417 protein-coding genes, 2 tRNA genes, 1 pseudogene and 3 riboswitches (2 of these 423 cut by a window edge) are annotated in these 461373 nt (G+C 74.5%); of the genes and pseudogenes, 261 read left to right on the forward strand and 159 right to left on the reverse strand.

All coding sequences use genetic code 11. The features are described from left to right. Positions 1–716 carry the 3' portion of an aspartate-semialdehyde dehydrogenase gene (locus KOV94_RS00575; RefSeq protein WP_218050931.1) on the forward strand. Its footprint begins 343 nt before the window's first position, so 716 of the gene's 1059 nt are visible here — the last part of the coding sequence; its start codon lies beyond the left edge, outside the window; the stop codon is at positions 714–716. A gap of 227 nt (positions 717–943) precedes the next feature. On the opposite strand, the gene KOV94_RS00580 is transcribed toward KOV94_RS00575, so the two are convergent. The 3 genes from KOV94_RS00580 to KOV94_RS00590 are packed head-to-tail and all read right to left on the reverse strand — an operon-like array spanning position 944 to position 3880. Next, complete coding sequence (locus KOV94_RS00580) at positions 944–1357, reverse strand: PIN domain-containing protein (protein ID WP_218050932.1); 414 nt, start codon at positions 1355–1357, stop codon at positions 944–946. Further along, positions 1354–1587 (reverse strand): FitA-like ribbon-helix-helix domain-containing protein, encoded by a 234-nt coding sequence (locus KOV94_RS00585; protein WP_218050933.1) that lies wholly within the window; start codon positions 1585–1587, stop codon positions 1354–1356. Before KOV94_RS00585 ends, KOV94_RS00580 begins: the two co-directional genes overlap by 4 nt. A 43-nt stretch (positions 1588–1630) precedes the next feature. Next, positions 1631–3880 (reverse strand): LLM class flavin-dependent oxidoreductase, encoded by a 2250-nt coding sequence (locus KOV94_RS00590; protein WP_218050934.1) that lies wholly within the window; start codon positions 3878–3880, stop codon positions 1631–1633. A 166-nt stretch (positions 3881–4046) separates the two neighbouring features. Here KOV94_RS00590 and KOV94_RS00595 point away from each other — a divergent pair, with 166 nt between their 5' ends. The 9 genes from KOV94_RS00595 to KOV94_RS00635 all read left to right on the forward strand — a co-directional run bounded on the left by KOV94_RS00595 (position 4047) and on the right by KOV94_RS00635 (position 15080). Next, complete coding sequence (locus KOV94_RS00595; protein ID WP_124341681.1) at positions 4047–4448, forward strand: GntR family transcriptional regulator; 402 nt, start codon at positions 4047–4049, stop codon at positions 4446–4448. Continuing rightward, complete coding sequence (locus KOV94_RS00600) at positions 4445–5356, forward strand: ATP-binding cassette domain-containing protein (protein WP_218050935.1); 912 nt, start codon at positions 4445–4447, stop codon at positions 5354–5356. Before KOV94_RS00595 ends, KOV94_RS00600 begins: the two co-directional genes overlap by 4 nt. Then, the gene (locus KOV94_RS00605) at positions 5353–6114 is read left to right on the forward strand and encodes a hypothetical protein (protein WP_124341683.1); all 762 of its coding nucleotides are present in this window, start codon (positions 5353–5355) and stop codon (positions 6112–6114) included. Before KOV94_RS00600 ends, KOV94_RS00605 begins: the two co-directional genes overlap by 4 nt. A gap of 166 nt (positions 6115–6280) precedes the next feature. Further along, positions 6281–7327 (forward strand): ABC transporter ATP-binding protein, encoded by a 1047-nt coding sequence (locus KOV94_RS00610; protein ID WP_218050936.1) that lies wholly within the window; start codon positions 6281–6283, stop codon positions 7325–7327. Between the two features lie 4 nt (positions 7328–7331). Further along, positions 7332–8144 carry an ABC transporter permease gene (locus tag KOV94_RS00615; RefSeq protein WP_218050937.1) on the forward strand — a complete coding sequence of 271 codons (813 nt, stop codon included), beginning with the start codon at positions 7332–7334 and terminating at the stop codon, positions 8142–8144. 350 nt (positions 8145–8494) lie between these two features. Further along, on the forward strand, positions 8495–11767 hold the full coding sequence (locus tag KOV94_RS00620; protein ID WP_218050938.1) for a glycoside hydrolase family 48 protein: 3273 nt from the start codon (positions 8495–8497) through the stop codon (positions 11765–11767). 201 nt (positions 11768–11968) lie between these two features. Then, a complete protein-coding gene (locus KOV94_RS00625; protein ID WP_218050939.1) occupies positions 11969–13444 on the forward strand; it encodes a sensor histidine kinase in 1476 nt (491 codons plus the stop codon). Continuing rightward, positions 13432–14169 (forward strand): response regulator, encoded by a 738-nt coding sequence (locus KOV94_RS00630; RefSeq protein WP_124342310.1) that lies wholly within the window; start codon positions 13432–13434, stop codon positions 14167–14169. The genes KOV94_RS00625 and KOV94_RS00630 overlap by 13 nt, the downstream gene beginning before the upstream one ends. Further along, the gene (locus tag KOV94_RS00635; RefSeq protein ID WP_218050940.1) at positions 14166–15080 is read left to right on the forward strand and encodes a DUF4097 family beta strand repeat-containing protein; all 915 of its coding nucleotides are present in this window, start codon (positions 14166–14168) and stop codon (positions 15078–15080) included. Before KOV94_RS00630 ends, KOV94_RS00635 begins: the two co-directional genes overlap by 4 nt. A gap of 72 nt (positions 15081–15152) precedes the next feature. Here the strand turns inward: KOV94_RS00635 and KOV94_RS00640 are convergent. Next, a tRNA-Pro gene (locus KOV94_RS00640) sits at positions 15153–15226 on the reverse strand. 67 nt (positions 15227–15293) lie between these two features. Beyond that, positions 15294–15800: a peptidoglycan-binding domain-containing protein gene (locus KOV94_RS00645; RefSeq protein WP_124342308.1), complete on the reverse strand. Its 507-nt coding sequence runs from the start codon at positions 15798–15800 to the stop codon at positions 15294–15296. A 443-nt stretch (positions 15801–16243) separates the two neighbouring features. Between KOV94_RS00645 and KOV94_RS00650 the strand changes: the two genes are divergently transcribed. Further along, the gene (locus KOV94_RS00650) at positions 16244–16711 is read left to right on the forward strand and encodes a peptidoglycan-binding domain-containing protein (RefSeq protein ID WP_124342307.1); all 468 of its coding nucleotides are present in this window, start codon (positions 16244–16246) and stop codon (positions 16709–16711) included. A gap of 60 nt (positions 16712–16771) precedes the next feature. Here the strand turns inward: KOV94_RS00650 and KOV94_RS00655 are convergent, their stop codons facing one another. Together KOV94_RS00655 and KOV94_RS00660 are read right to left on the reverse strand one after the other, a co-directional pair. Further along, complete coding sequence (locus KOV94_RS00655) at positions 16772–17704, reverse strand: metallophosphoesterase (protein WP_124342306.1); 933 nt, start codon at positions 17702–17704, stop codon at positions 16772–16774. Further along, positions 17701–20184, reverse strand: a complete 2484-nt coding sequence (locus KOV94_RS00660) for a penicillin-binding protein (protein ID WP_218050941.1) — start codon at positions 20182–20184, stop codon at positions 17701–17703. The genes KOV94_RS00655 and KOV94_RS00660 overlap by 4 nt, the downstream gene beginning before the upstream one ends. Positions 20185–20394: 210 nt before the next feature. Here KOV94_RS00660 and KOV94_RS00665 point away from each other — a divergent pair, with 210 nt between their 5' ends. From KOV94_RS00665 to KOV94_RS00675, 3 genes are all read left to right on the forward strand, one after another. After that, entirely contained in the window at positions 20395–20694 is a 300-nt protein-coding gene (locus KOV94_RS00665) for a WhiB family transcriptional regulator (protein ID WP_304515688.1), read from the forward strand. Positions 20695–20802: 108 nt separating this feature from the next. Continuing rightward, entirely contained in the window at positions 20803–20964 is a 162-nt protein-coding gene (gene sp36, locus KOV94_RS00670) for a Sp36 family protein (protein WP_218050942.1), read from the forward strand. Continuing rightward, positions 20964–21461 carry a RidA family protein gene (locus KOV94_RS00675; protein ID WP_124342303.1) on the forward strand — a complete coding sequence of 166 codons (498 nt, stop codon included), beginning with the start codon at positions 20964–20966 and terminating at the stop codon, positions 21459–21461. Before sp36 ends, KOV94_RS00675 begins: the two co-directional genes overlap by 1 nt. A gap of 100 nt (positions 21462–21561) precedes the next feature. Here the strand turns inward: KOV94_RS00675 and KOV94_RS00680 are convergent, their stop codons facing one another. After that, positions 21562–22239: a Crp/Fnr family transcriptional regulator gene (locus KOV94_RS00680; protein WP_124342302.1), complete on the reverse strand. Its 678-nt coding sequence runs from the start codon at positions 22237–22239 to the stop codon at positions 21562–21564. A 139-nt stretch (positions 22240–22378) separates the two neighbouring features. After that, positions 22379–22792 carry a hypothetical protein gene (locus tag KOV94_RS00685; RefSeq protein ID WP_218050943.1) on the reverse strand — a complete coding sequence of 138 codons (414 nt, stop codon included), beginning with the start codon at positions 22790–22792 and terminating at the stop codon, positions 22379–22381. A 191-nt stretch (positions 22793–22983) separates the two neighbouring features. On the opposite strand from KOV94_RS00685, the gene nth reads away from it, so the two are divergent. After that, positions 22984–23688 carry an endonuclease III gene (gene nth, locus KOV94_RS00690; protein WP_124343868.1) on the forward strand — a complete coding sequence of 235 codons (705 nt, stop codon included), beginning with the start codon at positions 22984–22986 and terminating at the stop codon, positions 23686–23688. A gap of 83 nt (positions 23689–23771) precedes the next feature. On the opposite strand, the gene KOV94_RS00695 is transcribed toward nth, so the two are convergent. The 3 genes from KOV94_RS00695 to KOV94_RS00705 all read right to left on the reverse strand — a co-directional run bounded on the left by KOV94_RS00695 (position 23772) and on the right by KOV94_RS00705 (position 26928). Next, complete coding sequence (locus tag KOV94_RS00695; protein WP_218050944.1) at positions 23772–24710, reverse strand: alpha/beta fold hydrolase; 939 nt, start codon at positions 24708–24710, stop codon at positions 23772–23774. An 11-nt stretch (positions 24711–24721) separates the two neighbouring features. Further along, on the reverse strand, positions 24722–26002 hold the full coding sequence (nhaA, locus tag KOV94_RS00700) for a Na+/H+ antiporter NhaA (RefSeq protein WP_218050945.1): 1281 nt from the start codon (positions 26000–26002) through the stop codon (positions 24722–24724). Between the two features lie 197 nt (positions 26003–26199). Then, on the reverse strand, positions 26200–26928 hold the full coding sequence (locus KOV94_RS00705; protein WP_124343871.1) for a winged helix-turn-helix transcriptional regulator: 729 nt from the start codon (positions 26926–26928) through the stop codon (positions 26200–26202). A 203-nt stretch (positions 26929–27131) separates the two neighbouring features. Here KOV94_RS00705 and KOV94_RS00710 point away from each other — a divergent pair, with 203 nt between their 5' ends. The 3 genes from KOV94_RS00710 to KOV94_RS00720 all read left to right on the forward strand — a co-directional run bounded on the left by KOV94_RS00710 (position 27132) and on the right by KOV94_RS00720 (position 29166). Further along, on the forward strand, positions 27132–27866 hold the full coding sequence (locus tag KOV94_RS00710) for a hypothetical protein (RefSeq protein ID WP_124343872.1): 735 nt from the start codon (positions 27132–27134) through the stop codon (positions 27864–27866). 2 nt (positions 27867–27868) lie between these two features. Beyond that, positions 27869–28387, forward strand: coding sequence for a thioredoxin family protein (locus KOV94_RS00715; protein ID WP_218050946.1), 519 nt, complete (start codon positions 27869–27871; stop codon positions 28385–28387). A 302-nt stretch (positions 28388–28689) separates the two neighbouring features. Beyond that, positions 28690–29166, forward strand: a complete 477-nt coding sequence (locus KOV94_RS00720) for a DUF4395 domain-containing protein (protein WP_218050947.1) — start codon at positions 28690–28692, stop codon at positions 29164–29166. Positions 29167–29178: 12 nt separating this feature from the next. Here the strand turns inward: KOV94_RS00720 and KOV94_RS00725 are convergent, their stop codons facing one another. Further along, positions 29179–29550, reverse strand: coding sequence for a DsrE family protein (locus tag KOV94_RS00725; protein ID WP_200829778.1), 372 nt, complete (start codon positions 29548–29550; stop codon positions 29179–29181). Between the two features lie 166 nt (positions 29551–29716). Here KOV94_RS00725 and KOV94_RS00730 point away from each other — a divergent pair, with 166 nt between their 5' ends. The 6 genes from KOV94_RS00730 to dtd are packed head-to-tail and all read left to right on the forward strand — an operon-like array spanning position 29717 to position 34505. Next, positions 29717–30313, forward strand: coding sequence for a heme-binding beta-barrel domain-containing protein (locus KOV94_RS00730; protein ID WP_124343876.1), 597 nt, complete (start codon positions 29717–29719; stop codon positions 30311–30313). Between the two features lie 3 nt (positions 30314–30316). Beyond that, a complete protein-coding gene (gene ygfZ, locus KOV94_RS00735; RefSeq protein WP_443623163.1) occupies positions 30317–31498 on the forward strand; it encodes a CAF17-like 4Fe-4S cluster assembly/insertion protein YgfZ in 1182 nt (393 codons plus the stop codon). Positions 31499–31523: 25 nt separating this feature from the next. Next, positions 31524–32651, forward strand: a complete 1128-nt coding sequence (locus tag KOV94_RS00740) for an FUSC family protein (RefSeq protein ID WP_124343877.1) — start codon at positions 31524–31526, stop codon at positions 32649–32651. A gap of 33 nt (positions 32652–32684) precedes the next feature. Next, a complete protein-coding gene (locus KOV94_RS00745) occupies positions 32685–33014 on the forward strand; it encodes a DUF2516 family protein (protein WP_124343878.1) in 330 nt (109 codons plus the stop codon). Beyond that, entirely contained in the window at positions 33011–34006 is a 996-nt protein-coding gene (locus tag KOV94_RS00750) for an asparaginase (protein ID WP_218050948.1), read from the forward strand. The genes KOV94_RS00745 and KOV94_RS00750 overlap by 4 nt, the downstream gene beginning before the upstream one ends. Before the next feature lie 58 nt (positions 34007–34064). After that, complete coding sequence (dtd, locus tag KOV94_RS00755) at positions 34065–34505, forward strand: D-aminoacyl-tRNA deacylase (RefSeq protein WP_124342147.1); 441 nt, start codon at positions 34065–34067, stop codon at positions 34503–34505. A gap of 4 nt (positions 34506–34509) precedes the next feature. Here dtd and KOV94_RS00760 read toward each other — a convergent pair whose 3' ends face one another. Further along, complete coding sequence (locus tag KOV94_RS00760) at positions 34510–34806, reverse strand: DUF4854 domain-containing protein (protein WP_465251323.1); 297 nt, start codon at positions 34804–34806, stop codon at positions 34510–34512. A 9-nt stretch (positions 34807–34815) separates the two neighbouring features. Continuing rightward, positions 34816–35019 (reverse strand): hypothetical protein, encoded by a 204-nt coding sequence (locus KOV94_RS00765; RefSeq protein WP_218050950.1) that lies wholly within the window; start codon positions 35017–35019, stop codon positions 34816–34818. A 252-nt stretch (positions 35020–35271) separates the two neighbouring features. Between KOV94_RS00765 and KOV94_RS21050 the strand changes: the two genes are divergently transcribed. Together KOV94_RS21050 and KOV94_RS00775 are read left to right on the forward strand one after the other, a co-directional pair. Continuing rightward, positions 35272–36987 carry a peptidoglycan-binding domain-containing protein gene (locus tag KOV94_RS21050; protein ID WP_269467820.1) on the forward strand — a complete coding sequence of 572 codons (1716 nt, stop codon included), beginning with the start codon at positions 35272–35274 and terminating at the stop codon, positions 36985–36987. 857 nt (positions 36988–37844) lie between these two features. Then, positions 37845–40109 (forward strand): aryl-beta-d-glycosidase, encoded by a 2265-nt coding sequence (locus KOV94_RS00775; protein ID WP_218050951.1) that lies wholly within the window; start codon positions 37845–37847, stop codon positions 40107–40109. 110 nt (positions 40110–40219) lie between these two features. On the opposite strand, the gene KOV94_RS00780 is transcribed toward KOV94_RS00775, so the two are convergent. Continuing rightward, positions 40220–40852 (reverse strand): TetR family transcriptional regulator, encoded by a 633-nt coding sequence (locus KOV94_RS00780; protein WP_218050952.1) that lies wholly within the window; start codon positions 40850–40852, stop codon positions 40220–40222. A 139-nt stretch (positions 40853–40991) separates the two neighbouring features. Continuing rightward, the gene (locus KOV94_RS00785) at positions 40992–41549 is read right to left on the reverse strand and encodes a hypothetical protein (protein WP_218050953.1); all 558 of its coding nucleotides are present in this window, start codon (positions 41547–41549) and stop codon (positions 40992–40994) included. A gap of 219 nt (positions 41550–41768) precedes the next feature. On the opposite strand from KOV94_RS00785, the gene KOV94_RS00790 reads away from it, so the two are divergent. After that, positions 41769–42329: an O-acetyl-ADP-ribose deacetylase gene (locus tag KOV94_RS00790; RefSeq protein ID WP_124342152.1), complete on the forward strand. Its 561-nt coding sequence runs from the start codon at positions 41769–41771 to the stop codon at positions 42327–42329. 112 nt (positions 42330–42441) lie between these two features. Here KOV94_RS00790 and KOV94_RS00795 read toward each other — a convergent pair whose 3' ends face one another. The 5 genes from KOV94_RS00795 to KOV94_RS00815 all read right to left on the reverse strand — a co-directional run bounded on the left by KOV94_RS00795 (position 42442) and on the right by KOV94_RS00815 (position 48352). Continuing rightward, entirely contained in the window at positions 42442–44568 is a 2127-nt protein-coding gene (locus tag KOV94_RS00795; protein ID WP_218050954.1) for an MMPL family transporter, read from the reverse strand. Positions 44569–44858: 290 nt separating this feature from the next. Further along, the gene (locus KOV94_RS00800; RefSeq protein WP_218050955.1) at positions 44859–45452 is read right to left on the reverse strand and encodes an alpha/beta hydrolase family protein; all 594 of its coding nucleotides are present in this window, start codon (positions 45450–45452) and stop codon (positions 44859–44861) included. 252 nt (positions 45453–45704) lie between these two features. Beyond that, the gene (locus tag KOV94_RS00805) at positions 45705–46814 is read right to left on the reverse strand and encodes an aminotransferase class V-fold PLP-dependent enzyme (protein WP_218050956.1); all 1110 of its coding nucleotides are present in this window, start codon (positions 46812–46814) and stop codon (positions 45705–45707) included. Positions 46815–46888: 74 nt separating this feature from the next. Then, positions 46889–47293, reverse strand: coding sequence for a RidA family protein (locus KOV94_RS00810; protein WP_124342156.1), 405 nt, complete (start codon positions 47291–47293; stop codon positions 46889–46891). A 207-nt stretch (positions 47294–47500) separates the two neighbouring features. Further along, entirely contained in the window at positions 47501–48352 is an 852-nt protein-coding gene (locus KOV94_RS00815; RefSeq protein WP_308160299.1) for a Cof-type HAD-IIB family hydrolase, read from the reverse strand. 212 nt (positions 48353–48564) lie between these two features. On the opposite strand from KOV94_RS00815, the gene KOV94_RS00820 reads away from it, so the two are divergent. Continuing rightward, on the forward strand, positions 48565–51147 hold the full coding sequence (locus tag KOV94_RS00820; protein WP_124342158.1) for an ATP-dependent Clp protease ATP-binding subunit: 2583 nt from the start codon (positions 48565–48567) through the stop codon (positions 51145–51147). Positions 51148–51207: 60 nt separating this feature from the next. On the opposite strand, the gene KOV94_RS00825 is transcribed toward KOV94_RS00820, so the two are convergent. Further along, a complete protein-coding gene (locus KOV94_RS00825; protein ID WP_218050958.1) occupies positions 51208–52167 on the reverse strand; it encodes a DUF4862 family protein in 960 nt (319 codons plus the stop codon). A 347-nt stretch (positions 52168–52514) separates the two neighbouring features. On the opposite strand from KOV94_RS00825, the gene KOV94_RS00830 reads away from it, so the two are divergent. From KOV94_RS00830 to KOV94_RS00855, 6 genes are read left to right on the forward strand one after another with little or no spacing between them, the layout of a single operon-like run. Continuing rightward, on the forward strand, positions 52515–53555 hold the full coding sequence (locus KOV94_RS00830) for a TRAP transporter substrate-binding protein (protein ID WP_124342160.1): 1041 nt from the start codon (positions 52515–52517) through the stop codon (positions 53553–53555). A gap of 55 nt (positions 53556–53610) precedes the next feature. Then, positions 53611–54222, forward strand: a complete 612-nt coding sequence (locus KOV94_RS00835; RefSeq protein ID WP_218050959.1) for a TRAP transporter small permease — start codon at positions 53611–53613, stop codon at positions 54220–54222. Continuing rightward, on the forward strand, positions 54219–55526 hold the full coding sequence (locus KOV94_RS00840; protein WP_218050960.1) for a TRAP transporter large permease: 1308 nt from the start codon (positions 54219–54221) through the stop codon (positions 55524–55526). The genes KOV94_RS00835 and KOV94_RS00840 overlap by 4 nt, the downstream gene beginning before the upstream one ends. A 43-nt stretch (positions 55527–55569) precedes the next feature. Next, positions 55570–56409, forward strand: a complete 840-nt coding sequence (gene kduI, locus KOV94_RS00845; RefSeq protein ID WP_124342163.1) for a 5-dehydro-4-deoxy-D-glucuronate isomerase — start codon at positions 55570–55572, stop codon at positions 56407–56409. Positions 56410–56436: 27 nt separating this feature from the next. Beyond that, a complete protein-coding gene (locus tag KOV94_RS00850; protein ID WP_124342164.1) occupies positions 56437–57255 on the forward strand; it encodes an IclR family transcriptional regulator in 819 nt (272 codons plus the stop codon). A gap of 41 nt (positions 57256–57296) precedes the next feature. Next, a complete protein-coding gene (locus tag KOV94_RS00855) occupies positions 57297–58088 on the forward strand; it encodes an SDR family oxidoreductase (RefSeq protein ID WP_218050961.1) in 792 nt (263 codons plus the stop codon). Between the two features lie 66 nt (positions 58089–58154). Here the strand turns inward: KOV94_RS00855 and KOV94_RS00860 are convergent, their stop codons facing one another. Together KOV94_RS00860 and KOV94_RS00865 are read right to left on the reverse strand one after the other, a co-directional pair. Then, positions 58155–58763: a hypothetical protein gene (locus KOV94_RS00860; protein ID WP_218050962.1), complete on the reverse strand. Its 609-nt coding sequence runs from the start codon at positions 58761–58763 to the stop codon at positions 58155–58157. Between the two features lie 66 nt (positions 58764–58829). Beyond that, on the reverse strand, positions 58830–59501 hold the full coding sequence (locus KOV94_RS00865; RefSeq protein WP_124342167.1) for a hypothetical protein: 672 nt from the start codon (positions 59499–59501) through the stop codon (positions 58830–58832). Positions 59502–59718: 217 nt separating this feature from the next. On the opposite strand from KOV94_RS00865, the gene KOV94_RS00870 reads away from it, so the two are divergent. The 13 genes from KOV94_RS00870 (at position 59719) to KOV94_RS00930 (ending at position 76252) form a co-directional block, all read left to right on the forward strand. Continuing rightward, entirely contained in the window at positions 59719–60084 is a 366-nt protein-coding gene (locus tag KOV94_RS00870) for a cupin domain-containing protein (RefSeq protein WP_124342168.1), read from the forward strand. A 5-nt stretch (positions 60085–60089) separates the two neighbouring features. Next, positions 60090–61445 carry a class I tRNA ligase family protein gene (locus tag KOV94_RS00875; protein WP_124342169.1) on the forward strand — a complete coding sequence of 452 codons (1356 nt, stop codon included), beginning with the start codon at positions 60090–60092 and terminating at the stop codon, positions 61443–61445. Positions 61446–61652: 207 nt separating this feature from the next. After that, positions 61653–62597, forward strand: coding sequence for an isocitrate lyase/phosphoenolpyruvate mutase family protein (locus KOV94_RS00880; RefSeq protein ID WP_218050963.1), 945 nt, complete (start codon positions 61653–61655; stop codon positions 62595–62597). Then, positions 62594–63736 (forward strand): phosphonopyruvate decarboxylase, encoded by a 1143-nt coding sequence (gene aepY / locus KOV94_RS00885; RefSeq protein WP_218050964.1) that lies wholly within the window; start codon positions 62594–62596, stop codon positions 63734–63736. Before KOV94_RS00880 ends, aepY begins: the two co-directional genes overlap by 4 nt. Continuing rightward, on the forward strand, positions 63733–64896 hold the full coding sequence (locus KOV94_RS00890; protein WP_218050965.1) for a pyridoxal-phosphate-dependent aminotransferase family protein: 1164 nt from the start codon (positions 63733–63735) through the stop codon (positions 64894–64896). Before aepY ends, KOV94_RS00890 begins: the two co-directional genes overlap by 4 nt. Continuing rightward, positions 64893–68018, forward strand: a complete 3126-nt coding sequence (locus KOV94_RS20885; RefSeq protein WP_218050966.1) for an FAD/NAD(P)-binding protein — start codon at positions 64893–64895, stop codon at positions 68016–68018. The genes KOV94_RS00890 and KOV94_RS20885 overlap by 4 nt, the downstream gene beginning before the upstream one ends. Then, complete coding sequence (locus tag KOV94_RS00900; RefSeq protein ID WP_218050967.1) at positions 68015–69154, forward strand: histidinol-phosphate transaminase; 1140 nt, start codon at positions 68015–68017, stop codon at positions 69152–69154. The genes KOV94_RS20885 and KOV94_RS00900 overlap by 4 nt, the downstream gene beginning before the upstream one ends. Beyond that, positions 69151–70560 carry an MFS transporter gene (locus tag KOV94_RS00905; protein ID WP_218050968.1) on the forward strand — a complete coding sequence of 470 codons (1410 nt, stop codon included), beginning with the start codon at positions 69151–69153 and terminating at the stop codon, positions 70558–70560. Before KOV94_RS00900 ends, KOV94_RS00905 begins: the two co-directional genes overlap by 4 nt. A gap of 77 nt (positions 70561–70637) precedes the next feature. Beyond that, entirely contained in the window at positions 70638–72167 is a 1530-nt protein-coding gene (locus KOV94_RS00910) for an aldehyde dehydrogenase family protein (RefSeq protein ID WP_218050969.1), read from the forward strand. Further along, positions 72164–73267 (forward strand): LuxE/PaaK family acyltransferase, encoded by a 1104-nt coding sequence (locus tag KOV94_RS00915; protein WP_124344498.1) that lies wholly within the window; start codon positions 72164–72166, stop codon positions 73265–73267. Before KOV94_RS00910 ends, KOV94_RS00915 begins: the two co-directional genes overlap by 4 nt. Beyond that, positions 73267–74568 carry an FAD-dependent oxidoreductase gene (locus KOV94_RS00920; RefSeq protein ID WP_218050970.1) on the forward strand — a complete coding sequence of 434 codons (1302 nt, stop codon included), beginning with the start codon at positions 73267–73269 and terminating at the stop codon, positions 74566–74568. The genes KOV94_RS00915 and KOV94_RS00920 overlap by 1 nt, the downstream gene beginning before the upstream one ends. An 11-nt stretch (positions 74569–74579) precedes the next feature. Beyond that, positions 74580–75368 (forward strand): methyltransferase domain-containing protein, encoded by a 789-nt coding sequence (locus KOV94_RS00925; RefSeq protein WP_124342791.1) that lies wholly within the window; start codon positions 74580–74582, stop codon positions 75366–75368. Between the two features lie 128 nt (positions 75369–75496). After that, entirely contained in the window at positions 75497–76252 is a 756-nt protein-coding gene (locus tag KOV94_RS00930) for a DUF4352 domain-containing protein (RefSeq protein ID WP_218050971.1), read from the forward strand. Between the two features lie 79 nt (positions 76253–76331). On the opposite strand, the gene KOV94_RS00935 is transcribed toward KOV94_RS00930, so the two are convergent. From KOV94_RS00935 to KOV94_RS00975, 9 genes are all read right to left on the reverse strand, one after another. Further along, on the reverse strand, positions 76332–77360 hold the full coding sequence (locus KOV94_RS00935) for an aldo/keto reductase (protein WP_218050972.1): 1029 nt from the start codon (positions 77358–77360) through the stop codon (positions 76332–76334). Continuing rightward, entirely contained in the window at positions 77357–78721 is a 1365-nt protein-coding gene (locus KOV94_RS00940; protein ID WP_218050973.1) for an LLM class flavin-dependent oxidoreductase, read from the reverse strand. Before KOV94_RS00940 ends, KOV94_RS00935 begins: the two co-directional genes overlap by 4 nt. Further along, complete coding sequence (locus tag KOV94_RS00945; protein ID WP_225915898.1) at positions 78718–79683, reverse strand: ABC transporter ATP-binding protein; 966 nt, start codon at positions 79681–79683, stop codon at positions 78718–78720. The genes KOV94_RS00940 and KOV94_RS00945 overlap by 4 nt, the downstream gene beginning before the upstream one ends. Then, on the reverse strand, positions 79659–80513 hold the full coding sequence (locus tag KOV94_RS00950; protein ID WP_218050974.1) for an ABC transporter permease: 855 nt from the start codon (positions 80511–80513) through the stop codon (positions 79659–79661). The genes KOV94_RS00945 and KOV94_RS00950 overlap by 25 nt, the downstream gene beginning before the upstream one ends. Continuing rightward, positions 80513–81646 (reverse strand): ABC transporter substrate-binding protein, encoded by a 1134-nt coding sequence (locus KOV94_RS00955; protein WP_218050975.1) that lies wholly within the window; start codon positions 81644–81646, stop codon positions 80513–80515. Before KOV94_RS00955 ends, KOV94_RS00950 begins: the two co-directional genes overlap by 1 nt. 390 nt (positions 81647–82036) lie before the next feature. Continuing rightward, positions 82037–83323: an MIR domain-containing protein gene (locus KOV94_RS00960; protein WP_218050976.1), complete on the reverse strand. Its 1287-nt coding sequence runs from the start codon at positions 83321–83323 to the stop codon at positions 82037–82039. Positions 83324–83575: 252 nt separating this feature from the next. Then, positions 83576–84904: an ABC transporter substrate-binding protein gene (locus KOV94_RS00965; protein ID WP_218050977.1), complete on the reverse strand. Its 1329-nt coding sequence runs from the start codon at positions 84902–84904 to the stop codon at positions 83576–83578. Between the two features lie 63 nt (positions 84905–84967). Further along, the gene (locus KOV94_RS00970; protein ID WP_124343550.1) at positions 84968–85906 is read right to left on the reverse strand and encodes a carbohydrate ABC transporter permease; all 939 of its coding nucleotides are present in this window, start codon (positions 85904–85906) and stop codon (positions 84968–84970) included. Further along, positions 85899–86846, reverse strand: a complete 948-nt coding sequence (locus KOV94_RS00975) for a carbohydrate ABC transporter permease (RefSeq protein WP_124343551.1) — start codon at positions 86844–86846, stop codon at positions 85899–85901. Before KOV94_RS00975 ends, KOV94_RS00970 begins: the two co-directional genes overlap by 8 nt. A 187-nt stretch (positions 86847–87033) precedes the next feature. Here KOV94_RS00975 and KOV94_RS00980 point away from each other — a divergent pair, with 187 nt between their 5' ends. The 6 genes from KOV94_RS00980 (at position 87034) to KOV94_RS01005 (ending at position 99947) form a co-directional block, all read left to right on the forward strand. Beyond that, positions 87034–89001 (forward strand): DUF6807 family protein, encoded by a 1968-nt coding sequence (locus KOV94_RS00980; protein ID WP_124343552.1) that lies wholly within the window; start codon positions 87034–87036, stop codon positions 88999–89001. After that, on the forward strand, positions 88998–90149 hold the full coding sequence (locus KOV94_RS00985) for a Gfo/Idh/MocA family protein (RefSeq protein ID WP_218050978.1): 1152 nt from the start codon (positions 88998–89000) through the stop codon (positions 90147–90149). Before KOV94_RS00980 ends, KOV94_RS00985 begins: the two co-directional genes overlap by 4 nt. Before the next feature lie 229 nt (positions 90150–90378). Continuing rightward, positions 90379–91329, forward strand: coding sequence for a hypothetical protein (locus KOV94_RS00990; protein ID WP_124343554.1), 951 nt, complete (start codon positions 90379–90381; stop codon positions 91327–91329). Between the two features lie 470 nt (positions 91330–91799). Then, the gene (locus KOV94_RS00995) at positions 91800–93419 is read left to right on the forward strand and encodes a beta-1,3-glucanase family protein (protein WP_124343555.1); all 1620 of its coding nucleotides are present in this window, start codon (positions 91800–91802) and stop codon (positions 93417–93419) included. A gap of 300 nt (positions 93420–93719) precedes the next feature. Next, on the forward strand, positions 93720–99548 hold the full coding sequence (locus tag KOV94_RS01000; RefSeq protein WP_218050979.1) for a rhamnogalacturonan lyase family protein: 5829 nt from the start codon (positions 93720–93722) through the stop codon (positions 99546–99548). 123 nt (positions 99549–99671) lie between these two features. Next, positions 99672–99947, forward strand: a complete 276-nt coding sequence (locus tag KOV94_RS01005; RefSeq protein ID WP_218050980.1) for a DUF1905 domain-containing protein — start codon at positions 99672–99674, stop codon at positions 99945–99947. Between the two features lie 190 nt (positions 99948–100137). On the opposite strand, the gene KOV94_RS01010 is transcribed toward KOV94_RS01005, so the two are convergent. The 3 genes from KOV94_RS01010 to KOV94_RS01020 form a co-directional block, all read right to left on the reverse strand. After that, entirely contained in the window at positions 100138–101061 is a 924-nt protein-coding gene (locus KOV94_RS01010; RefSeq protein WP_218050981.1) for an NADP-dependent oxidoreductase, read from the reverse strand. A gap of 231 nt (positions 101062–101292) precedes the next feature. Continuing rightward, on the reverse strand, positions 101293–102477 hold the full coding sequence (locus KOV94_RS01015; RefSeq protein WP_372449422.1) for an MFS transporter: 1185 nt from the start codon (positions 102475–102477) through the stop codon (positions 101293–101295). 167 nt (positions 102478–102644) lie between these two features. Next, positions 102645–103856 (reverse strand): alpha-hydroxy acid oxidase, encoded by a 1212-nt coding sequence (locus KOV94_RS01020; protein WP_124343560.1) that lies wholly within the window; start codon positions 103854–103856, stop codon positions 102645–102647. A gap of 374 nt (positions 103857–104230) precedes the next feature. Between KOV94_RS01020 and KOV94_RS01025 the strand changes: the two genes are divergently transcribed. From KOV94_RS01025 to KOV94_RS01040, 4 genes are all read left to right on the forward strand, one after another. Further along, positions 104231–105547, forward strand: coding sequence for an ABC transporter substrate-binding protein (locus tag KOV94_RS01025; protein ID WP_162353134.1), 1317 nt, complete (start codon positions 104231–104233; stop codon positions 105545–105547). A gap of 121 nt (positions 105548–105668) precedes the next feature. Continuing rightward, positions 105669–106607 carry a carbohydrate ABC transporter permease gene (locus KOV94_RS01030; RefSeq protein WP_124343572.1) on the forward strand — a complete coding sequence of 313 codons (939 nt, stop codon included), beginning with the start codon at positions 105669–105671 and terminating at the stop codon, positions 106605–106607. 53 nt (positions 106608–106660) lie between these two features. Then, positions 106661–107515: a carbohydrate ABC transporter permease gene (locus KOV94_RS01035; protein ID WP_225915961.1), complete on the forward strand. Its 855-nt coding sequence runs from the start codon at positions 106661–106663 to the stop codon at positions 107513–107515. Between the two features lie 65 nt (positions 107516–107580). Further along, complete coding sequence (locus KOV94_RS01040; RefSeq protein WP_218050983.1) at positions 107581–108276, forward strand: hypothetical protein; 696 nt, start codon at positions 107581–107583, stop codon at positions 108274–108276. A 123-nt stretch (positions 108277–108399) separates the two neighbouring features. Here the strand turns inward: KOV94_RS01040 and KOV94_RS01045 are convergent, their stop codons facing one another. Then, entirely contained in the window at positions 108400–109470 is a 1071-nt protein-coding gene (locus KOV94_RS01045; protein WP_218050984.1) for a hypothetical protein, read from the reverse strand. A gap of 242 nt (positions 109471–109712) precedes the next feature. After that, positions 109713–111236, reverse strand: coding sequence for an arabinosylfuranosidase ArfA (gene arfA, locus KOV94_RS01050; RefSeq protein WP_124343565.1), 1524 nt, complete (start codon positions 111234–111236; stop codon positions 109713–109715). A 268-nt stretch (positions 111237–111504) separates the two neighbouring features. On the opposite strand from arfA (KOV94_RS01050), the gene KOV94_RS01055 reads away from it, so the two are divergent. From KOV94_RS01055 to KOV94_RS01070, 4 genes are read left to right on the forward strand one after another with little or no spacing between them, the layout of a single operon-like run. Further along, positions 111505–112974 (forward strand): Gfo/Idh/MocA family protein, encoded by a 1470-nt coding sequence (locus KOV94_RS01055; protein ID WP_218050985.1) that lies wholly within the window; start codon positions 111505–111507, stop codon positions 112972–112974. A 44-nt stretch (positions 112975–113018) separates the two neighbouring features. Further along, positions 113019–114080, forward strand: coding sequence for a DUF6807 domain-containing protein (locus KOV94_RS01060; RefSeq protein WP_124343567.1), 1062 nt, complete (start codon positions 113019–113021; stop codon positions 114078–114080). Next, positions 114077–114805, forward strand: coding sequence for a cupin domain-containing protein (locus KOV94_RS01065; protein WP_218050986.1), 729 nt, complete (start codon positions 114077–114079; stop codon positions 114803–114805). Before KOV94_RS01060 ends, KOV94_RS01065 begins: the two co-directional genes overlap by 4 nt. 43 nt (positions 114806–114848) lie before the next feature. Continuing rightward, positions 114849–115463, forward strand: a complete 615-nt coding sequence (locus KOV94_RS01070) for a GNAT family N-acetyltransferase (RefSeq protein ID WP_218050987.1) — start codon at positions 114849–114851, stop codon at positions 115461–115463. On the opposite strand, the gene KOV94_RS01075 is transcribed toward KOV94_RS01070, so the two are convergent. Both KOV94_RS01075 and KOV94_RS21085 read right to left on the reverse strand, forming a co-directional pair. Next, on the reverse strand, positions 115433–116062 hold the full coding sequence (locus KOV94_RS01075) for a DUF2238 domain-containing protein (protein ID WP_124343570.1): 630 nt from the start codon (positions 116060–116062) through the stop codon (positions 115433–115435). The genes KOV94_RS01070 and KOV94_RS01075 overlap by 31 nt on opposite strands. A gap of 201 nt (positions 116063–116263) precedes the next feature. Then, the gene (locus KOV94_RS21085) at positions 116264–118066 is read right to left on the reverse strand and encodes a bifunctional NAD(P)/FAD-dependent oxidoreductase/class I SAM-dependent methyltransferase (protein ID WP_218050988.1); all 1803 of its coding nucleotides are present in this window, start codon (positions 118064–118066) and stop codon (positions 116264–116266) included. Positions 118067–118252: 186 nt separating this feature from the next. On the opposite strand from KOV94_RS21085, the gene KOV94_RS01085 reads away from it, so the two are divergent. Beyond that, positions 118253–118837: a helix-turn-helix domain-containing protein gene (locus KOV94_RS01085; protein ID WP_200829831.1), complete on the forward strand. Its 585-nt coding sequence runs from the start codon at positions 118253–118255 to the stop codon at positions 118835–118837. Positions 118838–118846: 9 nt separating this feature from the next. Here the strand turns inward: KOV94_RS01085 and KOV94_RS01090 are convergent, their stop codons facing one another. After that, positions 118847–119227, reverse strand: a complete 381-nt coding sequence (locus tag KOV94_RS01090) for a GntR family transcriptional regulator (RefSeq protein ID WP_218050989.1) — start codon at positions 119225–119227, stop codon at positions 118847–118849. Further along, positions 119224–120084, reverse strand: coding sequence for a hypothetical protein (locus tag KOV94_RS01095; protein WP_218050990.1), 861 nt, complete (start codon positions 120082–120084; stop codon positions 119224–119226). The genes KOV94_RS01090 and KOV94_RS01095 overlap by 4 nt, the downstream gene beginning before the upstream one ends. 60 nt (positions 120085–120144) lie before the next feature. On the opposite strand from KOV94_RS01095, the gene KOV94_RS01100 reads away from it, so the two are divergent. Further along, complete coding sequence (locus KOV94_RS01100; RefSeq protein WP_218050991.1) at positions 120145–120765, forward strand: hypothetical protein; 621 nt, start codon at positions 120145–120147, stop codon at positions 120763–120765. Between the two features lie 3 nt (positions 120766–120768). On the opposite strand, the gene KOV94_RS01105 is transcribed toward KOV94_RS01100, so the two are convergent. The 8 genes from KOV94_RS01105 to KOV94_RS01140 all read right to left on the reverse strand — a co-directional run bounded on the left by KOV94_RS01105 (position 120769) and on the right by KOV94_RS01140 (position 129940). Further along, positions 120769–122469 (reverse strand): bifunctional 3'-5' exonuclease/DNA polymerase, encoded by a 1701-nt coding sequence (locus KOV94_RS01105; RefSeq protein WP_218050992.1) that lies wholly within the window; start codon positions 122467–122469, stop codon positions 120769–120771. 135 nt (positions 122470–122604) lie between these two features. Then, positions 122605–122940 carry a hypothetical protein gene (locus tag KOV94_RS01110; RefSeq protein WP_218050993.1) on the reverse strand — a complete coding sequence of 112 codons (336 nt, stop codon included), beginning with the start codon at positions 122938–122940 and terminating at the stop codon, positions 122605–122607. A gap of 167 nt (positions 122941–123107) precedes the next feature. After that, a complete protein-coding gene (locus KOV94_RS01115) occupies positions 123108–123770 on the reverse strand; it encodes an N-acetyltransferase (RefSeq protein ID WP_218050994.1) in 663 nt (220 codons plus the stop codon). A gap of 102 nt (positions 123771–123872) precedes the next feature. Next, complete coding sequence (locus tag KOV94_RS01120; RefSeq protein ID WP_124341433.1) at positions 123873–124286, reverse strand: hypothetical protein; 414 nt, start codon at positions 124284–124286, stop codon at positions 123873–123875. A gap of 183 nt (positions 124287–124469) precedes the next feature. Further along, positions 124470–126467 (reverse strand): beta-galactosidase, encoded by a 1998-nt coding sequence (locus tag KOV94_RS01125; RefSeq protein ID WP_218050995.1) that lies wholly within the window; start codon positions 126465–126467, stop codon positions 124470–124472. A 68-nt stretch (positions 126468–126535) separates the two neighbouring features. Further along, positions 126536–127684: a glycoside hydrolase family protein gene (locus KOV94_RS01130; protein WP_218050996.1), complete on the reverse strand. Its 1149-nt coding sequence runs from the start codon at positions 127682–127684 to the stop codon at positions 126536–126538. Next, positions 127681–128823, reverse strand: coding sequence for a Gfo/Idh/MocA family protein (locus tag KOV94_RS01135; RefSeq protein WP_124341430.1), 1143 nt, complete (start codon positions 128821–128823; stop codon positions 127681–127683). Before KOV94_RS01135 ends, KOV94_RS01130 begins: the two co-directional genes overlap by 4 nt. 73 nt (positions 128824–128896) lie before the next feature. Beyond that, positions 128897–129940 (reverse strand): LacI family DNA-binding transcriptional regulator, encoded by a 1044-nt coding sequence (locus KOV94_RS01140; protein WP_218050997.1) that lies wholly within the window; start codon positions 129938–129940, stop codon positions 128897–128899. A gap of 237 nt (positions 129941–130177) precedes the next feature. Here KOV94_RS01140 and KOV94_RS01145 point away from each other — a divergent pair, with 237 nt between their 5' ends. The 5 genes from KOV94_RS01145 (at position 130178) to KOV94_RS01165 (ending at position 135918) form a co-directional block, all read left to right on the forward strand. Beyond that, on the forward strand, positions 130178–130627 hold the full coding sequence (locus tag KOV94_RS01145) for an L-rhamnose mutarotase (protein WP_124341428.1): 450 nt from the start codon (positions 130178–130180) through the stop codon (positions 130625–130627). Further along, positions 130624–131802 (forward strand): L-rhamnose isomerase, encoded by a 1179-nt coding sequence (gene rhaI / locus KOV94_RS01150; protein ID WP_124341427.1) that lies wholly within the window; start codon positions 130624–130626, stop codon positions 131800–131802. Before KOV94_RS01145 ends, rhaI begins: the two co-directional genes overlap by 4 nt. Before the next feature lie 3 nt (positions 131803–131805). Further along, positions 131806–133863, forward strand: a complete 2058-nt coding sequence (locus KOV94_RS01155; protein ID WP_218050998.1) for a bifunctional aldolase/short-chain dehydrogenase — start codon at positions 131806–131808, stop codon at positions 133861–133863. Continuing rightward, entirely contained in the window at positions 133860–135419 is a 1560-nt protein-coding gene (locus tag KOV94_RS01160; protein ID WP_218050999.1) for a rhamnulokinase, read from the forward strand. The genes KOV94_RS01155 and KOV94_RS01160 overlap by 4 nt, the downstream gene beginning before the upstream one ends. A 112-nt stretch (positions 135420–135531) precedes the next feature. Then, a complete protein-coding gene (locus KOV94_RS01165) occupies positions 135532–135918 on the forward strand; it encodes a YciI family protein (RefSeq protein WP_218051000.1) in 387 nt (128 codons plus the stop codon). Between the two features lie 83 nt (positions 135919–136001). On the opposite strand, the gene KOV94_RS01170 is transcribed toward KOV94_RS01165, so the two are convergent. Then, positions 136002–137045, reverse strand: coding sequence for an AEC family transporter (locus KOV94_RS01170; RefSeq protein ID WP_218051001.1), 1044 nt, complete (start codon positions 137043–137045; stop codon positions 136002–136004). Between the two features lie 214 nt (positions 137046–137259). Between KOV94_RS01170 and KOV94_RS01175 the strand changes: the two genes are divergently transcribed. From KOV94_RS01175 to KOV94_RS20460, 3 genes are all read left to right on the forward strand, one after another. Continuing rightward, the gene (locus tag KOV94_RS01175) at positions 137260–138054 is read left to right on the forward strand and encodes a 3-ketoacyl-ACP reductase (protein ID WP_218051002.1); all 795 of its coding nucleotides are present in this window, start codon (positions 137260–137262) and stop codon (positions 138052–138054) included. Positions 138055–138194: 140 nt separating this feature from the next. After that, a complete protein-coding gene (locus KOV94_RS01180) occupies positions 138195–140408 on the forward strand; it encodes an FAD-binding protein (protein ID WP_124341421.1) in 2214 nt (737 codons plus the stop codon). After that, positions 140408–141850 carry an SGNH/GDSL hydrolase family protein gene (locus KOV94_RS20460; RefSeq protein WP_225915899.1) on the forward strand — a complete coding sequence of 481 codons (1443 nt, stop codon included), beginning with the start codon at positions 140408–140410 and terminating at the stop codon, positions 141848–141850. The genes KOV94_RS01180 and KOV94_RS20460 overlap by 1 nt, the downstream gene beginning before the upstream one ends. A 483-nt stretch (positions 141851–142333) precedes the next feature. On the opposite strand, the gene KOV94_RS01190 is transcribed toward KOV94_RS20460, so the two are convergent. From KOV94_RS01190 to KOV94_RS01205, 4 genes are all read right to left on the reverse strand, one after another. Next, positions 142334–143230, reverse strand: a complete 897-nt coding sequence (locus KOV94_RS01190; RefSeq protein ID WP_218051231.1) for a sugar phosphate isomerase/epimerase family protein — start codon at positions 143228–143230, stop codon at positions 142334–142336. A gap of 65 nt (positions 143231–143295) precedes the next feature. Next, entirely contained in the window at positions 143296–144459 is a 1164-nt protein-coding gene (locus KOV94_RS01195; RefSeq protein WP_124341420.1) for a Gfo/Idh/MocA family protein, read from the reverse strand. A gap of 854 nt (positions 144460–145313) precedes the next feature. Further along, the gene (locus KOV94_RS01200) at positions 145314–146843 is read right to left on the reverse strand and encodes a mannitol dehydrogenase family protein (RefSeq protein WP_124341419.1); all 1530 of its coding nucleotides are present in this window, start codon (positions 146841–146843) and stop codon (positions 145314–145316) included. Continuing rightward, positions 146840–148033, reverse strand: coding sequence for a LacI family DNA-binding transcriptional regulator (locus KOV94_RS01205; protein WP_124341418.1), 1194 nt, complete (start codon positions 148031–148033; stop codon positions 146840–146842). Before KOV94_RS01205 ends, KOV94_RS01200 begins: the two co-directional genes overlap by 4 nt. Before the next feature lie 205 nt (positions 148034–148238). Here KOV94_RS01205 and uxaC point away from each other — a divergent pair, with 205 nt between their 5' ends. From uxaC to KOV94_RS01220, 3 genes are all read left to right on the forward strand, one after another. Further along, positions 148239–149753, forward strand: coding sequence for a glucuronate isomerase (uxaC, locus tag KOV94_RS01210; RefSeq protein WP_225915900.1), 1515 nt, complete (start codon positions 148239–148241; stop codon positions 149751–149753). Continuing rightward, complete coding sequence (eda, locus tag KOV94_RS01215; protein ID WP_168677231.1) at positions 149750–150388, forward strand: bifunctional 4-hydroxy-2-oxoglutarate aldolase/2-dehydro-3-deoxy-phosphogluconate aldolase; 639 nt, start codon at positions 149750–149752, stop codon at positions 150386–150388. The genes uxaC and eda overlap by 4 nt, the downstream gene beginning before the upstream one ends. A 139-nt stretch (positions 150389–150527) precedes the next feature. Continuing rightward, the gene (locus tag KOV94_RS01220; RefSeq protein WP_124341416.1) at positions 150528–151631 is read left to right on the forward strand and encodes a sugar kinase; all 1104 of its coding nucleotides are present in this window, start codon (positions 150528–150530) and stop codon (positions 151629–151631) included. A gap of 339 nt (positions 151632–151970) precedes the next feature. On the opposite strand, the gene KOV94_RS01225 is transcribed toward KOV94_RS01220, so the two are convergent. Beyond that, entirely contained in the window at positions 151971–153647 is a 1677-nt protein-coding gene (locus KOV94_RS01225) for a UxaA family hydrolase (RefSeq protein ID WP_218051003.1), read from the reverse strand. A gap of 139 nt (positions 153648–153786) precedes the next feature. On the opposite strand from KOV94_RS01225, the gene KOV94_RS01230 reads away from it, so the two are divergent. Then, positions 153787–154809, forward strand: a complete 1023-nt coding sequence (locus KOV94_RS01230; protein WP_124341415.1) for a LacI family DNA-binding transcriptional regulator — start codon at positions 153787–153789, stop codon at positions 154807–154809. A 98-nt stretch (positions 154810–154907) separates the two neighbouring features. On the opposite strand, the gene KOV94_RS01235 is transcribed toward KOV94_RS01230, so the two are convergent. The 3 genes from KOV94_RS01235 to KOV94_RS01245 form a co-directional block, all read right to left on the reverse strand. After that, positions 154908–155621 carry a FadR/GntR family transcriptional regulator gene (locus KOV94_RS01235; protein ID WP_124341414.1) on the reverse strand — a complete coding sequence of 238 codons (714 nt, stop codon included), beginning with the start codon at positions 155619–155621 and terminating at the stop codon, positions 154908–154910. Between the two features lie 43 nt (positions 155622–155664). After that, positions 155665–156534, reverse strand: a complete 870-nt coding sequence (locus tag KOV94_RS01240; protein ID WP_124341413.1) for an amidohydrolase family protein — start codon at positions 156532–156534, stop codon at positions 155665–155667. A gap of 188 nt (positions 156535–156722) precedes the next feature. Further along, a complete protein-coding gene (locus KOV94_RS01245; protein WP_218051004.1) occupies positions 156723–158528 on the reverse strand; it encodes a gamma-glutamyltransferase family protein in 1806 nt (601 codons plus the stop codon). A 186-nt stretch (positions 158529–158714) separates the two neighbouring features. Between KOV94_RS01245 and KOV94_RS21090 the strand changes: the two genes are divergently transcribed. Further along, complete coding sequence (locus tag KOV94_RS21090) at positions 158715–159749, forward strand: diguanylate cyclase domain-containing protein (RefSeq protein ID WP_124341411.1); 1035 nt, start codon at positions 158715–158717, stop codon at positions 159747–159749. Between the two features lie 123 nt (positions 159750–159872). Here the strand turns inward: KOV94_RS21090 and KOV94_RS01255 are convergent, their stop codons facing one another. Next, positions 159873–160337, reverse strand: coding sequence for a tRNA (cytidine(34)-2'-O)-methyltransferase (locus KOV94_RS01255; protein WP_218051005.1), 465 nt, complete (start codon positions 160335–160337; stop codon positions 159873–159875). A gap of 103 nt (positions 160338–160440) precedes the next feature. Here KOV94_RS01255 and mgrA point away from each other — a divergent pair, with 103 nt between their 5' ends. Together mgrA and KOV94_RS01265 are read left to right on the forward strand one after the other, a co-directional pair. Next, positions 160441–161478, forward strand: coding sequence for an L-glyceraldehyde 3-phosphate reductase (mgrA, locus tag KOV94_RS01260; RefSeq protein ID WP_218051006.1), 1038 nt, complete (start codon positions 160441–160443; stop codon positions 161476–161478). Then, positions 161475–162218 (forward strand): alpha/beta fold hydrolase, encoded by a 744-nt coding sequence (locus KOV94_RS01265; RefSeq protein ID WP_218051007.1) that lies wholly within the window; start codon positions 161475–161477, stop codon positions 162216–162218. The genes mgrA and KOV94_RS01265 overlap by 4 nt, the downstream gene beginning before the upstream one ends. Positions 162219–162471: 253 nt before the next feature. On the opposite strand, the gene KOV94_RS01270 is transcribed toward KOV94_RS01265, so the two are convergent. Then, positions 162472–163452, reverse strand: coding sequence for an acetylxylan esterase (locus KOV94_RS01270; RefSeq protein ID WP_218051008.1), 981 nt, complete (start codon positions 163450–163452; stop codon positions 162472–162474). A gap of 131 nt (positions 163453–163583) precedes the next feature. After that, the gene (locus KOV94_RS01275) at positions 163584–164654 is read right to left on the reverse strand and encodes a LacI family DNA-binding transcriptional regulator (RefSeq protein ID WP_124341406.1); all 1071 of its coding nucleotides are present in this window, start codon (positions 164652–164654) and stop codon (positions 163584–163586) included. 236 nt (positions 164655–164890) lie between these two features. Here KOV94_RS01275 and KOV94_RS01280 point away from each other — a divergent pair, with 236 nt between their 5' ends. The 8 genes from KOV94_RS01280 (at position 164891) to KOV94_RS01315 (ending at position 175824) form a co-directional block, all read left to right on the forward strand. Continuing rightward, the gene (locus KOV94_RS01280; protein WP_218051009.1) at positions 164891–167230 is read left to right on the forward strand and encodes a beta-xylosidase/alpha-l-arabinosidase; all 2340 of its coding nucleotides are present in this window, start codon (positions 164891–164893) and stop codon (positions 167228–167230) included. After that, complete coding sequence (locus KOV94_RS01285; protein ID WP_200829619.1) at positions 167227–168309, forward strand: ABC transporter permease; 1083 nt, start codon at positions 167227–167229, stop codon at positions 168307–168309. The genes KOV94_RS01280 and KOV94_RS01285 overlap by 4 nt, the downstream gene beginning before the upstream one ends. Next, positions 168303–169229 (forward strand): carbohydrate ABC transporter permease, encoded by a 927-nt coding sequence (locus tag KOV94_RS01290; protein WP_124341404.1) that lies wholly within the window; start codon positions 168303–168305, stop codon positions 169227–169229. The genes KOV94_RS01285 and KOV94_RS01290 overlap by 7 nt, the downstream gene beginning before the upstream one ends. 74 nt (positions 169230–169303) lie before the next feature. Next, complete coding sequence (locus tag KOV94_RS01295; protein ID WP_124341403.1) at positions 169304–170971, forward strand: ABC transporter substrate-binding protein; 1668 nt, start codon at positions 169304–169306, stop codon at positions 170969–170971. A 91-nt stretch (positions 170972–171062) separates the two neighbouring features. Then, positions 171063–173120, forward strand: coding sequence for a beta-galactosidase (locus tag KOV94_RS01300; RefSeq protein ID WP_308160305.1), 2058 nt, complete (start codon positions 171063–171065; stop codon positions 173118–173120). Beyond that, on the forward strand, positions 173117–174796 hold the full coding sequence (locus KOV94_RS01305; protein ID WP_218051010.1) for a GH39 family glycosyl hydrolase: 1680 nt from the start codon (positions 173117–173119) through the stop codon (positions 174794–174796). The genes KOV94_RS01300 and KOV94_RS01305 overlap by 4 nt, the downstream gene beginning before the upstream one ends. Positions 174797–174801: 5 nt before the next feature. After that, on the forward strand, positions 174802–175503 hold the full coding sequence (locus KOV94_RS01310) for a DUF624 domain-containing protein (RefSeq protein WP_218051011.1): 702 nt from the start codon (positions 174802–174804) through the stop codon (positions 175501–175503). 51 nt (positions 175504–175554) lie between these two features. Then, entirely contained in the window at positions 175555–175824 is a 270-nt protein-coding gene (locus tag KOV94_RS01315; protein ID WP_218051012.1) for a type II toxin-antitoxin system Phd/YefM family antitoxin, read from the forward strand. Between the two features lie 56 nt (positions 175825–175880). On the opposite strand, the gene KOV94_RS01320 is transcribed toward KOV94_RS01315, so the two are convergent. From KOV94_RS01320 to manD, 3 genes are all read right to left on the reverse strand, one after another. Next, the gene (locus tag KOV94_RS01320; protein WP_124341398.1) at positions 175881–176462 is read right to left on the reverse strand and encodes a hypothetical protein; all 582 of its coding nucleotides are present in this window, start codon (positions 176460–176462) and stop codon (positions 175881–175883) included. Between the two features lie 48 nt (positions 176463–176510). Continuing rightward, positions 176511–178568: an alpha-glucuronidase gene (locus tag KOV94_RS01325; protein WP_218051234.1), complete on the reverse strand. Its 2058-nt coding sequence runs from the start codon at positions 178566–178568 to the stop codon at positions 176511–176513. Between the two features lie 66 nt (positions 178569–178634). Continuing rightward, positions 178635–179996 carry a D-mannonate dehydratase ManD gene (manD, locus tag KOV94_RS01330; protein WP_225915901.1) on the reverse strand — a complete coding sequence of 454 codons (1362 nt, stop codon included), beginning with the start codon at positions 179994–179996 and terminating at the stop codon, positions 178635–178637. Positions 179997–180188: 192 nt separating this feature from the next. Here manD and KOV94_RS01335 point away from each other — a divergent pair, with 192 nt between their 5' ends. After that, positions 180189–181214 (forward strand): LacI family DNA-binding transcriptional regulator, encoded by a 1026-nt coding sequence (locus tag KOV94_RS01335; protein ID WP_124341397.1) that lies wholly within the window; start codon positions 180189–180191, stop codon positions 181212–181214. A gap of 73 nt (positions 181215–181287) precedes the next feature. Here the strand turns inward: KOV94_RS01335 and KOV94_RS01340 are convergent, their stop codons facing one another. After that, the gene (locus KOV94_RS01340) at positions 181288–181818 is read right to left on the reverse strand and encodes a TM2 domain-containing protein (RefSeq protein ID WP_124343369.1); all 531 of its coding nucleotides are present in this window, start codon (positions 181816–181818) and stop codon (positions 181288–181290) included. 163 nt (positions 181819–181981) lie between these two features. On the opposite strand from KOV94_RS01340, the gene KOV94_RS01345 reads away from it, so the two are divergent. Next, positions 181982–182731, forward strand: coding sequence for a hypothetical protein (locus KOV94_RS01345; RefSeq protein ID WP_218051013.1), 750 nt, complete (start codon positions 181982–181984; stop codon positions 182729–182731). 38 nt (positions 182732–182769) lie between these two features. Here the strand turns inward: KOV94_RS01345 and recQ are convergent, their stop codons facing one another. Then, complete coding sequence (recQ, locus tag KOV94_RS01350; protein WP_372449430.1) at positions 182770–184581, reverse strand: DNA helicase RecQ; 1812 nt, start codon at positions 184579–184581, stop codon at positions 182770–182772. Positions 184582–185057: 476 nt separating this feature from the next. Here recQ and KOV94_RS01355 point away from each other — a divergent pair, with 476 nt between their 5' ends. Both KOV94_RS01355 and pyrE read left to right on the forward strand, forming a co-directional pair. Then, positions 185058–185846 (forward strand): SDR family NAD(P)-dependent oxidoreductase, encoded by a 789-nt coding sequence (locus KOV94_RS01355; RefSeq protein WP_124343366.1) that lies wholly within the window; start codon positions 185058–185060, stop codon positions 185844–185846. A gap of 88 nt (positions 185847–185934) precedes the next feature. Next, positions 185935–186510: an orotate phosphoribosyltransferase gene (gene pyrE, locus KOV94_RS01360; RefSeq protein WP_124343365.1), complete on the forward strand. Its 576-nt coding sequence runs from the start codon at positions 185935–185937 to the stop codon at positions 186508–186510. A 102-nt stretch (positions 186511–186612) separates the two neighbouring features. Here pyrE and KOV94_RS01365 read toward each other — a convergent pair whose 3' ends face one another. The 4 genes from KOV94_RS01365 to KOV94_RS01380 form a co-directional block, all read right to left on the reverse strand. After that, positions 186613–187422, reverse strand: coding sequence for a YwiC-like family protein (locus KOV94_RS01365; RefSeq protein ID WP_124343364.1), 810 nt, complete (start codon positions 187420–187422; stop codon positions 186613–186615). Between the two features lie 207 nt (positions 187423–187629). After that, positions 187630–188319 (reverse strand): ubiquitin family protein, encoded by a 690-nt coding sequence (locus KOV94_RS01370; RefSeq protein ID WP_160142901.1) that lies wholly within the window; start codon positions 188317–188319, stop codon positions 187630–187632. A gap of 74 nt (positions 188320–188393) precedes the next feature. Next, positions 188394–189167 carry an HAD-IIA family hydrolase gene (locus KOV94_RS01375; RefSeq protein ID WP_200829741.1) on the reverse strand — a complete coding sequence of 258 codons (774 nt, stop codon included), beginning with the start codon at positions 189165–189167 and terminating at the stop codon, positions 188394–188396. Further along, the gene (locus KOV94_RS01380) at positions 189164–189925 is read right to left on the reverse strand and encodes a VTT domain-containing protein (RefSeq protein ID WP_124343363.1); all 762 of its coding nucleotides are present in this window, start codon (positions 189923–189925) and stop codon (positions 189164–189166) included. The genes KOV94_RS01375 and KOV94_RS01380 overlap by 4 nt, the downstream gene beginning before the upstream one ends. A gap of 122 nt (positions 189926–190047) precedes the next feature. Between KOV94_RS01380 and KOV94_RS01385 the strand changes: the two genes are divergently transcribed. The 8 genes from KOV94_RS01385 to KOV94_RS01420 all read left to right on the forward strand — a co-directional run bounded on the left by KOV94_RS01385 (position 190048) and on the right by KOV94_RS01420 (position 198507). Next, complete coding sequence (locus KOV94_RS01385) at positions 190048–191061, forward strand: LacI family DNA-binding transcriptional regulator (RefSeq protein WP_218051015.1); 1014 nt, start codon at positions 190048–190050, stop codon at positions 191059–191061. 299 nt (positions 191062–191360) lie between these two features. Further along, on the forward strand, positions 191361–192650 hold the full coding sequence (locus KOV94_RS01390) for an extracellular solute-binding protein (protein ID WP_225915981.1): 1290 nt from the start codon (positions 191361–191363) through the stop codon (positions 192648–192650). A gap of 48 nt (positions 192651–192698) precedes the next feature. After that, on the forward strand, positions 192699–193649 hold the full coding sequence (locus tag KOV94_RS01395; protein ID WP_218051017.1) for a carbohydrate ABC transporter permease: 951 nt from the start codon (positions 192699–192701) through the stop codon (positions 193647–193649). Next, entirely contained in the window at positions 193646–194593 is a 948-nt protein-coding gene (locus tag KOV94_RS01400) for a carbohydrate ABC transporter permease (RefSeq protein ID WP_124343359.1), read from the forward strand. The genes KOV94_RS01395 and KOV94_RS01400 overlap by 4 nt, the downstream gene beginning before the upstream one ends. 83 nt (positions 194594–194676) lie before the next feature. Next, on the forward strand, positions 194677–196218 hold the full coding sequence (gene arfA, locus KOV94_RS01405; RefSeq protein ID WP_218051018.1) for an arabinosylfuranosidase ArfA: 1542 nt from the start codon (positions 194677–194679) through the stop codon (positions 196216–196218). Between the two features lie 146 nt (positions 196219–196364). Continuing rightward, positions 196365–197219, forward strand: a complete 855-nt coding sequence (locus KOV94_RS01410; protein ID WP_218051019.1) for an SDR family oxidoreductase — start codon at positions 196365–196367, stop codon at positions 197217–197219. Beyond that, positions 197216–197806 (forward strand): GNAT family N-acetyltransferase, encoded by a 591-nt coding sequence (locus KOV94_RS01415; RefSeq protein ID WP_218051020.1) that lies wholly within the window; start codon positions 197216–197218, stop codon positions 197804–197806. Before KOV94_RS01410 ends, KOV94_RS01415 begins: the two co-directional genes overlap by 4 nt. Next, positions 197803–198507 (forward strand): TrmH family RNA methyltransferase, encoded by a 705-nt coding sequence (locus KOV94_RS01420; protein ID WP_218051021.1) that lies wholly within the window; start codon positions 197803–197805, stop codon positions 198505–198507. The genes KOV94_RS01415 and KOV94_RS01420 overlap by 4 nt, the downstream gene beginning before the upstream one ends. An 82-nt stretch (positions 198508–198589) precedes the next feature. Here the strand turns inward: KOV94_RS01420 and KOV94_RS01425 are convergent, their stop codons facing one another. Further along, positions 198590–199186 carry a hypothetical protein gene (locus KOV94_RS01425; RefSeq protein WP_218051022.1) on the reverse strand — a complete coding sequence of 199 codons (597 nt, stop codon included), beginning with the start codon at positions 199184–199186 and terminating at the stop codon, positions 198590–198592. A 155-nt stretch (positions 199187–199341) separates the two neighbouring features. On the opposite strand from KOV94_RS01425, the gene fbaA reads away from it, so the two are divergent. Further along, positions 199342–200361, forward strand: a complete 1020-nt coding sequence (fbaA, locus tag KOV94_RS01430) for a class II fructose-bisphosphate aldolase (protein WP_168679950.1) — start codon at positions 199342–199344, stop codon at positions 200359–200361. 113 nt (positions 200362–200474) lie between these two features. Here fbaA and KOV94_RS01435 read toward each other — a convergent pair whose 3' ends face one another. After that, entirely contained in the window at positions 200475–200912 is a 438-nt protein-coding gene (locus KOV94_RS01435; RefSeq protein WP_124344031.1) for an STAS domain-containing protein, read from the reverse strand. Positions 200913–201001: 89 nt separating this feature from the next. Between KOV94_RS01435 and KOV94_RS01440 the strand changes: the two genes are divergently transcribed. Beyond that, positions 201002–203155 (forward strand): ATP-binding SpoIIE family protein phosphatase, encoded by a 2154-nt coding sequence (locus KOV94_RS01440; RefSeq protein ID WP_372449431.1) that lies wholly within the window; start codon positions 201002–201004, stop codon positions 203153–203155. A 60-nt stretch (positions 203156–203215) separates the two neighbouring features. On the opposite strand, the gene KOV94_RS01445 is transcribed toward KOV94_RS01440, so the two are convergent. Continuing rightward, entirely contained in the window at positions 203216–203581 is a 366-nt protein-coding gene (locus tag KOV94_RS01445; protein WP_218051023.1) for an STAS domain-containing protein, read from the reverse strand. A gap of 192 nt (positions 203582–203773) precedes the next feature. Here KOV94_RS01445 and KOV94_RS01450 point away from each other — a divergent pair, with 192 nt between their 5' ends. The 3 genes from KOV94_RS01450 (at position 203774) to KOV94_RS01460 (ending at position 207149) form a co-directional block, all read left to right on the forward strand. Continuing rightward, the gene (locus KOV94_RS01450; protein WP_218051024.1) at positions 203774–204202 is read left to right on the forward strand and encodes a DUF3151 domain-containing protein; all 429 of its coding nucleotides are present in this window, start codon (positions 203774–203776) and stop codon (positions 204200–204202) included. Between the two features lie 181 nt (positions 204203–204383). Further along, positions 204384–205670 carry an adenylosuccinate synthase gene (locus KOV94_RS01455; RefSeq protein ID WP_124344034.1) on the forward strand — a complete coding sequence of 429 codons (1287 nt, stop codon included), beginning with the start codon at positions 204384–204386 and terminating at the stop codon, positions 205668–205670. Between the two features lie 180 nt (positions 205671–205850). Next, complete coding sequence (locus KOV94_RS01460; RefSeq protein ID WP_218051025.1) at positions 205851–207149, forward strand: hypothetical protein; 1299 nt, start codon at positions 205851–205853, stop codon at positions 207147–207149. Between the two features lie 77 nt (positions 207150–207226). On the opposite strand, the gene KOV94_RS01465 is transcribed toward KOV94_RS01460, so the two are convergent. Further along, on the reverse strand, positions 207227–208720 hold the full coding sequence (locus tag KOV94_RS01465) for an MFS transporter (protein WP_225915903.1): 1494 nt from the start codon (positions 208718–208720) through the stop codon (positions 207227–207229). A 77-nt stretch (positions 208721–208797) separates the two neighbouring features. On the opposite strand from KOV94_RS01465, the gene KOV94_RS01470 reads away from it, so the two are divergent. Further along, on the forward strand, positions 208798–209544 hold the full coding sequence (locus KOV94_RS01470) for a winged helix-turn-helix domain-containing protein (RefSeq protein ID WP_218051026.1): 747 nt from the start codon (positions 208798–208800) through the stop codon (positions 209542–209544). Positions 209545–209773: 229 nt separating this feature from the next. After that, entirely contained in the window at positions 209774–211069 is a 1296-nt protein-coding gene (gene purD / locus KOV94_RS01475) for a phosphoribosylamine--glycine ligase (RefSeq protein WP_218051027.1), read from the forward strand. 163 nt (positions 211070–211232) lie between these two features. Here purD and KOV94_RS01480 read toward each other — a convergent pair whose 3' ends face one another. Further along, positions 211233–212651, reverse strand: a complete 1419-nt coding sequence (locus KOV94_RS01480; RefSeq protein WP_218051028.1) for an AAA family ATPase — start codon at positions 212649–212651, stop codon at positions 211233–211235. A gap of 94 nt (positions 212652–212745) precedes the next feature. Here KOV94_RS01480 and KOV94_RS01485 point away from each other — a divergent pair, with 94 nt between their 5' ends. The 5 genes from KOV94_RS01485 to KOV94_RS01505 all read left to right on the forward strand — a co-directional run bounded on the left by KOV94_RS01485 (position 212746) and on the right by KOV94_RS01505 (position 217927). Further along, on the forward strand, positions 212746–213678 hold the full coding sequence (locus KOV94_RS01485) for a phosphoribosylaminoimidazolesuccinocarboxamide synthase (protein WP_235843468.1): 933 nt from the start codon (positions 212746–212748) through the stop codon (positions 213676–213678). Between the two features lie 169 nt (positions 213679–213847). Next, positions 213848–214879, forward strand: a complete 1032-nt coding sequence (locus KOV94_RS01490) for an ABC transporter substrate-binding protein (RefSeq protein WP_218051029.1) — start codon at positions 213848–213850, stop codon at positions 214877–214879. Between the two features lie 107 nt (positions 214880–214986). Continuing rightward, positions 214987–216030: a FecCD family ABC transporter permease gene (locus KOV94_RS01495; protein ID WP_218051030.1), complete on the forward strand. Its 1044-nt coding sequence runs from the start codon at positions 214987–214989 to the stop codon at positions 216028–216030. Continuing rightward, positions 216030–217082, forward strand: a complete 1053-nt coding sequence (locus KOV94_RS01500) for a FecCD family ABC transporter permease (protein ID WP_218051031.1) — start codon at positions 216030–216032, stop codon at positions 217080–217082. Before KOV94_RS01495 ends, KOV94_RS01500 begins: the two co-directional genes overlap by 1 nt. Beyond that, complete coding sequence (locus tag KOV94_RS01505; protein ID WP_218051032.1) at positions 217079–217927, forward strand: ABC transporter ATP-binding protein; 849 nt, start codon at positions 217079–217081, stop codon at positions 217925–217927. The genes KOV94_RS01500 and KOV94_RS01505 overlap by 4 nt, the downstream gene beginning before the upstream one ends. An 82-nt stretch (positions 217928–218009) precedes the next feature. Here the strand turns inward: KOV94_RS01505 and KOV94_RS01510 are convergent, their stop codons facing one another. Continuing rightward, complete coding sequence (locus KOV94_RS01510) at positions 218010–218876, reverse strand: DNA/RNA non-specific endonuclease (RefSeq protein ID WP_218051033.1); 867 nt, start codon at positions 218874–218876, stop codon at positions 218010–218012. Positions 218877–218932: 56 nt separating this feature from the next. Between KOV94_RS01510 and KOV94_RS01515 the strand changes: the two genes are divergently transcribed. The 9 genes from KOV94_RS01515 to KOV94_RS01555 all read left to right on the forward strand — a co-directional run bounded on the left by KOV94_RS01515 (position 218933) and on the right by KOV94_RS01555 (position 226310). After that, positions 218933–220417, forward strand: a complete 1485-nt coding sequence (locus tag KOV94_RS01515; protein WP_218051034.1) for an amidohydrolase — start codon at positions 218933–218935, stop codon at positions 220415–220417. Between the two features lie 85 nt (positions 220418–220502). Further along, positions 220503–220850, forward strand: a complete 348-nt coding sequence (locus tag KOV94_RS01520) for a PadR family transcriptional regulator (RefSeq protein ID WP_200829733.1) — start codon at positions 220503–220505, stop codon at positions 220848–220850. Further along, positions 220850–221392 carry a hypothetical protein gene (locus KOV94_RS01525; protein ID WP_124343267.1) on the forward strand — a complete coding sequence of 181 codons (543 nt, stop codon included), beginning with the start codon at positions 220850–220852 and terminating at the stop codon, positions 221390–221392. Before KOV94_RS01520 ends, KOV94_RS01525 begins: the two co-directional genes overlap by 1 nt. After that, complete coding sequence (locus KOV94_RS01530) at positions 221389–222660, forward strand: hypothetical protein (RefSeq protein ID WP_218051035.1); 1272 nt, start codon at positions 221389–221391, stop codon at positions 222658–222660. The genes KOV94_RS01525 and KOV94_RS01530 overlap by 4 nt, the downstream gene beginning before the upstream one ends. Positions 222661–222767: 107 nt before the next feature. Then, the gene (gene purS / locus KOV94_RS01535; protein WP_124343269.1) at positions 222768–223037 is read left to right on the forward strand and encodes a phosphoribosylformylglycinamidine synthase subunit PurS; all 270 of its coding nucleotides are present in this window, start codon (positions 222768–222770) and stop codon (positions 223035–223037) included. After that, the gene (gene purQ, locus KOV94_RS01540) at positions 223034–223729 is read left to right on the forward strand and encodes a phosphoribosylformylglycinamidine synthase subunit PurQ (RefSeq protein WP_124343270.1); all 696 of its coding nucleotides are present in this window, start codon (positions 223034–223036) and stop codon (positions 223727–223729) included. Before purS ends, purQ begins: the two co-directional genes overlap by 4 nt. Next, positions 223729–224736, forward strand: a complete 1008-nt coding sequence (locus KOV94_RS01545) for a GNAT family N-acetyltransferase (RefSeq protein WP_218051036.1) — start codon at positions 223729–223731, stop codon at positions 224734–224736. The genes purQ and KOV94_RS01545 overlap by 1 nt, the downstream gene beginning before the upstream one ends. A gap of 19 nt (positions 224737–224755) precedes the next feature. After that, entirely contained in the window at positions 224756–225484 is a 729-nt protein-coding gene (locus tag KOV94_RS01550) for a DUF72 domain-containing protein (protein WP_124343272.1), read from the forward strand. Positions 225485–225671: 187 nt separating this feature from the next. Beyond that, positions 225672–226310 carry a hypothetical protein gene (locus KOV94_RS01555; RefSeq protein WP_218051037.1) on the forward strand — a complete coding sequence of 213 codons (639 nt, stop codon included), beginning with the start codon at positions 225672–225674 and terminating at the stop codon, positions 226308–226310. A gap of 25 nt (positions 226311–226335) precedes the next feature. On the opposite strand, the gene KOV94_RS01560 is transcribed toward KOV94_RS01555, so the two are convergent. Continuing rightward, positions 226336–226746, reverse strand: coding sequence for a cupin domain-containing protein (locus KOV94_RS01560; RefSeq protein ID WP_124343274.1), 411 nt, complete (start codon positions 226744–226746; stop codon positions 226336–226338). Between the two features lie 170 nt (positions 226747–226916). Here KOV94_RS01560 and KOV94_RS01565 point away from each other — a divergent pair, with 170 nt between their 5' ends. The 3 genes from KOV94_RS01565 (at position 226917) to KOV94_RS01575 (ending at position 230229) form a co-directional block, all read left to right on the forward strand. Next, the gene (locus KOV94_RS01565) at positions 226917–227933 is read left to right on the forward strand and encodes a 3-oxoacyl-[acyl-carrier-protein] synthase III C-terminal domain-containing protein (protein ID WP_124343275.1); all 1017 of its coding nucleotides are present in this window, start codon (positions 226917–226919) and stop codon (positions 227931–227933) included. A gap of 4 nt (positions 227934–227937) precedes the next feature. Next, positions 227938–228774, forward strand: a complete 837-nt coding sequence (locus tag KOV94_RS01570; protein WP_124343276.1) for an MBL fold metallo-hydrolase — start codon at positions 227938–227940, stop codon at positions 228772–228774. Between the two features lie 171 nt (positions 228775–228945). Then, positions 228946–230229 carry a F390 synthetase-related protein gene (locus KOV94_RS01575; RefSeq protein ID WP_160142850.1) on the forward strand — a complete coding sequence of 428 codons (1284 nt, stop codon included), beginning with the start codon at positions 228946–228948 and terminating at the stop codon, positions 230227–230229. Between the two features lie 282 nt (positions 230230–230511). Here the strand turns inward: KOV94_RS01575 and KOV94_RS21095 are convergent, their stop codons facing one another. From KOV94_RS21095 to KOV94_RS01605, 6 genes are all read right to left on the reverse strand, one after another. Continuing rightward, positions 230512–231777 carry a glycosyltransferase gene (locus KOV94_RS21095; protein ID WP_124342314.1) on the reverse strand — a complete coding sequence of 422 codons (1266 nt, stop codon included), beginning with the start codon at positions 231775–231777 and terminating at the stop codon, positions 230512–230514. Next, positions 231774–232520 carry a hypothetical protein gene (locus KOV94_RS01585; protein WP_218051038.1) on the reverse strand — a complete coding sequence of 249 codons (747 nt, stop codon included), beginning with the start codon at positions 232518–232520 and terminating at the stop codon, positions 231774–231776. Before KOV94_RS01585 ends, KOV94_RS21095 begins: the two co-directional genes overlap by 4 nt. After that, the gene (locus KOV94_RS01590; protein WP_218051039.1) at positions 232517–233896 is read right to left on the reverse strand and encodes a glycosyltransferase; all 1380 of its coding nucleotides are present in this window, start codon (positions 233894–233896) and stop codon (positions 232517–232519) included. Before KOV94_RS01590 ends, KOV94_RS01585 begins: the two co-directional genes overlap by 4 nt. Then, positions 233889–234851: an NAD-dependent epimerase/dehydratase family protein gene (locus KOV94_RS01595; RefSeq protein ID WP_124342317.1), complete on the reverse strand. Its 963-nt coding sequence runs from the start codon at positions 234849–234851 to the stop codon at positions 233889–233891. Before KOV94_RS01595 ends, KOV94_RS01590 begins: the two co-directional genes overlap by 8 nt. 147 nt (positions 234852–234998) lie before the next feature. Next, complete coding sequence (locus KOV94_RS01600; protein ID WP_124342318.1) at positions 234999–235829, reverse strand: ABC transporter permease; 831 nt, start codon at positions 235827–235829, stop codon at positions 234999–235001. Next, positions 235826–236896, reverse strand: coding sequence for an ATP-binding cassette domain-containing protein (locus tag KOV94_RS01605; protein ID WP_218051040.1), 1071 nt, complete (start codon positions 236894–236896; stop codon positions 235826–235828). Before KOV94_RS01605 ends, KOV94_RS01600 begins: the two co-directional genes overlap by 4 nt. A gap of 93 nt (positions 236897–236989) precedes the next feature. Between KOV94_RS01605 and KOV94_RS01610 the strand changes: the two genes are divergently transcribed. The 3 genes from KOV94_RS01610 (at position 236990) to KOV94_RS01620 (ending at position 239944) form a co-directional block, all read left to right on the forward strand. Then, a complete protein-coding gene (locus tag KOV94_RS01610) occupies positions 236990–237853 on the forward strand; it encodes a TetR/AcrR family transcriptional regulator (RefSeq protein ID WP_218051041.1) in 864 nt (287 codons plus the stop codon). A 38-nt stretch (positions 237854–237891) separates the two neighbouring features. After that, entirely contained in the window at positions 237892–239538 is a 1647-nt protein-coding gene (locus tag KOV94_RS01615; RefSeq protein ID WP_162353025.1) for an ABC-F family ATP-binding cassette domain-containing protein, read from the forward strand. A 64-nt stretch (positions 239539–239602) separates the two neighbouring features. Further along, on the forward strand, positions 239603–239944 hold the full coding sequence (locus tag KOV94_RS01620; protein WP_200829668.1) for an ankyrin repeat domain-containing protein: 342 nt from the start codon (positions 239603–239605) through the stop codon (positions 239942–239944). A gap of 33 nt (positions 239945–239977) precedes the next feature. Here the strand turns inward: KOV94_RS01620 and KOV94_RS01625 are convergent, their stop codons facing one another. Then, positions 239978–240433, reverse strand: coding sequence for a hypothetical protein (locus KOV94_RS01625; protein WP_124342323.1), 456 nt, complete (start codon positions 240431–240433; stop codon positions 239978–239980). Positions 240434–240538: 105 nt separating this feature from the next. Between KOV94_RS01625 and KOV94_RS01630 the strand changes: the two genes are divergently transcribed. Both KOV94_RS01630 and KOV94_RS01635 read left to right on the forward strand, forming a co-directional pair. Further along, positions 240539–240793 carry a type II toxin-antitoxin system Phd/YefM family antitoxin gene (locus KOV94_RS01630; protein ID WP_124342324.1) on the forward strand — a complete coding sequence of 85 codons (255 nt, stop codon included), beginning with the start codon at positions 240539–240541 and terminating at the stop codon, positions 240791–240793. Then, positions 240778–241176, forward strand: a complete 399-nt coding sequence (locus tag KOV94_RS01635) for a PIN domain-containing protein (protein WP_124342325.1) — start codon at positions 240778–240780, stop codon at positions 241174–241176. Before KOV94_RS01630 ends, KOV94_RS01635 begins: the two co-directional genes overlap by 16 nt. A 32-nt stretch (positions 241177–241208) precedes the next feature. Here KOV94_RS01635 and KOV94_RS01640 read toward each other — a convergent pair whose 3' ends face one another. Both KOV94_RS01640 and KOV94_RS01645 read right to left on the reverse strand, forming a co-directional pair. Continuing rightward, positions 241209–242453 (reverse strand): O-succinylhomoserine sulfhydrylase, encoded by a 1245-nt coding sequence (locus KOV94_RS01640; protein ID WP_372449432.1) that lies wholly within the window; start codon positions 242451–242453, stop codon positions 241209–241211. Positions 242454–242476: 23 nt separating this feature from the next. Next, positions 242477–242890 (reverse strand): rhodanese-like domain-containing protein, encoded by a 414-nt coding sequence (locus KOV94_RS01645; protein ID WP_218051042.1) that lies wholly within the window; start codon positions 242888–242890, stop codon positions 242477–242479. Between the two features lie 6 nt (positions 242891–242896). After that, positions 242897–242991, reverse strand: a riboswitch (SAM riboswitch). 120 nt (positions 242992–243111) lie between these two features. Further along, a riboswitch (SAM riboswitch) is annotated at positions 243112–243226 on the forward strand. Positions 243227–243267: 41 nt separating this feature from the next. Here KOV94_RS01645 and KOV94_RS01650 point away from each other — a divergent pair. Further along, on the forward strand, positions 243268–244683 hold the full coding sequence (locus KOV94_RS01650; RefSeq protein ID WP_218051043.1) for an aminotransferase class V-fold PLP-dependent enzyme: 1416 nt from the start codon (positions 243268–243270) through the stop codon (positions 244681–244683). Between the two features lie 91 nt (positions 244684–244774). Here the strand turns inward: KOV94_RS01650 and KOV94_RS01655 are convergent, their stop codons facing one another. After that, positions 244775–245365 carry a pentapeptide repeat-containing protein gene (locus KOV94_RS01655; RefSeq protein ID WP_218051044.1) on the reverse strand — a complete coding sequence of 197 codons (591 nt, stop codon included), beginning with the start codon at positions 245363–245365 and terminating at the stop codon, positions 244775–244777. A gap of 37 nt (positions 245366–245402) precedes the next feature. On the opposite strand from KOV94_RS01655, the gene KOV94_RS01660 reads away from it, so the two are divergent. The 5 genes from KOV94_RS01660 to KOV94_RS01680 all read left to right on the forward strand — a co-directional run bounded on the left by KOV94_RS01660 (position 245403) and on the right by KOV94_RS01680 (position 250123). Beyond that, positions 245403–245990: a GNAT family N-acetyltransferase gene (locus KOV94_RS01660; RefSeq protein WP_218051045.1), complete on the forward strand. Its 588-nt coding sequence runs from the start codon at positions 245403–245405 to the stop codon at positions 245988–245990. 69 nt (positions 245991–246059) lie between these two features. Continuing rightward, positions 246060–247745 carry a bifunctional lysylphosphatidylglycerol flippase/synthetase MprF gene (locus KOV94_RS01665; RefSeq protein WP_218051046.1) on the forward strand — a complete coding sequence of 562 codons (1686 nt, stop codon included), beginning with the start codon at positions 246060–246062 and terminating at the stop codon, positions 247743–247745. Positions 247746–247785: 40 nt separating this feature from the next. Further along, entirely contained in the window at positions 247786–248634 is an 849-nt protein-coding gene (locus KOV94_RS01670; protein WP_218051047.1) for a hypothetical protein, read from the forward strand. 52 nt (positions 248635–248686) lie between these two features. After that, positions 248687–249334 carry a pyridoxal 5'-phosphate synthase gene (locus tag KOV94_RS01675; protein ID WP_218051048.1) on the forward strand — a complete coding sequence of 216 codons (648 nt, stop codon included), beginning with the start codon at positions 248687–248689 and terminating at the stop codon, positions 249332–249334. Positions 249335–249847: 513 nt separating this feature from the next. Then, entirely contained in the window at positions 249848–250123 is a 276-nt protein-coding gene (locus tag KOV94_RS01680; protein ID WP_218051049.1) for a hypothetical protein, read from the forward strand. A gap of 46 nt (positions 250124–250169) precedes the next feature. Here KOV94_RS01680 and KOV94_RS01685 read toward each other — a convergent pair whose 3' ends face one another. The 3 genes from KOV94_RS01685 to KOV94_RS01695 are packed head-to-tail and all read right to left on the reverse strand — an operon-like array spanning position 250170 to position 253764. After that, the gene (locus tag KOV94_RS01685) at positions 250170–251051 is read right to left on the reverse strand and encodes a MaoC/PaaZ C-terminal domain-containing protein (protein WP_218051050.1); all 882 of its coding nucleotides are present in this window, start codon (positions 251049–251051) and stop codon (positions 250170–250172) included. After that, positions 251048–252427 carry a 3-oxoacyl-ACP reductase gene (locus KOV94_RS01690; RefSeq protein ID WP_218051051.1) on the reverse strand — a complete coding sequence of 460 codons (1380 nt, stop codon included), beginning with the start codon at positions 252425–252427 and terminating at the stop codon, positions 251048–251050. Before KOV94_RS01690 ends, KOV94_RS01685 begins: the two co-directional genes overlap by 4 nt. Positions 252428–252429: 2 nt before the next feature. Continuing rightward, a complete protein-coding gene (locus KOV94_RS01695; RefSeq protein WP_218051052.1) occupies positions 252430–253764 on the reverse strand; it encodes an acetyl-CoA C-acetyltransferase in 1335 nt (444 codons plus the stop codon). A 114-nt stretch (positions 253765–253878) separates the two neighbouring features. On the opposite strand from KOV94_RS01695, the gene KOV94_RS01700 reads away from it, so the two are divergent. Both KOV94_RS01700 and KOV94_RS01705 read left to right on the forward strand, forming a co-directional pair. Next, a complete protein-coding gene (locus KOV94_RS01700; protein WP_218051053.1) occupies positions 253879–254745 on the forward strand; it encodes a TetR/AcrR family transcriptional regulator in 867 nt (288 codons plus the stop codon). After that, a complete protein-coding gene (locus KOV94_RS01705) occupies positions 254742–256823 on the forward strand; it encodes an acyl-CoA dehydrogenase family protein (protein WP_218051054.1) in 2082 nt (693 codons plus the stop codon). Before KOV94_RS01700 ends, KOV94_RS01705 begins: the two co-directional genes overlap by 4 nt. Positions 256824–256952: 129 nt before the next feature. Here the strand turns inward: KOV94_RS01705 and KOV94_RS01710 are convergent, their stop codons facing one another. The 3 genes from KOV94_RS01710 to KOV94_RS01720 all read right to left on the reverse strand — a co-directional run bounded on the left by KOV94_RS01710 (position 256953) and on the right by KOV94_RS01720 (position 259548). Then, on the reverse strand, positions 256953–257618 hold the full coding sequence (locus KOV94_RS01710; protein ID WP_160142851.1) for a pentapeptide repeat-containing protein: 666 nt from the start codon (positions 257616–257618) through the stop codon (positions 256953–256955). Positions 257619–257793: 175 nt separating this feature from the next. Then, positions 257794–258726, reverse strand: a complete 933-nt coding sequence (locus KOV94_RS01715; protein WP_124342340.1) for an aldo/keto reductase — start codon at positions 258724–258726, stop codon at positions 257794–257796. Between the two features lie 57 nt (positions 258727–258783). After that, positions 258784–259548 carry a DUF2599 domain-containing protein gene (locus tag KOV94_RS01720; protein WP_218051056.1) on the reverse strand — a complete coding sequence of 255 codons (765 nt, stop codon included), beginning with the start codon at positions 259546–259548 and terminating at the stop codon, positions 258784–258786. A gap of 111 nt (positions 259549–259659) precedes the next feature. On the opposite strand from KOV94_RS01720, the gene KOV94_RS21100 reads away from it, so the two are divergent. Next, the gene (locus tag KOV94_RS21100; RefSeq protein WP_218051057.1) at positions 259660–261873 is read left to right on the forward strand and encodes a SpoIIE family protein phosphatase; all 2214 of its coding nucleotides are present in this window, start codon (positions 259660–259662) and stop codon (positions 261871–261873) included. An 87-nt stretch (positions 261874–261960) separates the two neighbouring features. On the opposite strand, the gene KOV94_RS01730 is transcribed toward KOV94_RS21100, so the two are convergent. Beyond that, positions 261961–262680, reverse strand: coding sequence for a hypothetical protein (locus tag KOV94_RS01730; protein WP_218051058.1), 720 nt, complete (start codon positions 262678–262680; stop codon positions 261961–261963). A 258-nt stretch (positions 262681–262938) separates the two neighbouring features. Here KOV94_RS01730 and purL point away from each other — a divergent pair, with 258 nt between their 5' ends. The 22 genes from purL to KOV94_RS01840 all read left to right on the forward strand — a co-directional run bounded on the left by purL (position 262939) and on the right by KOV94_RS01840 (position 285830). Further along, positions 262939–265314: a phosphoribosylformylglycinamidine synthase subunit PurL gene (purL, locus tag KOV94_RS01735; protein ID WP_218051059.1), complete on the forward strand. Its 2376-nt coding sequence runs from the start codon at positions 262939–262941 to the stop codon at positions 265312–265314. 361 nt (positions 265315–265675) lie between these two features. Next, entirely contained in the window at positions 265676–267223 is a 1548-nt protein-coding gene (locus KOV94_RS01740; RefSeq protein WP_218051060.1) for a trypsin-like serine peptidase, read from the forward strand. A 10-nt stretch (positions 267224–267233) separates the two neighbouring features. Then, positions 267234–268229, forward strand: coding sequence for an MvdC/MvdD family ATP grasp protein (locus KOV94_RS21105; RefSeq protein WP_218051061.1), 996 nt, complete (start codon positions 267234–267236; stop codon positions 268227–268229). 10 nt (positions 268230–268239) lie between these two features. Then, positions 268240–269574 (forward strand): NADP-specific glutamate dehydrogenase, encoded by a 1335-nt coding sequence (gdhA, locus tag KOV94_RS01750; protein WP_124344384.1) that lies wholly within the window; start codon positions 268240–268242, stop codon positions 269572–269574. Positions 269575–269641: 67 nt separating this feature from the next. Continuing rightward, positions 269642–270724 (forward strand): ribosome small subunit-dependent GTPase A, encoded by a 1083-nt coding sequence (gene rsgA, locus KOV94_RS01755; RefSeq protein ID WP_218051062.1) that lies wholly within the window; start codon positions 269642–269644, stop codon positions 270722–270724. 213 nt (positions 270725–270937) lie between these two features. Next, positions 270938–271228: a flagellar FlbD family protein gene (locus KOV94_RS01760; protein ID WP_307720309.1), complete on the forward strand. Its 291-nt coding sequence runs from the start codon at positions 270938–270940 to the stop codon at positions 271226–271228. After that, the gene (locus KOV94_RS01765; RefSeq protein WP_124343575.1) at positions 271228–272013 is read left to right on the forward strand and encodes a motility protein A; all 786 of its coding nucleotides are present in this window, start codon (positions 271228–271230) and stop codon (positions 272011–272013) included. Before KOV94_RS01760 ends, KOV94_RS01765 begins: the two co-directional genes overlap by 1 nt. Beyond that, positions 272010–272906, forward strand: coding sequence for an OmpA/MotB family protein (locus KOV94_RS01770; protein ID WP_124343576.1), 897 nt, complete (start codon positions 272010–272012; stop codon positions 272904–272906). The genes KOV94_RS01765 and KOV94_RS01770 overlap by 4 nt, the downstream gene beginning before the upstream one ends. A gap of 1 nt (position 272907) precedes the next feature. Further along, positions 272908–273420 (forward strand): flagellar basal body-associated FliL family protein, encoded by a 513-nt coding sequence (locus KOV94_RS21110; protein ID WP_218051063.1) that lies wholly within the window; start codon positions 272908–272910, stop codon positions 273418–273420. 134 nt (positions 273421–273554) lie between these two features. After that, positions 273555–274484 carry a flagellar motor switch protein FliM gene (locus KOV94_RS21115; protein ID WP_124343578.1) on the forward strand — a complete coding sequence of 310 codons (930 nt, stop codon included), beginning with the start codon at positions 273555–273557 and terminating at the stop codon, positions 274482–274484. Further along, positions 274481–275188 carry a flagellar motor switch protein FliN gene (fliN, locus tag KOV94_RS01785; protein WP_124343579.1) on the forward strand — a complete coding sequence of 236 codons (708 nt, stop codon included), beginning with the start codon at positions 274481–274483 and terminating at the stop codon, positions 275186–275188. The genes KOV94_RS21115 and fliN overlap by 4 nt, the downstream gene beginning before the upstream one ends. Beyond that, positions 275188–275673 carry a FliO/MopB family protein gene (locus KOV94_RS01790; RefSeq protein ID WP_124343580.1) on the forward strand — a complete coding sequence of 162 codons (486 nt, stop codon included), beginning with the start codon at positions 275188–275190 and terminating at the stop codon, positions 275671–275673. Before fliN ends, KOV94_RS01790 begins: the two co-directional genes overlap by 1 nt. Beyond that, positions 275670–276419, forward strand: a complete 750-nt coding sequence (gene fliP / locus KOV94_RS01795; protein WP_124343581.1) for a flagellar type III secretion system pore protein FliP — start codon at positions 275670–275672, stop codon at positions 276417–276419. The genes KOV94_RS01790 and fliP overlap by 4 nt, the downstream gene beginning before the upstream one ends. Continuing rightward, positions 276419–276691, forward strand: coding sequence for a flagellar biosynthesis protein FliQ (fliQ, locus tag KOV94_RS01800; RefSeq protein WP_124343582.1), 273 nt, complete (start codon positions 276419–276421; stop codon positions 276689–276691). The genes fliP and fliQ overlap by 1 nt, the downstream gene beginning before the upstream one ends. A 10-nt stretch (positions 276692–276701) precedes the next feature. Further along, positions 276702–277463 carry a flagellar biosynthetic protein FliR gene (fliR, locus tag KOV94_RS01805; RefSeq protein WP_124343584.1) on the forward strand — a complete coding sequence of 254 codons (762 nt, stop codon included), beginning with the start codon at positions 276702–276704 and terminating at the stop codon, positions 277461–277463. After that, positions 277460–278680, forward strand: coding sequence for an EscU/YscU/HrcU family type III secretion system export apparatus switch protein (locus tag KOV94_RS01810; protein ID WP_308160308.1), 1221 nt, complete (start codon positions 277460–277462; stop codon positions 278678–278680). The genes fliR and KOV94_RS01810 overlap by 4 nt, the downstream gene beginning before the upstream one ends. Continuing rightward, a complete protein-coding gene (gene flhA / locus KOV94_RS01815; RefSeq protein ID WP_218051064.1) occupies positions 278677–280734 on the forward strand; it encodes a flagellar biosynthesis protein FlhA in 2058 nt (685 codons plus the stop codon). The genes KOV94_RS01810 and flhA overlap by 4 nt, the downstream gene beginning before the upstream one ends. Continuing rightward, entirely contained in the window at positions 280712–281932 is a 1221-nt protein-coding gene (locus KOV94_RS01820) for a hypothetical protein (protein WP_218051065.1), read from the forward strand. The genes flhA and KOV94_RS01820 overlap by 23 nt, the downstream gene beginning before the upstream one ends. A 161-nt stretch (positions 281933–282093) precedes the next feature. Next, entirely contained in the window at positions 282094–282468 is a 375-nt protein-coding gene (locus tag KOV94_RS01825) for a LapA family protein (protein ID WP_124341202.1), read from the forward strand. A gap of 55 nt (positions 282469–282523) precedes the next feature. After that, positions 282524–282979 carry a hypothetical protein gene (locus tag KOV94_RS01830; protein ID WP_124341201.1) on the forward strand — a complete coding sequence of 152 codons (456 nt, stop codon included), beginning with the start codon at positions 282524–282526 and terminating at the stop codon, positions 282977–282979. Positions 282980–283006: 27 nt separating this feature from the next. Then, positions 283007–284077 carry a fatty acid desaturase family protein gene (locus tag KOV94_RS01835; protein ID WP_124341200.1) on the forward strand — a complete coding sequence of 357 codons (1071 nt, stop codon included), beginning with the start codon at positions 283007–283009 and terminating at the stop codon, positions 284075–284077. 145 nt (positions 284078–284222) lie between these two features. Then, entirely contained in the window at positions 284223–285830 is a 1608-nt protein-coding gene (locus KOV94_RS01840) for a methyl-accepting chemotaxis protein (protein WP_124341199.1), read from the forward strand. A 79-nt stretch (positions 285831–285909) separates the two neighbouring features. On the opposite strand, the gene KOV94_RS20915 is transcribed toward KOV94_RS01840, so the two are convergent. Further along, positions 285910–286278, reverse strand: coding sequence for a PP2C family protein-serine/threonine phosphatase (locus KOV94_RS20915; protein ID WP_235843110.1), 369 nt, complete (start codon positions 286276–286278; stop codon positions 285910–285912). A 907-nt stretch (positions 286279–287185) separates the two neighbouring features. Between KOV94_RS20915 and KOV94_RS01850 the strand changes: the two genes are divergently transcribed. After that, positions 287186–288655: an MFS transporter gene (locus KOV94_RS01850; protein WP_124341197.1), complete on the forward strand. Its 1470-nt coding sequence runs from the start codon at positions 287186–287188 to the stop codon at positions 288653–288655. Positions 288656–288707: 52 nt separating this feature from the next. On the opposite strand, the gene KOV94_RS01855 is transcribed toward KOV94_RS01850, so the two are convergent. After that, a complete protein-coding gene (locus KOV94_RS01855; protein WP_218051066.1) occupies positions 288708–292157 on the reverse strand; it encodes a 1,3-beta-D-glucan phosphorylase, GH149 family in 3450 nt (1149 codons plus the stop codon). Between the two features lie 243 nt (positions 292158–292400). Here KOV94_RS01855 and KOV94_RS01860 point away from each other — a divergent pair, with 243 nt between their 5' ends. The 12 genes from KOV94_RS01860 (at position 292401) to KOV94_RS01915 (ending at position 302236) form a co-directional block, all read left to right on the forward strand. Further along, entirely contained in the window at positions 292401–292814 is a 414-nt protein-coding gene (locus KOV94_RS01860) for a PLD nuclease N-terminal domain-containing protein (protein WP_218051067.1), read from the forward strand. Between the two features lie 51 nt (positions 292815–292865). Continuing rightward, positions 292866–293237 carry a carbon storage regulator CsrA gene (gene csrA / locus KOV94_RS20495; protein ID WP_225915904.1) on the forward strand — a complete coding sequence of 124 codons (372 nt, stop codon included), beginning with the start codon at positions 292866–292868 and terminating at the stop codon, positions 293235–293237. A 48-nt stretch (positions 293238–293285) separates the two neighbouring features. Further along, positions 293286–295790, forward strand: a complete 2505-nt coding sequence (locus tag KOV94_RS01870; RefSeq protein WP_218051068.1) for a chemotaxis protein CheA — start codon at positions 293286–293288, stop codon at positions 295788–295790. Then, entirely contained in the window at positions 295787–296206 is a 420-nt protein-coding gene (locus KOV94_RS01875) for a chemotaxis protein CheW (RefSeq protein ID WP_124342403.1), read from the forward strand. Before KOV94_RS01870 ends, KOV94_RS01875 begins: the two co-directional genes overlap by 4 nt. Before the next feature lie 95 nt (positions 296207–296301). After that, positions 296302–297924 (forward strand): methyl-accepting chemotaxis protein, encoded by a 1623-nt coding sequence (locus KOV94_RS01880; RefSeq protein ID WP_218051069.1) that lies wholly within the window; start codon positions 296302–296304, stop codon positions 297922–297924. 56 nt (positions 297925–297980) lie between these two features. Further along, entirely contained in the window at positions 297981–298400 is a 420-nt protein-coding gene (locus KOV94_RS01885; RefSeq protein ID WP_124342401.1) for a type 1 periplasmic-binding domain-containing protein, read from the forward strand. Next, positions 298397–299533: a chemotaxis-specific protein-glutamate methyltransferase CheB gene (gene cheB / locus KOV94_RS01890; protein ID WP_124342400.1), complete on the forward strand. Its 1137-nt coding sequence runs from the start codon at positions 298397–298399 to the stop codon at positions 299531–299533. The genes KOV94_RS01885 and cheB overlap by 4 nt, the downstream gene beginning before the upstream one ends. Further along, positions 299530–300468: a CheR family methyltransferase gene (locus KOV94_RS01895; protein ID WP_124342399.1), complete on the forward strand. Its 939-nt coding sequence runs from the start codon at positions 299530–299532 to the stop codon at positions 300466–300468. The genes cheB and KOV94_RS01895 overlap by 4 nt, the downstream gene beginning before the upstream one ends. Beyond that, on the forward strand, positions 300465–300848 hold the full coding sequence (locus KOV94_RS01900) for a response regulator (RefSeq protein WP_124342398.1): 384 nt from the start codon (positions 300465–300467) through the stop codon (positions 300846–300848). The genes KOV94_RS01895 and KOV94_RS01900 overlap by 4 nt, the downstream gene beginning before the upstream one ends. Beyond that, positions 300845–301312, forward strand: a complete 468-nt coding sequence (locus tag KOV94_RS01905; RefSeq protein ID WP_124342397.1) for a chemotaxis protein CheX — start codon at positions 300845–300847, stop codon at positions 301310–301312. The genes KOV94_RS01900 and KOV94_RS01905 overlap by 4 nt, the downstream gene beginning before the upstream one ends. Before the next feature lie 76 nt (positions 301313–301388). Further along, entirely contained in the window at positions 301389–301751 is a 363-nt protein-coding gene (locus KOV94_RS01910) for a response regulator (protein WP_124342396.1), read from the forward strand. Further along, on the forward strand, positions 301748–302236 hold the full coding sequence (locus KOV94_RS01915) for a hypothetical protein (protein ID WP_124342395.1): 489 nt from the start codon (positions 301748–301750) through the stop codon (positions 302234–302236). Before KOV94_RS01910 ends, KOV94_RS01915 begins: the two co-directional genes overlap by 4 nt. 6 nt (positions 302237–302242) lie before the next feature. On the opposite strand, the gene KOV94_RS01920 is transcribed toward KOV94_RS01915, so the two are convergent. Continuing rightward, positions 302243–302500 (reverse strand): DUF2530 domain-containing protein, encoded by a 258-nt coding sequence (locus KOV94_RS01920; RefSeq protein ID WP_124342394.1) that lies wholly within the window; start codon positions 302498–302500, stop codon positions 302243–302245. A 9-nt stretch (positions 302501–302509) separates the two neighbouring features. After that, positions 302510–303115 carry an arsenate reductase/protein-tyrosine-phosphatase family protein gene (locus tag KOV94_RS01925; RefSeq protein ID WP_308160312.1) on the reverse strand — a complete coding sequence of 202 codons (606 nt, stop codon included), beginning with the start codon at positions 303113–303115 and terminating at the stop codon, positions 302510–302512. Positions 303116–303249: 134 nt separating this feature from the next. On the opposite strand from KOV94_RS01925, the gene KOV94_RS01930 reads away from it, so the two are divergent. Continuing rightward, a complete protein-coding gene (locus KOV94_RS01930; RefSeq protein WP_162352982.1) occupies positions 303250–304749 on the forward strand; it encodes an NCS2 family permease in 1500 nt (499 codons plus the stop codon). Between the two features lie 7 nt (positions 304750–304756). Here KOV94_RS01930 and KOV94_RS01935 read toward each other — a convergent pair whose 3' ends face one another. Then, positions 304757–305221, reverse strand: coding sequence for a VanZ family protein (locus KOV94_RS01935; protein ID WP_218051071.1), 465 nt, complete (start codon positions 305219–305221; stop codon positions 304757–304759). Between the two features lie 127 nt (positions 305222–305348). Here KOV94_RS01935 and KOV94_RS01940 point away from each other — a divergent pair, with 127 nt between their 5' ends. The 3 genes from KOV94_RS01940 (at position 305349) to KOV94_RS01950 (ending at position 308512) form a co-directional block, all read left to right on the forward strand. Next, entirely contained in the window at positions 305349–305873 is a 525-nt protein-coding gene (locus tag KOV94_RS01940; protein WP_162352980.1) for a peptidase, read from the forward strand. 171 nt (positions 305874–306044) lie between these two features. After that, entirely contained in the window at positions 306045–307904 is a 1860-nt protein-coding gene (locus KOV94_RS21120) for a DUF4012 domain-containing protein (RefSeq protein WP_218051072.1), read from the forward strand. An 89-nt stretch (positions 307905–307993) separates the two neighbouring features. Then, positions 307994–308512 (forward strand): peptidase, encoded by a 519-nt coding sequence (locus KOV94_RS01950; protein ID WP_124341134.1) that lies wholly within the window; start codon positions 307994–307996, stop codon positions 308510–308512. Positions 308513–308581: 69 nt separating this feature from the next. Here the strand turns inward: KOV94_RS01950 and KOV94_RS01955 are convergent, their stop codons facing one another. Continuing rightward, entirely contained in the window at positions 308582–309028 is a 447-nt protein-coding gene (locus tag KOV94_RS01955) for a serine O-acetyltransferase (protein ID WP_218051073.1), read from the reverse strand. Between the two features lie 48 nt (positions 309029–309076). Beyond that, entirely contained in the window at positions 309077–310648 is a 1572-nt protein-coding gene (locus KOV94_RS01960; RefSeq protein ID WP_124341132.1) for a tyrosine-protein kinase domain-containing protein, read from the reverse strand. Positions 310649–310921: 273 nt separating this feature from the next. Here KOV94_RS01960 and KOV94_RS01965 point away from each other — a divergent pair, with 273 nt between their 5' ends. The 15 genes from KOV94_RS01965 to KOV94_RS02035 all read left to right on the forward strand — a co-directional run bounded on the left by KOV94_RS01965 (position 310922) and on the right by KOV94_RS02035 (position 328192). Further along, positions 310922–312418, forward strand: coding sequence for a sugar transferase (locus KOV94_RS01965; protein WP_124341131.1), 1497 nt, complete (start codon positions 310922–310924; stop codon positions 312416–312418). Then, the gene (locus tag KOV94_RS01970) at positions 312418–313533 is read left to right on the forward strand and encodes a glycosyltransferase (RefSeq protein ID WP_124341130.1); all 1116 of its coding nucleotides are present in this window, start codon (positions 312418–312420) and stop codon (positions 313531–313533) included. Before KOV94_RS01965 ends, KOV94_RS01970 begins: the two co-directional genes overlap by 1 nt. Continuing rightward, positions 313530–314666 carry a glycosyltransferase gene (locus KOV94_RS01975; protein WP_218051074.1) on the forward strand — a complete coding sequence of 379 codons (1137 nt, stop codon included), beginning with the start codon at positions 313530–313532 and terminating at the stop codon, positions 314664–314666. The genes KOV94_RS01970 and KOV94_RS01975 overlap by 4 nt, the downstream gene beginning before the upstream one ends. Then, the gene (locus KOV94_RS01980; protein ID WP_218051075.1) at positions 314663–315823 is read left to right on the forward strand and encodes a glycosyltransferase; all 1161 of its coding nucleotides are present in this window, start codon (positions 314663–314665) and stop codon (positions 315821–315823) included. Before KOV94_RS01975 ends, KOV94_RS01980 begins: the two co-directional genes overlap by 4 nt. Beyond that, on the forward strand, positions 315820–317232 hold the full coding sequence (locus tag KOV94_RS01985) for an O-antigen ligase family protein (RefSeq protein WP_218051076.1): 1413 nt from the start codon (positions 315820–315822) through the stop codon (positions 317230–317232). Before KOV94_RS01980 ends, KOV94_RS01985 begins: the two co-directional genes overlap by 4 nt. Further along, positions 317229–318506, forward strand: a complete 1278-nt coding sequence (locus KOV94_RS01990) for an oligosaccharide flippase family protein (protein ID WP_218051077.1) — start codon at positions 317229–317231, stop codon at positions 318504–318506. The genes KOV94_RS01985 and KOV94_RS01990 overlap by 4 nt, the downstream gene beginning before the upstream one ends. 1 nt (position 318507) lies before the next feature. Then, positions 318508–319311, forward strand: a complete 804-nt coding sequence (locus tag KOV94_RS01995) for a glycosyltransferase family 2 protein (RefSeq protein WP_162352972.1) — start codon at positions 318508–318510, stop codon at positions 319309–319311. Next, entirely contained in the window at positions 319308–320366 is a 1059-nt protein-coding gene (locus tag KOV94_RS02000) for a glycosyltransferase (RefSeq protein ID WP_218051078.1), read from the forward strand. The genes KOV94_RS01995 and KOV94_RS02000 overlap by 4 nt, the downstream gene beginning before the upstream one ends. A gap of 10 nt (positions 320367–320376) precedes the next feature. Beyond that, positions 320377–321174, forward strand: a complete 798-nt coding sequence (locus tag KOV94_RS02005) for a glycosyltransferase (RefSeq protein WP_218051079.1) — start codon at positions 320377–320379, stop codon at positions 321172–321174. Between the two features lie 135 nt (positions 321175–321309). Continuing rightward, positions 321310–322635 carry a UDP-glucose dehydrogenase family protein gene (locus KOV94_RS02010; RefSeq protein ID WP_124341122.1) on the forward strand — a complete coding sequence of 442 codons (1326 nt, stop codon included), beginning with the start codon at positions 321310–321312 and terminating at the stop codon, positions 322633–322635. A 36-nt stretch (positions 322636–322671) separates the two neighbouring features. After that, positions 322672–323283, forward strand: a complete 612-nt coding sequence (locus KOV94_RS21125) for a CAP domain-containing protein (protein WP_218051080.1) — start codon at positions 322672–322674, stop codon at positions 323281–323283. A 173-nt stretch (positions 323284–323456) separates the two neighbouring features. Beyond that, positions 323457–323879, forward strand: coding sequence for a MarR family winged helix-turn-helix transcriptional regulator (locus KOV94_RS02020; protein ID WP_124341120.1), 423 nt, complete (start codon positions 323457–323459; stop codon positions 323877–323879). Beyond that, positions 323876–325219 carry an MFS transporter gene (locus tag KOV94_RS02025; RefSeq protein WP_218051081.1) on the forward strand — a complete coding sequence of 448 codons (1344 nt, stop codon included), beginning with the start codon at positions 323876–323878 and terminating at the stop codon, positions 325217–325219. Before KOV94_RS02020 ends, KOV94_RS02025 begins: the two co-directional genes overlap by 4 nt. 131 nt (positions 325220–325350) lie before the next feature. Further along, positions 325351–327336 carry a DUF4012 domain-containing protein gene (locus tag KOV94_RS02030; RefSeq protein ID WP_308160313.1) on the forward strand — a complete coding sequence of 662 codons (1986 nt, stop codon included), beginning with the start codon at positions 325351–325353 and terminating at the stop codon, positions 327334–327336. A 151-nt stretch (positions 327337–327487) separates the two neighbouring features. Beyond that, entirely contained in the window at positions 327488–328192 is a 705-nt protein-coding gene (locus KOV94_RS02035; RefSeq protein WP_124344678.1) for a peptidase, read from the forward strand. Between the two features lie 99 nt (positions 328193–328291). Here KOV94_RS02035 and serC read toward each other — a convergent pair whose 3' ends face one another. Continuing rightward, positions 328292–329437, reverse strand: coding sequence for a phosphoserine transaminase (gene serC, locus KOV94_RS02040; RefSeq protein ID WP_308160314.1), 1146 nt, complete (start codon positions 329435–329437; stop codon positions 328292–328294). Between the two features lie 114 nt (positions 329438–329551). Here serC and KOV94_RS02045 point away from each other — a divergent pair, with 114 nt between their 5' ends. The 4 genes from KOV94_RS02045 (at position 329552) to KOV94_RS02060 (ending at position 333527) form a co-directional block, all read left to right on the forward strand. After that, the gene (locus tag KOV94_RS02045) at positions 329552–330253 is read left to right on the forward strand and encodes an iron-dependent transcriptional repressor DtxR (protein ID WP_124344398.1); all 702 of its coding nucleotides are present in this window, start codon (positions 329552–329554) and stop codon (positions 330251–330253) included. 283 nt (positions 330254–330536) lie between these two features. Further along, a riboswitch (cyclic di-AMP (ydaO/yuaA leader) is annotated at positions 330537–330696 on the forward strand. A 92-nt stretch (positions 330697–330788) separates the two neighbouring features. Beyond that, positions 330789–331478 carry a C40 family peptidase gene (locus tag KOV94_RS02050; protein ID WP_225915906.1) on the forward strand — a complete coding sequence of 230 codons (690 nt, stop codon included), beginning with the start codon at positions 330789–330791 and terminating at the stop codon, positions 331476–331478. Between the two features lie 265 nt (positions 331479–331743). Then, positions 331744–332349: an HNH endonuclease gene (locus KOV94_RS02055; RefSeq protein WP_124344687.1), complete on the forward strand. Its 606-nt coding sequence runs from the start codon at positions 331744–331746 to the stop codon at positions 332347–332349. 242 nt (positions 332350–332591) lie between these two features. Beyond that, positions 332592–333527, forward strand: coding sequence for a universal stress protein (locus KOV94_RS02060; protein ID WP_124341380.1), 936 nt, complete (start codon positions 332592–332594; stop codon positions 333525–333527). Between the two features lie 96 nt (positions 333528–333623). Here KOV94_RS02060 and KOV94_RS02065 read toward each other — a convergent pair whose 3' ends face one another. Then, entirely contained in the window at positions 333624–334112 is a 489-nt protein-coding gene (locus tag KOV94_RS02065) for an Lrp/AsnC family transcriptional regulator (RefSeq protein ID WP_124341379.1), read from the reverse strand. Between the two features lie 201 nt (positions 334113–334313). Here KOV94_RS02065 and KOV94_RS02070 point away from each other — a divergent pair, with 201 nt between their 5' ends. After that, a complete protein-coding gene (locus KOV94_RS02070) occupies positions 334314–335435 on the forward strand; it encodes a CAP domain-containing protein (RefSeq protein ID WP_218051082.1) in 1122 nt (373 codons plus the stop codon). 173 nt (positions 335436–335608) lie between these two features. Here KOV94_RS02070 and rocD read toward each other — a convergent pair whose 3' ends face one another. From rocD to KOV94_RS02085, 3 genes are all read right to left on the reverse strand, one after another. Continuing rightward, positions 335609–336829, reverse strand: a complete 1221-nt coding sequence (gene rocD / locus KOV94_RS02075) for an ornithine--oxo-acid transaminase (protein ID WP_218051083.1) — start codon at positions 336827–336829, stop codon at positions 335609–335611. Between the two features lie 2 nt (positions 336830–336831). After that, a complete protein-coding gene (gene ddaH / locus KOV94_RS02080) occupies positions 336832–337680 on the reverse strand; it encodes a dimethylargininase (RefSeq protein WP_124341376.1) in 849 nt (282 codons plus the stop codon). 146 nt (positions 337681–337826) lie between these two features. Beyond that, a complete protein-coding gene (locus tag KOV94_RS02085; RefSeq protein ID WP_124341375.1) occupies positions 337827–338282 on the reverse strand; it encodes an SRPBCC family protein in 456 nt (151 codons plus the stop codon). 144 nt (positions 338283–338426) lie between these two features. Between KOV94_RS02085 and KOV94_RS02090 the strand changes: the two genes are divergently transcribed. Next, entirely contained in the window at positions 338427–339419 is a 993-nt protein-coding gene (locus KOV94_RS02090; RefSeq protein ID WP_218051084.1) for an aldo/keto reductase, read from the forward strand. A 141-nt stretch (positions 339420–339560) separates the two neighbouring features. On the opposite strand, the gene KOV94_RS02095 is transcribed toward KOV94_RS02090, so the two are convergent. The 3 genes from KOV94_RS02095 to KOV94_RS02105 form a co-directional block, all read right to left on the reverse strand. Further along, the gene (locus tag KOV94_RS02095) at positions 339561–340382 is read right to left on the reverse strand and encodes a hypothetical protein (protein WP_124341373.1); all 822 of its coding nucleotides are present in this window, start codon (positions 340380–340382) and stop codon (positions 339561–339563) included. A gap of 4 nt (positions 340383–340386) precedes the next feature. After that, a complete protein-coding gene (locus tag KOV94_RS02100) occupies positions 340387–340944 on the reverse strand; it encodes an OsmC family protein (protein ID WP_225915907.1) in 558 nt (185 codons plus the stop codon). Positions 340945–341038: 94 nt separating this feature from the next. Next, entirely contained in the window at positions 341039–341470 is a 432-nt protein-coding gene (locus tag KOV94_RS02105) for a VOC family protein (RefSeq protein ID WP_218051085.1), read from the reverse strand. A 183-nt stretch (positions 341471–341653) separates the two neighbouring features. On the opposite strand from KOV94_RS02105, the gene KOV94_RS02110 reads away from it, so the two are divergent. Then, positions 341654–342862: an AI-2E family transporter gene (locus tag KOV94_RS02110; protein ID WP_308160315.1), complete on the forward strand. Its 1209-nt coding sequence runs from the start codon at positions 341654–341656 to the stop codon at positions 342860–342862. Here the strand turns inward: KOV94_RS02110 and KOV94_RS02115 are convergent. After that, a complete protein-coding gene (locus KOV94_RS02115; protein WP_218051086.1) occupies positions 342839–344173 on the reverse strand; it encodes an MFS transporter in 1335 nt (444 codons plus the stop codon). The two genes, KOV94_RS02110 and KOV94_RS02115, sit on opposite strands and share 24 nt — an antisense overlap. Before the next feature lie 198 nt (positions 344174–344371). Here KOV94_RS02115 and KOV94_RS02120 point away from each other — a divergent pair, with 198 nt between their 5' ends. From KOV94_RS02120 to KOV94_RS02145, 5 genes and pseudogenes are all read left to right on the forward strand, one after another. Next, entirely contained in the window at positions 344372–344782 is a 411-nt protein-coding gene (locus KOV94_RS02120; RefSeq protein WP_218051087.1) for a TIGR03618 family F420-dependent PPOX class oxidoreductase, read from the forward strand. Between the two features lie 109 nt (positions 344783–344891). Beyond that, positions 344892–345634, forward strand: a pseudogene (locus KOV94_RS02130) (serine hydrolase domain-containing protein); the annotation flags it as partial. A 198-nt stretch (positions 345635–345832) separates the two neighbouring features. Next, the gene (locus KOV94_RS02135) at positions 345833–346630 is read left to right on the forward strand and encodes an SCO4651 family lipoprotein (RefSeq protein WP_218051088.1); all 798 of its coding nucleotides are present in this window, start codon (positions 345833–345835) and stop codon (positions 346628–346630) included. 162 nt (positions 346631–346792) lie between these two features. Next, a complete protein-coding gene (locus KOV94_RS02140; protein WP_124344223.1) occupies positions 346793–347617 on the forward strand; it encodes a MerR family transcriptional regulator in 825 nt (274 codons plus the stop codon). A 163-nt stretch (positions 347618–347780) separates the two neighbouring features. Then, positions 347781–348344: a phosphoribosyltransferase family protein gene (locus tag KOV94_RS02145; RefSeq protein WP_308160316.1), complete on the forward strand. Its 564-nt coding sequence runs from the start codon at positions 347781–347783 to the stop codon at positions 348342–348344. 42 nt (positions 348345–348386) lie between these two features. Here KOV94_RS02145 and KOV94_RS02150 read toward each other — a convergent pair. From KOV94_RS02150 to KOV94_RS02160, 3 genes are all read right to left on the reverse strand, one after another. After that, a tRNA-Lys gene (locus KOV94_RS02150) sits at positions 348387–348459 on the reverse strand. An 81-nt stretch (positions 348460–348540) separates the two neighbouring features. Beyond that, on the reverse strand, positions 348541–349236 hold the full coding sequence (locus KOV94_RS02155; RefSeq protein WP_308160354.1) for a DUF6308 family protein: 696 nt from the start codon (positions 349234–349236) through the stop codon (positions 348541–348543). 65 nt (positions 349237–349301) lie between these two features. Continuing rightward, positions 349302–349628: a hypothetical protein gene (locus KOV94_RS02160; protein WP_218051090.1), complete on the reverse strand. Its 327-nt coding sequence runs from the start codon at positions 349626–349628 to the stop codon at positions 349302–349304. A gap of 142 nt (positions 349629–349770) precedes the next feature. Here KOV94_RS02160 and KOV94_RS02165 point away from each other — a divergent pair, with 142 nt between their 5' ends. Next, a complete protein-coding gene (locus KOV94_RS02165; RefSeq protein ID WP_235843549.1) occupies positions 349771–350613 on the forward strand; it encodes a DUF4253 domain-containing protein in 843 nt (280 codons plus the stop codon). A gap of 37 nt (positions 350614–350650) precedes the next feature. Here KOV94_RS02165 and KOV94_RS02170 read toward each other — a convergent pair whose 3' ends face one another. Further along, on the reverse strand, positions 350651–351805 hold the full coding sequence (locus KOV94_RS02170; protein WP_218051091.1) for a hypothetical protein: 1155 nt from the start codon (positions 351803–351805) through the stop codon (positions 350651–350653). Continuing rightward, positions 351790–352848, reverse strand: coding sequence for a hypothetical protein (locus KOV94_RS02175; RefSeq protein WP_218051092.1), 1059 nt, complete (start codon positions 352846–352848; stop codon positions 351790–351792). The genes KOV94_RS02170 and KOV94_RS02175 overlap by 16 nt, the downstream gene beginning before the upstream one ends. A 327-nt stretch (positions 352849–353175) precedes the next feature. Here KOV94_RS02175 and KOV94_RS02180 point away from each other — a divergent pair, with 327 nt between their 5' ends. The 3 genes from KOV94_RS02180 (at position 353176) to KOV94_RS02190 (ending at position 357037) form a co-directional block, all read left to right on the forward strand. Further along, the gene (locus KOV94_RS02180) at positions 353176–353568 is read left to right on the forward strand and encodes a hypothetical protein (protein WP_124344228.1); all 393 of its coding nucleotides are present in this window, start codon (positions 353176–353178) and stop codon (positions 353566–353568) included. A gap of 255 nt (positions 353569–353823) precedes the next feature. Further along, positions 353824–355086 (forward strand): DUF4190 domain-containing protein, encoded by a 1263-nt coding sequence (locus tag KOV94_RS21130; RefSeq protein WP_218051093.1) that lies wholly within the window; start codon positions 353824–353826, stop codon positions 355084–355086. 328 nt (positions 355087–355414) lie between these two features. Then, complete coding sequence (locus tag KOV94_RS02190) at positions 355415–357037, forward strand: vWA domain-containing protein (protein WP_218051094.1); 1623 nt, start codon at positions 355415–355417, stop codon at positions 357035–357037. A 40-nt stretch (positions 357038–357077) separates the two neighbouring features. Here KOV94_RS02190 and KOV94_RS02195 read toward each other — a convergent pair whose 3' ends face one another. Beyond that, positions 357078–358919, reverse strand: coding sequence for a glycoside hydrolase family 6 protein (locus KOV94_RS02195; RefSeq protein WP_218051095.1), 1842 nt, complete (start codon positions 358917–358919; stop codon positions 357078–357080). A 214-nt stretch (positions 358920–359133) separates the two neighbouring features. Here KOV94_RS02195 and KOV94_RS02200 point away from each other — a divergent pair, with 214 nt between their 5' ends. Both KOV94_RS02200 and KOV94_RS02205 read left to right on the forward strand, forming a co-directional pair. Beyond that, positions 359134–359322, forward strand: a complete 189-nt coding sequence (locus KOV94_RS02200; RefSeq protein ID WP_124344232.1) for a hypothetical protein — start codon at positions 359134–359136, stop codon at positions 359320–359322. 97 nt (positions 359323–359419) lie between these two features. Beyond that, entirely contained in the window at positions 359420–360106 is a 687-nt protein-coding gene (locus KOV94_RS02205; RefSeq protein WP_218051096.1) for a helix-turn-helix transcriptional regulator, read from the forward strand. Between the two features lie 4 nt (positions 360107–360110). Here KOV94_RS02205 and KOV94_RS02210 read toward each other — a convergent pair whose 3' ends face one another. Then, positions 360111–360527 (reverse strand): hypothetical protein, encoded by a 417-nt coding sequence (locus KOV94_RS02210; protein ID WP_218051097.1) that lies wholly within the window; start codon positions 360525–360527, stop codon positions 360111–360113. Positions 360528–360748: 221 nt separating this feature from the next. Between KOV94_RS02210 and KOV94_RS02215 the strand changes: the two genes are divergently transcribed. After that, positions 360749–361363: a dihydrofolate reductase family protein gene (locus KOV94_RS02215; RefSeq protein ID WP_218051098.1), complete on the forward strand. Its 615-nt coding sequence runs from the start codon at positions 360749–360751 to the stop codon at positions 361361–361363. 30 nt (positions 361364–361393) lie between these two features. Here the strand turns inward: KOV94_RS02215 and KOV94_RS02220 are convergent, their stop codons facing one another. Further along, entirely contained in the window at positions 361394–362065 is a 672-nt protein-coding gene (locus tag KOV94_RS02220; protein WP_218051099.1) for an arsenate reductase/protein-tyrosine-phosphatase family protein, read from the reverse strand. A gap of 86 nt (positions 362066–362151) precedes the next feature. Here KOV94_RS02220 and KOV94_RS02225 point away from each other — a divergent pair, with 86 nt between their 5' ends. Continuing rightward, positions 362152–362574 (forward strand): arsenate reductase ArsC, encoded by a 423-nt coding sequence (locus tag KOV94_RS02225; RefSeq protein WP_200829810.1) that lies wholly within the window; start codon positions 362152–362154, stop codon positions 362572–362574. Between the two features lie 14 nt (positions 362575–362588). Here KOV94_RS02225 and KOV94_RS02230 read toward each other — a convergent pair whose 3' ends face one another. Then, positions 362589–362816, reverse strand: coding sequence for a hypothetical protein (locus KOV94_RS02230; protein ID WP_124344237.1), 228 nt, complete (start codon positions 362814–362816; stop codon positions 362589–362591). Position 362817: 1 nt separating this feature from the next. Next, entirely contained in the window at positions 362818–363567 is a 750-nt protein-coding gene (gene arsM / locus KOV94_RS02235; RefSeq protein ID WP_218051100.1) for an arsenite methyltransferase, read from the reverse strand. Positions 363568–363674: 107 nt separating this feature from the next. Here arsM and KOV94_RS02240 point away from each other — a divergent pair, with 107 nt between their 5' ends. The 5 genes from KOV94_RS02240 to KOV94_RS02260 all read left to right on the forward strand — a co-directional run bounded on the left by KOV94_RS02240 (position 363675) and on the right by KOV94_RS02260 (position 368870). After that, positions 363675–364049: an ArsR/SmtB family transcription factor gene (locus KOV94_RS02240; RefSeq protein WP_162352934.1), complete on the forward strand. Its 375-nt coding sequence runs from the start codon at positions 363675–363677 to the stop codon at positions 364047–364049. 103 nt (positions 364050–364152) lie between these two features. After that, positions 364153–365496: a nicotinate phosphoribosyltransferase gene (locus KOV94_RS02245; protein ID WP_124344240.1), complete on the forward strand. Its 1344-nt coding sequence runs from the start codon at positions 364153–364155 to the stop codon at positions 365494–365496. A gap of 106 nt (positions 365497–365602) precedes the next feature. Beyond that, positions 365603–366205 (forward strand): isochorismatase family protein, encoded by a 603-nt coding sequence (locus KOV94_RS02250; protein WP_218051101.1) that lies wholly within the window; start codon positions 365603–365605, stop codon positions 366203–366205. Then, positions 366202–366996, forward strand: a complete 795-nt coding sequence (locus tag KOV94_RS02255; RefSeq protein ID WP_218051102.1) for an NUDIX hydrolase — start codon at positions 366202–366204, stop codon at positions 366994–366996. Before KOV94_RS02250 ends, KOV94_RS02255 begins: the two co-directional genes overlap by 4 nt. Then, positions 366993–368870, forward strand: coding sequence for an NAD+ synthase (locus KOV94_RS02260; protein ID WP_218051103.1), 1878 nt, complete (start codon positions 366993–366995; stop codon positions 368868–368870). The genes KOV94_RS02255 and KOV94_RS02260 overlap by 4 nt, the downstream gene beginning before the upstream one ends. 40 nt (positions 368871–368910) lie before the next feature. Here the strand turns inward: KOV94_RS02260 and KOV94_RS02265 are convergent, their stop codons facing one another. Continuing rightward, positions 368911–369249 carry a DUF488 domain-containing protein gene (locus KOV94_RS02265; protein ID WP_124343513.1) on the reverse strand — a complete coding sequence of 113 codons (339 nt, stop codon included), beginning with the start codon at positions 369247–369249 and terminating at the stop codon, positions 368911–368913. 110 nt (positions 369250–369359) lie between these two features. Between KOV94_RS02265 and KOV94_RS02270 the strand changes: the two genes are divergently transcribed. From KOV94_RS02270 to KOV94_RS02290, 5 genes are all read left to right on the forward strand, one after another. Beyond that, on the forward strand, positions 369360–370112 hold the full coding sequence (locus KOV94_RS02270) for a DinB family protein (protein WP_218051104.1): 753 nt from the start codon (positions 369360–369362) through the stop codon (positions 370110–370112). A gap of 144 nt (positions 370113–370256) precedes the next feature. Beyond that, on the forward strand, positions 370257–370403 hold the full coding sequence (locus KOV94_RS02275; protein ID WP_160142905.1) for a hypothetical protein: 147 nt from the start codon (positions 370257–370259) through the stop codon (positions 370401–370403). An 89-nt stretch (positions 370404–370492) separates the two neighbouring features. Continuing rightward, positions 370493–370723: a hypothetical protein gene (locus tag KOV94_RS02280; RefSeq protein WP_218051105.1), complete on the forward strand. Its 231-nt coding sequence runs from the start codon at positions 370493–370495 to the stop codon at positions 370721–370723. An 82-nt stretch (positions 370724–370805) separates the two neighbouring features. Further along, positions 370806–371258: an HNH endonuclease gene (locus KOV94_RS02285; protein WP_124343516.1), complete on the forward strand. Its 453-nt coding sequence runs from the start codon at positions 370806–370808 to the stop codon at positions 371256–371258. A 191-nt stretch (positions 371259–371449) separates the two neighbouring features. Then, a complete protein-coding gene (locus KOV94_RS02290; protein ID WP_225915909.1) occupies positions 371450–372673 on the forward strand; it encodes an IS30 family transposase in 1224 nt (407 codons plus the stop codon). A 682-nt stretch (positions 372674–373355) separates the two neighbouring features. Here the strand turns inward: KOV94_RS02290 and KOV94_RS02295 are convergent. After that, the gene (locus KOV94_RS02295; protein ID WP_218051106.1) at positions 373356–374396 is read right to left on the reverse strand and encodes a hypothetical protein; all 1041 of its coding nucleotides are present in this window, start codon (positions 374394–374396) and stop codon (positions 373356–373358) included. Then, a complete protein-coding gene (locus tag KOV94_RS02300) occupies positions 374378–374791 on the reverse strand; it encodes a nuclear transport factor 2 family protein (protein ID WP_218051107.1) in 414 nt (137 codons plus the stop codon). The genes KOV94_RS02295 and KOV94_RS02300 overlap by 19 nt, the downstream gene beginning before the upstream one ends. Before the next feature lie 85 nt (positions 374792–374876). On the opposite strand from KOV94_RS02300, the gene KOV94_RS02305 reads away from it, so the two are divergent. The 3 genes from KOV94_RS02305 (at position 374877) to KOV94_RS02315 (ending at position 377268) form a co-directional block, all read left to right on the forward strand. Continuing rightward, positions 374877–375668, forward strand: a complete 792-nt coding sequence (locus KOV94_RS02305) for an RNA polymerase subunit sigma-70 (RefSeq protein ID WP_218051108.1) — start codon at positions 374877–374879, stop codon at positions 375666–375668. Between the two features lie 289 nt (positions 375669–375957). Next, a complete protein-coding gene (locus KOV94_RS02310; protein WP_124343519.1) occupies positions 375958–376437 on the forward strand; it encodes a GNAT family N-acetyltransferase in 480 nt (159 codons plus the stop codon). A gap of 204 nt (positions 376438–376641) precedes the next feature. After that, complete coding sequence (locus KOV94_RS02315) at positions 376642–377268, forward strand: class I SAM-dependent methyltransferase (protein WP_124343518.1); 627 nt, start codon at positions 376642–376644, stop codon at positions 377266–377268. Between the two features lie 56 nt (positions 377269–377324). On the opposite strand, the gene KOV94_RS02320 is transcribed toward KOV94_RS02315, so the two are convergent. From KOV94_RS02320 to KOV94_RS21135, 5 genes are all read right to left on the reverse strand, one after another. Further along, positions 377325–378467, reverse strand: coding sequence for a GNAT family N-acetyltransferase (locus tag KOV94_RS02320; RefSeq protein ID WP_308160318.1), 1143 nt, complete (start codon positions 378465–378467; stop codon positions 377325–377327). A gap of 193 nt (positions 378468–378660) precedes the next feature. Continuing rightward, on the reverse strand, positions 378661–378996 hold the full coding sequence (locus tag KOV94_RS02325; RefSeq protein WP_124344030.1) for a YnfA family protein: 336 nt from the start codon (positions 378994–378996) through the stop codon (positions 378661–378663). Positions 378997–379045: 49 nt separating this feature from the next. After that, complete coding sequence (locus tag KOV94_RS02330) at positions 379046–380155, reverse strand: DNA glycosylase AlkZ-like family protein (protein WP_218051109.1); 1110 nt, start codon at positions 380153–380155, stop codon at positions 379046–379048. 134 nt (positions 380156–380289) lie between these two features. Next, positions 380290–381390: a hypothetical protein gene (locus KOV94_RS02335; RefSeq protein ID WP_218051110.1), complete on the reverse strand. Its 1101-nt coding sequence runs from the start codon at positions 381388–381390 to the stop codon at positions 380290–380292. A 172-nt stretch (positions 381391–381562) separates the two neighbouring features. Beyond that, the gene (locus tag KOV94_RS21135; RefSeq protein WP_218051111.1) at positions 381563–382375 is read right to left on the reverse strand and encodes a siderophore-interacting protein; all 813 of its coding nucleotides are present in this window, start codon (positions 382373–382375) and stop codon (positions 381563–381565) included. Positions 382376–382642: 267 nt separating this feature from the next. On the opposite strand from KOV94_RS21135, the gene KOV94_RS02345 reads away from it, so the two are divergent. The 7 genes from KOV94_RS02345 (at position 382643) to KOV94_RS02375 (ending at position 396371) form a co-directional block, all read left to right on the forward strand. Further along, complete coding sequence (locus KOV94_RS02345) at positions 382643–388843, forward strand: Ig-like domain-containing protein (RefSeq protein WP_225915910.1); 6201 nt, start codon at positions 382643–382645, stop codon at positions 388841–388843. Positions 388844–388845: 2 nt separating this feature from the next. Further along, positions 388846–392496, forward strand: a complete 3651-nt coding sequence (locus tag KOV94_RS02350) for a family 43 glycosylhydrolase (RefSeq protein ID WP_218051113.1) — start codon at positions 388846–388848, stop codon at positions 392494–392496. Positions 392497–392658: 162 nt separating this feature from the next. Continuing rightward, complete coding sequence (locus KOV94_RS02355; RefSeq protein ID WP_124343740.1) at positions 392659–393840, forward strand: OmpA family protein; 1182 nt, start codon at positions 392659–392661, stop codon at positions 393838–393840. After that, the gene (locus KOV94_RS21140) at positions 393837–394403 is read left to right on the forward strand and encodes a DUF3060 domain-containing protein (protein WP_218051114.1); all 567 of its coding nucleotides are present in this window, start codon (positions 393837–393839) and stop codon (positions 394401–394403) included. The genes KOV94_RS02355 and KOV94_RS21140 overlap by 4 nt, the downstream gene beginning before the upstream one ends. Continuing rightward, complete coding sequence (locus tag KOV94_RS02365; protein ID WP_124343742.1) at positions 394400–394684, forward strand: DUF4190 domain-containing protein; 285 nt, start codon at positions 394400–394402, stop codon at positions 394682–394684. Before KOV94_RS21140 ends, KOV94_RS02365 begins: the two co-directional genes overlap by 4 nt. Then, positions 394681–395418, forward strand: coding sequence for a response regulator transcription factor (locus KOV94_RS02370; protein WP_218051115.1), 738 nt, complete (start codon positions 394681–394683; stop codon positions 395416–395418). Before KOV94_RS02365 ends, KOV94_RS02370 begins: the two co-directional genes overlap by 4 nt. A 14-nt stretch (positions 395419–395432) precedes the next feature. Beyond that, positions 395433–396371, forward strand: coding sequence for a sensor histidine kinase (locus tag KOV94_RS02375; RefSeq protein ID WP_218051116.1), 939 nt, complete (start codon positions 395433–395435; stop codon positions 396369–396371). Between the two features lie 22 nt (positions 396372–396393). Here the strand turns inward: KOV94_RS02375 and KOV94_RS02380 are convergent, their stop codons facing one another. Continuing rightward, on the reverse strand, positions 396394–397419 hold the full coding sequence (locus KOV94_RS02380) for a LacI family DNA-binding transcriptional regulator (protein ID WP_124342636.1): 1026 nt from the start codon (positions 397417–397419) through the stop codon (positions 396394–396396). A gap of 208 nt (positions 397420–397627) precedes the next feature. Between KOV94_RS02380 and KOV94_RS02385 the strand changes: the two genes are divergently transcribed. The 7 genes from KOV94_RS02385 to KOV94_RS02415 all read left to right on the forward strand — a co-directional run bounded on the left by KOV94_RS02385 (position 397628) and on the right by KOV94_RS02415 (position 405492). Then, complete coding sequence (locus KOV94_RS02385) at positions 397628–398950, forward strand: ABC transporter substrate-binding protein (RefSeq protein WP_218051117.1); 1323 nt, start codon at positions 397628–397630, stop codon at positions 398948–398950. A 110-nt stretch (positions 398951–399060) separates the two neighbouring features. Further along, positions 399061–400014, forward strand: a complete 954-nt coding sequence (locus KOV94_RS02390) for a carbohydrate ABC transporter permease (RefSeq protein ID WP_218051118.1) — start codon at positions 399061–399063, stop codon at positions 400012–400014. A 13-nt stretch (positions 400015–400027) separates the two neighbouring features. Further along, positions 400028–400852, forward strand: a complete 825-nt coding sequence (locus KOV94_RS02395) for a carbohydrate ABC transporter permease (protein WP_124342639.1) — start codon at positions 400028–400030, stop codon at positions 400850–400852. Beyond that, positions 400849–402753, forward strand: coding sequence for a glycoside hydrolase family 127 protein (locus KOV94_RS02400; protein WP_218051119.1), 1905 nt, complete (start codon positions 400849–400851; stop codon positions 402751–402753). Before KOV94_RS02395 ends, KOV94_RS02400 begins: the two co-directional genes overlap by 4 nt. Positions 402754–402944: 191 nt before the next feature. Next, positions 402945–404447, forward strand: coding sequence for a non-homologous end-joining DNA ligase (gene ligD / locus KOV94_RS02405; protein ID WP_218051120.1), 1503 nt, complete (start codon positions 402945–402947; stop codon positions 404445–404447). Positions 404448–404699: 252 nt separating this feature from the next. After that, the gene (locus KOV94_RS02410; protein WP_162352907.1) at positions 404700–405113 is read left to right on the forward strand and encodes a CBS domain-containing protein; all 414 of its coding nucleotides are present in this window, start codon (positions 404700–404702) and stop codon (positions 405111–405113) included. A 70-nt stretch (positions 405114–405183) separates the two neighbouring features. Beyond that, on the forward strand, positions 405184–405492 hold the full coding sequence (locus KOV94_RS02415) for a PGPGW domain-containing protein (protein ID WP_124342643.1): 309 nt from the start codon (positions 405184–405186) through the stop codon (positions 405490–405492). 111 nt (positions 405493–405603) lie between these two features. On the opposite strand, the gene KOV94_RS02420 is transcribed toward KOV94_RS02415, so the two are convergent. The 5 genes from KOV94_RS02420 to KOV94_RS02440 all read right to left on the reverse strand — a co-directional run bounded on the left by KOV94_RS02420 (position 405604) and on the right by KOV94_RS02440 (position 408619). Further along, positions 405604–405852, reverse strand: coding sequence for a hypothetical protein (locus KOV94_RS02420; RefSeq protein ID WP_124342644.1), 249 nt, complete (start codon positions 405850–405852; stop codon positions 405604–405606). Positions 405853–405993: 141 nt separating this feature from the next. After that, a complete protein-coding gene (locus KOV94_RS02425; protein WP_124342645.1) occupies positions 405994–406560 on the reverse strand; it encodes an isochorismatase family protein in 567 nt (188 codons plus the stop codon). A gap of 71 nt (positions 406561–406631) precedes the next feature. Beyond that, positions 406632–407126, reverse strand: a complete 495-nt coding sequence (locus tag KOV94_RS02430; RefSeq protein ID WP_218051121.1) for a PH domain-containing protein — start codon at positions 407124–407126, stop codon at positions 406632–406634. Between the two features lie 271 nt (positions 407127–407397). Then, positions 407398–407745: a YciI family protein gene (locus KOV94_RS02435; protein WP_218051122.1), complete on the reverse strand. Its 348-nt coding sequence runs from the start codon at positions 407743–407745 to the stop codon at positions 407398–407400. A gap of 88 nt (positions 407746–407833) precedes the next feature. After that, positions 407834–408619, reverse strand: a complete 786-nt coding sequence (locus KOV94_RS02440; protein ID WP_218051123.1) for a CAP domain-containing protein — start codon at positions 408617–408619, stop codon at positions 407834–407836. 211 nt (positions 408620–408830) lie between these two features. Here KOV94_RS02440 and KOV94_RS02445 point away from each other — a divergent pair, with 211 nt between their 5' ends. Then, a complete protein-coding gene (locus KOV94_RS02445; protein ID WP_218051124.1) occupies positions 408831–410888 on the forward strand; it encodes a pectate lyase family protein in 2058 nt (685 codons plus the stop codon). 114 nt (positions 410889–411002) lie between these two features. Continuing rightward, the gene (locus KOV94_RS02450) at positions 411003–411284 is read left to right on the forward strand and encodes a hypothetical protein (RefSeq protein ID WP_124344467.1); all 282 of its coding nucleotides are present in this window, start codon (positions 411003–411005) and stop codon (positions 411282–411284) included. Positions 411285–411374: 90 nt separating this feature from the next. On the opposite strand, the gene KOV94_RS02455 is transcribed toward KOV94_RS02450, so the two are convergent. Together KOV94_RS02455 and KOV94_RS02460 are read right to left on the reverse strand one after the other, a co-directional pair. Beyond that, positions 411375–411845, reverse strand: a complete 471-nt coding sequence (locus KOV94_RS02455) for an NUDIX hydrolase (protein ID WP_124344466.1) — start codon at positions 411843–411845, stop codon at positions 411375–411377. A 2-nt stretch (positions 411846–411847) separates the two neighbouring features. After that, a complete protein-coding gene (locus KOV94_RS02460) occupies positions 411848–412633 on the reverse strand; it encodes an aldo/keto reductase (RefSeq protein ID WP_218051125.1) in 786 nt (261 codons plus the stop codon). A 128-nt stretch (positions 412634–412761) separates the two neighbouring features. On the opposite strand from KOV94_RS02460, the gene KOV94_RS02465 reads away from it, so the two are divergent. Both KOV94_RS02465 and KOV94_RS21145 read left to right on the forward strand, forming a co-directional pair. Continuing rightward, on the forward strand, positions 412762–413043 hold the full coding sequence (locus KOV94_RS02465; RefSeq protein ID WP_124344464.1) for a hypothetical protein: 282 nt from the start codon (positions 412762–412764) through the stop codon (positions 413041–413043). Positions 413044–413225: 182 nt separating this feature from the next. Beyond that, a complete protein-coding gene (locus tag KOV94_RS21145) occupies positions 413226–414011 on the forward strand; it encodes a M15 family metallopeptidase (protein ID WP_308160319.1) in 786 nt (261 codons plus the stop codon). Positions 414012–414053: 42 nt separating this feature from the next. On the opposite strand, the gene KOV94_RS02475 is transcribed toward KOV94_RS21145, so the two are convergent. Together KOV94_RS02475 and KOV94_RS02480 are read right to left on the reverse strand one after the other, a co-directional pair. After that, positions 414054–415478: a threonine/serine exporter family protein gene (locus KOV94_RS02475; protein WP_218051126.1), complete on the reverse strand. Its 1425-nt coding sequence runs from the start codon at positions 415476–415478 to the stop codon at positions 414054–414056. Positions 415479–415563: 85 nt separating this feature from the next. Next, positions 415564–415977, reverse strand: a complete 414-nt coding sequence (locus tag KOV94_RS02480) for a nitroreductase family deazaflavin-dependent oxidoreductase (protein WP_218051127.1) — start codon at positions 415975–415977, stop codon at positions 415564–415566. Positions 415978–416250: 273 nt separating this feature from the next. Here KOV94_RS02480 and KOV94_RS02485 point away from each other — a divergent pair, with 273 nt between their 5' ends. After that, positions 416251–416526 (forward strand): iron-sulfur cluster assembly accessory protein, encoded by a 276-nt coding sequence (locus KOV94_RS02485; protein ID WP_124344603.1) that lies wholly within the window; start codon positions 416251–416253, stop codon positions 416524–416526. Positions 416527–416656: 130 nt separating this feature from the next. On the opposite strand, the gene KOV94_RS20525 is transcribed toward KOV94_RS02485, so the two are convergent. Then, the gene (locus tag KOV94_RS20525) at positions 416657–417232 is read right to left on the reverse strand and encodes a TetR/AcrR family transcriptional regulator (RefSeq protein WP_124344602.1); all 576 of its coding nucleotides are present in this window, start codon (positions 417230–417232) and stop codon (positions 416657–416659) included. Positions 417233–417307: 75 nt separating this feature from the next. Here KOV94_RS20525 and KOV94_RS02495 point away from each other — a divergent pair, with 75 nt between their 5' ends. Continuing rightward, on the forward strand, positions 417308–419275 hold the full coding sequence (locus tag KOV94_RS02495; protein ID WP_218051128.1) for an ABC transporter ATP-binding protein: 1968 nt from the start codon (positions 417308–417310) through the stop codon (positions 419273–419275). A gap of 156 nt (positions 419276–419431) precedes the next feature. Here the strand turns inward: KOV94_RS02495 and KOV94_RS02500 are convergent, their stop codons facing one another. Continuing rightward, positions 419432–420049, reverse strand: coding sequence for an FMN reductase (locus KOV94_RS02500; protein WP_124341899.1), 618 nt, complete (start codon positions 420047–420049; stop codon positions 419432–419434). Positions 420050–420125: 76 nt separating this feature from the next. Further along, the gene (locus tag KOV94_RS02505) at positions 420126–421304 is read right to left on the reverse strand and encodes an LLM class flavin-dependent oxidoreductase (RefSeq protein ID WP_124341880.1); all 1179 of its coding nucleotides are present in this window, start codon (positions 421302–421304) and stop codon (positions 420126–420128) included. A 243-nt stretch (positions 421305–421547) separates the two neighbouring features. Between KOV94_RS02505 and KOV94_RS02510 the strand changes: the two genes are divergently transcribed. The 6 genes from KOV94_RS02510 (at position 421548) to KOV94_RS02535 (ending at position 428216) form a co-directional block, all read left to right on the forward strand. Beyond that, positions 421548–422642, forward strand: a complete 1095-nt coding sequence (locus KOV94_RS02510) for a response regulator (RefSeq protein WP_124341881.1) — start codon at positions 421548–421550, stop codon at positions 422640–422642. Continuing rightward, positions 422639–423649 (forward strand): ATP-grasp domain-containing protein, encoded by a 1011-nt coding sequence (locus KOV94_RS02515; RefSeq protein ID WP_218051129.1) that lies wholly within the window; start codon positions 422639–422641, stop codon positions 423647–423649. The genes KOV94_RS02510 and KOV94_RS02515 overlap by 4 nt, the downstream gene beginning before the upstream one ends. After that, the gene (locus tag KOV94_RS02520) at positions 423646–424380 is read left to right on the forward strand and encodes a PHP domain-containing protein (RefSeq protein WP_162352890.1); all 735 of its coding nucleotides are present in this window, start codon (positions 423646–423648) and stop codon (positions 424378–424380) included. The genes KOV94_RS02515 and KOV94_RS02520 overlap by 4 nt, the downstream gene beginning before the upstream one ends. A 79-nt stretch (positions 424381–424459) precedes the next feature. Continuing rightward, positions 424460–424855 carry a response regulator gene (locus KOV94_RS02525; RefSeq protein ID WP_124341884.1) on the forward strand — a complete coding sequence of 132 codons (396 nt, stop codon included), beginning with the start codon at positions 424460–424462 and terminating at the stop codon, positions 424853–424855. Beyond that, complete coding sequence (locus KOV94_RS02530; protein ID WP_218051130.1) at positions 424852–426633, forward strand: sensor histidine kinase; 1782 nt, start codon at positions 424852–424854, stop codon at positions 426631–426633. Before KOV94_RS02525 ends, KOV94_RS02530 begins: the two co-directional genes overlap by 4 nt. A 182-nt stretch (positions 426634–426815) precedes the next feature. Then, complete coding sequence (locus KOV94_RS02535; RefSeq protein WP_218051131.1) at positions 426816–428216, forward strand: FAD-binding oxidoreductase; 1401 nt, start codon at positions 426816–426818, stop codon at positions 428214–428216. Here KOV94_RS02535 and KOV94_RS02540 read toward each other — a convergent pair whose 3' ends face one another. From KOV94_RS02540 to KOV94_RS02555, 4 genes are all read right to left on the reverse strand, one after another. Then, positions 428217–428669: a hypothetical protein gene (locus KOV94_RS02540; protein ID WP_218051132.1), complete on the reverse strand. Its 453-nt coding sequence runs from the start codon at positions 428667–428669 to the stop codon at positions 428217–428219. It abuts the gene before it with no gap. Further along, positions 428650–429336: a signal peptidase I gene (locus tag KOV94_RS02545; RefSeq protein ID WP_124341900.1), complete on the reverse strand. Its 687-nt coding sequence runs from the start codon at positions 429334–429336 to the stop codon at positions 428650–428652. Before KOV94_RS02545 ends, KOV94_RS02540 begins: the two co-directional genes overlap by 20 nt. Positions 429337–429395: 59 nt before the next feature. Beyond that, positions 429396–430094, reverse strand: a complete 699-nt coding sequence (locus KOV94_RS02550) for a TasA family protein (RefSeq protein ID WP_124341888.1) — start codon at positions 430092–430094, stop codon at positions 429396–429398. A 96-nt stretch (positions 430095–430190) separates the two neighbouring features. Next, positions 430191–432296 carry a putative bifunctional diguanylate cyclase/phosphodiesterase gene (locus tag KOV94_RS02555; RefSeq protein ID WP_308160322.1) on the reverse strand — a complete coding sequence of 702 codons (2106 nt, stop codon included), beginning with the start codon at positions 432294–432296 and terminating at the stop codon, positions 430191–430193. Positions 432297–432522: 226 nt separating this feature from the next. On the opposite strand from KOV94_RS02555, the gene msrB reads away from it, so the two are divergent. The 3 genes from msrB (at position 432523) to KOV94_RS02570 (ending at position 434378) form a co-directional block, all read left to right on the forward strand. Beyond that, positions 432523–432924 carry a peptide-methionine (R)-S-oxide reductase MsrB gene (gene msrB, locus KOV94_RS02560; protein ID WP_124341889.1) on the forward strand — a complete coding sequence of 134 codons (402 nt, stop codon included), beginning with the start codon at positions 432523–432525 and terminating at the stop codon, positions 432922–432924. A 111-nt stretch (positions 432925–433035) separates the two neighbouring features. After that, positions 433036–433830: an NERD domain-containing protein gene (locus KOV94_RS02565; RefSeq protein WP_124341890.1), complete on the forward strand. Its 795-nt coding sequence runs from the start codon at positions 433036–433038 to the stop codon at positions 433828–433830. An 89-nt stretch (positions 433831–433919) separates the two neighbouring features. Beyond that, a complete protein-coding gene (locus KOV94_RS02570) occupies positions 433920–434378 on the forward strand; it encodes a MarR family winged helix-turn-helix transcriptional regulator (RefSeq protein WP_225915912.1) in 459 nt (152 codons plus the stop codon). 161 nt (positions 434379–434539) lie between these two features. Here the strand turns inward: KOV94_RS02570 and KOV94_RS02575 are convergent, their stop codons facing one another. The 3 genes from KOV94_RS02575 to KOV94_RS02585 all read right to left on the reverse strand — a co-directional run bounded on the left by KOV94_RS02575 (position 434540) and on the right by KOV94_RS02585 (position 438467). Further along, entirely contained in the window at positions 434540–436096 is a 1557-nt protein-coding gene (locus KOV94_RS02575; RefSeq protein WP_218051245.1) for an MFS transporter, read from the reverse strand. Between the two features lie 251 nt (positions 436097–436347). Next, entirely contained in the window at positions 436348–436836 is a 489-nt protein-coding gene (locus KOV94_RS02580) for a MarR family winged helix-turn-helix transcriptional regulator (RefSeq protein ID WP_124341892.1), read from the reverse strand. Between the two features lie 143 nt (positions 436837–436979). Further along, positions 436980–438467, reverse strand: a complete 1488-nt coding sequence (locus tag KOV94_RS02585) for a sugar porter family MFS transporter (protein WP_124341893.1) — start codon at positions 438465–438467, stop codon at positions 436980–436982. Between the two features lie 252 nt (positions 438468–438719). On the opposite strand from KOV94_RS02585, the gene KOV94_RS02590 reads away from it, so the two are divergent. The 3 genes from KOV94_RS02590 to KOV94_RS02600 all read left to right on the forward strand — a co-directional run bounded on the left by KOV94_RS02590 (position 438720) and on the right by KOV94_RS02600 (position 441364). Beyond that, positions 438720–439319, forward strand: coding sequence for a hypothetical protein (locus KOV94_RS02590; protein WP_162354331.1), 600 nt, complete (start codon positions 438720–438722; stop codon positions 439317–439319). 410 nt (positions 439320–439729) lie between these two features. Further along, entirely contained in the window at positions 439730–440350 is a 621-nt protein-coding gene (locus KOV94_RS02595; RefSeq protein ID WP_124341894.1) for a DUF47 domain-containing protein, read from the forward strand. Between the two features lie 6 nt (positions 440351–440356). Beyond that, the gene (locus tag KOV94_RS02600) at positions 440357–441364 is read left to right on the forward strand and encodes an inorganic phosphate transporter (RefSeq protein WP_124341895.1); all 1008 of its coding nucleotides are present in this window, start codon (positions 440357–440359) and stop codon (positions 441362–441364) included. Positions 441365–441421: 57 nt separating this feature from the next. Here KOV94_RS02600 and KOV94_RS02605 read toward each other — a convergent pair whose 3' ends face one another. From KOV94_RS02605 to mshD, 3 genes are read right to left on the reverse strand one after another with little or no spacing between them, the layout of a single operon-like run. Further along, positions 441422–442396, reverse strand: coding sequence for an NUDIX hydrolase (locus tag KOV94_RS02605; RefSeq protein WP_124341896.1), 975 nt, complete (start codon positions 442394–442396; stop codon positions 441422–441424). Beyond that, positions 442393–444627 carry an RNA degradosome polyphosphate kinase gene (locus tag KOV94_RS02610; RefSeq protein ID WP_124341897.1) on the reverse strand — a complete coding sequence of 745 codons (2235 nt, stop codon included), beginning with the start codon at positions 444625–444627 and terminating at the stop codon, positions 442393–442395. Before KOV94_RS02610 ends, KOV94_RS02605 begins: the two co-directional genes overlap by 4 nt. Further along, on the reverse strand, positions 444624–445601 hold the full coding sequence (mshD, locus tag KOV94_RS02615) for a mycothiol synthase (RefSeq protein ID WP_218051133.1): 978 nt from the start codon (positions 445599–445601) through the stop codon (positions 444624–444626). The genes KOV94_RS02610 and mshD overlap by 4 nt, the downstream gene beginning before the upstream one ends. Before the next feature lie 72 nt (positions 445602–445673). On the opposite strand from mshD, the gene KOV94_RS02620 reads away from it, so the two are divergent. Further along, complete coding sequence (locus KOV94_RS02620; RefSeq protein WP_218051134.1) at positions 445674–446963, forward strand: NAD(P)-binding domain-containing protein; 1290 nt, start codon at positions 445674–445676, stop codon at positions 446961–446963. A 199-nt stretch (positions 446964–447162) separates the two neighbouring features. Here KOV94_RS02620 and KOV94_RS02625 read toward each other — a convergent pair whose 3' ends face one another. The 4 genes from KOV94_RS02625 to KOV94_RS02640 form a co-directional block, all read right to left on the reverse strand. After that, positions 447163–448581 carry a cellulase family glycosylhydrolase gene (locus tag KOV94_RS02625; protein ID WP_218051135.1) on the reverse strand — a complete coding sequence of 473 codons (1419 nt, stop codon included), beginning with the start codon at positions 448579–448581 and terminating at the stop codon, positions 447163–447165. Positions 448582–448912: 331 nt separating this feature from the next. After that, positions 448913–450925 carry an acetate--CoA ligase gene (gene acs, locus KOV94_RS02630; RefSeq protein WP_218051136.1) on the reverse strand — a complete coding sequence of 671 codons (2013 nt, stop codon included), beginning with the start codon at positions 450923–450925 and terminating at the stop codon, positions 448913–448915. A gap of 188 nt (positions 450926–451113) precedes the next feature. Next, the gene (locus tag KOV94_RS02635) at positions 451114–452136 is read right to left on the reverse strand and encodes a hypothetical protein (protein ID WP_218051137.1); all 1023 of its coding nucleotides are present in this window, start codon (positions 452134–452136) and stop codon (positions 451114–451116) included. A 50-nt stretch (positions 452137–452186) separates the two neighbouring features. Next, a complete protein-coding gene (locus KOV94_RS02640; protein WP_308160323.1) occupies positions 452187–453125 on the reverse strand; it encodes a formate/nitrite transporter family protein in 939 nt (312 codons plus the stop codon). 90 nt (positions 453126–453215) lie between these two features. On the opposite strand from KOV94_RS02640, the gene KOV94_RS02645 reads away from it, so the two are divergent. Then, positions 453216–454337 carry an NADH:flavin oxidoreductase/NADH oxidase gene (locus KOV94_RS02645; protein ID WP_218051138.1) on the forward strand — a complete coding sequence of 374 codons (1122 nt, stop codon included), beginning with the start codon at positions 453216–453218 and terminating at the stop codon, positions 454335–454337. Positions 454338–454507: 170 nt separating this feature from the next. On the opposite strand, the gene KOV94_RS02650 is transcribed toward KOV94_RS02645, so the two are convergent. After that, positions 454508–455914, reverse strand: a complete 1407-nt coding sequence (locus KOV94_RS02650) for an NAD-dependent malic enzyme (protein ID WP_218051139.1) — start codon at positions 455912–455914, stop codon at positions 454508–454510. A 169-nt stretch (positions 455915–456083) separates the two neighbouring features. Here KOV94_RS02650 and KOV94_RS02655 point away from each other — a divergent pair, with 169 nt between their 5' ends. After that, positions 456084–456959 (forward strand): Fic family protein, encoded by an 876-nt coding sequence (locus tag KOV94_RS02655; RefSeq protein ID WP_218051140.1) that lies wholly within the window; start codon positions 456084–456086, stop codon positions 456957–456959. Positions 456960–457430: 471 nt separating this feature from the next. Here the strand turns inward: KOV94_RS02655 and KOV94_RS02660 are convergent, their stop codons facing one another. Next, positions 457431–458261, reverse strand: a complete 831-nt coding sequence (locus KOV94_RS02660) for an HAD family hydrolase (RefSeq protein ID WP_218051141.1) — start codon at positions 458259–458261, stop codon at positions 457431–457433. A gap of 469 nt (positions 458262–458730) precedes the next feature. Between KOV94_RS02660 and ssd the strand changes: the two genes are divergently transcribed. The 3 genes from ssd to KOV94_RS02675 all read left to right on the forward strand — a co-directional run. Then, a complete protein-coding gene (gene ssd / locus KOV94_RS02665) occupies positions 458731–459579 on the forward strand; it encodes a septum site-determining protein Ssd (protein ID WP_218051142.1) in 849 nt (282 codons plus the stop codon). Next, positions 459576–460988, forward strand: a complete 1413-nt coding sequence (locus tag KOV94_RS02670) for a TadA family conjugal transfer-associated ATPase (protein ID WP_308160324.1) — start codon at positions 459576–459578, stop codon at positions 460986–460988. Before ssd ends, KOV94_RS02670 begins: the two co-directional genes overlap by 4 nt. Positions 460989–461202: 214 nt before the next feature. Beyond that, positions 461203–461373, forward strand: partial view of a type II secretion system F family protein gene (locus tag KOV94_RS02675; RefSeq protein ID WP_308160327.1) — the 5' portion only. Its footprint extends 342 nt past the window's final position; 171 of the gene's 513 nt are visible here — the first part of the coding sequence; the start codon lies at positions 461203–461205; its stop codon lies beyond the right edge, outside the window.

Raw genomic sequence — 461373 nt, forward strand, 5'->3', positions numbered from 1 at the left:
GCGCGCTCGACGACACCGTCAAGGGCATCATCGCCAACCCGAACTGCACCACGATGGCCGCGATGCCGGTCATCAAGGTGCTGCACGAGGAGGCCGGCCTGCGCCGCCTGGTCGTCTCGACCTACCAGGCCGTGTCCGGTGCGGGTCTCGCGGGCGTCGCCGAGCTGGCGGGGCAGATCCGGGCGGCGGCGTCGCAGGACATCGCGGCGCTGACGCACGACGGCTCGGCCGTCGAGTTCCCGGCGGCGGAGAAGTTCCCGCGGACGATCGCGTTCGACGTCATCCCGCTGGCCGGCTCGATCCAGGACGACGGCTCGTACGAGACCGACGAGGAGCAGAAGCTCCGCCACGAGTCCCGCAAGATCCTCGGCATCCCCGACCTGCTGGTGTCGGGCACGTGCGTGCGCGTCCCGGTGTTCACGGGCCACTCCCTGTCGATCAACGCGGAGTTCGAGCGGCCGCTCACGCCCGAGCGCGCCCGCGAGCTCCTGGCGTCCGCGCCCGGGGTCCAGCTCGACGACGTCCCGACGCCGCTCGCCGCCGCGGGCGCCGACCCGAGCCTGGTCGGCCGCATCCGCCAGGACGAGGGCGCTCCGGAGGGTCGCGGCCTGGCCCTGTTCGTCAGCAACGACAACCTCCGCAAGGGCGCCGCGCTCAACGCCGTCCAGATCGCGGAGCTGGTGGCGGCCCGTCTGACGGCGACCACCCCCGCCTGACCTGTGGGTCCGACGGCCACCCGGCCGCCGACCACAACATGGCGCGCGCTTCGGACCCCCGGACCGCGCGCCATGTTGTGTTTGTGCCCGCGTCTCGCCGGCGACCCGGGCATGGTCACCGCTCCGCCTGTCGGAGCGGTACCGAGACCCGGGTCGGCGGTCGCCGGCGGCGTCGGGCGGGTGACGGCCCCAGGTCATGTGCGTCGCCGAGCGCGAGGTGAGGCCTGTCAGGGTGTCCAGGGGTCGACGAGCGGGACGTCGAGGCCGACGAAGTCGCCGGTGTTGCGGGTCGCCAGCGTCGCGCCGTGCACGGCGGTGACGGCGGCGATCATCCCGTCCTCGACGCTCAGCGGCCTTCCGTCGACCCGGCGGCGCTCCCGCAGGACGGCGTAGCGGCGCGCAGCCGCGGCGTCGTACGCCAGGACGCCGGACGCGTGCGTGGCCAGCAGGGCCTCGATGGCGGCGGCCAGCCCGGTCCGGCGACGGCCCTCCGGAAGATGTCCGACGCCGACGACCAGCTCGCCGACGCTCACCGCGGTGATCGCCACGGGCTCGTCGACGGCGGCCAGCCACGCGAGGACGCGCTCGTCCGGCGCGGCTCGCAGCGGCTCGGACAGGACGTTCGTGTCGAGGACGATCACGTGACGTCGACGTCGACGTCGCGCGGCGCGCTGCGCTCGGGCAGAGGCAGGTCGTCGCCGCGGAAGCCCTCGGACATGCGCAGCCAGTCGCTCGCGAGGTCGTCGGACGCCACGGCGGCGCTCAGGATGGCGCGCGCCTCGGCCTCCATCGAGCGGCCGTTGCGGGCCGCGCGCAGCTTCAGCCGCTTCTGCACCTCGGGGTCGAGGTGTCGCACGGTGACGGTCGACATGGTCGGCCCTTCCGACAGCTGCTAGCAATGCTAGCGACGGCGGTCAGCCCGCGGGGTCGATGGGGAAGTTCTGGTCGAAGACGTGGTCCGGGTCGTACGTGCGCTTGAGCGCGCGGAGGCGGTCGAGGGTCGCGGGCGGGAACGCGTCGAGCAGGCGCTCGGGGCGCGGGTCGGTCTCGAAGGACAGGTAGAGGCCGTCCATGTGCGGGTAGGCGAGGCGGTCCCACGCGTCGTCGAGGCCGCTGCGGTCGAGGCGTCCGGCGAACGACGTCACCGAGAACTCCTGCGCACGGTGGGCGTAGGCGGTCGCGGACGCGTCGACGTCGTGCACCGCACCTCCGGTCGCGCGGAGCTGGAGGAGCGACGCCTCGCCGCTCAGCAGCAGGTCGCCGAGCGCCGCCCCCGCCGCGTCGGTCATCCGGGGGAGCAGTCCGGAGCGTGACACGGGCGGGGCGCCGCCGTCGTGGTGCTTGGACACCGGGCCGATGATCCCCGCGTACGGCGTGACCTGGGCGCGCTGCTGGAGGACGGGCGCGACGTCGAGCATGGGCTCCAGGACCTCCACCGCAGCCGCCGTGTCGGACGACGCCCACACCGTCATGGCCTGCGCCATCGGCCCGCGGTCGCGGCCACCCGCGGACAGGTGGAGGAACGACGTGAGCTCGCGCGGCGCGTCCTGCACCAGTGCGCCCCAGCGGGACACGAGCGCGGCCGGGTCGGTCGCGTCGAAGACCATCTGCGCGAACACCACGTCGGGCACCTCCGACGCCTCGATCTCGACCGCCGTCACGACGCCGAGGTTGCCGCCCGCGCCGCGCAGGCCCCAGAAGAGATCCGGTTCGGCAGAAGCAGACACGACGTGCACCGACCCGTCGGCCAGCACCACCTCGTACGCGAGGACGTGGTCGATCGTCAGCCCGTGCAGCCGCCCGAGCAGCCCGATGCCGCCGGTCGTCGCGAGCCCACCGACGCCCACGCCGCCGTAGTCGCCCGACGAGATGGCCCACCCGCGGCGCGCGATGGCCGACGCGACGGCTCCCCACGTGGCCCCGGCGCCGACCCGCACCCGCCGCGTCGCCTCGTCGAGCACCTCGACGGACGCGAGCCGCGACAGGTCGAGCACCACGCCGCCGTCGTTGGTCGACCGCCCGGAGATGCCGTGGCCCCCGGACCGCACGGCGAGCGGCCCGCGCTGCCCCCGCGCGTACGCCAACGCCGATGCGACCTCCGCGGTCGTCGACGGCCGCAGGACCAGGCCTGGCGCACCCCGGCGCATGTACGTCGACCGCACCTCGGCGTACCGGCGGTCGCCGGGCTCGACGGCCTCGACCCCCGCGGGCACCGCGTCGTAGTCGATCCCGTCGACGCGCTTCGCGAGCGCGGCGGCCGACCGGACGGGCCCGGTCACCGTGCCGGCGACCCCGCGCTCGGCGGCCACCCGCTCACGTACCGCGGGAGCGACCTCGGTGCCGAACGTCTCGATGACGGACGGGTCGTCGGTGCCGAGGATGAACGTCCCGACCCCGTCGTCGACCGCGAGCGCGACCAGCGCGTCGACCCACGCGGACGTCGACCCGGTGAGCGACCCGGAGCCGGGGGACAGGTTGAGCAGCCGCCGGATCTCGCGCGGGTCCCGCCCGGCCGCGACGGCGCCGGCGTCGATCGACGCGTTCCCCCGCGCCAGGTCGCCGGGCTCCATGTACCCCTCGGACGGCAGCCACCCGTCGGCCTTCTCGGCGACGAGCCGCAGCATGCGCGGCTTGTACGCGCCGAGCCAGATCCCGGCGTCGTGCACGGGCGCCGGCCCGCGCTTGGCGCCGTCGACGGAGTGGTACGTCCCGCCGGCGCGCAGGGGGGACCGCGACGACGTGTCCCACAGTCCGCGGATCACGTCGATCGCCTCGGACAGCGCGTCGACGCCCTGGCCCGGCGTGAGGCGCGGCACGCCCATCCCGACCATCGCGTCCCAGAACGCCCCGGCGCCGAGCCCGAGCTCGGCGCGACCGCCGGACAGCAGGTCGAGCGACGCGACGGCACGCGCGAGCACGGCGGGCTGCCGCAGCGGCAGGTTGAGCACGTTGCCCGCGAGGTGCACGCGCATGGTCCGGGCGGCGACGTAGGAGAGCAGCGTCCAGGTGTCGAGGAAGCGCGGCTGGTACGGGTGGTCCTGGAACGTCACGAGGTCGAGCCCGACCTCCTCGGTGAGCACGGCGAGCGAGACCGGGACCTGGGGGTCGGCGTTCGTCGGGGTGATGAAGGTGCCGAAGGTGAGCTCGTGGCCGTAGTCGGGCATGGGTCCTCGTCGTCGTCGGTCACGCGACGCCGGGACGCCGGGCCGCACCTGCCGCAACGTGCGAATCACCCCGGACCTTCCCGGGCCCTCTTGTGGCGCAGCGTGGTTCTGTGGTTCATTAGTCGAGTAATGAACCAAGGAACTTCACGACGACAGGAGCAGCCGCATGTTCGACGGCCGTGAACCCCTGTACGTCCAGATCGCCGACCAGATCCGTCAGGACGTCCTCAGCGGCGCCCTCGAGGCCGAGGAGCAGGTCATGTCCACGACGCAGTACGCGACGACCTTCCGCATCAACCCGGCCACCGCCGCCAAGGCGTTCGCCGAGCTGGTCGACGAGGGCGTCCTCTACAAGCGCCGCGGGGTCGGCATGTTCGTCGCCCCCGGTGCCCGCGAGAAGCTGCGCGCCGAGCGCCGCGACACGTTCTTCGCCGACGTCGTCGACCCGGTGCTCGAGCAGGCCCGCCTGCTGGGCATCGACGTGGACGAGGTCGTCGCCCGCCTCCGCGAGCGCGCGGCCACCGCCGCGCAGCCCACCACCGACACCCCCCAGGCAGGTGCCCGATGACCGGCTTCGGCGTCGAGGTCCGCGACCTCACGGCCCGCTACGGCACGACGACCGCGCTCGACGCGGTGTCCTTCGACCTCCGCCCCGGCGCGATCACCGGACTGCTCGGGCGCAACGGCTCGGGCAAGACGACGTTCCTGTCGGTGCTGGCCGCGTTCCGCCGCCGCAACGGCGGGACGATCCTGGTCGACGGCGAGGACCCGTGGGAGAACCCGCGGATCATGGGCGGCACGTGCCTGATCCGCGAGAGCGGCGACGTCGTCCTCGACGAGGCCATCAAGGAGAACCTCGCGTTCCTCGCGGACCGCCGGCCGCACTTCGACCGGGAGGCGGCGGAGGCGCTGCTCGACCGGTTCGAGCTCGACCCCGACAAGCGTCCCGACCGCATGAGCCGCGGCCAGCGCTCGGCGTTCGGCGTCGTCGTCGGCATCGCGACGCGCGCACCGCTCACGCTGCTCGACGAGGTGCACCTCGGCATGGACGCCCCGGCGCGGTACGCGTTCTACGACGCGCTGCTCGCCGACTGGATCGAGCACCCACGCACGATCGTCCTGTCGAGCCACCTGATCGGCGAGGTCGAGCGGCTGCTCGAGGACGTCGTCGTCATCGACAAGGGTCGGGTCATCGCCGCCGACGACGCGACGACCCTGCGCGAGCAGGGGCTCACCGTCACCGGTCCCGCCGACGCCGTCGACGCGTTCGTCGTCGGCCGCCGCGTCGTCGCGCGCCAGACCCTGGGCCGCACCGCGCAGGCCACGGTCATCGGCACGCAGCCCGACGACGACGTCCGCGCCCGTGCGGCCGGCCTCGAGCTCGGCGTCGTCGGGCTGCAGGACCTGTTCGTCCACCTGACCGACCGCGGCGCCGGCGAGACCGCCGACGTCCTCACCGCCCAGGAGTCCCGATGACCGCCGCCACGCCCGCCCTCCCGGCGAAGGCCCGGGCCGGCCACGTCGAGAACCAGACGTGGCTCACCGCCCGCTGGCTGCTGCGCACGCAGGTCTACCTCGCCGCGTGGTTCTGGGGCATCGCCGTCGTGGTCGTCGCGGCCGTGATCGTGATCGTCACCAACGTCGGCGACCTGCACAACAGCATCGTCGCGTTCACGCGGCAGGGCGCCATCTGGTTCCCGTTCTCGGTGTTCATCATCGTCACCACGACGTACTTCCCGATCCACGTCGCGACGGGGCTGACCCGCCGCAGCCTGGTCCGCGGGTCGCTCGTCGCGGCGGCCGCCACGGCCGTGCTCTACGGGGGCGTCTTCTCGCTGCTGCTCCTGGTGGAGCGCGCGGTCTTCGACGCCGCCGGGTGGCAGTGGCAGTTCTTCGACGACCTCTCGGCGGGCGCCGGGCCGGAGACGTTCATCCCCGCCTCGCTGCTCACGTACTTCGTGACGTACGTGTCGGGGCTGCTCGTCGGCATCGTCTACCTGCGCACCGGCGGCTGGTGGGGGACGCTCCTGCTGCCGTTCACGGCCGGCCCGATCCTGCTCGTGTCCGCGTTCTTCGCCGCCGACGCCGGGCCCATCCCCACCGAGACCTGGTTCGGCGGGAACGGCGTGACGACGCCCGTGGCCGTCGCCGCGAGCCTCGTGCTCGTCGCCGTCATGGCGTTCGTCGTCGACCGGCTCGTCCGGACCGCCGACGTGCCCGTCCGCACCAGCTGACCTGACCCGCACCGGCGCACCGACCGCCGGGGCATCCGCACCACCCGCACCTTCTCCGCGCACCACGGGACGGCCCGCACGCCGCTCCCGCGGCACCGCACACCCTCGCACCGGCCCGACGGCCGCTCGAGGCCCACCCGTCGAGCACCGACCCAGGAGGAGCACCATGCCCACCCCCGTGATCGAGGTCGAGCACCTGCGCAAGACCTACGGCCGCAACGTCGCCGTCGACGACGTCTCCCTGCACGTCCAGCCCGGCGAGATCTTCGGGATCCTCGGCCGCAACGGCGCCGGCAAGACGACGACCGTCGAGATCGTCGGCGGCCTGCGCCACGCCGACGCGGGCGCCGTCCGCGTCCTGGGCCTCGACCCGCGCCGCGACGCCCGCCGCCTGCACGAGCGCGTCGGCCTCCAGCTCCAGGAGAGCGAGCTGCCGCCCCGCATCACCGTCCGCGAAGCGCTCGACCTGTACGCGTCGTTCTACGAGGACCCGGCCGACCCGGCCTCGCTCATCACCGACCTGGGCCTGACCGAGAAGGCGGGCACGCGGTTCCAGAACCTGTCGGGCGGTCAGAAGCAGCGCCTGTCCGTCGCGCTCGCGCTGGTCGGCAACCCGGAGATCGCGATCCTGGACGAGCTCACGACGGGCCTCGACCCGCACGCCCGTCGCGAGACGTGGGGCGTCGTCGACGCGATCCGGCAGCGCGGCGTGACGATCGTGCTGGTCACGCACCTCATGGAGGAGGCCGAGCGGCTCTGCGACCGGATCGCGCTCATCGACGCGGGCCGGGTCGTCGCGACGGGCACGCCCGCCGCTCTCGCCGCGCGCGCCACGGCCGAGCAGGTGCTGCGGTTCCGCCCGTCGGCGCCGATGCCCGCCGGGCTGCTCGACCGCACGCCGACCGTCACGCACGTCGCGACGACGGCCGGCGCGACCACCGACGCGACCGCCGCCGACGCGACCGCCGCCGACGCGACCGCCACCGTGACCGCCCCCGCCGACGGCACCGTCGAGGTGCGCGGCACCGACAACGTCGTGCAGGACGTGCTCGTCGCGCTCCACCAGCACGGCATCCGCCCGCTCGGCCTGCATCTGGAGCAGGGCTCGCTCGAGGACGCGTTCGTCGCCCTCACCGGTCGCGCGTCGCAGGACGCCGGCCCGTCCGCCACCACCGCGACGGCCGCGCGCCGCGCGAAGAACCGGGAGAACTGAGGCCATGTCCACGACGACCACCGCCCCCGCCCACGCGGTCGCCCCGCGCCGCCCGTCGGCCGCGCGCGCCCTGCGCCGCCTCACCCTCACGGAGGGGCGCCTGTTCCTGCGGGACCCCTCGAACGCGTTCTTCGCGATCGTCTTCCCCGGGCTCCTGCTCACGGTCCTCGGCCTGGTGATGCCGTGGGCGGACCAGCCGTTCGACGTCGACGACCCGATCCTGTCGCAGTTCACCGCGATCACCGGCTACACGCCGACGGTGCTCGCGCTCGCGGTCGGCACGGTCGCCTTCACGACGTTCCCGACGACGATCGCGACGTACCGTCAGCGCGGCGTCCTGCGCCGGCTGTCGACCACACCGGTCCCGCCGACACGCGTCCTGGTCGCGCAGGTCGCGGTGAACCTCGCGGCCCTGCTCGTGGCGGCGGTGCTCGCGTTCGTGCTCGGCGTGGCCGTGGTGGGCGTGGAGGCGCCCACGCAGCCGCTGCTGGTCGTCGGTGCGTTCGTGCTGTCGGTGCTCGCGGCGTTCGCGGTGGGCTCGCTCATCGCGGCGGTCGCCCCGACCGGCCCGGCGGCGAACGGCATCGGCGCGACCGTCTACTTCATGTCCCTGTTCTTCGCGGGCGTGTGGTTGCCGCTGCCGCTCATGCCCGACGTCGTGCAGACCATCGCGCAGTTCACGCCGCTGGGCGCGGCGGCGCAGGCGATGTCGGCCGCGTGGTTCGGGCAGCCGTTCCCGGGCGTCGAGCTGCTCGCGCTCGCCGGGTGGGCGCTGGTCGGGATCCCGCTCGCGGCGCGGCTGTTCCGCTGGTCGTGACCGTGTGACTGCTCCCGGAGGGGGAGCGCGACGGCCCGCCGGGGAGGTGTCCCGGCGGGCCGTCGTCGTGGGAGCGGCGTGGGAATGCGGCGACGCACCGACGGACCGTGGTCGCGCTCCCACCCGAAAGGTTTAGGAGTCTGGACGGTCCCTGTGCGGTTGCGGATGGTTGGCCCGACCTGCCCGACGTGCACCCCGAGCCGCCCCCGCATCGACGCGAGCGCCGGCCCGGGGCCAGGCCGGGCAGGAGTGCACCTCCGCCACCGTCCCGCGCGTGCCCGCACGGGACCCGGTGGGCACGCCGGCGCGACGTCGCGCGGGCGGGCCCGCACACCAGAAAGGTACGGACGATGTCGTCAACGACCCGCCGGCGAACCGCCTGGGTGGCTGTAGCCACCGTAGGTGTGTCGTCGTTCCTGGCGACCGCGGGGATCACCCCCGCGCTCGCCGCGACCGGAGCGGGCTTGCCCGCCACGGTCACCGTCCCCGCGGCCTCGCCGGTCCGCGCCGCCGTCGACGGCGAGTACGCGAACCGGTTCCTCGCGCAGTACGACAAGATCAAGGACCCGGCCAACGGGTACTTCAGCGCCCAGGGCATCCCGTACCACGCCGTCGAGACCCTCATGGTCGAGGCGCCCGACTACGGCCACGAGACGACCTCCGAGGCGTACTCGTACTGGCTGTGGCTCGAGGCCCTCTACGGCCAGGTCACCCAGGACTGGGCACCGCTCAACCACGCCTGGGACACGATGGAGAAGTACATGATCCCCCAGTCGGTGGATCAGCCCACGAACTCCTTCTACAACCCCAACTCGCCGGCCACCTACGCGCCCGAGTTCAACCACCCGAGCTCCTACCCGTCGCAGCTCAACAGCGGCATCAGCGGCGGCACCGACCCGATCGGCGCCGAGCTCAAGTCGACCTACGGCAACGCGGACGTCTACCAGATGCACTGGCTGGCCGACGTCGACAACATCTACGGCTTCGGCGCCACGCCGGGCGCTGGGTGCACGCTCGGCCCGACCGCGACCGGCACGTCGTTCATCAACACCTTCCAGCGCGGCCCGCAGGAGTCGGTCTGGGAGACCGTCCCGCAGCCGTCGTGCGAGGAGTTCAAGTACGGCGGCAAGAACGGGTTCCTCGACCTGTTCACCAAGGACGCGTCGTACGCGAAGCAGTGGAAGTACACCTCGGCGTCCGACGCCGACGCCCGCGCCGTCGAGGCCGTCTACTGGGCCAACCAGTGGGCGACCGAGCAGGGCAAGGCCGCCGAGGTCGCCGCGACCGTGGCCAAGGCCGCCAAGATGGGCGACTACCTGCGGTACACGCTCTTCGACAAGTACTTCAAGAAGATCGGGTGCACCTCGCCCTCCTGCGCCGCCGGCCAGGGCCGCGAGGCCGCGCACTACCTGCTCTCCTGGTACATGGCGTGGGGCGGCGCGACCGACTCCAACGCCGGCTGGGCGTGGCGCATCGGCTCGTCGCACGCGCACTTCGGCTACCAGAACCCGCTCGCCGCGTGGGCGCTGTCGACCGACGCCAAGCTGACCCCGAAGTCGCCGACCGCCAAGGCGGACTGGGCGGCCTCGATGCAGCGCCAGCTCGAGTTCTACACGTGGCTGCAGGCCTCCAACGGCGGCATCGCCGGTGGCGCGACGAACAGCTGGGACGGCGCCTACGCCACCCCGCCGGCCGGCACGCCGACGTTCTACGGCATGGGCTACACCGAGGCCCCGGTCTACGTCGACCCGCCGTCGAACCGCTGGTTCGGCATGCAGGCGTGGGGCGTGCAGCGCGTCGCCGAGCTCTACTACGCGTCGGGCAACGCCCAGGCGAAGAAGATCCTCGACAAGTGGGTCCCGTGGGTCGTCGCGAACATCTCGACCGACGGCGCCAACTGGAAGGTCCCGAGCGAGCTCAAGTGGACCGGCAAGCCCGACACCTGGAACGCCGCGTCGCCGACCGGCAACCCGGGCCTGACCGTCGAGGTCACGTCCTACGGCCAGGACGTCGGCGTCGCCGGCGACACCGCCCGCGCGCTGCTGTTCTACGCCGCCAAGTCGGGCGACACCGCGTCGCGCGACAAGGCCAAGGCGCTCCTCGACGCCATCTGGACCAACAACCAGGACCCGCTGGGCGTGGCCACGGTCGAGACCCGCGGCGACTACAAGCGGTTCGACGACACCTACGTCGCCAACGGTGACGGCATCTACATCCCGTCCGGCTGGACCGGCACGATGCCCAACGGCGACGTCATCAAGCCCGGCGTGTCCTTCCTGGACATCCGCAGCTTCTACAAGAAGGACCCGCAGTGGTCCAAGGTCCAGGCCGCGCTCGACGGCGGCGCCGACCCGAAGTTCACGTACCACCGGTTCTGGGCCCAGACGGCCATCGCCGGCGCGCTCGCGGACTACGCGCGGCTCTTCGACGACGGCACCACCACGCCGGACACCACGCCGCCGTCGGTCCCGACGGGCCTGCAGGCGGGTCTCGTCACCTCGACCGAGGCGACGATCTCCTGGACGGCCTCGACGGACGACACCCGCGTGGCGTCGTACGACGTGTACCGCGGCACCACGAAGGTCGGCTCGTCGACGACGACCTCCTTCACCGAGACCGGCCTGACCCCCTCGACGGCGTACTCGTACACCGTCCGGGCGGTCGACGCGGCCGGCAACGTGTCCGCGGCGTCCTCGGCGCTCGCGGTCACCACGAAGGCGACGCCGTCCGACACGACGGCGCCGAGCGTGCCGTCGATCCTGTCGAGCGCGAGCACGACGAACAGCGTGACGGTCGTGTGGTCCGCGTCCACGGACAACACGGGCGGCTCGGGCCTCGCCGGGTACGACGTGTACCGCGGCACGACCCGCGTCGGCCAGACGACGGGCACGACGTTCACCGACACCGGCCTCACCGCCGCGACCGCGTACCAGTACTCGGTCCGGGCCCGTGACGTCGCCGGCAACGTGTCCGCCGCCTCGACGGCCGTCACGGTCACCACGAAGTCCGACACCACGCCGGACACGACCGCACCGAGCGTCCCGACGGGCCTCACCGCCACGACGGTCGGCGAGACGAGCGTGACCCTCACGTGGAACGCGTCCACCGACACCGGTGGCTCGGGCCTCGCGGGCTACGACGTCTACCGCGGCACGACGAAGGTCGGCTCGCCGACCTCCGCCACGTACACCGACAGCGGCCTCACCGCCGCGACGGCGTACCAGTACACCGTCCGGGCACGGGACGTCGCGGGCAACGTGTCCGCCGCGTCGAGCGCCCTGTCGGTCACGACGAAGTCGGGCCAGCAGACCGGCTCGTGCAAGGTCACGTACAACGCCAGCAGCTGGAACAACGGCTTCACCGCCTCGGTGAAGGTCACCAACACCGGCACGACCGCCCTGAGCAGCTGGAGCCTCGGCTTCACGTTCGCCAACGGTCAGAAGGTGCAGCAGGGCTGGAGCGCGAACTGGACGCAGTCCGGGTCGACGGTGACCGCGACGAACGCCGCGTGGAACGGCACCCTGGCCCCCGGCCAGAGCGTCGACATCGGCTTCAACGGCTCGCACTCGGGCACGAACACCAACCCGACGGCGTTCACGCTCAACGGCGCGGCCTGCAGCTGACGCCACCCGCACGACACCGAGGCCGGTCCGGGCACGTCCCGGGCCGGCCTCGGCCGCGTCCGCGCGCCGCTCGGGGCGGACGCGTGCTGGCCGGCCCTGACGTCGGCTGCGCCGGGCTCGCGACGGTGGGGTTGTCCCTACCCCCACCTCGGGGGTGGGCGTGCTGTCGACGAGGGGTCGCCGACGCCTAGGTTCGACGACATGGCCACTCCGACCGTCCCGCCCGCACCGGGCGCACCGCCGCACCAGCCGCCGGCACCCGCCGCGGCGCGCGCGTCCGGCCCGTCCGCCGCGACCGCGCCGTCCCCGGCCAGACCCGCGGCCCCGACGACCACCGACGACGCGCGCGTCGTCGCCCCGGCGTTCTTCTCGGGGCAGGCACTCCTGCGGGCCCCGGGCGACGCCGCCACGTGGCGCGCGGTCGCGCAGGTCGCGATCGGCTGGCCGTGGCTCCTGACGTTCGGGATCCTCGCGCTCGTCTGGACGCTGACCTCCGCGGGACTCGTCGCCGCGTTCGGCGTCGGCCTGCCGATGCTCGTCGGCGGGCTGGTCGCGGGGCAGTGGTTCGCCCGTGCCGAGCGCGCCCGCGTCGCCGCCCAGACGGGTGTCGTCGTCGGCGCCCCGACCTACCGCCGCGGCCCCCGGCCCGGGTGGTGGCGTTGGGGCACGTGGTGGGCGGTCCTGTCGGACGGCCGCCGCTGGGCGCACCAGGTGTACGCCGTCGCCGGCCTGGGCGTCTCGTCGCTCGGGTGGGCGCTCGTCTTCGGCCTCGCCGGTGCGGGCGTCGGTGCCGTCGCGTTCCCCGGCTACGGGCACGGCTCGGTCGTCGACGACTGGTTCGGCCTCGCGTGGCCGCTCGTGATCCTCGTCACCGTGCTCGGCGGCGTCGCGCTGCTGTGGCTCGCCGCGCTCGCCGCGCAGGCCACCTCGCTCGTCACCGTGCGCCTGGCCCGCGCGCTCCTCGGCCCGACGGCCCAGTCCGAGGCGCTGGTCGAGGCCCGCGCGGCCGTCGACCGGGCCGAGGTCCGCGCCGAGCAGCTGCGCGAGACCCGGACCGCCGCCGTCGGCGCGGCCGACGAGGAGCGCCGCCGCATCGAGCGCGACCTGCACGACGGCGCCCAGCAGCGGCTCGTGGCCCTCGGCGTGGAGCTCGGCGCGGCCAAGCGTGCCGCGACCCGCGACCCCGAGACCGCCGCCGCCGCGCTCGACCACGCGCACCGCGAGGTCAAGGAGACCCTGGCCGAGCTGCGCGACCTGGTCCGCGGCATCCACCCGGCCGTCCTCACCGACCGCGGCCTCGACGCGGCGCTGTCGGCGCTCGCCGCCCGCACACCCGTGTCCGTCACGGTCGACGTGCCCACGCCCGAGACGCTCGCGCTCGCCCCGGCCGCCACGCAGGCCGCCGCGTACTTCGTCGTCGCCGAGGCGCTCACGAACGTCACCAAGCACTCGGGCGCGCAGAGCGTGCTCGTGGAGGCGACGGTCGTGCAGGGCGCGACCGGACCCGCGCTCCGCGTGGTCGTCGCCGACGACGGCACGGGCGGCGCGACCGCCACGCCCGGCAGCGGGCTGGACGGACTGCGCAGCCGTGTCGCCGCGCTCGACGGCACGTTCGACCTCGACAGCCCCGCCGGAGGCGGGACCCGGCTCACCGTGGAGGTGCCGTGCGCATCGTGATCGCGGAGGACTCCGTCCTCCTCCGGGACGGCCTGTCCCGCCTGCTCGAGGCGGAGGGCCACCAGGTGACCGGGTACCCGACGGCCGACGAGCTCGTCGCCGCTCTCGGCACCGGGACCGCCGGCGACGACCTGCCCGACGTGGTCGTCACCGACGTCCGGATGCCGCCCAGCCACACCGACGAGGGCCTGCGCGCCGCCGTCCACCTGCGCAGCCTGCACCGCCGCCTGCCGATCCTCGTGCTGTCGCAGTACGTCGAGCAGCGGTACGCCGCCGAGCTCTTCGCGGGCGACGTGCGCGGCCTCGGGTACGTGCTCAAGGACCGCGTCGCGGACGTGGAGGAGTTCCTCGACGCCCTGCAGCGGGTGGCCACCGGCGGCACCGTCATCGATCCCGAGGTGGTGGCCCAGATCCTCGCCCGCACCCGCAGCACCGGCCTGGAGACGCTCACGCCCCGTGAGCGCGAGGTGCTCGGCCTCATGGCCGAGGGCCGGTCCAACACCGCGATCGCCGAACGCCTCGTCGTCGGGCTGCCCGCCGTCGAGAAGCACGTCACGTCCATCCTCACCAAGCTCGGCCTGCCGCCCGACGCCGACGACCACCGCCGCGTGCTCGCCGTCCTGCGCTGGCTCGAGCACGGCCCGACCGCCGCCCAGCCCGGCCCGGTCGTCACGCCGCCCGGCGGCGTCGGCACCGGCCGCCCCACGAACGGAGCACGCGCATGACCGCCACCCTGCAGCAGCCGCCCGTCACCCCCGTCGGCTCGCCGCCCACCGACCCGACCCGCACGCCGCTCGGCCGCACCCTCCTGTGGGCCGGTGTCGCCCTCGGCGTCGCGACGATCGCGTGGGGCGGCGTCCAGGTCGCCGACCTCGCGATGTCGAGCACCGAGCGCGCGAGCGCCACCTACGACGCCGCCGACGTCGTCGAGCTCGTCGCCGACGGGCGCGTGTCCGTGTTCGCCGGCGACGAGGACCTGGTCGACGTCGAGCGCATCGCCCGCAGCGGCTTCTCGTCGCCCACCTACTCCGTGCAGCAGCGCGGCGACCGGCTCGTCGTCCGGCACGAGTGCGGCTCGTGGTTCGGCGTCTGCACGGGTGCGCTCCAGGTGCACGTCCCGCGCGACACGCACGTCGTGGTCCGGACCTCCAACGGCGACGTCCTGGCGCGCGGCCTGGCCGGCGACCTCGAGGCGCGGACCTACGACGGCCGCGTCGAGGCCGACCGGATCACCGGCGACGCGCAGCTGCACTCGAGCAACGGCGACGTGATCGTCACCGACGTCTCCGGCGACGTCACCGCGCGGACCTACGACGGCCGGATCGACGCGCAGGGCGTCGGCGGCCGCATCGAGGCCGTCACGAGCAACGGCGACGTCCAGGTCGTCGACGTGGGCGGCGACGCGATCGCGCGGAGCAGCGACGGGAGCATCGAGGTCGCGGACGTGCAGGGTGACGTCGAGGCCGCCACCAGCAACGGGGACGCGACGGTGTTCGGCACCGGCGAGCCCGTCGCGCTGACGATCTCCACGTCGAACGGCCGCCAGACCGTCGAGGCTCCGACCGACCCGTCCGCGCCGCGCACGGTGCTCATCCGCAGCTACGACGGCCACGTGTCGTACCTCGCCCCGCGCTGACGACCGCCCGCACCCGTGGGCATGACGAGAGGCCCGGACCGGCATGATGCCGATCCGGGCCTCTCGTGTCTGTCGGGGTGGCGGGATTCGAACCCACGACCTCTTCGTCCCGAACGAAGCGCGCTACCAAGCTGCGCCACACCCCGTGGAGCCCCGTAAGGATAGCCGACGGACGCCGCTAGGACGAAACTCGATCCGGTCGCGGGGGTGCGCTCACCTGATGTTGTAGCAGTAGCCCGTGAATCCGGTGCCGTCGGCGTTCTTGCCCGGCACGAGGAGCTTCGCCTGCGTGTTGGCGCCGTAGATGCCGTCGGCCTTCAGGCCGTAGGACGCCTGCACCTGCTTGAGCGCCGTCTCGGTCTGCGCGCCGAACCACCCGTCGACGGTGATCGGCTTGCGGTAGCAGAGGTTGAGCGCCGACTGGAGCTCCCAGACGGCGCTGTAGGACGCCTGGAACCCGAGGCGCATGACGACCACCGGGTTGCTGCCGTTCTTCATCCAGCACGAGGAGAGGCCGACCATGTCCGCGGACGGCGGGGTGATGTACGGGCCGTATCCCGTGGCGCGCGGGTAGGCCTGGTAATGGCACTCCGGGACGGCTGCGCTCGACGCGGTCGCCGTGGCCGCCAGCGAGCCGGCGGCGAGCACGCCGACGGCCAGTGCTCGGGTGAGGGTGCGGAAGAGTCGTGTCCGCGGTCGGACTGCGGTCTCGGTCGACATCGGGCCTCCTTGCCTGGGTCCGCCGACGGCGGGACGTCGTGGTCGCCCGGCCGGAGCCGAGGCGACAGTCAGCGCGAGTATGACGCGCATGACAAGCACTCAAAACCCTCTTTCCACTGTGATTCAGATGACATCGCATTGCTCAGACGCGTCCCTGCGAATTCCGCCAGAGTCCCCGTGTCCGCCGACGGGAGACGCGTCCGGGCGGGTCGCACGAGGGGGGCGTGCGACGAGGAGCTCGACGTCGAGCCAACCGGGGGCGTGCGTCGCCGCCCTGTGCGTGATCCGTCGCAGGAACGGACCACAGGCAGCCGCGTCGACAGCAGCGGCGATCACCGCACGCCAGCGACAGCCGCACCTCTCGGGCTGGCGCAGTCGCGGGGCGTCGACCGACGCGCCGCCACGACAGAGCCGTCCCGCCCGGGACGGAGAAGGAGAGCGACATGCACATCTCTCGCTGGGCACGAACCGTCGCCGTTGCACTGGTGGTCGCCGGGGCGACGACGGTCGCCGCATCCGCACCGGCGTCGGCGGCGCTGCCCGTCTGCAACGCCGCCGCTTGGGTCTCGGACATCAAGGGACACGGCCAGTTCGGGCGGGAGTTCCGGCGCTACCAGCCGCTCCGCAACGACGTGGTCCACTTCAACCAGTGCTACCTGGCGGTCGGGACGCGGGGCGAGCCGGTGCGTGCGCTCCAGGTCGCCCTCAACGCGTGCTACTCGCGAGGGCTGGTCGCCGACGGCATCTACGGGACGAAGACGCGCGACGCGCTCGCCGCCGTCCAGCGGTCGCTCGGCCGGACCGCCGACGGCCAGTTCGGCCCGGACACGGAGTACTGGATGCGCTTCCCCGACTACTGGTCGTCCGACGGCACCTTCGCCGGGTGCGAGTCGAGCTGGGAGCGCCGGTAGTCGTGGCCGTTCGCCGGCGGACTCTCGCTCGACGACGTGCGAGGGCCGCCGGCGGCAGCACTAGGCGGCGACGAAGCTGAGCAGCGTCGCCTCCGGGCGGCACGCGAACCGCACGGGGGCGTAGGGCGACGTGCCCAGCCCTGCGGAGACGTGCAGCCAGGACGACCCCGCGCCGCCCGGGCGGTCCGGGCGCGGGCCCGGCCAGCCGTGCAGGCCCTTGGCCCGGCGCGTGTCGAGGTCGCAGTTCGTGACGAGCGCGCCCCACAGCGGGACCGCGAGCTGGCCGCCGTGCGTGTGGCCCGCGATCGTCACGTCGGCGTCGTCGGCGTGCATCGCGTCGAGCACGCGGCGGTAGGGCGCGTGCGTGACGCCGAGGTGCAGGTCGACCGGCGTCGAGCCCGTGCGGGCGTCGTCGTCCCCGCCCGCCGCGGGGAAGCGGTCGCGGTCGAGGTGCGCGTCGTCCGTGCCGACGAGCGACAGGACGCGCCCGTCGACCTTCACGACGTCCCGGCGGTTCGACAGGTCGATCCACCCGGCGGCGGTGAACCGGGCGACGAGCTCGCGCCACGGCAGCTCGACCGGCTTGACCGGACCGGCGCCGCGCGAGTCCGGCAGGAGGTAGCGGGCGGGGTTCTTGGGGCGCGGCGCGACGTAGTCGTTCGACCCGAGCACGAACACGCCCGGCCGGGCCAGGTGCGGCTCGAGCGCCTCCAGGAGCGCCGGCATGGCGTCGAGGTGCGCCCAGTTGTCACCGGTGTCGACGACGAGGTGCGGGTCCAGGGACGCGAGGTCGCGCACCCAGTCGACCTTGCGGCGCTGCCCGGGCGTCAGGTGCAGGTCCGACAGGTGCAGCACCCGCAGCGGGTCCTGCCCGGTCGGCAGCACCGGCACGGTCACCTCGCGCAGCGTGTACCACTGCGCCTCGACGACGGACCAGGCGAGCGCGCCGGCACCGAGGAGCGCCGCGGTGCCGAGCGTGCGTCCGACCGTCACGGCTGACCGCGACCGTTGCCGCCACCCGGACCGCCGCCGTTGTTCCCGCCGCCGTCACCACCGCCTGGCCCGGGGCCGGGTCCGGGGCCCGGACCGCCGCCCTGGCCGTTGGACAGCTTCAGCGTGATCGTGGCGCCCTTGTTCGCCTGACCGGACGGGCTCTGCTCGGCGACCAGGCCGGCGCCGACGCTCGACGCCACCTGCTGCCCGTCGACGCGGACCTTGAAGCCGCGCTGCTCGAGGATCGCTCGGGCGTCGCCCTCGCTCCGACCGATCACGCTCGGCACGTTGACCTTCTCACCGAACACGAGCTTGTCGTCGGGTGCGGCGAAGCCCGGGTTGTCACCGCCGGCGAGCGCCTGGACCATGAACCGCTTCCAGGTGGGGGCCGACACGGTCGCACCGAACGCACGGTCGACCCACTTGCTGCCGACGTACATCCGCTTGACCTGACGCTTCGACTCCTTGGGGTCACCGAGCCACACGGCGGTCGCGAGGCGCGGCGTGTAGCCGACGAACCACGTCTGCTCGTTCTCGGAGGTCGTGCCGGTCTTGCCGGCGGACGGGAACGGCGGCGCGCCGACGCCGTCGGCGGTGCCCTGCCAGACGCCGCTCAGCGCGAAGTTCATGGTGTTGGCGACGCGCGGCTCGATCGCCTGGTGGCAGGCCGCGTCCGGGACCGGCAGCGGGGCGCCGTTGGTGTCGGTCACCGCCGTGATCGCGATCGGCTTGCAGTACACGCCGCCCGACGCGAAGGCGGCGAACGCCGACGCCATCGTCAGGGGGGCGACGACGTCCGTGCCCAGCACGTTCGACGGGTTGACGCCGAAGCGCGTGCTGCCCTTGAGCAGCCGGTCGATCGTGCCGTCGTCCCGCTCGCGGCCCTTGGCGCGGTGCACGCCGATCGACTCGGCAGCGTCGCCGATGTTGCACATGTCGAGCTCCATCGCCATGGACAGGTAGGCGAGGTTGACCGAGTTCCGCGTGGCGTCGAGGACGGTCATCATGCTGCCGTTGCCCTCGGAGTTGTTCGGCGTGTACGGAGCGTTGCCCGCCTTGGCGCCGCAGATGCGGAACATATTCTCGTTGAGCGGGCGCTTGGCGCCGTTGACGACCTCGTAGAGGCTGTGCCCGGCCTGGAGCCACGCGAGCAGCGTGAACGGCTTGTAGGTCGAGCCGGGGGCGAAGCCGCCGGACGCGCCGTACGCGAAGTCGGTGTTGAAGTTGATCGGCTCCTCGCCGGGGTTGGCGGCGACGGGCGCGTAGATGCGGTTCTGCGCCATCGCGACGATCTTGCCGCTGCCCGGCTCGACGCTGACGAGCGCGTGCCCGAGGCGGCTGGAGTCGTCGACCGGCACGGCGGCCTTGACCTCGGCGTCGGCGATCGCCTGCTTGCCCGGGTCGAGCGTCGTCGTGATCGTCAGGCCGCCCTGGTAGAGGAGCGCCTTGCGCGCCGCGGCGTCCGCGCCGAAGGTCTCGTCGTTGACGATCACCTTGGTGACGAAGTCGCAGAAGTAGCCCGAGCCGGGGACCGCGTCGCTCGCGGCGATGCACCCGACGCGCAGCGGGTGGACGTTCAGCGTCGCCTCGACGGGCGTCGCGAGCCCGGTCTGGAACTCCTCGTCGGTGATGTAGCCCTGGTCGTGCATGGTGAGCAGGACGGTGTCCCGGCGCTCCTTCGACACGACCGGGTCGCGCACGGGGTCCCAGTGGGTGGGGCTCTGCGTGACGCCGGCGATGGTGGCGGCCTGGAGGTAGTTGAGGTCCTTCGCGGGGATCCCGAAGTAGTACTGCGCGGCGGCCTCGGCGCCGTAGACCTTGATGCCGAACTGCGCGATGTTGAGGTACTTCTCGAGGATCTCGTCCTTCGTCATCTGCTTCTCGAGCGCGATGGCGAGCTTCGCCTCCCGCAGCTTGCGGGCGTACCCCTCGGGACCGTCGGCCTCGGTCGCGGCCTGCATCGCCGCGAGCCGCTCCGCCTCGGTCTCCTTGGTGGCGGCGGCCTGGATCAGCACGTTCTTGACGTACTGCTGCGTGAGCGTCGACGCGCCCTGCTGACCGTCGTCGGCGCCGCCGAGCGCACCCTTGACGGCGGCGCGCAGCATGCCGGGCGGGTCGACGCCCGCGTGCTGGTAGAACCGCTTGTCCTCGATCGCGACGACCGCGTGCTGGAGCTGGATCGAGATCTCCGACAGGGGGACGACGACCCGGTCCTCGCTGAAGAACGTCGCGAGCAGCGTGCCGTCGGCCGCGAGGATCACGGACTTCTCGGGGAGCTGGGTCGGCTCGAGCTCGGTCGGCAGGTCGTCGAACGCGGTGACCGTGAGGTCGGTGACCTCGTCGGCGACGGCGACCCCGGGCAGCACGAGGCCGGCGGCGAGCACGCCGCTGACGCCCGCGACGAGCACGAACGACAGCAGGAGCGCCAGGGCCTGGAACGCGTTGACCTGGCGGCCCCGCGCGCGCGGAGGATGCGGCATGGCGACAGGGTAGTCGGGGCGCCTCAGAAGCCCGTCTTCCTGGGCCTCGAAGGGTGCGACCTGCACCGGACCTGCACACGTCGCGGACTGGTCAAGCGTCCATCTGGCGAAATGACCCGTTAGGAGTCTCGCCAGACGGACGCTTGACCGACTAGTTTCCCCGCAGGACACGGGTGCCCGCGGCACCCGTCCGTCTTCTCTGGAGGGTGAGTGGCAACCGTCACGCTGGACGCGCACTGGACCGCGATCGCCGCCTGTGGCACGGGCAAGCTGTCACCGGACGCGCTCTTCGTCGAGGGCGCGGCCCAGCGGGAGGCGCGCTCCGTGTGCACCGGCTGCCCCGTCCGGCTGGAGTGCCTCGCCGACGCGCTCGACAACCGCATGGACTTCGGCGTCTGGGGCGGGATGACCGAGCGCGAGCGGCGTGCGCTGCTGCGCCGCCGCCCCGAGGTCCGCTCCTGGCACGCCGAGCTCGTGGGCATCGAGACGGGCGTGCTGCCGGTCCGGTGAGAGCGCTTGCACGGCACCGTCGCCGTGCACGTCGGGGGTCTCTCGAGCCGCTGACGACGGGTCGGTCGACCGACCGTCGGCCGTGCCTCGTCCCGCTAGGGTGAGCGCATGGCGACGCAGCAGTGGGAGTACGCGACGATCCCCCTCATCATCCACGCGACCAAGCAGATCCTGGACCAGTGGGGCGCCGACGGGTGGGAGCTCGTCCAGGTGATCCAGGGCCCGGACGCCGGCCTGGTCGCCTACCTCAAGCGCCCGAGGCAGGCCTGATGGGCGTCGCCGCCCGGCTGGCCGAGCTCGGGCTCGAGCTGCCGACGGTCGCCGCGCCCCTCGCCGCGTACGTGCCCGCGCTGCGCGACGGCGACACCGTGTGGACGTCCGGGCAGCTGCCCTTCGTCGCGGGCGCGCTGCCCGCGACGGGCAAGGTCGGCGACGGCGCGGGCCTGATCGCCCCCGACGAGGCCGCCGGGTACGCCCGGACGGCCGCGCTCAACGCCCTGGCCGCCGTCGCGGCGGCCGTCGCCGCGGACGGTGGTCCGACCGGCGCCGACGCGCTCGACCGGATCGCGCACGTCGTGAAGGTCGTCGGGTTCGTCGCGAGCGACCCCGCCTTCACCGGTCAGCCGGGGGTCGTGAACGGCGCGAGCCTCCTGCTGCACGAGGTGCTCGGCGACGCCGGCGTGCACGCGCGCTCCGCGGTGGGCGTCGCGGTGCTGCCGATGGACTCGCCCGTCGAGGTCGAGCTCGTCGTGCGCCTGCGCGACTGACCCCGCACGCGACTGACCCTGACCGCCGCGCGCGGGCAGACGAACGGCCCCGGTCCCATCGGACCGGGGCCGTCGTACGTCTCGTGCGGCGCGGCTGCCCTCAGCGCGCGCGGCGCTCCAGGCGGTCGATGTCGAGCAGGACGACGGCGCGGCCCTCGCGCCGCACCCACCCGCGCGCGGCGAAGTCGGCGAGCGCCTTGTTGACGGTCTCGCGCGACGCGCCGACCAGCTGCGCGAGCTCCTCCTGCGTGAGGTCGTGCGCGACGCGGACGCCCTCGTCGACCTTCTCGCCGAACCGGGTCGACAGGTCGAGCAGGGCCTTGGCGACGCGGCCGGGCACGTCGGAGAAGACGAGGTCGGCGAGCGCCTCGTTGGTGCGGCGCAGGCGGCGTGCGAGGGCCTGCAGCAGCTGCTGCGCGACCGACGGCTTGTCCTGGAGCCACCTGATGAGGTCGGCGTGGCCGAGCTCGAGCACCTCGGCGTCGGCGACGACGGTCGCGGTCGCGGTGCGCGGGCCCGGGTCGAACAGGGACAGCTCGCCGAACATCTCGCCCGGACCGAGCACGGCGAGGAGGTTCTCGCGGCCGTCGTTGGAGCGTCGTCCGAGCTTGATCTTGCCGTCGCGCACGACGTACAGCCGGTCCCCGGGCTCGCCCTCGTGGAACAGCGTGTCGCCGCGCACGAGGTGGAGCTGCTTCATGGTCGCGACGAGCGCCCCGGACGTCTCGACGTCCAGCCCCGCGAAGAGGGGGGCTGCCAGCACGATGTCGTCCTCCACCGTGGCTCCTTCCTTCCCGGCCCGACCCGACGGTCACCGGCCTGACGACCGCGCGCGAACCGTCTGGCTCGGTGGCGGTACCCGTCCGGCGTCCTGGTCTCGGGCACCGGCCATCTCACAGTTTGCCGTATGAGGGGCCTCAGCCCCGACCGATGGGCTCCTGGAGGCACGCGGCGGTCGCCTCGGGGTCGAGCGCGAGCCGCGTGATGAGCTGGTCCGTGGTGTCGGAGAGGGCCGACGCGACCCCGGCCTCGTAGCGCGCGAGCTGCTCGTCGAGGGCGCGCAGGCCGTCGAGCGCGGCGAGCTCGTCCGCCCGGGTCCCGGTGAGGACGGCGGCGAGCTCGGCAGGCCGCGGCACGTCGACGCCGACGTCGAGGGGCAGCTGGAAGGCGACGTCCTCGCCGAGCGTCTGCGGGCGTGCGACCTGCGCGACGGCCAGGTCGAGCCGCGCGCGGACCAGCCGGCGCCACCACCCGACGCGCGCACGCTCGGCGCGCAGCGCGCGGCGGTCGAGACGCAGGTCGCGCACGCGCTGCTCGGTGGGTGCAGTCATCGGGGTGAGCCTCCAGGTCCTCATCCCGTCGTTCGGCGCGCGCGGGCCGGGACTTGAGCCGTGCGCCCGACCAGTTCGTCCGCAGGTCAGCGCGTTGGGCCGACGGGGCGACGGGCGCTGGGCCGAGGGGGCGACGCACGCCCGGGCGGGCCGCCCGGCGGGTGTCACCGGTGCGGCCTACGCTGCGACGCGTGAGCGACTCGCCGGGCACGACCGAGACCCCCCTCGCACGGACCCGTCGCGCCCGCCGGGTCGACCGCGCGCTCGAGGTCCGCTACCCGGACGCCCGCTGCGAGCTCGACTTCACGTCGCCGTTCGAGCTGCTCGTCGCGACGGTGCTGTCCGCGCAGACGACCGACGTGCGGGTCAACCTCACGACGCCGACGCTCTTCGCGCGGTACCCCGACCCGGCCGCGCTCGCCGCGGCCGCCCCCGACGAGCTCGAGGAGATCCTGCGGCCGACGGGGTTCTTCCGGGCCAAGGCGCGCGCGGTGACGGGCCTGTCGGCGGCGCTCGTCGAGCGGCACGGCGGGGTCGTGCCGCACCGGCTCGAGGACCTGGTGAAGCTGCCCGGCGTCGGGCGGAAGACGGCGAACGTCGTGCTCGGCAACGCGTTCGGCATCCCGGGGATCACGACGGACACGCACGTGCTGCGGCTGTCGCTGCGGCTCGGCTACACGACGAGCGAGGACCCGCTGGTCGTCGAGCGCGAGCTGGGGGAGCTGCTGCCGCGCAAGGACTGGACCATGGCGTGCCACCGGCTGATCTTCCACGGGCGGCGCACGTGCTTCGCGCGCAAGCCCGCGTGCGGCGCGTGCCCGGTCGCGGCGTGGTGCCCGTCGGCGGGCATCGGGGAGAACGACCCGGTGCGCGCGACGGCGATGCTCAAGGGCTGAGGCGCGACGCCCCGGCTCACGGGCCGACGGGCGGTCCGGGGCCGCAGGGCTTGGCCTGGGACCTCTCGGGCTGGACCGGCGCGTCAGGGGCTGACGAGCGCCGTCTCGGAGAGCCAGTCGAGCAGCACCTCGGACACGACGTCCGGGGCCTCGTCAGGCAGCCAGTGGCCCGCGGACGGCACGAGCTCGTACCGGTAGCGCTCGGCGACGAGCGCCGTCGTGGAGGCCGACAGCGGCGCGTACGTCGCCGGCCGCAGCCCGTCGCGCCCGCCGTGCACCTGCAGGACGGGCAGCGGCCGGGTCTGCTCGAGCGCCGCGTGGTAGCGGCGGCCGTCGAGCCGCGGCATCGACCGGACCAGCCAGCGCAGCTGCTCCATCTGGCTGTGCGCCGCGAACGGCACCCGGACGGCCTCGCGGTACCGCTGCTCGGTCGCCGCGTCGAGCCACCCGGGCGCGCCGCCCCACTCGGTCAGCAGGGTGCGGACCAGGTCGCCGCGCTGGAGCGCACGCTCGGGGAACGACGGGAGCTGGGCGAACGCGAGCCGACGCCACGCGCCGGCCCGCAACGCGGTGCGCGGGTGGCCGTGCACGTCGAGCGGGTGCGGGGCGCCGAGCGCGGCCACGGCCTGCACGACGTCGGGCTGCAGCGCCGCCATGGCCCAGGCGATCTCGCCGCCCGTGCCGTTGCCCACGACGATCGCGCGCGACGCGCCGAGCGACCGGACGACGCCCGCGACGTCCGCGGCGAGCGTCGGGACGTCGTACCCCTGCGGCGGCTTGTCGGACGAGCCGGTGCCGCGCACGTCCATCGCCGCGACGCGGTACCCGGCGTCCGCGAGCGCGGGGATCTGCCGTCGCCAGGCCCACCAGAACTGCGGCACGCCGTGCAGCAGCACGACGAGAGGCGTGTCGCGGTCGTCGGGACCGGAGACGGTGACGTGGAACCGGGCGCCGTTCGCGGCGACGAACCGGTGCCGCCACGGTCCCTCGATCAGGAGCGTCGCGGAGTCGACGGTGCTCATCGGAGCCGAACCTACCCGCTGGCGGGGGTCCCGTGGGCGTCCCGGCGGGCGGACGCGTGGTGCCGGTCCCGCTGCCACAGCGCGAGACCGCCCGCGCACGCGGCGACGAGCGACCCCGCGAGCACCGCGACGACCACGTGCTCGTCGTGCGCGCTGCCGGCCCCGAACGCGAGCTCGCCGACGAGCAGCGACACCGTGAACCCGATGCCGCCGACGAGCCCGACGGCGAGCACGTCGGCCCAGCCCAGCCCGGGCGCGAGCGACGCGCGCGTGAACCGGGCGACGAGCCACGTCGCGCCGAGGATGCCCAGGGGCTTGCCGACGACGAGCCCGAGCGCGACGCCCTGCGCGACGGGGTCGGCGACCGCGTCCCGGACCACGGCCGCGCTGAACGTGACACCGGCCGCGAACACCGCGAACACGGGGACCGCGAAGCCCGCGGAGACCGGCCGCCAACGGTGCTCCCACCGCTCGGCGAGCGACTCGGCGGGCGTCTCGCGCAGCCGCAGCGCGCGCTGCGTGGCCTGCGGCGTCGCGGGCACGACGAGCCCGAGCAGCACGCCCGCGATCGTCGCGTGCACGCCGGACGCGTGCATGAGCGCCCACGCGAGCACGGCGAGCGGCAGGAGCAGCCACGGGGTCGTGAGACCGCGCGCCAGGGCGAGTGCGAACAGCGCGACGACGACGAGCGAGGCCGCGAGCGTGAGCAGCGCGACGTGGTCGGTGTAGACCACGCCGATGACGATGATCGCGAGCAGGTCGTCGACGACCGCGAGCGTCAGCAGGAACGCCCGCAGCGCGTTCGGCAGCGACCGACCGACGACCGCGAGCACCGCGACCGCGAACGCGATGTCGGTCGCGGTCGGGACCGCCCAGCCGGTCGGGTCGCCGGCCGGTGCGCTCAGGTTGACGGCGAGGTAGAGCGCGGCCGGGACGAGCATGCCGCCGACGGCCGCGACGATCGGGACGACCGCGGTGCGCGGGTCGCGCAGCTCACCCGCGACGATCTCGCGCTTGAGCTCGAGGCCGACGACGAAGAAGAAGATCGCGAGCAGCCCGTCCGTCGCCCACGCGGACACCGACAGGTCGAGGTGCAGGGCCGCGGGACCGACGACGGTCGTCGACACGGCCTCGTACGACGACGGCGACAGGTTGGCCCACAGCAGCGCGACGACCGTGCCCACCAGGAGCAGGACGCCGCCGGTGCGCTCCTCGCGGAGCGTGTCGAGGAGGTTGCGCTCGCCGCCCGGGGTGAGGGCGGCGAACAGGCGAGGGGCGGGACGACGGGTCACGGGCGACCTCCGGGCGCGACAGCAGGACTGCCGACCAGACTTCCCGGCGCACCGCGGACCAGGGTAGCGGTGCGTGGCGGGCAGGCGCGGAGGGCGCCCGCGAGCGGGGGGCGCGCGTGGCGACGGTGCGACGGGTGCACGACGGCGCCGCCGGACGACGGAGAAGCAGCGTGAGAGGTCGGCCGGGGCCGCCGCCGTCAGGCGTCCGCGGGGGCCGGGACGTCGGGGCGGTCGTCGACCGCGGCGCGGCGGTCCTTCGGCGGGTCGAACCGGTAGCCGACGTTGCGGACCGTGCCGATGAGCTGCTCGTGCTCGGGGCCGAGCTTCGCGCGCAGGCGACGCACGTGGACGTCGACCGTGCGGGTGCCCCCGTAGTAGTCGTAGCCCCAGACCTCCTGCAGCAGCTGCGCACGCGTGAAGACGCGGCCCGGGTGCTGGACGAGGTACTTGAGGAGCTCGAACTCCTTGTACGTGAGGTCGAGCGGCCGCCCGCGCAGGCGGGCCGTGTAGCCGCCCGCGTCGATCGTGAGCTCGCCCGACGAGATCTCCTGCGGGGCGTCGTCGTAGCCGGCGGTCGCCGCGCGCTCCATGACGAGCCGGAAGCGTGTCTCGACCTCGGCCGGGTTCGCCGACTCCAGGATGATGTCGTCCGCACCCCACTCGGCGGTGACGACCGTGAGGCCGCCCTCGGTGAGGACCAGCACGAGCGGGACCGTCAGACCGGTGGCGCGCAGCAGCCGGCACGTCGTGCGGGCCGTGACCAGGTCTCGACGTGCGTCGAGCACGACGATGTCCGCGTCCGGGGCGTCCACCAGGGCGGACGGTTCGACCGGGAGCACCCGGACCCGGTGCGACAGCAGACCGAGCGCCGGGAGCACCTGAGCAGAGCCCCCGGACGCGGGAGTGAGCAGCAGCAGATCTGCCACGTGGAACCTCCTCCCCGCGTGCGAGTGCTGCACACCGTACCGCGCCGCACGCGGAGCTCGTGCGGCGCGACGACCGGGCGGACGGGTCGCGTCTGCGACAATCGCTGCCGTGCTCATCCCCTCCGCGGCCCCCGTGACGACCTGCGCGACCTCCGCGCGGGTGCCCGCCACGACCCCTCGGACGACGGGGCGGTAGCCGCGGGATGCAGCTCGCCACCAGGGCCGTCGTCACGGCCGTCCTCGCGACCGTGGTCGCCGTCGCCGGCTACGTCGGGCTCTACCCGCTCGCCGCCGCGTGCGCCGTCCTCGTCCTGCTCGTCGCCGTGGGGTGGCCGCCGCTCGCCAACCTGCCGTTCGGTACCGGGACCAGCGTCGTCGTCGCGCTCGCGGGGCTGGGCTCCGTGGCGGTCGTCACGCTCGAGGAGGAACAGCCCTACCTCGAGCGTCTGCCGGTCGTCTTCGCCGCCGCGGTCGTGCTCGCCTTCCTCGCCGAGCTCGTGCGGCGCGACGGGCGCGTGCGGCTCGTCGAGTCCGTGTCCGGCACCGTCGCGGGCGCGCTGGTCGCCGTCGCCGCCACGGGGTGGATCGCCGTCGCGCGCGGGCCCGAGGGGGAGGCGCTCGTCGTCACCGCGGCGCTCGCGCTCGCCGTCGGGTCGGTCGTCGTCGCGATCCACCTCCCGGTGTGGATGGGGGTCCTCGCGACGACCGCGTCGTCGGCCGCGGCGGGTGCCGTCGCCGGGCTCGTGCTGCCGGACTTCGACCCGGTCGCCGGGGGTCTGCTCGGCGTCGCTGTCGGCATCCTCGTCGCCGCGCTGCACGCGCTGTTCGACCGCATGGAGGCGCTCGCGCGGTGGCGACCCTCGCTCGCCGTCGTCGTGCTGCCCGTGACCGTCACCGGGCTGCTCGTGTACGTCGTCGGACGCGTGCTGGTCGGCTGACCGTGGAACGCGTCCTGCTCGTCCTCGGCGTGCTCGCGGTCGCCGTCGTCGTCGGGCTCGTGTGGCGGTCGCGCAACGGGCGGTTCACGCCGGTGCCGCCGAGCGTCCTCGCCGCCGCCGCACCTGCGGGCGAGGCCGAGCCGTCGGCGGCGGGCGCGGCACGGCGCGGCGCGGCGGAGACGGACGGCGCACGCGACGACCGGCTCACCACCGCGGAGGTCGGCGCGCCGCTCGGGGCCGTCGCGACCTTCGTGCAGCTCTCGAGCGAGGTGTGCACCCCGTGCCGTCGCACGCACGCGGTCCTCACGGCCGTGGCCGACGAGCACGAGGGCGTCTCGCACGTCGACCTCGACGTCGCGCAGCACCTGGACCTCGTGCGACGCTTCGGCGTGATGCGCACGCCCACCGTCCTGCTGCTCGACGCGAGCGGAGTGGTCGTCGGCCGGATGTCCGGCGCGACGGACCGTCGGCAGGCGCTGGCCGCGCTCGACTCCTGTCGCCACGGGGTCGCCCCGCGCTGACGCGCCCCCGACGGGCCGTCCGCGTGCGGTCGGTCCCGGGCCTCACGCCCGTCCGACCCGGCGCCCCCGGCCCCACGCCGGTTCCCCCGGCCCCACGCCGGTTCCCCCGGCCCCACGCCGGCCCCCGGCTCGACCGGCGGGCCGCGCCCCGGCTCCGGCCCGACCCGTCTCGACCCGGCGGCCCCCACCTCGTCCCCTGCGCGGCGCATGCCGCCCCCGACCCGTTCGTCGTCGGTGTGGAAGGTCTGTCGCGTCCCGCGCGACGAACCTTCCACACCGGCCCCTGCGCCCGAGGAGTACCCGTGAATCAGTCCGCTTCCTCCACCGACACCGCCGTCGCCGCCGAGCGGCCCGACGGCGTCGACGTGCGCGGCCCGCGCTTCGGCGCCGGCGTCACCGCCGTCCTGCTCGTCCTCGTCCTGGTGCTCGGCGCGTGGCCCGGTGTCGCGCTCGCGCTGCTCGCGGTCGTCGCCGCGTCCTTCGCCCTGGGCGTCGCGCGTGGTGTGTCCGGCACGTGGCAGGCCGCGGTGTTCCGGCGGGTCGTCGCGCCCCGGATCGGTCCGGTCGCCGAGCGGGAGGACCCGCGGCCGCCGCGGTTCGCGCAGCTCGTCGGCCTGCTCGTGACGGGCGTCGGTGTGCTGCTCGGCGCGCTGGGTGTCGCCGTCGCCGTACCGGTCGCGGCGGCCGTCGCGCTCGTCGCGGCGTTCCTCAACGCGGCGTTCGGCCTGTGCCTCGGCTGCGAGCTCTACCTGCTCGGCCTGCGCCTGCGCCGCGCCTGACCGTGGACGAGGTCAGTAGACGAGAGCCTGGGCCTGGGGGGCCAGGGTCTCCTCGACGAACACCGCCGCGCCCGCGACGCGGATGCCCGGGATGACGTCGTCCTCGGTGATGTCGCGCCGCGCCGCGCACTGCGTGCAGACCGTCACCGCGCCGCCCTCGAGGATCACCTCCAGGAGGTCCGCGAGCGGCGTCGCGTGGGGCAGGTCGAGGTCCGCCGCGCGGCCCGGGAGGGCGAACCACGCCGACTCGCCGGTCAGCCACAGGGAGACGTCGGCACCGGCCGCGACGGCCGCCGCGGCGACGGTGAACGCCTGGTTCGTCGCCTCCGGACGCTCGAGGCCGGACGTGGTCTTGATCACGAGGGGTCGCACACCGCTGCTCACCGGAACAGCGTAGGCGTGCCGCGTCGTTAGGATTCGGTGCATGACTGCGCTCGAGGGAGTCTTCATCGGCCTGCTCGTCGCGGCGACCCTGGCGATCGCGTGGGTCGCCGGGCTCGTCGTCTGGAAGCTGTTCAAGAGCCAGAGCTGATCCGTCGAGAGGCCTGACATGGCGTTCGTCCTGCCCGAGGGGCTGGCCCCCGAGGTGTACCCGCTCGCGTGGCTCGTGGGCACCTGGACCGGCGAGGGGGTCGTCGGCTACCCCGGGATCGAGGAGACCGCCTTCACGCAGGAGGTCGTGATCGACCACGACGGCGGCCCCTACCTCTCGTACACGTCCACGATCCGGCTCGTCGTCGCGCCCGACGACGCGGCGTCGCTCGACGACGCGGCGTCGGTCGACGCCGGTGCAGCCGCGTCGGACGGACCCGGCCCCGTGTGGTCGACCGAGTCCGGGTACTGGCGCGTGCCGCCCGAGCGTCCGGACGGCCTGGGTGCGGACCAGCACCCCGTCGAGCTGCTCGTGTCCGACCCGTCGGGCCACGTCGCCGTGTACGTCGGCGAGGTCGGCAAGGGCCGCATCGACCTGGTGAGCGACCTGATCGCCCGCACCGCGACCGGTGCCGAGGTGACCGCGGGCAAGCGCCTGTACGGCCTGGTCCAGGGCGACCTCATGTGGGCGCACGACCTCGCGGCCTTCGGCCAGCCGATGCAGTCGTACGCCTCCGCGCGGCTCAGCCGCGCCGACGTCACCCCCGAGGGCTGACGGGTGTCGGCCGACGCTGTCGAGCAGACCGCGCACGGCGAGGCCGTGCGGCACACGAGCCCGCTGCTGCAGCGGCGCGGGGCCGTCGCCGGCTCGGGGCCTGACGCCGGGGTCGCGTGGCACTACGGCGACCCGACCGCTGAGCAGCGGGCGCTGACCCGCGGCGGCGCGGTCGTCGACCAGTCGAACCTCGGCGTGGTGCGCGTCGCGGGGCCGGACCGGCTGAGCTGGCTGAACTCGATCACGTCGCAGGAGGTCGCCGCGCTGCCGCCGCGCACGTCGACCGAGCTGCTCGTGCTGTCGCCGCAGGGGCACGTCGAGCACGCCGCGGCCGTCGTCGACGACGGCGAGGCGACCTGGCTGGTCACGGAGACGCCCGTCGCGCTCGCGGCCTGGCTGAACCGGATGAAGTTCATGCTGCGCGTCGAGATCGACGACGTCACCGACGACTGGGCGGCCATCGGCGAACCGGTCGACGCCGAGGGTGCCGAGGGCGAGCCCGTCACGTGGCGCGACCCGTGGCCCACGACCGCACCCGGCGGCACCCGGTACGGCCCGTCCGACGAGGACCACCCGGGCGCGGACCGCGCGTGGCGGCTCGTGCTCGTCCCGCGGGATCGCCTTGTCGACGAGGTGCGGGCGCGCGAGGCCGCGGGCTGGCCGCTCGTCGGCACGTGGGCGTCGGAGGCCGTGCGCGTCGAGGCCCTGCGCCCGCGCGCCGCGCGCGAGGTCGACCACCGGACCATCCCGCACGAGCTCGACTGGCTGCGGACCGCCGTCCACCTGCACAAGGGCTGCTACCGCGGGCAGGAGACCGTCGCGCGCGTGCACAACCTCGGGCGGCCGCCACGGCGGATCGTGCTGCTGCACCTCGACGGGTCCGGTCACGTGCTGCCCGAGGCCGGCGCCGAGGTGCACGACGTCGCGGGCGAGCCGGGTTCGCCCGAGCCGGGCCGTGTCGTCGGGCACGTCACGTCCGTCGCGCGGCACCACGAGCTCGGCCCGGTCGCGCTCGCCGTCGTCAAGCGGTCCGTGCCGGTCGACGCGCCGCTGGTCGTCGACTCCGACGGGGGAGCGGTGTCGGCCGCGCAGGAGGAGGTCGTGCCCGGCGAGGGCGTGTCGGTCGACCGTCCCGCGCCGCGCGGACCGGTCAGCCGCGGGCTCGGGCACCACCCCAGCCTGTGACCCCCACCGGCGCGACGGGCTCGCCGTGACCAGCGCCGCCGACGCCGGGAGGGCCCGCACGACCGGTCGCCACGACCTCGCCGTGCTCGGCCGCGCGCGCGTGCGGCAGGGCTGGGCGCGCGTCGCCGCGTCGTGGTTCCCGATCCTGCAGGCGGCGGTCGCCGGGTCCGTCGCGTTCGCCATCGCGCACTTCTGGCTCGGGCACCCGTACCCGTTCTTCGCGCCCGTCAGCGCGTGGATCGCGCTGGGGTTCTCGATGGACCGCTCGGTGCGGCGCGTCGCCGAGCTCGCGGTCGGCGTGGCCATCGGCGTCGCGCTCGGCGAGGTCGTCGCGCTCGTCATCGGGCAGGGCGCGCTGCAGGTCGGGCTCGTGCTGTTCGTCGCGGCGCTGCTCGCCCGGTTCCTCGACCGCGGGCAGATGCTCACCACGCAGGCGGGTGTGCAGGCGATCGTGATCGTGAGCCTGCCCGCCGCGGCGGGCGGTCCGTTCGGGCGGTGGGTCGACGCGGCCCTCGGCGGTGCGGTCGCGCTCGCGGTCGCGCTGCTCACGCCGAGCGACCCGCGACGGCACCCGCGAGCGCTCGGGCGTGCGGCCCTCGACGAGGTGGCCGGGGTGCTGCACGTGCTCGCACGCGGGCTCGACGAGCGGTCCGTGCCGGCCGTCGAGGACGCGCTCGTGCGGGGCCGCGCGTCGCAGCCCGCGCTCGACGAGTGGTCGGAGCGGTCGGCGAACGCCCGGGACCTCGCGCGGCTGTCGCCGGCCAGCCGCCGGTTCGCGGACGAGCTCGCCGGGCACGTCACGGGGGCCGTCCTGGCCGACCGCGCGATGCGCAACACGCGCGTGCTCGCACGCCGGGCGCTCGCCGTGCTGGAGGCGGAGGCGCCGCACGACACGTCACGGCTCGCGGAGCAGGTGGCCGCGACCGCGGCGGCCGTCGACGACCTCGCGGCCGCGGTCGGCACGGGCCGCGACCCCGACCGCGCGCGCGCCGAGCTGCTCCTCGTGGCGCAGGCCCTCGACCCGTTCACGCTCGCCGCCGACGACTGGCAGGTGCAGAGCCTCGTCCTGCTGCACCGCTCGCTCGCCGTCGACCTGCTGGAGTCCGCCGGCGTCGCACCCGGGGACGCACGCGCGGCCCTGCCGGAGATCTGACCGTCGCGACCCGGTGTCTCGTAGGCTCGGGGCGTGGTCGCCACCCTGCAGGTCTACCTGTACCTCATCTTCTTCCTCGTCATCTTCGCGCTCTGCGTGTGGGCGCTGGTGGATCTGCTGCGTCGCCCGCCGGCCGCGTTCCCGTCGGCCGGCAAGCGCACGAAGTCGTTCTGGGGCGCGATCCTGGGCGTCGCGACCGCGGTGTCGTTCATGTCCATCCCGCCGCCGATCGGGCTGGGCTTCCTGTCCTTCCTCGGCCTGCTGTCGGCGGTCGGGGCGATCGTCTACCTCGTCGACGTGCGCCCCGCGGTCGCGCCCTACAACCGGCGTCGCGGTCCGCGCGGGCCGTCGGGCGGCTGGTGACGACGGCGGCTGCGCCCGGCGCCACGGACGTCGCGACCGCGGCGGAGCCGCTCGCGCGGGTCGTCCGCGGCGACCTCGTCGAGTCGGTGCACCTCGGGCACGTCGTCGTGCTCGCGCCCGACGGGTCGGTGCGCCTCGCGCTCGGTGACCCCGACGTGACGATCTGGGCCCGCTCGTCGCTCAAGCCGCTGCAGGCGGTCGGGATGCTCCGCGCGGGGCTCGACGTCGACGGTGCCGCGCTCGCGCTCGTGTGCGCGAGCCACAACGGCGAGCCCGGCCACCTCGACGTCGTGCGCCAGGTCCTCGCAGGTGCGGGGCTCGACGCGGACGCCCTGCACAACACCCCCGACTGGCCGCTCGACCCGGACGCCGCGTGGCACTGGCGCGCGGACGGGAACGACCGCTCGTCGCTCACGCAGAACTGCTCGGGCAAGCACGCGGGCATGCTCGCGACGTGCGTCGCGAACGGCTGGTCGACGGGCGACTACCTCGACGCCGCGCACCCGCTGCAGGTCGCCGCGCGGGACGCCGTCGCAGGGCTCACCGGAGTCGCGGTCGACCGGACGACCGTCGACGGGTGCGGTGCGCCGCTGTTCTCGACGACGCTCGTCGGGCTCGCACGGTCGTTCGGGCGCGTGTCGGCCGCGTCGTCCGGCGCCGAGGCCCGCGTCGCGTCGGCGGTGCGCGCGCACTCGTGGCACGTCGCCGGGACGGGTCGCGACGCGACCGCGTTCATGTCGGCCGTGCCGGGGCTGGTGGCGAAGGACGGTGCCGACGGCGTGTACGCGGCGGGGCTACCCGACGGCTCGGCCGTGGCGCTCAAGGTGCTCGACGGGTCCTCGCGGCCGCGGGCCGCGGTGCTCGCGGCGGCGCTCGCGGCGGCGGGGGTGGACGCGGACGTGCTGCGGCCGCTCGGGGCGACGCCCGTGCTCGGGCACGGGGCTCCCGTGGGCGCGGTGGTCCCGACGTTCGGGCCCGAGGTCGCCGCGTGAGGGCCGACGCCGCGGGATCGGTCGACGCGTCGCGCGACGTGCCGCGGGTGGTCCTGCCGTGAGGGCCGTCGTGCAGCGCGTGACGCGCGCGTCCGTGACGGTCGACGGCGAGGTCGTCGGGTCGATCGACCGCCCGGGGCTGGTCGCGCTGGTCGGCGTGACGCCCGGCGACGGCACCGCGCAGGTCGAGCTGGTCGCCCGCAAGATCGCCGAGCTGCGGATCCTGCGGGACGAGCGCAGCGCGGTCGAGGTCGGCGCCCCGGTGCTCGTCGTCAGCCAGTTCACGCTCTACGCGGACACCCGCAAGGGGCGCCGCCCGACGTGGAACGCCGCCGCGCCGGGACCGGTCGCCGAGCCGCTCGTCGAGGCGGTCGTCGCGGCGCTGCGCGAGCGCGGGCTCGAGGTCGCGACCGGGGTGTTCGGTGCGGACATGGCGGTCGAGCTCGTCAACGACGGGCCGGTGACGATCCTGCTGGAGTCGTCACCGGCCGCCGTCTGACGGGTCAGGACTTCGCGAACGTGTGCGACCAGATCTCCGCACCGTCGGCGTTGACGTAGACGTACCGGACCTGCGGGTCCGTCGTGATGCCCTGGCCCTCCATCTCGGGGAACACGGCGGAGTCGCACACGTCCTGGAGCTGGTCGACCTGGCCGTCGAGCGCGCTCGCCGTCGCAGGGGCGTCGAGCTGCTGCGCGTAGGTGTACGTGTAGACGACGGTGCTCGGCTGCTCGCCCGTGATCGTGATCGCGGAGTACGTGCCGTCGAACTGCGACATGAGCTGCGGGACCGTGGCCTGCAGGGCCGTGACCTACGCGTCGAGCGCGGCGGCCTGGTCGTCGCCGGAGTCGGCCGAGTCCTCGGTGGCCTCGGTGTCCGTCGCGGGCGCCTCCTTGGTCGGGGCCGCGGCCGTCGTCTCCTCGGCCTCGGGGCTCGACGACGAGCACGCCGCGGTGAGGGTGAGCGCGGTCGCGATCAGCAGCGCGGCAGCGGCGCGCCGGGTGGTGGTCTGCACGGGGTGGTCCTCTTTCGGTCTGCGTCGACGTGTGGTGCCGCCGGACGCCGGTGTCCCGAGGCGGGAGAAGTCTGGCAGGGGTCGCGTCGGTTGTCAGGGGCACCCGGAGGGCGAGACGTGACGGCTGGGCCGCGGTCGATCGGCCCGCCGCGCTGCGGGCAGCGTCCGTCACCACTCAGGAACGCCTCTGACCAGCCGATCAGTCAACACGGGTCTCCACTCGGGATGCCTGACACGGAAGGCACCATCCGCATGTCTGCACGCACGTCCTCCCGCGCCCGCCGCGGGGCCTCCGCCGCCGCCGCGGCCATCCTGACCGCCGCTCTCACCGCCGTCGCCACGGTCCCCGCGTCCGCCGTCCCGCCGGCCGCGACAGTCACGGTCGCGCCCGCGGCGCTGTCGAACGACGACACCCCCAACTTCGCCGGCACGACCGACGGCCTCGGCGGCGTGGTCGACATCACGATCGACGGCGCGACCACGTCCACGCCCTCCGACCCGCTGGGCGGCTGGGAGTTCGAGGGTCCGGCGCTCGCCGACGGCCCGCACACCTACAGCGTGGACTACGCCGGCGGGCAGATCGCCTCGGGCACGTTCACGGTCGACACGGAGGCCGACATCTCGGTCACGCCCCCGGTGTTCGAGCGCCCCGGACGGCACACGACCGCCACGTCGCTCACGTTCGGCGTGACCAGCGAGCCCGGTGCCACGGTGACCTACAGCCTCGACGGCGACGAGCCCGTCGTCGTGACCGGGAGCACGGTCCAGCTGACCGGTCTGACCGAGGGCTACCACTTCATCGACTTCGCCGTCGTGGACGCGGCCGGCAACCACAACGGCACCGCATGGGACTGGACCGTCGACTCCTCGGTCGTGGCCCCGTCCGTCCCGGAGACCCTCTCCTTCGCCGCGACCGTCGACGAGCAGACCACGATCGACCTCGACGACCACGTGACCGCGGGCACCCACACGGTCACCGGGTTCGACGCGTGGACCACGGACGGCGAGGCGCTCGGCTTCCAGTTCGACTGGGAGGACACGCACGTCGTCACGCTGTACCCGCGGACGGCCGGCACGTTCACCTTCACGTTCTCCGTCTGGACGGAGGAGGGCGAGCAGTCGAACGAGTCGACCGTGACGGTCGACGTCGCCGAGGCGCCGCTGGTGTCCGCGTCGTGGCTGGCGAAGCCCGACGCCTCCACCACGTCGACGACCGCCCGGTTCGCCGTCGCGACCGACCCCGGCGCGACCCTCGAGTACGTCGTCGACCTGCCCGAGGGCGCCCAGAGCGTCACCCCGGTCGAGGTCGACGGCACCGAGTTCACCCTGACGGGCCTCGCGGTGGGCCGGCACACGATCCGCGTCTACGCGGTGGCCGACGGCCACTACTCGCAGCCGTTGGACTACGTCTGGGAGGTCGTCGCCACGGGCTCCGCTCCCGCGCAGCCGACCGCGCCGGCCGCCCCCGCACCGTCCGCACCCGCCCCCGTCCTCTCGAAGGACGCGATCCCGGCGGCGCAGATCGCGCAGGGCGTCAAGCGCGGGGCCACCGGCCCGTCGGTCGTGATCATCCAGCGGATCGTCGGCACCCCGCAGGACGGCGTCTTCGGGCCGGCCACGCGGGCGGCGGTCGTCGCGTTCCAGCGGACCCACGGCCTGGTGGCCGACGGCATCGTCGGTCCGCGGACCTGGGCCGTGCTCGTGCAGGTCGCCAACGGCGGGACGGGTGTCCGCCCGGTCGTCACCGTGTCGGTCCCGCAGGTGCTGATCAACCGCGGCATCTCGAGCGGCGCGACCGGCCAGCCGGTCGTCCTCATCCAGCGCGCCGTCGGCGCCCAGGTGGACGGCCGTTTCGGCCCGCGCACCACGGCGGCCGTGAAGGCGTTCCAGAAGGCGCACGGCCTGGTCGCCGACGGCATCGTCGGCCGCCTGACCTGGGCGAAGATCCTCGAGGTCGGCGCTCGCTGACCGGAGGCCGTACGACCGCCCGGGGCGGGTTGCCTGACCGGCAGCCCGCCCCGGGTGCGTGCACCGGGCACCCGCTGACGGTGTCGCGAGTCGCCCCTGCCGGCACGCACGGAGAAGGCCCCTCGGAGTAAGCGTCCGAGGGGCCTTCCCGTGGCCGCAGGTCCGCGTCCGCCGGAGGACCGGCGAGGACACCGCTGCGACGGTGCGGTTCCTGCCCGTCACCCGGCCTTCCTCCGGTTCCGTCGCCCGGGGGGGCGTCGGCGCCGTCGGTCCGCCGCGGGCGGGAGGACTGCGTCCGGCCTTCCGGTCCGTTGCGACCCCTGTGTCGTCGTCCACAGGTCGACGAGTTGCCTCGTCGAGCTGGTCGCCCGTTCTCCGGTCGGCCCGTGCCCGACAGCCCTCGTCGCGGGTGGTCCGCCCTCGAAAGGGCCTCTCACCTGCGATCTTGATGCCGTCGAGCTCGTTGGTGAAGTTCTAGTCCTGTGTCGTGGGGGCGTGCAAGAGGGTCGGGAGGCCGACTTTTGTCCACCGGTGCGCCCACAGGTTCGTCCACAGCTCGTGCAGGGCCGACACCGGTTGCCCACAGGGCTGTGGACGGAATGTGTGGACACGCCACCCGCAGTTCACCCGTCCGGGGCAGGACGCTCGTTAGGCTGGGAGGTAGGCCCCTCGGTGTAAGCGACCGAGGGGCCTTCGTCATGTTCGCGCCCCGGTTCGCCGAGCTCCTCCCGTCCGGCTCGCGTCCGGCGGCGTCGACCCCGTCGCATCGCGTCACGCGACGCCGCGAGGCTCTCGGCACATTCACTACCGGCTGGTAGGTTTTTGGTCGTCCGTTGTCGCGAGGACGAGGAGCCGTCATGGGGTACGCACCGTTCGACGTCGAGCACGTGCTGGCCGCGCTCACCCTCGAGGAGAAGGCCGCCCTCACGTCCGGTCGCGACTTCTGGCACGCGAAGGGCGTCGAGCGCCTGGGCGTCCCCGCCCTGATGCTCACCGACGGGCCCCACGGCCTGCGCAAGCAGCGCAGCGGCGCGGACCACCTCGGCCTCTTCGACTCCGTCCCCGCCACCTGCTTCCCGACCGCCGCCGCGCTCGGGTCCACGTGGGACGTCGACCTCGTCCGACGCGTCGGCGAGGCGCTCGGTCGCGAGACCCGCGCCCACGACGTCGCCGTCCTCCTCGGCCCCGGCGTCAACATCAAGCGGACCCCGCTGTGCGGGCGCAACTTCGAGTACGTCTCGGAGGACCCGGTCGTCGCGGGGGAGATCGGCGTCGCGCTCGTCGACGGCATCCAGAGCCAGGGCGTCGGCACGTCGCTCAAGCACTACGCGGCCAACAACCAGGAGACGGACCGCATGCGCGTCTCCGCGGAGGTCGACGAGCGGACGCTGCGCGAGATCTACCTGCCCGCGTTCGAGCGCGTCGTCACGCGTGCGCAGCCGTGGACCGTCATGTGCGCGTACAACAAGCTCAACGGCACGTTCGTGTCCGAGCACCACTGGCTGCTCACGGAGGTCCTGCGCGACGAGTGGGTCTTCGAGGGCCTCGTCGTGAGCGACTGGGGTGCCGTGCACGACCGTGTCGCCGCGCTCGACGCCGGCCTCGACCTCCAGATGCCCGCCGCCGGCCCGCGCCCCGACGAGGCCGTCGTCGACGCCGTCCGCGCCGGGACGCTCGACGAGGCCGTCCTCGACACCGCCGTCCGCCGCGTCCTGCACCTGATCGCCCGCGCGCTCCCGGCCCTGGCGGACGCCGACAGCACGGTCGACGTCGACGCGCACCACGCCCTGGCCCGCGAGGCGGCCGCGGCCGGTGCCGTCCTGCTGAAGAACGACCCCGTCGACGGCGCACCCGTCCTGCCGCTCGACGGCGGCGACGGGCTGCTCGTCGTCGGCGAGTTCGCCCGCACCCCGCGCTACCAGGGCGCCGGCTCCTCGCAGGTCGTCCCCACCCGCCTCGACGACGCGCTCACGGCGCTCCGGGCGGCCACGGGCACCGACCTGCCGTTCGAGCCCGGCTTCACGATCTCGGGCGGGCCGACAGGCGACGACGACGCGCACCGCGCGGCCGCGGTGGAGGCGGCCCGCACGGCGCGCACCGTCGTCGTCTTCCTCGGCCTGCCCGGGCCCGACGAGTCCGAGGGCTACGACCGCCCCCGGCTGGGCCTCCCCGACAACCAGGTCGCGACGCTCGAGGCGGTCGCCGCGGTGAACCCGCGCGTCGTCGTCGTGCTCGCCAACGGGTCCGCCGTCTCGCTGCCGTGGCGCGACCGCGCCGCCGCCGTGCTCGAGACGTGGCTCGGCGGGCAGGCGGGCGGGTCCGCCGTCGCCGACCTGCTGCTCGGGACCGTCGCACCGTCCGGCCGCCTCGCGGAGTCGATCCCGCTGCGGATCGAGGACACCCCCGCGTTCGGCAACTTCCCCGGCGAGGGCGGCGTCGTCCGGTACGGCGAGGGCGTCCTGGTCGGGTACCGCTGGTACGACACGCGCGGCGTCGACGTGGCCTACCCGTTCGGCCACGGGCTGACGTACACGACCTTCGGCTACTCGGACGTCCGGGCGCGGGCGCTCGGCGAAGGTGCCGACGTGCGCGTCGAGGTGTCCGCGACCGTCACCAACACCGGCGACCGGCCCGGCGCCGAGGTCGTGCAGGTCTACGTCCGCGACCCCGAGGCGTCCGTGCTGCGGCCGACGCGTGAGCTCAAGGCGTTCGCCAAGGTGGCGCTCGCGCCCGGCGAGTCGCAGACCGTGACGTTCACGCTCGACGCCCGCGACCTGTCGTACTGGCACCCCGGGCTCCGGCGCTGGGTCGTCGAGGGCGGCACGTTCGTCGTCGAGGTCGGCGCGTCGTCGCGCGACGTGCGCGGCAGCGCCTCCGTCGAGGTCGTCGGGCAGCCGCTGTGGGGCGAGCTCACCGCGTGGTCGACGCTCGCCGAGTGGATGGCGCACCCTGTCGGCGGGCCGCTCATCGGCGCCGTGCTGGCGGCCGACGACGCACCGCCGATGGACGAGTCGATGGCCGCGATGCTGGCGCAGACGCCCGCGCGCGTCTTCGCCGACTTCGGGCTGTCGCCGCTGACGCCCGAGCAGCTCGACGTGCTGGTGGAGAAGGCGAACGCCTGACACGGCGGCGACAGGGGCCGCCGCTGGCGGCACCGCGGCCGTCAGCGACGACCGCCGTCCGGCGCCTCCGGACCGCGGCCCGTCGCGATCCACGGGCACTCGGCGGTCCGCTACCGCGCGGTGTCGTCCACCGGCACGAACAACGCCGCGTAGGCGGCGCGCAGGCCTGCGGCCATGTCGACGCGCGCGCCCGGGGCGTCGGCCTCGAGCAGCCACTGGACCTGGAGGCCGTCCATGACCGCGACGAGCAGGCGGGCCGCGGTCAGCGGGTCGACGCCCGCGCGCAGGCCGCCGGCGCGGCGGCGCTCCTCGAGCATCTCGGCGGTCGTCCCCACGACGCGCGCGTAGCGGTCCTGGAAGTACGCGTGCGCGGGGTGGCCCGGTGACGTGGCCTCGCCCGACAGGGTCGTGAACAGCTCGACGATCGCGGGGCGGCGCGCGTTGCGCTCGACCAGCAGGACGAGCGCCTCGAAGTAGTCGACGCCCGCCTCGCGGTCCGCGCGGATCGCGGCCTCGTCGATCTCGTCGCGGCGCTGGAGCACCGCCTCGAGCAGCGCGGCCTTGCTCTTGAAGTGGTGCAGCAGGCCCGGGTGCGTGATGCCGACGCGGGACGCGACCTCACGCAGCGACGCCGACGTGTACCCGACCTCGCCGAACAGTCGCATCGCGGCGTCGAGGATCTCCTCGCGCGTCGCGCGCCCACGGGCGTAGCCGGTCGGGGTGCCGCTGACCTCGGTCGACATGCGCCCAGGATGGCACGCGGCGGTCGGGTGCCCGGCCGGTGTCCGCCAGGGTGAGGTCGGCCGCCCGGTCGCCTCGCGAGCGCGGGACGGGCGTGCGGCGTGCCGCAGCGGTCGGGGGAGCCGAGGTCCTGGGTCGGGCTCAGGAGTCGTCGGGGGACGGCGCGGGACCGGTCGTGCCCGAGCTGCCCGACTCGACCGGTGAGCCGCTCGGGCCGGGGCTCGGCTTGCTCGCGGGTGCGTTGCCCGCGACCTGGTCGAGCGTGTAGCCGATCCCGGCGCCCGCGCCCGCGACGAGCAGCAGCGTGATGCCCGCGAAGATCAGCGAGCGCGCGGGCGTCAGCTTCGCGAGGCCGGCGGCGACCTGCGGCACGAGCGCCTGGACGGCCGCCGTCGGCGCGTCACGGGTACCCGCGCCCGGGTCGGACTCGGTGGTCTCCGTCGTCGTGACCTTGACGTACTCCGCGGTGAACGTCCCGCAGCCGACCGCGATGAGCAGCAGCCCGCCCGCGCACAGTGCACCGATCGCGAGCGCGCCCAGCTGGCCGGTCGAGCGCACGTCGACCAGGTGCCACACCACGGCGCCGACGCCCGCCACCAGCACCACGCCGACGACCCAGCCGACCGCGTGCCGCACCTCCAGCGAGCGCAGCGAGAACGCGGGCTCGCTCGTCGTGGTCCTCGTCGTCCTCGTCGGCACCCCGCCACCTCGCTCCCGCGCGACCCTGCGCACCTCGTGTCCCGCGTCGCGGCGTCGTGCGAGCCGGCGCGACCGCCCGCCGTGCCGTCCCGACCGCCGCCCTGCCGTCCCGACCGGCCGCGACGTGCGACCTGGTCCGCACGCTAGACCCGGGCAAACCGGGCGCGCGAGCCCCCGCGCCGCTGGCCGGGCGCCCGAGCCCACCCCAGGATGGGTCGCATGCAGATCGAGGCCGTCCGGGGGGACATCACGACGCAGGACGTCGACGCGGTCGTCAACGCCGCGAACTCGTCGCTGCTGGGCGGCGGCGGGGTCGACGGCGCGATCCACGCGGCGGCCGGGCCGCGGCTGCTGGAGGCGTGCCGAGAGGTGCGACGCACGACCTACCCGGACGGTCTGCCCGTCGGGGACGCCGTCGTCACGCCCGGCTTCGACCTGCCGGCGCGCTGGGTCGTGCACACCGTCGGCCCGAACTGGAACCGCGGGCAGCGGGAGACCGCCGACCTGGCGTCGTGCTTCACGCGGTCCCTCGAACGGGCGGTCGAGGTCGGGGCGGCGAGCATCGCGTTCCCCGCGGTGAGCGCGGGTGCCTACGGGTGGGATGCCGACGAGGTCGCGCGGATCGGCGTCGCGGCCGCACGTGCGTGGCAGGGGTCGACCGAGCGCCCGGACGAGGACGGGCACACGCACCCGAGCGGGATCGCGCTCGTGCGCTTCGTGCTGTTCTCGGCGCCCCTGCTGGACGCGTTCGAGCGCGCGCTGGGAGCACCGCACCGCTGACACGCCACGCGGCGCACCGCCCGTCGTGCGCGCCGTCCCGCGGTCGCGCACGAGCCGCCGGCCCGTCCCGCGTCGCGCGTGCGGGGCGGGCCCGGTGGCTCTCGGGCCGTCGTCAGCGGGTCGGGACGGGCTCCTGCCGCGCGGCGTCGGGACCGTCCACCGCGTGCCGGGCGTGCGTCGGCTCAGGTCGACGGGACAGGGCGCTCGGCCACCACATGCGCGGCCCGATGTCGAGGTTGAGCGCGGTGACGAGGATCGAGCGGACGACGAGCGTGTCGAGCAGCACGCCGAGCGCCACGGCGAACCCGATCTCGGCGAACGACACGACGGGCAGCGTGCCCAGGGCGGCGAACGTCCCCGCGAGCACCAGGCCCGCGGACGTGATGACGCCGCCCGTCGCCGCGAGGCCGACGAGCGCGCCCCGCCGGTGCCCCAGCCGCAGCGCCTCCTCCCGCACGCGCGTCATGAGGAAGATGTTGTAGTCGACGCCGAGAGCCACGAGGAACACGAACGTGAAGAGCGGGAACGACGAGTCGGTGCCGCCGAACCCGAACGCGTAGCGGAAGACGAGCGCGCTGATCCCGATGGCGGCGCCGAAGCTCAGCACGACCGTGCCCATGAGGACGAGCGGGGCGACGAGCGACCTCAGGAGCAGCACGAGCACCAGGAAGACGACGAGCAGGATGATCGGGATGAGCAGCCGGTTGTCCGCCGCGGACGCGCGCTGCGCGTCGAGGTCGATCGCGGTCGACCCGCCGACCATCGCGTCGGCGTCGGGGACGGCGTGCACCGCGTCGCGCACGCGGTCGACGGTCGCGTCCGCCGCGTCGCTGTCGGGCGCCGACTCCAGGGTCCCCTCGAGGTAGGCGAGGCCGTCGGTGACCACGGGCTCGCTCACGGAGTCCGCGTCGATGCCCTCGACGCCGGCGAACGCGACGCGGACCGCGTCGGCCTGCGAGGCGTCCGCGAGCACGACGACGGGCGCGCCCGCCCCGCCGTCGAAGTGGTCCTCGAGGACCTTCTCGCCCGCGATCGACGGCTGGGCCGTGCGGAACGACTCCTCGTTCGACAGACCCGTCGGGTCGAGCTGGAGCCAGCCGATGCTCGCGACGGCCAGCACGGCCGCGGTCGCGAGCCAGATCCGGCGCGGGTGACGGGCGACCTGCGCGCCGATCCGCGCCCACACGCCGTGCGTCGTCGGCTCGTCGTCGCCGAGGTGCGGCACCTTCGGCCAGAACACCCAGCGGCCGAAGGTCACGAGCAGCGCGGGCAGCAGCGTGAGCATGACGAGCAGCGCGACGCCGATGCCGATCGCGGCGACCGGTCCGAGCCCGGCGGTCGAGTTCATCGTCGCGAGCAGCAGCACGAGCGTGCCGGCGGCGACGGTCGCGGCCGACGCGATGATCGCGGGGCTCGCGCGGTGCAGCGCCTCCGCCATCGCCGCGTGCCGGTCGCCGTGCTTGCGGAGCTCCTCGCGGTACCGGGCCACCAGGAGAAGCGCGTAGTCCGTGCCCGCGCCGAACACCAGGACGGTGAGGATGCCCGCGCTCTGCGCGTTCACCGTGAGGTCGAAGCGGTTCGCCAGCACGTACACGACGGCCTGCGCGACGGTCAGCGCGACGACCGCCGACACGACCGGGAGGAGCCACAGCACCGGGCTCCGGTACGTGAGCAGCAGCATGACGATGACGACGCCGCCCGCCGCGAACAGCAGCGTCGAGTCGATCCCCTCGAACGCCTTCGACTGGTCGGCCGCGAGGCCCGCCGGCCCGGTCACGTACGGCACCAGGCCGTCGGCGCCCTGGGCGACAGTCGTGCGGATGGACTCGACGGTCGGCCCGAGCGAGTCCCAGCCGTCGGGCGCCTCGATCGGCACGATCACCTGCACCGCCTCGCCGTCCTGCGACGGGATCGGCCCGACGACGTCCCCCGCGAGCCCGTCCAGGTCGGCGAACGCCGCGACGTCTGCGGCGACCGTCTCCTGGTCCGACGGCAGCAGCCCGCCGTCGCGCTCGTAGACGACGACCGCGGGCACCACGTCGTCGGGCTGGAACGCGGCCGCCGCCGCGAGCACCTCCGTCGACTCCGCGTCCGCGGGGAGCCACGACTCCGCGTCGTTCTCCTGCGCGCTCGTGAGCTTGCCCGCGAGCGGGCCGAGGAGCGCGGTGACGACGAGCCAGAACGCGATGACGACGTACTTCACGTAGCGGTGGGTGATCCACCCGGCGACCTGGGACATGACGGTTCCTCGGGTCTCGACGACAGGGACGGCCGGTGCGTGGTGCGGCGGTGCGGTGTGCGGGTGCGGCGGTTGCTCCGGTGCGGCAGTGCCAGGTGCGGACGGGGCGCCCCGCAGGGGTGCGCGACGTGCGCGACGCGCGTGGTCCGGGGTGCCCGGCGCACCCTCCGCGCCCGGCGTCCCCGTGAGGACGACGCTCTCGCAGAAGGGGACAGACCGGACATCCGGGAGATCCCCGAATCGTGGGTCGGGGTGCCCCGAGGTGTCGAGGGCGCGCTCTCAGGGTCCGCTCAGGAAGCGGTGCCGAGCAGCCAGTCGCGCACCGCTGTCGTCACCGCCGCGTCGTCCTTCGGGGAGTGGTCGCCCGTGACGAAGACTGTGCTCAGCGGGCCGCGGACGGTCGACAGGTGCGTCGTCAGTTCGCCGGGCGAGCCGAACGGGTCGCGCCGGCCCGACACCGCCAGCACCGGCACGGCGACGTCGGGCAGGTGCTCGACCCGCAGGCGGTCGGGCCTGCCCGGCGGGTGCAGCGGGTACGAGAGCAGGACGAGCCCGGCCACCGGGAACCCCTGGGCGACCGCCATCGACGACATCCGCCCGCCGAACGACCGGCCGCCGAGGACGAGCCGCTCGGTCCCGACCCCGAGCGTCCCGGCGAAGGCGGTCGCGTGCGCGCGCAGGTGGGCGACCGCGGCCTCCGGGCGGTCGGGGGCGCGGCTGCCGCGCTCGCGGTTGGGGAAGTTCAGCCGCAGCACGGGTAGCGGGGCGAGCGCCGCCTCCAGCGCGACGAGCGTCCGGTGGTCCCGGTCGGCGCCCGCACCGGGCGTCAGCACGACCCCCGCGACGTCCACCGGCCCGCGCCTCGTCGACTCGTCCCCGCCCATGCCACCCACCCTCTCGCGCCGGCGCCCTCGCTGTCCGCGTGCGCGGGTCCGCGGACAGCGACGCCAGCGCCGCTGGACCGGCGCGGGACGACCCCGGCGTTGCGCGCCCGACGCGCCGCGGGCGTGCGGTGGCCCGTGAACCGGGTCTGGGTACCGCTCTGGCGGGCGGTGCGGTACGCAGACCCGGGTCGGCCGCCCGACCGCACCGACCGGGCAGCGAGGGCGACGGATGACGCGCCGCGGGGGTAGGGGTCAGCCGGGCAGGTGGGGCTGGACGGCGGTGAGCGCGCGGGCCACGTCGTCCGTGTCGTTCCAGACGTGGAAGGCCAGCCGGACGCCGCCGCCGCGACCCGCGACCCGGCAGCCCGCGGCGGAGAGGGCCGCGCGGAGCGTGCCGGCGTCGTCGTCGGGGAGCGAGACGATCGCGCTGCCGCCCGGGCCGAGCCCGACGCCGCCCCGGAACGCGTCCGCGAGCGCGACGTCGTACGCGCGCACGTCGTGCGGGTCGACGGTCGCGAACGCCTCGACCGCGGGGGCGGTGCCGAGCCACACGAGCCACGCGGGCGACACGTCGAACCGGCGCGCGTCGCCGGCGAGCGTCATCTCGGGGCCGTAGATCGACCGCCAGATCTCCTCGCCCGCGTACCAGCCCGCCGAGAGCGGGCGCAGGCGCTCGCGGGCGGTGTCGGCGACGGTGAGGAACGCGGCACCGCGCGGACCGGCGAGCCACTTGTACGCGGCACCGACGGTCACGTCGAAGCGGCCCGCATCGACGGGGAACCAGCCGACGGCCTGCGTCGCGTCGCACACCGTGAGCGCGCCGACGGCCCGGGCGGCCGCCACGACCGCGTCGGCGTCGGCGACCCGACCGTCGCGCGACTGCACGAGCGAGAACGCGACGACCGCCGTCGACGGGTCGACGCTCGCCGCGAGCTCCTCGAGCGGTACCTGACGCACCGTCACGCCCCGGTCGGCGTGCACGAGGAACGGGAAGACGACCGACGCGAAGTCCCCGTCGACGACCACGACCTCGGCGCCGTCGGGCACGCTCGCCGCGACGAGGCCGACGAGGCTCGACGCCTGCGCGCCGATCGCGACCGACGACGTGTCGACGCCGACGATCCGCGCGTACGCCGCCCGGGACCGGTCGACCGCGTCGTCGTACGCGGCCATGTCGATCCGCCCCGCCTGCCACGCGTCGATCCCGGCGCGCATCGCGTCGGCCGTGGCGCGCGGCGGGAGGCCGCACGTCGCCGCGTCGAGGTACCCCGGCACGCGGTCGATCGCGGCCCGCAGCGTCGTGAGCGGGTCGGTCGTGCTCGTGGTGGTCCCGGTGGGTGCGGTGCGGGCGTCGGTCGTCATGAGCCCGATCGTCACCCGCGCGGCGCCGCCGCACAACGACCACGGCCCCGGACGCGACCTGCGCGAGGGCGGGGTCAGCGGACGACGGCCGCGATCGCCGAGACCTCCACGAGCGCGCCGGGGACGCCGAGTCCGGCCACGCGGGCGGCGGTGACCAGCGGCGGCGCGCCCTCGCGTGCCAGCGCCGGAGCGGCGGCGCCGTACGCGGCGGCGAGGTCGACGCCGTCGACGAACAGCACCGTGACGCTCACGAGGTCGTCGACGCCCGCGCCGGCCGCGCCCAGGGCGGTGACGAGGTTCGCCATCGTCTTCGTGACCTGGGCGGCGACGTCGTCGCCGCCGACGAGGGCGCCGGACGCGTCGACGGCGTTCTGCCCGCCGACGTAGATCGTCGTCGCGCCGGGCGGCACGACGGCGGCGTGGGAGAACGCGGGGCTCTGCACGAGCCCGTCGGGGCGGAGGAACGTGATCGTGTCCATGCGCGCCACGCTAGGGCGGTAACCGGACGGATCGCGTCCGGGTTGTCCGACGACGTGCGAAACCTGCTGGTCAGCGAGCGAACAGCCGACGCCAGCCCGAGGACGGCTTCGGCTCAACCGGGCGGCGGATCTCGGCGACGGAGACGGGACCCGTCGTCGGCCGTCAGCGTCGATCGTGCCGCCGGGACGCGACCGCGCCCAGGACCGTCACCCGATCGCGATGCCCAGCGCGGAGGCGATGGTGCGGACGACGCCGTTGGCGTTGTTCGACGGGGCGACGAAGCGCGCGTGCGCGCGGACCTCGGGGTGCGCGTTGTCCATCGCGAACGACCAGGCGGCGGCGTCGAGCATGCCGAGGTCGTTGAAGTAGTCGCCGAACGCCATGGTCTGGTCGCGCGTGACGCCGAGAGACTCCTGCACGGACCGCAGTGCGGCGCCCTTGTCGACGGTGCGGCTCATGACGTCGACCCAGTGCTGCCCGGAGACCACGACGCGCGACTCGCGGCGCAGCTCGGACAGCGCGGGACCGGCGCCGCGCTCGGCGGGGCCGAAGTCGTAGACGGCGACCTTGAGGACGTCGTCGTCGACCGCGCGCAGGTCGTCGACGACCTCGAGCAGCGCGTAGTACGGCTCGCACTGCGCGAGGAACCGCTCGTCGGACCGCTCGACGTACGCGGACCGCTTGCCGCACAGGACGGTGCCGACGTCGAGGCCGGCAGCGGCCTCGGAACGGACGACCTCGACGACGTCGTGGGCCGTCGCCGTCGCCAGCGTGTCCGAGCTGAGCTCGACGCCGCCCTGCACCACGTAGGCGCCGTTCTCCGCGACGTAGACGAGGTCGTCACGGCCGATCTGGGCGCGCAGCGTCGCGTACTGCCGGCCGCTCGCGGGGCACACCATGACGCCGCGCGCGAGGAGCTCGTCGAGCAGCGGCCAGAACGTCGGGTGCACGCGCTTGTCGTCGTCGAGCAGCGACCCGTCCATGTCGAGCGCGACGAGGCGCACGTCGGGGACCTCGTCGAGGACGGGCGGCTCGAGCACGGGGAAGTCGACGTTCACCCGGCCCATCCTCGCAAACCGCCGCGTGCCGCCCGCGTCACGCCAGGCCCGTGACCCGGACGGACCGCCCGTCCGGGTCGCCTTTCACGCCTGCGGCGAACACGGGCAGTGGGGGGTACCCCCTGTGGTTAGCATCGAACAACGCCGCTCGTCGTCGCCCACCGGCCGCCGCCCCGGGTACCCGGCGAGCACGTCGCTCGTGAGGAGTGCACATGTTCGAGAGATTCACGGACCGAGCCCGCCGCGTCGTCGTCCTCGCCCAGGAAGAGGCGCGGATGCTGAACCACAACTACATCGGCACCGAGCACATCCTCCTGGGTCTCATCCACGAGGGTGAGGGTGTCGCGGCCAAGGCCCTGGAGTCGCTCGGCATCTCCCTCGAGGCCGTCCGCGCCCAGGTGCAGGAGATCATCGGCGAGGGCCAGCAGGCGCCGTCGGGCCACATCCCGTTCACGCCGCGGGCCAAGAAGGTCCTCGAGCTGTCCCTGCGCGAGGCGCTGCAGCTCGGCCACAACTACATCGGCACCGAGCACATCCTGCTCGGTCTCATCCGCGAGGGTGAGGGCGTCGCCGCGCAGGTGCTCAACAAGCTGGGCGCCGACCTCAACCGCGTCCGCCAGCAGGTGATCCAGCTGGTGTCGGGCTACCAGGGCAAGGAGCCGGTCGCTGCCGGCGGCCCGCAGGAGGGGCAGCCCTCGGGCTCGGCCGTGCTCGACCAGTTCGGTCGCAACCTCACGCAGGCGGCGCGTGACGGCAAGCTCGACCCGGTCATCGGGCGCGAGAAGGAGATCGAGCGGGTCATGCAGGTGCTGTCCCGCCGCACCAAGAACAACCCCGTGCTCATCGGCGAGCCCGGCGTCGGCAAGACGGCCGTCGTCGAGGGCCTCGCGCAGGACATCGTCCGCGGCGACGTGCCGGAGACGCTCAAGGACAAGCAGCTCTACACGCTGGACCTGGGCGCCCTGGTCGCCGGCTCGCGCTACCGCGGTGACTTCGAGGAGCGCCTGAAGAAGGTCCTCAAGGAGATCCGCACGCGCGGCGACATCATCCTGTTCATCGACGAGATCCACACCCTCGTGGGTGCGGGTGCCGCCGAGGGCGCGATCGACGCCGCGTCGATCCTCAAGCCGATGCTCGCCCGCGGCGAGCTGCAGACCATCGGTGCGACGACGCTCGACGAGTACCGCAAGTACGTCGAGAAGGACCCGGCCCTCGAGCGCCGCTTCCAGCCGATCCAGGTGTCCGAGCCGAACCTGCAGCACGCGATCGAGATCCTCAAGGGTCTGCGCGACCGCTACGAGGCGCACCACCGCGTGTCCATCACGGACGCCGCGCTGGTCGCGGCCGCGACGCTGGCCGACCGGTACGTCAACGACCGGTACCTGCCGGACAAGGCGATCGACCTGGTCGACGAGGCCGGCGCACGCCTGCGCATCCGCCGCATGACGGCTCCGCCGGAGCTGCGCGAGCTCGACGAGCAGATCGCCGAGACGCGCCGCGACAAGGAGTCGGCGATCGACGAGCAGGACTTCGAGAAGGCCGCCCGCCTGCGCGACGCCGAGAAGCAGCTCGGCCTCAAGCGCCAGGAGAAGGAGAAGGCCTGGAAGTCCGGCGACCTCGACGCGGTCGCGGAGGTCGACGAGGAGCTCATCGCCGAGGTGCTGGCGAACGCCACGGGCATCCCGGTGTTCAAGCTCACCGAGGAGGAGTCCAGCCGCCTGCTCCGCATGGAGGACGAGCTGCACAAGCGGGTCGTCGGCCAGGACGCCGCCATCAAGGCGCTGTCGCAGGCCATCCGCCGCACGCGCGCGGGGCTCAAGGACCCGAAGCGTCCCGGTGGGTCGTTCATCTTCGCGGGCCCCACGGGCGTCGGGAAGACGGAGCTCGCCAAGGCGCTCGCGGAGTTCCTGTTCGGCGACGAGGACGCGCTGATCCAGCTCGACATGTCCGAGTTCTCGGAGAAGCACACCGTGTCGCGGCTGTTCGGCTCGCCCCCCGGGTACGTCGGCTACGACGAGGGCGGTCAGCTCACCGAGAAGGTGCGCCGTCGTCCGTTCTCCGTCGTCCTGTTCGACGAGGTCGAGAAGGCGCACGCGGACATCTTCAACTCGCTGCTGCAGATCCTCGAGGACGGTCGCCTGACCGACTCGCAGGGCCGGGTGGTCGACTTCAAGAACACCGTCATCATCATGACCACCAACCTCGGCACGCGGGACATCGCCAAGGGCCTGCAGACCGGCTTCCAGGCCGGCGGCGACCTGTCGACGTCCTACGAGCGCATGAAGGCCAAGGTCAACGACGAGCTCAAGACGCACTTCCGTCCCGAGTTCCTCAACCGCGTCGACGACGTCGTCGTGTTCCCGCAGCTCTCGCAGCCGGAGATCTTCGCGATCGTCGACCTGATGGTCGCGAAGCTCGACAAGCGTCTGCGCGACAAGGACATGGGCATCGAGCTCACCCCGGCGGCCAAGAAGCTGCTGTCGGAGAAGGGCTACGACCCGGTCCTGGGAGCCCGGCCGCTGCGCCGCGCGATCCAGCGGGACATCGAGGACGCGCTGTCCGAGAAGATCCTGTTCGGCGAGCTGAAGGGCGGCCAGCTGGTCGTCGTCGACGCCGAGGGCGAGGGCCTGCTCGGGGAGTTCATCTTCCGGGGCATCGCCAAGGGTCTGCGCAAGGAGCCCGTCCCGGTCGGCGCGAGCGTCGGCACCCCCGGCTCCGGCACGGACGTCCCGGCGGCCCCGCCGATCTCGGGCGCCGGCGACGGCGGCACCGGAACCCAGCCGCTGGGCGCCTGACGCCCACCGTCTGACCGCAGGAGGCCCGGTCCCCACGAGGGGGCCGGGCCTCCTCGCGTGTCAGCGGGCTACGGGGGCGGTGCGTGCGGCGGCCACCTGGTCGATCGTCGCGGTGACGACCGCGAGGCGGGTGGCGACATCGGCGTCGTGCGGGCGGACGCCCCACTTGAGCCCGATCCGCGGGACGTCGCCGGCGGCGGCGAGGGTGGCCGCGACCTCCGGCGGGCCGAGCAGCGACGCCGACGACGCGACGAGTGCCGGGTGGTCGCCGCGCGGTGGGATGTGCATGTCGCCCCAGGCGGCTCCCCACGCGGTGTCGGCGTCGGTCGCGCCGGACAGGACGAGGAGCCGCAGCAGGCCGGCGTCGGCGACGGCGCGCGTGTGCGCCACGGGGGTCGCGGTGTCGCGGCCCTCGATCGCGGAGCGTCCCCAGTTGACGACCATGCCGAGCAGGTCGGGTGCGAGCCCGAACGACTGCACGAGCGCGACCTCCTCGTCGAGACCGAGGAAGCCCTTGGCGGGCGCCTGCCCGGGCACGAGCGCGTCGCAGTGCTCGACGAGCAGCTCGGCGCCCGCGAGGTCCCAGCCGAGGATCTCGTCGAGCGAGCGTTCGAACGCGTCCCGCGAGCCGAGGAGCGGGCCGGGTGCGCTGTGCACCTCGACGGCACTGACGCGCCGGACTCCGTGCCGGTCGGCGAGGACGTGCGCGAGGTCGCGGGCGCGGGCCACGTCGTCGAGCGCCCGGGCGCGCTGCTCGGGGTCGGTGGACGCGAGACCGTAGGCCGGGACCTCGGCGCGGCGCGCGGTCATCGTCGGCACGAGCGAGACGACGAGGTCGCGTGCTGCGGGGACGTGCGCGTCGATCCAGGCGTGGTCGAGCGTGCGGTGCCCCTCGGGCTGGAGCGCGAACTCGAGGCCGGCGAGGTCGAGGTGCGCGACGGCGTCGAAGAACTGGTCCTCGGCGGCGGGTTCGGTCGGGGCGGTGATGTACGCGGAGACGTACAGGTCGGGCGTCGTCATGCGTCCTCCGGGGTGCGTCGGGTAGCCGGAGCGGGTGCGGCATGGCCGCTGCGGCGGCGCGGAGAACGGCTTTCCCTGCCCGGAAGGCGGGGTGTTGACCGGTCTGCGACGCTGCGTTACCGTTCCGTTCCGCTAGATGGAACCGAGTTCCACGAAAGTCTGACACCGCCGTCCTGACTCCCGCAACCACCGGTACCGCACCCCGCAACCGCACCCGCGCCGCACCCGGCCTGCACCCGCAGGCGGCGCCGCGGGCTGCACCACCCGCACCCCCGGACCATCCCCGCGCACGCCCTGCGAGCGCCCGAGCGCCCACGCCTGCCGTGGGCCCGCACCGAGGAGCACCCATGAGGCGAAACACCGTCGTTTCCGTCACCGCGCTCACCTTCGCCACCGCGCTCGGCCTCGCCGCCTGCAGCACCGGCGGCACCGGCACCGCCGCCGGCGACAGCACCGGGTCGTCGGGCGGCCAGGCCGCGACCGTCTTCAAGGTCGCGTTCAACCAGCAGCCCAACCACCCGCAGTTCCGGGCGCTCGACGCGATGGGCGAGCGCATCAAGGAGCGCACCGACGGCGCGTACGACCTGGAGATCTACCCGAACGAGACGCTCGGCGCGCAGAAGGAGACCATCGAGCTCGTGCAGTCGGGGGCCGTCGAGTTCTCGGTCGTCGCGAGCCCGCTGATGGAGAACTTCAACCCCGACTTCGTGGTCTTCAACCTGCCGTTCACGTTCGACTCGCAGGACCACCAGCGCGAGACGACGAACGACCCCGACATCGTGTCGGAGCTGTACTCGTCGCTCGACGACCAGGACCTGCACGTGCTCGCCGCGTTCCACGGCGGGGTCCGGTCGATGTACAACGGCGAGAAGCCGATCGAGACGCCCGCCGACCTCGAGGGCATGAAGGTCCGCGTCATCGAGTCCGACACCAACATCGAGATGATCCGCCTCATGGGCGGCACCGGGACGCCCATGGGCATGGGCGAGGTGTACGGCGCGCTCCAGTCGGGCGTCATCGACGCGGCCGAGAACAACGAGCTCACCTACGCGAACGTCAAGCACGCCGAGGTGGCGCCGTACTTCAGCTACACGCGGCACCTCATGCTGCCCGACTACCTCATCACCAACCCGGCGGTGATGGACGGTCTGCCCGACGACGTGCGCGCGATCTTCGAGGAGGAGCTCGCCGCCGCGGTCGAGGAGGAGGGCGACCTCTGGAAGACCGAGATCGAGGTCGCCAAGGAGATGGCGACCGAGGCGGGCGCGCAGTTCAACGAGGTCGACGAGGAGGCGTTCGCGGAGGTCATCCGCCCGCTCACGGAGTCGAAGCTCGACAACGACGTCATCCGCGAGATCCACGAGAAGGTCCGCGCCGCCGCCGGGTGACGGCCGCGCACCGGCCTCGCGCTCCCGCGCTCCCCGCACACCGAGAGGTCTGCTGATGACATCCCCTCCCGCACCCCCGCCGCCACCGGACGACGGCCCCGACGACGGCGGCGACGCCGACGCGCCGGGACCCGTGCCCACCGAGCACGCGCTGCTCACCCGGTTCAAGACGGCGCTCGACGCCGTGCTCCGGGCGGTCTGCGTGACGCTCTTCGCGCTGCTCGTGCTGCTCGTGACGTGGCAGGTCTTCACGCGCCTCGTGCTGGACGCCCCGAGCGTCTGGTCCGAGGAGGCCGCCCGGTACGTGTTCGTGTGGGTCAGCCTCATCGGCGTGTCGATCGCGACCGGCGAGAAGGCCGACGTGGCGATCGACTACTTCGTGCTCAAGGCCCCGCTGGCCGCGCAGCGCGTGCTCGAGATCGTCGCGTACCTCAGCACCCTCACGTTCGCCGTCGTCGTCATGGTCTGGGGCGGCTGGACCAACGCGCACCAGACGTGGGACCAGGCCAACCCGGTCCTGCCCGTCTCGGCGGGAGCCCTGTACCTCGCGGTCCCGGTCGCGGGCGTGCTGTTCGCCTTCTACCTGCTCCACCACCTGGCCGGCACGCTCTCGCGCCGGTACGCCGGGGTCGAGCACACCGCACCCGAGGAAGGGGTCGAGCTGTGACCGACGTCGCGCTCGTGACGGCCGTCCTGTTCGGCGGCATGGCCGTGCTCATGGCGATCGGTGCGCCGGTCAGCATCAGCATCGGCCTGCCGTCGGCGGTCTCGCTCGTCCTCGTCCTGGGCCTCGAGGACGGCGCCGCGACGTCCGCGCAGCGGATGTTCAACGGCGTCAACTCGTTCGCCCTGCTCGCGATCCCGTTCTTCATCCTCGCCGGCGGGATCATGAACAACGGCGGCATCGCGACGCGGCTCATCAACCTCGCGAAGGTGCTCGTCGGCCGCACGCCCGCCCCGCTCGCGCAGACGAACGTCCTGGCGAACATGCTGTTCGGGGCGATCAGCGGGTCGGCGATCGCGGCCGCGGCGGCGGTCGGCACGACGATGTCGCCGATGCAGGCCCGCGAGAGGTACGACCGGGCGTTCACCGCCGCGACGAACGTCGCCTCCGCGCCCAGCGGCATGCTCATCCCGCCGAGCAACCTCATGATCATCTACGCGATGGCCAGCGGCAGCGCCTCGGTCGGCGCGCTGTTCCTCGCCGGGTACGTGCCGGGCGTCCTGTGGGGCGTCGCGTGCATGCTCGTCGTCGCGTGGTACGCCCGTCGGCACCCCGAGCTCCGCGAGCCGGTCCGGGCGGACCTGCGTCAGATCGGGACCGTCTTCGTGCAGGCGCTGCCGTCCCTGGCGCTCGTGGTCGTCGTCATCGGCGGCATCGTCGGCGGCTTCTTCACCGCGACCGAGGGGTCGGCGGTCGCGGTGGTCGCGTCGCTCGTCCTGTCGTTCCTCTACCGGGCGATCCGCGTGCGGGACCTGCCGCGCATCCTGTACTCCGCGGCGCGCACGAGCTCGGTCGTGATCTTCCTCATCGGCGTCTCGTCGATCATGTCGTTCGTCATGAGCTTCACGCGGATGCCGCAGCTCATCGCCGAGGGCCTGTTCGGGTGGACCGACAGCAAGGTCGTCGTGCTGCTCGTGATGATGCTGGTGCTGCTCGTCATCGGCATCCCGCTCGACGCGACGCCCGCCGTGCTGATCTTCACGCCGATCTTCCTGCCGATCGCGATGCAGTACGGGATCGACCCCGTGCACTTCGGCATCATGCTCACCTTCAACCTCTGCATCGCGATCATCTCGCCCCCGTCGGCGCCCGTGCTGTTCGTCGGCGCGCAGGTCGCCGGCGTGCGGATCGAGCCCGTCATCCGCCACCTCGTGCCGTTCTTCCTCGCGCTCGTGGCGGTGCTCTTCCTCGTCGTCTTCGTCCCCGGGCTGTCGCTGTGGCTGCCCGGCCTCGTCGGCCTGCTCTGAGCCGGCCCCACCCCACCCGCACCCCGACCCGGAAGGTTTCCCGATGGATCTGCGGTACGCCACCAGCCCCGAGCACGTGCGCGGCATGGACACCGAGGAGCTGCGGCGACGGTTCCTCGTCCAGGACCTGTTCGCCGACGACGAGGCCCGCGCCGTGCAGACGCACCACGACCGCGTCGTGCTCGTCGGCGTCGTCCCGGCCACCCGCCCGGTCAGCCTGCCGACGTTCGCCGAGCTCCGGTCCGCGCACTTCTTCGAGCGGCGCGAGGCGGGCGTCGTCAACGTCGGCGGGCCGGGCACGGTCACCGTCGACGGCGAGACGCACACCGTCGACCGGGGCGCGTTCCTGTACGTGGGACGCGGTGCGCGCGACGTCGTGCTCGCGTCGACGGAGCCGACGGGGTCCGACGGCCCGGCCGCGTTCTACCTGTTCTCCGCACCGGCCCACACGTCCTACCCGACGACGCTCGTCGGGCCCGACGGCGGGACGGTGCGCGAGCTCGGCGACGCCCTCACGTCGAACCGTCGCACGCTGCGCCAGGTGATCCACGAGGGCGGCGTGCGCAGCTGCCAGGTCGTCATGGGCATGACGACGCTGCACCCCGGCAGCATGTGGAACACCATGCCGGCCCACACCCACGACCGGCGGACGGAGGTCTACCTGTACGTCGACGTGCCCGACGACGCCCGCGTCGTGCACCTCCTCGGCGAGCCCGCCGAGACCCGGCACCTGCTGGTCGCGAACCGCGAGGCCGTCGTCTCGCCGAGCTGGTCCGTCCACTCGGGCGTCGGCACCGCGAGCTACGCCTTCGTCTGGGCCATGGCAGGCGAGAATCAGTCGTTCGACGACATGGATGGGCACCCCATCACCGACCTGCGCTAGCGCGCCCACGACGACAGGTGGACGGACATGGTCTCCGGCTCGACGCCAGCACCCCGCACACGAGCGGGCGACGAGCCCGGCCGGCCCGGTCCGCAGCCGGAGGCGGCGCCCGGCGCGAGCGAGAAGACGCTGCTCGTGCTCGAGGCCGCGATGGCGCACGGCCGGTTCACCGACGTCGTCGAGGCCACGGGGCTCGCGAAGGCCACCACCCACCGGATCCTCGCGACGCTCATCGAGCGCCAGTTCGTCGCGGTCGCCGCCGACGGCACGTACCTGCCCGGTCCGAAGATCCTGTCGCTCGCCGGGCAGGCCATGGCGCGCATCGACATCACGGCGATCGCGCAGCCGTTCGTCGACGAGCTCGTCGAGAAGACGCACTGCACCGTCCACGTCGGGGTCAAGAACGGCGACGAGATCGTCTACCTGATCCGCGCCGACTCCGACAAGCCGTACCTCATGCCGTCGCGGGTCGGCCTCGCGATCCCCCTGCACACGTCGGGGATCGGGAAGGTCGTCCTCGGCGGGTTCACCGACCAGGGGCTCGAGCGGTTCGTCGAGCGGGTGGGCCTGCCACGACGGACCGCGAACACGATCACCACGCTGGACGGCCTGCGGGCCGAGGTCGCCGAGGTCCGGCGGCTCGGGTACGCGCTCGACCGCGAGGAGAACGTGCCGGGTGTCGCGTGCGTCGCGGCCCCGATCTACGACACCACGCACACCGTCACGTACGGGATCAGCATCTCGACGCTGACCCTCGAGCACAGCATCGACCAGATCGAGGCGATGGCCCCCCTGGCCGTCGAGGCCGCGCAGAAGATCTCCGCGGCGCTCGGTCACACGGGCTGACCGCACCGGTCGCCCACGGCGCACCGGAGGAGAGCACGCCCATGACGACCGCCCCCAGCACCTCGGCCGACTACACGGCCCGCCTCTTCGGGCTGACCGGCCGGCTCGCGGTCGTCACCGGCGCCAGCCGCGGCATCGGGCTCGCCGTGGCCGAGGCGCTGGCCTGGTCCGGCGCCGACGTGATCGGCGTCAGCCACTCCCTGCCGTCGGGCGCGTCGGACGCCCGCGCCGCGGTCGAGGCCGCCGGACGGACGTTCACGCCGCTGCGGGCCGACCTCGCCGACCGGGCCGCCGTCGCCGCGCTCGCCACCGACCTCGCCGGCCGGGACGTCGACATCCTCGTGAACAACGGCGGCACGATCCGCCGCACACCTGCCGTCGCCCACACCGACGAGGACTTCGACCACGTGCTCGACGTCAACCTGCGCTCGGCGTTCGTCCTGTCGCGCGAGGTCGGGCGGACCATGGTGGCGCGCGGGTCGGGGCGGATCGTCAACGTCGCGTCGATGCTGAGCTTCCAGGGCGGGATCACCGTGCCCGGGTACACGGCGTCGAAGTCGGCGCTCGCGGGCCTGACCCGCGCGCTCGCGAACGAGTGGGCGTCGTCCGGGGTGCACGTCAACGCCGTCGCGCCCGGCTACGTGGCGACCGCGAACACCGACGACCTGCGCGCCGACCGGTCGCGCGCCGACGAGATCCTCGGGCGGATCCCCGCGCACCGGTGGGCGACGCCCTCCGACGTGGCCGGGGCCGTCGTGTTCCTGTGCTCGCCGGCCGCGGACTACGTCCACGGCGCGGTTCTCCCCGTCGACGGCGGCTGGCTGGCCCGCTGAGCGGGCCGGACCGCAGGACGGCCCGCACGGCGCTTGCCAGGGCCACCGCCTGAGCCACCGCCGGGGCTACCGTCGGGCGACGCCCAGCGTGCGCAGGTGCAGCGCCGCGAGGTCGCGGACGACGGGAGCGTCGTCGTCACCCCACGCAGCAGCAGGGTCCGGGTGCACGGCGAGCAGGTCGCGCGGTGCGGCGGACGTCAGCGCACGGAGCGCGAGCACGCGGTCGCCCTGCGGCCCCACTGACGACAGCAGGCGCAGGTCGTGCGTCCCGCGCCACCACCGCACGCGCGGGCTGAGCCGGGCGACCAGGGCGACCAGGAGGGGGACCGCGACCACGGCGACGGCGAGCACGAGCGCGAGCCGCTCGACGGCCTGGACCTGCTCGTAGCTCGCTGCGGCGATCGCGGCCGCGCCGTCGGACGCGCCGTCGAGCGGGGCGGACAGGGGTTCGCCGACGAGCGGGACGTCCGCGACGCCGTCGCGCCCCGCGGCGAGCTGGTCGGCGATCCCGTCGGCGCCCGAGCCGATGCTGCGGACGGGGTCGGCGAGGTGCCACACCGCCGCGTGGACGCGGACCGCCAGCCACACGGAGGCGGCGACGACCACGAGGGCGACGAGGTCGCCGACGACCTGCCGCCGCAGGATCGGGCTCGGGGTCGCGTAGAGGCGAGGCACGCGCCGCATGCTAGGACCAGCCGCTCCGTCCGGCCCGGCGAACGGCGGGCGGCGGTGCGGGGCTCGTCAGGGGGCGAGAGAGCGTCGGGCTTCCTCGAGCGTCTCGCTCCGCACCGGGTGGTCGACGAGCTGCTGGACGACCACGCCGGGTCCGTAGCGCGCGTCGTCGTCGGCGGGGATGCCCAGCGCGGCCAGGTAGCGCAGCAGCAGCGGCCGGTCGAACCGGTCGCGGACCCGGCGCGCCGTGTACCGGTCCGTGTCCTCGAAGTCGAACGGGTCGCCGAGCGCGTACCACGACCACCGATCGTCGGCCGCGTCCGCGGTGAGCGTCCGCACGTGCCGCGACGGCACTTGCCCGCCGGGGCCGTGCACCCAGAGCTGTGTCGACTGGTGCCCAGGTCCGTGCCGCGGCGCGTGCACGGCCACGACGCACCGGGCGTCGAGCCGCGCCGCGAGGGCATGTGCGGATGCGGTCGGGTCGCCGCCCTCCGTCCCGTTGTTCAGGTACGCCGACCAGCGGTCCCCGCACGGGAGGACGAGCTCGCGCGTCCACGGCGACTCGAACGGGGCGAGGTCCTCGAGCACGTCGGGGTACGCGCGTGGCGACGACACCACGGTCCGGTGCCCGAGCCCGGTGCGCCACCGGACGAGCTCGTCGACGAGGCCGTCCGCGGGGACGTCGACGAACTGCACGGACCAGCCGATCGGGCTGGCCGCGCCGCCCAGGAGGATCGTCACGCGCCCGACCGTACCGGCCGCCGTGGGTCGTCGGGCGGGCCGGTGCGAGTCGGGAGCGCACCATCTGGACGGCCGTCCACGCGGAGGTGGACGCGACATGACCCTTTCTTGCCACTTGTCCGGATTGTTCGCTAACGTGCCGTGACGCCACGCGGTGCCGGTGCATTTCCCGGGCCGACGGGCGTCCTTTCTTTCGCACGGCAGGGGGAGCACGAGCGTGCACATCGACAGGAACTCGACCGACAAGTACAAGCCGGAGTACGACGTCCTCGTCCGGCGCTTCGCGGAGACCTTCGCGCAGACGAGCCCGGGCAAGGAGGCCATGGGCGCGGCCATCTCGGTGTTCGAGCCGGGCGAGACGATCCGCGAGCACGTCAACAAGCCCGAGGTCGAGGAGGTCTTCCTCGTCCTCGACGGCGACGTCGACTTCTACCTCGACGGCCGGCGCGAGCGCATCACGACCGGCGACATGGGGCTCGCGCACGTCGGCCAGGCGCACGCGTTCACCAACGCGGGCACCGGGACGGCCCGGCTGCTGAGCATCTGGTGGCGCGCGGTGCGCGAGCCCGCGCCCGTGGCCTGACGGCGATGGTGCGCCCCGCCCCGACGGTCGTCTTCACCCCGCCACCCACCCCGAACGGTGCCCTGCACGTCGGCCACGTCGGTGGTCCGTACCTGCGGGCCGACCTGTACGTGCGCCTCGTGCGGCTGCTCGAGGACCGCGAGATCCGGCACGTCAGCCACGTCGACACGTACCAGTCGTACGTCGCGAAGAAGGCCGTGGAGGTGGGTGCGGAGCCCGACGCGCTGTCCCGCGAGTACACCGGCCGGATCCGCGCGGACTTCGACGCCTACGCCCTGAGCCACGACGCGTTCGGCGACAACCGCGATCCCGAGTACCTGCGCTTCCTGCGCGAGGGCGTGCAGGCGCTCACCGACGTCGTGACGGTCGTCGAGCGCGAGGTGCCGCGGTGCGAGGGCTGCGGGCGCACGCAGCTCGAGGCGTACGCGCGCTCGGCGTGCACCGGCTGCCTGCACGACGCCTACCTCAACGTGTGCGAGAACTGCTCGCTCCCGCAGCAGGTCGACGACGCGCTCGGCCTGCTGTGCACGCAGTGCCGCACGGCGGCGGGCGGCACGACGACGGCCCGCTTCCTGTCGTTCGACGCCGGCGCCGTCGCGGCGGTCGAGGACACGATGCGGCACCGGCACGGGGCGTCCCGTCGGGCGTCGGCGCTGTTCGACCGGCTCGGCCCGCACCTCGCGCTGTGGCAGTTCGAGTCGCCGTACGGCATCGCCGTCGACGACTCCGGGCTGGTGCTGAACCCGTGGGTCGAGATCTTCTTCCACCACACGTGGTGCCTGCTCCAGGAATGCGGCGTCGACACCCGGCTGCCGTTTTCCGAGGCCGTGGCCGAGCTGAATCGTCGGGACCCCGACGTCATCTATTTCTTCGGCGTCGACAACACCTACTACTACGCGTTCCTGTTCACCGCGCTGGCGCAGGCGCTCGTCATTCGTCCGATGGTGCCGTCGCGCGTGAAGATCAACCATTTCATGCACCTGCGCGGCGCGAAGATCTCGTCGAGCCGGGGCAACGTCGTGTGGGCGGACGAGCTCGTCGGGACCGCGCCGGTCGAGGTGCTGCGCACCCGCCTCGCCCGGTCGTGCCCCGAGTACGCGCCGCGCGAGCTGGCCGACGACGGGCCGCCGCTCAGCCCGGCACCCCCGGTCGGCGTCCCACCGGCCGGTGAGGGCCCGCGCGAGCTCGACGTCGTCCGTGCGCGGCTCGCGGACCTCGCCGCCATCGACGCGTTCTCGGTCGAGCGCCTCGTCGACGTCCTCGACAAGGGGCGGGAGCGCGCCCGCGCCGTCGGTGGCGGCGACGCGGACGCGATCGACGACTACCTCGCGCACGTCTGCCGCGAGCTCCAGCTCGCGTAGCAGCCGCTCACCCGGGCACTGCCGCCGCACACGCGGGCACTGCCGCCCACGCACGGGCACCGCTGCCCACGCACGAGCACCGCGACCACGCACGACGGTCGCGACCCAGCACCGCACCGCACCCGGCGACCGTCGGCGCGCGCCGCCCCGGCGGCACCGCGCCCTGCCGCCGTCCGAGCACGCCACTCCTCAGGAGGTTCGTCCGCCATGACCCGCACCGACCACCCCGCCGTCCCCGTCCCCGCCCGCCGGACCACGCTGCGCGAGCTGTTCGACGCGCCCGGCCTGGTGCGGATCGTCGGCGCGCACAACCCGCTCGGCGCCCGGCTCGCGGAGCGCGCCGGCTTCGACGGCGTGTGGGCGAGCGGCCTGGAGGTCTCGGCGTCGCAGGGCGTGCCGGACGCCGACATCCTCACGATGAGCGACCTGCTGAGCGTGTCCGCGTCGATGGCGTCGGCGGTGCGCATCCCCGTCGTCTCCGACTGCGACGCGGGCTACGGCAACGTCCCGCAGGTCATGCACATGGTGCGCCGGTACGAGGCGGCCGGGATCTCGGCGGTGACGATCGAGGACAAGCTCTTCCCGAAGATGAACAGCTTCGTCGCGAGCAACCAGAGCCTGCTCCCGGTCGAGGCGTTCTGCGGCAAGATCTCCGCGGCCGCCGCGGCGCGGACGGGCGACCTGCTCGTGATCGCGCGCATCGAGGCGCTCATCGCGGGGCACGACCTGGACGAGGCGCTGTCCCGGGCGCACGCGTACGAGGCGGCGGGCGCGGACGCGGTGCTCATCCACGCCAAGGACCGGTCGCCCGACGTCGTGCTCGAGTTCCTCGAGCGCTGGTCGTCACCGCTGCCCGTCGTGGTGGTGCCGACGACGTACCACACCGTCACCGCGACGGAGCTCGAGGACGCGGGCGCGAAGATGGTCGTGTACGCGAACCACGGGCTGCGCGCGCTCATCACGGCGGTGTCGCAGACCTTCTCGTCGATCCTGCGCGACGGTCGCACGTCGCGGTTCGAGGACGACATCGCGACCGTCGAGGACGTCTTCGAGCTCCAGGGCCTGCGCGACATGCTCGACGAGGAGCGCCGGCACGACGCCGCGGGTGTCGAGCACGCGCTCGCCGCCGCACCGCTGGCGAACCGCTCGTGACGACGCTCGTCGACGCGCCAGCGGTGCTCGAGGCCGACGCGTTCCTCGACGTCCTCGCGGCGCGCGGGCTCGGACCGGTCGTCGGGGTGCCGTGCTCGTTCCTGGCCCCCGCGATCCGGCGCATGGAGGACGGCGCGGACGTCGAGTACCTGGCCGCGGCGAACGAGGGCGAGGCGGTCGCGATCGCCGTCGGTGCACGGCTGGGCGGGCGGCGGCCCGTCGTCGTCATGCAGAACTCCGGGCTCGGCAACGCCGTGAACCCGCTGACGTCGCTCGCGAGCACGCTCGAGGTGCCCGTGCTGCTGCTCGTCACGTGGCGCGGCGAGCCGGGCTTCCCGGACGAGCCGCAGCACCGGCTCATGGGCGAGATCACGCCCGACCTGCTCGACGCGATGGGCGTGCGGCACGAGATCCTCCCGTCCGACCCGGTGGTGCTCGGCGAGCGCGTCGACGACGCGCTGCGGCACCTGGACGCGACCGGTCGGCCGTTCGCGTTCGTCGTGCGCAAGGGCACGTTCGAGAAGGCCGTGCCGCGACCGCCCGCGGACGACGACGGCGGCGCCGGCCGCCCGCCGCTGCGCGCCGAGGTGCTGGGCGCGGTGGTCGACGCCGTCGGGCCCGAGACCGTGCTCGTCGCGACGACCGGCTACACCGCGCGCGAGCTCGCCGCCGGGTGGGACCGCCCGGAGAACCTGTACGTCGTCGGGTCGATGGGGTGCGCGTCGAGCGTCGCGCTGGGCCTCGCGACCGCCGCGCTCGACCGGCGGGTCGTGGTGCTCGACGGCGACGGCGCCGCGCTCATGCGGCTCGAGGCGCTCGCGACGATCGGCGCGGTGCAGCCGCCGAACCTCGTGCACCTGGTCCTCGACAACGGGTCGTACGAGTCGACCGGGGGGCAGCGCACGTCGTCGGCGCACGTCGACCTCGTGGGGGTCGCGCGGGCCTGCGGGTACGGCGACGCCCGGAGTGCGACGACCCCGTCCGCGGTCGCGGAGGCCGTGCGCGGCGCGACCGGCACGACGTTCGTGCACGTGCCCGTGAGTCCCGGCACCGACCCGGACCTGCCGCGGCCGTCGATCCAGCCGCCCGACGCCGCCCGTCGCCTCGCGGCCGCGCTCGCGTCGGAGGTGCGGCCGTGACGCGCGTCGTGCTGCTGAACCCGGGGCCGGTGATGACGGCCGACGAGGTCCGCGAGGCCCTCGCCGGCCCGGACCTGTGCCACCGGGAGGCCGACTTCGGCGACCTGCTGGCGCGCGTGCGGCACGAGCTCACCGACCTGTGCGGCGGCACCGGCTCGCACGACACCGTCGTCCTCACGTCGTCCGGCACGGGCGCGGTCGAGGCGGCCGTCGCGAGCGCCGTACCGCCCGACGGCGTCGTCCTCACGCTCGAGAACGGGCACTACGGCGAGCGCATGCGCCAGATCGCGCAGTCGCACGGCATCCCCGTCCGCCGGTTCGAGGTGCCGTGGGGACGCCCGCTCGACGCGCGCGACGTCGCGGCCCGGCTCGCCGCGGAGCCGCAGGTCACGCACGTGACGCTCGTGCACCACGAGACGAGCACGGCCATGCTCAACGATCTGCCCGGCATCGCGCGCGTCGTCGCCGACGCGGGCCGGTCGCTGGTCGTCGACGCCGTGAGCAGCGTCGGGTGCGAGGAGGTCGACGTCGCGGCGCACGGCGTCGACTGGCTCGCGGGGACGTCGAACAAGTGCCTCGAGGGCATGCCCGGGCTGTCGTTCGTCACCGCGCGCGCCGACCTGCTCGACGCGCTCGACGGGCGCCCCGGACGCGGGTACACGGTCGACCTCGGCCGGCACCACCGGGCCCAGGCGCGCGCGGGCGTCCCGGCCTTCACGCCCGCCGTCCCCACGTTCTACGCCCTCGAGGTCGCGCTGCGCCGGCTGCGCACGGAGACCGTGGCCGGTCGACGCGCCCGCTACGGGCGGCTCGCGGACCTGCTGCGCGACGGGCTCGCCGAGCGGGGGTTCGCGGTGCACCTCGACCCCGCCGAGCGTGCGTCCTCGCTCACGTCGCTCGACCTGCCGCCCGGCCTCGGGTACGCCGAGCTGCACGCCGGCCTGCGGGCGCGCGGCTACGTCGTCTACGCGTCGCAGGAGCACCTGCGCGACCAGGCGTTCCGGGTCGCGACGATGGGCACGCTGACCGAGGACGAGGTCCGCGCGTTCCTGGCCGCGCTCGACGAGGTCGTCGCCGCCACGCCGCGCACGGGGCCTCGGCACGAGCGCGAACGACGGCACACGGGTCCGTCGCACGCCGTCGCGCCGGTGGCGCCGTGACGCGTCCCCTGCGCGTCGCCGTCGTCGGGGGAGGCCCCCGGGCGACGTACGCCCTCGAACGGCTCAGCGCCCACGCAGACGCCCTGACGGCCGGCCGGACGCTCGAGGTGCACCTCTTCGAGCGGACCGGGCGGTTCGGCGCCGGGTCCGTGCACGACCCGCGGCAGCCGCTCACCGCGGTCCTCAACCGCACCGCGGACGAGGTGTCGTTCGCGGCCGACGAGACCGTGACCGGCGCGGGTCCGCTGCGCCCGCCCACCGAGCGTCCGACGCTCGCGCGGTGGATCGCGCAGCGGTCGGACGGTGTGCCCGAAGAGCCTGCGGCGTGGCCGCCGCGCGCCGTGCACGGCGCCGCGCTCGAGGAGCGGCTCGCCCGGTTCGCCGCCGACCTGGAGCGCACCGGGCGCGCGCACGTGCACCGGCACGCCGTCGAGGTCGTCGAGCTCCGCGAGGTTCGGCGCGCCGACACCCTGCCCGGCGACCGCCTGCCCGGCGACCGCCTGCCCGGCGACCGCCTGCCCGGCGCCGGCGGGCGCGTGGCCGCCAGCGGCGGACCCGTCGACGAGACCGCCCACGGTGGCGGCACCGCCCCCGGGTGGCCTGACGGCCCGCTCGACGTCGTCGCCGCCGACGGGCGCACGTGGACGGTCGACGACGTCCTGCTCGTGACCGGCCACGGCTCGCCCCGACCCGCGCACCCGGCGGGAGACCCGTGCGCCGGACCCGGCGATCACGCGGCCGTGCACGTCACCCGCGCCTACCCGCTGGACGGCCCCGGCTCGGTCGCCGACGTGCCCGCCGGGTCCCGTGTCGCGCTCGTCGGCACGGGCATGACGGCCCTCGACGTGCTGATGGCGCTCACGGCGGGGCGCGGCGGCCGGTTCGCGCGTGCACGCGGCGGGCGGCTCACGTACCTGCGGTCCGGCACGGAGCCGTCGGCGATCCACTGCACGAGCGGTTCGGGGGTGTTCCCGTACGCGCGGCCCGCGGTGCTGTCGACCGTGAGCCCGTTCGTCGACACGCGCGGCGGACGTTTCCTCCGGCACGACGTCCTGCCGCGGCTGCGCCGGTCGCGCGGCGGCCCGCGCGAGGGCGGCGGGGACGGCACGGGAGCGCTCGACGTCGAGCGCGACCTGCTGCCGCTGATCGTCCTCGAGATGGCCTTCCAGCACGACGCGACGCTGCGCGGCCTCGACGCCGCGCGCCACGCGGCGACCCGCGTGCAGGACGCCGTCGACGCGTTCCTGGACGGCGGCCCCACCGGCCGGACGGGCGACGACGGCCGGCCCGACGCGCTCGCCCGGCTCCTGCTCGCGCACACCGGCGACGTCGACGAGGCCGACCGGTTCGACTGGGACGCGCTCGTCGACCCGCTCGCGACCGGCGACGACCTGGCCGACGTGATCGACCTCGACGTGCAGCGCGCGCGCCAGGGCGTCGGCGTGAGCCCGCACCTCACTGCCCGCAACGGCGTGTGGCGGGACCTGCGCGGCGTCATCTCGGCGGCCGTCGACGACGGCGGGCTCACGGCCACGTCGCACCGACGGTTCGTCGAGCGCGTGGTGCCGTGGCACAACCGGTTCGCGAACGGGGCGTCTCCCGAGGTGATGGCGCGGGTCGCGGCACTGCTGCGGTCCGGCCTCGTGCGCGTCGACCGTGACGCTGCCGCCGACCGCGACGCCCCCGCGGCCCGCGTCGACGCCCGCGCCGACCGCGTCGCCGGCGCCGACCCCGTCGATCACGGCGACCTCCGCGACGGGGACGGCCACCGCGACGGCGGCGACGCCCGCGACCTCGGGCCGACACGCGGGCGTCGCGGGCCGTGCGCCGTGCCGGCGGCCGCCGTCGACGCGCTCGGCGGGACGCCCGACGTGCTTGTCGACGCCTGGGTGCCGCGGCTCGACGTGCGGACCGACCTCAACCCGCTCTACCGGCGCCTCGTCGCGCGCGGTGCGGCGTCGCTCTGGACGACGGGCACCGGCGCGGACGCCTTCCGGCCCGGCGGCGTGCGCGTCGACGACCGGCACCACCCGGTGCGCGCGGACGGCACGTCCGACCCGCGCGTGACGGTGCTCGGCCCGGTGCTCGAGGGGCAGCGCTCGTTCCTCGTCTCCGCGATGCGCCCCGGCCGCGACCACCACGTCATGCGCGACACGGTCGGCTGGGTCGACGACCTGCTGGCCCGCCACCCGGCCCCGCAGCGCGGCGCGACCGTCGTCCGCCCCCCGGCACGACCCGACGAGAGGACCCCCAGCATGGGCACGACGACCACCCGGCACGCGGTCGGGACCGACGGCGAGATCGGCCTGCTCGTCGATGCGCCGACCGACGGCGAGCACCTGGGCGACGTCGTCGTCGCGCCCGTGTTCGGCGGCACCGCGCGCAGCATGTTCCCGTTCGCGCACGCGCTCAACCGGCACGGCTTCCGGACGGTGCGCGTGGACTTCCGCCACCACGTCGGCTCGGGCAGCGGCGAGATCGCGGGCACGCGGCTGTCGGCGCAGGCGGAGGACGTCGCGGCGGTGCTCGACCTCTACCCGGGTGCGCTGCTCGTCGCGGTGAGCCTGGCCACCCGGCCCGCGGTCCGTGCGCTCGCGGGCGGTGCCCCGGCGGGCGGCGCGGTGCTCGTGACCCCCGTGCTCGACGTGACCGCGACGCTGCGCGAGGTGATCGGCACGGACTTCGTCGAGGCGGAGCTGGACCGGCTGCCCCCGACCGTCGACGTGCTCGGGTACGAGGTGCGCGACGGGTTCGTGCACGACGCGCGGACGCACGCCCTGCACGGGTACGACGACGCCGTCGAGGACCTCGCGCGCGTGGCGGTGCCCGTGCGGCTCGTCGCGGGCGACACCGACCCGTGGGTCGACGTGACGCGCGTGCGGGCCGCCGCCGGCCGGCTGGCCGACGAGGGGCGGGACGTCGGGCTCGTCGAGGTGCCCGCCGCGACGCACCGGCTCAACCGCAACCCCGTCGTCGCGCGCCGCTACGTCGAGGAGACCGTCCGGGCGTGCCTCGACCTCCTCGGCAGCGACCGGCCGGTGGACGTGCCGTCCTTCGACGCGCTGGTCCGGGCGAGCAGCGCGCGCCCGGCCGTCGCGGAGCCCGCGGGGACGCGCGCGTGACCGCGTCCGACGTCAGGCCGTCCGCGGTCCCCGTCGCCGACGTGCAGATCGGTGACCTGGTCCGGCCAGAGCTGCGCGGTCAGGAGCCGTACGGTGCGCCGCAGCTCGACGTGCCCGTGCGGCTCAACACGAACGAGAACCCGTACCCGCCCGACCCGGCGACGAGCGCGGCCGTCGCGCGCGCGGTCGCCGGGGCGGCCGCGGACCTGCACCGGTACCCGGACCGCGAGGCGACGCGCCTGCGCACGGCGCTCGCGGGTCACCTGACCGCCGACACCGGTGTGCCGCTCGACGCGCGGCAGGTGTGGGCGGCGAACGGGTCGAACGAGGTCGTGCAGCAGCTGCTGCAGGCGTTCGGCGGGCCCGGCCGGCTGCTGCTGTCGTACGGGCCGACGTACCCGATGTACCCGGAGTACGCCCGGAACACCGGGACCGCGTGGCGGTGCGAGCCGCGCGACGAGCGGTACGGCGTCGACCCCGCGCGGCTGGTCGACGACCTCGTGACGCACCGGCCCGCGGTCGTCGTGCTCGCGTCGCCGAACAACCCGACGGGGACCGCGCTGCCGCTCTCCACGGTGACCGCCGCGCTCGAGGCGGCGCCCGGGCTCGTCGTGGTCGACGAGGCGTACGCGGAGTTCCGCCGTGGGGGCGTGCCGAGCGCGGTCGAGCTGCTCGACGGGCACCCGCGCCTGGTCGTCGTGCGGACGCTCAGCAAGGCCTTCGCGGGGGCCGGGGCGCGGATCGGGTACCTCGCGGCGGACCCGGCGGTGGTCGACGCGCTGCGGGTCGTCCGGCTGCCTTACCACCTGTCGGCGCTCACGCAGGCCGCGGGCTGCGCGCTCCTGGCGCACCGGACCGAGCAGCTGCGCACGGTCGACGCGCTGCGCCGCGGACGGGACGACCTCGTCGCCTGGCTGCGCGCACGCGGCTGGACCGTGCCGGACTCCGACGCGAACTTCGTGCTCGTCGGGCCGTTCGACGACGCGCGCGCGGTCTGGGACCGCCTGGTGGCGCGCGGGGTGCTGGTGCGGGAGATCGGCGGGCCCGGACGGCTGCGGGTGTCGATCGGGACGCCCGACGAGATGGCGGCGTTCCGCGCCGCGTTCGCGGCGGTCACGTCCGCGGGTGCCCCGTGACGTCGCGCGCCGCCCGCGCCGGGATCGGCCTGCTCACCGCCGCGACGTTCATGCTCTTCCTCGACGTCACGGTCGTGAACGTCGCGCTCGACCGGATCGGCACGGAGCTCGGCGGGGGGCTGGGCGCGCTGCAGTGGGTGCTCGACGCGTACACCGTCGCGCTCACCGTCGGGCTGGCCGGGGCCGGGCCGCTCGTCGACCGGTACGGGCCGGTACCCGTCGCGGTCGTCGGCGTCGCGGTGTTCACGGTGGCGTCGGTGGTGTGCGCGCTCGCGCCGACGGCGGGCGTGCTGCTCGCGGGGCGGGCCGCGCAGGGCGTCGGGGCGGCGGTCGTGGTGCCCGCGTCGCTCGGGCTCGTCGCCGCGGCGCACCCCGCCGGACCCGCGCGGTCGCACGCCGTCGCGCTGTGGTCGGCGATCGGGGCGGTCGCGCTCGCGGTCGGGCCGCTCGTCGGCGGCGTGCTCGTGCAGACCGCCGGGTGGCGGTCGATCTTCTGGCTCAACGTGCCCGTGGGGGTCGTCGTGTGCGGCGGGCTGCTCGCCGTCCGCCGGTCCGCACCCGCCGCCGCGCGCGTCCCGGGCCGGGCGGACGTCCTCGGCGTCGTCGTGCTCGCCGCCGCTCTGCTCACCGCCGCCGTCCTCGTCATCGAGCACGTCCCGCCCGGTCCGCTCGGCCCGGCGCTCGCGGTCGTCGTGCTCGTGGGGGCCGTCGTGCTCCTGCTGCGCCGCGGCCGCGGCAGGCCGCACGCCGTGCTCCCGACCGACCTCGTGACCCGCTCCGAGGTCGCGGTGCTCCTGCTGCTGGGCGGCGCGACGTTCGCCGGCCTCTACGCGTTCGTGTTCCTCGTCCCGCTCAGCGACCAGGCCGCGTTCGGACGCAGCGCGCTCGCGACGGGCGTCGCGTTCCTGCCGCTCACGGTCGCGCTGTTCGCGGTCGGGTTCGTCGCGGGCCGCCTGGCCGAGCGGTTCCCCGAGCGGCTGCTGGTCGGCGGTGCGCTGCTCGCGATGTCCGCGGGCACCGGGCTCGCGGTCGGTGTCGGCCTCGACCCGGCGTCGCCCGTGCGGCCCGTCGCGCTCGTCCTGGTCGGCGCGGGCGCGACCCTCGCGCTCACCCCCGCGACGATCGCGCTGCTGCGGTTGGCCGGCGCGCCCCGCGCGGGCGTCGTGACGAGCACCAGCAACCTCGTGCGGAACGCCGGCGGCGTGCTGGGCGTCGCGCTCGCGGGGTGGGCCGTGCACGCGGGCCGTCCCGGTGCCGGGCCCGTCCCGGCCGGTCCCGAGCTCGTCGACCGGGTCGGCGGCGCGCTCGCGGCCGTCGCCGTCGCGCTCGCGGTCGTCGCGGTCGCCTTCCTCGTCGTCTGCCCACCGGGGCTGGCCCGACGCGTCCCGCGCGCCGAACCGGCCTGACGCGCGCCCGCCCGACCCGCACCCCGACGGACGTGCCCCGCGCACCCCGACGTCACGCACCACCGAACGGAGAACCCATGGACCAGGTCATCGACCTCCCGCTCATCGTCAACGGCGTCGCGCGGTACGCCGACGGGCCGCAGGACGACGACGTCCACCTGCTGCGGTTCGAGAGCGGCGCCGCGGTGCGCATCCCACGGTTCCACCAGTCGCACCTCGACGAGATCCACGCGGCGGCGGACGACCTCGACGCCGAGCTCGCGGCGATCTCGTCGGCGGAGATCATCACGTTCCTCGGCAAGGTCGGCGAGCTGTGGGACGCCCGTCGCCTCGCGGCGCGCATGTTCGTCCGCCGGCACGCGCACACGCTCACGCAGTTCCCCGACGTGATGATGGAGCGCGACTACGAGACGATCGGGCACTTCCTCGCCCAGCGCTGGCACCTGTACGACCAGATCGAGTCGGAGTTCGGCGACCAGCGGATCCTCGACGAGTGGCTGCCGGTGCAGATGTCGTACCGGCGCGCGTACCCCCGCGGGCTGGTCCTGCACTACCTGGTCGGCAACCTGCCGCTCGCGTCGATGTACAGCCTGTGCCGCGGCATGGTCACCAAGAACCGCTCGATCGCGAAGCTCCCCTCACGTGACCCGATCTCGCCCGTCGGGCTCGCGCTCGCGGTGCTGGAGGTCGACCCGCAGCACCCGGTGTCGCGCGCGCTGTCGCTGCCGTACTGGCCGCACGGCGACGCGGTCGGGGACGCGGCGATCGCGTCCGTCGACGCGGCCTGCGTGTGGGGCGGCGAGGCCGCCGTCCGGTCCGTGCGCAGCAAGCTCGGCGTCAACGTCCCGCTGGCCGAGTACGGCCCGCGGCACAGCGCATCGGTCGTCGACCTCACCGACGCGGACGTCCGCGAGGCCGCGATGCGCGTCGTCGAGGACGCGGCGTTCTACGACCAGGAGGCGTGCTTCAACACGCAGCGCGTCTTCGTGAAGGGCGACACGACGGCGTTCGTCGCCGCCGCGCGCGACGCGTTCGCGACGTTCACGGGCAACCTGCCGTTCGTCACCGAGAACCGCGACGTGCTCGCCAACCGGTCCGCGCTGCTCGCCGAGGCGTCGTTCCGCGGCTTCCCGTCGACGGTCACACCGGACTGGGCGGTCGTCGAGCTGCCGCTCGGCACCACGGACCTGCCGCACCCGCTCGGCCGCACGCTGTTCGTGCACCCCGTCGAGGACCTGGGCGACGTGGCCCGGCACCTCGACCGGCACAGCCAGACGCTGAGCGTGCACCCGTGGCGGATCACGACCGAGCACCGCGACCGGTGGGCGGCCGCGGGCGCGGACCGGCTCGTCGAGGCCGGGTTCTCGCGCATGCCGCGCGCCGGGTTCACGCACGACGGCTCGCTCGGCATGCACACGCTCGTCCGGCTCGTGTCGATCGAGCGCTCGTGGGACGACCCCGGTCGCTACTACACGCGCCGCACCGACGCCGCGCAGCACTACCTCGTCGACCGGTACGACCGCGTGCGGGCGACGATGCAGGCCGACGACCTCGCCGCCGTCGGCACGGACCCCCGACCCGCGCCCGCCGAGGGAGAGCAGCGATGAGCACGACCGCGACCCGACCCGCCCCCACGACGACGGCCGACGAGGTCAGCGCGCTCGACGCGTGGCTCTCCGCGACCGACGTGCTGCGCGACGGCGCCGCGCCCGAGGTCCGCGCCGCGTTCCTGCGCGACGCGGTCGCGCACCACGTCGCGCACAACCCCGCCTACGCCCGGTACGCGGACGGCCTGGATCCCGCGTCGATCGACGTCGACACGCTCGACCGCATCCCGCTGCTGCCCAGCGGCGTGTTCAAGCGCGCGGCCGACCTGGTCCGGACCGGCGACGCGCCCGTCGTGCAGACGACGAGCAGCGGCACGCAGGGCACGGTGTCCCGGGTCCCGCGCGACGACGCGACGCTCATGCGGTTCTTCGCGTCGGTCACGGCGGCGACGCACGAGCTGCTCGACGTCGAGCACGCGGAGACCGTCGTGCACAACGTGGGCCCGCGCGTCGACGAGTCGCAGCACCTGTGGATCTCGTACGTCATGTCCGGCGTCTCCGTGCTGCACGAGACCGACTTCTACGTGCGCGACGGGGCCGTCGAGACCGAGCGGCTGGTCGACGCGCTCGCGGCCGACGACCCGTCCGTGCCGTCGCTCGTCGTCGGCCCGCCGCCGCTGCTGTGGGACCTCGCGCACGCGCTGCGCTCGCGTCCGCTCCCCGCGCACCCGCGCCGGTTCGCCGTGACGATCGGCGGCTGGAAGGGGCGGCAGGGGCAGGCCGTCGGCCGGGCCGACCTGCACGACGCGCTGGTCCCGTCGCTCGGGCTGCGCGACGTCGGCGCCGTACGCGACGCGTTCAACATGGTCGAGCTCAACACCATCGCGCTCGAGTGCGCGCACCACGCCAAGCACTGCCCGCCGTGGCTCTACGTGAGCGCGCGCGACGCCCGCACGCTCGCGCCCGTCGAGCCGGGCGAGTCCGGGCTGCTCGCCTACTGCGACCCGACCCCGACGAGCTTCCCCGGGTTCGTCCTCAGCGAGGACTTCGGCTGGGTCGACCGCGACGTCGCCTGCCCGTGCGGCGTCACGGGCGACGTGCTGCGCATCGAGCGACGCGTCAACCGGCTGGAGAGCCGGGGCTGCGCGATGAAGATCTGATGCCCGACGATCCGGGGGCGCGGGCCGGGCGCGTCGGCCGGACGGCCCACGTCGACGACGCCGTCGACGTGGTCGTCGTCGGGCTCGGCGTCGCCGGGGCGACCACGCTGTGGAGCCTCGCGCGCGCGGGGCTACGGGCCGTGGGCGTCGAGCAGCACGAGCCCGGCCACGTGCACGGCGGGTCGCACGGCGGCACGCGGCTGTTCCGTCGGCTGCACTGGGAGGGCGCGCACTACCCGGCGCTCGCCGACCGGTCGCTCGCGCGCTACCGCGACCTCGAGGCCGAGTCCGGCACGACCCTGCTGACGCCCTGCGCGCACGCCGTCGTCGGGCCGGGCGACGGTCCGCTCGTCGGGCGCACGCGCGCCGTCGCGCAACGCTGCGGGACCTCCGTCCAGGTGCTGCGGTCGCGCGCCGCCGCCCGGGCGGTGCCGCACCTCGCGCTCCGCACCGACGACACCGTGCTGCTCGACCGCGCCGCCGCGGTCGTCCGTCCCGAGGCGACGGTCCGCGCCGCGGTGGCGTGCGCGGCCGCGCGCGGGGCGCAGGTGCTCGTCGGGCGCGTCGTGCGCGAGGTCCGGGACGGCGCCGACGGCGTCGTCGTGGTGCTCGACGACCGCGTGCTGCGCGCGCGGCGGGTCGTGCTCGCGACGGGCGCGTGGCTGGCGACGGGGGAGGCGGCACGCGTCGTCGGGGCACCCGCACGCCGGGTCGTCCAGGCGTGGTTCCGACCCGTGCACGCGGTCGACCGCCGCGCTCCCGGCGACCCGGCGCGTGTCGGCACGTCCGTCGACGCCCCGCCCGGCAGCATCTGGCCCGCGTTCGTGCGGCAGGTCGGCGGGGACCGGTTCTGGGGGCTGCCGGACGTCGACGGTCGCGGCGTGAAGATCGGCGGCTCGTCCCGGCTGCTCGACCCCGACCGGCTCGGTGCGGGCCGTGCCGGGCCGCCCTCGCCCGACGAGACGACCCCGGTCCTCGACTTCGTCCGGACCTGGGTGCCCGCCCTCGCGCCGGACCCCGTCGCCGCCTCGGCGTGCGTCGACGCCTACACGTCCGACGGGGACTTCCTCGTCGGCCGCGTGCCCGGGACGCTCCGGCTCGTCGTGTGCGGCGGGTTCTCCGGCCACGGCTTCACGCACGCGGCCGCTGTCGGTGACCTGGTCGCGGCGCTGTGCGGCCCGGGGGGGACGTCGGCGGCCGACGTCGAGCTGCTCCGGCCGCACGACCCCGCCCGGACCGCCCGGGCACCGCGCACCGACCACGTCCCGGTCCAGCGCCCCGCACCCGCGACCACGCCTTGAGGAGACGACCCATGCCCGACGCACTGCCCGCCACGCTCGCCCACCGCTACAGCCGGGAGGTGGCCCTGCGCCACGAGCTGCTCTACGGGCGCGGCTACCAGGGTCCTGCCGAGCCGGAGGTGTTCGACGCGCTCGCCGCACGCGCGGGTCTGCGCGCCGGGGCCGAGGTGCTCGACGTCGGCTCGGGCCTGGGCGGCGACGCGTTCCGGCTCGCGACGCGGTTCGGCGTGCGGGTCGTCGGGCTCGACGCGTCGTCCGACATGACGGACCTGGCCCGCGAGCGCCGGGAGGTCGACGCGCCCGGCGCGGACGTCGAGCTCGTGTGCGGCAACGTGCTGACCTCGGACGTCGTGCGCCCCGGCGCGTTCGACGTGGTGTGGACGCGCGACGCGGGGGCGTTCCTCACGCACGAGGAGAAGCCGGTCGCGTGGCGCCGGCTGCACGACGCGCTGCGCCCCGGCGGCACGGTGCTCGTCACCGACTACTGCCTGGGCACGTCGGCGGCGTCGGCGGAGTTCGGCCAGCGCATGCTCGCGTGGGGGCAGCACATGCTGACGCTCGACGCGTACGCCGACCTGCTGACGTCGTGCGGCTTCACCGACGTCGTGACCGAGGACCGCACCGCCGACCTGGTCGCGTCGCAGGAGCACGGCCTGCGGGTGCTGGAGGAGCGCGGCGACGACGTGCGCGCGCTGCTGTCACCCGAGGAGCACGCGGACCTGACGCAGCGCTGGCGCACGAAGCTCACGCACAGCACGTCGGGCGAGCTCGTCTGGATGGTCCTCACGGCTCGCCGCTGACCGCGGCCGCCCGCCTGGGCGAGGACGTTCGTCCTGTCCGCGCCGGCACCGGCATCGCCATAGTTATGTCACACGTTATGTCAGGACGGTCGCACCCCGTTCGTCCCCGACCCCTTGTGAGGTAACCCATGGCAGCTCGCTACAACGCGCCCCCGAACTGGCCCGCCCCGCCCGCCGGCTGGACTCCGCCGCCCGGTTGGCAGCCCGACCCGAGCTGGGGGCCGGCCCCCGAGGGGTGGCAGCTCTGGGTCGAGGACGGCAAGCGCCCCGGCTGGTTCGCCCGGCACAAGGTGCTGACGGGCGTCGGCATCGGCGCGGCCGTCCTGGTCGTCGCGATCGCGGCGTCCGGCGGCGGTGACGACGCGTCCGACGCGGCGGCGCCCGACAAGGTCGCCGACGCCCCCGCCGTGGTCGAGGAGCCCGCCGCCGAGGTCGCCCCGGAGGAGGCTGCTCCCGCCGAGGAGGCTCCCGCGGAGGAGGCTCCTGCTGTCGCACCGCTCGGCACCCCGGTCCGCGACGGCACGTTCGAGTTCGTCGTGCACGGCACGGAGTGCGGCCTCGCCACCGTCGGCGGCGAGTACCTGCACCAGGACGCGCAGGGCGAGTTCTGCCTCGTCCGGATGTCGGTGACGAACATCGGCGACGAGGCGCAGTACTTCTTCGGCGACGCGCAGAAGGCGCGCAACGAGGCCGGGCAGGAGTACTCGTCCGACTCCACGGCCGCGGTCTACCTCGACGGCTCCGACTCGTGGATGGAGGAGATCAACCCCGGGAACGCCGTCGAGGCCGTCGTGGTCTTCGACGTGCCGCCGGGCACGGTGCTCACGACGATCGACCTGCACGACTCCGCCTGGTCGGGCGGCGTCGAGGCCGCGCTGCGCTGACGACGCTGGCGCCGCCCGTGGCGTCGCGCCCCGGGGCTTCCCGGCGGACCGACGGCACGGGCGGCGCTGCCGTCGCGCCTCAGCGGGGACGGCGGCGGAGCGTCGCGTCCGTGAGGGACGGCGGGGTCCAGCCCGCGTCGGCGGCGTTGAGCGTCGTGCCCGGCGGGACGATCGCGTCGATCTCGTCGAGGACGTCGGCGGAGAGACGCACGTCGAGCGCGGCGAGCGCCGCGTCGAGGTGCTCGGGCGTGCGCGGGCCGATGATCGCGGACGTGACGGCCGGGTGCTCGAGCACGAAGCCGAGCGCGAGCTGCACGAGCGTCAGTCCCGCGGCCTCGGCGAGCTTGGTGAGGGCCTGCACGGCCTCGGCCTTCGCGAGGTTCTCCGGCAGCGACGGGTCGTGCCGGCCCGGCTGGCGGGCGATGCGCGGCGAGACCGGCGCGTCGGCGCCGACGGGACGGCCGGACAGCCAGCCGCCCGCGAGCGGGCTCCACGGCAGGACACCGAGGCCGTGCTCCAGGGCGAGGGGCAGGATCTCCCGCTCCACGCCGCGCGCGAGGATCGAGTAGGGCGGCTGCTCGGTGACGGGCCGGACGAGCCGACGGTCGCGCGCGACCCACTGCGCCTGGACGATCTGCGACCCGAGGAACGTCGACGTGCCGACGTAGCGGACCTTGCCGGAGCGGACCAGGTCGTCGAGCGCGGACAGCGTCTCCTCGACGTCCGTCCCCGGCTCGGGGCGGTGCACCTGGTACAGGTCGACGTGGTCGGTCTGCAGGCGGCGCAGCGAGTCCTCGACCTCACGGATGATCCAGCGGCGCGAGCTGCCGGCGTGGTTGACCTCGTCGGACAGCCGGCCGTGCACCTTCGTCGCGAGCACGACGTCGTCGCGGCGGCCCTGGAGGGCCTTCCCGACGATCGTCTCAGACTCGCCGCGCGCGTAGACGTCGGCGGTGTCGATCACGTTGATCCCGGCGTCGAGCGCGCGGTGGATGATCGCGACCGACGCGTCGTGGTCCGGGTTGCCCCACGCGCCGAAGTTCATGGCGCCGAGCGTGAGGGTGCTGACCTGCACGCCGGTGCGGCCGAGCGGGCGGTACGTCGTCATCGGGTCACCTCCGCCGTCGCGAGGCGCGCCACCGTGTGCGGGTTCGCCGGGCGGGCCAGGCCGTAGTGGTCGCGCAGCGTCGTGCCCGTGTACTCCGACCGGAAGATCCCGCGGTCGACGAGGATCGGCACCACCTGGTCGACGAACTCCTCGAGCCCCGACGGCAGCACCGCGGGCATGATGTTGAACCCGTCGGCGGCACCCTGGTCGTACCAGTCCTGGATCGCGTCGGCGACCTGCTCGGCCGTGCCGGAGAACGTGCGGTGACCGCGCCCGCCGCCGAGCCGGCCGATGAGCTGGCGGACCGTCAGCCGCTCGCGCCGGGCCAGGTTCACGATGAGCGTGTACCGGCTCTTCGCGCCCTCGATCTCGTCCTCCGACGGCAGGTGGTCCGGCAGCTCGCGGTCGAGCGGCAGCTCCTCCGGGTCGACCCGCAGCTGCGCCGCGAGCTGCACGCGCGCGTACTCCGGGTTGATGAGCCGGTCGAGCTCGTCCTCCTTCTCCCGCGCCTCGGCCTCGGTCGCACCGATGACGGGCACGATCCCCGGCAGCACGAGCACCGTCGCGGGGTCGCGCCCCCACTCGACCGCACGACGCTTGAGGTCCGCGTAGAACGCCTGCGCGTCCTCGAGCGTCTGCTGCGCCGTGAACACCGCCTCCGCGAAGCGGGCCGCGAGGTCCTTGCCGTCCTCCGACGACCCGGCCTGCACGAGCAGCGGGTGCGCCTGCGGCGAGCGGGGTGTCGTGAGCGCGCCCGCGACGCGGAAGTGCTCGCCGACGTGGCCGATCGGGTGGACGCGCGACGAGTCGCCCCAGAGCCCTGCCGCCTTGTCGCCGACCTCGGCGTCGTCCTCCCACGAGTCCCAGAGCTTGAGCGCGACCTCGATGAACTCCGCCGCTCGTGCGTACCGGTCGGCGTGCGCGGGCTGCTCGTCGAGCCCGAAGTTGCGCGCGGCCTCGACGAACGCGGTCGTGACGATGTTCCAGCCGGCCCGGCCGTTGCTCACGTGGTCGACCGACGCGAAGCGTCGCGCCAGGTTGTACGGGTCGTTGTACGTGGTCGACGCGGTCGCGATCAGCCCGATCCGCTGGGTCACGGCCGCGATCGCCGCGAGCACGACCGTCGGCTCGAGCGTGCCCGACGGGCGGCGGCCGATGTCCCGGTGCAGCGCCGGGCCGTCGGCGAAGAAGATCGAGTCGAGCTTCCCGCGCTCGGCCGTCTGCGCCAGGCGCTGCAGGTACGCGATGTTCGTCGAGACGAACGACGGGTCGCTCTCCGGCAGGCGCCACGACGCCTCGTGGTGGCCGGTGCTCATGAGGAACGCGTTGAGGTGCAGGTGGCCTTCGCGGTGGGTGGTCATCGGGTGCTCCTCGGGTCGTCGAGGGGAAGGGTGGGTGTCAGTGCGCCCAGGGCGTCGAGCAGCTGGGCACGGAGCGCGGCGAACCGCGGGTGGGCCGGGTCGCGCGGGCCGTCGTCGAGCGCGACGGGCACGTCGAGGGCGATGCGCCCCTCGTCGAGCACGACGACCCGCTCGGCCAGCACGATCGCCTCGTCGACGTCGTGCGTCACCAGCAGGACCGCCGGGCGGTGCCGCGCGCACAGGTCGCGCAGCAGCCCGTGCATGCGCAGCCGGGTGAGCGCGTCGAGCGCGCCGAACGGCTCGTCGGCGAGGAGCAGCTGCGGCTCCCGGACGAGCGAGCGGGCCAGCGACACGCGCTGCTGCTCACCGCCCGACAGCTCGGTCGGCCACGCGCGCTCGCGGCCGGCCAGGCCGACCTCGGCGAGGCGCTCGCGGCCGAGCTCGCGCGCCTGCGACCCGCGCAGGCCGAGCGTCACGTTGTCGAGCACGCGCGCCCACGGCAGCAGACGCGAGTCCTGGAAGACGACCGACACCCGCTCGGGGACCGCGACCGTGCCGGTGCCGTGCACGTCGTGGTCGAGGCCTGCGAGAGCCCGGAGCAGCGTCGACTTGCCCGAGCCGCTGCGGCCGAGGATCGCGACGAACTCGCCGGGCGCGATGGTGAGGTCGAGGTCCCGCAGGACCCGGCCGTCGCCCTCGGCGAGGCCGTACGCGCGGTCGAGGTGCCGGACGACGACCGAGCCGTCGGTCGTGGTCGTGCGCTCGTCGGCGAGGGTGCCGTGCGCGGGCGGGGGGACCGCCGAGCGCTCGGGCGCGCGGACGTCGGCGTGCGCGGGTGCAGCCGCGCCGGCACGTGCCGCGGTGCCGTCGGGTGGCGCGGTGCCGTCGGCGAGCGTGGCCGTCCGGTCGGGCGACGCGGGGACGCCGGGTGCGCGGGTCAGTCCGCGAGCGTGCGTCGCCATGCGAGCGCCCTCCTCTGCACGAGGCGGACGAGCGCGTCGGAGCCGAAGCCGAGGACGCCGTACAGGACGAGGCCGACGACGATGATCTCGGTCTGCCCGTAGGTGCGCGCGAGCTCCATCATGTAGCCGATCCCCGCGGTGCCGTTGATCTGCTCGACGACGACGAGCGAGAGCCACGCGCCCGTCACGGCGAACCGGAGGCCGAGCAGGAACCCGGGCAGCGCGCCCGGCAGGACGACGCGTCGCACGAACTGCCAGCGCGACAGCCCGACGGTCTCGGCGAGCTCGACGTACCGCGCGTCGATCGTCCGCAGGCCGTTGTGGGTGTGGATGTACACCGGGACGAAGACGCCCAGCAGGATCGTGACGACCTTCATCGTCTCGCCGATGCCGAGCCACAGGATGAGCAGCGGCAGCAGCGCGAGGCTCGGGATGGCCCGCTTGACCTGCACGGGCCCGTCGATGAGCGCCTCCCCGACGCGGGTGAGGCCGGAGACGAGGGCCAGCAGGGTGCCGAGGACGATGCCGAACAGCAGGCCGAGCAGCGCGCGCTGCGCGGACACCGCGAGGTTCTCCTGCAGGCGGCCGGACTCGATCAGCTCGCCCGCGGTGGTGACGACGGTCCACGGCGCCGACAGCGTGCGCTGGTCGATGAGGCCGGTGACGCTGCCGAGCGCCCAGAACGCGACGAGCGCGAGCAGGCCGAGCGCGGCGCCGCCGGGGATGGTGCGGCCGGGGCCGAGGCGCCGGGTGGCGCGGCGACGGGTCGTCGCCGGGCGCGTGAGGGGGCGGGGCAACGCGAGCGCCCGCGGTGCGGTGAGGACCGACATCAGCTGCCCGCCCCCGCCCGGTACTCCTCGACGGCCTCCGCGATGACCGGCGCGAAGCGCTGGTCCCACAGGTCGGGGGCGTCGAGCGGGTCGTTCCCGGTGGCCTCGGCGAGCAGGTCGATCGTCTCCTGGTGCCGCGCGATCGCGTCGGTCCAGTCGGCCGGGATGTCGGGCGTGCCGGCGTGCTCGACGAGGTAGCGGCCGTCCTCCTCGGAGAGCCCCTGGTCCTCGACGTAGTAGCCCTGCACCCACTCGTCGGGGTGGTCCTCGACCCACAGCTTGGCCTGCGCCCACAGCCGCACGTACGCGCGCAGCGCCGCGGCCTTCGCGGGGTCGTCGAGCGTCGACGTCGGGACGTAGAGCACGCCCGGGTCGTCGCGCAGGCCGTGCGTGACGGTGTGCGCACCGTCCTTGCCGTACTGGTCGACGTACCGCGCGATCTGCACGCCGCCGATGGGCGCGATGTCGACCTCACCCGCGGCGAGCGCCGTCGGGTACACGTCGCCCGTGCTGGGCAGCTCGACGAGCTCGACGTCGTCGAGGTCGAGCCCGGCCTCCTGGAGCGCGCGCAGCACGATGACGCCCTGCGCCTGGCCCGGGCTGTACGCGATGCGGTGGCCCGCGAAGTCCTCGAGCGAGTCGACGCCCTCGACGCCCGGCGCGACGCCGAACTCGTAGATCGGGAAGTCCTCCCAGTCCTCGCGGTACGACGCGGCGACGATCCGCACGTCGAGGCCCGTCCACGTCGCGTGGATCGGCGGGATGTCGGCGACCGAGCCGATGTCGAGCGACCCGGCACGGAACGCCTCGGTGGTCGCGGGGCCGCCGGAGACGTTGGCCCACTCGATCTCGAAGCCGAGGTCCGCGTCCAGGTCGCCGCCCGCGATCTCGACCGCCTTCTGCGTGACGGGGTCGCCGATGACGAGCGACGTGCCCGCGGGGATCTCGGTCGGCAGGTCGCCGGTCGCGGCGGTGGCGTCCGCGGCGGCGCCCGCGTCGGCGTTCGCGCCGGAGCACGCGGCGAGCGCCCCGGTCAGGACGGTGGCGAGGACCGCGGCGGCGAGCCGCGGTCGTGCGGCGGCGAGTGCCGCGGCGTGGGGTGCCGGACGGGTCCGGCGGGTGCGGGTGGACATGCGTGTGCCTCTCGACGGCAGGACGGATCGCACCGCGGCCCCCTGCGGGCGTGCGGCGGTCGGTGCTGGTGGTGCGCGGGGGAGAGGTGCCCTCGGGGCGAGGGCGGCGACGGTCCTTCAGGACCGTCGTGCGCGGCGTGGGGGCGCCGCGGACCGGTCAGCGGTCGACGACGGCGTGGTCGTCGGTCACCGGCAGGCGGGACACGCCCGACACGAGCGGGCCACGGGCAGCACGGCTGCGGTGGCGGGTGCTCGGCGGGTCGACATGAGTAACACCGTGCCAGCACCTCCGAGGGGTGAGAAGCCCCCTCCCGAATCCTGAGATATTCGGTCGGGATTTAGCCGGGGAGCCACCGCCGCCGCGCGGTCGGGGCGCAGGTCAGGGGAGGTTCAGCGCACCTCGAGGACCGTCCACCAGTCGTTGCCGTCCCGCCCGGTGAAGCCCGTGACCTCCTGCTGGCCGGCCGTGAGCTGCGGGTCCGAGCGCCGGTGCGAGTGCAGCGCCACGCCCGTCGCGACGTGCACGAGGCGGACGCGCGACCCCGCCCGCCAGCGCCCGCCGCCGTCCACCTCGACGCGCCAGTCGTCCCCAGCGTCGCCCACGCCGTCGCGTCCGAACGCGGTGACCTCCTGCTGACCCGTCAGCGGCGACGGGAAGCCGCGGTGGCTGTGCAGGTTCCGGCCCGTCTCGACATGGCGCAGCCGCAGCACGTCGCCGTGCCGCAGCACGTGCCCGTCGCCGACCGCGGCCGCGTTGCCGTGCGGAGCCGCGAGCCGCCACAGGTCGTTGTCGTCGGACCCGTCGAACGCCGTGACCTGCTGCTGCCCCGACGTGCCCGGGTGCGTGTACGCGAGCCCGTGCGAGTGCAGCGAGCGGCCCGTCCACACGTGCGACAGCTTGACGACGTCGCCGGTGCTCATCTGCCGGTCGCGCGACGGCGCCGTGCGCGTCAGCGCGCGCGGCGGCTTGGGCGTGTAGTCCTGCACGAAGAACCCGCGCCAGCGCCGGCCGTTCGACGCCGACCAGTCCTTCTGCCCGGGCTCCGACGTGAACACGACCTCACGGCCCGGCGAGTTCGGGTCGTACACCTGGAGCGCGACGCGGCCCGTCGCGCGGTCCACGTCGTACCCGTACGCGACGACCTGGTGGTTGTCGCCGACCTTCGCGAGCGACCGCGCGACGACGAGCCCGAGGACGACCGGCCGGCCCGCGTCGACGGACGCGACGACCCGCGGGACCTCCTCCTCCTTCGTCCACCGGCTCACGCCCTTGAACACCCACGTCTCGTGGTCGGAGTGCAACGTCCACGTGACGAACTTCGTCGCCGAGCCCGTGAGGAACGACTGGAGCTGGCGGTCGTGGACGTACTTCGCGAGCCAGTTCTCGTCCGGCGGGACCCGGTCGGGTGCGTAGAGGTCGGCGGACCAGCGGGGGACCGGACGCCCCGAGAGGAAGTAGTCGAGCGCCGCGTACGCCATGCCGCCGCACCGGCCCGACGTCGTGATCGTCGTGCCGTTCGGCAGCGTGATGAGCTCGTCGACGAACGCGTTCGGGAACGCGAACCCGTGCACCGCCGGGTCGAAGTCGACCCGGCGGTGCGCGCGGGTGTCGTCGTCGGTGGGGACGGGCGGGGGCAGCGGTGACGGCGACGGGACCGGGGTGTGCGGGTCGGGCATCGTCGGGTCCTTCGTCGGCCGCTCGGGCCCTGTCGTCGCGCGGTGTGGCGGGCGGGTCCCGGCGGACCTGCCAGCACCCACCCTGGCACCGTGCAGGAGCGCGCGCCGCCGCAGCTGATACGGCGGACGGGGCAGCCCCCGCGCGCCGTCGCCGGTCACCCCCGAGGACGCCCGACGGGGCGGCCCGCTGCGTGCGGACCGCCCCGTCGGGACCGTGCGTGCCGGCGGTCGGGCCGGCGTCGAGCGTGAGGACTACTGGCCGATGGCCAGCTTCACCTCGTCGGTGAACTGCTTCGCGGCCTGCTCGGGCGTGAGGCGCCCGAAGAGGACCTCCTCGTTGATGCGCTTGGTGATGCCGGCGACCTCGCCCGCACCCACCGGCGGCACGACGGGACCGTCGACGATGTCGCCCTCGAGGCTCGCGAGGAACTCGGCGGCCTGCTTGTCGGTGTCGTTGAACTTGTCCTGCACCGCGGCGCGGACGTCGGTGTTGGCGGGCAGGCCGCGGTCGGACAGCAGGATCTCGCCGGCGGCGGGGTCGTTCAGCAGGAAGTCGACGAGGAGCTTGGCCTCCTCCGGGTGCTGCGACTTGGCGGAGACGGAGTAGAACATGGCCGGCTTGAAGTACATGCCGGTGCGCTCCTCCTCGGACTCGCCGGGGACGCGCAGCAGCTGGAGCGGGCGGCCCGACGCGGTCGTGATGGCGGTGAGCTGGTTGGTCCAGAACCACGCCATGGCGCCCTTGTTGGTGCCGACGAGGGACTGCTCGGGGCCGCCCGCGTCGGTCTCGACCGTGAGGGCCGCGTCGGGCGTGCCGCCGCCGGCCTGCAGGTCGAGCGAGTACTGCCACCAGTCGGCCAGCGTCGACTCCTTGTAGCCGACCTCGCCGTCCTCGTTGTAGAGGGACTCGCCGCGCTGCCGCGCGAAGATCGAGAACCCGGGCTCGTTGAACCCGTAGTCCTGCGCGCCGTAGATCGCCTTGCCCGTCTTGGCCGAGATCTCGTTGGCGATGTCGACGTAGTCCTCCCACGTCCACGTGGTGTCGTCGGGCATCTCGACGCCCGCCGCGGCGAACGCCTCGGGGTCCGCCACGATCGCGTACGCGTTCACACCGGTCGCGACGCCGTAGAGCGCGTCGTCGATCGTGCCGGACTGCAGCACGTTCGGGTCGATCTTCGAGGTGTCGAGCTCGAGCTCGTTGAGGTCGGCCAGCACGCCCTGCGACGCGTAGTCCGCGAGGTAGCGCTCCTCCTGCGTGATGACGTCGGGGGCGTCACCGCCGGCGACGCCGGTGCTCAGCTTGTCGAAGTACGAGTTCCAGTCCGTGTAGTCCGGCACCACCGTGATGTGCGGGTACTTCTCGGTGAACTTGTCGAGCACCTGCTGGGTGAGCTCGTGGCGGGTGTCGGAGCCCCACCACGAGAAGCGGATCTCGACGGGCTCGGGCGGCCCGGACGAGGTGGCCTCGGCGGCGGGCTCGTCGGACCCGGCGCAGGCGGTCAGGGCGAGGGCCCCGACGGCGAGCAGTGCAGCGGACCGCAGGACGGCGGTCCGGCCGCGGAGGGCGGGACGGTGGCGCATGGTTCTCCTTCGTGACGAGGACGTCGGTGTGCTGGTCACTGCGGCCGGGCGCGAGCCCGGGTGCTACTTGATGCCTGTCGTCGCGATGCCCTTGACCAGGTACTTCTGGCCGAAGAGGAACGCGAGGAAGACGGGCAGGAGGGAGACGATCGACATCGCGAACATCGGCCCCCACGAGCTCTGGCCCGTGGCGTCGATGAACGTGCGCAGGGCGACCGGAGCCGTGTACATGTCCGGTCTCGTGAGGAAGATGAGCTGGCTGAAGAAGTCGTTCCACGTCCAGATGAACGTGAAGATCGCGGTCGTCGCGAGGGCCGGCATCGACAGCGGCAGCATGATCTGCAGGTAGATGCGGCCGTGCCCGGCGCCGTCGAGGCGCGCGGCCTCGTCCAGCTCCTTCGGGATGCCGCGGAAGAACTGGACCATGAGGAAGATGAAGAACGCGTCCGTGGCCAGCAGCTTCGGCACGATCAGCGGCAGGAACGTGTTGATCCACTCGAGCCGGGAGAACAGCACGTACTGCGGGACGATGATCACGTGGATCGGCAGCATGATCGACATGAGCATGATCGCGAACCACAGCTGGCGGCCCTTGAACTGCAGCCGTGCGAACGCGTAGGCCGCCATCGAGCAGCTCACGAGGTTCCCGAGGAGCGAGCCGAGGACGATGAGCGCCGAGTTCAGCAGGTAGCGGCTGAACGGGTACTGCAGCGCGTTCCACCCCGCCGTGTAGTTGGTGGTGTCGATCTCCGACGGGATGAGCGACACGTCCCGGAAGATCAGCTCGCTCGGCTTGAACGAGCTCACCAGCAGCCAGATCAGCGGGTACAGCATGATCAGCGCGAGCGCGATCAGGCCCACGTGCTTGAGGAACGCGCGCCAACGGGACGGCCAGGGGGAGCGGGTGCGCAGGACAGGCGTCTTGCCGCCGTCGTGGCGGGCGTCGGCGCGCGAGGCGTGGACGCCGGCAGCGGGGTCGGGGCGCATCTGGAGGTCAGTCATCACCGTAGAAGACCCAATACTTGGAGGCGAGGAAGTTGAGTGCCGTCATGGCGGCGACGATGAGCACCAGCAGCCACGCCATCGCGGAGGCGTAGCCCATCTGCAGGGCCGTGAAGCCCTTCTGGTAGAGGTAGAGCGTGTAGAACATCGTCGAGTCGGCCGGTCCGCCGGTGCCGCCGGAGACGACGAACGCCTGCGTGAAGCTCTGGAACGCGCCGATGACCTGGAGCACGAGGTTGAAGAAGATGATCGGCGTGAGCAGCGGGATGGTGATGCTGCGGAACTGCCGCACCTTGCCGGCGCCGTCGATCGACGCGGCCTCGTAGTACATCTCCGGGATCTGCCGCAGGCCCGCGAGGAAGATGATCATCGGGGCGCCGAACGTCCAGACGTGCAGGGCGACGAGCGTCCACAGCGCGGTGTCGGGGTCGGAGACCCACCCCTTGCCCTGGACGCCGAACAGCGCGAGGAACGCGTTGACGAGGCCCTCCGCGCCGAACACCTGCCGCCAGAGGATCGCGACGGCGACCGAGCCGCCGAGCAGCGACGGCAGGTAGAACACGGAGCGGTAGAACGACAGGCCGCGCAGCCCGCGGTCGAGCAGCATCGCGAGCCCGAGGGCGACGATCAGCTGCAGCGGGACCGCCGTCAGCACGTACGTGAACGTGACCTTGAGGGAGTTGAGGAGCCGGGGGTCCTCGAACATCCGCGTGTAGTTCTCCAGCCCGATCCACGTCGGCGGCTTGAGCAGCCGGTACTCCGTGAAGGACAGGTAGAGCGACATCACCATCGGCCCGATGGTGATGAGGAACAACCCGAGGAACCACGGCGCCAGGAAGATCGCGGCGACCTTGCCGTCGCCCCGTCCCGTGACGCCACGGGCGGCGCCCGCGGCTCCTCGCTTCCCGGTCGTTCGCCGGAACTCACTTACTACCGACATGCGTCGACCACCTCGTTGTGCATCGGCGTTGCAGCGGGAAACCGGTTCCCGATTGGGTACCGTAGCACCGGACGAACGCCTTGGGAACCGGTTTCCTGTGGTGTATGTTCGGCCACGAACCGTACCCGGGGGGTCGAGCAACGCGTGCCCCGCGGGTCGGACGGGAACGACCCGGTGGAGGACTGCAGTGACGCAGAACGGGTGGGCGCGATCCGCGCCGACCATCGCGGAGGTCGCGCGCATCGCGGGGGTCTCGCGCGCCACGGTCTCGCGCGTGATGAACGGCCGGACGACCGTCGACGCCGAGCTGGCGTCCCGTGTGCGCGAGGTCGCTGACCAGCTCCACTACCGGCCGAGCAACGTCGCGCGCAGCCTGTCGCTGGGCCGTACCGAGACCGTCGCCGTCGTCGTGCCCGACCTCGCCAACCCGATGTTCCAGCAGGTGCTCCGCGGGGTCGCCTCCGCGGCGTCCGAGAGCGGCTACCGCGTGCTGGTGGCCGACACCGCCGAGGACAGCGTCGACGAGGAGAAGGTCGCGCTCGACGCACGGCTGCGCTGCGACGCCGTCGTCCTCGTCTCCCCGCGCATGCCCGAGCCGACGCTGCGCGCGCTGCTCCCGGAGATCGCGCCCGTCGTCGTCGTCAACCGCGCGCCCGACGGCACCACCCCGACGCTCGGCATCGACTACGCCGACGGCATCGAGCAGATCGTCGACCACCTCGCACGGCTCGGGCACCGGCACCTGCTCTACCTGGCCGGCCCGACCAGCAGCGCGTCGCACTCCGCCCGGCTCGAGGCGCTGCGCGTCGCCGCCGCCCGCCGCGAGGACCTGCGCCTGTCCGAGATGCCCGCCGGCTCGTCCGTCGACTCCGGGTACGCCGCCGCGCAGGACGTGCTCGCGTCGCGCGCCACCGCCGTCGTCGCCTACAACGACCTCGTCGCGTTCGGCCTGCTCGCGCGGCTCAACGAGCTCGGCGTCGCCGTCCCCGGAGACATCTCGATCACGGGCTTCGACGACATCGAGCTCGCGCGGTACGCGACCCCGTCGCTCACGACCGCGACCGTCCCCCAGGTCGAGCTCGGCCGCCTCGCGTGGGAGCACCTGCGCCGGTCCGCCGCGGGCGACGACGTCGACCCCACCCCGCCGCTGATCCGCCCGCTGCTCGCCGTGCGCGCCAGCACCGGCCCCGTGCCGCCCGCGGTCCGGCTGCGCCGCCGCACCCAGCCCGTCACCGACCGTCCGGGAGAGCCGCACGTGCAGTCCGCCCCGCGCTGGAGCACCGACGGACGTGCGCACGTCCTGTCCGCCACCGTCCGCACCGGCGCCCGCCCCGGCGCCGCGACGCCGCTCGCGCGCTACGAGCCCGGTGACACGATCCCGCCCGTGCACTCGCCCCGGCCGTTCCTGCACCCCGTGCACACCGCCGCCGGGACCGCCCTCACGCAGACCAGCCCCGTCGACCACCGGCACCACTACGGCGTCTCCGTCGCGGTGCCCGTCGTCAACGGCACGTCCTACTGGGGCGGCCGCACCTTCCTGCGCGACGAGGGCCCGACCCTCCTGCCGAACCACGGCCGCCAGGTGTCGACCGGCGTCCGGCTCGACGACGACGGCTCCACGCTGGTCGACGACGTGCTGTGGCGCGACGAGCGCGACCGCCCGCTGCTGCGCGAGGACCGCCGGCTCAGCGCCCGCGCTCTGCCCGACGAGCGCGGCTGGGCGCTGCGCTGGACCACCGAGCTGCGCGCCGAGCACGGCGACCTGCGGATCGAGAGCCCCGCGACCAACGGCCGCCCCGGCGCCGGGTACGGCGGGCTGTTCTGGCGGCTGCCGTCCGCCGACCTCACGACCGTCCTCGGGGAAGGGCTCGTCGGTGAGGAGGCCGTGCACGGCAGCCGGTCGCCGTGGCTCGCGTTCGTCCAGCGGCGCGAGGCGCGCACCACCACGCTGCTGCTGGTCCAGGGCGCCGACGAGGCGCGACCGTGGTTCGTGCGCGTCGCCGAGTACGTCGGCGCCGGGCCTGCGCTCGCGTGGGACGCACCCGTCGCGGTGCCCGCGGGCGACGTGCTGCGCGCCGGGCTCGCCGCCGTCGTCGTCGACCGCGCCCTCACCCAGGACGAGGCCGCCGCGCTCGCCGCCGAGGTGTGGGCGTGAGCGCGCCCGCCGCGCTCGACCTCGCGCGCGTGGCCGTCGTCGGGGTGCACGGGCACGGCGCGTCGCACGTCCGGCGCGTCGCCGCGCTCGCCACCGACCGGCGGGCCGTGCTGTCCGGAGTCGTCGACCCGCGACCCGTCGACGGCGTCGCCGACGTGCCGCCCGGCACCCCGTGGTTCCCGTCGCTCGACGCGCTGCTCGAGGTCCAGCGGCCCGACGTCGTCGTGCTGTCCACGCCCATCCCCACGCACCTGCCGCTCGCGTCCGCCGCGCTGCGCGCCGGGTGCGACGTGCTGCTCGAGAAGCCGACGACCGCGTCGCTCGCCGAGCACGCGGCCCTGCTGGACGTCGTCGCCGAGACCGGCCGCCGCTGCCAGGTCGGGTTCCAGACGTTCGGGTCGGGCGCCGTCGACGAGGTCGTGCGGATCGTCGCGTCCGGCGAGCTCGGCGACGTCGTGTCCGTCGGGGCCGTCGGCACCTGGGTCCGCACCGTCGCCTACTACCAGCGCGCCGCGTGGGCCGGACGACGCACGCTCGACGGCGTCGAGGTCGTCGACGGGGTCGTCACCAACCCGCTCGCGCACGCGGTCGCGACCGCACTGCTCGTCGCCGGGGCGCGGACCGTCGAGGACGTCGCCGACGTCGAGGTCGACCTGTTCCACGCGCACGACATCGAGGCCGACGACACGTCCGCGGTCGTCGTCACGACCCGGTCGGGCCTGCGCGTGGCCGCCGGGCTCTCGCTCTGCGCGGCCGAGCGCACCCCCTCCCGCGTCGTCGTCACGGGGTCGCAGGGGTCGCTGACCCTCTACTACGAGCAGGACGCGATCGAGGTCCGCTCGCCGCGTGGCACGCGCCGCATCACCACCGGGCGCGTCGACCTCCTCACGCAGCTGCTCGACGCCCGCCGGTCCGACGACGTGCCGCTCCGCTGCTCCGTCGCCGACACCGGCGCGTTCATGCGCGTCCTCGAGGCCGTGCGGAGCGCGCCCGACCCGACGGCGATCGCCGCCGACCACGTCACGTGGCGGGGCAGCGGGCTCGACGCCTGGCCGGTCGTCACCGACGTCGCCGACTGGTGCGAGCGCGTCGCCGCCGAGGGCCGGACGTTCACCGCCCTCGGCGCCCCCTGGACCCGGGACGCCTGACCACCCGGACCTTCGTGGCGAGCTCGTGGGTCCACCTCACGATCTCGGACGAGAGCGCACGACCCCGGCGGGGAGGGTGGCGGCTGGGCGCGGAGGGTGCGGACTGCCGCGATGAGCGGCGGCTCGGCGCGGAGGGTGCGGCGTGGCGCGGTGAGCGGCGGCTCGGCACGGCGGGTGAGTGCTCGGCTCGGCAGGTGACGGGGTGGGCGCGGTGCGCGAGGATCGCCGCGTGAGGCGGTGGGCCGATGGTGCGGCCGTCGCGGTGCTCGTCGTCGCGGCGGTGGTCGCGGGCTGCACGGGCGACGGCGGACGCGACCGGTCCGGCGGCGACGGGACGCCCGGGGTGTCCGGCTCGACCGGCGCCGCCGCGCGGGGGACGGCCGCGGCGCTGCCCGACGACGTGGCCGCGGCGCTCGCGGTCGAGATCCGGCAGTCGCGCGCCGACTGGGGCCGGCGGGTGGTGCAGGTCCGCGTCGCGAACACCGGCACCGTCGACCTGACCGTCGAGCGGGCGACGCTGCGCTCGCCGACCGTCGAGGGGGACGCGTCGAGCGCCAAGGGACGCGAGGTCCGGGCAGGCGTCGACCGCGATCTGTCGGTCCAGCTCGGCGACCCGGTCTGCCCGGACACGGCCGACGGCACCGGCCCGGCCGAGGTCGCGCTCGAGGTGGTGGACGCGGAGGGTCGCGCGGGGACGGTCGTCGTGACGCCGGAGGACCCGCAGGGGCACCTCGCGCGGATCCGCGGGGAGGACTGCGCGACGCTCGCCGTGGCGGCAGGGGCACGGTTGTGGCTCGACGACGACCTGCCCCGGCACCCGGTCGACGGGCGCGTGGTCGGGAGCCTGACGCTGCACGTCGAGCCGGTCGCGGGCGGCCCGCGCGTCGAGGTGTGGCAGGTGGACCGGACGAACCTGGTGATCCCGGCGGACCTGACGAACGACTGGCGGGTCGCGGTGGACACCGCGGCGCTCGACGGCGGGACGGCGGTCGTGCTGCCGGTCGTGCCGAGCCGGTGCGACCCGCACGCGGTCGCCGAGGACAAGCGCGGCACGTTCTTCGGTGTGCACGCGCGGGTCGACGGGGTCGAGCAGCCGGTGTTCTACGTGCCGTCGTCGGACGCGTTGCGCGGGTCGGTGTACGACCTCGTGGGTGCGTCGTGCGGGTGGTCGACGGGCTGACGCCGGGGGTCACGCTCCCGGGTGACCGGCCGTGCGGGCGGGCATCGTCGCCTTGACGGCCATTCGGGTGAACGACAGGATGACTCGGGTCATCGCGCTTACCTGCTTGTCAGTAACCAACGATGGTGCTGATCAGGCTCGTCGGCAGGTGACGTGGCAGCACCGCGGCCGACCGTCGCCGGGCACCGACGCCCGGCCGACGAGCGGCGCGCACCCGCGGCGACCCGATGTCGGCGCGGGGAACGACGCCCGCCCGGTGACCGTCGCCGGAGCGGGGTGCAGGACCCGCACGCCCTCCCCCTGCGGAGCGCCTCACGAGTGGGACGACCGTCCCTCTCGACGCGCCCGGCCACGCCACGACGCTCGAGCGGCATCGCGACGACGGTCGGGTGACACGTGTCATCGTTCCCGCGCCGCACCTCCGGGCGCGGGCGGACACCTCCCGACCACCTCCCCCGGAAGGTCATCAGATGCAGATCGGCAGACTGAGAGCGCTCGTCGGCGTCCTCGCCGCGGCGACCCTCGCGGTCCCCCTCACGCTCACCGGCACCACGGCCGCCCAGGCCGTCGGCCCGTCGGTGCTGCCCGTCACCGTCACCAACAGCACGGGACGCGGCGACGCGGTCCACCTGTACGTGCTCGGCACCAACCTCGCGACGGGCCGGCTCGGGTACGTCAACGCGAGCGGCGCCTTCACGCCGTGGCCCGCCGGGTCCAACCCGCCGTCGCCGGCCCCCGACGTCTCCATCGCGGGTCCCGCCAACGGGAGCACGCGGACCATCAACGTGCCCCGCGGGTTCTCCGGTCGCATCTACTTCTCGATGGGCGCCAAGCTGCCGTTCTTCCTCACGCCCGACGGGCTCGTCCAGCCCGCGCCGTGGGCGGGCGGCGACGCGAGCCGCGACGTGCTGTTCGACTGGAGCGAGCTCACCTACAACGACGCCGGCCTGTGGCTGAACAGCTCGCAGGTCGACATGTTCGCGATCCCGCACGCCGTGACGGTCACGGGCGCGAGCGGCGCGACGAAGCGGACGGGCGACGTCGTCGCGAACGGCCGCGACCAGGTCATCAACGCGCTCAAGGCGCAGCCGGGCTGGTCGGGTTCGGTCGTGACGAGGTCCGACGGCACGGTGCTGCGTGTCCTCGCGCCGGGCAAGGCGGCCGGGACCGGCCTGCTGAGCGCCACGTACCTCGACCCGTACATCACGTCCGCGTGGAACGCGTACACGTCGAAGACGCTGACCGTCGTCCCGTTCGGCGACCAGCCGAACCTCAAGTACTTCGGGCGGACCAGCGGGAACGTCATGCGGTTCACGAACGCCTCGGGCGCACAGGTCGCGTCGTTCACCAAGCCCAGCAGCGCCGACGTCTGGGGCTGCGACGGCAACCTGCACGCGCCGAACGACCAGGTCGTCGGGCCGATCGCCCGCACGCTGTGTGCGGCGCTCAACCGCGGGACGCTCGGCACGATCGACACGCAGCCGAGCACCAACGCGGCCGACTTCTACAAGAGCAACCCCACCAACCAGTACGCCAAGGCGATCCACGCCGCGATGGCCGACGGCAAGGCGTACGCGTTCGCGTTCGACGACGTCGGCGCATTCGAGTCGCTCGTGCACGACGGCGACCCGCGCTCGGCCGGCCTGGTCCTCAGCCCGTTCACCGGAGGCGGCACGGGCGGCGGCGGTGGCGGTGGCGGCGGGACGACCGCCGGTGCGTTCGTCAACGCCAACGGCATGTGCCTGGACAACGACAACCGGAGCACGACCAACGGCAACAAGATCCAGATCTGGGGCTGCAACGGCACGGTCGCTCAGCAGTGGTCGTTCGTCGAGGCGGGCAGCACGCTGCGCGTGCAGGGCAAGTGCCTCGACATCGCGGGCGGTGCCACGGGCAACGGCACCAAGGTCCAGCTCTGGGACTGCAACAGCACGGGTGCTCAGGTGTGGATCCCGCAGTCGAACGGGTCGTACCGCAACCCGCAGTCCGGCCGGTGCCTCGACATCCCCAGCGGGTCGACGACCGCCGGCACGCAGGTGCAGATCTGGGACTGCAACGGCAGCGGCGCGCAGCGGTGGACGCTGCGCTGACGGTGCACGCGCGCGGCGACGGGGAGGGCGTCGCGCTGAGCGCACCACGTCGACGGTGACCGGTCTCGACCGGCACCCACGACACCAGGAGGCCGTCCCGCGTCGTGCGGGGCGGCCTCCTGGGCGTCCGGCGCGTGGTGGGACGTCCACAGGGTGAGCGCTTTCCCCTTCTTTCCGCGTCCCCCTTGCGGCACCCCGTGACGGCTGGGTAGGAATGACCTGGTCGCGCGATTGAACCGATTCAGACTCTCGCGCAGCCCGTCCGACCCTGCTCTCAACGACGAGACACGAAGGTGACGCATGCGCCCCACCCGTCCCCGGACACCCCTGCCCGAGCCCGCACCCGAACCCACGCCCGGCGCTGCGCCCGCCTCGTCCGCCCACGACCTGCGGCGTGCCCACGCCCGCCGTCGCGCGGCCGCCGCCGTCGGGTTCACCACCGCCCTCGCGACCGGCACGCTCGCAGCCGTCGCGCTGCCCGCGCACGCGGCCGATCCCGCCACCTGGAAGTTCGACCTCGGCACCGCGACCAGTCCGGTCGCCGACGGCTACCGCCAGGTCACGGAGGCGACCCGCTACGACGCGTCGACAGGCTTCGGCATCGTCCCCGCCGACGGCGTCACTCCCATCTCCCGTGACCGTGGCACGACCGACGCCGCCGACCGCGACTTCGTCCTCGCGACGGCCTGGTCGTTCGTCGTCGACGTGCCGAACGGCACCTACGACGTGACGGTCCGCTCGGGCGACCTGCTCGCCACGTCGAGCACGACCACGACCAACCTGACGCTCGAGGGCGCGACGGCCGGGACGCTCAAGACCAAGCAGGTCGCGGCCGAGGGCACGTGGCGCACGACGGTCGCCGACGGCCAGCTCACGCTCGGCGTCACCGGCGCGGGTGCGGGCGGCTACGTCAACGCGGTCGTCGTCACGGCCGTCCCCGGCGAGCCCGGGACCGACCCCGATCCCGAGCCGACGCCGGACCCTGCGATCGCCGCGCCGACGGCCCTGCGGCTCGCGCACGTCTCCCCGGGTGCCGTGACGCTGCGCTGGAACGAGGTCGCGGGTGCGACGGGCTACGTGCTGACGCGCGCCGACGCGCTCGCCGGCCCGTACACCGAGGTCGCCCGGACGACCCGCGACGTGTTCGCGACGGACGCGGCCGTCGACACGACCACGACGCACTGGTACCGGGTGCAGACGCTGACCGCGACGGGCGCGTCGGTCCCGTCCGCGGCCGCCGTGAGCAGCCTCGCGGGCGACGGCGTCCCCGACCCGACGCTCCCCGCCGACGGGGTGCTCGCGTTCGACCTCGGCAGCGGTGCGCTCGTCCCGGGCAGCACGCGCCTCGACGCCACGAGCGCGTACGGCCCGACGGCCCGCGCCGGGTTCGTCGACCCGTCGCAGGTCACCGCGACCGACCGCGGCACGGCCGACGCGCTGCGCTCCGACTTCGTCACGGTCGGCGACACCGAGCTCGTCGTGGACCTGCCGGCCGGCGACTACACGGTCGACCTGGTCGCGGGCGACACCGCGGAGGCGTCGGAGATCGCGATCACCGCCGAGCAGATGGCGAAGGTCGCGACGACCGCGAAGCCCGCCGGGCAGTTCCTCGAGATGTCGTTCGACATCGCGGTCGTCGACGGGCAGCTCAACCTCGACTTCGCGGGGACCGCCCCGAAGCTCAACGCGCTCACCATCCGGCAGCAGTCGCCGCGCACCGCGGGTCCGAAGCCGACGGTGTGGGTGACGGGCGACTCGACGGTGCAGTCGTACACGGCGGACTACGCGCCGCAGGCCGGCTGGGGCCAGATGATCGACCGCTACCTGTCGGACGACGTGGTCGTCGACAACCGCGCGATCGGCGGCCGCTCGTCGAAGAACTTCATCAGCCAGGGCCGGCTCGACGAGGTGCTGCGGCTGATCAAGCCGGGCGACTACCTGTTCGTGCAGTTCGGCCACAACGACAACTCGTACGGCGTCGACGACCGGTACGCGGCTCCCGCCGACTACCGCGAGTACCTGCGCACCTACGTCGACGGTGCGCGGCAGCGCGGCGCGACGCCCGTGCTCGTGACGCCGGTGTCGCGGCGCTCGTTCGACGCGACGACGGGCCGGTTCAACGTCTCGTTCCCCGAGTACGTCGCTGCCGCCACGGCGCTGGCCGCCGAGACGGGCACGCCGCTCGTCGACCTGTCCGCGTCCAGCCGCGCCTACCTCGACGAGATCGGGCCGGAGGCCGCCAAGGCGGTGTTCCTGCACGTCCCCGCGGGCGTGTACCCGGGGCGGCCCGCGGGCACGGTCGACGACACGCACTTCCAGGAGTACGGCGCGATCCAGATGGCGCGGCTCGTCGCGACGGACGTCGCCGCGCTCGACGTGCCGCTGGCCGGTGAGGTCGAGGGCTTCGAGCCGCCGGCCGCCGTGCCGGACGCGCCCGCGGGCGTCGTCGCGGGCAACGTCTCCAACGCGGGCGTGCAGCTCACGTGGACGCCCGTCGAGGGTGCGGACGTCTACCGCGTCTACCGCAAGGACGCGGCGGCCGGTGACGACGCGTACGCGCTGGTCGCGACGTCGACGCTCGCGCAGGCGGCCGTCGGCGGGCTCGTCGAGGGTGCGTCGTACGACCTGCGCGTCACGGCGGTGAACGGTCGCGGCGAGTCCGCGCCGAGCGCCACGGTCCGCGTCACGACGAAGGCCGCGCTGTACAAGTTCGACGTGCAGCTCGCCGGCTCGCCCGTCATGCCGGGCTACGTCGAGGTCAACCAGAACAGCCGCTACACGCCCGAGACCGGGTGGGGCTGGCTCGACCCGACGGGCATGGGTGGTCGCGACCGCGGCACGAACTTCCCGACGCCGCCGAACGACCTGCAGCGGGACTTCCTGCTGCCCGGGCCGCAGCACGTGCTCGCGGTCGACGTCCCCGACGGCTCGTACGCGGTCAAGACCTACAACGGCGACTGGATCGGCACGTCGCGCTCGAACGTGCAGATCGAGGGCAAGGACTGGGGTGCGTCGAACGCGGGCGCCGGCGCGGTCTCCGAGAAGGTCAGCCAGCCCGTGCTCGTCACCGACGGTCAGCTCTCGATCGTCATGACCGGCTCGTCGTCGCGGCTCAACGGCGTCGAGATCACGCCGCTGCTGCTCGCACCGCAGGACCTCGTGCTCGACGGGGTGTCGATCGACGGCGCGGCCGTCTCCGTCGCGCTGTCGTGGACCGGCACCGACGACTCCGCCGGCTACCGGGTGTACCGGCAGGCGTCCGGGGCCGCGGCTCCGGTCGCGATCGGCGAGACGACCGACCCCGCGTTCGTCGACACGGCCGCCGACGTCGGCCTCGCGTACCGGTACCACGTGGTCGCGCTCGACCCGTCGGGGGCCGAGTCCGTGCCGACCGACGTGCTCGACGTGACGACCGTCGACCCGTCCGTGCCGGTCGCGGGCGTGCCGTTCCCCGTCACGCTCGGCGCGGTGAACAAGAACGACGTGACCGTGCGCTGGTCGCCCGTCGACGGCGCGCTGTTCTACCAGGTGTACCGGTCGGAGTCGGTGAGCGGGCCGTACGAGCTCGTCGGGCGGGCGTCGACCGCGTCCTGGACCGACACGACGGTCCTGACGACGATCGCGTACTCCTACCGCGTCGCCTCGGTGAACGCCGGTGGGGTGTCCGCGCAGTCGCTGCCCGTCACGTCGCCCGCCGTCACCACCCTGTCGCGGCAGGCGGAGCGGCTCGACCGGTCGCCCGTCGCGGTGGCCGTCGACGGCGGCGTCTACGTCGGGTGGCGCATGCTCGGCACCGACCCCGAGTCGATCGGGTTCCACGTGTACCGGGACGGCCGCCGGATCACCGGGGCGCCGATCGGCGGCTCGACCAACACGCTCGACGGGGGCGGGTCCGCCGCGTCGGCCTACCGCGTGAGCAGCGTCGTCGACGGCATCGAGCGCTGGGCCACGCCAGAGTTCCGGCCGTGGGACCAGCAGCACCTCGACGTGCCGCTCGACAAGCCCGCCGACGCGTACGCGAAGGACGGCCAGCCGTACACGTACAACGCCAACGACGCGTCGGTCGGCGACCTCGACGGCGACGGGCAGGACGAGATCGTCGTGAAGTGGGACCCGTCCAACTCGAAGGACAACTCGCAGGCCGGCTACACGGGGAACGTCTACCTCGACGCGTACGAGCTCGACGGCACGCGGCTGTGGCGGGTCGACCTCGGCCGCAACATCCGGGCCGGTGCGCACTACACGCAGTTCCAGGTCTTCGACCTGGACGGCGACGGGCGCGCCGAGGTCACGGCCAAGACCGCCGACGGGACCGTCGACGGGGTGGGCGGCGTCATCGGCGACGCCCGCGCGGACTACCGCAACTCGAGCGGCTACGTCCTCACCGGACCGGAGTTCCTCACGGTCTTCGACGGGCGCTCGGGTGCCGCGGTCGACACCGTCGACTACACGCCGCCGCGCGGCGACGTCTCCGCGTGGGGCGACGCCTACGGCAACCGCGTCGACCGGTTCCTCGCCGGCGTCGCGTACCTCGACGGCGAGCACCCGTCGCTCGTCGTCAGCCGCGGCTACTACACGCGCACCGTCATCGCGACGTACGACTTCGACGGCGCGCAGCTGGTGCAGCGGTGGGTGTTCGACTCCGACGTCGAGGGCGACCGGTACAAGGGCCAGGGCAACCACAACCTGTCCGTGGCCGACGTCGACGGCGACCAGAAGGACGAGATCGTCTTCGGCTCGATGACGATCGACGACGACGGCGACCCGCTGTACGTCACCGGGCTCGGCCACGGCGACGCGCTGCACGTGTCCGACCTCGACCCGTCCCGGCCCGGCCTGGAGGTGTTCGCCGCCCATGAGGAGGCGCCGTCGTCGAAGGGCATCGGCGCGACGTTCCGCGATGCCCGCACCGGCGAGGTGCTGTGGTCGATGCCCGCGACGCGCGACACCGGGCGTGCCGCGTCCGGTGACGTCGACCCGGACCAGCCGGGCGCGGAGTCGTGGGCGGTCGTCAGCACGGGCGAGTGGAACTCCCGCTCCGGCGAGCTCCGGGCGGCCGACGGCACGCTGCTCGGTACGTCGATCCCCGCGGCGAACTTCCTCACGTGGTGGGACGGCGACCTCCTGCGGGAGATCACCGACCACGACTGGGACACCGCGACCACGACGGGTGTGCCCACGATCGCGAAGTGGTCGCCGTCCGCCGGTGCCGCCACGGAGGTCTACCGCGCGACCGGGACGCTGTCGAACAACGGCACCAAGGGCACGCCCGCCCTCCAGGCCGACCTGTTCGGCGACTGGCGCGAGGAGCTCGTCACCCGCCTCGCGGACTCGTCCGCGCTGCGCATCGCGACGACCGTCGACGTCACCCAGCACCGGCTGCGCACCCTGCAGTCCGACCCGGTGTACCGGCTCGGCGTCGCATGGCAGAACACCGCGTACAACCAGCCGCCGCACACGTCGTACTTCCTCGGCGCGGGGATGACGACGCCGCCGGCGCCGCGGCTCGCGCTCACGGGCGCGGACCCGGGTCCCGGGGAGCGCGTGCCCGGACCGGCGACCGGCGCACCCGCCCGCGGGGCGCTGTCGTCCGACAACTGGGACGACGACGGGACCTACACCGTCGCGCTCAACGTCTGGTGGGGGCAGAACGCCCACACCGTGACGCTGCTCGAGAACGGGGTCGAGATCGCGCGACGCGACCTCGTCGACGCCACGCCGACCGCGCAGTCCGCCGCGTTCCAGGTGGCCGGTCGGGGAAACGGCACGTACGTCTACACCGCGGTGCTGACCAACCAGCACGGGTCGACGACGACCGCGCCGCTGACCGTCGTCGTGAGCAAGGCCAACCCGGCGACCCCGGTGCTGAGCCACGACAACCGGGACGGCGACGGTGCGTACACCGTCACGACCAACCTGTGGTGGGGGACCAACGCCACCGAGTACCGGCTCTACGAGGACGGCGTGCTCGTCGACACGCAGACCCTCGTCGCGAACGGCGTCCATGCCCAGAAGGCGACGACGACCGTGACCGGCCGGGCCGTCGGGACGCACGTCTACCGCGCGGAGCTGTCCAACGCCGCCGGCACGACCAGCAGCACGGACCTGAAGGTGGTGGTCCGCCGATGACCTGGTGCGCGGGCGGGGCGGCCCGCTGACACCGGCCCGTCCGCGCTCGCACGGACCGCGCCCCGCCCGGATCCGTCCGGGCGGGGCGTCGGTGCGTCCGAGGCGGCCCGTACGGTGTCCGACATGACGACGACTGAGCAGCTGCAGTTCGACACGACGATCGGCGTGGAGGTCAAGGGCGAGACCTGGAGCTGCGTCGAGATCCCCGGCTCGGCGGAGTTCTTCGGCACGGGGAAGACGGTCCGCGTCGACGCGACCGTCGACGACGTGGCCCTCGAGAACGTCGGCGCGATGGTCACCGGGACGGGTGGCCACATGGTGTCGCTCAGCGCGAAGATCCGGAAGCGTCTCGGCAAGGACGTCGGCGACCCCGTCCGCGTCACGATCACGAAGCGCTGACGCGCACGGACGCCGACGACGGCGCCCGCGTCCACCGCGCCCCGCCCGGCTCCTTGCCGGCCTGACGACGCGACAACGGCTCGAGAGCGCGACACGGATGTCGCAGTCTCGAGCCGTTGTCTCCGCTCAGAGCGGGCGATGTGGCCGGGGCGCCGACGTCGCCGATCGCGACGGCCGGTCGACCGGCGGGTCAGACGCGGACGACGACCTTGCCGCGGACGTGACCCGACGCGCTCGCCTCGTGCGCCGCGGCCGCGTCGGCCAGGTCGAACACCTGCGCGACCTCGACCCGCACCTTGCCCTCGTCGATCAGCGCGCCGAGCGCCGCGAGGTCCCCGGATTCCGGGCGGACCCAGACGTAGTGGCCGCCGAGCTCGTCGCGGGCCTTCGCGTCGACGATCGACGCGATCGTGCCGCCCGCGCGCAGCAGCGCCGGGGCCGTCTCGACCGCGTCCGGGCTGCCGTAGTCGAGGACCACGTCGACGCCGTCGGGGGCGATCGCGCGGACCCGCTCGACGAGCCCGTCGCCGTACGTCACCGGCTCCGCGCCGAGACCCCGCAGGAACTCGTGGTTCGACTCCGACGCCGTCCCGACGACCGTCGCGCCGAGCGCCTTCGCGATCTGCACCGCGAACCCCCCGACACCGCCCGCCGCGGCGTGCACGAGCACCGTCTGCCCGGCCGTCACGCCGCTCCGCTTGATGGACTGGTACGCCGTGAGCCCGGCCAGCGGGACCGCGGCCGCCTCCTCGAACGACAGGCTCGACGGCTTGGGCGCGAGCGTCCGCACGGGCGCGGACACGTACTCGGCGAACGTCCCGCCGTGCACCCAGTCCTTGCGGACGTAGCCGAACACCTCGTCGCCCACCTGGTACTCCGGGGTGTCGAGGCCGACCTTCTCGACGACGCCCGCGACGTCCCAGCCCGGCACGACGGGGAAGTGCACGTCCATGATCGGGTCGAGGTACCCCTGCCGGACCTTCCAGTCGACCGGGTTGACCGACGCGGCCCGCACCCGGACCAGCACGGTGTCGGCACCGACCTTGGGGGTCGGCTGCTCGGTGAGCTCGAGGACGTCGCTGCCGCCGTAGCGGGAGTAGGTGATCGCACGCATACGAGTCCCAGCACCACCCCCGGCACCCCTATTCCACGCCACCCGCCGCCGTCGCCGACGTCACACCCCGCCCCACCGCCCGACCGGGCGGCCGAGCACGACGTCACGACCGTTCGAGGCCGTCCAGGCGCGACTGACGTCGTGCTCGACGGACCGTGGTGCTGCTCGACGGACGGGGGCGCCGCCTGGGCGGCGGGGCAGCAGCGGGCGACGGGGCGGAGGCAGGTCCGGTCAGGCGGACGGGGCGTCGCGGGGGACGATCGCGAACGGCCACGGGTGGCGGCGGAGGGCCGGGCGGAGGTGGCCGACCTGCGCGAGCGCCGTGGCGACGAAGGCGGTCGCGACGAGGGCGAGCGCGCCCGTGACGACGAGGCCCGCGCGCACGCCGAGCCACTCGGTGAGCCAGCCCTGCAGCAGCCCCCCGAGCGCGTGCCCGCCGAGCAGCAGCGGCGAGTAGAGCGCGAGGACGCGCCCGCGGACGGGCTGGTCGGCGGTGAGCTGGACGAGGGTGTTGGCCGCCATGAGGAACAGCAGCGTCGCGCCGCCGACGACGGCGAGCATCACGAGGAAGACGGCGTGCGTCGGGGACAGGGCCGCGAGCGCCTCGGTGACGGCGAACAGCCCGGACGCGACGACGACGTTGCGGATCCGCAGCCGCAGGAACCGCCCGCCGAGCACGACGCCGACGAACGCCCCCGCGGCGCTGACGGCGTTGTAGAGCCCGAACCCGGCGGCGCCGGTGTGCCACACGTCCTGCGCGAACGCGGTGAGGACGACGGGTCCGTTCATCCCGAGCGCGCCCATCAGCCCGGCGAGCGCGATGACCCAGGCCAGTCGCGGCCGGTCGAGCACGTACCGGATGCCCTCGCGCACCTGGCCGCGGGCGCGGGGGACGCGTGGCGCGGGGTGCAGCTCGCGGGTGCGCATCGACGCGACGATCACCACGACGCACAGCGCGACGACCCCGTTCACGGTGAACGCCCAGCCCTCGCCCCAGTGCGCGATGACGAACCCGGCGGCGGCCGGCCCGAGCAGCCCGCCGGCCTGCCCGATCGCGTTCATGGTGCTGACGGCCTTCTGCAGCCCCTGGTCGCCGACGATCTCGCTGACGAGCACCTGGCGCGACGGCTGGTCGACGGACGCGACGACCCCGAGCAGCACCGCGACGACGTAGAGGTGCCAGACGGCGACGACACCCGTGAGCGTGAGGACGGCGAGCACCGCGGCGAGCACGGCGTTGGCGACCTGCGCGACCTCGACGAGGCGACGCTTGTCGTACCGGTCGGCGAGCAGCCCGCCGAACGGACCGACGACGAGCATCGGCAGGAACTGGAGCGCGACGAGCACGCCGACGGCCGCGGACGACCCGGTGAGCTCGAGGACCAGCCAGTCGGTCGACATGCGGACCATCCACATGCCGGTGCCGCCCAGCAGCTGGGCGCCGAGCAGGAGGCGGAAGTTGACGAGGGACAGGACGCTGCGGCCCGACGAGCGCTCGCGGTCGTTCGTCGGCCCGCCGGGACGGTCGGCGGAACCCGTGGGGACGGTCCTTCCTCGGTCGATCGGACGTCGGTGCTCGCGTGTCAGGGCAGGCGCACGTGCTGCGGCCCGAGCTCGCCGACGGACGCGACGCCGAGCAGCGCCATGGTGCGGCGCACCTCGCGGGACAGGATCTCGGCCGCCCGGTCGACCCCGCGCTCGCCGCCGGCCATGAGGCCGTACAGGTAGGCGCGGCCGACGAGCGCGGCGCGCGCGCCGAGGGCGAGGGACGCGACGACGTCGGCGCCGGACATGACGCCGGTGTCGACCCAGACCTCGGTGCGGTCGCCGACGGCCTCGGCGACGTCGGGCAGCAGGCGCAGCGGGACGGGTGCGCGGTCGAGCTGGCGGCCGCCGTGGTTGGACAGGACGATCGCGTCGGCCCCGGCGTCGGTGACCCGGCGCGCGTCGTCGACGGTCTGGATGCCCTTGATGATGAGCGGCCCGTCCCACGAGGCGCGGAGCCACTCGAGGTCGGCGATCGTCATGGTGGGGTCGAAGAGCTTGTCGAGGAGCTCGGCGACGGTGCCGTCCCACGTGGACAGGGACGCGAACGTCAAGGGCTCCGTCGTGAGCAGGTTGACCCACCAGGCAGGGTGGGTCGCGGCGTCGAGGACCGTCTTGACGGTGAGCGCGGGCGGGATCGAGAAGCCGTTGCGGGCGTCGCGCAGGCGCGCGCCGGCGACCGGCACGTCGACGGTGAGCATGAGGGCCTCGAACCCGGCGGCCTTGGCGCGGGCCATGAGGTCCTCGCCGGCGGAGCGGTCCTTCCAGACGTAGAGCTGGAACCACTTGCGCGCGTCGGGTGCGGCGGCGGCGACGTCCTCGATCGACGTCGTGCCCATCGTGGACAGCGCGTAGGGGATGTCGCGGCGCTCGGCGACGCGGACCACGGCGCGCTCGCCCTCGTGGTGCATCATCCGCGTGAAGCCGGTGGGGGCGAACGCGAACGGCTGCGCGGAGGGCTTGCCGAGGAAGTCGGTGGTCGTGTCGACGCCCGACACGTCGTGCAGGATCGACGGCTGGAACTCGAGGTTGCGGAACAGCGACCGCGCGCGGCGCAGGCTGATCTCGGCCTCGGCGGCGCCGTCCGTGTAGTCGAACACCGACCGCGGCGTGCGCCGGCGCGCGACCGAGCGGAGGTCGGCGATGGTGAGGGCGTCGGCCAGGCGCCGGTCGGTCGCGTTGAGCGTGATCGGCTTGGGCCGCAGCAGCGGCTTGAGCTCGGACCACGACGGGATCTGGCGTTCGGTCACCGGGGGACTCCTGGGCGCGTCGTCGGGCTGCACGGAGGTGGGGCTGCACGGAGGTGGGGCTGCACGGAGGTTCGGGCTGACGGAGGTGCGGGTGCGGTGCTCCCGAGGCTACGGCGCCTCGGTCGTGCTGTCTCCGGATCGCCGGTAAGCGCTCACCGGTGACCCTTTGAAACGATACACGCCACGTCCCGCCCGGTCACCAGGCGAGTTGCGCAACTCGCCCGACGCTCCCGTAGCGTGGCGGACGGCCACCCGGTGTGGCGTGCGGCACAACGGCTTTGTAACGTTTCACGGCGAACCGTTGACACGGCTGCGAGGGCTCACCTACCGTCCGGAATGCGCTTTCACTGACCGAGCAAGGAGGCTCACCGACGATGAAGCGATCCCTCTGGAAGATCACCGCCGTCGCGGCGGTCGCCGCACTTTCCCTCACCGCCTGCGCCTCCGGCTCGGGTGACGACGACGCCGCCCCCAGCACCGACCCGACCGCCCCCGTCACGATCAACTTCACGTGGTGGGGCAACGACGACCGGGCCGCGCGCTACCAGGAGGCGCTCGACCTGTTCAAGGAGCAGTACCCGTACATCACGGTGCAGACCAGCTTCGCCGCGTTCCCCGACTACTGGACGCAGCGCTCCACCGAGGCCGCGGGCCGCAAGCTGCCCGACGTCATGCAGTTCGACCTGTCCTACCTGCGCGAGTTCAACCAGAACGGCCAGCTCCTCGACCTCGCGAAGTACGTCGACGACGGCTCGATCGACCTGTCCGGATACGACGAGACCCTCACGGAGTCCGGCGTGCTCGACGGCAAGACGATCGGCATCCCCACGTCCACGAACACGTTCGCGATGTTCCAGAACCCCGCCGTCATCAGCGCGACCGGTGCGGAGTTCCCGGACGACGCGGACTACACGTGGGAGGACTACAACGACTTCATCGCGCAGGCCTCGTCGGCCGGCGTGAAGACCGCGGACGGCTACCAGCTCTACGGCGCCGTCGACTACACGGGCACGTTCTGGTTCTTCATCCAGTGGCTGCTGCAGAAGGGCGTCACGCCGTTCGAGGACGACGGCACGTTCGGCTTCGACGAGGACGACGTCGTCGAGTTCCTCGACCTCACGGCCGACCTGCGCGCCGACAAGGCCGTCTACCCGATCGACCGCGGCACGTCGCTGCTCCCCAAGGGCGGCTTCACGGTCAACGAGTCCGCGACCGAGATGAGCTGGGACAACTTCCTCGCCGCCTACGTCGCCGACTCCGGGACGCAGGACATCGCGCTCGCGCAGATCCCGTCGGTCGAGCCCGGTGAGAAGCACCTCTTCTTCAAGCCGTCGATGCTGCTGTCAGCCGGCGCGAACACCGAGCACCCCGAGGCCGCGGCCACGCTCATCAACTTCCTCCTCACCGACCCCGAGGTCGGCCGGATCTTCGGCACCTCGAAGGGTGTCCCCGCCGACGAGGAGCAGCGCGCCGCGGTCGAGACCGAGGAAGGCAGCGTCGACGCCCGCGTCATCGCCTACGAGGAGGCCGTGACCGAGCAGGTCACCGAGTCGACCCCGATCCCGGTCAAGGGCTTCGGCACCATCGAGGCCAAGTGGAAGACCCTCGGCGAGGAGCTCGCCTACGGCACCATCACGCCGGAGGACTTCGCGTCGCAGTGGTTCAGCGAGGCGGAGATCGCGACCTCCTGAGCCGACCGGCACCCCGCCCGCACCATCCTCGCGGGCGGGGTGCCCACCGGTGGCCCGCACGAGGCCGCCAGCGGAACCCGCTCACCGACGAACGGAACGACCCGTGACCCTCACCGCCGAGGTGACCACGCCTCCCGCCACCCCCGCGCCGCCGCCGGGGACCGCGCGCAAGCGCCGCCAGGCCGCCGAGACCCGTGCCGGGTACGCGTTCCTCGCGCCGTGGCTGCTGGGCTTCTTCCTCCTGACGGCCGGCCCGATGCTCGCGTCGCTGTACCTGGCGTTCACGAACTACAACCTCTTCGCGCCGCCCGAGTTCACCGGCCTCGAGAACTTCCGGCTCCTCTTCAAGGACCCGAGCTACCTCAAGGCGTGGCAGGTCACCGGGACGTACGTGCTCTTCGGGACGCCGATCAAGCTCATCGCCGCGCTCGCCGTCGCGATGCTGCTGAACAACCGGCGCCGCGGCAAGGGGTTCTACCGGTCGTCGTTCTACATGCCGTCCCTCGTCGGGGCGTCCGTGTCGATCGCCATCGTCTGGAAGGCGATGTTCATCGACAACGGCATCGTCGACCAGATCGGCCAGTTCTTCGGCGCCCCCGCCGGCGGCTGGGTCGGCGACCCGAACCGCACGATGCCGATGCTGATCCTGCTGACCGTCTGGCAGTTCGGCGCGCCGATGGTCATCTTCCTCGCGGGCCTCAAGCAGATCCCGAACGAGCTCTACGAGGCCGCGTCGGTCGACGGCGCCGGCCCGGTACGCAAGTTCCGCAACATCACGCTGCCCATGCTGTCGCCGGTCATCTTCTTCAACCTGCTGCTCGAGACGATCCACGCGTTCCAGATCTTCGCGTCGGCGTTCATCATCTCGAACGGCACCGGCGGCCCGGCGCGGTCGACGCTCTTCTACACGCTCTACCTCTACCAGCGCGGTTTCCAGGACTTCCGGATGGGCTACGCCGCGGCGATGGCCTGGGTCCTCGTCGTCGTCATCGGCCTCATCACCGTGCTCTTCTTCCGCAGCTCGAAGTTCTGGGTGCACTACTCCGGGGAGGGCAAGTGACCACCATCGCCGCGACCCCCAGCGGTCCCGTCACCACCGAGCACAGCGATCAGCTGCGCCGTCAGCACCGCACGCGCGAACGCGTCAAGGGCATCGGCTTCCACGCCCTCGTCCTCGCGATCGTCGTCGTGATCCTCTACCCGGCCGTGTGGATGCTGTCCTCGTCGTTCAAGCCGAGCAGCGACATCGTCGGCAACGTCAGCCTCATCCCCGACGCCGCGACGTTCGCGAACTTCGCCAAGGCGCTCGACGGCATCGGCGGCGTCTCGTTCTGGACCTTCTTCACCAACTCGCTGATCCTCGCGGTCGGCTCGGTCGTCGGGATCACGCTGTCCTGCTCGGTGTCCGCCTACGCGTTCGCGCGGATCGACTTCCCCGGCCGGAACGCGTTCTTCGCGCTGATGATCGGCACGCTCCTGCTGCCGTTCCACGTCGTGATCATCCCGCAGTACATCGTGTTCTCCCGGCTCAACCTGGTCGACACGTTCGTCCCGCTGCTCATCGGCAAGTTCCTCGCGGCCGAGGCTTTCTTCGTGTTCCTCATGGTGCAGTTCATGCGGAACCTGCCGCGCGAGCTCGACGAGGCCGCGCGCATCGACGGCGCCGGCCACGTCCGGATCTTCACGTCGATCATGCTGCCGCTCATGAAGCCCGCCCTCGTGACGAGCTCGATCTTCGCGTTCATCTGGTCGTGGAACGACTTCTTCGGCCCGCTGCTCTACCTCAAGGACCCCGACCTGGCGACCATGCCGCTCGCCCTGCGGCTCTACGTCGACCAGACGACGACGTCCGACTACGGCGCCCAGATGGCCATGGCCGTCCTCGCGCTCGTGCCCGTGCTGCTGTTCTTCCTCGTGTTCCAGCGGTACCTCGTCGAGGGCGTCGCGACGCAGGGTCTCAAGGGCTGATGACGCGTGCGCAGCGGGGCGGTCCGGCTTCGGCGGGGCCGCCCCGACGTGCGAGCCTGGTGGCCATGACCGACGCCAGCACCGGCCGACCCGACGACGCGCACGCCGACGGCCCGTCCGACGACGACGCGCGGCCGCTCGCCGGTGACACGTCGCCGGCCGACGACGACGGCACGCGCCCCGACGACCGGGCGCTGCTCGGCGGCGGACGCGTGGGCCTGTTCGGCGAGTCCCTCACCGTCGGCCTCGCCGTCTCCGTGCTGTCGCTGCCGGTCATCACCGCGCTGCCCGCGCTCGCCGCGGGGATCGCGCACGTCCGCCGGCACGTCGACGGCCGCCCCGACACCCTGCGCGACCTGTGGGACGACTTCCGGCTCGCGTGCCGCAGGGTGTGGCTCGTGTCCGTCGGGTCCGTCCTGCTGCTGCTCGTGCTCGCGTTCAACGTGAGCCTCGCCGGCACCGGCGTGCTCCCGGGCGGCACCGGCGTGCGCGTGATCTCGGTCCTCGTCGCCGTGCTGCTGCTCGTCGCGCTGCTGCGCGCGGCCGCCGGGTGGACGCCAGGGGCCGTCTGGCGCCTGGTCCTCCGCGACGCCGGGCGACGGACGGGCGACGACCTCACCGGCACGTTCCTGCTGGTCCTCGCGCTCGGGCTGTGCGGCGTCATCGTGTGGATGCTGCCGCCGCTCGTCGTCATCGTCCCGGGCCTCCTGGCGCTGGCCACCGTCGCCGTCGAGCACCGCGCCGTCGTCCGCCGCGGCTGACGTCGCGGAGCCGTCCCTCGCCGAGAGTGTGGATGTCGCCGCCTCGGCGCCCGGAGCGACGCGTGGCCCGGGCAGCCGCATCCATGCCACGCCACCACCTGCCACGGCGCGCGCGCCGCGCGCTCAGGGGCAGTCGCGCAGGATGCCGTCGATGACGCGGGCGCGGTCCGTGCCGCGGCCGATCGCCTCAGCACGGGCATCGAGCCGGCGCCTGAGGTCGGGCGTGAGCGACGTGCACCTCCCCGCGAGGCAGCGGCGCAGGGCCTGGAGCGACCAGTACTCGTTGAACGGCTTGCGGTCGGACAGCGCCTGCTCGGCCACGCGCGCCACCGCGGCCGTGTCGGGACGGGCGTAGAGGGCGCAGGCGGCGACCAACCGCAGTCCGAGGTCGGGCGAGCCGAGCAGCGGCGTCACGTCGACCGTCGAGGTGCTCGCGACGCGGACGATCTCGCGCGCGAGGTCCTCCATCGCGCGGGTGCGCTCCGGGCCCCGGGGCACCGTCCAGCGCACGGTCTTGTAGCGCTCCGCCAGGTCGTGGAGCTCGTCCGGGAGCCCTGGTCGCGCGGCCCGCCCGGTGCTCGTGCCCGCGGGTGGCGCGTCGTCCGACGGGAGGCCGAGCGGGACGTCGAACGCGACGTCGCCCGGCGGGTGGCCCGGACCGGGGCCGACCGGCGACGGGCGGCCCCCCGTCGAGCCGACGCCGCGCTGCTCGAGCGCGTCGAGCCGGCCTCGGACCTCGTCGAGCCCGTCGCGCGCCGCCGCGAGCCCTTCCATGACCTCGGTGCTGTTGTACGTGGCGTCGTCCGCCTGGTGCTTCGCCTGCTCGGCGGTGCCCTTGGTCTGGCGGACCGCGCGTCGCAGGTCGGAGACGACCTCGTTGTCGCCGATCCGGAGGCGCGGGAACCGCCCGTCGACCGCGGTCATCGTGAGGAACACGGCGACGAGCAGCAGCGCGGCCGCCCCGACGCCGTTGTCCGTCCGGAAGACGGCGACCGCGCCGACGACGCCCGCGACCGCGGCGAGCCCGCCGGCGCCCCACCGCGCGACGACGGGGATGTCGCCCGGCAGGTCCTCCTCGTCGGTCGCGGGAGCCAGCGGCTCGTCGTCCTCGCGGGCTGCTCGCTCGGGGAGCGCCGGCGACGCCGCCGTGCCGGTCTCGCGCGGGTCCGAAGGTCGGCGGACGGCTCCGGGCATCTGGCGCACCTCCCGCACCTCGCTGGTCCACCTGCTCGACGAGCCTTCGCACCGATGCTCCCGCTCACTCCCGCGACGCGCACGCCGCGGCGAACCCGGCCGTCGCGGTCGAGGCCGAGAGGGTGGGCAGGGAGTGTCGCGGGGGAGCGACAAGGCCCCGGGACGGCGACACGGATGTCGCGGTCTCGGGGCCTTGTGTCTTTCTCGGCGTGCGGGGTCGGCCGGGTCGCCGCCCGGCCTCGTCAGACGCGGGTCAGCGTGACGGGGAGCGCCAGCCAGGACTCGGGGGCGAGGGTCAGGACCGTGCGGCCGGGCTCGGCGGACGTGACCGGGGCGTCGACCTCGGACACGTGCTCGGCGATGACCTGGGCGGCGTGGTCGGGGCCCTCGACGGCGGCCTCGTGGTCGGCGGTGACCTGCACGCCGCGGTCGAGCGTGAGCGTGACGCCGGGGTGCGACAGCTCGACCTCGACGGGCTCGGCGGACCGGTTGACCAGGAACACGGCGCCCTCGGTGCCGTCGAGCGTCGCGGCCGCCGTGACGACGGGGACGTCGCCGTGCTGGGCGGTCGTGACGGTCGGGGCGGTGACGCGCAGGTCGAGCGCGGTGCCGCGGGCCAGGCGCGCGGTCGTCGCGAAGGGCGCGAACGTCGGCTGGCGCCACGCGGGGCCGTCGGGCTCGGTCATGATCGGCGCGATGACGTTGACGAGCTGCGCGAGGCACGCGACGGGCACGCGGTCGGCGTGGTTGAGGAGCGTGACGAGCAGGTCGCCGACGACGACGGCGTCGAGCGCGGAGTAGACGTCCTCGATGATGCGCGGCGCGTCCCGCTGCAGCGGGAGGTTCTTCTCGCCGACGAAGCGCGACTGCAGGTACCAGACGTTCCACTCGTCGAACGAGATGGTGATCTGCTTGTCGGAGCGGCGGCGGGCGCCGACGGCGTCGGCGGACGCGACGACGCGGCGGATGAACCGGTCCATCGCGGTGCCGGAGCCGAGGAACGACGCGCGGTCGCCGTCGAGCTCCTCGTAGTACGCGTGCATCGAGATGTGGTCGACGACGTCCCACGTGTGCTCGAGGACGGTCCGCTCCCACTCCCCGAACGTGTCCATCTGCATCGACGACGAGCCGCACGCGACGAGCTCGATGGTGGGGTCGACGAGCTTCATGGCCTTGCCGGCCTCGGCGGCGAGCTTGCCGTACTCGTCGGCGGTCTTGTGGCCGATCTGCCACGGGCCGTCCATCTCGTTGCCGAGGCACCACAGGCGCACGCCGTAGGGCTTCTCCCGGCCGTTCGCGATGCGCAGGTCGGCCCAGCGTGAGCCGGCCTCGCCGTTGCAGTACTCGACGAGCGCAGCGGCGGCGGCGACCCCGCGGGTGCCGAGGTTGACGGCCATCATCGGCTCGATGCCCTCGCGCTCGGCCCACTGGAGGAACTCGTCGGTGCCGATGGTGTTGGGCTCGATCGTGCGCCAGGCGAGGTCGATGAAGGGCTTGCGCTCCTCGACCGGGCCGACGCCGTCCTCCCAGTTGTAGTTGGAGACGAAGTTGCCACCGGGGTAGCGGGCCATGGTGACGCCGAGCTCGTGCGTGAGGTCGGCGACGTCGCGGCGGAAGCCGTGCTCGTCGGCGGTCGCGTGACCGGGCTCGTAGATGCCGGTGTACACGGCGCGGCCGAGGTGCTCGACGAACGAGCCGAAGACGCGGCGGTCGATCGGCCCGACGCGGAAGTCGGGGTGGAGCAGGACGGTGGCGCGCTGGGACATCGGGCTCTCCTGGGATGGCGCCCGACGGCGGCGTCGGGCGGTTCGTGCAACGTTGTAGAACTGAGCCTAACCCGCGCCTGGCGCAGGGCGGAAGTCCCGCCGCCGACCGGCACGGATCGATTCGACGATCCTCGCCGACGATCAGCACAGATCGATTCGACGATGGTCCCAGACCCTGGCGCCCGCCCGCGCGCCGACCTAGGCTAGGACTCACGGAACGCGCTTTCCCGACACCGGTGCGACGTCGCACCGAGAGCAGAGGATCTTCGTGGTCGACCAGAACCCCACCGCCCCCCGTCCCGCCTCCAGCGCCAGCACCGTCGCGTCGCAGGGCGTCGTCCCGGACTTCGCGCCCGCACCGCCCGGAGAGCAGCGCCGGTTCGCGGTGGCCGGTACGGGTCACCGGGCGGGCATGTACGTCGCAGCGATCACCGGCGAGCACGCCGACGTCGCGACCCTCGTCGCGTGGCTCGACCCGAACCCCGGCCGCATCGACTACTACGACGCCGAGGTCGGTCGCGCGACCGGCCACGACGGGCCCGCGGGCCTGCCGCGGTACACGCCCGAGGGCCTCGAGAAGATGATCGAGGAGCAGCGCGTCGACACCGTCGTCGTCACGGCCCCGGACCACACGCACGCCGACCTCGTCGCGCGCGCGCTCGCCGCCGGCGCCGACGTCGTCGTCGAGAAGCCCCTGACCACCGACCGCGCGGGCTGCCGCCGCATCACCGGCGCCGTCGCCGACACCGGGCGGGACGTCGTCATGACGTTCAACTACCGCTACGCCCCGCGGAACTCCTCCTTGCGGCAGGTGATCCAGTCCGGCCAGATCGGCGAGGTCACGAGCGTGCACTTCGAGTGGGCGCTCGACACCGTGCACGGCGCCGACTACTTCCGCCGCTGGCACCGTGACAAGAAGAACTCGGGCGGCCTGCTGGTGCACAAGTCGAGCCACCACTTCGACCTCGTCAACTGGTGGCTCGACGACGTCCCGTCGCGCGTCTACGCGTCCGGCGGCCTCAAGTTCTACGGGGACCGCAACGCCGCCGGCCGCGGCCTCGCCCCGCGCCCGACGCGCGGCACCGGCACGTCCGGCGACCCGTTCGCGCTCGACCTCAACGACGACCCGCGGCTCAAGGCGCTCTACCTGGACGCCGAGCACCACGACGGCTACCTGCGCGACCAGGACGTCTTCGGCCCTGGCATCACGATCGAGGACAACATGGCCCTCGTCGTCGACTACCGCTCGGGCGCGACGCTCACGTACTCGCTCAACGCGCACAGCCCCTGGGAGGGGTACCGGGTCACCGTCAACGGGACCGAGGGGCGTGCGGAGCTCGAGGTCGTCGAGCGCGGGGCGGTGCTCGTCGGCGACGACGGCAAGGTCGTGCTCGACCCGTCCGCCACGCCCGAGGGGATCGCCGCCGGCGGGCTGCGGCCCGAGGGGGAGCGGCTGCTCGTGCAGCGGCACTGGGAGGCGCCCGTCGCGTACGACATCCCCGCGGGCATCGGCGGGCACGGCGGCGGCGACGCGATCCTGCTCAAGGACGTCTTCCGGCGGCACCTGCGCGTCTCGCAGGACGCGCTCGGCCGGCCCGCCGGGTACCTCGACGGGCTGCGCGCGGTCGCCGTCGGCATCGCCGCCAACCAGTCGCTCGTCACCGGGCTGCCCGTGCGCGTCGACGACCTGGACCTGGGCGTCGACCTGGCACGCGCGCCGCGCGAGGCCATCGCGTGACCGGGCCGGCGAGCAGCCCAGGAGCGTCCGGTGCGAGCGGGGCGATGCGCAGCACGCGGCTGCCGCGTCTCGACGAGCGCCCCTCGGTCGGCGCGCGGCACGACGTCGGCCGCGCCGTCGACGTCACCGCGGCGGGCACCACGCTCGCGCGCTACGTCTACGTCCCCGACGACGCGCAGCTCGAGAGCCCGCGCCCGTACGTGCACCCGCTCCGCACGCGCGGCGGCGACCTGGTGTCCGCGTTCCGCCCGTGGGACCACGTCTGGCACAAGGGCGTCTCCTGGTCGCTGCCCGTCGTGGGCGAGCACAACTTCTGGGGCGGCCCGACGTACGTGCACGGGCAGGGCTACGTGCAGCTCGACAACGACGGGTCGATGGACCACCAGGACCTGCGCGTCCTCGCCGTGGGCGCCGACCGCGTCGACCTCGCGCACACCCTCGCGTGGCACACGCAGGCCGGTGAGCACGTCGTCGACGAGGCCCGCGCGCTCGGGTTCGTCGTGCCCGCCGACCGGCCCGACGCGTGGGTCCTCACGTTCGCCACGACGATGACGAACGTGTCCGCGCACGACCTCACGATCGGCTCACCGACCACCCGGGGGCGCGAGAACGCCGGGTACGGCGGGCTGTTCTGGCGCGGTCCGCGGTCGTTCACGGACGGCGTCCTCGTGGCGCCCGACGGGACCGGCGGTGAGGAGCTGCGCGGCACGCGCCAGCCGTGGCTCGGGCTCGTCGGGCGGCACGACGACGTGGGCCGCGCGTCGACCGTCGTCATGGTCGACGGCACCGGCGAGGCCGACGGCGCGGGACCGCAGTGGTTCGCGCGCGTCGAGCAGTTCGGCTGCCTCAACCCGGCGCCGTTCTTCTCGACCGAGGTGCCCTTCGGGCCCGGCGGCACCGTGACGTTCCGGTACGCGGTCGTCGTCGCCGACGGTGCGTCGGACATCGAGCGGGCGGGCGCGCTCGCCGCGCTGGGCACGTCGGTCCTCGACGGTCCGGACGCCGGGCCGGCGGGACGCGCGGCGACGACGAGCGGCCTCCCGGTCGCCACGGCGGGCGGTCCGACGAGCGGCCTCCCGGCCGCCACGGCGGTCGGGTCGTCGTGAGCCTCCTGCCCGGCGGCGTCTCCGTCAGCCACCTGCGCGTCTACGACTGGCCCGCCCCCGACGGCGTCGGGCGCGCGGGGTCCGGGTCGCCGCACCTGCACACCGCGTCCGCGGAGGCGTACGTCGTCCTCGGCGGCTCGGGCGCGGTGCACACGCTCGGGCCGGACGGGTTCGTCGAGCACCGCCTCGCCGCGGGCGACGTCGTGCGCTTCGACCCGGGCGTCGTGCACCGCGCGGTCAACGACGGCGACCTCGAGGTGCTCGTCGTCATGGGCAACGCGGGGCTGCCGGAGGCCGGGGACGCCGTCCTCACGTTCCCGCCGGACGTGCTCGCCGACCCGGCCGCCTACCGGGCCGCCGCGCTGCTGCCGGGTCCGGGGGCGTCCGACGACGAGCTCGCCGCCGCCGCGCGACGACGCCGCGACCTGGCCCTCGAGGGGTACGCCGTGCTGCTCGACGACGTCCGCCGCCTCGGGCCGGCGCAGGCGCTGCGACCGCTCCACGAGGCCGCCGCGCGCCTGGTCCGGCCGTACGTCCCGCACTGGCAGGACCGCTGGACGCGGACGGTGCTGCACGAGACCGACGGCACCGCCCGCGCGCTCGAGGGGCTGGTCCGTGGGGCTGCCGGGCACCTCGCGTCGGCGCGCGTGCGCGAGGCCCGTCCCGACCCGGCGCCCCGCCGGTACGGCATGTGCGGCCGCCTGCAGACGTGGCCGCTCGGCTAGCCGGGTCTTGCCGCGCGGAGGCCGCGCTCCTACCGTCGCGAGGGTGAGCGCCGCAGCGATCGACGTCGACGGGCACCGCGTCGTGCCGCTCGGGCCCGGCACGTGGGACCTGTTCGCCGACCTCGCGGAGAAGCACAACGGCGTGTGGGGCGGGTGCTGGTGCACCTACTTCCACCTGTACCCCGACCCGACGGAGGAACGCCGCGCGGTCGGGCACCGCGAGTTCAAGCGGCAGCTCGTCCTGGCCGGTCGCGCGCACGCGGCGCTCGTGCTCGACGGTGACGCGGCGGTCGCGTGGGCGCAGTACGGGCCCGTCGACGAGGTCGCGAACATCCACCACCGCAAGCAGTGGGAGCGGGAGGCCGTGCGCCGACCGGACTTCCGGATCACGTGCCTGTTCGTGGACCGCGACCACCGGCGCAGCGGCATGGCGTCGGTCGCGGTGCGCGGGGCGCTCGCGCTGATCGCCGACGCGGGGGGCGGGCTCGTCGAGTCGTACCCGCACGACCTGCCGCCCGGGAAGAAGACGTCGGCGTCGTTCCTCTACAACGCGACGCGCACGATGTACGAGCAGCTCGGTTTCACCTACGACCGGCCCAAGGGTCAGGGCAACTGCGTGATGACGACCTACGTCGAGCCGGCCGTACCCGTCGGTTGAGCGGGACGGGCCGGGGCACTGCCGCCGATCCGCACGAGCGCCGCGCCGGCGACGGTGGACCCCAGGGCGCCCATGACCATGTCGCCGATGGTGTCGCCGTACGCGACGTAGATCGTCGGGTCGAGGTACGTGTGGCCGAGGTACTCGCCGATCTCCCACGCGACGCTCAGGGTGGTCCCGAGAGCCGCGGTGACCAGCACGGACGCCGCGCCGCGACCCTCCGCACGTGCTGTCCGCGGGTCCACGACGGCGCCCGTGCGCACCGCGAGCAGCAGGTGCGCCACGGCCGCGACCAGCCCGGTGACGACGAGGTGCATCACGACGTCGAGCCACGCCACCGCCTCGTACAGCCCGAGCACGCCGGCCCACGCCGACGCGAGCAGCCCCACGCCGTACGCCGCGTCGAGCCACGGCGGCACTCCGCCGAGCGGGGGGAGCGCCACCCCGCCGACGACCAGCACGAGCAGCGCCGCGTCGACCGGGCCGAGCGTCACGAGCGCGACCACGACGCTCACGAGCGCGAGCACCCGGACGGTGCCGCCGGGGCCCCGCAGCAGGTCGCGCACCGGCGGCCGGGCCGTGTGGTCGTCGCGCGTCACGTCGCCTCCGCCCCGGGCCGCGGCCCGTCCGATGTCGGGGTGACGCTACGGCGCCGGGCGGGTCACCGCGCGGTGGGGCGCTGGTCCTCGGCGCGACGGTCGCGCCGCGCTGACGTCGCCGGGGACGGGTCGAGGCGGGTGGTGCCGTCGCCGTCGGGGTCCGGGCGGAGGGGGAGGTCGCCGTCCGCCCGGTGCGGCGCGTCAGGAGCGGCGGCGGGCGCGGAGGATCGCGTCGTGCAGGACGACGGGCCGGCCCTCGGGGTCGACGGCGTCGCGCGGCCGGGCCTCGGCGGTGACGACCTCCCACTGCGCGGGGTCGAGCAGGGCCGCGACCTCGTCGGCGTCGGCGAACAGCTCCGGGACGTGCGGTCGCCGCATCGTGGTGCCGAGGTCCGCCGCGTGGTGCCCGACGACGAGCAGCGTGCCGCCCGGCCGCACGAGCGACGCCATCCGCGCGACCGCCGCGGGCCGCTGCGCGGGCGGCAGGTGGAGGTAGTGCGACGTGACGAGGTCGTAGGGCGCGTCGTCCCAGCCGTCGTCGGACGTGATGTCGGCCTGCCGCCACGTGACGCGGTCGGTGACGCCGTGCTCCGCCGCGGTCGCCTCGCCGCGCGCGAGCCCGCCGGCGGCCCAGTCCGTCGCGGTGACGTGCCACCCGCGCTGCGCGAGCCAGACGGCGTCGCCGCCCTCGCCCGCGGCGATGTCCAGCGCGCGGCCCGGGGGCAGGTCGCCGACCTCGTCGACGAGCGTGCCGTTGGGGCGGCCGGACCACTGCCGGGCGCCGGCGTAGCGCTCCTCCCAGAACTCCGGCGCGAACATCCCGGCGAGATCGTCGGGCAGCTCGATGCCGTGCGTCGGGTCGACGTGCCGCCCGCCGTCGTCGCCGTGACCGTGCGCGGGCCCGTGCCGGTGCTCACGGCCGTGTCCGCCTGCGTGTCCGTCGCCGCTCGCACCGGCATCACCGTGCGGGGGACCGTCACCGTGCACATCGCTGGACGCGTCGTCCGTCACGGCCGTCCCGTCGACGCCGGCCTCCTCCCCGTGACGCTCGCGGTCGCCGGTGGCAGCGCGAGCGACGGCCGCCTCCGCGTCCTGCATCACCAGCCACGCGTTGACCTGCGCGCCCGCGGTCGCGCCGGCCGCCGCGGAGACGACGACGGTCGCGCGCAGGTCTGTTACGTTGCCCGCGACCCACACGCCGGGCAGCGTCGTCGCGCCGAAGGGGTCGGCGGGGACGGCGCGGCCGATCTCGTGCCCGTCGACGAGGAGCGGGACGGGGTGCAGTCCGAGGGGTGCGAGGTGCTCGGCGCGGGCGACCGTGCGCGTGCCGACGACGACGGCCCCCGCGGGCAGGGTCGCGCCGGACGCGAGCCGGACGGTGAGGTCGCCGGACGGGCCGTCGACGGCGGTCGCACGGTCGTCGACGAGCCGCACGCCGGTCGCCGCGAGCCGCGCGACGTCCTCGGGTGCGAGCGCGGGCGCGGTGTGCCGGACGAGCGTCACGTCGGCCGTCCACTGCCGCCAGAGCAGCGCGGCGTGCGCGGCCATGGGGTTGGTCCCGACGATCACGACGGCCCGGTCGCGCACCTCCCAGCCGTGGCAGTAGGGGCAGTGCAGGACGTCGGTGCCCCAGCGCTCGGCGACACCGGCGACGTCGGGGAGCTCGTCGCGGAGCCCGGTGGCGGACAGCACGGCGCGCGCGACGACGGAGCGGCCGTCGGCGAGCTCGACCGTGAACGTGCCGTCCTCCTGGTGCACGGCCCGCACCTCGCCGGGCTCGACGTGCACGCGGTACCGCGCGACCTCCGCGCGGCCTGCGGCCAGCAGCTCGAGCGGCGGGGTCCCGTCGCGCGTGAGCATCCCGTGCGCGTGCGCCGCCGGTGCGTTGCGCGGCTCGCCCGCGTCGACCACCAGCACCGACCGGCGTGCGCGCCCGAGCATGAGCGCGCCGCTCAGCCCCGCGACGCCGCCGCCCACGACCACCACGTCGTACCGCTCGTCCATGTCCGCTCCTCGTCCCTCAGGGCCGTCGCGGCCCGCGTCCGGCGCCGCCCCCGACGCGGGGCGGCCTGGCGACGACTCTGCGCCGTGCGACGATGGGATGGCAACATCCGTTGCTGTTCCGGCAACAACAGGGCGTCGCTCCGACGCGGGCCGGCCCGGGCCGCGGACCCGAGAGAGGTGAGGACCATCCCCGACGACATCGACGCCGCGCTCGACGCGGTCGGCGCCCGGCTGCGCGCGCTGCGCTCCGAGCGCGGCCTCACACTCGCCCAGGTCGCCGACGCGACCGGTGTCTCGGTCTCGACGCTCTCGCGCCTCGAGTCCGGTGGGCGGCGGCCGACGCTCGAGCTCCTGCTCCCGCTGGCCCGCGAGTACCAGGTGCCGCTCGACGAGCTCGTCGACGCCCCCGCGACCGGCGACCCGCGCGTCTACGCGCGCCCGTTCCAGCGGCACGACCGCACGTTCGTCCCGCTGACCCGCCGTCCGGGTGGGCTGCGCGCGTACAAGGTCGTCATCCCGCCGGGGTCGTCGCCCGTCGACCCCGAGCTCAAGGTCCACGAGGGCTGGGAGTGGCTCTACGTCCTGTCCGGCCGGCTGCGGCTGCTGCTCGGCGAGCACGACCTCACGCTCGGGCCGGGAGAGGTCGCCGAGTTCGACACCCGCACGCCGCACGCGATCCTCAACCGCGGCCCCGACCCGGTCGAGCTCCTGACCCTGTTCGGCCCGCAGGGCGAGCGCCTGCACGTCCGCGCGCAGCAGCGCCGCTCCTGAGCGCACCCGTCAGGCGCGTGCCTGGCCTGTCCGCGCGAGCGCCGCGTCGAGCGCCGCATGGACGTCGCGCGCGTCGATGCCGAGCTGGCGGGCGACGAGGGCCAGCCGGTCGGCGGCCTGCGGCAGCGCCGCGGGGTCGGCAGGTGCAGGCACGCGGTCGGCGACGACGGTCCCGTGGCGGCCGGCGGTCCGCACCCAGCCGTCGCGCGCGAGCTCGTCGTACACCCGCTGGACGGTGCCGCGGGCGATCCCGAGGTCGGCAGCGAGGTGGCGGATGGTCGGCAGGCGGCTGCCGGGTGCGAGCGCACCCGACGCGACGAGCCGCTCGACCTGCGCGCGCAGCTGCTCGAAGACGGGGACGGGCGAGTCGGGGTCGACCTGGACGATCATGCGGCGACGACGCTGCCCGAGAGGCGCGGTGCGCGCGGCGGTCGCGGGCGGGCGGCGCGCAGCTGGACGACGGCGACCACGAGGCCCGTGACGACCGCGACGACGCCCAGCCAGTCCGCGTCGTCGGGCAGCAGGGAGGTCGCGGACACGACCCAGGCGGCGGTGAGCACGGCAGCGGCGAGCTCCAGGTGGGCGACCGAGCCGGTCGCGAACGCGCGCAGGCGCTCGTCGAGCCGGGTGGCGCGCGCGGACAGCACGGGCCGTCGGCGGCCGACGACCCGCGCGCGCGTGGCCTCGGCGAGCGCGACGACCGCGAGACCGAGCAGCAGCGTGGCCGCGGTGCCGGTCGCCGCGGCCACGTCGTCGCGGACGAGCCCGGCGTGCAGCAGGTCGGCGGTGGTGAGGAGGGTCGCGCCGGCCGCCGTCGCGCGCGCCGCCCGGACGTGCCCGGCGCCCGCTCCGTCGGTGCGCGGCGCGAGCGAGGCGCGGACGGGTCCCCTCGGACGGGGGAGCCGGAAGGACTCGGCGGCGAGCGCCCCGACGACGACGCCCGTGAGGCCGAGGAACAGCGGGTCGGCCAGCGGGCTGCGTCCGCCGACCCCGACCACGAGCGTGCCGTACCAGCGGATCCCGACGACGACCGCGAGGCACACGCCGGTGAGCGCGCCGACGACGCGGTCCGTGCGGTGCCGCCGCAGGTAGCGGGACACGACCTCGGCCTCGTCGTGCGGCGGGACCGGGTCCCCGGTGAGCCACGCGAGGTCGGCGGCGGTTGGGGCCGTGCGCGCGGCCGTCACGAGCACGACGACGAGCCCGCCGACCAGGAGCAGCGCCACGAGTCCCGTGAGCGTCGCCATCGCGTCCTCCTGTGCGTCGACGAGCCACCGTCTGGCCCATTGGCATAGTACATTAGGCCAATGACCGCGGACGGCACCACGACAGACCCCGACGGACCGCTCGCCGTCGCCGGCGACCCCGACGTCGACGGGCTCGTCCCGCGGCCCCGCCGCAGCGCGGCGCTCGCGGTCGGCGCGCTCGTCGTCGCGGTGCTCGTCGGCGGGTGGGCGTCGGCCGGCGCGCGGCCCTCGGTCGTCGACCCCAGCGGTGCCGCCGGCGGCGCCGCGCGCGAGCTCGGCGGCGACCAGGTGCTCGTCGGTGTCGACCTCGTGCCGGGCGGCGTCGGACGCCTGACGGTCGAGTCGGTCGGCGACGTGCCCGGCGCCCGTGTGCTCGGCGCGTGGGTCGCACCGGCGACGGCGCAGCCCGGGGTCGGCTCGTCGACGGGCGGGATCTTCGTCGAGGACGGACCGGTCCCGGTCCCCGGCGAGCCGTTCGCGGACGCCGTCCCGCTGCCTGCGCGCGTGCCGGGCGACGCGGGCTCCTCGCTCGTCGTCCTCTGGGACGTCACGGACTGCGCGGTCGTGCAGCGCCTCGTCGAGGGTCCGCAGGTCCGGCTCCGCACCCTCGTCGGCCCCGTCACCGAGCACCTCCCGACCCTCGCGGCGCCGACGTACCTCGAGGACTGCGACGTCGCCTGAGCGTCACTTCGCGCGGTCGTAGCTCTCGACGACGGACACGGTCAGCGCGAAGTCGACGGGCGTCGCACCGAACAGCAGGCGTCCCGCCTCGACGGCCGCCGCCCGCACGGCCTCGGCGACCTCGTCGGCGACCGCGGCGGGGGAGTGCACCATGACCTCGTCGTGCAGGAAGAACACGAGGTGCGGCCGCCCGTCGACCTCGCGCAGCCGTCGCCGCAGCGACGCCATCCAGCACAGCGCCCACTCCGCCGCGGTGCCCTGCACGACGAAGTTGCGCGTGAACCGTCCCCAGTCCCGCGCCCGTCGGCGCACGGCCCGCACGTCCTCCGCGGCCGCGCCCTCGGCCGACGCCGCCGTGAGCTCCGCCTGCCAGGCCGCGTCCGGCGCGGGCGACGAGCGGCCGAGCCACGTCGTCACGACCTCGCCGCGCTCGCCCGCCCGCGCCGCCGCCTCGACGAGCGCGACCGCGTGCGGGTACGCCCGCGTGAGCTGCGGCATGAGGGCCGCGCTGGCCCCCGTCGTCGCGCCGTAGATCGCGCCGAGCATCGCGTACTTCGCGTCCGAGCGCGTCGCGACGATGCCCGCGTCGACGACGCCCTGGTACAGGTCCGCCTGCCGTCCCGCAGCTGCCATCGCGGTGTCGCCCGACATGGCCGCGAGCACGCGCGGCTCGAGCTGGGACGCGTCGGCGACGACCAGTCGCCAGCCGTCGTCCGCCCGCACCGCCGCCCGGATCGCCGCGGGGAGCTGGAGCGCGCCCCCGCCGTTCGTCGCCCACCGGCCCGACACGACGCCGCCGGGCACGTACTCGGGCCGGAACCGGCCGTCGTGGATCCACGTGTCCATCCACGCCCAGCCGTTCGCCGAGAGCAGGCGCGAGAGCGACTTGTACTCGAGGAGCGGCTCGCGCACGGGGTGGTCGAGCGCGCGGATCTCCCACTTCGACGTCGACTGCACGGCGAACCCGGCGAGCCGCAGGCCGCGCAGCAGGTCCGGCTGCGAGTCGGGGTTGAGCGTCGGCTGGACCAGGTGCTCGCGGATCTGCTCGACCAGCGCCTCCAGGCGCGCCGGCCGGCCGCCCCGCGGGCGCGGGCCCAGCAGGTCGGTGAGCAGCGCGTCGTGCACCGCGGTGTCCCACGGCATCCCGTCGTGCCGCATCTCCTGCGCGATGAGCGCACCCGTCGACTCCGCGGCGAGCAGCAGACGCAGGCGGCCCGGGTGCGTCGAGCCCGCGACCGCGGCGAGCTGCCGCTCGAGCTCGTCGACGACGTCGAGCGGGACGTCGTCGGCGTCGCCCGGTGCGGTGGCCGGATCGCCCGGGTCGTCGAGGAGCGTCAGCTCGTCGAGCAGGTCCGGCTCGGCCGGCGGCGGCTCCTCCGGCCGGCGCCCGTCCCACGGTCCCCGCGGGGCCCGGGCCAGGTCCGAGCCGCTCGCGTACGCGCTGCCGCGCAGGATCGCGTGGCACAGGCGCAGGTCGTGGCAGCGCTCGACGCGGACGCCCGCGCGCAGCAGGGGCGGGTAGCGGCGTGCGGTGTCGTCCCACACCCAGCGCGGGCGGTCCGTCTCGTACCGCGCGACGGCCGCCGGGAGGTCACGCGCGGCGACGCGCTCGGCGTCGAGGGCCGGCTCGCCGTCGTCCGACGCGTGCCGCAGGAGCACACCGCCCGCCCGGTCCGGGTCGTCGGTGAGCAGCACGTAGGGCACGTGCCATTGTCGTGCCGGCCACCGACACCGCCCCATGTGTCGTGCCGGCCCCCGACACCGCCCCATGTGTCGTGCCGGCCCCCGACACCGCCCCATGTGTCGTGCCGGCCACCGACACCGCCGCGGAGCGTCGCGTCAGTAGCCGCCGCCCCCGCCGTCGCCCCCGCCGCCGAAGCCGCCGCCGTCGAACCCGCCGCCGCCGAACCCCCCGCCGTCGAACCCGCTGGACCCGCCGCCGTCGTACCCGCCGTGGCCGTGTCCTCCGTGCCCACCGCCGTCGCCCCACCCGTGGAACCAGCCGCTGAACCACCCGCCGCCGTGCGCGGCGGGCGTCACGTCGGGCGTCGGGGGCACCACGGGGTCAGGGGTGCCGCCGGGCGCCGCACCGCCGTCGGCGATCGGCAGGATCACGGCCGTCGCGGCGGTCTCCGTGGACCGGTCCTTGCGTCGCCCTCCACCGAACAGAGCCATCGCGCACCCCTCGCCGAACGGGCCCGGCGGACCGGGCGGACGGTCCCCGCGTCCCGGGTGCATGCACCCGGTGCGGGGTGTGAGGAGGCCAGCATCCCACGCTGTCTTTCCCGGAGGGAAGGCTTCTCTTGACCTGAATTTGACCGGCGGTCAGGCAGCCTGGCGGGTCAGGCGGCCTTGCGCGGGTCGCGGGCCATCGGGATGATCCACGGCCCCTCGGGCGTCAGCGCGACGCGCGCGCTCGTCTCCGCGTACCCGAGCGCGGAGTAGTAGGTGACGTTGAGCGGCTTGGTGGTCTCGAGGTAGCCGGGCGCCTCGCCCGCGTCGATGTCCGCGAACACGCGCGCCATGAGCAGCTTGCCGCGGCCCGCTCGCTGCAGGTCGGGCCGGACGCCGAGCGCCTCGACGTACCACGCGTCCGCCGGGACACCCTCCGCCGTCAGGTCGCCGAACTTGATCAGACCGAACGAGTGCTCGCGGGTGCGCAGCGCGATCGCGGCGATGCGGAACGCCTGCCGCCACCATCGGGCCGCCGTCATGGGGTAGCGGCCGGGCGCGTACAGCGCGACCGCGCCGGTGACGACGCCGTCGAGCTTCGTCACGTAGGTGAGGCCGTAGCGCAGGGCGTCCGAGAGTGTCATCCGGTAGAGCGCGCGCAGCTCGGACTCGCGCCGCGAGTCCACGGGGAACAGGTGCCGGAATCCGGGGTCGTCGGCGAGCGCCGCGGCCAGGACGGCGGCGGCGGCGGGGAGGTCGGCGCGCGTGAGCGGCTCGACGACGTCAGGGGGAGCCGGCCGTGAGGCAGGCGGCTCGGACGGGGTCGCTGCCATGTGGCGCATCCTCACCGGGACAAGCGTCCAGTTGCAACCGGATCGTCCGGGTCGTGCGTCACACCACCGGGTGAAAAGTCAGACGTGACGCCGCGGCGCAGGTCAGCCGCCCGCGGTCGCCACCGTGACGGCGATCACCGCGCCGGGTGCTGCCTCGACCTCGACCACGTGCTCGACGCCGAGGTCGACCACCTCGCCCACCGTGACGTCACCGCCCGCGACGGTCCGTGGGTCGCCGCCGCACGGCACACCGCCCTCCCACGTGCCGTCGAGGTACACGCGGGCGACGTCGCGCCCCGTGCACGACACGGTCACCGTCACACCGGTCGCGGGCCGGTCCTGCGGGCTCACCACGACCCGGACGCGGCCGGTCCCCGCACCCCGGGCGAGCGTCGCGTCGGTCACGCCCTGCTCGGCCAGCAGCGCCCCGGGATCGGGTGTGCGGATCATGGGCAGGACCACCAGGACGACGACGGCCGCGACCGCGACCACCACGCCCGCGACGACGCCGATCACGACCCCGCGACTCCGACCGCGTGGGCGCGCCGACCTGTCGCGTGCCGCAGTCCCCGCACCGCTGCCGACCATGCGCGTCCCCTCAGCCGCCACGGGCCCCCGTCGGCCCGTGGCGGTGATGGTAGGGGCGCGAGGCCGTCCGTGGGCCGGAAATCCGCGGGAGAGCGGTCGCCCGGCGCCCGACTACACCTGTTCGCGCAGCACCGCGTACCCGCCCGCGTGCACCTGGCCGCCGGACGTGCGGCCTGTGAGGACCTCGCCCGGCGGCAGGTCCACCGGCGCGTCGGTGTGGTTGAGCACGAACAGCCACGAGCGGCCGTCGTCGGCCTGCCGGCGCGCGACCTCGACGCCCGCGGGCACCCCGGAGAGCACCGGCTCGACGCCCGCCTCGACCAGCAGCGCCTCGGTCAGCGCCCCCAGCGCCGCATCGTCCAGACGTGTCGCCAGGTACCAGGCGGACCCCTCGCCGACGGCCCGGCGCGTCACCGCGGGACCACCAGCCAGGTCGCCGTCGACGAACGTGCGCACGACCTCGGTCCCGTCCGCCGGGTGGATGCGCTCCGACCACACGTCGGCGACGGAACCGTCGTCGAGCGTCAGCGTCTCGCCCTCCTGCAGCGCCCAGAACTCCTCGGTCCGGACGCCGAGCAGGTCGCGGAACGCGCCCGGGTAGCCGCCGAGGCGCACGTGGTCGTGCTCGTCGACGATCCCCGAGAAGTACGTGACCAGCACGGTCGCGCCCGCGGCGGCCGCGGCGGCGATGTTCGCGGCGTCCGCGTCGGACGTCACGTAGAGCGTCGGGACGACGACGAGCCGGTAGCGCGACAGGTCCGCCGACGGGGCGACGACGTCGACCGAGACGTGCCGCTCCCACAGCGCCCGGTAGTGGGCGAGCACGCGGTCGGGGTAGGTGACGTCGGTCGACGGGTGCGAGTCGAGCTCGACGCCCCACCATGACGGGTAGTCCCAGACGATCGCGACGTCGGACCGCACGCGCGACCCCTTGACCTCGCCGATCGCCTTCAGCGCCGCGCCGAGCTCGACGGTCGAGCGCCACACGTCGGTGTCCGTCCCCGCGTGCGGCAGCATCGCCGAGTGGTACTTCTCGGCACCCGCCGCCGACTGCCGCCACTGGAAGTACATGACCGCGTCGGCGCCGTGCGCGACGTGCGCGAGCGAGTGCCGCAGCATCTCGCCCGGCCGCTTGGTGCGGTTGCGGGGCTGCCAGTTCACGGCCGACGTCGAGTGCTCCATGAGCACCCACGGGTCGCCGCCCGCGACGCCGCGCGTGAGGTCGGCGCTCAGCGCGAGCTCGACGTGCGCGAGCGGGTCGTGCGCACGCGTGTAGTGGTCGTTGGCGATGAGGTCGAGGTCGCCGGCCCACGAGAAGTAGTCCATCCACTTCGTGCCCGTCGAGAGCATGAGGTTCGTCGTCGTCGGCACGTGGGGCGTGACCTCGCGCAGCACGTCGCGCAGCGCGCGGTAGTGCACGAGCAGCTCGTCGGAGGAGTACCGCGCGAAGTCGAGCTGCTGCGTCGGGTTCGGGTAGGTCGGCGCGGAGCGCGGGGGCAGCACCTCGTCGAAGGAGTCGTACCGCTGCGACCAGAACGCCGTGCCCCACGCCGCGTTGAGCGCCTCGACCGTCCCGTACCGCGACTCGAGCCAGCGGCGGAACGCGGCGGCCGCGTCGTCGGAGAAGTCGTGCGGCACGTGGCAGCCGAGCTCGTTGTCGACGTGCCACAGCGCGAGCGCAGGGTGCGCGCGGTACCGCTCGGCCATCCGGCGCGTCATCGCGACCGCGTACTCGCGCCACAGCGGTGCGGCCACCCGGTACGCCTGCCGGCCGCCCGGGTGCAGCACCGTGCCGTCGGCCAGCTCGGGCAACAGCTCGGGGTGCTTGCGGGTCAGCCACGGGGGCGGGCTCGCGGTTGCCGTCGCCAGCGCGACCTTGATCCCCGCGGCCGCGAGGCGGTCGAGGATGTCGTCGAGCCAGCCGAAGTCGTACTCGCCCGGACGCGGCTCGAGCTGCGCCCACGAGAAGATGCCGACGCTCACGAGCGTCACGCCCGCCTGCTGCATGAGATCGACGTCCTCGACGCGGGTCGCGAGCGGCCACTGCTCCGGGTTGTAGTCGCCGCCGTAGGCGATGCCGTCGACGCCGAGCGGCCAGGGGTTCGTCATGGGGTGTACCTCGCGAGGGTGGTGCGGTCGGGGTGCAGGGTCGAGCGTGGAGCGTGGACGAGAGCGGGTCAGAGGAGCGGGACGCGGCGCAGGTCCAGGTCGACGGGCTCGTCGCGGTCGCACACCAGGTGCCCGTCGACGACGCGCGCCACGGCGACCTGGACGACAGCCCGCCGGGTCGCGGGGGTCTCGCCGTCCGCGGCGCCGCCGACCGGGTCGCCGTCGGAGCGCGTCGCGTCGTGCGCCGCCTCCAGCGTGCGTCCCTCGTCGGAGAACGGCGACACGAGGTGCGTGAAGTAGAAGACCCACGCGACGGGCTCGCCGGCCGCGTCGGACCCGACGACGACGTCGGCGTGGTGCCCGACCGACCCGTCGGCCGGGCGGCGGCCCGGGCGGTCGAGCACGTGCCCGTCGTAGGTCCACGTCTCCAGGTCCGACGAGCGGTGGACGGCCTGCCCGCGCCACTCGTCGACGAGCATCCAGTGCCACCCGCCGAGCGCGAAGACGTTCGGCCCCTCGTGCGGGCGGCCCGTGATCACCGCGCGCGACGGGCCCCACGACTCGAGGTCGGGGGAGTCGGCGCACCACGTCGTCGAGTCCGCGGCCTCGTCCTTGAACCACATCCGGTACCCGCCGCCGGGGAGCGGGGCGACGCACGCGTCGATGACGCGGTCCGACGACAGCGGCACGACGCCGCGGTGCTCCCACGTGACGAGGTCGTCCGAGACGTGGTGCAGCACGTGCCGGTCGTGGCCCTCCCAGCGGTCGGGGACGCCGCGGATGTACGACACGAACATGTGGAACCGACCCTCGGCGTGCACGACCTCGGGCGCCCAGAGCGTGTTGCGGCCGTCGTGCGGGTCGAGGCCGGCGACGACGCCGCGGTGCGTCCACGTGAGCCCGCCGTCGTCGGACGTCGCGACGGCGATGTCGGTGCCGTGCACCCAGGTGACGCCCGGACCGGGGTCGTCGGGTCGCCGTTGCGTCGCGAACAGCCACCACGTGCCGTCGGGGCCGCGGACCAGCGTCGGGTCGGTCGGCGCGCCGAGCGGGTCCGTGAACAGCGGCGCGGGCGCGACACGCGGCTTCGTGGTGCGGCTCGCTGACGCGTGCCCCTCCGTCGTCGCGCGCACGTCGGTCGAGCCGGGGCCGTCCGTCGGCCCGCGGCCGGTGGCTGGCGCGACGGAGGCGACCGCGTCGGTGACGCCTCCGCTCACGCGTCCGTCCCCGCCACGACCGGCCGCAGGTCCTCGATCCCGTGCAGGAAGCCGCCGCGCAGCTCGCTCCCGGGGGCGAGGTCGGCCTTCGTGACGGGCCGCCCCAGCGCGGCGGACGCGTAGATCGCGGTGACGAGCTCGAGCGACCGGGCGGGGTCGGAGGCGACGGGCGGCAGCGGCGCGCCGGTGCGGAACGCGTCGTAGACGGCGCGCAGCAGCGGGGTGTGGCCGCTGGGCTCGTCGTCGACGGGCAGGGTCCAGGAGTCCGGCGCGGGCTCGGCGGGGCCGCCGGTCACGGCCGGGGCGGGCGTGAGCCGCCATGCGCGGGCGTCGTGCCCGTACAGGTGCTCGACCTCGACGGTGCCGAGCGTCGTGTCGACGCGCACGTAGCTCGTCTGGCGGGGCGCGAGCGCCGTCGTCAGGACCGACACGACCGCGCCGTTCGCGAACCGCACGACGGCCGTCGACGTGTCCTCGGTCTCGAGGTCCCGGTCCAGCCGGAACGCGCGCGCGTCGACCTCCGCCCAGTCGCCGAGCAGGAACGCGAGCAGGTCGAGCTGGTGGATGCCGAGCCCGAGCAGGGGACCGCCGCCCTCGGTCGCCCACCTCCCGCGCCAGGGCACGGCGTAGTAGTCCTCCTGCCGGCGGTACCAGAGCGTGTGGCAGACGCCGACGAGCGGCCGGCCGAGCGCTCCGTCGGCGAGCAGCCGCTGCACGTGCCCGACGGCGGTGCCGGTGCGCTGCTGGAACACGACCGCGTACTCGCGCCCGGCCGCGCGCGCGACGTCGAGGACGGCGTCGAGGTCGGCGAGCGACAGGACGGGCGGCTTCTCGCAGACGACGTGCGCACCGGCGCGCAGCGCGGTGATCGCCTGGTCGCGGTGCAGGCCGGGCGGGGTGCACAGGTGGACGACGTCGACGGCCTCGGCGGCGAGCAGCTCGTCGAGCGAGCCGTACCGGCCCGCGATCCCGTAGCGGTCCGCGAAGACGTCCCGGACCTCGGGGTTCGGGTCCGCGACGGCGACGACGGCCGCGCCCGGGTCGGCGTCGAGGACCTGCTGGTGGGCGTGCGCGATGGCGCCGGTGCCGACGATCGCGACGCGCAGGACGGCGTCGGGCGCGGAGGTCGAGTCGGTCACGTGCGCTCCTTTGCGACGGATTGAATCGTCTCACTGTACGGGGAAGCGCTTGCCTCCTGTCCAGGGGAGGCGGTCAGGCGTTCGGGTCGGACGAGCCCCGCACGACCAGCTCCGGCTGGAACTGCACGCGCTGGTGCTGGAACCGCTCGCCCTCGGTGCGCTGGCGCAGCAGCAGGTCGGCAGCGGTCCAGCCGAGCTGGTGCGTCGGCTGCCGGACCGACGTCAGCGGCACGGTGAGCATCGACGCGAACGTCACGTCGTCGTACCCGACGACGGCCATCTCCGCCGGCACGGCGACGTCGCGCGCCCGCAGGCCGCGCAGCACGCCGAGCGCCGCGAGGTCGTTGACGCAGAAGACCGCGGTCGGCCGGTCGGACTGGTCGAGCACCCGCGCGATGCCCTCCTCGCCGCCGTCCGCGTTGAGCGACCCGATGGTGACCTCGACCAGCGCCCGCTCGGGGTCCAGTCCGGCCGCGAGCAGCGCCTGCAGCACGCCCGCGCGGCGATCGGCGCACTGGCGGATGCTCAGCGGGCCGTTGACGAACGCGATGCGCCGGTGCCCGAGCGCGACGAGGTGCTCGATCGCGAGGGCCGCGCCGCGGACGTCGTCGACCGCGACCGACGAGATGTCGTCGAACGGCGACGTCGCGTCGAGCAGGACGACGTCGACGCCGCGGTCGCGCGCCGCGAGCAGCGCGTCGATCGACCCGGCCGACGGCGTCACCATGACGCCCTGCACGCCGTGCTCCTCGAACAGCCGCAGGTAGCGCGACTCGCGCTCGGGGTCCTCGTCCGACGACGACAGCATGAGCGTGTAGTCCTCGGCCGCGAGCCGGTCCTCGACGCCGCGCGCGACCTCGGTGAAGAACGGGTTGGCGATGTCGAGGACGATCGCTCCGACGGTCTGGATCGTCCCGGCACGCAGCTGACGCGCGGACGCGTTGCGGACGAACTGCAGCTCGTCGATCGCGGCCTGCACGCGGTCGCGCGTGGCCGGGGTGACCTGGTCGGGACGGTTGAGGACGTTCGACACGGTGCCGACGCTCACGCCCGCGCGCTTGGCGACGTCGGTGATCGACGGGCGGCGTTCCGCTCGCCCCCGGGTCGTGGTGGCCATCCGTGGTCCTCCGCTCTGCGTCCTCGCGCCCCGATGGTATCGGCGGCCACGGGCCGACCGTCGGCACGACCGGTCGGCGGTCTCCCGGCGCGCCGCAGGTCGGGGCGAGCGCAGTACGCTGCGTCGGGAAAGGGCTTCCCGAACCGATGTGCCCGGAAGGGTTGACGCCCGGGACGGCCCGTTCCTAGAGTGCTACGCGATGAATCGTTTCAACGACGCGACGATCGGAGGCAGGCCGTGACGCGAGTCTGCTTCGTCTCCCGGGTCCGCCCGGACCGCCTCGACGAGTACCGCGCACGGCACGCCGCCGTGTGGCCGGAGATGCTCGAGGCGCTCCGCGACACCGGGTGGCGCGACTACTCCCTGTACCTGGCGCCCGACGGGCTCCTCGTCGGGCACCTCGAGACCGACGACTACGCCGCCGCGCAGGAGGCGATGACGCGCACCGCCGTCAACCCGCGCTGGCAGGCCGAGATGGCCGCGTTCTTCGTCGACGACGGCAACCCCGACGAGGGGTTCCAGGTGCTCGACGAGGTCTTCCACCTCGAGGACCAGCTGCGCGCCGCCGGGCTCCCGACGACGCCGTCGACCGCGCGCTCGCCGCACGCCGACCCGGACCGCGCCGCCGACGACGCCGCGCCCCGCCCCACCACGACCGACCCCGCCCGACTGGAGGACCTCGCATGAGCCCCACCCCCGAGGCCCTTGCCGCCGCGCGCGGCGCCCTCGCCCAGCAGACGATCGAGCTGCCCTCGTGGGCGTTCGGCAACTCCGGCACGCGGTTCAAGGTGTTCGCCCAGCAGGGCGTCCCGCGCGACCCGTTCGAGAAGATCGCCGACGCCGCCCAGGTGCACCGGTACACGGGCGTCGCGCCGCGCGTCAGCCTGCACATCCCGTGGGACCTCGTCGACGACTACGACGCGCTCGCGCGGCACGCCAAGGACCTCGGCGTGACGATCGGCGCGATCAACTCGAACCTGTTCCAGGACGACGACTACATGCTCGGCTCGCTCACGCACCCCGACGCCCGGGTGCGCGCCAAGGCCGTGCAGCACCACCTGCAGTGCATCGACGTCATGCGCGCGACGGGGTCGCAGGACCTCAAGCTCTGGCTGCCCGACGGCCTCAACTACCCGGGCCAGGACTCGATCCGCGCGCGGCAGGACCGTCTCGCCGAGGGCCTGCAGGAGATCTACGCGGCGCTCGACCCGCAGCACCGGCTGATCCTCGAGTACAAGTTCTTCGAGCCCGCGTTCTACTCGATGGACATCCCCGACTGGGGCACGTCGCTGCTGCACTGCCTCGCGCTCGGCGACCGGGCGATGGTCGTGCTCGACACCGGGCACCACGCGCCGGGCACCAACATCGAGTTCATCGTCGCGCAGCTGCTGCGCGCGGGTCGGCTCGGGGCGTTCGACTTCAACAGCCGGTTCTACGCCGACGACGACCTCATGGTCGGCGCCGCGGACCCGTTCCAGCTGTTCCGGATCATGCACGAGATCGTGCAGGCCGGGGCGCTCGCGCCCGACAGCGGCGTCAACTTCATGCTCGACCAGTGCCACAACATCGAGCCGAAGATCCCGGGCCAGATCCGGTCCGTCATGAACGTGCAGGAGGCGACGGCCAAGGCGCTGCTCGTCGACCGGTCCGCGCTGCTCGCCGCACAGACGGCCGGCGACGTGCTCGGGGCCAACGGCGTCCTCATGGACGCGTACAACACCGACGTGCGGCCGCTGCTCGCCGAGCTGCGCGCCGAGCAGGGACTCGACCCTGAGCCCCTGGCCGCCTACGCGCGGTCGGGGTACGCCGAGACGATCGTCGCCGAGCGTGTCGGTGGCACGCAGGCCGGATGGGGAGCCTGACCGATGACCGAGACGACGGCCGCGGCCGACCTGATCGCCCGCTCCAACCGCCTGGGCTCCGACCCACGTGTCACCAACTACGCGGGCGGCAACACGTCCGCCAAGGGGGTCGCGACCGACCCCGTCACCGGCCAGGACGTCGAGCTGCTCTGGGTCAAGGGCTCGGGCGGTGACCTCGGCACGCTGACCGCTCAGCACCTCGCCGTGCTGCGGCTCGACCGGCTGCGCGCCCTCGTCGACGTGTACCCGGGCGTCGACCGCGAGGACGAGATGGTCGCCGCGTTCGACTACTGCCTGCACGGCAAGGGCGGCGCCGCACCGTCGATCGACACCGCGATGCACGGGCTCGTCGACGCCGCGCACGTCGACCACCTGCACCCCGACTCCGGGATCGCGATCGCGACGGCGGCCGACGGCGAGGAGCTCACGCACGAGATCTTCGGCGACTCCGTCGTGTGGGTGCCGTGGCGTCGGCCCGGGTTCCAGCTCGGCCTCGACATCGCCGAGATCAAGGAGAAGAACCCGCAGGCCATCGGCTGCGTCCTCGGCGGGCACGGCATCACCGCGTGGGGCGACACCTCGGCCGAGGCCGAGCAGCGGTCGCTCGAGATCATCCGGTCCGCCGAGGCGTACATCGAGGAGCGCACGCGCGCGCTCGCCGCCGACGGCGGGCACCCCTTCGGCGCGGTCGTGCCGGGCTTCGAGGCGCTCGACCCCGCGGCCCGGCGGGAGCGCGCGGCGGCCCTCGCGCCCGTGATCCGCGGCCTCGCGTCCGCCGACCGCCCGCAGGTCGGGCACTTCACCGACTCCGACGTCGTGCTCGACTTCCTGTCCCGCGAGCGCCTGGCACCGCTCGCCGCGCTCGGGACGTCGTGCCCCGACCACTTCCTGCGGACCAAGGTGTCGCCGCTCGTCGTCGACCTGCCCGCGACCGCGCCCGTCGAGGACGTCGTCGCGCGGCTGCACGAGCTGCACGCCGAGTACCGCGAGGCGTACCAGGCGTACTACGACCGGCACGCGACCGCCGACTCGCCGGCGATCCGCGGCGCCGACCCGGCGATCGTGCTCGTCCCCGGCGTCGGGATGTTCTCGTTCGGCAAGGACAAGCAGACCGCGCGCGTCGCGGGCGAGTTCTACGTCAACGCGATCAACGTCATGCGCGGCGCCGAGGCGATCTCGACGTACCGGCCGATCGACGAGTCGGAGAAGTTCCGCATCGAGTACTGGGCGCTCGAGGAGGCCAAGCTCCAGCGCATGCCCGCGCCCAAGCCGCTCGCGACGCGCGTCGCGCTCGTGACGGGCGCCGGGTCCGGCATCGGGCGGGCCATCGCCGAGCGTCTCGCGGCCGAGGGGGCGTGCGTCGTGATCGCCGACCTCGACCTCGCGGGGGCGCAGGAGGTGGCCGACGCGCTCGGCGGCCCGGACCGCGCCGTCGCCGTCGAGGCCGACGTGACGTCCGAGGACGCGGTCGCCGCGCTCGTCCGCGAGACCGTGCTCGCCTTCGGCGGGGTCGACCTGGTCGTCAACAACGCCGGCCTGTCCATCTCGAAGCCGCTGCTCGAGACGACCGTCCGCGACTGGGACCTGCAGCACGACGTCATGGCCCGCGGCTCGTTCCTCGTCGCCCGCGAGGCGGCGCGCGCCATGATCGCCCAGGGCCTCGGCGGCGACATCGTCTACATCGCGTCGAAGAACTCGCTGTTCGCCGGCCCCAACAACATCGCCTACTCCGCGACCAAGGCCGACCAGGCCCACCAGGTCCGGCTGCTCGCCGCCGAGCTCGGCGAGCACGGCATCCGCGTCAACGGCGTCAACCCCGACGGCGTCGTGCGCGGGTCCGGCATCTTCGCCGGCGGGTGGGGTGCGCAGCGGGCCGCCGTCTACGGCGTGCCGGAGTCCGAGCTGGGCGCCTACTACGCGCAGCGCACGCTGCTCAAGCGCGAGGTCCTCCCCGAGCACGTCGCCGCCGCGGTCTTCGCCCTCACCGGCCCCGACCTGGTGCAGACCACGGGCCTGCACGTCCCGGTCGACTCCGGCGTCGCCGCAGCCTTCCTGCGATGAGCGCGTTCGCGGCGGTCGACCTCGGGGCGTCGTCCGGGCGGGTCATCGTCGGCCGGGTCGTCGACGGGGTCGACGGGCCGCGAGCTGCGCTGCACGAGGTCAACCGGTTCCCCAACGGGCCCATCCGGGTCCCCGCGGTGGCGGGCGGCGCACCCGGCTCGTCGACCGGGGGCGCGGACACCGACGGACCGGGCGCGACGACGGGGGAGGCGACGCTCTTCTGGGACGTGCTCCACCTCTACCGGGGCGTGCTCGACGGGCTGCGGGCCGCGACGCGCGAGGTCGGCACGCTGGCCGGCGTCGGCATCGACTCCTGGGCCGTCGACCACGGGCTCCTCGACGCCGACGGGCGCCTGCTCGGCAACCCCGTCCACTACCGCGACGCGCGCACCGACGGCATCCCCGACAAGGTCTTCGCGACCGTCCCCGCCGCCGAGCTCTACGCACGCACGGGCCTGCAGGTGCAGCCGTTCAACACCGTCTTCCAGCTCGTCGCCGCGCAGGGCACCGCCGCGCTCGCGGCCGCCCGGCAGGCGCTGCTCGTCCCCGACCTGCTCGGCGCCTGGCTCACGGGCGTCCCCGTCGCCGAGGTCACCAACGCGTCGACGACCGGGCTGCTCGACGCGACGAACCGCACCTGGGCGCTCGACGTCGCCGACCGGCTCGGCATCGACACGCGCCTGCTGCCGCCGCTGCGGGATCCCGGCGTGCTGCTCGGGCACGTCCGCGACGACGTGCGCGCCGACGTCGGCCACCACGCGCCACTGCCCGTGTGGACCGTCGGGTCCCATGACACCGCGTCGGCCGTCGTCGCCGTGCCCGCGACCCGACCCGACTTCGCGTACGTCTCGTGCGGCACGTGGTCGCTCGTCGGGCTCGAGCTCGACGCGCCCGTGCTCACCGAGGCGTCGCGCGCCGCCAACTTCACCAACGAGGCCGGCGTCGACGGCACCGTCCGCTACCTGAAGAACGTCATGGGACTGTGGGTCCTGCAGGAGACGCTGCGGGTCTGGAACGAGGCAGGCCTGCCCGCCGACCTGCCCGACCTGCTCGCCGCCGCCTCCCAGGTGCCCGCGCTCACGACGGTCGTCGACATCGACGCGCCCGCCTTCCTGCCGCCCGGCGACATGCCCGCACGGCTCGCGGCCGCCGCGGCCCGGACCGGCCAGACCCCGCCGCAGACGCAGGCCGAGGTCGTCCGCTGCATCCTCGACTCGCTCGCGCTCGCGTACCGGCGGGCCGTCCGGCAGGCCGTCTCGCTGTCGGGACGGGACGTGCAGGTCGTGCACGTCGTCGGCGGGGGCGTCCGCAACGAGCTGCTGTGCCGCCTCACCGCCGACGCGACCGGCCTGCCCGTCGTCGCCGGTCCCGTCGAGGGAGCCGCGCTCGGCAACGTGCTCGTCCAGGCCCGCGCCGCCGGGGTCCTGTCCGGCTCGCTCGCCGACCTGCGCGCCGTCGGCGCCCGCGGCCTGGACCTGCGCCGGTACGAGCCTGGTGGCCCCGGCATGCCCGGTGCCGCCCAGTGGTCGGCGGCCGAGGCGCGCGCCTTCGTCTGACGAGCGGGGTGTGACTCGCGTCCGCTGCTCCGTGCGCTCGTGTCGAGCGGGCCGGGGGTCGCGCGTCATGGGGTGCGTGGGCACAGTGGGTGCCCCGGTGAGGAGGACTGACATGGCCCGCTACCTCGTGATGCTCCGCGGCGACCAGGCGACGTGGGACGCGTGGACCGACGACGACGTCGAGCGCAACAGCGCCCGGCACGCCGCGCTCGCCCGGCTGGCCCCGACGCGCGGGCACGTGATCGTCGGCGGCGAGGAGCTCACGCATCCGGGCAGCGCGCTCGTCGTGCGGCGCAGCGCCGACGGCACGGGCACCGTGAGCGACGGTCCGTACACCGAGCTCGTCGAGCAGGTCGGCGGGTACTACCTCGTCGACACCGACGACGTGCGCGACCTCGCGGCGCTGCTCGCCGAGACGCTGTCCGAGGGCGTCGAGATCCGCGGCTTCGTCGACCACTCCGCCGACGTCGCCGCAGCCGACGCGAGCCTCCCGGCCTGAGGCAGCCCCCGCCGACGCCGTCGGTCACCGGGGCGGTTCACGCCGCGCACCCCTGACCCGCGGACCGGCCTCTGAGGGGCGTCCTACAGGAGTGCGGTGACGACGAGCAGGACGGGCAGCGCGAGCAGCGTCGTCACCAGCCCCGCGTCGCGCGCGAGCGCCTGGCCGCGGCCGTACTGGATCGCGTAGACGAGCACGTTCTGCGCGGTCGGCAGCGCGGCCATCGCGACGACGGCGAGCCGTGCCTCCCCGTGCAGCCCGAACGCGGTCGCGACGAGCGCCGCCAGGACGGGGTGCACGACGGACCGGAGGACGACGGCGAGCGTGAGGTCGGCGCGTGGCGCGCGCTCGCGGTCGGCGGCCGGGACAGCGAGCGACATGCCGAACGTGAGAAGCGCGAGCGGCGCGGCGGTCGCGCCGACGAGCTCGAAGGGCCCGTAGACGACGTCGGGCAGCTCCCACGGGAGCGCGGCCAGGACGAGGCCCGTCAGGGTGCCGACGATGATCGGGTTGGTCAGCGTGCGCCGCAGGGTCGCGCGGAGCGCGGCGGCCACGCGGCGCGCCCCGCCGGGCGGGGGTGGGTCGGTCCCGTCGTCCGGTGCGAGGTCGCGTGCGTCGGCGTCGGGACGCGGGTCCAGGCGCGCGCGGGGCGCGGCGGGCTGCGGTGAGGTCGCGCCGGTGCCGTCGCGGTGGGCGTCGAGGACGGTGAACGCGATCGGCGCGAGCACGAGGAGCTGGAAGAGCAGCGTCGGGACGGCGGCGACGGGGTCGCCGAGCAGGAAGACGGCGAGCGCGAGGCCGAGGTTCCCGGCGTTGACGTACGACGACGCGAGCGTCCCGAGGGTGACGTCGCCGGCGTCGCGGCGCAGCGCGAACCGCAGGACGAGCGCGGCGACGACCGCGACGGCGGCCGTGCTGGTCCAGGTGGCGAGCGCGGCGCGGGACGCGAGGACGTGCAGGTCGGTGCGCCCGATGCTCACGAGCAGCAGGGCGGGGGTCGCGACGGTGAAGACGAGGCGTGCGAGCACCGCGGACGCGTGCGGGCCGAGGATGCGGAGCCGGCCGAGCACCCAGCCGGCGACGACGACGGCGGTGAGCGTGCCGAGCGCGGTGAGGACGGCGCCCATCAGGTCCGGTCGCTCGTGAGGTGCACGTCGTCCATCCTGTCACGGCCGTCCGGCAGTCGGAAAGCGCTTGCCTCGACCGGGTGCGCCGTGTCACGATCGACGCCGGCGACACCCGACGACGGGTCCGCCCGCACGACCCCGCGCAGGTCCGCACCGCCGCTCCGGCACCGGTGCCCGCTCGGGGTGAGCACCGACTCGACAGGAGAAGGCAACGATGCCGGCAGTCGCACTGGTGACCGGGGGGAACAGGGGCATCGGCCTCGGGATCACGCGGCGGCTGCTCGCCGACGGGTACGCCGTCTCCATCCTCGCGACACGTGAGGAGCCGACCGACGTCCTCGCCGAGCTCCGCGAGACCGCGGGCGCCGACGACCGTGTGCGCTACGTCCGCGGGTCCGTCGCCGACCTCGACGACCACCGCCGCTACGTCGACGACGCCGTCGACGCGTGGGGCCGGCTCGACCTGCTCGTCAACAACGCGGGCGTCGCCCCCACCGTCCGCGCCGACCTCCTCGAGGCCGACGCCGAGTCGTTCGACCGCGTCCTGGGCATCAACCTGCGCGGCCCGTACTTCCTCACCCAGACGTTCGCGAACCGCGTCATCGAGCTCCGCGGCCCGCTCGACGCGCTGCCCGAGCCCCCCGCCGGCCCGGTCGCGACGGTCGTCAACGTGTCGTCCGTGTCCGCGACGACCGTCTCGACCAACCGCGGCGACTACTGCGTCTCCAAGGCCGGCGTCGCGATGGCCACGCAGCTCTACGCCGTGCGCCTCGCACCCGAGGGGATCGTCGTCTACGAGGTGCGGCCCGGCGTCATCGCGACCGACATGACCGCGGGCGTCTCCTCGAAGTACGACGCGCTGTTCGAGGGCGGGCTCGCACCGATCGCCCGCTGGGGGCGTCCCGCCGACGTCGCCGGGGCCGTCGCGATCCTCGCGTCCGGCCAGACGCCGTACTCGACCGGCGAGGTCTTCCACGTCGACGGCGGCATGCACATCCCGGTCCTCTGACCGGTCCCGGCGACGCCGCCGCCCGGGACGGCCCGGACACCCGGCGCGCACCGCACGGCGAGCACGACCAGCACGGCGAGCACGACCAGCACGGCGAGCACGGCCCGCACGACGAGCACCCCGACGACGAGGACGCAGCGATGAGCGACACCACCCGCCACGAGCCCGAGACCGTGCGCATCGGCGGCCACGACGTGCCCGTCGTCACCGCGCGGACCGTCGTCGTCGGCACCGGCTCCGCCGGCTTCAGCGCCGCCGACCGGCTGTGGGAGCTCGGCCACGACGACGTCGTCATGGTCGCCGACAAGGTCAACGCGGGCGCGTCGCGCAACGCCGGCTCCGACAAGCAGACGTACTACAAGCTCACGCTGTCCGGAGGCGACGGCGACTCCGTGCGGGAGATGGCGGAGACGCTGTACGCGGGCGGCGCGATGGACGGCGACAACGCGCTCGCCGAGGCCGCGTTGTCCGCGCGCGGGTTCCTGCGGCTGTGCGACCTCGGCGTGCCGTTCCCGCAGAACCGGTTCGGGGAGTTCATCGGCTACAAGACGGACCACGACCCGCGCCGCCGGGCCACGTCCGTCGGGCCGTACACGAGCCGGTCGATGGTCGAGCAGCTCGAGAAGAAGGTGCACCGCAACGGCACACGGATCTTCGACGAGTGCCGCGTGGTGGACGTCGTGGTGCGCCCGGTGGGTGCGCCGCCGGCCGCGGCCGGTGCGCCGGGCACGGCGTCCGGCGCTGCCGGGCCCGCCGACGGAGCCCCCGTGGACGACGCCCCCACCGCCGCCGAGCGGGAGACCGAGGTCGTCGGCCTGCTCGTCCTGCGCACCGACGTCCCGCACGACGGCTCGCGCTCGCCGTTCCTGCTGTTCCGCTGCACGAACATCGTCTACGCGACGGGCGGGCCGGCGGGCATGTACGCGACGCGCGTCTTCCCGAACGGCCAGTGGGGAGCGTCGGGGGCCGCGTACCGCGCGGGCGTGCACGGCAAGAACCTCACCGAGTGGCAGTTCGGTCTCGCGTCGACGCACCCGCGGTGGAACGTCTCCGGCACCTACATGCAGGTCGTCCCGCGGTTCGTGTCGACCGACGCCGACGGCGGCGACGAGCGCGAGTTCCTCACCGAGGCCATCGGCGACTACGGCCGGCTCCTGTCGCTCGTCTTCCTCAAGGGCTACCAGTGGCCCTTCGACATCCGGAAGGCGCTCGACGGGTCGTCGCTGATCGACCTGCTCGTGTACCGGGAGACCGTCCTGCGGGGGCGGCGCGTGTTCCTCGACTTCCGCCGCAACCCCGTCCAGGACACCTTCGACCCGAGCGCGCTGTCCCCGGAGGCGTACGAGTACCTCGACCGCGCCGGCGTCCTGTTCGGCACGCCGATCGAGCGCCTGCGCCGCATGAACGAGCCCGCCTACCAGTTCTACCTGCAGAAGAACCCGTACGTGGACCTCGAGACCGACCTGCTCGAGGTCGACGTGTGCGCGCAGCACAACAACGGCGGGCTCGTCGTCGACGCGTGGTGGCAGTCCAACGTCACCGGCTTCTTCCCCGTCGGCGAGGCGGGCGGCGCGCACGGCGTCTACCGGCCCGGCGGCGCGGCGCTCAACAGCGGCCAGGTCGGCGCGACGCGCGCGGCGCAGTTCATCGCGGCCCGCCGGTCGGTCGACCCCGTGGGGGTCGCGGACTTCGCGGCGGCGGCGGGACCCGTGCTCGACGGCGCGCTCGACCTCGTCGCGCGGGCCTCGTCGCGGGCCGCGTCCGGCGTGCCCGACAACACCGGCGACCTGCTGCGCGACGTCCAGGTGCTCATGAGCGCCAAGGCCGGTCCGGTCCGGTCGGCGGCGTCGATCCACGAGGCGCTCGTCCAGGTGCACGAGTGGCTGTCGGCGTACTCCGACCTGGTCACGGCGGACGCCACGTCGCGGCGCTCGGTGAACCGCACGTTCCTGGTCCGCGACATCCTCACGAGCGCCTACGTCTACCTGTCCGCGATGGCCGACTACGTCGCGCACGGCGGCCGCTCGCGCGGCTCCGTCCTCTACAGCGACCCCGAGGGGACGCTGCCGCACGTCGGGTACGGCCCGGCGGCCGACGACGAGCTCGACCTGCCCGACGTGTTCCGGTTCCGGCTCGACGGGGGAGCGCTCGACGACGTCGTCCAGGAGACCGGCTGGGTGCCGCCCGCGTCCGAGACGCCGGGCGTCGACTGGTCGCCCGTCGTGGAGCGGAAGTCCGACGACCCCGCCGGCCTGCCCGTCTTCCGCTGGCGGCCGCGACGGCCCATCCCCGAGGACGACGACTTCTTCGAGAACGTGTGGCGCGAGTTCCGCACGCACGGGAACGTCTACTGATGTCGACGGCGACGGTCGCCCCGCTGCGCGTCGTGGTGCCGCTGCCCGACGAGCGCGTCGAGGTCCGGGGCGCCGCCTGGCTGGAGACCACCGACCGCGGGCTCCTGCCGCACCGGCTGCCCGCGTGGACGCGCGCGCAGTTCCCCGACCGGTTCGTCGCGCTGTGCGACGAGCAGCCCGCCGGCCTGCGGCTCCGCCTGCGCACCGCCGCGACGCGCCTGCGCCTCGACGTCGACGTGCTCCGCGTCGCCGTCGGCCCGCAGCCGCCCGGTGCACCCCAGCCGTTCGACGTCGTCGTCGACGGGGTGCTCGTCGAGCAGCCCGACGGGTGGGGCGTCGCCGCCGGGGCAGGTGTCGTCGAGCTCGAGCCGCACCACGGCACGACCGTCGAGCGTCCCGGCCCGACGTCCTCGGTGGACCTCGCCCTCGTCCCGACCGCCCTCCGGGCGGGTGCGCGTGCGGGTGCCGGAACGGCCGGGCTCGCGGACGCCGACCTCGACGGGCGGCCGGTCGTCGCACGGGTCGACGGGCTGCCGCGCGGCGTCGGGCTCGACCCGACGCCGGGTCGCACCGGGCTCGACGGGTCGGGGGCAGCCGGGCTCGACGGGTCGGGGGCAGCCGGACTCGACGGGTCGGGTGCAGCCGGGCTCGACGGGTCGTCGGGCGTCGTGCGCGACGTCGAGGTGTGGCTGCCGTACGGCGAGGTCGTGCGTCTCGTCGCCCTGCACGCCGACGCGCCCGTGCTCGCCCCGTCCCGTACTCGAGGCCGACGCTGGGTGCACCACGGCTCGTCCATCAGCCACGGCGCGGCGGCCGACCGGCCCACGGGCACGTGGCCCGTGGTCGCCGCGCGCGCGACCGGCCTCGACCTCGTCAACCTCGGCATGTCCGGCAACGCGGTGCTCGACCCGTTCGTCGCCCGCACGCTGCGCGACGCGCCCGCCGACGTCATCTCGGTGAAGCTCGGCATCAACGTCGTCAACCACGACGCGATGCGGCTCCGGGCCTTCGTGCCCGCCGTGCACGGGTTCCTCGACACCATCCGCGAGGGGCACCCGACGACGCCGCTCGTCGTCGTCTCACCACTGCTCTGCCCGCTCGTCGAGGACACCCCCGGCCCCACGTTCATCGACCCCGCGTCCCCTCCCGGTGCCCCCGTCTTCGCGACGCGTGGCCGGCCGGAGGACGTCGCCGACGGACGACTGACGCTGCGCGTGATCCGCGCCGCGCTCGCGGAGGTCGTCGCGTCGCGGCGGGCGGCCGGTGACGGGGCGCTCCACCTCGTCGACGGCCTCGACCTGTACGGGGACGCCGACTGGGACGCGCTTCCGATGGCCGACCTCCTGCACCCCGACGCGCCCGCGCAGCGGCTCGTGGGGGAGCGGTTCGCGGACGTCCTGCGCGGGCTGCTGGGGTACGCGGGCGGCGCGTCCCGGGCCTGACGCCGACGTCCGCGCGTCTCCGGAGGTGCGGCGTGCGGCCGCGTGGTCCTGAGTGCCGGACGTGCGGTCGCGTGGGCCTGGTCGTCGGCCGTGTGACCGCGTGGTCCCGATCGCCGGACGTGCGGTCGCGTGGTCCTGATCGCCGGACGTGCGGTCGCGCGGTCCTGATTGCCGGACGTGCGGTCGCGTCGTCCTGATCGCCGGACGTGCGGCGGCGTCAGCTCCGAGCGTGCCGGACGACTGCCGCGCCGGCTCTCCGCTCGCCGGCCGTGCCGGACGGTCTCGCGTCGCGGCGTGAGTCCCCCAGGCGACCGCCGTCTGACGAGCGCTGCCGGACGCGACGACGGCGGTGCGCCGGAGGGACCCCTCCCCGGGCGCACCGCCGTCGTCGTCACGTCACCCGGATCGGCAGGCGACGCGACCCCGCACCCTGCGACGAGGGTCCGCTCGGGCGGCCTGCTGGACCGTCCGAGCGGACCCTCGTCACAGGTGCGGCAGCACGTGCCGGACGTACCGCTCGGCCATGGTGGCGAGCGTCTGGTCGCCCGGCGCGGACCACACGGACTCGTTGAAGATCTCCACCTCGACGTCCCCGGTGTAGCCCGCGTCGCGGACCCAGCGGGTGATCGTGGCGAAGTCCACGTACCCGTCGCCGACGTGCCCGCGCGAGAGCAGCGGGTCGGACGCGAGCGGCAGGATCCAGTCGCACACCTGGTAGCCCGCGATCCTGCGCGCCGCTCCCGCCCGCGCGATCTGGCGCTGCAGGTCCGGGTCCCACCACACGTGGTAGGTGTCGACGACGACGCCCACGACCTCGGCCGGGAACGGCTCCGCGATGTCGAGCGCCTGGCCCAGGGTCGAGATGACCGCGCGGTCCGCCGCGAAGATCGGGTGCAGCGGCTCGAGCACGAGCCGCACACCGTGACCCGCGGCGAACGGAGCGAGCTCGCCGATCCGGTCGGCGACGCGCCGGCGGGCGGCGACGAGGTCGCGCGCCGGGTCGACGTCGCCTCGGGCGGGGTAGGGCAGCGCCGGTCCGCCCGGCGCGCTCGCCGCCGGCAGCCCGCCGACGACCATGACGAGCTCGCGTGTGCCGAGCGTGGCCGCCTCGACGATCGCCCGACGGTTGTCGTCGAGCGCCGCCTGCGCGGCCACGTCGTCGTCCGTGGTGAGGAAGCCCCCGCGGCACAGCGACGACACGTGCAGACCGGCGTCCTCGATGATCCGCGCCGCCTCGACCGTGCCGACCTCCTGCACGCGGTCGCGCCACGGACCGATCGACGACAGCCCCGCGCGCGCGGCGCCGTCGACGGCCTCGCGCAGCGTCCAGTGCTTCGTCGTGGCCGTGTTCAGCGACAGGCGGGACAGGTCGCCCGGCACGGTGCCGGCGCGGACGTCCTGCCCCTCCGGGGCCACGGGCGCGCCCTCCGCCGCGAGGTCGGTCGTCACAGCGAGATCTCGGGGACCGGGAGCCGACGACCCTCCGCCGACGACTGGAGTCCGAGCTCCGCGAGCTGCACACCGCGTGCCGCCGACAGCAGGTCGAACCGGTGGGTCCGGCCCGCCGCCACGTCGCGGAGGAACTCCTCCCACTGCAGCTTGAACCCGTTGTCGAGGTCCGCGTTCGCCGGGACCTCGAGCCACTGGTCGCGGAACGGCTCGGTCACCGGCAGGTCGGGGTTCCACACCGGCTTGGGCGTGTGCGCACGCTGCTGCGCGACGCAGTTGCGCAGCCCCGCGACGGCCGAGCCGTGCGTGCCGTCGACCTGGAACTCGACGAGCTCGTCGCGGAACACGCGGACCGCCCACGACGAGTTGATCTGCGCGATCACCGGGTCACCGCCCGGCGTCTCGATCTCGAAGATCCCGTACGCCGCGTCGTCGGCCGTCGCCGCGTACTCGTGGCCCTGCTCGTCCCAGCGCGTCGGGATGTGCGTGACGGCCTGCGCGTTCACCGTCCGGACCTGCCCGAGGATCCCCTCGAGCACGTAGTTCCAGTGGCAGAACATGTCGACGACGATGCCGCCGCCGTCCTCCTTGCGGTAGTTCCAGCTCGGCCGCTGCGCCTCCTGCACGTCACCCTCGAAGACCCAGTAGCCGAACTCGCCGCGCAGCGACAGGATCCGGCCGAAGAAGCCCTCGTCGACGAGCCGGCGCAGCTTCACCAGGCCCGGCAGGTAGAGCTTGTCGTGCACGACGCCCGCGGTGACGCCCGTCGTCTCGCGCAGGCGCGCGAGGTCGATCGCCTCCTCGAGGGTCTCGGCCGTCGGCTTCTCCGTGAAGATGTGCTTGCCGGCCTTCATCGCGGCCGTGAGCGCCGCGTAGCGGCGCGACGTGACCTGCGCGTCGAAGTAGACGTCGACCGTCGGGTCGTCGATCACGGCGTCGGCGTCGGTCGTCCAGTGCTCGACGCCGTGCAGCGCGGCGAGCTCCTTGACCTTGTCGGCGTTCCGGCCGACGAGGATCGGCTCGACCTGCAGGCGCGTCCCGTCCTCGAGCGTCACGCCGCCCTGGTCGCGGATCGGCAGGATCGAGCGGACGAGGTGCTGCCGGTAGCCCATGCGGCCGGTGATGCCGTTCATGGCGATGCGCAGGGTGCGGGACGTCATGGTCGCTCCGAGGTTCAGGACCGCGTTGTCGGTCGGAGGGGAATGCGCTTTCCAGCCTAGCGCAGGACCCGACGGAGTCAAGTGCCGACCGGACACGGAGGGCTCCCGAGCCCTCCGTCACGGAGGATCGGCGACGGTGAGCGCCGGTCCTGCCCCGCGGACCCGCGAGCCCTACGACGCACAGGGGCCGGCGACGGTGAGCGCCGGGGCTGCCCCGCGGACCCGCGCGCCCATCGTCGCACAGGGGCCGGCGACGGTGAGCGCCGGGGCTGCCCCGCGGACCCGCGCGCCCATCGTCGCACAGGGGCCGGCGACGGTGAGCGCCGGTCCTGCCCCGCGGACCCGCGAGCCCTTCGTCGCACAGGGGCCGGCGACGGTGAGCGCCGGTCCTGCCCCGCGGACCCGCGAGCGCTTCGTCGCACAGGGGCCGGCGCCGGTGTGCGCCGGTCCTGCCCCGCGGACCCGCGCGCCCTCCGTCGCACAGGGACCGGCGCCCGGGAGCGCGCCGGTCCTGCCCGGCGGACCCGCGAGCCGTCGGCGCGCACGGCCCGGCGACGGTGAGCGCCGGTCCTGCCCCGCGGACCCGCGAGCCCTCCGTCGCACAGGGACCGGCGACCGTGAGCGCGCCGGTCCTGCCCGGCGGACCCGCGAGCCGTCGTCGCGCTCGGACCGGCGACGGTGAGCGCGCCGGTCCTGCTCCGCGGACCCCCTGGTCGATCGGACGACGCCGGCATGCACTCCGGGCGCTTCGGGCGCGGAGCCGCTTCCGGGGGGGGCGGGCGACGGTGAGCGTGCGGGCGTGCCTCGTCGCGCTGCGGACCCGTTCCTCGGTGACCTGTTCCCCGCGCTGCGTGTCAGACGACGGCGAGCGTGCGCAGGTGCGCCTGGACCTCCCGGCGGAGCACCTCGGACTCGGCGAGGTCGTCGCCGAAGATCTGCCGCACGGCCAGCAACCGTCCGGGCAGCCCGTCCAGGGGCCCTGCCGCGGCCGACGCGAGCACGTCCGCCAGCGGGTCGTCGAGCGTCACGCGTCGACCTGCGACCTCGAGCCCCGTCAGCGTCGTCGCGTGCACGTATGACATCCACGCAGCCAACGTCGCCGCCGCGGCCGTCGGCACCGCCCCCGCCGCGAGCCGGTCGCGCACGGTGCCCAGGAGGCGCTGCGGCAGCTTCGCGGAACCGTCCATGGCGACCTGCACCGTCGTGTGACCCGTGTTCGGGTTGGCGAACCGGGTGAGCACGTCCTCGCGGTACTGCGCCAGGTCGAGCCCGTCGGGCGCCTGGAGCGTCGGCAGGACGTCCTCGTCGACGAGTGAACGGACGACCGCCTCGAGTGACGGGTCGGCGACGGCCTGGGCGATCGTCTCGTACCCCCGGAGCGCCCCGAGGTAGGCCAGCGTGGAGTGCGACGCGTTGAGCACCCGCAGCTTGGCGCGCTCGTACGGCGCGACGTCGGCGGTGAGCGTGGCGCCGGCAAGCTCCCAGGCGGGTCGGTCGCCGGCGAACGTGTCCTCGACGACCCACTGCGAGAAGGGCTCGCCGACGACGAGCCCTTGGTCCTCGAGGCCGGTCAGGCGGACGGCCTCCGCCCGGTGCTGGTCGGTCGTCGCCGGGACGATGCGGTCGACCATCGTCGACGGGAACGCCACGGACGTGGCCACCCACGCGGCCAGGCGGTCTCCTCCCGGGACGGCCGCGAGGATCGCGTGCACGAGGCCGGCGACGACCGGCCCGTTCTCGGCGAGGTTGTCGCAGCAGACCACGGTCATCGGTCCCGCGTCGGACCGGTGGCGCTGCGCGAGTCCCCGGACGAGCAGCCCGATCGGGGACCGCGCGGGCCGCTCGGGCTCGGCGCCCGCGAGCTCGGCGGCGAGCGCGTCGACATCCGAGGCCAGATCGGGGTCGGCGAGGTCGGGCCGGCCGTCCGCGGCGCGGCGGTAGCCCTTCTCGGTGACCGTCAGCGTGACGACGTGCGTGGTGGGGGCCGCGATCGTGCGGACGACGTACGGCGTGCTCGTGCCCGGGAAGGCGACGTCGCGCAGCGAGCCGACGATGCGGAGGGACGTCTCGTCCGCGCCCTTGGTGAGGACGCCGTACAGCCCGTCCTGCGGCGCGAGCTGGTCCGCCACCCGCGCGCTGCGCTGCGTGACGCCGAGGATGCCCCAGCCCGTGGCGCCCGCGGCGGCCGCCGCGTCCTCCGTGTACACCGCCTGGTGCGCCCGGTGGAACGCGCCGAGCCCGAGGTGCACCAGGCCGACCGTCGTCGAGGCGGGGTCGACGGCGGGACCGCGGACCGGGGTGCGGCCGGCCGGCCCGGCGTGGGACAGGTCGGTGCCGGTCAGGTCGGTGCCGGACAGCGTCGTGCGGCTCAGGCGGGGCGTCATCGGTCGCTCTCCGTGGTCGGCAGATGGGGTGCGGTGCTGGTCGAGCTGCGGACCACGAGCTCGACCCGCAGGCGGACGCGGGCGGCGTCCGTGCTCGTGCCGCTCGTCGTCCCGTTCGGGCCGTCCGAGCCCGTCGCGGAGGCAGTTGCTGGCGTGGTCGCGGCGCGCGGGGACGCGGCGGCAGTGCTCGAGGCCCCAGCCGGGCGGGTGTCGCCGGGCGCGCCGGTCGCCGCAGCGACGGCCGCGGCGATCGCACGCTCGGCGGGCGTCTGCCGGCCGGCGCGCAGGCCGCTCGCGACGAGCAGGTCGACCGACTCGCGACCGAGGCGGGCGAGCGGCACGGTCACCGTCGTGAGCGCCGGGGACACGAGCGTCGCGGCGGGGATGTCGTCGTAGCCCACGACGGAGACGTCCTCCGGCACGCGCAGGCCGCGCGCCTGGAGCCGGTTGAGGATGCCGAGCGCGACGAGGTCGTTGTGCGCGAGGACCGCCGTCGCACCGCTCGCCGCGACGAGGTCGGCCGCCGCGACACCGCCCGCGAACACCGGGGCGAAGTGACCGAGGTCGACCACCTCGACGTCGTTGAGGCCGTGCGACACGTCTCGCAACCCGTGCCGGCGCCGGGTGTCCGACCATGAGTCGGTCGGTCCGCCCGCGTAGGCGAGGCGCCGGTGGCCCAGCGCGTGCAGGTGCGCGACGGCCTGTCGGACGCCGTCGGCGTTGTCGATCACGACGGAGGGCAGCGTGCCGTGCTCGCGGTTGACCAGGACGAGCGGGACGTCCTCCGCGAGGCGGTCCAGGTCGGCGTCGGCCATCCGCGGGGAGCAGAGGATCGCGCCGTCCACCTGGCCGCCCAGGTGCGCGACCAGCTCGGACTCCATGCGCGGGTCCTCCTCGGCGTCCGCGACGAAGACGGCGTGGCCGAGCGTCCGGGCGCGCGCCTGCACCCCCTTGGCGACGGCGGCGAAGAACGGGTTCTCGAGGTCGGGCACGACGAGGCAGAGGTTCCCCGTGCGTCCGGTGATGAGCTCGCGCGCCGCGCGGTTGGGTCGGTAGCCGAGCTCGCGCGCGGCGCGCTGCACCTGCTCGCGACGCTCGGGCGCGACGAGGTCGGGGGCGCTCAGCGCCCGGGACGCCGTGGCAGGGGACACCCCTGCCAGGCGTGCGACGTCGCGCAGCGTCACCACCACAGGTGCCCTCCTCCCGGTCGTGCTGCTCGATCGACGACGAGTCGGTGCCGCAGCGATGAATGCGATTGCAGCACGTCCGCGACCCGCGCGACAACCCGTTCCCACGCTTCGAACAGATGTGCGGCAGAGGCTTGCGGATCGCGCGTCCACCTGCTTGGCTCGGCGATGAAACCGATTGCACGCCGTTCATGGCATCGCCTCGCCGATGCGCGACCGGCTCGACGAGGAGGTCGCACCGATGGTGCACGCCGACTGGACCCTTCACCCCGACCGCGCGCTGCCGAGCGACCCCGTCGTCCGTCCCATCGCGCGGACGATCGTCGACCAGACGCTGCGGCTGCCGATCGTCTCGATGCACGGCCATGTCGACGCCGGCCTCCTCGCGCGCGACGAGCCGTTCCCCGACCCCGCCGCGCTGCTCGTGGTCCCCGACCACTACCTCGTCCGCATGCTCGTCTCGCAGGGGGTCCCGCACGACGCGCTCGGCGTCCCCCGGCTCGACGGGCGTCCGGTCGAGACGGATCCTCGCGCCGTCTGGCGGACCTTCGCGTCGCACTGGCACCTGTTCCGCGGCACGCCCACGCGGTACTGGATGGAGCACGTGCTCGTGGACGTGCTCGGCGTGCGGGAGCGGCTCTCGGCCGACTCCGCCGACCGCGTCTACGACCACCTGGTGGAGCGGCTCTCGGACCCGGCCTACCGGCCGCGGGCGCTGTTCGAGCGGTTCGGGATCGAGATCCTGGCGACGACCGACCCCGCGACATCGACGCTGCCCGACCACGCCGCGCTCGCTGCCGAGGGCTGGGGCGAGAAGGTCGTGCCGACCTTCCGGCCCGACGCGCTCCTGCACGTCGCGCGCCCCGGCTGGCGTGCCGACGTCGAGCGGCTGGGCGCGGTGACGGGTACGAGCATCGGGAGCTACCGAGACCTGGTGTCGGCGCTCGAGGAGCGTCGCCGGGCCTTCGTCGCGGCGGGCGCGCGAGCCACCGACCACGGGCACCTGTCCGCCGACGCCGTGCCGCTCGACGACTCGGTCGCGGAGAGGATCGTCGCCGATGCGCTGCGGGGCCGGGTCGACGACCGGGACGCGGCGGCGTTCTCGGGTCACATGCTGTTCGAGATGGCGCGCATGTCCACCGAGGACGGGCTCGTCATGCAGCTCCATCCCGGCGTGCTGCGGGACCACGACCCGGCGGTGTTCGCCGCGCGAGGACCGGACGTCGGCTACGACATCCCCGTGCCGACCGAGTACGTGCACGCATTGCGCCCGCTGCTCGAGTCGTTCGGGCACCACCCGAACCTGCGGCTCGTGCTGTTCACGGTCGACGAGGACACCTTCAGTCGTGAGCTGGCACCGCTGGCGGGCGTGTACCCCGCGGTCCGGCTGGGCGCGCCGTGGTGGTTCCTCGACACCCCCGACGGCATGCGTCGGTACCGGGAGGCCGTCACGGACACGGCCGGGCTCTACAACACGACCGGCTTCGTCGACGACACGCGCGCGTTCTGCTCGATCCCGGCGCGGCACGACCTCGCCCGCAGGATCGACGCCGGCTTCCTCGCGCGGCTGGTGGCCGAGCACCGGCTCGACCTCGACGAGGCGATCGAGTCCGCGGTCGACCTGGCCTACCGGATCCCGCGGGAGGCGTATGCTGCTCCGAAGACGGGAAACGCTTTCCCGCTCGAGCCGGCCCTGGCCACCGCTGCGAAGGAGCACGCGTGAGCGACACCGACATCCTCGACCGTCTCGGGGCGCACCGCCTCGTGCCCGTGGTCGTCCTGGACGACGCGGCGCACGCCGACCCGCTCGCGAAGGCGCTCGTGGCCGGCGGCCTGCCGGTCGCCGAGGTGACCTTCCGGACCGCCGCGGCTCCCGACGCGATCCGCGCGATGAGCGCTCGTGGCGACGTGCTCGTCGGCGCCGGGACCGTCCTCACCGTCGCGCAGGTCGACCAGGCGGTCGCCGCGGGCGCGCAGTTCGTCGTCTCGCCCGGGACGAGCCGCGCCGTCGTCGAGCGGTGCCAGGAGCACGGTGTGCTCGCGCTCCCCGGGGCCGTCACCGCGACCGAGGTCATGGCCGCGCTCGAGCTCGGCGTGTCGACCGTCAAGTTCTTCCCCGCCGGGTCGTCGGGCGGAGCCGCGGCCGTCGCCGCGCTCGCCGCCCCGTTCGGTGGCGTCGGCTTCGTGCCCACCGGCGGCATCGGCCCCGGCAACCTCGCCGAGTACCTCGCGCTGCCGAGCGTCCGCGCCGTCGGCGGCTCCTGGATGGTGCCGAAGGACCTCGTCAACGCGGGCGACCTCGACGGCATCCGTGCCCTGACCGCGGCAGCCGTCGCCCTCACGACGACGGGGTCGTGACACCCACCTCAGAGCCTGACTCACCCTCTCTCGTCCACCACCCGTCCTGACCGTCCGGCGCCCCGGTTCCTCACGGCCCGCAGGGCGACCGACTGACCGCCGTCCTCCGGGACCGCACGACAGCACGAGGAGCTGACCCATGTCCGACCTGGTGATCCGCCCGGCCGAGGAGACGCGCTACGACGCGGTGTCGCTCGGGGAGGTCATGCTGCGGCTCGACCCGGGCGAGAGTCGCATCCGCACGACGCGGTCGTTCCGCGTGTGGGAGGGCGGCGGTGAGTACAACGTCTCGCGCGGCCTGCGACGTGCCTTCGGGCTGCGGACGGCGATCGTCACGGCGCTCGCCGACAACGAGGTCGGCCGACTCGTCGAGGACTGCATCCTCACGGGCGGGCTGGACACGCAGTTCGTCAAGTGGGTCCCGTACGACGGCGTGGGGCGGGCCGTGCGCAACGGCCTCAACTTCACCGAGCGAGGCTTCGGCGTCCGCGGCGCCGTCGGCGTGAGCGACCGCGGCCACACCGCCGCCGCACAGCTGGCGCCCGGAGACATCGACTGGGAGCACCTGTTCGGTGACCTGGGCGTCCGCTGGTTCCACACCGGCGGGATCTTCGCGGCGCTCTCGGAGAGCGCTGCTGAGACCGTCATCGAGGCCGTCACGGTCGCGCGCAAGCACGGGACGGTCGTCTCGTACGACCTCAACTACCGGCCGAGCCTCTGGAAGGCGATCGGCGGCCAGGCCCGGGCGCAGGAGGTCAACCGCGCGATCGCCCCGTTCATCGACGTCATGATCGGCAACGAGGAGGACTTCACCGCCTCGCTCGGCTTCGAGGTCGAGGGCGTCGACGAGAACCTCAGCGAGCTCGAGATCGGGTCGTTCGCCGCGATGATCGACCGTGTCGCCGAGGCGTACCCGAACTTCAAGGTCATCGCGACCACCCTGCGGACGGTCCGCAGCGCGTCCGTCAACGACTGGGGCGCGCTGGCCTGGTCCCGCGAGACCGGTGTCGTCCGAGCGACCCACCGTGAGCGGCTCGAGATCCTCGACCGCGTCGGCGGCGGCGACTCGTTCGCGTCCGGGCTGGCGTACGGCCTCATCGCCGGCGAGGGGCTCGCGACGGCGGTCGAGTACGGCGCAGCGCACGGCGCGCTCGCGATGACGACGCCCGGCGACACGACGATGGTGACGAAGGCCGAGGTGCTCAAGCTCGCGGGCGGTGGCGGCGCCCGCGTCGACCGCTGACCGCGCCGGTCGCACCAGCCGCTGGCTGACCGCCGGCAGCCCAAGCCCCGCCCGGGTCGCGCCGGGCGGGGCGTCGTCGTGCGTGCGGGACCGAGCGTTGCCTGTGACGCAGCGGGCGGTCAGGTGACTGCGCCGGCGGTCGGGTGATGGCACGGTCGGTCAGGTGACTGCGCCGATGGTCAGGTGAGGGCGCCGGCGGTCGGGTGATGGCACGGACGGTCAGGTGACTGCGCCGATGGTCAGGTGGAGGCACCGACGGTCGGGTGATGGCACGGACGGTCAGGTGACGGCGCCGATGGTCAGGTGGAGGCACCGACGGTCGGGTGATGGCACGGACGGTCAGGTGACGGCGCCGAGCTGCCACGGGACGAACTCGTCGGCGCCGAGGTCGAGCTCCTCCGAGACCGTCTGGCGGCCGGACGCGACCTCGATGATGAGGTCGAACAGCTCCTCGCCGACGGACGCGACGGTCGCCGTGCCGTCGACGATCCGCCCGGCGTTGAGGTCCATGTCCTCGCGCATCCGCAGGTAGGTCGCGGTGTTGGTCGCGACCTTGATGGACGGTGTCGGCTTGCAGCCGAGGACGGACCCGCGCCCCGTGGTGAAGACGACGACGGTCGCGCCGCCGGCGACGATGCCGGTCACGGACACCGGGTCGTAGCCGGGCGTGTCCATGAAGGTGAACCCGCGTGCACGGACGGGCTCGGCGTACTCGTACACGGCCGCGAGCTCCGCGGTGCCGCCCTTGGCGACGGCGCCGAGCGACTTCTCGAGGATCGTCGTGAGCCCGCCGGCCTTGTTGCCGGGCGACGGGTTGTTGTCGAGGGTGCCGCCGCCGGCTGCGGTGTACTGCTTCCACCAGTCGATGCGGTCGAGCAGCTTCTGACCGACGTCGCGGGACACGGCGCGTCGCAGCAGCAGGTGCTCGGCGCCGAACACCTCGGGCGTCTCGGCGAGGATCGACGTGCCGCCGCGCGCGACGAGCAGGTCGGACGCGTACCCGAGCGCGGGGTTGGCGGTGATGCCGGAGTACCCGTCGGAGCCGCCGCAGTTGAGGCCGAGCACGAGCTCGGACACGGGGGCGGGGGAGCGGCGCAGTGCGTCGATCGCCGGGAGCATCTCCTCGATCGCGGCGACGCCGGCGCGGACGGTTGCGCGGATGCCGCCGTTCTCCTGGATGACGAGGGTGCGCACCGGCTTGTCGGCGGGCAGGTCGAGGCCGTCGAGCAGTGACTGCGCGGGCAGCATCTCGCAGCCGAGGCCGAGGACGAGCAGGGCGGCGATGTTGGGGTGGTCGGCGTACCCGCGCAGGGTGCGTCGGGTGATCTGCGCACCCTCGGAGGTCGGGACGAGCCCGCAGCCGGTGTCGTGGGTGAGGGCGACGACCCCGTCGACGTGCGGGAACGCGTCGAGCGCGCGGCCGCGGAACTGGTCCGCGATGAGTCGCGCGGTGGACGCGGAGCAGTTCACGGAGGTGACGATGCCGACGTAGTTGCGGGTGCCCCAGCGCCCGTCAGCGCGGCGGTAGCCGTCGAACGTGCGCGGCTGCCCCTCGGGTGCCGCCAGGAGCACGCGCGCGGTGCCGAACTCGTACTCGCGGTCCTCGTCGTCCATGCCGAGGTTGTGCGTGTGCACGTGGTCGCCGACGGCGATGTCACGCGTCGCGCGTCCGATCGACTGCCCGTACTTCCGCACCTGCTCGCCGGCGGCGACGGGACGCAGTGCGAGCTTGTGCCCGCGCGGGACGCTCTGCCGGACGACCAGGACCCCACCGTTCGCGGAAGCGGGTGTTGCGTCGGTGTCGTCGACGCTCGCGTCGACACGGGGGAGCGCGGCAGCACCGAGAGGGTTCGCGGACGTCGCCTTCGGCGCGGGCGTGGCGTCGACGGTCGCGGGTCGGCCCGCGGCCGCGAGCGTGAGCACGGTGCCGTCCTGCAGGTCGCGCGTGGCGACGCCGACATGGTCGTCGGGCCGCAGCACGAGCACGGCGTCGGCCAGGGCGGTGGTGGCTGTCATCGTCGAGAGCCCCTTCGAGGAGGAAGACGCTCAGGATACCGCTTTCCCACCACGCCGAGCAGCCCGCTGATCAGCGTCGGCCCATCCCGTGCCGGACTGTGCCACCGCTGTGACACGGCGAGCCCCTACCCTTGCGACCATGGCGGGATCGGTGACTCTCAGCGACGTCGCGCGCGAGGCGGGCGTGTCGTTGGCGACCGCGTCGCGCGCCATCAACGGCAGCGCGAACCGCACGGTCCGCGCCGACCTCCGCGACCGCGTGCTCGCCGCGGCGGCCAAGCTGCGCTACACCCCCGACGCCAACGCGCAGGCGATGGCGCGCGGCCGCACGACGTCGCTCGGCCTCGTCGTCCACGACATCGCCGACCCCTACTTCTCCTCGATCGCGGCGGGCGTCACGCGTGCCGCGGACCGTGCCGGCCTGCAGGTCACGCTGGCGAGCACCCAGCACGACCCTAGCCGCGAGGCCGGACTGGTCGACCTGCTCAAGCGCCAGCGGGCGCGCGCGATCGTCATCGCGGGCGGTCGCCTCGACGACCCCGAGACGACGGGCGAGCTGCGCGACGCGCTGGCCGACTACCGCGCGGTCGGCGGTTCGGCGGCGGTCATCGGCCAGCCGGTGCTCGGCGTCGACGCGGTCGTCGTCGCGAACGCGCAGGGTGCGGCGGACCTGGCCCGCGCGCTGCACGAGCGCGGCTACCGGTCGTTCGCGGTGCTCGGCGGACCCGACGGGCACCTCACCGCCCGCGAGCGGCGCGAGGCGTTCGTCGCCGCGCTCGCGGAGCTCGGCGTCGAGGTCCCGGCAGAGTCGGTCATCGCGAGCGCCTTCACGCACGAGGGTGGCGAGGACGCGATGCGCGCGCTGCTCCGCGCGGGTGACCTGCCCGAGGTCGTGTTCGCGGTCAACGACGTCATGGCGCTCGGCGCGCTCGCGGCGGCGCGGGACGCGGGCGTCGAGGTCCCGCGCGACGTGGCGCTGGCCGGTTTTGACGACATCTCGACCCTGCGTGACGTGGTCCCGCCGCTGACGACGGTCCGCATCCCGCTCGTCGACATCGGCATCGCCGCGACCGAGCTCGCGCTCGCCGAGCCGTCGGACGAGCCGCGCCTCACGCACGTCCCGACCCAGGTCGTCCTGCGCGACTCGACGCCCGCCCGCTGACCGTCGGGCTGCGACGAGGCGCTCGCTCGCGGCGGTGACCGTCGACGATCGACGTGTTCGCCGCCCGGTGATCGGCGAACGACGCGCCCGTCGACGCGTCAGCGGGCGTTGACGGGCTCGGCCACGGAGTCTGCGGTCGCGACGTCGGACCCCGTGAGCGCGTCCTCGAGGCTCAGCAGGTGCGTGGCCATGCGCAGCCGTGCGCGGTCGGGGTCGCGCGCGACGATCGCCGCGAGGATCGCCTCGTGCTCGACGAAGGTGCGGTCCTCGAGCCCGTCGTCGTGCGGGGAACGGCGACGCCGGGAGGTGCGGCCGGCGATGCCGTCGATGAGCGCGGCGAGCACGGAGTTGCCGGACGCGCTGGCGATCACGGCGTGGAAGGCGACGTCGGCGGCGGCGAGCCGGTCGTGGTCGAGGGGGTCGGCGGACAGGGCGCGCGCGGACTCGTCGAGCGCGGCGCGCGCGAGCTGCACGTCCTCGTCGTCGATGTGCAGGGCGGCAAGACCGGCGGCCTCGGTCTCGAGGAGGCGGCGGACGGCGTGGAACTCGGCGTCGTGCTGGAGGTCGGCGACGAACGAGACGGGCGCGAGCAGGCGGGCCGGGTCGAGCGTCGTGACGTAGGTGCCGTCGCCGTGCCGGGAGTCGAGGATCCCGAGGGTGCCGAGCGCGCGGACGCCCTCCCGCAGGGAGCCGCGGGAGACGCCGAGCGTGCCGGCGAGCTCCTTCTCCGCGGGCAGGCGGTCACCCGGCCCGAGCAGGCCGTCCAGGATCATCTGCTTGATGCCGTCGACGACATCCTCGGATCGGGACACGTCTGCAGTATTCCGTGTGGCGCGCCGTCGCGGGCCCGGTCGGTCAGAGGTCGTCCAGCGGGAGGCCGTAGACGCGGTTGGCCGTCCCGCCGAGGACCAGGTCGCGTGCGTCGTCGGGCAGCTGGTCGATGGTGCTGCGCAGCCCGTGCCAGACGCGCCCGTAGGAGTCGCCGTCGGCGAGGGCGTACGGCCAGTCGGAGCCGAGCATGAGCCGGTCGGGTCCGAACAGGTCGAGCGCGCGGTCGACGGCGGGCTGCAGGTGCTCGGGCGTCCAGCCGGGTCCGGCGGCGGCGCCGAGGCCGGAGAGCTTGGCGACGACGTTGGGGAGCTGGGCGACGGCGCCGAGCATCGCGGACCAGTGGGTCCATGCGTCGCGCTCGCCGTGGCGCAGCGCGGCGAGCGGCGGTGCGCCGAGGTGCTGGACGACGAACGTGAGCTTGGGGTGGTTCTCGGCGAGCGTCGCGACGTGGCCGAGCAGGGTCGGCGTGTACGCGGGCAGGTCGAGCGTGAGGCGGCGCTCGGCGAGCAGGCCGAGGGACTCGTCGACGGCCGGCTGGAGCAGCCACGCGGGGTCGGGCTCCTCGTGGACACGGTGCCCGACGCCGACGACGGGCTCCATGCGCCACGCGTCGAGCTGTGCGGCGGCGTCCTCGGGCTGGGTGAGCGGCACCCACGCGACGACCCCGGCGACGCGGGGGCACGAGAGAGCCTGGAAGAGCATGAGCTCGGAGTCCGCCCGGTTGTCCGCGGCCTGCACGAGCACGACCTTCCCGACGCCTTCGTCGGCCAGGTCGCACTCGACGTCCGGGACCCGGAAGGGGCGCTCGACGGCGGCGACATCCCCGGTCATCCAGGGGTAGTGGACGGCGTCGGGGTTCCACACCTGGAGATGAGCATCCACGACATCGTGCATGGCTCGGACGCTAGCAGTGGTCCGACCTCTTGCCTCCGTACGCATGAAGATCCTCATGCAACCCTCATCAACCAGCCGTACCGCCGGGTAGACATCGGACGACTTGCGCAACGTGCCCACAGCCGGCGCACAGCGAGGCGGCTCGACCGCGCCAGACGTCGGACCTCCTCCGCACCCGAGGACGCGCGTCAGCGCCCGACCGCGTACCCCTGCATGCCGCGCGGGTTGGCGGCCGCGACGAGGAAACCGTCCGCGCGCACGCCCGCGGCGCTGATCCGGCCGAGCGACCACGGCCCGGCGTCCTGCACGGCGTGCCCGCGGTCGGCGAGCGCGGCGAGGACCTCGGCACCGAGCCGCGACTCGGCGACGAGCCCGCGGGCGACGTGCGTGCGCGGGTAGAACGACTCGGGGACGTGCGACGAGTGCCAGGACGGGGCGTCGATCGCGGCCTGCAGGTCGAGCCCGCCGAGCAGGTGCCGCAGCAGGAACGGCACGGTCCACTGGTCCTGCTGGTCCCCGCCCGGGGTGCCGAACGCGAAGCCGGTGCCGTCGTCGTCGAGGACGAGTCCCGGGCTGAGGGTCGTGCGCGGGCGACGCCCCGGCGCGAGCGAGCCCGGCAGGCCCGGCGTGAGCCAGAACATCTGCGCGCGCGTCGGCAGCGGGAAGCCCAGGCCGGGCACGATCGGGCTCGACTGCAGCCAGCCGCCCGACGGCGTCGCGGACACGCGGTTGCCCCACCGGTCGACGACGTCGACGTGGCAGGTGTCGCCTGTGGTGACGCCGCTCGTCGAGACCGTCGGCTCGCCGACGCCCGCGACGGCGGCGGGCCGCTCGATCCGCTGCAGGACGTGTGACAGCACCGGGTCGCGGCCGTCGGGCCGCCCGGGACGCAACCCGTCCGCAGCGTCGGGGCCGACGAGCCGCGCGCGGTCCGCCGCGTACGCCGTCGACAGGAGCGTGCCGAGCGGGACGTCGGGCGCGTCGCCGTACCAGGCCTCGCGGTCGGCGAACGCGAGCTTCGCGACCTCGACGACGGTGTGCACGAGCTCCGTCACGGCCCCCGACGGCGCCGCCTCGCCGGACGCGGCGCGGACGAGCGGCCCCACGTCGAGCGCGTCGAGCATCGCGAGCTGCTGGAGCAGGACCGGCCCCTGCCCCCACGCGGCTGTCTTGTGCACCGTCCGGCCGGCGAACCGCAGGGTCGTCGTCGGCTCCTCGGTCGGTCGCCAGGCCGCCAGGTCGGACGCGGTGAGGAATCCCGTGTGCGCGCGGCCCGACGAGTCCCGCACGGGCGTCCCGGTGACGAACGCGTCGACGGCCTCGGCGACGAACCCCTCGTAGAACGCGCGTCGCCCCGCCTCGATCTGCGCCTCGCGGTCGGGCCCCGCGGAGCGCGCCTCGGCGACGATGCGGTCGAAGGTGTCGGCGAGCGACGGGTTGCGGAACCGCGCGCCAGCCCCCGGCAGCGCGCCGCCCGGCAGGTAGACCGCGGCGGACGTCGGCCAGTGCTCGGCGAACAGGTCCCGCACCGTCTCGACGGTTCGGGCGGCCGTCGGCAGCAGCGGGAAGCCGTCGCGCGCGTACCCGGCCGCGGGGGCGAGCACGTCCTCGAGCGTCATGGTCCCGTAGCGCGCGAGCAGGTCGAGCCAGGCGCCGAACGCGCCGGGGACGACGGCCGCGAGGTGGCCCGTGCCGGGTACGAGGTCGAGGCCGAGGTCGCGGTAGGCGTCGATCGTCGCGCCCGCGGGTGCGGTGCCCTGGCCGCAGACGACGAACGTGTGCCCGTCGGACGCGCGGTGCCCGATGATCGGCGCGTCGCCGCCCGGCCCGCACAGGTGCGGCTCGACGACGCTCACGACGAACCCGGCGGCGACGGCCGCGTCGAACGCGTTCCCGCCCGCCTCGAGCACGCGCATCCCGACGCCGCTCGCGAGCCAGTGCGTCGACGCGACCATGCCGAAGGTCCCGGTGAGCTCGGGGCGCGTGGTGAACATCGACCGATCGTCTCCCACGCGCGACGTCGCCGCCGCACCGGGACGACGCCGCTGCGCCTCGCGTCGCCCCGATCGGCGCAGCGCACCGACCGGCGGGATGAACCCTCACCGAGCCCGCGGCGAACGGTCCGTGAACTTCGGACGACCTGTCCGTTCTGCCCGCTGACCTGCGAGAATGATGCCCGGGTGGACGACGACCTGACGCTTCTCGCCGACCGGCTCCAGCACGCCCTCGGTGACTACCGGACCACCGCCGCCGCGACCGTGAAGGAGCTCGCGCGTGCCGTCGACGTGGTCGACGCCGACATGCCGATCGCGCGCCTCGAGGTCCTCTTCCGCTCGCCGCACGTCACGACCGTCGCGGTCCGCGACCCCGCCGACCCCGCCCGCATCGGGCTCGTCACGCGCACCCGGTTCACCGCCGCGATGACCGGCCGCCTCGGCTTCGGGCGCGCCGTGCACGCACGCCGCGAGACCGGCGAGATCGCCGACTGGGCACCGCTCGTCGCGCCGCCGTCCGCGCCCGTCTCCGAGGTCGCGGTCCGCGCGATGGAGCGGCACGACGAGCGCCGGTACGACGACGTGATCGTCGCGGGCGACGTGTGGGCGGTCGCGAGCACGTCCGACCTCGTGCACGCCCTGTCGACGCTGCTCGCGGTCCGGTCGCTGCACGACTCGCTGACCGGGCTCGAGCACCGCGCGATGCTCCAGCACCGGCTCGCGGAACGGTGCGCCGACCTGCACGGCACCGCGGGCCGTGTCGTCCTCGTGCTGCTCGACGTGCGGGGCTTCCGGCACCTCAACGCGACCCGCGGGTTCGCCTTCGCGGACGTCGTCCTCGCCGCCCTCAGCGCCCGGCTGCGCGGGATCGCACCCGTCCGGTCCGACGCGGCCCGCGTGGGCGGCGACGAGCTCGCGCTCGCGGCGACGCTCCACGCGCGCGACGAGCAGCACGCCGCGCAGGTCGCCGAGGGGCTGCGGCAGCAGCTCGTCGAACGGCTGGCCGTGCCGGCGTCAGGCATCGAGGCGGCGGACTGGCCGTCCCTGCACGCGGTCGTCGTCTGGTCGGAGCCCGGCGGCGGGACGCCCGACGAGCTGCTGCGGCTCGCGCAGCGCCGGCTCGGCGAGGCGAAGGACCGCTGGCGGCTGCGCGCGTCAGGGCTGCCGGAGGTCCGGTCGCTGCTCGGGGGTGACGAGCTCGTCGAGGTCGTCGACCTCTGACGTCGGTGCGCCGCCCGGGAGCGGCCCGACGCGCACCGGCCGACGCCGCGCGTCCGGCGACGACGCCCGGACGTCGCCGGCGCACGGACGTCGGCGGGCCTCCGGGCCCCGCCTGCCCTCGCGTCAGGCGCCGCCCGGGAAGCCGAGCTGGCGCCACGCCTCGTAGGTGGCGACGGCAGCCGCGTTCGACAGGTTCATCGAGCGACGGCCGGGCAGCATCGGGATGCGGAGCTGGGCGTCGACGCGGTCGTGCGCGAGCACGTCGGCGGGCAGCCCGGTCGGCTCCGGGCCGAACAGCAGCGCGTCGCCGTGGCGGTAGGTCACGTCGGCGAAGGACGTGGTCGCCTGCGTCGTGAAGGCGAGCACCCGGGCGTCCGGCAGGGCGTCGAGCAGGGCGGAGAAGGAGGCGTGCACGACGACGTGCGCGAGGTCGTGGTAGTCGAGACCCGCCCGCTTGAGCCGCGCCTCGGACAGGTCGAACCCGAGCGGCTCGACGAGGTGCAACGTCGCGCCCGTGCCCGCGGCCATGCGGATCGCGTTGCCGGTGTTCCCGGGGATGCGGGGCTCGAAGAACACGACGTGCAGCACGCGCCGATCCTAGGCGGGGGCCCGGTCGGATCGATTCGGCCGACCGGCGTGCGGGCGGCTAGCGTGGCGACGCACGCTCCCACCGCCGAGAGGACGCCCCGCGATGCCCACCGAGCCCGTCTACCGCGCCGCGGACGAGCGCTACGACGCCATGACCTACCGTCGCACCGGGCACAGCGGCCTCGACCTGCCCGCGCTGTCGCTCGGCCTGTGGCACAACTTCGGCGACACGACGCCGCTCGAGACGCAGCGGGCCGTCCTGCGCCGCGCGTTCGACCTCGGCATCACGCACGTCGACCTCGCGAACAACTACGGCCCGCCCTACGGCTCGGCCGAGGCGAACTTCGGCCGGGTCCTGCAGCGCGACCTCAAGCCGTACCGCGACGAGCTCGTCATCTCCTCCAAGGCCGGCTACGACATGTGGCCGGGCCCGTACGGCGACGGCGGCTCGCGCAAGTACCTGCTCGCGTCGCTCGACCAGTCGCTCGCGCGGCTCGGGCTCGACTACGTCGACGTCTTCTACTCGCACCGCCCTGACCCGAGCGTCCCGATCGAGGAGACGATGGGTGCGCTGCACACCGCGGTGACCAGCGGCAAGGCGCTGTACGCGGGCATCTCCAACTACTCGCCGTCGCAGACGCGCACCGCGCAGCGCGTGCTCGCCGACCTGGGTACGCCGCTGCTCATCCACCAGCCGTCGTACTCGATGTTCAACCGGCACGTCGAGAACGTCGCCGAGGGGGAGTCGGAGTCGCTGCTCGACGTCGTCGGCGACCTCGGCATCGGCACGATCGTCTTCTCGCCGCTCGCGCAGGGCCTGCTGACCGGTCGCTACCTGTCCGGCGACGTGCCGTCCGACTCGCGCGCCGCCGTCGGCCACTTCCTGAAGCCGTCGGCGCTGTCCGAGACGTACCTGACGCGCGCGCGGGCGCTGAACGACATCGCCGCCGGCCGCGGGCAGTCGCTCGCGCAGCTCGCGCTCACCTGGGTGCTGCGGGACCCGCGCATCACGTCCGCGCTCCTCGGCGCGTCGTCCGTCGCGCAGCTCGAGGACAACGTCGCCGCGCTGTCCGCACCCCCGCTGACCGACGACGAGATCGCCGCGATCGAGCCCCACGCCGTCGACGGCACCGGCCGGTGAGCGCGCCGCTCGTCCTGCTGCACGGGCTCTCGGACTCCGGCGACTGCTGGCCGGGCGTCGTCGCCCACGTCGGCGACCGGCGCGTCCTGACGCCGACCGCGCTCGGGCACGGCGGCCGGCCGCTGCCCGACGTCGTCGCGATCAGCGCCCTGGGCGCGGACGTCGTCGCGACGCTGCGGTCCGAGCTCGGCACCGAGCGGGCCGTCGTCGTGGGGCACTCGATGGGCGGGCTGATCGCGCAGGAGGTCGCGCTCACGGCACCGGACCTCGTCGCAGCCGTCGTGCTCGTCGACCCCGCGTGGACCGCCGGCGACGTCCCGCCCGAGTGGCTCGCCGACGCGGTCGCCGCGCGGCACACGCCCGTCGAGGAGCTCGTCGCGCAGTCGCGCCGCGACGACCCGGCCTGGCCCGAGGACGAGCGCGCTCCCTGGGCGGCGGCCCGCTCGGGCCTGCACCCCCAGCTGGCCGCGGTGCCGCACCGGTGGGCCGAGCGCGACTGGCCCGCGTCCGTCGGCGAGATCACGGCGACCGGCATCCCGGTCACGCTCGTCACGGGCGACCCGGACCGCACGATCGTCGGCCCGGCGCTCGTCGCACGCGCCCTCGCGGCCGTCGCCGACGCGGGCCCCGACGCCGCGCGCCTGACGATCGTCAACCTGCCGGGGACGGGCCACAGCGTCCACCGCGACGCCCGCCCGGCGTTCCTCCGCGCCCTGGACACGGTCCTCGCGTCGTCCTGACGCCGGACCACGCGCCGCCCGCGCCCGGGCCGGACGACAGTCCCCTGTCCTCGAACGCGCCATCACGTGCGTCTGAGGCACCTCACACGGCCGTGATGGCGCGTTCGAGGTGCGCCTGAAGCCGTCCCGTCGCCGTTTCACGGGGCGAGCACGACATCAGGGGCCCGCCGGGGTTCGACGGTCCTGGTGGTCGACCGCGGTTCTGGCCGTCGTCGTCCTGACGGTCCTCGCGGGTCCGGACGGCGTCGGACCGTCAGAGGTGGGTCGCGAACCAGGTCAGGATGCGGCGGTGGTGGACCGCGTCGCCGTTCTCGTGGTGGTTGAACGGGTAGACGGCGATGTCCCGCGGCACCGACGGGTCGCCGTCGGCCCACGCGTTGAACGCGGCGAAGGCGGTGGACGGCGGGCACACGGTGTCGCGCAGGCCGGTGCCGAACAGCGCGGCGGCCCGGGCGCGACGGGCGAGGTGCACGCCGTCGAGGTAGGACAGCGTGCGCAGCACCGACTCCTCGGCGCCGCGGTGCACGGCCAGGTAGCGCACGATCTCGGCGTACGGCTCGGTGTCGACCAGCCCGATCGCCCGCTGCACGTGGCACAGGAACGGGGCGCTCGCGGCGACGGCGGTCAGGTCGGGGACGAGCCCGGCGACGGCGATCGCGATGCCGCCGCCCTGGCTGTTGCCGAGCGCCGCGACGCGCGACGCGTCGACCCCGGGCAGCGTGCGCACGGCGTCGACCGCCCGCACGGCGTCGGTGTAGAGCCGCCGGTAGTAGGCGGTGTGCGGTGAGCGGATGCCGCGCGTGACGAACCCCGGTGCCGCGGGGTCGGACCCGACCGGGTCGGGTGTGGAGCCCCCGTTGCCGTACTGGCCGCCCTGGCCGCGCGAGTCCATGAGCAGGTGCGCGTACCCGGCGTTGGCCCAGGTCAGCCGCTCGATCGGCTCGCCGCGACCGCGCCCGTACCCGAGGTACTCGACGACCGCCGGGAGGTCGCCGTCGACGCCCGCGGGCCGCGTGTACCAGGCGCGCACGGGGTGGCCGCCGAAGCCGGGGAACATGACGTCCCAGGTGTCGACGAGCGTGAGCCCCGTGTCGACGCGCGTCGCGGTGACGGGCGTGTCGTGCGTGCGGGCCTCGGCGAGGGTCGCCGACCAGAAGGCGTCGAGGTCGTCGGGCTCGGTGACGTCGGGACGGTAGGTGCGCAGCTCGGCGAGCGGGAGGTCGAACAGGGCCACGGCGGTCCTCCGGTTCGGGTCGCGTCGTCGCGACGGTTCGTCGGGCGTGGTGGTCGGTGCGGGACGGCGGCCGACGCGCGACCGCCGCGGTCGTCGGTGCGCGCGGGAAGGACGAGCGGACCCGCGCGGCGTCAGACGGCGACGGGCGGCGGGGCGGTGCTCTCGCGCACGACGAGCTCGGTGGCGAGGTCGATGCGCTGGTTGGTGGGCGTCTCGCCGCGGGCCAGGGCGAGCACGAGGCGGGTCGCGGTCGCGGCCATCTCGTGCAGCGGCTGGTGGACGGTCGTGAGCGCCGGGCCGAGCCACTCGGTGACGGGCAGGTCGTCGAACCCGACGATCGACACGTCCTCGGGGACGCGCAGGCCGAGCTCGCGCGCGGCGCGCATGACGCCGAGCGCCTGGAAGTCGGACCCGGCGAAGATCGCGGTGGGGCGGTCGGGACGGGACAGGAGCTCGAGCCCGTGCCGGTAGCCGCCGTTGACGAAGAAGTCGCCGTAGCGGATGAGCGCCGGGTCGGTCGCGATGCCGGCCTCGTCGAGCGCGGACCGGTAGCCGTCGATGCGTGCGCGCGAGCAGAGCACGTCGACGGGTCCGGAGATGACGGCGACGCGGCGGTGGCCGAGCCCGAGCAGGTGACGCGTCGCGGCGAGGCCGCCGGCCCAGTTGGCGGAGCCGACGACGGGGACGCCGGGCGGCTGCTCGCCCGCGGTGTCGACGACGACGAACGGGATGGACCGGGTCTCGAGCTGGCGCCGCTGCGCGGGGTCGAGGTCGGACAGCACGAGGATGACGCCGCGCGGGCGGCGTGCGAGCACGTCGTCGAGCCACTCCTGCCGCGGGCGGTGCGCGCCGCCGAGCTCGGAGAGCACGACGCCGACGCGTGCGGGCCCGGCGACCTCCTCGACGCCCTTGATGATCTGGGTGGCCCACGCGGAGTCGAGCTCGTGGAAGACGAGGTCGATGAGGCCGGGGCCGGTCGAGGTGCGGCCGCGGCGACGCCGGTACTGGTACCGGTCGATGACCTCCTCGACGCGGGCGCGCGTGACGGCGGCGACGTCGGTGCGGCCGTTGAGGACCTTCGACACGGTCGGGACCGACACGCCGGCCTCGGCGGCGATGAGCGCGATGGTGGCGGTGCCTCCCGCGGGGGAGGCAGGGGCGTCGACGCCCTCGGCCGGCCCTGCGGCATCCGTGCTGGTCATCCTCGCAACCTTCCCGCGAACCGCAAGTATCGCGTCCGAACGTAGCACCGCGAACGGCACATTCCGACGGCCTCGGGGGAGCCGGACGGGTGAAGCGGGAGAGTCCTGGCAAGTTTTGGCAAACGATTGACACGCGTTGTCGGGAGTGTCTAGTTTCCGAGGCGTTGACCTTTCGCCAACGACGGCGATAGTTGCGGACGCTCACGACGACGTGGGCGCGGGAGGGAACCGACCCGATGACGGACGCACCGCAGGCCCCCTGGCGGGACGCGACACGCACCCCCGACGAGCGCGCCGCCGCCCTCGTGGCGGCGATGACGGTCGACGAGAAGGTGTCGCAGCTCGTCGGGCTCTGGGTCGGCGCCGACGCGTCGGGCGGGGGCGTCGCCCCGCACCAGGCCGACATGACCGGGGACCTCTCCTGGGACGAGGTCATCGCCGACGGCCTCGGGCAGCTCACCCGCCCGTTCGGCTCGGCGCCCGTCGACCCGGTCGCCGGCGCGCGCAGCCTCGCCGCCTCGCAGGAGCAGGTCGTCGCCGCCAACCGGTTCGGCATCCCGGCCCTCGTCCACGAGGAGTGCCTCACGGGGTTCGCCGCCTGGCAGGCGACCGCGTACCCGGCGCCGCTGTCGTGGGGTGCGACGTTCGACCCCGCCCTCGTCGAGGCGATGGCCGCGCGGATCGGCGCGAGCATGCGGGCCGCGGGCGTGCACCAGGGACTCGCGCCCGTCCTCGACGTCACGCGCGACTACCGCTGGGGCCGCACCGAGGAGACCATCGGCGAGGACCCGTACCTCGTCGGCACGGTCGGCACCGCGTACGTGCGGGGGATCGAGTCCGCAGGCGTCGTCGCGACGCTCAAGCACTTCGCCGGGTACTCGGCCAGCCGCGCGGGCCGCAACCTCGCGCCCGTCTCGATCGGCCCGCGCGAGCTCGCCGACGTGATCCTGCCGCCGTTCGAGATGGCGGTCCGCGAGGGCGGCGCCCGGTCGGTCATGCACTCGTACGCCGAGCTCGACGGCGTCCCGTCGGCGGCCGACGCGTGGCTGCTCACGACGCTGCTGCGGGACACGTGGGGCTTCGACGGGACGCTCGTCGCCGACTACTACGGCGTCCGGTTCCTGCACACGCTGCACGGGGTCGCCGCCGACGACGGGCACGCCGCCGCCCTGGCCCTGAGCGCGGGCGTCGACGTCGAGCTGCCGAGCGTGCACTGCTACGGCCGCCCGCTGCGCGAGGCCCTGGCCCGTGGTGACGTCGACGAGGCGCTCGTCGACCGTGCGCTGCACCGCGTGCTGCGGCAGAAGGTCGAGCTCGGCCTGCTCGACGAGGGCTGGGAGCCGCTCCCGGCCCACGTCGACGCCCTGACGCTCGACGACGCCGAGAGCCAGGACGTCGCGCTGCGCCTGGCACGCGAGGCGATCGTCCTCCTCACCAACCCGGGCGCGACACTCCCGCTGCGCGGCGGCCAGCGCGTCGCCGTCGTCGGACCGCTCGCCGACGATCCCTACGCGATGCTCGGCTGCTACTCGTTCCCCGCGCACGTCGGCGTGCACCACCCGGACCACGCGATCGGCCTCGACATCCCGACGGTGCTCGACGGACTGCGCGACGCCGGCGTCACCACCACGACCGCGCGCGGGTGCGACGTGACGGACCCCGACCGCAGCGGGTTCGCCGAGGCGGTCGCGCAGGCGGAGGCCGCCGACGTCGTCGTCGCGGTCGTCGGCGACCGCGCCGGGCTCTTCGGCCGCGGCACGTCGGGGGAGGGGTGCGACGCGACCGACCTGCACCTCCCTGGGGTGCAGGCCGACCTGGTCCGCGCGCTCCTGGACACGGGCACGCCCGTCGTCCTGGTCCTGCTCACGGGCCGCCCGTACGCGCTCGGCGACCTCGCGACCCGCTCCGCGGCCGTCGTGCAGGCGTTCTTCCCGGGGCAGCGCGGCGGCCAGGCGCTCGGCGAGGTGCTGACGGGGGCGACCAACCCGTCGGGCCGTCTGCCCGTGAGCCTCCCCGCGGACGCGTCCGGGCAGCCCGGCACGTACCTGTCGCAGCCGCTGGGCCGGCGCACGAAGGTGTCGAACATCGACCCCACGCACGCCTTCGCGTTCGGTCACGGCCTGTCGTACACGACCTTCGACTGGGACGCCCGCCTGGCGACCGGTGATGCCTGGCCCGTCGACGGCGAGGCCGTCGTCGAGGTCGACGTGACGAACACGGGCGGCGCGGCCGGCGCCGACGTCGTGCAGCTCTACCTGCACGACCCCGTCGCCCAGGTGACGCGGCCCGTGGTGCGGCTCGTCGGGTACGCGCGCGTCGACCTCGCGCCCGGCGAGCAGGCCCGCGTGACGTTCAGCGTCCCGGCCGACGTCACCGCGTTCACCGGCATCGACGGCCGCCGCGTCGTCGAGCCGGGCGACGTCGAGCTGCGCGTCTCGCGGTCGAGCGCCGAGCACCGCGCGACCCTCACCGCGCGCCTCGACGGCCCGCTGCGGACCGTCGACCACACCCGCCGCCTCGTCACCGAGGTGGCCGTGCTCACCGGAGCCGACGCACCGGAGGTGGTGACCGCATGAGCAGCGTCCAGGAGCCCGTCGTCGCGGGCGTCGCGACGACGCCGGGCGCGCCGCCGCCCGTCGGCGTGGCCGACAACGCCCCGCCACCGGCGGGCACCCCGCAGCAGCGCAAGCCCCGGCGGACCCGCCGCGTACAGCCGTTCACCACCCCCGGCGGCACCGTCGTCCGCCCCAGCCGCACCACCTGGCGGCAGGCGCTCAGGAAGGACTGGCGGCTCTACACGTTCCTCGTCCTGCCGCTCGTCTTCCTGCTCGTCTTCCGGTACCTGCCGATCCTCGGCAACGTCGTCGCGTTCCGTCGGTTCCGGCCCGGGTCGAGCATCTTCGGCGACGAGTGGGTCGGCCTCTACTACGTCCGGATGTTCATCAACGACCAGCAGTTCTGGCACGCGTTCACCAACACGGTCGTGCTGGGCCTGCTCACGCTGGTGATCGTCTTCCCGCTGCCGATCCTGCTCGCGCTCATGCTCAACGAGGTGCGGTCGCGGCACTTCAAGCGGTCGGTGCAGACGATCTCGTACCTGCCGCACTTCATGTCGATCGTGATCGTCGCGGGCGTGGTGTTCCAGCTCACCGCGGTGAACGGGACGATCAACCAGATCATCACGGCGCTCGGCGGGGACGCGATCACCTTCATGCAGGAGGCGTCCTGGTTCCGGACGATCTACCTGAGCTCGGAGGTCTGGCAGACCGTCGGGTGGGGCACGATCCTCTACCTCGCGGCGCTCACGACGATCGACGACCAGCTCTACGAGGCGGCCCGGATCGACGGCGCCAACCGCTGGCAGCAGACGTGGCACATCACGCTGCCGGGCATCCGCCCGACGATGATCGTGCTGCTCATCCTCAACGTCGGCACGTTCATGGCGGTCGGCTTCGAGAAGATCCTGCTGCTGCAGAACCCCCTCATCTACTCGACGGCCGACGTCATCTCGACGTACCTGTACCGCGTCGGCATCGTCTCGAACAGCGTCTCCTACGCCACCGCGATCGGCCTGTTCGAGGCGATCATCGGCGTGACGCTCGTCCTGTCCGCCAACGCGATCTCGCGCAAGACCGTGGGGGCGTCCCTGTGGTGACCACCGACCAGAAGCCCGCCGCCGTGGTCAGCACGAAGCCGCGGGTCGTCAAGGACAGCCGCGGCTACCGGTCGTTCCGGTTCCTCAACGCGGCGCTGCTGATCGTCGTCTGCGCGCTCGTGCTGTACCCGTTCGTCAACATCGTCGCGCAGGCGTTCTCGTCCGAGGGCTACATCAACTCGGGCCAGGTGAACCTGTTCCCGCGCGGGTTCAACGTGACGACGTTCGGCGTCGTCATGGGCGACGACATGTTCTGGCGCAACTACCGGAACACCGTCGTCTACACGGTGGTCGCCACGACGATCGCGATGGCGCTCACGACGACGTACGCGTACGCGTTGTCGCGGCGGAACCTCAAGGGCCGCAAGTTCTTCATCGGCGTGGCCGTCGCGACCATGTTCTTCAACGGCGGTCTCATCCCGAACTACGTGCTCATCAGCGAGCTCGGGATGCGCAACACGATCTGGGCGATCGTGCTCCCGAACGCGATCAGCGTCTTCAACCTGCTGGTGATGAAGTCGTTCTTCGAGAACTTCCCGAGCGAGCTCGAGGAAGCGGCCGCGATCGACGGCATGACGACGTACGGGATCTTCTTCCGCGTCGTGCTGCCGCTGTCGAAGGCGGTCGTCGCGACGATGCTGCTGTTCTACGCGGTGTCGTTCTGGAACGCCTGGTTCGCCGCCTTCCTCTACATCGACGACCCGAAGCTCTACCCCGTGACGATGTACCTGCGGAACCTGCTCGCGGGCGTGACGTCGGGGACGTCGATCCAGGGCGGCTCGACGGACAACCTCACGCAGATCGCGGCGAACGTGCAGTCCGTGACGATGCTCCTCACCGTGCTGCCGATCATCTGCCTCTACCCCTTCATCCAGAGGTACTTCGTGTCGGGCGTGATGCTCGGCGCGGTCAAGCAGTGACGCCCTCTGGCTGGCGCACCGCATTTCCCATCCCCTCCCGTGCAGGACGACGGAGTTCCACGAAAAGGAGAATCATGAGGTCAGCACGAAAGCGCGCAGGCGTCGCGGCGTCGATCGCGGTCCTCGCCCTCGCCCTGACGGCGGCGTGCTCGTCCGGCGACGGTGCGACGGCCGAGGAGACCGGCGGCGACGCCGGCATCCCGGAGGCGAACCGCGTCGGCGCGATGGAGGACTTCGCGGCCGGCACGGAGTTCGTCGCGACCGAGCCGGTCACGTTCGGCCTGCTCTACCGCGACCACCCGAACTACCCGCTCAAGGAGGACTGGCTCTTCCTCACCGAGCTCAAGGACAAGCACAACGTCGACTTCGACATCACGAGCGCGCCGCTGTCCGACTGGGACCAGAAGAAGTCGCTCATCATCTCCTCGGGCGACGCACCCGAGTTCATCCCGGTGACCTACAAGGGCCAGGAGACGCAGTTCGTCGCGGGCGGAGCGATCCTGCCGCTGTCGGACTACGTGCAGTACATGCCGAACTTCCAGCAGAAGATCGAGGAGTGGGGGATGCAGGACTACCTCGACTCGCTCGAGCAGGCCGACGGCAAGTACTACATGCTCCCCGGCCTGTACGAGTCGCCGCAGCCGCAGTACTCGATCGCGGTCCGCAAGGACCTGTGGGACGCGGCGGGCCTCACCGAGGACCCCGAGACCTGGGACGACTTCCGTGACGCGCTCGAGAAGCTCAAGGCCGCGAACCCGGGCGTGTGGCCGATGTCGGACCGCTGGTCGACGACGAACAACAGCCCCCTGGGTGCGACGCTCAACATCGCCGCGCCGAACTTCGACACGATCGCCGGCTGGGGCTTCGGCCAGGGCCTGTGGTTCGACGAGGACGAGGAGAAGTTCGTCTACGCGCCGACGACCGACGGGTACAAGGACCTCGTCGAGTACTTCGCGGGGCTCGTCGAGGACGGACTGCTCGACCCCGAGTCGCTGACCCAGGACGACGACACCGCGATCCAGAAGTTCGGCTCGGGCCAGTCGCTCGCGATCTCCGGCAACACGCAGGAGGTCACGACGTACCGCAAGACGTTCACCGAGGCGGGCAACGCGTCGGCCGACGTCAAGCTCATCCGCGTGCCCGCCGGCCCGGCCGGTGACAACGTCGCCTCGGGCTCGCGCATCGCGTCCGGCTTCATGCTGTCGTCGGCCGCGAAGGACTCGCCGCACTTCCTCGCGCTCCTGCAGTGGATCGACTGGCTGTACTACTCCGACCAGGGCATCGAGTTCGCGCAGTGGGGCGTCGAGGGCACGACGTACACGAAGGACGGCGACACCCGCACGCTCGCCGCGGACGTCGACTGGAACGGCCTCAACCCGGCGGGCACCAAGAAGCTCAACGCCGACTTCGGGTTCAGCAACGGCGTGTTCATGTTCGCGAACGGCACGACGGACGAGCTCATCGGCTCGATGCAGTCCGACTCGACCCGCGCGTTCGTCGAGTCGATGGCGGACAAGGAGGAGCTGCCGATCGCGCCGACCGCGCCGCTCGACGAGATGCAGCAGGAGCAGGTCACGCTCTGGCAGTCCGCGCTCAACGACTCGGTGCTGCAGAACACGGCCGCGTTCATCCTCGGGTCGCGCCCGCTGTCGGAGTGGGACGCGTGGATGACCGAGCTCAAGGGTCTCAACGTCGACCAGTACGTCGACACGTACAACCAGGCGCTGGCCGCGAAGGGCTGACGCCGCCCGGACCCGGCCGCTCCCGCGTCGCTGTGCGCGGGGCGGCCGGGTCCGCCGTTCCACCCCTGTGTCCCGGGAGACGTGCCGAATCGTGAGCAACCAGGTCCGCTACGGCGGCGACTACAACCCCGAGCAGTGGCCGAAGGACGTGTGGGAGGACGACCACCGCGCGTTCGACGAGGCCGGTATCACGACCGTCACGGTCGGGGTGTTCGCGTGGGCGCACCTGCAGCCCGCGGAGGACCGGTACGACTTCTCGACGCTCGACGCGATCGTCGACCGGGCGGCGCAGGCCGGGCGGGAGGTCGTGCTCGCCACGCCGTCGGGAGCGATGCCGCCGTGGCTCGCGCGCGCCTACCCGGACGCCTGCCGCGTGGACTTCGAGGGCCGGCGGCACGTGTTCGGGCAGCGGCACAACCACTGCCCGTCGTCGCCGGACTTCCGCCGGCTGTCGGTGGAGCTCGCGTCGCGGCTCGCGCAGCGGTACGCGGGCCATCCCGGGGTCGTCGCGTGGCACGTCGGCAACGAGTACGGCGGCGCGTGCTACTGCCCGCTGTGCGCGGCGGCGTTCCGCGTCTGGCTGCGCGAGCGGTACGGCACGCTCGACCGCCTCAACGACGCGTGGAACGCGACGTTCTGGTCGCACACGTACACCGACTGGGACGAGATCCAGCCGCCGACCATGCTCTCGGAGCACTGGCGCGGCCCGCACCACACCGCGTTCCAGGGGACGACGCTCGACTACCGCCGCTTCATGTCGGACGCGCTGCTGGGCGGGTTCGTCGCGGAGAAGGCCGCGATCCGCGCGCACGACGCGACGACGCCCGTCACGACGAACTTCATGGGCCTGTACCAGCCGGTCGACTACCACCGGTGGGCGCCGCACCTCGACCTCGTGACGTGGGACAACTACCCGCCCGCGGACACCCCGCTGCGCACGGCCGCCCGGATGGCGGCCACGCACGCCGCGATGCGCGGGGTCAGCGGCGGTGCGCCGATCTGGGTCATGGAGCAGACGCCGTCGATCACGGCGTCGCGCGACGTGAACCCCGTGAAGCGGCCCGGCGTCCTCGCGCTGTGGACGTGGCAGTCGGTCGCGCACGGCGCCGACGCGACGCTGTTCTTCCAGCTCCGCCAGTCGAGGGGCGCGTGCGAGAAGTACCACGGCGCGGTGATCGACCACTCGGGGCGGACGGACACGCGCGTGTTCCGCGAGGCGTCCGCCCTGGGGTCGTCGCTGAAGACCCTGGGGGACGGCGTCCTCGGCGCGCGCACGCCCGCGCGCGTCGCGCTGCTGCTCGACTGGGACTCGTGGTGGGCGGTCGAGATGACCGACGGCTACAACCGGCACGTCTCCTACGTCCAGACGCTGCTGCAGTACCACCGGGCGCTGTGGTCGGCGAACGCCGCCGTGGACGTCGTACCCGTGACCGCGGACCTGGCGGGGTACGACGTCGTCGTCGCGCCGCTGCTCCACCTGCTCAAGGGCGACGTCTCCGAGCGGCTCACCGCGTTCGTGCACCGCGGCGGCTCGCTCGTCACCACCTTCTACGGCGGCCGGGTCGACGAGGACGACAACGCGTTCCTCGGGGAGCCGCCGCTCGACGCGCTGCTCGGCGTCCGCGTCGAGGAGACCGACTCCGCCGCGCCCGACGTCGCGAACCCCGTCACGCTGCGCCTCGGGGGTCCCGGCACCGACGGCGCGATCGACTGGAACGGCTCCACGACCCACCCGGCGACGCTCGTCTTCGAGCTCCTCGTCCCGCACGACGGCACCGAGGTCGTCGGCACGTACGGCGCCGACTTCTACGCGGGCACGCCGGCGGTCACGCGTGCCGCCCGCGGCGAGGGCGCCGCCTGGCACGTCGGCACCGGGCTCGACGACGACGGGGTCGCACGCGTCCTGCGGCACGTGCTCGACCAGCACGGGCTCATGGGTCCGCACGCCGACGAGCCCGCGCTCGAGGTCGTCGACCGCGTGCAGCCCGACGGCACCCGGTACCGCTTCGTGCTGCACCATGGGAGCACGCCGCTCACGGTGACGTCCGAGGTGGAGGGCACGGACGCCCTCACCGGACGCGTCGTCCGCCGCGGTGACACCCTGACCCTCGCGCCCGCCGACGTGCTCGTCCTCCAGGAGACCCCGTGACCCGTGTCGTCGTCCCGGCCACCCCGCTCGGACCGCTGCCCGAGGCGTGGCGGCACTGCGTCGGCACCGGCCGGCTCAACCTCGCGCTGCGCGCCGACTACCGCGAGTCCCTGGCGATGGTGCAGCGCGACATCGGGTTCCGGCACATCCGCGGGCACGGGCTGCTGTCCGACGACATGGGCGTGCTGCGCCCCTGGTCGATCGGCGACCGGTCCGGGCGCCGGCACTCCTTCACCTACGTCGACCAGGTGCACGACGCGTTCCTGTCGCTCGGCATCAGACCGTTCGTCGAGCTCGGGTTCATGCCGTCGGTGCTCGCGTCGGGGGACGACACCGTTTTCTGGTGGAAGGGCAACATCACGCCGCCGTCCTCGTGGTCGGACTGGACCGACCTCGTGACCGCGCTCGTGCGGCACCTGGTCGACCGCTACGGGATCGACGAGGTCCGGCAGTGGCCGATCGAGGTGTGGAACGAGCCGAACCTCGTGCAGTTCTGGAAGGACGCCGACCAGGACGCCTACCTGCGGCTGTACGAGGTCACCGCGCGCGCGATCAAGGACGTCGACGCGTCGCTCCAGGTCGGCGGCCCGGCCATCTCGCCCGGGGCCGACGACTGGTGGCAGCCGTTCGCCGACTTCGTGACCGGCCGCGACGTGCCGTGCGACTTCCTCAGCGTGCACGCGTACGCGTCCGGCCCCGCGCAGCACGTCCCGTTCGGCAGCTACCAGACGCTCAAGCCGCCGCAGGACCTGCTCGACCAGTTCGCGACCCCGCGCCGGCTGCTCGCCGGCCACCCGCTCGCCGACCTGCCCGTGCACGTCACGGAGTTCAACACCTCGTACTGCCCGGACAACCCGATCCACGACACCGCCTACAACGCGGCCTACCTCGCGCCCGTCATGGTCGGGGGCGGCGACCACGTCGACTCGTTCTCCTACTGGACGTTCTGCGACGTGTTCGAGGAGGCGTGGATCCCCACGTCGTTCTTCCACGGCGGGTTCGGGCTGCTCACGCACCGGCAGGTGCCCAAGCCGACCTACCACCTGTTCGCGTTCCTGGCCCGCATGGGCCGGCACGTCCTCGCGCGCGGCGACGACCACCTGGTCTGCGTCGACGACGAGGGGCGCGTCACCGTGCTCGCCTGGCAGCCCGTCGGCGGAACCGACGGTGCGCCCGCCCACGAGCGGCACGAGCTGCGACTGTCGGTGCCGGTCGGTGTCGGTGCGGGTGGCGACGCGGACGGTGTCGTCGGCGGTCCGGCGACCGCGTTCGTCGTGCGCGAGCGCGTCAACGAGCACGAGGGCAACGCCTTCGCCGCCTGGCGCGAGCTCGGCCGCCCGTTCTCGCCGACCGAGCGGCAGGTCGACGTCCTGCGCGACCTCGCGCGCCCGTCGTCGGCGCACGCGGCCTACCCGGTCGTCGACGGCCGCGTCTCGCTCGACCTGTCCCTCGCCCGCCACGAGGTGACGTTCGTCGAGGTCACGCCCGTCGCCGAGACGTTCCACGAGGGCCTCGACGACCGGCGGCTGCTCGGCGTCGACGACGACCGGCTCGTCGCCGACCCGCCCGGCACGGGTCGCGCGGTGGCGCTCCTCAGCGGCGCGCGGGCGCACGTCGACGTGGGCGACGCGGAGCTGCCCACACCGCGCACACCCGACGACGGCCCGGCAGGGTGAGCGCCGTGAGCGCGGACGCCGACCGGTTCTCCGAGGTCGGCCGCGGACCGTTCTCGCGCGGGTCCGCGGCGGTCTACTGGGCCGTCGTGATCGAGGGCCTGCTCGTCCTCACGTCCCTGCCCACCCTCCTGGCGTTCGTCCTGCTCGACCGCTCACCCGGCAACGCGCCGCTGTTCGCGCTCGCGGCCGTGCCCCTCGGACCGTCGCTCGCCGCCGCGGTCTTCGCGTGGCGCGACTGGCTCACGACGCCGCCCGGCGACCGCGACCTGTCACCGGCGCGGCACTACTGGCGCGGGTACCGGCTGAACTGGCGCGACGTGCTGCGGTGGTGGGTGCCGACGCTCGTCGTCCTGACCGTGCTCGCGATCAACGTCGCGGGCGCCGGTGCGCTGGGCGGGTCCGGCGGTGCGTTCGCGATCGTCTCGCTCGTGATCGCCGTCGCCGTCCTGGTGTGGGCGGGGAACGCGCTCGTCCTGTCGTCCCTGTTCGCGTTCCGCACGCGCGACGTCGCTCGCCTGTCCGCGCACTACCTCGCCGCGAAGCCGGTCAGCGGGCTCGGGGTGCTCGCGCTCGTGGTCGTGGCGGTCGGCATCGCGCTGCTCGCCACCGACTGGCTCCTCGTCCTGCTCGCGTCCCCGCTGGTCGCTCTCCTGGTCCGCAACGCCACCCCGGTGATCACCGACGCGACCACCCGCTTCACCACCTGACTGAAGACGCAGGGCTGCCGGTGAGCGGTACTCGGTGCTCCACCTGGCTCCATGACGACGATCGGCGTGGGGGAGCTCAGGCGGGACGCGTCTGGCGTGCTGCGTCGCGTCGCCCAGGGCGAGCGTGTCGTCGTCACCCTGCACGGCCGTCCCGTGGCGGACCTCGTCCCGCACACCGAGGTGCGTCCGACCTGGCGCCCGGTCGCCGACCTCGCCGCTCTGTTCCCCGCCGTGGGCGATCCTGACGTCGTCGCTGACCTCGCAATGGTCGACTCCGCGGTGGATGACCCGTTCGAGCGGGACGTCGCGCGAGATTGCTGAATCCCACAACGAACGGCCCGATCAGGTCGGCGTCTGAGACGCGAGCCGGCCCGTGCTCAGGCCGGCGGCGGGCCGCCCACGAGCGCGAGCGCGTCCTCGTACCCGCCGCCCACGTCGACCCGCGTGAGGTCGCGCAAGCGCCATCGCGTGGTCGTGTCGTCCCACGTGGCGCCCGGGGTGATCTCCCGCAGCCGCAGGTGCTTCGGACCGACGCGCTCGGGCCGGCCGACAAAGCAGACCGACGGGTCGTCCTCCTCGACGTGGATCGTCACGAGCGGAGCCGCAGCCCCGGCGGTCCGCACGAGCCCGCCGACGTCGTCGAGATCCAGCGATCCCGTCGAGGAGGGCGGGCCGGGGGGCCACTCGCCGCGGGCCGTGAGAGCGGCGCGGTAGAACGCGGCGCTCTCGTCGACCCGCTCACGCACTCGGCGGACGTCGGACAACCGGACCGCGGTCCACCCGTCGAGGCGGATGTCGTCGCCGAGCACCGCGACCAGCAGCCACGCGCGTCCGACGTCGACGACGTAGCCGTCGATCGAGGCAGCCTTCCGGATGCGCCGCGTGACCCGCACGGCGGTGCGCTCGCGGACGGCGGCGGCCAGAGTCGCGCGGAGCTCGGCATCGGTGAGGCGAGGCATCGGGCCAGTCTCCTCGCCACCTCGCCGGCGCGGCTCGTGGGTATCGGGTCAGTACACCGTTCGGCCGGTCGCGTCCGGGATGCCGCTGTGGCGGAAGACGTACGTGCGGAGCTGGTCGCGCCACTCGTGGGCGCTGCGCACCTGCTCGGCGAGCCGTTCGGCGACGCGCGCGTGCAGGTCGGCGGGGACCTGACCGGCGATCGCGTCCCACGCGGCGGCGTTCTCGACCGTGCGGGCGGCACCGTCCCAGTGGGTGTCGTACACGTGCTGGGCGACCGAGACGCCGCTGTGCAGCACGTGCGACCACGGCACGTGGTGGAAGAAGAGCAGCAGCTCGTCGGGGCACGTCGTGACGTCCTCGTAGACGTCCCGCCACGGTGCGGGGAACTGCCCGGTGAAGCCCGTGCCGGTCGCGCGCGTGCGGTCGACGCCGATGCCGTCCCGATCGGCGAAGTGGTACGTGCCCCACGGCGTGTACTCGTAGCCGTCGACGTCCGGGCCGTAGTGGTGGCCGGGGCGGACCATGAACCCGACGCCGAGCGGGGCCGTGTAGTCCTCGTACGTGCGCCACGAGTCGTCGAGGACCCGGTGCAGCGTCTCGCGCACGACGGGGTCGGCGTCCGGGAAGGTGAGCCCGATCCACTCGTCGAGCAGCGTCTGCGGGTCCGCCGACGGGTCCCACGCGAGGCGCGCGAACGAGTAGAGGTTGGCCTGCGCGAGCGGGTGGCCGGTCCAGAACGCGTCGTCGCCGACGTTCGACACCGCGACCAGCCCGGCGCGTCGGGCGTCGTCGGGCCCGCCGGTCCCGGCCGCGACGTCCGCGACGGTCCGGCCGCCGTCCCCCCACGGCCGGAAGCGCAGGATCTCCGACCACTGCGGCCCCAGCCAGACGGCGTGCTTCTGCTGGCCGGTGTACTCCTGCGTGACCTGGAGCTCGACGGCGAGGCGCGTGCGCGGCATCGCGGCGATCACGGGGGAGACGGGCTCGCGCGTCTGGAAGTCCATCGGCCCGTACTTCACCTGGAGCACGACGTTGTCGTCGAACCGCCCGTCGAGCGGGGAGAAGTGGTCGTGCGCGGCACGCGCGCGGTCCGTCGACCGGTCGCGCCAGTCCTGCTTGTGGTCGTAGACGAACGCGCGCCAGAACACCGTCCCGCCGAACGGCTTGAGCGCCCGGGCCAGCAGGTTCGCCCCGTCGGCGTGGTCGCGCCCGTAGGCGAACGGGCCGGGCTGACCCTCCGAGTCCGCCTTGACGACGAACCCGCCGAAGTCGGGGACCGCGTCGTAGACGTCCGCGACGCGCGCCGCCCACCACGCCTGCACGTCGGCGTCCAGCGGGTCCGACGTGGGCAGGCCGCCGAGCGTCATGGGCGCCGCGAACGACACCGACAGGTGGACGCGGATGCCGTGCGGGCGGAAGAGATCCGCGATGCGCGCGACGTCGGGCAGGCCGTCCGTGAGCAGGCGCGCCTCGGTGTGGTGCACGTTGACGTTGTTGATCGCGACGGCGTTGATGCCGACCGACCCGAGTAGCCGCCCGTAGGAGGCGACGCGAGACAAGTCCTCACGGACGCGACCGTCCGCGTAGAAGATCGACCCGCCCGCGTAGCCGCGCTCGACCTGCCCCATCACGGGGTGCACGTCGACGTTGTCCCAGTGGTCGAGCATCCGGAGCTCGTTCACCGGCGCGTGCCAGGTCAGCGCGGCCTCGCCGTCGAACGTCCCCGCGCCCGCCCGGACGAGGTGGTGGAGCCCGTACAGCAGGCCCACCGGGTCGAGCCCCAGGACCGTCGTCGTCGCTCCCTCGCGCAGGACGCCGAACGACCCAGACGCGGTCGGCACGTCGGCGGTGAGCGTGCGGACGGGGTCGTCGGACGCGGTCGTCGGCGTCGACGGCTGCACGAGCGCGAGCACGACGTCGTGCCCGCGCGCCTCCTCGACCGGCAGCGACGCGTCGGGCGAGGCGACCGTGACCGACCCGCCCCACCGTGCGGTCGCGGCGCGGACCTCGGCCACGACGGTCGCGCCGACCGGGTCGTCGGTCCCGGCGGCGACGAGCACGCGGCGCTCGCCGAGCGGACGCAGCGCCTCGTCGGGCAGCCACATGGGGTGGGCGTCGGTGCGGGTCACGCGGGTCCTTCCGTGGTGCGGTTCCGGTCGGCGCGGGGCGCGTCACCAGTCGTGGACCGTGCCGTCCTTGAGCCGGTTGAACGGCAGGTACGCCGGCTGGTACGGGAAGCGGTCGGCGACCTCGTCGTCGTAGACGACGCCCAGGCCGGGCTGGTCGCCGGGGTGCAGGAACCCGTCGGTGAACGTGAACGACTGCCGGAACACCTCGTCGGTGCGGCTGCCGTGCTGCATGTACTCCTGGATGCCGAAGTTGTGGATCGCGAGGTCGAGGTGCAGCGCGGCGGCCATGCCGACGGGGGAGATGTCCGTCGGGCCGTGGATGCCGGACTTGATCTGGTACTGCGCGGCGAAGTCGAGGATGCGACGCAGCGCGGTGATCCCGCCGGTGTGCGTGACGGCGGACCGCACGTAGTCGATGAGCTGCTCGCGGATCACCGTCTGGTAGTCCCAGACGGTGTTGAACACCTCGCCGATGGCCAGCGGGGTGGTCGTGTGCTGCCGGACGAGCCGCAGCGCCTCCTGGTTCTCCGCGGGCGTGCAGTCCTCGAGCCAGAACAGGTCGAACGGCTCGAGGTCCTTGCCGAGCCGCGCCGCCTGGATCGGGGTCATGCGGTGGTGGCCGTCGTGCAGCAGCGGCAGCTCGGGACCGAACTCGCCGCGCACGGCCTCGAAGACGCGCGGGATGTGCCGCAGGTACGCGCGGGTGTCCCAGTCCTCCTCGGCGGGCAGCGGCGCGCGCTGGGCGGGCTCGTAGTCGTAGCGCCCACCGCTGCTCGGCTGCGCCGCGACCCCGTAGACCGCGTCGATGCCGGGCACGGACGTCTGCACGCGGATCGACCGGAAGCCGAGCTCCTGGTGGTGGCGGATCGAGTCGAACAGCTCGGGCAGGTCGCGGCCCGACGCGTGCCCGTACGCCATGATCCCGGTCCGGCTCGCGCCGCCGAGCAGCTGGTAGAGCGGCATGCCCGCGTACCGGGCCTTGATGTCCCACAGCGCGACGTCGACCGCCGCGATCGCGGCCATCGTCACCGGGCCGCGCCGCCAGTACGCCGACCGGTAGAGGAACTGCCACGTGTCCTCGATGCGGTGCGCGTCCCGGCCGATCAGCAGCGGCACGACGTGGTCCTGCAGGTAGGAGACGACGGACAGCTCGCGCCCGTTGAGCGTGGCGTCGCCGAGCCCGACGACGCCGTCCTCGGTCGTGACGCGGAGCGTGACGAAGTTGCGGTCGGGGCTGCTGACCAGCACCTCGGCAGACCGGATCGCGCTGCCCGACGGTCGGGTCGCGGGGCGGGCTCCGTCCGCGGCGGCCGGTGCGGTCGTCGTCACGTCGCGCGGGTCGGCGGCACCGGTCGTCGGGCTCGCGGGGGTGCCGGTCGTGGGCTCGGGGTGCTGCGGCGTCATCGGTGCTCCCGTCGTGCGCGGCGCCGTCGCCGCGTGCGGTCCGTTCCGTCGTCGAGCCTAGACACCGTCGTGGCGATGCGGCAATCGCTTGCCAGATATTGCCAACCGGGCACCGCGTGGACCAGCATGGACACCGCCGCAGGAGGCCGGACGACGACGACCGGACGACCTGCGGCCGAGAGGAGACCATCGATGCCGGGCACCCGGCCCACCCTCCGCGACGTCGCCGACGCGGCGGGCGTCGCGGTCTCCACCGCGTCGCGCGCGCTCACGCGACCCGGCCGCATCACCGAGGACACCGCCGCGCGCGTGCGGGCCGCCGCCGAGGAGCTCGGCTACGTCCCCAGCGCGTCCGGCCGCGCGCTCAGCTCGGGCCGCACCGGCACCGTCGCGCTCGTGCTGCCCGACGTCACCAACCCGTTCTTCTTCGGCATCGTGCGCGGCGTCCAGTCGCGCCTGCGCGTCGACGGGTACACGCACGTCCTCGTCGACACCGAGGAGTCCGTCCCCGCGGAGGAGCGCGCGCTGCGCATGATCCGCTCGTCCGCCGACGGCGCGATCCTCGCCGCACCGCGGCTCGAGGACTCGACGCTCGCGCGCTGGGCTCGGGACATGCCCCTCGTCACGATCAACCGACCCGTCGACGGCGACGGCATCGTGCTCGACACGCCCGGCGGTGCCGTCCAGGCCCTCGAGCACCTCGCGTCGCTCGGCCACCGCCGCGTCGCGTACGCGTCCGGCCCACGCACCTCCTGGTCGGACCGTCACCGCCGTGCCGCGCTGCGACCCGCCGCCCGGCGCCTGGGCGTCGAGCTCGTCGTCCTCGGCCCCTACGCCCCGCAGCGCGAAGCCGGTGCCGCCGCCGCGGACGCCGCGTGCGGCGCGGGCGTCACCGGCGTGCTCGCCTTCAACGACCTGCTCGCGTTCGGGATCCTCGACCGCCTCACCGCGCGCGGGCTCGACGTGCCGGGCGACCTCAGCGTCGTCGGGTGCGACGACGTGTTCGGCGCCGACCTGGTCCGACCCGGCCTCACGACCGTCGCCGCGCCGCTCGAGCGCGCCGGCCAGCGCGCCGCCGACCTGCTGCTCGCGCGCATCGACCGGCCCCGGCGCCTCGACGGTCGCGCCGGCGACGACGGCATCCCGCCGACGGTCGACCTCCTGCCGACGCACCTCGTCGTGCGCGGGACGACAGGCCCGGCGCGGCCCGCGCCCTGACCAGCGGCTGTCCCGACCGACGACGGGGGTGCTGCGCGCACGCAGCACCCCCGTCGGACGGTCGTGGGTCGACTCAGACGGCGACGTCCTGCACGACGACGACGATCGCCGACGACGTGTCGAACTGCTCGGTGATCGTCGCCTGGTTCGCGGCGCTGCCCGCGAAGCCCAGGATGAAGCCGATCGCCGTGATGATCCACGCCAGCTTCTTGTGCTGCTCGTAGCCGGCGAGCGGCCGCCCCGCCTTGTCCCGCTGCACGCCGGCCAAGGTGAGGATGATGTCGACCAGCGCCCAGATGCCGAGGCCGCCGCACGTCACGAGCTTGAGGATGCCGGTGCCGACCTTGCCCAGGTAGAACCGGTCGACGCCGAGCACGCCGAGGAACCAGGCGAGCAGCCACGTCGCGACGAACGACTTGCCCGACTCGGCGGGCGCCCCGTACCCGGGCTGGGAGCCGTACGCCGCCGCACCGTAGGCGGCGCCCGCGGGGGCCGCACCACCGTACGCGGGCGCCGGCGGCGCCACGGGCGGCTGGGGCTTCGACAGGTCCGTCGGGTCGACCGGCTCGGCCGGTCCGGTGCCCTCGGGCGGGGTGGTCGACATCAGTGACTCCGTTCGACGTGCGGATGGGCCTCTCATCTGGCGCGACGCCGCAGCGACGCACCGGGCGCCACGCTAGGGCCCCGCGCCTGTCGTGCGCACCGGTACGCGCCGTCGTCTCGCGCGTCGGCCGCGCGACTCCACCCGGTCACGGCACGATCGGGTCGTGGACCCGCGTGCCCTCCTCGCCCGCACCGTGCACGCCGACGCCTGGGAGCAGCACGGTCTGCTCCGCACGGGTCGCGGCGGTGCGACCGGTGTCGCGCCCGGAGTCCGCCTGATGGCGAGCGGACTGCCGCACCCGCAGTGGAACAACGGGGACGTGACCGACCCCGCCCTCGTGGACGTCGCCGCCCTGTGCGCCTGGTACGAGCCGCTCGCCGTGCCGTGGGGCGTCCGCGTCCCCGCGGGGGCTCCGTGGACGCACGGGACCTTCCTGTTCCGCAAGGACCTCGTCCTGCGCGACGCCGGTCCGGTGGAGGCGCCGGCGGTCGCCGGGCTGCGGGTGCGCGCCGCCGGCCCGGAGGACCTGGCGACCGTCGCCGCGGTCGACGCCGTGGCGTTCGCCGGTGACCCCGGGCTCGAGGCAGCGTGGATCGCGCCGCACCTGCACGCACCCCACTCCGCGACCGTGGCGCTCGCGACCCTCGAGGGCACGCCCGTGGCGACGGGCTCCGTGCTGCGGACCGACGGCCAGGCCGGTCCGGCGGCCTACCTGTCGGGGGTCGCCGTGCTGCCCGACGCCCCCGCCGCGCCCGTCTGGACCGCGCTGGCTGCCTGGCTGCTCGGTCGCGCCTTCGCCGCGGGCGCGCGCGTCGCTCTCGCACACCCCGACGACGCCGAGGAGTCGGCATCCCTGGAGGCCCTCGGCTTCACGTCGGCGGGCGCCCTCGACGTCTACGTCGACCTCGCCTGACCGACACGTGCACGTCCCCGCCTGGCGGCGCCGCGGTGTCAGTCCGCGGGCTGGCCCTCCAGCGCCGCGAGGACGCCCTCGCCGTAGCGGTCGAGCTTGGTCGCGCCGACGCCGCTGATCGTCCCGAGCGCCTCGACGCTGGCCGGCTGCTGCGTCGCGATCTCCCGGAGCGTCGCGTCGTGGAACACGACGTACGCGGGCACGCCCTGCTCCTTCGCGGCACCGGCGCGCCAGGCCCGCAGCCGTTCGAACCGCTCGGCGGCGTCGTCGCTGAGGTCAGCCGCGACGCTCGCACGACGGTCACGGCCCGACGACCCGCCGCGCGACCGGCCGGAGCGCTCGGGCTCGCGCCGCAGCCGGACCTCGCGGTCGCCGCGCAGCACCTCGGCCGACGCGGGAGCGAGCCGCAGCGTCCCGTAGCCGTCGGAGTCGACGGCGAGGAGCTCGAGCGCGAGGAGCTGGCGGACCACCCCCCGCCACTCGCCGTCGGACAGGTCGGTGCCGAGGCCGAACGTGCTGAGCGCGGAGTGCCCGAGCTGCTGGACGCGGGGGGTCGTCTTGCCGCGCAGGATGTCGACGAGGTGCCCGACGCCGTAGCGCTGGTTGCGCTGGTCGAGCCGCACGATCGTCGACAGGAGCTTCTGCGCGGCGACGGTGCCGTCCCACGACTCGGGCGGGGTCAGGCACGTGTCGCAGTTGCCGCACGGCTCGGACGTCTGACCGAAGTAGTTGAGCAGCTGGACGCGGCGGCACGACACCGTCTCGCACAGCGCGAGCATCGCGTCGAGGTGCTGCGTCAGCCGGCGGCGGTGCGTGGCGTCGCCGTCGGAGGTGTCGATCATCCGTCGCTGCTGCACGACGTCCGCGAGCCCGTACGCGAGCCACGCGGTCGACGGCAGCCCGTCGCGCCCGGCGCGCCCGGTCTCCTGGTAGTAGCCCTCGACGGACTTCGGCAGGTCGAGGTGCGCGACGAACCGCACGTCCGGCTTGTCGATGCCCATGCCGAACGCGATGGTCGCGACCATCACCAGCCCGTCCTCGCGCAGGAACCGCGCCTGGTTGCGCGCGCGGACGAGGCGGTCGAGGCCGGCGTGGTACGGCAGCGCGGGGATGCCGTTCGCGACGAGGTGCTCCGCGGTCTGCTCGACCGAGTTCCGGGACAGGCAGTAGACGATCCCGGCGTCCCCCGCGTGCTCGGTGCGCAGCAGGTCGAGCAGCTGGGCGCGCGGGTTGTCCTTCGGCACGATCCGGTACTGGATGTTGGGCCGGTCGAAGCTCGCGACGAAGTGCCGCGCGTCCTCGAGCTGCAGCCGCTGCGCGATCTCGGCGTGGGTCGCGGCCGTCGCGGTCGCGGTGAGCGCGATGCGCGGCACGTCGGGCCAGCGCTCGTGCAGCATCGACAGCTGCAGGTAGTCCGGCCGGAAGTCGTGGCCCCACTGGGACACGCAGTGCGCCTCGTCGATCGCGAACAGCGCGATGCGGCCCTGGTCGAGCAGGTCGATCGTGTCGGGCACGCGCAGCCGCTCGGGGGCGAGGTAGAGGAGGTCGAGCTCGCCGTCGAGGAACGCCTGCTCGACGGCACGCCGCTCGTGCGGCTGCTGCGTCGAGTTGAGGAACCCGGCGCGCACGCCGAGCGCGGAGAGCGCGTCGACCTGGTCCTGCATGAGCGCGATCAGCGGGGACACGACGACGCCCGTGCCGGGCCGGACGAGCGCGGGCACCTGGTAGCAGAGCGACTTGCCGCCGCCGGTCGGCATGAGGACGAGCGCGTCGCCGCCGTTCACGACGGTGTCGATGATCTCCGCCTGCTCGCCGCGGAACGCGTCGTAGCCCCAGACGCGCTGCAGCACCTCGTGCGGCGTGGGACGCGGTCCGTCGTCGGGCTCGGTGACCGCCCGCGGGCGGCTGCGGCCCGGGACCGGTGCTCCGTGCGCGGCCTCGTCGCGTGCCCTGCGGTCCTCGTCGCCGGACCGGCGCGCCGTCGCACCGCGCGCGGGGCCGCTGCCTCGCGACGGGCGGTCGGGCGGCGCCGCGTCGTACGTGGGGTCGAAGGGCGGCTCGTCGTAGGACGGGTCGTACGGGGGCTCGTCGTACCCCGGGTCGAACGGCGGCTCGTCGGGCAGCGGGACGTCGTCCGTCCACTCCGCCGACGCGGCGGCTCGGGAGGCGGGGCGGGCGGGTCCGGCTGGCACCCGCCCACCCTACGAGCCCTGGCCCACACCGCGGACCCCCGCCGGCGTGCCGTTGACACCGCGACGCACCGCCGGGCTGGGGACGGCTCGCCGAAGCGCTGCGTCGGGGCCGGGACGGTCCGTAGGGTGGCCGCATGGGAACCGCACTCGTCACGGGCGCCAGCGCCGGTCTCGGCCTGGAGTTCGCCTGGCAGCTCGCCACCGCCAAGCACGACGTCGTCCTCGTCGCTCGCGACGAGGAGCGCCTCACGCGCCTCGCCGCCCAGCTGGAGGCCGCCGCGGGCATCCGCGCCGAGGTCCTGGTCGCCGACCTCACGGACGCCGACGACGTCGCCCGCGTCGCCGACCGCCTGCGCAGCGACGAGAGCCCCGTCGGCCTGCTGGTGAACAACGCCGGCTTCGGCATCAACCAGGAGTTCGTCGGCGGCGACCTCGAGCGCGAGCTCACGGCGCTCGACGTCATGGTCCGCGCGGTCCTGGTCCTCTCGCACGCGGCCGCCGAGGCGATGGTCGCGCGCGGCCGTGGCGCGATCCTCAACGTCGGGTCGGTCGCGGCGCTCATGGCGTCGGGCACGTACTCGGCGCACAAGGCGTGGGTGCGCTCGTTCACCGAGGGGCTCGCCGTCGAGCTCAAGGACACGGGCGTCACCGCGACCGTCGTGAACCCGGGCTTCACGCACACCGAGTTCCACGAGCGCGGCCGCATCGACATGAGCCAGTACCCGGAGATCGTGTGGCTGAACGCCGAGGACGTCGTCGCGACCGCCCTCGCCGACGTGCGCCGCGGCGTCGTCATCTCGACCCCGAGCACCCGCTACCGCACGATGTCGGCCCTGGTCCGCATCGCCCCGCGGTCCGCGATCCGCGCGATCGGCCGCTACCGCCGTGCGATCGAGGACGCCCCGACCGACGCCGACGCCTGACGCGGCCCGTCGCGACGCCCCGACGACCGTCGCCTGACGGACGAGACGGCGGCGTCCGCCCGCGGCCCACGGTCTAGCCTTGGGGGCCGTGACCCACGACCTCTCGCCGACGCCCCGCGAGCAGCTGCTCGCCCTCATCCAGGACCTCGCGGTCGTGCACGGGAAGGTCACGCTGTCGTCGGGCCGCGAGGCCGACTACTACGTCGACCTGCGCCGCGTCACGCTGCACCACCGTGCGGCACCGCTGATCGGCCACCTCATGCTCGACCTGCTCGAGGAGGTCGGGCTCGGCACGGCCGAGATCGACGCGGTCGGCGGCCTCACCCTCGGCGCCGACCCGGTCGCGACGTCCCTGCTGCACGCGGCCGCGTCGCGCGGGCAGGACCTCGACGCGTTCGTCGTCCGCAAGGAGGCGAAGGCGCACGGCATGCAGCGGCGCATCGAGGGTCCGGACGTCGCAGGTCGTCGGGTGGTCGTCCTGGAGGACACCTCGACGACGGGCGGCTCGCCGATCGCGGCCGTCGAGGCCGCGCGCGAGGCCGGCGCCGAGGTCATGGGCGTCGCGGTGATCGTGGACCGCGCGACGGGCGCGCAGGCCAAGATCGAGGCCCTCGGCGTGCCGTACCACGCGCTCTTCACCCTGGCCGACCTCGGCCTGTCCTGACGGGTTCACCCGCCGGCCGACCTCGGCCCGTCCTCACGGGCCGACCCGCGCGGCCGTCCGGCCCGACCTGACGGGCTCGGGCGGGGGCTCCCGGCGGGACCGTCAGACGACCGCGAGCGTCGCGGCGGTCACGACGACCGTCGCGGCGATCTCGCCCAGCCCGATCGCCTTCGCCGACGGCCACGGCCGCCGCCGGGGCACGAGGACCGCACGCACCAGCAGCCCGAGCGCGACGGCCGCGCACACGACGGCACCACCCGCGACGGGTGGGCGGACGACCACGACGGCGAGCGCGCCCGCGGCGAGCGCCGCGTGGTAGCCGACCGAGACGGCGAGCACGGTCCGGTCGCCGCGCTCGCGGATGAGCGACTTCACGTAGGGCACCGTGCCGAGGAAGTAGGCGGCGAGGACCCCCGTCGCCGCCCACGCGCGCGGGTCGTCGGCCCCCGGCAGCGGGCCGGGGGACCCGAGCCCCGCCGCGACGACCGTCATCAGCATCGCCGCGACGACGGTGACGCCGTCGTTGAGCCACGACCGGTCGGCACGACGTGCCGAGCACCCGAGGCTCACCGCGAGCAGCGCACCGAAGACCGGCGCCCACCACAGCAGCGACGGCGCCACGGCCAGCAGCAGCCCGCCCAGCACGACCGTCGCCACGCCGTACGCCCGCACCGGCGGCCGGTACCGCGGGCGACGGGACGCCTTGAGCCACAGCCCGGCGGCGTTGTACGCGAGGAACGCGACCAGCCAGGCGACGAGCAGCAGCCCGTGCCGCCACGCGGGCCCGACGAGCACGGACCCGACGACCACCGGGACGACGAGCATCGCCCACGCCCCGTGCTGCTGCGGCACCCAGCCCGGGCCGCGGCGGCGGCGGACCGGGGCGACGCGGTGCGGGGCTGTCGTCGGCACGCGCCGAGCATGACCCGCCGACGGCGGAGTGCCACCGGGACCTAGGTCCCGGCCCCGGGCGAGGGTGGCCCCCGAACGGCGACGTCCGCAAGACCGCCGAGCCGGGAGGTCGGCCCGGCCGCCGAAGGGTGAGGTCGGCCAGACCGCCGGGGGTGACGTCAGCGAGCCGCCGAGCGGCGGTGGCGGCCGGACCGGCCGGCGGCGACGTCAGCGGGCGCGGCGCGTCCGGGCCGTGCGCACGAGCGACGTCCCGACGGCGACCGCGAGGACCGCGGCCAGCGCGAGCTCGGGAGAGGCGCCGGTCGCGGCGAGCTCGGCACCTCGCACGGGCGCCGCGGAGGTCGTGGCGACGCCGGGCGACGGTGCCACGGCCGGGACCTGGGGGGCGGAGGGCACGACCGGGACGACGGGGACCACGACGGGCGCGGCGGTGGTGAGCGTGACGGTCTCGACGACGGTCAGCCCGACGGCCTCGACGCGGACGGTGAGCGTCGTCCCGGACGGGAGGCCGGACAGCACGGCGGTCGTCCCGGACGTCGTGAGGGGAGTCGACCAGGTGGTGCCGTCGGCGGACCACGTGACCGCGTACCCGGCGGTCGCGGCGGGCAGGGCCGTCCAGGACACGGTCGCGCCGGTCGCGTCCACGCCCGACACCGCGGGGGCGAGCTGCGGCGTCGTCGTGCGCAGCACCAGGTGGAGCGTCGACTCCTTCTGGATGGTGTAGTCCGCGAGAGTGCGCCCGTCCTCGAGCTGCTTCCCGGCGAAGACCAGCCGCTGCTGGTCCGGCGGGATCCCCTCCTTGTCCTGGATCTTCTGCTTGACCGCCTCGATCGAGTCGGACGGCTCGACCTCAAGGGCGATGGTCTTGCCGGTGAGGGTCTTGACGAAGATCTGCACGGTGCTCCTGGCCTGGGGGGACGGGCCAGTATCACCCGACGTCGACGGCGGACGCGGGAGCCGGGTGGGTGACGTCAGACGCGGTCGACGAGGTCCTGGACGGAGTCGGCGATCTCGCTCGGGCGGAACGGGAAGCGCTCGACGTCCTCGCGCCGGGTGGACCCGGACAGCACGAGGATCGTCCGCAGGCCGGCCTCGATCCCGGCGACGACGTCGGTGTCCATGCGGTCGCCGACCATGACGGTCGTCTCGGAGTGCGCGTCGATCCGGTTGAGCGCGGACCGGATCATCATCGGGTTGGGCTTGCCGACGAAGTACGGCTGGCGGCCGGTCGCGGCGGAGATCATCGCGGCGACGGCACCGGTCGCGGGCAGGTCACCCTCGGCCGACGGGCCGGTGACGTCGGGGTTGGTCGCGATGAACCGCGCACCGCCCTGGATGAGCCGGATGGCCTGGGTGATCGCCTCGAACGAGTAGGTGCGCGTCTCGCCGAGGACCACGAAGTCCGGGTCCGACGACGTGAGCGTGTACCCGGCCTCGTACAGGGCGGTCGTGAGACCGGCCTCGCCGATCGTGTACGCGGAGCCGCCGGGCATCTGGTCGGTGAGGAACTGCGCGGTCGCGAGCGCGGAGGTCCAGATGGCGCGCTCGGGGATGTCGAGGCCGCTGGCCCGCAGGCGTGCCGCGAGGTCACGCGGCGTGAAGATCGAGTTGTTCGTGAGGACCAGGAAGGGGCGGTCACCGTCCCGCAGCGCGGTGACGAACTCGGCGGCGCCCGGCAGGGCGGTGCCCTCGTGCACGAGGACGCCGTCCATGTCCGACAGCCACGAGCGGATCTCCCGCGTCACTCGCCGAACACCTTGCGCTCGACGGCCTCGCGCTCGGACTGCTCGTCGTAGCGGGTGTCGCGGCCGTCGGCGTCGAGCGGCGCGTCGTCGCGGTGGCGGCGCGCGCGCAGCAGCTCGATGCCCATCGGCACCACCGACAGCAGGACGATGAGGACGAGCAGGCCCTCGATGTTCTCCTTGACGAACGGGATGTTGCCGAGCAGGTAGCCGAGCATCGTCACGCCCACGCCCCACAGGAGCGCGCCGACGGCGTTGTAGGTGACGAAGTGGCGGTAGCGCATGTTGCCGACGCCCGCGGCGACGGGCGCGTACGTGCGCACGATGGGGACGAAGCGCGCGACGATGATCGTCCGGCCGCCGTACTTGTCGAAGTACGCGTACGTCTGGTCGATGTACTTCTTCTTGAAGAAGCGCGAGTCGGGCTTGTTGAAGACGCGGGGGCCGAGCCGCCGGCCGATGAAGAAGGCGGTCTGGTCGCCGAGGAACGCCGCGAGGAACAGCAGCCCGCACAGCATCCAGATGTTGATGTGCACCGGGAACAGGTCCTGCGCGACCAGCGCGCCCGCGGTGAAGAGCAGCGAGTCGCCGGGCAGGATGGGGAACAGCAGCCCGGTCTCGATGAAGATGACGGCGACGATGCCGATGACGACCGCGGTCCCGAACGACGAGATCATGTGGTCGGGGTCGAGGAAGTCCGGCCCGAGCGTGGCGACGGGGCCGGCGGCGTGCAGTGCGGCCCCGAGGGTCGTCGTCAGCATGACGTCCAGGGTACGTGCCCGCCCGTGGCCCCGACGTGCGTCCCTGTGTGGGAACGGTGTGGACCGCGGCTCGTCGTCGTCGGGACAATGGGCGCCCACCGGCGGTCGAGGAGAGGGCGGCGATGCGGTCCACCGTGAAGGACGTCGCGCTGCGCGCCGGGGTGTCCCCGAAGACGGTGTCGAACGTCATCAACGGCACCGCGTTCGTCCGGCCGGAGACGCGGGCCCGCGTCGAGGAGGCGCTCGCGGAGCTCGACTACGTGCCGAACCTGGGCGCCCGGGGGCTGCGCAACGGTCGGTACGGGCTGATCGCGCTCGCGCTCCCGGACCTCTCGACCGCGTACTCGGCGGAGGTCGCGCACCAGTTCGTCGAGGAGGGGCACGCGCGCGGGTGGAGCGTGCAGATCGAGGAGACGGCGGCGGAGCCGCACCGCGAGCAGGCGCTCCTGTCCCGGGCCCGGTCGCACCTCGTCGACGGGCTCGTCCTCAACCCGGTGTCGCTGGCCGAGTCGGTCGTCGACGAGCACGTCGCGCGGGGTCCGCTGCCGCCCACGGTCCTGATCGGCGAGGTCGAGCAGGACCGGACGGACCAGGTGGGCGTCGACAGCGTCGCGGGGGCACGCGACATGACCGAGCACCTGCTCGCGACGGGCGTGCGGCGCATCGCCGTCGTCGGGGTCCCGGGCGACGCCGAGACCGCGGCTGCCCGGCAGCGGACCGAGGGCTACCGCCAGGCGCTCGCGGCCGCGGGTGTGGCGCACGACCCCGTGCTCGAGATCGCCATGCCGCGCTGGACGGCCGACGAGGCGCGTGACGCGGTGCGGGCGTTCCTCGACGAGCACCCGCCGCCCGAGGCGTTCTTCTGCTTCACCGACTCGATGGCGCTCGCGGTCGTGCACGTGCTGTGGGAGCGAGGGCTGCGCGTGCCCGACGACGTGGCGGTCGCGGGGTTCGACGACGTCGAGCCGAGCCGGTACGCGGTGCCCCCGCTGACGACGGTCTCGTTCGACCTGCGCGCGTTCGCGGCGACGGCGCTCGACCTGCTGCGCGACCGCATCGACGACCCGCACCGCGCACCGCGGCGCCTCACCGTCCCGCACCGCGTGGTCGTCCGCGCGAGCACGACGCGCTCCTGAGCCGGTCCCGGCGATCTGTCCGGTTGGCGGCGTGGCGTCCCTCTTGCCGACCCGTTTCAACGATGTAATGCTCACGACTGGTCCGGCCACGGCCACCCCGGGGAGGGCTCCCAGCCGTCCGCGAGGCGGGCGGTGACAGGGCCTCGACACGTGTCTCACGAAGGAGTGACGGCATGACCGATCGCCACGGGCCCCCGCGCGGCCCGAACCCCTCCACCCCCGCGCTCGACCGCGCCGGGTTCGTCGTCCCGGGCCGCTCCGGCCCGTCCTCGGGCCTGACCGGCCTCACCCGCCGGCAGATGCTGCTCGGCTCGCTCGCGGCGATCGGCGGCGTCGCGGCCGCGGGGTCGCTCGCGGGCTGCGCGTCCCCGACCGCCGCCGCCGACGGCGTCCGCGAGCTCGCGTTCTGGCACCTGCTGTCCGGCGGCGACGGCATCAACATGGCCGGTCTGGTCGAGGACGTGAACGCCCTCGACCACGGGTACCACGCGACGCAGACCGTCCTCGCGTGGGGTGCGCCGTACTACACCAAGCTCGCGATGGCGAGCGTCGGCGGGCGCGCCCCCGACACCGCGATCATGCACGCGTCGCGCATCGCCGGGTACGCCCCGGGTGGCCTGCTCGACCCGTGGGACCTCGACCTGCTCGCCGAGTTCGACGTCACCGAGCAGGACTTCCTCCCGCGCGTCTGGGAGAAGGGCGGGCTCGACGGGACGCAGTTCTCGATCGCGCTCGACTCGCACCCGTTCGTGATGTTCTACAACACCGACATCGCCGAGCAGGCGGGTGTGCTCGGGTCCGACGGCCAGCTCGCCCCCATCGAGGACGCCGACCAGTTCCTCGAGGTCGCGCGCGCCATGCAGGGCGTCACCGGCAAGCACGGGCTGTCGTACGGGTACCTCGGCGACGGTGCCCAGATGTGGCGGCTGTTCTACACGCTCTACAAGCAGCACGACGCGGAGTTCGACCTGTCGGGCACCCGCGCGGAGGTCGACACCGACGCGGCGGTGGAGTCGCTCGAGTACATCCAGACGCTGCTCGACGGCACGATCTGCGCACCCGACGGCGACTACGGCACGGCGGTCGCGGAGTTCATGTCGGGGGAGAGCGGGATGTTCTTCACCGGCGTCTGGGAGCTGCCGACGGCCAAGAACGCCGGCATCCCGTTCGACGCGATGCCGATCCCGACGCTGTTCGGCACGCCCGCCGCGTACGCGGACTCGCACGCGTTCACGCTGCCCCACCAGTCCGACCCGGACCCCGAGCAGCGCCGCGCGACCTACCGGTTCGTCGCGGACATCCTGCAGAGCTCGTTCGCGTGGGCCGAGGCCGGGCACATCCCCGCGTACCAGCCGGTCGTGCAGAGCCCCGAGTACCAGGACCTCGTCCCGCAGGCGCACTACGCATCGGCGGCCGAGATCCTCAACTACGACCCCGAGGCGTGGTTCACGGGCTCCGGGAGCGACTTCCAGAGCTACTTCCTGGAGACCGTGCAGAACGTGTACCTCGACGGCGCGGACCCGGCGGAGGGCTTCGGCGCCTTCGTGCGACGCGTCGACGTCCAGCTCTCGAAGCCGAACCCGGTCTGACGCTCTTCCTGCCGACCTGACCGCCCGATCCGACGAAGGAGTCCGATCGTGTCCTCTGCCGCTGTAGACGTCGGCGCCGGACGTAGCCGTACCGGCACGTCGACGTCCGCCCGATCCACCACCCGCACCCCACGATCGCGCGACACCCGCATCGGCTGGCTGTTCGTCGCGCCGTTCGTCGTCGTCTTCGCGATGTTCCTGATCTGGCCGCTCATCCACGGCTTCTACCTGTCGTTCACCGGCGAGTCGATCACCGGCGCCGGCGGCGCGTTCCTCGGCTTCGACAACTACGCCGAGGCCCTGCGCGACCCGATCATGTGGCGCTCGATGCTCAACACGCTGTGGTTCACCGTCCTCTCGACGGTGCCGCTCGTGCTCGTCGCGCTCGTCATGGCGCTGCTCGTGTTCCAGGGGCTGCCCGGCCAGTGGCTGTGGCGGCTGTCGTTCTTCATGCCGTTCCTGCTCGCGTCCACCGTGGCCGCGCAGTTCTGGATCTGGATGTACAACCCGCAGCTCGGCCTCGTGAACTACATGCTCGGCGCCCTCGGCGTCGAGGGACAGGCCTGGTTGCAGGACACGCGGTGGGCCATGCTCGCGGTCGTCGTCGAGACGCTGTGGTGGACCGTCGGGTTCAACTTCCTGCTCTACCTGACGGCGCTGCAGAACATCCCCGAGCAGCAGTACGAGGCGTCCGCGCTCGACGGCGCCGGCCGCTGGCGGCAGCTCTGGTCGATCACGATCCCGCAGCTCGGCCCGACCACGGCGCTCATCGTCATCCTGCAGATCCTGGCGTCGCTCAAGGTGTTCGACCAGATCTACATCATGACCCAGGGCGGTCCGGGCGGTGTGACGCGGCCCGTCGTCCAGTACATCTTCGAGTCCGGCTTCACCGGGTACCGGTTCGGCTACGCGTCGTCGATCGCGTACATCTTCTTCGCGGTCATCATCATCGTGTCGCTCGCGCAGGTCCCGTTCACCTTCCGCAGGAGCGCCCGATGACCACCACCGTCGCCCCGCAGCCGAACGCCGGAGCCGCCGGAGCCGCCGTCGCCGGCGGTCGTCGTCGCCGCCCGCAGGGCAGGTTCGCGCACGCCGCGGGCCTGCGTGTCGGCGAGCACTTCGCCAGCCCGGGCCGGATCCTCGCGATCGTGACGCTCGTCGTCCTCGCCGTGTTCTGGCTGCTGCCGTTCCTGTGGGCCGTGTTCACGTCGTTCAAGTCCGAGACCGCCGCGGCCGCCACGCCCGTCTCGTGGTTCCCGTCCGACGGGTTCACCACCGACGCGTACGCGAGCGTGCTCCGCGAGGGGAACATCCCGCTCTGGACGTGGAACAGCCTGGTCACGGCCGTCGCGATCACGGTCATCACGCTGACCGTGTCGTCGCTGGCCGCCTACGCGCTCGCCCGCATCGACTTCCGCGGCCGCCGGTGGCTGTTCTGGCTGATCATCGCGTCGATCATCGTGCCGCCGCCGGTGCTGATCGTCCCGCTGTTCTACGAGATGCTCACGCTCAACCTCGTCGACACGTACTGGGCGATCATCCTCCCGCAGGTCGTGCACCCGGCCATGGTGTTCGTCCTCAAGAAGTTCTTCGAGCAGGTGCCCGTCGAGCTCGAGGACGCCGCCCGGATCGACGGCGCCGGACGCCTCCGGGTGTTCTGGTCGGTCGTGCTGCCGCTGTCGCGACCCATCCTCGCGGCCGTGTCGATCATCGTGTTCATCGGCGCGTGGAACAACTTCCTGTGGCCGTTCATCATCACGAGCGACGCCTCGCTGATGACCCTGCCCGTCGGCCTGCAGACCGTGAAGAGCGCGTACGGGCTGCAGTACGCGCAGACGATGTCGTCCGCCGTGCTCGCCGCGCTGCCGCTGATCGTCGTCTTCCTGTTCTTCCAGCGGCAGATCATCAAGGGCTTCTCGACCACCGGCTTCGGCGGTCAGTGACGTCCCCGGCGGCGGCCCGGACCACCCGCCGGGCCGCCGCCCTCCCCGCACCGCGCACCACCCGCAGCACCCTGAGGAGACCCATGACCCAGGCACGACTCGTCCTCGACCGCGACTTCACCGTCGGGGAGGTGCCCCGCCGGATCTTCGGCTCGTTCGTCGAGCACATGGGCCGGTGCGTCTACACGGGCATCTACGAGCCCGGGCACCCCGCGGCCGACGAGCGCGGCTTCCGCACCGACGTGCTCGACCTCGTCCGCGAGATGGGCGTGAGCGTCGTCCGGTACCCCGGCGGCAACTTCGTGTCCGGGTACCGGTGGGAGGACGGCGTCGGGCCCGTCGACCAGCGCCCGCGGCGTCTCGACGGCGCGTGGCACACCGTCGAGACCAACGCGTTCGGGCTGCACGAGTTCGTCGACTGGGCGCGCGTCGCGGGCGTCGAGGTCATGGAGGCCGTCAACCTCGGCACGCGCGGCGTCGAGGCGGCGCGTCAGCTCGTCGAGTACGCCAACCATCCCGGCGGCACCGCGCTGTCCGACCTGCGCGCCGCGAACGGGCACCCGGAACCCTTCGACATCCGGCTGTGGTGCCTCGGGAACGAGATGGACGGCCCGTGGCAGATGGGCGCCAAGACGCCCGAGGAGTACGGCCGGATCGCGCAGGAGACCGCCAAGGCCATGCGGCTCGTCGACCCGACGATCGAGCTCGTCGCGTGCGGGTCGTCGAACTCCGGCATGCCGACCTTCGGCACGTGGGAGCAGACCGTCCTGCGGCACGCGTACGAGTACGTCGACTACGTCTCGCTGCACGCCTACTACCAGGAGGACGGGGGCGACCACGCGTCCTTCCTCGCGTCGGCCGTCGACATGGACCACTTCATCGAGTCGGTGGTCGCGACCGCCGACGCCGTGCGGGCCGCCGGGAAGCACACCAAGCGCATCAACCTCTCGTTCGACGAGTGGAACGTCTGGTACCAGCGCGGGAAGGACACCCCCGACCAGCCGCACGTCATCGAGCGCGAGGGCGTCTGGCGCGAGCACCCGCGCATCATCGAGGACGAGTACGACGTCACCGACGCCGTCGTCGTCGGCACGTTCCTGAACTCGCTCCTGCGGCACGGCGACCGCGTCAAGGTCGCCAACCAGGCGCAGCTCGTCAACGTCATCGCGCCCATCCGGTCCGAGCCCGGTGGGCCCGCGTGGCGGCAGTCGATCTTCTGGCCGTTCGCGCGGATGTCGGCGCTGGCCCACGGGCAGATCCTGCGGGTGGCGGCGACCTCCGACCGGTACGACGCGGGGAAGTTCGGCGACACCGACCTCGTCGACGCCTCCGCCACGTGGGACGAGGAGCACGGGCGCGTCGCGCTGTTCCTCGCGCACCGCGGCCTCGACGCCGCCGCCGACGTCACCGTCGACCTGCGCGGGTGGACGGGTGCGCGCGTGACCCGCGCCGAGGTGCTGACGATCCCCGAGGGCGGCGACCGGTTCACCGCGAGCACGCAGGACCGCCCCGACGCGGTCGGCCTCGTGCCCCTCGACGACGTCCAGGTCGACGGCTCGACGGCGACCGTCCGCCTGCCCGCCCTGTCGTGGGCGGTCGTCGAGCTCGAGGTGACGAAAGCCTGACACCGCGTCACGGCCCGGCCTCGCCACCGCCCACCGCGCCGAGCCCGTCGGTCCGCGCCGGGTTCGCCGGTCGAGGCTGACGAGCTCGGCGCGGTGTGACGAGCTCGCTGGTCGTCGGCGGGGGAGGGCAGCGGCATGATCGGGGCATGACGCAGCGGACGGTCGTGGTCGTGGGAGGGACGGGGCTCGCGGGGCGGGCCGTCGTCGAGGAGGCGCTCCGGCGCGGGCACCGCGTGCGGTCCGTGTCGCGGCACGTCCCGCCGGCGACGCGGCAGGTCGTCGGGGCCGAGTACGTGGCCGCCGACGCCGTCGCGGCCGACGCCCCCGAACGGCTCGGCGCCGCGTTCGACGGTGCCGACGTCGTGATCGACACCGTCAACGGGGAGACGCCCGCCGCCGCGAAGGTCCTGACGGCCGGTGCCGCGTCGATCGCGCTCGCGGCCCGCGACGCGGGCGTCGGCCTCGCCGTCGTGCTGTCGATCGTCAACGTCGACCGCGGGGCCGCGATCGGCTACTACCGCACCAAGGTCGCGCAGGAGCGCGTCTACCAGGCGAGCGCCGTCCCGACGACGCTCGTGCGCGCCGCGCAGTTCCACGACTTCTTCGACCGGTTCTTCGGCCGCCCGACGCTCGCGGGTGCGCTCAGCCGCGTCGGCACCGTGCCGTACCTGCGCGGCGCGCGCCTCCAGCCGATCGACGTTATCGACGTCGCGCGGGCGCTCCTCGACGTGTCCGCGGCGCTCGACGCCCCGCTCGACGGGGAGGCCCGCGACGAGGGCGAGCCCGGTCGGCGGACGGTCACCGTGGCCGGCCCGGAGGAGCTCGACGGGGCCGACCTCGCCCGCCGCTGGGCCGCCGCGCACCGCAGCCGGCGCGTCCCGGTGGGCCTCCCGGTCCCCGGCTACGGTGCGTTCTTCTCGTCCGGCGACGCGACCGCCCCCGACGCCCGCTACGGCCGTGTCACGTACGACGAGTGGCTGGCCCGGACGGCCGGCGCATGAGCCACGGCCCGCGCGACCCGCTCCACGACGCGCTCCCGGGCGGCGAGCCCGACCCGGTCAGGCTCCGCGACGCGGTCCCGGACGACGCGGTCCGGCTGGCGCGGATCTGGTCGGCCGGGTGGCACGACGGCCACGACGGGCACGTCCCCGCGGAGCTGAGCCGGCACCGCACCCCGCAGTCGTTCGTCGACCGTGCCCCGGGCCTCGTGCCCCACACCCGCGTGGCGGTGCTGGGCGGGGACGTCGTGGGGTTCGCCACCACGATCGGCGACCAGGTGGACCAGGTGTACGTCGACGCGAGCGCACGAGGGACCGGTGTCGCGGCGGCGCTGCTCGCCGACGCGGCCCGCGTCGCCGCCGAGGCCGGCCATGCCCACCCCTGGCTCGCGGTCGTCCCGGGCAACGCACGCGCCCGCCGCTTCTACGAGCGCCACGGCTGGGCCGACGAGGGCCCGTTCGACCACCGTGTCGAGGTCGCCCCGGGTGTGAGCGTCGACGTGCCGTGCCGTCGGTACCGCCTGACCGCCGTGGACCGGTCGCCCGCGGCCGCGGCCGCGGGCGTCGCGTCGGACTCGGGCGACGCGTGACGCCCCACCGCCACCCGGACGACGACCGCGCGCCGGACCTGCCGGCGGACGTCGGCGTCGGGCCCTGGCCCGGCGGACCGGACGCGTGGCCGCGCGATCCGGCGACGGGCGACGTCGACCCCCGCTACGACCCCGAGCTGCTCGCGCACGGCGACCGGCGCAACGTCGTCGACCGGTACCGCTACTGGACGGTCGAGGCCGTCGTCGCGGACCTCGACACGCGCCGCCACCCGTTCCACGTCGCGATCGAGAACTGGCAGCACGACCTCAACATCGGCTCGGTCGTCCGCACCGCGAACGCGTTCCTGGCGGCCGAGGTGCACGTCGTGGGCCGCCGTCGCTGGAACCGTCGCGGCGCGATGGTGACCGACCGCTACCAGCACGTCCGGCACCACCCGACGGTCGACGACCTGCTCGCGTGGGCGTCCACCGCGGGTCGCGACGGCACGGTCCTGCCCGTGCTCGGCGTCGACAACCTCCCCGGCTCCGTCCCGCTCGAGGGCTACCCGCTGCCGCGCGCGTGCGTGCTGCTCTTCGGCCAGGAGTCGGTGGGGCTGTCCGACGCCGCCCGCGCAGCCGCGCAGGACGTCCTGCACATCGCCCAGTTCGGCTCGACGCGCTCGATCAACGCGGGCGCGGCCGCCGCGATCGCGATGCACGCGTGGGTCGCGCAGCACGCGGGCCCGCGACCGGCGGCCTGACGGGTGAGCCGCCGGTGCCGGCGAGCCCGGGCACGCACGGGACCGCACGACGTGCGTGCGCGCGAGCGCCACACGTGCGACCTCAGGGGCGGTTGACGACGCAGCCGTTCGGCGGCAGGTCGAGGGCGTCACGCAGCGCGGAGCCCGCGGACCCCCGCGCGTTGTTGACCGCGGTCGCGACGTCGGGGTGCTCGCCGTAGTAGCCCGGCTGCGCGGCCGCGGTCCGGACGAAGTCGAGGTACGCGACGAGCGCCGCCTCGAACGCGTCGGCCTCGGGCCGGACCTCGGGCGGGAAGGTGATCGCCCGGAGGTCGACCAGGAACCGCTCGTCGATCGCGACCTCGGTCGCGAGGTCCACGTCGTACAGCTTCCGGCCCTGCGACTCGATGCGGTCCGAGAGCGCCATGCGGTCGGCCGACGTGGCCTCGACCGCCGCGAGGTACGCGACGGCCGCGGGCGACGACCCGGGCGGGGCGACCTCGGGGGCGCACGGGTCGGCGGGGGCCTCGCGGTGGGCGCGGGCGGCGCGGTCGGCGGGGGCCCCTCGGTCGGCTGGCGCCGCCTGGTCGGTGGACAGCGGGACGACGAACGCGCACGCGGCGAGCATCGGGAGGGCGAGGGCCGCCACGAGGGCGGCACGGGCGGCACGGGCGGGGTGCGAGGTCCGGGACGTGGTCACGACGAGCCGGTCGGCACGCGCGACCGCCGACTTGAGCGCGCGGCCCGGCTAGCGCCTGATCTCGCCGTCCCGTGGGAAGGACGTCCCGACCGGCCCTTTGCCGAACGGTGGCAAACTGTGGGCGACACCGCCCTACGAACGCAGGAGTGCTGCAGATGGCCATCGCCACCCCCGAGGTCTACGCCGAGATGATCGACCGGGCGAAGGCGGGCAAGTTCGCCTACCCGGCCGTGAACGTCACGTCGTCCCAGACCGTCACCGCCGCGCTGCAGGGCTTCGCGGAGGCCGAGTCGGACGGCATCCTCCAGGTCTCCGTCGGCGGCGCGGAGTACGCGTCGGGTGCGACGGTCAAGGACCGCGTCGCCGGCTCGATCGCGCTCGCCGCGTACGCGACCGAGGTCGCGAAGGGCTACGGCATCACCGTCGCCCTCCACACCGACCACTGCGTCAAGAAGAACCTCGACTCGTGGGTCCGCCCGCTGCTCGCCCTCGAGGCGGAGCAGGTCAAGCGCGGCGAGAACCCGACGTTCCAGTCGCACATGTTCGACGGCTCGGACATCCCGCTGGACGAGAACCTCGTCATCGCGGCGGAGCTCCTCGAGCTCTCGCAGGCGGCCCGCACGATCCTCGAGATCGAGGTCGGCGTCGTCGGCGGCGAGGAGGACGGCCACGAGGCCGAGATCAACGAGAAGCTCTACACGACGGCCGAGGACGGTCTCGCGACGGTCCGCGCGCTCGGCGTCGGCGAGAAGGGCCGCTACCTGACGGCCCTCACGTTCGGCAACGTGCACGGCGTCTACAAGCCGGGTGCGGTCAAGCTGCGTCCGTCGATCCTCGCGGACATCCAGAAGGCCGTCGGCGCCGAGGTCGGCAAGGACTCGCCGTTCGACCTCGTGTTCCACGGTGGTTCGGGCTCGACGGCCGAGGAGATCGCCGAGGCGGTCGACAACGGCGTCATCAAGATGAACATCGACACGGACACGCAGTACGCGTTCAGCCGTCCGGTGGCCGACCACTTCTTCAAGAACTACGACGGCGTCCTGAAGGTCGACGGCGAGGTCGGCAACAAGAAGGCGTACGACCCGCGCGCGTGGGGCAAGCTCGCCGAGGCGGGCATGGCGCAGCGCATCGTCGAGGCGGCGCAGCAGCTCCGCTCGGCCGGTCACAAGCTCTGACGCACTGACGACGACGGGCCCCGACCACCGCGGTGGTCGGGGCCCGTCGTCATGTCCGGGGCGTCCGGGCGAGTCGCGGGCGCATCGCCGCCGGCGACGCGCCGCGGGAGTCGTCAGGGGGTCGTCGGCCCGTTCGTCGCCGGGGCGTCGCCCACCGGCTGGAACGCCGAGTCGTCCGTGCCCTCGACCACGTCGAGCAGCTCGCCGATGCGCGTGACCTCGAGGAGGAAGCGCACGGTCGGCGGCACGCGCAGCAGGCGCACGCGGTGCTGGCTGCGGATCGACAGACGCGCGAGGAACGCGACGCCCGACGAGTCCATGAACGTCACGTGGTGGGCGTCGACCTCGATCGGCAGACCCACCTGCTCGGCCTCGGCGGTCGCCTCCTGCAGCTCCGGTCCGAGGTCGGCGTCGACCTCGCCCGAGAGCACGATGCGCGTGCGGTCGGTGCCGACGATCACGTGGACCGCACCGGGTTCACCCACGACGCGACCGGCCACGTCGTCGGGCGTCGCCGACTCGTCCGGGTTGCTGCTGTTACCGTCGCGCACAGTGCTCCTTCTGGTGCCGGCCTCGAAGGCGCGCTGTCGACTGCCTCGACGACTCGCCCGTTCGGCACGCTAGACGATCGGAGGTGGTGGTGGTCAACTCCCACGCGGATCCGATGTCGGGTGGTCTGCCCGCCGCGACGCCGTCCGGGACCCCCGACCTGCACGCGCGCGCCCTCGCGGCCACGGTCGTGCCCATGGGGCTGTTCGAGTCCCGGGACGCGGTCCTCACCGCCGTGTGGGTCAACGAGGCGTTCGAGCGGGCGGTCGGCTACGGGCTGGAGGGCGCGCACGAGCGAGAGCCGATGATCCGCACGGAGCTGGCGCGGGACCCGGTGCGGGCGATGCAGCTCGCGGAGGCCCTGCTCGCCCGGCAGCCGTTCTCGCCGACCTTCGAGCTCGACCGCGGCGACGGCACGCGCTTCGTCTGCCAGGTGCACCTCTCACCCGTGCCGGGCGCGGACGACGAGCCGGAGTACTGGGTCGCAGCGTTCCAGGACATGACCGAGCAGCTGTCGCACGACGCCGAGCAGGCGGCGCTCGTCGAGGCCGAGCGCCGTGAGCGCCGCAGCCTCGGGCTCATCGCCCAGGTCTCGGACCTGCTCATGGACGTCGACGACCCGCACGCGCTGCGCGAGATCGCGATGGTCCTGCGGCACGCCGTCGTCGGCTGGGCCGGCTTCTTCCTCAACGACCGCGGTCTGCGGGCCGCCGACGGCATCGACGGCGGGCCCGGCCGGGGGCACCGCGGCGACGCGTTCCGCACGGCCACGCGCGGTCCGCGCCCCGACGCCCCGGACGTCGTGCAGCTGCTGCTCGACGGCGAGCGCGACCGGCCCGTCGACCTCGCGCTCGACGCCGTGTACGCGTGCGGCAGCGCCTCGGAGTGGCTCGCGCAGCACGTCAGCGCCGACGCCCAGCACCCCACGGACGGGCAGCCTGCGCCGTCGGGCGGCCGGGCCGTCGTCTTCCCCGTGCCGGGCCGTCGACGCGTGCTCGGGCTCATGGCGGTCGTCCCGCGTGACGAGGGCGGCCTGCGCGCGATCGAGCCGGCGGCGATGACGATCCTCGAGCTCACCGCACGCCGCGTCGGCCTCGTGCTCGACAACGCCCGCCTGTACGACCGCGAGCACCGCCTGGCGGAGACGCTGCAGCGGGCGATGCTGCCCGAGCAGGCCGAGGTCGACGGGCTCGACGTGTGGACCTACTACGCGCCGAACTCGGAGAACGTGCAGGTCGGCGGCGACTGGTACGACGTGCTGCAGATCTCCCCGGACGTCGCGGGCGTCGTCATCGGCGACGTCGTGGGGCACGACGTCGAGGCGGCCGCCGCGATGGGCCAGCTGCGCTCGGTCGTGCGCTCCTACACGTTCGACATCACGACGCCCGGCCCGGTGCTCGAGCGCGTCGACCAGCTCGTCACGGGCATGCGGATCCCGCGCTCGGCCGGTCTGGTCCTGTCGACGCTGACCCGCCGCGAGCAGGGCTGGCGGCTCGAGTGGTCGCGCGCCGGCCACCTGCCCGTGCTGCACGTCCGCGACGGCGTCGCGACCGAGCTGCGCGACGCGGGCGGTGCGCTCATCGGGTTCGGCAACGGCGTCCGGAGCACGAGCACGCTCGACCTCGTCGAGGGCGACGTCCTCGTCTACTACACCGACGGCCTCATCGAGCGGCGTGACCGCGGGCTCCGGGAGGGCCTCGCGGCGCTCGCGGGGGTCGCGTCGCGCATCACGGCGCGGGACGCGGCGGGCATCGGCGAGGAGCTGCTGTCCCGGCTCGCGGACCACCCCGAGGACGACGTCGCAGTCGTCGTCGTGCGCGTCCCCGACCCGCGGGACCACCTCGAGCGTGCGCGCAGCCCGCGGAGGCGCCGCTGGTCGCTGCCGAACGAGCCGTCGTCGATCGGACGGGCCCGGCACGCCGTCGTGCGCACCTGCCAGGCGTGGGAGATCCCCGACGCCGCGAACGCCGAGCTGGTCGTGTCCGAGCTCGTCGCGAACGCCGTGCTGCACGGGTTCGGCCACGTGTCGCTGCAGCTCTACGACACGGGCGACGGCCTGCGCATCGAGGTCGAGGACGGCAACCCGGCACCGCCGGTGTCGACGGACGGGCACCCGGGGCGCGTCGGCGGGTTCGGCATGCAGATCGTCGAGCGGCTCGCGGACTGGGGCTGGCGGCAGTCGCGTGGCGGCAAGCTGGTGTGGGCGAAGGTCCGGCCGGGGAGCCTGCCGGAGACGGGTCGCTGAGGCGTCGTCGCGCGGTCACGCCGGCAGGTCGCCGAGCAGTCAGCGCGGTTCGCCGAGCAGTCAGTGCGCGGGTGCGCCGTCCGGCTGCACGACGTCCTGCTCGGTGCCGTGCGCGCAGCGGTGGTCCGGGTCGATGCGGAACAGCTCGGTCGCGCCGCAGATCTCGATGACGAACAGGTCGCGCGAGTCGGCCCCGCGCAGGACGGTCGCCCCGCCGCGCTTGCGGCTCGCGTCGGCCAGCGAGATGAGGAACGCGGCCCCCGTCGAGTCCATGAACGTCACGCCGCACATGTCGATCACGAGCAGCTGACGGCGGAGCCCGACGACACGGGCGGCCACCTCGGGGAACTGGTCGCGTTCCGCGAGGTCGAGGTCGCCGGTGATGACGAGCGTGGTCGTCGTCGACGACGTGGAGATCTCGATCATGGACATCCACCGGGTTCGGGGGGTCACCCAGCTCCTGCGGGGCGCCGGGAAGGGGTCCGGCGGATCGACTGTAGTTGCGCTCCCACGCCCGCGCATCCGCGGAACCTGGACGGGCGCCCGGATCGCCTGCTGTGCGCGCAGATGTCCCCCGGACGGACCACGCGGGCGGCCGGTCGGGGAGAGACTGGGCCCATGAGCCACGAGAACCTCCTCGACGGACCCGCCCCGACGCACCTGCCCGCCGACGGCCCCGACGGGGACGCGCGGGCCGCCCTCGCGGCGGGCTCGTCGCCGCGCGACGTCGTCCCGGTCGCGCCGGCGTCGTCGCTCGTGTGGGCGCTGCTCGCGGAGCGGGCGCTCGCCGACGAGGGCGACCCCGTCGCCGCCTACGCGTACGCGCGGACCGGCTACCACCGCGGCCTCGACGCGCTGCGGCGCTCGGGCTGGCGCGGCCGCGGTCCGGTGCCCGTCGACCACGCCCCGAACCAGGGGTTCCTGCGCGCGCTGCTCGCGCTCGCCGAGGCGGCCGAGGCGATCGGCGAGACCGAGGAGTCGCAGCGCTGCGAGCAGTTCCTGGTCGACTCGGGCACGTCGGCCGAGGAGGTCGCCGGGCTGCGCTGAGCCGCCCGCGGGCAGGGTCGGGACGGGGGCCCGGCCATGACCGTTCCTTGACCGTCCGGTACCCTCTCGGAGGTACCGGGTCACTGCCGCCCGTGCCCGGGTCCACGTGCAAGCGCCGCGCCTCCTCGGTTCGGTCTCCGCCGTGCGTCCCCGCATCGCAGGCAGGTAGGAGTGGTGACAGATGCCTGCAGTGGTGGTGCTCGGCGCCCAGTGGGGCGACGAGGGCAAGGGCAAGGCGACCGACCAGCTCGGCTCGCGCATCGACTACGTGGTGAAGTTCAACGGCGGCAACAACGCCGGTCACACGGTCGTCGTCGGGGGCGAGAAGTACGCGCTGCACCTGCTGCCCTCCGGCATCCTGTCGCCCGGCGTCGTCCCCGTCATCGGCAACGGCGTCGTCATCGACCTCGAGGTGCTGTTCCAGGAGATCGAGGCCCTCGAGGCCCGCGGCGTCGACACCTCGCGCCTGCTCGTCTCGTCGGCCGCGCACGTCATCGCGCCGTACAACCGCACGCTCGACAAGGTCACCGAGCGCTTCCTCGGCTCGCGCCGCATCGGCACCACGGGCCGCGGCATCGGACCCACCTACGCGGACAAGATCAACCGCGTCGGCGTCCGCGTGCAGGACCTCTTCGACGAGAAGATCCTGCGGCAGAAGGTCGAGGGTGCTCTCGACCAGAAGAACCACCTGCTCGTGAAGGTCTACAACCGCCGCGCGATCACGGTCGACGAGACCGTCGAGGACCTGCTGCGCTTCGCCGACCGCGTCCGCCCGTTCGTCGCGGACACGCCGCTCGTGCTGAACCAGGCGCTCGACGCGGGCAAGACGCTCGTGTTCGAGGCCGGCCAGGCCACGATGCTCGACATCGACCACGGCACCTACCCGTTCGTGACGTCGTCGTCGGCGACCGCGGGCGGTGCGTGCACCGGCTCGGGCGTCGGCCCGACCCGCATCGACCGCGTCGTCGCCGTCGCGAAGGCCTACACGACGCGCGTCGGCGAGGGCCCGTTCCCGACCGAGCTGCTCGACGACGACGGCGAGTGGCTGCGCCAGACCGGCGGCGAGTTCGGCACGACGACGGGCCGCCCGCGGCGCACCGGCTGGTACGACGCGGTCGTCGTCCGGTACGCGGCGCGCGTCAACGGCCTCACCGACCTGGTGCTCACCAAGCTCGACGTCCTCACCGGCAAGGACCGCATCCCGGTCGCCGTCGCGTACGACGTGGACGGCACCCGCCACGACGAGATGCCCGCCGACCAGTCGGACTTCCACCACGCGAAGCCCGTCTACGAGTACCTCGACGGCTGGACCGAGGACATCACCGGCGCGCGCGAGTTCGACGACCTGCCCGTCGCGGCGCAGCGCTACGTCGAGCGGCTGGAGGAGATCAGCGGCACCCGCATCTCGTCCATCGGCGTCGGCCCGGGCCGCGAGGCGACGATCATCCGCCACGACCTCCTGGCCTGACCGCTCACCCGGGAGCTCGCGGAGGCTGCCGGCCGTTCGACCCGAACGAGTGATCGCGCCGACCGCCATCGTCTGAACGGGTGAATCTGGACGCACGTCCAGTTGGCGACGTGCGGTGACGCGACGGGCGGTGACCCGGCAGCCGCGGCGGCGGTGCACCGGCTGGCATACTCCGCGGCCGTGACTGCCGCCGCCTGGGACACCCCCGCCGCGTACGTGATGCTCGGCGCGCTCGTGATCGCCGCCATCGGACTCGTCGTCCTCGGCGTCGCGAGCACGCCCGCGCACCGCCTGCTCGGTCTGTGGGCCGACGGGCCGTGGTGGTTCTCCCCGCGCGGCGGCAAGACGCAGGGCCTCGTGGTCGCGTACCTCGGCGTGATCGTCGCGCTCGCCGCGCTGGCCTTCGTCGTCGCCGACGCGTACGCACCCGCACGGATCGCCTGGACCGCGTGCTGGAGCACCGCCGCGGTCGTCTTCGCCCTCACCGTCACACGGGTGGGCAAGCTCGTCCTGCGGGTCGCGACCGGTGGCCTGTTCGTCCTCGCCGACCCGCTGCCGGGGGACTACGTCGAGGCCGACGACGCGCTCGACGACGTCGACCTGCGCGCCGCCCGCGACGCCGCGGCCACCGGCAACTGGAGGCCCGCCGCGCACCTGCTCGCGGCGACGCTCGACCCGGACACCCGCCACGACCGGGTCCGCGAGCTCGCCGCCCTCGCGGCGCGTCGCGGGCGGTGGCTCGACACGTGGCTCCAGGAGGAGCCGTCGAACCCGCACGCGCTCGCCTGCCGGGTGGCGGCGGGTGTCGAGCGGGCGTGGATGCTGCGCGGGTCGGACTTCCAGGCGCAGAACGTCCCCGACTTCCTCGCGGTGCTCGAGGACACGGACGCCGACGCCGACACCGCCCTGCACGTGAGCCCCGACGACGCGTCGGTCCTCGCGTCGCGCCTGACCGTCGCTCGCGGGCTCCAGCTCGGCGTCGTGGAGCACGAGCGCCGCCTCGCGCAGCTCCTCGCCGTCGCGCCGCACCACCGCGGCGGGCTGCTCGAGGCGCTCCAGTTCAAGGCCGCGAAGTGGTTCGGCTCGTCCGAGGAGATGCTGCGGTTCGCCCGCACCGAGGCCGCCGCGTCGCCCGCGGGCCACGCGAGCAACCTGCTGGTCGTCGTCGCCCTGCTGGAGGAGGGCTGGGCCCGTGGCGACAGCCAGCGCTTCCTGCAGGGCCGGGAGGTGCGTGCGGAGATCCTCGCCGCCGCGACCCGGTGGTCCGAGGGCGGACCGTCGCCGGTCGGCCGTGCCTGGGGTCACAACCTGCTCGCCTACGCCTGCTGGTTCGCGGACCTGCCCCAGGAGGCCGTGCCGCACCTCGCCGAGACCCACCGCCACCTGGCGACGTGGCCCTGGCACGACGACCCGCGCGAGGCGCACGCGCAGGTCCGGGCCTGGGCACGTGAGCGCGTCGGCGCGTCGGCCCTCGACTGACGGTCCCGCCGACCCACGGAGCACGCCGACGGCACCCGCCCCTTCCCATGGCCGGGTGCCGTCGGTGCCCTCGCCGGTCAGGCGGTGGCCTCCGCGAGGGGTCGGGTGACGGGCCGGGCATCCGCGCGGACCGGCTCGTCGGGGGTGCGGGCCGTCGTGACGGTCTCGTCGAGCACGCCTTGCCCGGCGGTGGGTCGGACGTCGCCGCCCGTCGTCGCGTGGGTGTCGGCGTCGTCGGACAGGGTGCCGTCGTCGTGCGGGGTCTCGTCGTCGGTGCGGGGCTCGGCGGCGAGGACGGCGGCCTCGGCCGCGTCGACCAGGCGCTGGCGGACGACGGCCATCGAGCCGAGGGTCGCGAGGACCGCGAGCGCGGTGCCGCCGACGAACACGGCCTCGAGGCCCCAGGTCTCGGCGACGAACCCGGCGAGCAGCGCGCCGACCGGCATCAGGCCGTAGCCGAGCGTCCGGCCGGCGCCGCCGACGCGGCCGAGCATGGTCGCGGGGACGATGCGCTGGCGCATCGACATCGAGATGACGTTGCCGATCGTGTTGGTGAAGCCGAGCAGGAACAGCGTCACGGCGACGGCGCCGACGCTGCGCACGAGGACGGGGACGACCAGCAGCAGGCTGTTCGCGAGCCAGCAGCCGAGCATGAGGCGGACCTCGCCGACGCGCCGCGTGAGGGCCTCGGCGACGAAGGACCCGCCGACCGCGCCGACGGCGAGCGTGGCCGCGAGCAGCGTGTAGTGCTCGGCGCGCATCCCGAGCTCGGATCCGGGACCGACCGCCCAGAGGACGAAGACCGCGAAGTAGCCGGTGCTGGCCATGTTCATGAGCGAGCCCGAGAGCAGGAGCGGGCCGAGGACGCGGTGCTTGGCGAGGAACGTGACGCCCTCGACGACCTCCCGGCCGGCGCGCTTCCGCTCGGTGCGCTCGTGGCGGTACCGGCCGGGGATGCCGCGCCACAGGAGCACGGCTGCCGCGACGGCGAGCGCGGCGGGGACGCCGAACACCCAGCCGGTGCCGAGCGTGAGGACGGCACCGGCGATCGGGGCGCCGACGAACGAGTTGGTGACGGTCTGGACGGCGAGCGTGCGGCCGTTGGCGGCGCCCAGCCGCGACCGGGGCACGAGGTCGGGGACGAGTGCGCCTGCGGCGAGGTCGGCGAACACCTCGGTCGCGCCGTAGACGAGCGCGATGACGACGAGCGCGGCCATCGTCAGCCGGTCGGTGGCGATGAGTCCGACGGCGGAGGCGAGGACGGCGGCGCGGACGGCCATCGCGACGATCTGCACGACGCGCCGGTCCTGCCGGTCGACGAGCACCCCGGCGACGAGCCCGAGCAGCAGCCAGGGGAGCCAGGCGGCGGCGGTGATGAGGGCGATCTGCCCGGGCGAGCGGGTGAGCGTGAGGGCGACGAGCGGGACGCCCATGCCCAGGACGCCGTCGGCGAGGTTCGCGGCGCCCGTGGCGCCGAGGGCGGCGGTGAACCGGCGACCGAGCGGCTCGACGGGCGGCACGGCAGGCGGCTCGACGGGTGCGGCTGCGGCGGGGGAGTGCTGCGTGCTCATCGTGCGCCCCTAGGATCGAAGAGGACGTTCTGCAAAGAGTTCTTTGCAGAGAAGACTTTGCAAAGGTAACTCTGCACATGGCCGAGCGCAAGACCCCCGACGACACCGCGGGCACGCGCGGGCTCGCTGACGACCTGGCGGCGACGCCGTCGACCGCAGCCGCACCGCCCGCGGCCGCACCGCCGACCGCCGCGCCGCCTGCCCCTGCGGTCGGCGAGGCCTCTGACCGGCTGGCGCTCTTCGCCGAGCGACCCATCTCGCCCGAGGCGCTCAAGGCGCTCGCGCACCCCCTGCGCATCGCGATGTACAACCTGCTCGGCGAGATCGGGCCGTCCACCGCGAGCCGGCTCGGCCGCCTGCTGGGGGAGAGCAGCGGCCAGACGAGCTACCACCTGCGCCAGCTCGAGCGGTTCGGGTTCGTCGAGGACGACCCCGCGCACACCGGCGGCCGCGAGCGGTGGTGGAAGCCCGTCGGCTTCAGCATCGACGGCCACGCGATGCTCGAGGACCCGGCGACCGCACCGGCCGCGCGCATGATGCTGCAGGCCGTCGTCGCCGACCGCGCCGACGTCCTGACCCGGTGGATGTCCTCCCCGCACGAGCCCGAGTGGGACGACGCGCAGATCAACGACCGCATCACCACCGACTTCACGCCCGCCGAGGCGCACGACGTCATCGCCGCCGTGCAGCGCGTGCTCGAGCAGCACATCGACGCGGCCAAGGCGCGCAAGGAGGCCGGCGAGACCGAGGGCCGTCGCCGCTACCGGATCTACCTCGACGGCCTCCCTCTCCCCGCCGACGACCCCGCCCGGCCGGCGCCCTGACCCGCAGCACGTCGTCACCCACCGGCCCGCCGGGCCAGGTGGCCCGCCTTCATACCGACACGGGTGCCGTTCCGAGCGTGCGAACGGCACCCATGTCGGTATCGAGCCCGCGGGGGTCCCGGGGGTCAGGCGGGCGAGACGGGCGTCCGGTTCCGGCCGCGCGCGGGTCGGCGACCGGTCGTCGGACGGGCGGTCGGCACGGGCGGGCGGCTCGGTAGGCTCGGCGCCCGTGAAGATCCTCGTCGTCGGCACCGGTGCCCGTGAGCACGCCCTCGTCCGTGCGCTGTCCCTCGACCCGGCCGTGACGGCGCTGCACGCCGCGCCGGGCAACCCCGGCATCGGTGCGCTCGCCACGCTGCACGCGGTCGACCAGCTGGACGGCGCGGCGGTCGCGGCGCTCGCGACCGAGCTCGGGGCGGACCTGGTCGTCGTCGGCCCGGAGGCCCCGCTCGTGGCGGGCGTGGCCGACGCCGTCCGCGCGGCCGGGATCCCCGTGTTCGGCCCGTCGGCCGACGCCGCCCGGCTGGAGGGGTCGAAGGCGTTCGCGAAGGAGGTCATGGCCGCCGCGGGCGTGCCGACCGCCGAGCCGCGCGTCGCGTCGACGGTCGACGAGGTCGCCGCGGCGCTCGACGCGTTCGGTGCGCCGTACGTCGTCAAGGAGGACGGGCTCGCCGCGGGCAAGGGCGTCGTCGTCACCGACGACCGCGCGGTCGCGCTCGAGCACGGGCGCGCGTGCGTCGAGAAGGAGGGCGGCCGGGTCGTCGTCGAGGAGTACCTCGACGGGCCCGAGGTGTCGCTGTTCGTGCTGTCCGACGGTGCGTCCGTCGTCCCGCTGGTCCCCGCGCAGGACTTCAAGCGCGCGCTCGACGGCGACGCCGGTCCGAACACGGGTGGCATGGGCGCCTACTCGCCGCTGCCGTGGGCGCCCGAGGGCCTGGTCGACGAGGTCCTCGACCTCGTCGCCCGCCCGACGGTCGACGAGATGGCCCGCCGCGGCACGCCGTTCGTCGGCGTCCTCTACTGCGGCCTCGCGCTCACCTCGAAGGGCACGCGCGTCGTCGAGTTCAACGCGCGCTTCGGCGACCCGGAGACGCAGGTCGTCCTGCCGCGGCTCGCGACGCCGCTGGCGGGCGTGCTGCTCGCGGCGGCGACGGGCACCCTCGCGGACCTGCCCCCGCTGGAGTGGCGCGACGAGGCGGCGGTGACGGTCGTCGTCGCGTCGCACGGCTACCCGGGCACGGTCCGCGGCGGCGACCCGATCATCGGGATCGAGGACGCCGAGTCGCTCCCCGGCGTGCACGTCCTGCACGCGGGCACCGCGCTGCGGCAGAACCCCGCAGGCGACGACGACTCCCAGGTCGACGGCGCGCACCTCGTGTCGAACGGCGGCCGCGTGCTGTCGGTCGTGGGCGTCGGCGCCGACCTGGCCGCGGCGCGCGAGGCGGCCTACGCGGGTGTCGAGCAGATCGAGCTGGCCGGCTCGCACCACCGCACCGACATCGCCGCGGCGGCCGCGGCGCTCTGACCCGACGTCCGCGTCGCCGCCGCGTCGCGGCCGCGACGCGGCCACCCGAGCGCGTGCCGGGACCGCGGTGGGCCCGTCGCTGCCTCGTCACGGCCGGCGGGTGACCGGGCCCTTCGCCGGGGCTGCCGGGCCGCTCAGGGCTCGTGGGCTGTGCGCGGCCGGATCAGGACGCGCCCGCGCCGAGCGCGTCGTCGAGACCCTCGGGGGCCGCGCCGAGCAGGGAGCGCGTCACCCGCTCGGAGTCCTGCAGCATCTCGTCGACGGCCGCGTCGAGGTCGTCGTCCCCGACGGGGCGTCCGGCCTCGGCCGCGAGCAGGACGGCCCGTCGGGCGGCCTCCTTGACGAACGACGCCGTCACGCCGGACGTCCGGGCGGTCGCGCGGTCGAGGGCGTCGTCCCCGAACGGCAGCCCGCGCGCGTAGAGCGCGAACAGGCGGCGGCGCGCGTCGTCGTCGGGCAGCGGGATCTCGACGGCCAGGTCGACGCGGCCGGGTCGCTGCGAGAGGGCCCGCTCCAGCAGGTCGGCGCGGTTCGTCGTGAGCAGGAACGTCACGTCGGCGTCGGACGCCAACCCGTCGAGCGCGTCGAGGACCTCGAACAGCAGCGGCTGCGGGCCGTGACTGAACGACCGGTCCTCGGCGACGAGGTCGCAGTCCTCGAGGACGACGATCGCGGGCTGAAGCGCGCGGGCGGTCTCGGCCGCGAGCGACACGAGCGCGAGCGACGGCCCGGCGAGGAGGATCACCGTCGTGCCCTCGGCGGCGCCGACGAGGTGGCGGACGGTGTGCGTCTTGCCCGTCCCGGGCGGGCCGTAGAGCAGGACGCCACGCTTGAGGTGCTGGCCCGCGTCACGGAGGGTGTCGCGGTGGCGGGCGACCGCGAGCACCTGGCGCTCGACGCGGTCGAGGGTGCCGTCGGGCAGGACGACGTCGGCCCGCGGCACGGTCTCCCGCCGCACGAACGTCACGCCGCCCGCGCCCGGCTGGTAGGGCGACCCCTGGAACGTGACGACCTGCCCGCGCAGCACCGACCGCTCGGTCATCGCCGTGCGGATCTCCGCGAGCAGCGCGCCCGCGAGGTCGTCGTCGGCGCACAGCACCTCGATCGTGCCCTGGCCCTCGTGCCGCGGGCTGGTGAGGCGTTGGGCGAGGACGACGGGCTCGTCGTCGACGCGGAGGAGGGTCAGCCCGAACGCGACGACGCGACGCTCGCTGTCCGGGCCGGTCGCGGTGCGCTCGTAGTCGACGGCGCCGACGGGGAAGTGCGCGGCCCACTGGCCCGCGGTGGTGAGGATCTCCGAGAGCGACGAGTGCATGCGCTGCTCGCCGCCGCCGATGCCGATCAGCCGCCCGCCGCCGTGCGCCTCGACGACCGCCGCGACGGCGACGTCCGCGTCGACCCGGCGCAGGAAGGGGACGACCTCCGTCAGCACCGGCAGCCCGCGCGGGTCGCGACCGAGGTGCTCGCGCAGGACCGGCACGAGCGGCGTGATCTCGTCCGTCGGTTGCGCGTGCGCGGCCTGGGCGGCGTCCGCGAGGGTGCGGAACGCGCGGAGGAAGTCGTCGAGGGGGGCGTCGGGCATCGCGCGGACCTCCTGCCGTGCGGACGGCCACCACGGTGGCCTCGTCTGGTGGACTCGTGCGCGGCGTCGGTGCCGCGCACGTCACACTAGGCCGGTGACCACCGCCGTCGTGCCCGAACCGTCCGTCGCGCTCCCCGGCTGGGCGCACACGTACTCCGGCAAGGTGCGGGACCTGTACGTCCCCGACGAGTCCGCCGCGGGTGCGGCGATCACCGCGGCGCACGGCGACGTCGTGCTGGTCGTCGCGAGCGACCGCGTCTCGGCGTACGACCACGTGCTGTCGCCGGGGATCCCGGGCAAGGGCGTCGTGCTCACGCAGCTCAGCCTGTGGTGGTTCGAGCAGCTGGCCGACCTCGTGCCCAACCACGTCGTCTCGACGGACGTGCCCGAGGCCGTCGCGGGCCGCGCGATGGTGTGCCGTCGCCTGTCGATGTTCCCCGTCGAGTGCGTCGCCCGCGGCTACCTGACGGGCTCGGGGCTGGTCGAGTACCGCGCGTCGGGCGAGGTCACGGGCATCCCGCTGCCGGCCGGGCTGGTCGACGGGTCGCGGCTGCCCGAGCCGATCTTCACGCCCGCGACGAAGGCAGAGCTCGGCGACCACGACGAGAACGTGCCGTTCTCCGCGGTCGTCGAGCAGATCGGCGCGGACGCGGCGACGACGCTGCGCGACCTCACGCTCGCCGTCTACGCGCGGGCCGAGGCCGTCGCGCGCGAGCGGGGCGTGATCCTCGCGGACACCAAGCTCGAGTTCGGCACCGACCCGACGACGGGCGCGGTCACGCTGGGCGACGAGGTGCTCACGCCGGACTCGTCGCGGTTCTGGCCCGCGGACGCGTGGGAGCCGGGCCGTGCGCAGCCGAGCTTCGACAAGCAGTTCGTCCGGGACTGGCTGACGTCGGCCGCGTCCGGGTGGGACCGCGAGTCCGACGTGCCGCCGCCGGTCCTGCCGGCCGACGTCGTCGAGCGCACGCGCGACCGGTACCTCGAGGCGTTCGAGCGCCTGACGGGCGCGCCGCTCCCGCTCTGAACGGTGGCACCCAGGCTCGGTCCCGGGTGCCGTGGGTGCGCCGCCGGGTGTGAGCAGGACGACATCGGGGTCCCGCCGGCGCGGTCGCAGGCGAGGTTAGGCTTGCCTCATCCGCCGGCCGTGACGGGATGACCGCATCGGCCAGCCCCTCACCGATGGGAGTCCCCCCGTGCGCCACCTGCGCCGCTCCGCCGTCGCCGTCGTCGCGACCGCGCTGACCCTCGCGCTCGCCGCGTGCGCCGGCTCGACCGACGACGACGCCGCCACCCCCGAGCCCGGCAGCACCGAGAGCGACGGCACGACGTTCCCCGTCACCATCGAGTCGGCGCTCGGCGAGGCCGTCATCGAGCAGAAGCCCGAGCGCGTCGTGACCCTCGGCTGGGGTGCGGACGACATCGCGCTCTCGCTCGGCACCGTGCCCGTGGGCATCGAGGCCGACACGTGGGGCGGCGACGAGGACGGCTACCACCCGTGGTTCCGCGAGGCGATCGAGGAGCGCGACGCCGAGCTGCCCGAGGCGATCGCCGCCTACCCGCTCGACGTCGACGCGATCGTCGCGCTCGAGCCCGACCTGGTCCTCGCGCCGCAGTCCGGCCTGGAGCAGGACGTCTTCGACCAGCTGTCCGAGGTCGTGCCCGTCGTGGCCTACCCGAAGGAGGCGTGGCAGACGACGATCGAGGAGCAGGTCGAGATCATCGCGACCGCCCTCGGCGTGCCCGAGCAGGCCGCACCGCTGCTGCAGACGCGGCAGGACGCGATCGACGAGGCCGCGCTCGCGAACCCCGAGCTCGCCGGCATCTCGTTCGCGTACGTCTACGCCGGCACGCCGGGCAGCCTCGACGTGTACCTGCCGGGCGACCCGCGCGTCGACCTGCTCACCGACCTGGGCCTCGAGCTCGCGCCGTCCGTCGCGGACCTGAAGCCGTCGCCGAACACGTTCACGTCGAGCCTGGGCCTGGAGAACGCGGACCAGCTCGACGACGTCCAGCTGCTGTTCACGTGGTTCGGGGACGAGGCGGAGCAGGCCGCGACCGAGGCACAGCCCCTGTTCGCGCAGATCCCCGCGTTCGCGGCCGGTGCCTACGTGCCGATGCTCGACCGCTCGCTCGGCATGGCCGTCACGACCGCCACGCCGCTGTCGCTGCCGTGGGCGCTCGACGCGTACCTGCCGCTCATCACCGCGGGCGCCGAGAAGGTCTGACCGGGACCGCCCTTCCGGTCGCCCACGCGGCGCCGGGCGGGCGCCCGCGGGACGTCACCCGTCGGCCTGCGCCCGCCGCCGCGTGACCCGTTCCGTACCGTGCACCCATGAGCACCGTCGCCGCTCCCCGAGCCCCGCACGCGCAGCCGCTGCGCGCGCGGGGCTCGCGCGCGCTCGTGCTCACCGCCGGGCTCGTGGGCGCGCTCGCGCTGCTCGCGCTCGCCGTCGGGCTCAGCCTGGCCGTCGGCGCCAAGTCGGTCCCGCTCGGCGACGTGTGGTCCGCGCTGCTGCACCCCGACGACTCGTACACGTCGAGCGTCGTCGCGTCGCGCGTCGACCGCACGCAGCTCGGGGTGATCGTCGGCGCGGCGCTCGCGGTCGCGGGCGTCGTCATCCAGGGGCTGACGCGCAACCCGCTGGGCGACCCCGGGCTGCTCGGCGTCAACGCGGGCGCGTCGGCGTCCGTCGTCCTCGGCATCCTCGTGCTCGGCCCGGCGGCGGGGCGGTCGGTGTGGACCGCGATCCCGGGCGCGCTGCTCGCGGCCGTCGCGGTCTACCTCATCGGGTCGGGCGGGCGGCGTGCCACGCCCGTGCGGCTCGTGCTCGCGGGTGCGGCGGTGTCGGCGGTGCTCGTCGCGCTGGTCGAGGCCGTCTCGCTCACGCAGCCGCTCGTCTTCGACTCCTACCGCGTCTGGGTGGTCGGGTCGCTCGCCGGGCGGCCGCCCGGGCTCGTCGGGCAGGTCCTGCCGTTCGTCGTCGTCGGGCTCGTGCTGTGCGCGCTGCTCGCGCGGCCGCTCAACGCGCTCGCGCTCGGCGACGAGTCGGCGACGTCGCTCGGGCTGCACGCCGGCCGCACGCGCCTGCTCGGCGGCGCGGCCGCGACGCTGCTGTGCGCCGCCGCCGTCGCCGCGGTCGGCCCGATCGCGTTCGTCGGGCTCGCGGTGCCGCACGTCGTCCGCTCGTTCACCGGGTCCGACCACCGCTGGCTGCTGCCGTACTGCGCGCTGCTCGGGCCCGTGCTGCTGCTCGTCTCCGACGTCGTCGGCAGGGTCGTCGCGCGGCCGGGCGAGCTCATGGTCGGCGCGGTCACGGCGTTCGTCGGCGCGCCGTTCCTCATCGCCGCCGTGCGGCGCGGCCGGATGGGCTTGTGATGCTCCAAGGCCGTCCGCCGCGGGTGCTGCGTCTCGGGTCCGCCGAGCGGGGCATCTCGGTGCGCTGGCGCGTGCGGCCGGTCGTCGTGGGCGTCGCTGCCCTGGTCGTGGCCGTCGTGGCTGCGCTCGTGACCGTCAGCGCCGGTCGGCTCGGCATCCCGCTCGCCGAGCTGCCAACCGTGCTCGCGGGCGACGGCTCGAAGATCCAGGAGTGGGCGCTGTTCACCAAGGCGCTCCCGCGGCTCGCCGTCGCCGCGGCCGCCGGTGCCGCGTTCGCCGTCGCCGGCGCGCTGTTCCAGTCCGTCACCCGCAACCCGCTCGGCAGCCCCGACGTCATCGGCCTCGGGTCCGGCGCCGCGGCGGGGGCCGTGGCCGCCGCGCTCGTGTGGCCGGGCGTCGTCCCCGTCCCCGTCGGTGCCGTCGTCGGCGCGGTCGTCGCGGTCGTCGCCGTGTGGCTCGGCACCGGGCGCGGGTTCGCCGCACCGCACCGCATGGTCGTCACCGGCATCGCCGTCGGCGCGATGGCCCTCGCGTTCGTCCAGCTCGCGCTCGCGCGCGGCAACCGGGAGGACGCGCAAGAGGTCGCGATCTGGATCAACGGTTCCCTGCTCGCGCGGACGTGGACCGACGCGGCCGTCGTCGGCGGTGCGCTGCTCGTGCTGGTGCCGCTCGCGCTCGTGCTGACCCGCGCCCTCCAGGTCGTCGAGATGGGCGACGAGGCCGCCACGGCCGTCGGGGTCCGGCCGACGACCGTGCGCACGGCGGCCGTCGTCGTGGGCGTCCTCGCGACCGGGGCTGCCGTCAGCGTGTGCGGGCCGATCGCGTTCGTCGCGCTCACCGCCCCGCAGATCACGCGCCGCCTCACGCGCTCGACCGGGCCCGGCGTCGCCGCCGCCGCCTGCACCGGCGCGGCCGTCCTCGTCGTCGCCGACCTGATCGCGCAGTACGCCGTCCCGGGGCAGCAGTTCCCCGTCGGCGTCGTCACGGCCGCCCTCGGCGGCGTCTACCTCGCGTTCCTGCTGGTGCGCGAGTGGAGGAGGAGCGCCGCATGAGCACCGACCACCCCGCGACCCGGACGTCCGACGACGGCACCGGCGCGACCGCTGCGTCGCCGCTCGAGGCGCGCGACCTCACGCTCGCCTACGACCAGCTCGTCGTCGCGCGCGACCTGTCCGTCGCCATCCCGCGCGCCTCGTTCACCGTGATCATCGGCCCCAACGGTTGCGGCAAGTCGACGCTGCTGCGCGCGCTCGCCCGGACCCTCAAGCCGCGCGCCGGCGAGGTGCTGCTCGAGGGGCAGCCGGTCGAGAAGATGCGCGGCAAGGACGTCGCCCGCCGGCTCGCGCTGCTGCCGCAGAGCCCCGTCGCGCCCGAGGCGATCACGGTCGGCGACCTCGTCGCGCGCGGCCGGTACCCGCACCAGGGGATCCTGCGGCAGTGGTCGCCGGCCGACGCGCGTGCCGTCGCCGCCGCGCTCGACGCCACCGAGGTCGCCGACCTGCGCGACCGCTACGTGTCCGACCTGTCCGGCGGCCAGCGGCAGCGGGTGTGGCTCGCGATGGCCCTCGCGCAGGAGACCGACCTGCTGCTGCTCGACGAGCCGACGACCTACCTCGACATCGCGCACCAGGTCGAGGTCATGGACCTGTGCGCGCGCCTGCACGAGGAGGGCCGCACGCTCGTCGCCGTCCTGCACGACCTCAACCAGGCCGCGCGGTACGCGACGCACCTCGTCGCGATGCGGGACGGGCGCGTCGTCGCCGAGGGGCCGCCCGCCGAGGTGGTGACCGCCGAGCGCGTGCGTGAGGTGTTCGGGCTCGCGTGCCGCGTCGTGCCCGACCCCGAGACCGGCACGCCGATGGTCGTGCCGCTGCGCGGGGCCGCGACGCGCGCGTGACGGCCGCCGACCGACGGTCCCCGGCCGCGTCACGACGGCCCGACGACGTGCGTACGTCTCCGCGCGGGCCGTGGGGCGCGGCTCAGACGACGATGTCCGACGCGTCCGTCAGCGTGACCCACGCCTTCTCGCCGAGCGCCCGGGTCGGCGGCAGGACGTCCGCGTCGACGGCCGGTCCGAGGTCGAGCCCGGTGAGCTCCTCGATCGTCGACACCGGCACCTGGAACGTGCGGAACGGACCGAGCGGCGGGGGAGCGTCGACGTCCCGCGCCGCGCGCTGCGCCTCGTCGAGGTCGAGCCCCGCGAGCAGCGGCGACTGGTCCACGAGGAACCCCGCGGAGGCGAGCCTGAGCTTGGGCGCCCTGTCGTCGGGGACGCCCGCGGACGGTGCGTCGGGGTCGGGCGTCGCCCACACGGCGACCTTCCAGAAGTGCCGCGGCACCCCGACGCCCCGGTAGACGGGGTCGTCGTCGCGCAGCACCGGACCGGTGAAGACGCTGACCCGCTGCCGCCACGTCTCGGCGTACTGCAGCACGTGGTCCTCGAGGCCGACCCACAGCTGCTTGCCCTGGTTGAAGTCGTCGACCTGCGGGGCGGCGTTGGTGTACCGGAAGGTGTCGACGTTGGCCCGCTGCGCGACGTCCGGATCACCCCAGACCGGGTCGGCGCGTCGCACGAGGTGCCCGCGGTCGAGCCGGTTGTTCCGGTAGACGTCGGGCCCGGCCTGCCGGTCGGCCGGCACGCGCGGGTCGAGCTCCCACCTGTCGTTGCGCGGCAGGTCGAGCAGCCGGCCGCCGTCGATGTTGACCGCGGTCGCCGCCGCGAGCTTGTGCTCGGGGTCGAACTGCACGGTGAAGTGCGTCGACGGGAGGTCCTCCGTGGGCCGCGGCGTGACCGGCAGCGGCAACGGAGGGCCGAGGAAGAACGGGTCGTACCCTGCGTGATCCATGCCGCCCCCTACGGTGCTCACATGACGACGGTAGCGGCGGGGTCGACGCGGACGACATGACAATCGCGACAAATCACCCACTGCTGCTGCGCGCCGGTCGACGTGTCGGCCATGCCGGCCTGGTCGACGTCCTGCTCCGCGACGGCCGCATCGCCGCGATCGGGCCCGACCTGCTCGACGCCGCCGGTCCGCGGGCGGAGGTCGTCGAGCTCGACGGCCGCCACGTGCTCCCCGGCCTGTGGGACGCCCACGTGCACCTCACGCAGTGGGCGCTCGCACGGCAGCGGCTCGACGTGTCCCGCGCGGCGTCAGCCGCCGAGGCGGTTGCCCTGGTGCGCGCGCGCCTCGACGCGGCTCCGCCCGTGCCCGGGTCTCCGCTCGTGGGCTTCGGGTTCCGCGACGGACTCTGGCCCGACGAGCCCACGACCGCCCTCCTCGACGCGGCTGTCGGCGAGGTGCCCGTCGTCCTCGTCTCCGGGGACCTGCACTGCGCCTGGCTCTCGACGGCCGGGCTGCGGATGCTCGGCGTCGGAGCGCACGACGGCGGCCTGCTGCGCGAGGGCGACTGGATGCCGCTGCAGGGTGCGGTCGACCACGTGCCCGACGACGTCGCCGACGTGGCGGTCCACGAGGCCGCGCTGGCCGCCGTCGCACGCGGGGTCGTCGGGGTGGTCGACCTGGAGATCGCCGACAACCTCGACGTGTGGCGTCGTCGCACCGCGGCCCGGCCCGGCGTGCTGCGCGTGCGCGCCGGTGTCTGGGAGGAGTATCTCGACCGCGTCGTGCGCGACGACCTGCACACGGGCGACCGCGTCGCCGGGCTCGTCGAGCAGGGCCCGCTCAAGGTCATCACCGACGGCTCGCTCAACACCCGCACCGCCTTCTGCCACGACCCCTACCCGGGCACGGCCGACCGCGGTGTCCTGTCCGTCCCGCCCGACCACCTCGTGCCGCTCATGACGTACGCGCGCTCGCACGGCCTGCGGTGCGCGATCCACGCGATCGGCGACGCCGCCAACGCGCTCGCCCTCGACGCCTTCGCCGCGTCCGGCGCGGCCGGGTCCGTCGAGCACGCGCAGCTCCTCGACGACGACGACGTCCAGCGGTTCGCCGAGCTCGGTGTCGTCGCGAGCGTCCAGCCCGAGCACGCGATGGACGACCGGGACGTCGCCGACCACCACTGGGCCGGCCGCACGCGTCGCGCCTTCCCGCTCGCCGCGCTGCACGCCGCGGGGGTGACGCTCACGCTCGGGTCCGACGCGCCCGTCGCGCCGCTGGACCCGTGGGTCGCGGTCGACGCCGCTGTCTGGCGCGCGCGCGACGGCCGCGACGCGTGGCACCCGGAGCAGCGGCTCGACCTGCTGACGGCGCTCGCGGCCTCGGTCGACGGACGGCCGCTCGGCCTCCAGGTCGGGGACCCGGCCGACCTCGTGCTGCTCGACGACGACCCGGTCGCCCGGGGCGGGACGGCGGGCGCCCTCCGAGACATGCCGGTCGCCGCCACGCTCGTCGCGGGCGGGTGGACGCACCGCGCCCTCTGACGGTTGGGTCACGTCCCCGGCTGACCTGCGCGTCCACCCGTGTGAGGGATGGTACCGATAGGTCGTCGCGCGATATATATCGGTCATGACGTTCCGCATGACCGAGCAGGCGTACCTGGTCATGCTCGCGCTCGCCGACGAGCCGCGGCACGGGTACGGCGTCGTGCAGGAGGTGCGCACGCTGTCGGACGGCCGCGTCCGCCTCGGTGCCGGCACGCTGTACGGCGTCCTCGACCGCCTCGTCGACGTCGGGTACGCCGAGGCGTCGGGCGAGGTCGTCGTCGACGGACGCGTCCGCCGCTACTACCGGCTGACCCCCGAGGGCCGCGACGTCCTCACCGTCGAGACCACGCGGCTCGCCGACCTCGCCCGTCGCGCGCAGCGCGTCCTCGCCGCTCCCGTCCGCCCGCGCCCGCTGCTGGGCGGCGCGTGATGGCCCGCGCGGTTGAGGACGCCTTCGAGCGTTCCGCCCGACGGTGGCTGCGCGCCTACCCGCCCCGCTGGCGCCGCGAGCGCGCGGACGAGGCCGTCGCGCTGCTCGCCGACCTGGCGCCCGACGCCCGCCGGGTCGACGTGCGCACCGCCCTGGGGCTGGTCCGGAGCGGCTGGTCCACCCGCCGCCGCACGCGACCGCCGCTGCGGACGTTCCTCGCCTTCCGGTTCCGTGGCCGGCTGCCCGGCCCCGAGCACGCCGCCTGGCTCGAGGACGACGTCACCGGGCGGTGGTTCCACGCCCGTGCCGCACTCGCGCAGGTGCTCGTCGTCGGCCTCGTGGCGTGGGGCGTGGCAGCCGTCGGGTGGTTGTCGTGGGAGGCAGTGCTCTTCGGCTCCGTCGTGATGGTGCTGTCCGAGGCCGTCCGCGCGACGCGGCGGATGCTGCGCCACGAGGACCCCCGCCGGCCGGCGGTCGCGGGCGACGTCGGCCGCTTCGGCCCGTACGTGCGGCTCGACCCGCCGGACGGGGGTGCGCGGTGAGCGCACAGCCGCCGGTCGTCAGCCCCGACGGCACCGACGCCCCCGACGGGACGGACGGCACGGATGCCGCCGACGGCCCCGACGTCGCGGGCTGCCCCGACGCCACGGACGGCGGCGCGGCGGCCGGCACGTCTGCCACGCCCGATCACCTCGCAGCCCTGCACCCCGAGACGCGTGCCGTGACGTTCGTGCGCTCGGCGCAGCGCTGGCTGCTCGCCTACCCGCCGTCGTGGCGCACGCGGCACGGTGCCGAGCTCGTCGACGTCCTCGCGGACCTCGCGGAGCCGTCGGCCACCCGCGTCGACACCCGGACTGCGGCGGGGCTCGTCGTCGGCGGTCTGCGCACACGGTGGCGCACCGGACCGCCGCCGGCCGCGCGGCTCGCCTTCTGGGTCTTCGACACCCCGCCGTCGGCGCGCTACGGCGACTGGCTGCGGGACACGGTCTCGGCCCGCCGGTTCCGCATGATGCGGTGGCTGCGCGGGTGCACCCCGGCCCTCCTGCTGCTCGCGGTCCCCGGCGTCCGCGACGACCCCCGGTCGGTCGTCGCCCTCGTCGCGCCGGGCGTCGCGCTGTACGGCGTCCTCGTGCTCCTGACGAACGGGGAGCGGACCCGCCGCTGGATGACGCAGCGGTTCGTCGCGTCCCGCGGCCCTGAGCCGGGGACACGGCTGCCCGTCGTCGTGCTGCCGCGGCAGCGAGTCGCGGCGGTGCCGTCGACCGTGGCGGCGCTGGTGGTCGTCGGCGTCGGCGCGGTCGCGTGGTCCGTCGCCGGCTGGCTCGTCCCATCCGTCGTGACGTGGGTGTCGTGCCCGACCGACGGACTGCCGGTGGTCGCGTGCGCGGAGAGCGTCACGATGCCCCGCACGTCGCCGACGGGGTGGCTGGTCACGCTCGCGGCGTCCTGCGTCGTCGGCGGTCTCCTGGCGCTCGGGGCGTGGCGACGCCTGCGACGCGTCCTGCCGTCGCTGCCCGATCAGCCGTGGCGCGAGGTCGTGCCGCTCGTCCGGACGGCGCCCGTCGGCGTTGCCGTCGTCGCGGCGGCGATCGTCGCGTCGGCGGCATGGGAGGTCGTCGGGATCGGCGTCCTGACGTTCTCGGCCGTCGCCGCGCCCGTCTGCGTCGCGGCTCTGCCGGTGCTGCTCGTCCTCCGGCGCGCCGCGCGCCGCACCGCGCACCTGACGGACGTGGCGGCCGTGGACCTGTGGGCGGTCGTGCTGCGCGGTCGGCCGCCGCGCGTCGACGAGCCGCAGCCCGGGCTCGTCTGACCGGACGCCGGCCGTGCCGGTCGCCTGTCGGACGCCGACCGGGTGCGCCGTCGCCGGTCGGTAGACTCGCCGCGATCCCCACCGCCGCGAACTCAGGGAGCACCCCCGTGGGACGAGTCGTCGTCGACGTCATGCCGAAGCCCGAGATCCTCGACCCGCAGGGCAAGGCCGTCGCGGGTGCGCTGCCGCGCCTCGGCTTCGCGCAGTTCTCGTCGGTCCGTCAGGGCAAGCGGTTCGAGCTCGAGGTCGACGGTCCGGTGACGGAGGAGGTCCTCGCCGCAGCCCGTGCCGCGGGCGAGCAGGTCCTGTCGAACCCCGTGATCGAGGACGTCGTCGCGGTGTACGAGGACACGGACGCCGAGGTCGCGGCCCGATGAGCCGCATCGGCGTCGTCACCTTCCCCGGCACGCTCGACGACCGCGACGCGGCGCGCGCGGTCCGGCTGGCCGGCGGCGAGCCCGTCGCGCTGTGGCACGCCGACGCCGACCTGCACGGGGTCGACGCGGTCGTCCTGCCCGGCGGCTTCTCCTACGGCGACTACCTGCGCGCGGGTGCGATCAGCCGCTTCGCGCCCGTCATGGGCGAGATCGTCGAGGCTGCCCACAAGGGCCTCCCTGTCCTGGGCATCTGCAACGGCTTCCAGGTCCTCACCGAGGCGCACCTGCTGCCCGGCTCGATGATCAAGAACGACCACCTGCACTTCGTGTGCCGCGAGCAGGTGCTGTCCGTCGAGCGCACGGACACCGCGTGGACCAGCGACTACGCGCAGGGCGAGCACATCACGATCCCGCTGAAGAACCAGGACGGCCAGTACGTCGCCGACGAGCGCACGCTCGACGAGCTCGAGGGCGAGGGCCGCGTCGTGTTCCGCTACGAGGGCTGGAACCCGAACGGGTCGCGGCGGGGCATCGCGGGCATCAGCAACGCCGCGGGCAACGTCGTGGGGCTCATGCCGCACCCCGAGCACGCGGTCGAGGCGGGCTTCGGCCCGGACGGTGCCCAGGGTCCGCGCACGGGCACGGACGGCCTGCGGTTCTTCACGTCGGTGCTCAAGGCGCTCGTCGGCTGATGACGGCGGACGCCCCGGCCGTCACGGTCGACGTCGTCGCCTGGGACCACCCGGACGTGGTGCGGCTGCGCGACGCGCAGCAGGCCGAGCTGCGCGAGCGGTACGGCGAGGACGACATCGGTCACGCGATGTCGGGCGACGACATCGTCGGTGTCGTGCTGCTGCACGCGGACGGCGAGCCGGTCGCGATCGGGGCCCTGCGTGACGTCGACGCCGTGTACGACGACCTCGAGCCGCAGACCGCCGAGGTCAAGCGCATGTACGTCGTGCCGGAGCACCGCGGCCGCGGCTACTCGCGCCTCATCCTCACCGAGCTCGAGCGGCTCGCGACCGCGCACGACGTGCGCTGCCTCGTCCTGGAGACGGGCCCGCTGCAGCCCGAGGCGATCGGCCTGTACCTCCGGGCCGGCTTCTTCCCGATCGAGAACTACGGCGAGTACGTCGGCGTCGTGGACTCACGCTGCTTCGCGAAGTACCTCGTCCCGGTCCCGCAGGCCGAGCGTGCCCCGCGCTACGAGGGTCGCGTGACGATCGAGCGGACCGCGTGGGACGACCCCCGCGCGCTCGAGCTGCGGCGGGCGATGCACCGGTTCAACGGCTGGCGCTACCCCGAGCTGCAGCCGCTGTGGGACGCCGCGGGCGGCTTCGACGGCGACGACGCAGCGCAGGGCGTCGGCGTCCTGGTCGTGCTGCTCGCGCTCCTCGACGGCGAGCCCGCCGGGCACGTCGCGCTGCGCGGTCCGCGGGACGGCCAACCGGAGGGCTCCGGCGAGGTCAAGAAGCTCTTCGTCGACGACAGCGCCCGCGGCGCCGGTCTCGCGCGCACCCTCATGCGCGCGCTGGAGGCGGAAGCCCGCGCGGCCGGCATGACGTCGCTGCTCCTGCAGACCGGCGTCCGCCAGCCCGAGGCCGTCCGCCTCTACGTCGACGAGGGCTACCGGCCGATCGCGCCGTACAAGCCGTACGTCGGCGACCTGCTGTCCCTCTGCTTCGCGAAGACGCTCTGACGGCGGCGCGGGGGCTGGCGTGACGATCCGCGTCGGGACGTCGGGCTGGTCGTACGACCACTGGGAGGGCGTGCTCTACCCGCCGGGAATGCCTCCGCACGACCGGCTCGCGCGGTACGTGCAGGAGTTCGGCACCGTCGAGCTCAACGCGTCGTTCTACCGCTGGCCGCGCGACGCGACGTTCGCGTCCTGGAACCGCCGCCTGCCCGAGGGCTTCACGATGTCCGTCAAGGCGTCACGCGGGCTCACGCACGCGAAGCGGCTCTACGCGCCCGAGGTGTGGTCCGAGCGGATCGCCCGCTCGTGGCACGCGCTGCGCGACCGGCGCGAGGTGCTGCTCGTGCAGCTGCCGCCCGACCAGCAGCGCGACGACGCGCGCCTCGACTGGTTCCTCGGGTCGCTGCCGTGGTGGGTGCGGGTCGCCGTCGAGCTGCGGCACCCGTCGTGGCAGCACGACGACGTCTCCGCGATCCTCGAGCGGCACGGCGCCGCGTCGTGCGTGATGAGCGGCGCCGGGCTGCCGTGCGTGCTGCGCGCGACCGCGCCGTTCGTGTACGTGCGCCTGCACGGGCCCGACCAGCAGTGGCTCTACGGCGGCTCGTACTCCGACGACGACCTGCGCTGGTGGGCGGACCGCGTGCGCGAGTGGGACGCGCAGGGTCGTGACGTGCTCGTCTACTTCAACAACGACGGCGACGGGAACGCGGTGCGCAACGCGCGGACGCTGCGCTGGATCCTCGGCGTCTGACGCCACCCGACCCGGCGTTCTCGGCATGTGAGCGGGTTGCCGACAGGGGTGGTGCGCGGCGACGGGCTGCGGTTAGCCTTCCCGCATGTCCTCGTCCCGGGTGTGTTGTCGCTGAGCTGACGACCTCGCGCGCCCGCGGCCCGACGGCCCTCGCCGCGCACCCCGTACGACCTGAGGACCTCCTCCCGTGACCCAGCTCCTTGCGCGCACCCGCGCGCCGCACACCCGCACCGTCGCCCGCCCGCACCGTCCTGCGGTGCTGCCCGCCCGCCCTGACGCGGTCGCCGCCGAGGCCGCCCCGGTCGTCGAGCGCGTCGCCGTCGACCGGGCGGGGCGCACGACCGTCGAGCCCACCTCCTCCGCGACCCGACCGCAGGGCGTCGAGGTCGTCGTCACGAGCGCCGCGCTGGACGACGTCGCGCTCCTGCGGTCCGCCGCCGCGGCCGACACCGTCCGCATCCGCCACTCGCCCACGCTCGCGACGCCGACCGCGGTCGACGCGCTCGTCGCGGTGCTCGAGGGCCACCTCCTCGCGACCGGTCGTCGGCGCGGTGACGTCCGCGTCCTGCTGGAGGTCGAGACCGTGGTCGCCGACGACGAGCTCGACGCCGCCCGCCGCCGCGCGAACCTGTCCTACGCCGAGGCGTTCTCCGGGTTGGCGTGGCGACCGTCGTCGACGTGGCTCGTCGGCACGGCCGAGCAGGTCCGCGCGGATGCCGCCGCGCTGGTCGCCGCCACGGGCGTCGACGAGGTCGTGCTCGCCCTGGTCGGGCGCTCACGCGAGCACGTGGGCCGTCTCGGCGCCGCGGTCGCCACCGCCGCCTGACGGGCGGCCGAGGACGCGTCCCGCCTCACGGGGACTGGGAGGGCGCCTCGTGTCCCGGTGGCCGTCCCTCGCCGAGCTCGCGCAGCGGCTGCGTGCGGTCGCCGCCCGCGTCCCCGGTGTTGACCGTCCCGACGCGCTCGATCAGCACGGCCCGGACCTCGCCGTGCGCGAGCGGGCAGTGCTCGACGCCGCGCGGGACGACGAACACGTCGTCGGGACCGAGCTCGACGTCGCCGTCGCGGAGCTGGATCGTCAGGCGCCCGGACACCACGAGGAACAGCTCGTCGGTGTCGGGGTGGGTGTGCCAGACGAACTCGCCCTCGAGCGTGACGACCTTGACGTCGTGGTCGTTGACGGTGGCGAGGCGGTGCGGCTGGAACGGCGCCGGCAGGGCGTCGAGCGCGCTGCGGACGTTGCGGACCCCGTCGTGCGTCATGGCACGACCGTAGGGGCGGCGCGTGCGCGGCCGCGACGTCGTCGGGCGGACGAAGTCGGAGGAGCTCTCGGCGGTGGCGCCCGGCGACGTTCGGGACGTCCGTGGACGACTCGGGCGGGCCTGTGGAGAGGCGTCCGACGAGCGGTGGCGCGCGTGGCATCCTGGCCCGCGTGCCACGCCAGAGCGCCGTCCCGTCCCTGCCCGTCCGGGTGCTGGGGACAGGTGCCCACCGCCCCTCCCGCGTCGTCCTCTCGTCCGAGCTGGACACCGCGCACGGGCGCGACGCGGGCACGTCGGAGGCGCGGTCCGGGGTGCGCTCGCGGCGCTGGGCGTCGGCGGAGGAGACGTCGTCGGTGATGGCGGCGGCGGCGGTGCGGCAGGCGCTCGACGCAGCCGGGCTCGACGTCGGGGACCTCGACGCGGTGGTCGTGTCGGCCGTCGCCCCCGAGCAGCCGATGCCGACGACCGCGGTCCTCACCGCGGCCCACCTCGGTGTCCCGGGCGGGCGGGTCGCGGCCCTCGACGTGAACGCCTCGTGCGTCGGATTCCTCTCCGCGCTCGACCTCGCGTCGGCTGCCGTCGCCGTCGGGCGGTGGGAGCGGGTCGCGGTCGTCGCGACCGAGATCGCGTCGAAGGGGCTCGACCACCGGGAGGTCGAGGGGTCGGCGCTGTTCGGCGACGGTGCCGCCGCGGTCGTCGTCGGTGCGGCGGCGCCGGACGACGGGTCCGCGGTGCTCGCGAGCGCGTCGGGGGTGTGGCCGGACGCCCGGTCCGCCTGCCGGATCGACGCGGGCGGGACGCGGTTCAACGTGACCACCCCGCCCGACGACCCGTCGGCCTACCTGTTCCGCATGGACGGTGCCGCGCTGCTGCGGCAGGTCGCCCGGCACCTGCCCGGCTTCCTCCGTGACCTCGAGCGTCGGGCAGGCCTCGGCGTCGACGAGGTGGACGTCGTCGTGCCGCACCAGGCGAGCGCCGTGGGCCTGCGGTACCTGCGCGAGCGCGTGGGCGTGCAGCCGGACGCGGTCGTCGACATCCTCGCCGACCACGGCAACCAGGTGTCCGCGTCGGTGCCCACGGCCCTGCACCACGCCGTGACGTCGGGCCGGCTGCGCCGGGGGCAGACGGCGCTGCTGCTCGGCACGGGCGCAGGGCTTGCCCTGTCGGCCACGATGCTGCGGTACTGACGCCATGACCGTCGAGCTGACGTTGCTGGAGGCCGGGCACACCACGCACAGCGCGGGCGTCGCCCGACGCGGAGCCGGTCGTGCACCCGTCCGGTTCCCCGCGCTCGTCGGGGTCGTGCGGCATGCCGGCGGTGTCGTGCTGGTCGACACCGGGTACGCGCCGCGCGTCGTCGAGGCGCTGTCGCACGGGATCGACCGCGTCTACGGCGGGCTGCTGCCCGTGCACGTCGGGCCGGACGAGTCGGCGGTCGCGCAGCTCGCCGCGCGGGGGATCGACGCGGACGACGTGACGCACGTCGTCGTCACGCACCTGCACGCCGACCACGTCGGTGGGCTGCGCGACTTCCCGGCCGCACGCGTCGTGGTGGCGCGGCGGGCCGTCGACGAGATCGCGCGCGTCCGGGGGGTCGGGCGTCTCCGCCGCGGGCTGGCCCCGGTGCTGCTCCCCGACGACCTGGCCGACCGCCTCCTCGACCCGATGACGCTCCCGCGTGCGGACGACGCGGACGTCGAGCCGCTGGGCGGCGCGCGGGACCTGCTCGGTGACGGGACGGTCGTGGTCGTGCCGCTGCCGGGGCACGCCACCGGCCACCTCGGCGTCCTCGTGCGGACGGCCACGCGCGACGTGCTGCTCGTCGGCGACGCCGCCTGGGACCGTCGCGCCGTGACGCACCGCGAGCTGCCCGCGCCCGTCGTCCGGCTGCTGTCCGCCGACTGGCCCCGGTACACGCGGACCATCGACGCCCTGCACCGCCTGGCGGAGCGGCGGCCCGACCTGATCGTGCTGCCCGCGCACGACGAGGCCGCGATCGCCGAGGCCCGCGCCGAGCTGGCGACGTGAGCCGGCCGCTCGCCGCCCGTGCCCCGCACCCTGTCCGTGGCACGCCGGCGGACGCGTCCGCAGACCGGCGCGTCCCGGAGCGCCAGCCGTGAGCCGGGCACGCGTCGCCCGGCGCGGCGCGCCGGGACGGCGACGGACGTCCGCGGACGGGGTGGCCCGGGAGGTGCGGGCGTGAGCCGGGCACGGGTCGTGTGGCACTACGCGCGGGCGCGGCATCGGACGTTCGCCGGCCGGGCCGCACTCGAGGCGTGGCAGGACCGGCACCTGCGTCGGGTGCTGCGGCTCGCCCCGCGCCGGTACGCCTTCTACGCGGGGACGACGCCGCGCGCGCTCACCGACCTGCCGGTCGTCGACAAGGTGGACGTGCTCGCGCGCTTCGCCGACCTCAACGTCCGTGGCGTCGGCCTCGACGAGTGCCTCGCGGCCGCCCGGTCCGCCGAACGGGGACGCGACTTCGGCACCACCCTGCGCGGGCTCTCCGTCGGCCTCTCCTCCGGGACGACAGGCCGGCAGACCGCGTTCCTCACGTCGGCCGCCGAGCGCGACCGGTGGGCGGGCGAGGTCCTGGCCCGCACGCTCCCGGACGGTCTTCTCGCCGGGGCTCGCGTGACGCTCGTCCTGCGCGCGGGCGGGCCGCTCTACGAGAGCGTCGACGGCGGACGCGTGAGCTTCCGGTTCGTCGACCTCGCGCTCGACGAGGACCGCCTGCTCGACGAGATCCGCGCCGCCGACCCGACCGTGCTCGTCGCGCCGCCGTCCGTGCTGGTCGCGGTCGCCCGTGCAGGGCTCGGGCTGCGACCGCAGCGGGTGCTGTCGGTCGCGGAGGTCCTCGACCCGCACGACGCGGCGGTCGTCGAGGACGGGCTCGGCGTGCGGGTCGACCAGGTCTACCAGGCCGCCGAAGGGTTCCTCGGGGCGAGCTGTCGGCACGGGCGGCTGCACCTCGCGGAGGACCTCGTCGTCGTCGAGCGGGAGGACGTCGGCGGCGGACGGTTCGTGCCCGTCGTGACCGACCTGTTCCGCAGCAGCCAGGCCGTGCTGCGCCGCCGGGTCGGCGACGTCCTGGTGCCCGACGAGGACCCCTGTCCGTGCGGCTCCCCGATGCTCGCGGTCCGCGAGATCGTCGGCCGGTCCGACGACGTGCTCTGGCTCGCGCGAGCGGGCGTGGCGGCGCCGGCCCTCGGATCGTTCCACCCCGACTTCGTCCGGGCCGCGGTGCTCGCGGTGCCCGAGGTCGACGACTTCCGCGTGGACCAGACCGCGACCGACGCCCTGCGGCTCGCCGTCGAGCCCGCGACTGCCTTCGACGCCGCCCGACGCTCGCTCGAGCGCGCGCTCGCCGACGCCGGGCTCGCCGTGCCGTCGGTCGTGCCCGGCGAGGTCGAGCCGCGGGACCCGCTCGTCAAGCGCCGACGCGTCCGGCGCGACCCCGCCGTCCCCGCCGGGGCGTGCTGACCTCGGCGCTCGGCGCGACCCCCAGCCGTCCCGGTAGGGCGGGCGTGCTGACCTCGGCGGCCGGGCCCGACCCCGAGCCGTCCCGCAGCAGCACGCGGACTCCGTCGCTCACGTCGCCCGGCCGCCGGACGGCGACGGGCGCCCGCGGGTTCGCGCGAGACCGAGCCGTCTCGTGGGGCCGCGCGTGTCGACCCGACACGCGGGCCGCCGTGCGAGCTCCGAGGTCGTGCTCTCGCGTCCGCGCTGTTCGTCGGGCGCGATGCCGTGGCATGCGGGACGGGGTCAGCGACCGTCCGCGGTCCGGTGGCCCTTCAGCGCGTCGTCGATCGCGTCGGCGACCCCGGCGACCGGGTCGTACGTGGCGGCCGCGGTGGCGAGCGCGTCCAGCTGAGAGCGGTCGGAGTCGAGCACCGCGCGCACGGCCTCGGCGACGCGGCGGCCGTCCAGGCGCCGCACCCGGACGCCCGCACCGGCCGCGACGATGCGTGCGGCGAAGTCGAACTGGTCGTAGTCCTGCGGGCACACGACCGCGGGGACGGCGGCGCGGATCGCGCTGTAGGTGATGCCCGCGCCGCCGTGGTGCACGACGGCCGCGCAGCCGGGGAGGACGTCGTCGTAGGGGAGGTGGGCGTAGACGTGCACCCGCCCGTCGACGACGAGCGGGTCGGGGGAGCGTCGGGCCGCGTCTCCCAGGCTCACGACGACCTCGTGCCCGGGCAGGCCGTCGGCCAGCGCCCGGGCCTCCTCGACGAGTCGGTCCTTGGCCCACGGCAGGTGCGTACCGAGCGTGACGAGCACGCGTGCGCCGCTGGGGAGGTGCGGCGCGGCTCCTGCCTCCGGGGTGCCGGTGACCGGGCCGACCATGCGGAACGCCGCGGGCCAGTCGCGGTCGAGCTCGAGCTCGGTCATCCCGAGCCCCAGGATGTGGGTCGGCGAGTAGGCGGCCTCCGACCCGTCGGCCCGGTAGACACCCGTCCCGGCGGCGCGGAACGCGGGCGCGAGGACGCGCTGCATCGCCCGCTTCGTCACGCGCGTGGCGGTGCGACCGACAGCGTCCCGTACGCGGTGGCCCGCGTGCCGGGCCGGTCCCCAGCCGCCGCAGTAGGAGGGCGTGCCCGTGCGCGTCTCGAGCGCGAACGGGGTCGGCATGGTCGTGAGCCAGGGCAGACCGTGGTCGAGCGCGACCATGCCCGCGACCGGTGCCGTGAAGTCGGCGAGCACGGCGTCGGGACGGTCCCGCCGGACCAGGGCGTCGATCTCCGAGCGGGCGCGGGGGAGCAGGCGCAGGTTCGCCGCGAGCTGGCGCGTGAGCAGCAGCGGGTTCGACCGGACCGGCCCGTTCGTGTCGGCGATCCGGTCGAACACGTGCGGGTCGTCCGGCAGGAGCGCGTCGGCGGCGAAGCCGTGCTCCCGCAGCAGGTCGACCTTCGTCGCGCCCGTCGCGAAGCGGACGTCGAACCCGCGGTCGCGCAGGCCGCGGCCGAGCGTGACGAGCGGGTTGAGGTGGCCGGCGAACGGCGGCGCGACCAGCAGCAGCCGGGCGCTCACGACGCACCCCGCGGTCGTGCGTCGCCACGTCCGCGCTGCGCGGAAGGTCCGTCGCGACCGCGGTCGCCGGCGGGGTGGGCCACGGCGACGTCGGCGGTGGGCGGTGCCGACGGGCCGCTGTCGCGCGGACGACCGACGAGGCGGCGCACCGCGTCGATCGCCGCGGGGGACGTGGCCGCCGCGAGGTGCCCGCCGGGCACGTCGACGTCGACGTGCCCGCGGAAGCCCCACCGGCTGAGCGGGTCGGCGGAGCCGCGGACGGCGTGCACCGTCCACACGCCGCCCGGCGGCGGCAAGGCGCCGACAGGCCCGAGGCCGACGACGTGCACGTGCAGTCCGTCGGGCACGACGACCAGCGGTGCGGCCGCCGCGGCCATCCGCGCACCCGTGCTGCCGCAGAGCAGCAGCAGGTCCTGACGTGTCCGGTCGAGCAGCGCCTGGAGGTGCCGGGCGGTCTCGCGCGTGAACGCGGTGACCGGCCGCGCCGCGGCCCACTGGACGGCGTTCCGGGCCGACGCGACGACGAGCGGCGCGGCGCGGTACGGCGCGACGGCGCGGTCGGTCCACGGGAAGCCGACGCGCACGGGCGTCCAGCCGTCGACGGCGAGGGCGTCGAGCACCGCGTGCTGCGCGGGCGAGAGGGCGGAGTGCGTCCACGAGCTCTGCCCGGTGAGCCACGCGACGCGGGCGTCGACGACGTCGGCCACCGGGCGCGCCGACGCGTGCGCGTCGAGCCACCTCACGGCGCCGACCCGATCCCGACGCGCACGCGGCGCCCGCGCCATGTCACGGTCCGAGGACCGAGCTGTGCCGCGAGGGCCTGCAGCGGCGCGAGCACGGCGGCGACCGGCTCGAGCAGCACGCCCAGCCACCCCGCCCCCACGCCTGCGTTGGCGGGCGGCCCTGCCTGGATCGGCGACGCCATGTGGTCGGCCGAGGCTGCGTCCGGTGGCATGGCGGCCGTCACCTGTCGGCGCAGCGCGCGGGTGACGAGCGCGGAGACGGCGAGGGCGGCGACCGCAGCGCCGACGGCGGCGAGGGAGCCGGAGGCGACGGCGAGCGCGACCGTCGCGAGCGGCAAGGCCGTCGGGACGAGGACGAGCAGCAGGAGCCGCGCCGAGAGGTCACGGCGGACGACCTCGCCGGCGAACAGGAGCCAGCGCCGGACGATCCGCAGGTAGGCGGCCGCGCCCGGGACGGTCGTGGCGACGAGTGCGGGCTGCGCGGTCTGGACGACCCTCAGGCCGTGCGCGCGGAACAGCCGGGCGAGCGCGTAGTCGTCGCACGTGGCGGTCGCGAGCGCGGGGAACCCGCCGACCGCCTCCAGCCGGTCGCGCCGGAGCGCCACGACCATGCCGTTGATGCTGACGGGAGGCCCGACTCGCGCGAGCGGCAGGTAGGTCACGAGGGCCGAGCCGTTGACGAACGCGGCGAGCAGTCGGGACCAGAGCCCGCCCTGCTCGCGGTAGACGGGGACGCCGGTCGCGAGGTCGGCGTCGGCCAGCGCCCCGACGAGCCGTGCGAGCCCGCCGGCGGGGAAGGCGGTGTCGTCGTCGAGCAGGACGACCGTGCCGCTCTGCACGTCGGCGAGCGCGAGCTTGTGGATCTTGGGGTTGACGCCGGGCTCCGGTGGCGGGCACACGACGACCTCGACGTGCGGGCGTCGTGCGCCCCCGCCTCGCACGGCACCGACCTCGTCGACGACCTCCGGGGCGGGGGCGCGCCGGGCGGCAGCCGTCGCGGCGGCGGGCACCTCGGCGGCGTCGATCAGGACCGCAGCCTCGTGCGCGGTGGCCTGCGCGGGGGCGGCATCGACCGGGACGGCAGCATCAGGGTCGGTGGCCTGCGCGGCGGCGGCCGTCGCCGCGGCACGCCCGGCCGTGTCGTCGTGGTCGACCAGCAGCAGGACCCGGGCGGGGGCGAGGGTCCGGACGGAGGACGCGAGCACGTCGGGCAGCAGGGGGTCGCCGGAGCGGACCGCGACGAGGACGGTGACGTCGGCGAGGTCCTGCGCGGGTGCGACACGGGCGGGCGAGGCGATCGCGGCGGCGGCGAGGCTGCCCCGGACGGCGGTGAGCACCACGAGGAGGGCCGCGACGGCGAGCGCAGCCTCACCCATGCGCGCGCACGAGCCGGTCGACGCTCTCGTCGAGCGACACCGCGGGGGCGCCCAGGTCGCGCAGCGTCCGCGTCATGTCGAACGTCTTGGACCGCGAGAGCACGGACACCCCGAAACGCGTGATCGGCGGCTCGCGCCAGCCGAGCAGCGTGGCCGACACCTGCTCCCCGGCGCCCGCGAGCGCCCGGACGACCGACGGCGGGACGTGGAGTGTCCGCGGCCGGGCGCCGAGCCGCGCGAGGATGCCGAGCAGGAACGGGTAGAGGTCGACGGGCTCGGCGTTCGTCAGGTGGTACAGCCCGGTGGCGCCGCGCTCCACGGCCTCGTTCACGTAGTGCGCAGCGGTGTGGACGTCGGTGAGGTCGGTGCGCACGGGCGGCCCGTCGCGGCGCTCGAGCACGGGCAGCAGCCCGCCCTGCGCGAGCCGCAGGATCCGGGGCAGGAGGACGGTGTCGCCGACGCCGAACACGGCCCGCGGTCGCACGACCACGTGCGGGCCGGGGTAGCCGTCGACGACGCGCTCGGAGATCCGCTTGGTGCGCGCGTAGGCGTTGAGCAGCTCGTCGTCGGGCGGGACGGGGCTGTCCTCGGTGAGGTCGTGCTGGTCCTCGTCGCGGTAGAGCACGGACGACGACGAGACGTGCACGAGCGGTGGCGCACCGTGGTCGGCGGCCCACCGCGCGACGTGGCGGGTCGCGTCGACGTTCGCCGCGACGAACGCGCGCGGGGGTGCCCAGGGGGACGCGAGCGCGGCGCAGTGCACGACCGCGTCGACGGGCCCGGGGACGGCGTCGTCGGGCAGCGGGCGGGACAGGTCGTGCCGGACGTAGGTGTCGACGTCGTTGGTCGCGGTGGCCGACCGCCCGAGCCCGACGACGTCCCAGCCGCGCGCGTGCGCGTCGGCGACGATCCGCGTCCCCAGGAAGCCGTTGGAACCGGTGAGCAGGAGACGCATGCCGTGGAGGATACGGCGGTCACGACGTCGGCAGTCCGGTCCTCCACAGGCGTGTCCCCGTGGGAGCGTCGGCGGCGGATCCGGAGTCACGACCACCGGGTGGTGCGCCGCGCACGCACGACGCACCACCCGGTCACGACCGGCCCGTCAGCGGCCGAGGCGCGTCCACCGGCGCACGGAGAGCACGCCGAACACGGCGACCAGCACGACGGGCCAGACGACCGCGAGCAGCAGCGCGTGCTCGGAGGCCCAGCCGGTGCTCGCGACCGTGGGGTTGCCGAACAGGTCGCGCGTCGCGGCGATCGTCGCGGTGATCGGGTTCCACGCCGACAGCGCCTCGAGCCACCCGGGCATCGTCGAGATCGGGACGAACGCGTTCGACAGGAACGCGAACGGCCAGACGAGGATCTGCACGGCCGTGACGCCGCCCTGCCCGCGGAACAGCAGCCCGAGCCAGATGCCGAGCCACAGGAACGCGAACCGCAGCAGGAGCAGCAGGCCGAGCGCGACGAGCGCGTTCCCGAGCCCTTCGTGCCACCGCCACCCGACGGCCAGCCCGCCGAGGAGCAGGACGAGCAGCCCGACGACCGACGAGAGCATGTCGGCGATCGCGCGGCCGAGCAGGACCGCGGCCCGGGACATGGGCAGGGACCGGAACCGGTCGGTCACGCCGCGCTGCACGTCGGTCGCGACGACCGTCATGGTCGACTCCAGGCCGAAGGCCATGGTGACGGCGAGCATGCCGGGGAACAGGAACTCGATGTAGCCGCCGGGGACGTCGATCGCGCCGCCGAGCAGGTACCCGAACATGAGCAGCAGGAGCAGCGGGAACGCGAGCCCGATCAGCAGGTCCCACGGCTGGCGCCGCCAGTGGCCGAGGTCGCGCAGGGTCACGGTCCAGGCGTCGCGCAGCGCCCACGACGGGCCGCCCGACGGGACGGGTGGGGCGGTGCGCGCTCGGGTGGTGGTCACGGTCATCGGGAGGCCTCCTCGGCGGTCGCGGCGGCGGGGGAGTCGGCGGCGGACCGGGCGGACGTCCCGGCCGGGGCGTCGGCGGGAACGCCGGTGAGGTGCAGGAACGCCTCGTCGAGGGTCGGCCGTCGCAGGGCGACGTCGTCGACGGGGACGCGTGCGTCGTCGAGCGTGCGGACGACGTGCGTGAGCGCCGCGACCCGGTCGACGACCGTGGCGGTCACGCGTCGGGTCGCGACGTCGGTCTCGACGTCGGTGCCGACGGCATCGAGCGCCGCCCGCGCGGCGGGCAGGTCCGTCTCGGCCCGGACGACGACGTCGAGCCGGTCCTGGCCGATGGACGCCTTGAGCTCGTCGGGCGTCCCGCGGGCGACGAGCCGGCCCTGCGCGAGCACGCTCACCTGCGACGCGAGCTGGTCGACCTCCTCGAGGTACTGGGTGGTGAGCAGCACCGCGGTCCCGCCGGCGACGAGCTCGCGCACGGCCTGCCACACCTCGCGCCGGCCGCCCGGGTCGAGGCCTGTCGTCGGCTCGTCGAGGAGCAGCACCTCCGGGTCGAGCACGAGCCCCGCGGCGAGGTCGAGCCGTCGGCGCATGCCGCCGGAGTAGGTGCCGACGGGCCGGTCGGCGGCGTCGGCGAGGTCGAACCGGTCGAGCAGCTCGTCGGCGCGGCGCCGGGCGTCGCGCGTGGGGAGGTGCGAGAGGCGGCCGAACATCACGAGGTTGTCGCGCCCGCCGAGGATCTCGTCGACGGCGGCGTGCTGGCCGACGAGGCCGAGCCGGCGGCGCGCCCGCGCGGCGTCGCGGACGACGTCGTACCCGGCGACGTGCGCGGTGCCGCCGTGGGGGTCGAGCAGCGTGGAGACGATGCGGACGGTGGTCGTCTTGCCGGCGCCGTTGGGGCCGAGCAGGGCGTGGACGGTGCCGTGCTCGACGTCGAGGTCGAGGCCGTCGAGGACGGTGGTCTCGCCGTAGCGGCGGGTGAGCCCGCGGACGCGGACGGCGGGAGGGGCGGTCGCCGCGGTCGCGGTGCCGGCCGCGCGGATGGTCGGGGATCCGGTGGACGTGGGCATGGGTGGACCTCCTCGGACGGGAGCGCTTATCGTACAGCGTACGACAAGAACGCACGGACGTCTCCGCCTGTTCCCGGCAGGGAGGATGAGGTCATGACGGAGCACACCGGGACCGGCGACCCGGCCCGCAGCATGGCCCTGCTCTGGCGCACCGCCGAGCCCGCCGCCCCGCGCGGCCGCGGTGCCGCCGCCGGGCTGTCCGTGGACCGCGTCGTCGCGACCGCCGTGGCGCTCGCGGACGCCGAGGGGCTCGGCGCACTGTCGATGCGCCGCGTCGCGACCGAGCTCGGCGTGGGCGCCATGACCCTCTACACGTGGGTCCCGGGCAAGGGCGAGCTGGTCGACCTCATGGTCGACGCGGTGCTCGGCGAGGTCGTCGACGCGCTCGGCGGTCTCGCCGCACCCGCCGTCGCACCCGCCGTCGCACCCGCCGTCGCACCGGCACCGGCTCCCGCGCCGGGGGGCGCCGACCCGGGAGTCGTCGAGAAGCCCGCGTGGCGCGACCGCCTCGAGGCCGTCGCCCGCGCGAACTGGGCCGTCTTCGCGCGTCATCCCTGGCTGCTCCAGGTCGCGGCCATGGGCCGCCCGCCGCTCGGCCCGAACGTCATGGCGAAGTACGAGGTCGAGCTCCGCGCGATCGACGGCACGGGCCTCGACGAGGTCACGATGGACGCGGTCGTCACGCTCGTGAACGGGTTCGTCGGCGGGGCCGCGCGGGGCGTGCTCGACCGCGCGCAGGCCGAGCAGCTGACCGGCATCAGCGAGGAGCAGTGGTGGGAGGCGACCGCCCCCTACGTCGACCAGGTCTTCGACGCCGACGCCTACCCGACCGTGGCGCGCGTCGGACCGGTCGCCGGCGAGGCGAACCAGGCGGCGTACGACCCGCACCGCGCGTTCGAGTTCGGCCTCGCCCGGCTCCTCGACGGCATCGCGGTGCTCGTCGACGCCGCCCGCTGACGTCGGACCGGGCCGTCGAGGTCGGGGAGGATGGGCGCATGAGTGCGACCCTGCAGGCCCGCGCGGTGTCCGCCGCCTTCGGCGACCGCGAGCTGTTCTCCGGCCTGGACCTCGTCGTCGCGCCCGGGGACGTCGTCGGGCTCGTCGGGCCGAACGGCGCAGGCAAGACGACGCTGCTGCGCATCCTCGCGGGCAGCCGCGCGCCGGAGTCCGGGACGGTCAGCCTGTCGCCGCCGACCGCGCAGGTCGGCTACCTGGTGCAGGAGGTCGAGCGCAAGGACGACGAGACGGTCCGCACGTTCCTCGAGCGGCGCACCGGCGTCGCCGCCGCGCAGACCGAGATGGACGACGCGTCGCACGCGCTCGCGGCCGAGGAGCCCGGCGCGGACGACCGGTTCACCGAGGCGCTCGAGCGGTGGATGTCGCTCGGTGGTGCGGACCTCGACGCGCGGCTCGGCGTCGTCGCGGACGACCTCGGACTGACCGTCGACCTGGACCTGCCGATGACCGCGCTCTCGGGCGGGCAGGCGGCGCGCGTCGGCCTCGCGGCGCTGCTGCTGTCGCGGTTCGACCTGTACCTGCTCGACGAGCCGACCAACGACCTCGACACCGACGGCCTGCACCGGCTGGAGGAGTTCGTCGACCGCGTCCAGGCGCCGGTCGTCGTCGTGAGCCACGACCGCGAGTTCCTCGCGCGGACCGTGACGCGGGTCGTCGAGATCGACCGCAGCCTCCAGCGCGTCGCGACCTACGGCGGCTCCTACGACGCGTACCTCGACGAGCGGTCGACCGCCCGCCGCCAGGCGAGAGAGGCCTTCGAGGACTACGCGACCCGGCGCGACGCGCTCCAGGCGCGGGCCCGCACGCAGCGCGCGTGGATGGAGAAGGGCGTGCGCAACGCCCGCCGCAAGGCCACCGACAACGACAAGAACGTCAAGCACCACCGCGGCGAGACGTCGGAGAAGCAGGCAGCGAAGGCGCGCCAGACGGACCGGATGATCGAGCGCCTGGAGGTCGTCGAGGAGCCGCGCAAGGAGTGGCAGCTCCGCATGAGCATCGCCGCGGCACCCCGGTCGGGCGCGGTCGTGGCGACGGCCCGGGCAGCGGTCGTGCGACGCGGCGACTTCACGCTCGGACCGGTCGACGTGCAGCTCGACTGGCAGGACCGCGTGGCGGTGACCGGGCCCAACGGCTCGGGGAAGTCGACGCTCCTCGCCCTGCTCCTGGGCCGGGTCGCGCCCGACGAGGGGAGTGCGGCGCTCGGCCCGGGCGTCCTCGTCGGCGAGGTCGACCAGGCGCGCGCCGCGTTCGAGGGCGACGCGCCCGTCGGCGACGCGTTCGCGCGCGAGGTCCCCGACTGGACGACCGCCGACGTGCGGACGCTGCTCGCCAAGTTCGGCCTCGCGGGTCACCAGGTCGGCCGCCCGGCCGACTCGTTGTCCCCCGGCGAGCGCACGCGCGCCGCGCTCGCGCTCCTCCAGGCCCGCGGGGTCAACCTGCTCGTGCTCGACGAGCCGACCAACCACCTCGACCTGCCCGCGATCGAGCAGCTCGAGCAGGCCATGGAGTCGTTCGACGGCACGGTCCTGCTGGTCACGCACGACCGCCGCATGCTCGAGACCGTCCGCCTGACGCGTCGCTGGCACGTCGAGGACGGCCGCGTCACCGAGGTCGCACCGGACTGACCGGGCCGAGCGCGCCTTGCCGAGGACGCTCCACGGCGCACGCGGACCTGGTGGGATGTCCGCCATGACACCTGCGCACGACGCCGTCGAGCACGAGGACCTCCCGCGCCTGCGGACGCTCCTGGACGAGGGCGCGGACGTCGAGGAGGTCCACGGCGGCCTGACCCTGCTCCAGCACGCGGTCGACGTCGAGATCGACGCGCACACCCAGACCGGCGAGCCGCTCCACGTGGACCTGACGGCCTACCTCCTCGCGCGCGGCGCGGACCCGCTCGCCTCACCCGCTCCCGGCGGAGCCGGTTCGGCGCTGCACACGGCACGGCTCCGCGGGCACTGGCTCGCCGTCGCGGTCATGGAGGCGTTCGTGCGCGTCGACGAGGGCGGACACCGCACCCCCGAGCTCTGACGGCTCGACCTCCCCGATGCGCGACCCGGCTCGTCACCAGGCGCTGAGCGACACCGAGGCGCCCGTCACGACGGAGGCGCCATCCTCGTCGAGGTCGACCGTCGGGTCGACGAACGCGAACACCCCGTGGCCTCGTTCGAGGCGCAGGAACACGTGGCACGCGTCGGACTCGAGGTCGGGCGCCACGAGGGTCGCCGAGCAGTCCTGCTCGAGCGTGCCGCCGTCGGTGGCGCCGAGCCCGGCGGCGAGGTCGGCGGCGACGTCGGCGACGGCCCGGTCGACGCCCCAGCACGCGACGAGGTCGTCGACGTGGCACCCGGTCTGCTCGACGGCGCCGTCGGGCATGGGCAGCGCGGCCCCGCGCTCGACGGCCTCCGCCCGGAGGTGCCCGTCGACGGCCCGCAGGACCCCGGGTACGGTCACGGCCACAACCGCGCCGACGGCGACGACGGCGAGCGAGACGATGAACACCGGCCGCGGAGTGCGCATGCGCAGGTCATCGGCAGTCCAGGGGGCGTGCTTGAACGGCGGTCGGACGTCGGGCTGCGACGTCCGGATCGATCAGAGAATCTGATTCGATGCTAGCGTGAGCGCGTGCGCATCCTCACCGCGACCGAAGCCTCACGGGGCTTCTCCGACCTCCTCGACGCCGTCGAGCGGGGGGAGACGGTCATGGTGACGCGCGGCAACCGGACGATCGCGCGCATCGCTCCCGTCCCCGCCGGCACAGGTCGGAGCCTGCGCGCGGCGCTCGACAGGGTGCCCCGGCTCGACGACGCGTTCGAGGCCGACATCGCGGAGGCGACCGCACTGCTGACCAGCGAGACGGACCCGTGGGTCGGCGACTGATCCTCGACACCACGACCCTCATCGCCTACGAGCGCCGCGCGTTTGACACGACCGTCCTCGACGAGGACGACCTCGCGATCGCGGCGGTGACCGTGGCCGAGTTCCGCAGCGGCATCGAGCTCGCCGACACCGCGGCCCGAGCGGCCGACCGCGCGCGCGTCCTCGACGCGGTGCTGGAGAACGTCACCGTGCTCGACTACACCGAGCACACGGCGACGCAGCACGCGCGCCTGCTCGCGCACGTGCGCCGCACCAGCGTCCCCCGGGGCGCGCACGACCTGATCATCGCGGCCCACGCCGCGCACACCGGCCGGGTCCTCGCGTCCCGGGACGCGCGCGCCCGGTTCGCCGACCTGCCTGGTGTGGAGGCCGTCAGTCTCTGACGGTCGCGCCGTCGCCCCGCTCCGAGCCGCGCTCAGCCGGCCGCGACGTCCAGGGCCTGGGTGAGGTCGTCGCGGAGGTCCTCGACGTCCTCGAGCCCGACGGACAGGCGGACGGTCGACTCGGCGATCCCGACGGCGGCGCGGCCCTCGGGTCCGAGCTTGCGGTGCGTCGTCGTGGCGGGGTGCGTGACGATCGACTTGGTGTCGCCGAGGTTGTTCGACAGGTCGATGATCCGCAGCGCGTCGAGGAACGCGAACGTCGTCTTCTTCGCGACGTCGGGCGTCGCGCCCTCGGGGACTCGCAGGTTGAGCGTGACGACCGTGCCGCCGCCGGTCTGCTGCGCGCGCGCGAGGTCGTGCTGCGGGTGCGACGGCAGGAACGGGTAGCGGACGGACGCGATCGCGGGGTGCTGCTCGAGCCAGCCGGCGAGCGTCAGGGCGGACGCGGCCTGGTGCCGCACGCGCAGCGACATCGTCTCGAGGCCCTTGAGCAGCACCCACGCGTTGAACGGGGACAGCGACGGGCCGGTGTTCCGGATGAGCGTCTGGACGGGCCCGCGCACGTACTCGGTCGAGCCGAGGATCGCGCCGCCGAGCACGCGGCCCTGGCCGTCGATGTGCTTGGTCGCCGAGTAGACGACGACGTCGGCGCCCAGGTCGAGCGGACGCGACAGGACGGGCGTCGCGAAGACGTTGTCGACGACGACGGTCGCACCGGCGGCGTGCGCGAGGCGGGACACGGCGGCGATGTCGACCAGGTCCTGCATGGGGTTCGACGGCGTCTCGAAGAAGACGACGTCCGCCGGGGTCGACAGTGCCTCCTCCCACTGCGACAGGACGTGCCCGTCGACGTAGTCGGTGCGGACGCCCCACCTGGCGAGGATCTCGTCGAAGATCACGACGCTCGACCCGAAGAGCGCGCGGGCGGACACGATGCGCGAGCCCTGCTGGACGAGCGCGGCCAGGGCGGTGAAGACGGCGGACATGCCGGTCGCGGTCGCGTATGCGGCCTCGGCGCCGTCGAGCAGGCGCAGGCGCTCCTCGAACGTCGAGACCGTCGGGTTGGAGTAGCGCGAGTAGAGGAACCGGTCGACGTCGCCCGCGAACGCGGACTCGGCTTGCGCGGCGGAGTCGTACACGTACCCCTGGGTGAGGAAGAGGCCCTCGGACATCTCCTGGAACTCGGACCGCACGAGCCCGCCGCGGACGGCGAGCGTGTCGGGCCGCAGCGTCGAGCGGTCGACGGAGCGGTCGTCCCAGTCGCCGGGACCGGGCACGCGGCCCGGCACGCGGTCGGCGGTCACAGCGTCGTCCAGGGCAGTCCCTCGGCGCGCCACCCGACGTGCCCGCGCTGACCGTCGGGGCCGACGTCGCCCTCGAACCCGCGCAGCACGTTGTACGCGGGGCCGAACCCGGCGGCGGTCGCGGCCTGCGCGGCGGCGACCGAGCGGACCCCGGAGCGGCACAGGAAGACGACGGGCCGCTCGTCGCCGGGCGTCAGGCCCGCCTCGGCGAGCTCGTCGACGAACCGGGGGTTGAGGCCGTGCGGGGTCGTCCACTCGACGAGCGCCGCACGGCCGCCGATCTCGGTGGCGTCGGGCACGCCGATCAGCCGCCACTCGGCGTCGGTGCGCACGTCGACGAGCAGGGCGCGCTCGTCGGACGCGAGCAGGTCCCACGCCTGCTGCGGGGTCAGGTCACCGGCGTACGGCATCGCGATCCTCCATCGGTCCTGGCGGTAGCACCCTCGCCCGGCGGACCGGGGGGTTGCTGCGGCGTCGTCGAGCCAGATCTCTCGGCCGCTCTGGATGGTTGGCGCGATGCTACGCGCGCCGGCGGCCGACGCGCCAAGGAGTGGACACGCTGTCCCGTCATCCGAGACGGCCGACGTGTCCCGTTGACACATCACGGGCGCCGACGGAACCCTCGTCGTCAGGTCATGAGCGCCAGCGCGAAGCCCCGGCTCGCTGGCCGGCAACCCTCCTCCGCGGTGGGGTGCCCCGGGTGACGACCAGGCCGACCGCCGCCCGGCGGACGGCAAGCGCGGGGCCGGCCGTCGGTGCCGGGTCCCACGGACCCGTGAGGAGCACCATGTCCGTCATCGCCGAGACCACGTCCTGTGCCGAGGTCGACGCCCCGGTGTCGACCCGCGAGCCCGTCCCCGCCCTGCTGCCCGTCGTCGGCGGCGACACGACCGTCCCGCTCGTCGACGGCACCCAGCGGGTCTACGCCAACCTCGACTACGCCGCGAGCGCCCCCGCGCTCGAGTCCGTCGCCGCCCGCGTCACCGAGGTCCTGCCGCTGTACGCGTCGGTGCACCGCGGCGCCGGGTACCTGTCGCAGGTGTCCACGGCCCTCTACGAGTCGTCCCGGCAGAGCATCGCGCGGTTCGTCGACGCGCGCCCCGACGACGTCGCGATCATCACGCGCAACACGACCGACTCGCTCAACCTGCTCGCGGGTGTCGTCCCCGCCGGTGGCAAGGTCCTCGTCCTCGACGTCGAGCACCACGCCAACCTGCTGCCGTGGGTGCAGTCGTCGCAGCGGCACGGCAACACCACGACGATCCTCCCGATCGGCCGGACCGTCGCCGAGACCCTCGACGCGTTGCGCACCGAGCTCGCGACCCAGCCCTACGCGATCCTGACGATCACGGGCGCGTCCAACGTGACGGGCGAGTCGCTGCCGATCGAGGAGGTCGTGGCGCTCGCGCACGCCGAGGGCACCCGCGTCGCCGTCGACGGCGCGCAGCTCGTCCCGCACCGCGGCTTCTCGCTCGCCCGCACCGGCGCCGACTACGTCGCGTTCTCCGGCCACAAGACGTACGCGCCCTTCGGCGCGGGCGCGCTCGTCGGTCGCCGCGACTGGCTCGACACCGGCACGCCCTACCTGGCCGGTGGCGGCGCCGTGCGCGACGTGCGCGCCGACCGGACCGTCTGGCAGCCCGCCCCCGCGCGGCACGAGGCCGGGTCGCCCAACGTCATCGGCGCGATCGCGCTCGCGGAGGCGTGCGACCGGCTCGCCGCCCTGCCCGCCGGCGCGCTGCTCGCGCACGAGGAGGCGCTCCGCGCCCGCCTGGTCGACGGCCTGGGCACGATCGACGGCGTCGAGGTCGCGCGCATCTGGCCCGACTCCGCGGACCCGGTCGGCGTCCTCACGTTCACCGTCCCCGGCCACGACCCCGGCCTCGTCGCCGCGTACCTGTCGGCCGAGCACGGCATCGGCGTCCGCGACGGCCGGTTCTGCGCGCACCCGCTCCTCGCGCACCTCGGCGCGTCCGGCGGCGCGATCCGCGCGTCCGTCGGCGTCGGCACGACGAGCGAGGCCGTCGACCGCCTCGTCGACGCGCTGCGCCGCTACCTCGCCGACGGCCCGGCCGCCCGGTACGACGTCGTCGACGCCTGCTGGACCGTCGTCGACGACACCCGCCCCCTCGTGCAGGTCCACGGCCTCGACGCCCTCGCCGCCACCGCGGCCGCCGCCTGCGGTCCGGCCCTCGACGACTGACGCGCCCGCGACGGCTCGGCGCCCGCTCGTCGTCAGGCCGCGTCGGTCGCGCGCGCCGAGGGGGCCCGGCCCGCGGGGGACGGGCGCGTGATCAGCCGACGACGATGCCCAGGTGCTCGGCGACGAGCGGGGCGAGGTCGAGCAGCTGGTCCTGCGTGATGCGCGCGCCGCGCAGCCCGTCGAGGCCGTCGATGCGCTCGAGCCCTACGACTCCGCGCAGGTCGACGTCCTCGAGCCGCGCGCCCGAGACGTCGAGACGCCGGACACGGCAGTCGTCGAGGACGACCTTGCGCGCCTTCACCCGGGCCAGGTCGAGCTCGTCGACCATGACGCCGACCAGCCGCACGTCGGTGAGCGTCGCGTCGCGCAGGTTGAGGTAGTCGACCTTGCCCCCGTGCAGCTCGACGCGGGTCCACTCCGACCCGTGCGCCTCGACCGCACCGAGCCGCGCGCCCTCCCACCGGCAGTCGAGCCAGGTCGTCGACACCGCGGACAGCGACCCGGCCCGCACGCGCGTCCAGGCGGTGTCCGACGCGCGCGTGCCGTCCAGGCGCACACCGTCGAGCGAGCAGTCCGTGAAGGTGCACTCGAGGATCCGGGAGTGGGACCCGTCCTGCCCGTCGAGGTCCTCGCCGACCAGGTCGAGGGCGTCCAGGTCGCCGTCGCGCTCCAAGAAAACCATGGTCGCCACCCTGCCAGACCCGTGCGACGCTTCCGCCGTGCTCCACGACGTCACGCTCGAAGGCCACGGTGCTCGCCTCGTCCCGCTCGACGACACCCACGCGGCGGCGCTCGCCGCGTTCGTCGACGACCGGGTGTGGGCGGGCATGTCGTCGCCGCTGCCCGTCGGGATCGACGGCTGGCGGGCCGAGGTGGACCGCGCGCGGGCGACGCCGGGGCGGGTCGCGCTCGCGGTCCTCGACGCGGCGACGGGCGAGGTGCGCGGCAGCACGTCGTTCTACGACCTGGACACCCACGTCCTGCGCGTCGAGATCGGGCACACGTACTACGCGCCGCGCTGGTGGGGGACGTCGAACAACCCGGCCTGCAAGCTCCTGATGCTCACGCACGCGTTCGAGACGTGGGGCATGCAGCGCGTCGCGTTCCGTGCCGACACCCGCAACACGCGCTCGGTCGGCGCGATCCGTCGGCTCGGCGCGGTTCCCGAGGGGGTGCTGCGCAGCCACCGCCTCGCCCCCGACGGCACGCGCGGCGACTCCGCGTACTTCTCGATCCTGCCCGACGAGTGGCCCGCGGTCCGCGCCGGCCTGCTCGCGCGGCTGGCGGGGACGACGCCGGACGTCTGACGCCGCACGGCGGACGGATCACCCCGCGCGAGGGGTGCGCCGACGGTCACCCCCGGCAGACTGGGGCGCATGCCGGGCAGTGTGCTCCTCCCGCGAGTCGACCGATCCGCCCTCGACGAGCAGCGTCGTCGCGTGCACGTGCGCGTGCTGGCGTCGCGGACCGTCTGGGTCCTGGCCGTCGTCGGCCTCGTCTCGAGCCTGCTGCGCGGGGTCTGGCGCGACCTCGCGCTGTTCGACGACATCGTGCCGAACGCGGGGACCGCGTCGGCGCGCCCGGCGCTCATCACCGTCTCGATCGTGCTGCTGTTCACCGCCCGCGGGCTGCGACGCGGCCACCGGCTGTCGTGGATCCTCACGCTCGGCCTGCTCGTCGCGTCGGCGGTGCTGCACCTCGTGCGCGGCCCGGACGTGCTCGCCGCGGCCGCCGTCGTCGTCGGCACGGTCTGGCTGGCGACGCAGGGCGCGTCCTTCCCGGTGCTGCCCAACCGGCGCGACGTGCGGCGCGCGGTCCTGCTCGTCGTGTTCGCGGTCGTGTTCGTCGTGGTGACGACCGTCGGGCTCGTCGTGTGGGTGCTCGTGCGGGACCCGGGCACGGACGAGATCGAGCGGCTCGCCCGCATCCTCAGTCCCGTCGAGTTCGTCCTCGAGCTCACGTTCCTGCTGACGCTGCTGTGGACGCTCACGTCGCCGCGCCGTCCGCACAAGCTCAACGCGGCGGACCACGCGCAGGAGCGCGAGCGGGCCCGCGCGGTCGTCCAGCGCTGGGGCACGGGCACGCTCGACTACTTCGCGCTGCGCGACGACAAGGACTGGTTCTTCGTCGGGCGCTCGGTGGTGGCGCACTCGGTGCGCGGGGGTGTCGCGCTCGTGTCGCCCGACCCGATCGGGCCGCCCGAGGAGCGAGAGCAGACCTGGGCCGAGTTCCTCGACTACACCGAGGACTACGGCTGGTCGGTCGCCGTGATCGGCGCCGGTCAGGACTGGCTCGGCGTCTACGAGGCTGCGGGCCTGCGCGTCGTCTACCTGGGCGACGAGGCGATCGTCGACTGCACGACCTTCACGACGGCCGGCGGGTCGCACAAGTCGCTGCGGCAGGCCGTCGGACGCGTCGAGCGGGCGGGCTACACGACGACGTTCCACGACCCGGCGACGATGGAGCCGCACCTGCGCGCGCAGATCGAGGCGATGAGCGACGAGTCGCGTCGCGGCGAGACCGAGCGCGGCTTCTCGATGACCTTGTCGCGGCTGTTCGACCCCGCGGACACCGGGCTGCTGATGTCGGTGACGCAGACGTCCGCGGGTCGCGTCGACGGGTTCTGCCAGTGGGTGCCCGCGCCCGCGATCGGCGGCTGGTCCCTCGACGTCATGCGCCGCCGCCTCGACGTCGAGGGCCTGCCCAACGGGCTGATCGACACGAACATCGTGCACACGATCGGCGAGCTCAAGGCGCGCGGGCACACCGGTCTCGGACTCAACTTCGCGGTGCTGCGCGAGGTCCTCGAGAACGACGAGGGCGGCGGCTCGCGCCTCGACCAGCTCACGCGGCCCGTCCTGCAGCGGCTGTCGCAGGGCACGCAGATGGCGACCCTCGGCCAGTTCAACGAGAAGTTCGACCCGGGCTGGGTGCCGCGCTACACGATCCTCGACTCCGTCGAGTACGTCGCGACGCAGGCCGTCGTCATGGCCGGTGCGGAGGGCGTCACCGAGATCCCGGTGATCGGGCGCTTCCTCGGCAACGTCGGGCAGCCGACGTGACCGGCCGGCGCGGGTCCGGCCCTCGCGCGGGGCGGCTGGCGTGATCGGGTCTCTGCTCGCCGCGGTCGCGTCGTCGGTCGGGTACGGCATCAGCACGATCATGCAGGCGGTCGGCGCACGCCGGGCGCGGGGCCTGGGCGCCGTCCTGCAGCCGCTGGTCGTCGCGGCGTTCGTCCTCGACGGCCTCGCGTGGCTGCTGTCGCTCGCGGCTCTCGACCACCTGCCGCTGTTCGTCGTGCAGGCCGTGATCGCCGCGTCGCTCGTGGTCGTCGTCCTGCTCGCGCGGGTCGTCCTGCACGCGACGATGCGCCGTCTCGACGTCGCCGCGGTCGTCGCGGTCGTCGCCGCGCTGGTCGTCGTCGCCGCGGCCGGGGGCGAGCAGCCCGCGGTCCACCCGCCCGACGGGTTCGTCGGCACGACCATCGCCGCCGCAGGCGTCGTCGCCGTCGCGACCCTCGCCGCCTACCGATCCGGGCCGCCCGTGCTGCTCGCCGTCCTCGGCGGGCTCGGCTACTCGATCGCCGCGATCGCGGCGCGCGCCGCGCACGCCGACGGCGACCTGCTCGACACGGTCCTCCAGCCGCTCGCGATCCCGATCGTCGTCGGCGGCGTCGCGGGCGCCCTCGCCTACCTCCGCGCGCTCGAGCGCGGGTCCGTCGGGACTGCGGCCGCGATCGTCTCCGTCATCGAGGTCGTCGTCCCCGGCGTCGTCGGCCTGACGGTCCTCGGCGACTTCGTGCGCGACGGGTGGGCAGTCCCCGCCGCGGCCGCGCTCGCCGTCGCGCTCGTCGGCTGCGTGGCGCTCGCGACGAGCCCCGCCAACGCGGCCGCCGAGTCGGGCGACGCGCCAGGCGACGACGACGTCCGCACGCCTGCGCGCTCCGGGTAGACGCCCGCGCCACCGCGAGCCGGGCCACGTCGCCCTGTGCTTGGGTGAGCGCATGGACCCAGCGCAGGAGCCCCGCGACGCGACGCTGTCGGGCGACACGACGCTCGTCCTCCCGGAGTTCGACAACCCGCCCCACGAGCCGATGCCCCTGGTGCGCGCGTGGTTCGACGCCGCGCGCGAGCGCGGCCTGCGCGAGCCGTTCGCCGCGACCCTGGCGACCGTCGACGAGCACGGCGACCCGCGCACCCGCACCGTCCTGCTCAAGACCGTCGACGAGCACGGCCTCGTCTTCGGCAGCTCGACGACGAGCCGCAAGGGCCGTCACCTCGCCGCCCGACCGCGCGCGGCCCTCACCGTGTACTGGCGCGAGACGCTCCAGCAGGTCAACGTCACCGGGTCGGTCGAGGTCCTGCCCGACGACGTCGCCGACGCGCTGTTCACCCGCCGGACGCGCGACGCGCAGGCCGCGACCGCCGCGTCCCGGCAGAGCCGCCCGCTGACCTCCGAGCCCGGCCTGCGCGCCGAGGCCGCGCGCCTCGCCGCCGCGGACGGACCCGTCGAGCGGCCGGCCGACTGGGTCGCCTACCGCGTCGTCCCCGACGCCGTCGAGCTCTGGTACGGCAGCCCCGACCGCCTCCACCGCCGCCTCCAGTACGTCCGCACCGGCACGACGTGGGAGCCCACCCGCCTCCAGCCGTGAGGTCAGGTCCGGCCGGGCGCTGAGCCGGTCCGTCGTCGCCGGCAGCGCGGTCGGCGGCCGCGGCGTCGCGGTGGCGCTGCGCGGCTGCACGGCGCTCGGGCTCCGGCGGGCCGTCGGCGTCGGCGAGGCGCACGAGGGCCGCGGCGGCGTCGTCGTGCACCTGCGCGGCCCGTCGGCACGCGTCACGGGCGCGGTCCTGCGCCTCGCGCGCACGGGCGGCCGAGTGCTCGACGTCGGCATCGGTCGACGGGACGTCGAGCCGCAGCCGCTCTGCGCGCTCGGACACCTCGGCGGACCGCTCCCGGGCGACGGCGGCACGGTCGCGCGAGGTCTCCGGCATCGACGCGACGGTCACGCTGCCGGTCCAACACCCGACGACGGTTGCCGGGCCATCGTCCTGCCCGTGAGGCCGGCCGCCGCCCCATCGACGTGTCGGTGCCCCCTGTCCGCCGCACGGGCGACTCACCCGCGGAAGGCCTCAGAGGCCGTGGCCCCCTCGCCGATGGACCAGGCATGAACCGCGAACCGCACGTGAGCCTGCGAGGTGAGCTGTCCCTGCGTCGTGACCGGCACTGGATGGTCGGCTACGCCGCGCTGGTCATGTGCCTGCCGGCGGTGATGGCGCTCGCGCGCGTCCCGTCGGTCACGGGGAAGGGTGCCGTCGTCACGGTCGCGATGGCGCTCGCGTTCGTCGGGCTGGTCCGGCTGCGGTGCGCGCGTCAGCTGGAGCGGATCCTCGACGAGTCGACGCCGCTGCGCACGGATCTCGGCGAGGACGTCGACCACTGACACGGCCGGGCGCCCTCGACGGGTCGCCCGGCCGCGCGGCGCGACGTCAGAGCGGGACGACCGTGCCCGTGAGGAACGGCTTGCCGGTGCGGGCGTCCCAGCCGGCGAACGTGGTGGTGCCGTCGCCGTCGGGTGCGACGCGGACGGTGACCGTCCCGGGCAGCAGCGCGGGCTTGGCGAACTCGACGGACCACGTGAACGCGTCGCCGCGCGACGCCCCGACGTCGGCCAGCGCGCGGGCCGCGGTGTACATGCCGTGCGCGATGGCCCGCGGGAACCCGAGGGCCTTGGCGGAGACCGCGGACAGGTGGATCGGGTTGTGGTCGCCCGACACGGCCGCGTAGCGGCGACCGGTGCCGGCCGTGAGCTTCCAGCGCCCGGTCGGCTGCGGCGCGACGAACTCGGAGCGCACCTCCTCGTCGGACGGTCGGCCCGCGAGCCGGACGCCCTTCGCGAGGTACGTCGAGACGCCCCGCCACACGAGCGCGTCGCCGACGCGGACCTCCGCGACCAGGTCGACGGTCGTGCCGGCCCGGTGCGGCCGCAGCCCTTCGGCCCACGCGCGGACGTCGAGCGCATCACCGAGTCCGACGGGCGCGTGCTGCGTGACCCGGTTCGCGACGTGCACGAGCCCGAGCAGCGGCAGCGGGAAGTCGGGCCGCACCATGACGGCGAACGCGACGGGGAACGCGAGCACGTGCACGAACCCGGCAGGCAGCCGGTCGGACGCGGACTCCCCGACGAGGTGCTGGTACTCCGTCAGGTGGTCGGCGTCGGCGCGCACCCCGCGCACCTCGTGCACGACGTCGGGCAGGTCGGTCGGCGCGCGGCCGACGCGGCGGGCGACGGCCAGCCGGCCGGTCGCCGCCACGCCGCGCGCGTAGAGCCCGCCGAGCGAGGGGACGGCGGGCAGGACGACCGTCGTCACCGACCCACCAGGTTCTGCCCGCAGACGCGCAGCGTCTCGCCGACGACCCCGCCGGCCGCGGGCGACGCGAGGAACGCGACCGCCTCGGCGACGTCGACGGGCAGCCCGCCCTGCTGCAGCGAGTTGAGGCGCCGCGCGACCTGCCGCGTGACGGCGGGGATGCGCGCGGTCATCTCGGTCTCGATGAAGCCGGGCGCGACCGCGTTGGCGGTGCCGCCGAACGGGACGAGCAGCGGCGCGGTCGCGCGGACCATGCCGATGACGCCACCCTTCGACGCCGCGTAGTTGGTCTGCCCGCGGTTGCCCGCGATGCCCGACGTCGACGCGAGCGACACGATGCGCGGGGCGTCGGCGAAGTCGCCCGACGTGAGCAGCGCCTCGTTGATCTTCAGCTGGCTCGCGATGTTGACCGCCAGCACGGACTCCCACTTGTCGGGGGTCATGTTGGCGAGCAGCTTGTCGCGCGTGATGCCCGCGTTGTGCACGACGACGTCGAGCCGCCCGTGCCGCTGGAGCGCGTGCGCGAGGATGCGCGCGCCCGCGTCGTCGGCCGTGACGTCGAGCTGGAGCGCGGTGCCGTGGATCTCGTTGGCGACGGCGGCGAGCTGCTCGCCCGCGGCGGGGACGTCGACCGCGACGACGGTCGCGCCGTCCCGGGCCAGCGTCTGCGCGATCGCCTTGCCGATGCCGCGCGCGGCACCGGTCACGACCGCGACGCGCCCGTCGAGCGGCGTCTCCCACGACGCCGGCACCGCGCCCGCGTCGGAGGCGACCGTCAGCAGCTGCCCGTCGACGAACGCGGACCGGGCGGACAGGAAGAACCGCAGCGCACCGAGCACCGAGGGCGCGGTCACGGGCACGCCCTCGCGCAGCACGACGCCGTTGCCGGTCGCGCCGCCGCGCAGCTCCTTGGCGAGCGACCGCAGCAGCCCGTCGACGCCCTGCCGGGCCGCCGCGAGCGCCGGGGCGTCGTCGACGCCCGCCTCCCGCGACACGGTGACGACGCGCCCACCGCGAGCGAGCCCCTTCAGGGTCCCGGCGGTCGCCAGGACGGGCTCGGCGAGCTGGTCGGGGTGCGTCACGCCCGTGAGGACGAGCACGACGGCCGCGTACCGGGTGTCGGGGGTCGGGTGCCGGTGCACCTCGAGGTCCCAGCCGTCGAGGACCGTCGCGCCGGGAGCGCCGCCGGCGGGGCCGGACAGCACCGCGGCGAGCGCGTCGGCGTCGCCGTCTCGGCCGAGCACGAGGACGGGCCCGTCGACGAGCGGCGAGCCGGGCCGGTGGCGGCGCAGCGGCGTCGGCTGGGGGAGGCCGAGCTGCTTCGCGATCTTCTTGGTGACGCCGCTGTTGACGAGGTTGAGGTAGGTGTCGGTCATGGTCACGCCGCCTCGAGGATCGCGGTGAGGCCGAGCCCGCCGGCCGCGCACACGGACACCAGGGCCCGGACGGGGCGCCCCTCGGCCTGCTTGCGCCGGTGCAGCTCCTTGCTGATCGTCGCGACGATCCGCCCGCCGGTCGCGGCGAACGGGTGGCCCGCGGCCAGCGAGGAGCCGTGCACGTTGAGCCTCGCCCGGTCGACGGACCCGAACGCCCCGTCGAGCCCGAGCCGCTCCTTGCCGAACTGCTCCGACTCCCACGCGGCGAGCGTCGTGAGGACGGTCGACGCGAACGCCTCGTGGATCTCGACGTAGTCGAGGTCGTCGAGCGTCAGGCCGTTGCGGGCCAGCAGGCGCGGGACCGCGAAGACGGGCGCCATGAGCAGCCCGTCGACGCCGTGCACGAAGTCGACCGCGGCTGCTTCGGCGTCGACGACGACGGCGAGCGGCGTGAGGTCGTGCGCGGCGGCCCACTCGTCGGACCCGAGCAAGACCGTCGAGGCGCCGTCGGTGAGCGGCGTGGAGTTGCCGGCCGTCATGGTCGCGGGCGTGTCGAGCCCGAGCCCGAACACCGGCTTGAGCTTGGCGAGCTTCTCCAGGGACGTGTCGGCGCGCAGGTTGCCGTCGGTCGCCTGGCCGCGGAACGGCGTGACGAGGTCGTCGAAGAACCCGTCGGCCCACGCGGCGGCGAGGCGCTGGTGCGACGCGTAGGCGATCTCGTCCTGCGCCTCGCGCGTGATGCCCCACTGCGCGGTGGTGAGGGCCTGGTGCTCGCCCATGGACAGGCCGGTGCGCGGCTCGTCGGTGCGCGGCGCGGCGGGTGCGAGGTCCTTGGGGCGGATGCGCGACGCGACTGCGAGGCGCTGCCCGACGGACCGGGCGCGGGACAGGTCGAGCAGCGTGCGGCGCAGCCGGTCGCTCACGGCGATGGGCGCGTCGGACGTGGTGTCGACGCCGCCCGCGATCCCGGAGTCGAGCTGCCCGAGCCGGATCTTGTTGGCGAGCCCGACGACGGACTCGAGCCCGGTCGCGCACGCCTGCTGCACGTCGTACGCGGGCGTGGTGGGCGCGAGTGCCGAGCCGAGGACGGCCTCGCGGGTGAGGTTGAAGTCGCGCGAGTGCTTGAGCACGGCGCCGGCCGCGACCTCGCCGATGCGCTCGCCCTGCAGCCCGTACCGCGCGACGAGCCCGTCGAGGGCCGCGGTGAGCATGTCCTGGTTGCTGGCGTGCGCGTACTTCCCGCCGGCGCGGGCGAACGGGATCCGGTTGCCGCCCAGGACCAGGGCGCGCCGGGTGGCGGGCGGGTCGGCGGGGGTCTTGCGGGGGGAGGGGGCCACGGCTTGGTTCCTCTCGCATCGTCGCTTGAGCAGGACGGTCCTCGTGCCGGTGCGCGAGGGACCTTCGTCCCGAAGTGGTGTCCGAAACCCACAGTACCTGATACCTTCGGTTTCGTGAGCCCCATCACACGAGGGCCGTCGACGACGACGCGACCCACGCTCCTGCGCCCCGACGCCGGGACCCCGCCGCCGGCCGACCACGGCCTGTCCGACGCCCACGAGCTGCCCGTCGACGGCCGCTCCACCCGCTGGGCCGACCACCGCGAGGCCCGCCGGGCCGAACTCGTCCGCGTCGCGCGCCGCACGGTCCACCACCACGGCCCGGACGTGTCGATGGAGGAGATCGCGGCCGCCGCCGGCACGTCGAAGTCGATCGTCTACCGCTACTTCACCGACAAGACCGGCCTGCAGATCGCCGTCGCCGAGGCCGTCGTGCTGCAGATCCAGGGCGCCCTCGAAGGCGTCCTGCGCGTCTCGCCGACGCCCCGCGAGGGCCTGCGGGCGATGGTCGCGGTCTACCTCGAGATGATCGAGTCCTCGCCGAACGTCTACGCGTTCGTGACGCGCGACGGGTCCGTCGAGTCCGGCGGCCCGCTCGGCCACTTCCTCGACTCCGTCACCGCGCTCGTCGCCGCCCCCTTCGCGCGCGGGCTCACGCAGGAGCAGCCTGACGGCCGCCGCACCGCCCGCCGGCCCGAGGCCGCCCCCGACGAGGCCGCCCCCGCCGACGACGACGAGGCCGCGCGTGTGGCGCTCGCCGAGGCGTGGGCCGCCGGCGCCGTCGGCTTCGTCCGCGGCGCGGGGGAGTGGTGGCTCGCGCACCGCGACCAGCCCGGCGCCCCCGACCGCGAGGCCCTCACCGCCCAGGTCGCCGCCTGGCTCTGGGCCGGACCCGTCGGCCTGCTCGCCCGCGACCGCACCCGACCCGACGCACCCCACCCTGACGCGACGCACCCCGCAGACCCGGAGGAGTCCCGATGACGACGACCACCCCCCGCCCGACCCCGGCGGAGACCGAGCAGGGCGACCCCCGGCTCGACGCCGACGTCCGCCTGGACGTCGACCACCTCGCGCACCTGCTGCTGGGCCACTACCCGGAGCTGCGACTGGGCGCGCGCCGGCTCATGGCCGACGAGCGGTTCCACCGCATCGAGGGCCTGCCGCTGGCCGAGCACCGCGACCGGGTGCTCGGCCAGCTGCGGCTGCTCGCCGCCGAGGGCGACGTGCACCGGTCGTTCCCCGTGCGGTTCGGCGGTGCCGAGGACCACGGCGGGTTCCTCGCCCGGTTCGAGGAGCTCGGCCACGCCGACCCGTCGCTGCAGATCAAGTCCGGCGTGCAGTGGGGGCTGTTCGCGTCCGCGATCTACCACCTCGGCACCGAGCGCAGCCACGACCAGTTCCTCGCCGACGCGCTGTCCGTCGCGGTCCCGGGTGCGTTCGCGATGACCGAGACCGGCCACGGGTCGGACGTCGCCGCGATCGGCACGACCGCGACCTTCGATGTCGAGACCGAGGAGTTCGTCATCCACACGCCGTTCCGTGCGGCGTGGAAGGACTACCTCGGCAACGCGGGCCAGCACGGCACCGCGGCCGTCGTGTTCGCCCGCCTCATCACCTCGCCCGCGGGCAAGCCGCGCGTCGACCACGGCGTGCACGCGTTCTACGTCCCGATCCGCGACCCGCAGACCATGGAGTTCCTGCCGGGCGTCGGCGGCGAGGACGACGGGCTCAAGGGCGGGCTGAACGGCATCGACAACGGCCGGCTGTGGTTCGACCACGTGCGCGTCCCGCGCGTCAACCTGCTCAACCGCTACGGCGACGTCGACGCCGACGGCACCTACTCCTCGCCGATCGCGAGCCCGGGCCGCCGGTTCTTCACGATGCTCGGCACGCTCGTCCAGGGCCGCGTGTCGCTCGACGGCGCCGCCGTCACCGCGTCGCGCCTCGGCCTGACGATCGCGATCACCTACGGCAACCAGCGCCGCCAGTTCGCGGGCGCCGGGAACGACGAGGTCGTGCTGCTCGACTACGCCGAGCACCAGCGGCGTCTCCTGCCGCTGCTCGCCGAGACGTACGCCGCCGGGTTCGCGCACGAGGACCTGCTCGCCGCGTTCGACGACGTCTTCTCGGGCCGCAACGACACCCCGGAGACGCGCGAGGACCTCGAGACGCTGGCCGCCGCGCTCAAGCCGACGTCGACCTGGTTCGCCCTCAAGACGCTCCAGACGTGCCGCGAGGCGTGCGGCGGTGCGGGCTTCCTCACCGAGAACCGGCTGACCAGCCTGCGCGCCGACATGGACGTCTACGTGACGTTCGAGGGCGACAACACCGTGCTCTACCAGCTTGTCGGCAAGCGGCTCCTCACCGACTACGCCAAGGGCTTCAAGCACCTCGACGCGGTCAAGGTCGCGCAGCTCGTCGCCGAGCGCGCGTCCGACGCCGCCCGGTTCCGGACGCCCCTGCACCGCGCGATCCAGACCATCGCCGACGTCGGCGACGTCCGCCGCAGCGCCGGCCAGCTCCGCGAGACCGACACCCAGCGGGCGCTGCTCGTCGACCGGGTCGAGACGATGGTCGCCGAGATCGCGCAGGCCCTGCGCCCGGCCCAGAAGGCCGACGCCGCGACGTCCGCCGCGCTGTTCAACGGCCAGCAGCACGCGATCGTCGAGGCCGCGCGGGCGCACGCCGAGCTCGTCCAGTGGGAGTCGTTCACCGCGGCCCTCGCGCGCGTCGACGACCCGGGCACGAAGCAGGTCCTCACGTGGGTCCGCGACCTGTTCGGGCTCACGCTCGTCGAGCGGCACCTCGCCTGGTACCTGGTCAACGGGCGCCTGTCGGCCGGCCGCGCGCGGACCGTCACGTCGTACATCGACCGGCTCGTGTCGCGCCTGCGGCCGCACGCGCAGGACCTCGTCGACGCGTTCGGCTTCGAGCAGGCGCACCTGCGCGCGCCCATCGCGTCGGGCGCCGAGCAGACGCGTCAGGACGAGGCCCGCGCCTGGTACCGCGCGCAGCGCGCGTCGGGCGACGCCCCGATCCCGGAGAAGCACACCCGCTGACCCGGCACGACGACGGGCCCCGGGCGCGCGGTGGAGGCGCAGCCCGGGGCCCGTCCGCGTGCCGGTGCCGTCGCCGCGTCGGACGTCGCGACCAGCACGCGGCTCCGCCGGGGTGTGCGCGTGTCGTGCTCAGGCGATGCTGCCGCGCCAGGCGGGCGGCGCGTCCGGCGCGTCGGTGACGGTCGACAGCGCGGCGCCGTCGGTGGCCAGCAGCACGACGAGCTCGGGCACGGTGCGCTGGACCGTGCCGCCGTCGCCGGCGAGGTCGACGACCCCGTCGACGGGTCCGACGCTGCCGACGGCCCCGCGGACCGTCGTCCCGCCCCACGTCGTGGCGTCGACGAGGACGCCGTGCAGGTCCGTGTCGGACAGGTCGGCGCCGCGCAGGTCCGCGCCGCCCAGGTCGGTCCGGACCAGGTAGGAGCCGCTGAGGTCCGCGTCCGTGAGGTCGGAGCCCGTCAGGTCGGTGCGGACCAGCCACGTCCGGTGCAGGCGCGCGCCGATCGCGCACACGCCCGACAGGTCGGCCTTGCCGAGCCGCGCGTGCGTGAGGTCGGCGCCGCGCAGGTCCGCGCCCGCGAGGAGCGCACCGGACAGGTCCGCGCCCCGGAGGTCGGTGCGCTGCAGGTCCACGCCGAACAGGTCCGCGTCGGCAAGGTCGGCCCCACGCAGGTCGGCCCCGGCGAGGTCGGGTGCCGACGGGTCGGACCCGAGGTCGAGGCGCGCGCCCTCGGCCCCCGACGTGCGCAGCCAGGTCCGGTGCGCCTCCAGGCGTGCGGCCAGCGTCTCGGTCACGGGGCTCCCTCCCGTCGGCACCCCGACCACCCGAGCATGACGGGCGGCCGGGGTGCGCGGCCAGGCTGTTCCCGCGGGCTGGACGGCGGCACGAGCGCCGGTCGCGCACCCGGCGCGCGCCTGTGGCGCACGCACAGGCCGGGCGGGCGCGACGAGGCCGGCGGTGGCGTCGGCGTCAGGCCGGGGCGTCCAGGCGGGCGACGAGGTCGTCGTCGAGGGTCAGGCGTGCGCCCGCGACGGCCTCCTCGACCTGCTCGACGCGCGTCGCACCGACGATCGGCACGACGCCGTGCGCGACGAGCCACGCGATCACGACCTGGTTGGCCGAGACCCCGAGCTCGCTCGCGACCTCGTGGAGGACGGCGAGCCGCGCCGTCGTGCCGGGGTGCTCGAAGAGCTCCTGCATCGGCTTGTCCGGCCGGGTGTAGGCCCCGAACATCAGGGTGTTGTAGGCCCAGAGCGTCAGGTCGCCCTCGGCGGCGAGGTAGTCGAACGTCTCTGGGGTCGCGAGCGTGTGCCCGCCCTCGGGCAACCGGACGCCGGGCCGCGGCTGCAGGTAGGTGTGCCGGAGCTGCACCTGCGTGAACGGTGCGACGCCCAGGTCGCGCGCGGTGCGACGTGCGCGCTCGAGGCGCCAGGTGGCGTGGTTGCTCGCGCCGAGGACCCCGACGGTGCCGTCGGCGACGAGCGCACCGAACGCGCCGACCGTCTCCTCCAGGGGGACGGCACGGTCCTCGACGTGCGCCCAGTACACGTCGATCCGGTCGGTGCCGAGGCGCTTGAGCGACCCCTCGACGGCCGCGCGGATCGCGGCGGCGGACAGGCCCTCGACGTCGTCGAGCGTCCGGTCGCCCGGTGTGCGGGGACGCGCACCGACCTTCGTCGAGAGGACGACGGCGTCGCGGTTGCCGCGCGCGGCGAGCCAGCGGCCGATGGTCGCCTCGCTCTCGTCGCCCGTGCAGCCGTCCTGCCAGAACGGGTAGTTGTCGGCCGTGTCGAGCCGGGTGCCGCCGAGCTCGACGAACCGGTCGAGGATCGCGGACGAGTCCTGCTCGTCCACGGTCGTGCCGAGGGGGATGGTGCCCAGTGCCAGTCGCAGATCGGTCATGACGACACCGTGCCGCTTCGAGCGCGCTCGAACGCAAGCCCTGCGCGCCTCGTGGTCCTACTCCGGGTTGCAGCGCGCGGCGATCATCGTGAACGCGTCCACGTCGGGCCGCCACGGCTCGAGGTTCCACTGGTCCTTGTCCGGCGCCCCGAGCATGTGGCAGAGCAGCTGGTCGTGCATCGTCGGGGCGTCGGCCCGCGGCTCCTGCGCGACGAGCTGCGCCCACGTGAGGTCCTGCGCGGCCAGGCCGGACGCGCGCGCCCAGGCGGTGGGCGTGAGACCGAGCGACTCGCCGCCCTCCCGGTCGCCCCAGGAGAGCGCCGCGACCGTCGCGGACGCGAGCCACAGGTCGGTCCCGGCAGCGCCGTCCACCCGCACCAGGTCCGGCGCGACGGCCACCGCAGCCCCGCCCGACACGCCGCCCACCGGCACCCCGGCGGCGTCGGTCACGAGCACGGACCCGTCGGCCGGCACCGTGAGCGACCACCCCGCGGGTGCGGCGACGAGCGCGGTGCCGGGCGAGACGGTCGCGCGGGCGCTCCCGTCGGCGTCGGCCGCGACCGTCACGGTCGCCGGCGCGACGGTCAGGAGCGTCAGCGCCACCGGCCCGGAGACGAGCGGGACGCCCTGCGCGCGGACCGTCGCGGCGTCGGGTGCGGCGGGCGCGGACGGCGTCCGATCGGGCGACACCGCGTCGGTCGGGGAGGCCGACGGCGTCGGGCTCGTCGTCGCGTCGTCCGCACGCCGCGGACCGCACCCGACCAGCGTCAGGAGCAGCGCGACACCGGCCGCGACGGCGGCGGACGACGTGGCGCGGCGCATGGCCGGACGCTAGCAGCGCGGCGTCACCACCGGTCACGACCCTGTGGCGTCCTATGCTGACCGGACTGGTGTCCGGACGCGCGGCACCCACCTGCCCGCCGAGGGGGGCCTGTGCCCGTCCGAGACGCTGCCGACGACGACGCCCCCGCGGCGTCCGTCGACTGCCGTGACGGCGTCGTCCACCCGGACGGTGTCGAGGCCGTCGCCCGCGCGCTCGAGGGTGAGCGCGTGCGCTGGCAGCTCGCCGTCACGGCGGGGGAGGTCGGCGGGTTCGACTGGGACCTCGTGAGCGGACGGCTCGAGTGGGACGACCAGCTCCACGCGATCTTCGGGATCCCGCGCGAGGAGTTCGCCGGGACGATCGAGCACTTCGCGGCGGTCCTGCACCCCGACGACGTCGGGCGCGTGACCGAGGCGCTGCGCACCGCGATCGCCGCGTGCGCCGAGTACGCCGCCGAGTACCGCGTCGTCCGCCCGGACGGCACGGTGCGGTGGGTGCAGGCGCGAGGCAAGGCGCTCCGGGGGCCCGACGGCACGGCCGTGCGCGTCCTCGGGGCGGCGTACGACACGACCGACCGACGCGACGCCGACGCCCGCATCTCGCGCGTGCTCGAGACCATGTCCGCGGCGTTCTTCCTGCTCGACGACGCGTGGCGGTTCGCCTACGTCAACGCCGAGGCCGAGGTGCTGCTCGCGCGGCCTCGCTCGGAGCTGCTCGGCGGTGTCGTCTGGGAGCTGTTCCCCGACGCGCTCGGGTCGGCCTTCGAGGAGAACTACCGGGGCGCGGTCCGCAGCGGCGAGCCGCGCACGTTCGAGGCCTACTACCCGGCGCCGCTCGACCGCTGGTACGAGGTGCGCGCCTGGCCCGGCACGGACGGGCTGTCGGTGTACTTCTCCGACTGCACGGAGCGCCGCCGGTCCCAGGACGAGGCGCGACGCGCCCGCGACCGGGCCGAGACCGAGCGCCGGGCCGCCGAGTGGGCCCGCCAGCGCGCGGAGGTCGGCCAGGCGCGGCTGCGGCTGCTCGCGGAGGTCGGTGACGACCTCGCGTCGACGCTCGACACCGAGGACGCCGTCGCGCGGCTGGCCCGGCACCTCGTGCCGAGCCTCGCGTCGTGGTGCCTCATCACGCTGTCGAGCGACCAGCGCCACCTGCGCGACATCGCGTCGTGGCACGGCGACCCGGCGAGCCGCGAGAAGGTCGCGCGGTACGCGCGGCTCCGGCTCAACTCGCTCGACCCGTCGTCGTACCTGTACCGGGCGCTGCGGACCGGCGAGGTCGTCGCGGTGCCTGACGCGACGCGCGCGATCTCCGAGGTCCTCACGGTCGGCGAGGCCCGGTCCGTGCTCGGCGAGCTCGCGCCGCAGAACGCGTACGCGATCCCGCTGCGCGCCCGCGGCCGCACGGTCGGCGCGATGACGCTGTTCCTCGACGCGGGCCGGCGCGACCTCACCAGCGACGACCTGGCGATGCTCGTGCAGCTCGCCGACCGGGCAGGGCTCGCGCTCGACAACGCGCGGCTCTACGAGGAGCAGCGGCAGATGGCCGAGTCGCTGCAGCGTGCGCTGCTCTCCCCGCCCGTCCAGCCCGACGGCCTGCACGTCGTCGTCCGGTACCTGCCCGCGTCGAAGGCCGCGCAGGTCGGAGGCGACTGGTACGACGCGTTCCTCCAGCGCGACGGCTCGACCGTGCTCGCCGTCGGCGACGTCATCGGGCACGACACGCAGGCCGCGGCGGCGATGAGCCAGGTCCGCACGCTGCTGCGCGGCATCGGCTACACGTCGGGCGCCGCGCCTGCGACGATCCTGCGCGACCTCGACGAGGCGATGCAGGGCCTGCGCGTCGACACCATGGCGACCGCCGTCGTCGCGCGCCTCGACCCGGCCGACGCGTCGGTCACGTCGGGTGACGCCGGTGCGCGGCGGCTGCGCTGGTCCAGCGCGGGCCACCTCCCGCTCGTCGTCGTGGCGCCCGACGGGATCGCGCGCGCGCTCGAGGTGGGCCGTCACGAGCTGCTCCTCGGGGTCGGCCTGGGGACCGAGCGTGCCGAGCACGAGGTCCTGCTCGCGCCGGGCAGCGTCCTGCTGCTCTACACCGACGGGCTCGTCGAGCGGCGCGGCGAGCACCTGTCGCACGGGGTGGCCAGGCTGTGCGAGGCCCTCACGGAGACGCTCGCCGGGGTGTCCCTCGACGACGAGGACGGCCTGGGGTGCGGCGTCGACGACCTCGTCGGGCGCATGCTCGACGGCCACGCCGACGACGACGTCGCCGTCCTCGCGGTGCACGTCCGCGCGCACCCCGGCTCGCAGCCCACGGCCGCCTGACCCGCGCCAGGCGTCGGCGGGGTCCTGCCGAGGGAGTGCGTCGATCGTGCCCGGACGTGGTGCCCCGGGCGGGGAGCGGGTCCCGGCCTACAGGCGGTGCGCGGGGCGGGCGCGCCGCCCGCGACGGTGGACCGACCGCAGCACGACGCCCGCAGCGAGGGCGGCCGTGCCGACGCCGAGGACGGGCACCAGCAGGCTGCTCCCGGTGATGGCCAGCGCGCCGTCCGACCCGGCGCCGGCGCTCAGGACCTCGGACCGCACGACCGACGCGGACGACGTCGGGCCCGGGCTCGCGACGAGCGCCGCACCGCTCACGGTCGGGCTCGGCGTCGGGGCGGGCGTCCCGCTCGCGCTCGGCGCCGGGGCGGGTGCGGCAGCCGGGGGCGGACCGGCCGGCACGGCGGGGATCGGCTCGACCGGCTCGGCGGTGGTCGGGGCGTCGGTGCACGCCGGCCGCTGCCCGCCCTCGCCGAAGTGCTCGTTGTACCCGCTGACCTCGACCCACGTGACGCAGTACGTGCCGGGCAGGCCCAGCTCGGTCCACGCGAACCCCGTCCGGCCCGCGAACGCCCCCTGCGCGGTCGCGGCCTGGACGTGGAGCTGCGCGGTGAGCGTCTGGCCGTCGACGACGTACCGGACGTTGACGTGGTCGTGCTCCACGAACGTGCGGCCGCCGGGCAGGGTGAGCCCGTCGGCGGTCACGGTGTAGGGCGTCGGGTCGTCCGAGCCGCCCGCGAACGCGGCGGCCGCGCTGCCTGCGAGCAGCAGGCAGGACAGCGGGACGACGGCGGCGGCGCGGCGGAGCATCGGACCTCGGGCGGATCGGTTCGGACGGCGTGCGGGCACGACCCTAGGCGGGATCCGGACATCACGGACGAACCGGGCGATGAGAGTCCGGTGAGAACCTGCACGTCAGGGGCGTGCGGCGCGCCGGGGCCGTCCCGCCGCCGCTGCCGCTGGACGCCCAGCGGCCCGCCGTCCGGCCGCGGGTACCCTGGTCCCCGTCTGCCGACCCCGCCGCGGTCCGGCGTCCCGCCGCCGTCCGCGCCCCCACCGAGGGAATCGATGACCACCGCATCCCCCCGCACCGCGCCCACGACCGACACCGTCGAGCACGCCGCCGCGACGCCCGACCAGGAGCAGCCGTTCGCCGAGCTCGGGCTCAAGCCGGACGAGTACCAGCGGATCCGCGACATCCTCGGCCGCCGCCCCACGGCCGCCGAGCTCGCGATGTACTCCGTGATGTGGTCGGAGCACTGCTCCTACAAGTCGTCCAAGACGCACCTGCGCCAGTTCGGCGACAAGACGACGCCGGCGATGAAGGAGCACCTGCTCGTCGGCATCGGCGAGAACGCGGGCGTCGTCGACATCGGCGACGGCTGGGCCGTCACGTTCAAGGTCGAGTCGCACAACCACCCGTCCTACGTCGAGCCCTACCAGGGTGCGGCGACCGGCGTGGGTGGCATCGTGCGCGACATCATCTCGATGGGTGCGCGCCCGGTCGCCGTCATGGACCAGCTGCGGTTCGGCGCGGTCGACCACCCGGACACCGCGCGCGTCGTGCACGGCGTGGTCGCGGGCGTCGGCGGCTACGGCAACAGCCTGGGCCTGCCGAACATCGGCGGCGAGCTCGTCTTCGACGCGTCCTACCAGGGCAACCCGCTCGTCAACGCGCTGTGCCTCGGCGTGCTGCGGCACGAGGACATCCACCTCGCCAACGCGTCCGGTGCGGGCAACAAGGTCGTGCTCTTCGGCGCCAGGACGGGCGGCGACGGCATCGGCGGCGCGTCGATCCTCGCGTCGGAGACGTTCGACGACACCAAGCCGTCGAAGCGCCCGTCCGTGCAGGTCGGCGACCCGTTCATGGAGAAGGTGCTCATCGAGTGCTGCCTCGAGCTCTACGCGGCGCAGGTCGTCGAGGGCATCCAGGACCTGGGCGCGGCCGGCATCTCCTGCGCGACGAGCGAGCTCGCGTCCAACGGCGACGGCGGCATGCACGTCGACCTGGAGAAGGTCCTGCTGCGCGACCCGACGCTCACGGCCGGCGAGATCCTCATGTCGGAGTCGCAGGAGCGCATGATGGCCGTCGTCGCGCCCGACAAGCTCGACGCGTTCCTCGCGATCACCGGCAGGTGGGACGTCGAGACCGCCGTGATCGGCGAGGTCACGGGCACGGGCCGCCTGACGATCGACCACCACGGCCAGCGCATCGTCGACGTCGACCCGAAGACCGTCGCGCACGAGGGACCGGTCTACGACCGCCCGTACGCGCGCCCCGCGTGGCAGGACGCGCTCAACGCCGACTCGGTCGCCGACGAGTCGCGGTTCGCCCGCCCGTCGACCGCCGCGGACCTGCGCCAGACGGTCCTGCGGCTGCTCGCGAGCCCGAACCTCGCGGACAAGTCGTGGGTCACGAACCAGTACGACCGCTTCGTGCAGGGCAACACCGCGCTCGCGCAGCCCGACGACTCGGGCGTGATCCGGGTCGACGAGTCCACCGGCCTGGGCGTCGCGCTCGCGACCGACGCGAACGGCCGCTACGGCAAGCTCGACCCGTACACGGGCGCGCAGCTCGCGCTCGCGGAGGCGTACCGCAACGTCGCGACGACGGGCGCCCGCCCGCTGGCCGTGACGGACTGCCTCAACTTCGGCAGCCCCGAGCACCCCGACTCGATGTGGCAGCTCGTCGAGGCGATCCGCGGCCTCGCGGACGCGTGCCAGGAGCTCGAGGTGCCGGTCACGGGCGGCAACGTCTCGCTCTACAACGGCACGGGCGAGCCCGGGAAGATCGACTCGGCCATCCACCCGACGCCGGTCGTCGGCGTGCTCGGCGTGCTCGACGACGTCGCCGACGCGGTGCCGTCGGGCTGGACGACGCCCGGCCAGGCCGTCTACCTGCTCGGCGAGACGCGCGCGGAGCTCGACGGGTCCGCGTGGGCCGACGTCGTGCACCAGCACCTCGGCGGCACGCCGCCGCGCGTCGACCTCGCCGCCGAGCGCCGCCTCGCGCAGGTCCTCGTCGCCGCGGCCCGCGACGACCTCGTCGACTCCGCGCACGACCTCTCGGAGGGCGGCCTCGCGATCGCGCTCGTCGAGTCGAGCCTGCGCTACGGCACGGGCGTGCAGGTCGACCTGGACGCGCTGTGCGCGCGGGACGGCGTGACGCCGTTCGAGGCGCTGTTCGCCGAGTCGCAGGGGCGCGTGCTCGTCGCGGTCCCGCGCTCGGAGGAGGTGCGCCTGCTCGACCTGTGCACCGCGCGCGGCGTCCCGGCGCTCCGGCTCGGCGAGACCGCGGAGACCTGCACCCCGGGTGCGGGCACGCCCGTCGACGACGCGGACCACGAGCACGCCCCGGCCGTCGAGGTGCGCGGCCTGTTCACGCTGCCGCTCGTCGAGGCGCGCGCCGCCTGGTCGGCGACGCTCCCGCAGTACTTCGGCTGACCCTCCGCGACGGCCCGCCCGGCGCCGCCGCACCGCAGCACCCGACGCCCGCGTCCGCCTCGTGCGGCGCGGGCGTCGTCGTGCGTGCGGGGTGCGGGTGCCGGGCGGGGCGGCCGGTCGGGGTCGCGCCGCGTCGGTCGTCGGCGGCCCGGGAGCAGGTGCGGACGGCACGCCGCTGCACCGGGAGGCGTGCCGTCCGCGCGCAGGGTGTGCGCGGGGTCCATGAAACCGGACGGCACGGACCCGAATCGTTTCGAGCGCGACGCCTCCGCGGACGCCCCCCGGTATCCGAGCGCCGGCGCCGCGCTCCTTCCTCGGTGGCGCGGCAGGGGGACTGTCGCCGACCTGAAGGAGCACGGCCATGCCAGCGAAGAAGAAGCAGCCGGCCGACCTCGGCGGCGACGGGTTGTACCCGCCGCACCTCGAGGACCTGCCGGGGCAGGAGACCCGCGGAGCCGGGGAACGCGTGCCGTACGCCGACGTGCTGCGGTCCATCTGCGGCGCGACGGACGACTCGCAGGAGGTCGAGCAGTACGACGGCACGCTCGGCGTGACCGTCGCGTTCGTCAACGCCCACGAGCGGCCCGTCGTGCAGGTGCAGTGGAACAGCGACCTCGCGACGACGTTCACCAACCCGGGCAACGTCAACGGCGTGCGGTGGGGGACCGGCACGCTCATCGGCCCGGACCTCGTCCTCACGTGCGGCCACCTGTTCGACCCGGACCCGAACGGCTGGACGATCCCGCGGCAGAACGGTACGAGCACCCCGCTGTCGCCGCAGCAGGCCGCGACGGCCATGCACGTCAACCTCAACTACCAGGTGGACTCCGGCGGCACGCTCCAGGCCGAGCAGTCGTTCGCGATCACGCAGCTCGTCGAGTACCGGCTCGGCGGGCTCGACATGGCGCTGTTCCGCGTCGCCGGCAACCCCGGCCACACCTACGGCTGGTCCGAGTTCGGCACCGCGAACCCCGCGGTAGGTGACATGCTCGCGATCATCGGCCACCCCGTCGGCGCACCGAAGCGCATCGAGGCGGGACCGGCCACGCAGGTCACCGCGACCACCATCCGGTACGCCGACATCGACACCCTCGGCGGCAACTCCGGGTCCGGCATCCTGCACTCCCCGTCGGGACGCGTCGTCGGCGTGCACACCAACGGCGGCTGCACGGCCACGGGCGGCAGCAACTCGGGGACCGCGATCGCGGCGATCGTCGCGGCGTCGCCCACGCTGCAAGGGCTCACGCCGAGCTCGAGCACCGGGTCCGGGCTGGACTTCGCGACGCCGCTCGCGGCCGACATCACCGGCACGCTGCTGTCCGCCGACACGGCCGCGTCGACGGACACGGGCTTCCAGGACGTGATCGGCACCCCGATCGCCCAGGACGTCGCGACGACGATCGCCGCCGACACGGCGACGCCGAAGATCCAGGACCTGCTCGGCACCCCGCTGTCCCAGGACCTGGCGACGACGCACGCCACGGACATCGGCACCGCGACGCTCCAGGACCACCTGGGCACGCCGCTCGCGCAGGACCTCGCCACGCCCGTCCAGCGGGACAACCTCACGTCGCTGAACCGGGACACGCACATCGCGCTCGACGCGGGCACACCGGTCGCGATCGACTCGGGCGCCGCGGACCAGCCCGGCACGCTGTTCGCCGCGGACGTCGGCATCCTCAACCCCGGCGGGACCGTCGTGAACCCGGGCCTGACGGGCGGCCTCGTCGGCGGCCAGCGGCCGTTCGTCCAGGCCGGGCCGTACATCTCGCTCGGCCAGGACGAGGCCGGCGACACGGTCCTCGCCGCGGTGCTCGCCGAGCTCGAGGCGCTCATCGCCACCCAGACGCAGGTCCTCGGCTCGCTCCAGGCGCTCCACGCGACCCTGGCGGGCGAGGCGGACGGCTGACGAGGCCGACGTGATCGGCATCGTCTCCCACGCGGGCGACCTGCACACGCAGACCGTGGCCCGGCACCTCGACGACCGGGGTGCCGGGCACCGGCTGCTCGACACGTCGCGCGTGCCCGCGGCGGCCGCGCTCACCACCCGGCAGCGTCCCGACGGGACCTGGACGGGCACGTGGGCGGACGCCGACGGCACGCTCGACCTCGCGGACGTCGGCGCCGTCTGGTGGCGTCGCCCGCAGCCGTTCGTCCTGCACGACGAGGTGACGCGCCCGCACGACCGCGGCTTCGCGCACGGCGAGTGCGCTGCGATGGTCGCGGGCCTGTGGGCGTGCATGGATGCGGAGTGGGTCAACGACCCGGACCGGGACGAGGTGGCGTCGCGCAAGATGCGGCAGCTCCAGCTCGCTGCGCGGCTCGGGCTGCGGGTGCCGCGCACGTGCATGACGAACGACCCGGCGCAGGCGCGCGACTTCGTCGGCTCGGAGCCGTCCGGCGTCGTCTACAAGTCGTTCTCCGCGACGCCGCGCACGTGGCGCGAGACCCGGCCGGTGCGCGCCGAGGACGTCGAGATGATCGACGCCGTGCGGTTCGCGCCGGTGATCTTCCAGGAGCTCGTGCCGGGCGGGCGGGACGTGCGGGCGACCGTCGTCGACGGCCAGGTGTTCGCGGCGGAGATCCGCGCCGACCGGTCGGCGTACGAGTTCGACTTCCGGATCGACACGATGAACGCGCCGATCAGCACGCACCGGCTGCCCGACGACGTCGAGCGCCGGCTGGTCGACCTCGTCGCGACGCTGGGCCTGCGGTACGGCGCGGCCGACTTCCGCGTCGCACCGGACGGGGAGCACGTGTTCCTCGAGGTCAACCCCGCGGGCCAGTGGCTGTTCGTCGAGCTCGCGACCGGGCTGCCGATCTCGGCGGCCCTGGCCGACCTGCTGGTGCGCCTCGACGCCCGCGCCGGAGATCCCCGTGAGACGGTTGCCCCACGCACCGGAGCCGCCGTGTGACCATGGGCCGATGAAGGAGCAGCTCGCCGACATCCTCGACCAGGTCCTGCGACGCAACCCCGGGGAGCGCGAGTTCCACCAGGCCGTCCGCGAGGTGTTCGAGAGCCTCGAGCCGGTCCTGCGCAAGAACCCGCAGTACGTCGACGCCGCCGTCCTCGAGCGCCTGTGCGAGCCCGAGCGGCAGATCATCTTCCGCGTGCCGTGGGTCGACGACTCCGGGCGCGTGCAGATCAACCGCGGCTTCCGCGTCGAGTACAACTCGGCGCTCGGCCCGTTCAAGGGCGGCCTGCGGTTCCACCCGTCGGTGTACCTCGGCATCGTGAAGTTCCTGGGCTTCGAGCAGGTCTTCAAGAACTCGCTCACGGGCATGCCGATCGGCGGCGGCAAGGGCGGCTCGGACTTCGACCCCCGCGGCCGCAGCCAGGGCGAGGTCATGCGGTTCTGCCAGTCCTTCATGACCGAGCTGTACCGCCACCTCGGCGAGCACACCGACGTGCCCGCGGGCGACATCGGCGTCGGCGGCCGCGAGATCGGTTACCTGTTCGGCCAGTACAAGCGCATCACCAACCGCTGGGAGGCCGGCGTCCTCACCGGCAAGGGCCTGTCGTGGGGCGGCTCGCTCGTCCGCACCGAGGCCACCGGCTACGGCACGGTCCTGTTCGCCGAGCGCATGCTCGGCACCCGCGGCCAGTCGTTCGACGGCCGCCGCGTCGTCGTGTCGGGCGCCGGGAACGTCGCCCAGTACGCGATCCAGAAGGCGCAGCAGCTCGGCGGGCACGTCGTGGGCTGCTCGGACTCGACCGGCTACGTGCTCGACGAGCGCGGCATCGACCTCCCGCTGCTCCAGCAGGTCCGCGAGGCCGAGCGCCTGCCCGTGTCCGTCTACGCCGAGCGCCGCGGCGCGACGTTCGTGCCCGGCCGCCGCGTCTGGGAGGTCGGCGCCGAGGTCGCGCTGCCGTGCGCGACGCAGAACGAGCTCGACGAGGACGACGCCGCCGCGCTCGCCCGCTCCGGCGTCCTCGCGGTGTCCGAGGGCGCCAACATGCCGACGACGCCCGCCGCCGTCGCGCTGCTCACCGAGGCCGGCGTGCTCTTCGCGCCCGGCAAGGCCGCCAACGCGGGCGGCGTCGCGACGTCCGCGCTCGAGATGCAGCAGAACGCGAGCCGCGACGCGTGGTCGTTCGAGTACACCGAGCAGCGGCTCGCCGGGATCATGCACGCGATCCACGACCGCTGCCTGACGACCGCCGACGCGTACGACGCACCTGGGAACTACGTCGTGGGCGCCAACATCGCGGGCTTCACCAAGGTCGCCGACGCGATGCTCGCCCTCGGCGTGGTCTGACCGCGGGCCGGTCGCGGGCCGCCAAATCCGTGGCCCGCCCGTCGTGGGCGCGCCTACCGTCGGCCCGATGACGACCGAACCGGACACGATCCCCGCGGGGGCCGTGCGCGTGGTCCGCGCCGACCGGGGCGCGGTCCTCGTGCTGCCCGCGCAGGCGCTCGTCCCGCACGACGCGCGCCCGGTCGGCGCCGCCGCCGAGCCCGACGAGCCGCGCCGCGTCCCCCTCGACCGCGACGGCTGCGTCGCGGGGGACGACGGCCGCACACCCCCGACGGTGGGGGACTGGCTGCTCCTCGACGAGACCCCCGACGGCCCGCGCGTCGCGACGATGCTGCCGCGGACCACCGCGCTCGTGCGCGACACCGCGGGCGAGACCTCGCGGACCCAGGCGCTCGCCGCGAACGTCGACGCGGTCCTCGTCGTCGAGCACCTCGACCCGGACCCCGACCTGGGCCGCGTCGAGCGGCTCCTCACGCTGGCCTGGCGGTCGGGCGCCCGGCCCGTCGTCGTGCTCACCAAGGCGGACCTGGTGCCCGACCCCGACGGCATGGCCGCCGACGTCGCGCGCGTCGCGCTCGCGGTCGACGTGCACGCGGTGTCCGCGCAGGACGGGCGCGGGCTCGACGAGCTCCGGCAGGACGTCCTGCGGCCCGGGCACACGCTCGTCGTCGTCGGTCCGTCGGGTGCGGGCAAGTCGACGCTGGTCAACGCCCTGGCCGGACGGCCGGTCATGGACGTCGGCGACCGCCGCTCGGACGGCAAGGGCCGGCACACCACGACGCACCGCGAGCTCGTCCCGCTGGCCGACGGCGCGATGCTCGTCGACACCCCCGGGATCCGTGGCGTCGGGGTGGTGGCCGACGCCGACGCGCTCGACGCCACGTTCTCCGACGTCGCGGAGCTCGCGGCCGCCTGCCGGTTCTCCGACTGCCGGCACGAGCAGGAGCCCGGCTGCGCGGTCCGCGCGGCCCTCGAGTCCGGCGACCTGGCACCCCGGCGGCTCGACTCGTACCGGCGGCTGGAGCGCGAGGCCGCCTACCAGGCGCGCCGCGTCGACGCGCGTCTCGCCGCCGAGGAGCGCGCGCGGTGGAAGAAGGTCACCAAGGAGTACCAGCGCGGGATGCGCGGCCCGGGCCGTCCCCGGTCCTGACGGGGCGCACGACCGACGCGCGACCGCGCGGCACCGGCGCCCGACCGGCCGGCGACCGGTGCTGACCAGGGCGATCACGACCGATCGCGGGCAAACCCTCACACCTCGCGGACCCCGGCCGATCAGATGAGCACAGGGCCCACGGACGGGCCCGGGGCGGCGAGCGCCGCCTGCAGGACCAGGTGACCAGGGACGGGTGCCGCAGTGATCGTCGTGACGCGCCTCAACGGAGGACAGATCGGGGTGAACCCCGACCTCGTCCAGCGCATCGACTCCGCGCCGGACACCATCCTCACGCTCATCGACGGGACGAAGTACATCGTCACCGAGTCGCTGCCCGAGGTCATCGACCGCATCAACGAGCACCGCGCCTCGATCCTCGCCCGGGCGCGCGAGATCCAGTCGTCGCCGCACATCGGGCTCGTCCCCGACCTCGAGGACGACGACCGGACCACGCAGGCGCCCATCGCGCCGGCGGTGCCGCTGCGACCGAGGAGCGTGTGATGGACCCGGCCGGCATCATCGGGATCGTCGTCGCCCTCGTCGCGATCTTCGGGGCGATGATCCTCGAGGGCGCGGACCCCATGTCCGTCATGCTGCCCGCGCCGCTGCTGCTGGTGTGGGTCGGCACGATCGGCGTCGGCCTCGCGGGGCACACCCTGCGCGACGCGAAGGAGTCGTTCGCGGCCGTCCCGCGCGCGCTGCGCAGCGGCATCCCCGACCCGTCGGAGACCGTCGACACGCTCGTGAGCCTCGCGGACCGGGCCCGGCGCGAGGGCCTCCTCGCGCTCGAGGACGCCGCGCGCACGATCGACGACCAGTTCCTGCGCGCCGGGCTCCAGGCCGCGATCGACGGCACGGACCCCGAGGACCTGCGCATGATCCTCGAGGACAAGATCGCCACGAAGCGCACCCGTGAGCGTGCGCACGCCAAGTACTTCCAGGACATGGGCGGCTACGCGCCCACGATCGGCATCATCGGCACGGTCGTCTCGCTCGTGCACGTGCTCGAGAACCTGGCCGACCCCGCGTCGCTCGGGCACTCGATCGCCGCCGCGTTCGTCGCGACCCTGTGGGGCATCCTCTCGGCCAACGTCGTGTGGCTCCCGCTGGGGACGCGCATCCGCCGCATCTCCGACCTCGAGTGCACGCAGATGGAGATGACGCTCGAAGGCCTGCTGTCGGTCCAGGCGGGCGCGAACCCGCGCCTCGTCGGCGAGCGCCTGCGCAGCCTCCTGCCCGACGTGCCCGAGGGCAAGGACGCCAAGGCGAAGTCGAGGGCCGCATGAGCGGGCGGCGGCCGCGGCGCCACGTCGAGGAGGAGCACGTCAACCACGAGCGCTGGCTCGTGAGCTACTCCGACATGATCACGGTCCTCATGGCGCTGTTCATCGTGCTGTTCGCGATCAGCCAGGTCGACCAGGAGAAGTACATCGCGCTGCGCGACTCGCTCGCGGCGGGCTTCATGGACACGACGACGTCGCCGTCGGTGCTCGAGGGCACGTCGGGGAACCTCGACGGCGCGACCGTGCACAAGGACACGACGCCCGCCGACGGCTCCGCGGGCATGGTGAGCGCGGACAGCGGGCTCGGCCTGCAGGCCGCCGACCCGATGACCCCCACCACGCAGACGCCGCAGGAGTCCGTCGACCCGGCGGTCCTCGCGGCCGCGCAGGCGGAGGCGGCGCACCTGCAGGACCTCGAGGCGCGCATCATGCAGGCGCTCGCGGCGAACGGCCTGGACAGCGCGGTGCGGATGCGGATCGACGAGCGCGGCCTCGTGCTGGGCCTCGTCGCGGACGACGTCTTCTTCGCGCCGGCCCGCGCCGAGCTCACCGACACCGCGAACCGTGTGCTCGACGTCGCGGCGCCGCTGCTCGTGGGCATCGGCGAGAACATCTCCGTCGAGGGCCACGCCAACGTCATCCCGGTCTCCGGGCGGTACGCGACCAACTGGGAGCTGTCGTCCGACCGGGCCACCCAGGTGCTGCGGCACCTCGTCGAGGTCGACGGCATGCCGGGCAGCCGGATCATGGCCGTCGGGTTCGGCGACACGCGCCCGCTCGTCGCGGGCGACACCCCGGAGGCGCTCGCGGCGAACCGCCGCGTCGACCTCGTCGTCCTCAGCAACGCGCCCGAGCAGGTCCGCGCGCTGCTGCCGTCGCTGACCCAGGGAGGCTGACGTGCCCATCGAGCAGCGGGTCATCTCGGGCCCGAAGATCGGCGCCAAGATCGGCGGGAACGCGTCCGCGGCCCCCGCGCCGGCGCCCGAGCCCGAGCCGAAGAAGCGGCGTGCGCCGTCGAAGAAGCTCCTGATCATCGGAGCCGTCGTGGTGGTCCTCGCGGCTGCCGCAGCCGCCTGGTTCCTGTTCTTCCAGGGCGACGGTGCGCCGCCCGAGGAGCCCGCGCCCGAGGCGGGCGAGGTCGTGCAGGTCGAGCCGATCAGCCTCAACCTGGCCGACGGGCACTACCTGCGGCTGGGACTCGCGCTGCAGCTGACCACGGACGCGCACGAGTCGCCCGACCCGGCGCGCGCACTCGACCTGGCCATCGAGCTGTTCTCGGGCCGGACGGTCGCCGAGATCTCCGACCCGACCAGCCGCGCGGCGCTCAAGGAGCAGCTCGCGCACGCGCTCGTCGAGGCGTACGAGGGCGAGGTGATGGACGTCTACCTGACGAACTACGTCACGCAGTAGGCCGGCCGCAGCCGGCGACCCAGGGCACCACGGAGGGTGCCCGCACCGCCCCGCAGTCCGTCGCACGAGGCGACGGAGGGGATGAAGTCAGGGGTTTCGCTCAGCACCCCTGCGCGCCCGCCGATAGGGCGGTCGTGACACCCCTTGCGCCGCAGCCCGCCCGTCGGGTGCGCACCGCCGAGCCCGAGCCGTACGACTTCCGTCGACCGCTCACCCTCGCCCGGGAGCACGCGCGCCACCTCGAGATGGCGTTCCAGCGGCTCGCCCGGCAGTTCGCGACCCAGCTCACCGCGCGCCTGCGCGTCGTCAGCCAGGTGACGTTCGAGGACCTGGAGCTGCGGACCTACGACGAGTACGCGGGCGGCCTGCCGTCGCCCACCGCGATGGTCCTGTGCACGCTCGAGCCGAGCCGCCAGCCCGCCGTCCTGCAGATGCCCGTCGGTGCCGCTCTCGTCTGGATCGACTACCTGTTCGGCGGCGACGGCCGCGGCGACGAGCGCGAGGGCCGCGAGCTCACCGAGATCGAGTGGACCCTGGTCAAGGACGTCCTGCAGCACGCGATCGGCGACCTCGACTACGCGTTCGCGGGCCTCACGTCGATGTCCGCGACGCTGCGCTCCGTGCAGTACAACCCGCAGTTCGTGCAGGTCGTCGCCGCGCAGGAGACCGTCCTCGTCGCCGCGTTCCTGCTGCGCGTCGGCGACCGCGAGGACCGCATGACGCTCATGCTCCCGTCCGACCTGCTGCTGGGCGCGCTGCGCTCGTCCGAGGGCAGCGACGCCCGCTCCGACGAGGAGCAGCGTGCCGTCGCGACCGCGCAGGGCGACCTCGAGCGGGCCGTGCACGGCGTCCCCGTGGACGTCGCCGTCCGCTTCCGGCCCGTCACCGTGCACCCGCGCGACGTCCTCGACCTCGCCGTCGGTGACGTGCTGCCCCTGTCCCACCCGTCGACCGACCCGCTGGACGTGGTCGTCGACGGGATCGTGCTCGCCCGTGGCGCCGCCGGCACCCACGGGCCCCGACTGGCCTGCCAGGTCGTCACCGTCGAGGAGATCCCCGCATGACCCAGACCACCGACGCCCTCACGGGCCAGACCGCCGCCGACGCCGCGGCCGCCCTGGTGCCCTCGGCGCTGCCGCTCGCCGCGGTGGGCGCGTCGCACCGGGACGTCCCGGCGGGGGCGACGGCGCTCGTCGCGTCGTTCGTCGGCTCGCCCAGCGCGGAGCTCGTGCTCGTCGCGGGCGACGCGGTGACCGAGGCCGTCGCGTCGTCGAGCGTGCCGCTCGAGCTCGCGGACGCGCTGCGTCCCGCGCTGGAGGCGGCGTCGCGCACGCTCGGCGCGGGCGTCCTCGAGACGGTGCGACCCGCACCGGTCGCCGAGGTGCTCGCCGACGACGCCGAGGTGTTCGCGCTGGCCGCCGACGGTGCCGCGCCCGCCGCGTGGTTCGCGGTGCGGGTGCGCAGCCCCAAGGTCGCCGGTCCCACGACGTCGCAGGTCCCGACGCCGCGCACCAACCTGCGCATGCTCTACGACGTCGAGATGACGCTCACCGCCGAGATCGGCCGGACGCGCCTGTCCGTCAAGCAGGTCCTCGACCTCGCACCCGGTGCGGTGCTCGAGCTCGACCGCACCGCGGGCAGCCCGGCCGACGTCCTCGTCAACGGGCGGCTCGTCGCGCGCGGCGAGGTCGTCGTCGTCGACGAGGTGTACGGCATCCGCGTCACGGAGATCGTGGCCGGCACGGACGCGGGCGGCTCGGACGACTGATGGACTCCGTCATGCTGCTCCTGCGCGTCGCCCTGTCGCTCGCGGCCGTCGTCGGCCTCGTGTGGTGGGTCGGCCGCCGGTGGGGGGCGGGGCGCGCCGCGGGCAGCGGGCGCTCCAAGGAGCCGCAGGTCCAGGTCGTCGGGCGGCAGTCCGTCGGCCGGCACGCCGGGGTCGCCGTCGTCGCGGTCGGGTCGCGCCGCCTGCTCGTCGGGTACGGCGAGCAGCAGGTCACGTTCCTCACCGAGCTCGCGCCCGTGGTCGAGGTGCACACGCCGCCGGCGCCCGCGCCGGCCAAGCCGGCGCCCGTCGCGAAGAAGGTCGTCGACGCCGACGTGCCGCACCCGCGCCCCGCGGGCGACGTGCGCCCGCCCGTCGACCTGCCGCTGGGCGACGTCAAGCACGGTGCGCTGCACGGCTCGGTGCTCGACCCCGCGACGTGGCGGCAGGCCGTGCGGACGCTGCAGGACCGCACGGTGCGCCGATGAGCACGCTCACCACGCTCGCCGTCACCTGGTTCGCCCCGACGCCGCCCACGGCGCCCGACGCGCCCGCCGTCGGCGACACCGTCACCGTCGCGGTCAACGGCGTCAACGGGACGCCCAGCAGCTCGATCGTCGTGCTGCTCGCGATCACGCTGCTCTCGGTCGCGCCCGCGCTGCTGCTCATGACGACGAGCTTCACGAAGATCTTCGTCGTCCTGTCGTTCACCCGGAACGCGCTCGGCCTGCAGGGCGTGCCGCCCAACCAGGTCCTCGCGGGGCTCGCGCTGTTCCTCTCGCTCTTCATCATGGCGCCGACCGTGAGCGACGTGAACGCGATCGGCGTCCAGCCCTACCTCGACGGGTCGTTGACGTTCTCCCAGGCCGTCGACGCGGGCTCCGGGCCGCTGCGCGAGTTCATGCTGGGCCACACGCGCGAGCAGGACCTCGCGCTGCTCACGCGTGCCGCGCAGCAGGACAACCCGGCGTCGCCGCAGGACGTGCCGTTCACGACGCTCGCCCCCGCGTTCCTGCTCTCCGAGCTGCGGTCCGCGTTCATCATGGGCTTCGTCATCTTCGTGCCGTTCCTGGTCATCGACCTGGTGGTCTCGGCGTCGCTCATGTCGATGGGCATGATGATGCTGCCGCCCGTGATGATCTCCCTGCCGTTCAAGATCCTGCTGTTCGTCCTCGTGGACGGCTGGGGGCTGGTGGTCACGTCGCTCGTGGGCTCCTACGTGGGGAGCGGCTGATGGACACCACCGCGGTCCTCGACGTCGGCGTCGACGCGCTCGTCCTCGCCGCCAAGCTCGCCGCACCCGTGCTCGTCACGGCGCTCGTCGTCGGCTTCGTCATCTCCCTGCTGCAGTCGGTGACGCAGATCCAGGAGGTGACGCTCAGCTTCGTGCCCAAGGCGATCGCCGCGGCGATCGCGCTCGTCGTGTGCGGGCACTGGATGATCTCCGAGCTCGTCACGTTCACGCACGAGCTGTTCGACCGCATCCCCGCGCTCGTCGGCGGCTGACGTGGACCCGATCAGCATCGCCCTGCCCGTCGGGGCGGTGGAGACGACGATGCTCGCGAGCGTGCGGGTCGCCGCGTTCCTCGTGATCGCACCGCCGTTCTCGCAGCGCGCGGTGCCGGCCACGATCAAGGTCGCGCTCGCGCTCGGGATCGCGCTCGCCGTGTCGCCGCGGCTCGACCCGCTGCCGTCCGACACGACGCCCGCGTTCGTCGGGTCGCTCGTCGGCCAGGCCGTCATCGGCGCCGCGCTCGGGTTCCTCGTCTCGCTCGTCTTCTCGGCGGTGCAGTCCGCCGGGTCGCTGGTCGACCTGTTCGGCGGCTTCCAGCTCGCGACCGCGTACGACCCGATGAGCCAGAGCAGCGGCGGCCCGTTCGGGCGGCTGTACCAGATGACCGCGATGGTCCTGCTGTTCGCGTCCGACGGGTACCAGGTGGTCCTCGCCGGGCTGGTCCGGACGTTCGACGCGCTCCCGCTCGGCGCGATGCTCGACCCCGCCGCGCTCGGGCACACGCTCACCGACGGCCTCACGCAGATGTTCCTCGCGGCGCTGCAGATCGCCGGGCCGCTCATCGTCGTGCTGTTCCTCGCCGACGTCGGCCTCGGGCTCCTCACGCGCGTCGCGCCCGCGCTCAACGCGTTCGCGATGGGCTTCCCGCTGAAGATCTTGCTCACGCTCGTCTTCGGCTCGCTCGCGTTCCTGGCCCTGCCGACCGTGATGGAGGCCCTGACGGGGCGTTCCGTCGAGCAGATGCTGGGGGTGATCGTCCCGTGAGTGGCGACGACGGGCAGGACAGGACCGAGAAGGCAACCCCGCAGCGGATGAAGGAGGTCCGCCGCAAGGGCGGCCTCGGCCGGTCGCAGGACCTCGCCGCGTGGGTCGGCCTCGGCGCCGCCGCCGCGGTGCTCCCGCTCGTGCTCGACAACGGCCGGGCGGCAGCGCTCGGCCAGCTCGCGGTCGTGCGCGACGCCGCCGTCGACCCCGACGGCACCGACGTCGTGCAGGTGCTCGGCGACGCGCTCATGACGGTCGTCACGACGCTCGCGCCGCTGTTCGTCGTCGGCGTCATCACCGCGATCGCCGTGAGCGCCGCGCAGGGCGGCATCCACCTGCACCGCCTGCGCCTGCACGCCGAGCACCTCAAGCCCAAGGGCATCGCGTCCCGGCTCGTCGGCGGGCAGGCGTGGTGGCAGGGCACCAAGACGCTGCTCAAGACGGCCGCGGTCGCGCTCGTCCTGCTGGTCGCGCTGCAGGCGCTCGTGCCGACGCTCCTCGCGTCCGGCCGGCTGCCCCTGTCGCACCTGCTCGGCATCGCCTCCGACGGCACCTCGACGCTCCTGCGGACCGGCATCGCCGCCGGCGTGATCCTCGCGATCGCCGACGTCGCCGTCGTCTTCCGCCGCAACCGCAAGCAGACCCGCATGACGCTCCGTGAGGTCAAGGAGGAGCACAAGCGGACGGAGGGGGACCCGATGCTCAAGGGCGCGATCCGGTCGAAGCAGCTCGCGATGAGCCGGAACCGGATGATGGCCGAGGTCGCGAACGCCGACGTCGTGCTCGTCAACCCGACGCACGTCGCCGTCGCGCTGCGCTACGAGCCGGGCACGGGCGCGCCGCGCGTCGTCGCGAAGGGCGCCGGTGCGGTCGCCGCGCGCATCCGGTCCGCCGCGTCCGACGCGCAGGTCCCGATGGTCGAGGACGTCCCGCTGGCCCGCGCGCTGCACGCCGCGTGCGAGCTCGGCCAGGAGATCCCCGCGCACCTGTTCACCGCCGTGGCCCGCGTGCTCGCGTTCGTCATGGCCCTGCGTCGCCGCGGCGCCGGCTCCGGCCAGCACCGCGTCCCGGGCGGCTCGACGCTGCCGGCCGACGACACCACCGACCACCGCGCGGCCGCGCGGGCCGCCGTGCGCGACGCCGCGCGCGCCGGCCGCCGGCCCGCCGCCCCCACCGACCCCGCTGAGACCTCCACCGGTCAGGAGACCACCCGATGAAGTCCCGGTCCATCGCGCCCATGGCGGTGCCCGCCGGCGTCGTCGGCATCGTGCTGCTGCTCGTCGTGCCGCTGCCCGCCGCGCTGCTCGACGTGCTGATCGCCGTCAACATCACCGCGTCGCTCGTCATCCTGCTGACCTCGATGTACGTCAAGCGGCCGCTCGACTTCTCGGTGTTCCCGTCGCTGATCCTGGTGTTCACGCTGTTCCGGCTCGGCCTCAACGTGGCGTCGACGCGGCTCGTGCTGCGCGACGGCTACGCGGGCCAGGTCATCGAGGCGTTCGGGCACTTCGTCATCGGCGGGTCGCTCGTCATCGGCCTCGTGATCTTCCTGATCCTCGTGGTCATCCAGTTCGCGGTCATCACGAACGGTGCGGGCCGCGTCGCGGAGGTCGGCGCGCGGTTCACGCTCGACGCGATGCCCGGCAAGCAGATGGCCATCGACGCCGACCTCAACTCGGGCCTCATCGACGAGGACGAGGCGCGCCGCCGCCGCGCCGACGTGGCTGCCGAGGCCGACTTCTACGGCGCCATGGACGGTGGCTCGAAGTTCGTCAAGGGCGACGCGATCGCGGGCATCGTCATCACGGTCATCAACCTCGTCGGCGGCTTCGTCATCGGCATGGTGCAGATGGGCATGTCCGCGGGGGACGCGCTGCAGCGGTTCAGCCTGCTGACCATCGGCGACGGCCTCGTCACGCAGATCCCCGCGCTGCTGCTGTCGGTGTCCACCGGCATCGTCGTCACCCGCGCGACGGCCGAGGGCGACATGGGCACGGCCGCCGCGAAGCAGCTCGGGCAGTCCCGCACCGCGCTGCTCATCGCGGGCAGCGGCGCGATCGCGCTCGCGCTCCTGCCGGGCATGCCGAAGCTGCCGTTCATGCTCGTCGGCGCGACGCTCCTGCTCGTCGCGCAGCGGGTCAAGGCGCGCGAGGCCCGCGAGGCCGCCGCGGCGCTCACCAAGCCCGCCGCGTCCGTGACCGCGCCGCCCGCGGACACCCCCGAGCAGCTCATCGAGGACATGCGCGTGCACACGCTCGAGATCCTGCTCGCGCCCGACCTGGTCGACCTCGTCGGCTCCGGCCCGGACCAGGACCTGCTCGCGCGCGTGCGCGGCCTGCGGCGCAAGACCGCGATGGAGCTCGGCATCGTCGTGCCGCCCGTGCGGACCCGGGACTCGGTCGACCTGCCGCGGGCCACCTACGTCGTGAAGATCGCCGGTGTCGAGGTCGGCCGCGGGCAGGCGCCCGCGGGGTCGATGCTCGCGCTCGGCGACGACCTCGGCGCGCTGCCCGGGACCGTCGTGCACGAGCCCGTGTTCGGCCTGCCCGGCAAGTGGGTGCCGTCCGAGCTGCGGCACGCTGCCGAGATGTCCGGCGCGACCGTCGTCGACCGGGTGTCCGTGCTCATCACGCACCTCGGTGCGCTCATCACGCAGAACGCCGCGCGCCTGCTCGGCCGCGAGGACGTGCGCGTCCTCACCGAGTCCGTGAAGAAGGTCAACCCGTCGGTCGTCGAGGAGCTCGTGCCGTCGCTGCTGTCGCTCGGCGAGGTCCAGCGCGTGCTCCAGGGCCTGCTCACCGAGGAGGTCCCGATCCGCGATCTCGGCCGCATCTACGAGGCGCTCGCGCTGCGGGCCAAGCTGTCGACCGACCCGGAAGGGCTCGTCGAGGCCGCGCGCGCCGCACTGGGCCCCGCGCTCGCCGCGCAGCACGCGCAGGACGGCACGCTGCGCGTCCTCACGCTCGACCCGGGCCTGGAGCAGCAGCTCGTCGAGTCGCTGCGGCCCGGCGACGGCGGCACGCAGCTGCTCGTCGACCCGTCGCGCGTCGAGTCCGTGCTGCACCAGCTCCGTGCGGCCGTCGCCGAGGCCGAGGCCGACGGGCGGGCGGTCGTGCTCGTGTGCGCGCCCGTCGTGCGGCCCGCGCTGCGCCGGCTCGTCGCGCTCGGCCTGCCGCGCCTGCCCGTGCTGTCCTACGCCGAGGTGACCGGTGGCGGGCTGACCGTCGAGACCGTGGGGGTGGTGCGCGGTGACCACGCGATTGCTGCTTGAGGGCACCAGCCTCGCCGAGCTCATGGCGCACGTGCGCGCCGAGTTCGGGCCGCAGGCACGCGTCGTGCGCGCCGAGCGCGTCCGCAGCGGCGGCATCGGCGGGTTCTTCGCGCGCGAGCGGTACGAGATCACCGTCGACGTGCCGCCGCCGCCCGAGGCCCGGCCCGCCGCGCTGCGCGCCGTGCCCGCGGGCGGGCTGCCTGCGCTGCTGGCCGCGGCCGACGAGGCGGACGAGGTCGGGGGTGCGGTGGCCGAGGCTGCCGGCGTCGCAGCGGGGGGCGCGGGGGCGGGCTCCGACGACGAGCCCGACGCGGCGTCGTTCGCACACGTGCTCGAGCAGGTGCGCGCGGTGACCGCCGACCCGCTGCCCGACCCGGGGCTGGCCGCCCCGCCCGCCGCCCGCGCGCTCCAGGCGGTGACGCCGCGCGTCGCCGTCGCCGAGCCCGTCGTCGAGGTGCCGACGCCGCGCGAGCCGGTCGACGTCGTGCCCGTGACGTTCCCCGTCGTGGCGCCCGCCGCCGCGTCGCCGGCTCCCGCTGCCGCTCACGACCTGCGGGCCGCGCTCGCCGAGATCGGCGTGCCGGCCGCGCTGCTCGACCGCGAGCACGTGACGCTGTCCGGCGTCCTGGCGGACGTCCCGCCCGCGCCGCAGCCTCCGCGCACGGCCGGGTCCGTGCTCGTCGTGCTCGGTGCCGACGACGACGCCGACGCGGCCGCCGCGCTGCTCGCCGAACGCCTGCGGCTGCCCGCCGAGGCCGTGCGCCTCGCCGGGGCGCCCACCGGTCGGGGTGGTCGGGGGCGTGGCCGCACGCCCGGCCGGATGTCGAGCGCCGAGCAGGTCGCCGCCTGGCGGACCGGCGCGCCGTCCGCCGATCACCCGTGGGTCGTCGCGCTGACGGTCGGTGCCGACCCCGAGGACCGCGAGCTCGCACGCTCGCTGCTCGCCGCGTGCGAGGCCGACCACGTGTGGGCCGTGCTCGACGCGCGCACGCGCACCGCCGACGCCCGCCGCTGGCTGCGGTCGGTCACGCCCCGGGTCGACGCGGTCGCGATGCGCGGCCTGCTGGACACCGCCGAGCCAGGTGCCGCCCTGGCCGTCGGCGTGCCCGTCGCGTGGATCGACGGCGTCCCCGCGACGCCGGTCGCGTGGGCCGCGGCGCTCAGCCAGGCCCTCGGCGACCGGGCGCGCTGGGACTGAGCCGCGCGGACCGGTCGAGCGCGCGGTCGTCGGCCGCGGGACGCCCCCGACGCCGGTTCAGGAGGCCGGGGTGACCGAACAGGCGTACGATCGAAGCAGTCTCAGGATGAACCGGCTCTCAGCCGAGGACCCGCCCTCCTTGGACCACCAAGGAGGGCGTCATGCCCGTCCAGAGCAACTCCACGCCCCGTTTCACCAGCGACCTCGAGCATCCGCTCCCGCTGGGTGACCGGCCCTCTCGCACCGTTCCCGGCGCTCGGGCGCCCAAGCCCGTCCGCAGCCGCACCAGCGCCGCCTGGTTCGGGGTCTGCGTCGGCGCCCTCGTCCTCGTCGCACTCGTCGTGTTCATGATGCAGAACACCGCGCCCGTCGAGGTCGCCTTCCTCGGCATGGCCGGCAGCGCGCCCCTCGCGCTGGTGCTCGTCATCGCCGGCCTCGGCGTCGGTGTCGTGGCGCTCGTCGTCGGTGCCCTGCGCATCGGCCAGCTGCGTCGCCGCATCCGTTCCGACCGGCACACCACGCCGCCGACGCGCTGAACCCTCCCGGGCGGCTCCCCCCGCCGCCTTCCTCGTCTTCTCGAAGGGGTCGATCATGACCACCGCCATCCAGCCGCACGCACCCGACGCCTCGACGGGCGACCTGCACCTGCTCTCGATCCTCGAGTCCGGCCTCCCCGCCGAGCTCGGCACCGCCGACGAGCCCGCCACCTACACCGTGCCGGTCGTGTTCTCCCGCCAGGTCGGCCGGGACGAGCGCGCCCGCATCGAGGACCCCGCGACCGCCCGCCGGCTCGCCGAGCAGATCGGTGCGACCGGCCCGCCGCTCCGGCTCGCCGTCTCCGACCGTCGCCTGCTCGTCGAGAACACCAACCTCGACCAGCTCCGTGACGGCCTCGCCGCCGCGCTGGCCGCCATGCTGCGGGACCTGGGCGGCGAGCTCCGCGCCGCGAGCGACGAGCGTGCCGTCGCGGCCGACGCACGCGTGGTCGAGGAACGACGGCGGTCCGACGCGACCCACGCCGCCGTCTCGACGATCCGCTTCGAGTAGGCCGCCGTGGACACCCCCGGGATCGCCATGACCACGCGCACCCCGTCCGCGCGCGAGCGCCAGGTCAGCGAGTTCACGACGCTGAGCAAGGCCGTCCAGGAGACCGGGCTCATGCGTCGCCGACACGCCTACTACTGGGTGCGGTTCCTCGTGCTGACGGCGCTGCTGGCGCTGACGTTCACCGCGTTCGTCGTCGTCGGGCCGTCGTGGTGGCAGCTCGTCATCGCCGCGCTCGTCGCGGTCCTGCTCGGCCAGGTCATGTTCCTGGGGCACGACGCCGCGCACCGGCAGATCTTCGAGTCCGGGCGGTGGAACGACTGGTCGAGCCTCGTCATCGCGAACCTGTACGCCGGGATGAGCTACGGCTGGTGGCAGCACAAGCACTCGCGCCACCACGCCAAGCCGAACCAGATCGGCGCGGACCCCGACATCGCGACCGACGTCATCGTCTTCCACACCGAGGACCTCAAGGCCCCCCGGACGGGCCTCAGAGGCTGGCTGACGCAGCGACAGGGCTGGTTGTTCTTCCCGCTGCTGCTGCTCGAGGGGCTCAACCTGCACATCTCGGGCGTGAAGACGATCTTCGGCCGCGCCCCCGTGAAGCGGCGGCCCGTCGAGATCGCGTTCGTGATGCTCCGACTCGGCGGCTACCTCGCGCTCGTGTTCTGGCTGCTGCCGGTCGGGATGGCGTTCGCGTTCCTCGGCGTCCAGCTCGGGCTGTTCGGGCTCTACATGGGGGCCGTGTTCGCGCCCAACCACAAGGGCATGCCGCTCGTTCCCCGCGACGCCCGGATCGACTTCCTGCGCCGGCAGGTGCTCATGAGCCGCAACGTCCGGGGCGGCCGCATGACCGACCTGTTCATGGGCGGGCTCAACTACCAGACCGAGCACCACCTGTTCCCGAGCATGCCGAGCCCGAACCTGCGGCGCGTCCAGCCCCTCGTGCGGGCGTTCTGCGCCGAGCACCGGGTGCCGTACACGGAGACGACCCTGCTGCAGTCCTACGGGATCGTCGTCCGGCACCTGAACGCCGTCGGGCTCGCCGCGCGCGACCCTTTCCAGTGCCCGCTCGCCGCTGAGCTGCGGTCCGCGCGGTAGCCCGGCCCCTGCCCCCGCCGACGACGGCACGGTGGGGCGGGTGGGACGCGTCCCGGTCGCGCGACAGATTCTCCGGGCGACCACTTGAAACGATCTACCAGCGGCCGAAGGGAGGGGTGCACCCCCCGACCCAGGAGCAGTGATCGTGCCCGGCAAGTCCCACCCCACCCGCCCGCGCCGCTGGCGCTGGAGCATCGGTCGACGTCTCGTCGCCGGCTTCGTCGCCACCCTCGTCCTCATGATCGGCGTCGGCGTCGTGTCGTTCCTCAACACCCGGGCGCTGGTCGACAGCAGCACGTGGGTCGACCACACCCACGACGTCATCCGCGCGAACGACGCGATCCTGTCGTCGCTCAAGGACGCCGAGACGGGCCAGCGCGGGTACCTCATCACGGGTGCGGACTCCTACCTCGAGCCCTACACCGCCGCGCGGACCGCGGTCGGCGAGCACCTCGCCGAGGTGCGCAGCCTCACGGCCGACAACCCCGCGCAGCAGGCACGGCTCGAGGAGCTCGAGCCGCTGGTCGCCGCGAAGCTCGACGAGATGCAGCAGACGATCGACGTCCGCGACGCCGACGGCTTCGAGGCCGCGCAGGAGATCGTGATGTCGGACGCGGGCAAGGCCGTCATGGACCAGATCCGCGGCGTGCTCGACCAGATCGGCGGCGCCGAGGAGGCCCTGCTCACCGTCCGGGACGCCGAGGCGGACCGGGCAGCCCTCGCCACCGAGGTCGTGATCGTCGGCGGCTCGGCGCTCGCGGTCGCACTGGTCGTCGTCCTCGCGGCCCTCCTCACACGCAGCATCACGCGCCCGATCCGCGACCTCACCGCCCGGCTCACGGAGATCGCGGACGGCGACGGCGACCTCACGCAGCAGGTGAGCAGCGCGCGCGACGACGAGGTCGGGGACCTCGCCCGCGTGTTCAACCGCTTCGTCGCGAACATCGCCGCGCTCGTCCGCCAGATCGGCGAGACCGCGGCCACCTCGTCCGCCGCGGCGCAGGAGCTGTCGGCGATCACGGGGGAGATGACCCGGCAGTCGACGCAGGCCGCGCAACAGGCCGCCTCCGCTGCGGCGGCCGCCGAGCAGGTGTCGTCGAACGTCCAGACCATCGCCGTGGCGGGCGAGCAGATGGGCGCGTCCATCCAGGAGATCGCGCGCAGCGCCGCCGAGGCGAACACCGCCGGCCACACCGCGGTGACCAGCACGGACGACGCCAACACGACCATCGGGCGCCTGGGCGAGTCGTCCGCCGCGATCGGCGGCGTCGTCGCGCTCATCAACACGATCGCCGAGCAGACGAACCTGCTGGCGCTCAACGCGACGATCGAGGCCGCACGGGCGGGCGAGTCGGGCAAGGGGTTCGCGGTCGTCGCGGGCGAGGTCAAGGAGCTCGCGCAGCAGACCGCGAAGGCCACCGAGGAGATCACGGGCCGGATCACGCAGATCCAGTCCGACGTCGCGCACGCGGTCGCCGCGATCTCGACGACGACCGACGTCATCGGCCAGGTCAACGACCACCAGAGCAGCATCGCGGGAGCCGTCGAGGAGCAGAGCGTCACGACGTCGGAGATGACCTCCAACATCGCCGACGCGGCTCTGGGCGTCACGACGATCGCCGACAACGTCCGCGCGATGGCCGAGAACGCGCAGTACACGGCCGGGCACATCGACCAGATCCGCGGCTCGGCGGACGAGGTCGCGCGCAACTCCGTGCGCCTCGACGCGCTGGTGGGACGTTTCACCGTCTGACGACGACGGACCGGCACGACACGTCGCGCTGCGCCGGGCGGGGGGCCCGACCGGTCCCCGCCCGGCCGCGCGCGAGCGCTCAGCGCGGTGCTGCGCGCAGCGCCTCCTCCTTGCGGGTCGCCCACTGCGCGACGAGCAGCGTCGCGTCGTCCTGCAGCTGCCCGTGCTGGTGGTCGAGCACCTCGTGCACGACGCGACGCAGCGTCTCGGGCGCGCTGTGGCCGGCCGCGGCGGAGCGGCGCAGCTGGTCGGTGAGCCGCTCGACGCCGTAGAACGTGCCGTCGGCGTCCCGCGCCTCGGTGACGCCGTCGGTGTGGAAGACGACCCAGTCGCCGGGCTCGAGCCTCTCCTCGGCGACGTCGATCTGCCCGTCGCCGAGGCCGAGCACGATGCGTCGACCGCCCTCGAGCCGCTTGACCACCTTGCCGTCGCGCATGAGCAGCGGCACGGGGTGCCCCGCGTTGACGTGAGCAGGTCGGCGAGCAGCTCGGTCGCGACCGCCCGCGGACGGCGGCGCGCGAGCATGTCGAGCGAGTCGCCGTACGGGTTCTTGGCCGCGATCATGTGGCCGACCAGGTGGCACAGCAGCTCGTACCGCTCCTGCGTGCGCGGGTCGTCGACGTCGGTGCCCGCGGGCATCGTGAGCTGGACGACGCCGAACCGGTGCACGCCGTCGAGGAGCGGCACCCACAGCGTGAGCGGATCCCCGGACGCCGGCACCGGCTGGACGTGCTGGAACGCGCGGCCCGCGAGCGTCCCCGTGATCGGGACGGCGTCCGCGTCGGGCAGCGACGGTGCCGGCATCGGGACCAGGAGACGCCGCTCGTAGTCGACGACCCAGAGCCGCGCGGTCCAGCCGAGCTCACCGGCCGCGTGGTTCGCGGCCTCCGCGACCCCGTCGGGCGTCGCCAGGTGGACCTCGTCGAGGAAGCCCCGGAGCGCGGCCAGGGTGCGGGCGTCGCGGTCGTCGGTCATCGGGCCACGCTAGGTCCGTGCGGGTGCGGCCGCTCCCGCTGGGTGCCGGCCGTCGTCGGCGCGACACCGCTCGCGTGGAGTGACCACCGCCACCGCGTGCGAGCCCGGGACGTCGGAAATGACCGACCCGGCCGCTTCGTTGTGGAGGGTGTCGCACCGCCCATGACCCCCGGGCTCTACCCTTCGCCGCTACGAGCGGCCACGCGCCGAGAGGCGTCATGCGGTGCGCACCTCGCGGAGGGCGGCCGGTCGCGTACCGGCCGCCCTTCCGCATGTCCGGACTGCTCGTCCGGACGGGGCGTCCGGCCCTCTGGTCGGGACGGCTCGCGGCGCGGAAATGCGTTTCCCGCGGCAACGGATCCGCGGGCTAGGGTCGCCAGGTGACACCGCCCGACGACCGCCCCCGCACGACCGACGCGCTCTGGCGCGAGCGGCGCACGACGACCGCGGCGCTCGTGACCCTGGTCGTCCTCGTCGCGTTCGAGTCGTTCGCCGTCACCACCGTCATGCCGCGCGTCGCGGACGTGCTCGACGGCCACGCGCTCTACGCGTTCGCGTTCGCCGGGCCGCTCGCGACGGGCGTCGTCGGGATGGTCGTCGCCGGGTCGTGGTCGGACCGGCACGGCCCGTTCCGGCCGTTCCTCGCGGGGGCGGTGCTGTTCGTCGTCGGCCTGGTCGTCGCGGGGCTCGCGGCGTCGATGCCGGTGCTGGTGCTCGGCCGCCTCGCGCAGGGCCTGGGCGGTGGCGCCGTCAACGTCACGCTCATCGTCACGCTCGCGCGCGCGTACCCGCCCGTCCTGCACCCGCGGGCCTTCGCGTGGTTCTCCGCCGCGTGGGTGCTGCCGTCGCTCGTCGGGCCCGCGGTCGCGGGGATCGTCGCCGAGACCGCGGGGTGGCGCTGGGTGTTCCTCGCCGTCGCGCTGCTCGTCGTCCCGACGAGCCTGCCGCTGCTGCGCACGCTGCGACCGCTGGGCCCGCCCGAGAGCGGGTCCGACGTCAGCCCCGCCGAGGCGCGGGTCCGGGTGCTGCTCGCGGTGGTCGTCGCCGCCGCGGTCCTCGCGCTCAACCTCGCGGTCGAGCTGTCCGCGGTGCCGTCCGCGGTGCTCGCGGCCGTCGCGGGCGTGGGCGCCCTCGTCGCGGTCCGGCCCCTCCTGCCCGCCGGGTCGCTGCGCGCGCGACCCGGGCTGCCGAGCGTCCTCGCGACGCGGCTGCTCGTGTCCGGTGCGTTCTTCGGCGCGCAGGCGTACGTGCCCTACCTGCTCGCCGCGCGCGACGGCTGGGGGCCCGCCGCGAGCGGGCTCGCGCTCACGACCGCGGCGCTCGCGTGGTCCGGCATGTCCGCCGTGCAGGGGCGGCTCGGCCAGCGGCTGCTGAGCCGCGACGCCGTGCGCCTCGGGACCGTCCTGGTGGTCGCCGCGACCGTCGGCGCGTGGCTCACGGCTGCGGCCGGGCTGCACCCGGCGGTGCTCGTCACGACGTGGACGCTCGCCGGGGCCGGCATGGGGCTCGCGTCGTCGCGGCTCAACGTGCTGCTGCTCGGCTACTCCGGCCCCGGGACGCAGGGACGCAACAGCTCCGCGCTGTCGATCGCCGACGCGGTCGGCGCCGCGCTCGCCCTCGCGGTGAGCGGCGTGCTGTTCGCGCTCGTCTCCGGCGCGTCGGCCGCGGGCGAGCACGGCACGGGCGGGGGAGAGGAGGTCGTCGGGACGGCGGGCTTCGCCGTCGCGTTCGGGCTCACGGTCGTGCTGTCGGTACTCGCCGCGCTCGTCGCGCCGCGCGTCGGCGTGCCCCCGACGGAGCGGCACGACGAGCCCGCGTCGGTCGACGACGACGCCGCCTCGCGCGCCTGACGCCGCCGTGGCCCCGGGGACGAGCCGGGGTCACGGCGGCGAGCCGTGCCGGTCAGGCGGTCGGGACCTCGACGTCGACGCGCACGACGTCGCCGGACCGGGCGAAGATGCGACCGCTCACGTCGGCGTCGAGCACGCCGTCCGTGCCGGCGACGCGCGAGCCGTCGGCGAGCGTCGCCTCGACCCGCAGCACCGACCCGCGCCGGTAGACGACTGGGACCTGGCAGAACGTGAACGCGAGCGACCCGGCGTCGAGCGCGAGCGTCTGCTCGGCCTGCGCGACGTCGTGGAAGCGGAACGTCGTCGGCGCGGTCGTCCACTCGTCGGCCCGCAGCAGCACGGGCCGCACCACGACCCGCCCGTCCTCGACCCGCAGGCCCAGCTCGCCGAGCCGCGTGAGGACCTCCTCCTTGACCTGCCCGGTCATGCCCGGCTGGCGCGCGCCGTGGCCGGCGGGCGTGTGCGAGTACGGGTCGACGGGGAAGGCGCCGTAGACCTCGGGCGACTTGCAGTAGCCGAGGCCGAGCCGGACGTCCTCGTACGCGTCGGCCAGGCCCTGGACGACCGCCGCGCCGAGGCCCTGGGCGACCGCCCGCTCGTGGTTCTCCTGCACCGCGAGCAGCAGCTTGGAGACCATGTGCCAGTAGATGCTGCCGAGGCCCTCGTACGCGAAGAACGAGCCGGACCGGCCCGTGAACTCGGCGTGCCGGAACACCTGCTCGAACACGTCGAGGACTGCGGCGCGGCCGTCCGCGACCTGCTGCGGTGCCACGCCGGCCGCGCCCGCGGACAGCGCGTCGAGGGCCGCGACGACGTCGCGCGCGTTGTGCAGGCCCGGCGCGAACCGGTGCGTGCCGCGCACGTCGCGCAGCACGAGCGTCGTGTCGCCCGCGGCGACCAGCGCGTCGAGAAGCGGCGCGCTCGCGGCCTGGGCCGCGGTGATCGTGTTGCGCGCGAGGAACGTCGGCAGCTCGCGGTCGGGGTAGAGCTGGTAGGAGTGCTGGTCCGCGCGGTACAGGGCGCTGCGGCGCAGCGCGTGGACGAGGTCGAGCGCCTCCGCGGGCGTGAGCAGCCCCGACGACAGCACCGCGACCTGCCCCTCGAGCATCTCCTGCAGGTGGCCGACGCGCGCGACGCCGCCGCGCAGGTCGAGCAGGTTGTAGGAGTGGAACAGCCCGTCGGGCCGGCGGTTCGCGCGCAGGCCCGCGTCCACGTACCGCTGCGCGACGTCGAGGAAAGCCCGCACGTCGGCCGCGCCGACCGTCCGGTGCTCCCCGCCGAACCCGGCGTACACGCGCTCGCGGTACGCGGTGCCCACGGCGCCGAGCGCGTCCATGACGGCGCGCCGCCCGGCGTCGTCGAACCCGCCCTCGACCGGCGCGGCGTGCGCGTCGAGCGCGGCGGTCACGTCGGCCAGCAGCCCGGAGAGCTCGTCCGTCACGGTGAGGTCGCGGTCCAGCAGGTCGCGGGCGAGCGCGAGGCCGCGGCGCAGGTAGGCGAGCGTCACGACGGACAGCCCCTTGCCGACCAGCGCGTTGTTCGCGTCGTTCCACTCGGGACGCTGGGTGTTCATCCAGATGCCGCCGTCGGGCACGAGGTTGACGACCTTCGCGAGCACGAGCAGCAGCAGCTTCTCGCCGAGCGACACGCGCACGAGGTCGCCATCGGGACCGTGCACGAGCCGCCCGTCGGCGCCCTCGGTCCGCACACGCTCCTGCACGCGCTCCTCGGCCGCGGTGTCGAACGCGATCGTCTCGATCGGCTCGACGACCGTCTGCGCGTAGGACGCGATCCGGTAGGGCACGTCGGCGTGCGTGAACAGCGCGCGGTCGACGAGCGCGTCGAGGCGCCCGGGGTGGAAGCGCCGCGACGTCTCGAGCAGCTTGACCAGGTAGATGATCTGGTGGTCGCTCCAGTAGCCGATGTTCGCCCACGGGTTCGACGGCTCGGGGACCTCCCAGTCGATGCCCGAGCGCGAGATCCGGTACGGGTTGTACCCGTCCGCCGTGGTCGCGTCGAGGAACACCGCGACCATCGACTCGACGTAGCCCGGGAACGACCAGGCGAGCGCCTCCCAGTTCTGGAAGATGTCGCGCCAGTTGCCCTGGAAGTCGACGCGCGTGCGGCCCTTCGCGTCCGTGAGGGCGATCTGGAACTTGTTCCACGGGCGGCTCGGGTCGCCGTGGCGGCGGCTGAACGTGAGCGGCAGGTACTCGCGCACGAGCCGCAGGAGGTCGGGGTCGCCGGTCGCGTCGGCGCGTTCCAGCAGCGCGTCGAGGTCGGCGGTCGCGGGGAGCGCGTCGAGCCACTCCCGGCGGCGCGCGGCGGTCCGCGGTGAGCGCTGGGCGACGAACGCCCGCAGGTCCTCGCCGGTGATGCGGTAGCCGTCGACGAAGACGCCGCCGCGCATCACGTTGAACAGGACGTTCGCGGCGTGGTGGGCCGACGCGAGCTCGTCGCCGCTGACCTGCGCGGCGTCGGCGGTCCCGACGAGGTGGTCGAGCCGGTCGCGCGTCGCGGTGACGTCGGCCTCGAGCGCGGCCGCCGCGGCGGCGTGGTCGGCGAGCGCGGTCTGGAGCCGGACGACGTCCGCGGCGCTCTGGTCGACGTCCGCGACGACGCTCCACCGCCGCGTCTCGCCGGGCGCGAGCGCGACGTCGGCGACGACGAGGTACGCGCCCTTCTCACCGCGGACCTCGGGCTCGGAGGTGACCGGCCGGCCGGCGGCGAACGCGGCGACCTGCCGGGTCGACGTGAGGTGCGCGACCGGGTCGAGACCGACCTGCCACGCGACCGTCGCCGCGAGCGACTCGCTCGGGTCGCTCTTGTCGGTGAGCGTCGAGTTCAGGTAGACGAGCCCGAGTCCCGTCGCGGCGTCGACCTCGGTGCGCTTGTAGGCGTCGAGCAGGCTGCTGAACTCCGCCTGCGTCTGCACGGTCACGCCGGCGGGCAGCAGGTCGACGAACCCGTCGAGCACCCGGGCGCGCACGGGGGCGCCGCCCACCGCGGTGAGCGCGACCTCGCGCACGACGCCGTACCGGGCGCTCGTCCGCCACGTGACGCGCGCCCGCAGGCCGACGTCCGGACGGGTCTCCTCGAAGACGAGCGTCGTCCCGAGGTAGTCCTTGTACAGGTGCCGCTCGACGGCCGGGTCGTCGGGGCGGCGCTCGGCGAACGGCTGCCACGACCGCGTCCCGTCGGGCGTCTCGACGCGCAGCAGCGTGAGCCCGCCCGTGCGGCCGGCGCCCGCGGCGACCTTGTCGTCCGTCGCGTACGCGAACAGCGCGCGGTCGGCGTGCTCGCGCCCGGCGGTGACGCCGCCCGTGCTCGAGACGAACAGCCACAGGTCGCTCGCGCCGACGAGCGTCATGAAGAACGGGGGGAGGTCGGAGTACGACGCGATCCGGTAGAACCGCCGGCCGTCGAGGTCCACGGGTCCGCTCGTGACGAGCGCGTCGCCGGGCTCGTCGGTGCGTGCGGGCGTGAGGGTCTGCGACGCCATGTCCTGATCGTCCTTCGTGCCGGGGCGCGGGTCGACCGGTCGGGGGACCGGACGGGCCGCGTCGGTGCGGCCGTGGAAGCGCTCCCCTACGGTGACACGTGTCAACGCGGAACGCAACGGCCCTCCGACCCGGTCAGGTGCGCGTCCCCGCAGGTCCGTCACCCGAACGCCACCGCCCCACGCTCCCGCTCCGCTAGCCTGCGTCCGCCGAGGCGCGGGGCCTGCGGCACCGGAGGAGGGGTCGTGCTCCGCTACCTGCCGTTCGTGGTCGAGATCGGGCTGCTCGTCTACTGCCTCATCGACTGCATCCAGTCCGACGAAGGTCGTATCCGGAACCTGTCCCGGACGGGCTGGCTCATCCTCATCGTCATCCTGCCCGTCGCGGGCGGCGTCGCCTGGCTCGTCGCGGGCCGCCCCAAGGACGACCGCCGCCGCCAGGTGCCGTGGCCGTCCACCGGGACCGCGGGCTTCCCCGAGTACGAGAGGCCCCGTCGCGCGCCCGACGACGACCCCGAGTACCTCGACCGCCTGCGCCGCGACCGCGAGTCCGACACCAAGCACGAGCAGATGCTGCGGGACTGGGAGGCGCAGCTGCGCGACCGCGAGCAGCGGCTCTCCGAGCCCGACGGCGGGACGAGCGGCTCGTCGAACGCGTGACGCGCTCGTGGCGCGCGGGCGCCGCCGCGTGCGGACGGTAGGGTCGCTCGCATGCTCGTGCTCAGCAGACGCGTCGGTGAGCGTCTCGTCATCGGGGACGACATCGTCGTCACCGTGATCGAGGTCCGCAGCGACGGCGTGCGTCTGGGCATCGACGCCCCCCGCGACGTGCGCGTCCACCGTGCCGAGGTCCTCGAGGCCCTCACCGCAGCCAACGCCGAGGCCGCGAACGCCGACGAGAGCACCGCCGCCGCGCTGCGCCGCCTCGCGCCGCCCGCCGCCGGCGGCATGGCCCGCGGCACGACGGCCCCCGCGCCGTCGACCGCCGCGCCGACCGCCGCGCCGACCGACGCGCCGACGGACAGGCCGAGCGCGGGCCCGACCTCCGCGGATCCCTCAGCAGGGACCTCCACCGGCCGATGAGGTTGGGCGCCGGGGCGGCGCCGAATGCCTCCCGGTGGGGAGGCACGCGTGGAGGACATCGACGAGATCGTCCGTGAGTTCCTGGTCGAGAGCTACGAGAACCTCGACCAGCTGGACCGGGACCTCGTGGAGCTCGAGGAGAACCCGGGGGACAGGCCGCTGCTCAGCAGCGTCTTCCGGACGATCCACACCATCAAGGGCACGAGCGGGTTCCTCGCGTTCTCCCGGCTCGAGCGCGTCACGCACGCGGGCGAGAACCTGCTCGTCGAGCTGCGTGACGGTCGCCGGCAGATGGACCAGGTCACCACCGACGTGCTGCTGCGCACGGTCGACACCGTCCGGCTGCTGCTCGACGCGATCGAGCGCACCGGTGGCGAGGGCGACGTGGACGTCGACGTGGTCGTCGAGGCGATCGTCGCCGTGCAGGAGGGGCGCACCGCCGCGTCGGCACCCGCGGGCGCGCCGGCAGCCGCACCCGCACCCCCAGCCGCCGAGAGCGCCGCCGACGTGCCCCACCCGCGCGAGGCCCCCGCCGACGAGACCGCTGCGGCGGTCGCCGCCGTCGGCGCCGAGGCCGCGAGCGAGGGCGCTGCCGCGACCGTGCCGGACACGGTCCCGGCGATCAAGCAGATCGCGAAGCGCATCCCGAAGGACGGGTCGGCCGCGTCCGCACCCGCCGACGCCACGCCGCCCGGCGCCGCACCCGCTCCGGTGCTGCCCAGCCCGCACCTCGACCCCGCCGCCCAGCGCGCCGCCGACGAGGCGCTCGAGGCGGCCGCCGTGCAGGCGCTCGCCGCCGCGGCGCTCGCCGACCTGTCGAGCGGGCACGAGTACCAGCCGACGATGGCCCCCGCGGCGGCGCCGCTCGAGGAGGTCGGCACGCTGCGCGGCCCGAGCGAGTCGTCGGTGCGCATCGACGTCGAGCTGCTCGACCGCCTCATGCGGCAGGTCGGCGAGCTCGTGCTGGTCCGCAACCGGCTCACGCGCCTCGCCGCCGAGTCGCAAGACGTCGACCTCACGCGGTCGGCGCAGCAGCTCAACCTCATCGCGTCCGAGCTGCAGGACGGCGTCATGCGCACGCGCATGCAGCCCATCGAGAACGTCTGGGCGAAGATGCCGCGCGTCGTGCGCGACCTCGCCGCGACGTGCGGGCGCGAGGTGCGCCTCGAGCTCGTCGGCGGCGACACGGAGCTCGACCGCAGCCTGCTGGAGGCCGTCAAGGACCCGCTGACGCACCTCGTGCGCAACGCGGTCGACCACGGCATCGAGCCGCCTGCCGAGCGCGTCGCCGCGGGCAAGCCGTCGCACGGCACGCTCGAGCTGCGCGCCTTCCACGCGGGCGGTCAGGTCGTCGTCGAGGTCCGCGACGACGGCCGCGGCATCGACCCGCAGAAGGTCGCCGAGTCGGCGGTCCGCAAGGGCCTGCGCACGCCCGAGCAGGTCGCGTCGCTCGGCCAGGCGGAGATGCTGGGCCTGCTGTTCCTGCCGGGCTTCTCGACGGCCGCGGCGGTCACGAACGTGTCCGGCCGTGGCGTCGGGATGGACGTCGTGCGCACGCGCATCGAGGCGGTGGGCGGGACGGTCGACGTCGAGTCCACCGTCGGCGTCGGGACGTCGTGGCGCCTGCGGATCCCGCTGACGCTCGCGATCATGCCGTCGCTGTCCGTCGAGTGCGACGGCGACGTGTACGCGGTGCCGCAGGTCCACGTGCTCGAGCTGGTCGCGCTCGACGAGCGCGCGGAGCAGGCCGTCGAGCACGTGCACGAGGCACCCGTCTACCGGCTGCGCGGCGAGCTGCTGCCGCTCGTGCCGCTGCACGACGTGCTCGGTCTGTCCGACGGCGAGCCCGCCGGGTCGCGGCCCGGGGTGATCGTCGTCGTGCAGGCGGACGACAACCGCTTCGGCCTGCTCGTCGACCGCGTGCTCGCGACCGAGGAGATCGTCGTGACGCCGCTCGCGGCGCAGCTGAAGTCCGTGAGCACCTACGCGGGCACGACGGTGCTCGGGGACGGGCGCGTCGCGCTCATCCTCGACATGCAGTCGATCGCCCGTGAGGCCATGCCGCGCGAGCACGAGCACGCGTCGGTCGGGCACGCGTCGACGGTGGTCGAGGAGACGCACGAGACCGAGCAGCTGCTGGTCGCCCGCATCGGCGAGGGCCGGCTGGTCGCGATGCCGCTCGCCGGGGTCGCGCGCCTCGAGCACGTGCGCTCGGACGAGGTCGAGACGGTCGGTGACCGCGAGGTCGTGCAGTACCGCGGCTCGATCCTGCCGCTCGCGCGCGTCGACAGCCTGGTCGGTGCGACGCCCGAGGACCGCGACGAGCTGCTGCTCGTCGTCTACGAGCGCGGGTCGCGCAGCGCCGCGCTGGTCGTCGAGGACATCGTCGACATCGTCGAGGACCACGCCGAGCACTCCGACATCGACGCTGCCGGGTTGATCGGCTCGACCGTCGTGCACGGCCGCGTGACCGAGCTGCTCGACCTGCCCGCCGCGCTGCTCGCCGCCGACCACGACTTCGAGTCCGACGACCTGCTGGAGAGTGTTGCGTGAACCGCTACGTCACGTTCACGATCGGCGACGACCTGTACGGCGTCGACGTACTCCGCGTGCAGGAGGCGCTGCGCGCGCACGCCCGCACGCGGGTCCCGCTCGCGCCGCCCGGGATCGCGGGCGTCGTCAACCTGCGCGGCCAGGTCGTCGTCACGGTCGACCTGCGGCCGCGGCTCGGCCTGCCGGCGCTCGCGCAGGACGCCGAGCCGATGATGGTCGTCGTCCAGGTCGACGGCGAGCCGGTCAGCCTGCTCGTCGACGAGATCGGCGACGTCCTCGACGTGCCCGTCGACGACGTCGGCGTGCCCCCGGAGACGCTCGACCCGGACCTGCGGCCGCTCATCCGGTCGGCCTGCACGCTCGAGGACCGGCTGCTGCTCGTCCTCGACGTCGACGAGGCGGCCTCCGCGGCCTGAGCCGTGCGGGGGGATGTCGCCCCGACCCCTCACAGCACTGCCGACCCGGCCGATCTGGACGGACGACGGCGACGACGCCCTGACAAGGAGCACCGATGAGCAAGACCTCCCGCGACGGCGGCCCGCGCCGGCGCATGAGCCTGGGCAACCTGGGCATCCAGACGAAGATGATGCTGCTGCTCGGCCTCGTGGCGTTCGTCGCCCTGGGCTCGGGCGCCTTCGCCTACGTCGCCCTCCAGCGTGCCGCCCAGGACCTGCGGGACGTCGACGTGGTCGCCACCGAGGTGGCCGCGCTGTCGCGCTCGGTCGACGACGGCCAGCACAACGCGCGCCTCATCGTCGCCCAGATCGCCGCGGTGAAGAACCCGGTGATCCGCAAGGGCTGGGTCGAGCTGCAGCGGCGCAACGACATGGACATGGCCGAGGCCATCGAGGCGTTCGCGAAGTCGAGCGGCGCCGACGGCAACGCGGCCTGGCCGGGCTTCGTCGAGTCGTACCAGAAGTGGGTCGTGCTGCGGGACGAGAAGGTCGTCCCCGCTGCGCTCGCGGACGACGCCGACGCGTACTCGTCGATCTCCGACACCGTGAGCCAGCCCGCGATCGACGACTTCGCGCTGAAGTTCGACGAGGTCGAGAAGACGATGGCGGCGGAGGTCACCGCGACCGCGGAGGCCGCGCAGGACCGCGTCGACACGGCCGGCTACATCCTCGGCATCAGCCTGTTCGCGGGCCTCGCGATCTCGATGTTCCTCGGCTTCAAGACGGCGTCGGGCATCCGCAAGAGCGTGTGGGACATGTGCCGCGCGCTCAACGGCATGGCCGTCGGCGACTTCACGCGGACCGTCCCGGGCACGTCGCGCGACGAGATGGGGCAGATGCGCGAGGCCCTCGGCCGTGCGCAGGCCGGCGTCCGCGAGACGCTCACCGAGGTCAAGCACACGGCGGACGAGGTCGCCGTCGCGGCCGAGCAGCTCTCCGCGTCGTCGAGCCAGGTCGCCGCCGGGTCGGACGAGACCAGCGCGCAGGCGGGCGTCGTCGCGGCCGCGGCCGCGCAGGTGTCGCGCAACGTGCAGGCCGTCGCCGCCGGTGCCGAGCAGATGGGCGCGTCGATCCGGGAGATCGCGCAGAACGCGACCGAGGCGACCAAGGTGGCGCAGGCCGCCACGGGCGCCGCGGCGAGCGCGAACGACTCGGTGTCCCGCCTCGGCTCGTCGAGCCAGGAGATCGGCAAGGTCGTCAAGCTCATCACGTCGATCGCCGAGCAGACGAACCTGCTCGCGCTCTACGCGCCCCGCGAGGCCGCGCGTGCCGGGGAGGCCGGCAAGGGCTTCGCCGTCGTCGCGGGTGAGGTCAAGGAGCTCGCGTCCGAGACGGCCAAGGCGACGGAGGACATCGCGCGCCGCGTCGAGGCGATCCAGGCCGACACCACGGGTGCCGTCGCCGCGATCGGCGAGATCGGCACGATCATCGCGTCGATCAACGACTACCAGCTGACCATCGCGTCGGCCGTCGAGGAGCAGACCGCGACGACCAACGAGATGTCCCGCGGTGTGGCCGAGGCCGCCACCGGCTCCGGCGAGATCGCCGCGAACATCACCGGTGTCGCCACGTCCGCCGCCACGAGCTCGGAGGTGCTCAGCCAGATGGGCGGGTCCGTCACCGAGCTGGCCCGCATGTCCGCCGACCTGCGCGAGCGGGTGTCGATGTTCACCTTCTGACCGAAGGTGCACCACCGCCGGGCCAGGGACGGCCCGCCGGCACGAAGGAGACAGGGATGTCGCGACGCAAGGCATGGGCGGCGTCGGTCATGGCGCTCGCCGTGGCGGCCGCGTTCGCCCACCAGACAGGTGGCGGCGAGGTCAGCGGCGACGCGCTCGCCCGGTGGCAGTCGACGCGCCTCGTCGGCGTGACGCTGCCGGCGACCGGCTGGGCCGTCGAGGGCGACGTGCTCGTGCAGCGCCTCGCGCAGCTCGGGTACGGCGTGCGCGTGCACTACGCGCCCGACTCGGCGACGCAGGTCGCGCAGGTCCGCCTGCTCGTCGACGGCGGCGCCGACGCGGTCGTCGCGGTCGCGGTGGCCGAGGGCACGCTCGACGACGTCCTCCAGCAGGCCCGCCTGCGCGGCGTGGTCGTCGTCCCGTACGAGGCCGACGTCGTGACCAGCGTCGAGGCGCAGCTCGGCGGCGCCGCATGAGCCGGATCCGGGTGCTCGTCGTCGACGACTCGGTCGTCGTGCGGCGCATCGTGAGCGACGTGCTCGGGCAGGACCGGCGGATCGAGGTCGTCGGCATCGCGGCGAACGGCCGGCTCGCGCTCGCGAAGGTCGAGCAGCTCCAGCCCGACCTCGTGACGATGGACGTCGAGATGCCGGAGATGGACGGCATCGAGACGGTCGCGGCGCTGCGGGCGCGGGGCGACCGCATGCCGATCATCATGTTCTCGACGCTCACCGAACGCGGCGCGACGGCCACGCTCGACGCGCTCGCCGCGGGCGCGACCGACTACGTCACGAAGCCCACGGGCACCGCGTCCGTGCACGAGGCGCTCGCCCGGGTCGCGCACGACCTGATCCCGCGGATCGTCGCGCTCGTCCCGCGCACCGAGGACGTCGTCGACGTGCCCGCGCGGCCCGTGCACGCGGCGCCCGTCGCGACCGTCGTCGAGCACGTCGCGCCGCCCGCGCCCGGTGCCGAGCCGGTCACGCGGCCGATGCCGCCGGCGCACCCCGTGCAGCTCGTCGTCGTGGCCGCCTCGACCGGCGGACCCGACGCCCTCACCCGCGTGCTGCGCGGGCTCACCGTGCCGCCGCCCGTGCCCGTCCTCGTCGTGCAGCACATGCCGCCCGTGTTCACGCGGCAGCTCGCGGCGCGGCTCGACCGCGTCGGCCCCGCGACGGTCGTGGAGGCCGGCGACGACGAGCCGCTCGAGCCCGGGCACGTGTACATCGCACCCGGCGACCGGCACCTCGGCGTCGACACCCGCACCGGGATGCTGCGCACCGCGCTCGACGACTCGCCGCCGATCAACTTCTGCCGGCCCGCGGCCGACGTCCTGTTCCGCTCCGCCGTGCGCTCCGTGCGCGGCGAGCTGCTCGGCGTGGTCCTCACCGGCATGGGCGTCGACGGTCGCCAGGGCTGCGTCGACGTCGTCGGCGCGGGCGGGACCGTCCTCGTGCAGGACCAGCCGTCGAGCGTCGTCTGGGGCATGCCCGGAGCCGTCGCCACCGCCGGGCTCGCGCACCGCGTGCTGCCCGTCGACCAGATCCCCGCGGCCGTGGAGGACGTCCTCACCCACGCCACCGCCGACACCACCGGAGCGCACCGATGAGCCTCGCCCCCGACGCCTTCGCCTACGTCGCGGAGCTGGTGGCACGACGCGCCGGCATCAACCTCGACGCGGGCAAGGAGTACCTCGTGGAGTCCCGGCTCCAGCCGCTCGCGCAGCGGGCCGGTCACACCCGGGTCGACACCTACGTGCGCGAGCTGCGCACGGGCGAGCGCGAGGCGGACGTCCGCGCGGTCGTCGACGCGCTCACGACCAACGAGACGTCGTTCTTCCGCGACGGCGCACCGTTCCGCGCGCTCGCCGAGCACGTCGTGCCCGCGCTGCGCGGCGCGGACGGCACGCTGCCGCGGCTGCGGGTGTGGTCGGCCGCCTGCTCGACCGGGCAGGAGCCGTACTCGATCGCGATGACGCTCGCCGACGCCGTGCCGGACACGGCCGTCGAGATCGTCGCGACCGACATCAACGCGACCGTGCTCGACCGGGCGTCGCAGGGCGTGTACTCGCGGCTCGAGACCAACCGCGGCCTGCCGACCCCGATGCTCGTGCGGCACTTCGAGGCCGACGGCACCGGCTGGCGCGTGCGGGACCACCTGCGCCGGCAGGTGACGTTCCTGCGGCACAACCTGCTCGACGCGCCGCCGTTCGGCGGGGGCTTCGACGTGGTGTTCCTGCGCAACGTCCTCATCTACTTCGACCTGCCCGTCAAGCAGGCCGTGCTCGACCGCGTCCTCGCGGCGATGCGCCCGGGCGGGTTCCTCGTCCTGGGTGCCGCCGAGACGACGATCGGCCTCGACGACGGCTGGGAGCGGGTCCCGGTCGAGCGCGGCGCGGTCTACCGGGCCGCCGCCGTCCCCAGCCTGCTCACGCCCACCCTGCGGTCGTTCGCGCCCGCGCCGATAGCCCCCCTCGGTGTCGTGCCGTCCGCGCGCGTCGCCGCCGTCCCGCTGTCCGACAGCGTCCGAGGAGAGAGCCGATGAGAGCACTCGTGGTCGACGACTCGCGGACGATGCGCCGCATCGTCGCGAACGTCCTGGAAGGGCTCGGGTTCTCGACGACCCAGGCCGCCGACGGCCAGGAGGCCCTCGACGCCCTCCAGCAGGAGGGTGCCGTGGACCTCGTCACCGTCGACTGGAACATGCCCGTCATGGACGGGCTCGAGCTGGTCACGCACGTCCGCAAGAACCGTGAGTGGCGCGGCGTGACGCTCATGATGGTCACGACCGAGGCCGAGCAGTCCCAGATCGTGCGCGCGCTCGCGGCAGGCGCGCACGAGTACCTGATCAAGCCGTTCACCGCCGAGGAGCTGCGGGCGAAGCTCGACCTGCTCGGCCTCGTCCCCGTGGAGGAGACCGCATGAGCACCGACGTCGCGACCGACCAGGTCCTGCTCATCGCCCGTGACGTGTTCGCGTCGATGATCGACGGCGAGGACGGGCACCTGAACGCCTGGGAGGGCGAGACGCCCGCCGTCGAGGAGCCCGTGCACGCGTGGGTCGACCTGTTCGGCGAGCTGAGCGGACGTGCCGTCCTGACGACCGCGACCGCGACGGCGCACGACCTGGCCCGCGCGCTGCTCGGCCTGCCGGCCGACGAGGAGGTCTCGCACGAGGACCTCGTCGACGCGTTCGGCGAGCTCGCCAACGTCGTGGGTGGCAACATCAAGGCGCTCATGCCCGACGCCGCCAAGCTCGGCCTTCCCGCCGTCGCCGACACCGTGCCGCTGCTCGAGGGCGCGCTCCGCGTGCAGGAGCTCGCGCTGTCGTGGCGCGGCCGCCCGATCGTCGTGGAGCTCTGGGTGCTCCTCACCGGGGGCGGGCAGTGAGCCCCGTCCCCACCGTCCCTGGCACGACCGCCGCGCCGACCGTCCCGCGGCGCCGCACCGAAGGAAGGAACCGATCATGATCCGCGTCCTCGTCGTCGACGACAGCCGCGTCATGCGCCAGATCGTGATCCGCACGCTCCGGCAGGCGGGTTACGACTGGGACGTGCGCGAGGCGTCCGACGGTGCGGAAGCCCTCGCGGCCGTCCGTGCCGACGAGCCCGACGTCGTCCTGTCGGACTGGAACATGCCGAACGTGTCCGGCATCGAGCTGCTGGAGGCGCTGCGCGCCGAGGGCTTCGAGACGCCGTTCGGGTTCGTCACGTCCGAAGGCTCGCCCGAGATGCGGGCCACCGCGGACGCCGCCGGCGCGCTGTTCCTCATCGCGAAGCCGTTCACCGCGGAGTCGTTCCGCGAGGTCATCGAGCCGGTGCTGGCATGAGCGCGCAGACCCCGCTGGCCGGTGCCGTCGAGGTCCGCGACCTGCTCGAGAACCTCGTCGGCCGCGAGGTCGACGTGCTCACGGGCGCGACGAGCCAGGACCCGGCGAAGGGTGACGGGTGCCTGGTCGGCGTGTACCTCGACGACACGCAGCAGGTCGCCGCGCTGATCCTGCTCGACGTCCCCGCCGCCGCGTACCTCGGCGGGGCGCTCGGGCTGGTCCCGGTGAAGATGGCGCAGCAGGCCGTGAACCACGGTGGGCTGCCCGCGGGCCTGCTCGAGAACGCGAGCGAGATCCTCAACGTGCTGGGCTCGCTGCTCAACGCGGAGGGGGCGCCGCACGTCCGCCTCGACGTCGTCTACGAGCCGGGTCACCCGCTGCCCGCGGACGTCGCGCGGCACGTGCCGGCGTTCATGCGGCGCTGCGACCTCGAGGTCGACGTCGCCGGGTACGGCCGCGGAGGGTTCTCGCTGGTCGTCGTGTGACGACGGTCAGCGCTCGGGGGCGGTGCCCGGCTGCGGTCGCCGCCTCCGGGCCCACGCGAGCGCGCCCAGGCCGATGACGACGCCCGTCGCGCACACCACGGTCGGGACCCAGTCGGTCGCACCGGTCCAGCCGAGGACCGCGCAGACGACGAGCCCGGCCACCCACACGCCGGTGCCGACGAGGAGCACGTGCGCGAGGTCCACCTGCACGGGCGGGGGCGGCGTGCGCTCGGGGCGCAGCAGCCGGTCGAGGAGCGACGGCACGGGCGAAGCCTACGACCGGCGCAGGGTGCCGACGATCACGTCCACGGCCTGCGCCATCTGGTCGAACACGCGCGCGTAGAGCGCGTCCGACTGGCCGATCGGGTCGACGACGTCGTCCTCGTCGGGCGTCGCGTGCACGCGGCCGCGCTGCGCGGCGGCGAGGGTGGCGAGCGCCCGCAGCCGCTCGGCGGGTGTCGCGCCGGCCGCGTCGAGCTGCGCGGGGTCGACGAGCGGGGCCAGCCGCGCGAGCTCGCGCAGCGTGTAGGTGCGGCGCACGGCCGCGGGCACGAGCTCGACGACCGCGGACCGGTGGCTGCGTGTGAGCGCGAGCACGACGTCGGCCTCGCGGACCGCGGCCGCGTCGAGCTGCCGGGCGACGAACCGGTCGGCGACCAGCCCGCGGCCCGCGACCAGCGCCGCCATCTGCGGGCTCATCGCGGACCCGACGACCGCGCGCGTGCCGGCCGAGCCGACCTCGATCCCGCCGGCGGCCGCGTCGCCCCGGAACGCGCCGCCCGCGCCCGCGGCGAGCAGGCGCTCGACGGCGGGGGAGCGGCAGATGTTGCCGGTGCAGACGGTGAGGACGCGCACGGGCGCGGCGGGGTCGACGGTCACGGCGACCATGATGCCCGGCGGGGGTGCGCCGTCCGGTACCGCCGGGCGGGCGTCGCGCTCGTCACTGTGTGACGTTCATGTTGCGGACGGTGGGAACCAGCATGCGGACGCGATCGTTCTCCTACGATCTGCGCATGGCTTCCCCCTCCGCCCCCGTCGCGCAGGACGAGACTCCTGCGCCACCTCGCAACGCGGTCGACCGCTACTTCAAGATCACCGAGCGCGGCTCGACGATCGGCACGGAGATCCGCGGCGGTCTCGTCACCTTCTTCACGATGAGCTACATCATCGTGCTCAACCCGCTCATCATCGGCACCGTCCCGTCGGACGGCGGCAACGGCGCGTTCCTCGGCGGCGGCGACGCCCCGAACCTCGCCGCCGTCGCGGCGACCACCGCCCTGGTCGCGGGCGTCATGTCGATCCTCATGGGCGCCGTCGCGAACTTCCCGCTCGCGCTCGCCGCGGGCCTCGGCCTCAACGCGGTCGTCACCTACTCGATCGCGTTCCTGCCCGGCATGACCTGGCCGGACGCGATGGGCATCGTCGTGCTCGAGGGCCTCATCATCCTCGTGCTCGTGCTGACCGGGTTCCGCGAGGCCGTGTTCCGCGCCGTCCCCGTCGAGCTCAAGACCGCGATCTCCGTCGGCATCGGCCTGTTCATCGCGTTCATCGGCCTCGTCGACTCCGGCTTCGTGCGCATCCCGTCGAGCCTCGCGACGCCCGTCGAGCTCGGCATCGCCGGCTCGCTCGGCTCGTGGCCGCTGCTCGTGTTCTCGGTCGGCCTCATCACCGCGATCGTGCTCATGGTGCGCAAGGTCAAGGGCGCGATCCTCATCGCCATCGCGACCGCCACGATCCTGTCGATCGTCGTCGAGGCGATCACGAAGGTCGGCGCCGCGAAGCCCGACGGCAGCAACCCCGGCGGCTGGAAGCTCAACACCCCCGCGATCCCCGACCAGGTCGTCGCGACCCCCGACTTCTCGCTGCTCGGCCAGTTCTCGCTGTTCGGCTCGTTCGAGCGCATCGGCGCGGTCGCGGTGATCCTGCTGGTCTTCTCGCTGCTGCTCGCCGACTTCTTCGACACGATGGGCACGATGGTCGCCATCGGCGGCGAGGCCGGGCTGCTCGACAAGGACGGCAACCCGCCGCGCACCAAGCAGATCCTCATCGTCGACTCGCTCGCCGCGGCCGCCGGTGGTGCGGGCTCGGTCTCGTCCAACACCTCGTACATCGAGTCCGCCGCGGGCGTCGGCGACGGTGCCCGCACCGGCCTCGCCGCGATCACGACCGGTGTCGCGTTCCTGCTCGCGACGTTCCTCGCACCGCTCGTCGACGTCATCCCGTTCGAGGCCGCCACCCCGGCGCTGGTCGTCGTCGGCTTCCTCATGGTCATGCAGATCAGCGGCATCGACTGGAAGAACTGGGAGGTCGCGATCCCCGCGTTCCTCACCATCGTCCTCATGCCGTTCGCCTACTCGATCACCGTCGGCATGGGCGCGGGCGTCATCGCGTTCGTCGTCATCAAGCTCGCGCTCGGCAAGGCCCGCGTCGTGCACCCGCTCATGTGGGGCGCCGCCGCGCTGTTCGTCGTGTACTTCCTGCTCGGCCCGATCAAGGACGCGCTCGGCGTCTGAGGTCCTCTCAGCCGGTGGTTCGGGCCGGGTCCTCCTCCGGGAGGGCCCGGCCCGTCCGTCTCCGCGCGACGCGGCGGGCGACGAGCAGCGCCGCGACACCCAGGGCCGCGCCCAGGGTGTTCATGACGACGTCCTGGACGGTGGGGACGCGCGACGGGAGGAACGCGCGCTGCGCGAGCTCGATCGCCGCCGACGTCGCGGCGCCCAGCGCCACCGCCCACCACGCGCGCCTCAGCAGGACGCCGACCAGCAGGCCGAACGGCACGAACAGCACGACGTTCGCGACCGCCTCCGTCGCGGCGTACGTCACCGGGAGGCCGCGCTCCTGCAACCACGCGAGCACGGTCCTGACGAGGCCGAACGTGGCGTCCGGTGCCGGCTCGGGCCACAGGGTGAGGCGCGCGACGCCCGCCAGGTAGACGACCAGCACCGCCACGAGGGCACGGCGGCGGGTGGCGGGGGAGGACGTCACCTCGTCACGGTAGCCGTGACGCCGGTCGTGCCAGCGGTTTCCAGATGCCCGAGGCAGTTGTACCGTCGGACCGGGTGCCGCGTCCGTGCGCGGCACCGACGGCCTGGGGGAAGCCGAGGGGGCTCACATGTTCGTTCGACGCCACATCGCCGCTGCGCTCGTCGCGGGCGGCCTGCTCCTGTCCGCAGGGAGCGCAGCGACCGCAGCACCGAGCGACGACGGCTACCGTGCGCCGAGCGTGGTCGCGACCGTGTCCGACCCGACGCCCGCGCCCGGGCAGTCGTTCAGCTTCACCATCCAGCACACGCCGAGCACACCCGTGACGCTCACGATCACGGCGCCGGCGTCGGTCCCGGACAGCGCGATCACGATCGCCGGCACCAAGTCGCTCACCAAGACGACCGACGCCGCCGGGTCCGTGACGTTCACCGTGACGCTCGCGCAGGCCGGCACCTACACGCTGACCGCCGTCGACGCGGCCACGGGTGCGGTCATCGCGACCGAGGTGCTCGCGGTCACTCCGGCCGGGACGGGCGGCACGCTGAGCTCGACCGGCGCCGACGCGCTGCCGTACGTGCTCGGCGGCGTGACGCTGCTCGTCGTCGGTGCAGGCGCCCTGCTGCTCGCCCGGCACCGCGCCACGACCCGCTGACCCGAGCGCCGCGCGCGCCGGCTGCGCAGACCGCGCCCGGCGCCGCGGCGCCCCGTCGGACGCCCGCGGCGAGGAGCCCGGGTGCACAGCCCGCGCGGTTACCATCGAGCGCGCCGCCGGGCGGTCGTCCGCGCGGCAGGAGCGTGACCCGAGCCGAGCGGAAGGACCTGCGTGACACATCCGGACTGGGGCGACGCCTGGTCCACGCAGGTCGTGCCGGAGCAGGAGGCGCCCGCCGAGCCGCGCTGGCGTCGGCGGCTCGTGCTGGACCGCCGCGCCGTGCTGGGTGCCGCCGGCGCGCTCGTGCTCCTCGGGCTGGTCGCCGTCGGTTGGCTCGTCGCCGACGTCCTCGCGGCCCGCGCCGCGCTCCTCGACGCGCGCGGCGAGGTCGTCGTGCTGCAGGAGCAGGCCACCGGCGGCGACGTCGAGGCCGCTCGCGCGACCGTCACCCGGCTCCAGGAGGACGCTGCGACCGCGCACGCCCGCACGCGCAGCCCGGTGTGGTCCCTCGCCGGTGCGCTGCCGTGGGTGGGTGACCAGACGGGCGCCGTGCAGGTCGTCGCCGACGTCGTCGACAACCTCGCGCAGCACGGCCTGCCGCCGCTCGTCGACGCCGTCGCGCTCGTCGACCCTGCGGCGCTCGCGCCCGTCGACGGCCAGGTGGACCTCGACCCGCTGCGCAGGGCCGCGCCGCAGGTCGTGGGGGCCGACCTCGCCGTGCAGGCCGCCGTCCAGCAGCTCGACGCGATCGACACCTCCCGGCTCGCCGGCCAGCTCGCCGGGCCGGTCGACGAGCTGCGCGCGCAGGTCGACGACGTCGCGGCGACCACCGCGACCGCCGCGCGCGCCGCGACCCTGCTCCCCACGATGCTCGGGTCCGCCGAGCCGCGCACCTACCTCGTGCTCGTGCAGAACAACGCCGAGCCCCGGGCGACCGGCGGCATCCCCGGCACGGTCCTCGTGCTGCGCGCGCAGGACGGGCGGCTCGACGTCGTCGACCAGCGGCGCGGCGGCGACCTGTCCGGCCTGACCGAGCCCGCGCTGCCGCTGAGCGACGCCGAGGACGCGCTGTTCAGCCCGCTCGTCGGCACCGACATGCGCGACGTCACGTTCACACCGGACTTCCCGCGGTCCGCCGCGCTCGCGCGCGCGATCTGGCAGCAGCAGGTCGGCGGCGAGGTCGACGGGGTGCTGTCCGTGGACCCCGGTGCGCTCGCGCTCGTCCTCGGGGCGACCGGCCCCGTCGGGCTGGCCGACGGCAGCACGCTGTCGCGCGACAACGCCGTCGCGGAGCTGCTCAACGGCGTCTACCTGAGGTTCGAGGACCCGGCCGACCAGGACGCGTTCTTCGCGTCGACCGCGGCGACCGTCTTCGGTGCCGTCGCGGGGGGCCAGGGCGACGCGGGGGCGGTCGTCGACGCGCTCGCGCAGGCCGCGCGCGAGGGCCGGCTCATGCTGTGGTCCGCGCACGCCGAGGAGCAGGAGCTGCTCGCGCCGACCGTCCTCGCGGGTGCGCTGCGCGGTCGTGGCGGCGACGACTCGTCCGTCGTCGGCGTCTACCTCAACGACGGCACGCAGGCGAAGATGGGCTACTACCTCGACCTCGACGTCACGGGTGAGGTCGCGCAGTGCCGGCCCGACGGGTCCCAGGTCGTCGACCTCACCGTGACGCTCACGTCCACCGCGCCCGCCGACGCCGCGACGCTCCCGGAGTACGTCGTCGGGCCCGACCGCGTCGTCCCGCCCGGCGAGGTGACGACCAACGTCCTCGTGTATGCGCCGTCCGGGGGATTCGTCGAGACGGTGCGGGTGAATTCCGAGGAGTCGGGGGTGCTCGCGCAGGTGCACGACGAGCTCGGGGTCGTCGCGAGGACATTCACTCTCGCACCCGGACAATCCGGGACGCTCGATCTCGAGATCGTCACCGGAAAGTCCTCGACGGGCGACGTCGTGGTGCGTTCCACGCCCTTGGCCAGCGGTTCCGGGCCTACGGTCCTTGCTTCCGGTTGCTCCAGCGAATCGGTACGGTGACGCCGACCCATTTCCAGGGTCACAGGCGGGGAAACGTCCGAAAAGGTCATTCCGTGCCGTTGTCATCCGTCCCATCCTGGGGGAGCACCATGAAGACCCGTCGCGCGCTCGTCACCGCTGCCGCCGCCGCAGCCCTCGTCCTCGCGCCGTCCGCCGCCTTCGGCTACGGCGCCGAGAACTACCAGGACAAGGGCACGGTCTCCGACTCGACGCCCGCCGCCGGCGAGGCCTTCAAGGTCACCGTCAAGGGCCCGGCGAAGACCAACGTCACGCTGACCGTCACGACACCCGAGTCGGTCCCGGCCGACTCCGTGAAGATCGCCGGCACCAAGTCGTTCAGCAAGCTGACCGACGCCGCCGGCAACGCCGTCTTCTCCGTCACGCTCGCGCAGCCCGGCACGTTCTCGCTCGTCGTCACCGACGCCGCCTCCGGCGCCGTCCTGTCGACGCAGGCCGTCACCGTCGCCGGTGCCGCCGCCGGGACGCCCGCGGCCCTCAGCTCGACCGGCTCGAACGCGCTGCCGATCGCCGCGGGTGCGGGCGCGCTGCTCGCCGTCGGCGCCGGTGCGATCGTCCTCGCCCGTCGTCGCTCCGAGGTCCGCGCCTGACGCGCACTGCTCCTGCACGACGAAGGCCCCCGCCGGATCCCGGCGGGGGCCTTCGCGTCGTGCGAGCCGCTACGACGACGGCCCGCTCCGCCGAGTCGGTCGCGCCGGGTTGCCCGCCCAGATCTCGCCCGGGGGGACGGAGCGGAGGACGACGGCGTTCGCGCCGACGACCGCGCCGCGGCCGATGGTCGTCGTCGAGCCTGAGCGGAAGAGCACCACGGCCCCCGCACCGATGACGACGTCGTCCTCGACGACCACCCGGCCGCCGTCCGCTCGGGCGCCCGTCAGGTGCGTGTCCGACCGCCCGATGGTGACGCCCTGGTAGATCTTCACGTTCGCGCCGATGACGGTGTCCTCGTGCACGACCAGTCCGACGGCGCCGTGCGGCAGAGCCAGACCCGGACCGACGCGGACGCTCGCCGGGAAGTCCACGCCCAGCACGTGGAGCGCGGCGTTGGCGACGCGTCCGATGCCCGGCCTCAGCCGGAGGCGGACCAGCATCTCGACGGCTTCCACGCGCTCGATCCTAGGGAGACGCCGGTCGCGCCGCGACGGTCGGCGCACTCAGGCGCGCGGACCGCCGCGCTGGTGCTGCGGCTGCGGCTGGGTCGGCGCGGCGCCGCGCAGGCGGGACTCGCTGAGCGCGTCGCCCGGCCAGATCGACCCGGTGTTCGTCGACACCGGGACCGCGCCCGTGGTCGTCGCGGGCGTCGGGGTCGTCGCCGGGGCCGACGGGCCGGAGCGCGCCTTGCGGCGGCGCCCGTTGCGCGCGCGCCCGTCGACCGCGGGCGTCGGCGAGTAGTCGTAGTACGTGTACTGCTCGCCGGCCTTGCGGCGCTGGCGGTTGAGCACGATGCCGAGCACGCGGGCGCCGACCGTCTCGAGCGACGACAGCGACTCGGCCAGCTGGTTGCGGTGCAGCTTGTCCGAGCCCGCGACGAGCAGCGCGCCGCCGGTGAGCTTCGCCAGGATCGCGGCGTCCGTCACCGGCAGCAGCGGCGCGGTGTCGAGCAGCACGACGTCGTAGCGCGACGTCAGCGTGGCGAGCAGCTGCGCCATCGCCTGCGACCCGAGCAGCTCGCTCGGGTTCGGCGGGACCTGGCCCGCGGGCAGGACGTGGAGGTTGCCGTTGCCCCACGGCTGGATGACGTCCGTGACGTCCGCACGGCCGATGAGCGCCGTCGTGAGGCCCACGCCGCCCTCGAGGCCCATGTAGCGGGCCACCGCCGGGCGGCGCAGGTCCGCGTCGACCAGGACCACGCGGGTGCCCGCGTCCGCGAGCGTGATCGCCACGTTGATCGACGTCGTCGACTTGCCCTCGCCGGGCAGCGACGACGTGATGACGATCGACCGCGGCCGGTCCGCCACGTCGAGGAACTGCAGGTTCGTGCGGACCCGGCGGAAGGCCTCGGCCCGGTGGCTGTGCGGGCTCGACTGCACGATCAGGGGGTGCTTCGGCGCGTCCTCGTCGTAGGGGATCGTGCCGATGACCGACGTCTCCGTGACGCGCGCGATGTCGTCCTCGGTGCGCACGCGCGTGTCCAGGACCTCGCGCAGCACCGCGATGCCGACGCCGAGCGCCAGGCCGACGAGCAGGCCGAGCGCCAGGTTGAGCTTGAGGTTCGGCGACGACGGGTCCGTCGGTGCCGTCGCCTCGCGCACGACCGAGACCTTGACCGCCGACGGGCCGCCGTCGGCGGGCGTCTCGAGCTCGCCGATGACGTCCTTGAACTGGCCGGCGATCGCGTCCGCCGTCGCCGCCGCCACCGCCGGGTTCTCGTCCGTCACCGTCACGTTGATGAGGGAGGTGTTGAGCGGCGAGTCCGCCTGCACCCGGCCCGCGAGGGACTCCGCGCGCACGTCGAGGCCCATGTCGTCGATGACCGGGCCCAGCACGCTCGGGCTGTTCACGAGCTGCGCGTACGACGTCACCTGCTGCCGCGTGAAGTTCGCCCCCTGGAGGAGGTCCGACGTGGACGCGCCGCCCTGCACGGAGACGTAGAGCTGCGTCGTCGCCTGGTAGACCGGCGTCATCGCCAGCGACGCCCCGACCGCGCCCAGCGCGCACAGGGCCGTGATCGCGACGATCGAGACCCACCGCTTGCGCAGGACGCGCAGATAGTCCTGGAGCTCCAACGAAATGCCTCCCCTTTGGTGCGCGGGGCGGACCCGCGGCGCGCAATTCTCTCACGGACATGCATTCGCCGACCGCCACGCCAGTCGGTGCCCAGCCTCCGCCGTCGGCCGTGAGGCCCGCACGTGCGCGCGGGTGGAATCCCCGGGAAAATGCCGCCGTCGTGCCCTCGGATGTCCGGCTCGTCATTCTTCGTCCGGATCCGGAACGCCGTGCCACAGGTAGCATGCTGCGGTTAGTGAAGTCCACCGCAGACGGGGGGAACGGTGGTCGAGATGCGCGCCGTCGGACCCGACCGGGCCGACGACCGTCCGGGTGTCGTCGAGGTCGACGCGCCCGCGGGCGCGACCACCCCCTGGTGGCCCTGGTACGTCGCCCGCCTCACGATCACGGACGCGTTCGCGGTCGTCTTCGCCGTCGGCGTCGCGTACGTCGTCCGGTTCGACATCGGCGGCACCACGCTCGTCTCCGGCGAGTACTCGCCGTCCTACCTCACCGTCTCCGGCGTCCTCACCGCCGCCTGGCTCGCCGCGCTCGCCGTCGTCCGGTCCCGCGACCGCCGCATCATCGGCACCGGCCCCGTCGAGTACGCCCGCGTGTTCGGTGCCACCTGGCGCCTGTTCGCCGTCGTCGCGATCGTCGCCTACCTGCTGAAGATGGACATCGGCCGCGGCTACCTGGCGATCGCCGCGCCGCTCGGGCTCGTCCTCATCCTCGTCGGCCGCTACGGGTGGCGGCAGTGGCTGCACCGCCGCCGCGACGCGGGCCGCATGCAGTCGGGCGTCGTGGTCATCGGCCACCGCGAGAAGGTCGCGCGGCTCATCGAGGAGCTCCACCGCAGCCCGCGTGCCGGGTACACCGTCCTCGGCGTGTGCGTCCCGTCCGGTGAGGTCGCCTCCGACGAGACCGTCGCCGGCGTCCCGGTCCTCGGCTCGTTGGGCGACGCCGCCCGCGTGGCCGTCGCCACGCACGCGTCCGCCGTCGCCGTGACCGGCTCCGACGCGATCACCTCGGAAGCGGTGCGGCAGCTCGGGTGGGACCTCGAGGGGTCGCACGTCGACCTCGCGCTCACCCTGTCCCTGGTCGACGTCGCCGGGCCTCGGGTGATCATGCAGCCGGTGTCCGGTCTTCCGTTGATGTACGTCGACGAGCCGCGGTTCACCGGTGCCAAGTACATCGCCAAGACCGTCGTCGACTGGGTCGGCGCCGCCGCGCTGGTGGTCGTGCTCTCGCCGCTGCTCCTCGTCCTGGCCGTCCTCGTCGCCACCACGAGCCGCGGCCCCGTGCTGTACGCGCAGGAACGCATCGGCAAGGACGGCCGGCGGTTCCGCATGTACAAGTTCCGCTCGATGGTCGCCGACGCGCACGAGCGTCTGTCCGACGTCCTCGCCGCCGAGGGCGTCACCGGCATCGCCTTGTTCTACAAGCCGAAGAACGACCCGCGCGTCACCCGCGTCGGTCGCGTCCTGCGCCGCTTCTCCCTCGACGAGCTGCCCCAGCTGTTCAACGTCCTGCGTGGCGACATGAGCCTCGTCGGCCCGCGCCCGCAGATCGCCGAGGAGGTCGCCCAGTACGACCGCACGGCGCACCGCCGGCTCCTCGTGAAGCCCGGGCTCACCGGCCTGTGGCAGGTGTCCGGGCGCTCCGACCTGAGCCCCGAGGCCGGGCTGCGCGCCGACGTCTCCTACGTCGAGAACTGGACGCTCTTCACCGACCTGCTGATCCTCGCCCGCACCGTCAAGGTCGTCGTCGCGCGGAGCGGGGCGTACTGATGGGCGGGGTGCTCGTCCACGAGTGGCTCGCGCGCACCGGCGGGTCCGAGAACGTCTTCGACGCGCTGGTCGAGGCGTTCCCCGCCGCCGACCTGCTGTGCCTCTGGAACGACGTCCCGGGCCGCTACCCCGGCCGACAGCTCGACGAGACGTGGCTCGCCCGCACGCCGCTGCGGCGCCGCAAGGCGCTCGCGCTCGCGGCGATGCCGGCCGCCTGGCGCGGCCGCCGAGGCGAGTACGACTGGGCGCTCGTGAGCTCGCACGCGTTCGCCCACCACGTGTCGTTCCGCGGCCAGCCGCAGGACTTCGCGAAGCTCGTCTACGTCCACAGTCCCGCCCGCTACCTGTGGGAGCCGGACCTCGACGCCCGGGGCGCCGGGGCCGCCGCCCGGGTGGCCGGCACCCCGCTGCGCGCGCTCGACCGTGCCCGCGCCAGGGAGATCACCGCCGTCGCCGCGAACAGCCGGTTCGTCGCCGAGCGTGTGCGCCGGGCGTGGGAGACGGACGCGACCGTGGTGCACCCGCCGGTCGACGTCGCGCGGATCCGCTCCGTGCCCGTGTGGGCCGACCGCGTCACGGGTGCCGAGCGGCAGGTCCTGGACGGCCTGCCCGACGGGTTCGTGCTGGGCGCCTCGCGCCTCGTCCCCTACAAGCGGCTCGACCTGGTCGTGCGGGCCGGCGAGGCGTCCGGACGACCCGTGGTGATCGCGGGGAGCGGGCCCGAGCGTGCCCGGCTCGGCGCGCTCGCGGCGACCGCGCGCGTCCCCGTCACGTTCGTCGACGCGCCGTCCGACGAGCTCCTGTTCGCGCTCTACCAGGCGTGCGCCGTCTACGTGTTCCCGGCCGTCGAGGACTTCGGGATCATGCCCGTCGAGGCGATGGCGGCGGGTGCGGCGGTCGTCGGCGGCCACGTCGGCGGGGTCACGGAGACGGTCGTGGACGGTGTGACCGGCCGGACCGTCGACCTCGACGACGCCGTCGCGCTCGCGCAGGCGGTCGAGCAGGCGACGACGATGCGCGGGGACGCACCGGCGGCCCGCGCCGAGGCGTTCGACCGCGCGCGCTTCCTCGACGCCGTGCGTGCGTTCGCGTCGACGGCGGGAGCCGTGGCGTGACGCTCGGGACCCCACCGGTCGTCGTGCTCTCCACGGCCGACTTCGACAGCGCGGTCTGGACCAACAAGCAGCACCTCGCCGTCGGCCTCGCGCGCCACGCGGACGTGACCTACGTCGAGTCGTTCGGGCTGCGCGCGCCGACCGTCAGCGGTGCCGACCTCCGTCGCGTCGCGCGGCGAGCCGCGGGGCGCCGGGGCGGCGGGCAGAGGACGGCGCCGTCCCGGCCCGACCGGCTGCGCGTCGTCAGCCCCCGCGTCGTGCCGTTCCACGGGGCGGCTGCGGCACGCCGACTGAACGCGCAGCTGGTGAGGCGGCTCGACCTGCCGGGGCTCGACGAGGGCGTGCTGTGGACGTTCTCGCCGATGACGTACGGGCTCGAGCGTCGTGCGCGGCACGTGGTCTACCACTCGGTGGACCTCCTGCACACCCAGCCGCGCGTCCCCGCTGCCGCGCTGCTCGACGCGGAGCGCCACCTCCTGCGCGTGGCCGACCGGGTCGTCGCGAGCAGCACGGGCGTCGCGGCACACCTCCGGGCGCAGGGGCGCGACGACGTGCTGCTGTGGGAGAACGTCGCCGACGTCGAGCTGTTCGCCGGTGCCGCCGTGCCGCGGCGGCCGCGAGCCGTCTTCGCCGGGAACCTCACGCCGACGAAGGTGGACGTCGGCCTGCTCCTCGACGTCGTCGACCGCGGGCTCGAGCTCGTGCTCGCCGGGCCGCACGAGATCGACGGTGCGGGCCGCGACGGCCGGGTCGGGGTACTGCTGTCCCACCCCCGTGTCACCACGGTCGGCAACCTGCCACCGGACCGGCTCGCCGAGGTCGTGGCCGGCTGCACGGTCGGTCTCGTGCCCTACGCGCTGAACGACTACACCGCCGGCGTCTTCCCCCTGAAGGTGTACGAGTACCTCGCCGCCGGCCTGGCCGTCGTGTCGACGCCCCTCGCGAGCCTCCGGGAGACGACGGCGCCGGGGCTGAGTCTCGTCGAGGCGTCCCGCTTCGGGGCCGCTGCGGTCGCCGCGAGCGGCGTCCCGGACCCCGTCGTGCTCGCCGACCGGCGGGCGGCAGCGGCAAGCCACTCGTGGACCGCACGCGTCGCGGACGCCGTCGCGCTCGTCGACGGGTTCGGCGCGTGAGCGCGCGCCGCGCGGACGGTCGCGGCGGTCGCGTGCTCTTCGTGTGCCGCAGCACGTCCGGCCACCCCGGGAGCGGCGGGATGGAGCGCGTCCTCGACGAGCTCCTGCGCGCCGCACGCGAGGCGGGGCACGACGTCGCGCTGCTCACCACGCCCGGCGGCGGCACGTCGGAGGCGGCCGTCGTGTGGACCGCCGGTCGGACGGGTGGGCGGTACTCGTGGCGGTGGTGGTGGGAGTCGTCCCGCAGCGGTCCCTGGACGCGGTGGCAGCCGGACGCCGTCGTGAGCGTGGGCGACGCAGGCGGTGCTCTCGTGCTGCGTCGCCGCCGGCCGCCGGTGGCGGTCCAGGTCCACGGCACGACCGGGACCGAGCTCGCGAGCAGCCTGCGCGCGCGCACCCGCCGCGAGCTGCTCAAGGTGCCGCTGCACGTCCTCCGGTTCCCGAGCCGTCGGCTGTTCGTCCGGCGCGCAGACGCCGTGTGGCCCGTGTCCGACGCGTTGCGCGACGCGCTGCTGCGCGCTCCCTACCGGCTCGACCCGCGACGCGTGACCACGCTGCACAACGGCGTCGACCCCCGGGCGCTCGACGCGGCCCCGGACGACGTCGCCGCGGTCGCCGAGCTGGTCGGTGCTCGCGACGGCGGACTGACGGGCCTCTACGTCGGACGTCTCCACGAGCAGAAGGGCGTCGACCTCGCGATCGGCGCGCTCGGCGTGCTGCCGAGCGACCACCGCCTCGTCGTCGCGGGCGACGGCCCCGACGCCGACCGGCTCCGCGCGCTCGCCCGCGCGCGAGGGCTGGACGGCCGTGTCACGTTCGTCGGTGCCGTCCCGCGCGGCACCGTGGCCGCGCTGCTCCGGGTCGCCGACGTCCTGCTCGTCCCGAGCCTCCGCACCGAGGGTGCACCGGTCGTCCTCCTCGAGGCCGCCGCCGTCGGTGTCCCGGTGGTCGCCACACGTCATGCGCAGGTGCCCGCCGAGCTCGCCGCGGGGGCCACCGTCGTCGCGGCCAGCGTCGACGCCCTCGCCGCCGGGTGGCGCGCAGCGACCACGCGTGGCCGGGCCCCGTACCTGCCGGCGGCGCTCACGCGCGACCACGTCGGCGCTGCGTACGCCCGGGCGCTCGACGGTCTCGTCCGCTCCGGAGGTGCGCGATGAGCCTGCGCGTCGCGCCCCTGCGTGCCCCCGTGCGCCCTGCCGGCACCCGTCCGACGGCGACGGCGACGCTGGTCACCGTCGCCGCCTGCCTCGTCGCGCTCGTCGTGGGCGCTGTCGCCGTGAGGTCGCCGCTGCTCGGCGGGATACTCGCCGCGCTCGCCCTCACGGTCGCCTTCCCGTGGCCCGTGCTCGTGGCGTCGCTGGGGTGGGTGCTGCTGGTCCGGCCCGGTGCGGAGCTCGTGAACGTCGAGCTCGGCGGCCTCGTCCTGACCGACGTGGACGCCGCGGTGCTGCTCACGGTCGTCGCGGCCCTCGTGGTCGCCGTCTGGCCGGACGGGCGCCCCCGCACGCTCACCGGGACGGTGGACGTCGCGCCCACGGTGCTCACGTCGGCGGACTGGCTGTGGGTGCTCGCCTGGCCCGTGTGGCTCGTCGCCCGAGCGGTGCTGCCCGAGGTCGGCACCGCGGCCGTCGGCTCCGCCGCGCTCGTCGACCTGCGCCTCCTCGAGGCGTTCCTCCTGCTCGTGCCCCTCGCCGTCGTCGTGCGACGCCGCGGCGCCCTCGTGGTCGTCCGCGGGCTGGTCGCGCTCGCCGCGCTCGCGTCCGTCATCGCCGCCGCCGGCGCCGTCGCGCTGCGGTCGGGGATGGTCGGCCCGGGCGAGCTCCCCGTGGTGAACCTCTCGGGCGCTGCGGCGCGCGACGTGCGTCCGGGTGCGGAGATCGTCGTCGTGATGGCCGCCGTCGTCCTGCTGCTCTCGCGCCGCGTCGCGGGCCGCGCCCGCCCCGCGCTGGTCGCGCTCCTCGGTCTCGAGCTCTTCGTGTCGCAGACCCTGAGCATGATCCTCGCCGTCGCGGCAGGTGTCGGCGCTACGCTCCTCGCCGGCTGGAACAAGGCGAGCCTCGGCGTGCGGCTCGGCGCCGCCGTGCTGCTGCTCGTCGCGCTCGCCCTGGTCAGCGGCGTGCTCGACCCGGGCGGTCGGTACGACCTCGCCCAGCGGAGCGAGCAGGTGTCGGGCCAGTACCGGCTCTCCGAGATCCAGACGATGACGGCGGCCATCACCGAGACGCCCCTCACGACGCTCGTCGGGCCGGGTGTCGGCACGGAGCTCGCGTTCGCCGGCGAGTTCGTCAACTCGGTCAAGCGGGACTCGCACGACGTGTACCTGACGATCGCGCTCAAGACGGGACTCGTCGGCGTCGTCCTGTTCGTCGTCCCGCTCCTGCGTGCAGCGCTGAGGGCGTTCCGCCGTGGGGGGGAGGTCGGCCGTGCGCTCGCGGGGGCGTGCGTCGCCGTCCTCGTCGTCAGCCTGACCGTGCCGTGGTGGTGGACGGTCAACGGGATGGGTGCCGTGCTCGCCCTGTACGTGGCGACCGCGGCGTACGGCAACCGACCGCGGACGACCTCGTGAGCGTGCTCGTCGAGGTCGCACGGCGGCTGACGGCACGCGCGGACGCGCGGCTCGTCGTCGCCAACCTCGTCGGCGTCGGCCTGGGTCTCGTCTCGGCTGCGTTGCAGGCGCGGGCACTGGGACCGACCGGTCGCGGCGAGATCGCGGTGGCGATCGCCCCGGCGACCGTCATCGCGATCCTCATGGGCTTCGGACTGCCGGACTACTTCGGCCGCCGGTCCGCGCAGGGGGCCGACCGGCGGGTGCTCGCGTCGGTCTCCGGAGTTCTCGCCCTCGTGAGCGGTCTCGTCTGCGCGCTGCCCTACCTGTTCTTCGTGGGGTTCCAGACCGACCCCGGCACCGTGTCCCGGGTGCTGCTGATCGTGTACGCCGCGGTCTCGCCGGTGGTCGTCTACGGGTCGTGCACGAGCGCGGTGGCCGCGGGGCACGAGGCCTGGCGCGGTGTGGTCCTCGCGCGGTTCCTGCCGCAGCTGGTCACGGTCGCAGGCCTCGTCGTGCTCATCGCGGTCGGCCCGTCCCCGCTGTCGGTCGGTCTGCTGCTCATCGCGACGACGCTGCTCGGGAGCCTGCTGCCGGGGGTCCTCGGCGGGGCCCTCCCGACGGGGCGGGCCACGATCGCCGAGGCGGTCGCCGCGGTCCGGTTCGGTCTGCGCGGCTGGCCCGCGGGCAGCGTCGCGCTCCTCAACCAGCGGATCGACCTGCTGCTCCTGTCGGTGCTGGCCACGTCCTACGACCTCGGGCTCTACGCCGTCGCGACGACGCTCGCCGCGACGCTCAACGGCGTCTCGGTGTCGATCGCGATCCCGCTGCGGAACCGGATCGTCCGGGGAGAGCGCGACATCGTGCCGGGGGCGTCGACCGCGGTGCTCGGGCTGCTCCTGGTCGCGGGTGGGGTGGTCGCAGCGGCGCTGCCGCTGCTGATCCCGCTCGTGCTCGGTGCCGACTTCCTGCCGGCGCAGGGGGCGATGACGGTCCTGCTGCTCGCGCAGGCGCCGCTCGGCGCCGTGATCGTCCTGACGCAGAGCCTCATCGCGGTGGGACGACCAGGGGCTCCGCTCGTCGGTGAGGCGCTCGCCCTCGTCGTGACCGTGGTGCTGGTCCTCGTGGCGTACCCGGTGTACGGGATCGTGGCGGCGGCCCTCGCGAACCTCGCGGGCAACCTGGTGAGCTGGAGCGTGCTCGTCCATCTCGCGCGGCGGCACGTCACCCGGGCGCCGGTCCTGTCGTTCGTCGTGCCGTCGCGCCGGTCGATCGCCGCCTTGAGGGAGAGCTGACGTGGCCGACGTCGACGTGGTGGTCGTGACCCACGACTCCGCTGGGCACCTGCCGAGCCTCGCCGCGTCCCTGCGGCGCTGCGGCGCTCTGGTGGCGAGCGTGACGGTGGTCGACAACCTCTCGTCGGACGGGAGCGCCGACGTGGCGCGGTCGCTGGCCCTTCCCGGCAGGGTCGCGGTCGTCGACGCCGGCGTGAACCTCGGCTTCGGGCGCGCCGTGAACCTGGCGGCGCGCCACCCCGAGGACCGCGCCGCGTACCTGCTGGTGCTGAACCCCGACGCCGCCGTCCCGCCGGACGGGCTCCACCGGCTCGTCTCGACCCTGGAGGGCCGCCCCGACCTCGCGTGCGTCGGGGCGGACCTGCGCAGGCCCGACGGGTCACCGGTGAGCAGCGCCCGCAGCTTCCCCGGGCTGTGGGACGTCGCGCGCGGACGGGCGCACGACGTCGACCACGCGGGTGGCCTCGTCGACGCCGACTGGCTGTGCGGCGCGCTCATGCTGTGGCGCCGCTCGGCCTTCGAGGCGCTCGGAGGGTTCGACGAGCGCTACTTCCTCTACTACGAGGACGTCGACCTCTGCCGTCGGGCGCGCGCCGCCGGGTGGGGCGTCGCGATCGACGGCGGAGTCGTGGCCGAGCACGACCAGGGGCACGGTCGACCGACGGCCGCCGTCCTCCGGCAGGCGAACCGCCGGAGCCGACGGCGGTACGCCCGGCGCTGGATGGGTGTGCCTGGTGCGGGCGCAGCGCTGCTGGCCGACGTCCGGGAGCGCCTGGCCGGTGTGGTGCGGGGCGATGCTCGGTGAGCGGTCTGCGCGTGCTGGTCGACGGTCGTCTGCTCGCCCCCGGGCACTCGGGCGTGCGGGACGTCGCCGTGGGCCTCGTCGACGCGCTGCGCGCCACCGCCGGCCCGGGGCAGGAGCTGCTCGTGGCGGGTCGCGGACCGGCTTACGACGTCGACGTCGCCGGTCCTGGCTTCATGCACCTCCAGCTGCCGCGTGCGGCGCTCGCGACGCGCAGCGACGTCGTGCTCGTGCCGCGGCAGGCGCGGCCGCTGCTCAGTCCGGTGCCCGTCGTCCCGGTGTTCCACGACGTGGGCTTCCTGCGGGCGCGGGCGATGTACCGGTCGTCGTGGCCGGTGCGGGCCGCGGACAGGTCGGCGCGGTGGTCGCGGCGCGGGCTGGCGGTCTCCGAGTTCACGGTCGACGAGGTCGCGGCCGCCGGGTCGAGGGTCGCGCTGCGCGCCCTGCCCCTCGGTGCGTTCCACCCCGTCCGCTGGCAGCCGCACGAGGACGACCCGTACGTGCTCTGCGTCGCGGTGCAGGAACCGCACAAGAACCTGGAACGCCTGGTTCGTGCCTGGGGCGAGGCTCGCCCCGCCGGCGTGCGTCTCGTGCTGTGCGGCCGCGCGGGGGAGGCGACGGAGGGGATCCGGCGGGCGCTGGCCGGCCTCGGACCGGAGGTCGCCGTGGAGTGCGTCGCGGGACTCGCCGACGACGAGTACGCGCGCTTGCTGGAGGGGTGCACGGCGTACGTGCAGCCGTCGTTCTACGAGGGCCTGTGCATCCCGGCGCTCGACCTCGCGGCAGCGGGGGCACCGACCGTCGTCGGGCGGGCCGGCAACCTGGGCCGCGTCTTCGCGGGCGCACCGGAGCACGCGACGGTCGACCCGTCGTCGACCGGCGACCTCGCGGGGGCGTTGCGGGCGGTCGTCGGGGACGCCGGGGTCCGGCGTGCCCTGAGCGACTGGAACCGGGCGCACGTGACCCTGACGGACTGGGACGAGGTCGGCCGCGCCGCGTGGTCCGTGCTCGCGGCCGCTGCGGGCGGCCGTCGAGGGAGGACTCGTGCGGCCCGCTGAGGTGGTCACCGTGGTGACCGTGGCCCACGAGTCCGCGGCGGTCCTGCCCGCGTTCCTCGCGCGGCTCGCTCACTCGCTCCCCGTGGTCGTCGTCGACTCGGGCTCGGCCGACTGGGAGGAGTCCGCGCGCGTGGCCGGGACGGCCGGTGCCCGGTTCCTCGCCGTCGTGCAGAACGTCGGTTACGGCACGGCGTCGAACCGTGGCGCGGCCGGGTGCGCGACGCCCTGGGTCGCGTTCGTCAACCCGGACGTGGACGTGGACGCGAGCGCACTGGTCGCGCTCTGCGAGACGGCCGGACGGCACGGCTTCGCCTGCGTCGCGCCGCGGCTCGCGGCCTCGCGGTCGGGCGGCCGTCCCGGGCGCGTCTCCGCACCCGTCGCCGCCGCGACGCTGCCGGGCGCGTGCCTCGTCGTCCGGACGGACGTGTTCCGCTCGGTCGGCGGGTTCGACGAGCGCTTCTTCATGTTCGCCGAGGAGGACGACCTCACCGGACGGATCCGCGCGACGGGTGGACGGACGGGGCGCGTCGACGACCTCGTCGCCGTGACCGCGGGGGGCGGGAGCTCGGCCGGCGTGGGCCGCCGGTGGGCCGTCGCCGAGCGTGAGGTCGGGCGGTGCCAGCTCGTGCTCAAGCGGCACGGGTGGGCCGGGTTCGTGCTGGCGGCGACGCGTTCCGCGGTCCGCGTCGTGCGCGACCCGGAGATGGTGCCGCGGCGCGAGAGCGCCCGCCAGGTCGGCAACGGGCTCCGTCGGGTGGTGCGTCTGCGCGGCGCTGCGACGGTCCGGGAAGATGTCGTCCTGCGCTGAGCTCCGCCGTACGGGATGTCCCGACCTGCCTGTTTCACCCGTTATGGCCGGTGTTCCACCCGTCTGGCGGCGGCAGCGCGCCGACGGCGACGCTAGCGTGGCGTGACACACCGTCGTTCTTCCAGGGGGACCCCTATGCGCATCTCCGTCATCGGCTGCGGCTACCTCGGTGCCGTCCACGCTGCCTGCATGGCCAAGCTCGGTCACGAGGTCATCGGCATCGACGTCGACCCCCGGAAGGTCGCGGCGCTCGAGGCGGGCGAGGCGCCGTTCTTCGAGCCGGGCCTGCCGGAGCTGCTGAAGGAGACGAAGGCCACCGGGCGGCTGAGCTTCAGCACCGACATGGCGGACGCGGCGGGTGCGCAGGTGCACTTCCTGTGCGTGGGCACGCCGCAGGTGCACGGCGAGTTCCGGGCGGACCTGTCGTACGTGGAGTCGGCGTTCGAGGCGCTGAAGCCGTACCTGTCGGGCGGCGACGTCGTGGCGGGCAAGTCGACGGTCCCCGTCGGCACGGCGGAGAACCTGGCGGACCGCCTGACGGGCACGGGTGCGACGCTCGTGTGGAACCCGGAGTTCCTGCGCGAGGGCTTCGCGGTCAAGGACACGCTGCACCCGGACCGCCTGGTCTACGGCCTGCCGACGGACGACGAGGGCGTGCCGACCGCGGAGGGCGACGCGGCGAAGGCGCTGCTCGACGAGGTGTACGCGACGCCGCTCGCGGACCGCACGCCGCTGGTGGTGACGGACTACGCGACGGCGCAGCTGGTGAAGGTCGCGGCGAACTCGTTCCTGGCGACGAAGATCTCGTTCATCAACGCGATGGCGGAGCTGTGCGAGGCGACGGGTGCGGACGTGACGCGCCTGGCGGACGCGATCGGGTACGACGCGCGCATCGGCCGACGGTTCCTCAACGCGGGCCTGGGCTTCGGCGGCGGCTGCCTGCCGAAGGACATCCGGGCGTTCATGGCGCGCGCGGGGGAGCTGGGGGTGAGCGACGCGCTGACGTTCCTGCGCGAGGTCGACTCGATCAACATGCGGCGCCGGGTGCGCGTCGTGGACCTGGCGCGCGAGGTGTGCCACGGCTCGATCGTGGGTCGCCGGGTCGCGGTGCTCGGGGCGTCGTTCAAGCCGGACAGCGACGACGTGCGTGACTCGCCGGCCCTGTCGGTCGCGGCGCAGATGCAGCTGCAGGGCGCGCACGTGACGCTGACGGACCCGCAGGCGATCGGCAACGCGCAGGCGAAGTGGCCCGAGATGAAGTTCGCGGCGACGGCGCTCGAGGCGGCGGTCGACGCGGACGTGGTGCTGCTGGCGACGGAGTGGCAGGAGTACCGGGACCTGGACCCGGACGCGCTGGCCACGGTCGTCGCGCACAAGCGCATCCTGGACGGCCGCAACGTGCTCGACCCGGCGCGCTGGCGTGCGGCGGGGTGGACGTACCGGGCGCTCGGCCGCCCCTGACGGTCCGGCGGCCCAGGGGGCCGTTACGGTGACCCGGTGACGGGTGGTCCGACGACGGGTGGGGCGACGGGTCGGTCCGACGACCGGCCCGCGCCCGCGTCGTCGTCGGCGCGGTGGGGCTGGGTGCTCGTCGTCGTCGGCCTGCTGCTGGCGGTCGTGACGGTGGTGCCGTGGTTCGCGACACGCCCCGACGACGACGTCGCGGAGGAGCCGACGACGTCGACGGCCCCGGTCGTGCCTCCGGTCTCGGCCGATCCTCGCGCCCCCTGGGCGGCCGATGAGGAGCCGGGGTCGTACGCGCAGCGGCTCCTGGCGGGCACGAACGTGGCCCGGGTCGACGAGGGCCTGCCGGCGCTCGTGTGGTCGGAGTGTGCCGCCGAGCAGGGCCTCGCGCGGGCGACCGCACTGGTGGGTGCCGACGACCTGACGCATGCCCCGATGGACGACGTCATGGCGGCGTGCGCGGTGTCGGTCGCCGCCGAGAACCTGAGCCGTGGCGCCGCGCCCGCGCAGGACGTGGTCGACGCGTGGCTGACGTCGCCCGGGCACCGCGCGAACCTGCTGGACCCGGACCTCGTGTCGGTGGGCATCGCCTGCGCGCGTGAGGCCGACGGGTCCCTCACCTGCTCGCAGGTCTTCCTCGGCTGACCGCGACGGCGTCCCGCCGCCCGTGCGGAGCTGCAGGCCCTGCGTCACCGACGCGCCCACTCGGTCGCGGTGCGGACGTCTGCCCGGCTCGTCAGGAGACGTCCCCGTTCTCCTCCGCGAACGTGCCCCCCGCCACCACTCATTACGCAAGGTAATGAGTTAGAGTAATCATCATGCCCACCGCCCCCGCTCTCGCCGGAGAGCTCCGCATCGCCGTCGGTCGGGCGTCGCGGCGCATCCGTGCCGAGCGCGGCGCCCAGGGCCTGACGGACCCCCAGTTCACGGTGCTCGCCTGGCTGGCCAAGGACGGCCCGATGACGCCGGGCCAGCTCGCCGAGGCGGAGCGCATCCAGCCGCCGAGCATGACCCGCACGGTCAACGGCCTCGTCGAGCTCGGGCTCGTGCAGAAGGCCGAGCACCCGACGGACGGCCGCCAGGTCGTCGTCACCCTCACGGAGGCCGGCAAGGCCGAGGTCGTCGAGACGCGACGTCGCCGCGACGCCTGGCTGACCGAACGCCTCAAGGGCATGACCAAGGAGGAGCGTCAGCTCCTCGCCGACGCCGCCGAGCTCCTGCGGAGGATCGCCGCCTCATGAGTCCCACGTTCTCCTCGCTCCAGCACCGCAACTACCGGTTGTGGTTCGCGGGGGCCCTGGTGGCGAACGTGGGCACCTGGATGCAGCGCGTCGCCCAGGACTGGCTGGTCCTGACCCAGCTGTCCGACGAGTCCGGCGTCGCGGTCGGCATCACCACGGCCCTGCAGTTCGCGCCCGTGCTGTTCCTGTCCGCGTGGGCGGGGCTGCTGGCCGACCGGGTCGACCGCCGCAAGCTCCTCATCGCGACGCAGGTCGGCCAGGGTGTCCTCGCGGCCGGGCTCGGCGCGCTCGTGCTGTCCGGGCACGCCGAGCTGTGGCACGTCTACGTCTTCGCGGGTCTGCTGGGGGTCGTCGCCGCGATCGACGGGCCGGTGCGCCAGACGTTCGTCGCCGAGCTCGTCCCGACCAGCCAGCTCTCCAACGCCGTCGGCCTCAACAGCGCGTCCTTCAACGCCGCACGCCTGATCGGGCCCGGCGTGGCCGGTCTGCTCATCGCGTTCGTCGGCACCGGCTGGGTGTTCGTGATCAACGCGGTGACGTTCGCCGCGACGATCTTCTCGCTGACGCGCATGCGCCAGAGCGAGCTGCGCCCCATGCCGACGGTGCCGCGGGCCAAGGGTCAGATCCGCGAGGGCATCCGCTACGTGCGGGGCCGCAGCGACATCCTCGTGATCATGGTCGTCGTCTGCGTGATCTCGACGTTCGGCCTCAACTTCCAGATGACGTCCGCGATGATGGCGCGCACCGAGTTCGGCCGCGGCGCGGGGGAGTACGGCATCCTCGGCTCGGTCCTCGCGATCGGCTCGCTCACCGGCGCGCTGCTCGCGGCGCGACGCGAACGTCCGCGCGTGCGGCTCGTCATCGGCGCCGCGTTCGCGTTCGGGATCGCGACGGGCGTCATGGCGCTCATGCCGACGTACCTGACGTACGCGATCTCGGCGATCCCCGTCGGCCTCGCGTCGCTCACGATGATGACCGCCGCCAACGCGACCATCCAGCTCAGCACCGACCCCGCCGTCCGCGGCCGCGTCATGGCGCTCTACATGATGGTGTTCCTCGGCGCGACGCCCGTCGGGTCGCCCATCGTCGGCTGGATCGGGGAGACGTTCGGCCCGCGCTGGTCGGTCGGCATCGGCTCGATCACCGCGCTGCTCGTCGCGACCGGGGCGGCCCTGTGGGCGCGTCGCGCGTGGCACGTGCAGGTGCGCTACCGCCTCCGCGCCCGCCCGCACCTCCAGGTCCTGCACCCGGTCCCGGACGAGGAGACGCCCGCGCGCCGGTCCGAGACCGCGCTGCGGCTTGGCGCCGACGACGCGACGAACTCGCGGTCGGTCGCCTGACCGCGGGCGGCCGCGCGTCGTCGGCAGCCGGGTGACGCGGCCCACCCGGTCGACGGGCGCGCACCGGTCAGCCGGGTGAATACCGCCGGAGCCCGTGTCGGGCGGTTCGTCCGGCATGTCACGATCGCCCGGTGAGCACGCACGTCGGCGCCCCTGGCCCTGGTCCGGAGGGGACCGCGGCCGGAAGGACCGACGCCACCACCCCGCACGCCGACACCACCGCCCCGCAGGCCGACACCACCGCCCCGCACGCCGACGCCACCACCCCGGGCGCCACCGCGTCGCGCACCGACGCCGTCCCGCCGCCCGGCCCGCCCGCACCCGAGGGTGCGTCGACGCTGCCCCCCGGCCCGGACAGGGCGCGCCGCCGTCGCCGCGTCGTCGGGCGCGTCGTCGTCGTCCTCGTCGTCCTGCTCGCGGTCGTGCTGCTGGTCGCGGGCTGGCTCGCGTTCCGTGCGGTCCAGACGGTGAACGCGCTCACGGACGCGAAGGACGCGGTCGCGGACGTGCGGCGCGCGCTCGACGACGGCGACACGCAGACCCTCGACGCCGCGCTGCCTCAGATCCAGGAGGCGACCGGCCGCGCGCACGCGTCGTCGTCGGACCCGGTGTGGCGGCTCGCGGAGCACCTGCCGCGCGTCGGGCCGCAGCTCGCGGCGGTCAGCACGGTCGCGGCCGCGCTCGACGACGTGTCGACGGACGCGCTGCCGGCGGCGACGACCGTCACGGACCTGCTGGGCGACGGCACGAGCATCCGCGGCGCGGACGGGCGCATCGACCTCGAGCCGTTCGTCGCGGCGGCACCGGAGCTGGTCGACGCGGCGGCGGTGGCGCGCGCGGCGTCGGCCGACGTCGCGGGGATCGACACGACGGACCTGGTCGGTCCCCTGGTGAGCCCGGTCGAGGAGGCGCGCGACGGGCTCGCGCAGGTTGCGGGCGCGCTCGACGCAGGCGCGCAGGCCGCGACGATGCTGCCCCCGATGCTCGGCGCCGACGGGCCGCGCACGTACCTGGTCGCGGCGCTCAACAGCGCGGAGCTGCGGACAGCCGGCGGGATCGTCGGCAGCCTCGCGGTGGTGCGGGCGGACGACGGCGCGCTGTCGCTCGTCGACCAGCGCAGCACCGACGAGCTCAAGGGCCTCGCGGAGCCGGTCCTGCCGCTCTCGGAGGAGGAGCTCGCGGTCGAGGGCACGGGCCTCGGCCGGTACGTGCAGAACGCGGTGATGACGCCGGACTTCCCGCGCTCCGCGGAGCTGCTCGCCGCACGCTGGCAGCGCGACGTGGGCGGCACCGTCGACGGCGTCGTCGCGACGGACCCGGTCGCGGTCGCGGCGCTGCTGCGCGAGGTCGGGCCGGTGACGGAGCCGGGCGGGACGCCGCTCGACGCGGACACGCTGCTCGCGACGCTGCTGCACGACGCGTACCTGCGCTACCCCGACCTGCGCGCGGCCGACGCGTTCTTCGCGGACGTCGCGTCGACGATCTTCGGTGCGCTCGGGTCGGGCGGCGGCGACGTGCGCGGTCTGGTCGAGGCGGCGGCGGACGCGGGCGAGGAGGGGCGGATCCGCGTGTGGTCGGCGCATCCCGCGGAGCAGGAGCGCCTGGTCGCGACGACGCTCGGCGGCGCCTTCCTGTCGGGCCCGTTCGACGACGCCGCCGGCGTCTTCCTCAACGACAGCACCGCCGGGAAGCTCGACTACTACCTGCGCCCGACGCTGACGGTCGAGGACCTGCGCTGCACGGGTGCGGACCCGTCGGCGACGGTCCGCCTCGACCTCGCGTACGACCCCCCGGCGGACGTCGCGACGTTCCCCGAGAACGTCACGGGCACGAGCGGGGTGGTCCCCGTCGGGTCGCTCGCGACGAGCATCACGCTGTACGGCCCGGTCGGCGCCGCACCGCAGGGCCTGACGACCGACCAGGGCGTCGTCGGCGGGAAGTCGGCGACGGTCGGGGACCGGCCGGTCACCGTCGTGGGTTCGCGCCTGGACCCCGGCGGGCGTGCGACGTACCGGTTCGACGTCCCCGTGCGCGACGGTCGCGTCGACGTGTGGACCACACCCACCCTGACCAGCCCCGGCAGCGTCTCGGCGACCTGCCCCACGTCCGCCGGCTGAGCGGTCCTCACCCGCGCGGGTGACCGCGGGCCCCTGGGGGCGCGCGACCGGGTGATTGTCCGAAATCACCCGATCCGCCCCTGGGTGCGGGCGCGAGGCGCGGGGGAGGATGGGCACGAAATGTCCGTTCTGCCCATCGAGGAGCAAGGTCATGAGCAAGGTCATCCGGGCATGTGCCACCGCGCTGCTGGTGGCGGCCGCCGCCCTGGGCGTCCCCGCCGTGGCCCAGGCGGCGGTCTCGCCGTCGCAGGCTCCCTCGGCGCCGACGCAGCAGCCGTCCGGCCCGCAGTACGGCTGCGAGGGCGCCACCGACGAGTACGGCGCGCCGCTGCCGTGCGACCTGACGGTGTCGGTGCTGACGCCGATCTGCGACAACGACGTGCCGAAGCTGCGGTACGCCGTCGTCCCCAACGGCACGCCGAACACGACCGTCACCATCACGTGGATCAACCCGACGGGACCTGACGTCGTGCAGTCCGGCCTCCCGCTGTCCGGCACGGTGCTGTGGCCGGGTGCGGTCGTCGGTGCCGACGGCAAGGGCGCGGACTGGCCGGGCTGGTCGCAGGCCGCCGACGGCTCGTGGGTCGAGGGCGACGAGTTCGACTGGGTCCGCCCGTCGGTGAGCGTGAACTTCGCCGTCAACCCGGAGATGACGACGACCGTCGCCTACCCGCCGTCGAGCCCGAACTGCGTGACGAACCCGCCCGGCGAGGCGGTCCTGGCCTCGAACCAGGTCCTGTCCGCCACGGGCAGCAACACCGCGCCGCTGCTGTGGGCCGGTGCCGGCCTGCTGGTCGTGGGCGCCGGTGCCGTCACCGCCGTGACGCTGGTCCGCCGCCGGCACGAGGCGGCCTGACGCGACACCGGGACCGGTCGGAGGGGACCGGTCCCGGGGCCGTCGACGACGAGGCCCGCTCCGCTTCGCGCGGGGCGGGCCTCGTCGTGCGTCCGGGGGTCAGGACAGCTGCTCGACGACGTGGTCGACGCACGCGGTCAGTGCGAGGACGTCCTCGGGGTCGACCGCCGGGTACATCGCGACGCGCAGCTGGTTGCGACCGAGCTTGCGGTACGGCTCGACGTCGACGACGCCGTGCGCCCGCAGGATCTTCGCGACGGTCGCGGCCTCGACCTCGGGGTCGAGGTCGATCGTGCCGACGACCGACGACCGCGCCGCCGGGTCGGCGACGAACGGGGTCGCCCAGTCGCGCGACTCGGCCCACCCGTAGAGATGCCCGGCCGAGGTCGCCGTCCGCTCCGCGGTCCACGCGAGGCCGCCCTGGTCGAGGATCCACTCGAGCTGGTCGGCGAGCAGCAGGAGCGTCGCGATCGCGGGCGTGTTGAGGGTCTGGTCGAGCCGCGAGTTCGTGACGGCCGTGGTCAGCGACAGGAACTCCGGGACCCAGCGGTCGCCCTGCTCGATGCGCGCGGCGCGCTCGACGGCCGCGGGGGAGAGGCACGCGAGCCACAGCCCGCCGTCGGACGCGAACGACTTCTGCGGCGCGAAGTAGTAGGCGTCGGTCTGCGCGACGTCGACCGCGAGGCCGCCCGCGCCGGACGTGCCGTCGACCACGACGAGCGCGCCCTGCTCGCGCGAGCCCGGGACGCGGCGCACGGGGGCGGCGACACCGGTCGACGTCTCGTTGTGCGGCCACGCGTACACGTCGACGTCGTCCGCGAACGCGGGCACGGCCACCTGGCCGGGCGCGACGGTCGTGACGACGGGCTCGTCGAGGAACGGTGCCCGCGCCGCCGCGGTGGCGAACTTGGCGCCGAACTCGCCGAACGACGCGTGCGCGCTGCGGCGCTCGACGAGGCACAGCGTCGCGACGTCCCAGAACGCGGTCGAGCCGCCGTTGCCGAGCACCACCTCGTACCCGTCGGGGAGCCCGAACAGCGCGGCGACACCCTCGCGGACGCGTCGGACGACGGCACGGACGGGCGCCTGCCGGTGGGACGTGCCGAGGATCGTCGACCCCGTCCGGGCCAGCGCGTCGAGCTGCTCGGGGCGGATCTTCGACGGCCCGGAGCCGAACCGGCCGTCGCGCGGCAGGAGGTGCGCGGGGATCGTCACCGCGGGCGGGGCGTCTGGAACGGCGGGCACGGCCCGAGGATAGGCGGTCAGGACCCCGGACGGTCGGACCGACCAACTAATCTGTCCCCAGCGTCCGGGCGGTGAGCACCCGCCGAGGCACGGACTGATGGTGGAGGCGTAGCGGTGAGCGACCTGATCGACACGACGGAGATGTACCTCAAGACGATCTACGAGCTCACCGAGGAAGGCCGCACGCCCCTGCGGGCGCGCATCGCGGAGCGTCTGGGTCACTCGGGTCCGACGGTCTCGCAGACGGTGGCGCGCATGGAGCGCGACGGCCTCGTGGTCGTCACGGGCGACCGGCACCTCGAGCTCACGCCCGAGGGTCAGGCGAAGGCCGTGCGCGTGATGCGCAAGCACCGGCTCGCCGAGCGGCTGCTCACGGACGTCATCGGCCTGGAGTGGCCGTACGTCCACGAGGAGGCGTGCCGCTGGGAGCACGTGATGAGCGAGCGCGTCGAGAAGCGCCTCGCGTCGCTGCTCGACCACCCGCACTTCGACCCGTACGGCAACCCGATCCCGGGTCTCGCCGAGATCGGCGAGGAGGTCACGCACGAGGGGTTCCTCGACGGCGTGACGCCGCTGACGGCGATCTCGCCGGCGGTGGGCCAGGACGGCGGCCGGGCGGTCGTCGCGCGCATCGCCGAGCCGCTCCAGGTGGACGTCGAGCTGCTGAGCCGGCTGGCCGACGCCGGGGTGCGCCCGGGCAGCGAGATCGACGTCGAGCGGGGCGACGGCGTCGTCACGGTCGCGGTGCCGGGCTCGGCGACGGTCCTCGACCTCCCCGACGACGTCGCGCGGCACATCTTCGTCGGCGTCCGCTGACCCCTGCGCGACACACGCCCGTCGGGCGGCGCGCGCCGTTCACCGGAGCGGGTGAGATCGGCCACCTGCCCGTGTGCGCGCTCCCACGCGCCGGAGACCGTCTTCCCAGGTGGTCCCGGCGTGTCGCCCCGGCGCGCCGGACGGGCGTCCAACTTCGGACGTTTCTCTTCGTGATCGGAACGTGACAATCGCCGGAGGGGTCCTGTACGTTCGACCTGCTTCAAGGAACCCTCCTCCGCGAAGCCCTCGAGCGGAACGCCTAACCCTGCCGCCGCCCCGAGGTCCGTACGAACCGCCGGCAGGGGCGGGGGACCCACGATTTGTGGTCCACCGGAGACGGTGACCTTGGGGTGAAGCCGAGGTGGCAGCAGGACCGCCACCGACGCCGGGTGTTCTCCCACCCGAACCCGACAGCTCACCTCGCAGGCGACAGGAGAGGCACCTCGTGACCGTGAGCACCACTCGCGCCCGGCACCGGTCTGCGCGTCGTCCCTCGACGCCTCTGACCGAGCTTGCTTCGGCCGCCTCGGAGCAGATGGGCACCGTCGGCCGTCGTACGGCCGTCGTCGCCGCGTCCTCCGGCCTCGTCGTGACGATGATCGGCGCCGCTCCCGCGGGCGCCACGTCCGACTCGGCCGCCGGCGCACTGAACTCCGTCGACACCGCAGCACTGACCGCGTCCGCGCGCGCCGTGCTCAACACGTCCCCCGTCGTGAGCTCCCCGGCCGAGGCCGCGTGGACCTTCGACGCCCCGACCGTGACGGCCGTCAAGCCGACGCCTCCGCCGGAGACGCGTCGCGCCACGGCCACCACGACGTCGCGCACCGCCGACCGTGCCGCCACCACGACGACGGCGAAGGCGGCCACCAACGCGCCGATCCCGCAGTCGGTCGCCGGCAACGCGGTCCTCGAGATCGCCGCCCGCTACGTGGGCACCCCGTACGTCTCCGGCGGCTCGTCGCCCGCGGGCTTCGACTGCTCGGGCTTCGTCTCGTACGTCTACGCGCAGCTCGGCGTCTCCCTGCCGCGCACGTCGTCGGGCATCAAGGCCGCGGCGACGGTCATCTCCCGCGACCAGGCGCAGCCGGGCGACCTCATCTGGAGCCCCGGGCACATCTCGATCTACGCCGGTGGCAACCAGCAGATCGACTCGCCGCGTCCCGGCAAGACGGTCCAGTTCCGCGCGATCTGGCAGAGCTCGCCGGTCTTCCTGCGGGTCGGCTGACCCCAGGCACCGCTTCACCGAGGCCCCGACGACGTCCGCGTCGTCGGGGCCTCGTCGTCGTCCCGCGACGCCGGCACGACCGCACGTGCCGTCGTCCGCGCGTCACGGCCGGTCGTGAGGTGGACGTGCGTCCGGCGTTCACCCGCGGCGCGCACGGAACTCCGATGGCCGTGGCGAGGTCGCCGCGTACGCTGGTCGCGCACCACGCTGTTGCTTCGCCGGGCCGGCAGCCAGCCGGTCCGACCCGTGAGGTCGGGAGGACGCCGTGCTGACCGAGACAACTGCCCTCGCCCCCGAGGGGGGCGGGACGGTCGGCGCGAGCGCCCGTGCCGTCACCGCGCCGCCCGGCTCCCGGGCGATCCCGTCGGCGCTGTCGTCGGGCGCCCGCTCGCTGCTGCTCAACGCGAGCATGGAACCGCTGTGCATCGTGAGCCTGCGACGGGCCGTGCTGCTCGTGATGAGCGGCAAGGCCACGGTGCTCGAGACCGACGGGCGGGTGCTCCACTCCGAGCACGCCGCGGTCCCGCTGCCGGTCGTGCTGTGCCTCACCCGCTACGTCCACGTGCCGGTCCGCAAGCCGGTGCCGCCCACGCGACGGACCGTCCTGCAGCGCGACAGCCACCGCTGCGCGTACTGCGGGGGAGGGGCCGACACGGTCGACCACGTGCACCCGCGGTCGCGAGGCGGGAGGCACGAGTGGTCGAACGTCGTCGCGGCGTGCGTCCGTTGCAACCACCGCAAGGCCGACCGGCTGCTGCACGAGATCGGGTGGGAGCTGACGTTCACGCCGCGCGCGCCACGCTGGTCCGTGACGTTCGGGTCGTCCGCGGTGCGCGCCGAGCCGCTGTGGGCGGCGTACGTCCGGACCTGACCGGACCGGAGTCGACCCGACCTGGCGTGACCGGGCCGCACCGGTCGTGCGGCCGGCGTCCGGCGCGTGCGGCCCGCCGCGGTCCGTGCGGATCGCCGGGTCAAGGATGTGCCAAACTACGGTATCGCTGCGGTCTCATGGGGGCGCGGCGGTGATCCCGGGGGCCACACTGGACCTGGGTGAGGATCCGACGCCGGACGGCGCGTGACGCAGCGGTCACGCGCCGAGGACGGGAGGCCCCGATGGTGCGGGACGACGTGGTGCTCGTCGGGCTGGACGGCTCGGCCGCCAGCCTGCACGCGCTGGACTGGGCGGCCGCGGAGGCCGCCGTCCGCGGCTGGGGGCTGCACCTGGTGTGCGCCTACTCGTTGCCGTCGTTCACGGCCGCGTCGCTCGACGGCGGGTACGCGGCGCTCGACGACACCGCGATCCAGCAGGGGGCGAAGGCCGTGCTCGCCGAGGCGTCCGCGCGCGTGTCGGCGTCCGGCGTGCCGGTCACCGCGACCGTGCAGACCGGTGACGCCGCGGGTGTGCTCGTCGACATGTCGCACCGCGTGCGTCTCGCAGTCGTCGGGACGCGCGGTCGCGGCGGGTTCGCGGACCGGCTGCTCGGCACGGTGTCGTCCGCGCTGCCCGCGCACGCGTACTGCCCGACCGTCGTCGTGCCGCTGCGCGAAGGTGGCCGGGCGCTCGCCGACGACGCCGCGCTGCCCGCGGTGAAGCCCGTGCGGCGCATCGTCGTCGGCGTCGACGGCTCGCCGCAGGCGGAGCGGGCCCTGTCGTACGCGATCACGGAGGCCGCGGCGTGGGGTGCCGAGGTGCACGCCGTCGCGGGCGTCCCGGCGAGCTCCCTGAGCGGGGTGCTCGCGTGGCTGCCCGACACGGTCGACCACGACCAGGTGCTGCGCGACGTCGCCGAGGGGCTCAACGTCGTGGTCGACCGCGCGCTCCTCGAGCACCCCGAGGTCGTCGTCAGGCGGCACGCGCTCGACGGCGGCGGGGCGGAGCTGCTCACCGAGTTCTCGGTCGCGACCGATCTCATCGTCGTCGGCTCGCGCGGCCGGGGCGGGTTCGCGGGACTGCTGCTGGGGTCGACCAGCCAGGCCGTGCTGCACCACTCGGACTGCCCGGTGATGGTCGTGACCAACCGCTGCCAGAAGGACGAGCCCACCGCCTGACGGCGCGCGGGGCGGGCGAGGTCGTCGCGCGCCCGTCGGGCGCGCCGCTGCCAGGGGGCCCGTACCCCGACGGACCGGCTCGGACGGGCGTCGCGGTCAGTCGTCCGCGGCGGGGTCGGCCGGGACGTCGGGGCGCCGCACGAGCGCCGACAGGACGACGGTCGACCGGGTCCGGGACACGAACGGCTCGGCCGCGAGGCGCTCGACGACGCGCTCGAGATGACGCATGTCGCGCGCGCGGACCTGCACGACGAGGTCCACGTCGCCCGTGACCGTGCTGGCGGCGACGACCTCGGGGTACTGCTCGACCGCGTCGCGCATCGTCGCAGGGCTGGTCGACCCCTGGCAGAACAGCTCGACGAACGCCTCGGTGTGCCAGCCCATGGCCGCGGGGTCCAGCCGCACGGTGAAGCCGCGGATCACACCCGCGGCCCGCAGCCGGTCGACGCGGCGCTTCACGGCGGGCGCGGACAACGACACCTGCTGCCCCACCTGCGCGAAGGTCGCGCGCGCGTCCTGCGCCAGCACCCGCAGGATCGCGGCGTCGAGGGCGTCGGTGCCGGAGTCGTCTCGCACGAGGCCCATCTTCCCGGACCCACGCGTGGGTGACGGTCGTCCTGGGCACGTGTCCGCGTTCGGGTGGCGACAACCGGGCGCACCCGACACCCTGGCGGAGATCGAACGAAAGGGAACGGATCGCTCAAGAACGACCACGCGAGTGCCGAAGGGAAGTCGAGCCCCGCCGCCGGTCACGTGCGGACGGGGTCGTCATTCGGGGGGAGACGAATGGACGTGGACTCGAAGGACAGCGGGACGCAGACCGTCACGCCGGTGGAGGGCGCCCGCACGCTCGCGCCGGCCGGGACGATCCCGACGCAGCGCAGCCGCGCGGGCGGCAGCCCGCACGGTGGGCGCAGCCGTCGCACCTGGTTCGTCGTCGCGGGCGGACTCGCGCTCGTGCTCGCGGGTGCGACCACGGGCGTCGCCGCTCAGCGGGCGGCCGCCCTGCGCGAGGAGCGCGTCGCCGAGGCGCGCCTGCGGATCTCCGCGGTGCTGCCCGCGACCGCGACCGACGCGGGCGTGCGCGACGCCCTCGACGCGCACGCGTCCACCGCGGTGTACACCTCCGCGCGCACGGCCGTCGCCGCGTCGGCGCAGCAGGTCGTCGACCGTGCGAACGGCACCCTCGCCGCGTCTCCGCAGGCCGGCGACGGCCCGCGCGGGGCGCTGCAGACGGCGACCGGTGCGGTGAGCGCCGCGATCGCCGGGCCGAACGTCAGCATCACGGCCCTGCGTGCCGCGACCGGCGGCGTCGCCGGACCCGAGAAGGCCGTCGCCGACGCGCAGGCTGCCTGGGTCGCGGCGGAGCAGGCCCGGATCGCCGCCGAGCAGGCCGCAGCGGCCGAGGCGGCGCGCCAGGCCGCAGCGCAGCAGGCCGCAGCCCGGGGCTCGACCAAGACGACCGTCAAGCCGCGCTCGACGCGCACGACGACCACCACGACGCAGTCGTCGGGCGGGACCGCCGCACCGGCGCCGACCGGCGGCGTGCCCGCGGGCGGCAAGGTGTGCGCAGGCTCGGGCGGGTCGGCGGGCGAGGCGAGCGCCGGCGCGGTCGGCGAGGCGATCAACGCGTACCGTGCGTCCGCCGGGCTCGGGGCGCTGTCGATCTCCCGCTCCGGCAGCCTGACGTCGCACGCCCTGAACATGGCCGCGACGGGCGGAATCTGGCACTCGGGCGGCGACAACATCGTCGGGTGCGTGAGCAACGGCAGCGCGTCGTCGCTCGTGTCCGCGTGGTCGCGGTCGCCCGGGCACAACGCGCAGATGCTGCGGACCGACGTCTCGAGCATGTCCGTCGGTGCCGCGTCGAGCGCGGGCTGGCTCTTCGGGGCGGTCCGCTTCAGCTGACGCCGGTCAGGCCTCGCGCTGGTCGGGACGCCGCCGGACCGGTCACCGACGGGGTCCGGGCGACACGTCGCCCGGGCCCCGTCGCGTCCGGGCGGGAGGGCGTCCGGACGGTGGCACGACGCCGGGCCGCGCACCCCCGTCGGTGCGTGACCCGGCGCCGGCCCGACGGCTGGTCAGGGCAGCGCGTCGGCGAGGTGGTCCAGGGCGGTGTCGAGGTCGGCGGTCGACATCGTGAGCGGGGGCGCGATGCGGATCGTGCGACCGTGCGTGTCCTTCGCGAGCACGCCGCGCTCGAGCAGCCGCCCGCACAGCTCGCGGCCCGTCGTGGGTCCGCCGGGGCGTCCGGGCGCGACGTCCATGCCCGCCCACAGCCCGACGCGTCGCACCGCGGCGAGACGTCCTTCGTCGACGAGCACGTCGAGCCGCTCGCCCATGCGCGCACCGAGCTCACGTGCGCGAGCCTGCGGCTCACCCGTGGCGAGCAGGTCGACCACGGCCATGCCGACCGCGCACGCGAGCGGGTTGCCGCCGAACGTGGAGCCGTGCGTGCCCGCGGTGAGGACGCCCAGCACGTCGTCGCGGCCCACGACCGCCGACACCGGCACGATCCCGCCGCCCAGCGCCTTGCCGAGCGTCACGAGGTCGGGACGGACGCCCCAGAGCTCGCTCGCGAGCGTGCTGCCGGTGCGCCCGAGGCCGCTCTGGATCTCGTCGACCACGAGCAGCACGTCGGCCGCCGTGCACGCGGCCCGCACGGCCGGCAGGTAGTCCGCGGGCGGGACCACGACGCCCTGCTCGCCCTGCACGGGCTCGAGCAGGACCGCCACGGTGTGCTCGTCGAGCGCCGCCTCCAGGGCTGCCGCGTCGCCGTACGGGACGCGGACGAAGCCCGGGGTGTACGGGCCGAACCCGTCGTGCGCGTCGGGGTCGGCCGAGAACGACACGATCGTCGTCGTGCGGCCGTGGAAGTTGCCGTCGACGACGACGATGCGCGCGTCTCCGTCGGGCACGCCCTTGACGTCGTAGCCCCACTTGCGCGCCGCCTTGATCGCCGTCTCGACGGCCTCGGCGCCCGTGTTCATCGGCAGGACCATCGGCGTGCCGGTGACGAGCGGCCCGACGAGCGACGCGAGCCGGTCCGCGAACGGGTGCAGCAGGTCGTGGTCGAAGGCACGCGACGTGAGCGTCAGCCGGTCGAGCTGCGCGTGCGCCGCGGCGACGAGCGCCGGGTGCCGGTGCCCGAAGTTGAGCGCGGAGTACGCCGACAGCAGGTCCAGGTACCGGCGGCCGTCGGTGTCCGTCACCCAGGAGCCCTCGCCGGAGACGAGGGTCACGGGCAGCGGGTCGTAGTTCCGCGCGAGCGTCGACGTCCGGGCGTCCTGCAGCGCGGTCATGGTCAGTCTCCCGTCGGGGCCCCGGCCGGACGGATCTCGAGCGTGCAGCACTTCGCGCCGCCCCCGCCCTTGAGCAGCTCCGTGGTCTCGACCGGGATCGGGGTGTACCCGCGCTCGCGCAGCGCGGCGGCGAGGTCGGTCGCGGCGGGGGCGACGACGACGTTCTGCCCGTCGGAGACGGCGTTGAGACCGAGCGCGACGGCGTCCTGCTCGGTCGCGACCACGGCGTCCGGGAAGAGCTGCTGGAGCACCGACCGCGAGCCCGCCGAGAACGCCGGCGGGTAGTAGGCGATCTGCGGGTCCGTCGGGTCGCTCGACAGGACCGCCAGCGCGGTGTCGAGGTGGTAGTAGTGCGGGTCGACGAGCTCGAGCGACACGACCGGGCGGCCGAACAGCTCCTGCGCCTCGGCGTGCGCGGCACGGTCCGTGCGGAAGCCGGTGCCCGCGAGGACCATGTTCCCGACGACGAGCAGGTCCCCCTCGCCCTCGTTGACCTGTGCGGCCGTGTGCGTGACGAAGCCGCGGTCGGCGAACCACTTCTGGTAGGCCGGGCCCTCGGGGCCGCGCTCCGGGTAGCGGAACCGCGCGGAGTACACGACGCCGTCGACGACGGTCGCGCCGTTCGCCGCGTAGACCATGTCCGGCAGGCCGTCGATCGGCTCGATCACGTCGACCCGGTGGCCCAGGTCGAGGTAGGTGTCGCGCAGCGTGCGCCACTGCCGGACGGCCAGGTCGACGTCGGTGTACCGCGTCTTGTCCATCCAGGGGTTGATCTCGTACGAGACGGTGTAGAAGCGCGGCTCGCACATCAGGTAGTGGCGGCGCGTGGCACCGGGGGCGGTCGTCGTCATCGTGCTCCTCGTGGGGACGGCGGGAACGGACGGCAGTCACGTCGAGCCTAGGGGGAGCGTCGCGCGCACCTCGTCACCGCTGATTGCGCGTCGGAGGTGGATCCGTTGCGTGGTGGGCGCGTCTGGCAGCGATCCGTTGCGTCGGCTCAGAGGTGGTGCGCGTCTTCCTGGGCGGCCTCCTGCGCCGCCAGCCGCAGCGCGCGCCGCACCATGAGCGTGAGGAACGGGGCGGAGGCCGCACGCGTCAGACTGTCGGGCAGCGGGCCCGCGAGGTGCACCGACTCCGACCACGACACCCGCGCCGCGTCCGGACCCGCCGCGCGCACCTCGATCCGCGCCGTCCCGCGCAGCACCCGACCGACCTTCGTGAACTCGGCGACCCCTGGACGGTCGCCGTGCGGGGGGTCGAAGCGGTCGATCCGCATCCGGTCGACGAGCCCGCCGCCGCCCCGTCGGGCACGCGGCCCGGTCACCGCGACCACGTAGCCGTCCGCGACGTCCACGCGCGTCAGCGGCACCCACCGGGCATGGTTCCGTGCGTCCGCGACCAGGTCCCAGGCGCGCGCCGCCGGCAGCGGCAGGACCCGCGTCGTCGTGGTCATGGGGACTCCCTCCGCGGGCCGCCGCCCGTCGGCGGACCCGTCGTCACCATCCTGCGGCCACGGCCGTGCGTCGGCTCGTCGCACCTCGCGGTGGCGCGGGCCGCGCGCGCGAGGACGAGTCGCGGCCGGGGTAGCGTCGGACGCATGGAGAAGCGGGTTCTGGGACGTACGGGCAGGGACGTCGGGGTCGTCGGCCTCGGCTGCTGGCAGCTGGGAGGGGACTGGGGCGACGTCGGCGACGACACCGCGCTGCAGATCCTCGACGCGGCCGTCGACGCGGGCGTCACCTTCCTCGACACGGCGGACGTCTACGGCGACGGGCGCTCGGAGCGGCTCGTGGGCCGGTTCCTCGCCGCCCGCGGCGGTGCGGGGTCCGGGCTGACCGTCGCGACCAAGATGGGCCGCCGCGCCGACCCGCACGTCGCCGACGCGTACACGCTCGACGCGTTCCGCGGCTGGACCGACCGCTCGCGCAGCAACCTCGGCGTCGACACGCTCGACCTCGTCCAGCTGCACTGCCCGCCCACCGCGGTGCTGTCGCGCGAGTCGACCTACGACGCGCTCGACACCCTCGTCGACGAGGGGCGCGTCGCCGCGTACGGCGTGTCCGTGGAGACCGTCGACGAGGCCCTCACCGCGATCGCGCGGCCGAACGTCGCGTCGATCCAGATCATCCTCAACATCTTCCGTCGCAAGCCGCTCGACGAGGTGCTCCCCGCCGCCGCCGAGGCCGGCGTCGGGATCATCGCGCGCGTGCCCCTCGCGTCCGGCCTGCTGTCCGGCAAGTACGACGAGCACACGACGTTCGCCGCCGACGACCACCGGAGCTTCAACCGGCACGGCGAGGCGTTCGACGTCGGCGAGACGTTCTCCGGCGTGCCCTACGACGTCGGCGTCGCCGCGGCCCGCGAGGTCGCCGCGCTCACGCCCGCGGGGGCCACGACCGCGCAGCTCGCGCTGCGGTGGATCGTCGAGCAGCCCGGCGTGTCGGTCGTCATCCCCGGCGCCCGGACACCCGACCAGGCGCGTGCCAACGCGGCCGCGGCCGACCTCGCCCCGCTCGGGGACGACACGTCGGAGCGCCTGCGCACGATCTACGACGAGCGCGTCCGGGAGCACGTGCACGGCCGCTGGTGACGTCGTCAGGCCGGTCGCCCGCGGAGCCCGTGCTGGTCACGGCTGCGCGCGCGGCCGGCCCGTCGTCCGCGGGGTGGGACCACCCGTCTCGCGCCCGGGCGGGTGCCGGTCGTCGCGTGACCCCGCGTGACCGCGACGCGCTCAGGACTCGTCGGGTGCTGAGCTCTGCTCGGGAACCTTCGGGGTGCGGCGGCCGGTCAGCGCGCGCAGGCGCCGCCCTCGCTGCTCGGGGACCGCGGTGAGACCCGGCACGAGCGGTGCGCCGTCCTTGCGGTCCGCGACGATGAGCTTCGGCACCGCGCCCGCGGCCACCACGATCGTCTCCGGGAACTGCGCCGGCGGCGGACCGAACGCGGCACGCGCACCCTGGATGACCGTCCTGCCCAGGGCGCGGGCACCGGTCACGCCGACGACCGCACCGATCCCGTACGGCACGAGCCGCCCGAGCGCGAGACCCGTGTGGCGCGTGATCTGCGTGCGGAGCATCTTGCGGGTCAGCGTCGAGTTGACCTTGCGCACCGTCGCGATCGGCATGCGCGTGAGCAGCACGCGTGCCGCGTTCGCCGACGAGAACTCCGCCGCGTCCCCGACGGCCTTCGCGCCGGACTCGCCGAGGATCGTCGTGAGCAGCAGGGCACGGCGCCGCTCGACGTCCTCGACGTCGATACCGTGCACGCTCGCCACGGCCAGCGCGAACGCCGCGGACGCCCCGAAGAACGTCGCGACGTCGCTGGCCGTCAGCGTCAGCGCGATGCCCGTACCGACCGCGGGGGCCGCGGCTGCTGCACCGACGGCGCCGCCCGCGGCGGCCACGACGACCAGGTACTCCTTCTCGAGGAGCCGGACGAGCTCCTCGGGCGTCGCCTCCGGGTTGCGGCGGCGCAGCTGGTCGACGTGCGCGTGGATGGTCGACGACGGGATCGTCACCGCCTTGGCGAGCGCGGCCTCGACGAGGCGTGGCATCCGGTCAGCGCTCCCCGGTGACCGTCAGGGTCACCGCGGCCCCGTGCTCCAGGGTGCGGCCGACGGTGCAGTGCTGGTCGACCGCGCGGTGCACGACCGTGAGGAGGCGCTCGCGCGCGGCCGGGTCGAGGCTCGACAGGTCGACGACGAGCTCCTCCGCGAGCGCCGGGTAGCGGTCCTCGGTGTCGTGGGCCATGCCGCTGACCTTGATGGTCACGTCGACGTCGTCGCCGAGCCGGTGCGCGAGCGCCGCGTCGGACGACAGGCCGCTGCACGCGGCGAGCGCGATCTTGAGCAGCTCGCCGGGCGTGAACCGGCCCTCGTCGCCGACCGAGCCGATGAGCACCTCGGCACCGCGGGACGAGCGGCCCGTGTACTGCCGCTTGCCGGTGCGCTCGACCCACAGCTCGGTGTCGCCGGCGTTCTTCGTCACGTCGGGCGTCGTCGGGACCGCGGGCACGGGTGCGGGCGTGGGCTCCGGGGCGGGCGTCGCGGACTCGGCCGCGGGCGCGTCCGGAGCGGTCGGGAGCGTCTGCTGCGCCACCGTCTGGTCCGTCGTCATGCGCTCGATCCTGCCACGCAGGCGTCCGCGCGACCGCTCGGCGGGTGTTCGCCGTGCGAGGACGCGGTGCAGAGGTCGTGCGGTGAGGACCCGGTCAGGCGCCGCCCGCGACCTGGTCCAGGTAGTGCTGGTTGTACATGAGCCCGACCACGTTGCCGAAGGGGTCGACGACCGCGGCGGTCACGAACCCGACGCCGAACTCCGTGATCGGCTGCAACGGCGTCGCACCGGCCGCGAGGAACGTGTCGAGCGCCCTCTGCACGTCGTCGACCGCCCAGTAGGCGACGATCCCGCCCGGCTCGCCGGTGCGCAGGCCCGGGAGCGCAAAGCGGCGGTCGATGATGCCGAGCTCGGTCCCGTGGTCGCCCAGCCGGAACTCGAGGTAGCTCGGTGCCGCGGGCGGCTCAGGGCGCGCGTAGTACGGCTCGACACCCAGCAGGTCGGCGTACCAGGCGCCGGCGGCGGAGACGTCGTCGGCCCAGAGGGAGAGGGTCGAGATCCCGCGGAGCGTGACCGGTGCCGCCATGACCGTTCCTTCCGTCGTGGGGTGGTGCGTCCACGGTAGCGACGGGGTCCGACACGCCCGGCGGGCGCGTCCGAGGACCTGCGCGACCCGCTCGTCGGACCCGCGGCGTGTGGCTGGACGCCGCCCCCGCGGCGCGCCAGGGTGAGCGTGCCGGTGGTGGTCGTCGTGGCGACGGAGGTCCGGGTGGACGACGGGACGGGGACGCGCGAGCCGGTGGGCACGGGCGACGGGCGCAAGCGGGCCGCCGGGCAGGCACCGGCACCCGCGCACGCGCCGGCCGCCGGGCACGCGCAGCGCACGCTCGTCGTGCTCGCCGCGGTCGTCGTGGTGCTGGCCGGGATCTGGGCCGCCCGCGACCTGCTGGGACCGCTCGCGCTCGGCGCGGTGATCGTCGTCATCGTGCACCCGCTGCGGTTCCCCCTCGAGCGGCGCGGCTGGCCGTCGTGGGCGGCGACGGCGGTCGTGGTGGTCGTCGGGTGGCTCGTCATCCTCGCGATCGCGGGGCTCGTCGCGTTCGCGGTCGCGCGGTTCGCCGTCATGGTCGGCGACTACACCGACGAGCTCGGCTCGGTGGTCGACGACGCGTCCAAGCGGCTCGCCGGCCTCGGGCTCGAGGGGACCGCCGCGGACGCGGCGTCGGCGGCGCTCGACCCGGCCCGGCTGGTCGGCGTGGTCACGTCGCTGGGGTCGTCCGCGGTCTCGGTGCTCGGCGCGCTGCTCGTCGTCTTCGCGTACGTGCTGTTCATGGCGGCCGACGGTGCCCGGTACGCGAGCGCGGGGCGGCTGTTCGGCGACGAGCGCGGGCCGGCGCTCGCGCGCATCGCGCGGTTCACGACCGGTGTGCGGCGGTACTACGTCGTCAACGCGACGTTCGGTGCGATCGTCGCGGTGCTCGACGGGATCGCGCTCGCGATGCTCGGCATCCCCGCGCCGGTCGTGTGGGCCATCCTCGCGTTCGTCACGAACTTCGTGCCCAACGTCGGGTTCGTGCTCGGGCTGATCCCGCCCGCGGTGCTCGCGCTCGTCGTCGGCGGGTGGCCGCTCATGCTCGGCGTCATCGCGGTCTACTGCGTCGTCAACGTCGTGCTGCAGGTGCTGGTCCAGCCGAAGTTCGTGAGCGACGCCGTGGACCTGTCGCTCACGCTGAGCTTCGTGTCGGTCGCGTTCTGGTCGTTCGTCATCGGGCCGGTCGGGGCGGTGCTGTGCATCCCGCTCACGCTGCTGGTCCGGGCGCTCGTCCTCGAGCCGGACCCGTCGACGCGCTGGCTGCGGTGGTTGTCGGGGGACCGGACGGTGGTGCGGGCGCCGGGGCGGGACGCGCCGCCGGGAGCGGCGCCGGAAGCGACGCCCGAGCCGACACCGGCGCCGTCAGCGGCCGCGGACCCGGCGTAGCGCCTCGCGCAGCGGCGGGACGACGACGCCCGCCTCGGCCATGAGCGCACGCGTGCGGCGGCGGCTCGACAGGACGCCGACCACGCCCACGACCCACGGCACCAGCAGCACGGTGAACGCGATGCGGTACGCGTCGAGCGAGTAGGTGCCCGCGGCGTCCGGCTCGACGAGCTGGAGCACCACGCCGACGCCCAGCAGGCCCACGATGGTGGACGTGAACCCGCCGGTGTTGACGAACCCGCTCGCGGTGCCGAGCGACGTGGGCGGGGAGAACGTCCGCGCGAAGTCCATGCCGACCAGCGACACGGGTCCGCCCGCGCCGACGAGGACGACGAACACGACGAGCTGCCACATGGGTCGGGGCGTCGACGGGACCAGCAGCCACACCCACGCGACCAGCGTGACGGCACAGCTCGCGAGCACCGACCACGACCGGCGCAGCGGGTGCCGCGCCGTGAACCGCCCGACGACCGGCCCGGTGATCATGGCCGTCAGCGTGAGCGCGGTGAGCAGCACGCTCGCCTCCGCGGCGGTGCGTCCCTGGGCCGTGACGAAGAACGGCACGCCCCACAGCAGCGCCACGACGTTCGCGCTGAACGGCGTCGCGAAGTGGCTCCAGAACCCGAGCCGCGTGCCGGGCGGCTGCAGCGCCGCGCGCAGGGCGGGGGCCAGGCGCTCGTGGCTGAGCGGGTCGCGCGGCTGGGCGCTGCGGATGCCGCCGAACGCGACGCCCGCGGCGACGACGCCGACCACGGCCAGCGTGCCGAACGTCGTCGTCCAGCCGTGGTGGTGCAGCAGCCACGCGACGGGGATCGCCGACGCCAGGTTGCCCGACTGCCCGATGAGGCCCGTGACCTGCACCATCACGGGCGCCTTGCGCGGCGGGAACCACTCGGCGATCAGCCGGACCGCGCTGATGAAGATGCCCGCGTCGCCCGCACCGAGCAGCACGCGCGCCAGCAGCGCGAGCGGGACGGTGTCCGCGACGGCCAGCAGCAGCTGCCCTGCCGCCATGACGAGCGAGCCGGCCGTGATGACCGCGCGCGGCCCGAACCGGTCGAGCAGCCGGCCCGCCGGGATCTGCATGAGCGTGTAGAGCAGCAGCTGCGCCACGACGAACGACGAGAGCGCCGTGGCGGACAGCGCGAACCGGTCGACCGCTTCCACGCCGGCCACGCCCATCGCGGTCCGGTGCACGATCGCGACGAAGTAGGCGACGACGGCGGCCGCGTACACGGCGTACGCGCGCCGGCTGGAGAAGGAGGAGGGTGCGTCGGAGCGCGCCGGGGCGGGCGCGGGAACGCGAGACAAGCGGGGAACCTCTCCGGGACCCGGCCCGCGACGAGCACGCGGTGCGACCGGGGATGCTCACCAGCCTACGTCCGCGGGACGGGACGCCCGGCCGTCGAGCGTGCTCTCCTGCGGCGACGCGGCGACACTGTGGCGGACACCACGACCCGGCCGACGCCGACGCACCCAGATGGTCGGCACCCGACGAGAGGACCCTCCGTGCCCAAGCCCCCGCTGCCCGCCGACGTCGCCGCGCTGCTCGCCAGGCCCAACCCCGCGGTGATGGGCACCATCCACCCCGACGGCCACCCGGTGACCGTCGCGACCTGGTACCTCGTCGAGGACGACGGGCGAGTCCTCCTCAACCTCGACGCGTCGCGTGCACGCCTCAAGCACCTCCGCGCCAACCCGCAGGTCTCGCTCACCGCGATCGACGAGGCCAACTGGTACACCCACGTGAGCGTCCAGGGGCGCGTCGTGGAGATCCGAGACGACACCGCCCTCGTCGACATCGACCGCCTGTCCGTCCACTACGGCGGCAACCCCTACCCGGTCCGCGACCGGGCGCGCGTGAGCGTGCTCGTCGAGATCGACCACTGGCACGGCTGGGGCGCGGCGAAGCAGGACTGAGCGACCGCCCGGGTCTCCGACCGGACCGAAGACCCGGGCGGGCACCGGTGCGTCGACCGGTCGGGCGGCCGACGTCTCGACGGCGTTCCACCTCTGCTCGACGGCCAAGACGGTCACCGCCGTCGTCGCCCTGCGCCTCGCGCGCGACGGGGTCCTCGACCTCGACGCCGACGTGCAAGACGTGCTCGACCTGGAGGTCGTCCCGGCCGGCCCCGGACCGTCGTTCCGGCAGCTCCTGTCCCACCACGGCGGCGTCGTCGACCCGCCCGACGCGTTCACCCCGACGCCGGCTTCTGCCTGGTCGAGCGCGTCGTCGAGACCGTCTGCGGCGTGCCGTTCGCCGACGTCGTGCACCGCGAGGTCGTCGCACCGCTCGGCCTGACGGCGACGACCGCCTGGGCGGGCGAGCGGTCGGCCGCCGGTGCGCGCTCCTCGACGCTGGCCCGCGTCGTCGGCGCGGCCTGCGCGGGTCACCACCGCGACGGCACGCGCGTCGACGGGGTGCGCGTCCACTACGCCGGTCCGTCGGCCTCCGGGCTGTGGGCGTCGCCCGCCGACGTCGGCGTCCTGCTCGCCGACCTGCTGCGCGGCTGGCGGGGCGCGAGGTCCGTGCTGCTCGACCCGGCGTCCGCCGCCGCGATGCTCGAGGACCGGTACGACGACGGCGTCGGGCTCGGGGTGTTCGTCGGCGGCCCACGCGTCATGTCGCAGGGGTGGGGTGTCGGCTTCCAGGCGAAGCTCCTCGCCGACCGCGGCGCGGACCGCGCCGTCGCCGTCCTGCTCGCTCGCGACCCCGGCGTCCCCCAGGAGGAGTCCGTGGTGGGCCGCACCGTCCGCGCGCTGACGGGCTGAGACGTGACGTCGTCGCGGGCTCCGGCGCCGCGGCGCGCTGGTCCGATCGGGCGGTGCTCGGTACGCCGCCGCAGGTCGCCGGGAAAGCGGACGCCAGCGTGGGCCGCGGCCTGCCAGGATGTCCGCGCCGCGCGTCTGCCGCCCGCCCGGCGCGCCTGGGCGACCGCCCACCCGTGCGGCATGTCGTCTGGAGTCCCCGTGCAGTCCCGCAGCATCCTCGCCCTGCCCGTCTCGGTCGTCCTCGCCGCCACGCTCGCCGCGTGCGGCGGCGGAAGCGCCACCGCCGACGAGTCGCCCGCGCCCGTCCCCACCAAGGCCGCGTCCGCGACGCCGACGCCGACCGTCGAGGTGCTCTCGGCGACCAACCTCGTCGCCCGCCTCGACGGCGCGCTCAAGGCGCAGACGTCGTACGACATGACGCTCGACATGACCGGCGCCGCGACGTTCCAGGGCACCGCGAGCATGCAGGTCGTCGACGGCGCGCAGAACATGGCGATGCGCATGACGATGCCCGAGGTCGGCGACATGGAGATCCGCTTCGTCGGCGGCATGGCGTACCTCAAGATCGCGATGCTCGGCGAGCAGTTCTTCCAGATCGACCCGAACGACGCGTCGAACCCGCTGGCGGCCGACTTCGGCGGCATGACCGAGCAGTTCGACACCGGCCTGTCCGGTATGGAGACGGCCATCACGAGCGTCGAGCCCGCCGGCCCCGAGGAGACGATCGACGGCGTCACCGTGCAGCCGTACACCGTCGTCGTCGACACCACGAAGCTGACCGGCGAGGCCGCCGCCAAGCTCGCGGAGGCCGAGTCCGTCGCCGCGCTGCCCGCGACCCTCACCTACACCTACTGGGTCGGCGAGGACGACCTGGTGCGCAAGGTGTCGTACGAGCTGATCGGCATGACGACGACCATGACGTTCACCAACTTCGGCGCGGGCACGCCCGTGACGGCGCCCGCCCCGGAGCAGATCACCACGGAGATGCCGTTCTGACGCACCTCCGCCTGACGTCGTGGGCCGCGTGACCTCCCCGGTCGCGTGGCCCACGGCCGTTCTCGGGGCCGTTGCTGGTGGCGCCCGCGGCGGCCTGCCGCGCCCCCGTCGAGCATGGTGCTTGACCCTCACGCCGTGTCAGGCTCCAGCGTGGTCGACGCCATGTACACCATCGGAGAGTTCGCCGGCATCGGTCGGGTCAGCGTGCGCATGCTGCGCCACTACGACGCCATCGGCCTGCTGCGGCCCGTCCACGTCGACGACCGCACCGGGTACCGCCGCTACGCACCCGCGCAGGTCCCGCACCTGCTGCGCCTCGTCGAGCTTCGCGACCTCGGCGTCGGCCTGGACCGCATCGCGACGGTCCTCACCGCCGACGACGAGCACGCGGCCTTCGCCGAGGTGCTGCGCGAGCGGCTGCGGGAGATCGAGTCGGAGCTCGCGGCCGAGGCCGCCCGCGCCGACCGGATCCGGCGCAAGCTCTCCCAGCTCGAAGGAGAAGTGCCGATGTCCGTCGCAGTCGACTACCGCGCCCTGCCGTCCCTCACCGTCTACGCGCTCGCCGGAGTCGCGCCGGGAATGGGTCCCGAGCACGTCAGCCCCGTCGTCGGACCGCTCATCGAGCGGCTCGACACCGCCCTCGAGGCCGCCGGCCGGCCGATCCTCGAGCCGTCGACCTTCTGGTACGAGCCGCACGACGACGACACCCTCGGCGTCACCGTCTCCTACCCGACCGGCCCCGACCCGCAGCCCGGCGACGGGTACGACGTCGTCGCCCTGCCCTCCGTGCCGCTCGCCGCGACCACGCTCCACCACGGCGACATGAGCGGCATCGGCGAGTCGTGGATGGCGCTGTTCGAGCAGCTCACCGCCGACGGCTACCGCGTCGCCGGCCCGACGCGCGAGGTCTACCTCGAGGCCGAGGGCCACGAGCCCGGTCCCGACTGGGTCACCGAGCTCCAGGCCCCCGTCGAGCGGGTGTCCTGACCCCGTCCGGTCGCCGCCCGGCAGCGCACAGGGCGGCGACCGGCCTGGGCGACCGTCCTCGCCGTGCCGAGCGGATCCGATCCGCTGCAGAGATGAACCGTCACCCCCGCGCGCAGCGCGCTGCTACCGCGTCCTGGTGGGCGCCGCTGCCAGACTGACCGCCGTGAACGACCTGCGCAGCCGCTTGGTCGCGGGCTTCACATGGCGGTCCGACCCGCCCGTCTGGCCGGCGACTCGCATTTACTACGCCGACTACAGCTCCTGGTGGCGCGACCCCGCGGTCCTCGCGGAGATCGGGCCCGCGCTCGCCGGACTCTTCCGCGACGCGGAGCCTACGGTCGTCCTCGGGACCGAGTCGCACGGCTTCCTCCTCGGGCCGCTCGTGGCCCTGCACCTCGGGATCGGCTCCGCGGCTGTGCGCAAGAAGCCCGAACGTGCGTCGCACGACGAGGTGTGGCTCGTCCGCAGGACGCCGCCCGACTACCGCGACCGGCACCTCGACCTCGCGGTCCGTCGTTCCGTCCTGCGGACGGGGGACCGTGTGCTCTTCGTCGACGAGTGGGCGTCGACGGGCGGCCAGGCCCTGGCGTGCCGGCAGCTCGTCGAGGACGCCGGCGCACGGTGGGCGGGAGCCGCTGTCGTCGTCGACGCGATGGAGAGCTCGGCGGACCGACGCGCGCTCGACCTCCGGGGCGTGCTGCACATCCGCGAGCTGAACCGCCGCTGACACGCCATGCCTGCCTGTGGGCCGTTCGGTGCTGCTGTGCTGTGGGCCCCGTGGGGATCGAACCCACAACCCGCGGATTAAAAGTCCGCTGCTCTGCCAGTTGAGCTAGAGGCCCCGACGGATGGGACTGTCACCGGGGGACCTCTCGACTGTGGTGTCGTTCGCCCCTGGTGTCAGTCCCGGTCGCGGGTCGAGGCTACGGCACCGCGGGCCCGCCTGATCGGGTGTAGCCCTTGCCGCTCATCCACGCGAGGACGTCGAACACGCGGAGCGCCGAGATCTCGGTGCCGAGGTCGGCGGCGTCGCGGAGGTCGAGCAGGTGTCGGTGGTGAGCCTTGCCGTCCGTGGTGAGCCAGGCGTGCAACGGACCCCAGTACTGGCCCTTGACGATACGGAGCTCGGCGGTGATCACGGTGTCGAGGATCGGGGCCATGTGCGGGCGCTTGCGGGCGAGGAGCGCGGCCGTCTTCCCGATCGTGTCGATCGACCGGAGCTCGCGGTAGAGGGCGCGCAGCGGCCAGTCGTCGCCGACGTCGTCGACCGTGAGGTCTGCGAGAGCGACGTCGGTCGGGACCCTGCGGAGGAGCTGGTGCAGTCGGGCGCGGCGACGCTCGAGGATCTCGAGCGCGGCGTCGCCCTTGATGTTGACGGACAGGAGCGCGACCGCCACGAGGTCCTCGGCGACGAACTCGTCAGCGACGGCCGGTCTGTCACCGCCGCCTCCGAGTCCCTCGAAGCGGGGCCGGAGAAGCGCCCGCGCGGACGCGGGGCGAAGTACGAGCGCAGCACCCGGACGGCCTCCGCCGAGCCCGAGCTGCTGAGCAAGAACGCGAGCTCGCCTCGAGGCTCGATGGGGCCGTGCTGGGTGGCCATCGCGTCGCCCCTCGTCGATTCCTCACCGGAAGGTCGCTGGCCTGCCGTGCAGCGCGTCGTACCGTGCCACGGCCGCGCTCTGCCCTACGCGTCGGTGAAGTTGCAGGTGATGACGAAGCGGATGGGCTTGTCGAACGTGTAGGTGCGGTCGCCCTCGTTGGCGTCACCCAGCTCGCTGACGAAGTAGGTCTTGCCGGTCTTGATGACGACGAACGCCACCGGGGACGGCTTGGTGTACGTCCGCACGCCGTGGCCGACGGTGGCCTTCGTGCAGTCGTAGACGCCCTCGTACTCCCACGTCGCCGGGTCGTCGCGCGGGTCCCGCGGGCAGGCCGCGCCGGGTGCGGCGGACGCGAGCAGCGCGGCGCCGGCGAGCGCGGCGGCGGTGAGTGCTAGACGTGCACGGGCCATGGAGTCCCCCTCGAAACGACGGGCACCGCGCGAGTCGTGGTGTCCGGTTTGTCACGGTAGAGGCGACAGTCGCTGCTCCAGAAGGGGCATCCGCGCGATTCACCCGCCGCCCGTTGTCGGTGCTGCGTGGTGCGATGACGCCGTGGCCTGGTGGAGGAAGCGTCGCAGCACCCCTGATCCGATCCGTCCCGGGTCCGCGGACGGCGCGGGGGTGTCCGAGCAGCCGCTCGAACGCGTCGCGGTCCTCGGTGAGACTCCACCCACCGAGGTGATCGGCACGACGAGCACGGGCGACGTGCTGGCGTTCCGCGCGCCCGCCGACGACCTGGTGGCGTGGTGGCGGCAGCTGCGCGCGGAGCACCCGCGCACGGGCCTGTGGCCGGTGCTCCTCGGACCGGAGGTGGGCGACCTGTGCGCGGTGCTGCCCGGTGCTGCCCGCGACGACTACGACCCCGCTGCGGAGCTGGCGCGCGCGGATCGCATGACGCTCGACGACCTGCGGACGCTGCGGGCGCGGCGCACGGAGCGCTACGCCCACCTGGGCGGCGACGACGCGTTCGGCGACGAGGACGACGACGACGCGCTGGCGATGGTCGAGCCCGCCGCGCTGGCCCGCCATCCGGCGACGTTCACCGTGGCGAAGGCCGACGGCCTCGTGGCGCTGGTCCCGGCGGCGCACGGGTGGCAGGTGCCCGTCCTGCTCGGGTGGGACGGCGGCGTGAACTACGACATGGAGCCCGTGGACCACGCGGTCGTCCTGCGCGACTGGTACGAGCGGTTCGGTGCCGAGCTCGTGACGCTCGACGGCGAGCAGGTGCTGGAGCTGTGGGTGGAGCGTCCGCCCGCGAGCACGACGGAGGCGCTCGCGGTGGCGCGTGAGCACTACGAGTACTGCTACGACGTGGTCCACCAGGGCGTCGGCTCGTTGACCGACCTCGCGGGGGACCAGGTCGGGTCGAGGTCCTGGTACTTCTGGTGGGACTGAGCGTCTCGGGCGCGGTGTCGTCGCCGCCGACGGGTGGTCAGCGGCACGGCGTCCAGAGGTGAGGGTGGGCGCCGACGCGCACGAGCGCCTCGTGGCCGCCGTTGATCGCCTGCGGCACCGTGGGGAGCGGCGCGCCGGCCGAGTCGAGCATGAGCTGGAACCCGACGCCGGTCTCGTAGAGGAACGGGCGCAACGGCGGGGTGGCGCGCTCGTCGCGGATCGCGCCGACGACCGTCCCGTCCGCGTCGGCGTCGGTGACCTGGAGGTCGACCGGTGACCCGTCCGGCGTGGGCGCGGGCACCACGTCGTACCCGCCGGAGGAGGTCCACGTGACGACGGCGTCGCCGCGCCCGGTGGTCCGCACGCGGTATCCGACGACCCGGCCGTCGTCGGCGAGAGCGACCGGGACCACCTGGCTGCCGTCGGCGAGCGGCGGCAGCGCGGTGACGCCGCCGGTCGGCGACCAGAGGAGCACCTGCCGGCGGAACGCGCCGGTCGCGTCGGTCCCGGCACCCGACCCGAGGACCCAGCCGGACGCGTTGATCGCGACGGCCTCGGTCGAGCTCCACGCGCCCGAGGGTGGGGGGAGCACGCGTCGCCGGTCGGTCCAGACGAACGCCTCGGTGCGGCCGGGGGAGGCGACGGGGTCGCTCGCGCCCACGACGGTGTTCGCGTCGTTGACGGCGCGGACGGTGTCGTAGCGGTCGGGCGACCGGTCGACGGGCACCAGTGGCAACGGGCCGTCGACGCGCACGGCTTTCGCGATCTCGTACCGCGGGCCCTGCACCGCGGCGGTGCCCGCGACGCGGCCTCCGGGCGAGACGGCGGTCAGCTCGGACCGCAGGCCGCCCTCGATGCCGCCGTACCAGCGGGTGGTTCCCGTGGTCGCCTGCCACGACATCGTGCGGAGCCGGGTGTCGTAGCCGACGACGAGCCCGTCGTCGCCGAGGTCGAGCGCGAACGGGACGGGCACCCGGGTCAGCGACCCGCAGACGGTCCCCGTCCAGCCGGTCGCCGGTGCCGCGTCCGCACGCGCGGGCGTCACCGGCGTGCCCCCGACGGCCAGACCGGCCACGACGGCGAGCGCGAGGAGCGCGACGGCAGCGGGTCGACGGCGGCGGCGCGGCCCGCGACGCCGACCCGACGCGCGGTCGACCGGGCGTCCGGCCCTCGGCGTCAGGCCGCCGGGCACGTCGGGGTCCACAGGTAGGGGCGCTGGTCGGACATCAGGAGCACCTGGCCGGCCTCGCTCATCCGGTAGGGCACGCCGCGCAGCAGCGCCCCGTCGGGCCCGGCCAGGCGGCGGAAGCCGGTGTCCGGGCGGTAGAGGAACGGCAGCGCCGAGCCCGACGTGGGGTCGATGATCGTCCCGACCGCACCGCCGCGGTCGTCGGCGGAGATGACCTGCAGGTCGCCGCCGGGCGACGGCACGAACGTGTACCCCGCGGTCGGCGACCACGTGACGAGCGCGTCGTCGTCCCAGTCGGGGGTCAGACGGTGGCCGGTGATGCCACCCTGCTCGTCGATGTGCTCGGCGACGAAGATGGCGTCGTCGGGCAGCGGCGGGAGCTCGAGGACGGTCCGGTCCGGGCGCCAGACGAGCACCCGGTGGTGGTACACGCCCTGCGCGTCGAGGTGGTACCCCCCGCCGAGCACCCATCCGGCCTCGTTGACCGACCGGGTCTGCACGAACCGGTACGAGGCGTCAGGTGTCGGGAGCACGTGCTTGCGGTCGGTCCACACGAACGGCTCGGTCGCGCCCTGCGCGCCGAGGACCTCGCTCGTGCCGACGACGACGTTGGCGTCGTTGACGTCGTGCACCTGGTCGGCGGTCCGCAGCGAGCGGTCCACCGGGCGCAGGGGGAGGGGGCCCTCGACGCGCACGGCCTTCGGCGGGTTCGTCGTCGGGCCGTCGACCTCGGCGACGCCTGCGACGCGTCCGCCCCCGCTGATCGCGCTGATCTCCGAGGACAGGCCGCCCTCGATGCCGCCGTACCAGCGGTAGGTCCCGGTCCGGGAGTCCCAGGACGCCGCCCGGGTCCGTCGGTCGTACCCGACGACGACGCCCGCGTCGTCCACGTCACGGGCGACGGTCAACGGGACCTCGGTGCGCGAGCCGCACACCGAGCCCTGCCACCCCGTCACGGGTGGGTCGTCGGCGGCGGCCGGTGGCACGGCGACGGCGGTGCCGAGCGAGGCGGCGAGGATCGAGCTCAGGACGAGATGACGTCGCACGGAAGTGCCCCCTGTGTGCGGGTCGCCGCCGCAGCGGCCGACCGATGGTGCGGAGACGGGGTCGTGCCCCGTCCCGCTCATGCTGCGGGCGACGTCGCCGAGCGGCGACCGGAGTCCACCGGCCGGGCGCGTGCGGTCGACGACCGGGCCCGGGGGCGGGTGTGACGCGAAGGGCGAGGGGGCGTGGGCTGCCGGTGGGCGTCACCGCGGGTGAAATACGGACGAAACGCCCGAACGTGCCACGCGAGGCGGGCAGACTTGCGACCTCACGACTGGGTGAGAGCGCTCTCAGCGCGCGATGACCTCAACGGAAGGCCGGCCAAGCAGATGACCGACATCCCCGATCTCACCGACTGGCTCGTGGCGCAGCCCGACCTGTTCGAGACGAAGAAGAAGCTCTTCGGCAAGACCGTGATCCACAAGCCGTCAGGCGAGAAGGTGGTCGAGGGGTACCGCTACTTCCGCTCGAGCATCGACGAGCTCGTCACCGCCTTCGAGAGCGGCGACCTGGCCGCGGTGCAGGCGCTCGAGTACGCGGTCGACGAGGACGGGGACGCCGACACGAGCGCCGTCGCGCTGCTGCTCGCGTACACCAAGAGCGGCGCGTTCCTCGCGGCGCAGCCGGAGGAGTACCAGGACTACGTGCCCGTGCGCGTGCGTGAGCCGCGCTTCTTCCCGGGCTCGACCGCGCTGGTCGAGAGCCTCGACCAGACGAGCTGACCGCCGGCACGTCGTCGGACGGGCGGCGCCGCGGACGGGGGGCCGCGGCGCCGCCTCGCGTCACCGGGGTGCCGCCCGTCGCGCGTCGCCCGCGGCCTTTCGCGTGCCGCCCGTCGCGCGTCGCCCGCGGCCTTTCGCGTGCCGCCCATGGCGCGCGTCACTCGCGGTCGTCACCGCCGGTGCAGCGGCCCGGCGCGCGGGTGAACCGCGGCAGGAGCGGTCCGGAGCGGCCTTCCGCTCCGTTACGGTGCGCCGGTGAGCGAGCACACGGGACACGAGACGGGCGGGACGCCGTTCGCACCGCCGAGCGGCCGACGCCCCGGACCCGACCTGACGAAGGCCGGCGAGTCGGCGGCTCCCGCAGCGGAGGCCTCCCCGTTCGCCGCGCCCGCCGCGCAGCAGGCGTCGCCGTTCGCGCCGCCCGGCCCCGCCGCCCAACCCGGCCCCTCCGCCCAGGCGGGCACCCCCGTGCCGCCCGGCCCGTACGCCCAGCCGGGCTCGTACGCCCAGCCCGGCGTGTACGCCCAGCCCGGCCCATACACGCAGCCCGGCCCGTATGCCCAGCTCGGCTCGTACGGCCCGGCTGATCCGTACGCGCAGCCCGGCCCGTACGCCCAGCCCGGCCCGTACGCCCAGCCCGGCGCGGCCCCGCAGCCGCCGACGTACGGCCATGCCGCTCCCGCTGCTCAGCCGTCCGCCTTCGGTCAGCCGGCGCCGTACGGGGCGCCCGCCCCCGCGACGCCGACCTACGGCGCCGCCCCCGGCTACGGGTCGCCGTACGGGGGGCCGCCGGCCTACGGCGCACCCGGTCCGTACGGCGGTGCGCCCGCGTACGGGGCGCCGTTCGGGTACGGGCCCGCGGCCCAGCCGCCGACGGAGGCCCTGGCGATCGCGTCGCTCGCCACGAGCGTCGGTGGCCTGCTGCTGCTCGGCGGCGTCCCGGGACCGGTCGGTCTGGGTCTGGGCATCGGGGCGTTGCGGCGGATCCGCCGGCGCGGCACCCGGGGTCGCGGGATGGCGATCGCGGGTGTGGTCGTCGGGGCGGTGAGCACGCTGGTCTTCGTGGGCTGGGTGTGGCTCGCGGTCTGGGCGGCGTCGAACCCGGACTTCGCGAGCGACGCGTCGGCGGAGCTGCCCGACTACACCCTGCGCTCGGACCTGGTGGTCGGCGACTGCCTGGAGGAGTACCCGAACGCGCTCGACCTCGGGACGGCGGGTCCGGTGGACTGCGGCCAGCCGCACGCGCTGGAGATCGTGGCGGTGCTGCCGCTGTCGGCTCCGGTCGACACGTACGCGGACCCGAGCGACGCCGGGTACGACGAGGGGTTCGCGGAGTGCGCCGCGCAGATCGACCGTGCCGCGCCGGAGCTGCTGGACGAGTGGACGGTGTGGACCGACGTGAGCTTCCCGCACCCGGACGACTGGGCGACGGGCGCGACGTCGGCGTACTGCGCCGTGGCGACCGACTACCCGGACCTGCAGGGGTCGGTGCTCGACGGCACGGTCACCGCGCCGTAGCCGCGGCACGGCCGCACCGCGAGCGCCGGACGGGCTTTGTCCGGATCGTCCTGACGCATTGTCAGGTCCATTGATGCCGACGCAGCGCGCCTTTTCGTGAATGATTCCCCGAGCATTTCCCGCGGGATGTCGACGAGCGCACCGGTGCGGTGCGCCGAGCGGTCGGGCGGCGAGTTGGCTGGTCACGGGTGTGTCTCGGCCCGGTCACGACCGACTCTGAAAAGCCGCTGGTCGTGACCTGGATGGGACGTGCACGTGACGGGCCCGTGCTGGCGGTGACCCGTTCCGGACCGCAAGGCTTCAGTCCTCGGACAAATGGAGGCGACTGATGCGCGGACGGATCTCGGCGGGGGCACTCGTGACGGCAGGGCTGCGGGCGGGCAGGCGAGGGCGGGCGCGGGCGTCGACCCGCGCGACGGCGGTCGTGGCGGCGGCCACCCTCGTCGGCGCGCTCGCGGCGTGCAGCGCGGGCGACTCGGGTGCGGACATGGACATGTCGCAGGCCGAGGGCGGCTACGACGACTCGTTCTCCACCGAGGAGTGGCGCGACGTCCCCCTGGACGACCAGGAGGAGTACGACGACTCCCCGGAGCAGCCGTTCCAGGACGTGCGGACGAGCCCGCTGTCGACCTTCTCCTCCGACGTCGACACCGCGTCGTACAGCAACCTGCGCCGCCAGCTGCGGCAGGGCGTCGCGCCGGACGGGGTGCGGATCGAGGAGCTCGTCAACTACTTCGACTACGACTACCCGGCGCCGGACCCGGACGCGGCGGACCCGTTCACGGTGACGACGCAGGTCGCCGACGCGCCGTGGGCGCCGGACCACCGGCTCGCGATGATCGGCGTGCAGGCGACGGCGGAGAAGCCGACGAGCCGCGGTAACAACATCGTCTTCCTGCTCGACGTCTCCGGGTCGATGGACGAGCCCAACAAGCTGCCGCTGCTCGCGGAGTCGTTCTCGCTCCTGGTCGAGCAGCTCGACGAGGACGACACGGTGTCGATCGTGACGTACGCGGGGAGCAACCAGGTGCTCGCGGACTCGGTGCCGGGCGACCACCGTCGTGAGCTGGTGGGGATCCTGCGCGAGCTGCGGGCGGGCGGCTCGACGGGCGGCGCGGCCGGGCTCGAGACGGCGTACGAGCTGGCGACGGAGAACTTCGTCGAGGGCGGCAACAACCGGGTGATCCTCGCGACCGACGGCGACTTCAACGTCGGCCCGTCGACGCCCGAGCAGGTGACGGACCTCATCGAGGAGCACGCGAAGACCGGCGTCTACGTCTCGGTCCTGGGCTTCGGGATGGGCAACCTCAAGGACGTCACGATGGAGGCCATCGCCGACCACGGGAACGGCAACTACGCCTACATCGACACCCTCGAGGAGGCGCGCAAAGTCCTGGTCGACGAGTTCGACTCGACGATGTTCGTCGTCGCGCAGGACCTCAAGGTGCAGGTCGAGCTCAACCCCGCGACGGTCTCGCGCTACCGGCTGCTGGGCTACGACAACCGGCGGCTCGAGGACGAGGAGTTCGACGACGACACGAAGGACGCGGGCGACGTCGGCGCGGGCCACTCGGTGACGGCGTTCTACGAGCTCGTGCCGGCGGACGGCGCGTCGGCGGAGGACGACCTCGACTACCAGGACGTCGAGCCGGGCGGCTCCGACGACTTCCTCACCGTGCACGTCCGCTACAAGCAGCCGGGCGGGGACGCGAGCACCGAGGTGGTCTTCCCGGCGGGGTCGGACACGTACACGACGCGCCCGACGGCGGACTTCCGGTTCGCGTCGGCCGTCGCCGAGTTCGGTCTGGCGGTCTCCCGGTCGGAGCACGCGGCGGACGCGAGCCCGGCCCGGGCCCGGGACCGGGCGCGCGAGGCCCTCGGCGAGGACCCGTACGGCCTGCGCTCGGAGTTCGTCGGCCTGGTCGACGACTACGTGCGGATGACGGGCTGAGCCCAGGCCCGACGACGTGCCTCCTCGGGCCGGCGGTCGCTCACCACGCGGCGCGCGACGCCAGCCCGAGGAGGTACTCCTCCCACAGCCGCCCGGCGGCGGGACCGCCCGCGCAGGTCCCGTCGCTGAGCCCGACGGTCTTGACCCACAGGTCGGCGACGTGCGGGCCGTCGAGCGTCGCGCGGGGCGGCGACCCCAGCGCGCGCCCTGCGGGGTTGCACCACACGGTCCCGTCGGGCCCGGCCAGCGCACCGGTGCCGTTGCGCGATGTGTCCACGACGAACGACGCACCGCTCAGCAGCGCGGACAGGTGGCGGCCGTACGCGACCTCGTGCTCGGAGCGCTGGAAGTTCGACGTGTTGACCGCGAACCCGGCGGCCTGGTCGACGCCCGCGGCCCGCAGCCGCAGCGCCATGTCGCGCAGCGCGACCGTCCCCCACCCGAAGCTGTTGCTGCTGGCGGCGTCGAGGTAGACCTCGGCACCCGCACGCGTCAGCGCCCCGACGGCGTACCGGAGCATCGCGAGACGCGCGTCGCGGTCACCGCACCGCTCGAGGTGCAGCAGCGCGTCCGGCTCGACGACGACGACCGCCTTCGCGCGCGCCAGCCCGGCGGCCACCTGGTCGATCCACGCCCGGTACTCGCCGGCCGTCGCGAACCCGCCGGCGGAGAGCCCGCCGCAGTCGCGGTCCGGGATGGCGTACGTGACGAGGACGGGTGTCTGCCCGGCGGCGGCCGCCGTGGCGGCGTACGCCCGGACCGACGACGCGACGGTCGCGGTGGCGTCCTGCGGGCCGAGCCACCGTGCCGAGCCCTGCGCGGCGGCCTTCGCGAGCAGCGCGGCGTCGGTGTCCCGCCCGTCGGCGCGGGCGTCCTGGGCAGCGCGAGCGGCCGGCGAGGTCGGGTCGACGTACTGCGGCCGGGCCGCGAGCACGGTGGTCTGCGGTCGCTCGTCGAGCGCGGCGCCGGAGCTCGTCGTCGTGCCGGGACGCGTCCCGCCGAGCCCGCCCGACACGACGGGCAGCGGCTCGGGCAGCGGCAGCGAGACGACGGTCGGCACGCGCTCGGCGGGCGTGTCGGGCGTCGACCAGACCGACGCGTGCGTCGCGGAGATCAGGTAGGCGCGGCCGTGGTCCTTGACGACGAGCCGCGCGCCCGGCGACGTCGTGCCGGTCGACCACAGCACCGCGCCGTCCGTGCCGACGACGCGCAGGTCGCCCTCGGGTGCCACGACGGCGGATGCCCCGGCGCGCGTCGCGGGGGACCGCCACACCGTCCGGTCGGCGGCCGTGAGCACGAGCGCGCCGTCCGTGCCCATGGTCAGCCGGACGGTGCCGTCGGGGCTCGTGACGGACTCGCGTGGCAGCAGCAGGCCACCCGACGGGACACGGTCGGCGACGGTCGTCCGCAGGGTCGGGCCGGGCACCCCCGCACTCTTCCACGCGACGGTCCCGGCGGTGCTGATCGTGTAGAGCACCCCGTCGGGCTTGAGCACGGACCGCGCACCGGGTGACGCCGTCGCCGTCGTCCAGAGCACCGCGTCGGCACGCGACCGGACCTCGAGCGCGCCGCCCGCCTGCTGCACGAGCCGCGCGCCGGGGTTGCCGGTCGTCCCCGTGTGCCACAGGACGCGGCCGCCGAGGCTCAGCGTCACGTCGCCGTCCGCCCCGACGGCCAGCACGTGCGCGCTCCCCACGGCGTGCAGTCCGTCGCCGGCGGCGAGTGCCTGACCCGTCAGCAGGCGGTCCGTCGGGCCCTGGGCCGACGCCGGCAGCGGCACGGTGACGGAGAGGACGACGGCGACGGCGGCGACGAGGTGCACGGCGGCCGAGAGGGCGCGTCCGGTCCCGCGGGTCGTTCGGCGCAGCACTGACGGGGGCATGGTGGGGCTCCAGCGCAGGGGGTGGGTTCGCCGGTCGCATCGGCCGCCGGGTCACGACGTTGAGGCGACGCGAGGCACGTCACGCCGTCGCGTGCCCGGTGGCCGTCCGGAGCGCGGCGGTCCGTGGGGGTCCGCCGTGTTCGCGCCCGCCGGCCCACGCACGCACCTGTTGTCTGCCGGACGTGAGCAGGTACGACGCCGTACCCTCGCGGTCATGCCGCTGCTGCCGGTCCGGACCTCCACCCGATGGGTCCTCGTCGCCGTCTTCGTCGCGATCGGAGTCGTCGCCGCCCTCGTGGGCAACGGGTGGACGGTGCTCGGCATGGCGCTGGGGGCCGTCGGCCAGGTCGCGAGCCTGCTGCACGAGCGTCGGAAGGCGGCGCAGGGGCCGACCACGACCTGACGCGTCGCACGGCAGCTGGGGGCGCTCCAACGGACATCTCCGTCGACGATAGAGTCGGCGCGGCGCATGCAGGCCGCCGGTGCGAGGGAGGTGGCGGGTGTCGGACGACGCGTTCGCCGCGGACGTGACCGCGCTCGCCGCGCTCGGCGAGCCGGTCCGCCGCACCCTCTACCGCTACGTCGTCGCGCAGGGCGCGCCGGTCAGCCGGGAGGCCGCCGCCGCCGGGGTGGGCGTCCCGACCCACGTCGCGAAGTTCCACCTCGACAAGCTGCTCGACGCGGGACTGCTGGAGGTCGAGTACCGCCGCCCGCCCGGGCGTGGCGGGCCGGGGGCGGGGCGCCCCACGAAGCTGTACCGCCGGGCGGGGCGTGACGTGGCGGTGAGCCTGCCCGCGCGCCGCTACGACCTCGCCGGTCGCGTCCTGGCCGAGGCGATCGCGGCCGCCCGCCGTGACGGGACGGCGGTGGGGGACGCGCTCGCGACCACGGCCCGCGAGGTGGGGCGCCGCCTCGTCGGGCACGCCGACGTCGACGCCGCCGTGCCCGACCAGGAGGCGGTGGCGCGGGTCCTGGCCCGGCACGGGTACGAGCCGCGCACCGCCGACGGCGAGGTCCTGCTGACGAGCTGCCCGTTCGAGCGGCTCGCGGCCGACCTCCCCGACGTCGTGTGCGTGATGAACCGCGACCTCGTCGAGGGGGTGCTCGACGCGGTCTGCCCCGGAGCGCTCGAGGCGCGGCTGGATCCCGGCGCGGGGCGCTGCTGCGTCGTCGTCGGGCAGCCGTGAGCGGTCAGAGGTGGCCCGGGGTGCAGCCGGGCGTGTAGTACCCCGTGACGGTCGCGGCGCGGCTGGTCGAACGGTTGCCCGCGAGGTCGACGGCCTGGACGCGCACCGCGTTGGGGCCGGGCTGCCGCAGGTGCAGGATCGCCCACATCCCGCTCGAGCCCTTGTCCTCGAGGGCGCCGATGTCGACGCCGTTCGCGAGCACGCGGTACCGGATCTGGTCCTGCGGCGTGACGTCGTCGGTGACCTTCGGGACTCCGACGATGAGCATCAGGCACTGGAACCCGCCGGCGTACCCGTAGAGCGGGGTGCCGGGCGGCGTCGTGTCCGTGGCGGCGCCGGCCGAGGTGGCGCCGGCGAGCGCGGTGGTGAGGGCGGTGATCGCGGCGATGGTCGCGGTCCGGACGAGTCGGTGTCGGGACATGCGGTCCTCCTGGGACCGGTGGTGGTGGGCGTCGTGGACGCGGGCGCCCGCTGCGGGACGCCGGGGGGAGAGCGCACGGAGCGTTCTAAAAGAGATGTCTGTTGACGCTAGACCCGACACCCGGCCACGGCAACCCGCGACCGGCCGTGCACCGGGGGTGGACGGTCGCCCGCCGCTGCGCTCGAATGGTCGCCGGGACCAGGACCGTTCGAGGAGGAACCGTGGGCCGCCTGCACATCGACCTGTTCGTCACGCTCGACGGCGTCGCCCAGGCGCCGGGCGGGCCCGAGGAGGACACGTCGGGCGGCTTCCCGTTCGGCGGCTGGCAGGCGCCGCTGCCCGACGACATGGTCGGCCGCGAGGTGACCGCCGGGATCGAGGGCATGGACGGGCTGCTGCTCGGCCGTCGGACGTACGACATCTTCGCCGCGTACTGGCCGCAGCACGCGGACACGATCGGTCGCCGGCTCAACGCGGTGCCGAAGTACGTCGCGAGCCGCGGGACGCCGGAGCTGACCTGGGACCGCTCGACGCTGCTCGGCCCCGACCTCGCCGCCGAGGTGCGCGCGCTGCGCGACCGGCACGAGAGCACGCACGTCATCGGCAGCGTCGACCTCGTCCAGACGCTGCTCGCGGAGCGGTTGTTCGACGTGCTGACCCTGTGGGTCCACCCGATCGTGCTCGGCCAGGGCAAGAAGGTGTTCCCCGACGGGGTCCGGGCCTCGGGGCTGCGTCTGCTCGAGCCGCCCGCGGTCGGCAGCCACGGCGTCGTCCAGCTCCGGTACGCGCCGACGGGCGAGGACCCGGCGACGGGCGACATGACCGTCGACGGGTGAGCCGGTCGCCCGACCGGTCCTGACCGCGCCTCAGGCGACGACGAGCCGCGGTGCGAGCGCGCCGATGCGGCGGTCGAGCTCGTGCACCGTGCGGTCGAACGCGTCCGAGGAGCCGTCGCGCACGGGATCCGGGAGGGACCAGTGCACGTCGGCGCGGAGCCCGACCTCCTCGTGCGCCCGGTCGCACACGGTGATGACGAGGTCGTCGTCGCGGCGGACGGCGTCCACGGTGCGCGGTTCCGCACCGCGCAGGTCGAGGCCGTGCCGTGCGGCCGCCGCGAGGGCGCCCGGGGCGATCGCGCCGGCCGGGTGCGTGCCGCCGGAGGCCACCGGGATGTCGCTGGTACGCCGCCAGACGGCGACGGCGAGGTGCGAGCGGGCGGAGTTGGCGGTGCACACGAACAGCACCCGGGGCGGTCGCAGGAGCGCGGTCGTGACCGGCCCGAGCTCGGAGGGCAGGAGGCGCAGGTAGGTGCGGCGGCGGTCCCCCTCGGACCGGGTGCGTTCGACCAGGCCGTGCTCGACGAGGACGTTGACGTGATGGGCGAGCAGGTTGGAGGGCAGGGCGAGCGCGAGCGCGAGCTCGGACGGTGAGGCGTCGCCCTGCGACAGCAGGTCGACGACGGCGAGCCGTCCGGGGTCGGAGAGCGCCGCGTGGAGCGCAGCGCGCCGCTCGACCGCGGCTATCCACTCAGTGTCCATTGAGTCAATGTTGACTGACTGAACGCCGCCGAGCAAGATGTGACACCCCGGAGCCGCCAGGCCCGCCGCCGCCTCGAGGAGCAGCCGTGACCGCGACCGACAAGCCCAGCGTCCTGTTCGTGTGCGTCCACAACGCCGGGCGCTCGCAGATGGCCGCCGGGTTCCTCTCGGCACTGTCGGCCGGCGCGGTCGAGGTCCGGTCGGCCGGTTCGGCGCCCGCCGCGCAGGTGAACCCCGTCGCCGTCGCGGCGATGGCCGAGGTCGGCGTCGACATCGCCGCCGAGCAGCCCAAGGTCCTCACGAGCGACGCGGTGCAGGCGTCCGACGTCGTGGTGACCATGGGCTGCGGCGACGCGTGCCCCTACTTCCCGGGCGTGCGCTACGAGGACTGGGTGCTCGACGACCCGGCCGGGCAGGGCATCGAGGCCGTGCGGCCCATCCGCGACGAGATCCGTGGGCGCGTCGTCGGACTGCTCGACTCCCTCGGGGTCCCCGTCGTCGCCTCGTAGCGCAGCCCAGGGGCTCAGGCGGCGCAGCAGGCCGCGGGCGAGCGGTCCGCGCTGACGGTGAGCCGCTGCCGTGCGGCGAGCACCATCCTCCGGCCGGCGTCGGCGGCGCGCGTGCCGACCCGCGACCACCGGAGGTGAGGCTCGGGCGTGGTGCGCTCGCGGACGAGCAGGGCGACGGCGAGCGCGCGGTCGAGCTCGCGCTGCTGCTGCTGGTGGAGCGTGAGGAACAGCTCGGGGTGCATGTCAGGCCTCCGGCTTGCGTGCGTGGACGATCGCGCCGTGCATGCCGTCCGCGACCCGGTGGGTGAAGGTGACGGCGGTGTCGACGAACCCGGCGGTGGCGAGCCCGTCGAGGTACTCCTGCCGCGACAGCGCGCCGGCGATGCAGCCGACGTAGGAGCCGCGCTCGGCGCGCTGCTCGGGCGTGAGGTCGTCCTCGGCGACGACGTCGGAGATGCCGACTCGGCCGCCGGGGACGAGCACGCGGAAGACCTCGCCCAGGACGGCGGGCTTGTCGGGGGAGAGGTTCACGACGCAGTTCGAGATGACGACGTCGACGGACGCGTCGTCGAGCGGCAGGTCCTCGATGGTGCCCTGGTGGAAGGCGACGTTGGTCGCGCCGGCCCGCTCGGCGTTGGCGCGCGCGAGGGCCAGCATCTCCTCGGTCATGTCGACGCCGTGCGCGAAGCCGGTCGGTCCGACGCGCTTCGCGGACAGCAGGACGTCGATGCCCCCGCCGCTGCCGAGGTCGAGCACGCGCTCGCCCTCCCGGAGCTCGGCGACGGCCGTCGGGTTGCCGCACCCGAGCGAGACGAGCTGCGCCTCGACGGGGATGCCGGTCAGCTCGGACGGGTCGTAGAGCGCGGCGCCGAACGTCTGCGACTCGTCGCTCGGCCCGCAGCCGCCCCCTCCGCCGCAACAGCCGGCGTCGCCGCCGACCTGACGCGCCGCCTCGGCGTACTTCTCCCGGACCTGCTCGCGGACGTCGGACATCCCGCACCTCCTCATATCGATGAACGTCGATGTGCTCCGACCCTGCACCCATGCATCGATCACTGTCAATATCGACAACCATCGATTTCCAGTCATAGACTCGTCGCATGGCTGCCATGGATCTGCTGCCCGTCGTCTCCGAGCCCGCCGCGTGCTGCACGCCCGCCGCGGCACCGACCATCAGTGCGGACGACGCGACGCAGCTCGCCCGCACGCTCAAGGCGATGGCGGATCCCACCCGCCTCCGGCTCCTCTCGCTCATCGCGGCCCACGAGGGCGGGGAGGCGTGCGTGTGTGACCTCATCGAGCCCGTCGGGCTGAGCCAGCCGACGGTGTCGCACCACCTCAAGCAGCTGACGGAGGCCGGGCTCGTCACCCGGGAGAAGCGCGGGGTGTGGGCCTACTTCACGATCGTGCCCGGCGCGGTCGATGCCGTGACGCAGCACCTCGGCGCCCATCTGACGGTCCACGCGGAGGGCTAACGGGGGCGTCCGGACGTGGCGCGCGGCTGGCGCCGTCGTCCGATCGAGTCAATCTGACTCGATCTGGTTGCGCGCAGACCTCGGGACGACGCATAGTGTCAACATGACTCGAAGCGACGGCGGCACTGACACCCTCCCGAGCACCGCTCTGCTGACCGACCACTACGAGCTCACGATGCTCCGGGCCGCGCTGGCCGACGGCACCGCCCACCACCAGGCCGTCTTCGAGGCCTTCGCGCGCCGACTCCCCGCCGGTCGCCGCTACGGCGTCGTCGCCGGGCTGGGCCGGCTCGTCGAGGCGATCCAGGCGTTCCGCTTCACCGACGCCCAGGTCGCGTGGCTCGAGGAGCAGGGGATCGCCGACGCGCGCACCGCCGCCTACCTGCGCGACTACCGCTTCACGGGCCAGGTCGACGCGTACCGCGAGGGCGAGATCTGCTTCCCCGGCAGCCCGGTCCTCACCGTGACCGGCACGTTCGCCGAGTGCGTCGTCCTGGAGACGCTCGTCCTGTCGGTCCTCAACCACGACTCGGCGGTCGCGTCGGCGGCGGCCCGCATGGTGACGGCGGCGCGCGGCCGGACGCTCCTGGAGATGGGCAGCCGCCGCACCGGCGAGGCGTCGGCGGTCGCCGCAGCCCGGGCCGCGTACGTCGCGGGGTTCGACGCGACCAGCAACCTCGAGGCCGGCTTCCGGTACGGCGTCCCGACGCGGGGGACCGCGGCGCACGCCTTCACGCTCGCGCACACCGACGAGCGCGCCGCGTTCGCGTCGCAGGTCGCCGCGCTCGGCACCGGGACCACGCTCCTCGTCGACACCTACGACACGGCCACCGGCATCGAGAACGCCGTCGCCGTCGCCGGACCCGCGCTCGGCGCCGTCCGGATCGACTCCGGGGACCTGGCCGCCGAGGCCCGCGCCGCCCGCGCACGGCTCGACGCGCTCGGCGCGACGAGCACCCGGATCGCGGTGACGTCGGACCTCGACGAGCACACGATCGACGCCCTCGCCGACGTCCCCGTCGACGTCTACGGCGCCGGGACGCGACTCGTCGGCGGGTCGGGCCACCCGACGGCGGGCATGGTCTACAAGCTCGTCGCGGTCGCCGACCGGCCCGGCGCCGACGCCCCGCTGCGTCCCGTCGCGAAGACGGCGGCCGGCAAGGCGAGCACCGGCGGTCGCAAGACGGCCCACCGCGAGCTCGACGCCCGGGGCCGCGCGGTCCGCGAGACGGTCGTCGTCGGACCCGCGACCGACGTCCCCGGCCGCGCGCTGCAGGTCGCCGTGATCCGCGACGGGCACGTCGTGCACGCCCCGACGCTCGACGAGGTCCGCGCGCACCACCGCGGCGCCAAGGCCGAGCTGCTGCCCGCCGACCTCGACCTCGCCGACGGGAGCCCGCGCCTCGTCGCGGCAGCCGCCGCCGACCTCGCCGGGAGCGCCGCATGACCCCGCGCCCCGTCCCCACCCGCACCTCCACCACCGTCGCGCGCCACCCGCGCGGGCGGGCCACCGGGCGCCGCACCGCGACGCCGCTCCTGGGAAGGACCGCAGCATGAAGAGCGCCCTCATCGTCGTCGACGTCCAGAACGACTTCTGCGAGGGCGGCGCGCTCGCCGTCGCGGGCGGGGCCGAGGCCGCCGCCCGGATCACCGACTACGTCAAGCGGCACGGCGCCGAGTACGACACGGTCGTCGCGACGCGCGACTGGCACGCACCGCTGCCGGACACGAACGACGGCCACTTCGCCGCCGACGGCGAGGCGCCCGACTACGTGACGACGTGGCCCGTGCACTGCGTCGCGGGCACGTCGGGCGCCGAGTACCACCCGAACCTCGTGCTCCCGGAGCGGACCGTGCACGTCGTCAAGGGCGAGTCGCGGCAGGACTACTCGGGCTTCCAGGGCCGCGTGGTCGACGCCCCGGACGGGCTCGGGCGGCTGGCCGACCTGCTCCTCGCGCGGAACGTCGCGCACGTCGACGTCGTCGGGATCGCGACGGACTTCTGCGTCGCGTCGACCGCGATCGACGCCCGCCGCCGCGCCGCGACGGTCGTCACGGTGCTGACGGACCTGACGGCCGCGGTGTCGGCGCCGACCGCGATCAAGGCCCTGACCGAGCTGACCGGGCGCGGCGTGCGGCTCGAGGAGTCGCGGTGAGCGCGGCGAAGGCTCCGGACGGGTACGACGCGAGCGACTACCCGCCGTTCGCGGTGACGGTCGACCTGGCGATCTTCACGATCCGCGACGGCCACCTGAAGGTCCTGCTCGTCCAGCGGGCCGACGACCCGTACGCGGGCGCGTGGGCGCTGCCGGGCGGGTTCGTCGGCATCGACGAGGACGCGACGACGGCCGCGTGGCGCGAGCTCGCCGAGGAGACGGGGCTCGAGCGGTTCGACGGGCACCTCGAGCAGCTCGCGACCTACTCGGCGCCCGCGCGCGACCCCCGTATGCGGGTCGTGTCCGTCGCGCACGTGGCGTTCGCGCCGAACCTGCCCGACCCGCGGGCCGGGTCCGACGCGGCCGCCGCGCACTGGTGGGACGTCGACGACCTGTTCCTGCCCGGCCTGACGCTCACGGGCGACCCGACCGACGCGCCCGACCTGGCCTTCGACCACGCGCAGATCCTCACCGACGCGGTCGACCGCGTCGCCGCGAAGCTCGAGTACACGACGCTCGCGACCGCGTTCGTCGAGACGCCGTTCACGCTGTCCGAGCTCCGGCACGTCTACGAGACGGTGTGGGGCGTCCGGCTGGACCCCGGCAACTTCCGCCGCAAGGCCGAGACGGGCTCGCTCGCGACCAAGGACCCGGGCACCGACCCGCGGCCGACCGGCGGCCGTCGCGCCGCCGTGTACCGCCCCACCGGCACCGCCGCGCTGCAGCCGCCCATGCTGCGCCCCGACGGTGCCCGCGCGAAGACCACCGCGACCACCGGAGGACCCCGATGACCAGCCCGGCGACCCTGCGGGTCGCGCTCGCCCAGCTGCCCGTCCGCGTCGGCGACCTCGCCGGCAACCGCGCCGCGATCCGCGCCGCCGCCGCGTGGGCCGAGTCGGTCGACGCGGACGTGCTGCTCACCCCCGAGATGTCCGTGACGGGCTACCCCGTCGAGGACCTGCTCGCCGAGCCGGGGTTCGTCGACGCCGCCGCGCGGTCCGTCGACGACCTCGCCGCCACGTCCGGCCGCGTCGTGACGGTCGCCGGCGCGCCGCTGCCGACCGACCGGCTGCCCGCCGCGGGCGGGGCGCGCGACCTCGGGTCGGCGCTCGACGCGGTCGTCCGGCCCCTGCGCAACGCCGCCGTGGTGCTCGCCGACGGCCGCGTCCAGGGCGCGCACGCCAAGACGCTCCTGCCGACGTACTCGGTGTTCGACGACGCCCGCCACTTCGGCGCGGGCCGCCGCGACCAGGCGCTGTTCGCGGTCCCGACGCCGGACGGCCCGGTCACCGTCGCGCTGCTCGTGTGCGAGGACGTGTGGGACCCGACGCTCGTCGCCGAGGTCGCGGCCGCGGGTGCCCAGGCGGTGCTCGTGACCAACGCGAGCCCGTACGAGGTCGGCAAACCCGCGCGACGGCTCGCCGTGCTGCGGGCCGCGGCCGTCGCGGGCGGTGTCCCGGTCGCCTACGTCAACGCGTCCGGCGGGCAGGACGAGGTCGTGTTCGACGGCGGGTCGCTCGTCGTCGACGCCGACGGGCGGCTGCTCGCCCGCGCCGCCGCGTTCACGCCCGACCAGCTGGTCGTCGATCTGCCCGTCGCCCCCGCACGGCCCGCGACGCGCGACGTCGTCGGGGTCGATCGCGGCACCGTCCGGGCGCGCCGGCCGCTCGCCGCACCGACCGTCGCGCCGCCGCTCGACCCGCACGACGAGGTCTGGACCGCGCTCGTCACCGGCGTCCGCGACTACTGCACGCGCGTCGGCCTGCCACGCGTCGTCCTCGGGCTCTCCGGCGGCGTCGACTCCGCGCTCGCGGCCACGATCGCGGTCGACGCGCTCGGCCCGGACGCCGTGCGCGGTGTCGGCATGCCCGGCCCGTACTCGTCGCCGGGCTCGGTCGACGACGCCGCCGCGCTCGCCGCGAACCTGGGCATCCGGTTCGACGTCGTCCCGATCGCCGACGCCTACGCCGAACGCAGGACGGCGCTGGCGGACGTCGTCGGCGGCCCCGGGACCGGCGCCGACCCGGTCGCGTGGGAGAACCTCCAGGCCCGGCTGCGCGGCACGACCCTCATGACGATCGCCAACGCGACCGGTGCGCTCGTCTGCTCGACGGGCAACCGGTCGGAGAGCGCGGTCGGCTACACGACGCTCTACGGCGACACGTGCGGCACCGCGCCGAACCCGCTCGGCGACCTGCTCAAGACCGACGTCGTCGGCTCCGACGGCCGGCTCGTGCCCGGCGTCTACGGCCTGTGCGCGTGGCGCAACGCGCGTGCGGTCGCGTCCGGCGAGGTGCCGCCGATCCCGGCGTCGACGCTCACCAAGCCCCCGTCGGCGGAGCTCGCACCCGACCAGCAGGACTCCGACTCGCTGCCCCCGTACGACGTGCTCGACCCGCTGCTGCTCGCGTTCCTCGAGGACCGGAGGGGCCCCGACGACCTCGTCGGCGACCTCGTCGCCCGCGGGCACGACCGCGCCGGCGCGACCGCCACGGTCCGGCACGTCCTCGGGCTCGTCGACCGCAGCGAGTTCAAGCGCCGCCAGGTGCCGCTGCGGATCAAGGTCAGCCGCGTCGCGTTCGGGCGCGACCGCCGGATGCCGCTCGCCACGCACTGGCGGCACGTCCCGACGCCGGTCGCCGAGCCGTCGCGCAGCTCCGTCTGACCGGCGCTCGCCGGGCCCGGGCGCCCGTCGTCCCGGGCCGTCAGAGCAGGTCGCGCAGCACCGTCGCCTGGTTGTGGTCCGGGTCCTTCGCGCCGTACAGGAGCGTGACGACGTCGTGCGTCGCGACGACGTCCCGGAGCCGGTCGAGCGCCGGGTTGGTCGCGAGCTCCGCGCGGTAGCGGCGGGCGAACTCGTCGAAGAGCGCCTCCTCGTGGTGGAACCACCGCCGCAGCTCGGTCGACGGCGCGACGTCCTTGAGCCACACGTCGACCGCCGCGCGCTCCTTCGTCAGGCCGCGCGGCCACAGCCGGTCGACGAGGACGCGCAGCCCGTCGTCGTCGGACCGCTCGTCGTGGACCCGGCGTACGCGCACGCTCACACGCCCATCGTGCCGTGTGGGCGACCGGTGCGAGGATCGGCGCTGCCGGGCCGGCCGCGAGACCTGCCGCACGGTGCGCGACCCACGACGCTCGACGACGAGGAGACGCCATGACGACGTTCGGCCCGACCGACGACCTCCGCGCGGCCGAGTTCCGCGGCGCCGACCTGCGCGGCGCGAGGTTCATCGAGACCGACCTGTCCGGCGCGGTGCTGCGCGGCGTGCAGGTCGAGGGCGTCGAGATCGACGCGCCGTGGCTGCCCGACGGTGACGCGCTCCTCGTCAACGGCGTCGACGTGATCCCGTTCGTCGAGGCCGAGCTCGACCGCCGGTTCCCCGGCCGCTCGACCCGCCGCGCCGCCGACCCGGACGGGCTGCGCGACGCGTGGGCGGTGCTGCAGCGCACGTGGGACGCGACGCTCGCGCGCGTCGCCGCCATGCCGGACGGGACGCCGGACGTGTCCGTCGCGGGGGAGTGGTCGTTCGCCCAGACGCTGCGCCACCTCGTCCTCGCGACCGACGCCTGGCTCGGGCGCTCGGTCCTCGGCCTGGCGCAGCCGTTCCACCCGCTCGGCCAGCCCGGTCCGCAGGCGGAGGACGACGGGCTCGACCTGTCGCTGTTCAGCACGACCACGCCGACGTTCGACGAGGTGCTCGCGGCCCGCGCCGACCGCGTCCGCCTGGTGCGCGACTTCCTCGCGACCGTCACCGCCGACGACCTCGCCGCGCAGCACCCGCACCCGTGGGCGCCCGAGTACCCCGAGACGACCCTGTCGTGCCTCCACGTGATCCTCGAGGAGGAGTGGGAGCACCACCGGTTCGCGGTCCGCGACCTCGACGCGATCGGGTCGTCGCCGGCCTGAACGCGCACGCGTCGGGGCGTCCGGGCGCGGAAAATGCGCTGGCCAGCAGCGCCCGGCGGCGCGCACAGTACCGGGGCGCTGCGCGTGACCTCGCGCGCGGCGACCACACGTGACGGCCACGACGAGCCGCGGAAGGAGGAGCCCGTGCACGACCGCATCGACCGCTGGTCGGGACGCGACGTCTGCGCGTCCGACGCGCTCGTCCTGCACCGCACCCTCGACCGCACGACCGACCGCACGACCGGCCGCCCGGAGCAGCGCGGTCGCCTCCTGCGCCCCTCGTCGACCTGACGTCCACCCACGTCGACGACGGGCCGTTCCCCTCCGCGGGAGCGGCCCGTCGTCGTTCGTCGACCCGCGCCCCCTGGAAGGAGACCGCCATGGTCCGCATCGTCAACCAGTCCCTGACCGCCACCCACGCGCCGATCTCCGACGCCGACGCCCGTCGCGCCGCCCGGCGCCTCGCCCGCACGGCCGCCCGCAACCCGCTGCGACGGGTCCGGGTCGACTGCGAGCCGCACGCGGTGCGCGACCCGCTCGCGACGCTCGGCGACCGCGTCTGGTGCGACGCGCACGCCGACTGGGCGACGGTCGTCGAGGTCACCGAGTAAGCGCCCCGAGCCCGCACCACCGACACGACCCGACCCAGCACGACGACCGGTCCGAGCGACCACGAGAGAGGAGGTGACCCCGGTGTCCGGAGTCCTGGTCCTGAACGCGGGCTACGAGCCCCTGCACCGGGTGAGCCTGCAGCACGCGGTGCGGATGCTGCACCGGCGGGTCGCGGTCGTCGAGGAGGCGGTCGCGGGCAAGCGGTTCGGGCAGTACCCGCTGCCCGCGGTCCTGCGGCTGGTCCGGTACGTGCACATGCGCTGGCGGCACCGGACCGGCGCACCCCCGTGGTCGCGGGCCGGCGTGCTGCGGCGGGACGACCACGTCTGCGCCTACTGCGGGACGCGCGGTGCGGCCACCGTCGACCACGTGATGCCGCGGTCGCGGACCGCCGACCCGAACACGTGGCTCAACACGGTCGCGTGCTGCGGTCGGTGCAACAACCGCAAGCGCGACCGGACGCCCGACGAGGCCGGCATGCGACTCCGGTACGCGCCGCGGGTGCCGAGCCACGCCGAGCTCCTCGACCTCTGACGACGGACCGCTCTCCGGCGAGGAGGGCGGTCCGTCGTCGTGCGCACCGGGCCGTCCGCGTGAGCCGTCGTCGAGGCGGGTCAGCTGGCCGCGGCCCGCGCCTGGTTGAACGGCAGCCGGTCGAAGACGATGGTGGGCTCAACCGATCAACGCACCGCGGCAGGATCGCGAGCGGGAGGTCGTGGACGCTGATGCTGGTGGGAGCGGTTGAGGACCGGATTTGGGCAGGGTGGCGTGCGGGTGAGTCGCTGCGCGCGATCGCGCAGGCCACGGGCAGCCAGCGGGACGTCGTGCGGCGCCTGCTGGCTGCTCATGGCGGAGTGCGACCACCGGCGAGGCGCCGTGATCCGAGGCGCCTGAGCGTGCAGGAGCGGGAGGCCATCTCGCGGGGTCTGGCAGCGGGACTGTCGTGCCGGCAGATCGCCTCCGGGTTGGGTCGGCCGGCATCGACGGTCTCGCGGGAGGTAGCTCGCAACGGCGGGCGGTCCGCGTACCGCGCGGTGGATGCCGAGGCTGCCGCACTAGCAAGGTTGCGCCGACCGAAGGCGACCAAGTTCGCCATGAACGTCGCGCTGGCCGAGGTGGTGCGCGGCCGGTTGGAGCTGGACTGGTCGCCGCAGCAGATCACCGCGTGGCTGACCCGCACGTACGCGGACCCGGAGATGCGGGTCAGCCACGAGACGATTTACCGCAGCGTGTACGTCGCCGCGCGCCGCGAGCTCGGGGAGCGTGCGGCTCGGCACCTGCGCACGGGTCGCACGATGCGTCGACCGCGGATGGTGCGCCGGCCCGATGGGCGGGGCCGGCTGAAGAACATGACTTCGATCCACTCGCGTCCGCCAGAAGTCGCCGCTCGCACCGTGGCCGGGCACTGGGAGGGTGACCTGGTCATGGGTCGTCGGCCCAGCGCGGTGGCCACCCTTGTCGAGCGACAGACCCGCTACTTGCGTTTGGTGCGGCTGCCTGACGGTCTGAAGGCCGACGCGGTGAGGGCCCGGCTCGCGGCGGAGCTCGAGCAGATCCCGCGCTGGATGCGGTTGTCGCTGACCTGGGACCGAGGCCGCGAGATGGCCGAGCACCAGGAACTGACCGCCCGCAGCGGGACGCCGGTCTACTTCTGCGACGCGCGCAGCCCGTGGCAGCGCGGCACGAACGAGAACACGAACCGCCTGCTGCGCCAGTACCTAGGCAAGAGCGCCGACCTGCGGACGCTGACCCAACGCGACCTGGACGACATCGCCGCACGCATAAACGCTCGACCGCGCCGCGTTCTCAACTGGGACAGCGCGAGTGAGCGTTACCTGCATCTGCTTCGAACACGCTCATCGGCGGACTTCGATCCAACATCTCTGGACGAGATGCACCGCGCCGTCGACATCGTCGGGACGGCCTCGCTCGGACCGCTGTCGAGCTAGACGACCCCTGACCCGGCGGCGTCAGGTAGGAGAAGGGCTCTCGGGCACGGCGCAGGTACGTTTGTTCCGTGAGCTGGGCCGTGACGGCGCGACGTGTCCGCGATGCCAGCCGTCCCCTCGCTCAGAGGGTCAATGCCTTGCACTCCTTGCTGGCGAACCATCACGCGCCTATGGGCTTCCATGGGACGGCGCAGCACCTGCGCCAGATCGCAGGGGTCGCCCGGCCCCGGCGAAGGCTCCCCTGGAGCGCGCCGCGGTTCATCTGGAGTGAGCACCAACTGCTCGCCGCACTCGACGAGCTCGAGAAGTCGCGGGAGAGCCGCCTCCAATACCAGGCCGCCATTGCGGCTCGCCGAAAACACGAGAAGGCGATCGGTAAGCGACGGCCGTCGCCAGAGGACGTCGAGCGTTTGGCCCGTCGGCAGTGGCTGTTCGACCAGGACCGACCGGACATCCCCAATACGCCTGAGGCGAGCCCCCACGGTGGCGGTCGTCCGCCTCAAGAGGGGCTCGATCGTCACTAGGCTGACGTGCCGAACGGTGCGTTGATTCGTTGAGCCCACCATGGTGGGCTCAACCATCAGCCCTGGTCGTTTGTCACCACTCGACAACAGTGGTGCCCAGCCTTCTGGGCTGGGATGCCGAGGCGGATCCCGCGGTGTACTCGGTCGGGCGGAGCGCCTCAGTCGGTGCTATGTGCCGACTCAAGGGGTTCCCAGCGGGCGCGGATCACACCGTCGTTGTCTGGCATGACCGCCTCAATCATCGGGCGCAGGTCGCCGAGGCGTTCCGAATGCCACGATGCGCGCGTCGCCCCTTCGACTGCCGCGCGCACTGACTCGGCGTCATCGGAGGAGATGCTCTCGCATCGCACCTGGCCACTGGCCCCTTGCCAGATGATCATCCCGTGGATGTCGTCGGGATCGTTCACCTCCAGGTGCGCCAGCGCAGCACCCACGTCGGTCGTGAGGTCGGGCCAGACCCAGACCCGGCAGCGGGGACGAAGCGCGGGGCGAGGATCCTCAGCCGTGACTCGGTGCCAACGGGTCCAAGCCGCGTGCTCTTCCAGCAGGACCGCGCCGTGCTCGCGCACGAGGACATCGATGCGCGTCCAGAACGCGTCGTCGATTGGCGTGTGCAAAGACCGTAGGTGCTCCTCCTCCGCTTCGTCGGGCATGTACGGGGAGATCGTCCCTTCCGAATGCTCTGGGAATAGGCCTGCGGCGGCAGTCGCGGCCTCTGCTCGGGGGCATGGCCTGCTGGTCGTGATGTACATGTACACGTCGTGGCCGACGTGCACCGTCATGTCAGTTGACTCGAGAAGGCACCACCACGGCGCGATCTCCCAGTCGTTGCGTAGCATCCCGCGCACCAGGAGACGCGTCCCGGGGATGTCGACGACTGCACCGTCGAAGAATGCAGTGTGGTCCGGTCCGAAGACGTTGAGGAGGTCCGCATCGGGAAAGTCCGGGTCACCTAGGGGCAACCGATACCTCTCGCGGTCGCTAGGGTCTGGCATGAACGGGTCGCGCACCTCGAGCTGGGTGACGCCGAGCTCACGCGCGAACGCCTCGACCGCGTCAAGGTAGGCGGCTTCGAGCGGACCCTCGTCGCTGGCTGAATCGACGCTACCGACATAGGCACCCGAGGCGTCGCGGTCCGCGGGGTCGTACTGCGTGACCCGGTAGGTGTGTATGAGCGTCACTAGGGCATCCTCTGCCACCTACGGCCTCCCTCGCGACGACTCCACCACCTGCGTCCAGGCGCGACGGGCACCGTGGTGCGTTGACCGGTTGAGACTGCCATCGTCATGTGCGTGATGCGCCCACCCGCGACGCGCACCCACTCGGCGCCCGGCGCGTGCCGGACGAGGGTCGAGTCGGTGTCGTAGAGCACGACGGCCGTGTCGTCGTCGCCGAACGCGCCGAGGATCTCCGTGCGGGTCGTCGACGTCGCGAACGGGCCCATGAACGCGCGGAACGCGTCGATGCCGGTCACGGGCCCGCCGGGGGCGTCGCAGACGACGTCGTCGGCGACGAGCGCCATCGCGGCGTCGACGTCGTGGCGGCTCCACGCGCGGTGGTAGTCGAGGGCGGTCTGCAGGGCGTGTCCGGTCATGGTGGGTCCTCCTCGTGGTCGGGACTGGCACTCGTACCGACACCGGGAGGACGTCTGTCGGAACGGTCTCGTACGGTCCGGTGTCATGGAGCCGGTCGGCACGACCCTGGACGCGGCACGGGCGGGCGACGAGGACGCGTTCGCCGCGCTCACCGGTCCGCACCTGCGCGAGCTGCACGTGCACTGCTACCGCATGCTCGGCTCGCTCGACGACGCCGACGACGCGCTCCAGGACGTGCTGCTCGCCGCGTGGCGTGGCCTGCCGGCGTTCGCGGGACGCGCGTCGGTCCGCACCTGGCTCTACACGATCGCGACCCACCGCTGCCTCAACGTGCTGCGCACCGGTCGCCGACGGCCCGCCGAGGTCGCGCTGCCCTTCGACGCCCCGCCGCCCGACGCGCTCGACGACCTGACGACGCTCCAGCCCTACCCCGACGCGTGGCTGCCGACCGCCCCCGTCGCGCACGGCCCCGACGCCCGGTGGGACGCCGCCGAGTCGATCGAGCTCGCGTTCGTCGCGGCGCTGCAGGCGCTGCCGCCGCGGCAGGTCGCGGCCGTCGTCCTGGCGGACGTGCTCGGGTTCGACGTCGCCGAGTGCGCCGCGATGCTCGACGTGACGCCGACCGTCGTCCAGGGTCTGCGGCAGCGCGGGCGGGCGTCGCTCGTGGCGGCGCGCGCGTCGTCGCGCACGGGCGGTGACGTGGACGTCGCGGTCGCGCGGCGGTTCGCGCGCGCGCTCGAGGCCGGCGACGTCGACGGGGTCGTCGCGCTGCTCACCGACGACGCGTGGCTCGCGATGCCGCCGCTGCCGCACGTCTACCGGGGCCGGGAGTCCGTCGCGGCGTTCCTGCGCGCGGCCGCCGGGTGGCGCACCTGACGCACGCTCACCCTGACGGAGACCGCGGCGAACGGGCGGCCCGCTCTCGTCGGCACGCTCGCGGACGGCGCCGGCGCGGTGCGACCCGCGGGCGTGTACGTCGTCACGACCCGCGGCGGCCGCGTCGCGTCCGCGACACGGTTCCTCGACGACGGTGTGGCCGGACGGTTCGCCGCGCCGTGCCCCCGGCCGTGACGCTCGGGTGGTGGGCCGCGTCCGGTGGCAGGATCCCGGCGTGACCGATCGTCCGACGCCGCCCGCGCGGCCCGCCGAGCACGTGCTCGTCCCGATGACCGCCGCGCACTGGCCGCAGGTCGCGGCGATCTACGCGGCCGGGATCGCGACGGGCCAGGCCACGTTCGCGACCGACGTCCCGACCTGGGACGAGTTCGACGCGGGCAAGCGGGCCGGGCTGCGCTGGGTCGCCCTCGACGGCGGCACGGTGCTCGGGTGGGTCGCGGTCTCCGGGGTGTCGACGCGAGCCGTGTACTCGGGCGTCGTCGAGGTGTCGGTCTACGTGGACCCGGCGGCGCACGGGCGCGGCGTCGGGCGGGCCCTGCTCGAGCGCCTGCTCGCCGAGGCGCCCGCGCACGGCGTGTGGACCGTGCAGGCGGGCGTCTTCCCCGAGAACGCCGCGAGCCTCGCGCTGCACGCCGCGGCCGGGTTCCGCGTCGTCGGCACGCGGGAACGGCTCGGCCTCATGACGTCCGGACCGCTCGCGGGACGCTGGCGCGACGTCGTGCTCCTCGAACGCCGGCTCGACGCCTGACGCATCGCGTCGTGCGGCCCGCCGGCGGGCGCCTGCCGGCACCGCGGCCGGAGTCCACCCGTCGCGCCTCCGGACGCCACGGTGTCGGGCCGCCGTCGGCGCGTCCCCTGCGTCGGCGTCGCGGACCTCACCCGCCCTCCGCTTGACGGCGCCGCCGGCGCGGGTTTGCCTGGCGACGTCGGCACGGGGGAGAGCGAGGTGGCGATGTCCGGGCAGCACGTCGCGTACTGGGACGCGCAGGCGGCGTCGTACGACCGGGTCACCGCATGGGCGGAGCGGCGGCTGCTCGCCGACGCGCGCGCGTGGGTCGGCGCACGAGCCCACGGGCGGACGCTCGACGTCGGTGTCGGCACCGGCGCGAACCTGCCGCACCTCGTCGGGCACGCCGACAGCCTCGTCGGTGTCGACCAGAGCGCCGCGATGCTCGACCTCGCCCGGCGCCGGGCGCGGTCGCTGGGTGCGGACGTCGAGCTCGTGCAGGGCGACGCGGCCGCGCTGCCGTGGCCCGACGCGTCGTTCGACACCGTCGTGTGCACGTTCTCGCTGTGCTGCGTCGACGACGAGGTCGCGGTGCTGCGCGAGCTCGCCCGCGTCGTCCGTCCCGACGGTGCCGTGCTGCTGGCGGACCACGTCGAGTCGTCGGCGGGGGTGATCCGCGCAGGTCAGCGCGTGCTCGAGGCGGTCGAGCGGCGGCACGGCGAGCGGTTCCGGCGGCGCCCTCTCGTGCGGCTGTCCGAGGCGGGGCTCGCCGCGCTCGAGCACGAGGCGTCGCGCTACCGTCTCGTCGAGCGCGTCGCGGCACGCCGCGAGCGTCGCAAGCGCCGCGACTGAACCGACCCGCCGACCTCGGGGGAGGTACGGTCGGCCGCCCTGGGTGTGGAGTCGGCTCAGCGTGCGCGGTCGACCAGACGTGCCGCGGCCGCGACGCCCGTCGCCGGGCTCGTCAGCACCGGGACCGGCAGGTCGTCGAGGAGCGGACGGGCCGCGTGCATGCTGGCCTGCGCGAGGACGACGACGTCGACGTCGGCGGCGAGATCGCGCACCGCGGCGGCCACCAGCGACGCGTGGCGTGCGACGTCGCCGCTCCGGAACGCGTCCCACGCCCCGTCGACGAGGACCGGGACGACGGTCGTCGCGGCTCCGGGACCCGCAGACCTCTCCGCCTCGTCGCGCACCAGGTCGCACGTCGGCCCGAGCGTCGACCCGACGGTCGCGACCACGCCGACCCGGCGCCCGGACGCGACGGCCGCGCGCGCCATCGGACGGTCGACGCGCAGCACGGGCACGTCGGTCACGAGCCCGTCGGCGACCGGGCCCAGGGACGAGCACGTGCACACCACGACGTCCGCGCCCCGCCGGGCGAGCTCGTCGACGGCCTCCTGGGTGCCGCGGCGCACGTCGGCGTCGTCGGGTCCGACGCGTCCGACGTCGTCCAGCAGGCGCGGCTCGACGACGTGCACCGCGACCAGACCCTCCTGCACGGTCAGCGCGTCGAACGTCGGGACGTGCGCGTCCGCCGTGTGCAGGAACCCGATCGTCCCGCGCCGCAGCGGCCGCTCGAGGAGCGTGTTGCGGTGCGTGCCGAAGTCGCGCTCGCCGACCGCGGTGAACCCCTGGCTCTCGTAGTAGCGGCGCAGCGCGGGGTTGCTCGTGCGGCAGTCGAGGCGGAACAGCCCGACGCCGGCGTCACGGCCGCGGGCCGCCGCCCAGTCGAGGAGCGCACTCCCGAGGCCGTCGCCCGAGCGGCGGCGGGCGACCATGAGGCCGTGCACGTAGACGGCCGGCGTCGGGTCGTCGCCCCAGAAGTCCGGGTCGGACCACAGCAGCCGGATCGTCGCCGCGACACCCTCGTCGTCGCGCAGGACCCACCACTCGCCCGCGTCGACCTGCGTCGCGACGCGCTCGCGGGGGAGCGACCCGCGCGCCCACTGGTCGACGCCGCGGTCCGCCATCCAGTCCTCGAGCGCACGCCGCAGCGCGTGGATGTCGTCGACGTCGGTCGGCCGGGCGGGGACGGGGCTCACGAGCACGCGACGACGATAGGCGGGCGACGCCTCGGCACGCGTGCGACGACCGGCGCGGGCGGGCGACGCTCCGGCAGGCGCGCGACGACCGGCGCGGGCGGGCGACGCTCCGACAGGCGTGCGACGACCGGCGCGGGCGGGCGTGGGCGCCGTGGCGGGTCGTCCGCTGCCTGGCGCGGTCAGCCGCCGCGCGACCGGGTCAGCCGCTGCGCGGGGCGTACATGATGACCGCGACGCCCAGCAGGCAGACGAGCGCGCCGGCCACGTCGTAGCGGTCGGGCCGGAAGCCGTCGACGAGCATCCCCCACAGCAGCGACCCGGCGACGAACACGCCGCCGTACGCGGCGAGGATCCGCCCGAAGTGCGCGTCGGGCTGCAGCGTCGCGACGAACCCGTACACGCCGAGCGCCATCACGCCGGCGCCGATCCACACCCAGCCGCGGTGCTCGCGCACGCCCTGCCAGACGAGCCACGCGCCGCCGATCTCGGCGACTGCGGCGGCGACGAACAGGACGAGAGACCTCAGGACCGTCACGCGCGCAGTCTGGCAGTCGCACCGGCCGGCGGACCGGAGGTCGAGCAGGTCACGACACGTGCGTGCGCGCCCCGAGGTGCAGGTCGAGGCCCAGCCAGCGGGCGAGGTCCTCGAGCTCGTCGGCGACGTCGGCCCGCACGGCGGGGCGCCACGGGCCGTCCTCGTGGACCGCGTGGACCTGAAGGACGCCGGCGGCGTGGTCGGCGGTCGCGTCGACCTTGCCGACCAGCCGGTCGCCGTGCAGCACGGGCAGCGCGTAGTAGCCCCAGCGCCGGGCGGCGGCGGGCTTGTACATCTCGAGCGCGTAGTCGAACTCGAAGAGCTCGGCCATGCGCTTGCGGTCCTGGATCAGCCGGTCGAACGGCGACAGGAGCGCGGCGCGGCCCTCGAACGGCGCGTCGAGCAGGGACGGGTCGACGCGCCACTCGCCGCGCACCCCGTCGACGACGGCCGCCTCCCCGGCCGATCCGACGTCGACCGGCTCGACCGGGCACTCCGGCCCGCGGGCGCGCGCGATGCCGAGCGCGTGCAGCCGCCGCTCGTCACGGCGCCGCCGGGCCTCGTCGACGGGCACGGGCGGGTCGTCGGGGTAGATGCGCTCGGCCAGGTCCCAGAGCCGGTCGCGCCCGCGCCGACCCGCGGCGGCGACCTCGCCCGCCTGCACCATGAGCTCGAGCATCATCGGGACGTTGCGGTCCCGGTTCCAGCCGCTCGACCGCCAGGGGCGGACGGTCGTGTCGGGCAGGTCGCGCGCGGTGAGCGGCCCGTCACTGCGCAGCGCGTCGAGGATGTCCTGGCGGCACGCCGCGTTGTCGCGCAGCCAGCGGGCCTGGGAGTGCGCCCACGCCTTGGCGTCCGGTCCGGGCCACGCGGCCATCTCCGCGGTGTAGAGCGCGAGGTCCTCGGCCGGGCGGATCATGCCCTGCACGTCGACGAGCGTCTGGTCGTCGACCGCGTCCGCGAGCTCGTCGGGGTCGTACCGCGACCCGATCCGGCTCCAGAGCACGAGGTCGGCACTCGGCGCGACGGCCTTGGTGTGGTCGACCTGGAGCATCGTGAGCCCGCGCACGACGGTGCGCATGTCGGTCGGCCGCGGCGCGGTCAGCAGCTGCGCGCGGACCGCGACGCGGCGGGCATCAGCGCGGGACAGGTGGTGCACCGCACCGACGCTACGACGCACCTCCGACACACGGCGTGGGCGGGGGTTCGGATGGCGGGGCGGTCGGCGTCGACGACGTGGTGGCCGGCGACGGTGGCCGACGACGCCCTGGCCGACCGCGTCCCGCGTCGGGGTCAGACGGTGATGTCGACCGCCCGGTCCGGGACGCTCGGCGGGTCCGCCGGCCGCCGTGCGGTCGCGCGACCGACGACGAGCAGGGCGAGCAGCGCCGGGACCCACCCGTACAGCAGTCCCGCGGCGCCGCCGTCGGTCGGGCCGTAGAGCAGCATCTGCTGCACGTACGAGCGGCCGTCGCCGACGGGGTCCAGGCCCAGGCCGACGAGCACGGTCGGGATCGCGCCGACGAGCGCCGCGACGACGCACGACAGCCACACGGCCAGGAGGAGGACGAGCCGCCCGTCGGGCAGCGTGGTGGTCCGGACCGCGACGTACGTGAGCGCGCCGGCGATCGTGCCGACGAGCGCCCCGCACACGAGCAGCGCCCCGGGCGACGCGTCGGCGGCGGTCGTCACGGGCGCGAGCCAGTCGGCGACCGTGGAGACGGTGGCCGCGAGCTCGGAGCGCGCGGTCGTGACGTGCTCGGCGACGGTGCGGTCGACCCACCCGTGCACCCCGGCGGCGACCGCCCACCCGAGGCCGGAGACGGCGCCGACGACGACCGCGGCGCGCAGCGCCCCGGACGCCCGCGTGGGGGTGGGCTCGTGCGCCGCGTCACCGGTCGCCCGCTCGAGCCGCCGCGCGAGCGCGACGGTCGCGAGCCCGACGACCCAGCCGGAGGTCGCGCCCCAGGCGGCGCCGACCCGGACCGGGTCGAGCACCGCGACGCGCAGCGTCGGGACGAGGCCCTCGTGCTGGAGCACCGGGGACAGGATCGTGACCGACGAGACGAGCACCGCGACGACGCCGCCGACGGCCGCAGCGAACCAGACGGCGAGCACGCGCGGCGCGAAGCCGGTGCGCGTGGCGCCGGCACCGGGGAGCGCGAGCGCGGCCACCGCGACGACCAGCGCCACGGCGGCGGCCACGTGCCACGGCTCGAGGACGCCGTACTGCACCAGCGAGAGGCCGGACGTGGCCGGTGCGACGAAGCCGACGACCCCGGCGGGCACCCCCGCACGCACGAGCAGCGCGTGCACCACGGCAGCCCCCAGCCAGAGGGCGAGGGAGAGGAAGCCCGCGACGAGCGCAGGCAGCAGTGTCCGCTTCGACAGCATTTGCGCGACGCTAGCAGCGGGCGGGACGCCGGACGGCCGAACCCGATCTCACGTCCCCCCGTCAGGTGAACGGTGATCCGACGGGCGTCGACGACCGGGCGGGCGCCGCGCCCGGTCGCGTCCGGGCGCGGCGTCGCGAGGCGGGCGACCCGCGTCCCGACCGGGAGCGGGCTCAGGACGGGGCGCGCGTGCCGGCCTTCCAGTAGCCGCAGAACGTGACGTGCGTCTTGGGGAGGCCGCGCTCGTTGACGAGGAACCGGCGGGTGCCGGTCGCGAGCCGGGACTCGCCGACGGCGAAGGCGGCGACGGTGCCGTCGGGCCACGGGAGCGCGCGCAGCGCGGCGAGGGCGAGGTCGCCGACCGGCTCGCCGCCGGTCCGGGGGAGCCAGTGGACGGTCACGCCGTCGGGGGCGTCGACGGGCTGGGCGTCGGCGGCGTCGATGAGCTCGACGAACGCGTCGCCGACGGTGTCGCGCGGGAGGTCGCGCAGGATGCCGGCGATCGCGGGCAGGCCGCTCTCGTCGGCGACGAGCAGGACGCGGTCGGCGGGCACGTGCACCCACCCGCAGCCCTGGTCGATGAACGCGACGTCGACGCCGGGCTGCACGGCCTCGGCCCACGGGCCGCCGACGCCGACGGGCCCGTGGCACACGAAGTCGATGTCGACCTCGGGCGTGCCGTCGGGTCCGTCGGGGCGGTGGTCGCGGATCGTGTAGCTGCGGATCACCGGCCGGGTGGCCTTGGGCAGCGTGAGGAAGCGCAGGTAGGCGCGGGTGTCGAACCGGTCGGACATGTTGTCGAACCGGGTGTCGTCGCGCACGGGGACGGCGAGCCGGACCCACTGGTCGAAGCCGCGGTACTCGAACCGGCGCAGGTCCTCGCCGCCCAGGGTCACGCGGACCATGTGCGGCGTGACGCGCTCGGCGCGCACGACGGACGCGTGCACGAGGCCGCTCGGGGCGTGGGTGACGGCGATCTGGGGCACGGTGAGCTCCGGGGCTGGGTGACTGAGGCTCGCCTAACTTAGCCATGCCTCACCGGCGCGCCAAGAGCCGTCTCAGCGTCCGCCCAGACCGTCGCCGGCGGCCTCACCTGCATCGCCGCCACCGAAAATCCCGAAAACACCGAAACCCATTGCGGCCCGATGGCGTGCCATGTCACGCTCGCCAGCAACCTCGCATTCTCAACGTAGAGAGGCGTTTCGGACGTGAGATCTTCCCGCGTGGCACGCAGGCGTGCCGTGGTTCCCTCCTTGACCGCACTCGCCGTCGTCGCCGTCGGGCTGATCCCCGTCGTCGCCGCGGCCGTCCCCGGCGACGAGACCCCGCAGAGCAGCCTCGGCTACCCGACGTTCCGCGGCTCCGACACCCCCGTCCCCCCGACCGGCGTCGACTACGCGCCGTCGCCCTACCTGCAGCGCGTGTTCGACGCCGACGTGGCCGCGGGCGCAGGCAGCGCGCCGGGGAACGACTTCTGGGTCGACCGCACCCTCGCGCGCACGGGCCCGGCGTTCGACGGCACCGAGAACCTCGTCGCGTTCACGCGCGGGCGGGCCGTGTTCATGAAGACGCACCAGCCGGCGCGGCTCGGGTGGGACGGCGACGTCGCCTACTGGGAGTCCATCGGCGGCGGCGGGGCGTTCACGTTCACCGTCCAGGCCGACGGCGCGGCGGTCACCCTGACCGAGCAGGCGTCGCAGCGGCGGCAGACCCCGTCGTACTTCCAGTCGGTGTTCACGGGCGGCGGGCTGCGGCTCACGCAGACGAAGTTCATCACCGACCAGGACGTCATGGTCGCGAACGTGGCCGTCACCGACACCTCGGGCGCCGCACGGACCATCCGCCTCTCCGCCACCTCGCCGCAGGCGGGCACGGTCGAGGGCGACGAGCTCGTCGGGACCGTGCGGGCGTTCAACAACCTCACGACGATCACGCCGCGCCTGTCGGGCGACGGGTTCACCGCCGACCCGGGCGCCGCCGCGCTGGTCCGCGACCTCGCCGTCCCGGCCGGCGGCTCGGCCACCACGAAGCTGCAGCTCGGGATGCTCACCGACGAGCGCCCCGAGTCGGCCGCCGAGTACGCCGCCTACCGCGCCGCGAGCCCGGCCGAGGCGTTCACGACGCACGTCACCGCCTACAACCGGTGGTGGGCTCTCAACATCCCCTATCTCGACACACCGTCGGACGACATCGACAAGACGTTGCTCTACCGCTGGTGGCTCATGCGGTTCAACTACCTCGACGCGGACATCCCGGGGAACGACTACCAGTTCCCGACGTCGATGGAGGGCGTGCTCGGCTACAACAACGCGATCGTGCTGACGGTCGGGATGTTCGTCGACGACCTCAAGTACTTCCGCGACCCGACGTACGCGTACGGGCCGGCGCTCGCGGTCGGCGAGACGTCGAAGCGCGGGAAGTTCGTCGACAACCCCGGCGACCCCGCCAACTGGTCCAACTCGTACACGCAGTACATCACCGAGGCCGCGTGGCGGGCGTACGAGCTGCACGGTGGACCGGGCGCGATCGGCTCGACGCTCGGGCAGCACTCGATGGACGACGTCGAGGGCCTGCTGGACGCGTACGACGGCAACGGGAACGACCTCATCGAGTACTCGTGGGGCGCGATGACGGGCAACGACGCCGACGCGGTGTCGTTCCACTGGCCCGGGCACGGCGCGAACATGGACCGCACCGAGAGCGCGTACCTCTACTCGAACGCGAAGGCCGCGGCGGAGTTCTTCCGCGTCGCGGGGCAGACCGAGAAGGCCGACCACATGGAGGCGCTCGCCGGGCGCGTCAAGGCCGCGGTCCTCGAGCACCTGTGGGAGCCGGCGCAGACGACGCCCGACAAGGTCGGCCTGTACGGGAACCTGCTCAAGCACCGCATGACGCAGGACGGGACGCTCAACCCGTACAAGGAGATCAACAACTACTACCCGTTCACCGTCGGCCTCATGCCGAAGCCCGGTGACCCGGACGACGACCAGCCGTACACCGAGGCGCTGCGCCTGTTCGCCGACGCCGACCAGTACCCGGTCTTCCCGTTCTTCACGGCGAACCAGGTCGACAAGGCGGACTCGCCCGAGGAGGGGTCGAACAACTTCTCCGTCATCAACTCGACGGTGCTGTTCCGCATGTTCTCCTCGGTGCTGCGCGACTACCCGACGGACTACGTGACGCCGGAGATGTACAAGCAGCTCCTCTACTGGAACGCCTTCGCGCACTACCAGGGCGGCGACAACCGGCTGCCGAACCAGAACGAGTTCTGGGCGAACGGCTCCGCGGCCGACGGCGGCTCGATCGGCTACCGGTCCTGGATCCACCACACGATCCTCGGCGCGACGAACTTCACCGTCATCGAGGACGCGATGGGCCTGCGCAGCCGCGCCGACGGCAAGATCGAGCTCGACCCGATCGACATCGACTGGCCGTGGTTCACCGCGAACAACGTCCGGTACCACGACCGCGACCTCACGGTCACGTGGGACGAGACGGGCGACCACTACGGCGACGACGTGCCCGCGGGGTACTCCGCGTTCCTCGACGGCGCGCTCGCGTTCACGGTCGACGACCTGTCGCACGTCGTCTACGACCCGGCCACCGGGTCCGTCGAGGTGCTCGAGGGCGACGCGGCCGTCGTGACCGCGAACGCCGCCGACCTCGCGACGGCCTCCGACGTGCGCTTCGCCGACGGCGACCGCGTGGTCGACGTGTTCGCCAAGGCGGGCACCGACATCGCGACGGAGTCGACGGGCTCGTCGAACCTCGCCGCGGGCCGCCCGGTCACCGCGTCGTTCTCGGCCACGGGCCGCGCACCCGAGGGGGCCGTCGACGGGACCACCGTCAACGAGCCGTTCTGGGGGACGGTGGGATCGCCGAACGCGTCGGACTCGATCGAGGTCGCGCTCGACGGCACGCAGGCCGTCGACGACGTCCGCGTCTACTTCTACCGCTCGTCGTCCAGCGCCACGGTGCAGGGCTACGCGGCGCCCGAGCTGTTCACGGTGGAGTACCACGACGCCACCGGCTGGCACCCCGTCCCGGGGCAGGCGCGGTCGCCCGTCTACTCGACGGCGAACCTCAACCGCGTGCAGTTCCCCGAGGTGCAGGCTGACGCGCTGCGCGTGACCGTCCAGCACGCCGCGGGCTTCCGCACGGGCGTCAAGGAGGTCCAGGCCTTCGCGACGGGCGTCGAGGCCCCGCCGTCGACCAACGCCGCGCCGAAGGTCACGGTCTACCAGGACCCGACGTTCGACCAGCCCGCCCAGGTCCGCCTGGTCGGGACGGTGTCCGACGACGCGCAGCCGTCCGGCACGCTCACGTCGGCATGGACGGTCGTGAGCGCGCCCGAGGGTGCGCAGGCCGTCGTCGCGTCGCCCGCGCAGGCCACGACCGTCGTGCAGCTCGACACGACCGGCCGGTACGTCCTGCGGCTCACGGCGTCCGACGGCGAGCTCTCGACGAGCCGCGACGTCACGGTCGACGCCGAGGTCAGCGGCACCGCCAAGACGAACGTCGCGCCCGACGCCACCGCGTCCGCGTCGGCCGTCACCGGCTGGAACCGCGTCGCCGCGATCAACGACGGCCTCGCGTCCTACCCGGTCGCCGCCGAGTCCGACGCGTGGGGCACGTGGGGCACCGCCGCCGGTGCGGGCAACACGTACTGGGCCCGGCTGACCTGGCCCGAGCCCGTGCGGGTCGACGAGTCGCGGATCCTGTTCCACTCCAACCGCGACCCGGGCGGCGTCCTGCCGCCGTCGTCGTGGTCGCTCGAGTACCTCGCGGGCGACGGGACGTGGCAGCCGGTGCCGGACCCGAGCGGCTACCCGACCGAGGACGGGTCGTTCGACGCCGTCACGCACGGGTCGGTGACGACCACGTCGCTGCGCGCGACGCTCGTCCGCAACGGGTCCTCGTACCCCGGCATCATCGAGTGGCAGGCGCTCGCGGAGGAGCCCGTCGCGGTCGAGGACGTGTCCGTCCGGACGCTCGTCGGCGTCGCGCCGGTGCTGCCGCCCGCCGTGGAGGTCGCCTTCGCCGACGGCTCCCGCGTCGAACGGGCGGTCGTCTGGCAGGACGTCCCCGCCGACGCGTACGCCGCGCAGGGCGAGTTCACGGTCCCCGGCTTCGTCGCGGGCACCGCGAAGCTGGCCCGTGCGACGGTCTTCGTCCGGCCGACCGACGCCGTGCAGATCAACACCTTCGAGCCCGCCGCGGTGACCACGGTCGCCGGGACCGCCCCGGTGCTGCCGGCTCGCGTCGTCGCGACGTACAACGACGGCTCCGAGGCGTCGCTGCCGGTCACGTGGGACGCGGTCGACCCGTCGTCGTATGCCGCGGCCGGGGAGTTCACCATCGAGGGCACCGTCCCCGGCACGGACAAGCGGCCGACGGCCGTCGTCACCGTGACGTCGGGCGCCCCGCAGGCACCCGTGGTCACGCTCACCACCGACCCGGAGCGTCCGGCGTCCGGCTGGTTCACCGGCCCGGTCGACGTGACGGTCTCCGCGACCGACGACTCCGACCCGTCGCCGACGGTCGAGGCGCAGGTCGACGGGGGTGCGTGGACCGCCGTGACCGGACCGGTCACGGTCAGCGGCGACGGTCGGCACACCGTCCGCGGCCGGGCCACGGACTCCGGCGGGCTCGTGTCGCCGGTCCAGTCCGCGGCGGTCGACATCGACGGCACCGCACCCGTCGTCACCGCGTCCTTCGACGAGTCCCGGCGCCGCCTCACCCTGGCGACGACCGAGACCGGCTCGGGCGTGGCGTCGGTCGAGTACCGCGTCGACGGCGGTGCGTGGACGGCGTACGGCACGGGCGCGACGATCGCCACGGCGGCGACCGTCGAGTACCGGTCGACCGACCGCGCGGGCAACGTCTCGGCCGTCGGTTCGCTGGCGGTGCCCGCGCCCGACCCGGACGCGCCCGTCAACATCGCACCCAACGCGGCCGTGAGCGTCTCCGCCACGACCACGTGGAACCGCGCCGCGGGCATCACCGACGGCGTCGCGACCCACCCCGTCACGTCGCAGGCCAGCGCCTGGGGCACGTGGAACATCGCGGGCGACACGCAGTGGGCGCGCCTCGACTGGCCGACGCCGGTCACGACCGACACCAGCCGGCTGCTGTTCTTCGACGACGGCGGCGGCATGCGCGCCCCCGCGTCGTGGACGCTCGAGTACCTGCTCGACGACGGCGTCACCTGGGCGCCGGTGCCGGACGCGTCGCCGTACACGGCCACCGTCGGCCAGTTCGACACCGTCACGCACGCCCCGGTCACCACGACCGCGCTGCGCGCGACGCTGACGAAGCCGCCGACCGGGTACGTGGGGATCGTCGAGTGGGAGGTCCTGAGCGCGCCCGTCGCGGCGACGACCCTCACCGTGCCGACGGACCCCGTCACCGCCGGGGACGCCTTCGACGTGACGCTGAGCGGGGGGACGCCGGGCACCGCCTACGCCGTGACCGTCGAGCCAGGCGGCGTCGCGCTCGGCACGCTCACCACCGACGCCCAGGGCGCGGGGGTGCTGCGCACGGCGCCGCTCCCGCGGGAGCTGGCGGGCGGTGCGTACACGGTGCGGGCCGCAGCCGGGGACGCGGTCGTCGAGGCGGCGCTCACGGTGGTCGCCGGGCCGGGCGAGGCCGTCGTCACCGCCGGGACCGTCGAGGTCGTCGGGGTGCCCACGGTCGGGCAGGTGCTGCTCGTGCAGACCGCCGGCTGGGGTCCTGAGGGCGTCGAGCTCGCCTCCCAGTGGTCGGTCGGCGGCAAGGCCGTCCCTGGCGCCACCGGGGCCGAGTACACGCCGACCCGGAAGGACCTCGGCAAGACGGTCACCGTCGAGGTCACCGGGTACCTGGAGGGCTGGGAGAGCACGTCGGTCACCTCGGAACCCACCGCGGCGGTCGTGAAGCCCACCGTCCAGGCCGGGACCGTCGCGATCGCGGGGACCGCCGTCGTCGGCGGCACCGTGCGGGCGCAGACGTCGGCCTGGGCGGACGGCGTGAGGCTCGAGTACCGCTGGCTGCTCGACGGGACCGTCGTCAAGGGCGCGACGTCGAGCAGCTGGAAGGTGCCCGCGTCGGCGGCCGGCACGGTCCTGACTCTCGAGGTCCGCGGCAGCACCGCCGGGCACGAACCGTCGACGTGGGCCTCGTCGCCGCCGACCACGGTGCAGCCCGGCACGCTCACGGCCCGCGACGTGCGGATCGCGGGGGCGGCCCGGCCGCTGTCCGTCGTGACCGCGCTGCACGGGGTGTGGGGGCCGTTCCCGGTGCACCTGTCGTACCAGTGGTTCGTCGACGGCAAGGCCGTCAAGGGCGCGACCGCGCCCGTGTACCTCGTGCGCACCGCCGACCGCGGCGCCGTCCTCACCGTCGAGGTGACCGGCACCAAGGACGGCTACACCCCGACCACGCGCACCTCCGACGGCATCAAGGTGGGACGTTGACCATGACCACGCACCAGACGACACGCAGGTCCGTCGCCGCCGCGCTGGCCGGGGCCCTCGTCGCGACGGCGGTGGCGGCCTGGCCGTCGGCCGCCGTCGCGGCGGACCCGCCCGCCCCGACGCGGTCCTTCCACACCGAGGGCAACCCGATCCTCGGAGACGGGACGTCCTACTCCGCCGACGCGGCCCCGTTGTCGGTCGACGGGACGCTCTACGTCTACGCCGGGCACGACGAGGCCGCCGAGCAGCAGGGCGGCTTCGCGATGCACGACTACCAGGTCTTCGCGACCGACGACCCGACGTCGGGGGACTGGGACCTCTACGCCGACAACCTGGACCCTGACGAGGTCTTCTCGTGGGCGACGGGTGAGGCGGCCTTCGCCGGGCAGGTCACGACCGGCGCCGACGGCCGCTTCTACTGGTACGCGCCCGTGCAGTGGGAGAGCACCGCCGTGCCGAACCGTATGGCGATCGGCGTCGCGGTCTCCGACTCGCCCGTCGGGCCGTGGACCGACGCGGTCGGCGCACCCCTGCTGACCTGGACCGACGTGTTCGGCTCGTCGACCACCGGGCAGGAGGTCATCGACCCGCACGTCTTCACCGACACCGACGGCTCGGTCTACCTGTACTGGGGGTCCTGGTCGGTCGCGCGGGTCGTGCAGCTCGACCCGTCGATGACCGCGCTGGCCGGGTCGATCCAGACGATCCCCGGGCTCACCGGGTTCTTCGAGGCGCCGTGGGTGTTCGAGCGCGAGGGCACCTACTACATGGCGTACGACTGGAAGCAGGGCGGTTCCGAGTGCACTCCGTCGAACTACCAGGCGTGCATCGCCTACGCGACCGCGCCGTCGGCGCTCGGCCCGTGGACCTACCAGGGGATCATCCTCGGCGGCACGTCCGCGACGACCGTGCACCCGTCGATCGTCGAGCACGAGGGTCGCTGGTGGATCACGTACCACACCAAGGACGCGGTGGGCGGTGGGCACTTCCGCCGGTCCGTCGCGATCGACGAGGTGACGTGGGACGGTGACCGGATCCTGCCCGTCCAGCAGACGCTCGCCGACGACCCCGACTTCCGGCTGACCGACAACGTCGCGCTCGCGGCCACGGCCTCGGCGTCGTTCACCGAGCAGCCGCCCATGCGGCTCGGCGCGGTCAACGACGGCTTCCGCCGGACCACCGCGCTGCTGCCGCCCGACCAGTGGGGCAACTACCGCGGCACGACGTCGTCGCACCCGTCCGACTGGGTGCAGTACACGTGGGACGCGCCCGTGCGGACCGGGTCGGTGGGCATCGAGTTCCACCGTGACGGCAACTGGATCCGGCAGCCGTCCTCCTGGGTCGTGGAGTACCTCGACGACGCGGGCGCGTGGCAGCCGGTCACCGGCGCGACCTACCCGACGGCGACCGACACCTGGCACACCGTCACGTTCGACACCGTCTCGACGACCGCGCTGCGTGCGACGTTCCGCGGGCTCGACGAGGGACCGTACGTGCACTCCGTGTCCGTCTCGGAGTGGGAGGTGTACGCGGTCGCCGCGGACGCGCTGCCCGAGGTCGAGGTCGCGACGCCCGTCGGCGCCGCGCCGGTGCTGCCCGCCGCCGTGCGGGCGTCGTACGGGGACGACTCGGCGTGGGTGCCCGTGAACTGGCGGCCCGTCGACCCGGCGGACCACGCCGCCGAGGGGACGTTCACCGTCGAGGGCCGCGCGCTCGGGCAGAAGGGCGGGTACGTCGTCGCCACCGTGCACGTGGGTGGGACCGTCGACCCGGGCGAGGACGACACGACGGCACCGGCCGTCTCGGTCTCCGCGTCCGGCACGTCCGGCGAGGACGGGTGGTTCTCGTCGCCCGTCACCGTCCGGGTCGCCGCCGACGACGACTCGTCGTACCTCACGACCATCGAGACGCGCGTCGGCGACGGCGCGTGGACCCCGACGGCCGACGCCCGGCACGTCGACGTCCCTGTCACCGCGCAGGGCGAGACGGTCGTCAGCGGCCGGGCCACCGACGCGGCGGGGAACACGTCTGCCGAGGTCAGCCGGGCCGTGAAGGTCGACACGGGCGCACCGACGGTCACGGCCGTGCTCGACGACGCGACCCGGTCGGTCACCGTCGGCGCGACCGACACCCTGTCGGGCGTGGCCGCGGTCGAGTACCGGTTCGACGGCGCGGGCGAGTGGGTCACGTCCGACGCCGGTGCCGTGGTCGAGGCGCCCGACATGCTCCCGCACGAGCTCGTCGTCCGCGCCCGCGACCGCGCCGGCAACACCGCCACGGCCACGGTCAGCATCCCGCTCGGCGACGGCGCGTCGCTCACCGGCAACGTCGCCCCGTACGCCACCGCCTCGGCGTCCTTCACCTCCGGGTGGGAGAACGTCGCCGGCATGAACGACGGCACCACCGCCTGGGGCGAGGACGACGCGTCGAAGTACGGCGCGTCGTGGGGCACGTGGGACCGCGTCGGCGAGCAGTGGGCGCAGCTCACGTGGGACTTCGACGTGACCGTCGACCGCGCAGGAGTCTGGTGGTACCAGAACGTCCCGGACGCGCAGAACGAGGGGCTGATCGCGCCGAGGTCGTGGGTGCTGCAGTACCTCGACGAGGACGGGACGACGTGGCACGACGTGGCACTGACCTCGGGCGACTACGCCCGCACGTCGACGGGCTTCGTCCCGGTGGGCTTCGACGCCGTCACGACCCGCGCGCTGCGGATCGTCGCCCAGTCCTGGGGCGCCGCCGCCGGGCAGGGGTCCGTCGGGATCCACGAGTGGCAGGTCGGGGCCGCCGAGGCTGCCGGGGTGGTGATGCCGGCCGCGCCGACGTTCACGCCCGCCGAGGTCTGCACCGACGGCGTCCCCGAGAAGGCGCGCGTCGTGATCCCGTCGACCGAGGGCGTGGTCTACGCGATCGACGGCACCGACGTGACCGGCACGGTCGAGGTCGCGGCCGACGCGTCGGTCGTCGTCACCGCCCGCGCCGCCGACGGCTACACCCTGGCTGACGGCGCGACCACCGAGTGGGAGCACCAGTACGTCGCCCCCGACTGCCCGGTCGAGGACGTCGTCGTCACGCCGACCGCACCGGTCTACACGGGCCCGGTCTGCACCGACGGCGAGCCCGGTGACGGGTCCGTCGCCGTGCCGACGGTCGAGGGCGTCGAGTACCGCGTCGACGGCTCCGCCGTGACCGGGTCGATCACGGTCGCGCTCGGTGAGGTCGTCACGCTCAGCGCGGTCCCGCGTGACGGGTACGCCTTCCCGGCCGGTCCGCAGGCGGTGTCGTGGGCCTTCCGCGCCGACGCCCCCGACTGCTCGCCCGCCGCCGCGGTCGTGCCGGGGTCGGTCGCGCTGAAGGGCAAGGCGCGCGTCGGCGACACGCTCACGGTGTCGACGAAGGGCTGGCAGCCGCAGGGGGTCCGCCTCGCGTACACGTGGTTCGCCGACGGGGTCCGCCTCGACGGCGTCACCGGTGACCGCCTCCAGGTGCCCGCAGCACTGGAGGGGACGTCGGTCACCGTCAAGGTCACGGGCTTCGGCACCGGACTGGTCACGGCGTCGGCCACCTCCGACCCCGTCGGCCCGGTCCTCCCGCCGAAGAAGGGCTGGGACTGGCCCTGGTCGGGCGGCGGCTGGCGCTGGCCGTGGTCCTGACCCACCCGTGACCGACGCGGGGTGGCCGGCGGAGAGGGCCGGCCACCCCGCGTCGTCGTTCGCACCCGTCCGGGTGAACCCGCTGGGCCTGTCGCAGGACTGCGACACCGTTGCGACGCACGCGCGACCGGCGTGCCTGTCGGGTCCACGTACTTTGTCCGTATGCACCCCTTGCGAACCACCCGTCGTCGCACGTCAGGCGCGTTCTGCGCCCTCGTCGCCGTGACGCTCACGGCGTGCGCGGCACCCGGGACACCCGACGCGTCCGACCCCGCGACCCGTGACCCGCGCCCGCCCCGGACCGCGTCGCCGAGCCCGACGCTCGCCGTTGCGGCGGGGTACGACGTCGGCGAGATCCCGCCCGTGCCGCTGTTCGTGCTGCCCGACCTGTCGATGCTCGACGCGTCCCTCTCCGGGTTCGCGATCCAGGTCGACGACGCCGTCGGCGACCTCGCGGGCGTGCGCGTCGAGCCCCAGCGGTGCGACGCGCAGGGCACGTCCCTCGGCGTCCTGCTCGCGTACGGCGACGGGTCCGGGACGCTCACCGGTCCCGACGGCACGGTGACGAACTACGGCGACGGCTCGGGCACGTACAGCCTGAACGGCACCGAGGTCACGGTCTACGGCGACGGGTCCGGGACCTACGCGGACGGCACCACGACCGTCACGAGCTACGGCGACGGCTCGGGCACGTACGACGACGGGACGACCAGCGTCACGCTGTACGGCGACGGGTCCGGGACGTGGTCGCGCGGCGGGCGGACCATCACGAACTACGGCGACGGCTCGGGCGTCTACGACGACGGCACCGTGACGATCCAGAACTACGGCGACGGCTCGGGCGCGTACGAGGGGCCGGGGGTGTCGATCACCAACCACGGCGACGGCACGGGCGTCGTCAACGGAGTGCCCGTGCAGGTGCCCGAGCTCGCGCCCGTGCCGCGGCTCGGGACGTTCCCGTCGATGGGCGTCCTCGCACCGGCTCCGTCGTGCGGCACGCGCATCGTGCTCGACGCGGCCGTCCTGTTCGACTTCGGCAGCCACGAGCTGCGGGCCGACGCGCGGGCCACGCTCGACGCGGTCGCGACGGTGCTCGCCGACGTCCCGGCCGCGGGCGTCGAGGGGCACACCGACTCCGTGTCCTCGGACGACTTCAACCAGGCGCTGTCCGAGCGCCGCGCGGACGCCGTCGCGGCGGCGCTCGCCGAGCGCGGCGTGACCGGTTCCCTGGACACCGTCGGGTACGGGGAGTCGCGCCCGGTCGCGCCCGACGAGGTCGACGGCGCCGACAACCCCGCGGGCCGGCAGCTCAACCGCCGGGTCGAGATCGTGGTGCCGTCGTGACCGGCCGCCTCCGGCCGTCCGTACGCACCGCCGTGGTCCTCGCCGCGGTGCTCGGCGGAGCGCTCGCGGGGTGCTCGGCGGAGATCGTCCGGGCCGACGCCCCCACGTCGGCCGCCGACGGCGACGGCCCGTCCGCGCCGGAGGGTCGGACCCCGCCCACCACCCCGAGCGGGTCGGGGGACACGGTGCCGGCGGACGACGACGTCGCGACCCCGCTCGAACGCGCGGGCCTCCTCGCGGCCGCGACGCAGCACGTCACGTGCGGCGGCGGCGACCTGGTCCTGTCCACCGCGGTGTCCGCCGTCGCGGTCGACGACGACTGCGCGACGCTGACCGTCGCCGGGACGGGCACGACCGTCGTCGCGGGCGAGGTCGAGCGGCTCGTCGTGCAGGGCGCGGCCGTGCGCGTCGTCGTCGCGCACGTCGGGTCGGTCGAGATCGACGCGGCCGACGTGCGCGTCGCGTGGGAGGACGGCACCCCCCGCGTGGACGACCGCGGCGCGGCCAACGTCTACGGGCCCGTCGGGACGGTCGGGCTCGACGGCTCGGAGGGTGCGTCATGACGGCACCGCTGCCGCCCGGGCCGGTCGCGCCCGGCTGGTCCCTGCCACCCGTCCCGCGGACCAGCGGGCTCGCCGTCGCGTCCCTCGTGCTCGCGCTGTGCGGGTTCGGGCTCCTGCCCGTCGTGCTCGGGCACCTGGCGCTGCGCCGGATCCGGCAGACGGGTGAGCGCGGCTCCGGGCTCGCGGTCGCCGGGCTGGTGCTCGGGTACACGACGCTCGCGCTGGTCGTCGTCGTGCTGCTCGTGGTCGCGGGCTCGGTGTGGTGGGGCGTGCGGGCGTGACCGGGACGGACGGGACGGTGGCGCCGCACGTGCTCCTCGTCGACGACGAGCAGGCGATCCTCGACGGCCTCGCGCCGTTCCTCGAGCGGTCGGGCGTGCGCGTGTCGACCGCCGCGGACGGCGAGGCGGCGCTCGCGACCCACGCCCGCACCCCCGCGGACATCCTGGTGTGCGACGTCCTCATGCCACGTCTCGACGGCCGCGCGCTCGTGCGCCGCCTGCGTGCGGACGGCGACTGGACGCCGGTCGTGCTGCTGACGCAGGTGGGCGAGTCGTACGAGCGTTCCGCGGCGCTCGAGGAGGGCGCCGACGACTACCTCAACAAGCCGTTCGACCCGCTGGAGCTGCTGGCGCGCGTGCGCGCCGTGCTGCGTCGCGCGGTGCCGGGCGTGCCGTCGCTCACCGCGTCCGACGTGCTCGTGAGCGGCGGCCTGCGCGTGGACCGCGCCGCGCGGCGGGCGACGCTCGACGGCCGTCCGGTCGCGCTGACCCCCAAGGCGTCGCTGCTCCTGGACTACCTCATGACGCACCCGGGCGAGCTGCTCAGGCGCGAGCGGCTGCTGTCGGCGCTGTGGGGCTTCGAGTCGATGGTGACGACGCGCGCGGTCGACCACCGCGTCGCGGAGATCCGGCGCGTCCTCGACGACGACCCCGCCGACCCGCGGTTCGTCGAGACGGTGCCCGCGGGCGGCTACCGGTTCTGCGGCGAGGTCCGTCGTGGGGGCCGCGCATGAGCCGGAGGGGTGGCGTGCCGCGCCGGGCTCTCGTCGCGGCGGGTCCGGTCGCCGTCGTCACGCTCGCGGTCGCCGTCGTCACGGCGCTGACCCTGCCGGGCGCCTCGCTGCGCGTGACCGTGCGGCTCCTGCCGCTGGTGCTCGTGGTGGGCGGCGCGACCGCCGCCGCCGTCGCGGTCGCCGCGTGGGTCCGTGCAGGCCGCGTCCGCCGCGCGGACGCCGCGGTGGCGAGCGCCGAGCTCGCGGGCCGACGGGCCGAGCGCGAGGCGCACGGACGCTTCCTCGCGCGGCTCGACCACGAGCTCAAGAACCCGGTGACCGCCATCCGCGCCGCGGTCACGGGCACGGACGACGCGGCAGGCCCGGACGAGCGGGCCCGGGCGCGCGCGACGCTCGTGTCGCAGTCGACGCGGCTCGCGTCGCTCGTGGCGGACCTGCGCAAGCTGGCCGAGCTCGGCACGCAGGAGCTCGAGGACGAGGACGTCGACCTGGCGCAGGTGGTCCGCGACGCGGTCGACGACGTGAGCGCTCAGGCGGAGGCGGCCGGGGCGCTGCGGCCCGCCGTGCAGGTCGTCCTGCCGACCGCGCCGTGGCCGCTGCCGCACGTCCGCGGCGACGTCGACCTGCTGTACGTCGCGGTCGCCAACCTGCTCGCGAACGCCGTGAAGTTCTCACCGCCGGGCACGCGGATCGAGGTGCGGGGCACCGACGACGACGGCACGGTCGTGGTCGAGGTCGCCGACGCCGGGCCGGGCATCCCGGACGACGAGGTGGGCACCGTGTTCGACGAGCTGGCCCGCGGTCGGGGCGCGCGGGGTCTGCCGGGCTCGGGCATCGGTCTCGCGCTCGTGCGTGTCATCGCCGAGCGGCACGGCGGCGAGGTGACGCTCCGGTCGAGGCTCGGCCAGGGCACGAGCGCCCGGCTGCGGATCCCCGCCGCGGGCCCGCGCTGACGCCGCGGGGTCGAGGTGCGCGTCAGGCCGGCTTGGGGCCTGTCGAGCCGCGGGGGACCAGGCGGGACGGGATGACCTCGGTGCCGTGGTGGGGGTTGCCCTCGATGGCGTCGAACAGGAGGGCCGCGGCGCGGCGGCCGAGCTCCTCGAGGTTCATGTCGATGCTGGTCAGCTGCGGGCGCGCGTTGAGCGCGAGGATCTCCCAGTTGTCGTGGCCGGTCACGGCGACGTCCTCGGGGACGCGGCGGCCCGCCTCGCGCAGGGCGTCGAGCACGCCGCGCGCGATCTGGTCGGACCCGCTGATGATCGCGTCGACGTCGGTGAACCGGTTGAGGATCAGCCCGGCGGCGGTGCGGCCCCACTCCTCGGACCACGCGCCGTAGAGCGGTCCGCCGAGCACCTCGACGCCCGCCCCGGACAGTACGGCGGTCGCCCCGTCGACGCGGTCGTGCGCGGCCCCGTACCCGGCGTCGCCGGTGACGATCGCGACGCGCGACCGCCCGCACGCCAGCAGGTGCTCGGCGACGAGCCGCCCGCCCTGCACGTTGTCGGTGACGACGGACATGTCGGCGGGGTCCTGCGACGGCGCGTACGCGTAGACGACGGGCACGGGCAGCTGGCCGAGCGACGGCCGCGGGTCGGGGCGGGCGCCCACGACGATGAGCCCGTCGACGCGCCGGCCGAGCAGCGCCTGCACGTGGTACTGCTCGCGCAGGGCGTCGCCGCGCGCGTCGCACAGGAGCACGGACGTCTTGCCGGTGCCGGCGGCGTCCTCGGCGCCCATGAGCGTCGGGATGGAGAACCGGCCCTCGAGGTCGTGCGTGACGAGGCCGATCGTGCCGGACCGCCCGGACAGCAGGTGCCGGGCGAGGACGTTGGGGGAGAAGTTCAGCTGCTCGGCGGCTGAAAGGACTCTCTCACGGGTTTCGGCCTTGACCTGCTGGCGCCCGTTGAGCGACTTGGAGGCCGTCGCGAGCGACACCCCGGCGAGCTTGGCCACGTCCGCGAGGGTCGGCGGCTTCCGCGTGTTTCCCGGTGTCGTCTGCATGTTCATCCCCTGCGAGAACGAAAGTGACGGGGCTGGACGCCGTCGTCTTTCGGGATCGTACCGGGAGAACGCGCCGAGGGAAGCCCTTGACGTGCCGAGACAGTGACCGCTACGTTGCCGAAAAGGGTTTCGGCAGACCCTCAGCCCACGGGTGCCCGACGGGGGACACCCGCAGTTCGCTTCGACGATGAAGTCCGAGGAGAGCACGATGAGCAAGCGGTTGTCCCGATCGCGCACAGCACGAGGAGCTGCCCTGCTGGCCGTCGCCGGTCTGGCGCTGACGGGCCTGGCAGCCTGCAGCAGCGGTGACGGCGACGGGGGCGGTGACGCCCCGGCCGAGTCCGTCGGCCCCGACGGCGTCGACGACGGCACCAGCCTCACCATGTGGACGCGCGCGCCGCTCGAGCGGCAGGCCAAGGCCCTGGTCGAGGCGTACAACGCGTCGCACGAGAACCAGGTGAAGCTGGAGATCATCCCCAACGACGACATGGAGGGGAAGGTCGGCGCGGCCGCCACGAACGACGAGCTGCCCGACCTGCTCGCGGGCGACGTCGTCCGCCTGCCCTACTGGGTGTCGAACGGCCTGTTCACGGACCTGACGGAGAACATCGACGGGCTCGACTTCGCGGACGACATCACGCAGGGCCACGTCGACGCGGGCACCGACGCGGACGGCGCCAAGCACACCGTCCCGTTCGTCACCGACATCTCCGTGATGGTCTGGAACAAGGCGCTGTACGCCGAGGCCGGCCTCGACCCGGAGAAGGGCCCGACCACGTTCGCCGAGTTCGAGGAGCAGGCCAAGGCGGTCCAGGCGCTCGGCAAGCCGGGCGTCTCGGGCACGTACTACGGCGGCAACTGCGGCGGCTGCCTCGTCTTCACGTGGTTCCCGACCATCTGGGCGTCGGGCGACGAGGTGCTCTCGGACGACGGCAAGGAGTCGCTGCTCGCGTCCGACACCGCCCAGGAGGTCTACGACACGTACGCGCGGCTGAACGACGCGGGCGCCGTGGGCGCAGGCTCGAAGGAGGAGACCGGCGCGACGTGGACCGCACCGTTCTCGAACGGCGAGGTCGGCGTCATGCAGTACCCGAACACCGCGGTGTACGCGGCCCAGGAGGCCGGCATCGACGTCGGCGTCACCGGCATCCCCGGGATCGACGGCGGCCAGTCGACGTTCCTCGGCGGCGACGCGATGGGCGTCTCCAAGGACTCCGAGCACGTCGCGCAGGCCTGGAACTTCCTCGCCTGGATGATGTCCGACGACACCCAGCTCGAGGTCGTCGCGAAGAACGGCGAGGTCCCCGGCCGCAACAGCCTGCTCGACAACCAGTACGCGCAGGAGGACCCGCTGGCCCTCACGATGAACAAGCTCGCCGAGAACGGCCGCACGCCCGTCGCCGAGTACTTCTCGGAGGCGTTCAACGCGTCCGGCAGCCCGTGGGTCACGCTGTTCCGCAACGCGACCTTCGACAAGACCGGCACGGTCGACGAGGACAACGACGCCGTCACGGCGGTCCTCGACCAGTGAGACCAGGGCGGCGGCGGGCTCGGCCCCGTCCGCTCGGCAGCCAGCCCGCCGCCGCCCGACCACGTCTCACCCGCGAGCCCGCCACGACGGGCGCGACCCCGGAGCCACGCATGACCACCGTCACCACCCGTCCGCCCGACGCGGGACCGTCCGCGTCACCCCCGCACCGCCACCGCCCGCGAGCCAACCGCTCGCACGGGCCCCTGATGGGCTGGCTCTACGCGAGCCCCACCGCGGTGCTCGTCGCGGTCCTGTTCGTCGTCCCGCTCGTGCTCGTCCTCATCATGTCCGCGTCGGACTGGTCGCTCCTCGCGGGCAACGACGGCACCAACTTCCCGGAGAACTACACCGAGGTCCTCGACCACCGGATGTTCTGGCCGGCCGTCGTGTTCACGCTCAAGTACACGGTCATCGCGACGGTGCTGCTCATCGGCCTGGGCCTGGGGCTCGCGCTGCTGGTGCAGGAGAGCAGCCGGTGGAGCGGCGTGCTGCGGACGTCGTTCCTGCTGCCCACGGCCCTCGGCCTCGCGTCGGCGTCGCTGCTGTTCTACGCGCTGTACTCGCCGCAGGTCGGCCCCATGTCGGACTTCCTCGCGCGGTTCGGGATCGGCAACGGCCAGGTGAACGTCCTCGGCACCGCCGACGGCGCGCTGTGGGGGACGGTGATCCTCATCGTCTGGCGGTTCGCGGGGTTCTACATGCTGCTGCTGCTCGTGGGGCTGCAGGGCATCGGCCAGGAGGTCTACGAGTCCGCCCGCATGGACGGCGCCAACACGTGGCAGGTGTTCCGCAAGATCACGCTGCCGCTGCTCAAGCCGTCGCTCGCGCTCGCCACGATCCTGTGCGTCACCGGGTCGCTGCTCGCGTTCGACCAGTTCTACATCCTGACGAAGGGCGGACCGGACGGCGCCACCATGACCGTCGTCCAGCTCGTCTACAACCTCGCGTTCGAGTCCAAGCGCGACGTCGGCATGGCGGCCGCGCTGTCCGTGCTCGTGCTGCTCGCCCTCGTCGTCATCAACGTCGTCCAGCTCAAGGCGCTGCGGCGCTCGCCGGACGAGTGAGGGAGTCCCGACGATGAAGACGCTGCCCCGCGTGCTCGGACGCACGCCCTACTGGGTGCTGACCGGTGGCCTGGCCATCCTGTTCCTGTACCCGATGATCTGGACCGCCGTGTCGTCGGTGTCGCCGCAGCCCGGCTCGGCGCAGGTGAACGGCTACGGTCTCGGCAACTACGAGACGTTGCTCAACTACCAGGCGGGCCTCGGCCACTACCTGGGCAACTCGCTCGTCATCACGCTCGTCGCGGTGCTGACGACGCTCGTCGCGGCGACCCTCGGCGGGTACGCGTTCGCGCGGTTCACCTTCCCCGGCAAGGACGCGCTGTTCCTGCTCGTCCTGTCGATCCTCATGGTCCCGTACGCGACGCTGCTGGTCCCGCTCGTCATCTGGCTCAAGGACCTCGGCCTCAACAACTCGCTCGTCGGCGTGGGCCTCGTGCTCGCCGTGTTCCAGCTGCCGTTCGCGATGTTCATGATGCGCATCTCGTTCGAGGCGGTGCCCAAGGAGATGGAGGAGGCGGCCCTCGTCGACGGCTGCGGCTCGTTCGGCGCGCTGCGGCGCGTGCTGCTCCCGGCGGTCAAGCCGGGCCTCATCACCATCGGGCTGTTCGCGTTCCTCGCCGCGTGGAACGACTTCATGGTGCCGCTGTACCTCGTGGGGGGCGAGAACCAGCCGCTGCCGCTGGCGCTGGTCAACATGCGCCAGCAGGTCATGGGCGTCATCGACTACGGCGCCACGCAGGCCGGCGTCGTCGTGCTGACGATCCCGTGCATCGTCCTCTTCCTCGTGCTCCAGCGGCACTACGTCAACGGATTCATGTCGGGCGCGCTGAAGGGATGACCTCGCTCGTGAACAACACCACCACCATCCGTCCTGCGCCCGTGCTGCCGTCGACGGGGGCCCTGCGACCGCTCGGCCTCGACGAGGTGGCGATCACCGGGGGCTTCTGGGCCGACCGCCAGCGCGTCAACGGCGAGGCGTCGATCCGGCACTGCGACACGTGGGAGACGCGCGTCGGCTGGATCGACAACTTCCGCCACGCGCTCGACGGCACGGTCGTGCAGCAGCGCACGGGCCGCGAGTTCTCCGACTCGGACGTCTACAAGATGATCGAGGCGATGGCGTGGGAGGTCGGCCGGACCGGCGACCCCGCGCTCGAGGCTCGCATCGTCGAGCTGTCCGCGCTGATCGGCCGCGTGCAGGAGCCCGACGGCTACCTCAACACGAAGTTCGGGCGGCCCGGCCAGGAGCCGCGCTACTCCGACCTCGCGTGGGGCCACGAGCTCTACTGCTACGGCCACCTGATCCAGGCCGCGGTCGCGCGGCTGCGCACGGGGCACGACGACGAGCTCGTCGCGATCGCCCGCCGCGCCGCCGACCACGTGTGCGCCGAGTTCGGGCCCGACGGCCGCGACGGCGTGTGCGGCCACCCGGAGATCGAGGTCGCGCTCGTCGAGCTCGCCCGCGCGACGGGGGAGCGGCGCTACCTGGACCAGGCCGCGCTCTTCGTCGAGCGCCGCGGCCACGGCACGCTGCCGGACATCGAGTACGGCCGCGAGTACTACCAGGACGACGTGCCCGTCCGGGACGCCACGGTGCTGCGCGGCCACGCGGTGCGTGCGCTCTACCTGGCGGCGGGCGCGGTCGACGTCGCGGTCGAGACGGGCGATGAGACGCTGCTCGACGTCGTGCGCGACCAGTACGAGCGCACGCTCGCGCGCCGGACGTACCTCACGGGCGGCATGGGCTCGCACCACCAGGACGAGGCGTTCGGCGACGACCACGAGCTGCCGCCGGACCGCGCGTACTGCGAGACGTGCGCGGGCGTCGCGTCGGTCATGGTCGCGTGGCGGCTGCTGCTCGCGACGGGTGACGCGCACTGGGGCGACGTGGTCGAGCGGACGCTGTTCAACGTCGTCGCGACGTCGCCCGCGGAGGACGGGCAGGCGTTCTTCTACACGAACCCCCTGCACAAGCGGGTCCCCGGCTCGGCGGCGGACCCCGACGAGGTCAGCGCGCGGGCCCTGTCGCGGCTGCGTGCGCCGTGGTTCGAGGTGTCGTGCTGCCCGACCAACGTGGCCCGCACGTTCGCGTCGCTCGGCGCGTACCTCGCGACCGTGTCCGACGACGGCGTGCAGCTGCACCAGTACGCGCCGGCGCGCATCGCGACGACGCTCGGCGACGGCCGCGCGATCGGCCTCGAGGTCGAGACCGGCTACCCGCACGAGGGCGACGTCGTGGTCCGCGTGACGCAGGCACCGCCCGGCGAGGTGACCCTGTCGTTGCGCGTGCCGGCCTGGGCAGTGGGCGCGGCGACGCTCGACGGCGAGCCCGTCGAGGGCGGCGTCGCGACGGCCCGCCGCACGTTCGCGGTGGGCGACGAGGTGCGCCTCTCGCTCCCGGTGCAGCCCCGCGTGACGACGCCCGACGACCGCATCGACGCCGTGCGCGGCTGCGTCGCGGTCGAGCGCGGCCCGCTGGTCCTGTGCGCCGAGTCGACCGACCTGCCCGGCGGGCTGCACGTCGACGCGATCCGCCTGGACCCCTCGGCACCGCTGGTCGCCGACGGTGCCGGTGCGCGCGGTCGCGGGCGGGCCGTCGCGCACGACGACGCCGACTGGCCGTACGCCCCGGAGCCGCGCGAGCGCGACGCCGACGGCTTCGACCTGCGGCTCGTCCCGTACCACGCCTGGGCCAACCGCGGCCCGAGCACCATGCGGGTCTGGATCCCGACGACCTGACCGGCCCCCGACCGCCCCGCCGCCCCGCCGTGCCGACGCCGGGGCGGCGGGGCACCTCCGTGCGGGCGGCGAGGAGCACGGCGTCGCCCGCGCAGGCGGCGAGAGCACGGCGTCGCCCGCGCGGGAGCAGGTCGGCGACGGCGCTCCCGGGTGCGGGTGCCGGGTGCCGACCGCGGCGGCAGACTCGGGACGTGCCCCGACGCCCGCTGGACGAGTACCGCGCGAAGCGGGACCCGGCGCGCACGCGTGAGCCAGTCCCCCCGCCCGACGCACCGCTCCCGCAGGGCGAGGGGCGGACGTTCGTCATCCAGGAGCACCACGCCCGCGCGCTGCACTGGGACCTGCGGCTCGAGCGCGACGGCGTGCTGGTGTCGTGGGCCGTGCCGAAGGGCCTGCCGCAGGAGCCGGGCACGAACCACCTCGCGGTGCACACCGAGGACCACCCGATGGAGTACGCGACGTTCGAGGGCGACATCCCCGCGGGCGAGTACGGCGGCGGGCACATGGCGGTCTGGGACCGCGGCACGTACGAGACCGTGAAGTGGTCGGACCGCGAGGTGCAGGTCGTGCTGCACGGCGAGCGCGTGCAGGGACGGTACGTGCTGTTCCGCACGCGGGGTCGGGGGCGCTCCGGCGGCTCAGGCGGGGACGGCGGCGGGCGGGGCGACGACGAGCGCAGCTGGATGGTGCACCGCATGGACCCGCCGACGCGCCCCGACTGGACGCCGCTGCCCGACCTGGTCCGTCCGATGGCGGCCGTCGCGGGCGAGCTGCCGCCCGCCGACGACGCGTGGGCGTACGAGATGAAGTGGGACGGCGTGCGGGCCGTCGCGTACGTCGACGGCGGTCGCGTGAGGCTGATGTCGCGCAACGACCTGGACGTCACGCGGTCGTACCCCGAGATCGCCGGGCTCGGCGAGCAGCTGGGGTCGACCCAGGCGGTCCTCGACGGCGAGCTCGTCACCTTCGACGCGCGCGGCGCCCCCGACTTCGGGCGCCTCCAGCAGCGGATGCACGTCGCGGACCCCGCGGTCGCCCGCCGGCTCGCCCAGACCGTGCCCGTCGTCTACCTCGTCTTCGACGTCCTGCACCTCGACGGCCGCGCCACCCTCGACCTGCCCTACGACGACCGCCGCGCGCTCCTCGACGGCCTCGGGCTCGCGGGCCGCTCGTGGCAGACGCCGCCGTCGTTCGACGGCCCGGGCTCGGCCGTCCTGGCGGCGAGCCGCGAGAACGGCCTCGAGGGCGTGCTCGCGAAGAAGCGGCGCTCCCCGTACCGCCCGGGCCGCCGCTCGCCGGACTGGGTCAAGGTCAAGCACGTCCGCATGCAGGAGGTCGTGCTCGTCGGGTGGAAGCCCGGCAAGGGTGCGCGCGCCGAGACGCTCGGGTCGCTCGTGCTCGGCGTCCCCGACGACGACGGCGCCATGCGTCCCGCGGGGTCCGTCGGCACGGGCTTCACGCGGCGCACGCTCGACGACCTGCTGCGCCGGCTCACCCCGCTGGCGACGTCGTCGTCGCCGTTCACCGTGCGGCTGCCCGCCGCCGACACACGCGACGTGCACTGGGTCCGGCCCGAGCTCGTCGGCGAGGTCGCCTTCACCGAGTGGACGTCCGACGGCCGGCTGCGGCACCCGTCCTGGCGTGGGTTGCGCCCCGACAAGTCCCCGGCCGACGTCGTCGTCGAGGGTGCCTGACGAGCACCCCCGCCCGACCTCCGTGCCGACGGTCCGCCCGAGGCCGTGCCGACAGGACGCCCGAGCCGTCGAGCCGGAGGGACGTCCGAGGCGTCGTGCCGACCGGCGCGCGGGCAGCAGGCGCGCGCGGGTGCGCGCGACGTGGCGCGGGGCGACGATGTGGTCACGCGGCCCAGCGCCGTGACCGCGGGTGCGGACCGGCGCCCGCCCCGACCGCGTCGACGACGACGCGCGTCACCGAGGAGACCCCCCATGGCCACCGTCGCGGACGTCCTGTCCCCGTCCCCGATCACCGTCGAGACCACCGCGACCGTCCGCGAGGCCGCCGAGCTCATGCGCGAGCACGACGTCGGCGACCTCGTCGTCGTCGAGCAGGGCCGCCTGGTCGGCATCGTCACCGACCGCGACCTCGTCGTGCGCGTCCTCGCCGTCGGCGGGGGGTCGAACGACCCCGTCGGGCAGGTCGCGACCGGCTCGCCCGTGGTCGTGGGCCCCGACGACGACCTCGTCGGCGCCGCGCGCCTCATGGCCACGCACGCCGTGCGCCGGCTGCCCGTGGTCCGCGAGGGCGAGGTCGTCGGGGTCCTGTCCCTCGGCGACCTGGCCGTCCGCCACAACGCCGGTCCGGTCCTCGGCGCGATCTCGCAGGCGCCCGCGTCGTCGTGAGCCGACGGCTGCCGCGCGCGTCGCACGGACGGTGGTGCGCGGGCGCCGACCCGTCGCTTACCGTGGCGCGATGACGAACGAGGCGACGCCCCGCCCCGCCCGCCCCACGTGGTCCGAGCGGCTGGGCCGCATCACCGAGGCCATCCGCAGCCTGCCCAAGCCCGTGCGGGTGGTCGCCGTCACGTCGGTGGGTGGTGTCGTCCTGCTCGCGGGCGTCGCGATGCTCGTCCTGCCCGGTCCGGGGATCCTCGCGATCCTCGCGGGCCTCGCCATCCTCGCGACGGAGTTCGTGTGGGCCCGGCGTGTCCTCGAGCGCAGCAAGGCGGCCGCGAAGGCCGGCGTCGACAAGGGGCGCGACGCGCTGCAGCGCCGCCGCTGACCGCGCCTCGGGCGGCGTGAGCGGCGGCCTGTGCGTTCTCGCCGGTGGTCGACGGCCGTGCGACGCGTCTCGCCGCACGTCAACCGCCCGTGCGACGCGTCCCGCCGCAGGTCAGCGACCCGTGCGGTGCGTCCCGCCGAAGACCGGGTGCGACGCGAGGTCGTCGGTGCGCTCGTCGAGCACGCGCCGCAGCGCCTCGTAGCGTTCCTGCGCGTCGCGTCGCTCGGCACCGGCCGGGCAGCGCTCGATCTCGTGGTGCGCACGCGCGGTGGCCGCGGCGACCTGGAACCAGCTGGCTTCCGCGAGGCCCGTGACCAGCCGCTCGTCGGCGCCCGTGCGCGGTACGTCCGTGTCCGTCATGGTCGGCTCCTCCTGCCCACCATCGTCGCGCCGCCCACCGTCATCGCCGGGACGCCACGCGGTGGGCGCGACCACCCGCGAGGAAGGAGCCGGCGACGCGTCGATGCGGACGCGACGCGGGGGTGAAGAGCGGCGCACGGGTCAGGCGACGACGGACGCGCTGAGCACGACCTGGTCGTGCGGGACGGCGGCGAACCGTTGGCCGGGGTACCGCAGGCCCGCGAAGTACGCGTTGACGTGCGCGACGATCTGCTCGCCGCCCACCCAGACGCCGGCGAGGTGCGCGCCGGTGGTCGTGTGGCAGTCGGAGACGAGCGTGACGTCGTACCCGGCGTTCGCGGCGGACTGCCCGAGGGTCCGCACGCAGTAGTCGGACTGGGCGCCCGTGAGGACGAGGTGGGTCGTCGCGGTGCGGGCCAGGACGGACTGCAGGTCGGTGCCGGCGAACGCGTCGCGGTACGCCTTGTGCACGCGGGCCTCGCCGGGGACCGGCACGAGCGCCGGGTGCAGCTCCCACCCGGCGCTGCCGCGCGGGAAGTCCTGCTCGTCCTGGACCCAGATGACGGGGACGCCCTCGGCGCGTGCCCGGTCGACGAGGGTGACGGTGCGGGCCAGCACCCCGTCGACGTCGACGCAGTCCCCGACGACGCCGACCTGGAGGTCGACGACGAGGACCGCCGTGCGCGGCGTGGTAGCGCTCCCATACATGATGCCAATTCTCTCCGACCAGGGCACAGGTGCGAAATCGACGCACCGGCGCGCCGCGAGCCAGGTGCGGGTCACTCGAGCAGGACGGTCACGAGCGCGACGACGACGACCGTCGCCACAGGTACCCACGGGACGGCAACGCCTCGTCCGGTCGCGCCACGTGCGGGGCCCGGTGGTGTCGTCGGCCGCACGGTGGCGAACCGCTGGGACATGCGCTCGGGACGCCCTGGTCGATCGAGCACCAGGTACAGGTTCGTCTTCTGCACGGCCCAGCAGGCGACGTCGTCACCGGACCGCAGCCGCACGGACATGCGAGCGCCGCCCTCGAAGCCCGCGACCTCGGCCCACGGGATCCTGATCGTGCGCCACGGGTTCCGCACGACGATCCCGTCCTGCGTGGCGGCGACCCTGGGCCGCAGCCCGAGCACGTGTGCCAGGACCGTGACGAGCGCGCCGACGCCGAGCAGGACGCCGGACGCGTCCGTCGCGCCGCTCGCACCGAGGGAGACGGTCGCCAACCCCAGCAGGACGCCGAGCACCGCGATCGAGGTGGAGAGGGCCGACATCCTGGCGGAGACCGACGCCGCCGGACCGGACGACCTGCCCACGAGTGCTCCCGTCCGCCCGGCGACGGCTGCTCGCCGTGCGCACGGCTCCCGGCGAGCCGACGGAGGCGAGCGTCCCACGCGCCGGTCGGGACGACGCGCAGACGCCCCGTGCGACGCTCATCGCGCCCTCGTGGTGCCCGGGCCGTCGCCGGCCGGCCACCGGTGCCGCCGAGGCGGGGGTGCCTGCGCGACGACGGAGGACTGCCCAGGCGGACCGGCGGCGAGGGCGTCAGGCGACCGGGCGGATCTCCGCGACGTCGCCCGGCCACAGGACCGTCTGGACCAGGCGCGCGAGGTCCTGCACGTCGTCGGTCTCGACGACGTAGTACCCGCCGAGCTGCTCGACCGTCTCGGTGTACGGGCCGTCCGTCACCGTGAACTCGTCGGCGTCGTTCCGCACGACGACCGCGCGGCTCGACGACGCGAGCTCGTGCCCGCCGACGATCGTGTGGCCGCGCTCGGCGCACGCGGCGCTGAACGCGTCGTGGTCCGCGTACGCGGCCGCGCGGGTGGCCTCGTCGGCGGTCTCCCACGCCTTCTCGTCGCCGTGCAGCAGCACGACCCAGGTCTGCGACATCGTCCGTCCTCCCGTTCCTGTGCGACGGGACCGAGCGTGCCCGTCACGTCCATGACGCGCGAGGCAGGTGCGATTCGACAGGGACGCGTCAGCCCAGGAACACCTGCGCGCACAGCAGACCGCGTGCGCTGTCGACGCACGCCACGCCGATGCCCGTGAAGTCCTTCGAGAGCAGGTTGGCGCGGTGCCCGGGCGACGCGAGCCACGCGTCGACGGTGGCCTTGGCGGTCGGGTAGCCGAGCGCGAGGTTCTCCCCGACGGTCCGGCCACCGCAGGCCGCGAGGATCGGCTCCAGCGGGTCGTGCTCGAACCGTCCCTCGGCGACGAGGAGCCGGGCGCGTGCGAGCGCCTGCTGCTGCGCGCACTCGGAGACGCTGAGGTCGGCGACACCCTGCGCGCGGCGGGCCTCGTTGCCGAGCGCGACGATCTCGGCGTCGACCGGCTGGGGTGCGGGGGCCGCGGCGGGGGCGGACGACTGGGCCGGGGCGGGGGTGCTGCCGCCGCCGGAGGGCGGGGGCGTGCCGGCGGCCGGGGGTGCGGGCGGGGCGTCGGTCGCGGTGGGTGCGGGAGTCGGCGTCGGCGTCGCGGAGGGTGTGGCGGACACGGTCGGGGTGGCGGAGGCGTCGCTGAGCTCCGCGCGCCCGCCGCCGCGGCTGACCGCGTCCCAGAGTCGCTGCTCGAGCCCGGCGCCCGGGGCGGCGGCGAGGCCGTCGGCGGGGTCGGGCGTGAGGACGATGGGGGCAGCGACTGCGGCCGCCCCGAGGCAGGTCGCGACGACCAGCATCTCGACGACGACGCGGCGACGGCGCCGCGGGCGGCCCCGGTCGCGTCGGCGCAGGTCGCGTCGTCGAGGGGCCTGCTCCGGGAACGTCACGCCGGGCACGTTATCCGATCGTGACATTTCCGTCATCCCGGACTGGACACCGGTCCGGTTCGCGCCGGCGTGTCGCACGGAGAGCCGAGTCGGAAGGATTGCGCTTTCCACACCGGTGTGGCACGTTGAGGGAGATTCGTCGGGAAACCGGTTTCTGCCCGCTCATGGCGCAGCCCGGCCCCGCACCCGCGTCCCGAGACGAAGGAGTCTCATGCGCACCACCGCCCCCGTCCCGCGGCGCCGCGCCCGAGCGGCCGCCACCCTCGCACTCGTCGCGGCGCTCGGCGTCACGGGCGCCGCGACGGCCCTCCCGGCCGCCGCCGGCGCGGCGCAGAAGCCGTCGACGCCGCCGTCCGCACCTCCCGCCGACCTCGGTCGCGAGGTCCTGCCGCCCGGCGACGGCTGGGCGTCCTGGTCCGGCGCGACCCGGCCCGACGGCGTCGCCCGCACCGCGGCCCCGACGACCGGCGGCGTCGCCGCCGGCCCGAGCGAGGTCTACGTCGTCGACACCTGGCAGGAGCTGCGCGACGCGCTCGCCGGCAAGCGCGGCGGGTCCCAGACCGACGCGCGCCGCAACACGGTCCCGCGGATCGTCTACGTGCGCGGCACGATCGACGCGTGGGAGCGGCCCGACGGCACGCGCACCACGTGCGCGGACCTCGAGCGCCAGGTCACGGTCGAGGGGACCGGCGAGCCGTTCGCCATGAGCGACTACATCGCGGCCTTCGGCCCCGGCGTCGACCCGAGCGGCCCGCTCGAGACCGCGCGCACGGCGGCCGCCGCGCTCCAGGCCGCGCAGACGCTCCAGCACGTCGGCTCGAACGTCACGCTCGTGGGCGTCGGCGACGACGCCCGGATCGTCGGCGGGTCCCTGCGCGTCCGCGACGCGAGCAACGTGATCGTCCGCAACCTCACGCTGTCCGACGCGTACGACTGCTTCCCGCAGTGGGACGCGAACGACTCGGGCGGCAACTGGAACTCCGCCTACGACAACCTCTCGGTGTGGACGTCGACGAGCGTGTGGGTCGACCACAACACGTTCGACGACGGCGACCATCCGCCGGCCACGCTCGACACCGTCTACGGGCGGCCGTTCGAGGTGCACGACGGCCTGGTCGACATCACGCACGGCTCCGACCTCGTCACGGTGTCGTACAACGCGCTGCGCGAGCACGACAAGACGTCGCTCGTCGGCTCGTCGGACTCCCGGACGCAGGACCGCGGCCAGCACCGCATCACGTACCACCACAACCACTGGACCGACATCGGCCAGCGCGCGCCGCGGGTCCGGTACGGCGACGTGCACGTCTACAACGAGCTCTACGAGCAGACGAAGCCCGCGCTCTACCCCGACGGCGTCGGGTTCCAGTACTACCTGGGCGCCGGGCGCGAGAGCAGCATCGTCGCCGAGCAGAACGTCTTCGAGCTGTTGCCGACGTCCGACCCCGCGAAGATCCTCGCCGGCTGGGGCGGGACCGAGGCGAAGGTCACCGGGTCGCTCGTGAACGGCGAGCCGTTCGACGTGCTCGCCGCGTACAACGCGACGGCGACGGCGCCCCTGTCCGACGCGGTCCGCTGGGACCCTGCCGCGGCCTACCCGTACACCGCGCAGCCGGCCTCCGAGGTCGCCGCGACCGTCCGCGCGCAGGCCGGTGCCGGCGTGCTGCGGTCCGGGTCGCCCGTCGCCGACCGCGCGCCCGACCGGTTCCGGCTGTCGCACGACAACGGTTGGGACACCGGGCTGCACGACGGCGACTACACCGTCACCGCGACCCTGTTCTGGGGCAGCAACGGGACCGTCGCGAAGCTGTACGAGGACGGCGTGCTCGTCGACGCCGCCTGGCTGGAGGGTCGCACCCCCGGGAGGCAGCAGGTCGCGTTCGACGTCACCGGCCGGACCGACGGCGACCGCACCTACGTCGTCGAGGTCCTCAACCCGTGGGGCTCGTCGACGTCAGCACCGCTCACCGTCCGCGTCCGCGACGCAGCGCCTGCGAAGGCCGTCCTCAAGCACGACAACCGGGACGGCGACGGCGACCTGACGATCACCGCGCACCTGTGGTGGGGCACCAACGCGGAGCAGTACGTGCTCTACCAGGACGGCGTCGAGGTCGACCGCCAGACGCTGACCCCGGCCACGCCGCAGGCGCAGCACGCGACCACGCGGGTCGCCGGCCTGGCGCCCGGGACGTACGTGTTCACCGCCGAGCTGTCGAACGCCGCGGGCACCACGGCGACCGCACCCCTCACGGTCGTCGTCCGCCGCTGACGCCCGCGCGGGGTGCGCGGGGACCATCGTCCTCACGCACCCCGCCCGTCGGGCCGTAGTGTTCGGTCGGCGGGGTCGTCCAACGGCGGGCGACCCCCGACCACGGAGGTGACGATGGCCTCGATGCGCCACGAGCTCGAGCAGCGCCGCGACGGCATGTGGACCGGCGCGCACGTCACGCTGCTGCTCGTCGTCCCCGCCGCCTACAGCGCCGCCCTCGTCCCCGGTCTCGTGCTCAAGGCCCTCGTCGTCGCGGCCGCCATGGGGCTCGCGCTCGCGGGGTACGTGCTCTCGACCAGCGCGAAGCGTCTCGAGGTCATCCTCGACGAGACCGTGCCCGGGCCCACGCCGCCCGGCGTGACCCCGCCGCCCGCCGAGGTCGAGCACAACCCCTGACGGATCGTGCCGGGTCCGCGCCCGGACCACGCCGACGGGCCGACGCCCCGGGGCGCAGGGACGCCGGCCCGACGCCGGTCGCTCGACCTCTCAGGCCAGCGCCTGCGCCAGTCGCTCGACGAGCTCGGCCTGCGCGGCGACGACCGCGAGCCGCGCGTCGTCGGGCGTGAACCACGCCGCCCGGTCCACCTCGGGGACGGTGACGGTCCGGCCCGAGCGCGGCGGCCACTCGACCTCGACCGTGTTGCTGCGGACCGCCGTCTCGTCGACCGAGCCCTCCCGGGCCCACGCGTGCACGACCTTCCCGCCGCTCTGCCGCACGGTGCCCAGCGGCACGTCGGGCACCGACGCGGGCGGCGGAGCGACGCCGAGCTCCTCGGTGAACTCCCGCACCGCGACCGCGAGCAGGTCGTCCTCGTCGGGCTCCGGCTCACCCTTGGGGATCGTCCACGCGCGCTCGCGGCGCTCCCAGAACGGGCCGCCCATGTGTGCGAGCAGCACCTCGATCCCGTCGCCCGTCCGCCGGTAGAGCAGCAGCCCGGCGCTCACGCGGGCCGCCACGCTCAGCCCTTGCCGAGCGCGTCGATCGCCGCGACCTCGTCGGCCGTGAGCTCGAAGCCGAGCGCGCCGAGGTTCTCCTCGAGGCGGTGCTGCTTCGTGGACTTCGGGATGACGACCACGTCGTGCTCGACGTGCCAGCGCAGCACGACCTGCGCGGGCGTCACGCCGTGCGCCCGGGCCGCGTCCGCGATGGCCGCCGCGTCCAGGTCGGTGCGCTTGAGCGGGCTGTAGCCCTCGACGACCACGCCGCGCTCGCGGTGCGCCGCGAGCAGGGCCGGGTCGTGGTCGACTGGGCTGTACGGGATCTGGTTGACGGCCGGCGCGACGCCGGTCGCCTCGATGAGCTCGTCGATCTGCGCGATCGAGTAGTTGGAGACGCCGATCGACCGCACCAGGCCCTCGTCGCGGGCCGCGACGAACTCACGCCACGTGCTGGGCGTCGCCTGGTTGTTCGGCGGCCAGTGCACGAGCCACAGGTCCAGGTGGTCGGTCCCGAGCGCGGCGAGCGACTCCACGAGCGTCTGGCGCTCGCGGCCGACGTGGTCCGGCGGGAGCTTCGTCGTGACGAACACGTCGTCGCGGTCGATGTCGATCGTGGCCAGCGCGCGGCCGACCTCCGCCTCGTTGCCGTAGCCCGTCGCGGTGTCGACGTGGCGGTAGCCGAGCTGCAGCGCAGCCGTCACCGCGCGCTCCGCGTCGCCGCCCTCCGCCTGCCAGGTGCCGAGACCGAGCACCGGGATCTCTCCGCCAAGGATGGTGAGCGTGGGGGTCGTGGGGGGAAGTGTCATGCGTCCCATCCTCACCCGCGGTCCCGGTCGCTGCGCGGCGTGCGTCGTGACCAGGGGGTCGCCCGGCGACGGGTTCGTCACCCGCTGGGCGGTCGCCCGAGCGGTCGATGCGTTCGTACACTTGTTCGATGGTGCGGGAGGTCGACTGGTCGAAGTGGCTGCGCACGCCACGCGGCTGGGTGCGGGTCCCACCGGCGGCGTGCCCCGCCGGTCACCGCTGGACCAGCACGGGTCCGGGCCGGCCCTCCGAGCGGTTCGTCACGTGCGGCTGCACGATCGACCGGCACCACACGCTGTGGGTCTGCCCGGCGTGCGGCATGCACTGCGCCGAGGGGTGCCGGGACGTGCGGATGTGGGCGGGCAGCACGGTGTCCGTCGGCATCACGGTCGACCGCCGCGGCCGCGTGTAGGCGACGGTCGGCCCCCGCGTCGCTCCCGCGAGGGCTCCCGTGCGTCGGGCGTCGTCGGGCGTCGTCGCGCGTCGTGGCGCTTCGTGGGGTGTCGCGGGTGTCGTCGGGTGTCGGCGGGTCCGCGTGCACCGGTCCTCGCTCCCCAGGTGCGTGACCGGGTGCCCGGCCGCGACACTGGCGACGTGCGGACCGCGGGGGACCGGTCGTCCGGCGCGCGCCGCCTCGTGGTGCGTGCGATCGTCGGCGTGCTCGCGGTCGGGCTCGCCGGGTGCGGAGCGTCGGTGCGCGAGCCCGTCACGGCCGCGACGGTCACGGTCGAGCCCGACGCGGTGGCGAAGGCGGCGGCGCCCGACCCGGTCGTCCCGACCCCCACCCTGACACCCACGCCCACGCCCACGTCCGCGTATCGCGGGACGGTGAGCCCGCTGACGCCCGACGTCGTCGCCCGCATGTCCGCGTCGTGGCGGCCGGGGTGCCCGGTGCCGCTCGAGGACCTGCGGTACGTCACCGTCACGCACCACGGGTTCGAGGGACAGGTGCTCCAGGGAGAGCTCGTCGTGCACGCCGACGTCGCCGACGGGATCGTCGAGGTGTTCCGGGCGCTGTTCGACGCGGGCTACCCGGTCCGGTCGATGCGGCTCGTGGACGACTTCGGCGCCGACGACGACGCGTCGATGGCGGCGGACAACACGTCGGCCTTCAACTGCCGCGCGATCACGGGCGGCACCGCGTGGTCGGAGCACGCGTACGGGAGGGCGATCGACGTGAACCCCGTCGAGAACCCCTACGTGGTCGGTCGGCACGTCGCGCCGCCCGCGGGCCGTGCGTACGCGTCCCGCACCCCGGCGCCGGGCGTGATCCTGGCCGACGACGCCGTCGTCCGGGCGTTCGCGGCGGCGGGCTGGCGGTGGGGCGGCTCCTGGGACTCGCCGGTCGACTACCAGCACTTCTCCGTCTCGGGCCGCTGATCCCGCCGTCGCCCGACCGGCCGACCGTGCGCGGACACCGCGTCAGCGGTCGCGGTGCACCACGGGGGCGACGGCCTCGACGACCGTGCGGGTCACGCGCCGGGCGTCGCGCGTCGCGGCGGTCCCGACGAGCACCCCGAGCGCGATGGAGAACAGCGCGAGGACGGTGTCGATCAGGTCCGAGATGCCGAACGAGTAGCCGGTCGCGAGCTCGGAGACGCCCCGGAACCCGAGCGCACCGGGCACGAGCAGCCAGAACGCGGGGAGCATCGTGACGACCGCGGGCGGACCGGTGCGGGCGCGCTGGATCGCCTGCGAGACCGGCACGACGACGAGCCCGCCGACGAAGCCCGACAGCTGCGGGTCGAGGACGAGCCCGCCCACGGCCTGCGCGGTGTAGGCCGCGTACAGCGCGAGCAGCAGCCACCAGAACGTGCCACGCGGCGGCGACGAGAAGAACCGGTGCCCGACGGCGACGCACAGCACGCCGAGCCACGGCGTCCACGCGCCGAGCAGGTCGAGCCGGGTCTCGGTCGCGAACGGGCCCGCGACGCTCACCGCGGCGACGACGCCGAACGCGAGCAGCAGCAGCTGCGCGCCGCCGAACACGAAGCGGCTCGCACCCGCGACGACCTGGTTCGACGTCAGCTCGATCGCGGCGACGGTGAGCACGGCACCGGGCAGGAAGCTCACGAGCGGGGGTGCGAGGATCCGCACCGGGTCGCCGCCGAGCGCGGGCGACACGAGCGTGATGGTGACGACCGTGACGAGGAACGACGCGGCGACCGGGAGGGCCGCGCCGAGCGTGGGCCAGCGCCCCCCGAGCAGCCGCAGGACCCCGACGACCGCCCCGAGCACGAGGAACACCGGGAGCGTCGCGGCGCTCGGGTAGAGGATCAGGCCGAACCCGACGGTCAGCAGCGCGTGGCCGAGCACGACGAGCAGCGGACCGAACCGCGCCGGCGTGGCCAGGATCTCGCGCAGCCGTGCGCGGGCGCCGGCGAGGTCGGCGTCGCCGCGCACGAGGTCGCGCACGAGCCGGTCCACGTCGCCGATCTGGTGCAGGGGCAGCGTGCCGCTCGTACCCGGGCCGGTGAAGTCGCTCAACGTCCCGCGGGTCGTCTCAACCTGCACGAACACGCCCGTCGGCAGCACGATCGTGCGCACGTGGTCGGCGCCGTACGCGGCCGCGACCTCGCCGATCTGGCGCTCGGTGTCGACGACCGACTGCCCCGACGACAGCAGCGCCGCACCCAGCTCGCGCAGCAGCGGGACGAGGTCGGGCGGCACCTCGGGCGGCTCGACGGGCTCGGGCGGTGCGGTCGGCGCGGCGGGCTCCGTGAGCGCGTGCGCTGCGCGCCGGATCCGTGCGGCGAGCGTCCGCCGGCGCGCGACCGCTGCCGGCGGGACCCCGACGGGTGTGCCCGTCGGGGGCGTCGCGGGCGGACGTGCCCCCTGGTCGCGCATGCCGCCTCCCGCGCGTGCGCCCGGGCCGTCCTGCCGGGCGGGTCCCATGGTGCCGGTCCTCCCTCGGATCGTACGGACGGACCGGTCAGGCGTCCCGGTGGGCGGTCCCGGTCGCAGTGCCGACGACCGCGAGCTCGACGAACTCGTCGACATGCAGCACGCGCAGCGCGGCGCGGACGGGTGCGGGCACCAGGCGCGTCCCTGCGTCGCCGCGCAGCCGGACGGGGTCGTCGAGCACGAGGACGCGCCCGGCCCGGATGAGCCGCGCCCCACCGGCGGCGTCGATGTTGTGCAGCCACTGCACGTCGGGGCCGTAGGTGAGCGCCACGACGACGCCGCGCGGGGTCCGGAACGCCATGACGGGGGTCCGGTACCGGCGCCCCGACGAGCGACCGACGTGGTGCAGCGTCGCGAGCGGCGGGACCCGGTCCGAGAAGACCCCCATCACCGGGTTGGTGACGGCCCGGTTCACGCGGGTGATCCAGTGCGGGATGGGCATGGGGTGGACCGTACCGACGCTCCGGCGGCGCGGCACCCGGGGTCCGTCGCAGGCGGCGTCCGAGGGAGCGGGTGCGCAATCTAGGAGGTCGTGCGGGACGGTGCGACCGGGGCGCCCGGCGTGTCGCGATCGGTCTCGCTGGGCGGGACTCGACTTGCCTCCGCGCGCCGGTCCTGCCCACGGTGGAGAGGTCCGCAAGCGCTGCCCCGGCGTCGGACGGCCCCCCGGGTCGACCGCGACGGGGTGGTGTTCCCCGGCACGAGAGGAGCGCCTGTGCTCACCCTGACCGAGAACGCCTGCACCGCCGTCCGGACCCTCACGGAGCGGGCCGGCCTGCCCGACGAGACGGGCGGGCTGCGCATCGCCGAGCAGGACGCGGGAGGCTTCGAGCTCGCGCTCGTCGCCGCGCCTGTGCCCGGCGACGACGTGGTGACGGACGCGGGCGCCCGCGTCTACGTCGACCAGCGCGCCGCGCACACGTTGTCCGCGCAGCGCCTGGACGTGGAGCCGACGGCGAGCGGCTCGAGCTTCACGCTCTCGCCGCAGTGACCCGGGTGCCGCGGTGAGTCCGCGGGCCTGGACCGTCCCCGCTCGCTGAGCGGGACGGCGTCCCCGACGGCGGGGCGGGAGGCGTCACTCCCGCCCCGCCGTTCCGCTGTCCGGGGACCGCGTGGGGGCGTCAGCGCGGCGGTGCGTCCGGCGCCGCGAGCCCCTTGCCGACCGTGAGCAGGAGCTGCGTCACGACGTCGTGCGGGCCGGCGGTGCCCTGCGCGAGCTCGCTCCACGCGGCGTACAGCGACGCCCACACGGTGGTCTGCACCCACGCGGCGCTGAGCCGGGTGTCGAGCGACCCGTCGGCCAGCCCGCGCGTGCACGCGGCGTCGAGCGCGTGCGTGAAGCCGTCGGCCGGGTCGCAGTCCTCGAGCGGCACGACGCCCGTGAAGACGAGCGTCAGCAGGTCGCCGAGTCGCAGGCACTCCTGGCACGCGCGCAGGATCGCGTCGAGCCCGGGCCCGTCGTCGAGCCGGGCGCGGTCGGCGACGCCGGCGAGCCGCGTGCCGGCCTCCTCGGTGACGGCGGCGAGCAGGTCGCCGCGCTCGGGGAAGTAGCGGTGGAGCGTGGTGCGGCCGACGTCGGCGGCGTCGGCGATCTGGCCGAGGCTCGCGCCGGCGTCCTGCGCGAGGGTGCGGATCGCGGCGTCGACGATCGCGCGCCGGGTGCGGGCGCGTGCGCCGCTCGCGATGTCCGTGCTCACGTTCGGACAGTAGCACCGTGTTCCACAGTGGAATCACTGTTGACCGCGATGGAACACCGGTGTTCCACTAGACGCATGCCGCCGACGCCAGCGCCCGCCACCGAGACCCCCGACACCGCCGACCCGCCCCCCGGCGCCGCGACCGCACCTGCCGAGCCCGACCTCCCGCGCGGCGAGCGGCTGCGCATCCTCGTCTCGTTCGCCCGCCCGCACGCGCGCTCGCTGTCCCTCGGGCTGGTCCTGGGCCTCGCCGCGACCGCCATGGGCCTCGCGACCCCGATGGTCACCAAGTGGGTCCTCGACTCGCTCACGGAGTCGGGCGACCTCGCGGCCCCCGTCGGCGTGCTGCTCGCGCTGCTCGTCGTCGGGTCCGCGGTCGGCCTCGCGCAGTGGATCCTCATGGGGACCGTCGCCGAGCGGATCGTCTACGACGCCCGGCGCTCGCTCGTCGACCACTTCCTGCGCGCGACCGTGCCCGCGATCACCCGTCGGCCCGTCGGTGAGCTCGTCACGCGGACCACGTCCGACACCGTGCTGCTGCGCGAGGCCGCGTCGTCGAGCCTCGTGAGCCTGGTCAACGGGACCGTGTCGCTGATCGGGACGCTCGTCCTCATGGCCGTGCTCGACCTCGTGCTGCTCGGCACGACCATCGCGGCGATCGTCGTCGTGGGCGCCGTCATGGCCGTGCTGCTGCCGGGCATCGGGACCGCGCAGCAGGCGTCGCAGGAGTCGATGGGCCGCCTCGGCGGCACGCTCGAAGGCACGCTGCGCGCGGTCCGCACCGTGAAGTCGAGCCGGGCCGAGCGGCGGCAGGGCGACAAGATCCTCGTCGACGCGCAGGGGGCGCGGGACCACGCGATCCGCGCGGTGCGGACCACCGCCGTGGCGTGGACGGTGTCGTGGGGCGGCATCCAGCTCGCGATCGTCGTCATCCTCGGCCTCGGCGCGTGGCGCGTCTCCGAGGGGCTGCTCGCGGTGTCGAGCCTCGTCGCCTTCCTGCTGTACGCGTTCAACATCGTCGGCCCCATCACCGAGCTCACGCAGAGCTTCACGCAGCTCCAGTCCGGCATCGCCGCCGCGGCGCGCATCCGCGAGGTCACCGCGATGGAGACGGAGGAGCCGCCGACCGGCACCGCGGCAGTCGCGTCGTCCGCACCGGCGAGCAGCCGGGCGGGCGCACCGACCGCACCGGGCGCGGCGGTGGCACCGGACGGGCCGGGCGACGCCGGGCAGGACGGCGGGCGCGTGCACGACGGGCGTGCGGAGGCGGGACCGGTGGTCGACGCCTCGCTGCCGGTCGTCGAGCTGCGCGACGTGACCGCCGCGTACGGGCCCGACGCGCCGCCCGCGGTCCGGGACGTGTCGTTCGCGATCCCTCGACGCGGCCACACCGCGCTGGTGGGTCCGTCGGGTGCGGGCAAGACGACGGTCTTCTCGCTGCTGCTGCGCTTCCTCGAGCCCCAGGAGGGGACGCTGCTGCTCGACGGCGTCCCGTTCGCCGAGGTCGGCCACGACGCGCTGCGCGCGAGGTTCGCGTACGTCGAGCAGGAGACCCCCATCGTCCCCGGCACGATCCGCGACAACCTGCTGTTCAGCGCCCCCGACGCGACCGAGGAGGAGGTCGACCGGGTGCTGCGGGCGGTCCGCCTCGACGGCGCGTTCGACGGCCTGCCCGAGGGGCTCGACACGTCGCTGTCCTCGACGTCGGTCTCGGGCGGGCAGCGGCAGCGGATCGCGCTGGCCCGCGCGTTGCTGCGGTCCCCGGAGGTGCTGCTGCTCGACGAGGCGACGGCCCAGGTCGACGGCCTGACGGAGGCGGCGGTGCACGACTGCATCCGGGCTGCGGCCGAGACGGGCGCGGTCGTGACGGTCGCGCACCGCCTGTCGACGGTCGTCGACGCGGACACGATCCTCGTCATGGAGGACGGCCGGGTCCGCGCGCGTGGCACGCACACCGACCTACTGGCGACCGACGACCTCTACCGCGACCTGGTCGAGGCCCTCCGCATCGGCGTCGAGCTCCCGGCCCGCACCGCCGTCTGACTCGCACCGCACACCCGGGCTCGGCGCCCGGACGCGACGAGACCGCGGCGTCCGCTCGGACCGGCGACGTGGATGTCGCCGTCTCTGCGCGGAGCCGCGGTCTCGGTGGCGGCCGCCCGCCGGGGGACGTCGGGCGGCCGCGGGGAGGGGCAGGCGTCAGCCGCCCAGGAGGTCCTCGAAGGACGGCACCGCGTCGTACAGGCCGACGGGCCGGGACGGCTCGCGGTCCGCGACCTCCTCGGCCAGCTGGCGGCCGGCCCGGCGGATGCGGTCGGGCAGCGGGTTGACCCGGTCGCTGCCCGCGTCGGCCCAGTCGTCGGTCGCGGCGAACACGCCGGTCGGCACGACGTCGGCCCGCAGGTAGGCGAACAGCGGCCGCAGCGCGTACTCGAGCGCGAGCGAGTGCCGCGCGGTGCCGCCGGTCGCGCCGAGCAGCACGGGCCGCCCGACGAGCGCGTCCTTGTCGAGCACGTCGACGAAGGACTTGAACAGGCCGGAGTACGACGCGGAGAACACGGGCGACACGGCGATGAGGCCGTCGGCCCGGTCGACCTTGTCGAGCGCCTCGCGCAGCGGCCCGGACGCGAACCCCGTGAGGGTCATGTTGACGATCTCGTGGGCGAGGTCCCGGAGCTCCACGGTCTCGACCTGCGCGGTGATGCCGCGCTGGGCGAGCTCGGCCACGGTCGCGTCGGCCAGCCGGTCGGCCAGCAGCCGCGTCGAGGAGGGCTGGGACAGCCCGGCCGAGACGACGACGATCGAGCGGTCGCTCATCGTGTCCTTCTTCCTGTACGTGTGCATGAGGTGCTGCGTGAGGTGGTGCGAGGGTGCTGCGAGGAGTCCAGCAGGCTCAACGCGCGACGGCGTCCGCTGCTTCCACGTCGTCCTCGGCGGTCCGGCCGGTCCAGCGGTCGGCGGCCGCGCCCGTGTGAGCGGCGGGCAGGGTGCCGGCGGCACGGGCGGCGGCGACGCGCTCGGCGTGCGACGGCGGGTTCGACGGCACGTGCGCGGGGCGGACGGCCTCGGCCTCGCGGCGCAGCACGGGCACGATCTCCTCGGCGAGGAGGTCGATCTGCTCGAGCACGGTCTTGAGCGGGAGGCCGGCGTGGTCGACGAGGAACATCTGCCGCTGGTAGTGCCCGACCTGCTCGAAGAACTTGCCGTACCGGTCGATGACCTGCTGCGGCGACCCGACGGTGAGGGGCGTCTGCTCGGTGAACTCCTCCATCGACGGCCCGTGGCCGTAGACGGGGGCGACGTCGAAGTAGGGGCGGAACTCGTCCCACGCCTTCTGCGAGTCCTTGCGGACGAAGACCTGCCCGCCGAGCCCGACGATCGCCTGGTCGGCCTGGCCGTGCCCGTGGTGCTCGAACCGCTGGCGGTAGAAGTTCACCATCTGCGCGGTGTGCTCCATGGGCCAGAAGATCGCGTTGTGCAGGAAGCCGTCGCCGTAGTAGGCGGCCTGCTCGGCGATCTCGGGGGAGCGGATCGACGCGTGCCACACGAACGGCGCGACGCCGTCGAGCGGGCGCGGGGTCGAGGTGAAGCCCTGCAGCGGGGTGCGGAACTTGCCGGACCAGTCGACGACGTCCTCGGTCCACAGCTTGCGCAGCAGCGCGTAGTTCTCGATCGCGAGCGGGATGCCCTGGCGGATGTCCTGGCCGAACCACGGGTAGACGGGGCCGGTGTTGCCGCGGCCGAGCATGAGGTCCATGCGGCCGTCGGAGATGACCTGGAGCATGGCGTACTCCTCGGCCAGCCGGACGGGGTCGTTGGTCGTGATGAGGGTCGTCGCGGTCGACAGCACGATGTTCGTGGTGCGGCCCGCGAGGTAGCCGAGCATCGTCGTGGGCGACGACGGCACGAACGGCGGGTTGTGGTGCTCGCCGGTCGCGAAGACGTCGAGGCCGGCGGCGTCCGCGTGCTCGGCGATCGTGAGCATGTTCCGCACGCGCTCGGTGTCGTCCGGCGTGTGGCCCGTGGTCGGGTCGGTGGTGACGTCCCCGACGCTGAAGATCCCGAACTGCATGGTGCGCCTCGTTCCTGCTGCCTCGATCCGGGGGCCCCGCCCTCCGGAGGTTCATGCGTTTGCATGTATCGACCCGCTCAACCCGCCGACGGTGGAACCTATTCCCAGGGTGCCGTGCCCGTGCGGCGGGCGACAACGGGAGGGTCGCGCCGCGCCGACGGGACGGCCCCGGAGGGCTTCCGCACGACTCCGCGGTTACGGTGGTGACCGGAAGGCAGTCAGGGGTGGGGAGGGCCGACCAGCGTGGCCGACGACCAGGTGAAGGTGCTCGTCGTCGAGGACGACGTCGACACCGCCCAATTCGTCCGGACTGTCCTGGAACGTCGCGGTGGCATGTCGGCCACCGTCGTGCACGACCCGATGTCGGCGCTCGCCGAGGTCGCGCAGCAGACGTTCGACGTCGTCCTGACGGACATCCAGATGCCCGGCATGAGCGGGCTCGAGCTGCTCGGCGAGCTGCGCTCACGCGCTCCCGGCGTGCCGGTCGCGGTCATGACCGCGTTCGCGAGCGTCGACTACGCCGTCGAGGCGTTGCGCCGTGACGCGGACGAGTTCCTCGTCAAGCCCGTCGGCGCCGCGATCCTCGTCGAGAAGGTGCGCGCGCTCGCGGCCGAGGGACGCAGCCGCCGCGACGCCGCCGGGCCGACCGAGACCGTGCTGGCCGTCGGCGCGCACCCCGACGACGTCGAGATCGGCGTCGGCGCGACGCTCGCGTCGCACCGGGCCGCGGGCGACACCGTCGTGGTCCTCACGCTGTCGGGCGGCGCGATCGGCGGCGAGATCAACGCACGGCGGCACGAGGCGCTCGCGGCGTCCGCCGTCATCGGCGCGCGGCTCTACCTGCACGACTTCGAGGACACCCGGCTCGACCCCGCGGGCGGGCTCATCACGACGATCGAGCAGATGATCGCCGAGGTGTCGCCGACGATCGTCTACACGCACTCGGTGCACGACCGGCACCAGGACCACCGCGCGGTGCACCAGGCCGTGCAGGTCGCCGCGCGGCGCGTCCCGTCGCTCGCGTGCTTCCAGAGCCCGTCGTCGACGGTCGACTTCCAGCCCGACACGTTCGTGCCCGTCGACGGGTTCGTCGAGACGAAGCTGCAGATGCTCGCGGCGTTCGAGTCGCAGGCGCACCGCGACTACATGGAGCCCGAGCTCGTGCGCGCGACCGCGCGGTACTGGTCGAGGTTCGGCACGGGCCGGTACGCCGAGCCGCTCGAGACGGTGCGGGTCGCGGCGATGATCTCCGGCTCCGGGCGCGGCGGCGGCATCGCTGCGGCCGCGGCGCACGAGCCCGCGCCGCTGGCGCACGACGACACGGGAGGCACGCGATGACCAGGGTCCTCGTCACGGGGGCGGGCGGCCCCGCGGGCGTCGCGGTGATCCGCTCGCTGCAGGCGCGCGACGACGTCGAGGTGTACGCCGCCGACATGGACCGGTGGGCCAGCGCGATCTACCTCGTCCCGCCGGACCGGCGCCGCCTCGTCCCTGCGGGTCGTGCACCCGAGTTCGTCGACGTCGTGCGCGCGATGTGCCGCGAGGACGGGATCGACGTGCTCTACCCGACCGTCGACGTCGAGCTGCCGCGGCTGGCCGCCGCGCGCGACGGCCTCGCCGCCGACGGCACGCTGCTCGCGTCGCCCACGCTCGACACCATCGAGACGTGCCTCGACAAGCTCGCGCTCGCGCGGGCCTGCGCGCGCACCGTCCGCGTGCCGCGCACCGAGCTCGTCGGGACGCCCGAGGCCACGTCGGGCTGGGACTTCCCGGTCATCGTCAAGCCGCGGCGCGGCGCCGGGTCGCGCGGGGTCCGGACGGTGTTCACGGCCGCCGAGCTCGACGCCGTGCACGCCGAGGAGGACCTGCTGGTGCAGGAGATGCTGCCCGGCGACGAGTACTCGGTCGACGTCCTCGCCGGGCCCGACGGGCAGGTGATCGCCGCCGTCCCGCGCGCCCGCCTGCGCGTCGACTCGGGCGTCGCGGTCGCGGGGGTGACCGTGCGCGACGACGAGCTCGTCGCGACCGCGTCGGCCGTCGCGCGCGCGGTCGGGCTCACGAGCGTCGCGAACGTCCAGCTCAAGCGCGACGCCGACGGCACGCCCGCGCTGCTCGAGGTCAACCCGCGGTTCCCGGGCGCGATGCCGCTGACCATCGCCGCGGGCGTCGACATGCCGTCGCTCACGCTCGACGCCGTGCTCGGCCGGCCGGTCCCGGAGCACGTCGACTTCGCCGAGATCGCCAACGTCCGCTACCTCGAGGACGTGTTCCTGCCGGTCGGCGAGGTGCTCCCCGCGCCCGGCGCCGCGCACGTGCCGACCGGCGCGGACGCCTCCGGCGCATGACCGGCGGCCCGTCGCTGCGCGGCGACCACCACGTGCACTCCGCGTTCTCCGACGACGCGGTGAGCACGCCCGCCGAGAACCTCGCCGCCGCCCGGGCCGCGGGGCTCGACACGGTGCGGATGGTCGACCACGTGCGCGTCTCGACCACGTACGTGCCCGACTTCCTCGCGGTCGTGCGCGGTCTGCCGGCCGTCGACGGCCTGCGCGTCCTCACGGGCGTCGAGGCGAAGATCCTGGACGCCGACGGCGGGATCGACGCACCGCCCGAGGTGCTCGCGACGCTCGGCGGGCCCGACGGTGCCGACCGGGTGCTGCTCGCCGACCACCAGTACCCCGGGCCCGACGGGCCGTGGAGCCCGCGCGTCGTCGTCGAGCACCTCGCGTCCGGGGCGCTGACGCGCGAGGGCGCGGTCGAGACGCTCGTCAGCGCCACCGTCCGGGCCGTGCGACGCGCCGGCCGCGCGCAGCTCGCGCACCCGCTGTCCCTGCTGCCGAAGATCGGCCTCACCGAGGACGACGTCCCCGACGACCTGCTCGACGAGCTCGCCGCCGTCGCGGTCGCGACCGGCACGCCGGTCGAGGTCAACGAGAAGTGGCGCTGCCCCGGACCGCGCGTGCGGGCCCGGTGGGCGGACGCGGGCGTCGCGCTCGTCGCGTCGACCGACGCGCACGTCGCGGACGACGTCGGCCGGTACGCGTGGCTGCGCGAGGCCGTCCGGGAGGGCGCGTGACCACCGGACGCGCGACGTGCCGGGCCGCGACGCGCCCGATGTGCTGCGGTGCGAGGCCGCGGACGGGCAGGCTGGACGCATGACCGACGACGACACGACCGTGCGACCCACCGAGCCGGGCGCGGGCACCCGCGTGCTGGTCGTCGACGACGAGCCCGACGAGCGCGCGCTGCTCGCGACCCACCTGCGCCGCGCGGGCTGCGAGGTGCTCGAGGCGCCGTCGGCGGAGGCCGCGCTCGCCGACGAGCGGCAGCTCGACGTCGACGTCGCGTTCGTCGACCTGCGCCTGCCCGGCATGGGCGGCTGGGAGCTCGTCGAGGAGCTGCACCGGCTCCGTCCCGGCCTGCCGGTCGTCGTCACCTCGGTGCTCGACGCGCACGACTACCCGGACGTCGAGGCGACGCTGCCGAAGCCGTTCGTCGGGGAGAGCGTGCGCGCGGCCCTCGAGCAGGCGCTGCCGGACAGGGCGCGATGACGTCCTCCTACCGCGCCGCGATCCCGCCCGTGCCCGCGGGCGGCGGCTCGCGGTTCCTGACGAAGATCGCGTCGCGCCTGGGCGACGACGCGAACGTCGTCGAGCGCCAGCTGCCGTTCCTCGGCGTGTACCTCGTCGCGGTGCTGACGCTGTGGATCCCGTCGATCCCCGTGACCGTGCCGTGGGCCGTGTGGGTGTCGGCCGCGGTCGCGGTGCTGCTCGCGGTCGTCGCGCGACTCGTGCACTGGCGCGACGAGCCCGAGTGGACGCAGGACCTGCTGCCGATCATGCAGATGGTCTGCGTCGCGTTCCTGCGCGCCGGCACGGGCGGCGTCGGCTCGATGTACACCGTGATGATCTTCCTGCCCGTGCTCGCGCTCGCCGCGCAGCGCGGGTGGCGCGGCCCGATCATCTCGACCATCGGGGTCAACCTCGTCATCCTGCTGCCGCCGCTGCTCGACCCGAACGCCGACTTCGGGACGCTCGTGCTGGTCCGTGGCCTGTTCGTGTCGCTCGTGGCGCTGGTCGTCGCCGTCACCGCGCACGAGGTGACCGAGCGGCTGCGCGCGCGCACCGAGGCCGTGTCCGTCATGCGCGACCGCGAGCAGGAGATGGTCGAGCGCATGCGCGCCGACGCGTTCGAGCTCGCCCGCGTGGCCGACGCCCGCCGCGCCGCGCGCGACGAGCTCGTCTCGATCATCGACTCCGCGACCGAGCAGGCGATCATCGCGACCGACGCGACCGGGATGATCCGCGTCTTCAACGCGGGTGCCGAGCGGCTGCTCGGGTTCGGTCAGGGCGAGGTCGTCGGCAAGAGGCGTATCACGGACCTGTACGCCGACGTCGTCGAGCCGACGGGCAACCAGCCGCGCGCGCCCGGCTCGGTCGCCGCGCGGCTGCTCGAGTCGATCGTGACGGCCGGGGACGACGGGCGCGCGTCGCGCGACGCCACGTACCGCCGCCGCGACGGGACCGACGTGACGGTCAAGCTCGCGGTGACCCGACGGCTCGACGTCGACGGCAGCATCGCCGGGTACGTCGTCGTCGCGACCGACGTCACGGCCGAGCGCGAGGCGTCGCGGCTCAAGGACGAGTTCGTCAGCCTGGTGAGCCACGAGCTGCGCACCCCGCTGACGTCCGTGCTCGGGTACCTCGAGCTGCTGCTCGACGGCACCGACGAGCTCACCGAGGAGCAGCGCAGCTACCTCACGGTGATCGAGCGCAACGCGCGCCGCCAGCTCCGTCTGGTCGGCGACCTGCTGCTGACGGCGCAGGTCGACGCGGGCACGTTCGCGATCTCGCCGCGCGGCATCGACCTCGCCGACGTCGTGACGGGCTCGGTCGCGTCCCTCGGCCCGGTCGCCGAGCAGGCGGGCGTGCGCCTCACGACGACCATCGCGCCCGCCCCGGTGACCGCCGACCCGGGCCGGCTCTCGCAGGTCGTCGACAACCTCGTCTCCAACGCCGTGAAGTTCACGCCCGCGGGCGGCGACGTGCACCTCGAGGTGGGGCCGACACCCGACGGCGGCGCGGCCCTGTCGGTGCGCGACACGGGCATCGGCATCGCGCCCGACGAGCTCAGCCGCCTGACGACCCGGTTCTTCCGCGCGACGTCCGCGACGCGCCGCGCGATCCCCGGCGTCGGGCTGGGGCTCGCGATCGCGCGGGCCGTGGTCGACGCGCACGGCGGGCTGCTCGACATCGAGAGCACGCTGGGCGAGGGGACGACGTTCGTCGTGACGCTCCCGGCGGCCCCGCCGCCCGACGCGCGCGCCTGAGCCGAGACCCGACCGCCTCCTCCGCCGGCCACGCGCGCCCTGCCTGCCCGGCCCGGCGAGCGCCGGCACCGGACGAACGGGATGTATCTGGACACCTGCCCGGGATTCCTTCTGCCCGTGCGCCCGACGCGGCGCCCTCGTGACAGCGCACGGAACCCCGTGCCGGACCCGAAGGATCACCCATGTCGTTCGTCAGCCCCGCCCTCGGGACGGACCCCCGCCCGACCGGCGCCGCCGCCGTCCGCGCGCTGCGCGACGCCGTCCCCGCCGTGCACCTGCCCGGCACCGACGGCTACGCGCGGCTCACCGCGACCTCGAACCTCACGCGCCGTGTGAGCCCGCTCGCCGTGGTCGAGGCCACGGGCGCGGCGGACGTGAGCGCCACGCTGCGCATCGCCGCCGCGTTCGGCGTCCAGGTCGGCGTGCAGAGCACCGGCCACGGCGCGACCGAGGAGATGCGCGACGCGCTCCTCGTGCACACCGCCGCGCTCGACGAGCTCACGGTCCACCCCGAGGAGCGCTGGGCGCGCGTCGGTGCGGGCGTCCGCTGGGAGCGGGTGCTCGAGGCGACCGCACCGCACGGGCTGGCAGCCCTCTGCGGGTCCTCGCCGGACGTCGGCGTCGTCGGTCTGCTCACGGGTGGCGGGCTCGGACCGGTCGCCCGCTCGCACGGCCTGTCGTCGGACACCGTGCGCGCGTTCGAGGTCGTCACGGGCGACGGCGTGCTGCGCCGCGTGACGCCCGACGAGCACCCGGACCTGTTCTGGGGCCTGCGCGGCGGCAAGGGCACCCTCGGCATCGTGACCGCCGTCGAGATCGACCTGATCGAGCTGCCCGAGCTGTACGCGGGCGGCCTGTGGTTCGCCGAGGCCGACGTCCCCGCGGTCCTGCGCACGTGGGGCCGGTGGTGCGAGCTGCTGCCCGAGGAGGGCACCACCTCCGCCGCGGTCATGCGGCTGCCCGACATGGACCCGTTCCCCGCACCGCTGCGCGGTCAGGTGACGCTGCACGTGCGCTTCGCCTGGACCGGCGACCCGGCGGTCGGTGAGGAGATGGTCCGGGCGATCCGCGCGGTCGCCGCACCCGTCCTCGACACCGTGGGCGTCATGCCGTACGCCGCGCTCGGCGCGATCCACGCCGACCCGGTCGACCCGCTGCCGCTGCACGAGTCGCACCACCTGCTGCACGGCTTCGGCGTGGACGGTGCCGACCGGCTGCTCGAGCTCGTCGGTCCGGGCGTCGACTCGGCGCTCGCCGTGGTCGAGGTCCGGCAGCTCGGCGGCCGCGTCCGCGAGGGCGAGCCGTGCGCCTACGCGCACCGCGACGCCGCGTACAGCGTCTTCGCGGTCGGCCTCATGATCCCCGAGGTCGCGCAGGTCGTGACGCGGGACGCCGCGCGCGTCGCGGACGGGCTGGGCCCGTGGGTCGCCGAGGGCGGCCTGCCGAACTTCACCGACGCGGCCGGCACGGCGTGGGCGGACCGGGTGTTCACCCCGCTCGTCGCGCGCCGCCTGCGCACGCTGGCCCGTACGTACGACCCCGCGGGCGTGCTCCTCGCGGCCCGCGGCGTGCGCGCCGCCTGATCAGTCGCGGGCGTCCCCGCGCGTCGACCACGGACCGGACGGCGCGCGCGGGCCGTCCGCACCGTCGGCGGGGCCGCCCGGACGGCCGGCGTCGGGGGACAGCCGGGGAGTGCGGCCCGGGACCGTGCGGGAGGCCGCGGTCGGTCCGTCGGGGCCGGCGCCGGCCTGCTGCACGGGGTCGGTCGAGGCCCCCGCCGACGGGTCGGTCGTCGGGTCGGTCGTCGGGTCCGTCGTCGGCGTCGGGGTGGGCGTGGTCGTCGGGCCTACCTGGTAGCGGACCTCGACCGTCGCGTGGTCGGTGAACTGCGCCTGCGTCGACCCGACGAAGGGTGCGACCAGCGCAGCCGCCGCGAACGCGAGCACCACGGCCAGGCGCACCCACGACCCGCGGTCCGCCGCGAGGAACGGGTGCCGGCCGGCCGGCACGGTCGCCTCAGTCGAGGAGGAGGTCATCGAACCTCCTCGCGTCGGCCTGGGCGCTCGCGGCGGCGGCCCGGCGCTCGCGTCGGCCGTCGGTGACGGCCAGGAGCTCGAGCGTCGCGAGCGACAGCAGCGGCGGCACGAGCATCACGGCGCGACCGGTCGCGGACGTCGACCACTGCAGCACCCAGCCCCATCCGCGGTGCACGTCGAGCACGACGCCGCGCACGCGCGTGATGGGGATCGCGTTCGGGTCCGCCTCGGCGTTCGCGTCGCCCTTGGTGAACACGTACGGCTTGGTGACGGGCGCGCCGTCGGCGCCGATCTTCGGGACGCGCTCACCCGTCTCCGGGTCGTCGACGAGCTCGGGCAGGTGCCGCAGCGCGACGATCCGGTGCGTGACGAGCTGCTGCGACCCGACGGGCCAGAACGAGACGACCTGGCCGACCTTGAGGTCCGACTCGCGCGTGATCGCCTGCAGGACCACGGCGTCGCCGGCCTCGAACTTCGGCGCCATCGACCCGGACGTGACGATGAGCAGCCGCTCGTCGTTGACCTGGTACCAGAGCGGCACCAGCAGCGACGCGGCGTACGCGGCCCCGCACACCGCGACGACGGTCCAGAGCGCGGCGGACAGCACGCGGCGCCAGACCGGGCGCGGGGCGCGCGGGGTCCGGGTGCGTGCGGGCACGCTCGGCATCCGTCGGTCGACGGCGGGCGCACCGGGGGTGCGCCTGCGGAGCCTCATCGCACGGGACCTCAGGAGGAGGACGTGCCGTTGTTCGCGACCTGCTCGGCCTGCATGCGCAGGGAGAGCGCGAGCGCCGTGTCCTGGTAGCTGTTGTCGGCGCCGATCGGCAGGTGGACGCGCACGCACAGCGTCTCGTCCGTGCCCGCGCCGAGGTCGCGGTCGTCGGTGTCCGGGCCGGTCGCGGCGCTGCCGACGATCGCCGTGAAGTCGGTCGCGAGCGGGGTGGCCGCGCCGTCGACGGCGCCGAGCTGTGCGGCACTCGCGACGCCGGCCGCGTCGCACTGCCCGGTCTCGAAGATCGCGAGCTGCACGACGTTCCCGAGCGACTGCGGCGTGGCGCCGTCGGCCAGCGTCGGCGCGGGGGCGGGGCCGGTCGCGAGCGTCTCGGCGCGGTACTCGATCGCGTACCGCAGCTGCAGCGAGCCGTCGTTGCTGACGGTCACGGGCGTGTAGACGGTGTCGCCGGGCGCCATGCCGCCGGGCGGCAGCGCGAACGACGTCGCGCCGACCGCGAGGTCCACGGTGCCGGTCGAGATCTCGGCGCTCGTCGAGTCGGTGTCGCTGAACAGCGCCGACGTCGTGAGCGACGTCGCACCGACGACCGCGAGCCCGACGATGCCGACCGTGGTCCACATCCGGCGACGTCGCGGCCTGTCCCGCTGCGGCGGGGCGGGGTCGATCATCTCCTGGAGCAGGTCGTCCATCATCGGGGGCACTCCTCGGGCATCGTGCGCAGGCAGGTACGGGCCGGACGAATCACCATCGGCAAACGGGTGGCGCGGGTTGAGGCATCCGGGTGAGATTCACTCGTTCGAGTGACGAGTGGTCTGCGCCGTCCGGGGGCGACGCCGCCCGCCCGGACGTGAACCCGCAGGTCGCGTGGACTCGTCGGCCCCGCGACGCGGTGTGGGGACGAGCGTGCCGAACGTGAGGTCGGCCGGCGGGACCGCGCGCGAGTAGAGGAAGCCCTGGGCCTGGTCGACGCCGAGCCGCGCGAGGATCTCGGCGGTGTGCTCGTCCTCGACCCCCTCCGCGACGACGCGCAGCCCGAACGAGTGCGCGAGGTCGACCATCGCGCGGACGACGACCTCCGAGCCCTCGCGGCCCCCCGCCTGGAGGTCCGCGACGAACAGCCGGTCGATCTTCAGCTCGTCGACCGGGAGGTCGCGCAGCTGCGAGATCGACGTGTTGCCGATGCCGAAGTCGTCGATCGCGACCCGCACCCCGAGCTCGCCGAGGCGCTCGAGCACCGGCACGACGCGCGACCGGTCCGCGACGAGCGCGGTCTCGGTAATCTCGACCTCGAGCAGCTCGGCGGGCACCGCGTGCTCCTCGAGCAGCCGCTCGATGAGGTCGACGACGTCGGTCGACGCCACGTCGTGCGCCGACAGGTTGACCGCGACCGGCGTGCTCCGGCCGTCCTGCGACCACTGCGCGAGCTGGCGGACGCACGCCGTGAGCGCGTACCGCGTGACGTCGTGGATCAGGCCCGACTGCTCGGCGAGCGGGATGAACGCCGCGGGCGCCAGCAGGCCGCGCGTCTCGTGCCGCCAGCGCATGAGCGCCTCGAGGCCGACGGTGCGGCCCGTCGTGAGGTCCACCTTCGGCTGGTAGTGCATCTCGAGCTCGTGCGAGTCGGGGCTCGCCGCGTCGAGCGCACGGTGCAGGTCGCCCAGCAGGACCAGGCGCGCGGGGGAGGAGTCGTCCTCGTCGAGCGAGTAGACGGCGACGCCCGTGCGGCGGTGCTTCGCGGCGTACATCGCGACGTCCGCCGTCCGCATGAGGGACGACGCGTCGCTCGCGTGCTCCGGCAGGCACGCCACGCCGACCGACGTCTCGACGTGCAGCGCGAGGTCGCCGAGCGGGAACGGCGTCGCGAACAGCCCGCGCACGCGCCGCGCGAGCCGCTCGGCGTTCTCCACCGAGCGCACGTCGGGCAGCAGGACCGCGAACTCGTCGCCGCCCAGCCGTGCGACGACGTCGTTCCCGCGCAGCGCGCCGCGCAGCCGTTCCGCGACCTGCTCGAGCAGCTCGTCGCCCCGGTCGTGGCCGAGGGAGTCGTTGATGTCCTTGAAGTGGTCGATGTCGAGCATCATCAGCCCGACGCGCGTCCCGTCCTGCTGCGCCTCGGCGATCGTGCGGCGCATGCGGTCCGCGAGCATGCGCCGGTTCGGCAGGCCCGTCAACGAGTCGAGCAGCGCGAGCCGGGCGTTCTCCAGCGCCGTCGCCTGCAGGCGGCGCGACGTCGTGAGCACCGTGCGGAACAGCAGCACCCACAGCAGCACGAGCCCGACGCCGACCACGATGCCGACCGTGCGCACCGCGTCGCCCACCGCGTCGGCCGAGCCGGTGTGGTCGAGCATGACCTCCGCGGCCCCGACGACCTCGCCCGCGTCCGTCGCCTGCCCGTCCGCGGTGAGCGTGTCGCCCGCGGTGACCGGCACGTACACGTCGAGCACGTCGGTCTGCGTGCCGCTCGCCTCGCCCTCGTCGCCGCGCACGTCGGTCACGACCTTCGCGTCCGGCTCGCCGGTGCGCATCGTCGCGTCGAGCCGGTCACCGTCGGGGAAGCCGCTCGTCGTGCGGTCGGCGGTCGAGAAGATGAGGGTCCCGTCCTGCGCCCACAGCCGGACCTCGACGACGCTGTCCGCGAACCCGGCGACGGCCGCGCGCACCGCGGCGTCCTGCTCGGGGGTCAGCGCGGTGGCCAGCACGAACGAGTCGGTCGGCACCTGACCGGTCGCGTACGACTGCACCGACTCCGCGGACGCCATCCCGTCGCGCGTGGACTGCCGCTCCATGACGTTCGCCGACACGACGACGAGCGCGAGCCCGAGGACCGTCATGGCGACGACGCTCACGACCGCGAAGTAGCGCGTCAGCGACCACGGTCGACGGGTACGGGGCACGCGGACCTCACGGGCGGGAAGGACGACCGGGGGCGAGTCGGTCGGGTTCGGCGGCTTTCGGTCAGCGCGGGAGGAGCGTGCGCTACGGGGCACCGTAGACCGAAGTGCCGAGGAACTGCGAGACGCGCTGGTCAGCGACCCGTCCGGCGCGTCGGGAACCGGTGGCGCCCCTGCCGTGTTGCACCGGTCGGGCGCCGCACCGCGCGGTTCCCACGAGGAGGACGAGATGGGCTACGAGGTCGAGAAGACCGACGAGCAGTGGGCCGCCGAGCTGGCGCCGCAGGAGTTCGCGGTGCTGCGCCGGGCGGGCACCGAGCGCGCCTGGACGGGCGAGCTGCTCGACGAGAAGCGGGTCGGCGTGTACCGCTGTCGCGCGTGCGGCAACGAGCTGTTCCGGTCCGAGACGAAGTTCGACTCGCACTGCGGGTGGCCGAGCTTCTTCTCGCCGCTCGCCGAGGACCGCGTCGAGCTGCTCGTCGACCGCAGCCTCGGCATGGTGCGGACCGAGGTCCGCTGCGCGCGCTGCGGGTCGCACCTGGGGCACGTCTTCGACGACGCGCCGCAGACCCCGACGGGTGACCGCTACTGCATGAACTCGGTGAGCCTGACGTTCGAGCAGAGCGCCTGACCGCCAGGCACGAAGCCCCCGTCGCGGGACGATCGGGGATCACCCCGACGGGGGCCGTCCGGATGGTCGACAGACCTGAAGTCCGGGCCCGTTCCTGCCGATAATGCTGACGTGGACGAGCTGCTGACGGTGAGACGGTGGCGCCGCTACGGCGCCGACCGTCTTTTCGTCACGCAGGAGACCGGCGCACCCGTCGGGTCCGTGGACCTCCAGTCCGGCGAGGTCGTCGTCGAGCACCCCGCGCTGGAGGACGGCGTCCGCATGGCCGCGCAGGCGTGGCTGCGCGCGGACCTGCGCACCGACACCGGCGCGCTCGTGCTGCCCGTGCCGGCCAGCGCGACCGACGCGCTCGACGCGCTCGACCAGGCCGCGCTCGAGGCGTGGCTCGGCACCGTCTCCGCCGACGCCCCGTCGCTGCCGGCGTACCGCGGCGAGCGCGGCAGCTCCGTGCGCACGCGCCTGTCCCGGCTCGTCGACGAGGGCTGGCAGGTGCTGCACGACGTGCCCGTGGGCCGGCAGGGGTCCGTGCTCCAGAACCTGCTGGTCGGGCCGGGCGGCATCCTCGCGGTCTCGGAGCGCGACCTCACCGGCTCGGAGGTGGTCGTCGAGGGCCGGTTCATGACCGTCGACGGCGAGCCCGTGCCGTACCTGCGTGACGCCCGGCTCGAGGCGTCGCGCGTCCAGACCGCGCTGCTCGCGGCCGCGTGCGCGGGCGTCGTCGTCCGCGCGGTGCTCGTCGTGCAGGGACGCGTGGAGGTGCGCTCGCCGGGCGGCACGGACGACGTGCTCGTCGTCCCGCGGACCGAGGTGCCGGGCATCTTCCGCCGCATGGCCCCGCGGCTCGGGGCCGACCGTGCCGCCGCGATCGCGACCATCGCGGGACGACGCACGACCTGGTCGCGCTGACCCGTCTGGGTGCCAGCACCTAGTTCGTCCGGCGTGTCGGGCAGCTGTCCAACGATTTCGCCCGCCCGGGTACCCCTGGTGGGGCGAGGATGGGGGACGTGGTCGAGGAGAACTTCGCGAGGCTCGAGCGAGAGCTCGGTCTGCTGCTGCGCCGGGCGCACGCGTCGTCGGCGGCGCTCGCGCGCGACGTGCACCCCGACCTGGAGCCGTCGGCGTACGTGCTGCTCGGGCACATCGAGGCGACGCCCGGTGTCCGGGCCAGCGACCTCGCGACGTACATCGGCGTCGGCCGCGGCACGATCTCCCGCCAGCTCGCGCGGCTCGGCGCCATCGGCCTGGTCTCGCGCCGTCCCGACCCCGAGGACTTCCGCGGCCAGCTGCTCGACCTCACCGACGAGGGGCAGCGCCGCCTGTCGGCCGCGCGTGCGGCCCGGCGCGAGTTCCTGCTGCGCGCGCTCGACGGCTGGAGCGCGGAAGAGGTCGACGCGCTCGCCGAGCAGCTCGACCGGCTGAACTCGGCGCTCGCGGCGATCCGCCAGCACGACTGACCTCGCGCACGCGCCGACCGCCTGGACGCGCCGACGGCCCGCGCCGCGCTGACCGCCCGGTCGCGCTGACCTCCCGCACGCGCTGACCTGCCGCACGCACAGACGCCACGCGCCGCCCCCGGGCTTCCCGAGAGGCGGCGCGTGGCGTCGGTGCGCTGAGGTCAGGCGACCGTGGCGGGCGCCTTCTCGTCGACGTCGGCGTCCTGCTCGAGCCGCTGCTCGATGCCGGACTTGCGGCCGAGCGGCACCTCCTTGAGGAACAGGACCGCGACGAGCGAGATCAGGGCGACGGGCGCGGCGACGAGGAACAGGTCCGCGATCGCGTCGCCGAAGGCCCGCTCGACGACGACCCGCACGGGCTCGGGCAGCGTGGCCAGGTTGGGCAGCGTGCTGGTGCCGCCGGCGCCGAGCGCCGACGCGTCGATCCCGATGCCCTTCAGGCCGGAGACGATGAGGTCGCCCACCCGGTTGGCCAGGACGGCGCCGAGCGCGGACACGCCGATCGCGCCGCCGAGCGTCCGGAAGAACGCGACCGTCGAGGTGCCGGAGCCGACCTCGCGGACGTCGAGCGTGTTCTGCACGGCGAGGACGAGGTTCTGCATGAGCATGCCCACGCCGGTGCCGAGGATCACCATGTAGAGCGCGACGAGCGTGAAGCTCGTGTCGTAGTGGATCGTGCCCATGAGCACGAGGCCCGCGGTGAGGACGGTCGCGCCGGCGACCATGAAGCCCTTGTACCGGCCGGTGCGGCTGATGATCTGGCCCGACAGCGTCGAGGCGACGAACACGCCGACGACCATGGGGATCGTGAGCAGGCCGGACTCGGTCGGCGTCTTGCCGCGTGCGAGCTGCATGTACTGGCTGAGGAACACCGAGGTGCCGAACAGCGCGATGCCGACCGCGACGGACGCGATGACCGACAGGACCAGCGTGCGGTTCTTGAACAGGTGCAGCGGGATGATCGGCTCGGCGGCGCGGGACTCGGCCCACACGGCGAGCGCGAGCAGCGCGATCGAGCCGCCGACCATCGCGGCGGTCTGCCAGGACGCCCAGTCGAACGAGTCGCCGGCGAAGGTGACCCACAGGAGCAGCAGCGCGATGCCCGCGGACAGCAGGGCCGCGCCGGGGTAGTCGATCTTCACCTGGCGGCGCTTGAGCGGGGGCAGGTGCAGCGTGCGCTGCAGCACGATGATCGCGGCGACCGCGAACGGCAGGCCGACGAAGAAGTTCCAGCGCCAGCCCGGGCCGTCGGTGATGAGGCCGCCGAGCAGCGGGCCGCCGACCATGCCGATGCCCATGACGCCGCCCATGAGGCCCATGTACCGGCCGCGCTCGCGCGGGCTGATGATGTCGGCGATGAGGACCGTGCCGAGCGCGGTCAGACCGCCGGCGCCGATGCCCTGCAGGGCGCGCATGCCGATGAGCATGCCGGTGGTGTGCGAGAGGCCCGCGAGCGCGGACGACACGACGGAGATGACGAGCGCGAGCTGGATGAGCAGCTTGCGGTCGACGAGGTCGGCGAGCTTGCCCCAGATCGGGGTCGTGATCGTGGTGGTGAGCAGGGTCGCGGTGACGACCCACGTGAACGCGGACTGCTCGCCCTCGAGGTCGGAGATGATCCGCGGCAGCGAGGAGGACACGACGCTCGTCGCGAGGATCGAGACGAACATGCCGAGGAGGATCCCGGACAGCGACTCGAGCACCTCGCGGTGCGTCATGCGGGGGGCGTCGGCGGAGTCGGGTGCGGCGGTGGGGTCGAGGGGGAGGCCCGCGGCGTCGGCCGAGGTCTCGACGAGGCGTGTGGCCTCGTCCTCGGCGGGCGCCACGGGCGCGGAGGGTGCGGTGCGGTCGGTCATGGTCTCGCTCTCGTCGAGTTCGGGTCGTGCGGTGGTGGACCCGGCGTCGTCGGCAGGTCGGTGGGTGGTGCGGGTCGTGGCCGGTCCGCGACGTGGGGGTCGCGGCGGGCCCGTCACCCGGTCGTGGCGAGCGCGGGTGCCTGCTCGCGCAGGCGGGCGGCGTCGATCGTGGCGGCGATGCGGTGCAGGACGGCGGCCGCGTCGTCGATGTCGTCGGGCGCCCAGTCGCCGAAGACGGCCTGCATGGCGCCGTCGCGGACGTCGAGCATGCGGGCGGCGAGGGCCTCGCCGTCGGCGGTGAGCCGCAGGGTGCGGGCGCGGCGGTCGTCGGGGTCGACGGTCCGCTCGACCCAGCCCTCGTCGACGAGGTGGCTCACCTGGCGGCTCGCGACCGAGACGTCGACGCGCATGGCGTGCGCGATCTCGCCGACGCCGAGCGCGCCGCGACGGGCGAGCAGGCGGATGAGCGGGACCTCGCCGCGCGAGCAGGGGAACTGCTTCGACATGACGTGGGACGCCTCGCGCAGCGACCGGGTGAGCTCCTCCATGGCGCGCAGCAGGAGACGCGTGGGCGTCTCGGGTGCGTCGGTGGTGCCGGTCATGGGGTGCTCCTTGGTTGCGTGACGCAAAGACTGTAGGGCACAGCATTTGCGCGAGGCAACTTATTCCGCGTCACACCGCCCCGGGCACGACGAAGGCCCCCAGCGCGCGGTGCGCCAGGGGCCTCCGGGACGTGCGGGTCGCGTCAGCGGGTCGTGCTGGCCGTCCCGCGCGCCCGCCGCTCGACCTTGACGGACTCCATGTCCTCGAGCTGCACGCCCTTCGTCTCCGGCACCTTGAACAGCGTGAAGAAGAACGACAGCGTCGCGAAGATCGCGTACATCAGGTAGGGGATGGACGCGCCGAACCGGTCCAGCATCGGCGGGAACGAGATCGTGATGAGGAAGTTCGCGATCCACTGCGCCATCGCGGCCACGCCGAGCGCGGCGGCACGGATCCGGTTCGGGAACATCTCGCCGAGGAGCACCCAGACCAGCGGACCCCACGTCGCGCCGAAGAACACGACGAACGCGTTGGCCGCGACCAGCGCGATCGTGCCCCACGATCCCGTCAGCGTCAGGTCGTCGCCCGTCCCGGTCGACTGCGTGAAGGCGATCGCCATGACCGCGAGCGACACCGCCATGCCGGCCGAGCCGATGAGCAGGAGCGGGCGGCGACCGATCTTGTCGATGAGCGCGATGGCGATGAACGTCACCGCGACGTTCGTGATCGACGTGATCGTCGAGACCATGAACGAGTCGGACTCGTCGAACCCGACGGCCTGCCACAGCGTCGTCGAGTAGTAGAAGATCACGTTGATGCCGACGAACTGCTGGAACACCGACAGCAGGATGCCGACCCAGACCACGGGCAGGAGCCCGAACCGCGGGCCGCGCAGCGTCGCCTGCTCCTCGAGCTTCTTGTCCGCCTCGATCGTGTGCTCGATCTCGCGCACGCGGGCCGCGGCGTCCTCGTCGGGGCCCAGGACGTCCGACAGGATCTTCTGCGCCTCGTCGCGCCGGCCGCGCGCGACCAGGTAGCGCGGCGACTCGGGGATCATCAGCGCGAGGACGCCGTAGACGGTCGCGGGGACCACGGCGACCAGGAACATCCACCGCCACGCCTCGAGCCCGAACCACAGCTCCTCCGACGCACCGCCCGCGGACGTCGCCAGCAGCTGGTCGGACAGCAGGGCGGCGAAGATGCCGAGCGTGATCGCGAGCTGCTGGAGCGAGCCGAGCCGGCCGCGCATCGCCGCCGGCGCGATCTCCGCGATGTACGCGGGGGCGATGACCGACGCGATGCCGATGCCGACGCCCGCCATGAACCGCCACAGGATCAGGTCCCAGACGCCGAACGCGATCGCCGACAGGATCGACGACACGAAGAACAGGACCGCACCGACGAACATCACCCTGGTGCGGCCCCAGTGGTCGGCCAGCTTGCCGCCGGACCAGGCGCCGAGCGCGCAGCCGAGCAGCGCGACGGCGACGGCGAACCCCTGCAGGGCGGACCCGAGGTCGAACTGCTCCCCGATCGCGTCGACCGCACCGTTGATGACGGAGCTGTCGAACCCGAAGAGGAAGCCACCGACGGCCGCCGCGACGGCGAGCGCGATGGCCTTGTTGTGGTGCGGGTGGCGCACCTCGGATCCTCCTGCCGCCCCCTGCGGCGGCCGTGTCGCGTCGGACATCGTGTGGCACCTCCGTCACTCGTCGGGGCCGTCCCGAGGAGTGAGAACCACTGTGGCCCCACCTGCACGGACACGCATGTCGAGCCCTGGTGCCTGCCCCGGACGGGCGACGGGCGGCGCGCGCGACGTCCGCCACGACGAGGCAAGATCGTCCGACGGGTGAGCGCCGACCCCGCGGCCCGCCCGTGGAGGAGGTGCGCGATGACCGGTCCGACCAGCGGCGACGAGCCCCGTCGACCGCGCCGCCCCGCGATGCTCGACCCGCAGCAGGCGGACGCGATCCCCGGCGACCTGTCGCCCGCGCTGCGCGACGAGGTCGCGCACACCACGGCGCAGGCGCTCGTGCGGCGCGGGCGCGCGCAGCCCGACCCCGACGTGGTCGCGCGGCTCGTCGCGCTCGTCGAGCACGAGGGTCTCGACGTCGTCGCGGGCCTGTGGGCCGACAGCCAGCCCGACACGCTGCCCGGTGCGCTGTGGCGGCTGTACGTGCTGCGCGAGTGGGTCCGGCGCGACCCCGTGACGATCGCCGACCGCTACCGCGCGGGCGTCGCCGCGGCCCCCGTGCACGGTGTCGTCGCGGGCGTCGCGGACACCCCGGGCCCCGAGGACGTCCGGGCCGTCGCCGACGCCGTGCTGTCGGGCGTGTACGCGGGCGACCTCGCCGTCGCGCTCGAGCGCGCGGCCGCCTTCTGCCAGGTCCTCGCGACGGGCGCCGCGTTCGACGCCGACCACCTCGACCTCGTCGACCCGCGGGGGGCGCTGCGCACGACGCGCGGGGCCGCGTCCCTGGTCCGCACCGCGGAGGAGCTCACGCACGCCGCGGCGCTGTGGCGTGCGGAGCGCCTCGACTGAGGGCTGCCCGCCGGTGCGCCCGGTACGTCCGGTCTCGCCGGACGGGCGTCGTGAGGTTCCGCACAGCACACGGCGGGCGACGACGACGTAGCATGGACGAGGCGCCGGGCCGCGGTAGCCCCGGGCTCCATCTCAAGCCGCTTCGAGCGGCCACGCGCCGAGAGGCGCTCCCGGTCCGGCGCCGCCCCTCCCCTCACCTGCGCGGACGCGCGTGACGGCTGTGGGCGCGACCCCGTCGCGACGTCACCCGCGTGGCGTCCGGCGCGTCGCCACCCGGACGGGCGCACCGCGTTCCCCGCACGGTCGTCGGGCTGTCACCATGTGTCCACGAGCCCGTCGGCCGCCGTTAGGCATCCGGGCCGGGTTGACCTAGCCTGAACCACGTCCGTCCCCCCGTCCCGGAGAATCCCGTGCGCCTGCGCCTCACCCCGCGCGACACCACGTACTTCGACCTCTTCGCCGACTCGGCGAAGCACCTCGTGACGGGGGCCAACCTCCTCGGCGAGATGCTCGGGGCGGACCGTGCCACCCGCAAGGAGATCGGCAAGCGGATCGCCGACGCCGAGCACGCGGCCGACGACGCGACGCACACGATCATGCGGCGCCTCAACCAGACCTTCGTCACGCCGTTCGACCGCGACGACATCTACATGCTCGCGTCGCACCTCGACGACTGCATGGACCTCATGGACGAGGCCGCGGACCTCATCGTGCTCTACAAGATCGACGAGCTGCCCGCGCGGGTCTCCGACCAGGTGCAGGTGCTCCAGCGCGCCGCCGAGCTCACGGCCGACGCCATGCCGCGGCTGCGCTCCATGGACTCGCTCTCGGAGTACTGGGTCGAGGTCAACCGCCTCGAGAACCAGGCCGACAAGTCGCACCGCAAGCTCGTCGCCCAGATGTTCGACGAGGTGACCGACCCGGTGATGATCATCAAGCTCAAGGAGATCATCGACACGCTCGAGGACGCTGCCGACGCGTTCGAGAAGGTGGCCAACGCGGTCGAGACGATCGCGCTCAAGGAGTCCTGAGCCCACGTGGACGTCCTGCTCGTCGTCGTCGTCGTCGCGTTCGCCCTCGGCTTCGACTACACCAACGGCTTCCACGACGCGGCCAACGCGATCGCGACCTCGGTCTCGACGCGGGCGCTGACGCCGCGGGTCGCACTGCTCATGGCGGCGTTCTTCAACCTCGTCGGCGCGCTGCTCGGCACGCACGTCGCGACGACGATCGCCGAGGACATCATCAGCATCGGCGACGTCGGCCCGCACGAGGGCCTCGTCATCGTGCTGTCGGGCCTGATCGGCGCGATCACGTGGAACCTCATCACGTGGTGGCTCGGGCTGCCGTCCTCGTCGACGCACGCGCTCATCGGCGGGCTCACGGGCGTCGGCATCGCGTCCGGGGTCACCGTCCACTGGGACGCCATCTGGGACAAGGTCGTCCTGCCGATGGTGTTCTCGCCGCTCATCGGCTTCCTGCTCGCGTTCGGCCTCATGGTCGGCGTGCTGTGGCTCGTGCGGAACCGCCCGCCCGCGCGGACCATGCGCCGCTTCCGGCTCGCGCAGACCGCGTCGGCGGCCGCGATGGCCCTCGGGCACGGCCTCCAGGACGCGCAGAAGACGATGGGCGTCATCGTCCTCGCGCTCATCGCGGGCGGGTTCCACGACCCCGACAACATGACGATCCCGCTCTGGGTCAAGCTCTCCGCGGCGGCCGCGATCTCGGCCGGCACGTACGCGGGCGGGTGGCGCATCATGCGCACGCTGGGCCGCAAGATCATCGAGCTCGACCCGGCGCGCGGCTTCGTCGCGGAGTCCGTGGCCGCCGTGGTGCTCTACGCCAACGCGTACTGGCTGCACGCGCCGGTCTCGACGACCCACACCATCACCTCGGCGATCATGGGCGTCGGCGCGACCAAGCGGCTGTCGGCCGTGCGGTGGGGCGTCGCGAAGAACATCGGTGCCGCGTGGGTCCTCACGATCCCCGCGGCCGCGATCGTCGCCGCGCTCATCTACCTGGTGCTCAACCCGATCCTCACCTGACGGGCCGCGCGGCTGCCGCGCCGCGCGCCGGACGGGTCCGTGCGCGGCCCCGACGGCTCAGGCGCCCGGGCCGTGCACCTCGACCGCGACGACCCGCGGACCCTTCGGGCGGTGCGCGACGTGCGCGACCAGCATCTGCCCCGGCAGCAGGTACGGGTCCTCCGCGGGCACCTGGGCGGCGACGGCCTTGCGCGCCCGTGCCGCGAGCGCCCCGAACGCCGTCCCCAGCACCGGCCGGTGCGTGCAGACCACACCGTCGCCGGGCCAGTGCAGCAGCGCGTCGACGTGACCCGTGACCAGACCCGGCGCCTCGTCGTGCGCGTCCTCCGACCACGCCTCGACCTTCTGCTCGGGCATGCCGACCGCTCGCGCGTAGGGGCGGACCGTCTCGACGCAGCGCCGCCACGGGCTCGTCACGACGTGCGCGACGCCGAACGCCGACAGCAGCGGGACCAGCGCGTCGGCCTGCCGCGTGCCGTCCGACGTCAGCGGGCGTTCGGCGTCGGGGCCTTTCCACGCGCTGCGCTTGCGGGCCGACCCGTGCCGCGCGACCACGAGCGCGTGCGTGTCGAGCCGCCCCTTGCGGTACGCGGCGACGAGCGCGTCGAGCGGCTCGCGGTCGGCGGCGCGCGTCAGGCGGCGCGCGGCCGTGCCGACGTCCATCCACCGCACGCGGTCGATCTCCGAGCGGGACGCGCGCGGCACCGGCGGGCGCGCCCGCAGCGCGACGGCGTCGCGGCGGCCCGCGACCTGTGCAGCCCAGTAGTGCACGCGCTTGGTGCGGCCGTCGGACAGGCGGTACTCCAGGCCGGGCAGCGGGATGCCGAGCACGACGTCGTGACCCGTCTCCTCGGCGACCTCGCGGATCGCCGCGACGACGGGCGTCTCGCCCGGGTCGAGCTTGCCCTTCGGCCACGACCAGTCGCGGTAGCGCGGACGGTGCACGAGCGCGACCTGCAGGCGACGCAGGCGCACGCGCCACACGAGAGCGCCGGCCGCCTCGACGACGACCGGTGCGGCGGTGCTGCTCACCGGCTGGCGCCGGGGCGGCGCCGCTGCCGCTGGATCAGGGCGGCCTGCAGGTCGACGAGCGGGTTGCCCTCGTCGTCGACGTGCCGGCGGTGCCAGTCGCCCGCGCCGTCGAGGTGCCAGGTCGACGTCGCGTCGTCCATGGACTCGTCGACGAGGTCGACGAGCTCGCCGACCTGGTCGGGGTCGGCGACGCGCACGAGCGCCTCGACGCGCCGGTCGAGGTTGCGGTGCATGAGGTCCGCAGACCCGATGAAGACCTCGGGCCCGTCGAGCGCACCGTCCTCGCCGCCCGTCGCGTTCGCGAACGCGAAGATCCGCGAGTGCTCGAGGAACCGGCCGAGGATCGAGCGGACCCGCACGTTCTCCGACAGGCCCGGCACGCCGGGCCGCAGCGCGCAGATCCCGCGGACGACGAGGTCGACCTGCACGCCCGCCTGGGAGGCGCGGTACAGCGCGTCGATCGTGGCCTCGTCGACCATCGAGTTGACCTTGATCTTGATCCACGCGGGCTCGCCCGCCCGTGCGGCCGCGGCCTCGCGCTCGATGCGCTCGATCAGGCCCACGCGCACCGAGCGCGGCGCGACGAGCAGCCGGTGGAACCGCGACTTCGGCGCGTACCCCGACAGCTGGTTGAACAGGCGCGTGAGGTCCTGCCCGACCTCCGGGTCGGACGTGAGCAGGCCGACGTCGGTGTAGAGGCGGGCCGTCTTCGGGTGGTAGTTGCCCGTCCCGACGTGGCTGTACCGGCGCAGGCCGTCCGCCTCCTGGCGCACCACGAGCGACAGCTTGCAGTGCGTCTTGAGCCCGACGATGCCGTACACGACGTGCACGCCCGCCTGCTCGAGCTTGCGCGCCCACGAGATGTTGTTCTGCTCGTCGAACCGCGCCTTGATCTCGACCAGCGCGAGCACCTGCTTGCCCGCCTGCGCCGCGTCGATCAGCGCGTCGACGATGGGGGAGTCGCCCGACGTCCGGTAGAGCGTCTGCTTGATGGCGAGCACCGCGGGGTCCGCGGCGGCCTGCTCGAGGAACGTCTGCACCGACGTCGAGAACGAGTCGTACGGGTGGTGCAGCAGGATGTCGCGCTCACGGATCTTCGCGAACACCTCGGCGGGGGTCGCGCTCTCCACCTCGGCGAGCTGGCGGTGCGTCGTCGGCACGAACCGCGGGAACTGCAGCTCCGCCCGGTCGAGGTCGGCGATGACGTTGAGCCCGGTGCAGTCGAGCGGCGCGGGGAGCTCGTACACCTCGTCGTCGGCCATCCGCAGCTCGCGCACGAGCAGCTGGCGGATGCGCGGGCTGATGCCCTCGGCGATCTCGAGGCGGACCGGCGGGCCGAACCGGCGGCGCAGGAGCTCCTTCTCCATGGCCTTGAGCAGGTTCTCGGCGTCGTCCTCCTCGACCTCGACGTCCTCGTTGCGGGTCACGCGGAACGTGTGGTGCTCGCGCACCTCCATGCCGGGGAACAGGTGCTCGAGGTGCTCGGAGATGACGTCCTCGACCGGGACGAACGACATCGGGCCCTTCTCGGGCGCGGCGGCGCCCGCGTCGGGCGCCGACGGGCGGCCGCTCGCGTCGACCGCGATGAACCGCGGCAGCAGCGGCGGCACCTTGACGCGCGCGAAGTGCTCCTTGCCCGTCACCGGGTTCGCGACGACGACCGCGAGGTTGAGCGACAGCCCCGAGATGTACGGGAACGGGTGCGCCGGGTCGACCGCGAGCGGCGTCAGCACGGGGAAGATCTGGCGCCGGAAGAACTTGCGGAGCCGGTCCTGCTCGGCGTCGCCCAGGTCGTCCCAGCGGACCAGCGTGATGCCCTCGCCCGCGAGCGCCGGCTGCACCTGCTCCGCGAACACGCGGGCGTGCCGGTGCTGCAGCTCGTGCGCCTTCTCGCTGATGGCCTCGAGCACCTGGCGGGGCGACAGGCCCGACGCCGCCGTGACCGCGATGCCCGTCGCGATGCGCCGCTTGAGGCCCGCGACCCGCACCATGAAGAACTCGTCGAGGTTCGACGCGAAGATCGCCAGGAACCGCACGCGCTCCAGCAGCGGCAGGTCCGGGTCCTCCGCGAGCTCGAGCACCCGCTGGTTGAACGCGAGCCACGACAGCTCGCGGTCCAGGAACCGGTCGTCGGGGAGCGGTTCGGGCTCGACCTCGGGCAGCTCCTCCTGCGGTGCCACGTGCGAGGCGAGGTGCTCCTCGAGGGAGTCGAGCGCGGGGGCGTCGGTCATGACCCCATCGTGGCACCCGCGGGTGAACCCTCGGTATCGGAAGCGAGCATCACGTCGGTCGCGGCCCGCACGAACCCCTGCCGGTCGTACGTCCGGACGGCCGCCGTGTTGTCCGCGTCGACGTAGAGGACGACCGTCGCGAGGCCCCGCGACGCCAGGTGGTCGAGCCCGGCCGACGTGAGCGCCGCGCCCAGGCCCGTGCCCTGCGCGTCCGGGTCGACGCCCACGACGTAGATCTCGCCGACCGGCTCGTCCGCCTCCGTGCCAGCCGGGTGCACCTTGGTCCAGACCGACCCGACCAGCACGCCGTCCCGCTCGGCGAGCAGGAACCCGGCGGGGTCGAACCAGGGCTCGCGCTCGCGGGCCCGCACGTCGGCGACCGTGAGCCGGCCCTGCTCGGGGTGGTGCGCGAACGCGCGGGCGTTGACGCGGCGCCACGCCTCCTCGTCCTGGCCGGGGACGAACGTGCGCAGCGTCGTCCCGGCGGGCATCGGGCGGCGGGTCGCGTCGGTGCGGTCCGCGAGGTGGAGGCGCAGCTTGCGGAGCTCGCGCACGACGACCAGGCCCGTGGCGGCGGCGAACGCGCGCGCAGGCGGGAGGTCGCCGTGCGCCCAGACCTTGAGCGCGGCGTCGGCGCCGGTGTGCGTGCCGGCGGCGTGCGCGCGGGCGGCGTCGAGCAGCGCGCGGCCCGCGCCGCGGCGGCGGTGCGCCGGGTCGACGACGAGCTCCGCCGACGCCGCCTCGGTGTCGACCTGCGCGTACCCGACGAGGTCGCCGCCGGACGTCCGCGCCGTCAGGTGCACCACCGGGGCTGCCGGGTCCGCCAGACGGAGCAGCGGCTGCTCCGACAGCGGTGCGACACCGTCCACGTCCTGGGCCCGGGCGGCCAGCGCCCTGACCTGCGACGCCGTGGCGTCGTCCGGCCGGCCCGGCGCCGCCGTGATCGTGACCTGCGTGTTCGTGCCCTCCACCATGCGGGACATCCCACCACGGACGGGGGATGGCCGCCCTGCGCGCACAGGCGGAGCGGGTACGTTGGACCGGCCATGGACGACTCGACGCGCACCCTCGCCGAGGACGCCCCGACCCCGCAGACGCGCCGCTCGCGGCGTGCCCTCCGGGAGGCCGGAGCGTCCGTCGCACGGGCGACGCCGACGACCTCCGCGGACGTCGTCGACGTGGACGTCGTCGTCATCGGCGCGGGCCAGGCGGGACTGTCCGCGGCCTACCACCTGCGCCGCAGCGGCCTCGTCTCCGTCGGGCAGCGCGGCTGGGACGGCGGCCCGTCGTTCGTCGTCCTCGACGACGAGCCCGGGCCCGGGGGCGCGTGGCAGCACCGCTGGCCGTCGCTCACCATGGAGCGCGCGCACGGCGTGCACGAGCTGCCGGGCATGCCGCTCGTCGTGCCCGACCCCGCCGAGCCCGCCGCACGTGCCGTCCCGTACTACTTCGCGCAGTACGAGGAGGCCTACGCGCTGCACGTGCAGCGGCCCGTCCGCGTCACCGCGGTGCACGACGAGGGGCACGCCCCGGTCCCGTCGACGGGCGCGGGGGAGCGGGCCGGGGGCCGGCTGCTCGTGCACTCGCACAGCGTCGAGCAGCCCGGCGAGCGGGTCGTCTGGCGCGCCCGCGGGCTCGTCAACGCGACCGGCACGTGGGGCAAGCCGTTCTGGCCCGCGTACCCCGGGCGCGGCGTGTTCGGCGGCCGCCAGCTGCACGCGCGCGACTTCCGGTCCGCGGCCGACCTGGCCGACGGGCACGTCGTCGTCGTGGGCGGGGGCACGTCGGCGGTGCAGCTGCTCCTCGAGGTCGCCAAGGCCACGTCGACGACGTGGGTGACGCGTCGGCCGCCGACGTGGCGCGACGAGGAGTTCACACCCGAGGTCGGCCGCGAGGCCGTCGCGCTCGTCGAGCAGCGCACCCGTGCGGGGCTGCCGCCGGACAGCGTCGTGAGCGTCACCGGGCTGCCGCTGACCGACGCCTACCGCGCCGGGATCGAGTCCGGTGTGCTGTGCGCGCGGCCCGTGTTCAGCCGGATCGTGCCGGGTGCCGTCGAGTGGGACGAGGTCCCGGCGCTCGAGGGGGGCTGGGTCGACGGGCCGTCGCGCGTCGAGGCCCGCACGATCCTCTGGTGCACCGGGTTCCGCGCGGCCCTCGACCACCTCGCGCCGCTCGGCCTGCGGGCGCGTGGCGGCGGGATCGTCATGGACGGGACGCAGGTCGTCGCCGACCCGCGCGTGCAGCTCGTCGGGTACGGGCCGTCGGCGTCGACCGTCGGCGCCAACCGCGCGGGCCGCGAGGCGGTCCGCCACCTGCGCCGCCTGCTGTCCCTCTGACGACGCCCGCGTCGCGACGGCGTCGTCCCTCGGAGTCCGACGGCCTGCGCGCGCTCGCCGAACGCGCCATCGGAGCCGTGTCGGGCCCGTGAACCGGCGCTGACGGCGCGTTCGACGGAGGACTGCGCGCCGGACGTGCAGGGACGCCGGGGCCGTCGCGGAGGACGACCCCGGCGTCACCGGGTGAGACGTCAGTCGGTCAGGCGCAGCTGACCGGGATCGTGCCGGTCGGGGCGGTGCCCGACGCGACGAAGCCGTACTCCGCCTTCGCGCCCGCGCCGAGCAGGCCGTTCCACGCGGCGTTCTTGACCGTGACGGACGTGCCGCTCGTCGTGTACGTGCCCGACCAGCCGGACTGGATCGAGCCGCCCGCCGGGAGCGTGAGCTGCGTCGTCCACGAGCCGATCATCGCGTTGCCCGCCGTGACGGTGACGCCGCCCTGCCAGCCGCCCGGCCACGAGCCCACGACCCGCAGCACCGCGGTGCACGTGCCGCCCGGGTTCGACGTCGGCGTCGGGGTCGGCGTGGTCGGCGTCGGCGTGGGTGTGGTGGGCGTCGGGGTCGGGGTGGTCGGCGTGGGGTTGGGGGTGGTCGGGTCGACCGTGCCGCCGTAGATCTTCGCCGTCTTCGCGGTCGCCTTGATGCCGTTCGCGCCGTCGAAGATGCGCGTGCCCCACGACGTCTTGGCCGCCGGGTTGAAGGCCGTCACCATGTCGAGGTACTCGACGCCGCCGCCGTTGCCCGACCAGGACCAGCCGTAGTAGCCGATGCCGCGCGCCACGGCCTCGGACATGATCGTGTCCTCGTCGGGGTTGCCGTCGGAGTGGTCGAACCCGAACTCGCCGATGACGAGCGGCAGGTTCTTCGCCTTGAACGCGTCGAGGTACGCCTTGATGGTGGACGCGTCCTTGTAGACGCCGTACATGTGCACGGAGAACAGGGTGTTCGCGTCCGGGTCGGCCGCCGCGACCGTCGCGGCCTGGTCGCGCATGATGCCCGCCCAGTCCTGACCCCAGCTCGGGGCGTCGACGACGATGTTGTGGTGCAGCCCGGCGGCGCGCAGCTTCTTGATCGCCGCCGAGGTGTCGGCCGCCCAGCCCGCGTTCGCCGTCGCGTTGTTGCCGTAGGGCTCGTTGCCGATGTTGATCTGGACGTAGTCCTCCTGCCCGATCAGCGCGGACTTGATGCCCACCCAGTAGTTCGCGGCCGTGTCGAGCGTGACCGCGCCCGACTGCTCGCCGTAGCCCGTCGTGTCGTGGTTCTCGAGCATGCAGACCACCTTGTTGGCCTTGCACAGGCTGATGATGTTCGCGACGTCGGCGGCGTCGTTCTTCGTCCAGCGGTCGCCGCCCGACAGCACGACACGCAGGGCGTTGGCGCCGGCCGCGCGGATCGCGGGGATCGCGGTCGCCGTCTGAGACGTGTACCAGGTGTGGGCGTGGCTGACGCCGCGCGCGACGAACGGGGTGCCGTCCTTCTCGACGAGCTGCGTGCCGGAGACGCGCAGACCGGGCGGGGTGGCGGCGTTCGCCGCCGTCGAGACGAGCGACACCGCGCCCAGCGCGACGACCGCCGACGCCAGGGCGGCGCCGGTCAGCAGGGACAGTCGGGATCTCATGGACATCCTCGTTTCCGGGTGTGTGACGACCGCCGCGAGCCCGGGTTCCAGCTCGACGCCCGCGCCGGTGCGGACCGTGGTCGCACCCGCCCGCCGTTCCGCCGGCCGGTCGACGGGCGGGTGCCGGGCGCCAACACAACCAGGGCGGGAAAGCGTCCCCCAGAGCCCTAAACGCTTCACCGCGGAGGCGGCCCGACGGTGTCTCCCGATAGGGTCGCGCGCCGCTCGTCGGCGTCGGTCGCCGGACGGCCCCGGACGTACGACGACCCGGTCCTGGCTACCGCTGCGAGGCCGCGAGCGGTACCCAGAACCGGGTCGAGTCAGCGCGGTGTCAGTCCTCCGACGCAGCAGCCGGCTTGGACAGGCCCTGGGCGATCAGGTCCATGACGGAGGAGTCCGCGAGGGTCGTCGCGTCGCCGACCTGGCGGTGCTCCGCGACGTCGCGCAGCAGGCGGCGCATGATCTTGCCGGACCGCGTCTTGGGCAGCTCCTGCACGACGAGGATCTGCCGCGGCTTCGCGATCGGGCCGATCTCCTTCGCGACGTGGTTGCGCAGCTCGGTCTGCACCTCGTCGCCGGACTTGTCGGCGCCCCCGGCACCGCCGCGCAGGATCACGAACGCGACGACGGCCTGACCGGTCGTCTCGTCGGTCGCCCCCACGACCGCGGCCTCCGCGACCCACGGGTGCGAGACCAGCGCGGACTCGATCTCGGTCGTCGACAGGCGGTGGCCGGACACGTTCATCACGTCGTCCACGCGGCCGAGCAGCCAGATGTCGCCGTCGTCGTCCTTCTTCGCCCCGTCGCCCGCGAAGTACAGGCCCGGGAACCTCGACCAGTAGGTGTCCTTGTACCGCTCCGGGTCGCCCCAGATGCCGCGCAGCATCGACGGCCACGGCTCGGTGAGCACCAGGTAGCCGCCGCCGCCGTCGGGCACGGGGTGCGCCTCGTCGTCGACGACGTCGGCCGCGATGCCCGGCAGCGGCACCTGCGCCGAGCCCGGCTTCGCCGCGGTCACGCCCGGGAGCGGGCTGATCATGATCGCGCCCGTCTCGGTCTGCCACCACGTGTCGACGACCGGCGTGCGGTCGCCGCCGATGACGCGGCGGTACCACATCCACGCCTCGGGGTTGATGGGCTCACCCACCGAGCCGAGGACGCGCAGCGACGACAGGTCGAACTGCGCGGGGATCTCCTCGCCCCACTTCATGCACGTGCGGATGGCCGTCGGCGCCGTGTAGAGGATCGAGACCTGGTACTTCTGGACGATCTCCCACCAGCGGCCACGGTGCGGGGTGTCGGGCGTGCCCTCGTAGATGACCTGCGTGGCGCCGTTCACGAGCGGCCCGTAGACGACGTACGTGTGCCCGGTGATCCAGCCGATGTCGGCCGTGCACCAGTACACGTCCGACTCGGCCTTGAGGTCGAAGACGTTGCGGTGGGTGTACGCCGCCTGCGTCAGGTAGCCGCCCGTCGTGTGGAAGATGCCCTTCGGCTTCCCCGTGGTGCCCGACGTGTAGAGGATGAACAGCGGGTGCTCGGCGTCGAGCTCGACCGGCGTGTGCTGGTCCGACGCGGAGTCCACCACGTCGTGCCACCAGACGTCACGGCCCTCGGTCCACGCGACGTCCTGCTCCGTGCGCCGCACGACGAGCACATGCTCGACCGACGGCGTGCCCTTCTCGAGCGCCTCGTCGACCGCCGGCTTGAGGGCGGACGGCGCCCCGCGGCGGTACCCGCCGTCCGCGGTGACGACGAGCTTCGCCTCCGCGTCGACGATGCGCGACGCGAGCGCCTCCGCCGAGAACCCGCCGAAGACGACCGAGTGCGGCGCGCCGATCCGCGCGCACGCGAGCATCGTCACGACGGCCTCGGGGACCAGCGGCATGTAGATCGCGACCCGGTCGCCCGTGCCGACGCCGAGCGCCGTGAACGCGTTCGCCGCCTTCGACACCTCGCGCTGCAGGTCGGCGTACGTGAGGGACCGGGAGTCGCCGCCCTCGCCCTCGAAGTGCAGCGCGACGCGGTCGCCGCGGCCCTCCTCGACGTGCCGGTCCACCGCGTTGTACGCCGCGTTCAGCTTCCCGTCCGCGAACCACGTCGCGAACGGGGCCTTCGACCAGTCGAGGGTCTGCGTGAACGGCGTCGACCAGCTCAGCAGCTCGCGGGCCTGGTCCGCCCAGAACGACGGACGGTCGGCCGCGGCCCACGCGTACAGGTCGCCGTGGGCGTTCGCCTGCGCGGCGAACTCGGGGGACGGGGGGAAGCGGCGGTCCTCGGAGAGCAGGTTCTCCAGCCCGGCGGGCTTCTCGGAGGACTCGGTGGCAGGGGTGGTGTCGGTCACGTGCGACCTCCTGTGCGCAACGGCGTCGGTGCGGAACCCGGGAGCGACCGGGTCAGAACAGGCACTCTAGCCGCGCGCGATCCGCGCCCGCCCGAGCAGATCGCGGCTCGGCAGCGGACCGGCGCCCGGCGCGCGAACCGCGAGAGCCCACGGTGGCGTGCGGGCGGCTCGCGGACGGGCGCGCGAGGTCAGACGCGGTGGCGCTCGCGGAACTCGCCGAGGTGCACGCCGCGGCGACGCGCGACGGCCGCCACGACGCCGACCAGCAGGACGAGGAACCCGGCGACGAGCAGCGTCCCCGACGTCCCCGCGACCGTCACCTGCGTGACCGTGAGCCGCCAGCCCGTGTCGTCGAGCACCGCGAGCGTCTGGGCGCGGGCGACCGACGGCGCGAAGAGGTAGAAGCCCCCGGCGGCCGTGAGCAGCGCGCCGCCCGCGATCGGGACGGCCGCCGACCAGATGCCCAGCAGCGCGACGAGCCCGAGCAGCAGCAGGCCGATCGACACCAGGACGATGCCCAGCACCTCCGTCGAGCTGTCCCAGCCGTCGACCTGCGCCTCGAGGATGCGTGCCTGACCGACGAGCACGAGACCGACGCCCGCGGGGGCGAGCAGCAGGCCGAGGATCACACCGAGGACGTGCGCGCCGAAGCTCGTCGACCTCGGCGCGTTCGGCGCGGGGAACAGGGTCTCGTCGCCGTCCGTCCGCGGGGCGGTCGGCGGCGTGCTCGTCGCGGGCTGTGAGCCGGCGGCGGTGCCGGGTGCGGGGGGCGGCACCGGGGGGCTCGTCGGTGCGGCGCTCGTCGGTGGGGCGCTCGCGGGCGCGGCCGTCGGGGTGCCGGCGGCGGTGCCGCGCGGCGGGGCCGTCGGACCGGTCGCAGAGGTGAAGGTCTCCTGCGTCGCGGCACCGGACGCGCCCGTCGCGGGCGTGAACGCCTCGGTCCGGGAGCCGTCGGGCTCGGGCGGCGGGGTCGGCGCGGGGCGCACGACCGCGTGCCGGCCGGTGTCGGTGCTCGGCTCGGCGGTCGCGCCCGACGTCGGCGTCGTGGGCGGCGTCGACGCCGTGGGGGTCGTCGACGTCGTCGGTGCGCCGGTCTGCGTGGTCGCGGCCGACGACGTGGTCGCGGGCGCCGTGCTCCCCGGCGTGGGGGAGGCGGTCGACGCGTCCGGCGTCTCGTCCGCGGACGGGCGGTTCGGGTCGGAGGTGCTCATCGCGTCTCCTCAGGTGGTGGTGCGCGTGCGCCTCGTCGGCGTCGCTCGCCTCACCGTATTGCCGCAGGCACCGCCTCGCCGGTCGGCAGGGCCGTGTCGCGCGGGGCGTGCCCGGGCAGGCCCATCGCCACGACCCGGTGCGCGGCGGCGGCGCCGAGCTGCGCCGGGACCTCGTCGACGTCCTGCGTCGCCCACCGCGCGACCTGGGCGCTCCGCCCCGGGGCGCGGACCCCGTACGCGTACGCCGCCCCGACGAGGACCGCCCCGCCGACCAGGTTCCCCAGGCCGACGAGCGCGAGGTTGCGCGCCATCTCCGCGACCGTCGCGCCCGGCAGCCCGCCGAGCAGGCCGAGCGAGAAGGTCGTCATGTTCGCGACGACGTGCTCGAAGCCCGACGTGATGAAGACCATGACGCACGCGAACACGAGCGCGATCTTCGCGCCCTCGCTCTTCAGCCGCCCCCCGCACCAGATCGCGAGGCAGACGAGCAGGTTGCACAGGATGCCGCGGACGAACAGCTGCCCGGCGCTCTCGTGCGCCTTGTGCTCGAGCATCGTCGCGATCGTCGCGCCGCCCGCCGTCCCGGGGGCGAGCACGCCCGACGCGTGCACGAGCGCGGCGAACGCCATCGACCCGAGCAGGTTGCCGCCGGTCACGGCGAGCAGCGTCAGCCCCGCGCGCCCCCACGGCACGCGGCCGAGCATCACCCCCTGCGTGAGGATCATCATCGCGGACGTCGCGAGCTCCGCCCCGGCGACGACGACGATCGTCAGCGCGACGCCGAACACCAGGCCCTTGACGAGCGGCGCGAAGCCCGAGCCCGCGGCCTCGAGCGGACCGCCCGCCGTCGCGAGGATCAGGACGCCGATGCCGATGTACGCGCCGGCGAGCATCGTGCGGACGAGGAACACGCCCGGCGTCGCCATGAGGTCGACCTTGTGGCGCGCCGCGTCGGCCTGCGCGAGCGCGGCGTCGGAGATGGGGAGCACCCGACCACTGTCCTCCCGGCTCCCGTCCGAGTCGTGGGACGAAAGACCGCCCGGGAATCCGCGCGGGCCTCGGCGCGGTTGGCTCTCGACGTGACCCGACTGTTCTCCCCGCTCACCCTCCGCGGCACCACGTTCGCCAACCGCGCGTGGCTCGCGCCCATGTGCATGTACTCCGCCGTCGACGGCCACCCGACGGACTGGCACCTCGTGCACCTCGGTGCGCGCGCGTCCGGCGGCTACGGCCTGCTGCTCGCCGAGGCCACCGCCGTCGTCGCCGAGGGTCGCATCTCGCCGCGCGACACCGGACTGTGGGACGACGCGCACGTGGCGTCCTGGCGCCGGATCACCGACTTCGTGCACGCACGCGGGACGCGCATCGGCGTACAGCTCGCGCACGCCGGACGCAAGGCGTCGACGCGCGCGCCGTTCGAGCCCGTCGAGGGGTCCGTGGGCGTCGACGAGGGCGGCTGGGCCACGCTCGGTCCCGGCGCCGAGCCGTTCCCCGGCCTCGACGCGCCGACCGCCATGACGACCGAGCAGGTCGCCGCGGTCCCGGCGCAGTTCGCGGCCGCCGCCCGACGCGCGCTCGACGCCGAGTTCGACGTCGTCGAGGTGCACGCCGCGCACGGTTACCTGCTGCACCAGTTCCTGTCGCCGCTCACGAACACGCGCGACGACGAGTACGGCGGCTCGCCCGAGAACCGCGCGCGCCTGCTCGTCGAGACCGTCGACGCCGTGCGCGCCGCCTGGCCCGACGAGCTCCCGCTGCTCGTGCGGGTCTCCGCGACCGACTGGGTGCCCGGCGGCCTCGACGTCGCCGACGTCGCCGCCGTCGTCAAGGACCTCGCCGGGCACGGCGTCGACCTCGTCGACGTCTCCTCGGGCGGCAACGCGCTCGCGTCGATCCCCGTCGGCCCGGGCTACCAGGTGCCCGCCGCGCGGACCGTGCGCGAGACGTCGGGCCTGCCCGTCGCCGCGGTCGGTCTCATCACGTCGCCCGAGCAGGCCGAGCAGGCGCTCGTCGACGGTGCCGCCGACGCCGTGCTGCTCGGTCGTGTCGCGCTGCGCGACCCGTCGTGGCCCCTGCGCGCGGCGCACGACCTCGGTGTGCGGACCGGTGCGCTGCCCGTCGCGGGCGGGGTGTCGGACGTCGACGGACTGCCCGAGGTCACCGGCTGGCAGCCGCAGTACGTGCGGGGCGCCTGGCGCTGACCCGCCGCCCGCCGCCTCGTCGCTCGTCTCGTGGAACCTCTGTCGCGCCGGACGCGACGCGCCTTCCACGCGACCGCGGCCGCCCGCGTCTCCCGGTCGCGTGGAGGGTCTGTCGCGCCTGGTGCGACGCGTCTTCCACGCGACCGCGGGCCGCTCGAGGCCGGGCGGCGTCAGGTGGTGGCGGTCGCCTCGGCGTCCGCGCGGGCCTCGCGCTCGACGGCCGCCGCGACGACCGTCGCCACGTCCGGGTGGAACACGCTCGGGACGATGTACGTCGGGTTCAGCTCGTCGTCGGCGACCGTCGACGCCAGCGCGTACGCCGCCGCGAGCAGCATCCGGTCGGTGATCTTGTGCGACTGCGCGTCGAGCAGCCCGCGGAACAGGCCCGGGAACGCGAGCACGTTGTTGATCTGGTTCGCGAAGTCCGACCGGCCCGTGCCGACCACCGCCGCGTAGCGGGCCGCGTCGTCGGGGTCCACCTCGGGGCGCGGGTTGGCCAGCGCGAAGACGATCGCGTCGCGGCCCATCGTCGACACGTCCTGCGCCGTGATGACGTCGGGCGCGGACACGCCGATGAAGACGTCGGCCCCGGCCAGCGCCTGCGGGATGGTCCCCGTCACGCCCCGCGGGTTCGTGACCGACGCGGTCCAGCGCAACGACTCCGCCAGGCCCGGACGGTCCGCGTGCACGACGCCCTCGATGTCGGCGACGACCACGTCGCGCGCACCCGCCGCGAGCAGCAGCCGCAGCACCGCGGTGCCCGCCGCACCCGCGCCCGACAGCACGATCCGCACCGTGCCGATGTCCTTGCGGACCACCTTGAGCGCGTTCGTCAGGGCGGCCACCACGACGATCGCCGTGCCGTGCTGGTCGTCGTGGAACACCGGGATGTCGAGCCGCTCGCGCAGCCGGCGCTCGACCTCGAAGCACCGCGGCGCCGAGATGTCCTCGAGGTTGATGCCCGCGAACGCCGGCGCGATCGCCACGACCGTCTCGACGATCTGGTCGACGTCCGTCGTGTCCAGGACCAGCGGGAACGCGTCGATCCCCGCGAACCGCTTGAACAGGACCGCCTTGCCCTCCATCACGGGCAGCGCCGCGAGCGGGCCGATGTTGCCCAGCCCGAGCACCGCCGTGCCGTCCGTGACGACCGCGATCGTGTTCCGCTTGATCGTCAGGCGACGCGCGTCCTCCGGGCGGGCCGCGATCGCCTCGCACACCCGCGCGACCCCCGGCGTGTACGCCATCGACAGGTCGTCGCGGTTGCGCAGCGGCACCTTCGACTCGATCGACAGCTTGCCGCCGAGGTGCATGAGGAACGTCCGGTCGCTCACGCGGTCCACGTGCACGCCGCGCAGGTCCTTGAGCGTCGCGACGATGTCCGCCGCATGCTGCTCGCCGCGCGTCGCGCACGTCACGTCGACCGTCATCTGCTCGTGCCCCGACGCCGTGACGTCGAGCGCCGTGACGATCCCGCCCGCCTCCTCGATCGCGGTCGTCAGCTCGCTGACCGCCGTCGGCCTCGCCTGCACCTGGAGCCGGGCGGTGATGGACGAGGACACGCTCGGCGACGCCATGCGCCTCATTCTGGCCCGCCGCGCGGGGCGCGTCTCGGCATCGACGCGCGGTCGTCGACGAGGCTCGTACGGGAGTCGCGGCGCGAGGACGCCACCCGGCGAGGCCCGAGGTCGGTGGGCGGACGTCGAGACGGCGGGAGTGCGCGGCGGCGGCTCGTAGGGTGTGCCGGTGCCTGCCGACCCCCTCGCCCCGCTCGTCGACCTGCCCGGCGTGGCCGACGCCGTGGACGCGGCCCGCGTCGCCTGCGAGGGGCTGCGGTGGCACGAGGCGTACCGGCGGAGGTGGCGCGAGGTCCGCGCCGAGGCCGGGCTGCGCAGCGCGCGGGCCAGCGCGGCCGTCGACGGGGCCCGGGTCACGCTCGACGTCGTGCGCGGTCTCGCGACGGGCGCGGCACCGCACGAGCCGGGCGGCCCGGCACTCCCCGGGCGGCCGGACCCGCACGTCGAGCGGGTGCTCGGAGCCGTGCGTGCGGCGGCCGTCGTCGAACGCCTCATGCCGGACCTCGGCGCGCGGGGGTCCGCGACCCTCCCACCGCTCCCGCAGCTCCTGGCCCGGCTCCACGCCGCCGCGGCCACCGGCTGGCTCGACGACGACGCCGTCGGGCGCGTGCGCGGCGCCGGCGCGCCGCAGGACCTGACCGGCCTCGGACCGGCACCCGCCGGCGAGGAGGTCGTCGCGCGCCTCGACCTGCTCGGGCGGGCCGTCGCGACGACGCGTGCCCCGGCGCTCGTCGTTGCCGCCGTCGTGCACGGCGAGCTCCTCACGCTGCGGCCCTTCGCGGCGGGCAACGGCGTCGTCGCGCGCGCCGCGTCGCGCCTGCTCGTCACCGCGCGCGGGCTCGACCCGACCGGGTCGGTGGTCGCGGAGACCGGCTCGGCGGCGACGCCGCAGGCCTACCTCGGGGCCGCCGCCGGGTTCGCGACGGGCACGCCCGACGGGGTCGCGGCGTGGGTGCGCGCCTGCGCGGGGGCGGTCGTCGACGGGGTGGAGCGGGCACGGCACGTCGCGGACGGGGTGCTGGCCGGTCACCTGCCCGCCGACTGAGCGCGGGGCGCGGCGGCCGTGACGCGCCCGTGCTCGGGAGGGTCGTCGTCCGAGCGTGCGGGGCGCGGTCGTGCAGCGCGGTGGAGTCGCCCGGCACAACGACGGCGCCCCGAGGGGCGCCGTCGCCGAACGGTGGCCGGAGGGTGATCAAGCGTGCACCTGTCCAGTCGCTACGGGTCGAGCCCGGTCGACCTGCCCAGAGGTGGGCAATCCTGCGCGTGGGTGCCCTCGCGGCCGTCCTGTTGTGAGTCCTTGGTACCTCAGGCCGCGACGGTTGGGAACCGGGCGCGGCGACGCCCCTGCACAGCACCGCGCGATGACCGCATCGCGGGACGCCTGCCCGACATGCGGAACGAGCCGCGGCGTCCGCCTCGGAGGTCCGGCTCCGGCCGACCGCGTCGTGGCGACGTCGGCGCGTGGCGGCGCGGTCGTCGAGCCGGCGCTGATGCCGGGGCCGGCTCTTCGTCCGCGTCAGCGGGTGCGACGGCGCTGCCGCCAGGCGAGCCACGCGACGAGCGCGCACCCCGCCACGAGCACCGCTGCCGCGACCGCGACGGTCCGTCCGGAGGGCCGCACCAGGGAGAACAGCGCGACGGGCCGGTTGAAGGACAGCGTGTCCCAGCCGCGCTCCGCCGCCACACGTCGCAGGGCACGGTCGGGGTTGACCGCGAAGCCGTGGCCGACGGTCGCCAGCATCGGCACGTCGGTGATCGAGTCCGAGTACGCGTAGCTCGACGCGAGGTCGTAGCCGCGCGCGGCGGCGAGCTCACGGATCGCCGTGGCCTTGTTCTCGCCGTACGCGTAGAAGTCGATGTCGCCCGTGTACCGGCCGTCGCTGACGCCCATGCGCGTCGCGATCACGTGGTCGGCCCCGAGCACGGCGGCGATCGGCTCGACGATCTCGCTCCCCGACGCCGACACGATGACGACGTCGTGGCCCGCCTCGTGGTGCTCCTCGATGAGGGCGACCGCCTCGGCGTAGACCGCCGGGTCGATGGACTCGTGCAGCGTCTCGGCGACGATCGACGACACCTGCGCGACGTCCCACCCGGTCACCATGCGCGAGAGCTGCGCCCGCAGCCGCTCCGTCTGCGTCTCGTCCGCCCCGCCCACGAGGTAGAGGAACTGCGCGTAGGCCGTCCGCAGGACCGAGCGCCGCGTGAGCAGCCCGCCCGCCATGAACGGTCGTGAGAAGGCCGTCGCGGAGGACGTCGCGATGATCGTCTTGTCGAGGTCGAAGAACGCCGCCGCCTGGTCCGCGCCGGCGGGCGCGGCCGTCGGGCCGGTCGGGCTGTCGTCCATCGCGCTCCCGGAGACGGGTCGTCGGTCCGGCCGGGCTTGGTGCGTCGTGCCGACCGTGGTCGCGGCGAGCCTAGCCACCGGCTCCGACGTGCGGGTCGACACACCGGTGCCGGTGCTGCGACGCGCCGTCCGACGCGCGGGCGTGAACACGCAGGTCACCGAGGTCGTCGCGGTCGAGCGTCTCGTCCGGGTCCGGCTCCCGGGCCATCGTCGTCTGGAGCGTCGTCTGGAGCGTCGTCTGGAGCGTCGTCTGGAGCGTCGGATGCGGCGTCGAGGCGACGCGCCCCCGGCGCTGCGACGTGACGCGTGGTCGAGCCGTCCACAGCCCGATCTGAGTTTGCCGCTTCCACGGCCGGCTCGACTGCGCGCCGCGGCACCTGGCCGGGCGACGAGGCTGCGCAGACGTCGCCCCGGTCCTCGGCGCGACACCGCACCAGCCGGCGCGACGACGACGGGAGAGGAGACCGCGATGGGCGTGCTCACGGGGACGCATCGACCGGTGGCCGTGGAGCGCCCCCCGGACCACGCCGTGCCGCGCGAGCCGGCCGCCGGGCTGCAGCCGTGGCCGGTGGCGTCGACGCCGCCGACCGCGCGCGGGTGGTCCTCTCCACCGGCGCCACCGGTCTGGCGTGCGCACGTCGTCGGGGTCGTCGGCGCCCGGGGCGGCGCGGGGGCGTCGAGCCTCGCGGCGGCGCTCGCCCGGGCGGTGTCACGCACGACGGCGACCGCCCTCGTCGACCTCGACGGTGGCTGCGGAGGCCTCGACGTCCTGCTGGGTCTCGAGGGTGCGGACGGCGTGCGCTGGCCGGACCTCACGGACGCGCGTGGTGACGTCGACGGGCACGACCTGCTCGCGCTCCTGCCGCGGTGGGGAGCCTGCGCGGTCCTGAGCGCCGACCGCGCCCGGCCGGACCCGCCCGAGCCGGCCGTCGTCGCCGACGTGCTGCACGCGCTGTCGTGCACGGTCGGCGTGCTCGTCCTCGACCTCGACCGGTCCCGGGTCGTCGCCGGCGAGTCCGTCGCGGCGGTGTGCGACACGGTGCTGGTCGTCGCCCCGCGCGACCTGCGTGCGACCGCGGGTGCGCTCGCGCTCCGTCACGTCCTCGACGTGCCGGGCGCTGACGTCGGCCTCGTCGTCCGCGGCCCGGCGCCCGGCGGCCTGGGCGCCTCCGAGGTCGCCGAGGCCGTCGGGCTGCCCGTCCGCGCGGTGCTGCCCGTCGACCGCCGGCTCGCCGCCGGCACCGAGCACGGCGGTATCCCGACCACAGGGCCGTTCGCCCGCGCCGTCCGACGCCTCGCCGCAGGGCTCGCGCGGTGACGGCGGGCGGGCAGGCACCGCGCCGGGCGCTCGTCGACGCCGCGTTCCTCGACGAGGTGCGAGAGCTCCTCACGTCGGGCGCGGTCGTGGGAGGCGTCGAGGGTGCGGGTCCCGGATCCGGTGCGGGGACGGGCCCGCGCGCGGCGACCGACGACGAGGTCCGTGCGGCCGTCGACGCGACCGTCCGCCGGCGCGGCTCGCTCGTGGGGTCGAGCGGTCTCGCCGGGCTGGTCCGGACCGTCCGGGACGAGGTCTTCGGGGCCGGACCGCTCCAGCACCTGCTCGACGACCCCGACGTCACGGACGTGCTCGTCAACGGCCCCGAGGACGTCTGGGTCGAGCACGCGGGCCGGCTGCGCAGGACGGGCGTGCACCTCGGGGGCGTCGACGACGTGCGCGCGCTCGCGGTCCGGCTCGCTGCCGCCGGCGGGCAGCGCCTCGACGAGGCCAGCCCGACCGTCGACGCACGCCTGCCTGACGGCACGCGGCTGCACGCGGTCCTGCCACCGGTCGCGAGCGGGTGCACGCTGCTCAGCCTGCGGGTCGTGCGGGTGCGGGCGCTGTCCGTGGTCGAGCTCGTGGCGGGCGGGACGCTGGCACCCGCGCTCGTGCCCGTCGTCCGGGCGCTCGTGACGTCACGCGCGAACCTGCTCGTGTCCGGTGCCACCGGGTCGGGGAAGACGACCCTGCTCGCGGCGCTGCTCTCGCTCGTGCCACCCGACGAGCGGATCGTCGTCATCGAGGAGTCGGGAGAGCTCGCCCCGCGCCACCCGCACGTCGTCCAGCTGCTCGCCCGGCACGCGAACGTCGAGGGAGCGGGCCGCGTCGAGCTCGCCGACCTCGTGCGGCAGTCGCTGCGCATGCGACCCGACCGGGTCGTGCTCGGCGAGTGCCGCGGCGCCGAGGTCCGCGAGGTCCTCACGGCGCTCAACACCGGCCACGACGGCGGGTGCGCGACCGTCCACGCCAACGCGGCCGCCGACGTGCCCGCACGGCTCGAGGCCCTGGCCGCGCTCGCGGGGCTGTCGCGCGACGCCGTGGCCGCCCAGGCTGCCAGCGCGTTCGACGCCGTCCTGCACCTGCGCCGCACCCCCGACGGGACGCGCTACCTCGCCGAGGTGGCGGTCGTCCGCCGGTCGGCGACGGGGGAGCTCGAGGTCGTGGGTGCGCTGCGCGCTGACGCCGCAGGCGTCGTGACCGTCGAGCCCGCCTGGGCGCACCTGTCCGCCCGTCTCGGTCTGCCGGCCACCGGCCCCGTCGGCGCGGATCGCGGGGAGCCGTCGGCGACGGCCGCGCCCCACGGCGCCCGTCCTGCGGGTCCGGCGCGCGCGGGAGCGTCGATCACGGCCCCGACCGTCGACCGGGTCGTTCCCGTCCTCCGACCCGGGGGGAGCGGGCGCGGTGAGTGAGGTGCTGGTCGTGGTCGCGGCCGCCCTCGCCGGTCTGCTCGTCGTGTCGGGCGGGAGGCCGGTGTGCGCCGGTCGGGGCGGCGTGGCAGCGACACCGGCCGAGCCTCGGAGGGCGGCGAGCGTCGGCGCGCTCGAGCGACGCCCTCGTTCGCTCGGCGGGGTCGTCGCCGTGCGTCGGGCGCGTGACGCCCGCTCTCGCGACCGAGGTCGCGAGGTGGACCTCGTCGGGGTGCTGCATGACACCGCCGCCCGGCTGCGCAGCGGTGCGCCGCCCGGGACGGCGTGGTCCGACGTCCTCGGGCGGCCCGGGATCGGCGACGTGCCGACCGCCGAGGACGTGGTGGGCGGGGGAGCGGCGCGGCGTCGTGAGGACGTCGCGCGGGCA

The sequence above is a fragment of the Cellulomonas algicola genome, from assembly GCF_019024305.1.
Lineage (GTDB): Bacteria > Actinomycetota > Actinomycetes > Actinomycetales > Cellulomonadaceae > Cellulomonas > Cellulomonas algicola.

Coding starts and splice junctions, on each gene's coding strand:
- KOV94_RS00920 (WP_218050970.1), top strand. CDS start 73,267: ATGCCCGACGATCCGGGGGCGCGGGCCGGGCGCGTCGGCCGGACGGCC.
- KOV94_RS00610 (WP_218050936.1), top strand. CDS start 6,281: ATGCCCACCCCCGTGATCGAGGTCGAGCACCTGCGCAAGACCTACGGC.
- KOV94_RS01230 (WP_124341415.1), top strand. CDS start 153,787: ATGGCGGGATCGGTGACTCTCAGCGACGTCGCGCGCGAGGCGGGCGTG.
- KOV94_RS02290 (WP_225915909.1), top strand. CDS start 371,450: ATGCTGGTGGGAGCGGTTGAGGACCGGATTTGGGCAGGGTGGCGTGCG.
- KOV94_RS00825 (WP_218050958.1), bottom strand. CDS start 52,167: ATGACGACGCCCGACCTGTACGTCTCCGCGTACATCACCGCCCCGACC.
- KOV94_RS01335 (WP_124341397.1), top strand. CDS start 180,189: ATGCCGGGCACCCGGCCCACCCTCCGCGACGTCGCCGACGCGGCGGGC.
- KOV94_RS00970 (WP_124343550.1), bottom strand. CDS start 85,906: ATGACTGACCTCCAGATGCGCCCCGACCCCGCTGCCGGCGTCCACGCC.
- KOV94_RS00645 (WP_124342308.1), bottom strand. CDS start 15,800: ATGTCGACCGAGACCGCAGTCCGACCGCGGACACGACTCTTCCGCACC.
- sp36 (WP_218050942.1), top strand. CDS start 20,803: ATGGCGACGCAGCAGTGGGAGTACGCGACGATCCCCCTCATCATCCAC.
- KOV94_RS00955 (WP_218050975.1), bottom strand. CDS start 81,646: ATGTCCACCCGCACCCGCCGGACCCGTCCGGCACCCCACGCCGCGGCA.
- KOV94_RS02500 (WP_124341899.1), bottom strand. CDS start 420,049: ATGAGCGACCGCTCGATCGTCGTCGTCTCGGCCGGGCTGTCCCAGCCC.
- KOV94_RS02260 (WP_218051103.1), top strand. CDS start 366,993: ATGACCAGCCCGGCGACCCTGCGGGTCGCGCTCGCCCAGCTGCCCGTC.
- KOV94_RS01545 (WP_218051036.1), top strand. CDS start 223,729: ATGACGGCGGACGCCCCGGCCGTCACGGTCGACGTCGTCGCCTGGGAC.
- arsM (WP_218051100.1), bottom strand. CDS start 363,567: ATGTCCGACGTCCGCGAGCAGGTCCGGGAGAAGTACGCCGAGGCGGCG.
- KOV94_RS02385 (WP_218051117.1), top strand. CDS start 397,628: ATGAGCAAGCGGTTGTCCCGATCGCGCACAGCACGAGGAGCTGCCCTG.
- KOV94_RS02530 (WP_218051130.1), top strand. CDS start 424,852: ATGACGTCCTCCTACCGCGCCGCGATCCCGCCCGTGCCCGCGGGCGGC.
- KOV94_RS01090 (WP_218050989.1), bottom strand. CDS start 119,227: ATGATCGTCCAGGTCGACCCCGACTCGCCCGTCCCCGTCTTCGAGCAG.
- KOV94_RS01605 (WP_218051040.1), bottom strand. CDS start 236,896: ATGCCCACGTCCACCGGATCCCCGACCATCCGCGCGGCCGGCACCGCG.
- KOV94_RS01900 (WP_124342398.1), top strand. CDS start 300,465: ATGAGAGCACTCGTGGTCGACGACTCGCGGACGATGCGCCGCATCGTC.
- KOV94_RS02590 (WP_162354331.1), top strand. CDS start 438,720: ATGCTCGACCCGCAGCAGGCGGACGCGATCCCCGGCGACCTGTCGCCC.
- KOV94_RS01045 (WP_218050984.1), bottom strand. CDS start 109,470: ATGCCCGGAGCCGTCCGCCGACCTTCGGACCCGCGCGAGACCGGCACG.
- KOV94_RS00930 (WP_218050971.1), top strand. CDS start 75,497: ATGGCAGCTCGCTACAACGCGCCCCCGAACTGGCCCGCCCCGCCCGCC.
- KOV94_RS02395 (WP_124342639.1), top strand. CDS start 400,028: ATGAAGACGCTGCCCCGCGTGCTCGGACGCACGCCCTACTGGGTGCTG.
- KOV94_RS02540 (WP_218051132.1), bottom strand. CDS start 428,669: ATGACCTCCTCCTCGACTGAGGCGACCGTGCCGGCCGGCCGGCACCCG.
- KOV94_RS00945 (WP_225915898.1), bottom strand. CDS start 79,683: ATGGCGACGCACGCTCGCGGACTGACCCGCGCACCCGGCGTCCCCGCG.
- KOV94_RS02065 (WP_124341379.1), bottom strand. CDS start 334,112: ATGGGCCTCGTGCGAGACGACTCCGGCACCGACGCCCTCGACGCCGCG.
- KOV94_RS02410 (WP_162352907.1), top strand. CDS start 404,700: ATGGCCACCGTCGCGGACGTCCTGTCCCCGTCCCCGATCACCGTCGAG.
- KOV94_RS02310 (WP_124343519.1), top strand. CDS start 375,958: ATGACCGCCGCGCACTGGCCGCAGGTCGCGGCGATCTACGCGGCCGGG.
- KOV94_RS02160 (WP_218051090.1), bottom strand. CDS start 349,628: ATGGCCCGTGCACGTCTAGCACTCACCGCCGCCGCGCTCGCCGGCGCC.
- KOV94_RS02580 (WP_124341892.1), bottom strand. CDS start 436,836: ATGACCGGCACCACCGACGCACCCGAGACGCCCACGCGTCTCCTGCTG.
- KOV94_RS00685 (WP_218050943.1), bottom strand. CDS start 22,792: ATGACTGCACCCACCGAGCAGCGCGTGCGCGACCTGCGTCTCGACCGC.
- KOV94_RS01220 (WP_124341416.1), top strand. CDS start 150,528: ATGTCCGACCTGGTGATCCGCCCGGCCGAGGAGACGCGCTACGACGCG.
- KOV94_RS02050 (WP_225915906.1), top strand. CDS start 330,789: ATGGGCACCGTCGGCCGTCGTACGGCCGTCGTCGCCGCGTCCTCCGGC.
- KOV94_RS02420 (WP_124342644.1), bottom strand. CDS start 405,852: ATGACGGACACGGACGTACCGCGCACGGGCGCCGACGAGCGGCTGGTC.
- KOV94_RS01110 (WP_218050993.1), bottom strand. CDS start 122,940: ATGGCTCTGTTCGGTGGAGGGCGACGCAAGGACCGGTCCACGGAGACC.
- KOV94_RS00820 (WP_124342158.1), top strand. CDS start 48,565: ATGTTCGAGAGATTCACGGACCGAGCCCGCCGCGTCGTCGTCCTCGCC.
- KOV94_RS01275 (WP_124341406.1), bottom strand. CDS start 164,654: ATGACCAGCACGGATGCCGCAGGGCCGGCCGAGGGCGTCGACGCCCCT.
- KOV94_RS01155 (WP_218050998.1), top strand. CDS start 131,806: ATGACCGAGACGACGGCCGCGGCCGACCTGATCGCCCGCTCCAACCGC.
- KOV94_RS01835 (WP_124341200.1), top strand. CDS start 283,007: ATGACCACGCGCACCCCGTCCGCGCGCGAGCGCCAGGTCAGCGAGTTC.
- KOV94_RS01410 (WP_218051019.1), top strand. CDS start 196,365: ATGACGCAGCGGACGGTCGTGGTCGTGGGAGGGACGGGGCTCGCGGGG.
- KOV94_RS01455 (WP_124344034.1), top strand. CDS start 204,384: ATGCCTGCAGTGGTGGTGCTCGGCGCCCAGTGGGGCGACGAGGGCAAG.
- KOV94_RS01180 (WP_124341421.1), top strand. CDS start 138,195: ATGAGCGACACCACCCGCCACGAGCCCGAGACCGTGCGCATCGGCGGC.
- KOV94_RS02180 (WP_124344228.1), top strand. CDS start 353,176: ATGACCGACATCCCCGATCTCACCGACTGGCTCGTGGCGCAGCCCGAC.
- KOV94_RS01480 (WP_218051028.1), bottom strand. CDS start 212,651: ATGCCCGACGCCCCCCTCGACGACTTCCTCCGCGCGTTCCGCACCCTC.
- KOV94_RS02525 (WP_124341884.1), top strand. CDS start 424,460: ATGACCGACGACGACACGACCGTGCGACCCACCGAGCCGGGCGCGGGC.
- KOV94_RS02660 (WP_218051141.1), bottom strand. CDS start 458,261: ATGGACGACAGCCCGACCGGCCCGACGGCCGCGCCCGCCGGCGCGGAC.
- purQ (WP_124343270.1), top strand. CDS start 223,034: ATGAGCCGCATCGGCGTCGTCACCTTCCCCGGCACGCTCGACGACCGC.
- KOV94_RS01000 (WP_218050979.1), top strand. CDS start 93,720: ATGCGCCCCACCCGTCCCCGGACACCCCTGCCCGAGCCCGCACCCGAA.
- KOV94_RS02140 (WP_124344223.1), top strand. CDS start 346,793: ATGTACACCATCGGAGAGTTCGCCGGCATCGGTCGGGTCAGCGTGCGC.
- KOV94_RS01595 (WP_124342317.1), bottom strand. CDS start 234,851: ATGCGTCTCCTGCTCACCGGTTCCAACGGCTTCCTGGGGACGCGGATC.
- KOV94_RS02380 (WP_124342636.1), bottom strand. CDS start 397,419: ATGCAGACGACACCGGGAAACACGCGGAAGCCGCCGACCCTCGCGGAC.
- fliQ (WP_124343582.1), top strand. CDS start 276,419: ATGGACACCACCGCGGTCCTCGACGTCGGCGTCGACGCGCTCGTCCTC.
- KOV94_RS00650 (WP_124342307.1), top strand. CDS start 16,244: ATGCACATCTCTCGCTGGGCACGAACCGTCGCCGTTGCACTGGTGGTC.
- KOV94_RS01115 (WP_218050994.1), bottom strand. CDS start 123,770: ATGGCAGCGACCCCGTCCGAGCCGCCTGCCTCACGGCCGGCTCCCCCT.
- KOV94_RS02465 (WP_124344464.1), top strand. CDS start 412,762: ATGGTGCGGGAGGTCGACTGGTCGAAGTGGCTGCGCACGCCACGCGGC.
- KOV94_RS01665 (WP_218051046.1), top strand. CDS start 246,060: ATGCCGGGCAGTGTGCTCCTCCCGCGAGTCGACCGATCCGCCCTCGAC.
- KOV94_RS02280 (WP_218051105.1), top strand. CDS start 370,493: ATGGTCCGCATCGTCAACCAGTCCCTGACCGCCACCCACGCGCCGATC.
- KOV94_RS00620 (WP_218050938.1), top strand. CDS start 8,495: ATGTCGTCAACGACCCGCCGGCGAACCGCCTGGGTGGCTGTAGCCACC.
- KOV94_RS00880 (WP_218050963.1), top strand. CDS start 61,653: ATGACCCGCACCGACCACCCCGCCGTCCCCGTCCCCGCCCGCCGGACC.
- KOV94_RS01095 (WP_218050990.1), bottom strand. CDS start 120,084: ATGGCGACGCTCACGGGACTCGTGGCGCTGCTCCTGGTCGGCGGGCTC.
- KOV94_RS01650 (WP_218051043.1), top strand. CDS start 243,268: ATGTCCGTCATCGCCGAGACCACGTCCTGTGCCGAGGTCGACGCCCCG.
- KOV94_RS01830 (WP_124341201.1), top strand. CDS start 282,524: ATGACCACCGCCATCCAGCCGCACGCACCCGACGCCTCGACGGGCGAC.
- KOV94_RS01940 (WP_162352980.1), top strand. CDS start 305,349: ATGTTCGTTCGACGCCACATCGCCGCTGCGCTCGTCGCGGGCGGCCTG.
- KOV94_RS02475 (WP_218051126.1), bottom strand. CDS start 415,478: ATGCGCGACCAGGGGGCACGTCCGCCCGCGACGCCCCCGACGGGCACA.
- flhA (WP_218051064.1), top strand. CDS start 278,677: ATGAAGTCCCGGTCCATCGCGCCCATGGCGGTGCCCGCCGGCGTCGTC.
- KOV94_RS02350 (WP_218051113.1), top strand. CDS start 388,846: ATGACCACGCACCAGACGACACGCAGGTCCGTCGCCGCCGCGCTGGCC.
- KOV94_RS01655 (WP_218051044.1), bottom strand. CDS start 245,365: ATGGTTTTCTTGGAGCGCGACGGCGACCTGGACGCCCTCGACCTGGTC.
- KOV94_RS00660 (WP_218050941.1), bottom strand. CDS start 20,184: ATGCCGCATCCTCCGCGCGCGCGGGGCCGCCAGGTCAACGCGTTCCAG.
- KOV94_RS00790 (WP_124342152.1), top strand. CDS start 41,769: ATGCAGATCGAGGCCGTCCGGGGGGACATCACGACGCAGGACGTCGAC.
- KOV94_RS01175 (WP_218051002.1), top strand. CDS start 137,260: ATGCCGGCAGTCGCACTGGTGACCGGGGGGAACAGGGGCATCGGCCTC.
- KOV94_RS02355 (WP_124343740.1), top strand. CDS start 392,659: ATGCACCCCTTGCGAACCACCCGTCGTCGCACGTCAGGCGCGTTCTGC.
- KOV94_RS01400 (WP_124343359.1), top strand. CDS start 193,646: ATGACCACCACCGTCGCCCCGCAGCCGAACGCCGGAGCCGCCGGAGCC.
- KOV94_RS01895 (WP_124342399.1), top strand. CDS start 299,530: ATGAGCCTCGCCCCCGACGCCTTCGCCTACGTCGCGGAGCTGGTGGCA.
- KOV94_RS02460 (WP_218051125.1), bottom strand. CDS start 412,633: ATGACACTTCCCCCCACGACCCCCACGCTCACCATCCTTGGCGGAGAG.
- KOV94_RS20460 (WP_225915899.1), top strand. CDS start 140,408: ATGTCGACGGCGACGGTCGCCCCGCTGCGCGTCGTGGTGCCGCTGCCC.
- KOV94_RS01390 (WP_225915981.1), top strand. CDS start 191,361: ATGCTGCTCGGCTCGCTCGCGGCGATCGGCGGCGTCGCGGCCGCGGGG.
- KOV94_RS02635 (WP_218051137.1), bottom strand. CDS start 452,136: ATGAGCACCTCCGACCCGAACCGCCCGTCCGCGGACGAGACGCCGGAC.
- KOV94_RS00730 (WP_124343876.1), top strand. CDS start 29,717: ATGGCGTTCGTCCTGCCCGAGGGGCTGGCCCCCGAGGTGTACCCGCTC.
- KOV94_RS00625 (WP_218050939.1), top strand. CDS start 11,969: ATGGCCACTCCGACCGTCCCGCCCGCACCGGGCGCACCGCCGCACCAG.
- KOV94_RS02090 (WP_218051084.1), top strand. CDS start 338,427: ATGGAGAAGCGGGTTCTGGGACGTACGGGCAGGGACGTCGGGGTCGTC.
- KOV94_RS02035 (WP_124344678.1), top strand. CDS start 327,488: ATGAGCAAGGTCATCCGGGCATGTGCCACCGCGCTGCTGGTGGCGGCC.
- KOV94_RS01140 (WP_218050997.1), bottom strand. CDS start 129,940: ATGGCCACCACGACCCGGGGGCGAGCGGAACGCCGCCCGTCGATCACC.
- KOV94_RS02195 (WP_218051095.1), bottom strand. CDS start 358,919: ATGCCCCCGTCAGTGCTGCGCCGAACGACCCGCGGGACCGGACGCGCC.
- uxaC (WP_225915900.1), top strand. CDS start 148,239: ATGCGCGACCGGCTCGACGAGGAGGTCGCACCGATGGTGCACGCCGAC.
- KOV94_RS02060 (WP_124341380.1), top strand. CDS start 332,592: ATGGTGCGGGACGACGTGGTGCTCGTCGGGCTGGACGGCTCGGCCGCC.
- ssd (WP_218051142.1), top strand. CDS start 458,731: ATGGGCGTGCTCACGGGGACGCATCGACCGGTGGCCGTGGAGCGCCCC.
- KOV94_RS01125 (WP_218050995.1), bottom strand. CDS start 126,467: ATGACGAACCCCTGGCCGCTCGGCGTCGACGGCATCGCCTACGGCGGC.
- KOV94_RS00925 (WP_124342791.1), top strand. CDS start 74,580: ATGCCCGACGCACTGCCCGCCACGCTCGCCCACCGCTACAGCCGGGAG.
- KOV94_RS01970 (WP_124341130.1), top strand. CDS start 312,418: ATGGGCGGGGTGCTCGTCCACGAGTGGCTCGCGCGCACCGGCGGGTCC.
- KOV94_RS02650 (WP_218051139.1), bottom strand. CDS start 455,914: ATGGCGTCGCCGAGCGTGTCCTCGTCCATCACCGCCCGGCTCCAGGTG.
- KOV94_RS01015 (WP_372449422.1), bottom strand. CDS start 102,477: ATGTGGATGGTCCGCATGTCGACCGACTGGCTGGTCCTCGAGCTCACC.
- manD (WP_225915901.1), bottom strand. CDS start 179,996: ATGACGCCGCAGCACCCCGAGCCCACGACCGGCACCCCCGCGAGCCCG.
- KOV94_RS01295 (WP_124341403.1), top strand. CDS start 169,304: ATGAGGTCAGCACGAAAGCGCGCAGGCGTCGCGGCGTCGATCGCGGTC.
- KOV94_RS01570 (WP_124343276.1), top strand. CDS start 227,938: ATGACCGTCGAGCTGACGTTGCTGGAGGCCGGGCACACCACGCACAGC.
- KOV94_RS01005 (WP_218050980.1), top strand. CDS start 99,672: ATGACGACGACTGAGCAGCTGCAGTTCGACACGACGATCGGCGTGGAG.
- kduI (WP_124342163.1), top strand. CDS start 55,570: ATGGATCTGCGGTACGCCACCAGCCCCGAGCACGTGCGCGGCATGGAC.
- KOV94_RS01355 (WP_124343366.1), top strand. CDS start 185,058: ATGGGAACCGCACTCGTCACGGGCGCCAGCGCCGGTCTCGGCCTGGAG.
- KOV94_RS01240 (WP_124341413.1), bottom strand. CDS start 156,534: ATGCACGATGTCGTGGATGCTCATCTCCAGGTGTGGAACCCCGACGCC.
- gdhA (WP_124344384.1), top strand. CDS start 268,240: ATGAAGGAGCAGCTCGCCGACATCCTCGACCAGGTCCTGCGACGCAAC.
- KOV94_RS01380 (WP_124343363.1), bottom strand. CDS start 189,925: ATGCTGACGACGACCCTCGGGGCCGCACTGCACGCCGCCGGCCCCGTC.
- KOV94_RS01340 (WP_124343369.1), bottom strand. CDS start 181,818: ATGTCGACCACCCCGCCCGAGGGCACCGGACCGGCCGAGCCGGTCGAC.
- KOV94_RS01590 (WP_218051039.1), bottom strand. CDS start 233,896: ATGGGTGAGGCTGCGCTCGCCGTCGCGGCCCTCCTCGTGGTGCTCACC.
- KOV94_RS02240 (WP_162352934.1), top strand. CDS start 363,675: ATGGCTGCCATGGATCTGCTGCCCGTCGTCTCCGAGCCCGCCGCGTGC.
- KOV94_RS21050 (WP_269467820.1), top strand. CDS start 35,272: ATGTCTGCACGCACGTCCTCCCGCGCCCGCCGCGGGGCCTCCGCCGCC.
- KOV94_RS01560 (WP_124343274.1), bottom strand. CDS start 226,746: ATGACGCACGACGGGGTCCGCAACGTCCGCAGCGCGCTCGACGCCCTG.
- KOV94_RS02575 (WP_218051245.1), bottom strand. CDS start 436,096: ATGACGCACCGCGAGGTGCTCGAGTCGCTGTCCGGGATCCTCCTCGGC.
- KOV94_RS00950 (WP_218050974.1), bottom strand. CDS start 80,513: ATGTCGGTCCTCACCGCACCGCGGGCGCTCGCGTTGCCCCGCCCCCTC.
- KOV94_RS01880 (WP_218051069.1), top strand. CDS start 296,302: ATGAGCAAGACCTCCCGCGACGGCGGCCCGCGCCGGCGCATGAGCCTG.
- KOV94_RS02270 (WP_218051104.1), top strand. CDS start 369,360: ATGACGACGTTCGGCCCGACCGACGACCTCCGCGCGGCCGAGTTCCGC.
- KOV94_RS02620 (WP_218051134.1), top strand. CDS start 445,674: ATGGACGACTCGACGCGCACCCTCGCCGAGGACGCCCCGACCCCGCAG.
- KOV94_RS02495 (WP_218051128.1), top strand. CDS start 417,308: ATGCCGCCGACGCCAGCGCCCGCCACCGAGACCCCCGACACCGCCGAC.
- KOV94_RS01950 (WP_124341134.1), top strand. CDS start 307,994: ATGAAGACCCGTCGCGCGCTCGTCACCGCTGCCGCCGCCGCAGCCCTC.
- KOV94_RS02415 (WP_124342643.1), top strand. CDS start 405,184: ATGACGAACGAGGCGACGCCCCGCCCCGCCCGCCCCACGTGGTCCGAG.
- KOV94_RS00800 (WP_218050955.1), bottom strand. CDS start 45,452: ATGGGCGGGGACGAGTCGACGAGGCGCGGGCCGGTGGACGTCGCGGGG.
- KOV94_RS01160 (WP_218050999.1), top strand. CDS start 133,860: ATGAGCGCGTTCGCGGCGGTCGACCTCGGGGCGTCGTCCGGGCGGGTC.
- KOV94_RS00875 (WP_124342169.1), top strand. CDS start 60,090: ATGGTGCGCCCCGCCCCGACGGTCGTCTTCACCCCGCCACCCACCCCG.
- KOV94_RS01165 (WP_218051000.1), top strand. CDS start 135,532: ATGGCCCGCTACCTCGTGATGCTCCGCGGCGACCAGGCGACGTGGGAC.
- KOV94_RS01885 (WP_124342401.1), top strand. CDS start 297,981: ATGTCGCGACGCAAGGCATGGGCGGCGTCGGTCATGGCGCTCGCCGTG.
- KOV94_RS02400 (WP_218051119.1), top strand. CDS start 400,849: ATGACCTCGCTCGTGAACAACACCACCACCATCCGTCCTGCGCCCGTG.
- KOV94_RS01930 (WP_162352982.1), top strand. CDS start 303,250: ATGGCTTCCCCCTCCGCCCCCGTCGCGCAGGACGAGACTCCTGCGCCA.
- KOV94_RS02610 (WP_124341897.1), bottom strand. CDS start 444,627: ATGACCGACGCCCCCGCGCTCGACTCCCTCGAGGAGCACCTCGCCTCG.
- KOV94_RS01495 (WP_218051030.1), top strand. CDS start 214,987: ATGAGCACCGTCGCCGCTCCCCGAGCCCCGCACGCGCAGCCGCTGCGC.
- KOV94_RS02515 (WP_218051129.1), top strand. CDS start 422,639: ATGACCAGGGTCCTCGTCACGGGGGCGGGCGGCCCCGCGGGCGTCGCG.
- KOV94_RS01470 (WP_218051026.1), top strand. CDS start 208,798: ATGGCCGAGCGCAAGACCCCCGACGACACCGCGGGCACGCGCGGGCTC.
- KOV94_RS01025 (WP_162353134.1), top strand. CDS start 104,231: ATGAAGCGATCCCTCTGGAAGATCACCGCCGTCGCGGCGGTCGCCGCA.
- arfA (WP_124343565.1), bottom strand. CDS start 111,236: ATGTCCCAGCGCGCCACCGTCCTGCTCCACCCCGACTTCCGCGTCGGG.
- KOV94_RS01610 (WP_218051041.1), top strand. CDS start 236,990: ATGACGGAGCACACCGGGACCGGCGACCCGGCCCGCAGCATGGCCCTG.
- KOV94_RS00940 (WP_218050973.1), bottom strand. CDS start 78,721: ATGACCACCCACCGCGAAGGCCACCTGCACCTCAACGCGTTCCTCATG.
- KOV94_RS02070 (WP_218051082.1), top strand. CDS start 334,314: ATGGACGTGGACTCGAAGGACAGCGGGACGCAGACCGTCACGCCGGTG.
- ddaH (WP_124341376.1), bottom strand. CDS start 337,680: ATGACGACGACCGCCCCCGGTGCCACGCGCCGCCACTACCTGATGTGC.
- KOV94_RS01385 (WP_218051015.1), top strand. CDS start 190,048: ATGCGGTCCACCGTGAAGGACGTCGCGCTGCGCGCCGGGGTGTCCCCG.
- KOV94_RS00635 (WP_218050940.1), top strand. CDS start 14,166: ATGACCGCCACCCTGCAGCAGCCGCCCGTCACCCCCGTCGGCTCGCCG.
- KOV94_RS01985 (WP_218051076.1), top strand. CDS start 315,820: ATGAGCCTGCGCGTCGCGCCCCTGCGTGCCCCCGTGCGCCCTGCCGGC.
- rhaI (WP_124341427.1), top strand. CDS start 130,624: ATGAGCCCCACCCCCGAGGCCCTTGCCGCCGCGCGCGGCGCCCTCGCC.
- KOV94_RS01855 (WP_218051066.1), bottom strand. CDS start 292,157: ATGGCGTCGCAGACCCTCACGCCCGCACGCACCGACGAGCCCGGCGAC.
- KOV94_RS01645 (WP_218051042.1), bottom strand. CDS start 242,890: ATGCCGTACGCCGGTGACCTGACCCCGCAGCAGGCGTGGGACCTGCTC.
- KOV94_RS01910 (WP_124342396.1), top strand. CDS start 301,389: ATGATCCGCGTCCTCGTCGTCGACGACAGCCGCGTCATGCGCCAGATC.
- mshD (WP_218051133.1), bottom strand. CDS start 445,601: ATGGTGGAGGGCACGAACACGCAGGTCACGATCACGGCGGCGCCGGGC.
- KOV94_RS02445 (WP_218051124.1), top strand. CDS start 408,831: ATGCGCACCACCGCCCCCGTCCCGCGGCGCCGCGCCCGAGCGGCCGCC.
- KOV94_RS00810 (WP_124342156.1), bottom strand. CDS start 47,293: ATGGACACGATCACGTTCCTCCGCCCCGACGGGCTCGTGCAGAGCCCC.
- KOV94_RS00835 (WP_218050959.1), top strand. CDS start 53,611: ATGACATCCCCTCCCGCACCCCCGCCGCCACCGGACGACGGCCCCGAC.
- KOV94_RS00850 (WP_124342164.1), top strand. CDS start 56,437: ATGGTCTCCGGCTCGACGCCAGCACCCCGCACACGAGCGGGCGACGAG.
- KOV94_RS01040 (WP_218050983.1), top strand. CDS start 107,581: ATGACCGACGCCAGCACCGGCCGACCCGACGACGCGCACGCCGACGGC.
- KOV94_RS02450 (WP_124344467.1), top strand. CDS start 411,003: ATGGCCTCGATGCGCCACGAGCTCGAGCAGCGCCGCGACGGCATGTGG.
- KOV94_RS02585 (WP_124341893.1), bottom strand. CDS start 438,467: ATGTCCGACGCGACACGGCCGCCGCAGGGGGCGGCAGGAGGATCCGAG.
- KOV94_RS01325 (WP_218051234.1), bottom strand. CDS start 178,568: ATGTGGCTGCCCGACGAGGCGCTGCGTCCGCTCGGCGAGCGCCGCGTG.
- KOV94_RS00615 (WP_218050937.1), top strand. CDS start 7,332: ATGTCCACGACGACCACCGCCCCCGCCCACGCGGTCGCCCCGCGCCGC.
- KOV94_RS01285 (WP_200829619.1), top strand. CDS start 167,227: ATGAGCAGCGTCCAGGAGCCCGTCGTCGCGGGCGTCGCGACGACGCCG.
- KOV94_RS02570 (WP_225915912.1), top strand. CDS start 433,920: ATGGGGGACGTGGTCGAGGAGAACTTCGCGAGGCTCGAGCGAGAGCTC.
- KOV94_RS02520 (WP_162352890.1), top strand. CDS start 423,646: ATGACCGGCGGCCCGTCGCTGCGCGGCGACCACCACGTGCACTCCGCG.
- fbaA (WP_168679950.1), top strand. CDS start 199,342: ATGGCCATCGCCACCCCCGAGGTCTACGCCGAGATGATCGACCGGGCG.
- KOV94_RS01680 (WP_218051049.1), top strand. CDS start 249,848: ATGAACCGCGAACCGCACGTGAGCCTGCGAGGTGAGCTGTCCCTGCGT.
- KOV94_RS00775 (WP_218050951.1), top strand. CDS start 37,845: ATGGGGTACGCACCGTTCGACGTCGAGCACGTGCTGGCCGCGCTCACC.
- KOV94_RS21085 (WP_218050988.1), bottom strand. CDS start 118,066: ATGGACGAGCGGTACGACGTGGTGGTCGTGGGCGGCGGCGTCGCGGGG.
- KOV94_RS01060 (WP_124343567.1), top strand. CDS start 113,019: ATGCGCAGCACGCGGCTGCCGCGTCTCGACGAGCGCCCCTCGGTCGGC.
- purL (WP_218051059.1), top strand. CDS start 262,939: ATGACCACCGCATCCCCCCGCACCGCGCCCACGACCGACACCGTCGAG.
- KOV94_RS00965 (WP_218050977.1), bottom strand. CDS start 84,904: ATGCGCCACCGTCCCGCCCTCCGCGGCCGGACCGCCGTCCTGCGGTCC.
- KOV94_RS01915 (WP_124342395.1), top strand. CDS start 301,748: ATGAGCGCGCAGACCCCGCTGGCCGGTGCCGTCGAGGTCCGCGACCTG.
- KOV94_RS01315 (WP_218051012.1), top strand. CDS start 175,555: ATGACGACGATCGGCGTGGGGGAGCTCAGGCGGGACGCGTCTGGCGTG.
- KOV94_RS01415 (WP_218051020.1), top strand. CDS start 197,216: ATGAGCCACGGCCCGCGCGACCCGCTCCACGACGCGCTCCCGGGCGGC.
- KOV94_RS01500 (WP_218051031.1), top strand. CDS start 216,030: ATGCTCCAAGGCCGTCCGCCGCGGGTGCTGCGTCTCGGGTCCGCCGAG.
- KOV94_RS02505 (WP_124341880.1), bottom strand. CDS start 421,304: ATGCAGTTCGGGATCTTCAGCGTCGGGGACGTCACCACCGACCCGACC.
- KOV94_RS01790 (WP_124343580.1), top strand. CDS start 275,188: ATGGACTCCGTCATGCTGCTCCTGCGCGTCGCCCTGTCGCTCGCGGCC.
- KOV94_RS02100 (WP_225915907.1), bottom strand. CDS start 340,944: ATGACGACGGACCAGACGGTGGCGCAGCAGACGCTCCCGACCGCTCCG.
- KOV94_RS01720 (WP_218051056.1), bottom strand. CDS start 259,548: ATGCGCCGCGCCACGTCGTCCGCCGCCGTCGCGGCCGGTGTCGCGCTG.
- KOV94_RS00910 (WP_218050969.1), top strand. CDS start 70,638: ATGGACCAGGTCATCGACCTCCCGCTCATCGTCAACGGCGTCGCGCGG.
- KOV94_RS01690 (WP_218051051.1), bottom strand. CDS start 252,427: ATGACCGACACCTACCTCAACCTCGTCAACAGCGGCGTCACCAAGAAG.
- rocD (WP_218051083.1), bottom strand. CDS start 336,829: ATGACCGCGCTGCAGGACGCCCGGACGTCGACGCTCGCGCGGAACTAC.
- KOV94_RS01765 (WP_124343575.1), top strand. CDS start 271,228: ATGGACCCGGCCGGCATCATCGGGATCGTCGTCGCCCTCGTCGCGATC.
- KOV94_RS00695 (WP_218050944.1), bottom strand. CDS start 24,710: ATGAGCACCGTCGACTCCGCGACGCTCCTGATCGAGGGACCGTGGCGG.
- KOV94_RS02550 (WP_124341888.1), bottom strand. CDS start 430,094: ATGATGGACGACCTGCTCCAGGAGATGATCGACCCCGCCCCGCCGCAG.
- KOV94_RS02200 (WP_124344232.1), top strand. CDS start 359,134: ATGCCGCTGCTGCCGGTCCGGACCTCCACCCGATGGGTCCTCGTCGCC.
- KOV94_RS01170 (WP_218051001.1), bottom strand. CDS start 137,045: ATGGGCGCCGTCCTCACCGCGCTCGGCACGCTCACCGCCGTCGTCGTC.
- KOV94_RS01525 (WP_124343267.1), top strand. CDS start 220,850: ATGGCCCGCGCGGTTGAGGACGCCTTCGAGCGTTCCGCCCGACGGTGG.
- KOV94_RS00710 (WP_124343872.1), top strand. CDS start 27,132: ATGCAGCTCGCCACCAGGGCCGTCGTCACGGCCGTCCTCGCGACCGTG.
- KOV94_RS02095 (WP_124341373.1), bottom strand. CDS start 340,382: ATGCCACGCCTCGTCGAGGCCGCGCTCGCCAAGGCGGTGACGATCCCG.
- KOV94_RS02335 (WP_218051110.1), bottom strand. CDS start 381,390: ATGCTGTCGAAGCGGACACTGCTGCCTGCGCTCGTCGCGGGCTTCCTC.
- KOV94_RS02105 (WP_218051085.1), bottom strand. CDS start 341,470: ATGGCGGCACCGGTCACGCTCCGCGGGATCTCGACCCTCTCCCTCTGG.
- KOV94_RS00805 (WP_218050956.1), bottom strand. CDS start 46,814: ATGACGACCGACGCCCGCACCGCACCCACCGGGACCACCACGAGCACG.
- KOV94_RS01905 (WP_124342397.1), top strand. CDS start 300,845: ATGAGCACCGACGTCGCGACCGACCAGGTCCTGCTCATCGCCCGTGAC.
- KOV94_RS00795 (WP_218050954.1), bottom strand. CDS start 44,568: ATGTCCCAGGTCGCCGGGTGGATCACCCACCGCTACGTGAAGTACGTC.
- KOV94_RS01320 (WP_124341398.1), bottom strand. CDS start 176,462: ATGCCTCGCCTCACCGATGCCGAGCTCCGCGCGACTCTGGCCGCCGCC.
- KOV94_RS02190 (WP_218051094.1), top strand. CDS start 355,415: ATGCGCGGACGGATCTCGGCGGGGGCACTCGTGACGGCAGGGCTGCGG.
- KOV94_RS00975 (WP_124343551.1), bottom strand. CDS start 86,846: ATGTCGGTAGTAAGTGAGTTCCGGCGAACGACCGGGAAGCGAGGAGCC.
- KOV94_RS02245 (WP_124344240.1), top strand. CDS start 364,153: ATGACTCGAAGCGACGGCGGCACTGACACCCTCCCGAGCACCGCTCTG.
- msrB (WP_124341889.1), top strand. CDS start 432,523: ATGGGCTACGAGGTCGAGAAGACCGACGAGCAGTGGGCCGCCGAGCTG.
- mgrA (WP_218051006.1), top strand. CDS start 160,441: ATGCCCACCGAGCCCGTCTACCGCGCCGCGGACGAGCGCTACGACGCC.
- KOV94_RS01715 (WP_124342340.1), bottom strand. CDS start 258,726: ATGACCGATCTGCGACTGGCACTGGGCACCATCCCCCTCGGCACGACC.
- KOV94_RS02545 (WP_124341900.1), bottom strand. CDS start 429,336: ATGCCGAGCGTGCCCGCACGCACCCGGACCCCGCGCGCCCCGCGCCCG.
- KOV94_RS00780 (WP_218050952.1), bottom strand. CDS start 40,852: ATGTCGACCGAGGTCAGCGGCACCCCGACCGGCTACGCCCGTGGGCGC.
- KOV94_RS01510 (WP_218051033.1), bottom strand. CDS start 218,876: ATGGATCACGCAGGGTACGACCCGTTCTTCCTCGGCCCTCCGTTGCCG.
- KOV94_RS01625 (WP_124342323.1), bottom strand. CDS start 240,433: ATGCGCACTCCGCGGCCGGTGTTCATCGTCTCGCTCGCCGTCGTCGCC.
- KOV94_RS01445 (WP_218051023.1), bottom strand. CDS start 203,581: ATGATCGAGATCTCCACGTCGTCGACGACGACCACGCTCGTCATCACC.
- KOV94_RS01245 (WP_218051004.1), bottom strand. CDS start 158,528: ATGTTCACCACGCGCCCCGAGCTCACCGGGACCTTCGGCATGGTCGCG.
- KOV94_RS01010 (WP_218050981.1), bottom strand. CDS start 101,061: ATGCGTGCGATCACCTACTCCCGCTACGGCGGCAGCGACGTCCTCGAG.
- KOV94_RS01705 (WP_218051054.1), top strand. CDS start 254,742: ATGACGACGACCACCCCCCGCCCGACCCCGGCGGAGACCGAGCAGGGC.
- KOV94_RS01465 (WP_225915903.1), bottom strand. CDS start 208,720: ATGAGCACGCAGCACTCCCCCGCCGCAGCCGCACCCGTCGAGCCGCCT.
- fliN (WP_124343579.1), top strand. CDS start 274,481: ATGACCCAGACCACCGACGCCCTCACGGGCCAGACCGCCGCCGACGCC.
- KOV94_RS02315 (WP_124343518.1), top strand. CDS start 376,642: ATGTCCGGGCAGCACGTCGCGTACTGGGACGCGCAGGCGGCGTCGTAC.
- rsgA (WP_218051062.1), top strand. CDS start 269,642: ATGACGACCGAACCGGACACGATCCCCGCGGGGGCCGTGCGCGTGGTC.
- KOV94_RS02020 (WP_124341120.1), top strand. CDS start 323,457: ATGCCCACCGCCCCCGCTCTCGCCGGAGAGCTCCGCATCGCCGTCGGT.
- KOV94_RS01770 (WP_124343576.1), top strand. CDS start 272,010: ATGAGCGGGCGGCGGCCGCGGCGCCACGTCGAGGAGGAGCACGTCAAC.
- KOV94_RS02010 (WP_124341122.1), top strand. CDS start 321,310: ATGCGCATCTCCGTCATCGGCTGCGGCTACCTCGGTGCCGTCCACGCT.
- KOV94_RS02305 (WP_218051108.1), top strand. CDS start 374,877: ATGGAGCCGGTCGGCACGACCCTGGACGCGGCACGGGCGGGCGACGAG.
- KOV94_RS02625 (WP_218051135.1), bottom strand. CDS start 448,581: ATGAGATCCCGACTGTCCCTGCTGACCGGCGCCGCCCTGGCGTCGGCG.
- KOV94_RS00855 (WP_218050961.1), top strand. CDS start 57,297: ATGACGACCGCCCCCAGCACCTCGGCCGACTACACGGCCCGCCTCTTC.
- KOV94_RS02480 (WP_218051127.1), bottom strand. CDS start 415,977: ATGCCCATCCCGCACTGGATCACCCGCGTGAACCGGGCCGTCACCAAC.
- KOV94_RS00585 (WP_218050933.1), bottom strand. CDS start 1,587: ATGTCGACCGTCACCGTGCGACACCTCGACCCCGAGGTGCAGAAGCGG.
- KOV94_RS00600 (WP_218050935.1), top strand. CDS start 4,445: ATGACCGGCTTCGGCGTCGAGGTCCGCGACCTCACGGCCCGCTACGGC.
- KOV94_RS01600 (WP_124342318.1), bottom strand. CDS start 235,829: ATGACCGTGACCACCACCCGAGCGCGCACCGCCCCACCCGTCCCGTCG.
- KOV94_RS02430 (WP_218051121.1), bottom strand. CDS start 407,126: ATGTCGGCCCTCTCCACCTCGATCGCGGTGCTCGGCGTCCTGCTGGGG.
- KOV94_RS00595 (WP_124341681.1), top strand. CDS start 4,047: ATGTTCGACGGCCGTGAACCCCTGTACGTCCAGATCGCCGACCAGATC.
- KOV94_RS01280 (WP_218051009.1), top strand. CDS start 164,891: ATGACGGACGCACCGCAGGCCCCCTGGCGGGACGCGACACGCACCCCC.
- KOV94_RS02535 (WP_218051131.1), top strand. CDS start 426,816: ATGTCGTTCGTCAGCCCCGCCCTCGGGACGGACCCCCGCCCGACCGGC.
- KOV94_RS02435 (WP_218051122.1), bottom strand. CDS start 407,745: ATGTCGCAGACCTGGGTCGTGCTGCTGCACGGCGACGAGAAGGCGTGG.
- KOV94_RS01730 (WP_218051058.1), bottom strand. CDS start 262,680: ATGCTCCGCCGCGCCGCCGCCGTCGTCCCGCTGTCCTGCCTGCTGCTC.
- KOV94_RS00830 (WP_124342160.1), top strand. CDS start 52,515: ATGAGGCGAAACACCGTCGTTTCCGTCACCGCGCTCACCTTCGCCACC.
- KOV94_RS00960 (WP_218050976.1), bottom strand. CDS start 83,323: ATGCCCGACCCGCACACCCCGGTCCCGTCGCCGTCACCGCTGCCCCCG.
- KOV94_RS00995 (WP_124343555.1), top strand. CDS start 91,800: ATGCAGATCGGCAGACTGAGAGCGCTCGTCGGCGTCCTCGCCGCGGCG.
- KOV94_RS02210 (WP_218051097.1), bottom strand. CDS start 360,527: ATGTCCCGACACCGACTCGTCCGGACCGCGACCATCGCCGCGATCACC.
- KOV94_RS01740 (WP_218051060.1), top strand. CDS start 265,676: ATGCCAGCGAAGAAGAAGCAGCCGGCCGACCTCGGCGGCGACGGGTTG.
- KOV94_RS02390 (WP_218051118.1), top strand. CDS start 399,061: ATGACCACCGTCACCACCCGTCCGCCCGACGCGGGACCGTCCGCGTCA.
- KOV94_RS01825 (WP_124341202.1), top strand. CDS start 282,094: ATGCCCGTCCAGAGCAACTCCACGCCCCGTTTCACCAGCGACCTCGAG.
- KOV94_RS01965 (WP_124341131.1), top strand. CDS start 310,922: ATGCGCGCCGTCGGACCCGACCGGGCCGACGACCGTCCGGGTGTCGTC.
- KOV94_RS01100 (WP_218050991.1), top strand. CDS start 120,145: ATGACCGCGGACGGCACCACGACAGACCCCGACGGACCGCTCGCCGTC.
- csrA (WP_225915904.1), top strand. CDS start 292,866: ATGCTCGTGCTCAGCAGACGCGTCGGTGAGCGTCTCGTCATCGGGGAC.
- KOV94_RS00935 (WP_218050972.1), bottom strand. CDS start 77,360: ATGACGACGTACCGCCCGCTCGGCCGCACCGGCGTGCAGGTCAGCACC.
- KOV94_RS00915 (WP_124344498.1), top strand. CDS start 72,164: ATGAGCACGACCGCGACCCGACCCGCCCCCACGACGACGGCCGACGAG.
- arfA (WP_218051018.1), top strand. CDS start 194,677: ATGACCCAGGCACGACTCGTCCTCGACCGCGACTTCACCGTCGGGGAG.
- KOV94_RS02220 (WP_218051099.1), bottom strand. CDS start 362,065: ATGGACACTGAGTGGATAGCCGCGGTCGAGCGGCGCGCTGCGCTCCAC.
- KOV94_RS01520 (WP_200829733.1), top strand. CDS start 220,503: ATGACGTTCCGCATGACCGAGCAGGCGTACCTGGTCATGCTCGCGCTC.
- KOV94_RS01200 (WP_124341419.1), bottom strand. CDS start 146,843: ATGACGCCCCGCCTGAGCCGCACGACGCTGTCCGGCACCGACCTGACC.
- KOV94_RS01450 (WP_218051024.1), top strand. CDS start 203,774: ATGAGCCACGAGAACCTCCTCGACGGACCCGCCCCGACGCACCTGCCC.
- KOV94_RS02085 (WP_124341375.1), bottom strand. CDS start 338,282: ATGACCACGACGACGCGGGTCCTGCCGCTGCCGGCGGCGCGCGCCTGG.
- KOV94_RS00590 (WP_218050934.1), bottom strand. CDS start 3,880: ATGCCCGACTACGGCCACGAGCTCACCTTCGGCACCTTCATCACCCCG.
- KOV94_RS00605 (WP_124341683.1), top strand. CDS start 5,353: ATGACCGCCGCCACGCCCGCCCTCCCGGCGAAGGCCCGGGCCGGCCAC.
- KOV94_RS02025 (WP_218051081.1), top strand. CDS start 323,876: ATGAGTCCCACGTTCTCCTCGCTCCAGCACCGCAACTACCGGTTGTGG.
- KOV94_RS01515 (WP_218051034.1), top strand. CDS start 218,933: ATGACAATCGCGACAAATCACCCACTGCTGCTGCGCGCCGGTCGACGT.
- KOV94_RS01225 (WP_218051003.1), bottom strand. CDS start 153,647: ATGACAGCCACCACCGCCCTGGCCGACGCCGTGCTCGTGCTGCGGCCC.
- KOV94_RS02300 (WP_218051107.1), bottom strand. CDS start 374,791: ATGACCGGACACGCCCTGCAGACCGCCCTCGACTACCACCGCGCGTGG.
- KOV94_RS02230 (WP_124344237.1), bottom strand. CDS start 362,816: ATGCACCCCGAGCTGTTCCTCACGCTCCACCAGCAGCAGCAGCGCGAG.
- cheB (WP_124342400.1), top strand. CDS start 298,397: ATGAGCCGGATCCGGGTGCTCGTCGTCGACGACTCGGTCGTCGTGCGG.
- KOV94_RS01620 (WP_200829668.1), top strand. CDS start 239,603: ATGACACCTGCGCACGACGCCGTCGAGCACGAGGACCTCCCGCGCCTG.
- KOV94_RS02365 (WP_124343742.1), top strand. CDS start 394,400: ATGACGGCACCGCTGCCGCCCGGGCCGGTCGCGCCCGGCTGGTCCCTG.
- KOV94_RS02425 (WP_124342645.1), bottom strand. CDS start 406,560: ATGTATGGGAGCGCTACCACGCCGCGCACGGCGGTCCTCGTCGTCGAC.
- KOV94_RS02250 (WP_218051101.1), top strand. CDS start 365,603: ATGAAGAGCGCCCTCATCGTCGTCGACGTCCAGAACGACTTCTGCGAG.
- KOV94_RS00675 (WP_124342303.1), top strand. CDS start 20,964: ATGGGCGTCGCCGCCCGGCTGGCCGAGCTCGGGCTCGAGCTGCCGACG.
- KOV94_RS01615 (WP_162353025.1), top strand. CDS start 237,892: ATGAGTGCGACCCTGCAGGCCCGCGCGGTGTCCGCCGCCTTCGGCGAC.
- KOV94_RS01675 (WP_218051048.1), top strand. CDS start 248,687: ATGGACCCAGCGCAGGAGCCCCGCGACGCGACGCTGTCGGGCGACACG.
- fliP (WP_124343581.1), top strand. CDS start 275,670: ATGAGCACGCTCACCACGCTCGCCGTCACCTGGTTCGCCCCGACGCCG.
- KOV94_RS01505 (WP_218051032.1), top strand. CDS start 217,079: ATGAGCACCGACCACCCCGCGACCCGGACGTCCGACGACGGCACCGGC.
- KOV94_RS01195 (WP_124341420.1), bottom strand. CDS start 144,459: ATGACGTCCCGCACCCTGCGCATCGCCATGAACGGCATCACCGGCCGC.